Source organism: Mycobacterium heidelbergense (assembly GCF_050205645.1).
GTDB classification, from domain to species: domain Bacteria; phylum Actinomycetota; class Actinomycetes; order Mycobacteriales; family Mycobacteriaceae; genus Mycobacterium; species Mycobacterium heidelbergense_A.
This window is the reverse complement of the sequence record NZ_JBNMQT010000001.1, coordinates 1-413,312: the sequence shown is the minus strand read 5'-3', so window position 1 is coordinate 413,312 and position 413,312 is coordinate 1. Positions and strand designations below refer to the sequence as shown.

Here is a 413,312-nt window from a genome sequence, read left to right as displayed (position 1 = left end):
GCCCTGCAACTGATCGATAAACCACAACCGGTTCTGGGCAAACGACAACGGCACCACCGCCGGACGGGCCACCGCCACCAACGGCTCCAACCCACCCCCACCGGCACCGATCCGCGGCGCCAGCAACGCGACGGTGGGCGCCTCAAACAGATCACGCACCGAAAGCCCCGCACCCACACCAGAATTCACCGCCGCGACCAAACGCATCGCCGACAACGAATCCCCACCCAAATCAAAGAACGAATCATCCACCCCAACCCGGGGCACACCGAGCACCTGCGCATAAATCCCGGCCAGAATCTCCTCGCTCGGAGTGGCCGGGGCGCGGTAGCCGGTGATGGTGTAGTCGGGTGCGGGCAGGGCGCGGGTATCGAGCTTGCCATTGACCGTCACCGGCAACTCGTCAAGAACCACCACCGCGGCAGGCACCATCCAGGAAGGCAACCGTTCGGTCAACGCCGCACGCACAACGCCCGAATCCGCCACCCCGGTCACATATCCCACCAGCCGCTTATCGCCGGAACAGTCCTCGCGGGCGATCACCGCGGCCTGCTCAACGCCATCGAGAGCTGTTAGAGCGCTTTGGATTTCGCCGAGCTCGATGCGATACCCACGAACCTTGACCTGCTCGTCGGCACGCCCCACATAGTCCAGCTGCCCATCAGAGCGCCACCGCACCAAATCCCCGGTGCGATACATCCGCTGCCCCGGCCCACCAAACGGACACGCCACAAACCGCGACGCGCTCAACCCCGAACGGCGCCAATACCCAACCCCCACACCGCGACCCGCCAAGTACAACTCACCGACCACCCCCGCCGGAACCGGCCGCAACCAGGTGTCCAGCACAAAGAAGGCAGCACCGGACACCGGCGAACCGATCGGCGGCGCACCGGATCCCGCGGTCAGCGGAGCGCTCTTGGACGCCCACATCGTGGTCTCGGTGGGGCCGTAGACGTTGATCATCAGTCGTCCGGGTGCCCACCGATCCACCAGTTCGGTCGGGCAGGGCTCGGCGCCGATCACCAACGCCGTCGACTCCAGGCCCTCAGGTGAGAGCATCCCCACCGCCGACGGGGTCTGGGTCAATACGCTGACCCGCTCGCCGATCAGCAGCTTGTGGAAATCTTCCGGGGAGCGGGCTACCTCATCGGCAACCACCACCAGCACCCCACCGTGCAACAACGCGCCCCAGATCTCCCACACCGAAAAATCGAATGCGTACGAGTGAAACTGCGTCCACACCTGACCCGGTTCCAGTTTCAGGCCGGTATCCAGTGAGTCGAACAGCTGGGTGACGTTGTGGTGGGTGACGGTGACCCCTTTGGGAACCCCCGTGGTGCCCGACGTGTAGATCAGGTGGGCAAGGTCATCGGGGGCCGGCGAAGGCAGGGCGGTGCTGGGCTGCGTCGCCACAGCGGGGTCATCGATAAAGATGACCGGCACGTCATGCCAGGCCAGCCGATCGGCCAAGCTGGTGGTCGTGATCACGGTGAGAGGCGCGGCATCGCCGAGCATGAACCCGATCCGCGGTCCTGGCAGTGACGGGTCGATCGGCAGGTACGCCGCCCCGCTCTTCAAAACCGCCAAGATCGCCACGATCGCCTCGGCCGACCGCGAAAACAGCAGTGCCACACACTCACCGGGACCGGCGCCCTCGGCGGCTAGCAAGTGCGCCAGCCGGTTCGCCGCCTCGTCCAGCTCCCGGTAAGTCATGGACGTGCCCCGGCAAGTCAGCGCGACCGCCTCGGGCGTGCGCGCCACCTGCGCGGCGAACAAGACCGGAATCGACTCCGGCGTCACGGATTGGCTCAGGACCGCCCGGTTGCCCCACCCGTCCAGGCGGGCGCGCTCGGCGGCGTCCAGCACGTCCATCGACGACAACCGTCGGGTGGGTTCGGTGGTCAGCGCCTCCAGCACTCGCCGGAAGCCCTTGGCGATCGTTTCAACGATCGGCTCGCCGAATGCATCGGTGTCGTATTCGAGGCGCAGGCCCAATTCGTGACCGGCCATGGCTTGCATCGTCAGCGGATAGTGGTTGTATTCGCGGCTGGTGAACGAGGTGATGTTCAGCCCGTCGTCCCCCGCCAGTGCGCTCGTGTCGACCGGGTAGTTCTCGAATACGAACAGGGTGTCGAAGAGTTGCTCGTGGCCGGTGACGCGGTGGATTTCGCTCAGCGACAGATGTTGGTGCTCAAGGGTTTTGGTGTGTGTGCGTCGTAGCTGGTCGAGCAGTCCGGCGGTGGTGGTTGTCGGGGTGATGTTGGCCCGCACCGGCACGGTGTTGATCAGCAGACCCGCCATCGAGTCGGCGCCGGGCACCTCCGCCGGCCGTCCCGAGACCGCGGCGCCGAAGGTGACGTCATGGTGCCCGGTCAGCCACATCAGTACCTGCGCCCACGCGGCCTGCAGCACGGTGTTGACGGTGGTGTGGTGCGTGCGGGCGAGCTCGGTGAGCGCGCGGGTGGTGTGCTCCGGCACCCGGTATGAAGCAACGCCGCGCTGCCCGTGTCCCACCCGCTCCGGCGGGCCCACCAATGTGGGTGTGTCGAAGCCGGCGAACGCCTCGCGCCAGGCCGCGCGGGCGGCATCGACGTCTCGATCGGCCAGCCACGCAACAAATCTGCGATACGGGACCGCGGCGGGCAATCGCTGCCCGTAGTAGCAGGCGAAGATTTCTCGCAGCAGGATCGGCAGCGACCAACCGTCGAGCACGATGTGGTGGAAGGTCAGCACGAATCGGTGCTCGTCGGGTGCCGTGCGGATCAACGCGGCCCGAGCGGTCGGCTGGTCGGCGAGATCACGGACCGCCGCGCGTTCGGCGGCACCCAGCCGCTCGATCTGCCCATCGATATCGCCGCCGCCGAGTTCGACGTACCGCCACGCGGGCGCGGGATCGGCGGGGATGATCTGCACCGGCTTGCCGAACTGTTCGGAGAATCGGGCGACGACGTTCGGATGCCGGTTGACCATCGTGTGGACCGCATCGCGCAGCCGATGCTGATCGAGCGGACCGCTTAGTGTGACATCAAGCTGCACGGCATAGAGATCGTCCCCGCCCCGCGCGGCCCGCGCGTGAAAGAGCAATCCTTGCTGCAGCGGGGTCAGCGGAAGCACGTCAGCGATCCGCATTGTCCCGCTGAGCTTGTCGATCTGCTGCTGGCTCAGACCGGTGAGCGCGATGTCGGACGGCGTCAGCCCGCCACCCCCACGTTGCACGTGCGCACAGATACCGGCCAGAGCGTCAAACCACAGCTGGCTCAACCGGCTGATCTGCGCGCGGTCGAACGCCGATGGCGCCCACGTCCAGTCGGCGCGCAGGCACGGTCCGGTGTCGGCGTCAACGGTGCCGGCGTTGAGCTCGACGGTGTGCACGAGCGGCATCGGTGTGGCCGTCGCGGCACCGGTCAGCGACAGGCTGTCGGGGCAGACTCGCCAGAGATCGTCGGACCTCTCGGAGCCGGCGGCGCCGAGGCGCCCCAGATAGTTGAACCCGATCGGCGGGTCGGGCTCGGCCAGGTCGATCTCGGTGTTCAAGTACCGCAACAGCCCATAGCTCAATCCGTCCGGGTGAGCGCGAAGCTGTTCCTTGCCGTCCTTGACGAGCGCACCCAGTCGCGGATGGCCGGCGATCACCTGCGCCCAGGACAGCCCGCCGGCGGTCAAAGAGACCGGGTATTTGGTGGTGAACCAGCCCACGGTTCGCGACAGGTCGACATCGACGCCCAGTTCCTCGTGACGTCCGTGGCCCTCGACGTCGATGCCGATCGGCGTCGCACGGTCGCCCGCAAACTCGGTCAGCGCCAAGGCAAATCCGATCAACAAGACGTCTTGCACCCCGGCATGGAACGCCGCCGGCACCTCACCGAGCAGCATCCGGGTGGTCTCGACCTCCAGCTCCACCGACAAATGTCCAGCCGTGGCGAACGTGTCGACATCCGGTTGCACCGCGGGCACCGCGGCGGGGGCGGCCGCCACCTGCCGCCAGGCCGCGGCTTGATCGACCACGTCCGGGTGGTGAGCGTGCTCGGCCAGCAGCGAGGCCCACCGCGCAAACGATGTCCCGCCCGCCGGCAATGCCACCGGCTCGCCGCTGCGGTGCTGGGCCCACCCAATGTTCAAGTCTTCCAACAGGATTCGCCACGACACGCCGTCGACAGCGAGATGGTGAATGATCAACGCCAACTGGCCCGTACCGGCGACCCACAGCGCGCTGACCATCGTCCCGGCGGCCGGATTCAACCTGGAGCGGGCCGACACCAGCGCCGCATCGGAGAAGACATCGACGACTTGCAGGCACTGGCGCGCATCCACCGATCCGGGCTCGGGCACCGTCAGCGACCAGTCCTCATCGACACGCAGCCGCAACATGGCATGCCGGTCCAACAGGGCCTGCAACACGACCACGACGTCGGCCTGGGTCGCCCCGGCGGGAGCCCGCACCATCATGGTCTGGTTGAACTGCTCCACCGGTCCGTCGATGCCCCGCAGCCACTGGATGATTGGGGTCGCCACCACTGGTCCGACACCCTCATCGAGCACGTCGCCGACGCCGGTGGCCACAGCGGCCACCCGCGCCAGCCGGGCGACGGTTTGCTCGACGAAGATGTCGCGCGGCCGGCACACCAGGCCGGCGGCACGCGCGCGCGTGACCACCTGCATCGACGAAATGCTGTCCCCCCCAAGGTCGAAGAAGGATTCGTCGACCCCGACCTGCTCCATCCCGAGCACTTGCGCGTAGATGCCGGCCAGGATCTCCTCGACGGCTCCAGCCGGGGCGCGGTACCGATCACCGTCTCCGTAGTTGGGCGCTGGCAGGCTGCGGGTGTCGAGTTTTCCGTTGGCCGTCAACGGCAGTTCGTCGATCGCCAGCACCGCGGCCGGCACCATGTAGGCGGGCAGCCGGTCGGCCAGAGCGGCGCGGATCTCGCGCGGATCCGCCGTTCCGGTGATGTATCCGACCAAGCGTTTGTCGCCGGGGCGGTCCTCGCGGGCGATCACCGCGGCGTGCCGTACCCCGTCGAGTTCGGTGAGGGCGGTGTGGATTTCGCCGAGTTCGATGCGATACCCGCGGATCTTGACCTGCTCGTCGGCACGCCCCAGATACCGCAGCTGCCCGTCGACACCCCACGACACCAGGTCGCCGGTGCGATACATCCGGCCGCCGCCGAACGGGCACGCCACAAACCTCGACGCGGTCAAGCCCGGCCGGCCCACATAGCCGACGCCGACCCCGGCGCCGGCCACATACAACTCACCGACCACCCCGACCGGCACCGGGCGTAACCATTCGTCGAGCACGAACAACGCCGCCCCCGGCACCGGTGCGCCGATGGGCACCACCCCCGACTCCGGACTCAGCGGAGCGCTGATCGCCACACACATCGTCGTCTCGGTGGGGCCATACGCGTTGACCATCACCCGCCCGGGAGCCCACCGATCCACCACTTCGACCGGGCAGGCCTCGCCGACCACCACCAACGCCGCCGACTCCAACCCCTGCGGGGACAGCGCGGCGACGGCCGACGGGGTCTGGGTCAGCACACTGACCTGTTCGCCGACCAACAGGCCGTGGAACTCCTCGGGTGAGGCGGTCACCTCCTCGGGCACCACCACCACTCGGCCGCCACGCAACAGTGCGCCGAAGATCTCCCACACCGACACGTCGAAAGCCAACGAATGACATAGCGGCCACACGCCTGGGCGCGGCAGGCCCGCATCCAACACCGCCAACAATTGGGTCACGTTGCGGTGAGTGATCGCAACGCCTTTGGGCACGCCGGTCGTGCCCGACGTGTAAATCAGGTACGCGGTGTCGTCCGCCGCCGGCGCCGGCGGTCCGGTGGCGGGTTGTGTGTCGATCGCGGGGTCGTCGATATCGATGACCCGCAGATCACGGCGGTCCATCCGACCGGCCAACCCGGCGACGGTGAGCACGGCGACCGGCCCCGCATCGTCGAGCACGAACCCGATCCGCTCCGTCGGCACCGCCGGGTCGATCGGCAGGTACGCCGCCCCGGTCTTGAGTACCGCCAAAATCGCGACGACCGCCTCAGCCGAGCGAGGCAACAGCAGCGCCACACACCCACCAGCGCCGGCGCCCGCACCAACCAGCAAGTGCGCCAACCGGTTTGCTGCCTCGTCCAACTGGCGGTAGGTCATGGCGCGGCCCTCGGCGCTGATCGCCACCGCGTCGGGAGCGGCGGCGACCTGCTCGGCGAACAACGCCGGAATCGACACCGCCGGCGGCGCGGGCGCGGTCACCGCCGCCCCGTTACCCCAGTCCCGCAGGCGGGCCCGCTCGACGTCGTCGAGCACCTCCACCGACGAGATCCGCAACGCCGGATCGGCGGTCAGGGCTTCCAGCACCCGCTGCAACCGCTCGATCAGTGTGTGGATGGTGGCCGTGTCGAACACATCGGTGCGAAACTCGACCGCCCCGCCGATCCCAGCCGCCTCACCGGCCGGGGTCCAGCGCTCGGCCAACGACAACGACAGGTCCATGCGCGCGGTGTGGGTGTCCATCGGCAGCTGGGTCGCCCGCACCTCGCCCAACGCCAGCCCGGTGACCGGCTCGTTGGTCTGCCAGGCCAGCATCACCTGCACCAGTGGGTGATGAGCGAGACTTCGGGTTGGATTGAGCCGCTCCACGAGTACCTCGAAGGGCACATCCTGATGTTCGTAGGCGGCCAGGCTGCGCGCGCGCACCTGGGCGAGCAACTCGGCCATGCTGGGATCGCCGGTCAAGTCGACCCGCAACACCAGGGTGTTGACGAAAAAGCCCACCACCGCATCCAGCGCCGGGTCGCCCCGCCCCGCGATCGGGAAGCCCACGGCCACATCGCGGTTCGCGCCGAGCTTGCCCAACAACACCGCCAGGGCGGCCTGCACCACCATGAACGGGGTCGCATTGTGCTCGCGGGCCAGCCGAGCGATCCGCCGCTGCAACTCCGCAGGCCACTCCACCGCCACCGTGGCGCCTCTGTGATCGGCCACCGGCGGATAGGGCCGATCGGTGGGCAGGGCCAGGCGCTCGGGCATCCCGGCCAACGCCCGCTCCCAATACGCCAGCTGTCGACCGATGTGGCTGTCATCGTGGTCGAGGTCACCCAGCTGGGCGCGCTGCCACAATGTGTAGTCGACATACTGCACAGCCAACGGCGCCCAACCGGGGGCCCGGCCCTGCCGTCGCGCCCGATACGCCTCGCCCAGATCGGCCACCAGCGGGGTGATCGACCAGCCATCGGCGGCGATATGGTGCACCACCGCCACCAAAACATGCTCGTCCTCGCCAACCCGGAAAAGCCTTGCCCGCAATGGGATCTCGCTTGCCAGGTCAAACGCGTAATGCGCCGTTTCCTCGATCGTCTCATCCAGTCGGGCCGCGGGCCTGCCGGTGGCATCGACGAACTGCCACCCCACGTCGACCCGCTCGGCGGGCATCACCACCTGCTGCGGGACGCCATCGGGGGCGGCGAACAGCGTGCGCAGGCTCTCATGGCGGCCAACCACATCGGCGAGCGCGGACCCCAACGCGTCGGCATCGAGGCGTCCGTCCAGCCGCAGTGCCACCGCCATGTTGTAGATCGGCGACGGCCCGTGCAACTGGTCGATCAACCACAACCGGTTCTGCGCGAACGACAACGGCAACACCGCCGGGCGCCGCATCGCCACCAATGGCTCCGGCCGACCGTCACCGCTACCGATACGTGGCGCCAACCGGGCAACCGTGGGTGCGTCAAACACCATGCGCACCGAAAGATCCGCGCCCACACCGGAATTGACCGCCGCGACCAGACGCATCGCCGACAGGGAATCCCCGCCCAAGTCGAAGAATGAGTCGTCGACCCCGACCCGCTCCACGCCGAGCACCCGGGCATAGATGCCGGCCAGAATCTCCTCGGTGGGAGTGGCCGGCGCCCGGTAATGCTCACCGTCGCTGTAGTCCGGTGCCGGCAGCGCCCGCTTGTCGAGCTTGCCGTTAGGTGTCAACGGCAGCGCGTCCAGCGCCACCAGCGCCGCGGGCACCATGTACTCCGGCAACCGCTCGGCCAGTGCGGCACGCAACCGGGCAGGGTCGGCGCTGCCGGTCACGTAACCGACCAGTCGCTTATCGCCGGGGCGGTCCTCGCGGGCGATCACCGCCGCCTGCCGCACACCCCCCAAGCCGGCCAGGGCGGTCTCAACTTCGCCGAGCTCGATGCGATACCCGCGGATCTTGACCTGCTCGTCGGCGCGGCCCAGATACTCCAGCTGCCCATCGGAACGCCATCGCACCAAATCCCCGGTGCGATACATCCGCCGTCCACCGAACGGACATGCCACAAACCGCGACGCGGTCAACCCCGCACGGCCCAGGTAGCCGAGGCCCACCCCGGCACCGGCGACGTACAACTCGCCCACCACCCCGACCGGAACCGGACGCAGCCAGCCATCGAGCACGAAAAAACCCAGGTGCGCCAACGGCTTTCCGATCGGGCTGACCGTGCCATCGACATCGCGGTCCACGATCTCGCGAAACGACGCGTGCACCGTTGTCTCGGTGGTGCCATACATGTTGATCAGCTGGGGCAACCCCGGGTGACCGTCCATCCAGCCGGCAAGCCGCTGAGGCTCCAGGGCCTCACCGGCGAAGATCACCGTCTGCAGCTTCAGCTGGCCGCCCAGCTCGGGGGCCAGCGCATCTGCGGTCTGCAGCGCATAAAACGCCGACGGGGTCTGGCTCAGCACTCCGACCTGCTCGGCGACCAGCAGGCTGTGGAAAACCTCCGGCGAGCGGGCCACCGCCTCGGGCACGACGACCAGCCGGCCGCCATGCAACAGCGCACCGAAGATCTCGCATACCGACACGTCGAAAGCCAACGAATGCCACTGCGACCACACCTGACCCGCCAACTCCAAGCTGTCGTCCAGTGACGCCAACAGCTCGATGACGTTGCGGTGGGTAATGGCCACGCCCTTGGGCACACCGGTCGTACCCGAGGTGTAGATCAAGTACGCGATGTCGTCGGGGGCCGGCGCCGGCGGGACGATGCTGGGCTGGGCGTCCACCGCGGGGCCGTTGACGTCGACGACGAGCAGGTCGTGGCCGTCCAGCCGCTCGACCAATTCGGTGGTGGTGATGGCCGCGATCGGCGCGGCATCGCCAACCATGAAGGCGATGCGCGCGTCCGGCACCGCCGGGTCGATCGGCAGATACGCCGCCCCGGTCTTCAACACCGCCAGAATCGCGACGATCGCCTCGGCCGACCGCGAAAACAGCAGCGCCACACGCTGTCCGGGGCCTGCGCCCGCGCCGGCCAACAAGTGCGCCAACCGGTTCGCGGCCTCGTCCAACCCCCGGTATGTCATGCCGCGGCCGCCGCAGCTGATCGCGACCGCATCGGGGGTGCGGGCCGCCTGCGCCGCGAACGCCTGGGGAAGCGACACCGTCGGCGACGCCGGCGCGGTCAACGCCGGGCGATTGCCCCATCCCTCGAGCCGGGCGTGCTCGGCCGCATCGAGCACATCCACCGACGACAACCGCCGGGTCGGGTCGGCGGTCATCGCCACCAGCACCCGCCGGAGCCGCCCGATCAGCGTTTGGACGGTGGCGGTGTCGAAAACGTCGGTGCGAAATTCGACGGTCCCGCCGATTCCGGCGGGCTCACCAGTCTCGGTCCAACGTTCGGACAGGGTGAACGTCAGGTCGATGCGTGCGGTGTGGGTGTCCACGGGCAGCGGCGTGACCCGCAGATCGCCCAGGGCCAGCCCCGGCGTTGGGCTGTTGTCCGGTCCGACAAAGTTCTGCCAGGCCAGCAACACCTGCACCAGGGGGTGATGGGTCAGGCTTCGGGTGGGGTTGAGCCGCTCCACCAGCGCCTCGAACGGCACGTCCTGGTGCTCGTGGGCCGCCAGGCTGCGCTGTTGCACCTGGGCGAGTAGCTCGGCGACGGTGGGGTCGCCGGCCAGGTCCACGCGCAGCACCAACGTGTTGATGAAAAACCCGACCAGCCCCTCGAGCGCGGGATCGCGTCGCCCTGCCACCGGGAAGCCGATCGCCACATCCCGGCTGGCGCTCACCTGTGCCAGCAGCACCGCGAGCGCGGCCTGCACGACCATGAAGCTGCTGGCGTTGTGCTCGCGGGCCAGCCGGGCCACCCGCTGCTGCAGTTGGGCCGGCCAGTCCACCTCCACGCTGGCCCCGCGGTAGTCGGCGACCGGCGGGTAGGGCCGATCGGTGGGCAACTGCAGGCGCTCGGGCATCCCGGCCAGGGCGTGCTCCCAGTAGGCCAGCTGGGCGGCGATCCGGCTTTCGTCGTCGTCGAGCTCGCCCAGCAGCTCGCGCTGCCACAGCGTGTAATCGACGTACTGCACCGGCAATTCGGTCCAGCCAGGCGCCCGCCCAGCCGCTCGCGCGCCATACGCCACACCGATGTCCGCGGCCAACACGTTGAGCGACCAGCCGTCGGCGGCAATGTGGTGCACCACGGCGACCAGCAGGTGTTCGTCGTCGGCGTTGCGGAAAAGTCTTGCCCGCAACGGAATCTCGGTCGCCAGGTCGAAAGCGTGGCCGGTGACGGCGGCGATGGCCTCCTCCAGCCGCTCGCCCGACCAGCCACCGGCATCGACGACCTGCCAACCGAAGTCCGCGCGCTCGGCGGGCATCACCACCTGCCGGGGTATGCCGTCGGCCGCGGTAAAGAGGGTGCGCAGGCTCTCGTGACGGCCCACCACGTCGGCCAGCGCCGCGCCCAGTGCCTCGACGTCGAGGCGCCCGTCGAGCCACAGCGCCACCGCCATGTTGTAAACCGGCGAGGGCCCCTCCAGTTGGTCGATGAACCACAACCGGCTCTGGGCAAACGACAGCGGGATTGACGCGGGGCGCGGCCGTGCCGTCAACGTCACCACCGCCGGTTCCCCGGCGTGCGCGCCGATCCATTCGGCCAGGCCGGCCACGGTGGGCGCATCGAACAACGCGCGGATCGGGACCTCGACACCGAGCTCGGCGTTCACCCGGGCGACCAGCCGGGTGGCCGACAACGAATGCCCGCCCAGGTCGAAGAACCCGTCATCGATGCCGAGCCGCGTCACCCCGACGATCTCGGCGAACAGGCCGGCCAACACCCGTTCCCGGTCATTGCGCGGCGCACGATAGGCCGCGCCGCCGACAAACTCCGGAGGCGGCAGCGCCCGCTTGTCGAGTTTGCCGTTGACGGTCAACGGCAGCGACTCCATCAGCATGATCGCGGCCGGCACCATGAACTCCGGCAACCGGTCGGCCGCGAAGCGCCGCAACTCGGCTGCCCGTTCGCTCGCCGACGGGTCGTTGACATACCCGGCCAGCGAACCCAACCCGGTGGCCGGCAGGTAGAGATCCGACAGCGCCGCGTCGGTGGCGCGGGTAAAGATCAGATCCACCAGGCCGGCCGTCGCCGACCAGGTCACCGCGGTGGCATAGCCCAGTTGCCGGCCCAACGCGTGACACTCGTGCGGTAACACCGCATCGGGCGCGGTCAGGCCGGCACGCAACGCACTGACCGGCACCCGATCGTCGGCCCCGGCCAGCGCCTGTGCCAGCGCCACATCGGGCCAGATCCCGCCGTGTGGCGCCCCCGTCACCCGCAGCCCCGGCAAGCGCCGGGATCGCAGAAACTCCCCCAGCGCGGCCAGGCTGCCGAACCGCTGCCACGGATGCGACGCCAGCTCCGCCATCGATTGCACCGTCGCCGGTGCCTTACGCAGCACCGCCTCATAGCGGTAACCGCTGAGCTCGTTGACCGCCCGCATTCCGCTGAGCCGCACGTCGACCGCGGCGATGCCGGGCAAGTGCTCGGGCAGCCCCGCAAAGAACTCCGGCGCCAACAACAGTTCCTGCTCGGCCAGCATTTCCCGGCGGACCCGCTCCCGCGTCACCGCGGCGGTGTCCTCGGCGGCTTCGGCGCACACCACCCCGGTGGTGAACTCCCGCAACAACGACAAGTTGCGCACGTCCCCGACGAACAACGCCCCGCCCGGCGCCAGCAACCGCATCGCGACCGTCAGGACATCCAGCAGATAGCCCGCGTTAGGGAAATACTGGACCACCGAATTGAGCACGACGACATCGAAATGCCCCTCGGGCAAACCCTCGGCCACGTCGGCTGGCTGTGCGCGCAACCGCACCCGATCGGCCCACGGCTGCTCGGCCACCGCCGCCTGCAGCGCCTGGATCATCGGCGCCGAGAAGTCCGTGCCCCAATACTCGTCACAATCCGGCGCCAGCTGCGCCAGCAGCAGACCGGAGCCGACCCCGATCTCGAGCAACCGGCGCGCGCCCAACCCGCGGATCCGATCCACCGCGGCTCCCCGCCAATCGCGCATCTGCTCGAGCGGGATGGGCGCCCCGGTATAGCTGCTGTTCCAGCCCTCGAAGTCCTCCCCCAAAACAGGCTGCTCGCCAACCGGTCGGGTCGACCCCGAATAGAGGCCCTCATACACTCCGTGCCATTGCTCGACGAGTTGCGCTTCTCGCTCCGGCTCCCGGGTCAGCATCATCTGCTGATCCAGGACCACATAGGCCACCAACCGCGTGTCGCCGGGTTGGTCCTCGCGGGCGATCACCGCTGCCCGCCCCACGCGCGGGTGGGCCGACAGCGCGGACTGGACTTCGCCGGGCTCGATGCGGTATCCGCGGATCTTGACCTGCTCGTCGGCGCGGCCCAGATACTGCAACTGGCCGTCGGCGTCCCAGCACACCAGGTCCCCGGTGCGATACATCCGTGTTCCCGGCCCGCCGAACGGGCAGGCCACAAACCGCGACGCGGTCAACCCGGCTCGGCGCGCATATCCATAACCCACGCCGCGGCCGGCCACATACAACTCCCCGGCCACGCCCGCCGGCACCGGCCGCAACCACCCGTCGAGCACGAGCAGCGCCGCCCCGGGCACCGGCGAACCGATCGGTGCACCGAAGCCCGGCCGCAGCGGCGCGCTTATCGCCGCATACACCGTGGTCTCGGTCGGGCCGTACGCGTTGATCATCATCCGCCCGGGCGCCCAGCGGTCCACCACATCAGCGGGGCAGGCCTCACCGGCCACCACCAGCGCCGTCGACTCCAGCCCCTCGGGTGACAAGGCCGCGACCGCCGAGGGGGTTTGGCACAAGACGCTGACGCGCTCGGCGACCAGCAGCGCGTGGAAATCTTCCGGTGAGCGGACCGCCTCCTCGGGCACCACCACCAGCCGCCCGCCGTGCAACAACGCGCCCCAGATCTCCCACACCGAAACGTCGAAGGCCAACGAATGCCACTGCGACCACACGCCCTTGCGGGACAGGCCGGCATCCAGGGTCTGCACCAGCTGGGTCACGCTCTGGTGGCTGACCGCCACGCCCTTAGGAACGCCGGTCGTGCCCGAGGTGTAGATGAGGTAGGCGATGTCGTCAGCGGCAGGAGCAGGTAGCGCGCTGCTGGGTTGGCCGGCGACGGCCGGATCGTCGATCTCGACGACGGGCAGACCGGACCCGTCCAGCCGCGGGCGCAACCCGGCCACGGTGATCGCGGCGATCGGCGCGGCGTCGGCGAGCATGAATTCGATGCGGGCAGCGGGCAGCGCGGGATCGATCGGCAGATACGCCGCTCCGGTCTTGAGCACCGCCACAATCCCGACGATCGCCTCGGCCGACCGCGTGAACAGCACCGCGACGCACTGACCCGGCCGCGCGCCCCGACCACGCAGCAAGTGCGCCAACCGATTCGCCGCCTCGTCGAGCTCGCGGTAGGTCCACGAACGCTCCCCGCAGGTCAGCGCCGCAGCCTGCGGGGTACGCGCTACTTGCGCGGCGAACAGCGCCGGAATCGACACCGAAGTGCCCGGCCGCTCCGTCAGCACCGGCCGGTTACCCCACCCATCCAGCTGCGCGTACTCACCGGCATCCAAGGCGTCGAGCGACGGCAACGACCGCTCGGGATCCGCGATCATCGCCGCCAGCACCCGCTCCAACCGCCGCGCTAAATCGTCGACAGCGCAATTCGCAAACAATTGCCCGGCACCCGCGGTGCTGAGAAAAAGCTGATCTCCGTCCCTGGTGAAAAGCAGCCCGAACTGGTCCACAAGGCCGGAATTGGTCAGGGTCGCCGTTGCCGGGGAACCATCGAGATCGGCCATATAGGTCGGCGGAATGAAGTTCACGATTACCCGGTTCGGCGCCCGGCCGGAGCCACGCGAACGCGCCGCGTTCTCCAGAACGTGCACCGGGAACCGCTGATGCTGCAACGCTTCCCGCATTCGGGCGTCGACCTGTGCGCAAAAAGCGGCGACGGTGGACTCCGGCGAGGTCCTGAAGACCAGCGGGACCACCCCGGAGATCATGCCGGGCACCAGCTTCGTCTCTGGGCTCACGCGCCTGGTGACCGGAAGATCGAGCACGACTTCCGTACCCTCGGCGTCGTATCGGCGCACCAGCAGCGCACACGCCGCGGTGATCACCGACGAGCGACGCACCCCCAACGTGCGCGCCAACTCGCGGATGCCGGCGACGACGACGGGATCCAGTGGAACGGGCTCGGAACACTCATCGGAGTCACTCCCGCCCGCGTCATCCGCGATCCGATGTGGCAGTTCCCTTTCCGCCGGAAGGTGCTCAGCCCAATAGGCCTCGTCCTCGAGATACTCGGGCGACCGCTGGTATGCCGATTCGCACTCGATCAGGTTGCGCAGCGAGCCGAAGATAGTGGGAGGAATCGGCTCCCCCGAGGCAATCGCGTTGTAGACGGCGGCAATCCGGTGACAGAAAAGACCAAGGCCCAGGCCGTCCGCGACGATGTGATGACAGCAGACGAAGAAATAAAATTCGTCGATCCGCGTCTGCATCAATGCGAATTTGAACAGCGCGCCGCTGAACGGCATCGGCGTGGCTTGAATCGATGACGCCAACCGATACGCGTCCTGGGCGGGATCCTGCGAGTCGAGGAGGTCGTAGCGCGCGAGCTCGACATCCGGATAGTCAACGACCCGCTGGAAAACGTGGCCCTCAACCTGAAAGAACGCGGCCCTGAACGGCTCGGCCTCGTGCACCACCTGCCGGACGGCCGACTCGAACGAGCCGACGTCGACCGGACCCGCGATTCGCACCAGCACGCCCAGCTGCCACTTGGCGCCGAACCGGCCAGTTTGCGTTGCAAGCCAAATATCGAGTTGTCCGCTTGTCAGCGGAAGTGCTCGATTGTCTAGTTCCCCCGAAGTCCCCGACTCCGGCCGGTTCACCTGTTAGCGAACCGCCCCGTTACCAGCCTCTCGCGCAGAGTCTTCGGCCGCGTGTCGGTCCAGTTCTTTTCGAAGGTCGGCCACCCCGGGCTGTGTTGCTCGTCGCCGAGGGCCAAGACCCGAATCCTGCCATCCCCGACGTCGAACGGATTGACACTCACCACTTCTCGCGATCTCCCGTGCTCTAATCGACATAAGTAGAACAAGTTCTATTACCATACTTGAGTCAAATAGCGGTAAACGCAGGGGTCCGAAGTGGGGTCAGGGACGACGGGCGCCGGCGTGCTTTTCCACCAGATCGGCGGCCGCCGCGGCGCTCTCGGCGGAGGTGGTCATGCGGGCGGCGAGATCGCGGGCCCGGGCGGCGTATTCCGGGGCGAGAATCCGGCGGAGGTCCGTGACCAGTGTTTTCCGGGTGGCGCTCGAAAAGCGGCGAGCGGTGCCCACCTTCAGTCGTTTGACCCGCGCTCCCCAAATCGTCTGATCGATGTCGGTCGAGAGGATCAACGTCGGGACTCCAGCGCGCAGGCCCAAGGCCGTGGTGCCGGTGCCGCCGTGGTGCACGACCGCGCGGCAGGCCGGAAAGATCGTCGCGTAGTTCATCGCGTCCACGACCTTGACGTGATCGAGATGGCCGACGTCGCGGAAGTCGGTCCCGGCGGCGGTAACCAATGCGCGCTCGCCTAACTCCGCGCAGGCCTCGGCGATCATGGCGATGGTGTCGGCCGGAGATTTCACGGGAGTGCTGCCGAAGCCGAAGAAAATCGGCGGAGTTCCCGCGGCGATCCACGACGCGACGTCGTCGTCGGCAACCGTTGGCTGGTCGATCGTCAGCGCGCCGACAAAGGCCCGTCGACCGTTCCATTTCGCCCATTCGTCCGCCAGCCCCGGAAAACAGATCTCGTCGTAGGCCTGGATGTCCACCCATCCGCGTTCGGCGATCCGCCGCGGCAGCGGTCTGGTGGCTTTCGGGAGACCCAGCTCGCGGCGCTGCGCGTTCTCCAGCCTGCCCGCCGCACGCCAAGCCACCCACTCGTAGACCGCCATCGCCGAACGGCCGACCCGCGCCGGAACGACGGACAGGAACTGGCCGCTGGCGCGCACCGGGAAGATGTGCACGGTAGCCAACGGGATGTCGTGATACTCCGCGACGTTGGCGGCGGGTTGCTCGAAATTCAGGCCGCTGACCAGTAGGTCGGCGCCGTCCGCCACCGACTTCAGCGTGGCGCAGATCTGATCCCAACCCTGGATGACGGGATCGGCTATTTCGTGCCGCAGCCTGATCAGGTGGCGGACCTTCCAGAAGTTGCGGAAGAAGTCCGTCCAGAAGGTGCGGTGCGCGTCCAGGATCGGCTGCACATCCGGACCGAGAGCGACGGCCGCAAGCCCAACGGACTCGACGAAGCCGACCATGTCGGGCGGGACGGCCATGAGCACGTCGTGCCCGCGGCGGAACAGCTCACGCGCTATCGCAACGCTCGGCTCGACATCGCCGCGACTCCCATAGGTTGCGAGCGCAAATTTCATTGCCGGTCCTGGCCTTTCACTTCCCGTACCCGCGCAGTTTCAGGCCCAGGTGCCCTTGCGTCGGTGGACGAGCGCGGCGATCTCGAGAATGAATTTGCGTGGGATGAAGCGCTGCGCCTTGACGACCCGGCGATAGTTGTCGACGACCCCGCGCAGCAGTTCTTCGTCAGCCCGGTAGTCGGCGAAGACGCGATCCAACTCCGGTTGGCTCCACGTGTCGCCCGCCGCGGCCCGGTGCAGATGGTGGTAGGTCGTGGTCAGCCAGTCGGTGCCGAACGGTTCCGGGCACGCCGATCCGTCGGCCTGTTGGTGGCATTCATCGGCAGCGAGGAATTCGTTGATCGCGACCTCGTCGGGCGCGAGCTCGACGTCCAGGGCCGTGGACATGCGCTTGACCTCGCGGTGCCAATCCTCGAGGAGGTAGGAGAATTCGACGAACACGCGGGGCAGTCCGCGTGTGTAGCGTTCGGCGAGCAGGCTGTTTTTCAGCCAGAGCGCGGCGGCGAGGTCCGGTTTGATGATGGGCATCATCGCGGTGACGGACTTGATGACTTCGTCGGGGTGGCGAACCGCGATCACGGCACCGACGTCGTAACCCGCGCCGCGGGCGGCCTCGAACCACATGCCGGCCACCGGGGTCATCTGTAAGTCCTTGATGACATAGAGGTCCGACGGCGGCAGCGTGGCGAGGTAGGCGCCGATTTCGGCGATGTCTCGCGCTTCGGGGGGTTCTTCGTGCAGGCGCAGCGTGGGATCGGCGGCGGCGCTGTGGTGGCGGCGCAGAATCTTCTCGTTGAGGAAGCTGGCTTGCCGCGGTTCCCAGAAGCCGCGCGGGTTGGCCTTCGCGGCGCCGATCATGCCGGGCGGAAGGGCGGCCCCGGACAGCGACAGGACGCGTGTCATTGCCGAGGTGCCGGACCGGGCCATCCCCAGCACGAACAAGAAGGTTGTCATCGGCCCCTAACCTCGGCTAATCCGGTCAAGCGGGTTCATGGTACGCGGCTCCATACGGGGGGGCTCCGATATACGTTCCGGCAAGCGAGAAGTCATTCAAAACCTCCGAAAGATCTTGTCGCAGAGCTTCATTCGAGTTGGCGTAGCCGGGCTGATAAACACTGACCGATATGAAGACCTGCCCCTGCGCAATTCCCGACAACACGTACAGCACTCCGCCCAAACGGTGCATCAACGTCTTCGTCACTCCCCGGTGGGAAACCCTGGAGGCCCAGAGGCCGGCGGACGTGCCGTCCGGTCGGACGACGGCCGGGTCGATCGCACCGAGGTTGGATGAGACGACGGTGTTGTCGACGAGCCTGGCAAGCCGCTTGGGCAAGAGGCGCAACAGGGGAACGAACGACATCACCGCGCGCTCGTCGTCGCGCATCTCGTGGTGATCGATCAACGCTTGTTTGATCGCGGCCCGGACCTCGCGCAGGTCCGTCGTCGCGGGCGCGGGGTCGACGGTGACGGTGAGATGGCTGACCGCGTTGGCGCGCGTATCACCGGCGGTCCGCTCGTTGACCGGCAGCTTCATCAGGACCGAGCCGTCCGCGGTGACCCGTCCGATCCGCTGCGCCAGGTGCGACGCCACCCCCACCAGCAGCGCGTTGCTGGTACCGCCCAGTGCGTGGGCACGGGCCTCCCACTCGTCGGCATCGATGAAGATGGTTGCCATTGGCGGCGTGAAGGATTCGTCGGCGCTCGTCGGCAGCCGGAGCGGGGTGGTAGCGGGCGCGGCTGCCGACCCTTTGCGGCGGGCACGCCGGGCCAGCCGCACCGCGGCAGCGAGGGCCCGGCCGAAAGCCGGGATATCCCGCACGGTTTGGTGGGCATCCTGGCGCACCGCCCGCCAGCGCCGGCGCGACCCGGCGGCGGGCCAGCTGCTCGGATTGTCGCGTCCATCGGCTGCGTCAGCCATCGCGTTCAACAGCCCGACGCCATCGGCGAGGCAGTGTGAGACGACCAGGCTCACCGCCGCGCCGCCGTCGGTGAAGGGCAGCACCCCGAGGTGCCACGGCGGCCCGTGCTCGGCGTCGACGGGCGCGGAAGCCTGCTCCTCGAGCCAGGCGTCCAGTTCCGCGCGCGGGCGAGGCGTCGCGATCTCGATGTCGGAGAAACCGCCGGCCGACACCCAGCGGTGACGGCCGAACCGCAACCGCGACGGCTCGATGCGGCGGGGCAACCAGCCTTGCTGAAGGTGGTGATGGAACTTGCGCAGACCGTCGATGTCGATCGGGCGGTCATACACCCAGAAAGGATGCGGCATTGACACGACCCCGGTCGCCCGCTCGGCGTCGAACGTGAGCTGGTCGAGCGGATCGAGCACGTTGTCCATCGTCGTACCGTACTAGGGGTCGGACGTGACCTGTTGCGGGGCAACATGGTTGCCAAAGTAGTCTTCCCGCCATGTGGGGCTCAGTGCTGGCGCTCGCGCTCATGACGGCGCTGAACCCCGTGCGTCTGGCGGTGATTCTTCTGGTGATCTCCCGGCCGCGACCCGTGCAAAACCTGCTCGCCTACGGCGCGGGCTGCCTGGTGGGATGCATTCCGGCCGTGGTGGTTCCGCTGACGCTGCTGCACGTCGCGCCGGCGTTTAGATCCTTTGCCGACGGCTTGCCGACGAGCCCCGTCGTCAGGCACGTCCGGATCGGCATGGGTGTGCTCGCGCTCTTGATCGCCGCGCTGATCATCGTGCGCTCGCTGGCCCGCCGGCGGCAGCCCCCGCACCCGCCCGCATCCGGCGGCAACGCCTCGACCATGGTGCTGGAGTCGAAGACACCGCCGATCATCGCGCGCGTGCTCGACCGCGCGCGGGATGCGGCAAGCGAGGGCGGGCCGGCGTTGCGGCGGCTACTCGGCCGCGTCCACAATGCGTGGGAGAACGGATCGGTGTGGCTGGCGTTCGTGATCGGCGTGGCACTCGGCGGGGTGGAACCCGACGCCGGCCTTTTGTTGCTCGCCATCATCGTGGCCTCGGGAGCCGCGATCGGCACGCAGATCAGCGCCGCCATCACGTTCGTCATCGGGGTGCTTGCGATCGCCGAGATCACGCTGCTCAGTTATGTGGCGGTGCCGGCGAAAACCGAAGCGGTGCTGCAAAGCCTCCACGACTGGGCATTGAGCCACCGTCGAAAAATCCTGATCGCCGTGTTCGCGGTGGGTGGGGTCTCGCTGGTGGCCAGCGGCATCGGCAGCGTCTGAACGGTCTGCGGTCCAGCGCTTCTAAGTTATAGTCACATCTCGCACTACACCGCACCGCCGCGGGTTAGCCGTTAGCTGCCCAGCGCCACCGACACAGCACACTTCGCTGCAGATTGGGAAGAGATTCCATGCCGACAGATCCGCGATGAAGTGTGTGCTGGCGAGCTACGGAACGCGTGGCGATGTCGAGCCCTGCGTCGCCGTCGGCCGTGAACTACTGCGCCGCGGTCACGACGTGTACCTGGCGGTTCCGCCCGACCTGGTTGACTTTGCCGAGTCGGCCGGGCTGAGGGCGGTCCCCTACGGGCCCGATACGCGGGAGTGGTGGAGCTCGCACCGCGACTTCTGGACGCGTGTGTTCCGCCACTTCTGGAAGATCCGAGATCTCCTCAGGTCGTGGCGTGAAATCGGGGAGTCCGTCACCCGGCACTGGGAGCAAATCACCACGACGCTGCAGTCGCTGGCGGCCGGGTCCGACCTGCTGGTCACGTTTCTGAATTTCGAGCAGCCCGCCGCCAATGTCGCCGATTACTACGACATTCCGTTGGCCACACTGCATCTGGCCCCGGTGCGGGTCAACGGCCAGGTCCTGCCATTCCTGCCACCGTCGTTGGGCCGTTATGCGGTGCGGTTCTACGAGTGGGCGAGTTGGCGCGGGGTGAAGAACTTCGATGACGTGCAGCGCCGCGAACTGGGCCTGCCGAAGGCGAGGCGCGCTGCGGCGCGACGCATCACCGAGCGTGGATCACTGGAAATTCAAGCCTACGAAGAAGTCTGCTTCCCGGGGCTGGCGGCCGAATGGGCGAAGTGCAACGGCCAACGGCCCTTCGTCGGGGCGCTGACGGTGGAGTTGACCACGGACGCCGACGAGGAGGTCGCGTCGTGGATCGCCGCGGGGACACCGCCGATCTTCTTCGGCTTCGGCAGCACGCCGGTCAAGTCTCCCGCCGACACCGTGGCCATGATCGGCGCGACCTGCGCGCAGCTGGGCGAGCGGGCCCTGATCTGTTCCGGCTGGAGTGACTTCGGCAATGTCCCCCAGTTCGACCACGTCAAGGTGGTGGACGCGGTGAACTACGCGGCGGTCTTCCCAGCCTGCCGCGCGGTCGTGCACCACGGCGGCCTGGGCACCATAGCCGCGGCCCTGCGCGCCGGGGTGCCCATGCTGATCCTTTGGACGGCGCCCGATCAGGCGCTCTGGGCCTCTCACGTCAAACGTCTGAAAGTTGGTTCTGGGCGGCGCTTTTCGAGCACCACCCACGAATCGCTGGTCGCGGACCTGCGCCGGATCCTCGGTCCCGAATATGTCGCCCGGGCCCGCGAGGTAGCCACCCAGACAACCAAACCCGCCGAAAGCGTGGCCAGCACCGTCGATCTCTTGGAGAACTTCGCGCGCTCAAGACGTGTCGACTGACGTGCGGTGGCTACTGGGACGCCGGTCCGCCGCGACAGGGTAGTGTCTTCGGGCTGTGTGGGGTTCCGTGCTGGGGCTGGCGCTTCTGTTGGCGCTCAACCCTGTGCTTCTCGGCCTCGTCCTGCTTCTGATCTCCCGGCCGCGACCGGTGCAAAACTTGGTCGCCTGCTGGGTGGGTTGCCTGATAACGAATGTTCCCGCGCTGCTGATTCCGTTGCTGATGCTGCACGTCATGCCGGCGTTCCGAGCGACCGCGCACAATTTGGCCACCGCGGGGCCCAACTCCACCGCCCGGCATATTCAGCTCGGCTTGGGTGCACTCGCGCTGGCGGTCTCAGCGCTTATCGCGGTGCGCTCCCGGGCGCGTCAGCGGGAACGCGTGCCGGCGCCGGTCGGTACTTCCCCTACCGCGGTGCTGGACTCTGATGCGCCGCAGCGCGGATCGGCGATCCGGCGCCTGACCGACCGCGCCAACAAAGCGTGGGAAAACGGATCGCTGTGGGTGGCGCTGGTGACCGGCATGACCTTCTTGCCAGGCCCCGCCGTGGTTCTGCTCGTGGACACCACCGTCGTGGCCTCGGGGGCCTCGATCGGAACACAGGTCGTCGCGGCCGTAGCCTTCGTCGTCGGGATGCTCGCGGTTTTCGAGATCACCCTCGTCACCTATCTGCTCGCACCCGCGAAAACCCAAGCGGCGCTTCAACCTCTGCACGAATGGGCGCTGGCGCACCGCCCGCAGGTGCTGGCCGCCATCTTCGCGGTGGTCGGCTTCTCGCTGGTGGCCAGGGGTGCCGGCATCATCTGACGGGCTCACTTCACCCGCAGGACAAAGCCCTTCTGGTCCCCGCGGCCCTGCCGATTGAGTCGGTCCGCGCGTTTTTCCCACTCCCACATCTGCCTGGCACCAAATATCCGAAGGATTTTCGGGTCGGTCACCGGAACGCCTCGCCGATAGGCTTCGCTGCCCATGAACTGGCCCAGATTCGAATCGTCAAATGTCTGTTCCACTCGAAGGCCGGCCTTCTCGGCGGCCAGTGCCATCGATTGCCGCGACGGTATGACGAAATGCCGGGGCGCGTCGATCTGCACCCAGTCCGCCGCGTAGGTGGTCCACGCTTCGGATGAGGTCGTCGGCACGCGAGCCAGGCAGATGCCCCCGGCGGCGAGCTTCTCGCGGGCAACCTCGAGCATCGCGATCGGGTCGGGGACATGTTCGAGCGAGTGATTGAACATGATGAGATCGAATTCGCCTGTCACTTCACACAAATCGCGCTTCATCAACGGCACGCCCCGCGGCGTCTCGCGATCGGCCGCGATGAACGGATCTGCACCACACAAGTTGGTGAATCCCGCTCTGGCCAACCGATCGAGCAGCAAACCGCTGCCACAGCCCACGTCCAGAATTCGCGCGTCCCGGTCAAGCGGAAGCTGGGCGAGCATTCCGACGACGTCCCCGCCGAGGAGAAGGCGAAGGACGCCGTCGGGCAAGCGCCTCGTCAAGAGGGGACCGACCAGCCGGCCGCCGGTACGCAATTTATAGCGGTCGTGCCGCGTGATGAGCCATCCGAGAATCCGAGGCTCGTTGTACGAGTGATAGTTTCGTGGATAGTGGCGCATCAGCTCTTCGCCCTCGGGCGGGTCCACGATCTGCAACGTCTCGCACGCGGCGCAGAAATAGTATTCGAACCGCTCCTGGGATCCGAACATCATCTCGCGAACCCCAAGAGTTCGATGGGGGCCCGTCGAGCCGCATAACCGGCACTCTTTGGTGATCTCGTTCAGTTGGTCCTCCTACCAAATCCTTTGAGGCGGCACGACGATCAGTCGACGGTCCGCGCCCGGGCGACGTTCTCCAAGAGATCGGCGGCGACCGCGACGCTTTCAACGGGTTTGGTCATCCGGGCAGAGATCTCACGGGCCCGGGCGACATATTGCGGGGCGAGGATCCGGCGCAGGTCCGCGACCAAAGATTCGCGAGTAGTGCTCGAAAAGCGCCTAGCAGAGCCAACTTTCAACCTCTTGACCTGAGTTCCCCAAAGTGTCTGATCGCCGAACGTCGGAAGGATCAGCGAGGGGACCCCGGCGCGCAGGCCCGCCGCCGTGGTTCCGGTCCCGCCATGGTGCACGACCGCGCGGCAGGCGGGAAAGGCGGCCGAGTAATTCATCGCGTCGACCGTCTTGACGTGCTCGAAATGCGGGGCGTCGCTGAAGTCGGTGCCCGCAGAACAGATCAGGGCCCGCTCGCCCAGCTGCGCGCAGGTCGCGCCGATCATGGCCACGGTGTCGGCGGGAGACTTGACCGGCGTGCTGCCGAAGCCGAAGAAGATCGGCGGTGTCCCCGCGGCGATCCACGACGCGACCTCCTCGTCGGCGTCCGTGGTCAGCTCCATCGTCAGCGCCCCGACGAAGGGCCGTTGGCCCTTGCACTTCGCCCATTCGGCCGCCAACCCCGGAAAGCACACCTCGTCGTAGGCCTGGATTTCCACCGATGCGCGCTCGGCGATCCGTCGCGACCACAGTCCCGTTGCCTTCGGTAGCCCGAGTTCGCGGCGCTGCGCATCGTCGCGCTTCTTGAGCATGGGCCAAGACATCCACTCCGATACCGTCATCGCCGAACGGCCCACCGGTGCCGGCAGGCCCGGAATGAGCTGGCCGTTGGCCCGTATCGGGAAGGTATGCAGCGTGGCCAGCGGAATGCCGTAGTACTCCGCGATGTTGGCCGCGGACTGTTCCCCGATGGCGCTGGTAAGCACCACGTCGGCCCCCTCGGCCAGCGACATCAGCGTCTTGCCGATCTCCTCCCAGAGCTGGTTGAACAGCCGCTGATCTTCGCGCACCAGCGCCGTCAGTTCCCGGACCTTCCAAAAGCTGCGAAACAAACGCGTCAAAAGGTCCCGGTGGACGTCCTGCCACACTCGCGCGTCCGGCCCAAAGGCGCTCGCCCTGAGCCCGGCCGACTCGACGAAGCCAACCAGGTCGGGCGCGACGGCCACACGTACGTCATGCCCACGGCGCAGCAGCTCACGGCCTACCGCAACGCCGGGCTCGGCGTCGCCGCGAGTTCCATAGATGGCCAGCACAAATCTCATCGCGGAGGTTTCCGCCTTTCGGTCGTCGTGCGGGTGAGCAACGTCGGGGCATCAGTCATGATGCCTGGCGTTCGTTCGAGCGACACAGCGAATCGGCTACTCTCGCGTGATGATTTGGTCCGCATCCGATGCGCCGCTGGATAATCGGCTCGCGTTGGTGGACCAGGGCTTGTTTGCGGGGCATCGCGCCGCGGGCCTGAATCTCGTCATCCAGTGCGTGTGGATTTACGAGCGCGGCATCGACTTCGACGGGCTGAAGCGTTTTCACCACAAACTCGGTGACGGGCTGTTGGGACGGCGCATCGAGCTTTCGCCGTTGCCGTTCGCCCGCCCGCGGTGGGTCCTGGATCGCGGGCCGTCGAACCTCGACATAGCCGAGCGCGCCCGTCCGCCCGGCGAACTCAGCGACTGGGCCGATGAACGCGCCCAGCTGCCGATCGACGCGGAATCGGGGCCCGGATGGCATGTCGGCGTGCTTCCCCTGACGAACGGCTCGACCGCGGTCAGCCTGGTGCTCTCCCACTACCTGCTCGACGGTCTCGGCCTCGCCCTCGCGCTCGGCGATGCCGCGCTGGGCAACACCCGCGATCTTGGCTATCCACCGCCGCGTTCACGCACCCGAACGCGTGCAGCCGTTCGGGATGCCCGCCGCACGGCGCGAGAAGTGCCCGAGGTGGGCCGGGCCCTTAGGGCGGCGGTAAGGCTGGCCCGAAAACAGGCCCGTGCGCGGGGTGATGTCCCCCGGTCACCGGCATCGCGACCGGTCGCGCTCCGGGCGGGCGACGGCGATGACCCCATCGTGGTGCCGGCCGCATCGATTCACGTCGACGCGCACGACTGGGATGCCCGCGCGAAGGATCTCGGCGGAACGGGTAGCACGCTGGTCGCGGGCTTTGCTGCGAAATTCGCCGAGCACGCCGGGCGCCGACACGCCGAAGACGGCGCCGTCACCCTGCACCTGCCGATCAACGATCGCGCGGAGGGTGATGTGCGCGCCAACGCTATGTCGATCGCGACCGTCCGCGTCGATCCGACGCGGGTAACGGAAGACCTGGGTGACCTGCGGGCGGCCATCAAGCAGGCGCTGACGACCCTGCGCGAGACCCCGGACGAGGCGCTGCGGTTGCGCGCGCTGATTCCGTTCACCCCGAAGCGGGCGCTGAAACGAATGGTCGACGCCGGGTTCACCGACCCCGATGTGCCCATGCTGTGTTCGAATCTCGGCGACCTCGACCCGTTGGTGTGTCGGCTCGACGGCACCCACGGTGAGCTCGTCCTGACGCGTGCGACCGGGCAGCACGTGACGCGGCAGTGGCTGGACCAAACGGGCGGCCAGATGACCCTGCAGAGTTGGCGCACCGGCGGCTCCAAGATCTACCTCACCGTCAACGCCTACCAACCGGGCGCCGAGAACACGAAGCCCGCGTTGCGTGAGCTGGCCGCCCGCACCCTGGCCGGGTTCGATCTGACCGGCAAGATCGACTAACGAAGCGCCTTGCGCAGGCCTAACACGCGAATCCTCACCAGACCCCCCGACAAACCCCGAGCTCAGCGGTTAGGCTTTGAACGTGGCGGCGAAGAAGTGCGGAGCCCCACCCAGTTCAGACGGCTCGGCGAAACAACCGGACTGCGTAGCGGCGGTGCGGGCGCAAACCCGCGACCGCAATCAGCACTACGCCGACAGCGCCGCCCGCCGGGCCCGGATCCTCACCGTCACCGCGTGGCTGGCGGTGACGGTGAGCGTGAGCTTTGTGCTCGTGCAGATCGTCAGCGGCTCGTGGCTGTGGCAAGTCAGCTCGATCAGCGTCACCGGCGCGATGATCTTCGCCGTCGTCCCGTGGCTGCAGCGCTTCGGGGAATTGGTTGCGCCGCTTACGTTTATGGGCGCGGCCTATGTGTCGATCTTCGCCAACTGCCTGGACGTCGGCACCAGCGCCGGCGCCCAGTTCTTCTTTCTGGTTGGCGCCTGCATCGTGGTGCTGCTACTGGGGATCGAACACATCGTGTTGGCGTCTGCGCTGGCGGCCGTCGCCGCCGGCCTGATCATCGCGGTGGAGTTCCTGGTGCCACGCAGCACCGGACTGCAGCCGGCGTGGGTCCAGTCGGCGGGTTTCGTCATCACGGCCGTCTCCAGCGTCGTGATGGTGGTCGTCACGGTGTGGTTCGCCCTGCGTGACACCGCGCGCGCCGAGGCGGTCATGGAAGCCCAGTACGACCGCTCCGAGGCGCTGCTGGCCAACATGTTGCCGGCCAGCATCGCCGAGCGGCTCAAAGAGTCCGGGCGAGGCATCATCGCCGACAAGTACGACGAGGCCTCGGTCCTGTTCGCCGACATCGTCGGCTTCACCGAGCGAGCCAGCGGCACCGCCCCGGCCGACCTGGTGCGCTTCCTGGACCGCCTCTACAGCGATTTCGACGCGCTGGTCGACAAGCACGGGCTGGAGAAAATAAAAGTCAGCGGGGACTCCTACATGGTGGTCAGCGGAGTACCGCGGCCCCGTCCCGACCACGTGCAGGCGCTGGCGGACTTCGCACTCGACATGGTCGACGCCGCCGCCCGACTGAAGGATCCGCACGGCCTCCCGCTGCCACTGCGGGTGGGCATGGCCTGCGGCCCGGTGGTGGCCGGGGTCGTCGGGTCTCGGCGATTCTTCTACGACGTGTGGGGCGACGCGGTCAACGTCGCCTCCCGGATGGAGTCCACCGACTCGGTCGGGCGGATTCAGGTGCCCGAGGACATCTACGAGCGCCTCAGGGAGGACTTCGTGCTGCAGGAGCGGGGCCCCATCGAGGTCAAGGGCAAGGGCACCATGCGCACCTGGTATCTGGTCGGCCGCAAGGCCGTAACCGCCGAGACGCCCGACCGAGTTGCCGAGGAATCGCACACCGCCCGCGTCTGATTCGTATGGCGTTCAATCCCTATACCCGAACCGGCGTTTGTGTCAGACTGCGGCCATGACTACTTCTCCGGAAGCAACTCCTGGAAAACCGCCCATTCCAAGCTTGTTACCGCATCTGTGGAAGTCCACGCTGCTATCGGGAATTCTGTCGCTGATACTCGGCATCCTGGTGCTCGCCTGGCCGGGAATATCGGTCCTGGTCGCCGCCGTCTGGTTCGGCGTCTACCTACTGATCACCGGCATCGCGCAGGTCGTGTTCGCGTTCAGCCTGCACGTCACGGCCGGCAGCCGAATCCTGTTGTTTATCAGTGGCGCAGCGGCATTGATCCTGGCCGTGCTCGCATTTCGTCATTTCGGTCAGGGATACGCGGTCTTGTTGCTGGCCATCTGGATTGGGGTCGGCTTCATCTTCCGCGGTGTCGCCACAACGATTTCCGCGATCAGCGACCCCACGCTGCCGGGCCGCGGCTGGTCGATCTTCGTCGGCGTGATCAGCCTGCTGGCCGGCATCGTCGTCATGGCGTCGCCATTCGACTCGATCATCACGTTAGCGCTCGTCGTCGGCGTCTGGTTCGTGGTCATCGGCGTCTTCGAGATCGTGTCGTCGTTCGGGATTCGCAAGGCGTCGAAAACGCTCGCCAGCTGAAACCCGCGACGGATCACCCCGGTGGCGCCGGCCAATCCTATCTACTACACTGCGTCGTAGAAAGGCAGGCGCCTCCGTAGTTTCGGGAGATGACAATGAATGTCGTCGACATTTCACGGTGGCAGTTCGGTATCACCACCGTCTACCACTTCATCTTCGTGCCGCTCACCATCGGTCTGGCTCCCCTGATCGCGGTGATGCAGACGGTGTGGGTGGCCACCGGTAACGCCGCGTGGTATCGCCTGACGAAGTTCTTCGGCAAGCTGTTCCTGATCAACTTCGCCATCGGCGTGGCCACCGGGATCGTGCAGGAATTCCAGTTCGGCATGAATTGGAGCGAATACTCCCGCTTCGTCGGCGACATCTTCGGCGCCCCGCTCGCGATGGAAGGCCTGGCCGCCTTCTTCTTCGAATCCACCTTCCTCGGGTTGTGGATCTTCGGCTGGAGCAGGCTCCCCAAGCTGGTGCACCTGGCGTGCATCTGGATTGTCGCGATCTCGGTGAATGTGTCCGCGTTCTTCATCATCGCGGCGAACTCCTTCATGCAGCACCCGGTCGGCGCCCACTACAACCCCGCGACCCGGCGCGCCGAGTTGACCAGCATTGCGGCATTGTTGACCAATAACACTGCGAAAGCGGCCTTTTCGCACGCGGTCGCCGGTTCCTTGCTGACGGCCGGAACTTTCGTGGCCGCCGTCAGCGCGTGGTGGTTGGTCCGTTCCCGTAAACCCGAAACCGCCACGCCCGCCGCCGACTCCGACGCCCGCACCATGTTCCGCCCGGCGACCATCCTCGGGTGTTGGGTCGCACTGGTTGCCACCGTCGGCCTGCTCTTCACCGGGGACGCCCAGGGCAAATTGATGTTCGTGCAGCAGCCGATGAAGATGGCGTCGGCGGAATCGTTGTGCGACACCCGAACCGACCCGGATTTCTCGATTCTGACCGTCGGCACCCACAACAACTGCGAGAGCATTACCCGCGTGATCGAGGTGCCCTACGTGCTGCCGTTCCTCGCCGACAGCCGGTTCAGCGGTGTGACTTTGCAGGGTGTGCGCGATATCCAGCAGGACTACCAACAACGATTCGGGCCAAATGACTACCGGCCCAACCTGTTCGTCACCTACTGGTCGTTTCGCGCGATGATCGGGTTCCTTGCGATACCGGTGCTGTTCGCGCTAGCCGCCCTGTGGCTGACGCGCGGTGGCCGAATTCCCAATCAGCGCTGGTTCTCTGGGCTGGCGCTGCTGACCATTCCCACGCCGTTCCTGGCCAACAGCGCCGGGTGGGTGTTCACCGAGATGGGCCGCCAGCCCTGGATCGTCGTGCCCAATCCGACCGGCGACCAGCAGGTGAGACTCACCGTCGCCCAGGGCGTCTCGGATCACATCCCCGCCATGGTCGTCACCTCGTTGGCGATCTTCGCCGTGGTGTACGCCGTGCTCGCGGTCATCTGGTTCTACCTGCTCAGGCGCTACGTCGTCGAAGGGCCACTTGAGCACGACGCCGAGCCGGCAGCGCCGGCCGCACCCGGCGAGCACGAGGTGGCGCCGCTGTCCTTCGCCTACTAGGGCCTACGAGAGAAAGGAACGACGGTGGGACTCCAACAGGTGTGGTTCGGTGTCATCGCGGCGCTGTTCCTTGGTTTCTTCGTCCTGGAGGGCTTCGACTTCGGTGTGGGCATGTTGATGGAGCCGCTCGCCCGGCTCGGCTCGGGCGATCCGGAGCTGAACCGCCGCGCAACGCTCAACACGATCGGGCCGGTCTGGGACGGCAACGAAGTCTGGCTGATCGTTGCAGGGGCAGGGATGTTCGCCGCGTTTCCGGGATGGTACGCGACGTTGTTCTCGACGCTGTACCTGCCGCTGCTGGCGATCCTGTTCGGCATGATCGTGCGCGCCGTGGCCATCGAGTGGCGCGGCAAGATCGACGACACGAAGTGGCGTGCCCTGGCCGATTTCGGTATCGCGGCGGGGTCGTGGCTGCCCGCCGTGCTGTGGGGGGTGGCCTTCGCCGTCCTGGTCCGCGGGCTACCCGTCGACGCCGCCGGCCATGCTCACCCGTCGATCACCGACGTGCTCAACGCCTATACCCTGCTCGGTGGTTTGGCCACCGGCGGGCTCTTCCTGCTCTACGGCGCGGTATTCATCGCCCTGAAGACGTCGGGCCCGCTGCGTGACGATGCGTACCGATTCGCGAAGTGGCTCTCGCTTCCCGTGACGGGGCTGGTTGCGGGCTTTGGGATTTGGACGCAGCTGGCGCATGGCAAGAACTGGACGTGGGCCGTGCTCGGGGTGGCGGTGGCCGCACAGCTGGCGGCCGTGGTGTTGGTGTGGCTGGGCAGACTCGACGGTTTGGCGTTTTTCTGCGCGGCCACTGTCGTCGTGGCCGTGGTGGTGCTGTTGTTCGGCGTGCTCTATCCGAATCTGGTGCCCTCGACGCTGAACGGCCAATGGAGCGTGACGATTTACAACGCGTCCTCGACGCCGTACACGCTCAAGATCATGACGTGGGTGACGGCGTTCATGGCTCCGCTGACGGTCATGTACCAGGCCTGGACGTATTGGGTTTTCCGGCAACGGATCTCGGCCGAGCATATTCCGCCGCCCATCGGTCTGGCGAGGCGTACGTCCTGAGCACGACGGACTCCCGAGCGCCGCTGGACCCGCGACTGTGGCGGGCGTCGGGCGCGCTGCGCCGGTTCCTGGCGGCCGCGGTGGGCTGCGGGGTGGTGATCTCCGGCTGCGCGATCGGCTCGGCGATCGTGCTGGCGGGCATCGTCGCGCGCGTCGTCACCGATCCATCATGGGGCCTGAACGGCTGGGCGGGCCCGCTGTCAATCCTGTTGGCGCTGTGGGTGATCCGCACCGTCACGCACTGGCTGCAGGCGCGCCTGGGCCAGCGCGGGGCCAGCGCGGTGATCGCCGATCTCAACGGGCAGGTGCTGGCGGCGGTGACCGCCCGGCAGCCCAACGAACTCGCCGCGCAGCGCGACGCCGCGGCGGTCGTGGTCACCCGGGGACTCGACGGCCTGCGCCCCTACTTCGCCGGGTACCTGCCCACGTTGCTGCTCGCGGCGATCCTGACGCCGGCTACCGTGGCCGTGATCGCGGCCTACGACCTGGAGTCGACGGTGATCGTGTTGATCACCCTGCCGCTGATCCCGGTTTTCATGGTGCTGATCGGGCTGGCGACGGCCGAGCGATCGGCGGCCGCGCTGGGCGCAATGACCACCCTGCAGGCGCGATTGCTGGATCTGATCGCCGGTATCCCCACGCTGCGGGCGTTGGGGCGCGCGTCGGGCCCCGAGCACCGGATCGCCGAACTCGCTGCCGCGCACCGACGCTCGGCGATGGCGACGCTGCGAATCGCGTTTCTGTCGGCGCTGGTGCTCGAATTGCTGGCCACGCTGGGCGTGGCACTGATCGCGGTCGGTATCGGCCTTCGCCTGGTGTTCGGTGAAATGACCCTGACCACCGGTCTGACCGTCCTGCTCCTCGCCCCCGACGTCTACTGGCCGCTGCGCCGCATCGGGGTGGAATTCCATGCGGCTCAAGATGGTAGGGCCGCAGCCGACAAGGCGTTCGCGCTCATCGGCGAGCCCACCACACAAGTGGCGCGAAACCGGACGGTCGCGGCACGGGGCGCCGAGATCCGGCTCGAAAACCTCAGCGTGGCCGGACGGGACGGCCATTCGCCGTACGCCCTCACCGCGGTGATCGAACCCGGTCACATCACGGTGCTGACCGGACGAAATGGTGCGGGCAAGAGCACCACCCTGCAGGCGATCGCCGGACTCACCATCGGTTCGTCGGGCCGGATCACGGTGGCCGGGGTGGACGTCGCCGACCTGGATCGCGCCGCGTGGTGGCCGCAGTTGTCCTGGCTACCGCAACGCCCGGCGCTGATCCCGGGCACCGTGCGCGAAAACCTCATGCTGCTCGGTGGCGTCGAAGACATTGAAATAGCCTGTGCCGCTTCCGGATTTGATGCGGTCCTGGCCGAGCTGCCCGACGGCATGGACACGGTGCTCGGGCGCGGCGGCGTCGGGCTATCCCTGGGCCAGCGGCAACGGCTGGGCCTCGCGCGGGCGATCGGGTCGCCGGCCCCGGTATTGCTGCTCGATGAGCCCACCGCGCACCTGGACGCCCACACCGAGGACCGGGTGCTGCGCGCCATCGTCGAGCGCGCCCGCGCCGGTGCGACCGTCGTGGTCGTCGGCCACCGCGGACCCGTCGTCGCAATCGGCGACCGCGTGATCGACGTCGAATCGGACGATCGGGTGCGTTATGCGCCGGTCTGATCCGCTCCTGGCGGGCTCGAGTCTGCTGAGCCCCCGGCTGCCGCGCATCCTGGCGGCGGTCGCGCTGGGTGTGCTGTCGCTGGGCAGCGCGCTGGCCCTGGCCGGAATCTCGGCGTGGCTAATCACGCGGGCGTGGCAGATGCCGCCCGTCCTGGACCTGTCCGTCGCGGTCGTCATGGTGCGCGCGTTCGCGATTTCGCGGGGAGTGTTGCACTACTGCGAGCGCCTGGCCACTCACGACACAGCGCTGCGCGCGGCCGGCACCGCCCGGGCGCAGATCTATCACCGGCTCGCCCACGGACCGGCTTCGGCTGCCGTTCGGCTGCACAGCGGCGAGTTGGTGGCACGAGTGGGCGCCGATGTCGACGAACTGGCCGACGTCCTGGTCCGTGCCCTCGTCCCGATCGGTGTCGCGGCGGTGCTGGCGCTGGCGGCGACCGCAGCCGTCGCGGCGATATCGTTGCCAGCCGCCGCGGTGCTGGCGGTCTGCCTACTGATCGCCGGCGTCGTGGCGCCGCGGCTGGCCGGGAGGGCCGCCGCGACGCAGGAAGAGTTTGCGCGCCAACATCATTCGGAGCGTGACACGTCGGCGATGCTCGCCCTCGAGCACGCACCCGAGCTTCGCGTCGCCGGCGTGCTACCCGGTGTCATCGCCGAATCGCAACGGCGCCAACGCGCTTGGGGCGCCGCACTCGATGCCGCCGCACGGCCGGCCGCCATCGCTGAGGCGGTGCCCACCGCCGCCATCGGGGCCAGCGTGCTCGGCGCGGTGGCGGCCGGGATCGGCATGGCGCACGCGGTCGCACCCACGACGCTGGCCGTACTGATGTTGTTACCCCTGTCCGCGTTCGAGGCGATGACTCCCCTACCGGCCGCCGCGGTCCAGTTGACGCGGTCGCGCATCGCCGCGCGTCGCCTGCTCGACCTCGCCCCGGCCGGCCAGCCTGCCGAGCCCATGATGCCGCCGCCCGTTGGCGCGGGGCACTTGTCCGCCGATGTCCTTTCCGGTCACGCGGATTCGGCGCGGTCAATCAGGGCACGACTGGATCTGCCGCCGGGCGCGCGGCTGGCCGTCACCGGTGCCAGCGGTTCGGGTAAGACGACGCTGCTGATGACCCTCGCCGGGCTGATGCCCCCACTGGATGGACAGGTGCTGCTCGACGGAACCGATCTCAACCAATTCGGCGAAGGCGAATTGCACCGCGCCGTCACGTTTTTCGCCGAGGACGCGCACATCTTTGCCACCACCGTGCGCGACAACCTGCTGGTGGCCCGTGGCGATTGCCGCGACGACGAACTGGTCGCGGCGCTTGACTCGGTCGGGCTCGGCGGCTGGCTTGCCAGCCTGCCCGGCGGCCTGTCGACCGTGTTGACCGGTGGCGCGCAGGCGGTCTCGGCGGGTCAGCGCAGGCGGTTGCTGCTGGCCCGGGCGGTACTCGCACCCGCCCGGATCGTGCTGCTCGACGAGCCCACCGAGCACCTCGACGCGATCGACGCCGAACGGGTGCTGCGGGAGCTGCTGACCCCCGACGCCGGGCTGATGTCCGGCGACAGAACGGTCGTGGTGGCCACGCACCACTTGCCGGAAGGTGTTGACTGTCCGGAGCTACGCATCAAGTAGCCGGCGCAGGACATCCTCGATCGTCTCGGCGTTGACGTTCGGATCGCGCAGCCTCATCGGACACCGCCCCCAAAGGACTAACGGTAGCTCGTGAGTCCGCAGCTCTATCACCGCACCGCGGCCGTTTGGGGCTGCCGACAGGCCCTTCCCCGGTGTCACAACCACGTCGTGCCGACCACCACAGCGCAGGACTACCGGCCCCGGCACCAGGTTGGGTCGATGCCACCGTTGGGCTTCCGCCAATGCCGGCAAGGCCTCGAACGCCGCGAGCGCGTGGCTGACCATCGCCGGATCGGAGAGCAATCGGACGCTGATGCCGTCGTCGCCGACAAGATCCCACCGGTGCAGTACCGCTTCGCTATGGCTATGCATGCGGAGCCGCTCGGCCGTCATCGCCCATCCCGTATACAGGATCGAGTCGTCATCCTTGAGGGTCGCCACATTCGACTCGAAGCGAGCGGCGTGTTCCACCAGCCGTTCTCGAAGCGCGGCATCGGGCATCGCCCGAAACGGCGGTTCGCGCACCTCCCACGAACGCGTCGCCCTGGCGGGCTTGCCCGCCACATACTCCTCGATGAGGTTGGCCCGTTCCTGCGCGGCGGCGGTGACGTGCGCGGTGAGGTCGTGGGCGCTCCACCCCGAACACCACGTCGGCGCCGTCGCTTCCAACCGTGACAGGCTCGAAATGAACTCGCGCATGGCTTCATCGCGGAGGCCCTCGCGTGCTGTCATGGGTCCAGCCAACAGCGTCGCCGCGGCGGCAAGCTAGCGATTTTACGACCTCACGGCCCGCGGGCGGCTCAGCGATGGCGTCGCCGCGGCATGAACTCCAGCGTCAGCAACACGAACACCAACGGAACTAACTGCGTCAGCGATATCAGCGCATAGCGCCGGGCATCCAGCGCGTGAAACTTGCGCACGTACCGGTACAACGACTCGAGCGCGATCAACGGGTCCAGCACGTGGATCAGCCGGTAGAAAATGCGCTGCACCCGCCCACGATTCTTGTCGTCGAAAATCTCCGGGAACGCCGCGAACGAAAGCGATACGCGCTGCGCCCCAGCGTCTTTGCCCGCCATGATCATGTCGACGCTGAGCCGTTCGTCGATCCCGTTGGGGGCGCCTCGGCGACGCCACGGCACGTCGAGGCTGATGTCGCTACCGCCGCCCGCGGTCGCGTAGCGGTGAAAGCCCTGCACCTTCCCGGTGGCATCCCGGGCGAGGATCAGCCGTATTCCGGGGAACCGGCCCTCCAGCACGCCGTCGAGGTTCATGTAGAAACCGCGGTCGGTATGCGCCCCGCTGGGTGACGCGTGCACCACGTCGGCCAGTTCGGCCAGCAGCCGGTCGTCGAGTTCCTGCTCGGCGACGATCTCGGTGGTGATGCCGGCGTTGTGGGTGCGCTTGACCGCCTGACGCAGGTTGCGGAACTTGCGGCCCACCATGTCGAAGCCGGAGACGTCGACGACGACGTCGCGGCCGATCGGGACCGCGCGCAGCGATTGTCCGAGCACCCTCGCGTCGGTCCACAGCTCGAGACGCCGATCGCTGCAACCCACTACCGCGATTCGCCAGCCGTGCATCCGACACATGGCGGCGAAGTCGGCGACCAATTCGGGGAAACGCGCCTCGTCACCGATCGGGTCACCGCCGACCACCGCGAACCCCATCCGCGTCCGGTACGCCAGCGCCGCGCTTCGGTCGGCGCTGAAGTGGTAGCTCTTGCCCGTCTGCATGGCGAACGGCGCCAGTGGGTCGTCGCTTGTGGCATTGATCAGGGCCCACGCCCGGGGCAGATCTTCGGGTCGTGGATGCGATGACGTCGGCCACATCAGCACCAGTCCAGAACTGGCGATCAGCACGTCACCGAGCAGATCGAAGGACAGCACGTGCGAACCGAAACCCGCCAACACAAACAGGGCGGCCGCGGCCGCATGCATGGTCGTCACCGGACGGCCCAGGAAGATCCCACGTGCGATCAACGTCACGGCGGCCAGCACCGTCAGCGACCATCCCAGCCGACCGGCGTAGTGCCACTCCGGGTTGTGGTGGTGCCGGGCGAGGACCGCGATCAGCCAGCAGGCGGCGCTGAGCAGTGCCAAGGCTCCGAAACAGCGCGCGGCGAGCGAATCAACGTGAACGACAACGCGTTCGCGCGCGCGCAATCTTGGTAGGACTTCGACCGGCGGTCCGTTCACATCTCACCTCCCGATGCGCTGACCTTCAGCTGGGCGGCTCGCTTGCCGCATCTCCCATCGAATACCCGGCTTGTAAAAACTTACGCCTGATCACGGCTGTTTTCAGCCGAAATCGGACGCATGTCCGATAGATATTCTGTGCGGTTTATCGGCGCCGGGGCGGAAAGTATTTCAGCACGCCTTCCTGGGCCACCGTGGCCACGAGTTGGCCGGAGCGATCGAAGAAGTGGCCGGTGCCCAGCCCGCGCGAGTCCGCGGCGACCGGCGAGGACGTCGAATACAACACCCAGTCGTTGATGTCGACCTGGCGGTGAAACCACACCGAGTGGTTCGCGGAGGCCGCAAAGATGCGGTCGAAACCCCACGACAGCCCGTGGGTGGTGATGACCGAGTCCAGCACGGTGGTATCCGAGGAGTACACCATCGTCGCCGTGTGCAGCACCGGATCGTCAGGCATCGCGCCCAGCGCCTTGACCCAGACCCGGTTGTAGACAAGGCGGTCTCCCTTGTCACGCATCACCCAGGCCGGGTCGTTCGTGTAGCGCCATTCGATCGGCTGCAAGGCGTTGACGAAGTGCGGGACGGTCTCCTCGTAGCCTCGCAACAGCTCGCGCAGCGGTGGCTGGGTGTGCGGCTCCGGCACCGGCGGCGGTTCGACGGCGTGCTCGAGGCCGGGGCCCCCGGCCATGTACGAGATCATCGCGGTGGACAGCACCGTGCCGTCCTGCACCGCGTCGACGCGGCGGTTGGCGAAGCGCCGCTCGTCACGCAGCCGCACGACGTGGAATTCGATGTCCTTGGCGGTGTCGCCGCCGTTGATGAAGTGCACCGAAAGTGCGCTGGGCGGCAGGTCCTCGCGGATCAGCGTGCGGCTGCTCGCGACGAACGATTGGGCCATGAGCTGGCCACCGAAGGTCCGCATCGGGTTCTTGCTGGGATGTGATCCGACGAACAATTCATCGGATAAGCGGTTGAGGTCGAGTACTGCCAGCAGCTCCTCGAAATCGTTGCCAGCCGGCACAGCCGTTCCCGCCCCCTGTCGATTAGACGTCGTCCTCCCCGATCCGGTGCACGTGGATCAGGTTGGTCGAGCCTACTGTGCCCGGCGGCGCGCCCGCGACGATGACCACCAGGTCGCCGCGCTTGTAGCGGCCCAGTTCCAGGAGCGACTTGTCGACCTGACGGATCATGCCGTCGGTCGAGGTCATCATCGGGACGATGAACGTCTCGGTCCCCCAGGTCATGGCGAGCTGGCTGCGCACCTCGGGCCACGCGGTGAACGCGAGCAGCGGCAGCGGCGTGTGCAGGCGCGCCAGTCGCTTGACCGTGTCACCCGACTGGGTGAACGCGACCAGCGCCTTGGCGTCGAGTCGCTCGCCGATGTCGCGGGCGGCATAGGAAATCACTCCGCGTTTGGTGCGCGGCACATGCGTCAACGGCGGAGCGGCCGTGGAATTCTCCTCGACCGCACACACGATCCGCGACATCGTCCGCACGGCCGCCAGCGGGTACTTGCCCACCGCGGTCTCGCCGGACAGCATCAACGCGTCGGCGCCGTCGAGCACCGCGTTGGCGACGTCGGAGGCCTCCGCCCGGGTGGGCCGCGAGTTCTCGATCATGGAGTCGAGCATCTGGGTCGCCACGATGACGGGTTTTGCGTTCTCCCTTGCGATCTGGATGGCCCGCTTCTGCACCAGCGGAACCTCTTCCAGGGGGAGCTCGACACCCAGGTCGCCGCGGGCCACCATGATGGCATCGAACGCGAGCACGATGGCTTCGAGATTGTCTACGGCTTCGGGCTTTTCGAGTTTGGCGATCACCGGCACCCGGCGCCCGATCCGATCCATCACCTCATGGACCAGCTCGACATCGGACGGCGAGCGCACGAAGGACAGCGCGACGAGGTCGACGCCGAGGTTCAGCGCGAAGGTGAGGTCCTCGATGTCCTTCTCCGACAAGGCGGGGGCGGACACGTTCATGCCGGGCAGCGACATGCCCTTGTTGTTGCTCACCGGGCCGCCTTCGACGACGGTGCAGACCACGTCGTCGCCGTCGATCGCGTCGACCACCAGCCCGACCTTGCCGTCGTCGATCAGAATCCGGTCACCGACGACGGCGTCCTTGGCCAGTTTCTTGTAGGCGGTCGACACCCGGTCGTGGCTGCCCTCGCAGTCGGCGACGGTGATCCGGACCGTTTCACCGTCGGCCCAGTAGGTGGGCCCGGTGGCGAAGCGCCCGAGCCGGATCTTGGGGCCCTGCAAGTCGGCCAGCACGCCGACCGCGCGACCGGTCGCGTCCGAGGCGTTGCGCACCCGCTCGTAGGCGGCCTTGTGGTCGGCGTAGTCGCCGTGGCTGAAGTTCATTCGGGCGACGTCCATTCCGGCCTCGACCAGCGCCAGGATCAACTCGTCCGATTCGGTTGCAGGGCCAAGGGTGCAGACGATCTTCCCGCGTCTACTCACGGCGACCCAGCATAGTCGTGCTCTTCGTTATCGGGATGACCCGACGGTGGCGCCACGGTTACCCGCTGAGAATCGTCGGGACCAGTGGAAATCCGGGGAGGTTGCGCGTGACCGTCCACACCGCCGCCGCGACGACGACGGTCACCACCGCGGGCACCGAGAGCCAAGGCCGGCCCTGACGGCGGCGCAGCACGATCCATCCGGCGAGCGCCGGGATACCGACCAGCAGGAAGAGATTGTCGTTGATGGTGGCGACCAGGTCGCCGTGCAGCAGGTCGTGCGTCATCCGCAGCCCGCCGCAGAAGGGGCAATTCCAGCCGGTGAGCCACTTGAACGGGCACTGCGGATACAGCGAGTGCGTGTTGTGCGGATCGACGAAGCCCACGTAGCCGAGCGCGCCGGCGAGCAGCGCGCCACCCCCGGCCGCGGCGTAGAGGCGATGACGGCGGCTCAGGGCCCGGGAAACGGGATTAGGTTCCATCGCGCAGCGGGCGCCCCTGCGGGTCGGGCACCTTGTCGGTCAGTATCAAAATCGCGTCGATGATGCTCCAAATCAGCCCGACCCCGCAGGTCAGCCAGCCCACGAGCAGCTGGGCGACGCCCACGCCGATGTCACCGATGTAGAAGCGGCCGATCCCGCCGACGCCGATCAAACTGAGCAGTTGTAGGAGGCCCGCGATGGTCTTCGACTTGTCCGAGAACGGTTGTCCGGTCACCGGATGGCGGCCGAAGGGTGCCGTCGGGTCGTAGTACGGTCCGGGCGCGGGATATTGCGGATAGGGCGGCGGATACCCGGGCGCGGGGCCGTGTGGCTGTTGCGCCGCCGGATCGGGCCCAGCGTCGTGCCACGGCTGATCAGTCACGTCTTCAGGATGCCCCACCGGTCCGCCGAACGTCGACTAGTTGGGCCGAAATCCGGCCATCTCGCGCAACGACTCGACGCTGGACGAGGACTAGCGGTCCCTACGGCGCAGTCGAAAGCGCAGGCGCCGCCGCGTGGAGCCGGACTCGGGTTCCGCTGCGAGATCGGTGTCTGCCGATGCCGGCGACGCGGGTTCCGCCGCCTCTTCTCGATCCTCTGCTTCCGGCTCCTCCGATTCCGACTCTGTCTGCGGCTCTTCGGATTTGGGCTCTTCGTCGGTCTCGGGCTCTTCGTCGGTCTCGGGCTCTTCGTCGGTCTCGGGCTCTTCGGCGTCGGGCTCTTCGGCCTCAAGTTCTTCGGCTTCGGGCTCCTCGGCTTCGGCTTCCGCGGCCTCGGTCACGACGGCTTCCCCCTCCGCGTCGCCGGGCTCCGGGAGTTCCGCTTCCACCGCCTCCGCTACGGCTGCCTCGGCCTCCGCTACTTCAGGTTCGGCGCTTTCGGATTCGTCGGCTATGGCCTCAGGTTCTTCGGTCTCAGGCTCCTCGGCCTCAGGTTCTTCGGCCTCAGATTCTTCGGTCTCGGCGGCTTCAGGCTCAGCCTCCTCGACGTCGGCCTCAGGCTCTTCGGTGTCAGCCTCAGCCTCCTCGATCTCGGCCTCCTCAGCCTCAGCTTCCTCGCCCTGAGCCTCCTCGCCGTCACCAGCGGCCTCAGTCTTTACCGTTTCCGGCTCGGCGGTTTCCGGCTCCGCGACTTCAGGTTCGACGGTCTCGTCTTCGCCGGCTTTGGACTCGGTGGCGTTCTCGAGTTCAGTCGTTTCCGCATCCGCTGCCGCACCGCTCGCCGCCCCGGATGCCGAGGCGACAGCGGCGAGCTCATCCGCGGGCTCGGGTTCGGCTTCGGGCAACTCCTCGTCAACGTAATCGGTTCCGCGCAGGCTCTCGGGATCCTCGCGGCCCTTAGGCGCCAGAACGAGGTAGACCACCGCCCCGATGAACACGAACGTCGATGTGAACGAATTGATTCGGATCCCCGCGATGTGGGTGGCGGTGTCGTCGCGCAGCAGTTCCACACAGAATCGCCCGACGCAGTAGCCCGCCACGTAGATCGCGAACAATCGCCCATGGCCCAAGCTGAATCGCCGGTCGAGATAGATCAATGCGACGAATACCAGGACATTCCAAATCAATTCGTACAGAAAGGTCGGCTGTACGACCAATGCCAGCTGCCCGGTCGAGACACCGTCGAGCGAATGCGGGTCGATGTATCCCGCGGGATCGCGACGATAGAAGATCTCCAGGCCCCACGGCAGCGTGGTCTCGCGGCCGTACAGCTCCTGGTTGAAGTAATTCCCGAGTCGACCGATGGCCTGCGCCAAGATGATTCCGGGAGCGACGGCATCGGCGAAGGCCGGCAGTGGAATTCCGCGGCGCCGGCATGCGATCCACGCGCCGACGGCGCCGAGGGCGACGGCGCCCCAGATGCCCAAGCCGCCGTCCCAGATTCGCAGGGCCGCGGCGGGCCCGGCTCCGCCCGGCCCGAAATAGGTCCGCCAATCGGTGGCCAGGTGATAGAGCCTGCCGCCGATCAATCCGAAAGGCACCGCCCACAGGGCGATGTCGTAGATCACCCCGCGCTGGCCACCGCGAGCCACCCAACGCCGATCGCCGATCACCAGCGCGACCACGATGCCGGCGATGATGAACAGCGCGTAGGCGCGAATAGGCAACGGCCCCAAGTGCCAGACGCCCTGTGACGGGCTGGGGAAATAGGTGGGCAACATCGTCATGACGCGGACACCCCCTGTCGCACACCCTCGGCGAGTTCCTCGGTCAGGGCGCGCAACCTCGGCAATCCGTCGCCCAGCGCCGACACCAACGCGGAGCCGACAATCACACCGTCGGCGTAACTTCCGATCTGCGCGGCCTGCTCGCGCGATCGCACCCCCAGACCCACGCCGACGGGTATGTCCGATACCGCCCGAATCCTGCTCACCAATTCGGGTGCGGCCTGCGACACCGCGTCGCGGGCCCCGGTCACGCCCATTGTCGATGCCGCGTAAACGAATCCGCGCGAGGCTTCAATCGTGGTCACCAACCGCTGAGGCGTTGACGAGGGCGCCACCAGGAATATGCGATCCAACCGATGCTCTTCAGATGCCGAGATCCAGTGCTGGGCCTCGTCGGGAATGAGGTCGGGGGTGATCAGGCCGTGCCCACCGGCCGACGCCAGGTCCCGCGCGAATGCATCAATCCCATAGCGCAGCACCGGGTTCCAGTAGGTCATCACCACAGCGCGTCCACCGGCCGAGGCGATCGCCTCGACCGCGGCGAGCGTATCGCGCACCCGCACTCCCCCGTGCAACGCGGCCTCGGTGGCCCTGGCGATGGTGGGACCGTCCATCCCGGGATCCGAGTAGGGCACCCCCACTTCGACTAGATCGCAACCGGATTCGACGAGAGCGGTCATCCCCTTCAGGGAAGTCGGCACGTCCGGGTAGCCGGTGGGCAGGTACCCGATCAGCGCCGCCCGGTTATCCTTCCGGCACGACTCGAACAGCGGCCCAAGCCTGCTTGCCTCGCTTTGTTCCACCGTCATTGCGCGCCCGTATCGCCCAGCAAGCCGAACCACTTGGCAGCCACCTCGACGTCCTTGTCGCCGCGACCCGACAGGTTCACCACAATGATCGCGCCCCGCCCCAGCTCTTTGCCCAGCTTGACCGCGCCGGCGACCGCATGCGCGGATTCGATCGCCGGGATGATGCCCTCGGTATGGCACAGCAGCCGAAAGGCGTCCATCGCTTCGGAATCGGTGATGGGCTGGTATTCGGCGCGTCCGGTTTCCCTGAGCCAAGCGTGTTCGGGCCCCACCCCCGGATAATCCAGACCCGCTGAGATCGAATGGGATTCGATGGTCTGGCCGTCCTCGTCTTGCAGCAAGTAGGAAAACGATCCCTGAAACGCGCCCGGTGACCCTCCGGTGAATGTCGCTGCGTGCCTGCCGGTCTCGACGCCGTCGCCGGCCGCCTCGTAGCCGACCAGGCGCACACCGGGATCGTCCAGAAATGCATGGAAGATGCCGATGGCGTTCGAGCCTCCACCGACGCAGGCGACGACCGCGTCGGGCAACCGGCCGGCCTGAGCCTGGATCTGCGCGCGCGTCTCCAGCCCGATGACTCGCTGAAAATCACGAACCATGGTCGGGAAGGGATGCGGCCCCGCCGCAGTGCCGAAGCAGTAGTAGGTGTTCTCGGCGTTGGTAACCCAATCCCGGAACGCCTCGTTGATGGCGTCCTTGAGGGTTTGGGAACCGGTCTCGACCGAGACCACCTCTGCCCCCAGCATTCGCATGCGCGCGACGTTGAGCGCCTGACGCGCCGTGTCGACGGCGCCCATATAGACCACACAATCAAGGCCGAGCAAGGCGCACGCGGTGGCGGTGGCCACGCCGTGCTGACCGGCGCCGGTCTCGGCGATCACCCGGGTCTTGCCCATTCGCTTGGCCAGTAGGGCTTGACCGAGCACGTTGTTGATCTTGTGAGAACCGGTGTGGTTCAGGTCTTCTCGCTTGAGGAAGACGCGCGCCGAACCCGCATGCTCGCTGAACCGGGTGGCCTCATACAGGGGTGACGGCCGCCCGGCATAGTTCGCCTGCAGGTCGTCGAGGGTGTCCAGGAAGTCCGGGTTGACGCGTTCCTTTTCGTAGGCGGCGGTGACCTCTTCGATCACCGCCATCAGCGCCTCGGCAACATACCGGCCGCCGTACACGCCGAAATGACCACCCGAATCGGGGTCGTGGCGGGTGGGTTCTGCGATGGCCGCGCTCGGAAGCGGAAGCTCCGGGCGGGTTAGATCTGCCATCACCAATACTCAACGCGGGGGCGGCTCATCGGGTTCAACGCTTCGTGCTCGTCAACGCCTAGCGAGCCGGTTTCGGACAGGACGGATGGGTTCCCGCGGTGACCAAGTCGGCGACCGCGGCGCGCGGGTCGCCGCTTTTGACCAGCCCCTCACCGACCAAGACGGCGTCGGCGCCCGCGCCGGCATACGCCAAAAGATCTCCGGTACCGCGCACACCCGACTCGGCGATCCTGATTACGTTGCTGGGCAACCCGGGAGCGATCCGCGCGAAGCAATCCCGGTCCACCTCCAGCGTCGCGAGATCGCGTGCGTTGACACCGATCACGTTGGCGCCCGCCTTCAATGCCCGGTCGGCTTCTTGTTCGGTGTGCACTTCGACGAGCGCCGTCATGCCAAGCGATTCGGTGCGGTCCAACATCGACACCAACGCGGACTGATCCAGCGCGGCGACGATGAGTAACAACATGTCGGCGCCGTGCGCCCGCGCCTCATGGATCTGATATGGCTGCACCACAAAGTCTTTGCGCAATATCGGGATCGAGACCGCGGCCCGCACCGCGTCGAGGTCGTCGAGGGAGCCGTTGAAACGCCGTTCCTCGGTCAGCACGCTGATGATCCGGGCGCCGCCATCTTCGTAGGCACGGGCCAGTTTTGCCGGATCGGCAATGGTCGCCAGTGAACCCGCCGACGGACTGGCCCGCTTGACCTCGGCGATGACACCGATGCCGGGCTCGCGCAGCGCGGCCATCACGTCGAGCGGTGGCGGCGCGGCCGCGGCGGCCTCTTTGATTTCGGACAGGCTGATAAGCGCTTCGCGCGCGGCAACGTCGGCCCGGACTCCTTCGAGGATGGAGTCAAGCACGGTTGCCGGACTCATACCTGTCGTTTCCCTTCCCACGGTCACGCACGGTCTACAGCCGATTTCGACGACGTCAATGAAGGGTAGCGACCGTCGGCTTGCGGTCCGTCACCGACCCTCGGTGTCGGACTCGCGGGGCCGATCGGTCGGGTCGCGTCCCTCGTCGAGCGCGTCCCAGATCATTCGCTCCGACATCTCCGGCGTCTCCGGCTTCTCCAGCATCGCCGAGTCAGCGTCTCCGCGTAGCGCATTTGAACGACGTGTCGCCGGCGAGTCATATTTTGTTGCGCCCAAACGGTCCGAACCCAAGACCGAAGCGGACCGCATCAGCAAAACCGCGGCGACCAGAGTGCACACCGCCGCCAGCACCGCGATCGCGGCCCCCCAGTAGCGCCGTTCGCTTCCCACCAGCGACACCAGCGAGACGTGCGCCAGATCGGCTCCGCGCACCGCCACGTCCGGGATCACCCACAGGCTCACACCCAGGTAGGCAACGGCCAGGCTCGCAGCCGCCAGCAGACCCGCCAGCACCCGCAGCGGCCAGCCACGCACCGCCAGCGCCGCGACGGCCGTCGCGAGCATCAGCAGCGCCAACGGCAGCAGGGCGGTCGACCACGACGCGCCGGGCAGGCTCACCTCCTTCGGCTGGCCGAGCCCGTCGAACGAGCGGATCACCACCCATGGCAGCCGCGACGCCACCCACAGCGCCACGGCGCCGATGACCAGCAGCAACTGGGCCACCCGGATGGTCAGCCGGGCTCGCCGGGCATCAGCCATTGCGGCTCACGTCCGGCGCGATCAGCGTCTCGGCAGCGGCGATCGCATTGAGCACCGCGCGCGCCTTGTTGGTCGCCTCCGTGTGTTCGTAGGGCCCGTTGGAGTCGGCCACTACCCCACCCCCCGCCTGGACATAGGCGGTGCCGCCGCGCATCAACGCGGTGCGGATCGCGATCGCGAAGTCCGCATTGCCGGCGAAGTCGAGATAGCCGACCACGCCGCCGTAGAGACCGCGGCGCGTCTTCTCCACCTCTTCGATCAGCTCCATGGCCCGCACTTTCGGCGCGCCCGACAGCGTGCCGGCCGGGAAGCAGGCCGTCACCGCGTCCAGGGCGGTGTGGCCGTCGCCCAGCATCCCGGTCACGGTCGACACCAGGTGCATGACGTGGCTATAGCGTTCGATGTGGCTGTAGTCCTCGACCCGCACGGTGCCCGGCGTGCAGACCCGGCCGAGGTCGTTGCGGCCGAGGTCGACCAGCATCAGATGCTCGGCGCGTTCCTTGTCGTCGGCCAGCAGTTCCTTTTCCAGCAGCTGGTCCTCTTCGTCGTTCTGGCCGCGCCACCGGGTACCGGCGATCGGGTGCGTCGTAGCCCGGCCCTCGATGACGGTGACCAGCGCCTCCGGACTGGACCCGACGATCGAAAAGTCAGTCGCCCCTTCGCTATTCGGTACGTGCAGCAGATACATATACGGGCTGGGGTTGGTTGCGCGCAGCATGCGGTAGACATCGATCGGATCGACATCGGTGTCCATCTCGAAACGTTGCGAAGGCACCACCTGAAAGGCTTCGCCGGCCGCGATCTGCTCGACGAGGTAGTCGACGATCTTGCCGTATTCCTCGACGGTGCGCTGGGCCCGGTGGCGGGGCTCCGGCCGGCTGAAGGTGGCGACCGTCGACGGCAGCGGCTGCCCCAGGGCTGCGGTCATCACATCCAGCCGCGCGACGGCGTCGTCGTAGGCCTCGTCGACGCGCTCGTCGGTGCCGTTCCAGTTCACCGCGTTGGCGATCAGCGTGATCGTGCCCTCGTGGTGGTCGACCGCCGCCAGGTCGGTGGCCAGCAGCAGGAGCATGTCCGGGAGTTTCAGATCGTCTACGGCCAGCTCGGGCAGCCGCTCCAGGCGCCGCACCAGGTCATAGGCGAAGAAGCCGACCATGCCGCCCGACAGCGGCGGCAGGCCCGGCTTGATTTCGTGGGGGGAGGCCGTCGCCAGCAGCTCGAGGGTGGCCTGGAGGGCGTCCAGCGGGTCGCCCCCGGTGGGTGCGTCCTGCGGGACCGCGCCAAGCCACACGGCCTCGCCGTCGCGCACGGTCAGAGCCGACGGCGATCCGGCGCCGATGAACGACCACCGCGACCAGGACCGACCGTTCTCGGCGGATTCCAGCAGGAACGTGCCGGGGCGATCGGCGGCGAGTTTGCGGTAGGCCGACAGCGGCGTCTCGGCGTCGGCCAGGACCTTGCGGGTCACGGGAACCACACGGTGCTCGGCCGCGAGCTGGCGAAAGTCCTCTCGGGAGGTGGCGTCGGCGAGGTGGGCGTGCACTGCACCATCCTCGCAGATACGCGGCTGAGCCCGGGGCCGCCCGACGACGATGCGGCCCGGGAACGGGCCGAGGAGGAGTCGGGCAGTCGGGCGTAGCCTGACGCCATGAAAACTGGTGACACCGTGGCGGACTTCGAACTTCCCGATCAGACGGGCACGCCACGCAAGCTCAGCGCGCTGCTCTCCGACGGACCCGTGGTCCTGTTCTTTTACCCGGCGGCGATGACGCCCGGCTGCACCAAGGAGGCGTGTCACTTCCGCGACCTGGCGGCGGAGTTCGCCGCGGTGGGCGCCAACCGCGTCGGCATCAGCGTCGATCCCGTGCAGAAACAGGCCAAGTTCGCCGACTCGCAGAACTTCGACTATCCATTGCTCTCGGACACCGAGGGCACCGTCGCCAGGCAATTCGGCGTCAAGCGCGGTCTGCTGGGCAAGTTGATCCCGGTCAAGCGAACAACTTTTGTCATCGACACCGATCGCACACTGCTCGACGTGATCTCCAGCGAATTGAGCATGGAAACCCACGCCGACAAGGCGCTGCAGACGCTGCGGGCCCGGTCGTCGGCATAGCTCGGCGAGATTGCCTGCGCCCCGTGGTTTTACGGGATGATCGCTAAAAACAGGTAAGCCGCGAACAGCACCAGATGCACCTCGCCCTGCAACCGGGTAGCTCGCCCGGGCACCACGGTCAGCATGCTGATCACCACGGTCAGTGCGAGCATCACCAGTTGGGTGGGAGCGAGGCCGAGCACCAGCGGTCCTCTCAGCCAGATCGACGCCAGCGCAATCACCGGGATGGTGAGCCCGATGCTGGCCATCGCCGAGCCGTAGGCCAGGTTCAGGCTGGTCTGAATACGGCCCCGCCGCGCCGCACGCACCGCCGCGAGTGTCTCGGGCAGCAGCACAAGCATCGCGATCACCACCCCGACGAACGTCTGCGGGAATCCCGCGGCCATCACCAGACGCTCAACAGCCGGCGATTCCTGTTCGGCTAGGCCGACCACCGCAACCAGGGCGACGAGCATCAGCAGGAGGCTTACGAGGGCCGACCGGGCGCTCGGCGGGTCGGCGTGGCTCTCGTCCTCCTCGAACAGCCGCTGCTGGCCCTTCTGCGCGACCGGCAGGAAAAAGTCGCGATGCCGAACGGTCTGGGTGAACACGAACAGCAGATACACCAGCAGCGAGGCGACCGCGGCGAAGATGAGCTGGCCGGGCGAGAACTCCTTGCCCGGGTGGCTGATGGTGAACGCGGGCATCGCCAGGCTCAGCGTCGCCAGGGTGGTTACCGTGGCCAGCGCGGCCCCGCTGCCCTCGGCGTTGAACAACGTCACGCCGTACCGACGGGAACCCCACAACAACGACAACCCCGCGATGCCGTTGGTGGTGATCATGAACGCGGCGAACGCCGTATCGCGGGCCAGCGTGGCCGCCTCGTTGCCGCCAGACGCCATCAGCTCGACGATGAGGGCCACCTCGATGACCGTCACCGCGCCCGCGAGCACCAAGGACCCGAACGGCTCCCCAACCCGAGCGGCGACGACCTCCGCGTGCTGGACCGCGGCCAGCACCGCACCGATCAACAGCACGGCCTGCAGCGCAATCAATATCGGCCCGAGGTGCTCGCCCCAAGTTGCCGTCAATACGACGACGGCGACCACAGGGACTACCACCGTCCACGACGCGCGTTTCAACATCGCCCGCCATTGTCATCGAAGTCCGCCGCGGGCGCCTTCCGACACCGCGGGAACGCGGCGTCAGGCCTTGGTCGCCGTCACAAAGTAGCCGCGCGGGACGCCGGGCACGTCCAGCGGTACGACGGGGTGCTCCCACCGATGCCACCTGCTACCGGGCTCGGCCACGTCGGTGACGACGGCCGCCCAGCCGCGGTCCTCGACGAGGGCGGCCGGCGTGTCGGTGCCGAATACCCACGGAGCGCCCAGTTGCCGCATGTACTGCAGGGTCGACTCGAGGAACGGCGCCTCCAACAGCGTCCGGCCGACGACGTCGTACAGGAGCACAGAACCCGGTGCCGACAGCGCGTCGATGCGCGCGAACAGGGTGTCGACGGCCGAGGCGTCGATGTATTGCAGCAATCCCTCGACGAGCCAGGCCGTGCGCGCCAACGGGTCAAAGCCGTTCGAGCGCAAGGCTTTTGGCCAGTCGTCGGCCAGATCGACGCCGACCGCAATCCGGCGGCACTGGGGCGCCTCGCCGGCCAGTCGCTCCTCCTTCGTCGCGATGACCTGCGGCTGGTCCACTTCATAGACGGTGGTGGCCGGGCGCCACGGCAGGCGATACGCGCGGGCGTCCATCCCCGCGGCGAGGATCACCACCTGCGACAGGCCATCGCGCTGCGCGGCAGCGAGCGCGTCGTCGAAGAACCGGGTGCGGATGATGATTTCGGCCGAGACCTGCCCGGTGGCGGCCACGGCGTCGGCGAGTAACTGCCGGCCGTCGTCGCCGGCCAGCCGTTGGGCGAACGGGTCGGCGAAAAGCCGATCGTCGCGCGCGGTTTCCTCGGCGCGCATCGCCGCCGTGAGCAATCCGGTGGCCGCTACCGCGTGTTTGGTGTTGTCCATGCTGCGATCATGGGCGCGCCGCCGCCCGTCGTCTTGGATATTTGTGCCGTTCCGTCGGGACGTGGCTGGGCAACACGATCCGCTGAGCCCTGTATTGCGTCGGCGTCATCGCGGTGAACGACCGGAATTCACGCACGAAATGCGCCTGGTCGAAATAGCCGGTGTCTGCCGCGACGCGCGCGCCACGCTCCGTGCCCGCGTCGAGTCGGCGTAGCGCCGCCTGCAGTCGACGAACCCGGGCATACGCCTTGGGCGCCAGGCCTACCTCGGCACGAAACACCCCGATCATCCGCTTGGTCGACAGCCCCGTCAGACGCCGGATCTCCGCCATCTGGCGGGAAGGATCGGCTTCGATCGCCGCCATCGCGGCGGCGACACCCGGGTGGCGGCGCACGTTGAATCGCGCGCGTTGCAGTAGAAAATCCTCGAGAACGGCGAAACCGGCGGCCGGCGACGGGGCCTCGATCAGGCGCTCGTGCAGCTCACGCCCGTCGCGCCCCCAGATTTCATCGAGGCCTACGCGCGCATCCTCCAGGTCACCCTGCGGGACGCCGAGAAACGGAAACGCGCCCCCGGGACGGAAATGGATCGCGAAAACCGGTTCGTCGGCCGCGATGTCCGTCATGTACGACGCGCCGTGCGTTCCGATGACGATGGCGGGCGGAACCGCCAAGCGGGTGCCGTCGACGGTGTAGAAGTCCAGCCGCTGCCGCCGGCCGACATCGAAGATGATGGTGGCCGCGCCGCGCGGCAGCGCGCGGCTTCGGTAGGTGGACCCGCTGTGTCGCCAGTGCCCGAACAATTCGACGTACTCGGCCAGGGGCGGTTTTGGTCGATACAGCGCGGGCCGGTGCACCACGGGCAAGTCCTTCCCGTCGATGTTTCGAAATCTCAGTAGCATGCTCACATGCCGCAAAGCGATGGCTTAGCCGAGGGCGAGGTGTTCGCCGGCTACACGATCGTTCGGCGGCTCGGGGCCGGCGGCATGGGCCAGGTGTATCTGGCGCAGCACCCGCGGTTGCCCCGCCGCGACGCGCTGAAGATCCTGCCCCGTGAACTGACCGCGAACGACGAATTCCGCCAGCGCTTCAACCGCGAGGCCGACCTGGCCGCGAACCTGTACCACGAGCACATCGTCGGCATCCACGACCGCGGCGAATACCAAGGCCAACTGTGGATCTCGATGGACTACGTGGAGGGCACCGATGCTGCGGAGCTGCTGCGCACCCAGCACCCGTCGGGAATGCCGAAAACGCAAGTCCTCGAGATCATTTCGGCGGTCGCCGACGCGCTCGACTACGCCCACTCGCGCGGGCTGCTGCATCGCGACGTCAAGCCCTCCAACATCCTGCTGACCGAGACCGGGCCCCGCCGGCGGATCCTGCTCGCCGATTTCGGCATCGCCCGTGAACTGGGCGAGATCAGCGGCCTGACCGCAACCAACATGCTGGTGGGGACCACCGCCTACTGCGCGCCGGAGCAACTGCAGGGTGCGGATCTAGACGGCCGGGCCGACCAATACGCGCTGGGCTGCACCGCCTTCAACCTGCTGACCGGCTCCGCCCCGTTTCACCATTCCAACCCCGCGGTCGTCATCACCCAACATTTGTCCACCCCGCCGCCGCACGTCAGCGAGCGCCGACCCGAACTGGCCGACCTCGACGGCGCGCTGGCCAAAGCGCTCGCGAAAAAACCCGATGACCGTTACGCGACGTGCGCCGATTTCGCGGCGGCGCTCGGCAGCCAGTTGAACACCGGCGCCGAGGCGGCGGGCCGCACGGAAGTCATTGCCGCACCGACGGAAGTGATCGCAGCGCCCCGTCGAGAAGCGCCGCAAGCGGTGCGGGGTCGGCGGCTGGGCGCCTGGGTGGCGGCGCTGGTCGCCGTCGCGGTGGTCGCGATCGCGGTGGTGGTGGGCGTCCAGATGCTGCACGGCAAATCGGGCCAATCGGCCCGCGGCGCCGCTTCGCGTTCCGTGGCGCCGCCGGCCGTCAGCACCGCCCCCGCGACCGCGACGATCAAGCTCACCAGCCAACTCACCGACCAATCGGGTGTGCTCGGCCCCCTCGAGTCCGACGCCGTGCAGCGGGCGCTCACCAGGCTCTACGACGGTCGCGGCACCCGGCTGTGGGTGGTCTATGTCAGGAATTTCGGCGGCCTCAAGCCGATGCGGTGGGCCGAGGACACCATGCGCGCCAACGGTTTCACCGACGCCGATGCGATTCTCGCCATCGCCACCGATGAAACCGCGTTCTCGTTCCGGGTGCCGAATGCGGTGCTCACCGGAAAGGCCATCGACGTCGAGCTCATCCGCCGCGACCGGATCTCCCCGGCCGTCTTCCGCCACGAATGGGCCCGCGCGGCGATAGCGGCCGCCAACGGGTTGGACGTCGCGCCCAGCTAGCGCCCGGCTAGCCCTCGGGTGCCAGCAGCACGTCGGCGTCGAAACAGCTGTGATCGCCGGTGTGGCAGGCCCCGCCGACCTGGTCGACGGTCAGCAGCACGGTGTCGCCGTCGCAGTCCAGCCGCACCGAGTGGACGTGCTGGGTGTGGCCGGAGGTCGCGCCCTTGATCCACTGTTCGCCGCGGGATCGCGAAAAATACGTGGCCTCACGGGTTTCCAGGGTGCGGGCCAGCGCCTCGTCGTCCATCCAGGCGACCATCAGCACGTCGCCGCTGCCGCGCTCCTGCACGACGGCGGTGACTAGTCCCTCGGCGTTGCGCTTCAGCCGCGCAGCGATCTTCGGGTCGAGCGTCATCGCACGGCGATCCCCTCTGCGACCATCGCGGCCTTCACCTGTCCGATGGTCAGCTCGCGGAAGTGAAACACGCTGGCCGCCAACACCGCATCGGCGCCGGCGGCAACCGCGGGCGCGAAGTGTTCGACGGCGCCGGCGCCGCCGCTGGCGATCACGGGCACCGTGACGGCCGCGCGCACGGCGCGCAGCATGGGCAGGTCGAAGCCGGCTTTGGTGCCATCGGCGTCCATCGAGTTCAGCAGGATCTCCCCCACCCCGAGTTCGGCGCCGCGGGCCGCCCATTCGACGGCGTCGATCCCGGTGCCGCGACGACCGCCATGCGTGGTGACCTCCCAACCCGACGGTGTCGGCGCCGATCCCGCGGGCACCGTGCGGGCGTCGACCGACAACACGATGCACTGAGACCCGAACTGGCGCGCCATCTCCGCCAGCAGGTCCGGGCGGGCGATGGCGGCGGTGTTGACCGAGACCTTGTCGGCCCCGGCGCGCAGCAACACGTCGACGTCGGCCACCGTGCGCACCCCGCCGCCGACCGTCAGCGGGATGAACACCTGCTCGGCGGTGCGGCGCACCACCTCCAACATCGTCGTCCGTCCCGACGACGAAGCGGTCACGTCCAGAAAGGTCAGCTCGTCGGCGCCCTCGGCGTCGTAGGCCGCCGCGAGCTCCACCGGATCGCCCGCGTCGCGGAGGTTGGCGAAATTGACACCCTTGACCACTCGCCCGTCGTCGACGTCCAGGCACGGGATCACGCGCACGGCCAGCCCGGTATCCGCGTACATGTCAGTAGTCCTCCGGTTCGCCGATGCTGCGCAGGATCTCGAGAATCTCGGCGTGCGCGCCGGGCGCCGCGGCCAGCACCGACCGCGCCGCCGGGGTCCACGGTTCGCCGGCCAGGTTGGTGACGATGCCGCCCGCCGCCCGTACCTGCGCGACCCCCGCCGCATGGTCCCACACGTGACCGCCGAAAGTTATTGCGGCGCCGAGTATTCCGTCGGCGACGTAGACGAGATCGATGCCGGTCGACCCGTGCATGCGCAACCGTGACGACACCCGGCTGAGCGTCTCCAGCACCGCCAGCCGATAACGCCCCGGGAACCGGCCGCGCGAGTCGACGCTGAAGGTGCCGACGGCGACGAGCGCGTCGCCCAGGTCGGTATGAGCCAGCGGCGGCTGCGGGACACCGTTTTTCACCAACGGCCCGCCCGCTATCGCGGTGTAGCGGTCATTCGTGAACGGCACCCAGGTCAGCCCGGCGACCGGCTCGCCCTCGTGCAGCAGGCCCAACAGGATCGCGGCCATCGGCGATCCGGCGGCGTAGTTGAACGTGCCGTCGACCGGATCCAACACCCACACCCACGGCGAGTCGACGGCCGTGCCGCCGAATTCCTCGCCGTGCACCCCGATTCCGGTGGCATCTTCCAGGGCGGCGACGACCTGGCGTTCGATGGCGAGGTCGACTTCGGTGGCAAAGTCGTTGCCCTTCTTGGCGACCGCGGAATCGGCGCGGTGACCCTCCAAGAACGGCGGCACCGCCGCGTCCAGGATCGCCGACGCCTTTTCGACGAGCGCGTCCAAATCCAAGGCGCTACTCCCGCACCGCGGCCAGCGCCTGCGGCAGCGTGAACCGCCCCGCGTAGAGGGCCTTTCCGACGATGGCGCCCTCGACCCCGCGGCCGGTGAGGGTGGCGATGGCGCGCAGGTCGTCGAGGCTGGACACGCCGCCCGAGGCGATCACCGGCGTTTCGGTGCGATCGGTGACGGCGGCCAGCAGGTCGATATTGGGGCCGCCCAGCGTGCCGTCCTTCGTGACATCGGTGACGACGAACCGCGAACATCCCTCGCCGTCAAGGCGTTCCAGCACATCCCACAGGTCGCCGCCGTCGGTTTCCCAGCCGCGCCCGCGCAACCGGTGCTCGCCGTCGGTGATCTGTACGTCCAGGCCGACGGCGACTTTGTCGCCGTGCTCGGCGATCGCCCGCGCACACCACTGCGGGTTCTCCAGCGCCGCGGTGCCCAAGTTGACCCGGGCGCAGCCGGTGGCCAGCGCCGCGGCCAGCGAGTCGTCGTCGCGGATACCGCCGGACAGCTCCACCTGGACGTCGAGCTTGCCCACTACCTCGGCGAGGAGTTCGCGATTGGAGCCGCGGCCGAACGCGGCGTCCAGGTCCACCAGATGGATCCAGTCGGCGCCGTCACGCTGCCAACCCAGGGCGGCATCCAGCGCGGAGCCGTACTCGGTTTCGCTGCCGGCCTTGCCCTGGACCAGGCGCACGGCGCGACCCTCGACCACATCGACGGCGGGTAACAAAATCAGCGGCATCTTTTACAGTCCCTCGACCCAGTTGCTCAGCACGGCCGCACCGGCATCCCCGCTCTTTTCCGGGTGGAATTGGGTGGCGGCCAACGGCCCTTCCTCGACGGCGGCCAAAAACGGCACCTGATGGGTGGCCCACGTCAGCACCGCATCCGGGGAGCCCTCCCAGGACTGCGCCGCATAGGAGTGCACGAAGTAGAAGCGGGCGCCCGCGTCCAGACCGTCGAACAGCACGCTGCCCGGTCCGGCCTTCACCACGTTCCAGCCCATGTGCGGGATCACCGGGGCCTCCAGCCGGGTGACGGCCCCGGGCCACTGCCCGCAGCCTGTGGTCTCCACGCCGAATTCGACCCCGCGGGCGAACAGGATCTGCATGCCGACACAGACCCCCAGCACCGGGCGTCCGGCCGCGACGCGTTCGGCGATGATCCGCTCCCCCGCGATCTTGCGCAGTCCGGTCATGCAGGCTTCGAAAGCGCCGACGCCCGGCACCACCAGTCCGTCGGCGGCCGCCGCGGCGCGCGCGTCGGCGGTCACCTCGACGTCGGCGCCGACCCGCTGCAGCGCACGCTGGGCCGACCGCAGATTACCTGAGCCGTAGTCCAGTACCACGACCGATCGTGTTGTCACAGAACACCTTTGGTGGACGGCACCCCGGACACGCGGGGGTCGGGCTCGACCGCCTGACGCAACGCGCGGGCCACCGCCTTGTACTGGGCTTCGGTGATGTGGTGCGGGTCGCGCCCGTAGAGGACGCGCACGTGCAGCGCGATACGGGCGTTGGAGGCAAGCGTCTCGAACACGTGCCGGTTCACGACGGTGTGGTAGGGCACCGCGCTGCCGGTAATCGTGGTGTGCTGCAGGTGATCCGGCTCGCCGGTGTGCACGCAGTAGGGCCGCCCTGACACGTCGACGGCGGCGTGGGCCAGCGTCTCGTCCATCGGGATGAAGGCGTCGCCGAACCGGCGGATGCCCTTCTTGTCGCCGAGGGCCTGCCCGAGTGCCTGACCCAGGGCGATCGCGGTGTCCTCGATGGTGTGGTGCGCCTCAATCTCGACGTCGCCCTTGGTGCGCACGGTCAGGTCGAAGCTGGCATGCGTGCCCAGGGACGCGAGCATGTGGTCGTAGAACGGCACACCGGTGTCGACGTGTACCTGCCCGGTGCCGTCGAGGTCGAGTTCGACGACGATGTCGGTTTCCTTGGTGCGACGTTCGATACGCGCACGGCGGGTCGCTGTGGTTATCGGGGAGGTTGTCACGGTGCTCCTACGGGGCTGGGGGTGGCTGGAGCCAGTTCGGTGGTGGCGAGCTGGGCGCTGGCTCGCAGGAACGCATCGTTCTCGTCGGCCAGTCCCGTGGTGACGCGCAGGTACCCCGGAATCCCGACATCGCGGATCAGGATGCCGGCGTCCAGGTAGCGCTGCCAGGTGGCCGGCGCGTCGGCGAACCGTCCGAACAGCACGAAGTTCGCGTCGCTGGGGATCACTCGAAAGCCCATGGCGGTCAAGGCCGTTGCGACGCGGTCGCGTTCGGCGGCGAGGGTGGCCACACTGCCCAGCGTGTCGTCGGCGTGGCGCAGCGCGGCCCGCGCCGCGGCCTGCGTGAGCGACGACAGGTGATACGGCAGCCGCACCAGCAGCATCGCGTCGATCAGCGCCGGGGTGGCGATCAGATAGCCGAGCCTGCCGCCGGCGAAGGCGAACGCCTTGCTCATGGTGCGGGTAACGACGAGCCGGGTCGGGTATTCCTCGACCAGCGACACGGCGCTGGGCTGCGACGAGAATTCCCCGTACGCCTCGTCGACGATCAGGATCCCCGGCACCACGTCGAGCAGCCGCCGCAGATCCGCCAGCGAAACGCTCTGTCCGGAAGGGTTGTTCGGGCTGGCGATGAAGACCACATCGGGCCGGCGTTCGGTGATGGCGCCAACGGCCGCCTCGACGTCGAGGCTGAAGTCGTCCGCGCGGACCGCTTCCAGCCATTCGGTGTGAGTGCCGTCGGAGATGATCGGGTGCATCGAATACGACGGCACGAATCCGATGGCGCTGCGCCCCGGCCCGCCGAACGCCTGCAGCAGCTGCTGCAGGATCTCGTTGGAACCATTGGCGGCCCAGAGGTTTTCGGTGGCCAGCGAGACACCGGTCTGCGCACTGAGGTAGCCGGCCAGATCCTGGCGCAGGGCCACCGCGTCGCGATCGGGGTAGCGGTGCAGCCCGGCGGCCGCCTCGGCCACCGACCGCACCACGTCGTCGACGAGCGCTTGCGTCGGCGGGTGCGGGTTCTCGTTGGTGTTCAGCCGCACCGGAACCGCCAATTGCGGTGCGCCATAGGGCGATTTGCCGCGCAGGTCGTCACGCAGCGGCAGGTCGTCCAGCGTGGGCTCGTGCGCCGTCATCGCTCGAACCTCCGCCGTACCGCCTCGCCGTGCGCGGGCAGGTCCTCGGCCTTCGCCAGCGTCACCACGTGCCCCGAGACGTCCTTGAGGGCCGCCTCTGTGTAATCGACGACGTGGATGCCGCGCAGGAACGTCTGCACCGACAGGCCGCTGGAATGCCGCGCGCTACCGCCCGTCGGCAGCACGTGATTCGATCCCGCGCAGTAGTCGCCGAGGCTCACCGGCGAGTACGGGCCGACGAAAATGGCTCCGGCCGAACGTATTTGGCTGGCAATCCGCGGCGCGTCGGCGGTCTGGATCTCCAGGTGTTCGGCGGCGTAGGCGTTGACCACCTTGACCCCGGCGTCCAGGTCGTCGACCAAGATGATCCCGGACTGACGTCCGCTCAGTGCGGCCGTCACTCGTTCGCGATGCACCGTGGTCCGCAGCTGGGCCGCCACCTCGGTGTCGGTGGCCTCGGCCAGGTCCTCGCTCGGGGTGACCAGCACACTGCCCGCCATCTCGTCGTGTTCGGCCTGGCTGATCAGGTCTGCGGCCAGGTGTGCCGGGTCGGCGGTGTTGTCGGCGAGGATGGCGATCTCGGTCGGCCCGGCTTCGGCGTCGATGCCCACGCGCGAGCGGCACAGCCGCTTCGCGGCCGTGACATAGATGTTGCCCGGCCCGGTGATCATGTCGACCGGCGCCAGCTCGGCGCCGTCGGTGTCGGTGCCGCCGTAGGCCAGCAGGGCCACCGCCTGCGCACCGCCCACGGCCCAGACCTCGTCGACCCCCAGCAGGCGGGCGGCGGCCAGGATCGTCGGGTGCGGCAGGCCTTCGAACTGGCCCTGCGAGCGGGCCTGCGGCGGGCTGGCCACCACCAGCGAGTCGACACCGGCGGCCTGAGCGGGCACAACGTTCATCACCACGCTGGACGGGTAGACGGCGTTGCCACCGGGCACGTAGAGGCCCACCCGATCGACGGGGACCCACCGCTCGGTGACGGTGGCGCCCGGGCCGAGCGTGGTGATGACGTCGGTGCGGCGCTGATCGGCGTGCACGGCGCGGGTCCGCTCGATCATCACCCGCAGCGCGTCCCGGACGCCGGCGTCGAGTCCGTCCTCCGCCGCCCGCAGCGCCTCCTCGGGCACCCGCACGGCCGCGGGCCGTACGCCGTCGAACTTCGCCCCGAATTCCAGGGCCGCCTCGGCCCCGCGCTCGGCGACGGCCTGCACGATCGGGCGCACCTGAGCCAGCACCGTGTCCACGTCGGCGCCGCCGCGCGGCAGCGCTGCCCGCAAGCGGGCAGCCGTCAACTCCGCGCCCCGCAGGTCAATGCGGGCCAGCACGGGTTGCGGCGTGGCAGTCACAGGGTCCATTGTCCCCGATGGGAGCAACCGCATTAGCTCTCGGGGGTTCAGGACCGGGGGTCAGCGTCGGATGGCAAATTTTGTCGGTGCTATTCCATAGCTTTGTGGCATGTTCGAGCGCCTTGGTTCCCCGGGTACGTGTTGGCGTGCCGCCGCAGCATGAGGCGGGCGTACAAGTTCCGGATGCGCCCGACTGCGCGCCAGCATGTCGCGTTGGCGGCGTGCGTTGATTCGCATCGGGAGTTATATAACGCGGCATTGCAAGAACGCCGCGACGCCTGGGGTCAAAACAAGACCCGCATTTGCTACACCGATCAGGCCGCCCAGCTCAGCGAGATCCGCGAAGAACGCACGGATGTGGCGCTGTGGTCCTACGCCAGCCAACAGGCGACGTTGCGCCGGCTCAATCGGGCGTTCGACGCATTCTTCCGCCGCGTCAAGGCCGGCGAGACGCCCGGGTATCCGCGGTTTAAAGGTCGGGCCAGATTTGAGAGCGTTGAGTGGCCCAGAGATGCAGATGGCTGCCGCTGGCATCCCGACACGTCGCGGGTCTATCTGCAAGGCATAGGGCGGGTCAAGGTCAGCGCTCACCGCATGGTGGCTGGGCGAGTGAAGACTCTTCAGGTTCGCCGCGAAGGCCGCCACTGGATGCTGGTTCTGTCCTGTGACGATGTCCCGCCCCGCCCACTCCCCGGTACTGGTCGACCGGTTGGCATCGATGTCGGTATTGCAAGTTTCGCCACGACCAGCGATGGGCAACACGTCGAGAATCCTCGCTGGGCGCGCACCGCAGCCAGCAAGTTGGCGGCCGCGCAGAGGCGGCTGCAACGGGCTCGTCGTGGCTCAAAGAACCGTCAGCGTCGACTTGAGACGGTGGCGGCGCGACACCGCAAGGTGGCCAATCAGCGCCGGAGTTTCCATCACAAGATCGCTCGCCAGTTCATCGAGCGCTATGAGGTAATCGTGGTGGAGGATTTGGCAATCGCGAACATGTTGCGGCGGGCCAAACCCGTGGCCGATCCGGACAATCGCGGCGCGTTCCTAGCCAATGGGGCGAAGGCCAAGTCGGGTCTGAGCAGGAGTATCAGTGACGCTGGCTGGGGCCAGTTCGTCTCGGTTCTACGCGCCAAAGCGGAAGACGCTGGGCGTACCTGGATTGAGGTCGACCCCCGGCACACCTCTGACGGCTGCGAGCATTGTGGATACGCAGCGGCCGAAAACAGGGTCACGCAAGCGGAATTCGTTTGCCGCGCCTGTGGGCATAGCGCTCAGGCCGATGAACATGCCGCACGAAATATCCTCTGGGCCGGGCTGGCCCTTCACGCGCAACCCGCGTGAAAAGATGCTGACGGCCTCTAGCCGTCAGCGAAGTCACTGTCCCAGAGCAGCTCAAGTGGATATCCGACCGGTAGTGTGGCGGCATGTCCGCCAAGGATCACCCCAACAATGCGCCCGGCGTGCCGATGGTGTTCCCACCCTGGTTTGAGCGCTTCCAGATCAAGTACTTCAACCCGGCGGTCAAACCGATCGCGCGCTTTCTGCCCGGGACCGCGACCATCAAGCACCGCGGCCGCACGTCCGGCAAGCAGTACGACACCGTGATCACGCCCTACCGCAAGGGAAACGTGCTGGCGATCGCGCTGGCGCACGGCAAGACGAACTGGGTCAAGAACGTGCTCGCCGCCGGGGAAGCGGATGTGCAGTTCAGCCGCAACCGCGTGGTGCACCTCACCAATACGCGGATCCTGCCGGCCGGCTCGCAGGGCCCCGAGGTCGAGGGCCTGCCGCGGATGGCGCGCATGCAGCTGCGCCGGGTCGGGGTGTTCGTCGGCGACATCGCCTGAGCCCCGCGGCCTGACCCGCTTCAGAGCCATCGAGTATGCGCTGACGGCGGCCACTGTGCGCGCAGGGCGCCCAGGATGCACACTCGATGCCCTATTGCGCTGCTAGATCCCGGTCGAGTGTGCGCTTGATGGCCTGAGCAGCGTCCTCCATGGCGGCTAGCAACGGCCTGGCAAGCTCATCGGGGAGCACGTCGCGGGACCAGACGAACCGGCAGCGACCCGGACCGATCGCCACGATCTGCATCGCGGTGTTGTCGTGTTCGGGGCACACCGTGTCGCCGATCAGCGAGTAGACGATCCGGCGCTCAGCCTCGTCGCGGGCGATCAGCCGTTCCCGCGCGACGGTGCCCTTGGCGAACGTCACCACCCGGATGTCGCCATCCGCCTGCGAAGACACGACATAACCGTTGGCCATGCCGACCGGGCCGTCCACCCAGTCACCGATCACCCGCCACGCTCGGTCGGCGTCGACGTCGATTTCGCATTCGGTGCGTATGGATGCCATGGACCCAGCTTCGCGACCAGCGGGCGCGGGGTCTTGAAGATTCTTGCGGGCGCTGTCATACCGCGGCAGTAGCCTGGCGCCGTGTTGTCGATGGCCACACTCGCCGTCCGGCCGCACTTCAGCCTGCAGGCGTGGACGTGCCGGCCCGAGGGTTCGGGCTGGTCGGCGATCGAGCGCCCGGCGGACGGGCGGCTGGTGTTGGTCAGGTCCGGCCGGTTTCAACGGCGGGCCGCTGACGGTCCGGTCGATCTCGACCCGACCGTGGGATACCTCGGCGCGCCCGAAGACGAAGACCAGTTCGCGCATCCGCACGGCGGCGACATGTGTACGTCGGTGCGCTTGAGCCCCGCGTCGTGGCGGCAGCTGGTCGGTGAACCCGGTCGCCTGTATCGCTCGACCTTTTACGTCGACGCCCGGTTGGAGCTCGCACACCGGCGGCTGTTGGCCGCCACCGATATCGACTACGAGCTCGCCGAGAATCTCGTGACGCTCACCGTCGCTGCGTTGCACAGGGTGGTCGACCGACGCACGCCACTAACCGATCGACCGGTTCCCGCCGACGCGCGACTGGTGCGGCGGGCGCGCGCGGCCATCCACGACGATCATCCGGCGGCACGCGGCTTGTTCCCGCTTGCCGAGCTCCTGGGCGCGTCGCCGTACCGATTGAGCCGGGCGTTTCCCCGGGAGCTGGGCGTGACGCTGACCGGCTACCGCAACAGGGTCAGGGTCGGTCGCGCGCTCGAGTGGCTGCAGGCGGACACGTCGAGGTTGGCCGACATCGCCGCCGCGCTCGGCTTCGCGGACCAAGCGCACTTGACCCGCGTGGTGCGCGCACATGTCGGCCATACACCGCGAGCGCTGCGTCGCGCGCTGCGAACCCCCGCCTACATGTCCAGGCCGATGTCGAGCACGCGTACCGAGTGGGTCAGCGCGCCGACGGCCAGGTAGTCCACACCGGTAGAGGCGTAGGCCCCCGCGTTCTCCAGGCTGAGGCCCCCGGACGACTCGAGCAGTACCGCGGGTGCCCGGGAATTCCGACGCTGGACGGCCGTCTGCGTCTGCCAGACCGGGAAGTTGTCCAGCAGGATCAGCTCGGGCTTTTCGGGCAGCACCGCGTCGAACTGCTCGAGTGAGTCCACCTCAACCTCGCAGGGCATCGCCGGGGCGGCCTCGCGCACCGCGCGCAGCGCGGCGACCACCGATCCGGCGGCCACCACATGGTTGTCCTTGATCAAGGCCGCGTCGCCCAGCCCCAATCGGTGGTTGACGCCGCCGCCGACCCGCACCGCGTACTTCTGCAGCGCCCGCAGGCCGGGCAGCGTCTTGCGGGTGTCACGGACCTTGGCGCTAGTGCCGCTCACCGCGTCGACCCAGGCCGCCGTCGCCGTGGCGATCCCGGACAGGTGGCAGATGAGGTTGAGCATGGTCCGCTCCGCGGTCAACAGACCCTGGGTCTGCGCCCGCACCGTCAACAGCGTCTGGCCCGACCGCACCCGGGCGCCGTCTTCGACGCGGTCCAGCACCTGATAACCGCTGGTGCCCAACACCTCGTCGAGCACCAACAACGCGATGTCCAGCCCGGCGATCACGCCCGGCTCACGCGGCACCATCGACGCCGTGGCGACCGCGTCGGCCGACACCGTTGCCAGGGTGGTGACGTCGGGCCCGTAGCGCAGATCCTCACTGAGACCCCGACGAACGGTGTCCAGCGCGGCGTCGCGTTCGCAGTCGGACAACGTCATCAGCACACGGCCGCCAACGCCTCGGCCTGCACGTCTTCATCGGCCAGCCGAACCACGATGCTGCGCGCCTGATCCGGCGCGGCATCCGGGAACTCCGCGCGATGGTGGCAGCCGCGGCTTTCGTTGCGCGCCAAGGCCGCAGCGGCAACCGCTTGCGCGGTCAACGTCAAGGCCACGTCCTCGAAATCGCGACGGCCCGCAATGGCGCGGGCCGGAGACTTCGCCAACGCATCCGACAATCCCCGCAGCCCAATGGCGTCGCGCACCACGGATGCGTCGCGGCTCATCGCCCGCTGCAGTGCCCGCCGCGGGGCCGCGGTGTGCGCGATCGGCTCGGGCGCTGTCGCGTGCGACGGTCCGGCCGCCGCCGCGTGTGTGGCCGCGGCACGCCCGGCGCGGCCGCCGACCACCAGTCCCTCCAGCAAGCTGTTGGACGCCAAGCGGTTTGCGCCGTGCATCCCGGTGCGGGCCACTTCGCCCGCGGCGAACAGCCCAGGCAGCTCGGTTTGACCGGACACATCGGCCACGACCCCGCCACAGCTGTAGTGCGCCCCCGGAACAACCGGAATGGGCTGGCGCACCGGGTCGATGCCCGCGGACCGGCACGCGGCGGTGACGGTGGGGAATCGGGCCTCGAAGCCGTCGATGCCGCGGGCGTCGAGGTAGACGCACGGGTCGCCGGTGGCCCTCAGCTGCGCATCGATGGCCCCCGCGACGACGTCGCGCGGCGCCAGGTCGCCCATCGGATGGACGCCTGCCGTTACCGAATTGCCCTGACTGTCAAGCAATATCGCACCCTCGCCGCGGATGGCCTCGGTGACCAGCGGACGCCGGCCGCCCCCGGCGGGGCTGTAGAGCATGGTCGGGTGGAACTGGATGAACTCGAGATCGCTGACCGCGACGCCGGCCCACAACGCCAATGCGATTCCGTCGCCGGTGGATCCGTCGGGGTTGGTGGTCGCTCCGTAAAGGTGCCCGAGCCCGCCGGAGGCCAGGATCACCGACGGCGCGCTGATGATTCCCATGCCGTCCGGGTTGCCCACCGACACGCCGGTCACCGCTTCGTCGCCCAAACAGCCGTCATGCAGCACGCGCAGCGCCACGTGGCTGGTGCGGATGTCGAGCATGGCCGCGGCGTGATCGAGCGCCCGCTGCACCTCGGCGCCGGTGGCGTCGCCCCCGGCGTGCACGATGCGTCGACGGGAGTGCCCGCCCTCGCGCGTCACGTCCCAGCGGCCGGGGGCCGATTCGTCGAATCGCGCTCCGTCGCCGACCAATTCGGCCACCGCGCGGTAGCCGTCGGCGACGATCGAGCACACCGCGTCCGGATCGCACAGCCCGGCGCCCGCGGCAAGGGTGTCGGCGACATGCGCCTCCACCGAGTCGTCGTTGTCCGGTAAGACCACGGCGATGCCGCCCTGGGCGTAGTGGGTGGCGGTCACCGCCCGGGTCTGGTCGGCCTTGCTGAGCACCACGACCCGGCGTCCGGCGCGATGGGCGGCCAGTCCGGCGGCCAAACCCGCGACGCCGGTGCCGATCACGACGACGTCGGCGGTATCCGTCCACACGGGGCCGTCGCTCATTCGCCGCCGCCCGGCTGCCCGATTTCGATCATTCGCTGCACGCTGCGCCGTCCAGCCGCCGCGATGTCGGGGTCGACGTGAACTTCGTCGGCGCCCTCAACCAGGCAGCGCAGCAGGGCCGCGGGGGTGATCATCTTCATGTACTTACACGACGCGCGGTCGTTGACCGCGCGGAAATCGACTTCAGGTGCCGCTCGGCGCAACTGATACAACATGCCGACCTCCGTGGCGACAAGCACCGTGCGCGCACGCGTCTGCTGCGCGGCGTCGAGCATGCCGCCGGTGGACAAGATCCGCACCCGGTCCGCCGGGACGGCGCCTTCGCCCGCGAGATACAAAGCCGAAGTCGCGCAACCGCATTCGGGGTGCACGAACAATTCGGCCTCGGGATGGGCGCGGGCCTGGTCGGTGAGTTCGTCGCCGTTGATCCCGGCATGGACGTGGCATTCACCGGCCCACACATGCAGGTTGGTGCGCCCGGTCACGCGACGGACGTGGGCGCCGAGAAATTGGTCCGGGCAGAACAGCACCTCGCGGTCGGGGTCGATGGACTCGACGACGTCGACGGCGTTGGACGAGGTGCAGCAGATGTCGGTGAGCGCCTTCACGGCCGCCGTGGTGTTGACGTAGGAGACGACGACGGCGCCGGGGTGCTCGTTCTTCCAGGCGCGCAGCTCGTCGGGGGTGATGGAATCGGCCAGCGAGCAGCCGGCCCGCTGATCCGGAATCAGCACGGTCTTCTCGGGGCTCAGGATTTTTGCGGTCTCGGCCATGAAGTGCACGCCGCAGAAGACGATGGTGTCCTCGGGGGCGTCGGCGGCGATGCGCGACAGCGCCAGCGAATCGCCGACGTGGTCGGCGACGTCCTGAATGGCGGGCAGCTGGTAGTTGTGCGCGAGAACGGTGGCGTTCCGCAGGTCGGCCAGCCGGCGAATCTCGGCAGCCCATTGCGCGTCACCGTCCACACCCGTATAGCCGCCGGGCGAATCGGTGATGCCGGCAATCAGGTCGTCCGCGAGCGTGTCCATGCGATTCAAAACCGTCACGGAGAAGCCCCTTTCGCGTCCAGGAGGTTTTCGACTTACAATCGAAAACATGGCCCATGGTAGCACCGCACACGAGGTGCTTGCTGTCGTGTTCCAGGTTCGCCAGGTTAAGGCGGGCCCGCGAAGAGAAAAACCGCAGCTTAACGTGCTGTTATGGGAGCGTGCCCGAGATCCGCAAAAAGGCGCGTGGTCGCTGCCGGGCGGGCGGCTGCGCAACGACGAAGACATGACCACCTCGGTGCGGCGACAGCTCGCCGAAAAAGTCGACCTGCGGGAAGTGGCCCACCTCGAACAGCTCGCCGTGTTCTCCGACCCGGAGCGGGTGCCGGGAATCCGGATGATCGCGTCCACCTTCCTGGGCCTGGTGCCCTCCCCCGCCACCCCCGAGCTACCGCCGGACACCCGCTGGCATCCGGTGCACGCGCTGCCGCCGATGGCGTTCGATCACGGCCCGATGGTGACCCACGCCCACGCCAGGCTGGCCGCGAAGATGTCGTATACGAATATCGGATTTGCTTTGGCGCCAAGGGAATTCGCTTTGTCAACGCTGCGCGACATCTATGGCGCTGCCCTGGGTTACCAGGTCGACGCGACGAATCTGCAGCGCGTGCTGGTCCGCCGCGGGGTCATCACCCAGACCGGCACCATGGCGCAGTCCGGCCGCAGCGGCGGACGCCCGGCGGCGCTGTACCACTTCACCGATTCCCAGCTGAGGGTCACCGACGAATTCGCCGCGCTGAAGCCCCCGAGTGACGTGGCGGTAAATTAGGCGGTCGCAGTGGCGCCAGCGACGCGACGCGGGCCGAGAGAACTGGCTCACAATGCGGCGGTTCCGCTTTAGTTACCCAGCGTTCATGCGCAAGAATGCCGATTGGCCAAGAAGGGATCCTCAATGGTTGAGCTCGGCAATCTGGCAGGTACGCGTGGCGCCGAGTGGATCGGTCGGCCCCAGCACGAGGAACTGCAGCGCAAGGTGCGTCCGCTGCTGCCCTCGGACGACCCGTTCTACCAGCCGCCGGCGGGGTTCCAGCACGCCGAGCCCGGCACCGTGTTTCGCTCGCGCGACGTCGAGCTGGCGTTTTTAGGTCTGATTCCGCAGCCCATCAAAGCCACCCAGCTGCTGTACCGGACGATGGACCTCAACGGCCAGCCCGAGGCGACGGTCACCACGGTGATCGTTCCGGCGGGGCTGGCCGAGGGGCAGACCTGCCCGTTGCTGTCCTATCAGTGCGCGATCGACGCCGTGTCGTCCCGCTGTTTCCCGTCGTATGCGCTGCGCAGGAAGGCGAAGGCGCTCGGCTCACTGGCCCAGCTGGAGCTCTTCCTGATCGCCGCGGCCGTCGCCGAGGGCTGGGCGGTCTCCGTGCCCGACCATGAGGGTCTCGGGGGCACCTGGGGCGCGCCGTACGAGCCGGGGTACCGCGTGCTCGACGGGATCCGGGCCGTGCTCAACTCCGAGCGCATCGGATTGTCCCCGTCGGCCCCGATCGGGCTGTGGGGCTACTCCGGCGGCGGGCTGGCCAGCGCCTGGGCCGCCGAAATGTACGGCGACTACGCACCCGAGCTGGACATCGTCGGGGCGGTGCTGGGCTCCCCCGTCGGCGACCTGGGCAACACCTTCCGCCGTCTCAACGGCAAATTCTTCGCGGGGCTGCCCGCGCTGGTCGTGGCCGCGCTGGCGCACGTCTACCCCGACCTGGACCGGGTGATCAGGGAGCACACGAACGACGAGGGCCGCGCCCTGCTGGACTCGCTGGAGACGATGACGACCGCCGAGGCGGTCATCCGGATGGCCGGCAAGAACATGGGTGACTACCTCGACGAGCCGCTCGAGGACATTTTGTCCACGCCGGAGATCTCGCACGTCTTCCAGACCATCAAGCTGGGAGCGGTGGTGCCGACGCCGCCCGTGTTGATCGTGCAGGCCGTGCACGACTACCTGATCGACGTCAACGACATCGACGAACTGGCCGACGCGTATTCGGCCGGCGGCGCCGACGTCAGCTATCACCGCGACGCGTTCAACGAGCACATGCTGCTGCACCCGCTGTCCGCCCCGATGACGCTGCGCTGGCTCACCGACCGGTTCGCCCGCCGGCCGCTGAGCGACCACCTCATCCGAACCGTGTGGCCGACGGCGTTCAACCCGATGACCTACGCCGGGATGGCGCGCCTGCTCATGATCGGGGCCAAGGTCATCACCGGCCGCAAGATTCGCCACCGGCCGCTGTGAGCCCGCCGCGGGGCCGCTAGGAGACCGAGGCCTCCGGCTCCATCGGCAGCGCGCCTGACGGCTGCTCGGCGGCCGCGGGGTTCCCCAAATCGTCGCGGGCGTTCCCGGCGGCGAGTACGGCATACACCAGCGCGGCGACGCCTGCGGGCCACAACAGGGTGAGGACCGCCTGCAGCGGACCCGGGCCGAAGAACACCGGCGGCGCCTGGACGACGTACGCCACCGCCGGCTTTCCGATCAGCGGCACGGCGTCGAAGTTGACCGCGCCGTAGCGCAGCAGAACCAACAGCGCGCCCACCGCGCTGGCCGCCGCCGCGACGACAACCATGCCGACCGCCAGCGCCACGACCATCGCCGGGCCCCGACGCTCGCGCCGCTGCCACGCCAGCACCGGCGCTATCACCGACACCACCGTCAGCAGACCCAACATCAGGCAGGGCGCGTTGAAGAAGTGCCCGGATTCGGTGCCCAGGTATTCGTGCACCCGCTCACCCGCGCGGGTGATCGCCACCGCCACATGAATCGGCGGCGCGATCCACGCCCACAGACCGCCGATCAACGCGCCGATCACCGAAAATCCCAGTGCCGCAACGGCAATCGGGCGCGCCGGGAAGGCCCGCACGACGCTGGTCGGCTCCGGCCGGGACGGTTCGGTCACCGCTGCGCCTCCAAGTCGGCCGAGTCCACCGCTCCGTGCCGCGAGCACCGCGCCCGCCAGCCGTCGGGGCGAACCTGTACCACCATTCGGCGTCCACATTCGGCACAGAACCGCGGAGGCTCGAGGCCCAGCTGGGCCGCCGTCGGTGACACCGTGCCCCCCAATTCCCCGGTGTAGACGTTGTAGACACCGGCGCCGACCGGCGCGCCTAGATCCCGCACCACAAGTGTCAAACCTAGCCGCTACAAGCTGGCTTACAAGCTGGCATTGAGCGCCTTGATGGGCATCTGCAGATCGTCGAGCAGTTCCAGATCCGCCTCGGCCGGGCGGCCCAGCGTGGTCAGGTAGTTGCCGACGATGACGGCGTTGATGCCGCCCAGGATGCCCTTCTTTGCCCCGAGGTCGCCCAGGGTGATCTCACGGCCGCCGGCGAACCGCAACATGGTGCGCGGCAGCGCGAGGCGGAAAGCGGCCACCGATTTCAGCGCCTCGCTGACCGGCAGCACGTCCAGGTCGCCGAACGGCGTCCCCGGCCGGGGGTTGAGGAAGTTCAACGGCACCTCGTCGGGACCCAGCTCGGCGAGCTCACCGGCGAATTCCGCGCGTTGTTCCAGCGTCTCTCCCATGCCGAGGATGCCGCCGCAGCAGACCTCCATGCCGGCGTCGCGGACCATCGACAGGGTCTGCCAACGCTCCTCCCACGTGTGGGTGGTGACGACGTTGGTGAAGAACGATCGCGCGGTCTCGAGGTTGTGGTTGTAGCGGTGCACGCCCATCGCCGAGAGCTGCTCCACCTGCTCGGCGGTCAGCATGCCCAGCGAGCAGGCGATGTTGATCTCGACCTCGTCGCGGATCGCCTCGATGCCCGCCGCGACCTGGGCCATCAGCCGCTCGTCGGGCCCGCGCACGGCGGCCACGATGCAGAATTCCGTGGCGCCCGATTTGGCGGTCTGCTTCGCGGCCTCCACCAGGCTCGGGATGTCCAGCCGGGCGCTGCGCACCGGCGAGGTGAAGAGGCCCGACTGGGAGCAGAAATGGCAATCCTCGGGGCACCCGCCGGTCTTCAGGCTGATGATGCCCTCGACCTCGACCTCCGGGCCACACCAGCGCATCCGCACCTCGTGGGCCAGCGCCAGCGCCTCGTCGAGCCGCTCGTCGGGCAGCCGCAGCACCCGCAGCACCTGGTCGGAGCTCAGCCCCTCGCCGCGCTCCAGCACCTGATCCCGGGCGACCGCCAAGATGTCCTGGTCGTCGCCGGCTTCGGCGCTCCGCCGAGTTGCCGCTTGAGTCACCCGTACTCTCCTGCCTCTTTCTCGTGTCCGCACGTCAGAACACGTCTGCCAAGCCTCGCGGTGGCAGCCTGAATGAAAAGGTGTTCAGAGTAGGGTAACGGCCGCCGTAGATGCGAACCGCCGGGGTATACGACCAACCATGACTACCGCGCACGTCGACTACGTGGCACATCACTGGATCTTGCTCGCCGTGCCGGCGTTTCTGCCGGCGGTGATCGTCGTGGCCGTGGTCCTCTACGTCGCGCTGCGCGATCGCCGCGCCGGCCGCCGCACACCCGGCGATTCCGCCCCGCGATCGGACCCCGCCGACAAAAAGCGTGATTGACGGCCCCTGAATCGGGGCATTACCAACACGATCGCGAACTTACCTTCAAGTAAGAAGCGGTCGTCGGATCAATTCTCCCGGGACGGCCCGGCGTGGTTGGGAAGGCATGACGATGAACGCGACGGAACTGACGATTGTTGCCGAGGCACCGGCGCGCGGTGCGGGGCTGAACCAGGTGATCGGGCTGTCGATCGCCGCGGTGGTGATAGCAGTGGCCATGCTGTGGATCGGGCATGCGCATCGCACCCGCCGCATCGAATGGCTGGCCCGGGTCGCCGACCGGTTGGGCGAGAAGTTCCACCGGCCCAACTGGGTGGCCCTGCCGGTGCTGGTGTTCACCACGTCGATCATCTGCGCCCTGTTCGGGTTCATCTGGGACGTCAGCTGGCACATCGGCAATGGCCGCGACCCTGGCCCGTTGGCCAACCCGGCGCACTACTTCATCATCATCGGCCTGTTCGGAATCTTCGTCGGGGGCATGTTGGCGGTGGTGCTGCCATACGACAGGCCCGGCCCCGCCGCGGTGCGCATCACGGATAACTGGTACGCGCCGGTAGGCGGCGTGCTGATGGCCGGCTGCGGGCTGTACGCGATGATCGGATTCCCGCTCGACGATATCTGGCACCGAATCTTCGGCCAAGACGTAACACTTTGGGGCCCAACTCATTTGATGATGATCGGCGGCGCCTGCTTTTCACTGTTCGCGGTGCTGATGCTGGAGCGCGAGGGCGAGGCCCAAGAGGTCGGGGAGGTCTACCACGGCCCCTTCATCACGTTGCTGCGCTACCTGTCCTTCGGCGGATTGTTCATCGGCCTGTCGGTCTACCAGATCGAGTTCGACTTCGGGGTCCCGCAGTTCCGACTGGTGTTACAGCCGATGTTGATCGCCGCGGCGGCCGCGCTTGCGGCGGTTGCAGCGCGCGTCACGATGGGACGGGGAGCCGCGGTCGTGTCGGCATTGTTCGCGATCGCTCTGCGGGGCGGGGTTGCCCTGCTGGTCGGGCCCATCCTGGGCGCGCCGATCAACTGGTTCCCGCTCTATCTCGGCCCCGCGGTGGTGGTCGAGCTCGTGGCGCTGACCCCACTGTTCAAGCGCCCCATCGCTTTTGGTGCCGTCTGCGGCCTCGCCGTCGCGACCGTCGGGCTGTGGCTGGAATCCCTGTGGATCGGGGCGGTCTACCACTACCCCTGGCCGACGAAGATGTGGGGCGAGGCGCTGGCGATGGCGGTGCCTGTGGCGGTGCTGACCGGAATCTGCGGGGCGCTGTTCGGAATGGTGCTCACCGGCCAGCGCCTCCCGGGCCGGCGGATCGGCATCGCCGTCGTCGCGTTGACGGTGTTGGTGATCGGCGGCGCGGTGGCCAACGGGTTGCACATCAATGTGCCGCGCCAAAACACCGCCACCGTGGCGCTGACGGACCAGCCCAGCCCCCCGGGGCGGCGCATGGTGACGGCCGACGTGCAGCTCACCCCGCCGTTCGTCAGCGACAACCCGGAGTGGCTGACGATCCTGTCCTGGCAGGGGCGGATGGAGAATAACCGCGGCCTGATGATCGACCGGCTCGCCAAGGTCGGGCCCGGCCACTACCGGTCCACCCAGCCGGTGCCGGCGTGGGGATCCTGGAAGACGCTGCTGCGCGTGCAGGACGGCTACACGCTGACGGCGGTGCCGATCTACGAGCCGGCCGACGACGCCATCCCGGCGCCCGAGGTCCCCGCCCTGGCGTCGAGCACGCGGCCGTTCGTCCTGGAGGTCACCATCCTGCAGCGCGAACGCGACCAGGGCGCGCCCACCTGGCTGTTCACCGCCGGCGGGATCGTGGTGCTCTTCTTCACGCTGATGGTGATCACCGCCCTGACGTGGGGCGCCGGTCGCCTCGGCTACGCGACGGGTGAGCCGGAGCCGGTCGAAGAGAAGCAGTCCGTGCCCGGGGCTCCGCGAGCGGCGTGACGCGATGACGGTTCGTAACGCCCTCATTTCGGCGTGGGCGGTGGTATTGGTGTGCGGCCTGGTTGGCTGCGGCGGTACGTCGCCGAGCCAGCCGCCCGCCGCCGGCTTGGACGTCAACGTCACGATCGCGAACGGCCAAGTCACGCCGACCAACGCCACGCTGCAGGCAAAGGTCAAGCAGCAGATCACCTTTCACGTCACCAGCGACGTCGCCGACGAGCTGCATGTGCACTCGGTGCCCGACCATAAGTTCCAAGTCGCGGCCGCGCCGAATCAGACATTTCAGTTCAGCGTCGACGTCCCCGGCAAAGTCGAAGTCGAGCTTCATCACCTGGACCGCACGATCGCGACCATTCAAGTTCAACCGTGACGGTGCTGCTGGCACATGGCCTGGGCGGGTCGAGCGATCTCCCGGTCCCCTACGCCTACGCGATGGTCGGTGCGGCATGGGCGTTGACGTTCACGTTCGCCATGGTCGCGTTCGCGTGGCGGCAGCCGAGGTTTGACCCCGACGCGCCCGGGCGCGCGCTGCCGGCCGCGCTGACCACGCTGGTCGACGCCCGCGCGACGCGCTGGACGGCTGCGGCCCTGGCACTGGCCTTCGCGGTCTGGGCGGTGCTGGCGGGTGTGTGCGGTCCGCAGACGCAGGCCAACGGCCTACTGGGGGCGTTCTATGTGCTGCTGTGGGTCGGATTGGTCGCGCTGTCCTTGGCGTTCGGCCCGGTGTGGCGAGTGATCTCACCGGTGCGCACGGTCTATCTGCTGCTGCGACGCGCCGCCCCGGAACGGCTAGGCCGGCCGCGGCTGTCGTATCCCGAAAGCTGGGGCTACCGCCCGGCGGCGGCGGGCCTGTTCGCTTTCGTCTGGCTGGAATTAGCGAGCCCGAACTCGGCCTCGCTGCCGTGGGTGAAGTCGTGGTTGCTGGTCTACGCCGTGGTGTTGCTGGGCGGGGCGTGGTTGTGCGGCCAGCGCTTTCTGGCCCGCGTCGACCCGTTCGGCGTGTACAGCATGGCGGCGTCGCGGCTTTCACCGTTTCGCCGCTCACCGACGACCGGGAAGATCGTCATCGGCAACCCCTTCGACCATCTGCCGTCCCTGCCCGTGCGCCCGGGCGTCGTCGCGATGCTGGCGGTGTTGCTGGGGTCGACGGCGTTCGACAGTTACTCGTCGTCGCCGACGTGGCGCGGCTTCGCCGACCGGCTTGCCCGCCTCGCCCACGGCGTGCCGGCGACGCTGTCGTCGTCGATCCTGCGGACGATCGGCCTGCTGGTGTTCGTTTCGGTTGTCGCACTGACCTTTTCGCTTGCGGCCCGGGCCACCGGCGGCGTCGACCGCGAAGAGCGTCGCGCGCTGCCCGGCCGGATGGCGCATTCGCTGATCCCGATCGTGGTGGGCTACATCTTCGCCCACTACCTGTCCTACCTCGTGGAGCGCGGACAGCAGGCCGTCATCGCCCTCGCGGATCCGTTCGGTCGCGGATGGAATCCGTTGGGGCTGGCGCACTCTCACGTCGCCTATGTGTTGTCGACGCATCCGTCGGTGCTGGCCGGCATCAAGGTGGGGTGCGTGGTGACGGGCCACATCGTGGCGGTGATCGCCGCGCACGACAAGGCCCTTCGGCTGCTGCCCGCCGGCCATCAGCTCACCGGGCAGCTGACCATGATGCTGGTCATGGTGGGCTACACCTTCACCGGTCTGTACCTGCTCTTCGGCGGATAGGCGCGTCAGCCGATCGGGTGCTCGGCGCGCTTGGCGCCGTCCCAGCGGCGCAGTCCCGCGAAGCGCCCGTCGATCTGCGACGGCCGGCCCGCGATGCGCAGCGCCCGCCCGAGCTGGCCCCCGCCCACCCGGCGGGCCAGCGTCACATGCGCGGTCCACTGACCGGGCAGGCTGTTGGGCATCGGCGCGGGCGCCAGATGCGGACCGCAGAGCCGGTGCACCTCGGCATGCAGCGCCAGCAGCTCGGTCGTCGGCAATACCAGGCGCGCGAAGACGACGTTGGCCCGGCCGAACAGCACCGGCGCGCCGATCACGGCGACCAGCGGGAGCCGCTCGCTCAGCGGCCGCAGCAGCTCGTCGACGTCGACGGCGACGCGCTCGGCGACCGCCAGCGTCACGTGCGGGCGACTGGCCGGCGCCTGGCTGGGGATCCCGGCGCCAGCGAGGTCGGCCCAGATGCGGCGGATCGCCGCCTCGGTGTCGTGGTCGAAGACCAGCTCGATCGAATGGACCATCAACCGACCAGCGTGGCTACCCAGTCGCGGTCGAACGCCGCCTTGCTCAGTGCCGCGAATTCCGCGGGTTGCATCGAGCCGGCCCCCGCGGGCAGCGCGGCCCGCACCGCAGCGATCCGGGTCAGCGCGGACCGGTTCGAGGTTTCCACCGGCCCGGGGCGCGCCGGCCAGCTGCCGATCACCAAACCGGAGCACGAAACACCGTGTGCGGCAAGCGCTTCCGCGGTCAGTGCGGTGTGGTTGAGGGTGCCCAGCTCCGCGGTGACCGTGACCAGCGCCGCGGCGCCCAGGTCGACGGCGAGGTCGCGCAGCGTGACGCCGCCGTCGGCGAGTTCGACCAGCAGCCCGCCGGCACCCTCGACCAGGGTCAGCCGCCCCGGGCGGTCCAGATCGCCGATGAGCCGCAGCACCTGCTCGCGGGTGGGTAGGGCCATCCCCGCCTGCTCGGCCGCCGCGGCCGGCGCCAGCGGCCGCGGGTATCGCGCCAGCCCGGCGAGTTCGGTGACCCCGGACAGCCGGGCCACGTCGGCGAGGTCGTCGTCGCCGCACTCGGTGCCGGTCTGGAGGGGCTTACACACGGCCACGTCGATGCCGGCCTGACGCGCATGAGACGCCAGGGCCGCGGTGACGACGGTCTTACCGACGCCCGTGCCGGTGCCGGTGACGACCAGAACGGTCAACGGCGCGCCACGGCAAGCACATCCGTCAGCACCCGGCGCGCGATCTCGAGTTCGGCGTCATCAAGCGACGCGCGGGCGGTCAGTCGCAGCCGCGACGTCCCGGCGGGCACCGTCGGCGGCCGGAAGCAGCCCACCTTCACGCCGGCGTCCAGGCAGGCCGTCGCGGCGGCCAGCGCCACCTCCGGATCGCCCAGGATCACCGACACCACCGCCGACTGCGGCACGTCGGGTACCGCACAGATCCCGGCCAACGTGCGGGCGTGCCCCAACACCGCCTGCGGCCGCCACGGCTCGGACCGAAGGATGTGCAGCGCGGCCCGCGCGGCACCCACGGCCGCGGGGGCCAGGCCGGTGTCGAAGATGAACGGGCGGGCGGCGTCGATCAGGTGGGCCCGCACCTGCGGGGGCCCCAGGACCGCCCCGCCCTGGCTGCCGAGCGCCTTGGACAGCGTCGTGGTCATCACGACGTCGGGCGCGCCCGCCAGGCCGAGCTCGTGCAGCAGCCCGCGCCCGCTGCCGCGCACGCCCAGGCCATGCGCTTCGTCGACGATGAGCAGCGCGCGGTGTCGCCGGCACACGTCGTGCAGCTCCCGCAGGGGTGCCAGCGCGCCATCGGCGCTGAACACCGAGTCGGTGATGACGACGGCGCGTTCCTCGCCGCGCGAAGCCAGCGCCGCTTCCACCGCGCCGAGGTCGCGGTGCGGGGTCACCACCACCCGGGCACGCGACAGCCGGCACGCATCGACAAGGGACGCATGCGAATACGCATCGGAAACCAGCAGCGAACCGGGGCCGGACAGGCCGACGACGGCCCCCAGGTTGGCGGTGTAGCCCGAGGAGAACAGCAATCCCGTTGCGGCGCCGACATACTCGGCGAGCTCGGACTCGAATTGCTGGTGAAGTTCGGTGTCTCCGGTCACCAGGCGCGAACCGGTGGCGCCGGCGCCCCACATGCGCAGCGCCTGCACTCCGCCCTCGATGACGTCCGGGTGCTGGGAGAGCCCCAGGTAGTCGTTCGACGCGAGGTCCAGCTCGGTCGCGACGGCCGGACGCGGTCGCAGCGAGCGGCGCAGGCCGGCCTCGCGGCGCTGGGTCTCCACCGTCTCCAGCCAGGCCAGCGGGGAGACCTCGATCGGTGCCTGCTGGGCGGCGTTCATAGACCTAGAGCCTACGAGAGCCGACGAGGCGAGCGACCACGGCCGTCGCCGTGGTGATCCCTTTGGTCATGTTTTGTTAACTTTTTTGGGGGCTCGGGGGCTTAGGGTGCCGGGAAGTTTCTTGAGGGGTCAGAGATTAGGAGGGGTCAGAGATATGACTGTCACACGCAGTTTGGCTGTAGCCGCGGCCGTCGCCGCTGTTGCTGTCGGGGCGGCGGCTCCGGCTTTCGCCGCTCCCGAACTGAGCGGCCACTACATCGAAACCGAAACCGCCGCGAACGACCGCAGCACGACCGACAACTGGTACTTCTCTTCCTGCGGTGATGGGTGCGCCTCGGTGGCTCGCAAAGGCGCCAAGGCCTTTGGGCAGGCGAAGCTGGTCGGCGGCCAATGGACACTTGACGTCGCGGGCGAGACCGCAATGTGCCCCGACGGAAGCCAGGTCCCCAATGCTCTCTCAGCGCACTACACGTGGAACCCGACCACCCTGGCCGGCACCGTGCAGACAACCGCCGACGCGCCGGAATGCGGCGATCCCGCGGGGTTTCAGGTCACCGACAACATCCAATTGCGCCAGGCCTGACGCGGTTTCAACTCAAAAGCGCGACCTCGACCATCGCCGAGCTGATCCGCGCGATCTCGTCGGCGGAGCAGATGTAGGGCGGCATCGCGTACACGAGGTTTCGGAACGGGCGTAGCCAGACGCCGTGGTCGAGCGCCGCGGGGGTGGCGACGGCCAGGTCGACGCTGTGCTCGCACTCGATGACCCCGATGGCGCCGCACACCCGGACGTCCGTCACTCCGGGCAGCGCGCGGGCGGGTTCGAGGCCGGCGGCCAGCCCGCCGGCGATTTCGGCGACCCGCGTGCGCCAGTCCTGGCCGAGCAGCAGCTCGACGCTGGCCACCGACACCGCGCAGGCCAGCGGGTTGGCCATGAAGGTGGGCCCGTGCATGAGCGCGCCCGCCTCGCCGGAGCTGATGGTGTGGGCGATGTCCGTGGTGCACAGGGTGGCGGCGAGGCTGACGTAGCCGCCGGTGAGCGCCTTGCCGACGCACATGATGTCCGGGCTCACCCCGGCATGGTCGGCGGCGAAGAGCTCACCGGTGCGCCCGAAGCCGGTCGCGATCTCGTCGAAAATGAGCAGGACGTCGTGGCGATCGCAGATGTCGCGCAGGTCGCGCAGGTAGCGCGGGTCGTGGAAGCGCATGCCGCCGGCACCCTGCACGACGGGTTCGACGACGACGGCCGCCAGTTCGGCGGCGTGCCGGGCCAGCTGGTCCTCGAACGCCGCGCTGTAGGCGGGGTCGTGGTCGCGTGGCACCTGCGGGGCGAACACCTGGCGGGCCAGGATGTCGGTCCACAGCGAGTGCATGCCGCCATCGGGGTCGCAGATGCTCATCGGCGTGAAGGTGTCGCCGTGGTAGCCGCCTCGCCAGGTCATCAGCCGGTGCTTGCCGGGCCGGCCGCGGCTGCGCCAGTACTGCAGCGCCATCTTGACCGCGACCTCCACCGACACCGACCCCGAGTCGCTGAAGAAAACCGTCTCGAGTCCCGCCGGGGTGATCTGTACCAGCAGCTGCGCCAGCCGCGCCGCGGGCTCGTGGGTCAGGCCGCCGAACATGACGTGGTTCATGGTCCCCAGCTGTGCGGCCAGCGCCGCGTCCAGCGTCGGATGGCCGTGCCCGTGAATCGCCGTCCACCAGGAGCTCATCGCATCCAGCACGTCGATCGGGGTGCCGTCCCTGACCAGCGTCACCCGGGCGCCGCGGGCGCCGACGGCCACCACGGGCGCGACCGCCTCGGCGCCGATCGTGCTGTAGGGGTGCCACAGGTGCGCGGCGTCGATCGCACTGATTTGCTCGGGCGTCAACCCGGCCCTCGCCGCAGGCATAGAGACCGAGCGTAAAGCAGTCGGGTCGCACAAACTCCGGCCATCGGGAAGCATCTATCGGCATGGCTTCGCCGCGTCCGCCCGACAACCCGCGCCCCGACCCCGCCGAGCCTCCCGCGGTGCCCTACGACGCCGAAGAATCCGGGCCCGAGCCACCGAAGGTCATCCGGCTGCGAGTGGCCGCCTGGGACGTGATTTGCACCGTCGTGCTCCTGGCGTTGCTCATCGTCCTGGCCACGGCGACGAGCTGGCCGTCGAGGCTCTACGGTTTCCTGCCGGAGGTGTGCTCGGACGAAACGTGCGGGCCGGTGCCTTATGGAATCGACATGTACATCTATCCGCTGGTGTGGGGCGGCGTCGGCGCGGCGGTGGCCGCGGCGGGGATCGGCCCGTTCGTTTCCCTCTTGAAGGGCTGGTACATGTCCTTCTGGCCGGTTTTGGCGCTGGCCATTCTGGTGCTCAGCTCGGTCGCCGCCTCGATGATCACGGTTTTCAGCCAGCGATATTGGCACTGAGCGCGACGGCGCGGTGGTGTTCGGCGAACCTTGCGGCCGCGCACCGATATGAGACCGAAATCACAACGGCGCTCGCGGGATTCGACGCGCCAGTCACCGTCCGGTCACGGTCCGACAAAAAATCCCCCGTGGGGCTCACCAGCTATTTTCCGCCTGCAACTTCTGTTGTAAAAGTGTCTGTAGTGACTGGTGTGATTCGACGGGCGACCGACTGATTCACGTTCCGAGTCATCAGGCGGCGTTCGACCCCGGCGTGGTGGTCGTCGCCATCGACCCGAGCGAGCCCAGAGAGGTTGCACTCCGATGAAACGCATCTACACCTTCGCCATCGGCCTGGCCATGCTGGTGGCCCCGATGGCCACCGCCGGCCTGGCCACCTCCGGCCTGGCCGCCGCTGACCCCGGCGCCCGGCAGATGGACTACCAGCAGGTCACCGACATCGTCGTGCAGCGCGGTCTGTCCCAGCGCGGCGTGCCCTACTCGTGGGCAGGCGGCGGTGTCAACGGACCCAGTCGCGGCACCGGCACGGGCATCAACACCGTCGGATTCGACGCCTCGGGCCTGATGCAGTACGCCTTCGCGGGTGCCGGGATCAAGCTGCCGCGTTCCTCCGGCGCGATTTACCGGGTCGGCCAGAAGGTCCTGCCGTCGCAGGCGCGCAAGGGCGACATGATCTTCTACGGCCCGGAGGGCACGCAGAGCGTCGCGATGTACCTGGGGAACAACCAGATGCTCGAGGTGGGAGACGTCGTCCAGGTTTCGCCGGTGCGCAGCAATGGCATGACCCCATACCTGGTGCGGGTCCTCGGGGCCCAGGCGGGACCGCAGGCGCCGTTGCAGCAAGCGCCGGTCCAGCAGACGCCCCAGCAACTTCCGGCCCAGCAAACCCCCGGCCAGCAGCTTCCGATGCAGCAGTTGCCCGCGCAGCAGGCCCCGCTACAGCAGTCGCCGACGCAGCAGGCCCCGGTTCAGCAGTCGCCGCTGCAGCAGGCCCCGCTGCAGCAGGCACCGCTGCAGCAGGTTCCCGCGCCGACGCAGCAGGCGCCGGTGCAGCAGGCACCGTGGCAACCCCAGGTCGGCACCGTGCGATAACCCCTCAGCCGCCCCACCAGCCGCCACTCGCTTCCTCACCCTGAGGAGCGGGTGGCGGTTTTCGGTAAATTAGCGGTCGACCATGCCGACCCTTCCAGCGCCTCCGCCGCCGATCGCCACCGCGAACCCGGTCGCTGCAGGGGCGGCAGGGGCGGCGGCAGGGTCGGGCTTTTATCGCTACGACCTCGACGGCCTGCGCGGCATCGCGATCGCGCTCGTCGCGATGTTTCACATCTGGTTCGGGCGGGTTTCCGGCGGCGTGGACGTGTTCCTGGCCCTGTCCGGTTTCTTCTTCGGCGGCAAGATTCTGCGCGCCGCACTCGACCCGACAGTTTCGCTGTCGCCGATTGCGGAAGTGACCCGGCTGGTCCGCCGGCTGGTGCCCGCGCTCGTCGTCGTCCTGGCCGGATGCGCGCTGCTGACCATCCTGGTGCAACCGCAAACCCGCTGGGAGACCTTCGCCGACCAGAGCCTGGCCAGCCTCGGCTACTACCAGAACTGGGAGTTGGCCAACACCGCCGCGGACTACCTGCGAGCCGGTGAAGCCGTCAGCCCGTTGCAGCACATCTGGTCGATGTCGGTGCAGGGCCAGTTCTACATCGCCTTCCTGCTGCTGGTGGCCGGGTGCGCCTACGTGTTCAGGCGCAAGCTGGGCGCGCACTTGCGGACCCTGTTCATCGTGCTGCTGACCGTGCTGACGGTGGCCTCGTTCGGGTACGCGATCGTCGCGCATCTCGACAACCAATCGATCGCCTACTACGACAGCTTCGCGCGGGCGTGGGAACTGCTGCTGGGCGCACTCCTCGGGGCGGTGGTCCCCTACGTCCGCTGGGCGATGTGGCTGCGCACCGCCGTCGCCACCGTCGCGCTGGCGGCCGTCGTGTCGTGTGGGGCCCTGATCGACGGCGTCCGGGAATTCCCGGGCCCGTGGGCGCTGGTGCCCGTCGGAGCCACCATGCTGATGATCCTCGCCGGGGCCAATCTGCACGGCCGACCCGACAGCCGGCTGCCGCTGCCGAATCGGCTGCTCGCGGCGGGGCCGCTGGTTGCCCTGGGCACGATGGCGTACTCGCTGTATCTGTGGCACTGGCCGCTGCTCATCTTCTGGCTGTCCTATACCGGCCACAAGCACGCCGGCTTCGTCGAAGGCGCGGCCATATTGCTGGTGTCCGGGGTGCTGGCGCACCTGACCACCCGGCTCGTCGAGGACCCGCTGCGGTATCGGACGAACGGCAGGCAAGCCAGCGCCGCCCCGGCGCTCCCCTGGCCGGCGCGGCTGGGCCGGCCAACCATCGCGCTGGGGTCCGCGGTGGTGCTGCTGGCCGTCACGCTCACGGCGACGTCGTTCACGTGGCGTCAGCACGTCACGGTCCTGCGCGCCGCGGGCAAGGAACTCAGCGTCCTCAACCCGCAGGACTATCCCGGCGCGCGCGCCCTCACCGAACACGTGCGGGTCCCGGCGCTGCCGATGCGGCCCACGGTCCTCGAGGTCAAGCAAGACCTCCCGGTCTCCACCAGGGACGGGTGCATCAGTGACTTCGTCAACCCTGCGGTGGTCAACTGCACCTACGGCGACGTGGCGGCCACCCGAACCATCGCGCTGGCCGGCGGGTCGCACGCCGAACATTGGCTGCCCGCGCTGGACGTGCTCGGCCACGCGCACCATTTCAGGGTCGTGACCTATCTCAAGATGGGCTGCCCGTTGTCCACCGAGGAAGTCCCCTTGATCATGGGCAACAACGCGCCCTACCCACAGTGCCGCGAGTGGGTCCAACGCACGATGAGCAAGCTGATCACGGATCGTCCCGATTACGTGTTCACCACAACGACGCGGCCGTGGAACATCAAGACCGGCGACGTGATGCCCGCCACCTACATCGGGATCTGGCAAACATTGTCGGACAACAACATTCCGATCCTCGGCATCCGAGACACCCCCTGGCTGGTCAAGAACGGCCAACCGTTCGATCCGGCGGACTGCCTGGCCAAGGGCGGCAACGCGCAGTCGTGCGCGGTCAAGCGTTCCGATGCGCTGGCCGAGCACAACCAGACCCTCGATTTTGTGACGCAGTTCCCATTGCTCAAGGTGCTCGACATGTCGGACGCCATCTGCCGCGCCGACGTCTGCCGCCCGGTGGAAGGGAACGTGCTGATCTACCACGGCGCTCATCACCTGACCCCCACCTACATGCGGACGATGGCCCACGAGCTGGGCCGGCAGATCGCGGCGAACACCGGTTGGTGGTGAGGCAGCCGCACCCAGCCGGCGCGGATAAGGTCGAGGGATGCCGTCGAACAATCCACCCGCGACTTCGGGCGTCGCGGAACCCGACACGGACGAGTCCGCACCCACCCTGCCCACCGTGTGGCCGGGCAATGCCTATCCGCTCGGGGCCGCCTATGACGGCGCAGGAACTAACTTTTCGCTGTTTTCCGAAATCGCCGACAAGGTCGAGCTGTGTCTGATCGACGGCAACGGCGGCGAGTCGCGCATCCCCCTCGATGAGGTCGACGGATACGTCTGGCACGCGTATCTGCCGAACATCACCCCGGGCCAGCGCTACGGCTTTCGCGTCTACGGGCCGTTCGATCCGGCCGCCGGCCACCGGTGCGACCCGAGCAAGCTGCTGCTCGACCCGTACGGGAAGGCTTTCCACGGCGATTTCACGTTCGGCCAGGCGCTGTACTCCTATGACATGAGCGCCGTCGACCCGGACGCCAACGGGGTCGACACCGGCACTCCCCCCATGCTCGACTCGCTCGGCCACACCATGACCAGCGTGGTGAGCAACCCTTTCTTCGACTGGGGATCCGACCGGGCGCCGCTCACCCCGTATCACGAAACGGTCATCTACGAGGCCCATGTCAAGGGCATGACGCAGACCCATCCCGGTGTCCCCGAGGGGCTTCGGGGCACGTACGCCGGGCTGGCTCACCCGGCGGTCATCGACCACCTCAAGTCGCTGAATGTCACGGCGCTGGAACTGATGCCGGTTCACCAGTTCATGCACGACGCGCGGCTGCTGGACCTGGGGCTGCGAAACTACTGGGGCTACAACACGTTCGGGTTCTTCGCCCCGCACAACCAGTACGCGTCCAATCGCGACGCCAGCGTCGCCGAGTTCAAAACGATGGTGCGCAGCCTGCACGAAGCCGGCATCGAGGTCATTCTCGACGTGGTCTACAACCACACCGCCGAAGGCAACCATCTTGGCCCGACCATCAATTTCCGCGGCATCGACAACGCGGCCTACTACCGGCTCGTCGACGAGGATCTGCGGTTGTACAAGGACTTCACCGGCACCGGCAACAGCCTCAACGCGCGTCATCCGCATGTGCTGCAGCTGATCATGGATTCGCTGCGCTATTGGGTGACCGAGATGCACGTCGACGGGTTCCGGTTCGACCTGGCTTCCACGCTGGCCCGCGAGTTGCACGACGTCGACCGGCTGAGCGCGTTTTTCGATCTGGTGCAACAGGATCCGATCGTCAGCCAGGTCAAGCTGATCGCCGAGCCGTGGGACGTCGGCGAGGGCGGCTATCAGGTCGGCAACTTCCCGGGTTTGTGGACCGAGTGGAACGGGAAGTACCGGGATACTGTGCGTGACTACTGGCGGGGCGAGCCCGCGACCCTCGGCGAGTTCGCCTCCCGGCTGACCGGATCGTCGGACCTCTACGAGGTCACCGGCCGGCGCCCCAGCGCGAGCATCAATTTCGTCACCGCCCACGACGGGTTCACACTCAACGACCTGGTGTCCTACAACGAAAAGCACAACGAGGCCAACGGCGAAGACAATCGCGACGGGGAAAGCCACAACCGATCGTGGAACTGCGGCGTCGAGGGCCCCACCGACGACCCGGAGATCGTCGAGCTGCGCTCCCGCCAGATGCGCAATTTCTGGGCCACCCTGATGGTCAGCCAGGGCACGCCGATGATCGCCCACGGTGACGAGATCGGGCGGTCCCAGAACGGCAACAACAACGTCTACTGCCAGGACTCCGAATTGTCTTGGATGGATTGGTCTTTGGTCGACAAGAACGCCGACCTGCTGGCGTTCGCGCGCAAGGCCACCAGCCTGCGCAAGGACCATCCGGTGTTCCGCCGGCGCCGGTTCTTCGAGGGCGAGCTGATCCGAACCGGCGACGAGGTTCGCGATATCGCCTGGCTGACGCCGGGCGGGCGGGAGATGACCCACGAGGATTGGAACAAGAGCTTCCACCATCGCTGTGTGGCGGTGTTTCTCAACGGCGACGCCATCGCCGCGCCCGATGCCCGCGGCGAGCACGTGGTCGACGACTCGTTTCTGTTGTGCTTCAACGCCCACGACGACTACGTGGAGTTCGTCGCGCCGCATGACGACTACGCGCAGGAGTGGACCGTCGAGCTGGACACCAACCACCCCGCCGGCGACGCCGATTCCGTCGTGGCGGCCGAAGAGAAGTTCGAAGTTCCCGCACGCTCACTGCTGATCCTGCGTAAGACCGCCTGACGTATGGCTTTTCCGGTCCGGGCAACCTACCGGTTACAGCTGCGTGGTGAGTCCAGCGGCTTCGGGTTCACCTTCGCCGACGCCGAGAATCTGCTGGATTACCTCGACGATCTCGGCGTCTCGCATTTGTACCTGTCGCCCATCCTGACGGCGGCCCGGGGGTCCAGCCATGGATACGACGTCACCGACCCGACGACCGTGTCGCCGGAGCTCGGCGGCCCCGAGGGCCTGGCGCGGCTGTCGGCGGCGGCCCGCGCGCGCGGCATGGGCCTGGTCGTCGACATTGTGCCCAACCATGTCGGCGTCGACCGACCCGAGCAGAACCCGTGGTGGTGGGACGTGCTGCGGCACGGCCGGTCCTCGCCGTACGCCGCATTCTTCGACATCGACTGGGACGTCGGCGACGGTCGAATTATCTTGCCGCTGTTGGGTTCCGACGACGACGCCGCCGACCTGATCGTCGACGGCGAGCTGCTGCGGCTGGGCGAGCTGGCCTTGCCGATCGCCCCCGGCACCGGGGAGGGCACCGGGCCGGAGGTGCACGATCGCCAGCACTACCGATTGGTGGGCTGGCGAAACGGGGTGTGCGGGTACCGCCGCTTCTTCTCGATCACGTCGCTGGCCGGCCTGCGGCAGGAAGACCGCGCGGTGTTCGACGCCAGCCACGCCGAAGTCGCCCGCTGGTTCGAGGAGGGTCTGGTCGACGGCGTCCGCGTCGACCATCCCGACGGATTGTCCCATCCGTGTGGGTATTTGGCGTGGCTGCGCGACCTCACCGGCCCGGACGCCTGGATCGTGATCGAAAAGATTCTCGCGGTCGACGAGGCGCTGGAGCCGACGCTGCCGGTGGCCGGCACCACCGGCTACGACGCGCTGCGCGAGGTGGGCGGGGTCTTCATCGACCCGGCCGGGGCGCCCGCGCTCACCGCGCTGGTCGAATCGGCCGGCACGGACTATCACGCGATGCCGGAACTGCTGCGCGACCTCAAGATCCATGCGGCCACCGACACCCTGGCCAGCGAACTGGATAGGCTGCGGCGGTCCATCGCCGCCGCCGCCGGCACCGATCATCCGCTGCTGCCCGAGGCGATCGCCACCCTGCTCAGCCACCTCCGGGTGTACCGCTGCGACTACCCCGGCCTGGCCGCGATCCTGCCCACCGCGCTGGCCGAAACCCAAGCGGCGTCACCGCAATTGGGGCAGGGCCTGCAGTTGATCGCCGCCGCGCTGGCCGGTGGCGGCGAACCCGCCACCCGCCTGCAGCAGCTGTGCGGCGCGGTGACCGCCAAGGCGAGCGAGGACTGCCTGTTCTACCGCGACGCCCGGCTGGTGTCGCTGAACGAGGTGGGCGGCGAGCCGTGCCGGTTCGGCGTGGGCGCCGCCGAGTTTCACCACCGCGCCGCCACCCGCGACCGGAGGTGGCCGCGGGCGATGACCACGCTGACAACTCACGACACCAAGCGCGGCGAGGATGTGCGGGCCCGTATCGGCGTGCTGTCGCAGGTGCCATCGCTGTGGACCGAGTTCCTCGCCCGCTGGGAAATCGAGGCGCCCTCCCCGGACCCCGCGACCGGACGATTCCTGTGGCAGAACATCTTCGGGGTCTGGCCGGTGAGCGGCGAGGTCACCGGCGAGCTGCGCGGTCGGCTGCACGGGTACGCCGAGAAGGCGATCCGGGAGGCCGGCCTGCACACCTCGTGGAACGAGCCGGACGCGGCCTTCGAGGAGGCGGTGCACCGCTGGCTGAATATCGTGCTCGACGGGCCCGTAGCGGCCGCGCTGACCGAGCTTGTCGCCCAACTCAATCCGCACGCCGCGAGTGACGCCCTGGGTCAGAAGCTGCTTGCCCTGACGGTGCCCGGCATCCCCGACGTCTACCAGGGCACCGAGCTGTGGGACGACAGCCTGGTGGACCCGGACAACCGTCGCCCGGTCGACTACGCCGCCCGCAGGGCCGCGCTGAAAGAGCTGCGGCACCCGAAGATTCGCGTCGTCTCCGCGGCCCTGGGGCTGCGGCGCTCCCGACCCGACAGCTTTTTGCGCGGCCGATACGTTCCCGTGCTGGCCGACGGCGAAGCCGGCGATCACGTGGTGGCGTTCCGCCGCGGCGACGACGTCCTGGTTGCAGTGACCCGCTGGACCGTACGGCTGGCCGAAACCGGCTGGGGCAACACCGTCCTGCCGCTGCCCGACGGCTCCTGGACCGACACCCTGACCGGCGCCATGGCCAGCGGACCGACGTCGACCGCCGAATTGTTCGCGGACCTGCCCGTGGTCCTGCTGGAGCGCGACAATGGGTGAATTCCGCGTCTGGGCACCCAAACCGGCGCTGGTGCGCCTGGACGTCGACGGAGAGGCGCACGCGATGGTGCGCTCGGGCGACGGCTGGTGGCACACGTCGGTCGGCACCGCGTCCGACGCCAGGTACGGATTCCTGCTCGACGACGACCCCACCGTCCTGCCGGACCCCCGATCGGCACGCCAACCCGACGGGGTGCACGCCCGCTCGCAGCTGTGGGACGCTTCGGCCGCGGCCTGGACCGACGACGCCTGGCCCGGCCGATCGGTCGAAGGCGCGGTGATCTACGAACTGCACGTCGGCACCTTCACCCGCGACGGCACCTTCGACTCCGCCGTCGAAAGGCTGGACTACCTGACCGATCTCGGTGTCGACTTCGTCGAGCTGATGCCCGTCAATTCCTTTGCCGGAACACACGGCTGGGGATACGACGGCGTGTTGTGGTATAGCGTGCACGAACCCTACGGCGGGCCCGACGGCCTGGTGCGCTTCGTCGACGCCTGCCACGCACGTGGTCTGGGGGTGCTGATCGACGCGGTGTTCAACCACTTCGGCCCGTCGGGCAACTACCTGCCCCGCTTCGGCCCCTACCTCTCGTCGGCGAGCAACCCGTGGGGGGAAGGCATCAACATCGCCGACGCCGACTCCGACGAGGTGCGCCGCTACATCATCGGATGCGCGCTGCGCTGGATGCGTGACTTCCACGCCGACGGCCTGCGGCTCGACGCGGTGCACGCGCTCGTGGACACCACGGCCGTCCACATCCTCGAGGAACTCGCCGCCGAAACCGACTGGCTGGCAAGGCAGCTAGGCCGCCCGCTGTCGCTCGTCGCCGAAAGCGATCTCAACGACCCACGACTGATCACCCCCCGCGACCGCAACGGATACGGCATCACCGCGGCCTGGGATGACGACATCCATCACGCGATCCACACCGCGGTGTCCGGGGAGCGGCAGGGCTACTATGCCGACTTCGGTTCGCTGGCCACGCTGGCGACGACCCTGCGCCACGGGTATTTCCACGCCGGCACCTATTCGTCGTTCCGCCGGCGCCGGCACGGGCGGCCGCTGGACACCTCTGAGCCTTCAGGCATCCCCGCGACCAGGCTGCTCGCCTACACCTGCACCCACGATCAGGTGGGCAACCGGGCGCTCGGCGATCGCCCGTCACAGCGCCTGACCGGCGGCCAGCTGGCCATCAAGGCCGCCCTGGTACTCGGATCTCCCTATACCGCAATGCTTTTCATGGGTGAGGAATGGGGCGCGTCGACCCCGTTCCAGTTTTTCAGCTCGCACCCCGAACCGGAGTTGGCCCGGGCCACCGCCGAGGGCCGCAAAGCCGAGTTCGCCGAGCACGGCTGGGACGCCTCAAAGAAAGGGGAGATTCCCGACCCGCAGGACCCGGAGACGTTTCGGCGCTCCAAGCTCAATTGGGACGAGGCCGGCTCCGGCGAGCATGCCCGCTTGCTGCGGCTCTATCGCGAGCTGATCGCCCTGCGCCGCACCGAGGCCGACTTGGCCGATCCGTGGCTGGATCACCTCGCCGTGGACTACGACGAGGAGCAAGCCTGGATTGTCTTGCGCCGCGGCCGGTTACGCATCGCGTGCAACCTGGGCGCCGGGCCGGTGACGGTACCGGTCGCCGGTGACGTGGTGCTGGCGTGGGGCGAGGCGACGGTCGCCGCCGATAGCACTGTGCTGGAAGGGCATTCGTTCGCCGTACTGCGCTGCGGATGACCGATTCCATTCACGGTTTGCGGGTGCAGCCCTTGGCCAGTTCGCGTATCTCGGCGATCGCCTGCTCGGCTGGCGGTGTGCTGTCCGGATCGATGAGCGATTGGATCATCAGGCCCAGCAGGACGGCCAACGCGACCGAGCCACCCATGTCGGCGCGGGCTCGCCGCTGCCCGTCCGCGAGTCGGTCACGCAGCTCGTCGTTGCGCTGAGCCTGCACGATTGCTTCGAGTTGCGACGTCCATAGCGCCTTTTCGGTCCTGAAAGAGTCGATGAGCGCTCCCCACCGATCGACTGGGGCGGCGGCCCGTCCGTCCGGCGCCATCCGCTGGTCCAGCTCGTCGAGTTCCTCGATGAGTGCCTCCACGAGGAGCCGTTCGCGACTACCGAAGTGGTAGCCGATGGCCGCGTGGCTGACGCCCGCGCTTGCGGCGATATCGCGCACTGTTGTGTTCGACCAGCCACGTTCGACCAGGCAGCGCTTGGCTCCCCGCAATAGGTCTTCCCGGTTGCCCACGCCTGCAGGTTAGCGAGCCGCAACCAGTTGCACAAATGGATTGACCAAATGGATTGACCAAATGGTCAACATCACGATACGGTGCGAGAACCACTGCAACCCGAGGTCTCGATGTCGAGACCCCTGGCAGGAGGGCCGTGATGGCACACATCGTCATTGATCGCATCGAGCAGATTTCGGCGCAGCTGGCATCCAACGCGGAAGAGACCGAACGCCTGGGCAAGCTGTCCGACGCGACCGCGTCGTTGATCCGCCAGGCCGGCGTCATGCGGATGCTGCAGCCGACCGACTTCGACGGCTATGCGGCCCACCCTCGGGACTTCGCCGAAGCGGTCATGGCGGTGGCCAAGGTATGCGGCTCGTCCGGATGGGTATGTGGCGTTGGCGGTGTCCATCCATGGGAGCTGGCGCTGATGGATCGTCGGCTGCAGGTTGAGGTGTGGGGAGAATGTCCCGATACCTGGATCGCATCCCCGTACGCCGCGCAGGGCATCGCCACACCGGCGGACGGCGGCTACATCTTGAGCGGCCGTTGGAATTTCTCGTCGGGCACCGACCACTGCGACTGGATCTTCCTCGGGGCGATCCTCGGCGCCGCAGACGGCACACCCGCCCAACCCCGGAGGCTGCTGCACGTGGTGCTGCCGCGGAAGGACTACACGATCGTCGAGGATTCTTGGGATGTCATCGGCCTGTCGGGGACCGGCAGCAAGGACATCGTCGTCGACGGGGCATTCATTCCGCACTACCGCACAATCGACGTCGAGCAAGTGGCCGCCGGCACCGAGGCGGCGCAGAAAGCCGGTCGCAGCGAAACGCTCTACCAGCTGCCATTCTGGGCGATGTTCCCACTGGGCATCACCGCAGCCGTCATCGGGATCACCGAAGGCCTCCTCGCCGCTCATTTGGACTACCAACGCAACCGAGTGACCGCCACGGGCACCAAAATCAAAGACGACCCGTACGTGTTATACGCGATCTCCGAGGCGGCCTCGGAAATCGCGGCATCGAGGTTGCAACTGCTCGAAGGGATCAGCCGGCTCTACGACCTCGCGGACGCCGGTCGGCCGATCACCTTCGAAGACCGTTCGCTGATGCGGCGCGACCAGGTCCGCTCCGCGTGGCGCGCCGTCGCCGCGGCCGACGAGATCTTCGCCCGCTCCGGAGGCAATGCCGCACGCAAAAACAATCCGCTACAACGGTTCTGGCGTGACGCCCACGTCGGATTGGGACACGCGATCCATACCCCCGGCACGATCTATCACTCCACAGCCTTGACCACGATGCAGATAGATGCGCCCTCGCCGTTGCGCGCCATGATCTGAGTTCTGCGGGTCGGCGGCTGAGCTACACGCTGGCGCGGCCCGTGCCGCGCACCGCCGCGGCGACGGCGTCGGCGAGCGGATCGATCTCGTCGGCGGCCAGGTCCGCGATCGTGATGCGCATGCCCGGCCCGGTCCGAATGCGAAACCGCGTGCCCGGCGCCGCGGCCCACCCCGCGCCCAGCAGCCGGGTGATCGCGACGGTCTCGTCCGGGACCGGGATCCACACGTTCAGCCCGGACCGGCCGAAAGCGGTGACCCCACGGTCGGCCAGGGCGGTGCGCGATCGGATGCGCGTGGAGGCGTATCGCTGTTCGGCCTCGCCGATGAGCCGGGTCGCGGCCTCGTCCGACCACAGGCCGACCGCCAGCGCCTGCAGGATGTGGCTCACCCAGCCCGGCCCGAGCCGCAGCCGGCCGTGCACCCGCTCGACGGTGCGGTGGTCCCCGGCCAGGACGGCCACCCGCAGGTCAGGGCCGTACGCCTTGGACGCCGAACGCACGAAAGCCCACCGGCTGGTCGACCCGGCCAGGGCGTGCAGCGGGGCGCCGGAGATGCCCGCGCAGTGATCGTCCTCGACCAGCAGGGTGTCGGATCGATCGGCCAGCACGCCGCGCAGGGCGTCCGCGCGATCCGCCGACAGCGCCGCGCCTGTCGGGTTCTGCGCGCGATTGGTGACCACCAGCGCGCGCACCCCGCGATCCAGCGCCCGGGCAACGTCGGCGACCAGCGGCCCGTCGTCGTCGACCCGCACCGGCTCGGCCGAAAGACCCAGCGCCGCAAGCAGATCCAGTAGGTTGGCCCAGCCGGGATCCTCGACGGCCACCCGGTCGCCCGGGCGCAGGTGCGCGGTCAGCGCCCGCTCGATGCCGTCCAGCGCGCCACTGGTCACCGCGAGGTGTTCGGCCGGAACGCCGTCGGCGCCCAACGCCGCGCGGGCGTGGTCGACCAGGTCGGGCGACATCGCCGGCTCGCCGTAGAGCACCGGGCGGAGGACGGGAGCGGGCGCCGCCGCTATGGGTAGCAGGGCGGGGTCCGGGTTGCCGGTCGACAGATCGCGGACCCCGGCGGGCACGTCGAGCCCGAGCAGCGAGCGCGGGGTGGTCGCGGGTCGGTGGCGCACCCGCGTGCCGCGCCGGCCCGCGGTTTCGACGGCCCCACGGTCGCGCAGCAGGCGGTAGGCCGCGGCGGCGGTATTCGCGTTCACACCGAGCCGGGCGGCAAGGTCCCGGATCGGCGGCAGCGCGTCGCCGGGCGCCAGCCTGCCCGTCGAGATCGCCTCTTCGACGTCGGCGGCTATGGATTCCGCGCCCGTCCCCGCTATGCTGTATTGCACTGGCACAGTAAATAGTATGTACTATTACAATAGCGAAGGCAATCCGTTGGACTACCGCCCCACCCCGCGCACCACGCCCACCCGCTACCGGGACCGCGCCCGCTACGACCGCGACACCGTGCACCGGATCCTGGACGAGTCCCTGATCTGTCACCTCGGCTACCTCAGCGCCGGGGGGCCGGTGGTTTTGCCCACGACGCACGCCCGCCGCGATGAAACCCTCTACCTGCACGGTTCCACCGGCAGCGGCCCCATGCTGGCCGCCATGGCGGTCAAGGCGTCGGGTCTGCCCGTCTGCGTCACCGCCACCCTCGTCGACGGGCTGGTGCTGGCCCGCTCGGCGCTGCACCATTCGCTGATGTACCGCTCGGTCGTCGTGGTGGGCGACGCGCGGGTGGTCGACGATCCGGAGGAGAAGCGGTTGGCGCTGGGATCGCTGCTCGATCACATCGCGCCCGGTCGCGCCGTCGACTGCAGGCCACCGAACGCGCGCGAACTCGCCGCGACGTCGGTGCTCGCGCTCGACCTCGTCGAGGTGTCCGCCAAGGTGCGCAGCGGGGGGCCCGCCGACGAGCCGGAGGATTTGACGCTGCCGCACTGGGCCGGAGTGCTGCCGCTGAGCCTGTCGGCCGGAACGCCGGTTCCGGACGACGACCTAGATTCCGCTACCCCGCTGCCGCCATACCTGGCGGCCTACTCGCGCTAGCCGCCGGCTTACAGCAGATACCGGTAAGCCGGCGAATCCGGCTGCAGGGTCTCGACGTGGATGTCCGTCGCCCGGATCCGGGCCAGCAGGCCGTCGAGGTCCGCGGACGATCCCAGCTGGATGCCGACCAGCGCCTCACCGGTCTCGCGGTTGTTGCGTTTGACGTACTCGAACAGGGTGATGTCGTCGTTGGGCCCGAGCACCTCGTCGAGGAACCGGCGCAGCGCGCCGGGCTCCTGCGGGAAGTCCACCAGGAAGTAGTGCTTCAGGCCGAGGTGCACCAGCGAGCGCTCGAGCACCTCGCCGTAGCGCGAGACGTCGTTGTTGCCGCCCGAGATCAGGCACACCACCGTGGAGCCGGGCTCGACGTCGGCTTCCAGCAGGCCCGCCACCGACAGCGCGCCGGCCGGCTCGGCGATGATGCCCTCGTTCTGGTAGAGGTCGAGCATCGCGGTGCACACGGCGCCCTCGTCGATCGTCGTGATCGACACCATGTCACCCGCGGCGGCGAGCGCGGCGTAGGTCAGCGTTCCCGCCCGCTTCACCGCGGCGCCATCGACGAACTGGTCGACGTGGTCCAGCGTCACCGGCTCGCCGGCGGCGAGCGCGGCCATCATCGCGGCGGCGCCGGCGGGCTCGATGCCCAACACCGCGGTGTTCGCCGTCCGCTCGGCGAGGTACGTGGTGATGCCGGCGATGCAACCGCCGCCGCCGACCGGGACCACCACCAGGTCGGGCTCCCCGACACCAAGCGAGTCGAGTTGCGAAAGCAGTTCGACGGCGATGGTGCCCTGGCCGGCGATGGTGCGCAGATCGTCATACGGCGGCACCAGCGTGGCGCCGGTGCTCTCCACATCGGCCAACGCCGCCTCGGCGGCGAGGTCGTAGGTCCGTCCGCCGACGATCAGCTCGATGAACTCGCCGCCGTGGTAGCGGATCCGGTCCAGCTTTTGCCGGGGCGTCTTCGCCGGCACGTAGACGCGGCCGCGCACACCCAGCGCCCGGCACGCGTACGCGAAGCCCTGCGCGTGGTTACCCGCCGACGAGCACACCACCCCGGCCGTCGTCTCCGCGGGGGACAGCTGCACCAGCAGGTTGTAGGCGCCGCGCAGCTTGTAGGAGCGCACGGTTTGCAGGTCTTCGCGCTTCAGGTAGACGTGCGCGCCGGTGATCGCCGACAGCCGATCACTGCGCTGCAATGGGGTGGGCGTGACCACCGACGCGATCCGCTGGGCCGCCGCGTCGACGTCGGCCGCGGACAGCGGCGACTCGCTCCGGGTCTGACTCAGTTCAGCGGACACCGGTCAATCGTGCCATGTCGCGCCCTCAACCTGCGAAAGCGGCTCAGTTCACCGGGGTCAGCACGAACACCGGAATCTGGCGTTCGGTCTTTTTCTGGTACTCGGCGTAGTCGGGCCAAGCCTCGACGGCACGCTCCCACCAGGTGGCTTTCTCCTCGCCGAACACCTCGCGGGCCTCGTAATCGCGAGTGACGGAACCGTCCTGCAGCTCGACGCGCGGGTTCTTGACGAGGTTGTGGTACCAGACCGGGTTCTTCGGGGCCCCGCCGAGCGAGGCGACGACCGCATACTCGCCGTCGTGCTCGACCCGCATCAACGGGGTCTTGCGGAGTTTGCCGGTCTTGGCCCCGACGGTGGTCAGCAGAATGATGGGCTTGCCCTTCATGTCCGCCGCATCCTGGCCGCCGGATTCGGCGTACTTGTCGGCTTGTTCGCGGGACCAATCCCATGGGCTGGGTGCGTATTCACCTGAAAGCGGCATGTTCCTCACCTTACGGCTGAGCGAAGGGACGCAGATGACGCCGGGTCTGGTGATCCGGTGCGCCGGCCTCGCCGTCGCGATGCCGACCCTTCGTGTAGTCGCCCTCCCAATCCAAACGCTCGCCGCCGGCGACATCCGCCTCCGCCTGGATTCGCCCCGCGTCGTCGCGGGAGCGAAGGAAGAGCTCGTGCTTGCGCCGCAGCTCCTCGTCGGACTCGATGCGCCGAAGCTCGGGGGCGAATTCCTCCAGCTCGGCGCGGCGCTGCGGAACGATCATGCCGATCGGCTCGTCGACCTCGAACCGCACCGGCATCAGCTTGCGGGTGAATTTCCAGCTCATGCTGAAACTCGCACTCGCCCAGTCGGTTTCGACGACGCCCTCCAACGGCGACACGGCGTCCTTCGGATAGTTCGCCGGCCCGCGGACCAACAGGTTGTAGCCCGGCGGGGTGCGAAACAGCATCGGCAGGTGCCACGTCAGGATGCCGTTACCGAAATGGCTGGACGGCAGGAACTGACCGGGCTCGCGGCTATCGGGTGCGACCAGCACGTCCACGCCGCCCTGATCCATCCAGGTAGCCGTGAACGCGCACGGATTGCGCAGCTCCCAACCGCTCTGGTTGGCGATGAGCATCGGCAGACACCGGCTGGGCCAACCGATCCGCTGCTCCGACATGTCCGACATCCACGTCCGGGTGATCGGCGCCGGGCCGATCGGGGGTGCGTTGTCCCGCGTGATGAACCCGATCAGCGGGCGGCCTTGCGCGCCGGACTTGTCAGACGTTGGAAATCCCCTCTGTAAGCACGGGCGGCAGTCTAGCGCCGGGGACGGATTAGCGCGTCCTGGCGAGCTCCGCGATGGCGTTGACCCGCCGGATGGCCGTCGCGATCTCGTCGGCGAACTGCCGCCGCCGCTCGGCGATGTCCGGGTATTCGAAGCCGTCCACCAACTCGCGATGCCGCGCCAGGCGCAACGCGGTCTTGAACAACTCCATCGACCTGGACTCGGCGCTGGCGATGCGGCGCTGCAGCTCCCACTGCTTGCCCACCTCGAGGCACTCGGTGAGGAACGCCTGCTCGTCGAACGACTCGTCCTCGTGGGAGGCCAGCCGGTCGGCGACGATGTGGTACGCGTCCAGGAAGGGACGGAGCACCAAATGCGCGAGCAGCAGGTCCGCCCGCTCCAGCAGCCGCCGCACCTGGGCCGCGCTGGCCGGCTTGGTGGTGTCTTCCACCGGCCCGATCAGGCGCACCTCGTCGGCGAGGTCCTTCTCGAACTGCGCGCGGGCCGAGAACAAGAACTCGAACTTGAGCAGCTCGCGAAGGCTCAGCGCCTCGTCGCGCACGGACGCCGGAGCGACCGACCCGTCCTCCGACATTTCGGATGCGGCCAGCAACGCCGTCTCGGCGATGGCCCGGTCGACCAGGATGTGGATGGCGGTGTTGCGGTAGAACGCCGCGACCAGGTGCTGGTCCTCGCCGATGCCCCAGACCGGTTCGGTGCCCGCGTCATAGACGCTGACGACGCCGGACGCGACCAGCTGGTGCAGGGTCCACCGGATCGTGGAGCGATTCGTTAGGTCCGCGGCGCCGGCCACCGCCCAGTTCCGCGCCGCGATGTAGCTCGCCAGGGGCCGCACGGTGGCCAGCACCTCGCTGATGGACAACGACCGGTCCGCACCCAACAGGGCGAGGCTTACCACCGCGGTGGGCGTGACCGGCGTGGCGCGGTTGATCCGGTGCTCGACGTCCAGCGCGATCCGTTCGATCTCCGTCCCGGCGCCGGATTCCTCGGCGCGCAATTCCTCCAGGCGCTTGCGCAACGGCAGCGGTTCGCCGAAATCCAGGTAGGCGCGGCCGAGCCGCTCCCCTTGCTGCCGGGCCAGCCGGATCAAGAAGCGGAAGTCCTCGGGCCGCTTCGTCGCCCCGTACGCCTCGGTGGTCATGGCCTCCACCTCGTGCAGCTGGTCATACACGATGGAGGTCGGCACCAAATACACCTCGGGACCGTCGATTTCGTCGACGGCGTCGCTGATGTAGCGCAGGATTCCGAAGACCGGGGGCCGCAGCTTGCCGGTCCTGGTCCGGCCGCCTTCGATCGACCAGGTCAGGTTGGCGTGGTTTTGCACCAGCTGCGCCGCGTAGGCGCGCAGCACGAACCGGTAGACGGGAATGTCCTTGGTCTGGCGCCGGATGAAGATCGCCCCGGTGCGCTTGGCCCAGGCGCCCATCGGGAAGAAGTTCAGGTTCGCGCCGCCGAAGGTCAGCGCGGGCGAGAGCCGGTTCGCCTGGATGACCTCCGGCAGCAGCATGCCGTCCAGATACGAGCGATGCGAAAAGGCAAACGCCAGCGTCGCTTTGCGATCCAGCTTCCGCAGCGCCGCGATCTGATCCTCGTCGACGAGAATGTCGTAGGCCCGCATCAGCCAGCAGGAGAAGCTGCGCCAGGCCCGTACCGCCCGCTCTTCCAGCGAGGCCGACATCTCGCGCAGATAGCCCGCGGCCTCGGCCCGCACGCCTGCCGGGTCGCGGCCGAGCTCGTCGGCCAGCTTGTCGAGGCGCTCGACATACCACGGCGCGGCCAACAGCTGAACGACCTCGGCCGCATCGGTCGACAAGGGCGCTGCCGATTCTTCGACTATTCCGGTGTGTTGCAGCAACTTTCGCGCCCCGATGCGGCCGAGTTCGCGCGCCGTCGCCATCCGTCCCCCGCTCACGCCGGTTGCACCGTTGCGGCCACGGAGGGATCGCGGGGCTCGTAGACCTCCGCAGGTAATTCGGGCGCGTAGAGTTCCTCGATCTCGGCGGCGTACTTTGCCATGATCGGCTTGCGCTTCAGCTTCATCGTCAGCGTGATCTCGTCGCCCCCGGGCTCCCACAACGTCGGCAGCACCCGGAAGCGCTTGATTTGCTCGACCCGCGAGAGTTTGACGTTGCCCGCGGCCACCCCGGCGGCGATTCGCGCGATGACCTCCGGGTGGGCCGCCAGGGCTTCGGCCGTCGCGTCGGGCAGGCCGAGCTGGGCCGCATACGGTCCGACCGATTCGGCGTCGAAGACCATCAGCGCGGCGTTGTACGGTCGCCCGTCGCCGATCGTGATCATCGCGCCGACCATCGGGCAGGCGGCCAGGATGGCGTTCTCAATGTTGGCCGGGGACATGTTCTTTCCGGCCGCGTTGATGATCAACTCCTTCTTGCGGTCCACGATCCGCAGGTAGCCGTCGTCGTCGACCTCGAGGATGTCGCCGGTGTGCAGCCAGCCCTCCGCGTCGATCGCCTCGGCGGTCTTCGCGGGTTCGCGGCGGTAGCCCTTCATCACCAGCGGGCCGCGGACCAGGTACTCGCCGTCCTCGGCGATCTTGCCCTCCAGCCCCGGGAGCAGCTTGCCGACGGTGCCCAGCCGGGCGACGCTCGGATGGCTCACGCTGGCAACGCAACTCAGCTCCGACATGCCCCAGAGCTCCGCGATCGGAATGCCGATGCCGAGGAAGAACGCCAGGGTCTCCTTGGGTATCGGGGCCGCGCCGGACACCGCCCAGCGCAGCTCGCCGAAGCCGAGGCGCTCGCGCAGCTTCGACAACACCAACTCGTCGGCCTTGGCCCACTCGGCGGCGACGTCGTCGGGCATGGGTTGACCGGCCAGTTCGGCGTCGGCGCGCTTGGCCGCCACCGACATCGCCCACTGCAGCGCCTGCCGCTTGACTTCGTCGATCTCGTGGCTGACGGTGAATTCGATTGCGGCCTTGAGCTTTTCCCATACCCGCGGCACCGCGCCCCACACCGTGGGCCGCGCGTCGGGCAGCGCGGCGGCGATGGCCCGCACGTCGGAGATCACCGTCACCCGGGCGCCGAACACCTCCAAACCGTAGAGCGCCATCACCCTGTCGGCGATGTGCGCCGACGGCAGGAACGACGTGACCCGCTCGCCGAATTGCACCGGCAGGACGGTATAGAGGGCGAACGCCTCGAACAGCAGATTGGTGTGGGTCATCTCCACGCCCTTGGGGTTTCCGGTGGTCCCCGAGGTGTAGATCAGCGTGGCGACGTCGTCGGGCTGCACCGCCCGCCAGGTGGATTCGAAGTCGAAATCGGCTGCCGCGGCGGCATACAGCTCGTCCACCGAGATGGTGCCGGGCGGCGAACCGTCGATGCAGACGATGTGCTCGATGTCGGCGCCGCTGGCGCGAATGCGGTCCACGTACTGCTCCTCGCAGATCGCGACCTTCGTTCCCGCGTTGCCGAACAGATACGTGAGCTGCTCGGCGGGCAGCGTGTTGTAGACGGAAAACGAAGTGGCACCGACGTGTTGGGCACCGATTTCGAGTGGGTAGAACTCGATGCGGTTGGCCATCATCAGCGAAACCGTGTCGCCGCGCCGAACTCCCAGCCCCGCCAGGCCCGCGGCGACCTTGCGTACCTGCTCCGCGAGCTCCCGCCACGTCAGCGTCTGGGCGTCACCGGGTGTGCGCAGCACGACGGCGTCGGGATCGATGGACGCGGTGCGCTGGAACGCCTCGCACAGCGTGGCCGGACGCTCGGGTGTCGTCATGTGCGTTCTCCTTCGCGTCGGCTGCGCCCTTCGTGAGCGTACGTCGGCGATCGCCGGGCGCGGAATAGGTTGCGCGATTTCTCCGGCGCGCCAACGTCGCCGGTCAGCGGCACCGAGTACGTTCGGATCATGCGGCCCGATCGAGGCGTTGACGTCAGCGATCTCTCCCCGCTGGAGCAGACCGCATTGCTGACGCAGTACGCGCGGGCGCTGGACAGCCGATGGCCGCGGCACGGCCGGAGGCCACGCTCGATTCTGCACGATGCGCTCGCCGACGACATCGTCAAAAGGATCGACTACGACTTCGACGGGCTCGGCGTGCCCACGAGCGTGGTATGCCAGGCGTCCCTGCGCGCCAAGATGCTCGACGACCGCGTGCGGGCGTTCACCGCCGAGCACCCCAACGCCGTGGTGGTGGACCTCGGCGCCGGGTTGGACACGGGCTTGTTCCGGGTGGACCCGCCGGCCGCGGTCGATTGGTACAGCGTCGACCTGGCGGGCGTCATCGCGCTGCGCGACCGGCTGATGCCGACCCACCAACGGGCCCACTCGATCACCGCGTCGGTGGCCGACGACAGCTGGCCGAACGCCATCCCGGCCGGGCGGCCCGCCATGGTGATCGCCGACGGGTTGTTCGCGTTCCTGTCCGAGCCGGTGATCGCCGGTGTCTTCCGCCGCGTCACCGAGCACTTCACGTCCGGGGAGCTGGCCTTCAACGACTACGGACGCATCGGCTGGTTCAGCCGGCTGGCGGTGAAGATGGCCCCGCAGCAGATGTTCAGCAGCGTCGGCGCCCAGTGGGGCTATCCGGGGTTCAAAGACGCCCGGGTGCCGCAGATATGGAATCCGCGGCTGACACTGGTCGAAGAAGCCAGCCTGGCACACGCTCCCGAGGTCGACGTGTTTCCGGGCTGGATTCGGTTGGCTACCAAGGTATCCGGCAAGTTCGCGGCGTTCGCCCGCAAGGCCCGCATCCTGCGCTACCGCTTCTGAATTTCCTGCGGGGAGTGAATGCCGCACGTGCAGGCGTCGATCGACGGGCACGTACAGCGCATTCCCCATTCGATGACGGCGCGCGCCCGGGCCAGCGACGCCATCTGGGCATCGATTTCGGCGAGTTTGGCCTCGGCCAGTGCGCGGCTGGCGGGCCGTCCCGGGGCGTCGTCGGCGAACAGCACCTGGATCTCCTCGAGAGCGAACCCGGCGGATTTGCAGAGCCCGATCACCTCGAGCCGGGCCAGCACCGCGTCGTCGTAGCGGCGCTGACCGCCCAGCCGGGTCGGCGCCGGCACCAGCCCGATCCGCTCGTAGTAGCGCAGCGTGGTCGCGGCGACCCCGGCTTGGCGCGCAACCTCGCCGATCGTCAGGCGTCCGCCCATCGACCCTCCCGAGAATTCCATGCTTGACTTAGAGTCAACTCTAAGTTGTTGACTGTGTCCATGCACTCACTCGCCGAACTCAGCGCCGCCCGCTACGCCCTGCTCCGATCGTTTCGCCGCGACGGCACGCCGGTCGACACCCCGATCTGGTTCGGTTTCGACGGCGACGCGCTGGTATTCCGGACCAAGGTGGGCCCGAAGACCAGGCGGCTGGCCGCGCGCAGCGAGGTCGAACTCGCCGCGTGCGACTACCGGGGCCGGGTGCGCCGCGGCGCGACGACGGTCGCGGGCCGCGCCACGATCCTGTCGGGCGCCGACGCCGAGCGGGCCAACCGGGCGCTGCACCAGCGGTATGGCTGGCAGTGGAACATCGTGCCGCTGATCAAGGTGCCCGGCGTGACGAACGTCCACCAGGATCTGCGCCTGCGCGAGAAGCTGCGCCGCGCGCGTGACCGCGGGGTGTGGGCGGACAGCGCCATCGTCCGGGTGGATCCGGCATGACACCCACGACACTGGCATCCGACCCCGTCCGCTCCCCCAGCGTTCTCCAATGCTGCACCGCCGCAGCCGGACTCGTCCGGGGCATGGTGCGGCCGCGGCGGCTCGATCAGCGTTTCGTCCGCAGCGTCGTCGACGCGGGCCTGCCGGAGGCCCGCGGCACGGTGAGGGTGAGAGCGCTGCCGCAAGTGCCGCGTTTGGTGCCGACCGCCGCGATCGTCGAGGGCACGTTGCAGCCCGCTCGCATCGAGAACTCGCTGACGTCGTTCGTCGTCGTGCATCCGGAGGCGACGTTCATCGTCGATCCCGCGGTGTGCCTCGACGCGGAGCACCGCGCGATCGCCCAGCTTCCCGCGGTGCTGCGTGCGGTGGTCCGCCCGCCCGCCGACACCATCCCCACGATCACGGCCCTGACCGGGCTGCCCCACACGCCTCGCCTGGATTTCGCGTTGCCCACTCACGCCCACTGGGACCACGTGTCGGGTCTGCTGGACATGCCCGACCTGCCGGTCCACCTGCACCGCGTCGAAAAGGAGTGGGTCGGTTCCGGGCCCGTCGCGCCCGTCGGCGGCGTCCGCGACTCGCTGCGCGATCGGCCCGTCGTCGAATACGAACTGGACGGACCGCCGGTGCTGACCTTCGCCAGAAGCCGCGACCTGTTCGGGGACGAGTCGGTCATCCTGGTAGACCTGGCCGGACATACGCCGGGCAGCATCGGGGTGCTCGTCCACACCGGGCGGGGATGGATCCTGATCGCCGGCGACGCGGCGTGGCACCACTTGCAGATCGAGAAGGTCCGGCAAAAGTCAAGCTACCCCGGCGTTTTGGTGGACGAGGACCGCGAGCAGACCTTCCGCACGCTGCAGCGACTTCATCTCGCACGCCACACGGTGCGGATCATCCCCACCCACGACCACCAAGCGGCGCTGCAGCTGCCGCCCTAGTCGTCCAGCACGAAGATGGGCTTGTGGCCGGGGGTGTCCGAAGTCAGAACGCCGGGGATGTCGTCCCAGCCGTAGATCCCGCTGGTGACCACCTCGGGGTGCAGCGTCCCCGCCGCGACGGCGTCGAGAGTGGGCGTCATGTTCGGCCGGGCTTGGCCCTTGCCGTTGTGGAAGTGCACGCCGCGCAGGTACAGCTGCAACAGCGGCAGCGTCACGTCCTGAAAGTAAATGCCCACGCTGTTGACGTGGCCCTCGGGCATGACGGAGAGCAGGGCCTTTCGCAGGCGGTCGGGGTCCGCCGTGGCGTCCACCGCCAAGTGAAAGTCCTTCTCCCGCTTGCCGTTGACGTCGCACACCTGCGCACCGAGTTTCTCGGCGACGGCCATGCGGGTGGGGTCGTCGTCGTAGTACACGGTGCGCGCGCCTGCGCAGTGGACGGCGACGTCGGCGCAGTACAGGCCGATCGATCCCGTTCCCCCGAAGACCGCGACCTGCGGGTCGTCGATCCCGGCGATGGTCGGCATGACCGTCTCCCAGCCCAGGGCGAGGTTATCGCCGATCGAGGCCAGGTGGACCGGGTCGATCCCGGCCGGCAAGGGCGCGAGGTTGTAGTCGGCGAAGGGCACGCGGATCAACTCGGAAAACGTTCCGCCCCAGAATCCGTTGACCGGAAGACCGTACTGGGCGTCGCCGTGGTGCAGGCAGCGGGCGGGGTGCCCGAGTCGGCATTGCGCGCAGGTGCCGCAGGCGATGTGCCAGGCCACGCCGACGACGTCCCCGACGCTGACGTTGGTGCAGTCGGGGCCCGCCTCGACGACGGTGCCGACGCACTCGTGGCCGAGCGGGAACGGCCCCAGGCCGGAGAACGGGGTCTTGTCGGCGACGACGTGGTGATCGAGGTCGCAGGTCGTGGCCGCGAGCGGGCGCACCAGCGCGTCAGACGGCGCGACGATCTTCGGATCGTCGACGTCGTCGAAACGGAGTCGCCCGGGGGCGACGAACATCAGGCTTCGCACGGTATCTCCTCGCTATAACGGTCGTTATAGCGGCCACCGTATGTTATAACGGACGTTATAGCAAGGAGGTCGGCATGCCGGAGAACTCTGTCGACGCTCGCGAACGCATGGTGGTCGGCGCCGCCGACATGATCAGCCGGCGCGGGCTCAACGCCACCAGCGTGCGAGAGCTGGCCAAGCACACCAGCGCCCCGCTCGGTTCGACATACCACTACTTCCCCGGCGGGAAATACGACCTGGCCGCCGAGGCGGTGCGATGGGCAGACGACCTCACCGTCCGCATTCTCACCAAAGAGCTGCGGGCCGGGCCGGTTGCCGGCCTGCAGGAATTCCTAAAAATGTGGCGAAACGTGGTGCTGAACAGCGACTTTCACGCAGGTTGTCCGGTTCTCGCGGTCTCGGTTGAAGACCTGCCCGACGGGCACCCCGCCCCGCGCGACGCCGCGGCGGCCGCTTTCGGCCGTTGGACGGCGCTGCTGGCGGAATCGATGCGCGAGCACGGCGTGAATGCGCCGGACGCCGAGCGCATCGCGACCCTGATCGTCGCGGCCGTCGAAGGCACCGTGGCCATGTGCCGCGCGCAGCGCAGCATCGAGCCGCTGGACCAGGTGGCCGCGGAGCTCACGCAGATCGTCGAGCGCGTCCTGCCCTGAGCGTGCGTGCACGGCGCCCTGGGAGCACAGCCGAAGCCCTGGACGCACACTCGGCGGATCTAACCGCCGAGGCAGCCCGGGCCGAGCAGCTCCTTGAGGTCGCCCATCAACGCCGGCGAGGGCGTCACCCGCAGCGAGGCGTCCAGCTCGAGCGTCGTGATGCGATCCCCGCTGATGAGCCGCAGATGCACCTGCGAGGTCCCGGGATGCCGGGCCAGCACCTGCTTGAGCGCGCTCACCTTGTCCAGCGTGCACTGCCGGGTGGGCAGGCTGACCGCCAGCGGCCGATCAGGCTGAGCGTTCGAAAAGTCGGGCACCACAAGGTCGTTGGCGATCAGCGCGATCCGGTCGTCGCGGATCGCGACCTTGGCGTTGACCAGCACCACCGCGTCGTCGACGATGTCGCCACCGTAGGCGGAATACGCGTGCGGGAAGAACATCACCTCGATGCCGCCGGTGAGGTCCTCCAATTGCGCTGACGCCCAGGGCATTCCGTTCTTGTTGACCCGCCGGTTCACCGAGGCCAGGATGCCGCCCACCCGCACCTGGGTTTCGTTGGGGATGTCGCCGTCGAGGATCGCGGGGATGGCGGTGTCGACCTGAGCAGAAAGCAGGTGTGCCACCCGGTTGAGCGGATGCCCGGACACGTACAGCCCCAGCATCTCGCGCTCGAGCGCCAGCTTGTGCTTGTCCTCCCACTCGTCGTCGGGCACCTTGATGGTGAACACCGCGTCCGTGGTGCCGGCCTCGCCCCCGCCGAAGAGGTCGAACTGCCCCATCGCCTCGGCCTTCTTGGTGCCCAGCACCGAGTCGACGGCGTCGGTGTGGACCAGGAACAGGCCCTTGCGGGCATGGCCGAGCGAATCGAATGCGCCCGCCTTGATCAGCGATTCGGTGACTTTCTTGTTGCACGCCGAAATGTCGATCTTGTTCAGGTAATCCGAGAAATCGGTGAACTTGCCCTTGTCGGAACGCGTTCCGATCAGCGACGTCACGACGTTGGCCCCGACGTTGCGCACCGCGCCCAGCCCGTAGCGGATGTCTTGGCCCACCGACGCGAAGTTCAGGCCGGACTCGTTGACGTCGGGCGGCAACACCGTGATCCCGAGCTTGCGGCAATCGGCCAGATACACGGCCGCCTTGTCCTTGTCGTCGCCCACCGACGTCAGCAGGCCGGCCATGTACTCGGCGGGATAGTTGGCCTTGAGGTAGGCGGTCCAGTACGAGACCATGCCGTAGCCCGCGGCGTGTGACTTGTTGAACGCGTAGTCGGCGAAGGGAAGGATGGTGTCCCACAACGCCTTGATGGCGCCGGCGGAGAACCCGTTGGACTGCATTCCCTCCGCGAAGCCCTCGTACTCCTTGTCGAGCACCTCGCGCTTCTTCTTACCCATCGCCTTGCGCAGAATGTCGGCTCGGGCCAGCGAGTAGCCGGCCACCTTCTGCGCGATGCGCATGATCTGCTCTTGGTAGACGATCAGGCCGTAGGTCTCGGCCAGGATCTCTTCGAGCGGTTCGGCCAGCTCCGGATGAATGGGCCGGATCGCCTGGCGGCCGTTCTTGCGGTCGGCGTAGTCGTTGTGCGCGTTCTGGCCCATCGGCCCGGGCCGGTACAGCGCGATGACGGCGACGACGTCTTCGAACCCGGTCGGTTGCATGCGCCGCAGCAGGTCGCGCATCGGCCCGCCGTCGAGCTGGAACACGCCCAGCGTCTCGCCGCGGCCCAGCAGCTCGTAGGTGGCCTTGTCATTGAGCGGCACCGATTCCAGATCGAGGTCAATTCCCTTGTTGGCCTTGATGTTCTCGATCGCGTCGCCGATGATCGTCAGGTTGCGCAGGCCCAGGAAGTCCATCTTCAGCAGGCCGATGGCCTCGCACGACGGGTAGTCCCAGCCGGTGATGATGGCCCCGTCCTGCGGTCGCTTCCACAGCGGGATGGCGTCGGTCAGCGGCTCGCTGCTCATGATCACCGCGCAGGCGTGCACGCCGGCGTTGCGGATCAAGCCCTCCAGGCCGCGGGCGGTCTGGTAGATGGTGCGCACGTCGGGGTCGGTTTCGATCAGACCGCGAACCTCGGCGGCCTCCTTGTACCGCTCGTGGTTGGGGTCGGTGATCCCCGACAGCGGAATGTCCTTGGCCATGATCGCCGGCGGCAGCGCCTTGGTGATGCGGTCCGCGATCGCGAAGCCGGGCTGGCCGTAGTGGATCCGCGCCGAATCCTTCAGCGCCGCTTTGGTTTTGATGGTGCCGAAGGTGATGACCTGGGCGACGCGGTCGGAGCCCCACTTGTCGGCGGCGTAGCGCACCATCTCGCCGCGGCGGCGGTCGTCGAAGTCGATGTCGATGTCGGGCATCGACGTGCGTTCGGGGTTGAGGAACCGCTCGAACAGCAGCCCGTGCGGGATCGGGTCGATGTCGGTGATGCCCAGGGCGTAGGCGACCAGCGATCCGGCGGCCGAGCCGCGGCCCGGGCCCACCCGGATGCCCACCGACCGCGCGTAGTTGATCAGGTCGGCGACGATCAGGAAGTACGACGGGAAGCCCTTGTCGCAGATGACGCCGATCTCGTAGGCCGCCCGCTGTTCGTAACCATCCGGGGCGCCCGCGGGAAACCGCCGGGCCAGCCCGGCGTCCACCTCGTGCCGTAGCCAGGAGGCTTGGTCGTGTCCATCGGGGACCGGGAAGACCGGCATCCGGTCGCGGGGGGCCCACACGTCGGCGTAGGACTGCACCCGCTCGGCGATCAGCAACGTGGAGTCACAGGCGCCAGGCACCTGGTCGTCCCAGATCTGTCGCATCTCGGCGGCCGACTTCAAGTAGTAGCCGTCGCCGTCGAACTTGAACCGGTTCGGATCCGACAGCGTCTTGCCGGTCTGCACGCACAGCAACGCCTCGTGGTTGTGCGCAGCATCGCGGGTGACATAGTGGCAGTCGTTGGTGGCCAGCGGCCGGATGCCCAGCGTGCGACCGATCTCGAGCAACCCCTCGCGGACCCGGCGCTCGATCTCCAGGCCGTGGTCCATCAGCTCGAGGAAGTAGTTGTCGGGCCCGACGATCTCGCGCCACCGGGCGGCCGCCTCCAGCGCCTCGCGGTCCTGCCCCAGCCGCAGCCGGGTCTGCACCTCCCCCGAGGGGCAGCCGGTGGTGATGATGATGCCCTCGGCGTGCTCGGCGATCAGCTCGGCATCCATCCGCGACCACTTGCTCAGCTGGCCCTCGAAGGAGGCCAGCGAGGACAGCTTGAAAAGGTTGCGCAGCCCCGTGGCGTTCTCGGCCACCATCGTCAGGTGCGTATAGGAGCCGCTGCCGGAGACGTCGTCAGACTTCTGGCTGGGGTCACCCCAGGTGACCCGGCGAGTGTCGAAGCGTGAACCCGGCGCGATGTAGGCCTCGACGCCGATGATCGGCTTGATCCCGGCCGACGTCGCCGCGTTGTAGAACTCGCTGGCGCCGAACATGTTTCCGTGATCGGTCATCCCGATCGCGGGCATTCCCAGCCGTTCCGCCTCGGCCAGCATCGGCGTGATCTTCGCGGCACCGTCCAGCATCGAGTACTCGGTGTGGTTATGCAGGTGCACGAAGGACTGGTTCATAGGGACGCCAGTCTATGACCGAGCACCGACGCATCCGGGCGTGTCGGGGAAGTGTGTCTCAAGAGGTTTCTGGCTACCCGTCCAGGATGCCTCGCAGGCGCGATTTCGTGCCGGAGCGGCGCGGTTAGCGTGTCGGCGCCGGCCGTCACCCGTACTTCTCGACGAACAGCTGCAGCGACTTCTGCACGTCGCCCTTGACGGCGCGGGCCGCGGCCGAACCCACCGGACCGAACAGCGGACGTCCGCCCAGCTCAAGACGCAGGCCCAGGGTGGAACCGTCCTCAGTGGGCCGCACGGTGAGGGTGACGCCGTATTTCGTCCCGCCCTTGCCCGCGCCGGACATCGCGACCTCGTGGGGCGGGTCCCATTTCGTCACCGTCCAGGTCACCCGGTTGCGCATGCCCTTGGCCCGCGCCACGCCCACGATCTGGGTGCCTTCGGCGATCTCGTCGGGCAGCTCGCCGCGCCAGCCCTCGTGCATGACGAGCCACTCGCCCAAGTCAGAGAGGTCCGATACGTGATCCCACATGTCCTGCGGGCTCATCGGCATGTCGGCAGTCATGTCAACGGCGGCCATGAAGCAAACCTAGCGCGACCCGAGGACGCGTGGCCGCGACGGTGTGCGCTCAGGGCTGTCGGTGTGCGCACGGGGCGCCCGGGACGCACACTCGTGGCCCCGGAGGCGGCTATCAGCGGCTCGGCCCCCCGCGAAAACGGTTGCCGATGCGGATCGCGGGCAGCAGCAGGCTGCGCGGCGCGAATCGGCCGCTGGTGCTGACGACCTTCGGCACGACGCCGGGCACCACGCTGCGACGGCCCGCGAGCATCCCGCCGATCGCGGCCTCGGCGACGTCGGAGGGCGAGACCTGCGCAATGGAGAGGCTGAAGCGTTCGGCATTGGCGATCTCGGCCCACTCGGTGGGAACCGGTCCCGGGCACAGCACCGTGACCGACACCCCCGAGCCGTGCAGCTCCTCGTGGATGGCTTCGGAGAAGGTCTGGACGAAGGCCTTGGTGGCCGAATACACCGCCATGAAGGGCATCGGCTGGAACCCGGCGATCGACGCGATGTTCAGCACCGCCCCGGCCCCGCGTTCCACCATGCCGGGCAGGACGGCGTGGGTGAGTTCCATCAACGCCAGCGAGTTGAGCGTGACCTCTTCGCTTTCCCGCTCGAGCGGCAACGTGTAGAAGACGCCGCTGGTGCCGAATCCGGCGCTGTTGCACAGCCCGGCGATCGGCTCGCTGCTCAGTCGGTTCGCCAATTTGGCGCGGGCTTTGACGTCGCTGAGGTCCAGCGGCAGCACCTCGACGGCGACCGAGTACTCCGCGCCCACCTCGTTGGCGAGCTCGTCGAGCCGCTCGCGGCGGCGTGCGACCAGCAGCAGCGGAAAGCCGCGGCGGGCCAGGCCGCGGGCCAGCTCGGCGCCGATGCCGGAGGAGGCGCCGGTGATGACGACGGTGGTGTCGGTGTCGGGTTTCGGAAGGCTCATCGTGTCACCAATGGATCCCGCGCGTCGCCCGCACGAACGTCTCGCTGCGTTTGTCGAACTGCTTCGAATCCTTTGTGTCGGTTGCGGATTCGCCGCCCTTGGCGGCGTCGGAATCCTCGAACATGCCGAAGGCGCGGTTGCGCACCAGGTCCATTACGGCGGGGTTCACCGCGTCGGCGACGGCGGCGAACTGCCCGAACGGCGAGCTGGCCCGCCGCGGCCGGTGCACGATGGCGTCAGTGATCACGCCGGCGGCCTGATCCGGTGTCAGCGCCGGGAACTTGTCGTACATCTTGGTGGGGCTGATCATCGGCGTGCGCACCAGCGCCATGTGCACGGTGGTGAACCTGATGTCGTCGTTGACGACTTCGGCCTGCAGCGCGTCGCACAGGCTGTCCAGCGCCGCCTTGCTGGCGATGTACGCACCGAAGCGCGGGGCGCGGGTCTGCACGCCGACCGAGGAGACGTTGATGATCTGCCCGAAGCCGCGCTCGCGCATGCCCGGAATGAATTTGAGGATGAGCTGGACCGCGCCGAGATAGTTGAGCTGCATGGTCCGCTGGTAGTCGTGGATGCGGTCGTAGGACAGCTCCAGCGAGCGCCGGATCGAGCGACCGGCGTTGTTGATCAGGATGTCGACGCCGCCGAGCTCGTCGAGCACCCGATCGGCCATCGCGGCGATGGCGTCCATGTCGGTCAGGTCGCACGAGTACACGTGGGCGGTTCCGCCGTCGCCGCGGATCTCGTCGGCGACCTTCTCCAGGTTTTCCAACGTGCGTGCGACCAGCGCGACGACTCCGCCCGCCTCCGCGATTTTCTTCGCCGCGGCCGCACCGATGCCCGACGATCCCCCGGTGATGAGGACGGTCTTGCCGTCGACCGCGTCCTCGAGCGTGCGGCCCTGCACCGCGTCGAGCAGATTGCGCAAATAGAAGGGCCGATATCGCCCGGCGGAGTTGGGGGTGTTGATGATGTTGGAGACCGCCGCGAACGGCTTTTCCACCAAGTTCGTCAGGTCACCGAGATTCATCGGGCGTCGCTCCTGTGACGTAGGCCATAAAGCCAACCTAGGACATCGCTCGGCGATTGGGTGCGGATTGCGGCCACGGAAAGCTCGCCGCGTGGCTCACGCGGTGGCCCCGGTTGCGGGCGGGCGAGGGCAATCCGCTTGTTACAGCGAGTAATCCGGGCTCCAGCCCGCCGACATTGCCGCCATGGCGGTGATTGCGCCGCCGGCCACGACCCTGGCGGCAATCTCGCCGACTATCGACGTGGGCGCCCGGTTGTGGCCAGAATTCCAGGCATGTCTCGCACATTCGACGACCTGGTGGCCGAAGCCGATTCGGTATCGGTTGACGGCTGGGAGTTCTCGTGGCTCGATGGCCGCGCGACCGAGGAACGACCCTCCTGGGGCTATCAACGGCTGCTGAGCCACCGCTTAGCGACCGTGTCGGCCGCGCTGGACATTCACACCGGCGGCGGCGAAGTGCTGGCCGGAGCGAGCCCCTTTCCACCCACGATGGCGGCGATCGAGACGTGGCCGCCGAACGCCGCGCTCGCAACCAAGCTGCTGCATCCGCTCGGCGTGGTGGTCGTGGCGATGCGCGACGAGCCGCCATTGCCGTTCGCGGGCGAGTCGTTCGACCTGGTGACCAGCCGTCATCCCGTCTCGGTGTGGTGGACCGAGATCGCTCGGGTGCTCCGGCCCGGCTGCAGCTACTTCGCGCAGCACATCGGACCCGCAACGATGGGCGAGCTGGTCGAGTACTTCATCGGACCGCAGCCGGAGAAATGGGCCGAGTTTCACCCGGACGCCGTCCGCGCGCAGATCCAAGCCGGCGGTCTGGAGATCGTCGACGTGCGCATGGAACGGCTGCGAGCCGAGTTCTTCGACATCGGCGCGGTGGTCTACTTCCTGCGCAAGGTGATTTGGACGGTGCCGGATTTCAGCGTGGACCGCTATCGGGAGCGGCTGCGGGAACTGCACGAGCTCATCGAGACCGAGGGCTCCTTCGTCGCCCACCCCACGCGGGTCCTGGTCGAGGCCCGGAAGCCGGACTGATACTGGGGTATCCGCACCGATTCCCACCGAGCCTGTAATTCTGCAGAAGAAGTGCGAGACAGGGCCTGCAAAATTACAGGCTCGGCGAATTTCGTTGGGCGTTTGAGCGGTGCTCAGCCCTCGTCGCGCAACACATCCAGGGCGTGCTGCAAATCCGGCGGATACGGGCTGACGATCTCGATTCGGCGACCGTCGGCCGGGTGGGCGAAGGCCAGCGACCGCGCATGCAGCCATTGACGTTCCAGCCCAAGCCTTTTCGCCAGCTTCGGATCGGCCCCGTAGACGAGGTCACCGCAGCACGGGTGATGCAGCGCGGCGAAATGCACCCGGATCTGATGGGTGCGACCGGTTTCCAGATGCACGTCGAGCAGGCTGGCGGCGACGAACGCTTCGACGGTGTCGTAGTGGGTGAGGCTGTGCCGGCCGTCCTTGGTCACGGCGAACTTCCACTCTCCGCCGCGGTGCCGGCCGATCGGCGCGTCGATCGTCCCGCTGGACGGATCCGGATGTCCCTGCACCAGCGCGTGATAGCGCTTGTCGACCGTGCGTTGTTTGAACGCGCGCTTGAGCACGGTGTAGGCGCGCTCGGAGATCGCCACCACCATCACCCCGGAGGTGCCGACATCGAGTCGATGCACGATGCCCTGCCGCTCGGGCACGCCCGCCGTCGTGATGCGGTAACCGGCGGCGGCCAGGCCGCCGAGCACCGTGGGTCCGGTCCAGCCCACCGACGCGTGCGCAGCCACCGCGGCCGGCTTGTCGACGGCGACGATGTCGTCGTCGGAATACAGAATCGTCATGCCCTCGATGTCGACCGGCGTGTTCTCCGGCGGCGCCGGCGCTTCCGGCAGGCGCACGTGCAGCCAGGCGCCGGTTGTCAGGCGGTCGGACTTGCCCGCCGTCACGCCGTCCAATTCGACACCGCCGTCCTCGGCGAGGGCCGCCGCGGCGGTGCGGGACAGTCCCAGCAGGCGCGCCAGCCCGGCATCGACGCGCATGCCCGCCAGCCCTTCTGGAACGGGCATCGACCGCTCGGATGCCATCAGCGCCGGTCGGCCTTGGCCCGGCTGCCGGTTTCCCCGTCGGCCTTGCGCCGACCCACGGTGTCGAAGTCGAAGCCGAAAATCGACAGGGCGACGAGCAGGATCGCGCCGCCGACCACCGACGGGTCGGCGACGTTGAACACCGGCCACCAGCCGACTGACAGGAAGTCCACCACGTGTCCGCGCAGCGGCCCGGGCGCCCGGAAGAAGCGATCGACCAGGTTGCCCATCGCGCCGCCGAGGATCATCCCCAGGCCCACCGCCCACCACGGCGACACCAGGCGCCGGCCCATCCAGAAGATGCCGACCACGACGCCGGTCGCGATCAGCGTCAAGAGCCAGGTGTACCCGGTTGCCATGGAGAATGCGGCCCCCGAGTTGCGCACCAACGTCCACGTCACCGTGTCGCCGATGATCGACACCGGCTGCCCCGGCGGCAGCAGCTTGACGGCGAGCACCTTGGTCACGATGTCCAGCACCAGCACCACCGCCGCGACCGTCAGCAGCAGGCGCAGCCGCCTCGGCGGGTTCTGCGGGCTCTGCGGCGCGGGCTCCGCGCTGTCGTCGATGTCTCCCGTTGGTTCCTCGGACACTCCCCCATCATCCCCTAAGGCGGACAACGCATGCGGGATGATCCCACCATGGGCCGCCTCACCGTCGTCGCCACCGGGGGCACGATATCGACCACCACCGGCGCCGACGGCGTGCGCCGTCCCAGCCACAGCGGGGCGGCGCTGACCTCCGGCCTGGACGTCGACGTCGTCGACCTGATGGCGGTCGACAGCTCGGAACTGACGCTGCCCGATTGGGATCGGATTCGCGCCGCGGTGCGCGCCGGGGTCGACGGCGGCGCCGACGGAGTGGTCATCACGCACGGCACCGACACGCTCGAGGAGACCGCGCTGTGGCTGGACCTCACCTACGACGGCACCGTTCCGATCGTGATGACCGGCGCCATGCGCAGCGCCGACGCCCCCGACGCGGACGGCCCGGGCAATCTGCGTGACGCGCTGGCGCTGGCGGCCAGCCCGGCCGCCCGTGGCCTGGGCGTGCTCGTGTCGTTCGCCGGCCGGGTGTTGCAGCCGTTGGGCCTGCACAAGGTGGCCACGTCCGACCTCAGCGGCTTCGCCGGCCGGCTGCTCGGCACCGCCTCGGGTGACATCGCGCTGACGGGCGACAAGGCGCGCCCGTATCTCGGTGAGCTGAGTGCCGCCGACGCGCCGCGGGTCGACGTCGCCGCGGTGTACCTGGGCAGCGACTCGGTGGCGCTGGACGCGTTCGTCGAGGCCGGGGCGCGCGCCGTCGTGCTGGAGGCGCTGGGTTCGGGCAACGCCGGCGCCGCGGTGGTCGACGGGGTGCGCCGTCATTGCCGCGATGGGGTCGTGGTCGCGGTGTCCACGCGGGTCGCCGGCGGGCGGGTCAGCGCGGGGTACGGCCCGGGGCACGACCTGGTGGCGGCCGGCGCGGTGATGGTGCCGCGGTTGCGCCCTGCCCAGGCCCGGGTGTTGCTGATGGCCGCGCTGGCCGCGGGGCTACCCGTCGCCGACGTCGTCGACCGCTGGGGCTGACAGCTCGTTGGCCTGCAGCGCGCCGACGTAGTCCGGCCAGTCCAGGGAGTCGACCGGGTTGGCGCCGGTGAGCTCGTCGGTGTCGGCGGGAAACGTGCGGGCCTGGCCCGGGCCGGAGCCACGGGTCTCGAACCGGACGGTTACCACGCCGTGGCCCGCGCCCTGCACCCAGCCGTGCCCGAGCTCGCGGTGGGCGACGTCGTCACCGATGCGCCAGCGCGAGGGCTCGGCGGGCGGCGCGAACATGGCCTCGGTCGCGGTCTCTGCCGGGTGTTCCTCCGACATCTCCCCCGACAGCTCGAGGTCCGGGAACAACGATTCCTGGCGCACGTCGCTGAGTCCCGAAAACCCCACGCCGACAAGGCGAATGGGCCCGATGTCGCGCGGATCGATCAGCAGCCGCCGGGCCACCGCGATCAGCGCGCCGGCCTCGGTCGTCGCGTAGGGCAACGTCGCCGAGCGGGTCAGCGTGCTCATGTCCGACTTCTTCAGCTTCACCGTGACGGTGCGCGCGCCGCGGCCGTCGCGCAGCAGGCGTTGGTGCGCGTGCTCGGCGATCGGGTCGATCGCGTCGCGCAACTGCTCCAGGCTGGTCAGGTCGACGGCGAAGGTCGACTCGGAGCTGATCTGCTTGGCCTCGGCGCGCTCGGTGACAGGACGGTCGTCGATCCCGCGGGCCAGTCGGTGCAGCGCCGGCCCGACCGTCGCGCCCAGGATGTTGGCGACCTCGGCGTCGGTCAGCGCGGCGAGTTGCCCGATCGTTTCGATGCCGAGCCGATTCAGCTTCTCCTCGGCGACCGGGCCGATGCCCCACAGCCGGCGCACCGGCAAGCCGCCGAGAAGCGGTTGTTCTTCTGTTCGCCGGACCACCCGGACGCCGTCGGGTTTGGCGAGTCCGGACGCGATCTTGGCGATCTGCTTGCCCGAGCCGGCGCCGACGGAGGCGATCAGGCCCGTCTCGTCGCGAATCCGCCACCGCAAGTCTTCGCAGAACGCCTCGACATCGTCGGCGCTCGCCCCGGCGAGCTGCGGCGGCTCGCCGAAGGCCTCGTCGACGGACAGCTGCTCGACGACGGGCACCAGGCTGCGCACGGCGTCGAAGACCCGCCGGCTGGCCACCCCGTACACCACGCCGCGCGGCGGCAGCACCACCGCGGTCACGCCGATCAGCCGGCGGGCCTGATGCATCGGCATGGCCGACCTGGCGCCGAACACCCGCGCCTCATAGCTGGCGCCGGCCACCACGCCCCGCCCACCCAAGCCGCCGACCAACACCGGCCGCGTGCGCAGGGTCGGTCGGGTGAGTTGCTCGACGGAGGCGAAGAACGCGTCCATGTCCAGGTGCAGCACCCAGCGGGACTCCACAACCCTCGATGCTATTGGGGCTGTAGGTCTACCGTCGGTGACATGGCCATGAACCTCTGCCACAGGTGGTGCTGCAGCTCGAATCGCTGGGCGAAGGAAGTGGAAACCCACGTGCTGCCGACCGTGCTCGCCGACGTGGAACTGGGCGACAACACGCTGGAGATCGGACCCGGATACGGCGCATTCCTGCGGGTGCTCCTCGACAAGACGCCGAAGCTCACCGCGGTCGAGATCGATGCCCCGATGGCACAGCGGCTGCAGCGGCTCTACGGCGACCGGGCCCACATCATCAACGGCGACGGCACCGATACGGGCTTGCCGGACAACGAGTTCAGCTCGGTTGTGTCGTTCACCATGCTGCATCATGTCCCGACGGCGGAATTGCAGGACCGGTTGTTCGCCGAGGCGTTCCGGGTGCTTCGGCCCGGCGGCGTCTTCGCCGGCAGCGACGGCGTGCCGTCGGTGCTGTTTTCGATCCTGCATTTCCGCGACACCTGCAATCCGATTCCGCCGGAATCGCTGCCGGATCGCTTGCGCGCCGCGGGTTTTCGCGACGTGGACGTCAAGGTCGGCACCGGCAGGCAGCGCTGGCGCGCGGTCAAGGCCGCCTGATGGAAAACGCGCCGTCATCGCGATGGGCGCGGCTGCGCCACCAGTGGAACGAGCGGCTGGAACCCGGTGAGCAGGCGACGATTCTCGCGTGGTTGTCGTTCACCGTCACCTTCGTCGGGGTGCGCGCGCTCACCCACTGGATCCGCGCGGGCCACGGTCCCGCGGGCGGCGGTGTCAGCCTGGGCGGCAAGCACTTTCATCACTACAACATCGGCATCGCGCTACTGGCGACGGTGGCGGCGGTCGGGCTGCGCGGCACGGAAAAGCAACGCCGCCACCCGGCGGCCGCGGTCGCTTTCGGCTCGGCTAACGCACTGATCGTCGACGAGCTGGCCCTGCTGCTGGACCTCAAGGACGTCTACTGGGCGACCGAAGGGCGCGAGAGCGTCGACGTCGCGGTCGGCGTCATCGCCACCGGCGCGACGGTCGCAGCGGGCATGCCGTTCTGGGCGCATGCCCACCGCGCGCTGCGCTCGGGTTCGTGATCAGTTGATGCGGCCGATCGGCCCCCGCGGGGGAACCGGGACCTGCGACGACGACGGCGGATATCTCGGCGGGATCGGCTTCGCGATCGTCGTCGTCGTTGTCGGCGGCGGGGCCGGGTAGCTCGGAGGGGTGGCCCGCACCGGCGGCGGGAGAGGCAGCGGGACCGGCACCGGCACGACGACGGGCGGCGGTGCGGCCGGCGGCGGGAGCGGGGAATTCGGAATCGGCGCCGCGGGCGGCGGCGGGTTGGCGGGCGGCGGCGCGGGCAGGTTGACCGGCCCCGGGGTGTTCGGGGCCGGCGGCGCTTGCGGCGGCGGCGCTTCGGGCGGCGGCATCGTGATCGCCGCCGGCGGTGTGTTGGGCCCGGCTGGCGGGGGCGTGTTCACGGTGACGTCCGACGGGGCCACCGCGGTTTTCTGGTGGTGCAGCAAGAGAAACATCAATCCGAGGGCGACGAACACGATGCCGACCAGCACCGTGGCGGCCTGGATGTGGCGGGCGCGCCGGCTCGCCTCGGGGTGGGGTTGTCCCGCGGAGGCGCCACCCTGCTGATGGAGAGCTTCGGTAACCGCGTCCGCGTGCGAATCGCCCGTGTCCGCTCCCATCGCGGTATCGGCGGACGTCAGCTGGACCTTGGTCAGGGTCTGTCCGCGTAGCCACCACGGCGCCGCGACGAATATCGGGGCCACACCCAGCAATGCGGCCGGGCTGACGAGGTCGCGACGCTTCCGCTCACAGGTGGCGCAGGAGTCGATGTGCCGCGCCACCCGTTTGCGTAGCAGGACGGTGAATTTGCCGTCCCAATTCGCCAGGATGGCGCCGAGCTCCGGGCATCCCTGCGGATTGCGGTGCGCGCGGCGGGCCACCAGCAAGGCACCCAGCGACCGTTCCACCGTGTCGCGCATGCGCGAAACCAGTTTGGTGGCGTTGTCGGGGCTGACGTCCAGGGCCGCCGCCAGTTCGGGGCCGTCCAGGCCGTGACGATAACTCAGCTCCAGGACCGCGCGGTCGCGGTCGGACAACCCGCCGGCGGCCTCGGCGACGAGCTCGGCCAGTTCGGTGCGGCGAGCGAGCGTGTCCGGGCCCGCGTCGAAGGACTGCGCCTCGGGCAGCTCGTCGGCGACGTTTTCGCGACGTCGGAGCCGGATGCACCGCAGGGCCTCGTTGCGTGCGATGGCGTAGAGCCACGGGCGCAGTTTGTCGGGGTCGCGCAGCGTCGACAGCTGGGCCGCCGCCGTGCAGAACACCTCCTGCACACAGTCGGCGGCGGCGTCGCGGTCACGCACCATGCCCACGCAGAAGTCGTGCAGGCGGTCGGCGTAGCGGTCATAGATTCCGGCGAAAGCGGCTCGGTCGCCCGCGACGGCCGCGCCGGCCAACTCGGCGTCGCCGGCCATATTCCAGTCGGGCAGTGCGGTCATGACGTTGCTCCAGCCAATCCGGCGCCGAGGGCCCAGCGCGCTGGGCCCGGCGCTTCCGCTAAGTGTGCGCGCATTTTGCTGAGATGGCGCTGGTTAGTCGGATTTCTTCCGGAGAGCACGGTGAAGGCCGGACCCCGCCGTCCGGCCTTCACCGCTCCTACTACTTCTTGTTCTGCGGGGGCAGCTGGTGGCAGGCCAGGCACTGCGTTGGCGCCGACTGCACCGGAATGCCGCCACCCGGCTTGGGGCCGATCGGCTTGCCACCGCCGGAATTGCCGCTACCCGACTGACCGCTACCCGACTGCCCACTTCCGGAGTTGCCACCGCTCGGCTTGCCACCGCCGGAATTGCCGCTACCCGACTGACCGCTACCGGACTGCCCGCTACCGGACTGGCCGCTACCGGAGTTGCCACCGCTCGGCTTGCCACCGCCGGAATTGCCGCTACCCGACTGACCGCTGCCGGACTGGCCGCTACCGGAGTTGCCACTGCTGGGGTTATCCGGATACACCGGCACCGGGATGGGTATCGGCACGATCACCGGAGGCGCGCTCGGGGCGTCGGCCGGAGGCGGGCCCGGGTCGGCGGGCGGGGGCGCCTGCACGGTGACGACGGGGGCCGGAACGTTCACGTTGGTGGGAACGATCGGCCCGGCCGGACCCGCGTCGGCCGGCGGAACGACCGCGGCCGGCGCCGGGGCGACGGGCGGCGGCGCCACACTCGGCGCCTGGGGCACCACCGAACCGACACTCGAGTTCGGTGCCACGACGGCCGGCTTGGGCTTGGGACTCGTCCCGGCGACGAGCATCACCCCGAACCCGGCGACCAATCCAAGCGCGGCGATGACGGCCGCGACGACCAGCGCGTTCGCTCCCCACCATCGCCGCTGCGCGGGTTCCTCCGCGGGGAGGTCATCCTCGGACTCCGCAGGCAGGCGATCCTCGACGTGCGCGGGGGTGTGCAGAGATCCGTCCTCGATCGCCGGATCGCCCAGCGGGCTCGACGCCCACGCCTCCGCGGCGGTCAGGTCCTCGTGCTGGCTCGCGGCGGCGGTCAGGTCCTCGTGCTGGCTCGCGGCGACGGTCAGGTCCTCGCGCGGGACCGCCCTGAAGGTAGCCGAGTGAAAGTCTTCGATGGTGCTCATGGCCTGTTCCTTAACTGTGGTCGCGGCCCCCTTTGGGTCGCATTCACAGGTATGAGCAGCCGCCGGTGGTCACCCGGACACTTTTTTCGGAACTTTTTTGCGGAGCTGTCTCCCGGCCCCGGCGCCGGCCCCGGTCCTAGGCCTTGGCGATGGCCACCCGCACGCCGTCGCCGATCTCCGCCGCCTCGGCGGGCTCGCCGAACTCGAAGCTGGTGGCCAGGATCTCACCGGCGATGAGGTCGCGGTGGGCGCGTGCCCAATCGGCCCGCTCCGCGGGCACCGACATCACCACGCGGATGCGGTCGGACACGTCCAGCCCGGTCGACTTGCGCAGTTCCTGCAGCTCGCGAATCCGGTCCTTGGCCCAGCCCTCGGCCTCCAGCTCCGGGGTCACCGTGCCGTCGAGCACGACCAGCCCGCCCCCGTCGGGCAGCGCCGCGGTGAATTCCGGGTCGGCGGCGACCAGTCGCGAGCTGTACTCGTCGGGTTGCAGCACCGCGGGGCCGGCGGTCAGGGTGCCGTCGGGGTTGACGACGCCTTCCCCGGCCTTGACCGCCTTGATGGCGGCCTGAACGTCCTTGCCCAGCCGCGGCCCCGCCACGCGCGCATTGACGGTGAGCTCGAACCGGCCGTAGGTGTCAATCGCGTCGGTCAGCTCGACGCGCTTGACGTTGAGCTCGTCGGCGATCAGGTCGGCGAACGGCTGCAGCCGCTGCGGGCTGTCCACCGCGACGGTCAGTTTCGGTAGCGGCAGGCGCACCCTCAGATTCTTGGCCTTGCGCAGCGACGACGCGGCGGAGCAGACCTCACGGACCTGATCCATCGCGGCCACCAGGTCTGGGTCGGCGGGCAGCACGTCCGGCTGGGGCCAGTCGGTCAAATGCACCGACCGCTCCGCGGTCAGCCCCCGCCAGATGATCTCGGTGGTCAGCGGCAGCAGCGGGGCGGCCAGCCTCGCCGTTACCTCGAGCACGGTGTGCAGGGTGTCGATTGCCTCGCCGTCTTCTTCCCAGAACCGCGAACGCGACCGTCGCACATACCAATTCGTCAGCGCCTCGGTGAACTGGCGCAGTTGCTCGCAGGCCCCGGAGATGTCGCAGACCTCCATGGACCGGCTGAGATCGTCACGCAGCACCGCGAGCTTGGCCAGGATGTAGCGGTCCAGCACGTGCGCCGAATCGGTGCGCCAGCTACCGACTTTCGGCGCGTAGAGGGCCAGGAAGCTGTAGGCGTTCCACAGCGGCAGCAGGACCTGCCGCACCCCTTCGCGGATGCCCTGCTCGGTGACGATCAGGTTGCCGCCGCGCAGGATCGGCGACGCCATTAAGAACCACCGCATGGCATCGGAGCCGTCACGGTCGAACACCTCGGTGACGTCGGGGTAGTTACGCAACGACTTGCTCATCTTCTGGCCGTCGGAGCCCAGCACAATCCCGTGCGCCACACAGGTTTTGAACGCCGGACGATCGAACAGCGCGGTGGCCAGCACGTGCAGCGTGTAGAACCAGCCGCGAGTCTGGCCGATGTACTCGACGATGAAGTCGCCCGGATAGTGGCCGTCGAACCAGTCGCCGTTTTCGAACGGGTAATGCACCTGGGCATAAGGCATGGAGCCCGAGTCGAACCACACGTCGAGCACGTCGGGGATCCGCCGCATCGTGCTGCGCCCGCTGGGGTCGTCGGGGTTGGGCCGGGTGAGCTCGTCGATGTAGGGCCGGTGCAAGTTGGTGGGCCGCGCCCCGAAGTCGCGTTCGAGCTCGTCGAGGCTTCCGTAGACGTCGATGCGCGGGTAGGCGGGATCGTCGGACTTCCACACCGGAATCGGCGTGCCCCAGTAGCGGTTTCGTGAGATGGACCAATCGCGGGCGCCCTGCAGCCACTTGCCGAACTGGCCGTCCTTGACGTGCTCGGGGTACCAGGTGATCTGCTGGTTGAGGTCCACCATCCGGTCCCGGAATTCGGTGACCGCGACGAACCACGACGACACCGCGCGATAGATCAGCGGATTGCGGCACCGCCAGCAGTGTGGGTAGGGATGGTCATAGGTTTCGTGACGCAGCAGGATCGGCTTGTTCACCGCCGCCGGGCCGCTCTGGTCCTTCAGGTCTCGGATGATCTGGGCGTTGGCGTCGAAGACGTGCTGGCCCTGGTAATCCGGGACGGTGGCGTCGAACCGGCCCTTGGAGTCGACCGGGGTGACCGGTTCGATGCCCACCTTGTCGGTGGTGGCCATGTCGTCCTCGCCGTACGCCGGCGCCATGTGCACGATTCCGGTGCCATCCTCGGTGGTCACGAAGTCGCCGGGCAGCACCTGAAAAGCGTTGGCGCGCCCGGGTTCTGGGTCCGCGAAGTACGCGAAGGGCGGCAGGTAGCGGGTTCCCAGCAGATCGGCTCCTCGATAGGTGCCGAGGATCTCGGGCTCGTCACCGAGCTCGCGGGCGTAGGCGGCCAGGCGCGCCTCGGCCAGCACCAGCCGGCGATCGCCGGCCTTCACCTGCACATAGGTCACCTCCGGATTGACCGCAACCGCGAGGTTCGACGGCAGCGTCCACGGCGTCGTCGTCCACACCAACAGGTAAGCGCCCGCAAATTCGCCGTCGGGTACCCGGAATCCCACGGTGATCGCGGGATCCTGGCGACTTTGGTAGATGTCGTCGTCCATCCGCAATTCGTGGTTGGACAACGGGGTTTCGTCGCGCCAGCAATACGGGAGCACCCGGTAGCCCTCGTAGGCCAGGTCCTTGTCCCACAGCTGTTTGAACGCCCAGATCACCGACTCCATATAGGACAGGTCGAGCGTCTTGTAGTCGTTGTCGAAGTCGACCCAGCGGGCCTGGCGCGTCACATACGCCTGCCACTCGTCGGTGTAGCGCAACACCGATTCGCGGCAGGCCTCGTTGAACGCCGCGATCCCCATCGCGTCGATCTGGGACTTGTCGGTGATGCCCAGCTGTCGTTCGACCTCGAGCTCGGCGGGCAGCCCGTGGGTGTCCCAGCCGAAGCGGCGCTCCACCTTGTCTCCGCGCATGGTGCGGTACCGCGGGACGATGTCTTTCACGTACCCGGTGAGCAAGTGCCCGTAGTGGGGCAGGCCGTTGGCGAACGGCGGCCCGTCGTAGAACACGTACTCCGGGGCGCCGTCGCGGCGGGCGATGCTGGCCCGGAAGGTGTCGTCGCGCGCCCAGTACTCGAGGACCTCGAGTTCGAGCGCCGGGAAGTCGGGTGCCCCGGCGGCCAACTTCGGGTAGGTCAAAGCGTCGTCTCCCTGTGCCAGTTCTCAGGCCGGGGACGACGACGCGCTAGCTGCGCGAGCGCCGCGGTACCACCCCGCTTGCCGCGCTGACGCGCGACCGCTCGTGACGGCTGTGACGGGCCTACCCGTTCGGTTCTACTGGGCTCCAATGGCCGTTCTTCCGAAGGCTCCCCGGTGATTGCCGGATCGATGCCGCTGCGCCGATTCTAGCCGTTGGATCAGGCCCGGACCTCGAGCACGCCCGCGCGCCACAGCGCCGCGTAGGCGTGCCGCAGCGGAATGCTCAACAAACGGGCGGCGCCGTTCACCAGCGGGTCGGCGCCCAGGCCGAAGATCGGCGCGTCGACGCGGCGGGTCGCCATGTCGTCAGGCAGGGCTGCGCTCGAGCTCATACGTCCCTCACCTCCCCGACGGCAACGACGCGTGCGGGTTACCCGCACGACCTGTGCGCACACAAGGAGTACAGAAACCGACGACAGTCGGAGATCCGCACCCCACTCGTCAGAGCTTCGGCACTACACGACGTGTCCTGGCCTGGAAAAACAATCCAAGCCGGAAGCCACCTGGGCTCAACCCTTAAGCCGGGAGGAGCTGTCCTGACCCGGGGCGTCTTTGGACGTTCGGGGTCAGTGGCCTGTATTCGTGTAGACGCCTCACCTAACGAGGTGCCCACACGATGATGCACGAGCGGTGTGGGGCGGTCAAACTCGGCCGCGTGGCCTAGTCGGTGGTCCGGGGGCGCAGCCCATCCAGCACCAGCGCGACGACGAAATCGGCCACCTGAGCTGCGGTGACGCCGTCGTCGGTGTTCAGCCGCCGATGTGCCAGCTGACCGACCAGCGCGGCCAGCGTGTACGCCACCATCCGGGCCGGGGCGGCGATCACCCGCCCGCGCAGCTGGGCGGCGACGATGAAGGTTTCGATGTCGTCGATGAAGCGCTCGTAGATGCCGCCCAGGTGCTTCTCGAATCGGTCACCGAGCGCGTACGCGTCGCGGAACAGCAGTTTGACCGTCGCCCTGTCGGCTTCGAAGAACTCCAAGGTCGCCCGCACCGCGGTTCGCAGCGGCGCCTCTTCCCCCTCCGAGGGCGCGCCGGTCTTCGCCGCCCGAGCCAGCGCCGCGGCGAGGTGGCCGCGCAGGGCACCCTCCTCCACCGCCATCAACGCGTGGAACAGCTCGTCCTTCGAGTCGAAGTACCAATAGACCGAGCCGTAGGCGAGGCCGGCCTGCTTGGCGATGTCGGCGATGGTCGTGTCGTGAAAACCCTTGCGCGCAAACACCTTTTTGGCCGCCGCCACGATCTGATCGCGCCGCTGCGACTTGTCTTCGGCACTGACCGCGCGGCGCCGCCGCATCGGGGTGGTCACTTCTCGACCAGGTCGTCGAGCCGCCCGATCGTGTCTATGAACTCCTCGACCATCTCGAGCACCACCGAGCGCGTCGGGCGCACCCGGTCGAGTGAACCGACGACCTGCCCGACGAAGTAGGTGGCCAGCTCGCGCGCCTTGGCGCCGGGGTGGGCGGCGGCCTGGTTGATGCGGACCTGGTATTCGGTGATCAGGGCGGTCTGCAGCGGCATGCCGAGGGGGTCGGGGCTGTCGGGCCGCTCCCATTCGTCGGTCCAGGCCGTGCGCAGCATCCGCGCCGGCTTGCCGGTCATCGACCGCGACCGCACGGTGTCCGAGGAGCTGGCTGCCAGGAACTTCTCCTTGACCACCGGGGCTGTCTCGGCTTCCTCGGTGGTCAACCAGACCGACCCGCACCACACGCCCTCGGCCCCCAGGGCCAGCGCCGCCGCGATCTGGCGGCCCCGGGCGATCCCGCCGGCGGCGAGCACGGGCGTCGGCGACACCGCATCCACCACTTCGGGGACCAGGACCATGGTCGCCACCTCACCGGTGTGGCCGCCGGCCTCGGTGCCCTGCGCGACGATCAGGTCGACGCCGGCGGCGGCATGCCGCCGCGCGTGTTGCGTGGTTCCCGCCAGCGCGGCCACCAGCACGTCGTGGTCGTGGGCACGCCCGACGAGGTCGGCCGGGGGCGGGCCGAGCGCGCTGGCGATCAGCCGGATGTCGTGGGCGAAGGCCACGTCGAGCAGCGGCTCGTAGCCCTTGGGTGAGATGTTGAGCGCGCCGCCGGACGGCGCGCGTTGCGGCTCGGCGGTCGCCGGGATGCCGTAGCGGGTGAGTAGGTCGTCGACGAACTCGCGGTGCTCCTCGGGCAGCAGCGCGGCGACCTGTTTGGCGTCGATTCCGCCCTGGTCGGCTCCGACGTACTTGGGCGGCAACAGCAGGTCGACCCCGTAGGGCTTGCCCCCGGTCTGCTCCTCGATCCAGGTGAGCTCGCTGTCCAGCCGTTGCGGGCTGTGCGCGACCGCCCCGAGGACTCCGAATCCCCCTGCGTTGGTGACCGCGGCGACGACGTCGCGGCAGTGGCTGAAGGCGCAGATCGGGAACTCAACGCCGAGCTGCTCGGCGACTCTGGTTCGCATTGCCCGACGCTAGGAGTTACTGATTGATATGTCAATCGATTGCGGACCCGGGCGCGCGGCCGTCCGGCGGCCAACTGGCCACCCCCTCCTCGAGCGGGATCTGGAGGCTCTGCAGAATCGACGCGACCATGCGCCACGCGCCGATGGCGGTGACGAGTTCGATGAGAACCGATTTGTCGCTGCGCAATTCGCGTGCGCACGCCGCCCAGCTCTCGGCGCTCACCGCGCCGTCGCGCACCACGTCGTCGGTCGCGGCCAGCACCGCCCGCTCGGTGGGCCCGAACCCGTCGTGTTCTCGCCAGTTGCGCACGCCCAGCAGGTCATCGGCAGTAACTCCGAGCCCCGACGCGACCCGCCAGTGCTGCGTCCACTCGTAGTCGCATGCGGTGAGCCACCCGATCCGCATGATCACCAGCTCGCGCAACCGTGAGTCGAGGGCCCCGTGCCACAACATCGTGGCAAGCAGGTCGTTGACGGCGCGCGCCAATTGGGGATGGTTCAGCAGCACCTGAAATATGGACAGTTCGGCCATGTAGTTCGGCACGGCGGCCTCGTCGGCGGCGGCTTTGGCCTCGCCGAGCGGCAGTCCGGGCACGCGGGCTGTGGTCATGGGGTGAGCATTCCAGATTCAGGGTCCAGCAACGAACATCACGATTAGGTAACGGTTCGACGAATTCTCTGCGCGCTGGGCCCGTCGATAATAATGTCGCCCCTGCCATCTGGGCCGCTGACGTGCGGGAAAGCTCCTGACATCGGGCAACGTCAATTGAGCAAACGTAGGCGCCCTGGATGGCCGGGGAGGGGCCACGTATTGCGTCAAGCAGCGAACGAGCTAGTTAGCCGTTGCCGTCAGCAGGCAGCGGGATGTCGTCTCGCTCAGATTCGGCCTGTTCGTCGCCCACTATGAGCGCCACACCGGTCACTCCGGTTGCCGTTATCGGCATGGCCTGTCGGCTTCCCGGAGGTATCGACTCCCCGGAGCAGCTGTGGGATGCGTTGCTGCGGGGCGAGGATCTGGTCACCGAAGTTCCGCCCGACCGCTGGGACGCCGACGACTACTACGACCCCGAGCCCGGGGTGCCGGGCCGGTCGGTATCGAAGTGGGGCGGGTTCCTCGATGACGTCGCCGGCTTTGATTTCGAGTTCTTCGGGATCAACGAGCGCGAGGCCACCGCGATGGACCCCCAGCACCGGTTGTTGCTGGAAACCTCCTGGGAGGCCATGGAGCATGCCGGCCTCACTCGGGAGGCGATGACCGACTCGCCGACCGGTGTGTTCGTGGGCCTGACTCACGGCGACTACCAACTGCTGGCCGCCGACGCACACACCGCGGAGGGGCCCTACGGGTTTACCGGCAACAGCTTCAGCCTGGCGTCCGGACGCATCGCTTACACGCTGGGACTCCGCGGTCCCGCGCTGACGGTCGACACCGCATGTTCGTCCGGCCTGACCGCGGTGCACCTGGCCTGTCGCAGCCTGCACGATCGCGAAAGCGACCTTGCGCTGGCCGGCGGCGCCACGGTGGCGTTGGACCCGCGGAAGTTCGCCTCGGGATCGGCCGAGGGCATGCTGTCGCCCACCGGACGCTGCCATGCCTTCGACGTCGAGGCCGACGGGTTCGTATCGGCCGAGGGTTGCGTCGTGGTGCTGCTCAAGCGGCTGCCCGACGCGCTAAGGGACGGTGACCGGATCCTGGCGGTGGTGCGCGGCACCGCCGTCAACCAGGACGGCCACACCGTGAACATCGCGACACCGTCGGAGACCGCGCAGACGGCGGTGTACCGGGCGGCGTTGGCCGCGGCCGATGTCGATCCCCGCACGGTCGGCGTGGTCGAGGCGCACGGCCCCGGCACCCCGGTCGGCGACCCCATCGAATACGCCAGCCTGGCAAAGGTTTACGGCGTCGACGGTCCCTGCGCGCTGGCATCGGTGAAGACCAACTTCGGCCATGCCCAGGCCGCCTCCGGAACCCTCGGGCTGATGAAGGCGATCCTCGCGCTTGACCGCGGTGTGGTTCCGCGGAATCTGCACTTCACCCGCCTGCCCGATGAGCTTGCCCGCATTGAGACCGAACTTTTTGTGCCGCAGGCTAATACGTCGTGGCCCACCAACTCGGCGTCGGACGCGCCCCGGCGGGCGGCGGTGTCGTCGTACGGGTTGTCGGGAACCAACGTCCACGCCATTGTGGAGCAGGCTCCCGAAGCCGTTGAGCCCGAAGACATCCCAGCCGAGCCGTCGACGCCACTGCTGTTCCCGCTGTCGTCCACCTCGGCCGACGAACTGCACCGCACCGCCGGCCGCCTGGCTGAATGGGTGCAGGCACACGACGACGTGGAGTTGCCGGATCTGGCCTATACCTTGGCGCGTCGGCGCGCGCACCGCCCGGTGCGAACTTCCGTCATCGCCAGCACCCTGCCGGAATTCACCAAGGCTTTGCGCGAGATCGCCGATGGCGACATGCCGTATCAGGCCGCGGTCGGACGGGACGACCGGGGACCCGTGTGGGTGTTTTCCGGCCAGGGTTCGCAGTGGGCCGCGATGGGCGCGCAGCTGCTCGCGAACGAACCGGTGTTCGCCGCCACGGTCGCGAAAGCCGAGCCCCTGATAGCCCTCGAGTCCGGGTTCTCGGTGACCGACGCGATCTCGTCGCCTCAGGTCGTGACGGGTCAAGACCGGATTCAGCCGACGCTGTTCACGATGCAGGTCGCGCTGGCCGCCACCATGGCGTCATACGGAGTGCGCCCCGGCGCGGTCATCGGCCACTCACTCGGTGAGGCCGCGGCGGCGGTCGCCGCGGGTGCGCTGTCGCTGGAAGACGGGGTGCGTGTCATCTGTCGCCGCTCCCGGCTGATGTCTCGCGTCGCCGGCGCCGGTGCCACAGCATCGGTGGAATTGCCTGCCCAGCAAGTCTTTTCGGAACTGATGGCCCGCGGTATCAATGACGTCGTGGTGGCGATCGTGGCCTCGCCGCAGTCATCGGTGATCGCCGGCGCCGCCGAGACGGTGCGCGAGCTGGTGGCGGCCTGGGAGCAGCGTGACGTGATGGCCCGCGAGGTCCCCACCGATGTCGCCTTCCATTCCCCGCAAGTCGACCCCATCCTCGACGAGCTGACCGACGCGCTCGCCGACCTCAACCCGAGGACACCGGAGGTTCCGTTTTACTCGGCGACCCTGTTCGACCCGCGCGAACAGCCGGTGTGCGATGCCCGTTATTGGGCGGACAACATGCGCCGCATGGTCCGGTTCGCCACGGCGGTGCAAGCCGCCATGCAGGACGGCCACCGGGTCTTCGCCGAGTTGTCACCGCACCCCCTTCTCACCCACGCTCTCGACCAGACGGCCCGCAGCCTCGACGTGCCGGTGGCGGCTCTGGCTGGTATGCGCCGCGAACAAGAGCTGCCCCACGGGCTGCGTGGCTTCGTTGCGGATCTGCACAGTGCGGGCGCCGCGGTGGACTTCTCGGTGCTCTACCCGACCGGGCGCCTGGTCGACGCGCCGCTGCCGACCTGGACGCACCGCCGGCTGTGGTTGAGCCACGACGGTCCGGAATCCCCCACACATGGCGGTTGCACCGTTTCGGTACATCCGCTGTTGGGCCCGCACGTGCGTTTGCACGAGGAACCGGAGCGCCACGTGTGGCAGGCCGACGTCGGCACCGCCGCACAACCCTGGCTGGGCGATCACCAGATCCGCAACGTGGCCGTGCTTCCCGGGGCGGCGTACTGCGAGATGGCGCTGGCGGCCGCGCGGACGGTGCTGGGCGAGGCCTCCGAGGTCCGCGACATCGTGTTCGAGCAGGCGCTGCTACTCGATGAGCAGACCACGGTCGGCACCTCGGCAACGTTGTCATCGCCGGGCGTCGCCGACTTCGCCGTGGAGACAAATCAGGGCGGCGAGCACGCGCGGCAAGCTACCGCGGTCCTGTCCGCCGCAGAGCATGAGCAACCTCCCGCGCTCGATATGTCCGCGCTACTCGCCGCGCATGGCCGCCACGAGGATGGCGCCGCGGTGCGCGCGCGCCTCGACGAGCGTGGTGTCCACTACGGTCCGGCGTTCACCGGTCTGGGCGCCGTGCACATCGATGAGACCGCGTCCGGCACCGTGCTGGCCGAGATCGCGCTCCCCCGCGAAATCCGTTCGCAACAAGACGCTTACGGCATGCACCCGGCCCTGCTGGACGCGTGTTTCCAGTCCGTCGCGGCGCATCCCGACGTCGAGGCCATGGGCGGGCAGGTGCTTGCGTTGCCGCTGGGGGTTCGGCGGCTACACGCATACGGTGGCGCTCGCAATGCCCGCTACTGCTTCACCCGGGTGGCCAAAGCCGACGCCGCCGGGATCGAGGCCGACCTCGACGTGCTCGACGAGCACGGAGCCATGCTGCTGGCCGTGCGGGGCCTGCGCTTGGGCTCCGGAGTCTCCGAGGGCGCACACAACCAGCGGGTGTTGGACGAGCGGCTGCTGACCATCGAGTGGCAGCAGCGGGAATTGCCCGAGGTGGAATACGCCGACCCCGGCGCGTGGCTGTTGATCAGCACCACCACCACTGCGGACGTGGTGGCCACCAATTTGACCGACGCCCTGAAACACCATGGCGCGCAATGCACCACGATGTGCTGGCCACACGGCGCCGACCACGCCGCAAACAGTGCGCAGCTCGAAAATCATTTGCGTGCCGCTGAATTCACCGGCGTGGTGATCCTCGCCGGACCGAAAAACGGCCGCCCCGAGGACCGCTCTCCCCTGCTAGGCCGCGAGTACGTGGAGCACGTGGTGCGTATCGCCCGCGGCTTGCCGGAGATCGCCGGCCAGCCGCCGCGCCTGTGCGTCGTGACCCGCGGTGCCCAGGCGGTGCTGGCCGGCGACCGACCCAACCTCGAGCAGGCCGGGCTGCGAGGTCTGCTGCGGGTAATCGGCGCCGAGCATCCGCACCTGCGCGCCACCCAGATCGACGTGGACGCCGACACCGACAGCGAGCACCTGGCGCAGCAACTGCTCAGCGAATCCGACGAAGACGAGACCGCCTGGCGCAACGGCCAGTGGTATACGGCGCGGTTGCGTTCGACTCCCCTGCGTCCCGAGGAACGGCACAGCACCGTCGCCGACCATGAGCGCGACGGGATGCGCCTGCAGATCCGTACGCCAGGTGATCTGGAGTCAATGGAACTCGTTGCCTGCGACCGGATTCCGCCGGGGCCCGGACAGATCGAGGTCGCGGTCAGCGCGTCCAGCATCAACTTCGCCGACGTGTTACTGGCGTTCGGACGCTACCCCGCCTTCGAGGGCCGACTACCGCAGCTCGGCACCGACTTCTCCGGTGTCGTCACCGCGGTCGGACCCGACGTGACCGACCACAAGGTCGGCGATCATGTCGCAGGCCTGTGCGCCGACGGCTGTTGGAGCACGTTCATCACCTGTGACGCGCGCCTGGGCGTATCGTTGCCGGCCGGCCTTTCCGACGACCAGGCGGCCGCGGTGACAACCGCGCACGGTACGGCGTGGTACGGCCTGCACGACCTGGCCCGCATCAGCGGCGGCGACAAGGTGTTGATCCATTCCGCCACCGGAGGCGTGGGGCAGGCGGCAATTGCCATCGCCCGCGCGGCGGGTGCCGAGATCTTCGCCACCGCCGGCAGCGAGCAACGTCGGGACCTGCTGCGCGACATGGGTATTGAGCACGTTTACGACTCGCGAAGCCTGGAGTTCGCTGATGGAATTCGCCGTGACACCCAGGGATACGGCGTTGACATCGTGCTCAATTCGGTGACCGGCGCCGCCCAACGCGCCGGCCTCGAATTGCTCGCGCTCGGTGGACGATTCGTCGAAATCGGCAAGCGCGACATCTACGGCGACACCCGGTTGGGGCTCTTCCCGTTTCGGCGCAACCTCGCCTTCTACGGCGTCGACCTGGGACTACTCTCTTACAGCCATCCCGAGCGGCTGCAGGAGCTGTTGAAAACGGTGTACCGCCTCACCGCCGACGGCGTTTTGCCGATGCCGCAGAGCACGCACTACCCGCTTGCCGACGCCGCAACGGCTATTCGGTTGATGAGCGGCGCGCAGCACACCGGCAAACTCGTGCTCGACGTTCCGCACACCGGGTCCAGCCGCGTAGTGGTGCCGCCGGCACAGACTGGGGTCTTCCGCCCCGACGGCGCTTACATCATCACCGGCGGGCTGGGGGGCCTGGGGCTGTTCTTGGCCGAGAAGATGGCGGCGGCAGGCTGCGGGCGTCTCGTGTTGTCCTCGCGCTCGCACCCGACGGACGATGCGTCGCAGACCATCGAACGCATCCGCGCCACCGGTACCGACGTCGTGGTGGAGTGCGGCGATATCGCGGAGGACGGTACGGCCGAGCGGTTGGTGACGGTCGCGACCGCGACCGGCCTGGCGGTGCGCGGCGTGCTGCATGCCGCGGCGGTGATCGAGGACGCGACGCTGACGAATATCACCGATGAGCTGATCGAGCGTGACTGGGCGCCAAAGGTTTACGGTGCGTGGAACCTGCACGCGGCCACCGCCGACCAGCCGTTGGACTGGTTCTGCTGGTTCTCCTCGGCGGCCGCGCTGGTGGGCTCGCCCGGGCAGGGCGCCTACGCGGCGGCCAACAGCTGGCTGGACGCCTTCAGCGTGTGGCGCCGGGCTCAAGGCCTGCCGGCGACCGCGATCGCCTGGGGCGCGTGGGCGCAGATCGGGCAAGCCGCCGCGCTGGCGGAGGGCGCCGACGGCGCTATCGCTCCCGAGGAGGGCGCGTACGCGTTCGAAGCGCTGCTGCGCCATGACCGAGGCTATACCGGGTATGCACCGATCACCGGCGCGCCATGGCTGACCAGCTTCGCGCAACGCAGCCCGTTTGCCGAAGCATTCCGCTGCAACGGGCAAAACCCCACGGGCACAAGCAGACTGCGCGCCGAGCTCGGCGACCTGCCGCTCGAGGAATGGCCCACCCGGCTGCGGCGTCTGATCTCCGATCAGGTCAGCCTGATCTTGCATCGCAGCATCGATCCGGACCGGCCCCTCTCCGAGTACGGCATCGACTCGCTGGGCGCGCTTGAACTGCGTACCCGCATCGAGACCGAAACCGGAATACGCATCAATCCCACCGACTTCACCACCATTGGCACCATTCGCGGTTTGGCGGAGCTGCTCTGCGAAAAGCTGACGCCCGCCGAGGGCGTTGCGCATGGAGCCTGAAAAATGCGTTCTCAATTAGGGCGATACGAGTGCTGATATCAATTCGCGAGCCATTCGATACGAACGCTTATTGCACCGGTGTTGAGCAATTCCGGCGCCCGGCACAAAATTGTGATCCGGCTGCGAACAACACACCTCTGGGACGCCTAAAAAGCGCCAACAGACAAAAGCCGACAAGGTAGTGTGCCGATCATGTGGAGCTCATTGCTGGGATTTGCGATTTTCGTGACGCTCCATCCGTTGCGTCTCGGCATCATCCTGCTCGTGATCTCCCGGCCGCGGCCCGTGCAAAACTTGTTTGCCTACTGGCTCGGCTGCATTGCGGTGAATGTTCCCTCCTATCTTGTCCCGCTGATCGTGCTGCACGTGACACCGACGTTCGCTTCTCTGACCAGAGATTTGGCCACGCCCGGCACGGGCGCGAACTCGACCGCCCACTACATTCAAATCGGCCTGGGTGTGCTCGCGCTGTCGATCGCCGCCGTGATGGCAGTACGCTTCTCGGCGCGCCAGCGCGAGACGGTGCCGGCGGCGGCGGGCGGCAACGGCTCGACGCTCGTGTTGGAGTCGAACACACCGAAAACGATCTCGCGGTTGATCGGTCACGCGCAGGATGCGCCCACGGAGGGCGAATCCCTTTTCCGGCGGCTACTACGCCGCGGCCACGACGTGTGGCAAAACGGATCCTTATGGGTGGCGTTCCTGATCGGCGTCTTGATGGCGCCATCGCTCGAAGGGGTACTGATCGTCGACGCAATCATCGTGGCTTCGGGAGCCGCGATCGGCACGCAGATCAGCGCCGCCATCGCGTTCGTCATCGGGATGCTTGCGGTTGAGGAGATCATCCTGGTCAGTTATCTGACCGCGCCGGCGAAAACCCAAGCGGCGGTGCGAGTGCTGCGCGACTGGGCGTGGACTCATCGTCGAAAGATCGTGCTGGTCATCATCGCCGTGGTCGGCGTCTCGCTGGTCGCCCAGGGCATGGCCGGCAGCTAACTTCACAGCGTGTCGGCGTCGGCGCGTGACAGCACGACATCGAGCCGCCGCACGCGCCGCTCCAGTACGGTCAAGTCGCGGAGCCGCCGCGGCGCGTCGACATCCCGGGACCACAGGTAGCGCCACGGCGCGTAATCGCTCGGCAGCAGGAAGACATGGAAGCCGCGGTCAAGGAAAGGCCGCAGCACGTCGATCGGCCGCAGCTGCGGGTCGCTCCACCATTTCGGCGACAGCTCCACCGCCAATTCCGCATCGCCGCCGAGCGCGTCGACGGACGCCACAATGCCTGCCAGCACGCGGTCCTCGCCGCCCTCCACATCGATCTTGATCAGGCGCGCGCTGGCCAGCTCCGCACGGGTGACGAGCGAACCGAGCGGCGCCGCCGGCACCCGGCCCCGTTCCCGCAGGCTGCAGCGGGCGACCGTCGAGGTCATGCCCAGGTTGTAGCTTGGTCCGACGAACAGTGGGAGTTCCTGAACGCGATCCGACACGGCGGCAGCAACCAGGCGAACGTTCGTCAGGGCGTTCCTCGCCACCGTCTCCTGCAGCGCGGCGATCGCGGTGGGGCACGGTTCGATCGCGACAACGACGCCATGCGATCCAACCAGTCCGCTGGCCAACGCGCTTATGCATCCGATGTTGGCACCGACGTCGACGAAGGCGTCGCCCGATCGCAGCCGCCGGCGCAGAAACGCCGCGAGATCGGGTTCCCAGGTGCCGAACAGGTAGATGTACATCGGGATGAAATCCGGGAGCCGGCAACGGAAATGGGTTCCTTCGTCGCTGATGCCCTCGACGGTCACCGGCCCCCAGAGCGCGGCGCGCACCAACAGCGGCAAAGCGACGCCGTAGTACGGCACGATCAGCAACAGCGCCCGAACCCAGCGCTCGGCGAGGCCGACGCGTTCCTTGCCGGTGCGAAGGAATCGTATGTAGCAGCGCCACAGCCCTAGGATCCGAGCCTCGATCATTGCGCGACCCTTTGACGGGATCAGCCCTCACGCCGCGAGCGGGCAAAATTCTCGAGCAGATCAGCGGCGGCTGCGACGCTTTCGGCTGATTTGCTCATCCGGGTGGCGATCTCCCGGGCCCGTGCGGCGTAGTCGGGGTCGAGGATGGTGCGCAGGTCCGCGACCAGCGATTGCCGGGTAGTGCCCGAGAAGCTCCGGGCAGTGCCAACTTTCAGTCGTTTGACCTGAGCTCCCCAGTACGGCTGATCGGCCGCCGCCCAGAGGATCAAGGTGGGGACCCCGGCGCGCAGGCCGGCGGCCGTGGTGCCCGCGCCGCCATGGTGCACGACGGCGCGGCACGCGGGGAAGACGGCCGCATGGTTCACCGCTCCTACCACCTTGACGTTCTCGAACTCGGGGACGTCGCCGAAGTCAGTGCCCCCGGAGCAAACCAACGCCCGCTCGCCTAACTCCTCGCAGGCGGCGCTGATCATTTCGACTGTGCGGACGGCAGATTCGACCGGGATGCTGCCAAACCCGAAATAGATCGGCGGTGTTCCCGCGGCAATCCACGATGCGACCTCGTCGTCGGCGTCCGTCGGCAGCTCCATCGTCAGCGCGCCGACGAAGGGCCGGCGGCCGTCAAATTTCGCCCATTCGGCTGCCAGCCCGGGAAAGCAAACCTCGTCGTAGGCCTGGATTTCCAGCGACCCGCGTTCGGCGATCCGCCGCGACGAGGGGGCGGTTGACTTCGGCAGGCCCAGTTCGCGCCGCTGTGTGTCCTCGACCCTTTTTGTCGTGCGCCAATACACCCACTCGTTCAAGGTCATCAAGGAGCGCCCGAACAGCGACGGCAGGAATGGAAGGACCTGGCCATGAGGCCTCGCCGGCGCGTAATGCAGTGTGGCCAACGGGATGTCGTGATACTCGGCGACGTTGGCCGCGGTCTCCTCCAAACTCCGGCCGGTGACGAGCAGGTCGGCCCCGCCTGCCCGCGACCTCAGCGTCGCGCTCGCCTCCCCCCAGCTCTGCATGAAGAGCCGCCAAAGTTCGCGTCCCAGCCTGATCAGCTCCCGGATCCTCCAGGGGCTGCGGGACAGACACGCCCATAAATCGCGATGCACGTCCATCCACGTCTGCGTATCCACGCCGTAGCCGGCCGCCGCAAGCCCAGCCGCCTCGGTGTCGCCCACCATGTCGGGCGGGACGGCCATGCGCACTTCGTGTCCCCGGCGCACTAGCTCGCGGCCAACAGCGACGCCGGGCTCGACATCGCCGCGAGTTCCATAGCAGGCCAACACAAATATCATCGCGGTTCCTCGCCTTTCACTTGGGCCAAGTCGGGGATTTCAACCATCCAGTCGAACGGGTCCGGCCGCCGACCGTATTGAATGTCGAGGAGGTGGTCGCGCAGCGCTCGGCTTTGCGGGCCCGGCAAACCGTCGGCCACCGCGAATTCACACTGCGGGCCCTTGAATCCAACGATTGGGTTCACGACTGCCGCTGTCCCTACCGCGAAGACCTCGCGAATTTTGCCGGAAATGCAGCCCTGCTTCAGTTCCTCGAACGAGAATCGACGTTCGGTTGGGGCCAACCCGTGGGCGGTCGCCAGCGCAAGCACGCTCGCCCGTGTCACCCCCTCCAGAATCGTTCCCAGGCGTGGGGTGACAAGCTCGCCCTCAGCCGTGACGGCAAATATGTTCATCGTGCCGGATTCCTGGACACAGCCGTCATCGTCGAGGAACAACACGTGGTCGCAGCCATACTCCTTGGCCTCGATTTCCGCCACGAGGTTCGACGCGTAGTTACCACCGAATTTGACGCTCCCGGTGCCGCCCTCCCAGGCGCGCGGGTACTTTCCGACCCATAGCCGCATTCCGTCGGTGCCGGCTGGAAAATATGGCGCTGCCGGGCTCGCGATAACCGCATAGGTCACGCGCGGGCTTGGCCGGACCCCTAGTCCCACTTCCGCACCGAACATGAATGGCCTGAGATACAAACTGCATTCACGATCATTCGTGGGCACCCACGCCCGGTCGACTTGCACCAGCGAAATCAGGCTCGCGAGGAAGAGGTCGTCGCTGAGCTGCGGAAGGGCCAGGCGGGCAGCCGATTTGCGGAACCGACGAGCGTTGAGCAACGGACGGAACAGCCAAACGCTGCCGTCCGCCCGGCCATAAGCTTTCAAGCCCTCGATGACTCCCTGTGCATAGTGCAGCACGACACATGCCGGATGGATGGTGAACGGTCTGACCTGCGTTACACAGGCCCCGTGCCAACCTTCGTTTGCGTCCCAGTAAATGATCGACATATGGTCCGAGAAATAACGACCGAACCCTGGGTCCGCTAAGATTTCAGCTCGCTCAGCGTCCGACAATCGCGATGCGGACACGTCGAGTCGAAAACCCCCGGGCAAGAGCGCGACTTCCCGATCCACCGACATTTTGTTCCACCTGACGAGATCGATCGAAACTTATATAAGCGGCGTATAGAAATACGTCCGTCGTTTCTTTATGAGCCCGTGTGGGCCGGGCCAGAAGAAGTCGGCAAACTCAACTTCGGCATTGGCTCCCCCGCGCACGGTGCCCTTGAAGCAGCCTTCAACCGCGACCACTCCGGAATCGGAAACGATCGACTCGATATTGTGCATGCCCGACTCGATGATGCGGTCGGCCACGTAGAAGGACCTGATCGCCTCCCTTCCGCTCAGCTGCGCATAGCCGGGGCGCGAGTACTCGGCGTCGGCTTCGAAGAGTGCGACAAGGCCGTCGACATCCGCATTGTCGACCGCCACGTAGTACTTCTGGACGACATCGGTAAAGACAGGGTGGTGCATCAGCGGCCCCCTTCCAACGAAGATTTGATTTGTTGGCCATACATGCGCAGCGATTCGGGAGTCAGCATGACTTCGTGAGCGCAGCCCGTCGCGTACTCGGTGACGTCGCCGGCGACATAGGGCCGCCAAGCTTCCAGCGCAGACGAACTCCTGTCGCTCTCATCGTGCGCCGCGGAAAATACGACCATGTCACCGTCGAAAACGCCGGGTTCGTGAGCTCGCTGCAACGCCCTGTTGCCGTTGACGTTTCGCACAAGCGAATCGAGGTTTTCGACAAGCGAACCCAAAAGCTGTTCATACTGCGGAAATTCGACGGCCCCTCGTTCGCGAACGAGTTCCGCTATCTGCTCGTAGGTAAGCGACGGATCCTGTTCCGGAACACCCACACCGTAGAACCGCAAGACTTCTTCCAGAATGCGCTGCCTGTCTAGAGCGTCGTTCGGCAGCGCGACACTGTCGTCGAGACGGGGCTGAGCGTCCAGAAGGACAAGGCGTGCGACGTCGCATCCGCGTCGCCCAAGTTCGATGGCGAGTTCGTGGGCGACGACGCCTCCAAAAGACCAGCCGAGAAGGCGGTACGGCCCGGTGGGGCAAATCCTTTGGATCCTGTCGGCGTAGTTTTTCGCCATATCCCGAATCGACAGAGGTTCGGCTTCCCCGTCCTGCAGGATTTGTTGAATTCCGATGATCGGGCAGTCCACGTAACTGCCGAGTGTCTGATACGCCCAACTCATCCCGGCCCCGGGATGAATGCAGAACAGCGGGACGCCGGCGCCTTCCTTGAGGACCTCGACAGGGACTACTTCCACCGCGCTGGCGGGTCTGCCCAACTGCTGGCTCAGACTTCTCACCGATGGCGAGTGGAACAGGGTGCGCACCGCAATGTGCGTATCCAGGCTGGCATTGATTGCGGTGATGACCCGGATCGCAGACAGGGAATCCCCGCCCAGGTCGAAGAACGAGTCGTCGACTCCGACCCGCTCGAGCCCGAGCACCTCGGCGTAGATGCCGGCCAGGACCTCCTCGGTGGGGGTAGCCGGGGCGCGGTACCGATCGGCATCGGTGTATTCGGGTGCGGGCAGGGCTCGGGTGTCCAGTTTGCCGTTGACCGTCAGCGGCAGCGTCTCCAGCGCCACCACCGCGGCCGGCACCATGTAGGCCGGTAGGCGTTCGGCGAGCGCGCTACGCGCCGTGCCCGGGTCGGCGGTGCCGGTGACATAGCCGATCAGGCGCTTGTCGCCGGGACGGTCCTCACGCGCGATCACCGCCGCCTGTTCCACCCCGTCCAGCCCTGCCAGCGCCGCTTGGACCTCGCCGAGTTCGATGCGATACCCGCGAATCTTGACCTGCTCGTCGGAACGGCCCAGATAGTGCAGCTGCCCGTCGGCGCTCCACCGCACCAGGTCCCCGGTGCGATACATCCGCGTTCCCGGCGGTCCATACGGACAGGCGACGAACCGCGCCCCCGTCAAACCCGACCGGCCCACGTACCCGCATGCCAGTCCGGCACCGGCCACGTACAACTCCCCGACCACGCCGGCCGGCACCGGACGCAACCACCCGTCGAGCACGAAAAAGGCAAGGTGCGCCAGCGGCACCCCGATCGGACTGGCGGTGCCGGCGACGTCGCCGGCGACGATCTCGCGGAACGAGGCATGCACCGTCGTCTCGGTGATGCCATACATATTGATCAGCCGCGGTGATCCCGGATGGTTGGCTAGCCAGGCCTCAAGGCGCTGTGGTTCCAGCGCTTCACCGCCGAACACCACGGTCTCGAGCTTCAGCTGCGACTCGGGAGGCGCAAGCGCGTCGGCGGTTTGCAGCGCATAGAACGCGGATGGCGTCTGGCTCAACACGCTGACTTGTTCGGAAACCAGCAAGGCGTGCAGGTCTTCCGGTGAGCGGACCACCGAGTCGGGCACCACCACCAGTCGCCCACCGTGCAGCAGCGCACCGAAGATCTCCCAGACGGAGTAGTCGAAGGCCAACGAATGGCACTGCGTCCACACCTGTTCCGACGACAACTCCAGCGCGGAGCCCAGTGTCGCCAGCAGCTGCGCGACGTTGCGGTGGGTGACGGCCACCCCCTTGGGGGTACCGGTCGTACCCGACGTGTAGATGAGGTAGGCGATGTCGTCTAGGGCGGGCGACGGCAGCGCGGTGCTGGGTTGGGCGTCGACAGCGGGGTCGTTGACATCGACGACCAGCACACCGCGTCCGTCCAGCCGGTCGGCCAACCCAGCAGTGGTGATCGCGGCGATCGGCGCCGCATCGTCGAGCATGAACCCGATACGGGTCGGCGGCAGCCCCGGGTCGATCGGCAGGTAAGCGGCCCCGGTTTTGAGCACCGCGAAAATCGCCGCGATCGCCTCGGCTGACCGCGGCAACAGCAGCCCCACGCGCTGTCCCGGGCCCACGCCTTGACCAATCAGCAGGTGCGCCAACCGATTAGACGCCTCGTCGAGCTCGCGGTAGGTCCACGAGACCTCACCGCACACCAGCGCCACCGCCTCGGGGGCGCGCGCGGCCTGCGCGGCGAACAACGCCGGAATCGACGCCGACGCGGCCGCCGGCGCGGTCAACGCCGCCCGATTACCCCAGCCCTGCAGGCGGACATGCTCACCGGCATCGAGCAGTTCCACCGACGAGAGCCGCCGTGCCGGATCCGCGGTGATCGCCGCCAACACCCACTGCAACCGCTCGATCAATGTTTCGATGCTTTCCGCGTCGAACACGTCGGTGCGAAATTCCACGGCCCCGGAAATCCCGGCGGGCTCACCGGCCTCGTCCCACCGTTCCGCCAGGGAGAATGTGAGGTCCATGCGCGCGGTGTGGGTGTCCGCCGACAACGGGGCGACCTCGAGGTCGCCCAACGCGAAGCCGGCGGGGCCGGCGCTCTGCCCGGGAAGGTTCTGCCAGGCCAACAGCACCTGGATCAGTGGGTGCTGGCTCAGGCTTCGGATGGGGTTGAGCCGATCGACGAGCACCTCAAACGGCACATCCTGGTGCTCGTAGGCGGCCAGTCCGCGCCGTCGTACCTGGGCCAGCACTTCACCGATGGTGGGGTCACCGGCCAGATCGACACGCAGCACCAAGGTGTTGACGAAAACCCCCACCAGCGCATCCAGCCCCTGGTCGCCACGTCCGCCGATCGGGAACCCGACCGCGACATCGCTTGTGGCGCTGAGCTTTGCGAGCAGCACCGCCAGGGCGGCCTGGACCACCATGAAGCTGGTTGCGTTGTGCTCGGCCGCCACCCGGGCGATCCGTTGCTGCAGTCCCGCCGGCCAGTCCACCGCCACAGTGGCGCCGCGGTAGTCGGCGACTGGCGGGTAGGGCCGATCGGTGGGCAGCTGCAGGCGCTCGGGCATCCCGGCGAGGGCGTCCTGCCAGTAGGCCAACTGCGCGGCGATGGGGCTCTCGGGATCGGCCAGGTCCCCCAGTTGCTCGCGCTGCCACAGCGTGTAGTCGACGTACTGCACCGCCAACGGCGCCCACCCGGGGGCTTGTCCCGCAGACCGGCTGGCATATGCCATCCCCAGATCGCCCACCAGCGGGGCAATCGACAAGCCGTCCGCGGCGATGTGATGCACCACGGCCACTAGCACATGCTCGCCGTCGCCGACGCGGAAAAGCCTTGCCCGCAACGGGATCTCGCTCGCCAAATCAAACGAGTGACGCACCTCGGCGCCGATGGCCTCACCCAGCCGGTCCGCCGGCCAGCCGGCGGCATCGACGACGTCCCACCCGAAGTCGGCGCGCTCCGCGGGAATGATCACCTGCTGGGGTACGCCTTCGGGTGCGGCAAACAGGGTGCGCAGGCTCTCTTGGCGGGCCACCACATCGCCCAGCGCCGCGCCCAACGCCTCGACATCCAGCGGCCCCTTGATCCGATAGGCGGTCGGCATGTTGTAGATCGGGGAGGGCCCGTGCAACTGGTCGAGGAACCACAACCGCTGCTGCGCAAACGACAACGGAAGCACCGCGGGGCGCTGTTGGGCCGTCAACGCTGGCCTAGCGCGTTCCCCGCCGTGGGTCCTCATCCATTCGGCCACCCCGGCTACGGTGGGCGAATCGAACAAGACCCGGATCGGGACCTCGACACGTAGCTCTGCCCGCACCCGCGCGATCAGCCGTGTCGCGGACAGCGAATGGCCACCCAAATCGAAGAACCCGTCATCGATACCGACCCGCGTCACCCCGAGAACCTCAGCGAACAGCGCGACCAACACCTGTTCGCGTCGATCACGCGGGCCCCGATAGGCCGCCGCACTGACGAACTCCGGGGCCGGCAACGCCCGCCGATCGAGCTTGCCGTTGACGGTCAACGGCAGCGACTCCACCACCATGACCGCCGCGGGCACCATGAACTCCGGCAACCGCTCGGCGACGAAACCGCGCAACTCAGCGACCCGCTCGATTACCGCCGGGTCGTTGACGTACCCGGCCAGCGAACCCATCCCGGTCGCGGGCAGATACAGATCCGACAACACCTCCGGCGGGGAACCGTCGGGGCCCTCGGTGGCGCGGGCGAAGATGAGATCGACCAAACCGGCTTCCGGCGACCAGGTCACCGCGGTGGCATATCCCAGCTCCTGCCCCAGCAGATAGCACTGGTGCGGCAACACCGGATCTGGTGCGGATAAATCGGCACCCAACGCGCTGACGGGCACCCGATCACCGGCCGAAGCCAACGCCCGCGCCAACGCCACATCGGGCGATATCCCGCCGTGCGGCACCCCGGTCACCCGCACCTCCGGCAATTGCTGCGAGCGCAGGTATTCGCCCAACGCGGCGAGGCTTTCGAAGCGCTGCCACGGCAGCGACGGCAGGCTCGCCAAGGAGCGCACCGCCACGGGCCCCTTGCGCAGCACCACCTCGTATCGGTAACCGCTCAGCTCGTTGACCGCCCGCATCTGCTTGAGCTGCACCTGCACGCCGGCAACGTCGGCAAGGTGCTGCGGCAAGGCCGCGAAAAACTCCGGTGCGAACAACAATTCCTGCTCGGCGAGCATCTCCCGGCGCACCCGCTCCCGTATTAGCGCGGCCGGATCCGCACCTGAGGTGGCGTCGGCACACAGAATCCCGGTGGTAAATGCCTGCAGCAACGACAGGTTGCGCACGTCGCCGAGGAACACCGCCCCGCCCGGCGCCAGCAGCCGCATCGCCATTGCCAGCACCTCGAGCAGATAGCCCGCGCTCGGGAAGTACTGGACCACCGAGTTGAGCACCACCACGTCGAAGTGCCCCTCCGGCAACCCGTCGGCCACATCCGCCGGCTGCACCCGCAACCGCACCCGATCAGCCCACGGCTGCGATGCCACCGCCGCCCGCAGCGTCTGAATCGTCGGCGCGGCCAAGTCCGTACCCCAATACTCGACACAATCCGGGGCCAGCTGAGAAAGCAACAAGCCTGCGCCCACCCCGATCTCGAGCACCCGGGCCGCGCCCAATCCGCGGATCCGCTCCACCGCGGCCGCGCGCCATTCCCGCATCTCCTCCAGCGGGATCGGTGCCCCGGTGTAGCTGCTGTTCCAGCCCGAGAAGTCCTCCCCGAGCACCGCCGGCGCGGCCGCCTCGGGCGTCGACCCCGAATACACGTCGCCCCATACCCGCTGCCACTGCTCGACCAGCCGCGCTTCGCGCTCGGGCTCGCGAACGAGCTTCATCTGCTGATCCAGCACCACATAACCGGCCAGCAGCTTGTCGCTTGCCCCGTCGCCGGCATCCGCGGTGGGCGTGGCGGTGTGGGCGACGATCGCCGCCTGCGCCACCCGGGGATGAGCCGCCAGCACCGCCCCGATCTCACCTAGCTCGATGCGGTAGCCGCGGATCTTGACCTGCTCGTCGGCGCGCCCCAGGTACTGCAACTGCCCGTCGGGGCGCCAACACACCAGGTCCCCGGTGCGATACATCCGTGTTGCCGGGGAGAAGGGGCACGCCACGAACCGCGATGCGGTCAAACCGGGCCGCCGCCAATAGCCGCAGCCGACCTGGGCGCCGGCCACGTAGAGCTCGCCGACCACGCCGGCGGGCACGGGACGCAGCCAACCGTCGAGCACGAAGAGGGCGGCCCTCGGCAGCGGCGAGCCGATGGGCACCACGCCCGCCCCCGCCGTCAACGGCGCGCTGGTCGCCACCCACATCGTGGTCTCGGTCGGGCCGTATTCGTTGATCATCACCCGGCCGGGGGCCCAGCGATCGACCACTTCGGCGGGGCAGGGCTCACCGCCCACCAGCAACGCCACCGACTCCAGACCCTCGGGCGAGAGCACGCCTGCGGCGGTTGGGGTTTGGCTCAGCACGGTGACCTTTTCGGCGACCAGCAGGGCGTGCAGGTCTTCCGGTGAGCGGGTCGCCGACTCGGGCACCACCACCAGCCGCGCGCCGTGCAGCAGGGCACCGAAGATCTCCCAGCCCGAGATGTCGAAGCTGTAGGAGTGCCACTGCGCCCATACCTGCCCGGGCGCCGCCAAACCCGCATCCATCGACGCCATCAGTTCGGTGACGTTGTGGTGGGTGATGGCCACGCCCTTGGGCACGCCGGTGGTGCCGGAGGTGTAGATGACGTAGGCGATGTCGCCGGGGGCCGGGGCCGGCAAGCCGGTGCAGGGGTAGGTGTCGACGCGCGGGTCGTCGACGTCGATGACGGGCAGGTCGCACTCGTCCAGCCGGTCGGCCATCCCGGAGATGGTGAGCACCGCCACCGACGCGGCATCGGCGAGCATGAAGGCGATCCGGCTCGCGGGCAGTGCGGGGTCGATCGGTAGATAGGCCGCCCCGGTCTTGAGGACCGCCAAGATCGCCACGATCGCCTCGGCGGAACGCGAAAACAGCAGGGCGACAGACTGTCCCGGCCCTATCCCCTGGCCGGCCAACAGGTGCGCCAACCGGTTGGCGGCCTCATCGAGTTGCCGGTAGGTCGCGGAGCGGCCGGCGAAGGTCAGCGCCACCGCGTCCGGCGCGAGCGCCACCTGCTCGGCGAACAACTCCGGAATCGACGCCGACGTGCTCACCGGCGCGGTCAGCGCGGCCCAGTTACCGGTCTCATGCAACCGGGTGTGCTCGGGCTCATCGAGCAGGTCCACGGACGAGAGCCGCCGCGCGGGGTCGGCCGTCATTGCGAGCAACACCCGCTCTAACCGCTCGATCAGCGTTGCGATGCTCTCGGCGTCGAAAATGTCGGTGCGGAATTCCACCGCCCCACCGATCCCGGCGAGCTCCCCGGCCTCGCCCCAGCGTTCGGCCAGGGTGAACATCAGGTCCATGCGGGCGGTCCGGGTGTCCGCCGGGAGGGGCGTGACCTCTACATCCCCCAAACTCAGCCCGGCGGGCTCGGTGTCCTGCCCGGCGAAGTTCTGCCACGCCAACAACACCTGGACCACGGGGTGGAAGGTCAGGCTTCGGGTGGGGTTGAGCCGCTCGACCAGTACCTCGAACGGGACGTCTTGGTGCTCATAGGCGGCGAGGCTGCGTTGTCGCACCTGGGTCAGCAGTTCGCCGATGGTGGGATCGCCGGCCAGGTCGACCCGAAGCACCAAGGTGTTGACGAAAAATCCCACCAGCTCGTTCAGCGCGGGGTCGCGGCGCCCGGCGATCGGGAATCCCACCGCCACATCGCTGCTGGCGCTGAGCTGTGACAACAACACCGCCAGCGCGGCCTGCACCACCATGAACGTGGTCGCGTTGTGTTCGCGGGCCAGATCGCGCACCCGCTGCTGCAGCTCGGCCGGCCAATCGACCGCGACGCTGGCGCCGCGCTGATCGGCAAACGGCGGGTAGGGCCGATCGGTGGGCAGCTGCAGGCGTTCGGGCAGCCCGGCCAGGGCGTCTTCCCAGTAGGCCAGCTGTGCGGCGATGGGGCTCTCGCGATCGTCAAGATCGCCGAACTGTGCACGCTGCCACAGCGTGTAGTCGACGTACTGCACCGGCAATGGCGCCCAGTCGGGGCCTTGCCCGGCGCACCGGCTGACATACGCCAGCCCCATGTCACGGACCAGGGGCCTCAGCGACAACCCGTCGGCGGCGATATGGTGCACCACGATCACCAGCGCGTACTCGTCGTCGCCGACGCGGAAAAGCCTTGCCCGCAATGGGATCTCGGTGGCCAGATCGAAACCGTGGCGCACGGCCGCGCCGATTTCGTCCCCCAGCCGGTCCGCCGGCCAGCCGGTGGAATCGACGACGTCCCATCCGAATTCGGCGCGCTCGGCGGGAACCACCAGCTGCTGGGGTATGCCTTCGGGTGCGGTGAACAGTGTGCGCAGGCTTTCGTGCCGGCCCACCACATCGGCCAGCGCCGCACCCAACGCTTCGGCATCGAGGCGTCCGCTCAGCCGCAACGCCGCCGCGATGTTGTAAACCGGTGAGGGGCCCTGCAATTGGTCGAGGAACCACAATCGGCTCTGCGCGAACGACAACGGGACCCGCGCGGGCCGCTCGACCGGAACCAGCGGCTTGAGCCGACCCCCATCTTCACCGATACGCGGCGCCAACTGAGCCACCGTCGGCGCCTCGAACACGCTGCGCACCGAAACGCCGGCGCTCATTCCGGTGTTGATCGCGGCGATCACCTGCATGGCCGACAGCGAATCCCCGCCCAAATCGAAGAACGAGTCGTCGACGCCGACCCGCTCGAGCCCGAGCACCTGGGCGTAGATGCCGGCCAGGATCTCCTCGACCGCGTTGCTCGGGGCGCGATATCCGCCGCCCGTGTATTCCGGTACCGGCAGGGCGCGGGTGTCGAGTTTGCCGTTGGGGGTCAACGGCAACGTGTCGAGTGCCACCACCGCCGCGGGGACCATGTAGGCCGGGAGCCGGTGGGCCAGCGCGGCGCGTATCTTGGCCGGGTCCACGGTGCCGGTGACGTAGCCGACGAGGCGTTTGTCGCCGGGGCGGTCCTCGCGGGCGACCACCACCGCCTGCTCGACGCCGTCCAGTGCATTCAACGCCGCTTGGACTTCGCCGAGCTCGATGCGATAGCCGCGGATCTTGACCTGCTCGTCGGCGCGCCCGAGATAGTGCAGCTGCCCGTCGGCGCCCCAGCGCACCAGGTCCCCGGTGCGATACATGCGTGTTCCCGCGCTGAACGGGCACGCCACAAACCGCGACCCGGTCAACCCTGACCGGCCCACATATCCGTACGCCACACCGTCGCCGGCCACATACAACTCACCGACCACGCCCGCCGGCACCGGACGCAACCATCCGTCGAGGACAAACAACGCCGCCCCCGGCACCGGCGAACCGATCGGCACCACCCCCGACCCGGCCGTGAGTGGCGCGCTGATCGCCACACACATCGTCGTCTCGGTCGGGCCGTAGGCATTGACCATCACCCGCCCCGGCGCCCACCGATCCACCACCTCGGCCGGGCAAGCCTCACCGACCACCACCAAAGCCACCGACTCCAGGCCCTCAGTCGGCAACACCCCCACCGCGGACGGGGTTTGGGTCAAGACGCTGACCCCTTCACCAATGAGCAAGGCGTGGAAGTCTTCCGGTGAGCGGACCACCTCGTCGGGCACCACCACCATCCGCCCGCCACGCAGCAGCGCACCGAAGATCTCCCACACCGAAACGTCAAACGCCAGCGAGTGACTGTGCGTCCACACCCCCGCCGCCGGCAGGCCCGCGCCCAATGAGGCCAGCAGCCGGGTGACGTTGCGGTGAGTGACCGCAACGCCTTTGGGGACACCGGTGGTGCCCGAGGTGTAGATCAGGTAGGCGATGTCGTCGGGGGCCGGCGCGGGCGGTGCGGTGCTGGGTTGGGCGTCGATGCGGGGGTCGTTGACATCGATGACCCCAGCGTCATGCCGGTCGAGCCGGTCGGCCAGTTCGCTGGTCGTGATGGCGGCGATCGGGGCGGCGTCGGCGAAGATGAAGGCGATCCGGGCATCCGGCGTCACCGGGTCGATCGGCAGGTACGCGGCCCCGGTTTTCAGCACCGCCAAGATCGACACGATCGCCTCGGCCGACCGCGAAAACAGCAGTGCCACACGCTCACCCGGGCCCGCCCCCTGGCCGGCCAATAGGTGCGCCAGCCGGTTGGCGGCCTCATCCAGCTCGCGGTAGGTCCACGAGTTTTCGCCGCACACCAGCGCCACCGCCTCGGGTGTCTGTGCCACGTGCGCGGCAAACAACGCCGGAATCGACGCCGCGGCGGGTGCGGGCCGGGTCAACGCCGCCCGGTTACCCCATCCCTGCAGGCGGGCGCGCTCAACGTCGTCGAGCAGGTCCATCGATGAGAGCCGCCGGGTGGGTTCGGCGGTGATCGTCGCCAACACCCGCTGCCAGCGTTCGATGAGCCCGTGGATGCTGGACGCGTCGAACACGTCGGTGCGAAATTCCACCGTTCCGCTGATCCCGGCGGGTTCACCGGCCTCGTCCCAGCGTTCGCCGAGGGAAAGCGTCAGGTCCATGCGGGCGGTCTGGGTCTCCACGGACAGCGGGGTGACCGCCAGGTCACCAAGGGCCGGCTCGGCAGCGGATTTGTCGTCCTGCCCGGGAAGGTTTTGCCAGGACAACGACACCTGGATCAGCGGGTGATGCGCGAGACTTCTGGTGGGGTTGAGCCGCTCGACCAGCAGTTCAAAGGGGACGTCTTGGTGCTCGTAGGCGGCCAGGCTGCGCGCCCGCACCTGGGCCAGCAGTTCGCCGGCGCTGGGATCGCCGGCCAGATCGACACGCAGCACCAAGGTGTTGACGAAAAATCCCACCAGCTCGTCGAGCGCCGGGTCGCGGCGCCCGGCGATCGCGATCCCCACCGCCACATCGCTGCTGGCGCTGAGCTGAGACAGCAACAGCGCCAGGGCGGCCTGGATCACCATGAAGCTGGTCGCGTTGTGCTCGCGGGCCACCCGGGCAACCTGCTGCTGCAGCCCGGCCGGCCAATCGACGGCGACGCTGGCGCCGCGGTAGTCGGCGACGGGCGGGTAGGGCCGATCGGTGGGCAGCTGCAGCCGCTCGGGCAGCCCGGCCAGGGCCTGCTCCCAGTAGGCGAGCTGTGCGGCGATCGCGCTGTCGGGGTCGTCGAGATCACCGAGGTGCTCGCGCTGCCACAGCGTGTAATCGACGTACTGCACCGCCAAGGGCGCCGTTTCGGGAACCCGCCCCGCGCACCGGCTGGCGTACGCCATGCCCAGATCAGTCACCAGCGGCCGCACCGACCAGCCATCGGCGGCGATATGGTGCACCACGACCACCAGCACGTGCTCGCCGTCGCCGACCCGGAAAAGCCTTGCCCGCAACGGGATCTCGGCGGCCAGGTCAAAACTGTGACGCACGGCGGCGTTGACGGCCTCGCCCAGCCGCTCGGCCGTCCAGCCGGTGGCATCGACGACGTCCCACCCGAAGTCGGCCCGCTCGACGGGCACCACCACCTGCTCGGGTATGCCGTCGGTTGCGGCAAACAGGGTGCGCAGGCTCTCGTGGCGGGCCACCACGTCGGCTAGGGCCGCGCCCAACGCGTCGACGTTCAGCGTCCCGTCGATCCGGAAGGCGGTCGCCATGTTGTAGACCGGTGAGGGTCCCTGCAACTGGTCGAGGAACCACAACCGGTTCTGCGCGAACGACAACGGCACCCGCTCCGGGCGCGCCATCACGTGCAACGGCGGACGGGCAGAACCGCCACGATGCCGGTGCAGGTACTCGGCGAGACCCGCAACGGTGGCGGCGTCGAACAGATACCGCACCGGCACTTCCCGGCCGAGTCCCAGTTGCAGCCGCGCGCTGACCCGGGTGGCGGTCAACGAATCGCCGCCGAGGGCGAAGAAATCGTCGTCGAGCCCCACCCGGGCCACACCCAATACCTCGGCGAACGCCTCGGCGATGATCTTTTCGGTCTGGGTTTGCGGCGCCCGGAAGACGGTGGCGGCAAACACGGGCGCCGGCAACGCTTTACGGTCGATCTTTCCCGAGGAGGTCAACGGGAACTCGTCGAGCACCACGATGTGTGAGGGCACCATGTAGTCGGGCAACCATGCGCTCATCCGCTGACGGACCGCGCCGAGCTTGCTGTTGGTCTGCGGATCGTTGGCGTAGGGCACGGGGTGCTCGGGCTCGGTAGCGGGCAGGTACAGACCTGTCATCGGCGCCGGATCGGAGGCCGCGGTGAAGACCGCGTCCAGGGTGCCCGGCTGGGCGCCCCAGGTGACCGCGACGTGGTATCCAGCGGTTTCACCGAGGCGGTGCAATTCTTCGGGCACAACGGCATCGGTGGTGGCGGCGGCTTCGGCAAGTGCTGCCTCTAGGGGCAGCCCGGCCTCCAGGACGCCTTCGATGTGGACGTCGCCGATCACCCCGGCCCGGGGGATGCCGGTGACGCGAATAGTGTTGGGGCACTGCGATATCAACCGGTCGTGCACTCCCGCGCAGCTGGTCCACGCCCAGTGGGGTGCGTCGGCCACTGAGCGCACGGGTGCGGGGGATTTGTGGAGGACGACGTCGTAGCGATACCGGGTCAGTTCGTTGTCGGCGGTTCCACGTTTGACCTGAATGTCGACTCCGGCCACCTCAGGATGCTCGGCGGCCAAGGTGGTGAAAAACTCTGGGGCCAACAGCAATTCGGTCTCGCCGAGCAACGCACGCTGGACGCGTTGGCGGATCTCGGCGGCATCGGCGGTGTCGGTGCGAGCCAGCGCGACCCCGGTTTGAAACGCGCCCTGCAGGGCGTGGTTGCGCACATCGCCGAGAAACACCGAGCCGCCTGGGGCCAGCAGATCCATCGCGTTGTCGATGACCTCGCGCAGATATGGGGCGTTGGGGAAGTACTGCACCACCGAGTTGAGAACGACGGTGTCGAAATAATGCTGCGGCAGAGTTTCGGTGCGGTGGGCGGGCTGGGCCAGCAGCTCGACGCGATCACGCCACTCGGCCCGTAGTTCCTGCAGCGAACGAGCCAGGCTGTCGATAACCACCGCCGAGAAATCGGTGCCGACGTAATGCTCACAGTGCGGGGCGATCTGGGACAGCAGCAGCCCCGAACCGACGCCGATCTCCAACACCCGGCGCGGCCGCAGGGCCATGATCCGATCCACGGTGGCCGCGCGCCACTCGGCCATCTGCTCGAGTGGAATGGGCTCCTCGGTGTAGCTGCTGTTCCAGCCCCGGAAATCCATGCCGAACTCCGGCGCCTCCACGTCAGCGCCATAGAGCTCGTCGTAAAGGTGTTGCCACTCTTCGACGACCTCGGCGTCGTCATCGGCGGTGGCGTTGTGCTCGAGAGTGACATAGGCAATCAGGTTGGTACCGGCGTCGCCGTGGTGGACGGTGGCGGCGGCTTGAGAGACCTGCGGGCAGGCCAGCAGGGTGTTTTCGATTTCGCCCAGCTCGATGCGCTGCCCGCGCAGTTTGACCTGGGCATCGGCGCGGCCCAGATACTGCAGTTGCCCATCGGCACGCCAACGCACCAGATCCCCGGTCCGATACATCCGCGCCCCGGCGCCGCCAAAGGGGTTGGGCACGAACCGTTCCGCCGTCAGCCCGACCCGGCCCACATAGCCATGCGCCACCGCCGGCCCGGCCAGATACAACTCACCGACCACCCCGACCGGCACGGGGTTCAACCGGGCGTCGAGCACCAGCGCACATACCCCCGCGATCGGGGCGCCGATCGCCACCGGCTGCCCGGCTACCAACGGCGCACAGGTCACCCAGATGGTGGTCTCGGTGGGACCGTAGCCGTTGAACATCCGCCGGCCCGGCGCCCAAGCGGCTACCAACCCCGGCAGGCAGGCCTCGCCCACGGCGATCAGCGTTGTCAGGTCGTCGAGGCGGTTCCGATCCAGCGACGACACCACCGTCGGGGTCAGTATGGCCGCGCTGACCCGCTGGACTTGCAGCAAGTCGGTCAACGCCTCCCCGCCATACACTCCCGGTGGCGCCACCACCAAGGACGCGCCGGAACCCGTCGCCAACAACAACTCTCCGATCGATGCGTCGAAGGTCGGGGTGGCCACCATCAATACCCGCGCATCGGCATCGAACCCGAGCAGTTCGCATTGCGCCGCAACCCAACCCAGCAGCCCGGCGTGGCTGACCGCCACCCCTTTGGGTACTCCGGTCGAGCCCGACGTGAAAATCACATACGCGCCGTTGTCGACTCCCAGCGGCGCCAACCGATCGGCATCGGTGATCGGATCCGCGTGATACCCCGAGACATCCAGCTCGTCCACGCGCAGCAGCGTTCGCGGCCCGGCCCCGGCCACCGGGTCGTCGCCACAGGTCAGCACGCACACCGCGCCCGCGGCATCCAGCACCGCGGCGACGCGCTCGACGGGATGTGACCGATCCACCGGCACATAGACCCCGCCGGCCTTGACCACGGCCCACCAGGCGACCACCAACTCCGCACACCGATCCATCGCGACGCCCACGGCGCGCTCGGGACCGACCCCCGTCTCGATAAGCACCCGCGCCAGCCGTGACGACCAGTCGTCAAGCTCGCGATACGACATGCTTCGTGCCCCGTCGATGACCGCCAACGCGTCGGGGTCGGTGGCCACCGCCGCGGCCAACAGCCGTGGCGCCACGCCTACCGGCGCCTCGACCTCGGCGCCAGACCACCGCTGCAGCACCAGATCACGCTCATCGCGATCCAGCAACGACACCTGCCCCACCGTCACCGAGGCGTCGGTCACCACCGCCTCGATCACCCGGCCGAACCAAACCACCAACCGCTCAATGCTGGCCCGGTCAAACAAATCCGTGGCATAGGTCACCACCCCGGCGGCCATCGGGGCCGCCGCGTCTTCGCCGGGCACCTCACGCAGATCGAAATCCAGGTCGAACTTGGCGGTTTGGGTGACCATCGTCAGGGGTTCGACGTCGACCCCGTCCAGCGCCACCTCGGGGCGGACGTTGTTTTGGAAGACCATGAGCACCTGGAACAGCGGGTGATGCGCGGTGGAGCGCACCGGGTTGAGCTGCTCGACCAGAAGCTCGAACGGGACGTCCTGGTTGCCGTACGCGTTGAGGGCCTTGTGCCGCACCGCCGCCAGGACGTCGGAGAAGCGCTGCGCAGCAGTGACACCCACGCGCAATACCCAGGTGTTGACGAAAAACCCGACCAGATCATCGAGCGCCTCGTCCAACCGGCCGGCGATCGGCGAGCCCATCGCGATGTCCTCACCGACACCCGCCCGGTGCAACGCCACCGCCAACACGGCCTGCAACACCATCGAGGCCGTCGCGTTGTGCGCCGCCGCGACCGCCTTGATCCCCGCCCACAGCCGTGGGTCGATGCGCATCTCGACCTGATCGCCGCGGTAGCTGGGCACCGGCGGACGCGCCCGATCCGTGGGCAGCGACACCACCTCGGGCAGCTCGGCCAACTCCTGGCGCCAATAGGCCAACTGCGAGGCGATTACGCTGTCGGGATCGGACTCGAGCCCCAACCAATCCTGTTGCCACAGCGTGTAATCGGCGTACTGCACCGCCAAATCGGGCCAGCTGGGGGGTTGCCCCGCGCACCGGCTGGCATACGCCATGCCCACATCCCGGACCATCGGGGCCATTGACCAGCCGTCAAAAGCGATGTGGTGCAACACAATTCCGACCACATGCTGCGCGGGGCCCACGGCATAGATCTGCCCGCGGATCGGAATCTCGCTCGACAGATCAAACCGATACCCCGCCAAGGCCACCAACTCGCCGGCCACCTCGCGCTCGGGCAACGTCACCACCGCCACACCGCCGCGGCGCCACATTCCCGGCCGCGCCGGCAACACCTGCTGGCACGGCACCCCGTCGACGTCGGGAAATATGGTGCGCAGCGCTTCGTGGCGGGCGATCACATCGTCCAGCGCGGCATCGAGCGCCTCGATATTCAGCGGCCCGTCGATCCGGAACGCGATCGGCATGTTGTAGGTCGCCACCCCGCCCTCGAAGCGGTCCAAGAACCACAACCGGCTCTGGGCGAACGACAGCGGAATCCTCGCCGGCCGCACCCCGGCGACCAATGGCTTGCGCCGGTCGCCGTCCTCACCGATCCGCGGTGCCAGCTCGGCCACCGTGGGCGCGTCGAACAAAGTGCGCACCGCAAGGCCGGCATCCAAATCGGTGTTGATGGCGGCGATCACCCGCATGGCCGACAGCGAATCCCCACCAAGATCGAAGAAGGAGTCGTCGACCCCGACCCGCTCCAGACCGAGGACTCGTGCATAAATACCGGCCAGGATCTCCTCGGTGGGGCCCGACGGGGCACGATAACGATCGACATCGGTGTATTCCGGTGCCGGCAAGGCGCGCTTGTCGAGTTTGCCGTTGACCGTCAATGGCAAGGTGTCCAGCGCCACCACCGCCGCGGGGATCATGTAGCCCGGGAGCCGCTCGGCCATTTGCGCACGGATGCCGGTGACATCGACATTCCCGGTCACATAACCCACTAGACGCTTGTCGCCGGGGCGGTCCTCACGGGCGATCACTACCGCCTGCTCCACGCCAGCCAAATCGCTTAGTGCCGCCTGGATTTCGCCCAGTTCGATGCGGTAGCCGCGGATCTTGACCTGCTCGTCGGCACGGCCCACATATCGGAGCTGACCATCGGCACCCCAACACACCACGTCCCCGGTGCGATACATCCGCGCCCCCGCGGTGAACGGGCATGCCACAAACCGCGTACCGGTCAGTCCCGGCCGCCGCCAATACCCAACTCCCACACCGGCACCGGCCACATACAGCTCGCCCACCACACCGGCCGGCACCGGCCGCAACCACGCATCAAGCACGAAAAAGGCGAGACGCACCAACGGTGCCCCGACGGGGCTGGCACTGCTGTCGACGTCTTCATCGGCGATCTGCCGAAACGAGGCATGGACCGTCGTCTCGGTGGTGCCGTACATGTTGATCAGCCGCGGTAGTCCGGGGTGGTTGTCGAGCCAGGTGCGAAGCCGCTGGGGTTCCAGCGCTTCGCCGGCGAACACCACGGTCTCCAGCTTCAGCTGCCGTCCCACTTCGGGTTGCAGGGCATCGGCGGATTGCAGCGCATAGAACGCCGACGGGGTCTGACTTAGGACGGTGACTTGTTCAGCGGCCAGTAGGGCGTGGAAGTCTTGCGGCGAGCGGGCGACGTCTTCGGGCACGACGACAAGCCGTCCCCCGTCCAGCAGCGCGCCCCACATCTCCCACACCGAGACGTCGAAGGCCAACGAATGCCACTGCGTCCACACGCCCGCGCGCTCGACGTCGCCGTCCACCGACGCCAGCAGCTGGGTCACGTTGCGGTGGGTGATCGCCACGCCCTTGGGGACACCGGTAGTGCCTGACGTGTAGATGATGTAGGCGATGTCGTCGGCGGCCGGCGCCGGTGGCGTCGTGCTGGGCTGGACATCGATGCGGGGGTCATCGACATCGACGACCAGCAACTGATGTCCGTCCAGCCCGTCGGTCAGCTCGGCGGTGGTGATCGCGGCGATCGGCGCGCCGTCGTCGAGCATGAACTGCACCCGTGTCGCCGGCACCATGGGATCGATCGGGAGATAGGCCGCCCCGGTTTTCAGCACCGCCAAGATCGACACGATCGCCTCGGCCGAGCGCGACATCACCAGGGCCACACGTTCTCCTGGGCCCGCCCCTTGACCAATCAGCAAGTGCGCCAACCGGTTAGACGCCTCGTCAAGCTCGCGGTAAGTCCAAGAATACGTCCGGCACACCAGCGCCACCGCTTCGGGTGTGCGCGCCACCTGCGCGGCGAACAGTGCCGGAATCGATGCCGGCGCGTCCGCCGGTGCGGTCAACGCCGCCCGGTTACCGCACCGATCCAGGCGGGTGCGCTCGCCCTCTTCGAGCAGGTCCACCGAGGAGAGCCGCCGGCCGGGGTCGGCGGTCATCGCGACCAACGCTCGCTCTAACCGCTCGATCAGCGTTGCGATGCTGGCGGGGTCGAACACATCGGTGCGAAACTCCACCGCCCCGCGGATCCCGGCGGGCTCGCCTGCCTCGTCCCAGCGCTCGGCCAGGGTGAATACCAGGTCCATGCGGGCGGTTTGAGTGTGCGCCGGCAGCGGCGTGACCCGCAGATCGCCGAAGGCCGAGCCCTCGGGTTCGGTGTCCTGCTTCGCGAAATTCTGCCAGGCCAGCAACACCTGGATCAGCGGGTGATGGGCCAGGCTTCGGGTCGGATTGAGCCGATCCACCAGCACCTCGAAGGGCACATCTTGGTGCTCGTAGGCGGCCAGGCTGCGCTGGCGCACCTGGTCCACCAGCTCGGCGACGGTCGGATCGCCTGTCACGCCGACGCGCAGCACCAAGGTGTTGACGAAGAACCCGACCAAGTCGTCCAGCGCGGGGTCGCGCCGCCCGGCGATCGTGATCCCCACTGCCACATCGCTATTCGCGCTGAGCTTGGCCAGCAGCACCGCCAGTGCGGCCTGAACCACCATGAAGCTGGTCGCGTTGTGCGCGCGGGCGAGATCGCGCACCCGCTGCTGCAGCTCGGCCGGCCACTCCACGTCCACGCTGGCGCCACGGTGATCGGCAACCGGCGGGTAGGGCCGATCGGTGGGCAGCTGCAGGCGCTCGGGCAGCCCGGCCAGGGCCTGCTCCCAATAGGCCAGCTGCGCGGCGATGGGGCTCTCGCTGTCGTCGAGGTCCCCCAGCTGCTCACGCTGCCACAGCGTGTAGTCGACGTACTGCACCGCCAACGGTGCCCACCCGGGGGCGTGCCCGGCGCACCGGCTGGCGTACGCCACCCCCACATCGCCCACCAACGGGGCGATCGAGAGGCCATCCGCGGCAATATGATGCACCACCGCCACCAGCACATGCTCGTCGTCGGCGACGCGGAAAAGCGTTGCCCGCAACGGGATCTCGGCGGCCAGATCGAAACTGTGACCCGCCGCCGCGGCGATGGCTTCCCCCAGCCGCTCTGCCGGCCAGTCGGTGGCATCGATGATTTCGAGGCGGAAGTCGGCCCGCTCGGCCGGCACCACCAGCTGCCGGGGTATCCCGTCGGGCGCCGGGAACAGGGTCCGCAGGCTCTCGTGCCGGTCGACCACGTCGGCCAGCGCCGCGCCCAACGCGTCGGCATCGAGGCGCCCGCCCAGCCGCAACGCCACCGACAAGTTGTAGATCGGTGACGGCCCCTGCAATTGATCGAGGAACCACAACCGGCTCTGCGCAAACGACAACGGCACCACCGCGGGTCGCTCGACCGGCACCACCGGGCCCAGCCGATCCGCGTCCCCACCGATACGCGGCGCCAATTGGGCAACGGTGGGCGCCTCGAACACGGCGCGTACCGCGAGACCGGCCTCCAGGTTGGCGTTGACCGCGGCGACGAGGCGCATCGCCGACAGCGAGTCGCCGCCAAGGTCGAAGAACGAGTCGTCGACCCCGACGCGCTCGAGCCCGAGCACCTGGGCGTAAATGCCGGCCAGAATCTCCTCGGTGGGAGTGCCCGGGGCGCGATAGCGATCGACGTCCGCATAGTCCGGTGCCGGCAGGGCCCGGGTGTCGAGTTTGCCGTTGGGTGTCAGCGGCAGCGCCTCCAGCATCACCACCGCGGCCGGCACCATATACGCCGGCACCCGCTCGGCCAGCTGCTCGCGGATCCCGACCGGATCCACCGTCCCGGTGACGTAGCCGACGAGGCGTTTGTCGCCGGGGCGGTCCTCGCGGGCGATCACCACCGCCTGCACCACGCCGGCCAACCCGCTTAATGCCGCCTGGATTTCACCGAGTTCGATGCGGTAGCCGCGGATCTTGACCTGCTCATCGGCCCGGCCGACATACCGCAGCTGCCCATCGGCGCCCCAACGCACCAGATCCCCGGTGCGATACATCCGAGTCCCCGCACCGGCGAATGGGCAAGCCACAAACCGCGACGCCGTCAAATCCGCCCGGCGCAGATATCCACACGCGAGCCCGGCGCCGGTCACGTACAACTCCCCGGCCACCCCCGCGGGCACCGGGCGTAACCAGCCGTCCAGCACGAAAAAGCCGAGATGGTCCAGCGGCACCCCGATGGGGCTGGCGTTGCTCTCGACATCGCCGCCGACAATCTCGCGGAACGAGGCGTGCACCGTCGTCTCGGTGATGCCGTACATGTTGACCATCCGGGGTGATCCGGGATGGTTGTGCAGCCACGCCCCAAGACGTTTCGGTTCCAGCGCTTCCCCGCCGAACACCACCGTTTCAAGCTTCAGCTGCCGTCCCCGTTCGGGTGACAGCGCGTCGACGGCTTGCAGTGCGTAGAACGCGGACGGTGTCTGGCTGAAGACGGTGACCTGTTCGGCGATGAGCAAGCCATAAAGGTCTTCGGGTGAGCGCACCACCGCGTCGGGCACCACCACGAGCCGCCCACCACCGAGCAGTGCGCCGAAGATCTCCCACACCGAGTAGTCGAAGGCCAGCGAATGACACTGGGACCACACGCCGTCCGGTGGCAGGCCGGCATGCAGCGTCTCCAACAGCCGGGTGACGTTGCCGTGGGTGACCGCCACACCTTTCGGCGCCCCCGTGGTGCCCGACGTGTAGATCAGGTAGGCGATGTCGTCGGGTCGCGGTGCGGGCAGCCCCGTGCACGGATAGGTGTAGATGCCGGGTTCGTCGACATCGATGACCGGCAGCCCGCGCCCGTCCAACCGCTCGGCAAACCCGGCGGTGGTGAGCGCGGCAACAGGTGCGGCGTCGCGGAGCATGAACTCGATGCGCGCCGGCGGCAGCGCCGGGTCGATCGGCAGGTAGGCCGCCCCGGATTTCAGGGCCCCCAACATCGCCACGACCGCCTCGGCCGACCGCGAAAACAGCAGCGCCACAGACTGTCCCGGACCAGCCCCGTGGCGAGCCAACAGGTGCGCCAACCGGTTGGCCGCCTGGTCAACGTCGCGGTAAGTCCACGAACGCTCCCCGCATGTCAGCGCGACCGCGTCGGGTGTGCGCGCGGCCTGCGCGGCGAACAGCTCCGGAATCGACGCCCCCGCAACCGCGGGTGCGGTCAACACCGCGCGGTTACCCCAGCCATCCAGGCGGGCCCGCTCAGCGGCATCGAGCACATCCACCGACGACAACGACAAAGTGGGCTCGGCTGTGATCGCCGCCAACACCCGCCGCCAGCGCTCGACCAGCGCCTCAACGGTGGCCGCATCGAACACGTCGGTGCGGAACTCCACCATGCCGCCGATCCCCGCGGGCTCCCCGGCCTCGTTCCAGCGCTCGGCCAACGAGAACGTCAGATCCATTCGGGCGGTGTGGGTCTCGGCCGGCAACGGGGTAACCTGCAGATCCCCGAGGGCCGGCTCTGCCGCGGGGGCATTGCCCTGCCCGGGCAGGTTCTGCCAGGCCAGCATCACCTGGACCAGCGGGTGATGGGTCAGCGATCGCGTCGGGTTGAGCCGATCGACGAGCACCTCGAAGGGCACGTCTTGGTGTTCGTAGGCGGCCAGGCTGCGTTGTCGCACGCGGCCCAGTAGCTCGGCGACGGTGGGGTCACCGGCCAGGTCGATCCGCAATACCAGGGTGTTGACGAAAAAGCCGACCAGTTCATCGAGCGCGGGGTCGTCACGTCCGGCGATCGCGATGCCCAGCGCCACATCACTGCTGACGCTGAGCTTCGACAACAGCACCGCCAGGGCCGCCTGCACGACCATGAAGCTGGTCGCGTTGTGCTCGCGGGCTATCCGGGCGACCTGCTCCTGTAACTGCGCCGGCCAGTCGACGGCCACACTGGCGCCGCGGTAGTCGGCCACCGGCGGGTACGGCCGATCGGTGGGCAGCTGCAGCCGGTCGGGCATCCCGGCCAGGGCTTCCTGCCAGTAGGCCAGCTGCGCGGAAATCGCGCTGTCGGGATCGTCGAGATCGCCGAGGTGCTCACGCTGCCACAACGTGTAATCGACATACTGCACCGCCAACGGCGCCGTGTCGGGATCGTGCCCCGCGCAGCGGCTGGCATAGGCCACACCCAGATCACGCACCAGCGGAGCGACCGACCAACCATCGGCGGCGATGTGGTGGGCCACGGCCACCAGCACATGCTCGTCCTTGCCGACTCGGAAAAGCCTTGCCCACAACGGGATTTCGTTGGCCAGATCAAACGGGTGACGCGCCGCGGCAGCGATGGCCTCGCCCAGCCGCTCCTGCGGCCAATCGCTGGCATCGACGACGTCCCACCCGAAGTCGGCCCGCTCGGCGGGGACCACCAACTGCTCGGGTATGCCGTCGGTGGCGGTGAACAGGGTGCGCAGGCTCTCGTGGCGGGCCGCCACGTCGGCCAGTGCCGCGCCCAACGCGTCGACATCCAGCGTCCCGCTGATCCGGAACGCGGTCGGCATGTTGTAGATGGGTGAGGGCCCGTGCAATTGGTCCAAGAACCACAAGCGGTTTTGGGCGTAGGACAGCGGGATTCGGGGCGGCCGACCCATCGCCCGCAGCGGCTGGCGGGCTGGGCCGCCGCGGTGGTGGTGCAGATACGTGGCCAGATCGCAGACTTTGGCGGCGTCGAACAGATACCGCACCGGCACTTGACGGCCCAGCGCCAGTTGCAGGCGCGCGCTCGCGCGGGTGGCGATCAGCGAATCCCCGCCCAGGGCAAAGAAATCGTCGTCGAGCCCGACCCGGGCAACGCCCAACACCTCGGCGAAGACCTCGGCGATGATCTTTTCGGTCTGGGTCTGCGGCGCCCGAAACGCGGTGGCGCCAAAAACCGGTGCCGGCAACGCTTTACGGTCGATCTTGCCCGACGACGTCAGCGGGAACTCATCGAGCACCACGATCTGGGCCGGCACCATGTAGTCGGGCAACCACGCGCTGAGCCACTGACGCACCGTGCCGAGTTTGCTGTTGGTCTGCGGATCATTGGCGCAGGTGCGGTCGAGCGACGTCCCCGCCGGGGGCAGATACAGGTCGGTTAACGCGACGGGCTGGTCGGCATCGGTGGGTGCGAGGAAAACCGCGTCCAAGGTGCCCGGTGGGTCACCCCAGGTCACCGCTACCCGGTATCCGGTGGTCTCGCCGAGGCGGTACAACGCTTCGGGCACAACGGCATCGGCGGTGGCGGCGGTGGCATCGGCCAGCGCGTCGGGCACCGACAACCCGCCGGCCAGGCCGGCTTCGAGGCGAACCTCGCTTATCAGCCCGGCACGCGGAATCCCGGTGACCCGAACAGCGCCCGGACGTTGCGATGCCAACCGGTCCCGCAGCCCGTCGAGCCCCGCGCAGTTAGCCCACGTCCAGCTGTCCACGGCGGTCGCCGAGCGCACCGGTGCCGGAGCCTTGTAGACGGTGACGTCGTAGCGATACCGGGTCAGTTCGTTGTCGGCCACCCCGCGTTTGACTTCGAGGTCAAGCCCGGCTACCGCGGGATGGTCGCCGGCCCAGGCGGTGAAAAACTCTGGGGCCAACAGTAATTCGGGTTCACCGAGCACAGCGCGCTGGACGCGCTGACGGATGTCGGCGGCGTCGGCGGTGTCGGTGCGGGCCAGCGCGATCCCCGTTTGTAACGCGCCCTGCAGGGCGTGGTTGCGGACATCACCGAGAAACAGGGCCCCGCCCGGCGCCAACAACCTGATGGTGTTGTCGATCACCTCGCGCAAGTACGCGGCGTTAGGGAAGTACTGGATTACCGAGTTCAAAACGATGGTGTCGAAATATCCGTCCGGCAGCGCATCGGTGACATGCGCAGGCCGGCACAGCAATTCCACCCGCTCACCCCACGGCTGTGCGGCCACCGCCGCCCGCAGGCTCTCGATCGCCGCCGCCGACATGTCGGTGGCCACATAGCGTTCACACGCCGGAGCAATTTGCGAGAGCACCAGTCCCGACCCGGCGCCGATCTCCAACACCCGCCGCGGGCGCAGCGCGCGGATCCGATCCACCGTGGCCGCGCGCCACTCCGCCATCTCCTCGATCGGAATCGGCTGCTCGGTGTAGCTGCTGTTCCAGCCCCGAAAGTCCATGCCGAACTCCGGCGCTTGTCCTTCGGCGCCGTAGAGCTCGTCGTACAGCCGCTGCCACCCCTCGACGACCTCGGCATCGTCCTCGACGGTGGCGGTGTCGTCGAAGGTGACGTAGCCGACCAAATGCGAACCCGTGACGCTTTCGTGTACCGCCGCGGCGGCCCGGGTGACCTGTGGGCTGGCGAGTAGGGTGTTTTCGATTTCGCCCAGCTCGATGCGCTGCCCGCGGAGTTTGACCTGGGTGTCGGCGCGGCCCAGATACTCCAGGGCGCCGGCGGGGGTCCAGCGCGCCAGGTCTCCGGTGCGATACATCCGCGCCCCCGGGGCCCCAAAGGGGTTGGGCACGAACCGTTCCGCGGTCAACCCCGCCCGGCCCACGTAGCCGCGCGCCAGCGCTTGGCCGCCGACGTACAACTCGCCGACCACCCCGACCGGGGCGGGGTGTAACCGCGCGTCGAGCACCCACGCATGCACGCCCGCGACGGGGGCGCCGATGTTCACCGGCTGCCGCGCCACCAGCGGCGCAAAGGTAGCCCAGATGGTGGTCTCGGTCGGGCCGTAGAGGTTGAACATCCGCCGGCCGGGCGCCCAAGCGGCCACCACCTCGGGTGGGCAGGCCTCGCCCATGGTGGCCAACACGTCCAGCGTTTCCAGGCGGGCCGGGTCCAGCGACGACACCACCGACGGGGTCACCACGGCCGCGCTGACTTGTTGGTCCTCCAGCAACTCGGTCAACGCCTGCCCGGCATACACGTCCGGTGGGGCCACCACCGCCGCCGCCGCCGACCCTGCCGCCCATAACATTTCGAACACCGACGCATCGAAGGTCGGGGCGGCCACCATCAACACCCGCGCATCCGCGCCGAGGCCGAACACCGTGCGTTGCGCCGCGGCCATCCCCGACAAACCGGCGTGGCTGACCACCACCCCCTTGGGCACCCCGGTAGAGCCCGACGTGAAAATCACATACGCGCCGTTGTCGACTCGCAGCGGCGCCAACCGATCGGCATCGGTGATCGGATCCGCGCGATACCCCGAGACATCCAGCCCGTCGACTCGCAGCACCGGACGCGCCCCGCCCACCGGGTCGGCGCCACAGGTCAGCACACACACCGCCCCCGCGGCATCGAGCACCGCGGCGATGCGCTCGGCCGGGTGGGACCGGTCCACCGGCACATAGACCCCGCCGGCCTTGACCACCGCCCACCAGGCCACGACCAATTCCATGCGCCGATCCATCGCGACGCCTACGGCGCGCTCGGGACCCACCCCGGCCTCGATCAGCACCCGCGCCCACCGCGACGACCACTCATCAAGCTCGCGATAGGACACGCTCCGCGTCCCGTCGATGACCGCCGGTGCCGCGGGCACGGCGGCCACCGCCGCGGCCAATATCTGCGGGGCCACCCCAACGGGCGCCGCCACCTCGACGCCAGACCACCGCTGCAGCACCAGATCACGCTCACCGCGATCCAGCAGCGACACCTCTCCCACCGTCACCGAGGCATCGGTCACCACCGCCTCGATCACCCGGCCAAACCAGCCGACCAACCGTTCGATGCTGGCGCGCTCGAACAAATCCGTGGCATACAGCACCACCCCGGTGGCCATCGGCGCGCCCGAATCCTCGGCAAGCACCTCACCCAGGTTGAAATCCAGGTCGAACTTGGACGTTTGGGTGGACACTCCGAGCGGCTCGACGCTGACTCCGTCCAGCGCTACCTCGGGGCGCACATTGCTCATAAAGGCCATGCCCACCTGGAAAAGCGGGTGATGCGCGGTGGAGCGCACCGGGTTGAGCTGTTCGACCAGCCGCTCGAAGGGAACGTCCTGGCTGTTGTAAGCAGCCAGCGCCTTGTGCCGCACCGCCGAGAGCACGTCGGAAAAGCGCTGCGCGGAGGTGACGCCCACCCGCAATACCCAGGTGTTGACGAAAAAACCGACCAGGTCATCGAGCGCCTCGTCCAACCGCCCGGCGATCGGCGTGCCGATCGCGATGTCCTCACCGGCGCCGGCGCGGTGCAATACCGCGGCCAACGCGGCCTGCAACACCATCGAGGCGGTCGTGTTGTGCTCCGCGGCCAGCGCCTTGACCCCCGCCCACAGCTGGGGGGCGATGCGCACCTCCACCTGATCGCCGCGGTAGCTGGGCATCGGCGGTCGCACCCGGTCGGTCGGCAGCGATACCACCTCGGGCAGCTCGGCGAGCTCCTGGCGCCAATAGGCCAACTGCGAGGAGATCACGCTGTCGGGATCCGTCTCCTCCCCCAGCCAATCCCGTTGCCACAGTGTGTAATCGGCGTACTGCACCGCCAAGCCGGGCCAGCTGGGGGTGCGCCCGGCTCGCCTGGACCGATACGCCTCGGCCACATCGCGGAACATGGGAGCCAAAGACCAGCCGTCAAAAGCGATGTGGTGCACCACGATTCCCACCACATGCCGCTCGGGACCCGTCGCGTAGAGCTGGGCACGGATCGGGATCTCGGTCGACAGATCGAACCGGTACCCGGCCAGCGCCACCAACTCGCCGGCCACCTCGCGCTCGGGCAGCGACAGCACCACCGCGCCCTTGTGCCGCCACATTCCCGGCTGCGCCGGCAACACCTGCTGGCACGGCACCCCGTCGACGTCGGGGAATATGGTGCGCAGCGCTTCGTGGCGGGCGATCACATCGTCCAGCGCCGCCCCGAGTGCTTCGGCATCCAGCGGTCCGTCGATCCGGAACGCGGTCGGCATGTTGTAGGTCGCCACCCCGCCCTCGAAGCGGTCCAAAAACCACAACCGGCTCTGGGCGAACGACAACGGAATCCTCGCCGGCCGATCGGCCGCCACCAACGGTTTACGGCGGGCCCCGTCCTCACCGATCCGCGGCGCCAGCTCGGCCACCGTCGGCGCGTCGAACAAGGTGCCCACCGCCAGACCGGCATCCAGGGCGGTGTTGACGGCGGCAATCAGCCGCATCGCCGACAGTGAATCCCCGCCCAGATCGAAGAAGGAGTCGTCGACCCCGACCCGTTCCAGCCCGAGGACCCGGGCGTAGATATCGGCCAAGGCCTGCTCGACCGGGTTGGAGGGGGCACGGTACCGGGACGCGTTCTGGTAGTCGGGCGCCGGGAGGGCCCGCTTGTCGAGTTTGCCGTTGGGGGTCAACGGCATTCGATCCAGCGCCACGACCGCCGAGGGGATCATGTAAGCCGGGAGCCGCTCGGCCAGGCGCGCGCGTACGTCGGTCACCTCGACGGTTCCGGTGACGTAACCGACGATCTGTTTGTCGCCGGGGCGGTCCTCGCGGACGATCGCGGCCGCCTGCCCCACCCCGTCCAGTGCGCTCAGCGCCGCTTGGATTTCGCCGAGCTCGATGCGATAGCCGCGGATCTTGACTTGCTCGTCGACTCGCCCCAGATAGTCCAGCTGCCCGTCGGGACGCCAACACACCAGATCCCCGGTGCGATACATGCGTGCTCCCGGCGCATCCGCGCCGCCGAACGGGCACGCCACAAACCGCGAACCGGTCAGGCCCGGCCGTCGCCAATACCCAACTCCCACACCGGTACCGGCGACATACAGCTCACCGACCACACCTTCCGGCACCGGGCGCAATGAGCCGTCGAGCACAAACAACGCAGCCCCTGGCACCGGCGAGCCGATCGGCACCGCACCCGAGCCGGCCGTCAGCGGCGCACTGATCGTCGCCAATATCGTCGTCTCGGTCGGGCCGTAAGCGTTGACCATCACCCGCCCCGGCGCCCACCGATCCACCACGTCGGCCGGGCAGGCCTCGGCGGCGATCAGCAAGGCCGCCGACTCCAAACCCCGCTGCGACAGCGTCCCCACCGATGACGGGGTCTGGCCTAAAACGTTGACCTTCTCGCCGACCAACAAGGCGTGGAAGTCCTCAGGAGAACGCGTCACCTCTTCGGGCACCACCACCAGCCGGCCCCCGTGCAACAGCGCGCCCCAGATCTCCAACACCGAGTAGTCGAAGGCCAAGGAGTGAGACAGCGTCCACACGCTTTCCGGCCCCAGCTCGAAGCCGGCGTCCAGCGAGTCGAATAGCCGGGCGACGTTATGGTGTGTTACCGCAACGCCTTTGGGGGTGCCTGTGGTGCCCGAGGTGTAGATCAGGTAGGCCATGTCATCAGGGGCGGGCGCCGGCAATGCCGTGTCGGGCTGGGTGTCAATGCGGGGGTCGTCGACATCGATGACCAGCAGCCCATGCCCGTCCAGCCGATCGGCTAACCCGGCGGTGGTGATCGCGGCGACCGGCGCGCCATCGGCGAGCATGAAGGCGATACGGGCATCCGGCACCACCGGGTCGATCGGCAGATACGCCGCCCCGGTTTTCAGCACCGCCAAAATCGCTACGACCGCGTCGGCCGACCGCGAAAACAGCAGCGCCACACACTTTCCCGGGCCAATTCCCTGGCCGGCCAAGAGGTGCGCCAACCGGTTGGCGGCCTCATCGAGCTCCCGGTACGTCATGGCGCCGCCCGCAAAGGTCAGCGCTACCGCGCCCGGGTCACGCGCCGCCTGCGCGGCGAACAACACCGGAAGCGACGCCGGGGTGGCGGCCGGCGCGGTCAACGCCGCTCGATTACCCCATTCCTCTACCCGGTCATGCTCACCCTCGTCGTGCAGGTCGATCGACGAAAGCCGCGGCCCCGCATCGGCCGTCATGCGCGCCGCCCGGTCTCGGCGGTGATCGCCACCAACACTCGCCGCCACCGCTCGATCAGCGCCTGGATTCTGGCCGCGTCGAAAATGTCTGTTCGAAATTCCACTTCCCCGCTGATCCCGGCGGGCTCACCGGACTCGCTCCAGCGTTCAGCGAGCGAAATGGTCAAATCCATGCGGGCGGTCTGAAGCCGCACGGGCAGCGGCGCGACCTGGACATCACCCAAACTCAACCCGGCCACGGGATCGTTGTGCCCGGCGAAATTCTGCCAGGCCACCATCACCTGGATCAGTGGGTGGTGCTTGCGCGATCGGGTGGGGTTGAGCCGTTCCACCAGCACCTCGAAGGGCACGTCTTGGTGCTCGTAGGCGGCCAGGCTGCGTTGTCGCACCTGGGCCAGCAGTTCGCCGATGGTGGGATCACCGGCCAGGTCGACCCGCAGCACCAAGGTGTTGACGAAGAACCCCACCAGCTCATCGAGCGCCGGATCGCCACGCCCGGCGACCGCGATTCCCACGGCCACGTCGGGGCTGGCGCTGAGTTTGGACAAGAGCACGGCCAGGGCGGCCTGCACGACCATGAAGGTGGTCGCGTTGTGTTCGCGGGCCAGATCGCGCACCCGCTGCTGCAGCTCGGCCGGCCACTCCACGGGGACGCTGGCGCCGCGCGGATCGGGAACCGGTGGGTAGGGGCGATCGGTGGGTAGTGGCAGGCGCTCGGGCATTCCGGCCAGCGCGTCTTCCCAGTAGGCCAGTTGTGCGGCGATGGGGCTCTCGTTGTCGGCGAGATCCCCGAGGTGCTCGCGCTGCCACAGCGTGTAGTCGACGTACTGCACCGCCAACGGCGTCCAGTCCGGAGCGTGCCCGGCGCACCGGTTGGCATAGGCCACGCCCAGATCGCGCACGAGCGGGGTGATCGACGAGCCATCGGCGGCGATATGGTGCACCACGGCCACCAGCACATGCTCGTCATCACCGACGCGGAAAAGTCTTGCCCGCAACGGGATCTCGGTGGAAAGGTCGAAGCTGTAACGCACCGCGTCGCTGATCGCCTCATCGAGCCGGTTCGCCGGCCAGCCGGTGGAATCGACGACGTCCCAACCAAACTCGGCGCGCTCGACGGGCACCACCAGCTGCTGGGGTGTCCCCTCGACCGCGGGGAACAGGGTGCGCAGGCTTTCGTGCCGGCTCACCAAGTCGGCGAGCGCCGCACCCAGCGCTTCGACATCAAGGGCCCCGCTCAGCCGCAACGCCGCCGCGATGTTGTAGATCGGTGAGGGACCCTGCAATTGGTCGAGGAACCACAATCGGCTCTGCGCGAACGACAATGGGATGCTCGCGGGCCGCTCGACCGGCACCAATGGCTTGCGCCGGCCCCCTTCCTCGCCGATACACGGCGCCAACTGGGCGACCGTGGGCGCCTCGAACAAGGTGCGCACCGAAAGGCCGGCATCCAGGACGGTGTTGATCGCGGCGATCACCCGCATCGCCGACAGCGAATCCCCGCCCAGGTCGAAGAACGAGTCGTCGGCCCCGACCCGCTCGAGCCCGAGTACCTGGGCATAGATGCCGGCCAAGATTTCCTCGGTGGGGGTGGCCGGGGCGAGGAACCGTTCGATGTCGGCATAGATGGGCGCCGGCAGGGCGCGGGTGTCGAGCTTGCCGTTGGGGGTCAGCGGCAGCGTGTCGAGTGCCACGACCGCCGCGGGGATCATGTAGGTCGGGAGCCGCTCGGCCAGCGCGGTCCGTGCGTGGGCTGGGTCTGCCGGTCCGGTGATATAGCCGACGAGGCGTTTGTCGCCGGGGTGGTCCTCGCGGGCGATCACCACCGCCTGCTCGACGCCGTCCAGTGCATTCAGCGCCGCTTGGACTTCGCCGAGTTCGATGCGATAGCCGCGGATCTTGACTTGCTCGTCCGCGCGCCCCAGATACTGCAGCTGCCCATCAGCACGCCAACACACCAGATCCCCGGTGCGATACATCCGCGCTCCCGCGGTGAACGGGCACGCCACAAACCGCGACGCCGTCAAGGGGCCCCGCCGCCAATACCCAACTCCCACACCGGTACCCGCGACATACAACTCACCGACAACACCGGGCGGCACCGGCCGCAGTGAGCCGTCGAGCACGAACAGCGCCGCCCCGGGCACGGGCGAGCCGATCGGCACCACGCCCGACCCAGCCGTCAGCGGCGCACTGATCGTCGCGTACACCGTGGTTTCGGTCGGGCCGTAGGCGTTGACCATCACCCGACCCGGCGCCCACCGATCGACCACCTCGGCCGGACAGGGCTCGGCGGCCACCATCAACGCCGCCGAGTCGAGCCCCTGCGGCGAGAGCACCCCCACCGCCGAGGGGGTCTGGCTTAGGACGCTGACCTTTTCAGTGACCAGTAACTCGTGGAAGTCATGCGGTGAGCGGGCGATCGACTCGGGCACCACCACCAGCCGCCCACCGTGCAGTAGCGCACCCCAGATCTCCCATACCGAGTAGTCGAAGGCCGGGGAATGACATTGCGTCCACACCTGTCCCGGCGCTAGCTCCACGCCGACGTCCATGCCGTCGAACAGCCGGGTCACATTGTGGTGGGTGGTCGCCACCCCCTTGGGCACCCCGGTGGTGCCCGAGGTGTAGATCAGGTAGGCAATGTCGTCGGGAGCCGGCGCCGGCAGCGCGGTGCTGGGTTGGGCCTCGATGCGGGGATCGTCGACATCGATGACCAGCAGGTCGCGTCCGTCGAGTCGATCGGCCAGCTCGCCGGTGGTGATCGCGGCGATCGGGGCGGCGTCGGCGAGCATGAAGGCGATCCGGGCATCCGGCACCACCGGGTCGATCGGCAGATACGCCGCCCCGGTTTTCAGCACCGCCAAAATCGACACGATCGCCTCGGCCGACCGCGAAAACAGCAGCGCCACACGCTGTCCCGCGCCCACACCAGAGCCGGCCAACAGGTGCGCCAGCCGGTTGGCGGTCTCATCCAGCTCGCGGTAGGTCCACGACTGCTCCCCGCACACCAGCGCCACCGCATCCGGGGTGCGAGCCACCTGCGCGGCAAACAACGCCGGGATCGACGCCGCGGCGGGTGCGGGCCGCATCAACACCGCCCCGTTACCCCACCCCTCCAGGCGGGCATGTTCAGGCTCATCGAGCAGATCCACCGACGACAGCCGCCGGGTGGGCTCGGCGGTCATTGCCACCAACACCCGCTCCAACCGCCCGATCAGTGTTTGGATGCTGGCCGCGTCGAACACGTCGGTGCGGAATTCCACCGCCCCGCCTATCCCGGCGGGCTCACCGGCCTCGTTCCAGCGTTCCCCTAGATAAAACACCAAATCCATGCGAGCGGCCTGGATACCGACGGGTAGTGGCGTGACCTGGACATCGCCCAGAGCCGGCTCGACGGCGGGGTCGCTGTCTTGGCCGGTGAAGTTCTGCCACGCAAATATCACCTGGATCAAGGGGTGATGGGTCAGCGAGCGAGAAGGATTGAGCCGCTCGACGAGCACCTCGAAGGGCACATCTTGATGCTCGAAAGCCTCCAAACTGCGCGCCCGCACCTGGGCCAGCAGTTCACCGACGCTGGGATCGCCGGCCAGATCGACACGCAGCACCAAGGTGTTGACGAAGAACCCCACCAGCTCATCAAGCGCCGGGTCGCGGCGCCCCGCGATCGAAATCCCCACCGCCACATCGGGGCTGGCGCTGAGTTTGGAGAGCAGCGCCGTCAGGGCGGCCTGGATCACCATGAAGCTGGTCGTGTTGTGCTCGGCGGCTATCCGGGCGACCCGCTGCTGTACATGCGCCGGCCAATTGACCGCCAGAGTGGCGCCGCGGTAGTCGGCGACCGGCGGGTAGGGCCGATCGGTGGGCAGCTGCAGGCGCTCGGGCATCCCGGCCAGGGCGTCCTGCCAGTAGGCCAGCTGCGCGGCGATGGGGCTCTCGGGATCGTCGAGATCCCCGAGGTGCTCGCGCTGCCACAGCGTGTAATCGACGTACTGCACCGTCAACGGCGCCGTGTCGGGAGCGTGTCCCGCTGAGCGACTGGCATAGGCCACACCCAGATCACGGACCAGCGGGGCGATGGACCAGCCGTCGGCGGCGATGTGGTGGGCCACCGCCATCAGCACATGCTCGTCGTCGCCGACGCGGAAAAGCCTTGCTCGCAAGGGGATCTCGCCGGCCAGATCGAACGTGTGACGGGCCTCGGCGCTGATGGCCTCATACAGCTGGTCTCCCGGCCAGCCGGTGGCATCGATGACATGCCACCCGAAGTCGGCCCGCTCCGAGGGGATGATCACCTGCTGCGGTACACCATCGGGCGCGGCGAACAGGGTGCGCAGACTCTCATGGCGGGCAACCACATCGGTCACCGCCGCCCCCAGCGCGTCGACGTCGAGCCGCCCACACAGCCGCAAGGCAACCGCCATGTTGTAGATCGGGGACGGCCCTTGCAGCTGGTCGATGAACCACAACCGTTGCTGGGCATACGACAACGGGATCCGCTGCGGGCGTTCCATCGGTACCAGGGGCGGGCGGGGAGAACCGCCTCGATGCCGTTGCAGATGCTCGGCGAGGTCCGCTACTTTGGCGGCTTCGAAGAGATACCGCACCGGGACTTCCCTGCCCAATGCCAGCTGCAGGCGCGCACTGACCCGGGTGGCGGTCAACGAATCGCCGCCCAGGGCGAAGAAGTCGTCGTCGAGCCCGACCTGGGCCAGGCCCAATACCTCGGCGAACGCCTCGGCAATGATCTTTTGCGTCTGGGTCTGCGGCGCCCGGAAGACGGTGGCGGCAAACACCGGCGCCGGCAACGCTTTACGGTCGATCTTTCCCGAGGAGGTCAACGGGAACTCGTCGAGCACGACGATGTGTGAGGGCACCATGTAGTCGGGCAACCACGCACTGAGGCGCTGACGCACCGCGCCGAGTTTGGTGTTGGTGTCGGGATCGTTGGCGTGAGTGGCGTGTTGCCGAGCTCCGGCGGGGGGCAGGTAAAGATCGGTCAGCGGCGTGTGCTGGCCATCGGCGTCGGTCGGGGCGGTGAAGACCGCGTCCAGGGTGCCCGGTTGGGCGCCCAGGGTGACCGCGACGTGGTATCCGGCGGTTTCACCGAGTCGGTGTAACTCTTCGGGGACGACGGCATCGGCTGTGGCTTCGGTGAGCGCTGCCGCTAGGGGTAGTCCGGCCTCGAGGACGCCTTCAACGTGGACGTCGGCGATCACTCCGGCATGGGGGATACCGGTGACGCGAATCATGCTGGGGCGCTGCGATATCAACCGGTCGCGCAGCGCTGCGCAATCCGTCCACGTCCAGCTGGGTGCGTCGGCCAGCGAACGTACGGGTGCCGGGGTTTTGTGGACGACGACGTCGTAGCGATACCGGGTCAGTTCGTTGTCGGCCGTTCCGCGTTTGACTTGAATGTCGACTCCGGCCACGTCCGGATGCTCGGCGGCCAAGGTGGTGAAAAACTCTGGTGCCAACAACAATTCGGTCTCGCCGAGCATCGCGCGCTGAATGCGTTGGCGGATCTCGGCGGCATCGGCGCTGTCGCTGCGCGCCAGCGCGACCCCGGTTTGAAACGCACCCTGCAAGCTGTGGTTGCGCACGTCGCCGAGAAACAGCGACCCACCCGGCGCCAACAACTCCATGGCGTTGTCGATGACCTCGGCCAGGTACGCCGCGTTGGGGAAGTACTGCACCACTGAGTTGAGAATGATGGTGTCGAAATAACGCTGCCGCAGAGTTTCGGTGAGGTGGGCGGGCTGGGTCAGCAGCTCGACGCGATCACGCCACTCGATCCGCAACCGCTCGAGCGAGCGGGTCAGCTTGTCGATAGCCACCGCCGACATGTCGGTGCCGACGTAATGCTCACAGTGGGGGGCGATCTGGGACAACACCAGGCCCGAACCGACGCCGATTTCCAACACCCGCCACGGCCGCAGCGCCATGATCCGATCCACCGTGGCCGCACGCCACTGCACCATCTCCCGCAGCGGAATGGGCTCGTCGGTGTAGCTGCTGTTCCAGCCGCGAAAGTCCATGCCGAACTCCGGCGCCTCGCCCTCGGCGCCATAGAGCTCGTCGTAAAGATGTTGCCACTGGTCGACGACCTCGGCATCGACCTCTGCGGTGGCTGCGTGCTCGAGGGTGACGTAGGCAACGAGGTGGGTGCCAGTGTCACGGTGGTGGACCGTGGCGGCGGCCTGGATGACTTGTGGGCAGGCCAGTAGGGTGTTTTCGATTTCGCCCAGCTCGATGCGCTGGCCGCGCAATTTGACCTGGGTGTCGGCGCGGCCCAGATACTCCAGGGCGCCGGCGGGGGTCCAGCGCGCCAGGTCTCCGGTGCGATACATCCGCGCCCCCGGGGCCCCAAAGGGGTTGGGCACGAATCGCTCCGCGGTCAAGGCCGCCCGGCCCACATAACCGCGCGCCACTGCCGGCCCACCCAGATACAGTTCGCCCACCGTCCCGATCGGCGCGGGATTCAGCCGCGCGTCGAGCACCCACGCGCACACCCCCGCGATCGGTGCGCCGATGGCCACCGGCTGCCCCGCCACCAGCGGCGCACAGGTAGCCCAAACGGTGATCTCGGTCGGTCCATAGGCGTTGAACATCCGCCGGCCCGGCGCCCAGCCGGCCACCACTTCCGGCGGGCAGGCCTCGCCCATGGTGGCCAACGTCGACAGGTCGTCGAGGCGGTCCCGATCCAGCGACGACGCCACCGTCGGAGTCATTAGGGCCGCGGTGACCCGGTGGGCTTGCAGCAGATCGGTCAACGCCTGTCCGGCATACACATCCGGTGGCGCCACCACCAATGCCGCGGCCGACCCTGTGGCCCACAGCGTTTCGAACACCCACGCATCGAAGGTAGGCGCGGCCACCATCAACACCCGCGCATCCGCGCCCAATCCGAGCAGTTCGCGGTGGGCCGCCGCAATCCCCGGCAGACCGACGTGGCTGACCGCCACCCCCTTGGGCGCCCCGGTAGACCCTGACGTAAAAAACACATGCGCGGTGTTTTCGGCCGTCAGGCGCGCCAGCCGATCGGCGTCGGTGATCGGATCCGCGGAGTACCCGGACACGTCCAGATCGTCGAGGCGCAATACCGGGCGCGCCCCCGTCCCGGCCACCGGGTCGGCGCCGCGGGCCAGCACACACACCGCCCCCGCGGCATCCAATACCGCGGCGATGCGCTCGGCCGGGTGGGTTCGATCTACCGGCACATACACCCCACCGGCCTTGAGCACCGCCCACCAGGCCACCACCAACTCCGCACATCGCTCGATCGCCACACCAACCGCGCGCTCGGGACCCACCCCCGCCTCGATCAGCACGCGCGCCAACCGCGACGACCATTCATCAAGCTCGCGATACGACACAGTGCGGCTACCGTCGATGACGGCCGCCGCCCCCGGTTCCGCGGCCACCGCCGCGGCCAATATCTGCGGCGCCACCCCTACCGGCGCCTCCACCTCGACGCCAGACCACCGCTGCAGCACCAGATCACGCTCACCGCGATCCAGCAGCGACACCTCACCCACCATCACCGCGGCATCGGTGACCACCGCCTCGATCACCCGGCCAAACCAGCCGACCAACCGCTCGATGCTGGCCCGGTCGAACAAGTCCGTGGCGAAGGTCACCGTCCCGGTCGCCATCGGCGCCGCGGCCCCGTCGCCGGGCACCTCCCTTAGATCGAAATCCAGGTCGAATTTGGCGGTGCCGGTGGACATCGCCAGGGGCTCGACGTCGACGCCCTCCAGCGCCACCTCGGGACGCACGTTGTTTTGGAAGACCATGCCCACCTGGAACAGCGGGTGATGCGCGGTGGAGCGCACCGGGTTGAGTTGTTCGACCAACAACTCAAACGGGACATCCTGATTGCTGTAGGCATTGAGCGCCTTGTGCCGCACCCGCGCCAGCACATCGCAAAACCGCTGCGCAGGAGTCACACCCACGCGCAATACCCAGGTGTTGACGAAAAACCCGACCAGATCATCGAGCGCCTCGTCCAACCGCCCGGCGATCGGCGAACCCATCACCACGTCCTCACCGACACCCGCCCGGTGCAACACCACCGCCAACACCGCCTGCAACACCATCGAGGCCGTCGCGTTGTGCACCGCCGCCACGTCCTTGACCCCCGCCCACAGCTGCGGGTCGATGCGCAGCGGCACCTGATCGCCGCGGTAGCTGGGCACCGGCGGACGCGCCCGATCCGTGGGCAGCGACACAACCTCGGGCAGCTCGGCCAACTCCTGGCGCCAATAGGCCAACTGCGAAGCGATTACGCTGTCGGGATCGGACTCGAGCCCCAACCAATCCTGTTGCCACAGCGTGTAATCGGCGTATTGCACCGCCAACGGCGCCCAGTACGGGGCTTGCCCCGCGCACCGGCTGGCATACGCCATGCCCACATCCCGGACCATCGGGGCCATCGACCATCCGTCAAAAGCGATGTGGTGCACCACAATTCCCACCACATGCTGCTCGGGGCCCGTCGCGTAGATCTGGGCACGGATCGGGATCTCGGTCGACAGATCGAACCGATACCCGGCCAACGCCGCCAACTCGCCGGCGACGGCCCGCTCTGGCAGCGGCGCCACCACCGCGCCCTTGTGTTGCCACATCCCCGGCCGCGCCGCCAACACCCGCTGGCACGGCACGCCGTCGAGATCAACAAAGATGGTGCGCAGCGCTTCATGGCGCGCGATCACATCGTCCAGCGCCGCCCCGAGGGCCTCGACATCCAGCGGACCGTTGACCCGAAAGGCGATCGGCATGTTGTAGGTCGCCACCCCGCCCTCGAACCGGTCCAAAAACCACAACCGGCTCTGGGCGAACGACAACGGGACCCGCACAGGCCGCGGGCCGGCGACCAATGGCTTGCGCCGGTCGCCGTCCTCACCGATCCGGGGTGCCAACTGGGCCACGGTGGGCGCGTCGAACAAAGTGCGCACCGCAAGACCGGCATCCAGGGCGGTATTGATCGCCGCGATCACGCGCATCGCCGACAGCGAATCCCCACCCAAATCGAAAAACGACTCGTCGACCCCGACCCGCTCCAGCCCTAACACCCGCGCATAAATACCGGCCAGGATCTCCTCGGTGGGGCCCGACGGGGCACGATAACGATCGACATCGGTGTACCCCGGTGCCGGCAAGGCCCGCTTGTCCAGCTTGCCGTTGACCGTCAACGGCAAACTGCCCAGCGCCACCACGGCCGCCGGGATCATGTAGGCCGGCAACCGCTCAGCCAGCCGGCTGCGTAGCTCGTCCGGGTCAACCGCGCCAGTGACGTAACCCACCAGACGCTTGTCGCCGGGGCGGTCCTCGCGGGCAACGACCACCGCCTGCTCGACCCCGTCCAGTCCGGCCAGCGCCGCGCGCACCTCGCCGAGTTCGATGCGATACCCGCGGATCTTGACCTGCTCATCGACACGCCCCAGATACCGCAGCTGCCCATCGGTGCCCCAACACACCTCATCGCCGGTGCGATACATCCGAGTTCCCGCTGTGAACGGGCACGCCACAAACCGCGAACCGGTCAACCCCGGCCGCCGCCAATATCCAACTCCCACACCGGCACCGGCCACATACAACTCGCCGACCACACCCGCCGGCACCGGCCGCAACCACGCATCCAGCACAAGCAATGCCGCCCTCGGAACCGGCGAACCGATCGGCGCCCCAGAACCCGCCGTCAACGGCGCACTGATCGCCGCGTACACCGTGGTCTCGGTCGGGCCGTAGGCGTTGATCATCACGCGCCCGGGCGCCCACCGCTCCACCAGCTCGGCCGGGCAGGCCTCACCGGCCACCACCAGCGCCGCTTCCAAGCCCTCAGGCGATAAAACCCCCACCGCAGAGGGGGTTTGGCTTAGCACGCTGACGTGTTCCGCGGCTAGTAAGGCGTGGAAGCCTTCCGGCGAGCGGGCCACCTCTTCGGGCACCACCACCAGCCGCCCGCCGTAGAACAGCGCGCCAAAGATCTCCCACACCGAGACGTCAAAGGCCAAAGAATGCCACTGCGTCCACACCTGGCCTGGCGCCGGAAGGCCCGCCTCCAACGACTCCAGCAACTCGGTCACGTTGCGGTGGGTAATCGCCACCCCCTTGGGCACCCCGGTGGTGCCCGATGTGTACAGGATGTAGGCGATGTCATCGGGAGCCGGCGCCGGCGGCGCCGTACTGGGCTGCATATCAATGCGGGGGTCGTCGACGTCGATAACCAGCAACTGCTGGCCGTCCAGCCGGTCGGCCAGCCCGGGGGTGGTGATCGCGGCGATCGGCGCGCCGTCGTCGAGCATGAACCGCACCCGCGTCGCGGGCACCATCGGATCGATCGGGAGATAGGCCGCCCCGGTTTTGAGCACCGCCAAAATCGACACGATTGCCTCGGCCGAACGCGAAAACAGCAGCGCCACAGACTCACCCGGGCCCGCGCCCTGGCCGGCCAGCAGGTGCGCCAACCGGTTGGCCGCGGCGTCAAGCTCGCGATACGTCCAAGAACACCCCCCGCACACCAGCGCCACCGCCTCGGGCGTGCGCGCCACCTGCGCGGCGAACAACGCCGGGATCGACGTCGGCGTGCTCGCCGGCTCGCTCAATACCGCCCGGTTGCCCCACCCCTCCAGCCGGGTCTGCTCGAGCGGATCCAGCAAGTCCACCGACGACAAGGGCCTCGCTGGGTCCGCGGTCATCGCCGCCAGCACCCGCTCTAACCGCTGCGCCACATCGGTGACATCGAAATTCGAAAATGGCTGCCCAGCACCAGCCGTGCTGAGAAAGAGCCGATCGCCGGCGCCGGAGAAGAACAGCCCAAAGCCGTCCACGGGGCCCGCAGTGGTCAACGAAGCCGATGCGGCGGCGCCACCGAAGGCCAAAGTGAATATGGACGGGATGAAATTAACGCTCACCCTGCCGATCGGCTGACCCGGGCGAGCTTTGCGCTCAAGGGCTTGCACCGGAAACCTCTGATGCTGCAGCGCTTCCCGTATCCGCTTGTCAACATATTCGCAAAAACCGGCGACCGTACATCCCGGCGAAACCGTCAACACCAGCGGCACAATTCCGGCAACCATTGCGGGAAGCGTCCGTGATTCCGGACGTACTCGCCTGGCGACCGGGAAATCGAACACCACCTCTGGGCCCTCGGCGCACCACCCACGCACCAAGAGTGCGCACGCCGCGGTGATGACCGACGACCGAGGCACGTTCCACACTTCGGATAACTCTTCGACGCGGCGAAGGACCAAAGGATCCAACTGAACCGGCGCGGAAAGCCAATACCGTTCCCGCTCGCCCGTGGCATCGGGCAGCCGATCGTGCGGGCCGCTTTCGGTTGGAAGGTTCCTCGTCCAATAGGCCTGATCTTCGAGATAGTCGTCGGACGCTTCGTATTCCAACTCGCATTCGACCAAGTCCTGCAGCGAGCCGAAGAACGCATCAGGAATCGGTGCGCCCGAAACGATCGCGGAGTAGACGGCCGCAATCCGCTGACCAACGAGCGCGATCCCGGTTCCGTCCACGACTATGTGGTGGCCGCACCCGAAAAAATAGAATTCCTCGGGCGCCGTCCGAAGCAATGCAAATTTGAACAGCGGGCCACTGAGTGGCATCGGGGTGCGCTGGATCGATGAGGTTATCTGATGCGCTTCTTGTACCGGATTGTGCGAACCAGTCAGGTCATAGAAGGCCAGCTCCACATCCGGGTAATCGATCGGCTTTTGGAAAACCTGGCCATTCACCTCAAAGATGGCAGCCCTGACAGGTTCGGCCTCGGTCACTACTCGACGGATCGCCCACTGAAGGGCATCGGGTTCTACCGTGCCCTCGATTTTCACGAACAGACCGAGTTGCCACTCCGTGCCCGAGTGCCCCGTTTCCTGCGCAAGCCAAATGTCTAGCTGTCCGCGCGTCACCGGTAGTGCCCGGTCATCAGGTTCGCGCGTCAGCGTCAGTGCGCGGTCATCGAGTGCCATCCGAATCCCCCACCCCGCATGGTTTAGTTATCAAAAGCCCTGCCCACTGCCAGCCTCTCGCGCAGACTTTTCGGCCGTCTATCGGTCCTTTTCTCTTCGAAGTAGTCCGGATACGCGACGCGATCCTCTTCACCCGAGACCATCCGCCAGCCGACTGGAACACCGGCAAATTTCCCCTAGGCCGTCTAGTCGAAATGAGTGAAGCCCGGCCCAAACCATAACGGAGGCCTACCGCGTCCGTTGGGATTTCGAGAAAGTTTCTCGCTGTAAAACACATGTAAAACAACACTTTTCGACGATCTCTTACCCACCACGCGGACTCCGGTTTGCGGCCGGACCCTGCGAGCCCAGGCTTAGTCGGCTAGCACCGGACGAAGTCGCAGATCAATGACCTGAAGCCCGGAACCCCAAGCCTGCCTAACAAATTCGCGGCTGGACGCGGTCCCGGGTCTTGCGTGAGCATCCGAACGGATGGACCGATCGTCCTGTAAAGCACATGTAAAACAACACATTTGGACGATCTCTTACCTATGTCGTGACCTTCGGTTTGCGGCCGCGGTCAGCGCACCGGTTCCTAGTGGGGCCACCGCCGAACGAAGTAGCAGATCAAATGACCCGAAGTCCGGGACCGCGGTCCCGGTGATTGCCTAAGCGTCCAAACGGGTGAACTGACCGTGTCGATACTGCTCGACACACGCCGCTCGCCTGACCTTGCCGCTTGTGGTGATGGGAATCGAACCCGGTGGCACCACAACCAGATCCGCTACGGCCAGCCCATGCGAATTGGATATGGCCGAGGTGACCTCACGCTTGACGGCGACGAGCTGGTCCGCGGCTTCCTCATCTGAGTCGCCGCGGTGCTTGACCTCGATGATGGCCACGAGCTCCTCCGTGTGATGGCGCGAAACCGCTATCGCCGCGCACCTGCCCCGCGTGATCTCCTGGATGGTCGCCTCGATGTCGTCGGGTGAGTGGTTACGCCCGTAAACGATCAAAAGATCCTTGATGCGGCCGACGATGAACAGCTCCCCGTCGGAGAAGAATCCCCGGTCTCCCGTTCTCAGCCATGGCCCTTCGGGCGTCCCCGCCGACGGAGCGACGAGCCGCCCGCCGAACGTGCGCTCAGTCTCGTCAGGCTTCTGCCAGTAGCCCATAGCGATGTTTGCACCGTGCATCCAAATTTCACCCGCCACACCCTCCGGGCACTCGACGCAGGTGTCGGGATCGACGATGCGAATCGTCGGTGACCGCGGCACCCCATAGCTGACTAGCGGTGTAGCTGTCCCGCTATCGCAACGCTCCGCATGGCCAGCGGACAGCTTCTCGGGTTCGAAGTGGACGATTTCGGGTGGCCGGGCAGGAGTGCGGGTTGCCGCATACACCGTCGCTTCGGCGAGCCCGTATGACGGCCGTATCGCGTTGTCGGGCAAGTTAAAGCGCGCGAACCGACTGGTGAAACGCCGCAGCGTGGCGGGGTGCACCCGTTCGCTACCACTGAGGATGACCAGCACCTCCCCCAGGTCCAATCCGGCCATGTCCTCGTCGGAGGTTTTTCGTGTCGCCAACTCGAAAGCGAAGTTCGGCGCGGCCGAAAATGGATGGTGGTTGTTGGCCAGCAATTGCATCCAGCGGGCCGGTCGTTGCAGGAACGCCACCGGGCTCGTCAGCACGGTGCCGACCCCCGCCAGAATCGGCGCGCATACCCCCAGGACCAAACCCATGTCGTGATACAACGGCAGCCACGACACAATACAGCCGTCTGCCGGCGGGACCCGTCCGTAATCCACAAAGAAGTCGGACATCAGCTGTTCGAAATTGGCCAGCAAGTTGTTGTGCGAGATCATGACTCCGGCCGGCTCACGGGTCGACCCTGACGTGTATTGCAGATACGCCACATCCGGATAGTTCTGGCGCCGGGCGCCCGATCCTGCCGGAGCGTCAAGATCCAGCCGGTCGACCTCAACGAGCGATGGAACGGATTCGGCGGACCGCGTCGCATAGTAGGCAACCCTGCCCGCGACAGGGGACGTGGTGAGGACGACACTCGGCGACGTGTCGCGCAGTACCGAGCTGACGCGCTCATCGCTGACGCCACCGAGCGGAACCGAAAGCGGAACCGCGAGCTGGCCCGCTTGCAATGCGCCGAGAAACGCAACGATGTAGTCGAGCCCCTGGGGTGCCAATATGACGGCGCGGTCACCCGGCGATGCGCAATCTTCGAGCGCCCGTGCAACGTTCAGTGTTCGCCGATACAGCTGCGACCAGGTCAGGCTTTCCTCCACGCCGTTCCAGTCATGGTCGTAATCGACAAACGTGAACGCCGTGTCATCGGGCTGCAGGCTGGCGCGTTCGCGCAGCACAGCCGGAACGGAAGTCCCCTCCACGGTCATCAGATTACCGTCGTCGCGGCCACCGCCGAGGTCAAAACCCGCGAAGTCGCGGTATCTCTTCACCTGTATCGAACCCCGGACCGATCGCCTATTGTACGAACACCGTGCGAAAACTGGCGCCCGCGGAAGCCCCTGACGGTCAGGAGGATGCGTGACAACCATTCCAAAAATGTTGGCATTGGGGCTTGTTGAGCCCGTAGTGTTCGGGGTGATCCTGTTCACGGCGGCGTCCACGTTCGACTATTGGCAGGCATGGGTTTTCCTGGTGGTGTTCGCCTTGTCCGGGTGGATCCCCAGCCTTTACTTGCTGCGCACGAATCCTGTTGCGCTACAACGGCGACTGCGTGGCGGACCGGCGGCGGAGACGCGAACGACGCAGAAGGTGGTCATGGCGGCCTCGTGGTCGTCGCTGGCGGCGATGCTCGCCTTGAGCGCCCTCGACCATCGCTTCGGCTGGTCGCGGGTTCCGACAGGGCTGTGCCTGGTCGGTGATGTTCTGGTGGCCGTCGGGCTGGGCGTGATGATGCTGGTGGTCGTCCAGAACAGCCATGCGGCGGCAACGATCCGGGTGGAGGCCGATCAGAAGGTGATCTCCACCGGGCTCTACGGGCTGGTGCGGCACCCCATGTACACCGGCAACGTGATCATGATGGTCGGATTCCCGCTCGCCCTCGGCTCCTATTGGGGGCTGCTGTTCGTCGTGCCGGGCCTCGGCGTGCTCGCCTGGCGCATCCGCGATGAGGAGAAGCTGCTTTCCGAAGAGTTGGACGGATACCGCGAGTACACACACAAGGTCCGCTATCGCCTGGTGCCGTGCATGTGGTAGCGGCCGGCTAGAGCAGCCCCAGCCGCTTCAACTCGGTGACGTATTTGACGATGATCGGCGGCGAGATGTGCGGGATGTCGTTGTCCGGTCCAATCTTGGCTTCCTGCACCGCAGCCCGGAATCGGTCGGTCGGGGCGAGAGAACCCCGAACCGGCTCTATCGCGTGCACATCCGGCGTATTGCGCAGCAGCAATTGCAGCACCTCCAGCACCGAGTGCTGGCGCTGCCGTTCAGGCAGGGCGCGCAGGGCGGCCTCGAATCGCCGCAGCCACTCCCCGAAGTCGTCGATGCGCTGGATCGGGTAGCCGGCGTCGATCAGCCAGTCGACGAACTGATCGAATCCGATGCCGTCGTCGTGCGGGTTCATCACGTGGTAGGTCTCGAACCCGTCGACCACCTGGGCGCCCAGCGTGGCGATCGACTCGGCGACGAATCCGACGGGCAGCCCGTCGAAGTGCGCGCGCTGCCGGTTGCCGTCGGCGTCGAGCCGGTACACCGAACGCGGCGCGATACCGGTGGCCACCACACTCAACACCAAGCGGGAGAACAGGTCCGACTCGTTGAGCTGACCCACATAGGTGGTGTCGGCCATGACCATGTCGCAGCGAAACACCGCCACCGGCAGCCCACACAGATCGTTGGCCTCACGCAGTAATACCTCGCCGGCCCATTTGCTGATGCCGTAGCCGTTGGCGTAGCTGCCGTCCATGGTGCGGGTGGGGCTGATGACCCGGATATCGGCGTCCTCGGTGAACGCCGACGGCTCGATCTGGTCACCCACGTTGACGGTGGACACGTAGATGTAGGACTTGAGTTTGGTGGCCAGCGCCAAGCGGATCAGCTCGGCGGTGCCCGCGACGTTGGGCCCGAACAGCTCGCTGTAGGGCAAGACGGCGCTGACCATGGCCGCGGAATCGACGATCAGGTCAACCGTGTCTGCCAGCCCCTGCCAGGCATGCCGGTCCAGGCCCAAGTTGGCCTCGGCCTTGTCGGCCGCGATCACCCGCAGATGGTCCCGGGCCAGGTCCTGGAATCGCCACAGCAGATCCGCATCGCCGCGGTCGAAGACCTTGACGAGCCGGCGCCGCGCATCCTCGTCGGAGTCGGCCCGCACCAGACAGATCAGCGTGCCGTCGACCAGCTCCATCCGCTCCAGCCATTCCAGGAGCAGGTACCGTCCCACGAAACCGGTTGCGCCGGTTAGCAATACCGTCCGCACCTCGGCGCTGGGGCCGGGCAGCGACGGGGCGGCGGAAAGTGTCGCGGCGTCGAGGAACTTGTCCAGCGTGAGGTCGGCGGCGCGTATCTCGGTGGCGTCGCGGCCGTGCACGGACGTGAAGCCGTCCACGCCGGAATGCCGGCCGACCTGCTGGCTCAAGCCGCTCACCGACGGCGCATCGAACAAGAGGCGCACCGACAGGTGGGCATCCAGGGCGGTGTTGATCTTGGCGATCACCCGCATCGCGGAAAGCGAATCGCCACCGAGGTGGAAGAACGACTCGTCGACGCCGACACGGTCGACGCCGAGCACCTCGGCGTAGATGCCGGCGACGATCTCCTCGGTGGGGCTGGACGGCGCTCGGTAACGATCGCCCTCCTGGTACTCCGGTGCCGGCAGGGCGCGCTTGTCGAGTTTGCCGTTGACCGTCAACGGCAGGGCCTGCACCGCCACCACGGCCGCGGGAACCATGTACGCCGGGAGCCGCTCGGCCAGCGCGGCGCGCGCCGCGGCCGGATCGGCGCTCCCGGTGACATAGCCGACCAGGCGCTTATCGCCGGGACGGTCCTCGCGGGCGATCACCGCCGCCTGCCGCACGCCGTCCACGGCGGCCAGCGCCGCCTGCACCTCACCGAGTTCGATGCGATACCCGCGGATCTTCACCTGCTCGTCGGTGCGCCCGAGATATTGCAGCTGCCCGTCGGGTCCCCAGCACACGAGATCGCCGGTGCGATACATCCGAGACCCGGGCCCGCCGAAGGGACACGCCACAAACCGCGACGCGGTCAATCCGCCGCGGCGCCAATACCCACAGCCGACCTGGCCGCCGGCCACATACAACTCGCCGACCACTCCGGGGGGCACCGGACGCAACCACGCGTCGAGCACAAACAACGCCGCCGTCGGCAGGGGCGACCCGATCGGCACCACACCCGACCCGGGTGTCAGAGCGGCGCTGACCGCCACCCACATCGTGGTCTCGGTGGGGCCGTATTCGTTGATCATCACTCGCCCGGGCGCCCAGCGGTCCACCACTTCGGCCGGGCAGGCCTCGCCACCGACCAGCAAGGCCACCGAGTCCAAACCCTCCGGTGACAACGCCCCGACAGCCGACGGGGTTTGGCTCAACACGTTGACCCGTTCGTCGACGAGCAAGGCGTGGAAGTCTTCCGGCGAGCTGGCCACCGATTCGGGCACCACGACCAAGCGCCCGCCACGCAGCAGGGCGCCGAAGATCTCCCAGCCCGAAATGTCGAAGCTGTAGGAATGCCACTGCGACCACACCCGCTCGGGACCCGGTGGCAGGCCGGTGTCGTCGAGCGAGTCGGCCAACAGCGTGACGTTGCGATGCGTGATGGCCACGCCCTTGGGCACACCCGTCGTTCCGGAGGTGAAGATGATGTAGGCGAGGTCATCGGCCGCCGGCGCGGGTAACGCGCTGCTGGGCTGAGCTGCTATCGCAGCGTCGTTGACGTCGATGACCGCCAGGTCGCACCCGGCCAGCCGGTCGACCAGCCCCCCTGTGGTGACCGCGGCGATCGGCGCGGCGTCGGCGAGCATGAACTCCACCCGCGACCGCGGGTGCGCCGGGTCGATCGGCAGATACGCCGCCCCGGTCTTCAGCACCGCCAACATCGCGATGATCGCCTCGGCGCAGCGGCTGAACAGCAACGCCACGCACTCGCCGGGCCCCGCGCCGTGGCCAGAAAGCAAGTGCGCCAACCGGTTAGACGCCTCGTCCAGCTCGCGATACGTCCACGACTGCTGCCCGCACACCAACGCCGTCGCCGTGGGGTTGCTCGCCACTTGGGTGCCGAACAACGCCGGAATCGACGGCTCGGGCGCGGCCGGGCGGGTCAGCACCGCCTGGTTGCCCCACGCATCCAGGCGGGCGTACTCGGCCTCGTCGAGCAGCTCCATCGACGACAACCGCTGGGCGGGATCGGCGGCCATCGCGTCCAGCACCCGCTGCAACCGCTCGACGAACACCTCGACGCTGGCGGCATCGAAGACGTCGGTGCGAAATTCCACCTGCCCGCCGATCCCGGCGGGCTCACCCGCATCGCTCCAGCGTTCACCGAGGGAAAATGTCAGGTCCATGCGTGCGGTGTGGGTGTCGACAGGCAGCGGGGCGACCTGCAGATCACCCAGCGCCAGCGCGGCTTCGGGGCCGTTGTCCTGTCCGGCAAGGTTCTGCCAGGCCAACATCACCTGAACCAGGGGGTGATGGGTCAGCGACCGGGTCGGGTTGAGCCGCTCCACCAATAACTCGAAGGGCACGTCCTGGTGTTCGTAGGCGGCCAGGCTGCGCTGGCGCACCTGGGCCAACACCTCGGCGACGGTGGGATCGCCGGCCAGGTCAACCCGCAACGCCAGGGTGTTGACGAAAAATCCGACCAGCTCGTCGAGCGCGGGGTCGCGCCGGCCGGCGATCGGGAATCCCACCGCGACATCGGGGCTGGCGCTGAGTTTGGACAACAACACCGCCAGCGCGGCCTGCATCACCATGAAGCTGGTCGCGCTGTGCTCGCGGGCCAGCCGGGCGACGCGCTGTTGCAGCTCGGCGGGCCAGTCCACGGCGACATTGGCGCCGCGGTAGTCGGCCACCGGCGGGTAGGGCCGGTCGGTGGGCAGCGCCAGGCGTTCGGGCATGCCGGCCAGGGCGTCCTGCCAGAACTCCAGCTGCGCGGCGATGCGGCTGTGCGGGTCGGTCAGCTCACCGAGCTGGTCGCGCTGCCACAGCGTGTAGTCGACATACTGCACCGCCAAATCCGGCCAGCCGGGGGCTTGCGCCGCGCACCGGGCGGAGTAGGCCACCCCCAGATCGCTCACCAGCGGCATCAGCGACACACCGTCGGCGGCGATGTGGTGCATCGTGGCCACCAGCACGTGTTCGTCCGGGCTGATGCCGAAAAGCCTTGCACGCAACGGAATCTCGGCCGTCAGGTCGAACGTGTAACGGGCGGACTCCTCGATGGCCTTGGCCAGCCGGTCTCGCGTCCACGCGCTCGCGTCGACGACCTGCCACCCGTAGTCGGCCCGCTCGGCCGAGATCACCTGCTGCTGGGGGATCCCCTCGGGCGCCGGGAACAGGGTGCGCAGGCTTTCGTGGCGGGCGACGACATCGCCCAGCGCCGCGCCCAACGCGTTCGCGTCGAGTTGGCCGCGGAGCCGCAGCGCCACCGCGATGTTGTAGATCGGCGACGGCCCCAGCAACTGGTCCAAGAACCACAACCGGGACTGGGCGAACGACAGTGGCACCACCGCGGGCCGCGGGCCGGCCACCAACGGCTCCAGCCCACCCTCTTCGGCGTCGATCCGCGGCGCCAGCTCGGCGACCGTGGGCGCGTCGAACACGCTGCGCACCGCGAGGCCGGCATCCAGGGCGGTGTTGATCGCGGCGATAAGGCGCATCGCCGACAGCGAGTCCCCACCCAGGTCGAAGAACGAGTCGTCGACCCCGACCCTGTCGAGCCCGAGCACTTGGGCGTAGATGCCGGCGAGGATCTCCTCGATGGGCCCGGCCGGGGCGTGGAAGTGATCGCCATCCTGGTAGTCCGGTGCCGGCAGGGCGCGGGTGTCCAGCTTGCCGTTGGACGTCAGCGGCAGCGCGTCGAGCACGACGACAGCGGCGGGCACCATGTAGGCCGGCAGCCGCTCGGCCAGCGTGGCGCGCGCTTCGGCCGGATCGGCACTGCCGGTGACATAACCCACCAGCCGCTTGTCGCCGGGGCGGTCCTCGCGGGCGAGCACCGCCGCCTGCTGCACCCCCTCCAGGTTGGCCAGCGCCGTTTGGACTTCGCCCAATTCGATGCGATAGCCGCGGATCTTGACCTGCTCGTCGGCGCGCCCGAGGTACTGCAGCTGCCCGTCGGCGCGCCAATACGCCAGGTCTCCGGTGCGATACATGCGTGTTCCCGGCTCCCCGAAGGCGCAGGCCACAAACCGCGTCGCCGTCAGCGCGGGCCGGCCGACATACCCGGTGGCCACACCGGTGCCGGCCACGTAGAGCTCGCCGACTACCCCCGCGGGGACCGGCCGCAACCAGCCGTCGAGGACGAACAACGCCGCCCCGTCGACCGGCGACCCGATCGGCGGACCACCCGAACCCGCGGTGAGCGGGGCGCTGATCGCCACGCACATCGTCGTCTCGGTGGGTCCGTAGGCGTTGATCATCACCCGCCCCGGCGCCCAGCGATCCACCACCTCGGCCGGGCACGCCTCGCCGGCCATCACCAACGCGACCGAGTCGAGCCCCTCGGGTGACAAGGCCGCCACGGCCGACGGGGTCTGGGTCAACACGCTGACCCGCTCACCAATCAGCATGTCGTGGAAGTCTTTTGGTGAGGCGGTCACTTCCTCGGGCACCACCACCACTCGCCCGCCGCGCAGCAACGCACCGAAGATCTCCCACACCGACACGTCAAAGGCCAGGGAGTGACACAGCGGCCATACCCCCGCCGCGGGCAGTCCCGCATCCAACGACTCCAGCAGCCGCGTCACGTTGCCGTGGGTGACCGCGACCCCCTTGGGCACACCGGTGGTGCCCGAGGTGTAGATCAGGTAGGCGAAGTCCGCCGGCGACGGCGTCGGCAACGACGTGGACGGATAGGTCTGGATGCGCGGGTCGTCGACGTCGACGACTTGGACGTCATGCCCATTCAGCCGGCCGGCCAGCTCGGCGGTGGTGATCGCCGCGACCGGCGCGGCGTCGCCGAGCACGAACTCCACGCGGGCGTCGGGCACCACCGGGTCGATCGGCACATAGGCCGCGCCCGTTTTCGCCACGGCCACAATCCCCACGACCGCCTGCTCCGACCGCGGCATCAGCAGCGCCACGCATTGCCCCGGGCCCGCGCCGTGGCCGGAAAGCAAGTGCGCCAACCGGTTTGACGCCTCGTCCAACTCGCGATACGTCCACGACCGCCGGCCGCCGCTGATCGCGACAGCGTCGGGTATGCGCGCCACATGGTCGGCGAACAACGCCGGAATCGACGCCGCCACGGGCATGGGCCGGGTCAGCGCCGCCCGATTGCCCCACTCGTCGAGCCGGGCCAGCTCGCCGGCACCGAGCACGTCGACCGACGACACCCGCCGCGTCGGGTCGGCGGTCAGCGCCGCCACCACGCTGCGCAGCCGCTCGATCAACGCCTCGATGCTGGCCGCGTCGAACACGTCGGTGCGGAACTCCACCTCCCCGCCGATCCCGGCGGGTTCGCCGGCGTCGGTCCAGCGTTCGGCCAGGGCGAACACCAGATCCATGCGAGCGGTGTGGGCATCTACCGGCATCCGCGTGACGCGCAGTTCGCCCAGACTCAGCTGTGCGGGCTCGTTGTTCTGCCAGGCCAGCGCCACCTGGACGAGGGGGTGGCGGGCCAAGTTCCGGGCGGGGTTGAGCCGCTCGATCAGCACCTCGAAGGGCACGTCTTGGTGTTCGTAGGCGGCGAGGCTGCGTCCGCGCACCCGGTCGAGCAGCTCGGGGACGGTGGGGTCCCCGGTCAGATCGACGCGCAGCACCAGGGTGTTGACGAAGAAGCCGACCAGCTCGGTCAGCGCGGGGTCGGGACGCCCGGCGATCGGGAACCCGATGGCGACATCGCTGCTGGCGCTGAGCTTGGACAGCAGCACCGCGAGGGCGGCCTGCAACACCATGAAGCTGGTCGCGTTGTGCTCGCGGGCCACCCGGGCGACTCGCTGCTGTAGCTCGGCGGGCCAGTCGACAGGGACCGTGGCGCCTCGCTGATCGGCTGCCGGCGGGTAAGGCCGGTCGGTGGGAAGCTGCAACTGCTCGGGCATGCCGGCCAGGGTGTCTTCCCAGTAGGCGAGCTGGCCCGCGATGCGGCTGTGACGGTCGTCGAGTTCGCCGAGCTGCCTGCGCTGCCACAGCGTGTAGTCGACGTATTGCACGGGCAGCGCGGCCCAGTCGGGGGCTTGTCCGGCGCAGCGGCTGGCATACGCCACACCCAGGTCGCGCACCAGCAGGTTCACCGACCAGCCGTCGGAGGCGATGTGGTGCACCACGGCCACCAGCACGTGCTCGTCGTCCGCGACCCGGAAAAGCCTTGCCCGCAAAGGGATCTCCGTCGCCAGATCAAACGTGTGACGGGCCGCGGCGCCGACGGCCTCTTCCAGCCGGGCCGCCGGCCAACCGGATGCGTCGACGATCTGCCAACCGAAGTCCGCCCGCTCGGCGGGCATCACCAGCTGCCGCGGTATCCCCCCGGATGCCGCGAACAGAGTCCGCAGGCTCTCGTGGCGGCCCAGCACGTCGGCGACGGCCGCCCCCAAGGCGTTGGCATCGAGAGGCCCGCACAGCCGCAGGGCCACCGCCATGTTGTAGGCCGGCGACGGCCCCTGTAGCTGGTCGAGGAACCACAACCGGTTTTGGGCGAACGACAGCGGGATCATCGCCGGCCGGTCGCCGGCGACCAACGGCTCCAGTCCGGCCGCGCCCGCCGCACCGACGCGGGGCGCCAATTCGGCCACCGTGGGCGCCTCGAACAAGGCGCGCACCGAAAGTCCGGCGTCCAGAGCGGCATTCACCGCCGCAATCACGCGCATCGCGGACAGCGAGTCCCCACCGAGCTCGAAGAACGACTCGTCGACCCCGACTCGCTCCAGGCCGAGGACCTGGCCGTAGATGCCGGCCACGATGTCCTCGGTGGGGGTGGCCGGGGCGCGGTAACCGCCGGCATCCTGGTATTCCGGCGCCGGCAGGGCGCGTTTGTCGAGCTTGCCGTTGACCGTCAGCGGGAGGGCATCGATCACCATGACCGCGGCCGGGACCATATAGGCCGGGAGCCGCTCGGCCAGCTGGGCGCGGACCCGGGCCGCGTCGGTGCTCCCCGTGACATAGCCGACCAGCCGCTTGTCGCCGGGTTGGTCCTCGCGCGCGATCACCACCGCCTGCCGCACGCCGTCCACGCCGGCCAGCGCGGCCTGGACTTCACCGAGCTCGATGCGATAGCCGCGAATCTTGACCTGGTCGTCGGAGCGCCCGAGGTATTGCAGCTGCCCGTCGGCGCCCCAGCACACCAGGTCGCCCGTGCGATACATCCGTGTCCCGGGCGCCCCGAAGGGACACGCCACGAACCGAGATCCGGTCAAGCCCGCGCGACCCACATACCCGTACCCCGCGCCGGAGCCGGCCACATACAGCTCGCCGATCACGCCGGGCGGCGTCGGCCGCAACCACCCGTCCAGCACAAAGAAGGCGAGATGGGCCAGCGGCACCCCGACGGGGCTGACATTCGTGATGGCGTCGCTGTCGACGATCTGCCGCAGCGAGGCGTGCACCGTCGTCTCGGTGGTGCCGTACATATTGATCAGCCGGGGCAATCCGGGATGGTCGTGCATCCACCGCTTGAGGCGTTGCGGTTCCAGCGCTTCGCCCGCGAAGATCACGGTCCGCAGGTTCAGCCGTTGGCCCAGCTCCGGTGATTGCGCGTCGGCGGCTTGCAGCGCATAAAACGCCGACGGCGTCTGGCTCAAGACACCGACTTGTTCGGCGACCAGAAGGGAGTGGAACTCTTCGGGTGAACGCGCCACCGACTCGGGCACCACCACCAGGCGCCCACCGTGCAGGAGCGCACCCCATATCTCGCACACCGAGACGTCGAACGCCAGCGAATGCCACTGCGACCACACCTGGCCGGTCAGCTCCAGGCCATCGCCCATCGAGTCCAGCAGCTGTATGACGTTGTGGTGGGTAATCGCCACACCCTTGGGGACTCCGGTGGTGCCCGAGGTGTAGATCAGGTAGGCGATCTCATCGGGGGCCGGCGCCGGCAATGCGGTGCCGGGCTGGGTGGCAATCCGCGGGTCGTGAATGTCGATGGCCAGCAGGTCCTGTCCGGCCAGCCGGTCGGCGTGTGCGGTGGTGGTGATCGCGGCGATTGGGGCGGCGTCGCCGAGCACGAACTGCATCCGCGCGTTCGGCACCGCGGGGTCGATCGGCACATAGGCCGCACCGGTTTTCAGCACCCCCAGGATCGACACGATCGCCTCGGCCGAGCGCGACAGCAGTAGCGCCACACGCTGCCCCGGCCCGGCACCGTGGCCAATCAACAAGTGCGCCAAGCGATTCGACGCCTCGTCCAGCTCGCGGTAGGTCATGCTGCGGCCGTCGACGGTCAGCGCCACGGTCTGAGGTGAACGGTTCACCTGCGCGGCGAACACCGCCGGAATCGACACTGTGGTGCTCGCGGGTTGGGTCAGCGCCGCGCGGTTGGCCCAGCCATCCAGGCGGGCCTGCTCACCGGCGTCGAGGACATCGACGGTGGAGAGCCGCCGTGTCGGGTCGGCGGTGATGGCCACCAAGACCCGCCGCAGCCGCTCGATGAGGGTTTGGATGCTGGCCGCGTCGAACACGTCGGTGCGAAACTCCACGCTGCCGCCGATGCCAGCGGGCTGGCCGTCCTCGGTCCAGCGCTCGGCCAAGGAGAACGTCAAATCCATTCGGGCGCTATGGGTATCGGCCGGCAGCGGGCTGACCTCGAGGTCACCCAGCGCTATCGCGCCGGGATCGCCTTGCTGCCAGTTCTGCCAGGCCAGCATCACCTGAACCAACGGGTGGTGCGCAAGCGAGCGGGCCGGGTTGAGCCGCTCGACCAGCACCTCGAAGGGGACGTCCTGATGCTCGTAGGCGGCCAGGCTGCGCGCACGCACCTGCGCCAGTACTTCCGCGATCGTGGGATCGCCGGCGACGTCCAGGCGCAACACCAGGGTGTTGACGAAGAAACCGACCAAGTCATCCAAAGCGGCGTCGCGCCGTCCGGCGATCGGGAAGCCCACGGCCACATCGACACTGGCGCTGATCTTGGCCAGCAACACCGCCAGCGCGGCCTGCATCACCATGAAGCTGGTCGCGTTGTGTTCCCCGGCGACCCGGCGCAGCTGCTGCTGCACCTCGACCGGCCACTCCACCGCCACGGTGGCCCCGCGGTAATCGGCCACCGGCGGATAAGGCCGATCTGTCGGAAGCGCCACCCGCTCGGGCATCCCCGCCAAAGCGCCTTGCCAGTAAGCCAATTGCGCGCCGATGCGGCTCTCGCTGTCGTCGAGCTCGCCGAATTGGGAGCGCTGCCACAGCGTGTAGTCGACGTACTGCACCGGCAACGGCATCCACCCGGGGGGTTGCCCGACCGAGCGGCTGGTGTAGGCCACGCCCAGATCGCGCACCAGCGGACCGACCGAGAGTCCGTCGGCGGCGATGTGATGCACCACCGCGGCCAGCACGTGCTCGTCCTCGCCGACGCGGAAAAGCCGCGCCCGCAACGGAATCGCGGAGGAAAGATCGAACGCGTAGCCCGCCATTTCCTCGATCTCCGCCGCCAGCTGGCTTTCCGGCCAGCCCGCGGCGTCGACGACATCCCAGCCGAAGTCGGCCCGCTCAGCCGGCATCACCACCTGCTGCGGTGCGCCCTGCGGGGCGACGAATACGGTGCGCAGGCTTTCGTGCCGGCTCACCACGTCGCCCAGCGCGGCGCCCAATGCCTCGGCGTCCAAAGGCCCGCGCAGCCGCAGGGCCACCGCCATGTTGTAAACCGGTGAGGGCCCGTGCAGTTGGTCCAAGAACCACAACCGGTTCTGGGTGAACGACAGCGGCACCACCGCCGGCCGCTCGCCGGCGGTCAGCGGCTCGAGCCCGTCCCCCTCGGCACCCACACGCAGGGCCAACTGCGCCACCGTCGGCGCCTCGAACAAGACACGCACCGCAAGCCCGGCATCCAACGACTTGTTGGCCGCGGCGATCACCCGCATCGCCGAAAGCGAATCCCCACCCAGCTCGAAGAACGAGTCGTCAACCCCCACCCGATCCAGACCGAGGACCTGGGCGTAGATGCCGGCCAGGATCTCCTCGACCGCACCCGACGGGGCGCGATAAACGGCGCCGTCCTGGTATTCCGGTGCCGGTAGCGCGCGGACGTCGAGTTTGCCGTTGGGTGTCAGGGGCAGCGCGTCGACGACGACGATCGCGGCCGGCACCATATACGGCGGCAGCTGATCGGCCAGCTTCGCGCGCAGGCGGGCCGGCTCGACCGCGCCGGTCACGTAACCCACCAGCCGCTTGTCGCCCGGCCGGTCCTCGCGGGCGATCACCGCCGCGTCGTCGACGCCGTCCAGTCCGGCGAGCGCCGAGCGCACGTCACCGAGTTCGATGCGGTAGCCACGGACTTTGACCTGCTCGTCGGCGCGGCCGAGGTACTGCAGCTGCCCGTCGGCCCGCCAGCGCACCAGATCCCCGGTGCGATACATCCGAGTGCCGGCCCCGCCGAACGGGCACGCCACAAACCGCGACGCGGTCAAACCCGCCCGGCGGACATAGCCGCAGCTGACGCCGCGACCGGCCGCGTACAGCTCCCCGACCACCCCGGCCGGCACCGGCCGCAACCATTTGTCCAACACAAACAACGCCGACCCGGGCACCGGCGACCCGATCGGCACCACACCCGACCCCGGCGCCAACGGCGCGCTCAGTGTCACCACCATCGTCGTCTCGGTCGGGCCGCAGGCGTTGAGCATCAGCCGCCCCGGCGCCCACCGATCCACCACGTCGGTCGGGCAGGCCTCGCCGGCGACGATCAACGCCATCTGCCCCAACTCCTGCGGCGACAACGTCGCCACCGCGGAGGGGGTCCAGGTGAGGAGGCTGACCCGTTCCCTGACGAGCAGGGCGTGGAAGTCTTCGGACGCGGCGGCGACCGATTCCGGCACCACCACCACGCGCCCGCCGTGCAACAGCGGGCCCCAGATCTCCCACACCGACGTGTCGAAGCCATAGGAATTGCACTGCGTCCAAACCCCCGGCGGCACATATGAATCCGCGACCGCCAGGAACTGGGTGACGTTGCGGTGGGTTACGGCGACCCCTTTGGGGACGCCGGTCGTGCCCGAGGTGTAGATGATGTGGGCGATGTCGTCCGGTGCGGGTCCGGGCAGCGCGGTGCTGGGCTGGGCGCGAATCCGCGGATCGTCGACATCGATGACCGCCACCCCGTGCCCGTGTAGCCGGTCGGCGTGCTCGGCGGTGGTGATCGCGGCGATGGGCGCGGCATCGGCCAGCATGAACTCGATCCGCGCGTCGGGGTGCGCGGGGTCGATCGGCAGGTAGGCGGCCCCGGTCTTGAGCACCGCCGCAATCGCCACGATCGCCTCGGCCGACCGGGGAAACAGCACCGCCACCGACTGCCCCGGCCCAGCGCCGTGGCCAGAAAGCAAGTGCGCCAACCGATTCGACGCCTCGTCCACCTCGCGGTACGTCCATGACCGCTCTCCATACCTGATTGCCACGGCCTCCGAAGCGCGTGCGACCTGCGCGGCGAACAACGCAGGAATGGACGCCGCGGGGGCCGGGGTCTGGGCCAGCACCGCCCGGTTGCCCCACCGGTCCAGCTGGGCTTGCTGATCGTCATCGAGGAGATCGATCGACGACAGGCGCCGCGCCGGGTCGGTGGTCAGGGCCACCAACACCCGTCGCAACCGCTCGATCAGCCCTTCGATGCTGGCCGCGTCGAAAACGTCGGTGCGAAACTCCACCTCCCCGCCGATCCCGGCGGGCTCGCCGGCGTCGGTCCAGCGTTCGGCGAGGGAAAACGCGAGGTCCATGCGGGCGGTGTGGGTGTCCACCGGCAGCGGCGTGACCCGCAGCTCCCCCAGACTCAGCGTGGCGGGCTCGTTGTTCTGCCAGGCCAACAACACCTGTACCAGCGGATGGTGGGCCTGGCTTCGGGTGGGGTTGAGCCGCTCGACCAGGACCTCGAAGGGTACGTCCTGGTGTTCGTAGGCGGCGAGGCTGCGCTGGCGCACTTGGTCCAGCAATTCGGTGGCCGTGGGATCACCGGTCAGATCGACCCGCAGCACCAGCGTGTTGATGAAGGACCCCACCAGCTCGTCGAGCGCGGGGTCGCGCCGCCCGGCGATCGGGAACCCCACCGCCACGTCGTCGGTGGCGCCGAGCGTGGAGAGCAATACCGCCAGCGCTGCCTGCATCACCATGAAGCTGGTCGCATCGTGCTTGCGGGCCACGTCGCGCACCCGCTGCTGCAGGTCTGCCGGCCAGTCGACCGAAAGCCGGGCACCGTGGTAATCGCCGACCGCCGGGTAGGGCCGGTCGGTGGGAAGCTCGAGCCGCTCGGGCATTCCGGCGAGGGCGTCCTGCCAGTAGGCCAGCTGCGCGGCCATGCGGCTGTCGCTGTCGTCGAGCTCACCGAACTGCGTGCGCTGCCACAGCGTGTAGTCGACGTACTGCACCGGCAGCGGCGTCCAGTCGGGCGCTTGTCCGATGGACCGGCTGGCATACGCCACACCAAGGTCACGCACCAGCGGCTTCACCGACCAGCCGTCGGCGGCGATGTGGTGCACGGCCGCCACCAGCACGTGCTCGTGCTCGGCGACGTGGAAAAGCCTTGCCCGCAAAGGGATCTCGGCGGCAAGGTCAAATGTGTACTGCACCGAGGTGCCGATGGCCTCCTGCAGCCGGCTTTCCGGCCAGCCGGTGGCGTCGACGACTTCCCAACCGAAGTCGATCCGCTCGACCGGCAGCACCACCTGCTGGGGAATCCCGTCGTGCGCGGCAAACACCGTCCGCAGACTTTCGTGGCGGGCCACCACGTCGGCCAGGGCGGCACCCAATGCGTCGGCGTCGAGGCGCCCGCGCAGCCGCAACGCCACCGCCATGTTGTAGATCGGGGACGGTCCTTGCAGCTGGTCCAGGAACCACAACCGGTTCTGGGCAAACGACAACGGCACCACCGCCGGTCGCTCCCCCGCCACCAAAGGCTCGAGGCCCTCCCCGCCGGTACCGATGCGGGGCGCCAGCTGCGCCACCGTGGGCGCCTCGAAGAGGTCCCGCACCGAAACGCCGGCGTTCAAAGACTTGTTGATCGAGGCGATCACCCGCATCGCCAACAGCGAATCCCCGCCCAAGTCGAAGAACGACTCGTCCACGCCGACCCGGTCCAGCCCCAACACCTGGGCGTAGATCCCGGACACGATCTCCTCGGTCAGGGTCGCCGGGGCGCGGTAACCACCGGCGTCCGAGTATTCCGGTGCGGGCAGGGCGCGGGTGTCGAGCTTGCCGTTGACCGTCAACGGCAGTGCGTCCAGCACCACCACCGCGGCCGGGACCATGTACTCGGGCAGCCGCTCGGCCAGGCTCGCGCGCGCCGTGGCCGCCTCGACGGTCCCGGTCACGTAGCCGACCAGGCGCTTGTCGCCGGGGCGGTCCTCGCGGGCGATCACCACCGCCTGCTCCACCCCGTCCACGCCGGCCAGCGCGGCCTGGATTTCACCGAGCTCGATGCGGTAGCCGCGGATCTTGACCTGCGCGTCGGCACGTCCGAGGTAGTGCAGCTGCCCGTCGGCGCCCCAGGAAACGAGATCCCCGGTGCGATACATGCGTGCCCCGGGTCCGCCGAACGGGCAGGCCACGAACCGCGTCGCCGTCAACGCCGCCCGGCCGACATACCCATACCCCTGCCCGGAGCCCGCCACATACAACTCCCCGACGACGCCGGCGGGCACCGGTCGCAACCAGCCGTCGAGCACAAAGAAGCCAAGGTGTCCCAGCGGCACCCCGATCGGGCTGACGTTGACGTCGACGTCGTCGCCGGCGATCTCGCGGAACGAGGCGTGCACCGTCGTCTCGGTGATGCCGTACATGTTGATCAGCCGGGGCGATCCGGGGTGGTTGTCCAGCCAGGCCCGAAGCCGTTGTGGTTCAAGCGCTTCGCCGCCGAACACCACCGTCTCAAGTGTGAGCTGATCTCCGGTCGATTGCGCGTCGACGGCTTGCAGCGCATAGAACGCCGACGGGGTCTGGCTCAGCACGCTGACCCGCTCGCGAATCAGCAAGGCACGCAAGTCTTCCGGTGAGCGCACCACCGCCTCGGGCGCCACTACCAGGCGCCCGCCGTGCAACAGCGCGCCGAAGACCTCCCACACCGAGAAGTCGAAGGCCAGCGAATGGCATTGGGTCCACGCCTGCCCCGGCGACAGCTCCAGGTTGGCGTCGAGCACCTCGAGCAGCTGAATCACGTTGCGGTGGGCGACGGCCACCCCCTTGGGGACGCCGGTCGTGCCCGAGGTGTAGATCAGGTAGGCGATCTCATCCGCACCCGGCGCCGGCAACGCCGAGCTGGGCTGGGCGCCGATCCGCGGGTCCTCGACATCGACGACCGGAAGGCCGGACCCGGCCAGCCGCTCGGCCAGCTCGGCGGTGGTGATCGCGGCGGCCGGCGCGGCGTCACCGAGCACGAACTGCATCCGCGCGTCCGGCACCACCGGGTCGATCGGCACATACGCCGCACCGGTTTTCAGCACCGCCAGGATCGCCACGATCGCCTCGGCGGACCGGGGAAACAGCAGCGCCACCCGCTCACCCGGACCGACGCCCTCGCCGATCAGCAAGTGCGCCAACCGATTCGACGCCTCGTCCAGCTCGCGGTACGTCGTGCCGCGGCCTTCGAAAGTCAGCGCCACCGCCTCGGGTGAGCGCGCGACCTGCGCGGCGAACAACGCCGGAATCGACGCCGACGCGCTGACCGGCCGGGTGAGCGCCGCCCGGTTAGCCCATCCGTCCAGGCGGGCGCGTTCTTCGGCGCCCAGCACATCCATCGCCGACAACGCCTGGACGGGATCGGCGGCCATCGCCGCCAAGATCTGCTGCAGCCGCCCGATCAGCGTGTCAATGGTTGACGCGTCGAACACGTCGGTGTCGAATTCGACGCGCAGGCCCAATTCGCCGCCCGGCAGCACCTGCACGGCGAGCGGGTAGTGGTTGTATTCGCGGTTGGTGAACTCGGTGACGGTCAGCCCGTCGACGCCGGACAACACCTCGATGTCGATCGGGTAGTTCTCGAACGCCAAGAGGGTGTCGAACAACTGGTTGTGACCGGTGACGCGGTGGATGTCGCGCAGCGCCAAGTGCTGGTGGTCGACGGTGTCGTTGTGGACCTGTTGCAGCCGATCGAGCAGGTCCGCCACCGTGGTCCCCGCCGCCATGCGCGCCCGCACCGGCACCGTGTTGATCAGCAGCCCCACCATCGAGTCCGCGCCCAACACCTCGGCCGGCCGACCCGAGACCGTGACGCCGAAGGCGACGTCGTGCTGGCCGGTCAGCATGGTCAGCAGCTGCGCCCAGGCGCCCTGCAGCACGATGTTGACCGTGGTCCGGCAGGACCGCGCCAGCTCACCGACGGCGCGTGTGATCTCTTCCGGAACCCGGAACGACGCAACCGCGCGACGCCCCAGCTTGAGCCGATCGGGCGGGCCGACCAGGGTCGGCGCCTCGAAACCGGCGAGCGCCGCCTGCCACGCCGCGCGGGCAGCGCCGACGTCTCGATCGGCCAGCCAAGTGACAAAGCGGCGATACGGCGCGGCCGCGGGCAGGCGCTGGCCGTAATAGCTGGCGAAGATTTCCTGCAGCACGATCGGCAGCGACCAGCCGTCGACCACGATGTGGTGAAAGGTCAGGACGAACCGGTGCTGATGCGGTGCGGTCCGGATCAGCGCCGCCCGAAAAGCCGACTCCTCGGCGAGATCGCGAACCGCCGCGCGCTCAGCGGCACAGAGCCGCTGCATCTGCTCCTCGACGTCGGCGTCGGTGCCGCCGTCCAAATCGACGTACTGCCAACCGGTCTCGGGATCGGCCGGGATGATCTGCACCGGCTGGTCGAATTGTTCGGAGAACAACGCCGCCAGGTTGGGATGCCGGTTGACCATCGTTTGCACGGCATCGCGCAGGCGATGCGGGTCAAGCGGTCCGGTCGCGGTGATGTCGAGCTGCACCGCGTACAGATCGTCGCCACCTTGCACGGTGCTGGCGTGGAAGAGCAGCCCCTGTTGCAGTGGGGTCAGGGGCAGTACGTCAGCGATCCGCATAGTGGCGCTGGAGCTCGTCGATCTGCTGCTGGCTGAGACCGGCGAGCGCGATATCGGACGGCGTCAACCCGCCTCCACCGCCGCGCACATGCGCGCAGATACCGGCCAGGGCCTCGAACCACAATTGGCTCAGCCGGTTGACGTGCGCCTGAGTCAGCGCCGAGGGCGCCCAGGTCCAGTTGGCCTGCAGGCGCGGGCCCGAGCCGGTGTCGACGGTACCGGCATTGAGCTCCACGGTGTGCATCAATGGCATGGGTATAGCCGCGCTGGCACCGCCGGCCGCCAAGCCATCCTGGCAGAGTCGCCACAGATCGTCGGACATCTCGGCTGCCGCCGCACCCACACGCCCCAGGTAGTTGAACCCGATCGGCGGGTCGGCTTCGGCCAGGTCCACGTCGGGGTTCAGGTAGCGCAGCACCCCGTAACTCAGCGGGTCCGGGAGCGCGCGAAGCTGTTCTTTCGCGTCCTTGAGCACCGCTCCGAGGGCGGCATCGCCGGCTCCCACCTGCGCCCAGCGCAGCCCACCGAGGGCCAGGGACACCGGGTATTTGGTGGTGAACCAACCCACCGTGCGCGACAGATCGACGTCGGCGCCCAGCTCCTCGTGGCGCCCGTGGCCCTCGACGTCGATGCCGATCGGCGCGCCACCGGTGCCCAGGAACTCCGACAGCGCCAACCCGAATGCAATCAACAAAATGTCTTGTACCCCAGCCCGAAACGCGGCCGGCACCTCACCGAGCAGCATGCGGGTCGTCTCGACGTCCAGCTCCGCCGACAACTGCCCGGCGCTGACGTAGCTGTCGATCTCCGGTTGGACGTCGGGCAGCACCGCCGGGACCGCCGCCACCTGCCGCCACGCCTCGGTCTGATCGACCACCGCCGGATCGCGTGCGTACTCGGCCAGCAGCTTCGCCCAGCGGGCAAACGAGGTGCCGCCGGCCGGCAACGCCACCGGCTGCCCGCTGTGGTGCTGGGCCCACGCAATGTTGAGGTCTTCCAACAGGATTCGCCACGACACCCCGTCGACGGCCAGATGGTGAACGATCAATGCCAACTGCCCGGTGGAGGCTGCCCACACGGCGCTGAGCATCATCCCGGCGGCCGGGTTCAACCGTGACCGCGCATCGACCAGGACCTCGTCGGAGAGCACGTCGATCGATTGCAGGCATGCGGCGGCGTCCACCGATCCGACCTCGGGAACCTGCAGCGACCAACCCCCGGCGCCGTCGTCGTCGACGCGCAGCCGAAGCATCGCGTGCCGATCCAGCAACGCCTGCAGCACGACCCGCACGTCGGCCTCGCCGACGCCGGCCGGAGCCGCGACGACCACGGTCTGATTGAACTGATCGACTGGGCCGTCGATCTCGTTGAGCCACCGCATGATTGGGGTGGCCACCACCGCGCCAAGCCCCTCGTCGACCACGTCGCCCGAACCGTCGGCGACACCGGCCACCCGGGCCAGCCGGGCCACGGTCTGCTCGACGAAGATGTCGCGCGGCCGGCACACCACGCCGGCCGCCCGCGCCCGGGCCACCACCTGCATCGACAGGATGCTGTCGCCGCCCAGCTCGAAGAACGACTCGTCGACGCCGACCCGCTCGACACCGAGGACCTGGGCGTAGATGCCGGCCAGGATCTCCTCGACGGCGCTGACGGGGGCGCGGTAACGATCGGCATCGGAGTATTCCGGTGCGGGCAGGGCGCGTTTGTCGAGCTTGCCGTTGACGGTCAGCGGCAGCGCCTCCAGCCTCACCACCGCGGTCGGCACCATGTAGGACGGGAGCCGCTCGGCCAGCGCGGCGCGCGCGGCGGCCGGCTCGGCGGTTCCGGTCGTGTACCCCACCAATCGCTTGTCGCCGGGGCGGTCCTCGCGGACGATCACCACCGCCTGCTGGACCCCGCCCACGCGGGCCAAAGCCGCCCGGACTTCACCCAGCTCGATCCGGTAGCCGCGGATCTTGACCTGCTCGTCGGCGCGGCCCAGGTAGTCCAGCTGCCCGTCGCCACGCCAAGACACGAGGTCGCCGGTGCGATACATCCGTGTTCCCGGCGCCTCGGGCTCGCTGAACGGGCAGGCCACGAACCGCGTCGCGGTCAACCCGCCCCGCCCGACGTAGCCGTATCCCAGGCCGGAACCGGCCACATACAGCTCGCCGACCACGCCGGCCGGGACCGGCCGCATCCAGCCGTCCAGCACGAAGAAGCCCAGGTGCTCGAGCGGCACCCCGATGGGACTGGCGGTGCTGTCGATGTCGGCGTCGCCGATCTCCCGGAACGAGGCGTGCACGGTGGTCTCGGTGGTGCCGTACATGTTGATCAGTCGCGGCAGCCCGGGGTGGTTGTGCAGCCATTTCTTGAGACGTTGCGGTTCCAGCGCCTCGCCGGCGAATATCACCGTTTGGAGCTTCAGCTGGCGGCCCAGCTCGGGCGACAGCGCGTCGGCGGTTTGCAGCGCGTAAAAGGCCGACGGCGTCTGGCTCAACACGCTGACCTGTTCCCTGACCAGCAGGGCGTGGAAGTCTTCCGGTGAGCGTGCGACCGATTCGGGCACTACCACCAACCGGCCGCCGTGCAGCAGCGCACCCCAGATCTCGCAGACCGAGACGTCGAAGGCCAGGGAATGCCACTGCGACCACACCTGGCCGGTCAATTCCAGGCTGTCGTCCAGCGTCTTCATCAGCTGGATCACGTTGTGGTGGGTGATCGCCACGCCCTTGGGCACCCCGGTGGTGCCCGAGGTGTAGATCAGGTAGGCCGTCTCGTCGGCCGCCGGCGCCGGCAGCGCGGTGCTGGGGTGGGTGGCGATCCGCGGGTCGTCGACATCGACGACCAGCAGCTCGTGCCCGTCCAGCCGGGCGGCCAGCTCGGTGGTGGTGAGCGCCACGAGCGGGGCGGCGTCCTCGAGCATGAACTCGATGCGGGCCGCCGGCACCGCCGGATCGATCGGCACGTACGCCGCCCCGGTCTTCAGCACGGCCAAGATCGACACGATGGCCTCGGCCGACCGGGAGAACAGCAACGCCACCCGCTGGCCCGGCCCCACTCCCTCGCCGGCCAGCAAGTGCGCCAACCGGTTCGACGCCTCATCGAGCTCGCGGTAGGTCGTGCAGCGGCCCGCGAAGCTCACCGCCACGGCCTCCGGCACGCGCGCCACCTGCCCCGCAAACAGCGCCGGGATCGACACGGCGGGAGCCGGCCGCTCGGTCAGCACGGGTCGGTTGCCGATCTCGTCGATGCGGGCCTGCTCGGCCTCGTCGAGCAGATCGATCGACGACAGCCGCCGTGTCGGGTCGGCGGTCATCGCCGTGAACACCCGCTCCAGGCGCTTGGCCAGCTCGCCGATATCGCAGTTGGCGAACAATTGGCCAGTACCCGGCGTGTTCAGGAAGAGCTTTTCCTCGTCCCGGAAAAAGACCAGCCGGAACTGATCTCCCAAACCGTCGTGGGTCAGCGTCGCCGTCACGGCGGAACCGGCGAGATCCGTCAGGTGTGTCGTCGGAATGAAGTTAAGCCCGACCCGATTCGACGCCTGCCCGAAGGCGTGGAAGTGCGCCGCGTTCTCCATGGCGTGCACCGGGAAACGCTGGTGCTGCAACGTCTCGCGGATCCGCGTGTCGACATGCTCACAGAACTCGGCGATCGACGCCCCCGGTGACGCCGTCAAGACCAGCGGGACGACCCCGGAAATCATCCCGGGCACCAACTTCAGCTGCGGATCCACCCGCCTGCTGACCGGGAAGTCGAACACGACCTGCGAGCCCTCACCGTCGCAGCCGCCCACCAGCAGCGCGCACGCCGCGGTCATCACCGACGACCGGCGCATCCCCAACGCCCGCGCCAACTCGTCCATCCCGGCCACCGCGGCCGGGTCCAACTCCACGGGGGCACCAAAGTCGTGCGGGTCACGCCCACCGGCCTCGACCACCGATCCGGCCTGACGTTCGCTGTCCGGCGGCAGGTGACCGGCCCAGTACGCCCGGTCCTCGTCGTAGTCGGTGGAGGCTTCGTACGCCAGCTCGCAATCGACCAGATCGGTCAGCGACCCGAAAAAGGCGGGTGGGGCCGAGACGCCCGCGCTCATCGCGTTGTAGACGGTCGCCAGCCGGTGCAGAACGAAGGCGAGGCCGACGCCGTCGGTGACGATGTGGTGGCAGCAGACGAAGAAATAGAACTCGTCGATCTGCGTCTGCATCAACGCGAATTTGAACAGCGGACCGCTCAGCGGCATCACCGTGCGCTGAATCGACGACGCCAGCCGATAGGCGTCGCGCTCGGGATCCTGCGAGCCCATCAGGTCATAGCGGGCCAGCTCGACGTGCGGGTCATCCACGATCTTCTGGAAAACCTGGCCATCCACCTGGAAAAACGACGCCCGCAGCGGTTCGGCCTCGCTGACCGCCTGCCGGATCGCCGACTCGAACAAATCTGTGTCGATCGGGCCCGCGATGCGCACGAACACGCCCAGCTGCCACCTGGCGCCGAAGAGCCCCGTTTCCTCGGCCAGCCAGATGTCCTGCTGAGCTCTCGTCAGCGGAAGTGCCCGGTCCTCAAGTTCCATACGATCCCCCAAGCCCGATGGTCTACTTCTCTGCCTGAACCGCTGCCAGCCTCTCGCGCAGACTCCTCGGCCGGATATCGGTCCAGTTCTGTTCGATGTAGTCCAGACATGCAGCGCGCTCGGCTTCGCCGTAAACCACCCGCCAGCCGGCAGGAACATCGGCGAAGACCGGCCACAAGCTGTGCTGCTCCTCGTCGTTGATCAAGACGAGAAAGCTGCCACCGTCGTCGTCGAACGGATTGACGCTCACCGATTCTCCGTACCCGCTAGTCGAAATGAAGGAAACCCCTCACAAACGGTAATGGAGCCCAGCAGGGCCTGTATGCGCTTTCGAAAAAGTCCCTGGTGCGATCCGAGTGACTCTCGACACAACTCACCGATCAGTGCCCGGTACCCGCGTCCGCCGCCGCCATTTCCGGCGCTCTGAGCTGCGGCGATGGGTTCGGCTTCGGCGCGCCTCGGCGCTGGGCCCCGGCCCCTGCGGGACAAGGAATTTTCGGTGCTCGTTAGTGCCACCGCGAACGTAACTTCGATGTCGCTTCCCGTCCGGCGGCGCCTTCGCTAGCAGTAACGAAGAATTCACCGCCGAGGGTTATTCGTCAATCGCGTAGACTCGATGCGGCTTGATTCCGTCCTGGTGCGCAATGCTTTTCGGTTACCCGGGACCGGCCTGCCACCAAATCCCTTGGCGTGGTTTGGGTTCCCGGCGGCGCCGCGTCACTTCGTGGTGATGAAGGCCGTCGGTGTGCTGCCCAAGTGCTGACTCAAGCTCCGAACGGAGGCCGCGTCGAATAGGGTGCGCACCGCAATGCGGACGTTCAAAGCGGTGTTGATCGCCGCGATAACCCGCATCGCCGCCAGCGAATCCCCGCCCATATCGAAAAACGAGTCATCGACGCCTACCCGCTCGATCCCCAGCACCCGGGCATAGATATCGGCCACGATCTCCTCGACCGCATTGGCCGGCGCGCGGTAACCCTCGGCATCCGGGTGTTGCGGGGCCGGGAGCGACGTGGGGTCGCGACGGCCGCCTGTCCGGGCGTCCTCACCCGCGTCCAGCGCATCCATCGACGACACCCGCCGCGTCGGCTCCGCGGTCATCGCCACCAGCAGCCCGCGCAACCGTCCGATCAATGCTTCGATGGCGGCCGAGTCGAAAAGCGCTGTGCGGTATTGGACGCGAAGCTCCAGCTCGCGGCCCGGCGCCGCTTGGATCGTGAGCGGGTAGTGGTAGTAGTCGCGGTTGGTGACGTCGGTGATGGCCAACCCGTCGATGCCCGACAACGCCGCGGTTTCGGTTGGATAGTTTTCGTACACGAAGACGGTGTCGAACAACCTTTCCCGACCGGCGATGCGATGAACATCGCTGAGCGCCAGATGCTGGTGTTCGAGCGTGTGAGTGTGGGCGCTTTGCAACTGCTCCAGCAGATCTGCTGTGGTGGTTTCCGCCGTGACGGTGGCCCGTACCGGCACCGTGTTGATCAACAGGCCCACCATCGATTCCGCGCCGGCCACCTCGGCCGGCCGCCCCGAGACGACGGCGCCGAAGGCCACGTCACGCTGACCTGTCAGCGACATCAGCAGGAGCGCCCAAGCGCCCTGCAACACGGTGCTGACGGTGGTGCGCTGCGAGCGGGCCAGCTCGCCGATGGCGCGGGTGGTCTCCTCGGGCACCCGCAACGATTGATCGCCGCGCTGCCCGAGCCCTAACCGATCCGGCGGGCCCACCAGGGTGGGGGTGTCGAAGCCGGCCAATACGTCGCGCCAGGCCGCTTGGGCGGCCCTGCGGTCCCGATCGGCCAGCCAGTCGACGAATCGGCGATAGGGCACCGCGGCGGGCAGGCGATGCCCGCAGTAGCCGGCGAAGATTTCCCGCAGCAGGATCTGCAGGGACCAGCCGTCCATCAATATGTGGTGATTGGTCAGCACAAACCGGTGCCGATCCGCTCGGGTCCGGATCAACGCCACCCGAAAGGCCGGTGGGTTGTCGAAATCGCAGACCGCGGCGCGTTCGTCGGCGCAGAGCCGCCGGATCTGCTCGTCGACATCGACACCGCTTGCGTCCAGCTCGACGTACCGCCACGGCGGCGCCGGATCGGCCGGGATGAGCTGCACCGGCTCGTCGAATTGCGCGCAGAAGTGGGCCGCCAGGTTGGGATACCGTTTGACCACCGCGGACGCCGCATCGCGCAACCGGTGCTGGTCGAGCGGGCCCGTGATGGTGATGTCCAGCTGGACCGCATACGCGTCGTCGCCCGATCCGTGCGCCGCGTTGGCGTGGAACAGCAGCCCCTGCTGCAGGGGGGTCAGCGGCAAGATGTCGGCGATGCGGTGTTGCCGCTCCAGGTCGTCGATCTGCTGCTGGCTCAACTGGGCCGGCACGATGTCCGACGGCGTCAACCCGCCCCCGCCGCGGCGCACGTGCGCGCAGATGCCGCCGAGAACCTCGAACCACAGCCGGCTCAGCCGGCCGACCTGCTCATCGTCGAGCGCCGACTGCGCCCACGTCCAGTTGGCCTGCAGGTGTGGGCCCGCGTCGGTGTCGACGGTGGCCGCGTTGAGGTCGACGGTGTGCGGCAGCGGCATCGCTATGGCCGCGCTGACTCCTGCGATCTCCTCGCCGTCTGAGCTGACGCGCCAGAAATCGTCGGAGATCTCGCTCGCCGCCGCGCCCAGCCGCCCCAGGTAGTTGAAACCGATCCGCGGATCCCGTCCGGCCAGCTCCACGTCGTTGTTCAGATAGCGGAGCAAGCCGTACGTCAACGGCTCCGGCAGAGCGCGAAGCTGCTCCTTGGCCTCCTTGATGGCGGCCGCCAACGCGGCGTCGCCCGCCACCACCCGCGCCCAGGGCACCCCGCCGACCGCCAGCGACACCGGGTAGATGGTCGTGAACCACCCGACGGTGCGCGACAGGTCAAGATCGGGGGCCAGCTCCTCGTGACGCCCGTGGCCCTCCACATCGATGCCGATCGGCGCGCCGTCGCTACCCAAGAACTGGGCCCACGCCAGGCCGAACGCGATCAAGAGGATCTCGTGCACTCCGGCGTGAAAAGCCGCGGGCACCTCACCCAGCAGCATGCGGGTGGTCTCGACATCGAGCGACGCCGACAACCGTCCGGCGCTGGCGAATGTGTCCACCGCGGGTCGCACCGCGGGCAGCGCGGCCGGAACCGCCGCCACCCGCCGCCACGCGTCAGCCTGGTCCACGACCTCCGGGCGGTGCGCATGCTCGGCCAGGAGCGATGCCCACCGGGCAAACGACGTCCCCTCGGCCGACAAGGCCACCGGCTGTCCACCGCGATGCTGAACCCAGGCGATGTTCAAGTCGGTCAGCAGGACCCGCCACGACACCCCGTCGACGGCCAGGTGGTGGATCAGCAACGCCAGCTGGCCGGTCGAGGGCACCCACAACGCGCTGAGCATCGCGCCGACGGCCGGGTTCAACCTCGCCCGGGCCTGCAGCACCGCCTCGTCGGAGAGCGCCTCGACGGATTGCAGGTGCGCGCTCGCGTGGACCAACCCCGCCTCGAGCACCGTCAACGACCAGCCTCGGGCCCCGTCGTCGGCGACGCGCAGCCGCAGCATGGGGTGCCGGTCCAGCAACGCCTGCAGCACGACGACCACGTCCGCCTCGGTCACGCCCGCTGGAGCCTGCAACACCGCCGTCTGGTTGAACTGCTCGACGGGGCCACCCAGGCCCTTCAGCCACCGCATGATCGGGGTTGCGACCACATGCTTGACACCCTCGTCGGCCGTGCGATCCGGACCGATGGTCACGGACAGCAACGGGGCCTTGCGAGCCACCCGGGCCAGCCTGGCCACGGTCTGCTCGACGAAGATGTCGCGCGGCCGACACACCAGACCGGCGGTGTGCGCCCGCGCCACCACTTGCATCGACAGAATGCTGTCGCCGCCCAGCTCGAAGAACGACTCGTCGGCGCCGACCCGCTCCAGCCCGAGCACCTGGGCGTAGATGCCGGCCAGCGTCTCCTCGACCGGGCCGTCCGGGGCGCGGTAGTGATCGACCTCTTGGTATTCCGGCGCGGGCAGGGCGCGCGTGTCGAGCTTGCCGTTGACGGTCAGCGGCAGGGCTTCGATCACCATCACCGCGGTCGGCACCATGTAGGCAGGCAGCCGGTCGGCCAGTGCGGCGCGCGCCGCGGCCGGATCGGCGGTCCCGGTGACATACCCGACGAGGCGCTTGTCGCCGGGGCGGTCCTCGCGGGCGATTACCACCGCCTGCTGCACGCCGGGTTGCGCGGCCAGCGCCGCCTGCACCTCACCGAGTTCGATGCGATACCCGCGGATCTTGACCTGCTCGTCGGCACGCCCGAGATACCGCAGCTGTCCGTCGGCACCCCAGCACACCAGGTCGCCGGTGCGATACATCCGTGCGCTGGGCCCGCCGAACGGGCAGGCCACAAACCGCGTCGCCGTCAACCCGGCCCGGCCGACGTACCCGTACGCCAGCCCGCCACCGGCCACATACAGCTCCCCGACCACCCCGGCGGGCACCGGCCGCAACCAGCCGTCGAGCACGAAAAAGCCCAGATGGGCCAACGGCACCCCGATCGGGCTGGCGTTGCTGTCGACATCGGCGTCGACGACCTCCCGGAACGAGGCATGCACCGTCGTCTCGGTGATGCCATACATGTTGATCAGCCGCGGCGATCCCGAATGGTGGTGCAGCCACGTCGCCAGACGCTGGGGTTCCAGCGCCTCGCCACCGAAGACCACCGTCTCGAGCTTGAGCTGGTCCCCCAGCTCGGGCTGCAACGCGTCGGCGGTTTGCAGCGCATAAAACGCCGAGGGGGTTTGGCTCAACACATTGGCTTGTTCTTTGACGAGCAAGGCATGGAGGTCTTCGGGCGAGCGCACCACCGAATCGGGCACCACCACCAGGCGCCCGCCGTGCAACAGGGCACCGAAGATCTCCCACACCGAGAAGTCGAACGCCAGGGAGTGGCATTGGGTCCACACCTGACCCGGCGACAGGTCGCGGTCCAAAGACTCCAGCAGCTGGGTCACGTTGCGGTGGGCGACGGCCACCCCCTTGGGGACGCCGGTGGTGCCCGAGGTGTAGATCAGGTAGGCGATGTCGGCGGGGGTCGGTCCCGGCAACGCGGCGCTGGTTTCGATGTCGGCGGGGAGGTCGTCGATGTTGACGACCGGCAGGCCGCACCCGTGCAGCCGCGCGGCCAGGTCGGTGGTGGTGATCGCGGCGATCGGGGCGGCATCGTCGAGCATGAACTGCATCCGCGCCGCCGGCGCCGACGGGTCGACGGCCAGATACGCCGCCCCGGTTTTCAGCACGGCCAGGATCGACACGACCGCCTCGGCGGAACGGGCGAACAGCAACGCCACACGCTGGCCCGGTCCGGCGCCCCGTTCGATCATCAAGTGCGCCAACCGATTCGACGCGTCATCGACCTCTCGATAGGACATGCTGCGATCCCCGCAGCTGATCGCCACCGCCTCCGGGGCCCGCGCCGCCTGCGCGGCGAACAACACCGGGATCGACGCCGCGGGCGGGGCCGCCTCGGTCAGCACGGCACGGTTGCCCCACGCATCCAGGCGGGCGTACTCACCGGCATCGAGCACATCCACCGACGACAGCCGCCGGGCGGGGTCGGCGGTGATCGCCACCAGCACCCGCCGCAGCCGCTCGATCATCGCCTCGATGCTCGACGCGTCGAACACGTCGGTGCGAAACTCCACCTCACCGCCGATCCCGGCGGGCTGGCTGTCCTCGGTCCAGCGTTCGGCCAACGAGAACGTCAGGTCCGTGCGGGCGCTCTGGGTGTCCACCGGCAACGGGGTGGCCTGCAGGTCACCCAGACTCAGCTTCGCGGGCTCGTTGTTCTGCCACGCCAGCAGCACCTGAACCAGTGGGTGATGGGTCAGCGATCGGGTGGGGTTGAGCCGCTCCACCAGCACCTCGAAGGGCACGTCCTGATGCTCGTAGGCGGCCAGGCTGCGCTGGCGCACCTGGGCCAACACCTCGGCGACGGTGGGATCGCCGGCCAGGTCGACCCGCAGCACCAGGGTGTTGACGAAGAAGCCGACCAATTCGTCGAGCGCGGTGTCTCGGCGCCCGGCGATGGGGAATCCCACCGCCACGTCGGGGCTGGCGCTGAGTTTGGACAGCAACACCGCCAGGGCGGCCTGCATCACCATGAAGCTGGTCGCGCTGTGCTCGCGGGCCAGCCGGGTGACCTGCTGCTGTAACTCGACCGGCCAGTCGACCTTCACACTGGCACCGCGGTGGTCGGCCACCGGCGGGTAGGGCCGGTCGGTGGGCAGCGCCAGGTGTTCGGGCATGCCAGCCAGGGCGTCCAGCCAGAATTCCAGCTGGGCGGCGATGCGGCTGTCCGGGTCGGTCAGCTCGCCGAGCTGGTCGCGCTGCCACAACGTGTAATCGGCGTACTGCACCGGCAACGGCGCCCACTCCGGGGCCTGCCCCACACTCCGGCTGGCATAGGCCACACCGAGATCCCGCACCAGCGGGGTCACCGACAACCCGTCGGCGGCGATGTGGTGCATCGCGGCCACCAAAACGTGTTCGTCCGCGGCGACGCGGAAAAGCCTTGCCCGCAAAGGGATTTCGGAGGCCAGATCGAAGGGGTGACGTGCCGCCGCGCCGATGGCCTCATCCAATCGGCTAGCGGGCCAGTCGGCGGCGTCGACGACCTGCCAGCCGAAGTCGGCCCGCTCGACGGGAACGACCACTTGCTCGGGCATGCCGTCGGGGGCCGCGAACAGCGTGCGCAGGCTTTCATGGCGGCCCACCACATCGCCGAGCGCCACGCCCAACGCATCGACGTCAAACTCGCCGCGCAGCCGCAGCGCCACCCCGATGTTGTAGGTCGGTGACGGTCCTTCCAACTGGTCCAGGAACCATAGCCTGGACTGGGCGAACGACAGCGGCAGGACGGCGGGCCGCGGGCCGGCCACCAACGGCTCGGGTCCTTCGCCGTCGGCACCGATACGGGGCGCCAATTGGGCGACCGTCGGCGCCTCGAACACGGTGCGCACCGCGAGGCCAGCATCGAGGGCGGTGTTGATCGCGGCGATCAGGCGCATCGCCGAAATGCTGTCCCCACCCAAATCGAAGAACGACTCATCGGCCCCGACCCGTGACAGACCAAGCACCTGAGCAAAGACACCGGCCAGCGTCTCCTCGACGGGTCCGCTCGGGGCGCGGAAGTGATCGCCGTCCTGGTATTCCGGCGCCGGAAGCGCGCGGGTGTCCAGCTTGCCGTTGGACGTCAGCGGCAGCGCGTCGATCGCGATCACCGCGGCGGGGACCATGTAGACGGGGAGCCGCTCGGCCAGCAGCGCGCGGATCTCGACCGGGTTCGCCGTCCCGATGACATAACCCACCAGGCGCTTGTCGCCGGGGCGGTCCTCGCGGGCGATCACCACCGCCTGCTCCACCCCGTCCACGGCGGCGAGGGCGGCCTGCACTTCGCCGAGTTCGATCCGGTAGCCGCGGATTTTGACCTGCTCATCGGCGCGGCCCACATACTGCAGCTGCCCGTCGGCTCCCCAACGCACGCGATCGCCGCTGCGATACATGCGTACTCCTGGCGCTCCCGCGCCGGCGAATGGGCAGGCCACGAACCGGGTCGCCGTCAACCCGGCGCGACCGACATAGCCGGCGGCCACGCCCGTGCCGGCCACGTACAGCTCCCCGACCACCCCGGTGGGCACCGGCCGCAACTTTCCGTCGAGGACGAACAACGCCGCCCCATCGACCGGCGACCCGATCGGCGGCGTACCCGAACCCGCCCTGAGCGGTGCGCTGATCGACACGCACATCGTGGTCTCGGTGGGGCCGTAGCCGTTGACCATCACCCGCCCCGGCGCCCAGCGATCGACCACCTCGGCCGGGCAGGCCTCGCCGCCCATCACCAACGCCGAGTCCACGCCCTCCGGTGACAACGCCGCCACGGCGGTTGGGGTTTGGGTCAACACGCTGACCCGCTCGGCAACCAGCAACGCGTGGAAGTCGTCCGGTGAGGCGGTCACCTCTTCGGACGCCACCACCACTCGTCCGCCACGCAGCAGCGCGCCGAAGATCTCCCACACCGACACGTCAAAGGCCAAGGAATGACACAGCGCCCACACGCCGGGCGCGGGCAGACCGCCATCCAGCGTCGACAACAGCTCGGTCACGTTGCTGTGGGTCGTCGCCACCCCCTTGGGCACACCGGTGGTGCCCGAGGTGTAGATCAGGTACGCGAAATCCTGGGCTGTCGGCGCCGGCGTCGGCAGCGCCGTGCTGGGCTGGTCGGCAATGCGCGGGTCGTTGACGTCGACGACCGGGACGTCATGCCCGTCCAGCCGGCCGATCAGCCCGCCGGTGGTGATCGCGACGACGGGCCCGGCATCGCCGACCACGAATTCCACCCGGGCGTCCGGCACCACCGGGTCGATCGGCACGTAGGCCGCGCCCGTCTTCAATACCGCCAGAATCGCCACGATCGCCCGCTCCGACCGCGGCAATAGCAGCACCACGCACTCCCCGAGCCGTGCACCGTAGCCAGAAACCAAGTGCGCCAACCGGTTCGACGCCTCGTCCAACTCGCGATACGTCATGGTGCGGCCGTCGAAAGTCACCGCCGCCGCATCCGGCGTGCGCGCCACATGCTCGGCGAACAACGCCGGAATCGACACCGCCGCGGTCACCGGCCGGGTCAAGGTCGCGCGGTTACCCCACACATCCAGCTGGGCGAACTCGTCCTCATCGAGCAGATCGATCGCCGATAATCGCTGCCCCGAACGGGCGCTCATGACTGCCCTTCGAGATCGGCGGTCATGGCCACGATCACCCGCCGCAACCGTTCGACCAGCATCTCGATGCTGGTCGCGTCGAACACGTCGGTGCGAAACTCCACTTCCCCGCCGATCCCGGCGGGCTCACCGGACTCGGTCCACCGCTCGGCCAAGCCGAACACCAGATCCATGCGAGCGGTGTCGGCCTCGGCGGGAACCTGCGTAACCCGTAGATCACCCAGCGTCCACGCGGCGGGATCGTTGTCCTGCCCGGCAAGGTTCTGCCACGCCAACGCCACCTGGATCAGCGGGTGATGGCTCAGGCTTCGCGTGGGGTTGAGCCGCTCGACGAGCACTTCGAAGGGCACGTCCTGGTGTTCGTAGGCGGCCAGGCTGCGCTCGCGCACCTGGTCCAACAACTCCTCGACGGTGGGGTCCCCAGCCAGGTCGACGCGCAGCACCAAGGTGTTGACGAAGAAACCGACCAAGTCGGTCAGCGCCGGATCGCGACGTCCGGCTATCGGGAAACCGATTGCGACGTCGCTGCTTCCGCTGAGCTTGGACAGCAGTACCGCCAGCGCGGCTTGCACGACCATGAAACTCGTCGCGCCGTGCTCGCGCGCCACCTCACGCACCCGCTGCTGCAAGTCGGCCGGCCAGTCCACCGCGACGCGGGCGCCGCGCTGATCGGCGACCGCCGGATACGGCCGGTCGGTGGGAAGCGCCAACTGCTCGGGGATCCCGGCCAGGGCGTCTTGCCAATAGGCCACCTGCGCGGCGATGCGGCTGTGCGGGTCGTTGAGCTCGCCGAGCTGCTCGCGCTGCCACAGCGTGTAGTCGACGTATTGCACCGGCAACGGCGCCCAGCCGGGGGCTTCTCCCGCGCAGCGGCTGGCATACGCCACACCCAGGTCACGCATCAGCGGGCCAATCGACAACCCGTCGGAGGCGATGTGGTGTACCACGGCCACCAGCAGGTATTCGTCATCCGCTACTCGGAAAAGCCTTGCCCGCAAAGGGATTTCGGCGGCGAGGTCGAATGTGTACCGCGCCGCGGCGCCGGCGGCCTCCCGCAGCCGGCTTTCCGCCCAGTCCGTCGCCTCGACGACGTCCCAGCCAAAATCGGCCCGCTCCACGGGAATAACCAACTGCTGCGGGGTCCCGTCAACCGCCGGGAACAGCGTGCGCAGGCTCTCGTGGCGGCCGATCACGTCGGCGAGGGCCGCACCCAATGCGTCGGCGTCGAGGCGCCCGCACAGCCGCAACGCCACCGCCATGTTGTAGAGCGGGGACGGCCCCTGCATCTGGTCGAGGAACCACAACCGGTTTTGGGCGAACGACAGCGGGATCATCGCCGGGCGCTCGACGGCCACCAACGGCTCCAGCCCGTCCCCGCCCGCACCGATGCGGGGCGTCAGCTGCGCGACCGTGGGCCCCTCGAATAGGGCACGCACCGAAAGACCGGCATCGAGTGCGGCATTGATCGCGCCGATCACCCGCATCGCCGACAGCGAGTCGCCACCCAGCTCGAAGAACGATTCGTCGACCCCGACCCGCTCCAGCCCGAGCACCCGGGCATAGATACCGGCGACGATCTCCTCGGCGAGGGTGGCCGGTGCCCGGTAACCGCCGGCGTCCTGATACTCCGGCGCCGGGAGGGCTCGCTTGTCGAGCTTGCCGTTGACCGTCATCGGCAGGGCATCGATCACCACCACCGCGGCCGGCACCATATATTCGGGCAACCGCTCGCCCAGCTTCGCGCGCGCCGTACCGGGATCCGCGGTTCCGGTCACGTAACCGACCAGCCGCTTGTCGCCGGGTCGGTCCTCGCGGGCGATCACCACCGCCTGCTGCACCCCGTCCACACCCGCCAGCGCGGCCTGGACCTCACCGAGTTCGATGCGGTAGCCGCGGATCTTGACCTGCTCGTCGGCGCGCCCCAGATACCGTAGCTGCCCGTCGGAACCCCAACACACCACATCGCCGGTGCGATACATGCGTGCGCCGGGCGCCCCGAATGGGCAAGCCACAAACCGAGATCCGGTCAAGCCCGCGCGGCCCACATAGCCATACGCCAACCCGGAACCGGCCACATACAACTCCCCGACCACCCCGGCGGGCACCGGTCGCAACCAGCCGTCGAGCACGAAAAAGCCCAGATGGGCCAACGGCACCCCGATGGGGCTTGCCGCGCTATCGACATCGCTGTGAACGACCTCGCGGAACGACGCGTGCACCGTCGTCTCGGTAATGCCGTACATGTTGATCAGTCGCGGCAGACCCTGATGATTGTCCAACCATGTCCCAACGCGCTGCGGTTCCAGCGCTTCCCCGCCGAACACCACCGTCTCCAGCTTGAGCTGGTCTCCCAGCTCGGGAGATTGCGCGTCGATGGTTTGCAGCGCATAGAACGCCGACGGGGTCTGGCTCAACACGCTGACCTGTTCGCGAATCAGCAAGGCGTGCAAGTGCCCCGGCGAGCGGACCACCGATTCGGGCACCACCACCAGGCGCCCACCGTGCAACAGCGCGCCGAAGATCTCCCACACCGAGAAGTCGAACGCCAGGGAGTGGCATTGCGTCCACACCTGCCCGGGCGAGAGCCCCAGGTCGGCGTCCAAAGCCTCCAATAGCTGCGTCACGTTGCGATGGGCGACGGCCACCCCCTTGGGGACTCCGGTGGTGCCCGAGGTGTAGATCAGGTAGGCGATCTCGTCGGGGGCCGGGGACGGCAGCGCGGTGTTCGGCTGGGCGGCGACCCGCGGGTCGTCGACGTCGATCACAAGCAGCTGCTGCCCGTTGAGGCGGTCGGCGTGTGCGGTGGTGGTGATCGCGGCGACAGGCGCGGCGTCGCCGAGCACGAACTGCATCCGCGCGTCCGGCACCGCCGGGTCGATCGGCACATACGCCGCACCGGTTTTGAGCACCGCCAGGATCGACACGACCGCCTCGGCCGACCGGGAAAACAGCAGCGCCACCCGCTGCCCCGGGCCCACCCGCTGGCCAACCAGCAAGTGCGCCAACCGATTCGACGCCTCGTCAACCTCCCGGTACGTCATGGGACGTCCCTCGAAGCTGATGGCCACCGCCTCGGGGGCGCGGGCCACCTGCGCGGCGAACACCGCCGGAATCGACACCGTGGTGGTCGCGGGTTGGGTCAGCGCCGCGCGGTTGGCCCAGCCATCCAGCCGGGCCTGCTCACCGGCGTCGAGCACATCGACCGAGGAGAGCCGCCGTGCCGGGTCGGCGGTGATCGCCACCAACACCCGCCGCAGCCGCTCGACGAGGGTTTCGATGCTGGACGCGTCGAACACGTCGGTGCGAAACTCCACCTCACCGCCGATCCCGGCGGGCTCGCCACTGTCCGTCCAGCGCTCGGCCAATGAAAACGTCAAATCCACGCGGGCGCTATGGGTATCCGCCCGCAACGGGCTGACCTCTACATCACCCAAGGCCATCCCGGCGGTGGGATCGCCTTGCTGCCAGTTCTGCCAGGCCAGCATCACCTGAACCAACGGGTGATGCGCAAGCGAGCGGGCCGGGTTGAGCCGCTCCACCAACACCTCGAAGGGGACGTCCTGATGCTCGTAGGCGGCCAGGCTGCGCGCACGCACCTGCGCCAAGACCTCGGCTACGGTCGGGTCCCCGGCCACATCGAGGCGCAACACCAGGGTGTTGACGAAAAAGCCGACCAAGTCATCCAAAGCCGCATCGCGTCGTCCGGCGATCGGGAATCCCACGGCCACATCGCTTGTGGCGCCGATCTTGGCCAGCAACACCGCCAGCGCGGCCTGCATCACCATGAAGCTGGTCGCGTTGTGGTCCGCGGCCAGCCGGCGCAGCTGCTGCTGCACCTCGACCGGCCACTCCACCGCCACGGTGGCCCCGCGGTAATCGGCCACCGGCGGATAAGGCCGATCGGTGGGCAACGCAAGGCGCTCGGGCATTCCCGCCAAAGCGCCTTCCCAGTAAGCCAATTGCGCGCCGATGCGGCTCTCGCTGTCGTCGAGTTCGCCGAATTGCGCGCGCTGCCAGAGCGTGTAGTCGACGTACTGCACCGGCAACGGCATCCACCCCGGCGCCTGCCCCACAAAGCGACTCGCGTAGGCCGCGCCCAGATCGCGCACCAGCGGCCCTATCGACAGTCCGTCGGCGGCGATGTGATGCACCACCGCGGCCAGCACGTGCTCGTCCTCGCCGACGCGGAAAAGCCGCGCCCGCAACGGAATCGCGGAGGAAAGATCGAACGCGTGGGCGGCCATCTCCTCGACGGCGTCCCGCAGCCGGCTTTCCGGCCAGCCCGCGGCGTCGACGACATCCCAGCCGAAATCGGCCCACTCAGCCGGCATCACCACCTGCTGCGGTGCGCCCTGCGGTGCGACGAACACGGTACGCAGGCTCTCGTGGCGGGCTACCACATCGGCCAACGCCGAATTCAGCGCGTCGGCATCGAGCTGGCCGCGCAGCCGCAGGGCCACCGCCATGTTGTAAACCGGTGAGGGCCCGTGCAATTGGTCCAAGAACCACAACCGGTTCTGGGTGAACGACAACGGCACCACCGCCGGCCGCTCACCGGCCACCAACGGCTCCAGCCGATCCCCTTCGGCGCCGACACGAAGGGACAACTGCGCCACCGTCGGCGCCTCGAACAAGACACGCACCGCAAGCCCGGCATCCAACGACTTGTTCGCCGCGGCGATCACCCGCATCGCCGAAAGCGAATCCCCACCCAGCTCGAAGAACGAGTCGTCAACCCCCACCCGCTCGAGCCCCAACACCTGGGCGTAGATGCCCGCCAGGATCTCCTCCACCGCACCCGAAGGAGCGCGATAGTGATCGCCGTCCCGGTATTCCGGTGCGGGCAAGGCCCGCTTGTCGAGTTTGCCGTTCACCGTCAAGGGCAGCGCGTCGACGACGACGATCGCGGCCGGCACCATATACGGCGGCAGCTGATCGGCCAGCTTGGCGCGCAGGCGGATCGGCTCGACCGCCCCGGTCACGTAACCCACCAGCCGCTTGTCGCCCGGGCGGTCCTCGCGGGCGATCACCGCCGCCTGCTCCACTCCGTCCGCGCCGGCCAGCGCCGCCTGAACTTCACCGAGTTCGATCCGGTAGCCGCGGATCTTGACCTGATCGTCGACGCGGCCCAAGTACTGCAGCTGCCCGTCGGCGCCCCAGCGCACCAGATCCCCGGTGCGATACATGCGTGCTCCTGGCGCTCCCGCGCCGGCGAACGGGCACGCCACGAACCGCGACGCCGTCAACCCCGCGCGCCGCACATACCCACACGCCACACCGCGACCGGCCACATACAACTCCCCGACCACCCCAGCGGGCACCGGCCGCAACCACTCGTCGAGGACGAACGACGCCGCGCCCGGCACCGGCGAGCCGATCGGCGCGACCCCCGACCCCGCGGCCAGCGGCGCACTCATCGCCGCATAGACCGTGGCCTCGGTGGGCCCGTAGGCGTTGATCATCACCCGCCCCGGTGCCCACCGATCCACCAACTCGGTCGGGCAGGCCTCACCGGCGACGATCAACGCCGTCGAATCCAGACCCTCCGGCGACAACATCCCCACGGCGGACGGGGTTTGACAAAGGACGCTGACGTTTTCGGCGACCAGCAAGGCGGGGAAGTCCTCCGGCGAGCGCGCCACCGCCTCGGGCACGACCGTCAGGCGTCCGCCGTGCAACAGCGCACCGAAGATCTCCCAGACCGAGACGTCGAAGCTGTAGGAGTGCCACTGCGACCACACCTGTCCCGGTCCCGGCGGTAGGTTGGCGTGCAGCTTTTCCACCAGCTGGGTGACGTTGCGGTGGGTAACCGCCACGCCCTTGGGGATACCAGTCGTGCCCGACGTGTAGATCAGGTACGCGATATCGTCAGCCGCCGGCGCCGGCAACGCCGTGTCGGGCTGGGCGCGAATCCGCGGGTCGCCGATATCGATGACGGGCACCTCATGGCCGTGCAGCCGATCGGCGAACTCGGCAGTGGTGATCGCGGCGGCGGGCGCGGCATCGGCCACCATGAACCCGATCCGGGCCACCGGCAGCGCCGGGTCGATCGGCACATAGGCCGCCCCGGTCTTGAGCACCGCCAAAATTGCCACGATCGCCTCGGCCGACCGGGAAAACAGCAGCGCCACCGACTGCCCCGGGCCCGCACCGTGCCCAGAAAGCAAGTGCGCCAACCGATTCGACGCCTCATCCAGCTCGCGATACGTCCACGAGTGTTCGCCGCAACTAAGCGCCGCCGCCTCGGGAGCGCGCGCCACCTGCGCGGCAAACAACTCCGGGATCGACACCGACGACGATTCGCCCGCGCTCAAGACGGACCGGTTGCCGATCGCGTCGAGCCGGGCGCGCTCTCCGGCGTCGAGGAGATTCACCGACGACAGCCGGCGCTTCGGGTCGGCGGTCATGGCCACCAAAACCCGTCGCAACCGCTCGACTAGCCCCTCGATGGTGGCCGCGTCGAACACGTCGGTGCGAAACTCCACGTCCCCGCCGATCCCGGCGGGCTCGCCACTCTCGGTCCAGTGTTCGCCCAACGAAAACGTCAAGTCCATGCGGGCGGTGTGGGTGTCCACCGGCAGCGGGGTGATTCGCAGATCGCCGAGGTTCAGCGTCGCGGGGTCGTCGTTCTGCCAGGCCAACACGACCTGAATCAACGGGGAATGGGTCAGGCTTCGGCTGGGGTTGAGCCGCTCCACCAGGACCTCGAAGGGCACGTCTTGGTGCTCGTAGGCGGCGAGGCTGCGCTGGCGCACCTGCTCCAACAAGTCGGCGGCCGTGGGATCACCGGCCACATCGACCCGCAGCACCAACGTGTTGACGAAGAAACCCACCAAGTCGTCGAGTGCGGGGTCACGCCGCCCGGCGATCGGGAACCCCACCGCCACATCGCTGCTGGCGCTCAGCTTGGACAGCAACGCCGCCAAGGCGGCCTGGACAACCATGAAACCGGTCGCGTCGTGCTCGCGCGCCACACGCGCGATCTGCTGCTGCAGCTCCGCCGGCCAATTCACCGCGACTTTGGCGCCGCGGTAATCGGCGACGGGCGGATAGGGCCGATCGGTGGGAAGCTGCAGCCGCTCGGGTAGCCCGGCCAGCGCGTCCTCCCAGTAGGTCAGCTGCGCGGCGATGCGACTCTGCCTGTCGTCGAAATCGCCCAGCTGCTGGCGCTGCCACAGCGTGTAGTCGACATACTGCACCGGCAAGGGCGCCCAGTCGGGGGGTTGCCCCATGGATCGGCTGGCATACGCCTGGCCCAGGTCACGCACCAGCGGCCGCACCGACAACCCGTCGGCGGCGATGTGGTGCACGGCGGCCACCAGCACGTGCTCGTCGTCGGCGACGCGGAAAAGCCTTGCCCGCAAAGGAATTTCGGCTCCCAGGTCGAAACCACAGCGGACCGCCTCGTCGACGGCCCCGTTGAGGCGGCTTTCCGGCCAGTCGGTGGCGTCAATGATCTGCCAACCGAAATCGGCCCGTTCGACGGGGGCGATCAGCTGCCGAGGTACTCCGTCGGGCGCCGCGAACAGCGTGCGCAGCGACTCGTGGCGGCCCACCACGTCGGCCAGCGCCGCACCCAACGCCTCGGCGTCGAGGCGCCCACCCAGCCGCAACGCCACCGCCATGTTGTAGACCGGGGACGGCCCCTCCAACTGGTCCAGGAACCACAGCCGGCTCTGGGCAAACGACAGCGGAATCACCGCCGGCCGCGGGGCGGCCACCAACGGCTCCAGCCCGCTCCCCTCGGCGCCGACGCGGGGTGCCAACTGCGCCACCGTGGGCGCCTCGAACAGGTCCCGCACCGAAAGGCCGGCGTTCAAAGACTTGTTGGCCGCGGCGATCACCCGCATCGCCAACAGCGAATCCCCGCCCAAGTCGAAGAACGACTCGTCGACCCCGACCCGGTCCAGCCCCAACACCTGGGCATAGATCCCGGCCAGGGTCTCCTCGGCGACTGTGGCCGGAGCGCGATAGCGATCGGCATCCGAGTATTCCGGCGCCGGGAGGGCCCGTTTGTCGAGCTTGCCGTTGACCGTCAACGGCAGTGCGTCCAACACCACCACCGCGGCCGGGACCATGTACTCGGGCAGCCGGTCGGCCAGCCTCGCGCGCGCCGTGGCCGGCTCGACGCTCCCCGTCACATAGCCGACTAGGCGCTTGTCGCCGGGGCGGTCCTCGCGGGCGATCACCACCGCCTGCTCCACCCCGCCCACACCGGCCAAGGCCGCGCGGACCTCGCCCAGCTCGATCCGGAACCCGCGGATCTTGACCTGCTCGTCGGCGCGGCCCAGATACCGCAGCTGCCCATCGGCGTCCCAGCAGACCAGGTCCCCGGTGCGGTACATCCGTGCCCCGGGTCCGCCAAAGGGGCACGCCACGAACCGCGACGCGGTCAAACCGGCCCGGCGCACATACCCGTAGCCGGCCCCCGAACCCGCGACATACAACTCCCCGACCACACCCGCGGGCGCCGCACGCAACCAGCCGTCGAGCACGAAAAAGCCGAGATTGGCCAGGGGCACGCCAATCGGGCTGACGTTGCCGTCGATATCGTCGCCGACGATCTCGCGGAACGAGGCGTGCACGGTCGTCTCGGTGGTGCCGTACATGTTGATCAGCCGCGGCGACCCTTGGTGGTTGTCCCGCCATGCCCGAAGACGTTGTGGTTCAAGGGCTTCGCCGGCGAACACCACCGCCTCGAGGCTCAGCCGTCGGCCGAGCTCGGGCGCCAGCGCGTCGGCGGATTGCAACGCGTAAAACGCCGACGGGGTCTGGCTCAACACGCTGACCCGTTCGGCTACCAGCAGGGCGAGGAAGTCTTCGGGTGAGCGCGCCACCGACTCGGGCACCACCACCAGCCGACCGCCGTGCAGCAGCGCACCCCACATCTCCCACACCGAGACGTCGAACGCCAACGAATGCCACTGCGACCAAACCCGTTCCGCCAGCTCGAGGCGATCGCCCGCGGCGTCCAGCAATTCGGTGACGTTGCGGTGCGATATCGCGACCCCCTTGGGGACGCCGGTCGTTCCCGACGTGTAGATCAGGTAGGCGACGTCCTCAGCGTCCGGCGCCGGCAATGGCGTGCCGGGCTGGGCGCGTATCCGCGGATCGCCGAGATCGACGACCGGTAGGCCGGACCCGGCCAGCCGCTCGGCCAGCTCGCCGGTGGTGATTGCGACGGCGGGTGCGGCGTCACCGAGCACGAACTCCATCCGCGCCGCCGGCACCGCCGGGTCGATCGGCACATACGCCGCACCGGTTTTCAGCACGGCCAAGATCGCCACGATCGCCTCGGCCGACCGCGACGACAGCAACGCGACCCGCTCGCCCCGACCGGCGCCCTGGCCGATCAGCAAGTGCGCCAACCGATTCGACGCCTCGTCCAGCTCGCGGTACGTCATACCGCGGCCATCGAAGGTCAGCGCCAGCGCCTCCGGGGCGCGCGCCGCCTGCGCGGCAAACAGCGCCGGGATCGACTCCGTGGACTTCGCCGGCCCGGTCAGCACCCCGCGGTTGGCCCACGCATCGAGGCGGGCCCGCTCGGGCTCGTCGAGCAGATCCGTCGACGACAACCGCCGCGTCGGGTCGGTCGTCATCGCCGCCATGATCCGCTGCAGCCGCTCGATCAGTGTGTCGATGGTGGACGTGTCGAACACGTCGGTGTCGAATTCCACGCGTAGGCGCAACTCGCTGCCGGGCGACACTTGCACCGCCAGCGGGTAGTGGTTGTATTCGTGGTTGGTGAACTCGGTGACCGCCAACCCGTCGACGCCCAGCAGTCCATCGGTGTCGAGCGGATAGTTCTCGAACGCGAAAAGGGTGTCGAACAGTTGGTCGTGACCCGTGGCGCGGTGGATCTCGCGCAGCGCCAAATGCTGGTGCTCAAGCGTATTGCCGTGCGTGGTTCGCAGCTGCTCCAGTAGGTCCGCGGTGGTGGTTTCCACCGTGATGCGCGCGCGCATCGGCACGGTATTGATCAGCAGCCCCACCATCGAGTCCGCGCCCAGCACCTCGGGCGGCCGACCCGAAACCGTGATACCGAAGGCGACATCGTGCCGGCCCGTCAGCAGCGTCAGCAGCTGCGCCCACGCGGCCTGCAGCACGACGTTGGCCGTGGTGTGGCAGGAACGCGCCAGCTCACCGATGGCCTTGGTGGTTTCCTCGGAGACCCGAAACGATGCGACGCTTCGCCGCCCGAGCCGCAACGGGTTAGGTCCGCCCACGAGTGTCGGGGTGTCGAACCCGGCGAAGGCCTCGCGCCACGCCGCGTGGGCGGAAGCAAAGTCTTGATCGGCCAGCCAGGTGACAAACCGGCGATACGGCGCGGCCGCGGGCAGCCGCTGTCGGTGATAGCTGGCGAAGATTTCCTGCAGCACGATCGGCAGCGACCAGCCGTCGACCACGATGTGGTGAAAGGTCAGCACAAAGCGGTGCCGGTCGGCCGCGGTGCGGATTAAGGCGGCCCGAAAGGGCAGTTCGGTGCCGAGCTCGCACACCGAGGCGCGTTCGACGGCGCACAACCGCTCGATCTCGTCACCGCCGTCGAGCTCGACATAGCGCCACGGCACCTCGGGGTCAGCCGGGATGATCTGCACCGGCTGGTCGAATTGTTCGCTGAATCGGGCAGCCAGGTTGGGATGCCGGTTGGCCATAGTCTGCACCGCATCGCGCAGGCGGCGCGGGTCAAGCGGGCCCGTTACCGTGATATCGAGCTGCACCGCATACAGATCGTCGCTACCTAGCGCGGTGCTGGCGTGAAATAGCAGCCCCTGTTGCAGCGGGGTCAGCGGCAGGACGTCAGCAATCCGCATATTGTCGCTGGAGCTCGTCGATCTGCTGCTGGCTAAGACCGGCAAGTGCGATGTCAGACGGCGTCAGCCCACCCCCGCCGCCGCGCACGTGCGCGCAGATACCGGCCAGGGCCTCGAACCACAACCGGCTCAGCCGGCTGACCTGCGCGTGGTTCAGCGCCGACGGTGCCCAGGTCCAGTTGGCGTGCAGGCGCGGGCCGGCCTCCGTGTCGACGGTGCCGGCATTGAGGTCCAGCGTGTGCATCAGCGGCGTCGGCACCGCGGCCGCCGCGGCGGTCAGGGACCAGTCTTCCTGGCTGATGTGCCACAGATCGCCGGATGCCTGGGACGCGGGGGCGCCCAGCCGACCGAGATAGTTGAACCCGACCGGCGGGTCCGACTCGGCCAGGTCGACATCGCTGTTCAGGTAGCGCAGCAGCCCGTAGGTCACGCCGTCCGGGACGGCCCGGAGCTGTTCTTTCGCGTCCTTGAGCACCGCCCCCAAGGCGGCTTCGCCGGTGCCTACCTGCTCCCAGGACAGCCCACCGACGGCCAGGGAGACCGGGTATTTGCTGGTAAACCATCCGACCGTGCGCGACAGGTCCACATCGGCGGCCAGCTCCTCGTGGCGCCCGTGTCCCTCGACGTCGACGCCGATCGGGGCGCTGCCGGTGCCCAAGAACTCCGCGAGCGCAAGCCCGAACGCAATCAACAAAACGTCCTGCACGCCGGCATGGAAGGCAGCCGGTACCTCACCGAGGAGCATCCGGGTCGTCTCGACATCCAGCTCCGCCGACAACACTCCCGCATTGGCATACGTGTCCACCGCCGGTTGCACCGCCGGCAACGCGCTATGCGTCGCGGCCAACTGGCGCCACGTCTCGGCCTGGTCCATCACATCGGCGGCGTGCGCCTGTCCGGCCAGCAGCTTCGCCCATCGGGCAAACGACGTCCCGCCGGCCGGCAACGCCACCGATTGCCCGCTGTGATGCTGGGCCCACGCAATGTTGATGTCCTCCAACAGGATTCGCCAGGATACCCCGTCGACGGCCAGGTGGTGACAAATCAATGCCAACTGGCCGGTGGAAGCCGCCCACACGGCGCTCAGCATCACCCCGGCCGCCGGGTTCAACCGCAAGCGCGCCTGCGCCAGCGCCTCCTCGGACAGCACGTCGACTGTGCGCACGCACTGACGCGCATCCACCGATCCCACCTCGGGCACCGTCAAGGACCAGCCCCGGGCGCCGCCGTCGTCGACGCGCAGGCGCAACATGGCATGCCGATCCAGCAAGGCCTGCAGCACGACCACCACGTCGGCCTCGATCACGCCGGCGGGCGCGTGCACCACCACCGTCTGGTTGAACTGGTCGACGGGACCGTCGACGCTTTCCAGCCAACGCATGATCGGGGTGGACACCACCGCTCCGAGACCCTCATCGACCGGGCCGCCCGCATCGTTGGCCATATCGGCCACCCGGGCCAGCCGGGCCACGGTCTGCTCGACGAAGATGTCGCGCGGCCGGCACACCACACCGGCCGCCCGTGCCCGGGCCACCACCTGCATCGACAGGATGCTGTCGCCTCCGAGCTCGAAGAACGAGTCGTCGACGCCGACCCGCTCTAGCCCGAGAACCTGGGCGTAGATGCCGGCCAGGAGCTCCTCGACCGCGCTGTCCGGGGCGCGATAACCGTCGGCGTCGTGATACTCGGGTGCCGGCAGGGCGCGTTTGTCGAGCTTGCCGTTGACCGTCAGCGGTAGCGCCTGCAACGCGACCACCGCCGCCGGCACCATGTAGTCGGGGAGCCGTTCGGCCAGCGTCGCGCGCGCGGCGGCCGGGTCGGCGCTCCCGGTCACATACCCCACCAGGCGCTTGTGCCCGGAGTGATCCTCGGGGGCGACCACCACCGCCTGCTGCACCCCTTCCACGCCGGCCAGCGCCGCCTCGACCTCGGCGAGTTCGATGCGGAATCCGCGGATCTTGACCTGCTCGTCGGCGCGCCCGAGATACTGCAGCTGCCCGTCGGCGCCCCAGCAGACGAGGTCCCCGGTGCGATACATGCGTGCCCCTGGCCCGCCGAAGGGGCAGGCCACAAACCGCGACGCCGTCAGACCCGCCCGGCGCAGGTAACCGTGCCCCGTTCCGCGGCCGGCGACATATAGCTCTCCGACCACGCCTGCGGGCACCGGCCGCAACCACCCGTCCAGCACGAAGAAGCCCAGGTGCTCCAGGGGCCCCCCGACGGGACTGGCGGTGCTGCCGACGTCGCTGCGAACGATCTCGCGGAACGAGGCATGCACCGTGGTCTCGGTGGTGCCGTACATGTTGATCAGCCGCGGCAAACCCTGGTGGTTGTCCAGCCAGGTCCGAAGTCGTTGTGGTTCAAGCGCTTCGCCGGCGAACACCACGGTCTGCAGCTTCAGCTGATCTCCCAGCTCGGGTGCCAGCGCGTCGGCGGTTTGCAGCGCGTAAAACGCCGACGGGGTCTGGCTTAGCACGCTGACCTGTTCGGCAACCAGCAAGGCGTGGAAATCCTCCGGCGATCGCGCCACCGACTCGGGCACCACCACTAGCCGGCCGCCGTGCAGCAGGGCACCCCAGATCTCACACACCGAGACGTCGAAGGCCAGGGAATGCCACTGCGACCACACTTGGCCCACCAGCGCCAGGTTGTCGTCGAGGGACGCCATCAGCTGCGTCACGTTGTGGTGAGTGATGGCAACGCCTTTGGGGACACCGGTGGTGCCCGAGGTGTAGATCAGGTAGGCGACGTCCTCGGCGTCCGGGGCCGGCAACCCCGTGCTGGGCTGGGTGCCGATCCTGGGGTCGTCGAGGTAGATGATCGGTACATCGCAGTTCTGCAGCCGGTCGGCCAGTGCCGCGGTGGTGAGCGCGGCGATCGGCGCGGCGTCATCGACCATGAATTCGGTGCGGGCCGCCGGGACCGCCGGGTCGATCGGCACATACGCCGCCCCGGTCTTCAACACCGCCAAAATCGACACGATCGCCTCGGCGGACCGCGACAGCAGCAACGCCACCCGTTCGCCGGGCCCCACGCCCTGGCCGGCCAGCAAGTGCGCCAACCTGTTCGACGCCTCATCGAGCTCGCGATACGTCATGCCGCGGCCCTCATAGGTCACCGCCACCGCCTCGGCGGCGCGCGCCACCTGCGCGGCAAACAAGCCCGGAATCGACACCGACGCCGTCGGCTCGGTCAGCACCGACCGGTTGCCCCAATCATCGATGCGGGCCTGCTCAGGCTCACCCAGCAGATCCATCGACGACAGCCACCGACCGGGGTCGGCGGTCATCGCGGCAAACACGCGCTCCAACCGCCGTGCCAAGTCGTGCACATCGCAGTTCGCAAACAACTGGCCGGCACCGGGCGTGCTGAGATAAAGCTTTTCCTCGTCCCGGAAAAAGACCAGCCGGAACTGATCTCCCAAACCGTCGTGGGTCAGCGTCGCCGTCACGGCGGAACCGGCGAGATCCGTCAGATGTGTCGTCGGAATGAAATTGACGGCGATCCGGTTCGATGCCTGCCCGGAGGCGCGATAACGCGCGGTGTTCTCGATCGCGTGAACCGGGAACCGTTGGTGCCGAACCGTTTCGCGGATCCTCGTGTCGACATGCTCACAGAACTCGGCGACCGTCGCCCCCGGCGATGCCGTCAACACCAATGGGACGACGCCGGACGCCATCCCGGGCACCAACTTGACCTCCGGATCCACCCGCCTGCTGACCGGAAAGTCGAACACGACCTCCGAACCCTCGATGTCGCAGCCCCGCACCAACAGCGCGCACGCCGCGGTCATCACCGACGACCGGCGCATCCCCAACGCCTGCGCCAGCTCGTCCATCCGGGCCACCGCGGCCGGGTCCAGTTGAACGGGAACGGAAAACGCATCCCAGTCACGCCCGTTCGCGGCCGCCGCCAGCCGATAGCGTGGTTCGTTTTCCGGCCGCAGGCTCCTGCTCCAATAGGCCTGATCGTTGACGTAATCGCGGGACGCTTCGTACTCGAGCTCGTTGTCGATCAGATCGGTCAGCGATCCGAAAAAGGCCGGTGGAGCCGACGCGCCAGACGCGATAGCGCTGTAGACCGTCGCGACGCGATGCAGAACGAGAGCCAGGCCGACACCGTCGGTCACGATGTGGTGGCAGCAGACGAAGAAATAGAACTCGTCGATGCGTGTCTGCATCAACGCGAATTTGAACAGCGGACCGCTCAGCGGCATCGCGGTGCGCTGAATCGACGACGCCAGCCGATAGGCGTCGCGCTCGGGATCCTGCGAGCCCATCAGGTCATAGCGAGCAAGCTCAACGTGCGGGTCATCCACGATCTTCTGGAAAACCTGGCCATCCACCTGGAAAAACGACGCCCGCAGCGGTTCGGCCTCGCTGACCGCCTGCCGGATCGCCGACTCGAACAAATCAGGGTCGATCGGGCCCGCGATGCGCACGAACACGCCCAATTGCCACCTGGCGCCGAAAACACCCGTCTCCTCGGCCAGCCAGATATCCAACTGTCCCCGTGTCAGCGGAAGTGCCCGCTCATGAAGTTCCATAGATCCCCCAAGCCCCACGGTTTACTTGTTGGCCTGAACCGCTGCCAGCCTCTCGCGCAGACTCCTCGGCCGGATATCGGTCCAGTTCTGCTCGATGTAGTCCAGACACGCAGCGCGCTCGGCCTCGCCGTAAACGACCCGCCAGCCAGCAGGAACATCGGCGAACGCCGGCCACAGACTGTGCTGCTCCTCGTCATTGATCAAGACGAGAAAGCTGCCACCGTCGTCGTCGAACGGATTGACGCTCACCGCTGCTCCAAACCCTCCAGTCGAAATGAAGGAAACCCCTCACAAACGGTAGTGGAGGCCCATAGGGCCTGTACGCGCTTTCGGAAAAGTCCCTGAAGTGACCTGCTGTTACTTCCGCCACAGCTCAGGGGCCATCGCGCGGCCCAAGCTCTTGCCTGTGTCGATCAGCCGACACGCCGCGCGCGGGCGAAATTTTCGAGCAGATCGGCGGCGGCGGTCACGCTCTCGGCGGGTTTGCTCATTTGCGTCGCGATCTCGCGGGCCCGCACGGCGTAGGCGGGCTCGAGGATGGTGCGCAGGTCCGCGACCAGCGACTCCCGCGTCGTGCCCGAGAAGCGCCGGGCGGTGCCCACTTTCAGCCGCTTGACCCGTAGGCCCCACAGCGTCTGATCGAGGTCCGTCGAGAGGATCAGCGTGGGGACCCCGGCGCGCAGGCCGACGGCCGTGGTTCCCGCGCCCCCATGGTGCACGAGCGCGCGGCAGGCAGGGAAGATCGCCGCGACATTCACCGCGCCCACCACCTTGACATGCTCGAAACCCGGGACGTCGCGGAAGTCGCTCCAGCCTGCACAAACCAGCGCCCGCTCGCCCAGTTCCGCGCACGCCGCGCCGATCATGGCAACCGTGTCGGCCGGAGAATCGACCGGCATGCTGCCGAATCCGAAGAAAATCGGCGGCTTCCCCGCGGCAATCCACGACGCGACCTCCTCGTCGGCATCCGTCGGCAGCTCCATCGTCACCGCGCCGACAAACGGCCGCAGCCCGTCCCATTTCGCCCATTCGGCCGCCAAGCCGGGAAAGCACACCTCGTCGTAGGCCTGGATTTCCAGCGATCCGCGTTCGGCGATCCGCCGCGGCGACGGACCCGTGGCCTTGGGCAGCCCCAGTTCGCGGCGCTGCGCGTCGTCGAACTTCTTCTCCGCGCGCCAGCCGACCCAGTCGAAGACCCGCATCGCCAAGCGCCCCAATGGCGCCGGGAGGAACGACAGCAGCTGGCCGTTGGGTCGCACCGGGAAGTAATGCAACGTGGCCAACGGAATGCGCTGATACTCCGCGACATTGGCGGCGAGCTCCTGGTAAACGAGGCCGGTGAAGAGCAGGTCGGCGCCGTCCGCCAGCGACGTCAGCGTCGCGTTCATCTCCCCCAGGGCCTGGGTCCTGGGCTCCCAAACTTCCCGCCACAACCGGCGCAGCTCCCCGATCCGCCAGAAGTTGCCGAAGAAATGCGTCCAGAACTTGCGGTGCGCGTCCAGCCACGCCTGCCTGTCCAGCCCGTAGGCGACCGCCGAAAGCCCAACCGACTCGATGAAGCCGACCAGGTCCGGCGGAACCGCCAGGCGCACCTCGTGCCCCCTGCGCAGCAACTCACGGCCGATGGCGGCGCTGGGTTCGATGTCGCCGCGACTTCCCCAGCTCGCCAGCACGAACCTCATCGCGGCTGATCCCCTGCGGGTCCTTCGAGATACCACGGGTTGGCCCGCGCCCAATCGATGGTGCGACGGATCCCCTCCTCGACGTCGACCTGCAGCCGCCAGCCGAGCTCCCGCTGCGCCTTGGTCGAGTCCGGAATGCGGCGGGGGATGTCCTCATAGCGACCCCCGTAGCGCGCCGCGGTGTCAACAGCTTCGGCCGCGGACACCGAGTCGACGTTCGCGATCTTGATCGCCAGCCCGACAACGTCACGCATGGTCGTCTCGGTCATGCTGCCGATGTTGAAGGCCTCACCGATTGCCGCGTCGCTGTCGGCCGCGAGCAAGGTGCCGGCGATGGCGTCGTCGACGTAGGTGAAGCAGCGTGTCTGGTCGCCCGAGTCGTACAGCAACGGCGGATGGCCGTTGAGGATCCGGTGAATGCTCTGGGAAATCACGAAGATTGGGTTCTGGCGCGGGCCGTAGACGTTGAAGTAGCGAACTACCGTCACCGGCAATCCGTGGGCCGCATGCATCGCGAAAACGAGATGTTCGGCCATGGCCTTGCTGGTGCTGTAGCTCCACCGCGCGGTTTTTGTCGAACCGAGGACGCGATCGTCGTCCTCGGCGAACGGTGGGTTCGGGTTCTTCCCGAACACCTCCGACGTGCTGGCGAACAGCACGTGCGTCCCGTGCCGATGGCTCAACTCGAGGACGTTGCGGGTGCCGGTCACGTTGACGTCGAGAACCCGCAGCGGATCCTTGACGTAGTTCTGGACGCCGACGACCGCGGCCAGGTGAAAGACCGTGTCGACGCCGGGCGTCAGGGCGCTTTCCAGCGCATCGATATCGGTGACGTCGCCCTGAACGAAGCGGAAGTTGGGGTGCCCGTCGAAGTCGATGCTGCTGTCGCGGGTGTTCTTCGCGAAATCGAAAACCGTGACCGAGTCCCCGCGCTCCAGCAGCGCGGAGACCAGGTGCGATCCGATGAAGCCGTAGCCGCCCGTCACGACGACGTTGGGCATTATCGGCCGATCCCCTTGTAGACCAGGCCGGCGGCGCGCACCGCCGCGGGGTCGAAGCTGTTCCGTCCGTCGAGGAACACGCAACCGGGTGCCGCCAGCTCCGCGAGCCGGGCCAGCGGGATCTGGTGGAACTGTCGATGGCCCGCCAGCACCACCAAGGCGTCGGCATTCTCGACCGCCGATTCGATGTCTGCGGTCAGGGGGACTTTCGTCACCGAGCGGGCCTCCTCTTCCGGCACCCACGGATCATGGACCGAAAGCTGGCAGCCGGACTCCTCGAGCAGGGCGACGACGTACTTGGTAGGCGTCAGCCGGCAGTCGCCGGTGTTGTTCTTGAAAGCGATGCCCAGCACCGCGATCTTGCTGGTCTCGATCGACTTGCCCTGGTCGGAGAGCAGTTGCGTGAGCAGCCCGTAGGTGTAGCCGGGCATCGTGTCGTTGACGGTCCTCGACGTGCGCGGAATCGCCAGCTCCAGCCCGAGCGATTGGCCCAGATGGCTGACGAACCAGGGGTCCTTCGTCAAGCAATAGCCGCCGACGCCCATGCTCGGCATCAGGATGTTGACGTTGTGGTTGACCTTCGGCATGGAGTTGGCCGCGTCAATGACCTGCAGTACGTCCATGCCGAGCCGGTCGCATACCTTGGCCAGTTCGTTCGCGAGCGCGACGTTGAGGTCGATCCAGACGTTGTCGGCGAGCTTGACCATCTCGGCGGTTCGCGGGTCGTCGACGACGATGGAGTCCATTCCGAGGGTGTGTCGCCACAGCGTGGAGCAGGCGCGCGCACTGCGCTCATCGACGGCACCGACGACGATCGGGATCGACGTCAGTTCGCGGATGGCTTGGCCCTCGGCGAGCCGTTCGGGGCAAAACGCCAACCCGAAGTCGACTCCGGCGCGAAGGCCTGAGGTTTCTTCGAGGATCGGCTGAAACAGCTTTTCGGTGGTGTCCGGCGGCACCGTGCTCTTGAGGATGACGACGTGGCCGGGACGCAGGTGCTCCGCCACGGCGCGCGCCGCTGCCTTGATGTCATCCACGATGGGCTCGAAGTCCGGACCAAGCGGCGTCCCGACGGTCACGATGATGAAGTCGTTGTCCGCGAGCGCGCCGAAATCGGTCGTGGCGCGAAGCCGGCCGACTCGTACGTTGTTGGAGACGAGCTCGTTGAGCCCCGGCTCGGGCACCGTGGTCTTGCCGAGGTTGATCTCGTCGACGACGCTCTGCCGCACGTCGATCCCGGTTACCGGCCAGCCGCGGTCGGCCAGCACGGCGCCGATCACCGTGCCGATGTAGCCGAAGCCCACAATGGCGATCCCCGAGCGCATGCCGCGGACCAGGAGGTCGATCTCGGCGTCGCTACGGCCAAACACGCGTTCAGGCATCGCGGATCCTAATTCTTCGCCTCCAAGCGCGTGTTCTGCGAAATGAAAGCCGGGGCTTCAGGTCCCGGCTCACCCGTCCGGCAGTCTAATCCACGACCCACGCTACAAACCGGGAATCGAAAAGCTTCGATCAGCCAACACCCTCGCGGAGGGCGAAATTCTCTACAAGATCTGCGGTGGCCGCCGCGCTTTGTGCGGGGCGGGTCATCCTCGTGGCGATCTCTCGGGCCCGCGCGGCATATTGGGGGTCGAGGATGGTGCGCAGGTCCGCGACGAGCGACTCCCGGGTGGTGCTCGAAAAGCGGCGCGCGGTACCCACTTTCAGTCGTTTGAGCTGATCTCCATAGATCGCGTGAACGAGGTCCCAGTACAGGATCAGCTGAGGGACCCCGGCGCGCAGGCCAATCGGCGTGGTGCTCGAGCCGCCGTGGTGGACGAGCGCACGACAGGCGGGAAAAATGGCCGCGAAATTCATCGCACCCACGAGCTTGACGTGGTCGAAATGGGGGACGTCGCTGAAGTCACTCCAGCCGGCACCAACCAGCGCACGCTCGCCCAGTTGCGCGCACGCGTCGGCGATCATGGCCAGCGTGTCGGCCGGGGACTCCACCGGCATGCTGCCGAACCCGAAGTAAATAGGCGGTGTTCCTTCGGCCATCCACGACGCGATCTCCTCGTCGGCATCGGTCGGCAGCTCCATCGTCAGGGTGCCGACAAAGGGCCGTAGGCCGTGCCATTTCGCCCATTCGACCGCCAGCCCGGGAAAGCACACCTCGTCGTAGGCCTGGATTTCCAACGAGCCGCGTTCGGCGATCCGCCGCGTCGCGGGGCCCTTGGCCTTCGGTAGGCCGAGTTCACGGCGCTGTGCGTCCTCGGCTTTCTTCCAAATGCGCCAGCCCAGCCACTCGTATACGGTCATCGCTAAGCGGACCAGCGGTGGCGGCAAACGTGTCGGAAACGCGATCTGGCCGTTGGTCCGCAGCGGGAAGTAATGCAGCGTGGCAAGCGGAATGCCGTGATACTCCGCGACATTGGCGGCGACTTCCTCGTAAACCAGACCGGTGAATAGGAGGTCGGCGCCGTCCGCCAGCGACGTCAGCGTCTTGCTCATCTCCCCCATGCATTCGCTCCGGTGCCCCCAAACCTCGCGCCACAACCGGCGCAGCTCGCCGATCCTCCAAAAATTGCGGTAGAACTGCGTCCAGAAGTCGCGGTGCGCGTCCAGCATCGCCTGCGTCTCTGGCCCATAGGCGACCGCCGAAAGCCCGGCCGATTCCGCGAAGCCAACCAGTTCGGGCGGGACCGCCATGCGCACCTCGTGGCCCCTGCGGAGCAACTCGCGGCCGGCGGCGACGGAAGGCTCGACATCGCCGCGAGTTCCATAGCAGGCCAGCACAAATTTCATCGCGAGTCCTAGCCTTCCACTAGCCTGCTCGTTCTGCGAAATGGGAACGGGAGACTCCGCCCCTGGCGCGGCCGCCCGGCAGTTTAACCCGCTATCCCGCGTATGGTGCTGCCATGGGCGGGAACATGAGGTGACGGACATCGCGGATCCGCTGGTCGCTTACCTCGGCTGGCACCGGAGGGGCAACCTCGGCGATGACGCAATCTACGACGCTGTCCGATCGCGGCTTCCCGGAGCGACGTTCGTCGATCTGCCGCTTTTTCGACACGAGGCGGTATATGCGGCCGCAACAGGTTTGACTCGGTCGCTGCGGCGCAGCCCATATGCCGCACAAGTTGTGGGTGGCGGAACCCTCGTTGGACGGCGCGTGTGGAGGCGGTGGGTCAATCGTGGGATTGCGCTCACAAATAAGGGAAGTTACGCGATTGGTGTCGGCGTTGAGGAACCCGTCTGGACACCGTTCGGCTCGGGTAAGGACGAGCTAAAGCGATGGGCACCAATACTTTCGCAGTTCCACAGTGTGTCCGTGCGAGGACCCCGTAGCGCTGAACTCCTATCCGACGTCGGGCTGAATGTCGAGGTATCCGGCGACCCGGCACTTCTGCTCCCGCTGCCCGACGTAGTTCCAGAAGACGGCTTGATTGGGGTGAACGTCGGCTTCGGCGACGGCGTGATTTGGGGACATCGGGCGAAGGTGGCTGAGGAGATGTCGATCGCCGTGAACCAATTGTCGTCACAAGGCTATCGGTTTGTTGGGATACTCATGAACCCGAAAGACAAGCGATGGACCGAGATGGCGTTGCAGCATGTTGCCGCAGACATTGTGCTTCCGGTCGACACGGGCGCCGCGGCGCGCGAGTTTGCTCGCTGTTCGGTAGCCATTGTCAGCCGGCTCCACGCGGGGATCTTGGCATCCCTCTCCGACACCCCAACAATCTCGCTGGAGTATCAACCGAAGTGCAGGGACTTCGCGCTGTCCATTGATAGCGCAGACTTGCTCATCCGCACCGACAAGCTGAGTGCTGCCGAGGTAGTCGACAGGGTGGGCGGCGCGATTGCGGACTCACCGAATATCAGGACCAGGACGAGTGCTGCCGTCGTGCATCTCCGGCAGCGGCTCGAGAGCGAGTTCGCTACTCTTCGACACCAACTGGGCCTCGATGGCGTATGAGTCACATGCCCTCTAAGGGCATCGGGCGGCTTTCGTCATCTGATACTTAGTCGCGGAGTTGGACCGATATATTCCGAGTGGCGCGCGGTTGCGGTACCACTGGAGGGTGAAATGGGCGTTCTGAGAGATAGGGCGAGACGCAAGGTGCCAACGGGCAACCTGCTCGACCTGCTCGACCAGACCACGTTTGACCTTGATCGAGTAACCGGCTTTACCACCGTGCTGCAGTGCTTTTGGGTGTATGACCGCCCAGTTGACATCGACGCGCTCCGGCAGTTTCATCACCATCTTCTGCGGGGCCGGTTATCCCGCTGCATCGAACGGTCGCCACTGCGGTTCGGCCGCCACCGCTGGATTTCATGCGACGGTTTGTCCGACATGGAGATCGTCACGTCGGCCCGGCCGCGTGAAGAATTCGACGCGTGGCTCAACGAGCAGGCTAACGCGCCGCTAAATTCCGAGCACGGACCCGGCTGGCACCTTGCGGTGGTCCCGTTCACCGATGGCGGCGCCGGGGTGAGCTTCGTCATCCCGCATTGCCTCACCGACGGCGTCGGGTTGTGCGAGGCGCTGGCGGATGCGACGTGTGGCGGCGAGGATCCGATGAGCTGGCCTACCGCCGCATCGCGCCGCCGGTGGCAGGCCTTGCGCGAGGACATCCGGCAAACCGCACGCGACATTCCCGCTATCGGTCGTGGGGTCGCCGCGGCCGTACGGATGGCCCGGCGTAGCCGCAGTCGTCCCGGTGCTGCGACTCCGTTGCCTGCCCTACCCTCTGGCGCCGACGAACCAATCATGCTTCCGTCGGCAACTGTGTTCGTCGACGCCAGTGAGTGGGAAGCGCGCGCACAATCGCTTGGGGGGACCACCAATTCGCTGCTTGTGGGATTGGCGGCCCGCCTTGCCCAGCGACTGGGTCGGGTCGCCGCAGATGGCTCGGCCTTGGTGGGCATACCGGTCAATGAGCGCGTCGCCGAGGATACCCGCGCTAACGCGTACAGCGTTTGCGCTATCACGGTCGATCCAGTCCCGGCGAGCACGGATCTGCGCCCGATCCGGGGCGCCATCAAACAAGCGCTGACTTGCGATCAGGAGAAGCGCGCCGATTGGCGTGCGGCGATGTCTGTTGCTCCTCTGATGGGCCTACTGCCCAAGCGGCTGCTCTCGAGGGGTGGTGGCGCGGGGATCGCGATCAACTCATCCAGCCTCGGCGTGGTCAACCCGGCCGCCAACCGCCCAGATGGCACCGACGCCGACTACTTCGCGATGAGAATTCAATATCCGGGCATGACCAGGGGGATAGTGCACCGGTTTGGCGGAGTGCAGTGGTTCGTCTCGGGAAGCGCGCACGGCCATATCTTTGTCGCGGCGACGGCGTATCAGCCGGGTCGTCTCGACTCGAATGACGGCTTGCGGCAAGAGCTTTTGGGCGCCATGGACGACTTCTCGCTCACCGGCATTCATCTCGGAGCGCCCCCGAACTGCGTCCCATTGGAAGAATCGCTACATCAAATCAACGATGCAACCGCATGACGCCCTGTACCCGGCCCAGATTCGGGTGCAGTCAGACGTAAACCAGTTCAGGCATGTCCGTCAGTCGTGCCAGTCGATCGCCTCAATTGCCTGAACGGGCTGAACGCGGCCTCGACCAAATCCACCAGATTGCGTCCTGCGATCCGCGGTACCGGCAACCACGGGAGCGGCCGTGCGGCGAAGCTCACCAAGACGTCGATCAATGCTTCTTGTAGCCGATATTCAGTGTTCACCGGATCTGGGGACCACAGCGACGAGATCACGCGGCACAGCCCGTCAATGCGGATCAGATTGAACTCGCTGTCGTCTTCAAGTCCCATGGCGCGCAGCCGCACCAGAGACGGGATGCGCGCCGTGATCTCGGGACCCAACCCCACCACTTGAAATCCCGACAGTCCGTCGCCGTCTTCGAGCCGCTCCAACTGACCGCGCGCGCCGCGTGCCACGCCGCCCACGCGTCCCGCCCGATCCCCCGTCGCGTACCCCATCATGTGGCCGGCAAGGGAAGCCCGCGTCCCAACAACCTCGATAAACCCTTCGCCACGCGTATACGGCTCGATTACTTCAGCGGTGACTCCACCGGGAAAGCGATAAACGATATCGACAGCGGTCCCGCCCGATCGACGACTGCGTGCCGAACGTACGAGGGGATAGCCGAGCCACGACCTCAACAACGCCAAAGCGTGATACGCAAACCCCATGTTCGTAAGGCGAAGGCGCACAACGTCGCCCAAAGCTCCCGAGTCGATCACTTTTCCGACCAACCGAAACTGGGGCATGTTCATGAAATCCTCGCCCACGCGGACCGTCCGCCAGCGCCGATAAAGCGCGAGGTGCCGAAGGTCGGCCAAGCCGCCCATGGCGGGTGTGTCCATAAGCAGCGCAGCTCCGGGGGCAATATGGGCCGTGGCGCGCAGCACCGCCAGGATGCTGGTGGGAGTGACGGACACAAGAACCACGTCGACGTCACCCGGCCGCAACGAGCGCAAATCCTCGATGGGGTCGACACCAAACTGCCGTCCCGCTTCACGGGCATGCGCAAAGTTTCGTGAGTGGACGCCCACAACTTCGACATTCGAGTCCAAGCATGCCAGCGCAGGTAAGAACGCGTTTTTGGCTCGGTATCCCGAACCGATGACCAACGCTCGCAGTCGATTCTTTACGGGATCCGTAGCCGACAACTCGGGCGCTCTCCTTAGTTTTGAACCGACCGAGTCTATGGTCCTGCCACCGCGGAGCTCAGCAGTTTAGCGCCAGACGAATAGAGGCGTTCGAAGGCAGTAGACATCCGTGTTAGCTCGTTCCGCTCCGTCGGGAGCAATAGCCGAGCCTCGACGGGGTCTCCTACCTCTGCAAGTGGCTCAGTCGTTCCTAGACGCCCCGGATCCACGAACGCCCGGAGACGCGGATCATCCAGGTTCGACAGCGCCGCCTTGAATTCGTCCAACCCAATCCGGGGGTTCGACAACCCAGCCGGCTGGAACGAAATTTTCAGAATCCTTCGGCGCCGCGGTCCGCGATTGGGTGCGGCCCGGTGATAATAGGAACGATTCCAAATCGCCGCAGTGCCAACAGGCCCTTCCAAGCGTACGATCTCACCGCCGGCTCGCAGTCCCGCTTCCGCCGATCTTGGGGCGAATTCAAACGGACCATCGGAATAACCGACAGGCGACAACAAGATAAATATGCTGACGAAGGTGGGGAAATCCCTTGTGAAATCTCTCAGTGTTTCCAGGTCCCTGTGCCAGCCTTGAAAACGGTTTCGCTGGATATGCGGCTTTGTCTGAGCCGCCGCGATTTCGTAACAGTGGAAATGGTAGAGCAGGGCGGAAGGTTGGATACTGGCGATGAGCCGGCGCGCTGGTTCGCTCAGCACTTGTTGAAAAATGCCCGTTTCGACCAGTTGGTCGGCACTAACGTATGAGCGCGGCTGGTCATCGATCGCGGCGAACAATGGGTTCAAGCGGTCATTCCATGCCTCGACCTGTTCGGTCGGCCACAGACCCGTGAGGTCGGCAATCCCTTCTTGGACAAGCACTTCTTGGAGCGTACGGCCTTGCATCACGTCCCAAACCCATCGTCGAGCTACACATTCATCGGCACTGTCAGCATCACGCTGCGGCTCCGACGGTACACGCTGCGCGTCCGGCCCGAGGAAGAATGATCTGCCGGGGAGCACGATGAAAATCGTTGGGCTCGCTGCAGATCTGTCCACCGAGAGCACCGGGTCCCATTTCTCCGGACCGGGCGCAGGCCCCGCACCAATCTAAGAAAGGGCGAGGGGCTGGCGGCTGACGAGCACGTCGGCGACCCTACGGCGATAGAGGTCGCGGTATGTAGCCTCCGTGATAGCGGGCACCTTGCGCTCGAATATCCAGTGGTAGTCATTGTGCAGGTCGTAAACGTAAAACCCCCGCTCCTCGAAAGGCTTCAAGGTGGCTTCGATCGGCGCCCAAACCTCAAGGGCCACGACAAGTCTGGGATGGGAGAATCCGGCAGCGATTTGTGGTGCTATCGCCGTTTCCGCGCCCTCGATGTCCATCTTGATGAATGAGACCCGCTCGGCGTCGGCACCCACGATGGAGGTGAGCGTGTCCATGGCCACGGTCACCGGTTTCCAGGTCCCAAATATCCGGCGGCGAATTCCCTTGGGGGGTGGCTTAAGCCGAGACATCCCGTCCCGGCGGGGATGCAGGTAGAAGGTAGTCTCGCCCTTCTGAGGGGCACACGCCGCCTCAACGACATCGACAATATCGGTCGCCTCGTTGAGCTTGATGTTGGCGCGCAGCCGACGTGCGGTGTCGGGTGCGGCCTCGATCGCGAGGACTTTGCCGGACGGCGCGACGCGTTGGGCAAATAGCAGCGAGAAGTAGCCGATGTTGGCGCCGGCGTCGACGCAGAAATCGCCTTCCTGCACATGCCGCAGAATGAATTCCGATAGCACCGGTTCAAAGGCGCCGCGAAAGCGCAGCCAGCGGGTAATAACCGAGCTGTTTCGGCCGGTTAAGAACTTGGGGCCGTACTGGGACTCAACCGGTGGCTCGTCGGGATCGACGCCGAGCCGTTTGAGCAGCCAAGCGCACGGGACCACGAAGGCTGCCTTGACGAGCAAGGGAATGCGGTCGTTCCCAACGCACGCGCGCATGGACCCGACCAGCGCATGGCGCGCGCGTCGCTTGGCCGGTTCGAGAGTGGGCATAACTGCTTCCAGAGAGTCGTTGGGCCGCCGCGGGCGGTGAGCCACGCAGAGAGTAGCAGCCCAGGGATGCGTTGCGATGCGCCACACATCCGACGGTCCGGACAGCGCTCAGCGCTTGGCCACGAGGCAAAACGTCGACCTGCGTGCGGCGGCCGATGATATGGTCGTGATCCGCCCGAACCCGGCGAATGCATTGGGCCATCATCTGGGGAGGAACTCGATTTTGGCTGTCGGCGAACTGGATCCGCGCGAGGCGGAGCACGTCGCATGGGACGTCATCGTGGTGGGCACCGGCATGGGCGGCGGGATGCTGGGCTATTCCCTGGCCCGGTCAGGTCGCAAAGTATTGTTCGTCGAAAAGGGCCGCTCGACACTGCCCGGCGCGCCGGGGACGATCCGCTCTGCGATACCGGAAGTGGCCGAGCCATGGGCGCGCCGCTCCACAGAGACCTACTACGACGCCTTGGCTAGGGCCGGCCGCTCAACCGACGAGGTCGAAGACATAAGCGGGCGCTCCCCGCGGCGGTACCTGCCGGGGGTCGGCAGCGGGACCGGGGGGTCGACAGGCCTCTACGGCATGGTTTGCGAGCGGTTTTTTGTTCGCGATTTCACGCCCCGGCAGGACTTTCGCGACCCCGGCGATTCCACCGTGCCGGAGGCTTGGCCGGTCACCTACGACCAGATGCGGCCCTGGTATTCAGCGGCCGAAAAGCTGCTGGGGGTGCGGGGCCAGCCCGATCCCCTCCGGCCGGAGGCCACGGAGGTCGGCCTCCCCGCGGCGCCGCCGTTTTCGGCGGAGAACCAGCCGTTGATTGACCATCTGACAAGTCAGGGGTTGCATCCGTACCACCTGCCGATGGCCTGCGACTACACCGACGGGTGTACCACTTGTGACGCCTATCTCTGCGACCAGTCGTGCAAGAACGACGCCGCTCGCAATGCCTTGCTGCCAGCCATTGCCGAGCACGGAGCCCACATTTTGACCGAATGTCGGGTGGTGCGGTTGGACGCGGACGACACCCAGGTCAGGCACGTCATCTGCGAGCATCGGTCCGGCATGCTGTCCCTCGAGGCGAAGGTGGTGGTGCTGGCCGCCGGCGCGCTAGTCACCCCGATGCTGTTGCTCAATTCCCGGTCCGGCGATTGGCCGCATGGATTGGCGAACGGCTCAGACTGGGTCGGACGCAATTTGATGCGCCATGCGGTCGACCATATTGAGGTCTGGCCGCAACGCGACTCCAAGATCACAGCCGAAAACAAGCAGATCGGCCTGAATGATTTTTACTTTTGGGAGGGACAGAAATACGGCGCCGTGCAGTCGGCCGGCGCGATGGCGCCCATCGAGGCGCTGACCAACCGCCCCGATTTGCCGGCGAAGATGCTGCGCGTCATGAGCCCGGCGCTGCGTCCCATCTACGAGCGGTACTTCTCGGGCGGACTGGTGCTGGCAACAATCATGGAAGACCTGCCGTATCTGGACAACCGGGTGCTGCCATGCGATCGCCCAAGCTCGGATGGCCGCCAGCGGCTACGGATCCAGTATCGCTGGCACGCCAGTGAAGTCGAGCGCCGCGCGGTGTTTCTACGGCAGGTGAAGCAGATATTTGAGCCGTTTCGCAAAATCACCCTGCGGACCGCCAAGAACAACGCGTTCCTGGCCCACGTCTGCGGTACGTGTCGGTTCGGTACCGACCCCAAAACCAGCGTGCTGGACCCAAACAACCGGGCGCACGAAGTGGACAACCTGTATGTGGTGGACGCCTCCTTCTTCCCTTCCAGCACCGGCATCAACCCCAGCTTGACCATTGCGGCCAACGCGTTGCGGGTCGCCGCGCACGTGAACCAGCTGCATTTCGCCAACTGACAACTCCCAGAAATGTTGTCGTAGCATGCCTTAACCAGCTCGGGGCGGAACATGTTGCCCGAACTGCTAACTGTGCGAAGGGATTAAGGTTCAGACTTTACGCCGCGCCGATCATCCCGGCGGCGCCTGCAGGATCAGCCAACCCGCCCACAGCGGGCGAAATCTTCCAAAAGATCAGCCGCGGCCGCGACGCTTTCGGCGGGTTTGGTCATCCGGCCGGCGATCTCGCGCGCCCGGGCGATGCGCTCTGGGGCGAGGATGGTGCGCAGATCCGCGACAAGTGACTCGCGTGTTGTGCTCGAAAAACGCCGGGCAGCACCAACTTTCAGCCGTTTAATCACATTTCCAAAGATGGGCTGATCGCCCAGCATCCAGAGGATCAATGTGGGAACTCCTGCGCGCAGGCCCGCCGCGGTGGTTCCCGCACCACCATGATGGACGACGGCCCGGCAAGCCGGAAAGATGGCCGCATGGTTCACCGCGGCCACCACCTTGACATGCTCGACATGGGGGACGTGGCCGAAGTCAGTCCAGCCCGAGCAAACCAGCGCCCGCTCGCCCAACTCCGCGCAGGCCGCGCTGATCATTGCGAGCGCGGTGGCCGGAGATTCCGCCGGCATGCTGCCAAAGCCGAAGTAAATCGGCGGTGTTCCCGCCGCTATCCAGGACGCGACCTCCTCATCGGCGTCCGTCGGCAACTCCATGGTCAGCGCGCCGATAAAGGGACGCTGGCCATTCCATTTCGCCCATTCGGCTGCCAGGCCGGGAAAGCAAATCTCATCGTAGGCTTGAATTTCAAGCGATCCGCGTTCGGCAATCCGTCGCGACGCAGGCCCTATGGCCTTCGGCAGTCCTAGTTCACGGCGCTGCGCGTCCTCGGCCTTTTTCCAAACGCGCCAGACCAGCCACTCGACCGCCCTCATCGCCGAGCGGCCGAACGGTGCCGGCAGGAACGGCACCAGCTGCCCGTTGGCCCGCAACGGCAGGTGATCGAGCGTGGCCAACGGAAGGTCGTAGTACTCTGCGACGTTGCCTGCGACGGCGTCGAAAATCATCCCGGTGAATATCAGGTCGGCACCCTCTGCCAGCGATGTCAGCGTCGCGCTCATCTCCCCCCAACTTTGGAAATTGGGCTCCCACGATTCGCGCCACACGGTGACCAGATCCCGGGTCTTCCAGAAGTTGCTGAAGAGATCCCGCCAGAATGTGCGATGCGCGTCCAGCGTGACCTTTGTGTCGAGCCCGTAAGCGACCGCCTCAAGGCCAGCCGACTCGGCGAAGCCAACCATGTCAGGCGGGACGGCCATGCGGACTTCGTGCCCGCGGTGCATCAGCTCACGACCGACGGCGGCACAAGGCTCGACATCGCCACGGGTCCCATGGCACGCCAACACAAATTTCACTGCGGATCCTCGCCTCACTTCCCGTGCGTGATCTACGAAGCGAAAGCGGAAGCCTCGCGTGCCCGAATCGACCGTGCAGCAGTATAACCCCTCGCATGTGTTGACCCGAAAACCAGAAGATTGGGGCAGGCGGCGGCACCATCAGCAATCGCAAGAGGACTTCTGCGATGTCTTTGTCCGAATTGTCTTGGGCCAAACGATCATAGACATGTGCGAAATTAACGATCCGCGCAAACGCGAGTTCGTCCCGACATCGGGTTTGCGCGCCGCCTGTTGGTGATCTCGGGTTTCCTCATCACAGGGCTGCTCTCGCGCGAGGAGATGCCGCCAGCACCATCCGGCTGCAGTCATCGTGACTCGACGGGCCCCACGACTCCCGAGCATCTTGCTGTAGAGCTCGGGCAGCCCGCGTACCCACCAATCACTTGGCGCGCAAGACAAAGCCAGTCTGGTCTCCACGGCCCTGCCGATTGAGCAATTTCGCGCGTTTTTCCCACTCCCAGATTCGCCTGGGTCCAAACATCCGAAAGATTTTGGGGTCGGTTACCGCAACATCCCGTCGATAGGCTTCGCTGCCCATAAACTGACCGAACGTCGAATCATCGAACGTCTTCTCCACAGCCATCCCGGCTTTATCGGCTGCTAGTGCCATCCCCTGCCGCGAGGGTATAACAATATGCCGAGGCGCATCGACCTGTACCCAGTCCGCCCCATAGCTAGTCCATGCCTCGGATGAAGTCGTCGGCAGGCGAACCAAGCAAATACCTCCGACAGCGAGCTTCTCGGACGCCGCCTTAAGCGTTGCGACCAGGTCGGGCACGTGTTCAAGCGAATGATTGAACATGATGAGATCAAATTCGCCCGTCACTTCACTCAAATACCGCTTCATTAGCGGCACGCCTCTGGGCGTCTCGTCATCGGTTGCGAGGAACGGATCGGCACCGGACAAGTTGTTGAATCCGACCCGAGCAAGCCGGTCAAGCAGCACACCCCCAGCACACCCCACATCTAAAATCCGCGCGTCACGATCGACCCCGAGCTGTGCAATCATTCTGACGGCGTCACCTCCGGTGACAGCGCGGACGATACCTTCGGGTAAAGACGCTGCCATGAATGCACCGACGAGCCGGCCGCCGGTACGCAATTTAAAGCGGTCTTGCTGCGTAATCAGCCATCTGAAAAGCTTCGGTTCAGTTGCAGCACTATGAGAATAGTAATTTTGCGGGTAATACCGCATGAGTTCGTCGCCCTCGAGCGCATTCACGATCTGTAACGTATCGCACTTTTCGCAACTAAAATATTCGAACAGGTCTCGCGTTTGGAACATCATCTCGCGGACGACAATAGTTTGATGGGGCCCGGCAGATCCGCATAGTCGGCACTCTTTGGTAACCTCGCTCACTTTATTCCCCTCTATTCACGCGCAGACCTCGGTCGTGGTTATATCGGCACCAGCCGGGGATCGCGCACATAATACGTGACCTTCGGTCGCGTTGAATTCCTGGTCGATGAAGCCGGCGTGCCCGCAAGCCCGCTGAACCCATCGTGGTGCCGAGTTTCCGCGATGGTGACGTACGGGCGCAAGCTGCACCCTCGAGCCAGCGAAGGACATGCTCGCTGACGTCCGATGGAGGCGCCCGTGGAGGGCGTTGCATACGCTGCTTGCGCGGAAGGATGATCAGCCCGAATTACTTTGGGAGCGAAGCGATCACACATGCACCACGCCGTGCTCCAGAAACATGAGGGCTGCTGTTACGGCCACGCGTGCACGCGTCGTGACCGAACCAGGGACGTGGCCGAAGTCGGCCCGCCGCTGCGGCCCGGATGAAAGAATGCCCTCTATTCGATACGTCTTCATACAAGGTGGTGACCTTGGCCCAAGCCGACCGCGTCTCCCCTAGCGAAGGGGTGCAGTGTCGGCGCCCCGCACGGACGGGATTTCGCCCCGACATCGAGGGCTTGCGCGCCGTCGCGGTTTTGGCGGTTGTCCTCTTTCACGCCGACGTTCCCGGCCTCGGCGGCGGATACATCGGTGTGGACGTGTTCTTCGTGATCTCGGGCTTCCTCATCACCGGGCTGCTGTGGCGCGAGGCGAGCGGCGCCGGCACCATCCGGCTGCGCCGCTTCTACGGGGCGCGGGCCCGCCGACTGCTGCCGGCATCGGCCGCGGTGGGCATCGTCACAGCGGTGGGTTCGGCTGTCTTGTTACCACCACTGCAGGCGCGCAGCGTCCTTGGTGATGGCATCGCAAGCGCGTTGTACGTCGGCAACTACCGGTTCATCCTCCAAGGCGTCGACTATCTCGCTCCCGTACTGCCGCCCTCGACGTTTCAGCATTACTGGTCGTTGGGCGTCGAGGAACAGTTCTATCTGATGTGGCCGCCCTTGATCCTGGGTACGGCGTGGCTGATCCGGCTGGTTCGCCGCCGCACCCGCGCCCAAGCCACCTCATCGCAACGCCCGTATCTGGTGGTCCTTGCGTTCGTCGGAGCGGTGTCGTTCACGCTGTCGCTGGCGGTCACTTACTGGGTGTCCGCAGTGGCGTTCTTTTCACTGCCGACCCGGGCCTGGCAGTTAGCCGCCGGCGGGCTGGTGGCCCTGACGGCCACCCAGTGGCGCCGACTTCCGGCACTGCCGGCAGCGATTGTGGGATGGGCTGGGTTGGGCCTGATTCTATTGGCCTGCACCTTATTTAGCACGAGCACTCCCTACCCGGGTACCGCCGCGGCGGTACCCGTACTGGGCACCGCGCTGGTAATCGGCGCCGGCTGCGCCGCACCGTCGAAGGGATGCGGTCGCGTCCTGGCCATGCCGCCGATGGGCGCGATCGGCCGGGTGTCCTACTCGTGGTATCTGTGGCACTGGCCGGTCTTGCTGCTCGCCCCGCCCCTACTGGGCCATCCACTGGGGCTGGCCGGCAGGCTCGCAACGGTCGTCGTCTCCGGTGGGCTGGCCGTGCTCACATTGCATCTCATCGAAAACCCGTTGCGGTTCGCCGCGCCGGTGCGCCGCTCCGCCCTGGCCAGCCTTGCGCTGGGCGGTATGGCCACCGCGGCAGCCGTCGGTGTCGGCGTGGTGCTGCTGGGTGTGATGCCCTTGCCGGTCGGCCGCGGGGTGCCGGCCGCGGCACTGGCAATCACCGCGCCACCTACCCCCGCCGGCTCCGACATCGATGCTTACGACGCCGCGGTGCGGCACGCCGTCGCCCAAGCGCAGGCGGCGGTTGAGGCATCGGCGGAGCTTAGGGCCATACCGTCAAATCTCGACCCGCCGCTTGCCGACGCGTCGGGCGAACTCAAGGTCCTGTTTCTCGGCGGCTGCCTGCGCAATTTTCTTCAAATTGGACAGCCTGAGTGCGCGACGGGTGACACCGCCTCGGCGACGACGGTGGCTCTGGTCGGCGATTCGCATGCCGCGATGTGGGCGCCGGCGTTCCAGCAGATCGCCGCGCAGCGGCAATGGCGGATGGAAATTCTGGCCAAGGGCGGGTGCCCCTTGATGAATCTGCCCACCAACCCCGATCCGCTTCGACGCCTGGTGTCCACCGATTGCGAGCAGTGGCGCGGTCAGATCGTCGACCGGTTACGCACGGAGCACCCGCGACTTGTCGTGGTGAGCATGTGGCGGGGGTACGGTGTCGGCTCCGGCGCCGACTTCGGTTGGCTGCCGGGTTTCACCTCGTACGACCGGGCGTGGATCGAAAGCTTGACGCGCCTTGTGCAGCAGCTGCGCATCACGGGTGCACGGGTGCTGGTACTCGGGCCGGTCCCGGATCCCCAGTCGGTGGTGCCGATCTGCCTGTCCGGGCACCTCGACGACGCGACGGCCTGCTCACCGCCGAGATCGACCGCGGTCAACCAATCCGGCATCGCGGCTGAGTCCGCGGCCACCAAGGCCGGCAGCGGATACTATGCCGACCTCACCGATCTGTTCTGCACTACCAACCGCTGTCCGGTCATCATCGGCAACAGCCTGGTGTACTTTGACCAAAATCACCTGACGGTCGAGTACTCCACGGCATTGGCACCGGTACTCGGCGCGTTGGCTGACCGCGCGCTCGCCGGCGGTTGACCTGGCCAAACAACGCAAAGGTAATGTGGTAATTATCCCTTGCAGGACAGGCACTTTCACTAACCCATGGCCCAAAATGTCCCGCCGCCCAACCATGTCGTGTGCCCAAGGCGTGTTATCCCGGCCGACGCCGGCCCACTGTCATCGATCAGGCAACGCGGCGCAAGCGGGCAAAATCTTCCACAAGATCGGCAGCGGCAACAACGCTTTCGCCGGGTTGGCTCATCCGGGTGGCGATTTCGCGGGCCCGCGCAACATAGTCCGGGGCGAGGATGGTCCGCAGGTCCGCGACCAGCGACTCGCGTGTAGTTCTCGAAAAACGCCGGGTGGCGCCCACTTTCAATCGTTTGACCGCGGCTCCGCAGAGGGTCTGGTCACCCCACGTCGATAGGATCAGCGTCGGGACTCCGGCGCGCAGACCTATGGCCGTTGTGCCCGCGCCACCATGGTGAACGACCGCGCGGCAGGCCGGAAAGGCGGCTGCATAATTCATTGTGCCCACCACCTTGACATGCTGGAAATGGGGTGCGTGGCTGAAATCAGTTGAGCCCGCACAAACCAACGCACGCTCGCCTAACTGCGCGCAGGCCGCACTGATCATGGCCAACGTGTCGGCGGGAGATTTGACGAGCGTGCTGCCGAAGCCGAAGAAAATCGGCGGTGTTCCCGCGGCAATCCACGATGCGGCTTCGTCATCGGCGTCCGCCGACAACCCCATCGTGAGCGCGCCGACAAAAGGCCGCATGCCATCCCATTTCTCCCATTCGGCCGCCAGCCCGGGAAAACACACCTCGTCGTAGGCCTGGATTTCCAGCGATCCACGCTCGGCGATCCGTCGACCCGCGGGTCCTGTGACCTTGGGCAACCCAAGCGCGCGGCGTTGCCCGTCCTCGAGCTTCTTCGTCATCGGCCGATCCAGCCACTCGTTCAGTACCATCGCGGAGCGGCCCAACGGCGCCGGCAGCATTGGAACGAGCCGGCCGTTGGGCCGCACCGGAAGGTAATGCAGCGTGGCGAACGGAATGTCGTAATACTCGGCGACATTGGCGGCGGGCTGCTCGCCGATCAGGGCGCTGAGTAGCAAGTCAGCCCCGTCCGCCAGCGATGTCAGCGTCGCGCTCGTCTCCTCCCAGCACTGGGCAAACAGCTTCCAATCTTCGCGTCCCAACCTGATCAGATCCTCGACCTTCCAGAAGTTGTGGACTGCTCGCGTCACAAAGTCGCGGTGCAGGTCCTGCCACTTCCGCGCATCCGGCCCACAAGCGACCGCCGCAAGCCCACTGGACTCGGCGAAGCCAACCAGGTCGGGCGGGACAGCCAGCTGAACTTCATGCCCTCGGCGCACCAGCTCACGGCCGATGGCGGCGCAGGGCTCGACATCGCCACGCACCCCATAGCCTGAAAGCACGAATTTCATCGCGGACCTTAGCCTTTCGGTCATTGTGCGCGTTCTGCGAAATGAAAGCCGCAGCATCCCGTAACTGAGCCCAGCCGCCCGGCAGCATAACTCGAATACCCGCGCGACCAACTGAAATTCGGAATCGAGCGCGAGACTTTTTGTCAACGCAGCACGGCAGACCGATGAGTCATACCGATCATCGTGTCGACGTTAGTCGGGCGGCTACGCCCAAGTACCGCGGCGCCCGTGAGCCAGCGCGCTGACCTCCATGATCAGCTTAAAGATGGATGGCCGGATGAGTCGGTTGAGCTTCTGTAGCCGGCGGAAATCCTCGAACACCGTTCGGAAGCCATGTGCGCTCGCCCGGTACGCCTCGAAAGCGAGATCCAACGCAGAAGGATCCCATGGTTCGTCGCGCGCGGCCGCGCCCAGGGTTTCATAGACAGCGGAAACCCAGTCTGTGCCGAAGGGTTCTGTTACTGGGCCGCAGTGGCGCTGGCGACGCAGACCTGGATTGAGAAACTCGTCGACTGCGCCCTCATCCCGCGTGCTGAGATCGATGCCGAGCGCCGCGGAAATCCGCTTTACTTCCCGGCGCCAGTCATCGAGAACGTTGGCGTACTCGACGAACACGCGCGGCATGCCGCGCGTGCGCCGTTCGGCCAGCAAGTTGAATTTCAGCCACAACGCACTCGAGAGATCCGGCGAGGCTGAAATCTGCGCCGCCACCGACGCGATGACCTCCTGCGGATGGCGCACCGCAATCACGGTCATGATGTCAAATCCGGTGAGACGCGCCGCGTCGAACCACATACCAGACAGCAGGGTTATCCTCGGGTCCTTGATGACCACGAGCGGCGACGCGGGCAAGGTATTGAGATACGCCGCGATTTTGGCAACACAGGCTGCCCTCGCTTTGCCATCCAACGCAGCTTCCTCCTGCAGGTGCAGGAGGGGGTCGAACATGGTGCTGTCGTGCCGACACAGGATTGCTTCGTTGAGGTAGTTGGCTTTGCGCGGTTCGAAGTAGCCAAGTGGATTGTCGGCCATGGCGCCCACCAACCCAGGCGGGAGCGTGCCACCGCAAAGCGAGAGAAGTCGGGTGAGCGCAGTCGTCCCCGAGCGGTTCATGCCCAACACGAACAGAACGACCGGGCGGGCCACCGTCCCATTCTGCGCGGGAACGGCTGTCAACTGCGGTCCTTACATTGGCGTGTCAGCCTGCCGGTATCGTCCCCGCAGCTGTTGGGTCTCGCACGCAACCGCCGGTGGTTTCGGACATCTAGCACGGGTCCGCGCGAGCTGGCGCTGGCGAACAGTTTGCGGCCGATCCGATAGCCGCCGGAATGAACACCGCAGGGAAACGACATCTGCTTCTACGCCCTCCATGCTTGGTGACATTCGGCCTGGAGTAGGTCGCACCCCTAGACCGACATACCGACATATATTGAAATGCGCGGGTTACATACTGATTATCCATAAGTAAACACTTAAACGGGGTGCTAGTTATGAGAGAAGCCTGAAAGGATCCACCACTCCAACGACGAACACGCGCGCGCGGGCAGCATCTGGCAGCACCCGCTATGGGCGGTCCCGTGGGTGCGGTGCCCCGGGAAACGCCCGGTGCCGGGTGATTACGAGTGGAACCGCACGCACTGCAGACAGATCATCAACACCGAAGTCGGCGACAATGGAGGCGATGACCCACAGGCCTCTGGAATCCGGGGACTAGTCGTATCGGATGTATCACCAAGCGAAGCCCGCTACGCAAACATAAAGACATGATCGCGTGATGACCGATTCGCAGGCAGGCCAAGTACCGTGGTCGTTGCGTGAGGAGCTCGAACCGCACGAGCATGCCTATCTGGTCGTTCTCCGGTTAACGATTCATAAAATGCGGTAGCGTCCCGCGATGACGGCTCTAACGATGCAGGGCTGACAGAATCCACGAGACGACAGAACGGGTGGAATGAGCGACCCCATGCCCATCGAATCGACCACGCTAGGCCATCCGACCAGTGACTTGCCGACCGGCCTGCCGTCTCGCCGGTTTATCACCGCAATTGTCACCCTGGGCGGCATGCAGCTGATGTCGCTGATGAACGGCACCATCACGATTGCGGCGCTCCCGAAGATCCAGAACGAGCTCAACCTGTCCGATGCCGGGCGAAGCTGGGTGCTCACCGCCTACGTACTGGCCTACGGCGGCTTGATGCTGGTGGGCGGTCGCATCGGTGACACCATCGGACGCAAGCGGGCCTTCATCGTGGGGGTCGCGCTGTTCACCTTCACCTCCGCGGTATGCGGCATCGCCCGCAACGGAGGCACTCTCATCGCGGCCCGGCTGCTGGAAGGCGTTGCGGGCGCGATCATCGCACCGACCACTATCGCGCTGGTTGCGACCACGTTCCCCAAAGGGCCGACACGCAACACCGCGATGGCGGTGCTGGGCGCGATGGCCAGTGTTAGCTCAGTGCTCAGCCTGGTAGTGGGCGGCGCACTCGCCGACGTGGCGTGGCGACTCGTCTTCATCGTGAACGTGCCGATCGGACTGCTGGTGATTTACCTTGCCCGTACCGCGCTGCGAGAAACCCAGTTGGAGCGGATGAAGCTCGACGTCACCGGGGCGGGCCTGGCCACGCTGACCTGTATCGCCGCCGTCGTCGCCATCTCGATGGGCCCCGAGAAGGGCTGGCTGTCGGCCCCGACGATCGGTGCGGGTGTGCTGGCACTGGGTGCTTTCGTAGCCTTCGTCGCAGTGGAGCGCAGCGCCGCGAACCCCATCGTGCCGCTTGACTTGTTCTTCGACCGCAATCGGCTGGCCACCTTCGCCACCATCTTCCTCGCCGGCGGGGTGCTATTCAGCCTGACCGTGCTGGTCACCCTGTATGCGCTGAACATCATGGGCTACAGCGCACTGCGCGCCGGCATCGGCTTCATTCCGTGCGTCCTTGCGGCGGGTGTCGGCGCCATCGCGTCGTCAAAACTGGTGACGCGGTTTCCACCGCGGGTCCTGGTCATCGCCGGTGGCAGTCTCCTGGTAGCCGTGATGCTCTACAGCTCGACCTTTCACCGCGGCATCTCCTACTTCCCGCACCTGGTGATCCCGCTTGTCGTGGGCGGAATCGGCATGGGCCTGGCCAACCTCCCGCTCGGGCTGTCGGTGATCGCCAACGTTGGGTCAGACCGGATCGGACCCACCTCCGCGATCTCGCTCATGCTGATGGTCCTTGGCGGCCCGGTGGTTATGACCGTCATCCAGGCCGTCGTCACGTCGCACACGCTGTCCCTAGGCGGCACCAACGGGCCCGCGAAGTTGATGAACCCTGCCCAGCTGCATGCGCTGGATCAGGGCTACACCTATGGCCTGCTATGGCTCGCCGGGGTAAGTGTCCTAGTCGGCGCCGTGGCGCTGTTCATCGGCTATACCGCCGAGCAGGTAGCTCAGGCGCAGCAACTCAAGAACTCCATCGACGCCGGACAACCGTAGCCAATACTGAACTCGGGCAACACCGGCACTCCCCCGTGTCCTAAGCCCGCGCAAGACATCGCGTCGCGCCGCAACTGCAGGTCGATAGATCCACGACAATCCCTTGCGAAACAGGCACTTTCGCTAACGCAAAGGTGGGTGTCCGGTCAGCCAACACGCCGGAAGCGGACGGCGTTTTCCATAAGATCGGCGGCGGCCGCCACCTCTCGGCGGGTTTGCCCATCCAGACGGCGATCTCGCGAGCCGCGCGACCCATTGCAGGCAAGGATGGTGCGCAGGTCCGCACCCATGGGGCCCCGCGCTGGCCGCGCGGCCGCGACCTTCCGCACTACGACGAGTCGCGCCTCGATCTCCCCGACCAAGCTTGAGCTGGAGTTGCCGGCGGGCCGGACGATTTGGTCCTCGAATTGCCCTTGGTGCGCTATGGTGCTGAACGGTGGACGAACTCCTAGACGACCGAAAGAACGTCGCCCAGTGTCAGCCGTAGACGCTCACCGTATCGTTGGCCGAGGACTGCTGGATTTCCGGGCGCGCACCCTAAGAAGCCACAGTGCGAAGTCTCCAATAGACAACCATCCGAGGGCTGAGCCACACCAATGATCCACAGGTTCTGCATTAGTCATAAGAAGCCGTTGTTGCCAGAGAGTTGGTACGACGATTGCATCTCACTTGGAGATTTCCAATCCGACTCTGCACTTCACGTAAGACAGCTCGATCAATTTTGGCACGATGCTAGACCAATTGCATATGGCGCCGCAGGAACCGCCGTCTTGCCGATCGCAATCGAGAAACTCTCCACCTCTCCGAAGCTCATTGAAATTTCGTCCTACAGGAAGAGAATACTTCCTTCCGCGGAGGGGACACCGACCGTACTGTACCAAAGGGATTTGAGCCTTGGGAACTCCGGAAGGGAGGCCGAGTTATCGGTATTCACGCCTAGAGCCGGCCTTGAATTTCTGGTTGCACAGCCTCTATACTTTGAAAACTCGATTCTCGGGCACTATACGTTGTGCCATCACCGTAGGGATATTCTGGACTACACGTCGCTAGCTATTGAGCTGGGCGTGCTGGATTCCGATTCTGCAGCGGAATTGTTGGCCGCAAAGCACTTCATTCCTGGAGGCATAGAATTTGGGATCTACCCGAAGTCATGGTTAACACATGCGTTGTCACGAATCGAGCGCGTCAGCAAAGAATTCGTATCCCGTCATGGCAATCGCCTGAAAACATATGACATATATCAGATACGAGCTATCGGATTCCTCTCCGAGAGACTCGGGTCCTATCTTCTCATTCGCCACCTTATGGAAAAGTATTCAAACAAGATTCCGGCCGATATATTTGGGCATATAACGGTGCTAGCGGAGGCTAACTCGAGCTACTCAGAGGGGTTAGCAGATCGGCCGAGAAAAAAGTCGAGCTGGGACCATCCCCAACATAACCGGGCCTCATGAAAGCCGTATTACTGGCCGGTGGCGCGGGTACTCGCATCCGGGAGGAAACCGTCATCCGCCCAAAACCTATGGTGGAAATCGGCGGGCGGCCCATTTTGTGGCATATCATGAAGCTTTACTCCCATCACGGTATTAACGATTTTATCGTTTGCTGTGGCTATAAGGGCTACGTGATCAAGGAATACTTCGCAAACTATTTCCTGCACATGTCGGACGTAACTTTCGACATGTCCGTTAACCGGATGGAAGTGCACGAGCGCCACGCAGAACCTTGGCGAGTAACGCTGGTGGACACCGGTGACGACACCCTGACGGGCGGGCGTCTCAAGCGAGTGGCAACCTACCTCGACGATGAAGGGGCTTTTTGCTTCACCTACGGTGACGGGCTCAGCGACGTGAACATAGGCGCGAGCATCGAATTCCACCATCGACACGGCCGCCACGCCACCGTTACCGCGGTGCTACCCCCGGGGCGCTATGGAGCCATCGAGTGCACGGGCGACCGGGTTACAGACTTTGTAGAGAAGCCACGCGGCGACGGCGGTTTCATCAACGGCGGATTTTTCGTCTTGTCGCCCGCGGTACTCGATTACATCGACGGCGACGGGACCTCCTGGGAAGGTTCGCCCTTGACCCGTCTTGCCGCCGACGGCGAAATGATGGCATTCCAGCACTCCGGCTTCTGGCAACCTATGGACACGCTGCGAGACAAGAACCTGCTCGAAGAACTGTGGAGTAGCGGCAAAGCACCGTGGAAATGCTGGCACTGAACGCTTTCGGCACCGCATATCGGGGGCGCCGGGTCCTCGTCACCGGCCATACGGGCTTCAAAGGCAGCTGGTTGTGCCTCTGGCTGCACCGACTAGGTTCCGATCTCACCGGCCTTGCATTGGATCCGTCTTCCGAGCCCAGCCATTGGGACCTGTTGAAGCTACCAATCAACGATCTTCGCATCGACATTCGCGACGAAGCGGCAGTACGCAGGGTCTTCACCGCGGAACGACCGGAGATAGTTTTCCACTTGGCTGCCCAGCCGTTGGTCCGTCGGTCCTACCGCGAACCAGTCACGACATGGGCCACCAATGTGATGGGCACGGTGCATCTACTCGAAGCCGCTCGTCAGACGCCAAGCGTGCGTGCCGTGTTGGTAGTCACAACTGACAAGTGTTATGAGAATCGTGAATGGCCTTGGCCCTACCGAGAACGGGACCGGCTCGGGGGCCACGATCCCTACAGCGCATCGAAGGCGAGCGCCGAGTTGGTGGCCGCGAGCTACCGCTCTGCATTCCTGCAACAGCCGTCGGCCCCGCTGCTCGCAACGGGCCGGGGCGGCAATGTAATCGGTGGTGGCGACTGGTCCGAGGACCGATTGATCCCCGACGTGGTGCGTTCTCTGGTCGCGGGCGATCCGCTAGTCATTCGCTCGCCGCACGCAACACGCCCCTGGCAACATGTGCTCGATTGCCTCAGTGGGTATCTGCTATTAGGCCAGCGGCTCCTCGCGGGTGATGCCACTTCTGCCGATGCTTGGAACTTCGGCCCGGATGGCGAAGGAAACCGCTCAGTTGAGCAGGTACTCGGCGGCCTTGCCCGGACGTGGCCACAGGTTCGGTGGCAGGTAACATCCACTCCTCAGCCACACGAGGCGGGCTTGCTGCAGCTCGACACTGCGAAGGCGAAGATGCATCTGGGCTGGCGTCCTGTGTGGAATCTCGAAAAGGCAGTCCACCACACGGCCGACTGGTATCGCCAGTGGCTGGAACTGGGCGAAGTGCCGAGTGCCGACCAGCTGGGCGCTTACATAAGCGATGCAGCGGCATCAGACCTGGCTTGGGCAACGGCATGAAGATCCTCGATACGCCAATACCCGACCTCAAGCTCGTGCGGTCCGTGCCGCAGCGCGACGCCCGCGGCGCGTTCATTCGCCTCTTCTGCGCCAAAGAGCTGGGATCCATCCTGGGCGACCGCCAGATCGTGCAGATGAACCAATCCAGCACCAGCCACGCCGGGGCCGTGCGCGGCATGCATTTTCAACAACCGCCGCACGCGGAAATGAAGATGGTCCGCTGCCTTCGCGGCCGGGTCTGGGACGTCGCGGTCGACCTGCGGGCGGGATCCCCCACATTTCTGCAGTGGCACGCGCAGGAACTGACACAAGACGAAACGCAGATGCTGGTCATCCCGGAAGGTTTCGCCCACGGCTTCCAGGCCTTGGAACCCAACAGCGAGTTGCTCTACCTGCACACTGCGTTCTACCACCCACCCGCCGAGAGCGGGCTACGTTACGACGACCCGCGGCTCGGCATCGCCTGGCCGTTGCCTCCACAGGACCTTTCGCCTCGTGACCTTTCGCATCCGCTACTGGGTGCCGAATTCACCGGCGTCGAATTATGAGGTGCCGGCACTGCGGCACGCCACTGCAGCAGAATTTCGTGGACCTGGGCTTCGCTCCCCCCTCCAACGCGTATCTGCACGCCGAGGATCTGTCCAACCCGGAGGTGTATTACCCGCTGCGGGTAAAAGTGTGTGACCGGTGTTGGTTGGTGCAGACGGAAGACTATGCCCGCGCCGAGGAACTGTTCAGCGCCGACTATGCCTACTTCTCCAGCACCTCGAGAAGTTGGCTCGACCATGCGGCCGACTACGTGCGCATGATTACCGAGCGGCTGCGACTCGGGCCCGACAACCTTGTCATTGAAGTGGCTTCCAACGATGGCTACCTATTGAAAAACTTTGTGGCAGCGGGCATTCCCTGTCTAGGTATCGAGCCGACAGCGAGCACCTCCGCGGCCGCCGAAGCGCTCGGCATCCCGGTCAGACGGGAATTCTTCGGCGAAGCCTTAGGGCGCAGGCTGGCCGATGAAAACTGTCGGGCGGATCTGATTGTGGGCAACAACGTGTACGCCCACGTGCCCGATATCAACGACTTCACCCTTGGATTGGCCAGCACGCTCAAGCCCGAAGGCACCGTCACGTTGGAGTTTCCACATCTAATGCCGTTGATCAAGCTGACCCAGTTCGACACCATCTATCATGAGCACTTCTCGTACCTGTCGCTCACGACTGTGGCACGCATCTTTGCCGAGGCTGGATTGCGTGTGTGGGATGTGGAGGAGTTGCCCACTCACGGCGGCAGCCTGCGTGTGTACGGCTGCCACACTGGGGCTGCGATCGCCTCTGCCAACCGCGTCGAAGCGCTCCTAACACGTGAGGAGCGGTTTGGGGTGACCCGGCGTGAGACCTACGCCGAGTTCCAGAAGCGTGCCGACCGTATGAAGGATGATCTCTTGGCCTTCCTGATCGAACAAAAGCGTGCCGGCCGGCGCGTGGCTGGCTACGGTGCCGCGGCGAAAGGTAATACGTTCTTGAACTACGCGGGCGTGAGGCGCGACTTGCTGCCATACGTCTGTGACGCCGCGGTGTCCAAACAGGGAAAGTTCATGCCAGGAAGCCACATTCCCATCCGCTCACCTGAGGCACTGCGCGAGAGTCCGCCGGACTATGTCGTCATACTGCCGTGGAACATCGCCCACGAAGTGCGGGCCCAATTGGCCGATCTCGTCCACAGCGGCACACGTTTCGTGACGGCGGTTCCGGAATTGAGCGTCCTATGAAGCCCCGCATCCCTTACACCAAGCCATCAATCACCGACCTCGAGGTGCGCTACGCCACCGACGCCGCGGCAAACGGCTGGGGCGAGCGTTGCTACGAATACATCGAGCGCTTCGAGAATTCCTTCAAGGCACACCTGGGGGTCAGGCACGCAATCGCCACGTCGAGCTGCACCGGCGCGCTGCACATGGGCATGGCCGCACTCGGAATCGGTCCGGGCGACGAAGTCATCATGGCCGATACCAACTGGATCGCCACGGCGGCGCCCGTCGTTCACCTCGGAGCTAGGCCTGTATTTGTCGATATCCTGCCCGACAGTTGGTGTATCGACCCGGAACTGGCCGAAGCCGCCATCACCCCACGCACCAAAGCCATTGTCGCGGTGCACTTGTATGGCAACGTTTGCGACATGGACCAGCTCTTGGCAGTAGGGCAAAGGCACGGTATCCCAGTAATCGAGGACGCTGCGGAGGCCATCGGTTCGATATACCGCGGAAACCGCGCCGGCTGCATGGGGCGCTTCGGGACCTTCTCTTTCCATGGCTCAAAGACGATCACCACCGGTGAGGGCGGCATGTTCGTTACCAATGACGACGACCTCTATGAGAGAGTGCTCACTCTGAGCAACCACGGCCGCGCACGCAGTCAGACGAAGCAATTCTGGCCGGATGTAGTGGGTTTCAAGTACAAAATGTCGAACATTCAGGCAGCCATCGGTTGTGCACAGATGGAGCGGATCGATGCACTAGTCTCGCGAAAGCGAGAGATATTTCGCGCATACAACGATGGGGTGGCCGGCGTGGCGGGGGTATCTATGAACCCTGAGCCGCCAGGCACGCGAAACGGATTCTGGATGCCGACGGTCTTGTTCGACGAGTCGACGAGGCTTACATCTGAGCGCATTACGGGGGCCTTCGCGGCTGAGAATATCGATGCCCGGGTCTTCTTTCATCCGCTGTCTGCAACCCCACCGTTTGCCGGATCGTCAGGAGGTAGCTGGGCGCACGATATCGCCAACCGCGCGATCAACATTCCCAGTTTCAACGACATCACCGGGGTTGAGCAGTGCCGGATCCTGCAAGTTGTCCGGGAGCTTTCCATTGCATGACAAGAGCCCGCGAGTACTGATTGCGGGTATCGCAGGTGCTTCCCTTGGGACGGAGATCGCCAAGGCGCTACACCACGCTGGTGGCTATGACGTTCTGGGATGCGACATTTCGCCACTCGCGTTCGGTCACTACGATTTGCGCTTCGCTGCGACTTTCCTCGTCCATCGCGAGGGCTATGCCCGAAATCTGCTAGACCTTTGCCTCCGCGAGCAGGTCGATTGCATCGTCCCGGGCGGCGACGAGCCCGCGATCCTCATCGGCAGAGACCATGAGCTGTTCGCGCGCGCCGGAATACAACTGGGCCAGAACAATCCGCAGCTTACCGAGCGACTTGCCCACAAGGGCAACTGCTTCGAGATCCTTGCCAGTGTCGGCGTCAGAACGCCCCGGACGCGAACCGTCGATCCGGGGAACGATATCGCCGACTTCCCGATGCCGTGCATCGTAAAGCCAGCGGTCGCGAGCGGCGGCAGCGTGTTCGTGTTCTTCGCTAGGAGCCGCGAAGAAGCACGCCTCTACTGCACGTACCTCCACAACAACGGCCTGACCCCGCTGATTCAGGAGTACCTGCCGGAGGACGGAGGCGAGTTCACGGTTGGCGTTCTCTCGTTACCCGACGGCAGCTGCGCGGGCGCGATAGCCCTCAAGCGGGCATTTCACAGCAAACTATCCGTCTCAATGCGTGGCCCGGACTTCCTCATCTCCAGCGGCTACAGCCAGGGTCTGATCGAAAACTATCCAGCCATCTGCCAGACCGCCGAATTGATCGCCCGGCGCCTCGGCAGCACCGGTCCCTTGAACATTCAGGGGCGCATCGCCGCCGACGGTGCCTTCGTCCCGTTCGAAATCAACGCCCGGTTCTCCGCCAGCACTTACTTGAGGACACTCGCGGGTTTCAACGAGGTGGATTGGTACATCCGACACCTGCTCGGACTTGAGCCGAGGTCCATGCTCGGCATCACGCCAGGCTGGTACCTGCGAAGCTTAAGCGAGGTCGCCGTCCCGCTGTCGAAGGTGGTCGAATGATCCGATGGATCGTCGCGGACCGGCTGGGGACCGCCCCGGGTGACAATGTGGCGGGCGACCGACCGTTTCACGTCGTTGATACGAGGGCCATGGTCGACAAGCGGGGCAACTCGGCCGATGACCTGATCGGCAAGGTCCGGGAGGGGGTGGAGGAGCTCAGGCGCGGCGGCTCGGTGGTGGTCGTCTGCGATTTCGGGGTGTCGCGCAGCAATACGATCGCAGCCGGGATTCTCGCCGAGTGGCACGGTATCGATCTGGATACGGCTGTGGCCCAAGTCATTTCAGCAACCGGCGAGAAGGCCATCAAGCTCGAGATGGTCAACTCGCTGCGTGCGGCTTTGCACAAGCCTTCTGCGTCGGGCCGTCACGACGGCATCCTCGTCACCGGCGGCGGAGGCTTTCTGGGCGCCGCCCTGCGCGATCGCCTCGCGAAGTCACACCGTGTTGTCGCGCCCGACCGCACCGCGGTCGACCTGCTGGGCCCCGTCGTAACCCTCGACCGCTATTGCCGCGACAACGGAATCCAAAAGATCGTTCACCTCGCCTACCCGCGCATCTACACGAACAACGACGCCATGGGCCAAAGCCTAACGATGCTGCGGGGCGTTCTCGACGTCTGCAAATCGCTCGGAATCCACCTCTACTTGCCCTCCGGCGCGGTGGTGTTCTCGGCCTACAGGTCGAGCTCGATGGTTGCGGACGTCAATACGACGACGCGCCCTCGGGGCATATACGGCGAGACAAAATTCCTCGAGGAAGCCCTCGTTCAGAATGCGCGCGCCAATGGTGAGGTCGACTCCACTATCGTCCGAATCTCTCCCACTTTCGGCCCTCAGAGCTTGCGGCCACGCTTGATAGGGTTCGCGCATCGGCGCCTGACGGAAGGACGACCGATCGTGACCCATCGCTATCGCAACGGGTTGCCCAGCCTGCAATTGCTCTACGTCGATGATGCTGTCGCCGGGCTTGCCAGCATCATCGAAAAGGGAGGGACCGCTCCCATCTACCACCTGGGTGGCGATTCATCGTATGAACCGCGCGAAATCATCGGCAAAATCGGCGAGATAGTCGGGTGCCGTGCGGTGATCGAAGAGACCGAAATCATTGACGACATCGCCAACGTCTTCCTTGACTGGTCATCAACGGAGGCGGAACTGGGCTGGCGGCCGACGACCACCCTAAGCGATGGGCTGCGCCGCACACTTGTGGACGCGGCCTGTCCCGAAAATTCAGACAGGCAAAGGTGAGTGATGGATAACCGCTTTTCGATGCTCGACGCGCGCACGCAAACTTCGGCGGACGAGCAATACGCCAACAGTGTCCAGGAATTCTTCGCCGCGGGCGAAGGCGACACACTCGCCAAGCTGAAGAACTTCACGAAGTTCGTTCCACGGCAGACGCTGGCGACGTTCCTGGCCAAGAACGAAATCTTCCAGCAAATCGTGGACGTCCATGGCCACATCGTCGAGTGTGGTGTGTTCATGGGGGGCGGCTTGATGACCTGGGCGCAGCTCTCGGCGATCTACGAGCCCTACAATCACACCCGACGAATCGTGGGGTTCGACACCTTCGCCGGTTTTCCCAGCGTCGCGGACCAAGACGCGACGGCCGCGGACGCAAGTCTGTCCTTCGCCAAGGTCGGCGGCTTGGCGGTTCAGGGCATCGAAGACGACATTCGCCATGCTGTGTCGATCTACGATCTGAACCGTCCGCTCGGGCACATCGAGCGGGTGCAACTCGTGAAGGGTGACGCCCAAGAAACGATCCCCGCCTATCTCGAAGACAACAAGCACACCGTGGTGGCGCTTCTCTACCTCGACTTCGACCTATTCGAACCGACCCTGGCGGCGCTCAAGACATTTCTGCCAAGAATGCCGAAAGGGTCCGTTCTCGCCTTCGACGAGCTCAACCAGAAATACTGGCCCGGCGAGACCCTCGCCGTGCTGGAATCGGTCGGAATACGGAATCTTCGTATCCGGCGATTTCCGTTTACGCCACAAATCTCCTACGCGGTGCTGGACTGACGTGAATGCTCGTCCTGCAACGGATCTCGGCTGTGTCGCCGAGCAGATCGCTTGCCCGCTGATCGATGCGCAGCGGAGCAATATCGAACCTCGAGCAGCCACCAGATCGCATCACACTAGGAGGAATGTACGTGGCCGAACGACCGCAGACAGACCATCAGCAGAGCGTGATCGAGAACGTGGAAGCTCTCGCCAAAGATCGCGAGCTCGCTCACCTGTCCTTCGAATGGATCGATCGAAGCTCGATCAGTCGCTACTCGTACAACTTCGAGTGGCTCGGTCGGCCAATCATCCAATATCCGCAAGACATCGTCTGTCTGCAGGAGTTGATTTGGACGATCAAGCCCAGCGTGATCGTCGAGACAGGAATCGCGCATGGGGGTTCATTGATCTTTAGCGCTTCCATGCTTGCGCTGCTGGACTTGTGTGACGCCGTCACCAACGGCACTCCCCTTGATGCTCACGCTCCGAGCCGGCGCGTCATCGGCGTCGACATCGAGATACGCTCCCACAATCGTGCGGCGATCGAGGCCCATCCACTGTCTCGTTACATAACGATGATTGAAGGGTCGAGCATTGAGCCGAAAACGATTCAGCAGGTTCACAATCTGGCGTGCGGCAGCGACGCTACGCTCGTCTGCCTCGACAGCAACCACACGCATGAGCATGTTCTCGCCGAATTATCGGCCTATGCATCTCTAGTGACGCCGAACAGCTATTGCGTGGTGTTCGACACCCTCATCGAGGATATGGGCGGCGACAGGTTCCCCGACCGGCCGTGGGGTCGAGGCAACAATCCGAAGACGGCGGTCTGGGAGTTTCTAAAGTCACACTCCGAGTTCGAGATTGACCGCACGATCCCGCACAAGTTGCAGATCACCGTGGCGCCCGATGGATATCTGCGCCGCGTGCGCTGAGGCAAGTACTCAGGATCGATAGATGCTTCGCGCCAGCTCCCGGGTGGCACGGCGCACGACGACAACAGAATCGTAGACCTCGATACTGCCCAACATCGGCGTGATTGCCGGCACCGAAACTTCCCCTAGTCGGTCTGGGTGACCAACCCGGAAGTTGGTTTCACCGTTGGTGACCTGGTAATGGCCATGCATAGCGTCGATCAACGACCTGACGAAATCGATGAACGAAACGCGGCTGTCACGATAGAACTTCCAATAGTCGCAATCAACGTCTTCAACCATGTAAACGCCACTGTCGCTCAACGCATTCGCGAACAGGCGGCGGAAGGAATCAATCATATGAGAGCTCGTATGACTCCCAGCATCACGAATGACGTCGAACGGGCCGAACTCCTCTGCCACCGCACTCAGAAAAGAAACGCCCTGCTCACCAGCGAAGCGGACGTGAATGCCTCCTGAATCAGCGATTTTCAACAAGTTTGAGTTGATGTCAACGCCAACGATGACCGAGTCGGGGTGGAGGTACTGCTGCCACATCTGTAACGAGTCCCGATAGAAGTCGCCAATCTCGAGCATCCGGATCGGACGCGTTCGGTCGATTACAGACTCGTAGATCGGCAAGTAGTGCACCAACTTATGGACCCGCGGAGCGCGGTTGAATGCCTCAGCCATCTCACCGTGAAGCTCGGTGTCCACAGCCGACCAGGTAGTCATTGCAGCGAGCTCTGGCCCCAGCGCTCTTAACATTCTGCGCCGGCCCCTATAGGGATGGCGGGGATACCGCCGAGCGATATGGGAAACCAGCACCCGGACCAGCTCCCGCAATCTGGGACCCATCAGCCACAGCCGCATGACATCTCTGACTCCGATGACTGACACGTTGGCGGGGAGACGGTTGCGGATTCGCGGCCCTAATGAATCACTCATACCAATTGCATTGTAGGGGTTTCCGGTTCCTCGACCGCGGCATTGGCCGCAGACGGTGCGTCGCCAGGCGCAGGTGGGCCCGACCATGCCGCGATGTGTGTCAGCCGACAAGGCCGGGGGTGTGAGATGATGGCCGCTCAACGTGCGTAGACCCGGGCATGGCGGTGTCACGCCGGACCGTGCATCGTTATGCCACAACTGAATTCGGGTTGGGGCAGCGGCAGACCCCAGTGGGCCTCGCGGCTGATTTTATAATCCGTTGCAATATAGGAACTTTCGCTAACTCAAATCGGTGTCCGATCAGCCAACGCGCCGCAAGCGCGCGAAATTCTCCATGAGATCGGCGGTGACTGTGACGCTTTCGGCGGGCTTGCTCATCCGGCTGGCGATCTCGCGGGCCCGAGTGAGGTATTGCGGGGCGAGGATGGTCCGCAAGTCCGCGACCAGCGTTTCTCGGGTAGTGCGCGAGAAGCGCCGCGCGGTGCCCACCTTCAATCGTTTGACCCGAGCTCCCCAGATCGCCTGATCAGGCCCCGTCCAGAGGGCCAGCAGCGGGACCCCGGCGCGCAGGGTGGCGGCTGTGGTGCCAGTGCCGCCGTGGTGCACGACTGCGCGGCATGCCGGGAAGGCCGCGGCGTAATTAGTCGCGGCCACAACCTTCACGTGCTCGAAATGGGGAACGTGGCTGAAGTCGGTCCAGCCGGCACAAACCAAGGCCCGCTCGCCTAACTCCGCACACGCTGCGCTGATCATGGCGAGCGTTTCTGCGGGAGATTCGACATGTGTGCTGCCGAACCCGAAGAAAATCGGCGGTGTCCCCGCGGCAATCCACGACGCGACCTCGTCGTCGGTGTCCGTTGTCAAGTCCATGGTCAACGCGCCGACGAAGGGTCGCTGGCCATTGTGTTTCGCCCATTCGGACGCCAGCCCGGGGAACCAAAACTCGTCGTAAGCCTGTATTTCCAGGGATCCGCGTTCGGCGATCCGTCGCGGCAAGGGGACTCGCGCTTTGGATAATCCGAGTTCGCGACGCTGTGCGTCTACGAGCTTTTTGCCCCAGCGCCAACCCAGCCACTCGAACACGGTCATTGCAGAGCGGATCAGTGGCGCGGGCAGGAAGGACAGGAGCTGGCCGTTGGCCCGCACCGGGAAGTAATGCAGCGTGGCCAGCGGAATGCTGTAGTACTCCGCGACGTTGGCAGCGACGTCCTCGAATCCCGGGCCAGTTATCAATAGGTCGGCGCCGTCCGCCAGCGACACTAGCGTCTTGCCCATTTCCACCCAGTGCTGTGCACCGAGTTCCAGCACTTCGCGCCACAACCTGATGTGGCTCCGGATCCTCCAGAATTTGAGTGGCAAAAACGTCGCTGCGTTGCGCTGCGCTTCCAGAACTGTGCCCCGAGTGTCCGGCCCGTAGGCGACTGCCGCAAGCTCAGCCGACTCGACGAAGCCGACGGCGTCGGGCGCGACGGCCATGCGTACTTCGTGCCCGCGATGCACCAGTTCGCGGCCGACCGCGATGGCCGGCTCGACATCGCCGCGAGTTCCGTAGCTTGCCAGCACAAATTTCATCGCGTGATCTTCGCCTTCCCCCGTGCGCGTTCTGCGAAATTAAGGCGGCGGCCTTCCCTCCGATACGTCAGCCGCTCGGCAGTATAACCCCGATGCCCGCGCTCTCTCGCTGAAATTGCGAAGTTTTTGGGCAAGCGTCCGGATGCCGTTGTCTTCAAGGCAATTTGGCTAGCAAGGGCGAAACGCAAGCGTGTCGCAAGTTTCGCGTCAGGGCCGTTTCCGGGCAGTATCGCGTTCGTGTCGATACCTCCTATACAGCATTTTGTTGGCCCCTCCGGCCTTATCGGGACATGTAAGGACCCGACGGACGCTTTGGCGCTGAAATCGATGCCGGTGCTTGGTCAATGCCCTCAGCTATGTGTTAGTAGCTACCATTCGTCGGCTGCTCCACACAGCAAAGTGGTGTCGTCGATGCGATCACAACCGTCGGCTATTCTCAGCTGATGAATTGGTTCGGCCCCACCAGAGCCCTTCCTTACGGCGCAGTGTCGCCCACCGTGTCGGCAAAGGCTCAGTAGTGCCGACACGGATACGGCGCCGTGGACGAGCATCCTCCGGGGGGCGCACATCCAAAGGCGGTGCGCGACTGGACAATCGGCTCGCGATCATGGACCACGCCTTGTTTGCGCAACATCGCGCTATTGGCCGGCAGGTGGTCGTACAGGTCGTGTGGGTTTATGAGCACGCGATCGACCTCGATGGGGTCAGGCACTTCAACCGCGTTCTCGCCGACGGGCTGTTGGGCCGGCATATCGAGCGTTCCCCGCTCTTCGCCCGTCATCGGTGGGTCTCAGATCGGGGACCCGCGGACATCGACATCGCCCCGGGCGCGCTCCCGCGCGAGGAACTCAGCGATTGGGCCGACGAACGCTCACAGCTGCCGATCGATTTGGAACGGGGACCCGGCTGGCATATCGGTGTCCTTCCACTCACGGACGGGTCCACCGCCGTCAGCCTGGTGACCTCGCACTACCTGATCGACGGCTTCGGGCTCGCGCTTACGATCGCCGAAGCGGTCCTGGAGCGATCGCGCGATCTTGGCTACCCGCCCCCACGCTCACGCACCCGACCGCGCGCGATGGCGCAGGACATCCGCCAGATAGCGCGCGACATGCCCGAGGCTGCGCGAGCACTTGCCTCGGCGACGAGACTGGCCCGGCGCCAGCGGCGCAAGGCTGCGGAGTCACCAGCGCCGCGACCGGTCGCCCTCCCCGGAGGCATCGACGACGAGACTGTCGTCGTCCCGGTCATCACGGCCCACATCGACGTGGATGAATGGGACGCCCGCGCGAAAGCTCTTGGCGGAACCAGCGAGACGCTGCTCGCCGGGTTTGCCGCGAAACTCGGACAGCTGCTTGGGCGCCAACGTGCCACTGACGGCGCGGTCACCTTATTACTACCTATGAGCGAACGCACCGAGAGCGATACGCGCGCGCTCGCCGTGTCGTATGCGCGCGTTAGCGTCGACCCGACACCGGTAACGACCGACCTGCGTGACGCTCGCGCCGGCATCAAGCAGGCGCTGGCGACCCTGCGAGACGCGCCGGACGAGGACGAGCGGCAGCTCGCTTGGCTGGCCCCGTTCACGCCGAAGCGAGCATTGAAACGGCTCGCCGACGCGGCGCTCAATGACCCGGACCTCCCTGTGTTTTGTTCCAACCTGCGCGACTTGGGCGTCGTAGTGTTTGTCCTCGCCCGCACCGAGGGCGAGTACGCAACCCTCTGCGCTCACCTCTATCCGCTGCACCTCATCCGTGTGATTGCACAAGGCGTGACGCGGCAGTGGCTTGACCGCGCGGGCGGCCAATTGACCGTGCAGTCCTGGCGCATCGGCGACAAGGTTGGCATCACCATCGAGGCCTATCAACCGGGCGGCGATAACACCAAGCCAGCTGTGCGTGAGCTCGTTGCCCGCGCACTGGCGGAGTTCGACCTGACCGCCGACATCGACTAACGAGTCGTCTCCGCGCGTCGGACTGGAACGCGCTGATCGCGAACGCGCATGTAGGCGTTTAAGACTGGGGCTCACCTGATGGAGGAGCTGCCTATCTGGTCGTTCTACGGTTAACGATTCGTGAGTGCTGTAGCGTCCGCTATGACGGCTCCAACAGTGCAGCGCTGAGAATCCGCGAGATGACAGAACGGGTGGAATGAGCGACCCCATGCCCATCGAATCGACCACGCAAGGCCGTGCGAGCAGCGAGTCGGAGACCATGCCGTCGCGCCGGTTTATCGCCGCAATCGTCGCCCTGGGCGGCATGCAGCTGATGTCGATGATGAACGGCACCATCATGATTGCGGCGCTTCCGAAGATCCAGAATGAGCTCAACCTGTCCGATGCTGAGCGAAGCTGGGTGCTCACCGCCTATGTCCTGTCCTTTGGCGGCTTGATGCTGGTGGGCGGTCGCATCGGTGACACCATCGGACGCAAGCGGGCCTTCATCGCTGGGGTCGCGCTGTTCACGGTCACCTCCGCGGTGTGCGGCATCGCTCGCAACGGGGACACTCTCATCGCGGCCCGGCTGGTGCAGGGTGTGGCCGGCGCGACCATCGCGCCGACCATTATGGCGCTGGTTGCGACCACGTTCCCCAAAGGGCCGACACGCAACACCGCGATGGCGGTGCTGGGCGCGGTGGGCAGTGTCAGCTCAGTGCTCAGCCTGGTAGTGGGCGGCGCACTCGCCGATTTCGCGTGGCGACTCGTGTTTGTGTTGAACGTGGCGATCGGGGTGCTGGTGATTTATCTGGCTCGTACCGCGCTGCGAGAAACCCAGTTGGAGCGGATGAAGCTCGACGTCACCGGGGCGGGCCTGGCCACGCTGACCTGTATCGCCGCCGTGGTCGCCTTTTCAATGGGCCCGGAGAAGGGCTGGCTGTCGGCCCCGACGATCGGTGCGGGTGTGCTGGCACTGGGTGCTTTCGTGGCGTTCATCGTGGTGGAGCGCGGCGCCGCGAACCCCATCGTGCCATTTGACTTGTTCTTCGACCGCAATCGGCTGGCCACCTTCGCCACCATCTTCCTCGCCGGCGGGGTGCTGTTCAGCGTGAGCGTGCTGGTCACCCTGTATGCGCTGAACATCATGGGCTACAGCGCACTGCGCGCCGGCATCGGCTTTATCCCCTTCGCCCTCGCCGTCGGCGTGGGTGTCGGCGTGTCGTCAAAACTGGTGACGCGGTTCCCGCCGCGGGTACTGGTGGTCGCCGGCGGGGTCCTGCTAGTGGGGGCGATGCTGTACAGCACGACGCTGCACCGCGGCATCCCGTACTTCCCGAATCTGGTGATCCCGCTCATCGTGGGCGGCATCGGCATTGGCCTGGCCAACGTCCCGCTGGGCCTGTCCGTAATCGCCGGCGTCGGGTCAGACCGGATCGGGCCCACGTCCGCGATCTCGCTCATGCTGATGGTCCTTGGCGGCCCGGTGCTGCTGGCCGTCATCCAGGCCGCTGTCACGTCACGCACACTGGCGCTAGGCGGCACGACCGGGCCGGTCAAGCTGATGAACCCCGCCCAGCTGCATGCGTTGGATCAGGGCTACACGTATGGCCTGCTATGGCTGGCCGGAGTCAGTGTCCTCGTCGGCGCCGTGGCGCTGTTCATCGGCTACACCGCCCAGCAGGTGGCGCAGGCGCAGGAAGCCAAGAAAGCCATCGACGCCGAACAACCGTAGCCGATCCTCAACCCAACACCACCCAGATACGCCGGGCACCTTTGGCTCGCCAAGTTCTCGTGCGACGGCGAATCCTCCTGCGGCCCTTACTCGTCAGGCCCGCTCGCCGCCAGCCTGTCGCGCAGGCTCTTGGGCCGGATATCCGGCCAGTTCTGCTCGATGTAGTCCAGACACGCACTGCGATCGGCCTCGCCATAGACCACTCGCCAGCCGGCTGGAACATCGGCGAACGCCGGCCACAGGCTGTGTTGCTCCTCGTCGTTGACCAAGACGAAGAAAGTGCCACTCTCGTCGTCGAACGGATTGACGCTCATCGCGTGGTTCTCCACCCCTCTAGCCGACATCGATACACGCTTGGAAAACCATACCTGGTGGTCGACCGGGCCTGTCCCCGGTTTCGGACAAAGTTCCTGTCATGACCTCAACATGCCGCCGACGTCGGTTGCTGTTACCTGCGAGCAACCAGGTCAACGCCACCGATACACATGACGTGATTTGCGGGCGACGTGCAGGGTCGGTCGAGTGCCGTCGCGAATATGGTGTGCATTACGATCCAATATCGCGTTGAGAACGAGCCGAGATGGGGGCCTGCCCGCATGGTTTACTCGTCAGGATCGGGTTGCGCTTCCCGAGTTGCTGCACGTTTGAGGTGACCGCCGCACGGTTAGCCTGCGACGACAACCACATTCGATGTACGGTCAACGAGGTGTCGCGGTCGGTCTTGAGTTGCATGCTCGGCGGATTAGAGCGCCGAGCATGAAAACTGGTGGGAGGTTGATGCGGTGGAACGCGGTGTGCAGGGCATTGCGCCAGCGCGGTCCGATCTCGCTGACCCCGGGCCCCCGGACGCTAGCGACCCATTCGGCCGCTCATCCGCTAACTGGGGAGGCGCGCACCGGCCTCCAGCGCTAGGTGCATCTCAAGGGAGTCGTCGCGATCGGGGGTTTTCGATTTTCAGTGTCATGAGGCGTCTGTGGGTTCCGCTGGTCATCCTCGCGGTGGTTCTTGCCGGAGGCTTCACCGTCTCGCGGTTACACGGCATCTTCGGGAATGAAAAACGACTCTCTTATTCCGACACCCGGGTCGACAACGCCAAGCCCTTCAACCCCAAGCACGTCAGGTACGAGGTCTTCGGAGCGCCTGGGACTCTGGCTGACATCAGCTATTTCGATGTCAACGGTGAACCCCAGCACATCAAGGCCGCGCCCTTGCCGTGGTCGCTGGAGTTCCCGATCAGCTCGGCAACGGCCGTCGGAAATGTCATGGCGCAGGGCGATAGTGACAGCATCGGCTGCCGCATCTTTGTCGACAATGTGATGAAGGCCGAGAAGATCACAAACGAAACAAGCGCGTTCACCTTCTGCCTGCTGAAGGCCGCATGATCGACCAAGACACGCGCAACGAGCGGTCCGCGCAGTCCCGCGCAGCGCGGATGATCCACCGATTTTCAGTGCCTGTCATTCTCATTTGGGTGGGAATCGCCGTAGTCCTCAGCGTCGCGGTCCCCTCATTGGAGAAGGTCGAGAAAGAGCATTCAGTATCGCTGAATCCCACCGATGCACCGTCATTCAAGGCGATGATCCGCGTGGGTGAGGACTTCAAGGAAACCAATTCGAACAGTGTGGCAATGATTGTGCTGGAGGGCCAGCAACCCCTCGGCGACGATGTTCATGCCTACTACGACCGCCTAATTCGTCAGCTGCAAAGCGATCCGAAACACATCCAGCACATCCAGAATTTCTGGGGCGATCCCCTAACCGCCGGCGCCGCCCAAAGCGCCGACGGCAAGGCCACATATGTGCAACTGGACCTCAGCGGCACTCCCGGCTCCACCTTGGCGAACGATTCGCTCCAAGTCGTCAAGGACGTCGTGGCACGGACGCCGACGCCGCCGGGAGTCAAGGCCTATGTCACCGGACCCGCCGCGATCGTCGCGGACATGGGCAGCAGTGGTAACCGAACGGTCATCCTCATCACGGTGGTGAGCCTGGCCGTCATCTTCACCACTCTGCTCCTCGTCTACCGCTCGATCATCACCGTCGTTCTGCTGTTGGTGATGGTCGGGATAGAACTGCAGGTGGCGCGAGGAATTGTGGCGTTCCTCGGTGACCAGGGGCTGATTGGTCTCACTACCTTCGCCGTCAACCTGCTGGTATCCCTCGGAATCGCGGCGGGTACCGACTACGGCATCTTTTTCTTCGGTCGATATCACGAGGCACGCCAGGCCGGCGAGGACCGTGTGTCGGCTTACTACACCACCTACCGCGGCGTCGCCAAGATCGTCCTAGCCTCGGGTCTGACCATCGCCGGGGCGATGTTCTGCCTCAAGTTCACCCGGCTGCCAGCCTTCCAGGCTCTGGCCGTTCCCTGTGCGCTGGGTGTACTTGTCGCGGTCGCGGTCGCACTCACGCTTGTTCCCGCGGTAATTCACGTCGGTGGCCGGTTCGGTTTGTTCGACCCCAAGCGAAGGATCTCGGAACACCGATGGCGGCGAATAGGCACGGCGATCGTCCGGTGGCCCGCGCCCATCCTGATCGCGACACTGGCGGTCGCACTCATCGGCCTGTTGACGTTGCCGGGGTACAAGCCCAGCTATAACGACATGAACTATATGCCGCAGGATATCCCGGCGGCGCTGGGACTTCAGGCGGCGCAGCGACATTTTCCTCAGTCGCGAATGATGTCGCCCGAGATCCTCATGATCGAGGCCGACCACGACCTGCGAAACTCGGCAGATGCGTTGGTATTGAACAAGTTAGCCAAGGGTGTGCTCGCGGTTCCCGGCATCTCCAGGGTGCAGAGCCTGACCCGGCCCGAGGGCACCCCGATCGCGCACACGTCGATACCGTTCATGATCAGCATGCAAGGCGCCGCGCAACAACAACTTTTGCCATACCAAAAAGAACGCATGAATGACTTGCTCGTGCAGGCCGACGAGTTGACGAAAATGATCGGCATCATGCAGCACATGTACGGTCTTATGCAACAGTTGGTCGCGACCACCCATCATATGGTCGGTGAAACGCACGACATACAGGCAATCACCGACGAGTTGCGCGACCACGTTTCGGATTTCGAAGACTTCTGGAGGCCGATCCGCAGTTATTTCTACTGGGAAAAGCACTGCTATGACATTCCGATCTGCTTTTCTCTGCGATCGGTGTTTGACACCATTGACGGTGTCGACGAGCTTAGCGACAAGCTTAAGGATCTGGTCGCGGATCTTGATCAGATAGACGTGATCATGCCCCAAATCCTCACGCAGTTCCCGCCGATGATCGAAACCATGCAGAGCATGCGGACCATGATGTTGACCATGCACAGCACCATGTCCGGGATGTTCACCGCGATGGACGAGGCGAACAATAACTCGACGGCCATGGGGAAGGCTTTCGACACCTCCAAGAACGACGATTCCTTCTACATTGCGCCCGAAACTTTCAAGAACGAAGACTTCAAACGGGTCATGAAGATATTCCTGTCGCCAGACGGGAAGGCCGCCCGCATGCTCATTACGCAACGGTCCGACCCCGCGTCACCCGAGGGCGTCGAACGGGTCGAGGCGATAAAGACTGCGGCTGAGGAGGCGCTCAAGGGCACTCCCCTGGAAGACGCCAAGATATATCTGACCGGCTCCGCCGCGATGACGAAAGACATCGTGCTCGGCTCCAAGTACGACCTCATGATCGCGGGTGTCGCAGCGGTATGCCTGATTTTCATCATCATGCTGATCATGACGCGAAGCTTCATCGCCGCGCTGATCATCGTGGGCACGGTGTTGCTGTCGCTGGGCGCATCCTTCGGGCTGTCGGTGCTGGTCTGGCAGTACTTGATCGGCATACAGATCCATTGGCTCGTGCTGATCATGGCGGTGCTGGTCCTTTTGGCGGTGGGGTCTGACTACAACCTGCTGCTGGTGGCCCGTATGCAAGAGGAATTGGGCGCCGGCATAAAGACCGGCATCATTCGAGCCATGGGGGGCACCGGAAAGGTCGTGACGAACGCCGGCCTGGTGTTCGCATTCACTATGGCGTCGATGATTGTCAGCGACCTGGTCATCATCGGTCAGATCGGTACGACGATCGGCCTGGGCCTGCTATTCGACACGCTGATCGTGCGCGCGTTCATGACGCCGTCCACCGCCGCGCTGCTGGGGCGCTGGTTCTGGTGGCCTCAACGAGTACGGCCCCGCCCCGCCAGCGCACTGCTCCGTCCGGAAGGGTCGCGCCCGCTGGTGCGCGCCCTGCTGAGACAGCCGCGGTAAGTGGCGGACTGCCCGGTTGAACGCATGAACACCGAACGCCACCAGGCTCCGTTCTTAGCGCGGATGATCCGCCGGTTTTCGATACCCATCATCCTGGCCTGGGTTGGCCTGGTTCTCCTTGTGACGCTGGCGATTCCGTCGTTGGAGCACGTCGGAGAGGAGCACTCGGTCCCGCTGAGCCCGCAGGATGCGCCGTCGGTGCTGGCGATGAAGCGCATGGGCAAGGACTTCAAGGAATCCGATTCGGACAGCTTCGCGATGGTCGTGCTGGAGGGGCAGAAGCCACTCGGTGAGGACGCACACGCCTACTACGCCAAACTGATTCGCGACTTACGCAGCGACACAAAGCATGTCGAGCACGTGCAGGACTTGTGGGGGGATCGACTCACAGCTGCGGGCGCGCAGAGCGCCGACGCCAAGGCCGCATACGCGCAGCTGAATCTGGCCGGCAATCAGGGCACGACCCTCGGACAGGAATCCGTCGCGGCGGTCCGCAATATCGTCGGGCGCACTGCCCCGCCGCCCGGTGTGGGCGTATATGTGACGGGCCCAGGAGCGCTCGTCACGGACATGCAGCACAGCGGCAATAAATCCATTCTGAAAATCACGGCGATAACCATCGCGATGATTTTTGCGATGCTGTTCCTCGTCTACCGCTCGGTCATCACGGTGGTCCTGTTGCTGGTAATGGTCGGTGTCGAGCTGGGGGCGGCGCGCGGAATCGTCGCGTTTCTGGGCCATTACGATTTTCTTTCGCTCTCGACGTTTGCCATCAACCTGCTGGTGTCCCTCGGGATCGCCGTCGGAACCGACTACGGCATCTTCTTCTTCGGCCGATATCACGAGGCACGCCAGGCCGGCGAGGATCCGGAAATGGCCTACTACACGACCTACCGCGGGGTGGCTCCCGTCGTGCTGGCCTCCGGTTTGACGATCGCCGGGGCGGTCCTGTGCCTGAGCTTCACCCGGATGCCCATCTTCCAGACCATCGGCGTGCCGTGCGCGGTGGGCATGGTCGTGGCGGTCGCCGTCGCGCTCACCCTGGTCCCGGCGGTTCTGACCGTCGGCAGCGGGTTCGGGCTGTTCGACCCCAAGCGCAGGATCGGGTTCGGTCGATGGCGCCGCGTCGGGACGGCGATCGTCCGCTGGCCGGGGCCGATTCTCATCGCGACCCTAGCGGTCGCGCTGGTCGGCCTGGTGACCCTGCCTGGCTACAAGACGAGTTACAACGACCGGCTCTACATACCCAAGGACATTCCGGCGAATATCGGGTATGCGGCCGCGGATCGGCATTTTTCGCAGTCCCGGATGATGCCCGAAATTCTGATGGTCGAATCGAATCACGACATGCGCAATCCGGCGGACTTCCTCGTGTTGCACAGGCTCGCCAAGGCGATTTTCCACGTTCCGGGCATTTCTCGGGTGCAGGCGATAACGCGGCCCGAAGGAACGCCGATCGAACACACCTCGATACCGTTCCTGCTCAGCATGCAGAATGCGAGTCAGCTGCAAAACATGCATTACATGCAGCTGCGCACCGATGACATGCTCAAGCAGGCCGACCTGATGACGCAACAAATCGCAACGATGAAGCGCTTGTACGAGTTGCAGTCGCAACTCACCGACATCACGCACCACTCGATCGTCGTGACAAAAGAGACGACCGGAATCGTGCACGAGTTGCGGGACCATGCGGCGGATTTCGAGGATTTCTTTAGACCGCTCCGAAGCTACTTCTACTGGGAAAAGCACTGCTACGACATCCCCATTTGCTGGTCGCTGCGGTCGATATTCGACACGCTCGACGGTATCGACGAGGTCAGCGACAAAATGGATGATGTTGTAAAAGACCTTGACCAGCTGGACGCGCTACTGCCCCAGCTGCTGGAGCAATTCCCCCCGCTCATCGCGATGGCGGAGGATGCGCGGGCGATGATCCTGAAGATGCACAGCACCATGGCCGGCACCCTCAACGGGATAGACGAAACGGGCGAAAATGCCACCGCGATGGGCCAGGCGTTCGACGCGTCGAAGAACGACGACACCTTCTATCTGCCTCCGGAGGTCTTCCAGAACGCGGACTTCCAGCGCGCGATGACGTCCTTCCTGTCTCCGGACGGGAAAGCGGCGCGATTCATCATTTCGCACAAGGGCGATCCGGCGACGCCGGAGGGCATCGCGCGCATCGATCAGATCAGAACGGCCGCCCAGGAGGCGCTCAAGACCACTCCCCTCGAGGACTCCAAGATCTACATCGCCGGCACCGCGTCAACCTTCAAGGACTTCCATGACGGTGCCAAGTACGACCTCTATATCGCCGGGATCGGTGCGCTCTGCCTGATATTCATCATCATGCTCATCATCACCCGAAGTTTCATCGCCGCATTGGTGATCGTGGGCACGGTCGCGGTTTCGCTGGGCGCATCTTTCGGGCTTTCGGTCCTGATCTGGCAGTACGTTCTGGGCTTCAAATTGCACTGGATGGTGCTTCCGATGTCGGTGATCGTCCTGCTCGCGGTCGGGTCTGACTACAACCTGCTGCTGGTATCCCGCATGAAAGAGGAAATACTCGGCGGCATCAACACGGGCATCGTCCGCGCGATGGGCGGCACCGGCAAGGTCGTGACAAACGCCGGCCTGGTTTTCGCCTTCACCATGGCCTCGATGGCGGTCAGCGATCTGCGCATCATCGGGCAGGTCGGTACGACCATCGGCCTGGGCTTGATGTTCGACACCCTGGTGGTGCGGTCGTTCATGACGCCGTCCATCGCCGCGCTGCTCGGGCGGTGGTTCTGGTGGCCGCAGCGGGTGCGCCCGCGCCCGGCCAGCCAGATGCTTCGGTCTCGCCCGCCGCGCCCGGTGGTGCGGGCACTGCTTGGGCCTGGGCCGAAGTTCCACGGGGACGACGCCGACACGACGCCGTTCCGCCGGCCGTCCCTCTAGTCAGTCAGTCCCGCGGCGTCAGCCGGCGACGGGCTCCGGCTCGCCGAACGGGGAACCGAATTCGGTCACCGGCCGGAAGCCGTTTCTGCGCGCCAGCGCGACGCCGCGCCGGATCAGATTCCCGAGCGTGGCCAATCCGGTGTGGTCCAGCACCAGGAAGGGCGACAGCAGCCGGTTGTGCACGAAGGAGAACGCCACCCCGCTCTGCGGGTCGGCCCAACCCAGCGAACCGCCCATCCCGACGTGGCCGAAGCCGGGCATCACGTTCCCGAACGGCACGCTGTGGTAGCCGAGGTGAAATGACAACGGCACCATAATGTTTCGGTCGCGCCGCAGGCTTCGGCGGCCGGTCAGCCCGGCTACCAACTCGCGGGAGAGGAATCGGGTGCCGTCGATCTCGCCGCCGTTGGCGATCGCGCCGTACATCCGCGCCAGGCCGCGGGCCGTGGCCACCCCGTTGGCGGCCGGCATCTCGGCGTCCAGCAGCGGAATCTCGCCTTTCACCGCGGCCGTGAGGCCGTCGAAGTACATCGAGCGGAATCCCCCGGATAGCCGGGTGCCGAGCTTGACCACCGCATAGTTGACGGCCGGAATGCCGGGCATGTTCTGCGGCGTGATGATCTCGGCGACCCGTGTCGGCGCGTCGGCGGGCGGCCGGCCCAGGTGCAGGCCGTCGGTGTCCAGCGGCTGGGCGAGCTCCTCGCGGATCAGCGCGCGCATGCCCTTGCCGGTCACCGCTCGCGCGAGCCCCGACATCAGCCAGCCGTAGGTCAGCGCGTGGTATGCCGGTTTGCCAAGAAAGCGTCCGGGGGCCGCCGCCGCCAGACGCTCCTCCATCACGAGGTGATCCAGCAAGTCTTCTCGGGTCGCGCCGCGCAACCCGGACAACCCGGCCCGGTGCCCCATCACGTCGCGCACCGTCAGGAACGACTTGCCGTTGGCGCCGAACTCCGGCCAGTACTCGGCGACCGGAGCGTCGTAATCGATCAGGCCGCGATCGGCGAGCCGGTGGATGACGGTGGACGCCATGCCCTTGGTCGCGGAAAAGACCATCGGTGCGGTATCGGCCTGCCACGGCTGCTGGCCGCGCCGGTCCGACCAGCCTGTCCACACGTCGACGACGGGCTGGCCGTCCAGATAGACCGCCAGCGCCCCGCCGCCGAATCGGCGTCCCGGGAAGGTGCTCGCGAAGCCGCGTACGGCGCAAGAAAAATTTGGGTCCGCCGTGCCGGACACACGATGCCCCGCGCCGTGGGAATCGTGGGAAGGGACCGCACGGAGATCGACCCGGGACTCCACTGTCACACTGTCAAATTTACTTGGATTTCATACTTTACGTACGGCAAACAGCGACTTAGTTGCCTTTCCGTTAGCCGGACGCAACGTCAAGTATGCGCTGCGCAGCCATGGCCGGCGTCAACTCCCCCGCCTTGACCTGGCGCTCGACGTCGGCGCGGATCTTGCGCACCGCGGGATTGGACAGCACCCTGTCGAGCACCGTGTCGCGGACCATCTGCCAGGTCCAGTCGACCTGTTGGTCTCGGCGACGGGCTTCGAACTCGCCGGCGTCAGCGAGCACCTGGCGATGGCGCTCGACGGTGTCCCACATTTCCGTCAGACCGGTGCCCTGCATCGCGCTCATGGTGAGAACCGGTGGCCGCCAAAGCGTTTCACGCGGATAGATCAGTCGTATGGCCGCGGCGAGCTCCCGGGCGGCGAGCCGCGCGTCGGCCAAGTGCTCGCCGTCGGCCTTGTTCACCACCACGATGTCGGCCAGCTCGAGTACGCCCTTCTTGATGCCCTGCAGCTGATCGCCGGTGCGCGCCAACGTCAGCAGGACGAATGTGTCGACCATGTTCGCCACGGCCACCTCGGACTGCCCGACTCCGACCGTTTCGATCAGGATCACGTCGAATCCCGCGGCTTCCAGCAGCACAACGGTTTCCCGGGTGGCCTTTGCCACGCCGCCCAGCGTGCCCGACGTCGGCGAGGGCCGGATGTAGGCGTCGGCGTGCTGAGCCAGGCGCGCCATCCGCGTCTTGTCGCCGAGGATCGATCCGCCGGTGCGGGTGGACGAGGGGTCCACGGCCAGCACCGCCACCCGGTGTCCGTGCTCGATCAGATGCATACCCAGCGACTCGATGGTGGTGGACTTGCCCACGCCCGGAACCCCGGTGATCCCGACCCGGTGGGCGTTTCCGGAGTCCGGCAGCAACGTCAGCAACAGCTGCTGCGCCTGGTCGCGGTGATCTGGACGGGTGGATTCCAGCAGCGTGATGGCCCGAGGCAGCGCGGCGCGATCGCCGCTGCGGACGGCGGCCGCCAACCCGTCGACGGTGTCGTCGGCGTTGTTGTCCGGGTCGGGTGCCATCTAGGTGAGCGTGTACCCCAACCGCTCGGCGAGCTTGTTCAGCAAGCCGATCGCCGCCTCGGAGATCACCGTCCCCGGGGGGAAGATGGCGGCGGCTCCGGCGGCGTACAGCTCGTCGAAGTCGCCCGGCGGAATGACGCCACCGACCACGATCATGATGTCGGGCCGGCCCACCTCGGCCAGCGCGTCGCGCAGCGCCGGCACCAACGTCGAATGCCCGGCGGCCAGCGAGGACACCCCGATCACATGCACGTCGTTGTCGGCGGCCTGGCGGGCCACCTCCTCGGGGGTGGAGAACAGCGATCCGACGTCCACGTCGAATCCGATGTCGGCGAACGCCGTCGCGATCACCTTCTGGCCGCGGTCGTGGCCGTCCTGGCCCATCTTGGCCACCAGGATTCGGGGCCGGCGACCGTCGGCCTCGGCGAACTTCTCGACGAGCTCGGTCGCCTTGGAAAGCGGGGTGATGTTGTCACCTCCTCCGGCCTCGTCGCGGTAGACCCCGGCGATCGTACGGATCTCCGCCTGGTGGCGCCCGTAGACCCGCTCGAGCGCGTCGGAGATCTCGCCCACGGTGGCCTTGGCCCGGGCCGCGTCGATGGCCAGTGCCAGCAGATTATTGCCCAGGCCGTCGTCACCGGCGCGACCATGGGCCGCGGCGGCGCGGGACAGCTCGGCAAGGGCCGCGTCGACCGCGGACTGATCCCGGCTCGCGCGCAGCTCTCGCAGTTTGGCCAGCTGCTCGGCCCGAACCCGGCTGTTTTCGACCTTGAGGACCTCGATGTCCTGGTCCTCGTCGACCTGGTACTTGTTGACCCCGACCACCGGCTGGATGCCCGAGTCGATGCGGGCCTGGGTGCGCGCGGCGGCCTCCTCGATGCGCAGCTTGGGGATGCCGTCGCTGATCGCCTGGGCCATGCCGCCGTGCTCGCCCACTTCGGCGATGTGCGCGCGGGCCCGCTGCGCGAGTTGATGGGTCAGCCACTCCACGTAATACGAGCCGCCCCACGGGTCGATCGGCCGCGTGGTGCCCGACTCCTGCTGCAATACCAGCTGGGTGTTGCGGGCGATGCGGGCCGAGAAGTCGGTGGGCAGCGCCAGGGCCTCGTCGAGGGCGTTGGTGTGTAGCGACTGGGTGTGGCCCTGGGTCGCGGCCATCGCCTCGATGCAGGTGCGGGCGACGTTGTTGAAGGCGTCCTGCGCGGTCAGCGACCAGCCCGAGGTCTGCGAATGTGTGCGCAGCGACAGCGATTTCGGGTCTTTCGCGCCGAATCCGGCGACCAGCTCGCTCCACAGCAGCCGGCCGGCCCGCAGCTTGGCGACCTCCATGAAGAAGTTCATCCCGATGCCCCAGAAGAAGGACAGCCGGGGGGCGAACTTGTCGATGTCGAGCCCGGCGTCCAGGCCCGCCTTGATGTAGTCCACGCCGTCGGCCAGGGTGTAGGCCAGCTCCAAATCCGCTGTGGCTCCGGCTTCTTGGATGTGATAGCCGGAGATCGAGATCGAGTTGAACTTCGGCATCTTGGCGCTGGTGTAGGCGAAGATGTCGGAGATGATGCGCATCGACGGCTTCGGCGGATAAATGTAGGTGTTGCGCACCATGAACTCTTTGAGGATGTCGTTCTGGATCGTGCCGGCCAGTTTCTCCGGCGGCACCCCCTGCTCCTCGGCGGCCACCACGTACAGCGCCAGGATCGGCAGCACCGCACCGTTCATCGTCATCGACACCGACACCGTCGACAGGTCGATGCCGTCGAACAGCTGTCGCATGTCGAGAATGGAATCGATTGCCACCCCGGCCATTCCGACGTCACCCTGGACGCGGGGATGGTCGGAGTCGTAGCCGCGGTGGGTGGCCAGGTCGAAGGCCACCGATAGGCCCTTCTGGCCGGCGGCGAGGTTGCGACGGTAGAACGCGTTGGAATCCGCGGCGGTGGAAAATCCCGCGTACTGGCGGATCGTCCAGGGCTGGTTGACATACATCGTCGGATAGGGACCCCGCACAAACGGAGGCTCACCCGGGAAACTGTTCAGGGGGTAGCCCTCGGCCACTGCCGCTGCGCGGTCGGCGGCGATGTAGACCGGTTTGACCTCAATGCCTTCCGGCGTATGCCAGTCCAGCTGGTCGGGTGTGCAGCCCTGCGCCGACGCGGTCGCGGCGACGTGCGATTCCACCGCGGCTTCGGTGGGCGGCCGCACATCACGGTCGCCATGCAGCGGGATGTCGGAGAAGCTGCCGATCGCAGCGGTGCTCGTGGTCATTGCGGCTAGGCTCCCAATCGGGTCAGCAGATTCGAAAGGGCTTCGACCGCATCGATTTTCGCGGTCAGGAACTCATCGGGCCGATGCCCGGCGTCGTTGACGTCCCCCACCGCTTTTGAGGGTCCCGCCAGGTAAACACGTGACACGCCGGCGCTCCGGGCCGCCTCGACAACGGCGGCCGCCTCTTCGCCGTAACGCTTGTCGGTGCCGCAGAGCACCGCCACACTGGGCGACCCCGCGTCGGCAACCGCGGCGGCGACACCGGCGGCGTCGACCGTTCCCGGGTTGAGCGCCTCGATACCACCCGATGCCAACAGGTTCGCCGCGAACGTGGCCCGGATGTTGTGCTCGGCCAGGGGGCCCAGCGGTAGCAACAAGGCCCGCGGCCGCGCACCGGTGCGGGTGAGATAGCTGTCCGATCGGTCGCGCAGCGCCTCGAACGCGGCGGCATAACGGTGGACGTTGCCGGCGGCGCGCAGCGGGCCCGGCGAATCGCCTTGCGGCTCACCTTGTTTCAGAGGCGGTTCCGCGAGGTTGGGGAATTCATTGACCCCGGTGATCGCTGTGCGACGGTGCGCGATGTCGTCGGCCCGTCGTGCGGCGATGTCGGCGATCTGGTCGGCGACGTACCCGCGGGCCTTCATGTCTGGGCCGAATCCCCCGCGCGCCTCGATGGCCTGGAAGTGCTCCCAGGCCTGCCGGGCCAACTGCTCGGTGAGGTCTTCGACGAACCACGAACCGCCGGCAGGGTCCAGCACCCGCCCGACGTGTGACTCCTCCAGGAGCAGCAGCTGCGTGTTGCGGGCGATCCGGCGCGAAAAGCTCGCCGCCGTACCGGGAAAGCCACCCGGGACCGACACGTCGAACGGGAAGACCAGCACCGTGTCGGCGCCGCCGACCCCCGCCCCGAAGGCGGCCAGCGTGCAGCGCAGCATGTTCACCCACGGGTCGCGCTGCGTCATCATCGGCAGCGACGTCTCCGCGTGCACCACGGTCGCGCCGCCGTCGGGACTGCCGACGACCTCGGCGACCCGCGCCCACAGCTGACGGAAGGCCCGCATTTTGGCGAGCGTCATGAACTGGTCGTCGTCGGCGGCCAGTCGGAAGCTGATCTGCCCCAACGCCTCCTCGACCGGCATGCCGGATTCGGTGAGCACCCGAAGGTAGGCCACGCCGGCCGCGACGCTGCCGGCAAGCTCCCACGTCGCGTTGGCGCCGAGATTGTGGAACGCCGGCCCGTCGACGGTGATCGCGCGCACTCCCGGCTCGCGGGCCGCTCGCGAGGCGACGGCGACGACGTCGGCGGTCGCGGGCGCGGGACGATCACTCAGCGTCGCGGTCAGCGGGTCGCCGCCCAGGTCGATCGACAGGGTCACCCGGTTCTCGGGTTTCAGGGCGGCGATCATGGCCAGCAGAACGTCGCTGGCCGCCGAGAAGTCGGCCCCCGCATCGAGGATCACCGGGGCTAGGTTCAGGTACACGCCGGCGAGCAGGCCCTCGAGCTGGTTCGCCGCCACACCCGACTCCCCGACCCGGATCAGCAGCGCGCTGGCGCCATCGGTGAGCGCGGCGAGCACCGCCGCGTTCGCATCACCGACGGCGGCGGGAAAGACCTCGGCGACCTTCCAGCCGGACGTGACGTCACGCAAAGCATCCGCGCCACGCACGTAGGGCCACTCGCCCGGCAGCGGCGGCTCGGGCAACTCGTCGAACGCGGTGTAGAGGGGCCGAATGGCAAACCCGTCATAGGTCGCGGCATCCAGCAGGTGCTCGGGTTGGTCGCCCAACTCGGTGGGGTCACGGCGGGTGCTCTTGGACAGCACGCCGGCAACCGCGCCGCGCCAGCGCCCGCGAACCTGTTCCAGCTCCGCGAGCTCGGGTACATCAATGGACACCGACTGCTCCTGTTTTCGCAGCAATTGGCAACATTGCTTCGGTTTGCCTGAAGAAACGCCACTTACTAATGAGGCTAATTGATTGCCCCCGCCGCGAAGAAACGGTGCGGCGCGGGCCGTTGGGGGCGAAACGCCAGCCACGGGAAACGAGTTATTCACCTCGGGCCCGTAACCTTAGGACGCGTGACGGCCCCCGCCACCGGCAAAATCACCGATACGCTGCGAGATCTCGGCTGCGCGATCGGCGCCACCGCCCGCCAGCTGTCCCGGCCGCGGGTGGTGGCGACAGTGGTCGGTATCACAGTCTTAGTCGCGGCGGCCACCTGGCTTCCGCTGCCTTCGCCGGTGCAGATGCGTGATTGGGCGGAATCGGTGGGCCCGTGGTTCCCGTTGGCGTTCCTGCTCGCGCACATCGTGGCCACCGTCGTGCCGGTCCCCCGGACGGCCTTCACCCTGGCCGCGGGGCTGCTGTTCGGCCCAGTGCTGGGGGTGCTGATCGCGGTCGCGGCCAGCACCTGCAGCGCGGTGATCGCGCTGTATCTGGTGCGCGCGGCCGGCTGGCGGCTGAACCGCCTGGTGCGCCACCGTTCGATCGACACGGTGGACGAGCGCCTACGGCAGCGGGGCTGGCTGGCCGTCCTGTCGCTGCGTTTGATTCCGGCCGTGCCGTTTTCGGCGATCAACTACGCCGCGGGCGCATCCGCCGTACGGGCGCTGCCTTACACGCTGGCCACACTCGGCGGCCTGCTGCCCGGTACCACCGCCGTGGTGACCCTCGGCGACGCGCTCGCCGGTCACCCCAGTTCGCTGCTGTACCTGGTTTCGGTATGCACGGGTGCTTTGGGGCTGACCGGGCTGGTCGTCGAGATACGCCACTTTCGCCAACACCACCGCCGCGCTGTGCGGCGCGCGCCGCACGGCGAGCCCGCCGCCGAGCCGGCCGTCGTCAGCTGACTCACCGGCACTATTGAACGCGCCGCCCGTTGCCTGAAAGATCTACTGGATGGTGAGGGTTTGCGCGCGCGAGCTCGCGAGCCCGGGGGCCGTGGTGCCGTGACGGTCGCAGCCCTGCCCGTCCTCAATCGGATCAAGCCGCGGCGTCCGAGAATGCACACCACGCTGCTGACGCTGGCGGTCCTGTTCAGCACCGCCGCACTGGTTGCGGCCGTGTGCCTACTGCCCGGGACCGGCGACCCGGCACAAGCGCCCCCGTCGCCCGCCCTATCGCCTATCGCTTTGCCCGCCGCCAGTGCGATCGGTCCGGGTGTGGGCATCTACGTCGAGTACGCCGACGGTTCGGGCGGAATGGGCTGCACCGCAGGGTTTTTGGTGCGCACCGGAGCGGGCCAGACCGGCGTGCTCACCGCCGGTCACTGCAACAGGCCCGGCCAACCAAGCAAGGTGGCGTTGAACCTCGCGGGCATCCTGCCCTACACGACGTTTGGCGTGTTCGCGCGGACGGTCAGCGAGGGAGTTCGCAGCGAACAACACGACATCGGGCTGATCGTGCTCGACGGCGACATCGTGCCGCAGGCGTCGGCCATCGCCGGCTCGCTGCCGGTTTCCGGCGTCGCGCGCGAACTGCAATTCGGCCAGCAGGTGTGCAAGTTCGGCATGAGCACCAGCGAAGCCATCTGCGGGCAGGTCCTGGATGTCACCGACAGCAAGGTCACGTTTGCGGCGCCCGGCCAATGCGGCGATTCCGGCGGTCCCGTCTATCTCATGCAAAGCGACGGCACCGCCACCGCGGTCGGCATCGACATCCGCGGTTTCAATCCCGCCAAACCCGACGCCGGGTGCTCTGCCCCGGCAAAATTTTCCATCGCCGAGCTCGTGCAGCCGTGGCTCGACGCATGGAACCTCACCGCGGTGACCACCCCACCGCCCGCGGCACGCTGACGATCGGCCAACCAACGATGCGAGGAGCCAGATGACCTCCGAGAACACGAATAACGCCCCGCCACGGCGGTTTTCCTCCGCGGCGGTAATCGCCGCCGGTCTGGTCGGATTGGTGATCGGTGCGATCGCCGTCTTCGCGGTGACCGGCCTGGTCTGGACGGTCCGGGTGCAGCTGCCTCCGCCGCCGTATCCGCCGCCGCTGTCTTCGAACGGACCCGGTTGCGTGTACCCGGCACCCTCGGTGTCGACCACCGCGCCGGCGGTCGTCCCCGCGCCGCCCGTGCCGCCGCTCCCGCACGCATAGCGCCGCTATTCCGGACGCGGAGATCCGACGAGGTCGCGAAACTCGTCCGGGTCCACCGACGGCCCGGAGCCCAGCAACGGCTTGCCGGCCACTTCCGGTGTGAAGATCAGGGTGACGGCGCCGACGAGACCGGCGAACATGAGCATGTACGCCGGCATCATCGGGTTGCCGGTCCCCGCGACCAGCGTCTCGGCGATCAGCGGGGTGGTGCCGCCGAAGGCGGACACCGCGATGTTGAATCCGATCGACACCGCGCCGTAGCGCACATGGGTGGGAAACAACGCGGGCAGGATCGCCGGCTCGAGGCTGCTCAGGAACAACATGGGCAGCCCGACGAGCGCGACGCCGGCGAACTTCGCCGGGTAATCCCCGCCGAACCGCATCAGCGTAAAGGCCGGTAACGAAACCGCGATGAGGAGGCCACATCCCGTCCACATCAGCGGTTTGACGCCGATTCGGTCGGACAGCATCGCGACGAGCAGCACCCCGATCGTCAGGACGGCCAGCACCACCAGGACCATCACCAGGGCGGCGGTGTCCCCCACGCCGGCGGTCTTCTTCAGGTAGGTCGGCACGTACCCGCTGACCATGTAGCTGGTGTCGGTCACCGCGAACTCCACCCCAAGGCAGATAAGCAGCCCTTTCCACTGCCGCACGACCGTCAGCACGAATTGGGTGCGAACCGAGATGGGCAATGCGACCTTGTGCACCTTCTCGTATCCGGGCGACTCGTCGATCCGCGAGCGCAGGTACACCGCGACCAGGCCGAGCGGCGCTGCCAGGAGAAACGGTACGCGCCAGCCCCAGGCCAGCATGTCCGCGCTCGGCAGCACGGTCTGTAGCCCGGTGACGAGCGTGGCGCCGACGACAAAGCCGGCAAGCGTGCCGACCGGCAGGAATCCGGCCAGCATCCCCCGTTTGTGATCCGGCGCGTGTTCGGCGATGAAGGTCATGGCGCCGGCGTACTCCCCGCCCGACGACAGCCCCTGACCGATGCGAATGACGGTGAGCAGGATGGGCGCCCAGATCCCGATCGTGTGGTAACCGGGCAGTACACCGGTGGCGGCCCCGCACACGGCCATCAGCGAGATCGTCATCACCAAGACCGGCTTGCGCCCGATGCGGTCGCCGAGCGGGCCGAAGATGAACCCGCCGAGGGGCCGCACGACGAATCCCGCCGTCATCGTGCCGAAGGTGGCGATCAAGTTGCCCGCGCCGGAATTTTCCCCGGGATAGAACGTCTCGGCGAGCAGGGTGGCAACCAGGCTGAAGAGGGTGAAGTCGTACGCCTCCATGAAGTTGCCGATCGCCGTGCCCTGGATCGACCGATGCGTCGCGCGCCTATCGGCCACGCGGATGTCGTCGCGCGTCCAGGTCGGGCGCTGACCCTCTTTCCGGTTCATCGTGGGTGTCCATACCCGAAACTCGCGGCGCCTACGCCGTCGGCCCGGGCTGGAAGGATGGAGAGATGCCCGAACCGCCCTCCCGATCCCTGTTCGCCCGCACCGGCGGCCGGCTGCTGCGATCGCGGCGGCTCATGCGCGCGCCGGTCTGGATCTATCGGGCCCGCGCGGGCGCGCTGTTCGGCTCCCGCATCCTGATGCTCGAACACATCGGCCGCAAGTCCGGCGCGCCGCGCTACGCCGTCTTGGAGGTGGTCGACCACCCCTGTCCCGACGTCTACGTCGTCGCCTCCGGATTCGGCCGAAAAGCACAGTGGTTCCGCAACATTGCGGCCAACCCGCGGGTCCGGGTGTACGTCGGCAGCCATGCCCCGAGGCGCGCCACCGCGCACGTCCTCGACCAAGCCGAGGCCGACCGAACGCTGGCCGCCTACCGCGGCCGACATCCGCGTTCGTGGGAGCGATTCCGGCCCGTGCTCGAAGACACGCTGGGCGAGCGGATCAGCGACACCGACACACCGCTGCCGATCGTCGAGTTGCGACTGGAGTAGGTCTTGGGCGACGCCAAAGCGCCCGTCCGGCAATCCTATTGAGTCAACTCCGGCGGTGGCGTCCCGGGCTGGCCGTCGATAGGCTGGCGGGCTATCGCCTCGGCCTTGGCCACCGCCTGCGCGATCGCCGGATCGGTTTCGGTCGAGAACCAGTCGGCGACATCGGCGTCGTCGTCGGCCGAATGCTTGGGTGTGTCGTCGACCGGCGACGGCTCGAACCTGAACACCCCGTCCTGACCCGGCGTGCCCAGCAGTTTGGTGAACCCCTGCAACGCCGCGCTGAAGTCGCTGGGCACCACCCACACCTTGTTGGCGCTGCCCTGCGCCATTTTCGGCAGCGTCTGCAGGTACTGGTAGGCCAGCATCTCCGGGGTCGGCCTGCCGGCCTTGATCGCGGCGAACGTCTTCTCGATGGCCTTGGCCTGGCCCTGCGCCTGCAGGTACGCCGCGGCGCGCTCACCCTGGGCGCGCAGCATCCGGGACTGCCGATCCGCCTCGGCCGCCAGGATCGCGGCCTGCTTGGCGCCCTCGGCCGCCAGGATCTGGGCCTGCTTGGCGCCCTCGGCTTCCTTGATCGACGACTCCCGCATACCTTCGGCCGTCAGGATCATCGCCCGCTTCTCCCGGTCGGCCTTCATCTGCTTCTCCATCGAGGCCTGGATCGACGGCGGTGGGTCGATACTGCGCAGCTCGACCCGGGCCACCCGCAAGCCCCAGCGGCCGGTCGCCTCGTCGAGCACACCGCGCAACTGGCCGTTGATCTGGTCGCGCGAGGTCAGCGTTTGCTCCAGCGTCATGCCACCGACGACGTTGCGCAGCGTGGTCGTGGTGAGCTGTTCGACCCCGACGATGTAGTTGCTGATCTCGTACACCGCGGCCTGCGGAACGGTGACCTGGAAGTAGACCACGGTGTCGATGTTCAGCGTCAGGTTGTCCTCGGTGATCACCGGCTGTGGCGGGAACGACACCACCCGCTCGCGCAGGTCCACGCGCGCCCGGACGCGATCGATGAACGGCACCAACAACGTCAGCTGTCCGCTGACGGTGCGGCTGTACCGACCCAGCCGTTCGATCACCGCGGCTTCGGCCTGCGGTATCAACGCGACCGACTTGGCCACCACGATGATCGCAAAGATCACCAGGACGGCCAGCAACACCAAACCAGCTACCGCACCACCTTGCACCGGAGTTCCTTTCTCTCGCAGCGTTTCTCGCAGCGTCTATGTCGACGGGCTACACGTGTCTGAAAACCACCGCCGTAGCGCCGTCGATGTGCGTGACGGTCACCGACTCACCGGGTTCGTAGACATCACTGTCGTTGAGAGGGCGAGCCGTCCAAACCTGGCCGTCGAGTTTCACCCGGCCCTGGTCGCGGGCGATCCGATCGAGCACCAGCGCGCTTTTGCCCTCCAGCGCCTTGATGCCCGTCGGCAACGTCTCCGGGGGTGTCAGCCGCCGCCGCAACGCCGGCCGCACCAGCGCGAGCAGTAGCACCGACACGATCAAGAACACGGCCCCGTCGACCCAGAGCGGCGCATCCGTCAGCCAGCTGGTTGCCGACGCGGCCAGCGCACCGCCGCCGAGCATCAGCAAGAACATATGGCCGCTGAGCGCCTCCGCGCCGGCCAGCACCAGCGCGAATATTAGCCAGATCACAGCGACCGCCATGCGGCCAGAATACGCGTGATCGGCCTTTGCCGGGCCAAACAACTACACTGCGAGATCATGTGGTGTCCGAGTGTTTCCCTGTCCCTGTGGGCCAACGCCTGGCTCGCGGGCAGGGCCGCGCCCGACGACGTTTTGGACGCGTTATCCCTTTGGGCACCAAAGCAATCGGTAACCGCGTATGATGCCGTGGCCGCGGGCCACACCGGGCTGCCTTGGCCCGAGGTCCACGACGCCGGAACGGTCTCGTTGTTGCAGACGCTGCGCGCCGCGGTCGGGCGGCCGACGACGCCGGTGGCTGCCCCGCGCGGGTTGCGCGGCACGATCAACATGGTTTTGCCGGTGCCCGGCGACGTGCGCGGGCTGGCCGCGGGCACCCAGTTCGAGCACGATGCCCTGGCCGCTGGCGAGGCGGTGATCGTCAGCAACCCCGACGATCCCGCCACGGCCGTCGGCCTCGTGCCCGAATTCCGCTACGTCGATGCCGAGGACGACACCGTCGACAATGAGCCGGCCTTGCCCGAACTGTCCGCATTGTCGTGGACGGTGTACTCGCTGCCGGGCGCGCCCGTGTTCGACCACCACGAGCTGGGCGACGCCGAATACGCGTTGCGGTCGGCCGTGCGCTCGGCCGCCGATGCACTGGGCGCCATCGGCCTGGGATCCGCCGCGGCCGATGTCGACGATCCGCGCGGGCTTGTCGAGCAGCTACTGGAATCCACCAGGCACCACCGGATTCCGGAGCATGCGCCGTCCCGCGCGTTGCGGGTGCTGGAGAACGCCGCGCACGTCGACGCGATCATCGCCGTCAGTGCCGGGCTCAGCCGATCGCCCGGAGCCGCCGGCCCGCGGTCGTCGTCGGAGGCTCGGATCGCCAGCGATGCGCTGCGTCCGCTGACCGCGGTGGTGCGTTCGGCGCGGATCGCCGCGGTCAACGCGATCCTGCACTCGGCCTGGGACGACTAACCGTATTCCGCCGCAACGCAATGCGGCGGACGGCACGGCTCGCCGTTCATGCTGGCGAGGCAGCCGGGCACCGGATCGGGCCCACTCACCCGGGCCGGCGCACGGTCGAACCGGAGTTCGTCGATCAACCCCGCGGCCAGCCGGGCGAATCGGCGATCGGCGTTCGGGGTCGTGGCGCGGGCGAACGCCATCCCCGTCGCCTCGGCTTGTGATCGCAATTCGTGGTCGAGATCCCAGACCACCTCGATGTGGTCGGAGACGAACCCGATTGGGCAGACGATGACGGCCCCGGTGCCCCCGGTGGCCAGCATCGTGAGATGGTCGGCGACGTCGGGTTGCAGCCACGGTACCTGGGGCGGGCCCGATCGGGACTGCCACGCCAGGTCGTAGTCGCTGTATCCGGCGGCCGCCGCGACCAGCCTTGCGGCGTAGGCGACTTGGCGGCTATAGAGCTGCGGGCCGCAGCGCTGGTCGGCGGCCACCGGGACCGAATGTGCGGTGAACACCAGCCGCGCGTCGCCGCGTAGCCCGGCGGGCAGGGTGCCGGCGGCCGCCGCGATGGCGTCGGCGAACATCTCGACGAAAAGCGGATGGTCGAAGTACGGCCGCAGTTTCACCAACTCGGGCGCCCCCGGGCCGGTGACCCGCCGGGCCCGGGCAATGTCCTCCACATACTGCGTGCAACCGGAGTAACCGCTCCACGCCGACGTGGTGAACACCGCAGCACGACGAATACCGTTGTCCCGCATCGTCGCAACGGACTCTTCGACGTAGGGTTCCCAGTTGCGGTTGCCGAAATAGACCGGCAGGTCCTGCTCGGCCTGAAGCTGCGTGATCAGCTCCCGGTTGATGCCGTTGATCGGCGATACCCCACCGAAATGCAGGTAGTGCTCGGCGACGTCGTCCAGCCGCTCGGGCGGCACATTCCGGCCGCGGGTGACATTCTCCAGAAATGGACGGACCTGCTCCGGCCCCTCCGGTCCGCCGAACGACAGCAGCAGGACCGCATCGAATTCCATTGCCGTCTAGAGCAATTGGGTGCTGGCGCCGCCGTCGGCGTAGATGATGGTTCCGGTGGTCGCCGGCAGCCACTCGGACAGCACCGCGCAGACCGTCTTGGCGACCGGCGTCGGATCCTTCATGTTCCAGCCGATCGGTGCGCGCTGGTCCCAGCCCTCCTCCAGCAGCTGCATCTGGGCGCCGGCCTCCTCGCCAAGCGCTCCGCCCACGATCGCGCTCATCGCGAGCGTCCGGATCGGGCCCGCGGCAACGAGATTGGACCGCACGCCGAACTTGCCGGCCTCGCGCGCCACGAACCGGTTGACCGATTCCAGCGCGCTCTTGGCGACCGTCATCCAGTTATAGGCCGGCATCGCCCGGGTCGGGTCGAAGTCCATACCGACGATGGAGCCACCGGGGTTCATGATCGGCAGCAGCGCCTTGGCCAACGAAGCGTACGAGTACGCGGAGATGTGGATGCCCTTGGAGACATCCTCGTAGGGCGCGTCGAAGAACGGGTTGATGCCCATCCCGGTCTGCGGCATGAACCCGATCGAGTGCACGACTCCGTCGAGCTTGTTGCCCTCGCCGATTTCGGCCGTCACCCGCTCGGCCAGGCTGTCCAGGTGCTCCTGGTTCTGCACGTCGAGTTCGATCAGCGGGGCCTTCTCCGGAAGCCGGTCGGCGATGCGCTGGATCAGGCGCAACCGGTCGAATCCGGTGAGCACCAACTGCGCTCCGGCCTCCTGCGCCGCCTTTGCGATGTGGAACGCGATCGACGAGTCGGTGATGATCCCGGAGACGAGAACCCGTTTGCCTTCGAGCAGTCCTGTCATGTCCGTCCTTAATGTCTCGGGGCCTTCAGTGGCCCATGCCCATGCCGCCGTCGACCGGGATCACCGCACCAGCGATGTAGCTCGCGTCCTCGGACGCCAGGAAGCTGACCACCCCGGCGACCTCGGCGGCGGTGCCAACCCGCTTCGCCGGAATGAATTCCAGTGCGCCCGCCTGAATCCGCTCGTCCAGTGCGCGGGTCATCTCGGTGTCGATGTAGCCGGGGGCAACCACATTCGCGGTCACCCCGGCCTTGGACAATTCCCGGGAGATCGAGCGGGCCATGCCGACCAGGCCGGCCTTGGAGGCCGCGTAGTTGGCCTGGTTGCCGATGCCCCAGCTGCCGGAGACCGAGCCCACGTAGATGATCCGGCCGAACCGCTTTTTCTGCATGCTGCGCGAGGCCCGCTGGGTCACCCGGAACGCCCCGGTGAGGTTGGCGTCGATGACCTTCTGGAACCTCTCCTCGGTCATCCGGATGAGGAACGCGTCAGCCGAGATGCCTGCGTTGGACACCAGCACCTCGACCGGGCCCTGGTGCTCTTCGACCTCTTTGAAGGCGCGATCGACGGCGTCGTTGTCGGTGACGTCGCACTCCACGCCGAACAACCCCTCGGGCGCCCCGGATCCGCGATGCGTGATGGCCACCTTGTGGCCGTCGGCGGCCAGCCGCTGCGCGATGGCCAGACCGATCCCCCGGTTTCCGCCCGTCACCAGGACGGAACGGGATACGAACGCGGGTTTGCCGCCCTCGGCGGCGATCTCGGCGGCCTTCTCAGTGGCTGTGTCAGTCACCCGGCCAACTTAGCGTCTCGCTGCGGCGAGGCTGAAATCTCCCCCGGTTCGGCACCTCCCGTGGTGGACGCTCGGCGCGAAACCTAAGTCGGCAGGCGGCGGTTGATCAGCAGCGCCGCCAAACCCGCCAGCGCCAGCACCAACGCACCCAGCCGCAGCCAGCCCACACTCGCGTCGCCCCGGATCGTCTCGTAGCCGATCTGCTGCTGCAGCGTCGCGTACACGGACTTCAGTTCCTCCAAGCTGCCTGCGTTGTACCAACTTCCACCGGATAGCTCGGCGACCTTTTTCATCGTGGAGTCGTCAACGGGCACCGGCTGGCGCTGGTCGTTGATCTCGACGAAGCCGTACGGGGTGCCGAAAGAAATCGTCGAGATCGGCACGCCCTGGTCCTTGGCGGTGCGCGCGGCGGTGAAGGCGCCCTTCGGATTGTCCGGGTTGGTCGGCATCGTCTCCTTGCCGTCGGAGAACAACACGATGCGCGCCGGTGGCGGTTTGTCCCCACCGCCGATCACCGCGCCGACCGTCGCGATGGCCTGCAGCGCGGTGAAGATGCCCTCTCCCGTGGCGGTGCGGTCGGCGAACTGCAGCTTGTCCAGCCCGTTCTTGGTCGCCTCCCGGTTGGTCGTCGGTTGTACCAACACCGTGGCGGTCCCGGCATATTCGATCAGCCCGAGGTTGATTCCCGGGGTCAGCTCGTCGGCGAACTGCTTGGCCGCCTCTTGCGCGGCCGCCATCCGGTTGGGCTGCACGTCGTTGGCCCGCATGGACTGCGACACGTCGATCACCAGCATCACCACCGCGCGGTTGCGCGGGATCCGGACGTCGTTCGTCGGCCCCGCCATCGCGATGGTGAACAGCACCAGCGAGGCCACCAGCAGGATCGCCGGCACATGCCGCCAGTTGGCGGGCCGCTTCGGGGCGACGCTTTCCAGCAGCTCCATGTTGGCGAACCGCAGCATCCGGCGCTGGCGCGCCAACTGCATCAGGACATACAGCGCGGCCAAGCCGAACACCACGAAAAAGAACAGAAAAAACCACGCGTGTTCGAAGCCGGACAACGACATCGGGCCGAACAGCGGCAGCGTCACTGGCGGCCCGCCATCGCCCCGCGGCGGCGGGACTCGACGAAGCGAACGATGTCGGCGATCCAGTCCCGGTCGGTGCGCAGCGTCAAAACCGGTGCGCCGCAACCACGGATCGTGCGAGACACCTCGGTGCGATGCGCCGCCGCCGCCTTGGCGAAGTCGTCACGCAGCTGAGCGTCGATGGTGAATTCGCGGGTGACCCCGGTTTCGGCGTCCTGCAGCACGACATCACCGACGTCGGGCAGTTCGACATCGCGGGGATCGAGCACCTCGACGGCCAACACCTCGTGGCGCGCCGCGATCGCCCGCAGCGGGCGCATCCAGTTGATCGGCCCGAGGAAATCGCTGATGATCACGGCCATTCCACGACGGCGTTCGGGCCGGCGCAGCGCGTCGATCGCGGTCGCCAGGTCCCCCCGCACCCCGACGGGCGCCTTGGGGGTCGTCGCGATGGTCCGCAACAGCGTCTGCTCGTGCTGGCGTCCCGAGCGGGCCGGCACTCGGGTGATGGTCGCGCCGGTGGCGACGATCGCGCCGATCCGGTTGCCGCCGCCGCTGTTGAGGAACGTGATCGCCGCCGCGGCCGCGACCGCCAGGTCGCGTTTCTCGCAGACCGTGGTGCCGAAGTCCAGGCTGGCCGACATGTCGATCACCAGCCAGGTCTCCAGTTCGCGGTCGGCGATCATCTGCCGGACGTGCGGATGCGTGGTGCGCGCCGTGACGGCCCAGTCCATCCGCCGGACGTCGTCGCCGGGCTGGTACTCCCGCGACTCCCCCGGCTCCGATCCCGGTCCCGGAATCAGGCCGAGGTGGTCGCCGTGCAGGACACCGTCGAGCTTGCGCTTGACGGTCAGCTCGAGGTTGCGCAGCGCCGCCGCCAGCTTCGGGTCGTCGATCTGCCCGCGCTCGAATGACGGCGGATGGACGACCGCGCGCGTCGGTTTGGGATCGGTCACCGACCGCTAGCCGCCACGGTCTGCATCACCGGGGGTACCGAATGACCTTGCTGGGGAACGGCATTCACCTGCGGCAGGGCGACGGTCTGCAGGACGCGGTTGATCACGATCTCCGGCGAGATCTCGTCGGCGAGCGCATCGTAGGTCAGCACCAACCGGTGGCGCAGCACGTCGGGAATGACCTCGACGACGTCCTGCGGGATCACGTAGTCGCGGCCCCGCACCAGCGCCAGCGAGCGCGCGCCGGCGATGATGCCCAGCGACGCACGCGGCGACGCCCCGAAAGAGACCCAGGCCTTGACGTCGTTCATGCCGAGCTGCTCGGGGTGACGGGTGGCGGTGACCACGCGCACCACGTAGTCGACGAGCGCGTGGTGGACGAAGACGTTGGCCGCGATGTCCTGAAGGCGCACTAGGTCGCCGGTGGCCAGGATCTGCTTGGGCTGCGGCGGGGTCACCCCCATCCGGTAGATGATCTCCCGCTCCTCTTCCGGCGACGGATAGCCGACGTTGATCTTGAACAGGAAGCGGTCCCGCTGCGCCTCGGGCAACGGGTAGACACCCTCGTGCTCGATCGGGTTCTGCGTGGCCATCACCAGGAACGGGTTGGGCAGCGGGAAGGTCTTGCCGCCGATCGACACGTGCCGTTCCTGCATGACCTCCAGCAGCGCCGACTGCACCTTCGCCGGCGCACGGTTGATCTCGTCGGCGAGCAGGAAGTTGACCACCACCGGACCGAGTTCGGTGTCGAACTCCTCCTTGCCCTGCCGGTAGATGCGGGTACCGATGATGTCGGTGGGCACCAGGTCGGGCGTGAACTGGATGCGGGCGAACGTCCCGCCGACCACGCGCGCGAACGTCTCCACGGCCAGCGTCTTGGCCACGCCGGGAACACCCTCGAGCAGCACATGCCCCTTGGACAGCAGGCCGACCAGCATCCGCTCCACCAGTTGGTCCTGGCCGACGATGATCCGCTTGACCTCGAAGATGGCGCGTTCGAGCGTGTGTACCTCGGCGGCCAATCCGTCGGCGCCGCCGCCCGAGGGCGCCTGATGGGCCGGCGAGCCGGATTGCCCGCCCTGGCCCGAGTAACCGCTGGCGCCCGGGGGCGGCCCACCTGCTGATGTCATCAAGAACCCTCCACGTTCAATCGGACACGACTGCCGGGCAGCGACGTGCCCTCGTCCAACTATTCCAGGCCTGCCGGTTCCCGTCGACGCCGCCGTTCGCTGGCCAGCGATCAGTACTCGATGATCCTAGTCAGGAACGGCGTCATGCCGGGCGTACGAACCGGGCTGACCGTAACCTTGCCGGCGAGGCTGGATGCCTCCAACATCTGGCCGTTGCCCAGGTACATCGTGACGTGCTGGCCGCCGCCGGGGCCGTAGAAGATCAGGTCGCCGCGCCTGGCCTCGCCGGGAGGAATGTGACGCCCGGCGTTGTACTGGTCGCCGGAGAACCGCGGGATCAGCACGCCGACGCCGGCGAAGCCGTAACGCATCAGGCCCGAGCAATCGAAGCCGTTGATGTTGGCGCCGTCGCCCACGCCCTTGCTGGGGCCGTCCAGCGAGCCGCCGCCCCACGAGTAGGGCACGCCCATCTGCGAGCCCATGCGCTTGATCACGTACTCGATGGCCTGCCGGCCGTAGACCCGCGGGATCTTGCCGCCGGGGTTGGTGGGGGGCGCGGCGGACGGAGCGGGATCGCCGCCGAGGTTGATCCCCAGGGTGCCGAGAAACTGCTTGCCCAGATCCAGCGTGGTCTGGGTGGCCTGGGCGGTGGCCGCCAGCGACTGGTTGGCGACGGCGAGCGGATCTCCCGGCGCGCCGGCACTGATGGTGGCGGGCAGGGTGGGGTCCCACGGGCCGGGATCGGCGCCAGCTATGGGAGCAGGTGCGGCGACAGACAACATCAGCCCGGTCACCACGGCGGGGAGCACCCACAGCCTGGAAGCCAAGTTGATTGCGCGAAAACGCTTATGCCGCATAGCTCCTCGTTAATAGTCGATGTAGCGCACCACGTAGGGCGTCATGCCGCTGGTGCGCACCGGCGCGACGCGCACCTTCAGCCCGATGTCGGGGGCCTCGAGCATCTGGCCGTCGCCGAGGTAGATCGTCACGTGCTGGCTGCCGTTGGGGCCGTAGAAGATGACGTCGCCGCGGCGCATCTGTGACGACGGGATTTTGCGGCCCAGGTTGTACTGCGAACCCGAGTAGTGCGGCAGCTTGATGCCCACCCCGGCGAACGAGTACAAGACCAGACCCGAACAGTCGAAGCCGGTGATCCCGGCCCCCGAGTCGATTCCTTTGCTGGGCCCGGCGGCGTTGCCGCCACCCCACGAGTAGGGCACGCCGATCTGCGACATGCCGCGGCGGATCACGTACTCGCTGGCCTGCCGGCCGTAAACCCGCGGGATGCGGCTGGTGCCGTTCGGGGTGGCGTTGGTGATGCCGGTGTCGTCGGGCTTGAGGATGCCCAGCTGCTGCAGGAAGCTGCGCCCCATGCCGGCGGTGACCTGCGTCGAGGTCGCCGAGATGCCCAGCACCTGGTTGATGACCGCGATCGGGTCACCGGGGACGTTGGCGCTGGGGATCATCGGCAGTGTCGGATCCCAGCCGTCCCACCGGCGCCCGCCGGCCGGCGGCGCACCGCCCGGTGCACCGGGGTCCCACCGGTCGCCGGACACCGGGACACCCGGCGCGCCCGTCCCTGCCGACCAATGAGCGGCCGCGAGCCTGGCCTCCTGGAGTTTGGCCTGCGCCTCATCACGCTCGGCCGCCAGGCGACTGGCCTCCGCACGCTGTTCGTCGAACTTGCGCTTCGAGTCGGTGAGCGCGGCCACCGCGGCGTCCTGGCTGGCCTTCGCATCGGCCGCGGCCTTGTCCGCCTTCTGTTTGGCCAGCCGCGCCGCCGACTCCTTGTTCACCTGATCGGTCCGCGCCCGCTGCAGGTTGTCCATCACCGCTTGCGAGCTCGCGGTCAGCGTCCTCGCCGCGGTTTCGGTGGAGATGATGTCGTCGGGGCTGGTCGCGGTCAGGTAGGCGCCCGACGGCCCATTCATATAGGTGGCCGCCGCAAAGGTATTGAAGCGGCGCTGGGCCGCGGCGATCGCCGCGTTGGCGTCTTTGACCCCCTGCTGACTGGCGTCGAGGTCGTGTTGGGCGGCGGTCTCGTTGTCCCGCGCCGTCTCCACGTCGACCAGAGCCTTGTTGACGCTTTCCTGCGCGGTCTGGATTTCGGCGCTGAGGTCTTCCATGCGCTGGTTGGCCTTGGCGACGTTCGCGATCAGCGCGGCCAATTTGTCCGCGTTGGGATCGCCGTTTGCCAGACCCGGGGTGCAGACCAACAGGGCGGCACTCACGACCGACGGAATGACCGGCCGGAGCAGCCTGGCGAGTGATCGCACGGAGAAGCCACGGGGGGTACGTGTCATTCGACTCGGTCTCCTATGGCTCAGCGCGGACAGGCGACGCAAATCACAGACTTCTCGGAAAGCGCCAAAGACAACAAGAGCATCATTTGCACCGTACGTCACACCACACGCTATGGAAACGCAAGCAACAAACTGCACTCGGGAAGTGCGTTTACTGTGACCGAACGGTGACCTGCGGTGTTTGCCGCGGAGACGCGCAGACCCCGCTCATGAAGACCGGTCGAGCCGGAAAGGCGGGTTAAGCGCCCTGACTCGGCTCTTCCGGTTGAGGATCGGCGGCGTGGGCCGACGTTGCTGATCGCTTCGCGCGCAGCTGCAGCAACCGGGTGCCGACGGCCGCGGCGAGCACCCCGATCAGCAAGGCGATCGTCAGGCCGGTCCAGGGGAATTCGGGGCCGTTCAGCTCATTCAAAAAATGCTGCGCCGAGACCGTGGGATTGCCGGTCTTCGCGATGTCCTCGCCGGCCTCCAGCGTCACCCGCGGGAAGTGCGTGCTGTAGCTGCCGACGTAGCTCGGGCTGAGCGTGAGGACCGTGACGTCGTGGTAGTCGGCGCCGACCACGGTGGAGATGTCGCGCAGGGGCGTGTCGTTCGGGGGATTGTGGTCGAGCAGGACGATCTTGAGGTTGATGCCATCGGCGTGCGCCTGATTGACGATGCCCAGCAGTCCGGGTATCGCATCCGGTGGTGCGCTGACCCCCGTCGCCGCGACCTGAGCCTTGACCGCCGCCATGTCGACGTCCTGCGGGATATAGAGCGGCAGAACAAAGGAATCGTGTCCGCCCATCGTGTCCCTCCTGCCGCCGCTCGCCCAGTGCTACACGCACCGTACGCGACACATAAACCAGGCACACGACACGCCGACGCCAGTCGCAGTGGATTATGTCTCGGCGCGCGGCCCTACAACTGAAGCAGCCGCAGGGGGTTTAAACGCGCGCCGCTCGCGACAAGACTGGAAGTACGGGACCCGCTCTAATACAGGACAAGCGTACTGTTAAAGTAGCACCGCACGCCGACACGGCCCGTCGGCGGAAAGAACTAAATCTTGGGAGTTGAAGTGACTGATTCTGTGAACTCATTCGAAGCCCGCGACAACCTCGAGGTCGGCGACAAGAGTTACCAGATCTATCGCCTCGACGCCGTCCCCAACACGGAAAAGCTCCCCTACAGCCTCAAAGTCCTCGCCGAGAACCTGCTGCGCAACGAGGACGGCAGCAACATCACCAAGGACCACATCGAGGCCATCGCGAACTGGGATCCCAAGGCGGACCCCAGCATTGAGATCCAGTACACGCCGGCGCGCGTCGTGATGCAGGACTTCACCGGTGTGCCCTGCATCGTCGACCTGGCCACCATGCGCGAGGCGATCGGCGATCTGGGCGGCGACGCGGACAAGGTCAACCCGCTGGCACCGGCCGATTTGGTGATCGACCACTCGGTGATCGCCGACCTGTTCGGCCGGGCCGACGCGTTCGAGCGCAACGTCGAGATCGAGTACGAGCGCAACGGCGAGCGCTACCAGTTCCTGCGCTGGGGCCAGGGCGCATTCGACGACTTCAAGGTGGTGCCGCCGGGCACCGGCATCGTGCACCAGGTCAACATCGAATACCTGGCGAGTGTGGTGATGGAACGCGACGGGGTGGCCTACCCCGATACGGTCGTGGGCACCGACTCGCACACCACGATGGTCAACGGCCTCGGCGTCCTCGGCTGGGGCGTGGGTGGCATCGAGGCCGAGGCCGCGATGCTCGGCCAGCCGGTCTCGATGCTGATTCCCCGCGTCGTCGGCTTCAAGCTGACCGGTGAGATTCAGGCCGGCGTCACGGCCACCGACGTGGTGCTGACGGTCACCGAGATGCTGCGCAAGCACGGCGTCGTCGGCAAGTTCGTCGAGTTCTACGGCGAAGGCGTGGCCGAGGTGCCGCTGGCCAACCGCGCCACCCTGGGCAACATGAGTCCCGAATTCGGCTCCACCGCAGCGATTTTCCCGATCGACCAGGAAACCATCGACTACCTGAAGTTCACCGGCCGCAAGCCCGAGCAGCTCGCACTGGTCGAGGCCTACGCCAAAGAGCAGGGCATGTGGCACGACCCCAAGCACGAGCCCGAGTTCTCGGAATACCTGGAGCTAGACCTGGGCGACGTGGTGCCGTCAATCGCCGGGCCCAAGCGCCCGCAGGACCGAATCGCGCTGTCCGACGCCAAATCCACGTTCCGCGAGCAGATTTGCGACTATGTCGGCGACGATCCCGACAAGAAGGACTACTCGAAGCTGGACGAAATGGTCGACGAGACGTTCCCGGCCAGCGACCCGGGCGCCCTGAACAACGGCCACGCCGACGACCACAAACCGGTGGAGTCGGCCGCCAAGCACGCCAAGGGACGGGTGAGCACCCCGGTGACGGTGAAGTCCGACGAATTCGGCGAGTTCGTGATCGACCACGGCGCGGTGGTGATCGCCGCGGTCACGTCGTGCACCAACACCTCCAATCCTGAGGTGATGCTGGGCGCGGCGCTGCTGGCCCGCAACGCCGTCGAGAAAGGGCTGGCCTCCAAGCCGTGGGTGAAGACCTCGATGGCTCCGGGCTCGCAGGTGGTCAGCGACTACTACGAGAAGGCCGGCCTGTGGCCGTATTTGGAGAAGCTCGGCTTCTATCTGGTCGGCTACGGCTGCACCACCTGCATCGGCAACTCGGGTCCGCTGCCCGACGAGATCTCGAAGGCGATCAACGACAACGACCTCTCGGTGGCGGCCGTGCTCTCGGGCAACCGCAACTTCGAGGGCCGCATCAACCCCGACGTGAAGATGAACTACCTCGCGTCGCCGCCGCTGGTCGTCGCCTACGCGCTGGCCGGGACCATGGACTTCGATTTCGAATCCGAGCCCCTCGGCCAGGACGAGGACGGCAACGACGTCTTTCTCAAGGACATCTGGCCGTCGCAGAAGGACGTCTCGGACACCATCGCCTCCGCGATCAACCAGGAGATGTTCACCAAGAACTACGCCGACGTCTTCAAGGGTGACGAGCGGTGGCGCAACCTGCCCACGCCGAGCGGCAATACCTTTGAGTGGGACCAAGATTCGACTTACGTGCGCAAGCCGCCCTACTTCGAGGGCATGTCGGCGGACCCCGAGCCGGTGAAGGACATCAGCGGCGCGCGGGTGCTGGCGCTGCTGGGTGACTCGGTGACCACCGACCACATCTCCCCCGCCGGCAGCATCAAGCCGGGCACCCCGGCCGCGCAGTACCTCGACGAGCACGGTGTGGACCGCAAGGACTACAACTCCTTCGGCTCGCGGCGCGGTAACCACGAGGTGATGATTCGCGGCACGTTCGCCAACATCAGGCTGCGCAACCTCTTGCTGGATGATGTTTCCGGCGGATACACCCGCGACTTCACCCAGGACGACGGTCCGCAGGCGTTCATCTACGACGCCGCGCAAAACTATGCGGCCCAAGACATTCCGCTGGTCGTGCTGGGCGGCAAGGAGTACGGGTCGGGTTCCTCACGCGACTGGGCGGCCAAGGGCACGCTGCTGCTCGGCGTGCGGGCGGTGATCGCCGAATCCTTCGAGCGCATCCACCGCTCCAACCTGATCGGCATGGGAGTCATCCCGCTGCAGTTCCCCGAAGGGAAGTCGGCCGAGGACTTGGGGCTGGACGGCACCGAGGTCTTCGACATCAGCGGCATCGAGGCGCTCAACGACGGCAAGACGCCAAAGACGGTGCACGTCAAGGCCAGCAAGGACGGCGGCGATCCAATCGAGTTCGACGCGGTGGTGCGCATCGACACGCCCGGAGAGGCCGACTACTACCGCAACGGCGGCATCCTGCAGTACGTGCTGCGCAACATGCTCAAGTCCGGCTAGCCCGGACCTGTCCGTGCCAAAAGTCAGCGAGGACCATCTGGCGGCTCGCCGCCGTCAGATCCTCGACGGCGCTCGCCGTTGCTTTGCCGAACACGGCTACGACCGAGCCACCGTGCGGCGGCTGGAACAGGCGATCGGGATGTCGCGCGGAGCGATCTTCCACCACTTCCGGGACAAGGACGCGCTGTTTTTCGCGCTGGCGCACGAGGATGCCGAGCGGATGGCCGACGTCGCCTCCCGCGAGGGCCTGATCCAGGTGATGCGCGACATGCTCGCCGCGCCCGACCAGTACGACTGGCTGGCCACCCGACTGGAGATCGCGCGCAAGCTGCGCAACGACCCGGCGTTCAGCCGCGGCTGGGCGGAGCGCTCCGCCGAACTGGCGGCGGCGACGACCGATCGGCTGCGCCGGCAGAAGGAAGCGCACCGGGTGCGCGACGACGTGCCCGGCGACGTTTTGCAGTGCTACCTGGAACTGGTTCTCGACGGACTGGTCGCGCGGTTGGCGTCCGGCGAGGATCCCCGGCGGCTGGCCGCGGTCCTCGACCTCGTCGAGAACTCGGTGCGCCGCAACGATTCTGGGCCGCGAGCGTAACGGCACTGCGACTGAGGGGAGGAAATATCGCAGTGACGTTACGTCGCTTCGGCCCGCCCAGCGGGTCTATCGGGAACGCGAGGTGTGGTTGGGTCCGCCCCGGCTGCGCATCGTGGTGCCCGACTCCAGCAGCATGCTGTGAATCGAACCGTACGACCTGCCGGTAGTGGCAACCAGGTTGCGGATACTCGCCCCGCCTTCATAGGCGTTGCGTAGCTCGTGCAGCATCTGGTCGCGCGTCTTTTTCGACTTTCTCACTGGGGCCCCTCCAGGCTTGAACACGATCCCAAGCACATAGGGTAAGAACCCATCGTCGACCGCGTGGGCGGTTTCGCCGAATCCGCCGCGGCCACATCAAGATCAAGCCAGCTCGATCAGATCCCGATACTCGTCCGACCAGTAGTCCTCGGTGCCGTCGGGCAACAACACGACACGTTGCGGATCGAGCGCCTCGGCCGCCCCGGGGTCGTGCGTCACCAGCACCACGGCGCCGCGATAGCTGCGCAGCGCGTCGAGCACCTGCTCGCGCGACGCGGGGTCGAGATTGTTGGTCGGCTCGTCGAGCAACAGCACGTTCGCCGTGGACGCCACCAGCCCGGCCAGCGCGAGGCGGGTCTTCTCCCCGCCGGACAGGGTGCCGGCCGCCTGGTCGAGCTGCGCACCGCTGAACATGAAAGCCCCCAGCAGGCCGCGCAGGTCCTGCTCACCGGAATCCGGTGCGGCATGCCGGATGTTCTCCCAAACCGTCGCGTCATCGTCGAGGGTGTCGTGCTCCTGCGCGAAATACCCGATCCGCAAACCGTGTCCCGGCTCGAGGCCGCCGGTGTCGGGGTCCTCGACGCCCGCCAGCAACCGCAGCAGCGTCGTCTTGCCGGCGCCGTTGAGCCCCAGCACGACAACCCGCGAGCCGCGGTCGATCGCCAGATCGACACCGGTGAACACTTCCAGCGATCCGTAGGACTTGCCCAGCCCGGTGGCCACCAGCGGCGTGCGGCCGCACGCGGCCGGGGTGGGAAATTTGATGCGGGCCACCTTCTCGGCGACCCGCTCCTCGTCGAGTGCGGCCATCATCCGGTCGGCGCGGCGCAACATGTTTTGGGCGGCAACGGCTTTGGTGGCCTTGGCGCCCAGTTTGGCGGCCTGCGTACGCAGCGCGGCGGCCTTGCGTTCCGCGTTGGCGCGTTCGCGGCGGCGACGTTGTTCGTCGGTGGCGCGGGCGTCGAGATATTTCTGCCAGCCCATGTTGTAGACGTCGACCTCGCCGCGCACGGCATCCAGAAACCACACCCGGTTGACGACGTCGGCAATCAATTCGACGTTGTGGCTGATGACCACCAGCCCGCCGGTGTGTGCCCGCAGGAAATCCCGCAGCCAGCCAAGCGAATCCGCGTCGAGGTGGTTGGTCGGCTCGTCCAGCAGCAGCGTGGTCTGTGAACCTGAAGCACCCGCTCCTCCTTCCGACGCCGCGAACAGGATGCGCGCCAGTTCGACGCGGCGGCGCTGCCCGCCGGACAGGGTGCGCAGTTGCTGGGTCAACACCCGTTCCGGCAGGCCGAGACTCGCGCAGATGCGGCCGGCTTCGCTTTCGGCGCCGTAGCCGCCCAGCGCCACGAACCGCTCCTCGAGCTGTCCGTAGCGGCGGATCGCACGATCGCGCGCGTCGTCGTCGGCGACCTCGGCCATCAACGCTTGCTGCTTTTCCAGGTCGGTGAGCAACACGTCCAACCCGCGGGCCGACAGCACCCGGTCGCGCGCCAGCACGTCGAGATCGCCCTCTTTGGGATCCTGTGGCAGGTAACCGATTTCGCCGATCCGGCTGACCGATCCGGCGTACGGTTCGCTCTCGCCCGCCAGGATGCGCAAGGTGGTGGTTTTGCCCGCGCCGTTGCGTCCGACCAGCCCGATACGGTCGCCGGGCTGCACCCGCAGATCCGGGCCGTCGGGTGAGAGCAAGATGCGCGCGCCGGCGCGGACCTCGAGGTCCGTGGCGGTGATCACGATCGCTCTCCTGACATGAAAGATTATTTGTCGTCGGTGAAGACCGGCGGGCGGCGTTCTGCGCGTGCGGCAACCGCTTCTTCGAAGTTGGCGGTGAGCAGACGGACGAAAAGCTGTCCCAAGCCCTCGGCTTGCATGTGCCCTTCCAGGCTACCGGCGTCCAGTCCACTCCAGAGTGTGCGCTTGGTCAACTCGGTTCCGGGCCGCGAGAACGCCGCGATCCGGGCCGCGATCGCGTAGCAGGTGTCCAGCAACTGGTCTTCCGGCACCTGGCACGACACCAGCCCGATGCGTTCGGCTTCCTCGGCCGAGACGTCGCGGCCGGTCAGCATGATCTCGAACGCGCGCGACGATCCGATGGCCCTGGGCAGTAGGTAGCTCAGCCCGAGTTCGCTGGCGGTCAGCCCGTTGTTGATGCCGGCGGCGCGGAAGTAGGCGTTGGTCGACGCCACCCGGATGTCGGCGGCCAGCGCCAGGCACAGGCCACCGCCGATCGCCGGGCCGTTGACCGCCGCGATCACGGGTTGGTGTAACCGCCGCAGCGACAGGATGACGTCGTCGAGCACTTCCATGGAGCGCAGCGCGTAGGTCGGGCGGGTCAAGCCGTCGACGTTCGGCACCGTGCCGGCGGATTTGTGGTCGGCTCCCGAGGAAAACCCGCGGCCCGCGCCGGTCAGCACCACCACGCGCACCGAGTTGTCGTAGGTGACGTTCTCCAGGGCCTCCTTGAGCGGCACCATGACGTCGAACGCCATGGAATTCATGCGCTCGGGGCGATTGAGGGTTATCAGGGCGACGCCGGGCCGCGGCTGTTCAACGAGTACCAAACTCACCCGTGAACGGTAGCGCGGACCCGGAAAAACCGCGGTGTCAGCCTTGCTCGGCTTCGGCCGCGTCGACGTCGAAGGCCTTGATTTGCTGCACCAGGTCCTCCAGCGCCGCGGGAGGCAGCGCCCCGGCCTGGTTGAAGAGCAGCTTGCCCTTCTTGAACGCCATCAGCGTCGGGATGGAGCGGATCTGGGCGGCCGCGGCCAGCTGTTGTTCGGCTTCGGTGTCCACCTTGGCGTGCACGATGTCGGGGTGTTTCTCCGACGATGCCTGGAACGTCGGCCCGAACTGGCGGCATGGCCCGCACCACGAAGCCCAGAAGTCGACGAGGACGATGTCGTTGCCCTCGATGGTCTCGTTGAACACCTCGGCGGTGAGATCGCGTGTTGTCACAATTCGCCTAACGCCCGGAGCGGCCCCGATGTTCCCACACCGTTCCCGCGCCGCAAGGTTACGGTTGCGTACGTTTTCCCACGTCGGACACACTTACGGCGGACCATCCGCCCGCCATCCGACCAGCGAGGGAATTGCCTTGGGCCACTACATCGCTAACGTGCGCGACCTGGAGTTCAACCTGTTCGAGGTCCTCGACGTCGGCGCCGTACTCGGCACCGGCAGCTACGCCGACCTCGACGCCGACACGGTCCGCACGATATTGGCCGAGGCCGCTCGCCTCGCCGAGGGCCCGGTCGCCGAATCCTTCGCCTTTGCCGACCGCAACCCGCCGGAATTCGATCCGCAGGGCCACACCATCAGCGTGGCGCCCGAGTTGGCCAAGACGGTGCAAGCCATCAAGGAGGCGGGCTGGTGGCGCCTCGGGCTGGCCGAGGAGATCGGCGGCATGGCCGCGCCCACGCCCCTGACGTGGGCCGTCAACGAGATGATCATCTGCGCCAATCCCTCCGCGAACTTCTACAACCTGGGTCCCGTGCTGGCTCAGGCGCTCTACATCGAGGGCGACGAGCAGCAGCGGCGATGGGCGGCGGCCGGCGTGGAGCGCGGCTGGCAATCCACCATGGTGCTCACCGAACCCGACGCGGGCTCCGACGTCGGGGCCGGCCGCACCAAGGCCGTCGAACAGCCGGACGGCACCTGGCATATCGACGGGGTCAAGCGGTTCATCTCGGGCGGCGACGTGGGCAACACCGCCGAGAACATCTTCCACCTCGTGCTGGCCCGGCCCGAAGGCGCCGGCCCGGGCACCAAGGGGTTGAGCCTGTTCTACGTTCCCAACTACCTCTTCGATCCCGACACGTTCGAACTCGGTCCCCGCAACGGGGTTTTCGCCACCGGGCTGGAACACAAGATGGGCATCAAGTCCTCTCCGACGTGCGAAATGACTTTCGGCGCAACGGATGTGCCCGCCGTCGGCTATCTGGTGGGCGGCGTGCACAACGGGATAGCGCAGATGTTCACCGTGATCGAGCACGCCCGCATGACGATCGGCGTCAAGGCCGCCGGCACCTTGTCGACCGGCTACCTCAACGCGCTGGCTTTCGCCAAGGAACGGGTGCAGGGCGCGGATCTCACCCAGATGGCCGACAAGACCGCGCCGCGGGTCACGATCATGCACCACCCCGATGTGCGCCGCAGCCTGATGACCCAGAAGGCGTATGCCGAGGGCCTGCGGGCGCTGTACCTGTACGCGGCCGCGCATCAGGACGATGCTGTCGCGCAACGGGTTTCGGGCGCGGATCACGACATGGCGCACCGGGTGGACGACCTGCTGCTGCCCATCGTCAAGGGGGTGAGTTCCGAACGGGCTTACGAGCTCCTGACGGAGTCGCTGCAAACGCTGGGCGGCTCGGGCTTCCTGGTCGACTATCCGCTGGAGCAATACATTCGCGATTCCAAAATCGATTCGCTCTACGAGGGCACCACCGCCATCCAGGCGCTGGACCTGTTCTTCCGCAAGATCGTCCGTGACCGCGGCGAGGCCCTGCAGTTCGTGACGGCTCAGATCAGCCGCACCATCGATACCTGTAACGAGGCGCTCAAACCGCTGGCCGAGTTGCTGCAAACCGCGCTGGACGATGCCACGGCGATGACGGGAGCCCTCACCGGATACCTGATGTCCGCCACGCAGAACCCCACCGACATCTACAAGGTCGGGCTGGGATCGGTGCGATATCTGTTGGCCATCGGCGACCTGCTCATCGGCTGGCGCCTGCTGGCTCAGGCCGATATCGCCCACGCCGCGCTGACCAACGGGCCCGCGAAGGAGGACGAGGCGTTCTATCAGGGCAAGGTCGCGACCGCGACGTTCTTCGCCAGGAACATGCTTCCGCGGCTGACCTCGCTGCGCCACGTCATCGAGTCCATCGACGACGAGATCATGCGCCTCCCCGAGGACGCGTTCTAGCGGCGCAACGCGCACAGGTCGGGCACAGCTTAAACGGGTACACCCTTTCGTGGTCCACTCACGAGGGGAGAAACCTTGATGCCTGTCACGCTTACCCGGTTCGCCATCCTCGCCGCCACGGGCGCCGCCGCGCTGTCCGCCGCGGCGTGCGGCTCGTCGAACAACTCGACTCCGGCCTCGACGTCCACCTCGACGTCGACGGTGACGTCGACGAGCACGTCGCTGGCACCCGCCCAGGGCGAGGCTTCGGTCTACGGCCTGATCGCGTCGGTGGCCGGCAATTCCATCCAGGTCACCAAGGACGACAACACCAACGCCGCCGTCAACTTCACCTCGACGACCAAGGTCACCGAGGTCGTCCCGGCCACGCTCAGCGATGTCACCTCGGGCAGCTGCATCAGCGTGCGGCCCACCCAGGAAGTCCAGGGCAACCAGCCGGTCACCGCGGCGTCCGTGCGCGTCAGCCCGTCCGTCAACGGCACCTGCCCGCCGCCCAAGGAGTCGCCGCAGGGCTCCACCACCACGCCACCGTCCGGTACGCCGGCGCCGGCCAAGCCCAAGCCGCTGCGCGGCTCGGTCGCCTCGGTGACGGGTGGCAGCATCACCGTCGCGGGCGTCGACGCCAGCGGCAACACCACGCAGACGACCGTCACCACCGACGACAAGACCAAGTACTCCAAGCTGACGACCGCCACACCGGACGCGATCGCAGCTGGCAAGTGCGTCAACGCGCGCGGCACCCTGGACAACGGCGGCACGCTGCAGGCCACGACGATTAAGCTGCGGGGCGCCAACGACGGTAAATGCGGGGGCCCGGGCAAGCCCCCGCACGGGTGATTGCGCTCACATCGGGCGCGGGCACAGCTGAAACCGCGCTCCGGTGGGTATCCGGTTGCGCAGGCTGAACGGGGGATCGGAGAAAACGTCGATGCCTACCATCTCGAGCAAACCCCGGCTGGCGCAATTCGGGATCGTCGCGGTGCTTGTCGCCATCGTGGTGGGCGTCGCCATGTGCGGCCCCTCGAACAACACATCGAACACGAGCAGCCCCGGAAAGCCGACCGTCACCGCGCTCCCGCCGAGCTCAGCCCCGAGCGCCGCGCCCACCCCGGCACCGCCACCGCCCCCGGCGGCCAAGGACTACGTCGAAGGTCTCGTCGAGTCGGTGTCGGGCGGCACGATCGCCCTGCGGACCCGCACCGGGTCCGCGACGGTGGACTTCACGCCGTCAACCCGGGTCGTCGACGTGACCCCGGCCAAGCTGACCGACGTGACCGCCGGCAGTTGCGTCAACGTGCGTGCCACCCCGCAGAGCGCTTCCACCGGCGCCGGGATCACCGCCCAAGCCGTGACGATCACCGGGGCCGTCGACGGCAAGTGCCCGCCGCCCACCGGCTTTTTCGGCACGGTCAGCTCGGTCGCGGGTAACACCATCGCCGTCAGCGGCTTGGGTCCCCAACCGACGCCCACCAATGTGACGGTGACCGACTCGACCTCTTACAAGAGGCAAACGCCTTCCGACACTCAGGCGATAACGAACGGAAAGTGCTTGGGCGCGCAGGGAACCCAGGACGGCGGCGTGCTGCATGCGACCATGATCAGCTTGGAGGCCTGCCCGCCGATGGGCCGCCCGCACCACCACCTGCACCTCCCCCACCTGCCGTTCCACATCTAGCGGCGGGGGTGGGCCTCAGACGGTGAAGCCGAGGGCACGCAGTTGTTCACGCCCGTCGTCGGTGATCTTGTCCGGGCCCCACGGCGGGTTCCACACCCAGTTGATCCGCAGGTCGTCGACCAAGCCCGCGCCGACCAGGGCGCTGCGTGACTGATCCTCGATGACGTCGGTCAGCGGACAGGCCGCCGACGTCAACGTCATGTCGATCAGGGCGACGGTTCCTTCGTCCCCCTCCTCGACGTTCAGGCCGTAGACCAGCCCGAGATCGACCACGTTGATCCCCAGTTCGGGGTCGACGACATCGCGCATCGCCTCCTCGACGTCGGCGAGCAGTTCGTCATCCTGCGCGGTGGTTTCGCTCATCCCTACCCTCCTTGAGGCCTGTAACAGCTTGCGCCAGTGCGTCTTTGAAAGCCATCCAGCCCAGCAGCGCGCATTTCACCCGCGCCGGGTATTTGGCCACTCCGGCGAACGCGATGCCGTCGCCCAGGACGTCCTCGTCACCCTCGACGGTTCCCCTCGAGGCGACCATCTCGGTGAACGCGGTGACGGTCTTGAGTGCCTCGCCGACGCTCTGACCGATCACCTGCTGGGTGAGCACCGAGGTGGCCGCCTGGCTGATCGAACAGCCCTGCCCGTCGTAGGAGACGTCCGCGACGGTCTCGCCGTCGTCGGACAACGTCACCCGCAGCGTGACCTCGTCACCGCACACCGGGTTGACGTGAAAGACCTGCGCGCCGAACGGCTCCCGCAGTCCGCGGTGTTGCGGGTGCTTGTAGTGATCGAGGATCACGTCCTGATAGATCTGCTCGAGACGCACGGTCAGTCTCTCCCGAAGAAGTCCACGGCCCGGCGCACGCCGGCCACCAACCGGTCGACCTCGTCGGCGGTGTTGTACAGCGCGAACGACGCCCGTGCGGTGGCGGCCAGGCCGAACCTGCGGTGCAGCGGCAACGCGCAGTGGTGTCCGACGCGCACCGCGACACCCGCGTCGTCGAGCACCTGGCCGACGTCGTGCGCGTGCACCCCGTCGACGACGAAAGACACCGGCGAGCCACGGTTTTCCATCGACGTCGGTCCGACGATGCGCACGGCGTCGATCGCCGAGAGGCCCTCGATGGTCGCGGCGACCAGCTCGCGTTCGTGGGCTTCGACGGCCTCCATGCCCACGTCGCGGAGATAGCGGGTGGCGGCAGCCAGCCCGACCACCTGCGACGTCATCGGGGTGCCGGCCTCGAAGCGCTGCGGCGGCGCGTCGTAGGTGGAGGATTCCATCGCCACGGTCTCGATCATCGAACCGCCGGTGAGGAACGGCGGCATCGCCTCCAGCAACTCGCGGCGACCGTACAGCACGCCGATCCCGTTGGGGCCCAGCATTTTATGCCCTGAGAACGCGCCGAAGTCTACGCCGAGCGCGTGGAAGTCGACCGGCTCGTGCGGCACCGATTGGCACGCGTCCAGCACGGTCAGCGCGCCCACATTCTTGGCGCGGGCGACCAGCTCGGCCACCGGCCCAAGCGCGCCGGTGACGTTGGAATGGTGGCTGAACGCGACGACCTTGACCCGCTCGTCGAGGCGCAGCGAGTCCAGGTCGATGCGCCCGTCGTCGGTCACGCCGTACCAGCGCAACGTGGCCCCGGTGCGCCGTGCCAGCTCTTGCCACGGCACCAGGTTGGCGTGGTGCTCGAGCTCGGTGGTGACGATGACGTCGCCCTCGGACACCGCGTGCTCGAACCGATTGTCGCCCAGCACATAGGACACCAGGTTGAGCGCTTCGGTGGCGTTCTTGGTGAAGACCAGCTCGCCGGTGTCGGCGCCGACGAACGCCGCGATGTCGGCGCGGCCCTGTTCGTAGGCGTCGGTAGCCTCTTCCATCAGCTGGTGCGCGCCGCGATGCACGGCGCCGTTGGAGGTGACTAAAAATTCGCGCTCGGCGTCGAGTACCTGCAGCGGGCGTTGCGACGTGGCGCCGGAATCCAGGTACGCCAACTGGTTTCCACCACGCATCACCCGCTTCAGGATGGGAAAGTCCGCACGGATCGCCGCGACGTCCAGCGGGGTCACCGATGCCGACATGGTTACGCTCCCCTAGACCTTCTCAGCCGCCGCTTGCTGGAAGCGCACGTAGCCGTTTTGCTCGAGTTCGTCCGCCAGCTCCGAGCCACCGGATTCGGCGATGCGCCCGCCGACGAAGACGTGCACGTATTCCGGGTGGATGTAGCGCAGGATGCGGGTGTAGTGCGTGATCAACAGGATGCCGCCGTGCTCGGTTTCCGCGTAGCGGTTCACGCCCTCGCTGACCACCCGCAGCGCGTCGACGTCCAGCCCCGAGTCGGTCTCGTCCAGGATGGCGATCTTGGGCTTCAGCAACTCGAGCTGCAGGATCTCGTGGCGCTTCTTCTCGCCGCCGGAGAACCCCTCGTTGACGCTGCGCTCGGCGAAGGCGGGGTCGATTTCCAGCGACGTCATCGCCCCCTTGACCTCCTTGACCCAGTGCCGCAGCTTGGGGGCCTCGCCGCGCACGGCGGTGGCCGCCGAGCGCAGGAAGTTCGACACCGAGACGCCGGGCACCTCGACCGGATATTGCATAGCCAGAAATATCCCGGCGCGCGCCCGCTCGTCGACGCTCATCGCCAGGACGTCCTCGCCGTCGAGCGTGATGGATCCGGAGGTCACCCGGTACTTCGGGTGACCGGCGATCGCGTAGGACAGCGTCGACTTGCCGGAGCCGTTCGGGCCCATCAACGCATGCGTCTCACCGGATTTCACAGTCAGGTCCACGCCCTTGAGGATGGGGATCTCCCGTTCTCCCTCCGGGGCGTTGGGGTCGTCGACGCTGACGTGCAGGTCTTTGATTTCCAGGGTCGTCATGAAGCTGTCGCTCTCGATTCGGTAAGGGCCAGTTCGTGTTCGATGGCCGCGGTCAAGCGTTCCCGTACGTCGGGAACGGCGATCTTGGAGATGATCTCGGCGAAGAAGCCGCGGATCACCAGCCGGCGGGCCTGGTCCTCCGGGATGCCGCGGGAGCGTAGGTAGAAGAGCTGCTCGTCGTCGAAACGCCCGGTGGCGCTGGCGTGTCCGGCGCCTACGATCTCGCCGGTCTCGATCTCCAGGTTGGGCACCGAGTCGGCGCGCGCCGCGTCGGTGAGCACCAGGTTGCGGTTGACTTCGAAGGTGTCGGTCCCGGTTGCTTCGGCGCGGATCAACACGTCGCCCACCCAGACGGTGTGGGCGTCGGGCAGTACCGAGTCCGGATCCCCTTGCAGCGCACCCTTGTACAGCACGTTCGACTTGCAGTCGGGATGGGCGTGGTCGACCAGCAGCCGCGACTCGAGGTGCTGGCCGTCGTCGGCGAAGTACAGGCCGAGCAGCTCCGCATCCCCGCCGGGCCCCGTGTAGCGCACGTTGGCCGACATCCGCACCACCTCGCCGCCCAGCGTGACGGTGACGTGACGCAGCACCGCGTCCTTGCCCAGCCGCGCGTGGTGCGCGCTCACGTGCACCGTGTCGTCGGCCCAGTCGGCGATCCACACGACGGTGAGCCGCGCGGCGTCGTCGACGACGAACTCGACGTTGTCGGCGTACGTCCCACCGCCGCGGTGGTCGATCACCACGACCGCCTCGCCCAGCTCTTCGACCCTGATCTGCAGATGCCCGTAGGCCACGGCACCTTCGCCGGGGCCTGAGACGGTGATGTTCACCGGGTCGGGGATCTGGGTGTCCCGCGCGACGGTGACCAGGGTCGCCGAGTTGAACGACGAGAAAGCCTGGGCCGCAACGCGGTCGGCGGGGATGCCGCCCTGACCGAGCCGCTCGTCGCCCCGGTGCACGGTCTCGACGTGCACGCCCGGCCGTTCGCCGACACTGATCTGCGCCTTGCCGGTCGCGCGCGCCGAGCCGTCGTGCAGGCCGCGGAGGCGGCGTAGCGGGGTGAACCGCCACAGCTCGTCGCGACCGTGCGGAACCTCGAACGCGTCAACGTCAAAGGAGGCGAACAGCTCTCCTTTATTCAGAGCGGCGGTCATCCGACCGCGCCCTCCATCTGCAGCTCGATCAGCCGGTTGAGCTCCAGCGCGTACTCCATCGGAAGCTCCTTGGCGATCGGCTCCACGAAGCCGCGCACCACCATGGCCATCGCCTCGTCCTCGGTCAGCCCGCGGCTCATCAGGTAGAACAACTGGTTCTCGCTGACCTTCGACACGGTGGCCTCGTGACCCATTGTGACGTCGTCCTCGCGGATGTCGACGTACGGGTAGGTGTCGCTGCGGCTGATCGTATCGACCAGCAGCGCATCACATTTCACGCTCGAGCGCGATCCGTGCGCACCCTTGTTCACCTGCACCAGGCCGCGATACGAGGTGCGGCCCCCGCCCCGCGCCACCGACTTGGACACGATGTTGCTCGACGTGTTGGGCGCCAGGTGCAGCATCTTGGCGCCGGTGTCCTGGTGCTGGTCCTCGCCGGCGAACGCCACCGACAGCACCTCGCCCTTCGCGTGCTCGCCGGTCATCCACACCGCCGGGTACTTCATGGTCACCTTCGACCCGATGTTGCCGTCGATCCACTCCATGGTGGCACCGGCCTCGGCGCGGGCCCGCTTGGTGACCAGGTTGTAGACGTTGCCCGACCAGTTCTGAATGGTCGTGTAGCGAACGCGCGCATGCGGTTTCACGATGATCTCGACGACCGCCGAGTGCAGCGAATCCGACTTGTAGATCGGCGCGGTGCAGCCCTCGACGTAGTGCACGTACGAACCCTCGTCGGCGATGATCAGCGTCCGCTCGAACTGGCCCATGTTCTCGGTGTTGATCCGGAAGTAGGCCTGCAGCGGGATGTCGACGTGCACGCCCGGCGGCACGTAGATGAACGATCCACCGCTCCACACCGCGGTGTTCAGGGCGGAGAACTTGTTGTCCCCCGCCGGGATCACGGTGCCGAAGTACTGCTGGAAGATCTCGGGGTGTTCGCGCAGACCCGTGTCGGTGTCGAGGAAGATAACGCCTTGAGCCTCAAGGTCTTCCCGGATCTGGTGGTAGACCACCTCGGACTCGTACTGGGCCGCGACGCCGGCGACCAGGCGCTGCTTCTCGGCCTCCGGGATGCCCAGCCGGTCGTAGGTGTTGCGGATGTCTTCGGGCAGGTCGTCCCACGTGGCGGCCTGCTTCTCGGTGGAGCGCACGAAGTACTTGATGTTGTCGAAGTCGATGCCGCCCAGGTTCGAACCCCAGTTCGGCATCGGCTTGCGCTCGAAGATGCGCAACGCCTTCAGCCGGGATTGCAGCATCCACTCCGGCTCGTTCTTCTTCGCCGAGATGTCGCGAACGACCGCCTCGGAGAGCCCGCGCTGGGCGCTGGCACCCGCCGTGTCGGAATCCACCCAGCCGTAGCCGTACCGGCTCAGCGACGCGATGGCCTCCGCCTGGGTCAGCGGCTGGGTGGGGGCCTTGCTGGCCTCCGGGGTGAGTGTCATGCGGACGCTCCTTTGATGCTCGTGGTGTCGCGGCGCGGGCTGGGCGCCTTAGGGACGGGAACAGTAAGAGGTACGTGCGTGGTGCAGGCGCAGTCGCCGTTGACGATGGTCGCCAACCGCTGCACGTGAGTTCCCAGCACCTCGGCCATCGCCTGCTGCTCGGCCTCGCACAGCTCCGGGAATTCCTCGGCGACGTGCGATACCGGGCAGTGATGCTGGCAGATCTGCACGCCGTGGATCGGCCCGCCGACCCGTGTCGTCGTGGCGACGTAGCCGGCGTTGGTCAGCGCGCCGGCGACTCGCTCGGCGGCCGCCTCGACGTCGTCGTCCTCGGCGCTCTCGGCGGCCGGCACGCCGGCCAGGATCGCGTCGATGCGCTGGCGGGCGAACGTCTGCACCGCGTCCTCCCCGCCGATCTCGCGTAGCTGCCGCATGGCCGCGGCCGCCAGGTCGTCGTAGGAGTGCTCGAGCTTGGCCCGGCCCGCGGCAGTCAGCCGAAACCGCTTCGCCGGCCTGCCGCGCCCGGCCTGCTGCCACGGCGCGGCGGGTGCGGACTCGGCATCGCCCGCGTCGATCAGCGCGTCGAGATGACGCCGCACACCGGCGGCGGCCAGGCCCAACCGGTCGCCGATCTCGCCGGCGGTGATCGATCCGGATTCCAGCAGTAAGCGCACGATGGCCCGGCGGGTCTGCGTCTGGCCATCCGGCGCCGCCGGCCCCGCCGCGGGCACGGCGGCGTCCGGGTAGCTGGTGCGGATTTTCACAACACCAGTGTGACGCAATTCCGGAAATCGGTCCAGCAAGGGTGCCCTGCGTGGACGGTTGCGCTGGTCACACCGGCTACGCTGCTCTGATGGCAGCCCGCCACCACACGCTGAGCTCCTCGATCGCCAGTTTGCACGGCGATGAGCAGGCCGTGGGCACGCCGCTGAACGATACCGAGCTCACCGCGCTGCAGCGCACCCGCCTGTTCGGGGCCACCGGCACCGTCCTGATGGCGATCGGCGCCCTGGGCGCCGGGGCGCGGCCGGTCGTCCAGGACCCCACGTTCGGGGTCCGGCTGCTCAATCTGCCCTCGCGGATCCAGACGGTGTCGCTGACGATGACGACGACCGGGGCGGTGATGATGGCGCTGGCCTGGCTGATGCTGGGCCGGTTCGCGCTGGGCAGCCGGCGGATGTCGCGGGGCGACCTGGACCGGACCCTGCTGCTGTGGACGCTGCCGCTGCTGATCGCGCCGCCGATGTACAGCAAGGACGTCTACTCCTACCTGGCCCAGAGCCAGATCTCGCTGGACGGCCTCGATCCGTACCGGGTGGGCCCGGCGTCCGGGCTCGGCCTGTCCCACGTGTTCACCCTGTCCGTGCCCAGCCTGTGGCGCGAGACGCCGGCGCCCTACGGTCCCCTGTTCCTGTGGATCGGGCGCGGAATCTCGGCTCTGACCGGCGAAAACATCGTCGCCGCGGTGCTCTGTCACCGGCTGGTGGTGCTGCTCGGCGTGGGCCTGATCGTGTGGGCGACGCCGCGGCTGGCGCGGCGGTGCGGCGTCGCCGAGGTCAGCGCGCTGTGGCTGGGCGCGGCGAATCCGCTGCTGATCATGCATCTGGTCGCCGGCATCCACAACGAGGCGCTGATGCTCGGGCTGATGCTGGCCGGCGCCGAATTCGCGCTGCGCGGTATCGATTCCCCGCGGCTGCTGCCCCGCTCGTGGCGGTTCGGCCCGGATTGGGAACCGTTGGGCATGCTGCTGGCCGGCGCGGTCCTGATCACGCTGTCGTCGCAGGTGAAGCTGCCGTCGCTGCTGGCGCTGGGATTCGTCACGATGGCGTTGGCGTATCGCTGCGGGGGCAACCTGCGCGCGCTGCTGCTCACCGGCGGCGGGATGGCGGCGCTGTCGCTGTCGGTGATGGCGCTGGTCGGCTGGGCCAGCGGGCTCGGATTCGGCTGGATCTACACGCTGGGCACCGCGAACGTGGTGCGCAGCTGGATGTCGCCGCCGACGCTGCTGGCGCTCGGCACCGGCCAGGTGGGCATTCTGCTGGGCCTCGGCGATCACACCACCGCGGTGCTGGCGCTGACCCGTGGCATCGGCGTGCTGATCATCATGGTGATGGTGCTGTGGCTGTTGCTCGCCGTTTTCCGCGGGCGGCTGCACCCGATCGGCGGCCTCGGCGTCGCCCTGGGCATCACGGTGCTGCTGTTTCCCGTCGTGCAGCCCTGGTATCTGTTGTGGGCGATCATTCCGCTCGCCGCGTGGGCCACCCGCACCGGCTTCCGGGTGGCCGTCATCGTCATCACTCTTGTCGTCGGGATCTTCGGGCCGACGGCCAACGGCGACCGCTTCGCGCTCTTCCAGATCGTGGACGCCACAGTGGCCAGCACCGTCATCGTGGCAATGCTCATCGCGCTGACGTACACCCGCTTGCCGTGGCGACCGCTGCAGCAGAAGAGCCCAGAAGCCAACGGCGAGACGGCCATTGAGCTGTCGGAGCCCGCGACGTCGAAGACCCCGAGCGCCTCGCCTAGTTCCGAGGCGGCGCCCGACGCCTACGCTGATTCCACGTGAGCCGCGCCGGCGACGATGCAGAGCGAAGCGATGTGGGGGCACCTCCCGCTTGCGGGGGAGAGGAGCGCCGCTCGTGAGCACGGCCCCCCAAACCCCGGTCGTCCGACTGCGCGGGGTAAGCAAGCACTACGGCTCGACCAAGGCGGTGCGCGACCTCGATCTGGACGTGCACGCCGCGGAGGTGCTGGCTCTGCTCGGGCCCAACGGCGCCGGCAAGACCACGACCGTCGAGATGTGCGAAGGCTTCGTGCGCCCGGATGCCGGCAGCATCGAGGTACTCGGGCTCGACCCGATCACCGACAACGCCCGCCTGCGTGCCCGTATCGGAGTGATGCTGCAGGGCGGGGGTGGCTATCCCGCAGCGCGGGCCGGGGAAATGCTCAACCTGGTCGCGTCCTACGCCGCCGACCCGCTGGACCCGGCGTGGCTGCTGGACACCCTCGGGCTCACCGATGCTGCCCGGACCACCTATCGACGGCTGTCCGGCGGGCAGCAGCAGCGGCTCGCGCTAGCCTGCGCGCTGGTCGGGCGTCCCGAACTGGTGTTCCTCGACGAACCCACCGCGGGCATGGACGCCCACGCCCGGCTGCTGGTCTGGGAACTCATCGACGCGCTGCGCCGCGACGGTGTGACGGTGCTGCTGACCACCCACCAGCTCAAGGAGGCCGAGGAGCTCGCCGATCGGCTGGTGATCATCGACCACGGGGTGACGGTGGCGTCGGGCACTCCGACCGAACTGATGCGCGCCGGCGCCAAGGACCAGTTGCGATTCACCGCGCCGCCGCGGCTGAATCTGTCCCTGCTGGCCGCGGCCCTGCCCGAGGACTACAAGGCCACCGAGGTGACGCCGGGCGAGTACCTCGTCGAGGGTCCGGTCGACCCGCAGGTGCTGGCCACCGTCACGGCGTGGTGCGCGCAGATCGACGTGCTGGCCACCGACATGCGCGTCGAGCAACGCAGCCTCGAGGACGTGTTCCTCGACCTCACCGGCAGGAAGTTGCGGCCTTGACACACAACAAGACTCAATCGGACGTCTTCCCCGCGGGCACGTTTACCCCCGACCCCCGGCCCAACGCGGTGCCGCGGATGCTCGCCGCGCAGTTCGGTCTGGAGTTGAAGCTGTTGCTGCGCAACGGCGAACAGCTGTTGCTGACCATGTTCATCCCGATCACGCTGCTCGTCGGGCTCACGCTGCTGCCGCTCGGGTCGTTCGGCCACAACCGCGCCGCCACGTTCGTCCCGGTGATCATGGCCCTGGCGGTGATCTCGACCGCGTTCACCGGGCAGGCGATCGCGGTCGCGTTCGATCGCCGCTACGGCGCGCTCAAACGGCTGGGGGCCACCCCGCTGCCGGTCTGGGGCATCATCGCCGGCAAGTCGCTGGCGGTGGTCACGGTGGTGTTTCTACAGGCAATCCTGTTGGGGGCCATCGGTTTTGGGCTCGGCTGGCGGCCGGCCCCGGCGGCGCTGCTGGTGGGCGCGGCGGTGATCGCCCTGGGCACCGCCTGTTTCGCGGCCCTGGGGCTGTTGCTGGGCGGGACGCTGCGCGCCGAGATCGTGCTGGCGGTGGCCAACCTGATGTGGTTCGTCTTCGCCGGCCTTGGCGCGCTGACCGTGGAGACCAACCTGATCCCGGCGGGGTTCAAGTGGGCCGCCCGGCTCACCCCGTCCGGCGCGCTGACCGAGGCGCTGTCGCGGGCGATGTCGTTGTCGGCGGATTGGTTCGGCGTCGCCGTGCTGGCGGCGTGGGGCGCGGCCGCGGCGCTGGCCGCGCTGCGCTGGTTCCGCTTCACCTGAGGGCTCGCGGCTCGCGACACATAAACGTTTGCGACGACACGCCGGTGCGGGTGTGCGACGTTTATATCTCGACGCGGACCGCCGTACTACAGACCGTAGTTTTCATTGCCTTACGATCGGTCGGTGCCCGTTGGACGAGTGTTGTTGCGGTTGGTGGATCTGCTCCCCCACCTCAGTCTGCGTGTCCAGCGGGTCATCGCCGCGACGGTGATCCTCACCCAGGGCGGCATCGCCGTCACGGGCGCGATCGTCCGCGTGACCGCGTCGGGCCTGGGTTGTCCAACCTGGCCGCGGTGTTTCCCGGGCAGCTTCGTCCCGGTCATGGTGACCGAGGTGCCACGGGTGCACCAGGCCATTGAATTCGGCAACCGGCTGTTCAGCATCGGGGTGGTGATCACCGCGGCGCTGGCCGTGCTGGCCGTGACCCGGGCGCGGCGGCGCACCGAGGTGCTGACCTACGCGTGGCTTATGCCGGTGTCGACGGTGGTGCAGGCGGTAATCGGCGGCATCACCGTGCGCACCGGGCTGCTCTGGTGGACGGTCGCCATCCATTTGCTCGTGTCGATGACCATGGTGTGGCTGTCGGTGCTGCTCTACGTCAAGGTCGGCGAGCCCGACGACGGGGTGGTCTCCGAGCGGGTGGCCAGGCCGCTGCGCGTGCTTACCGCGCTCACCGCGGTGAATCTGGCCGCGGTACTGGTGACGGGCACCCTGGTGACCGCCGCCGGACCGCACGCCGGTGACCGCAGTCCCAGCCGGACCGTGCCGCGGCTCAAGGTCGAGATCACCACCCTGGTGCACGCGCATTCGTCGCTGCTGATCGCTTACCTCGCGCTGTTGGTCGGGCTCGGCTTCGGTCTGCTGGCGGTCGGCGCCGCCCGTGCCGTCGTGCTGCGGCTCGGCGTGCTGCTCGCGCTGGTGTGCTCGCAAGCCGCCGTCGGCACCACGCAGTACTTCGCCGGGGTGCCCGCCGCCCTGGTCGCCGTGCACGTGGCGGGTGCCGCGGCATGCACGGCGGCCACCGCGGCGCTATGGGCCTCGATGCGAGAGCGGGCCGAGCCCGAGCCGCTCGCACGCTGATTCCACGGCCAGCGCGAACCGGCGCTGGGCCCGGTCGCGGGTGCCGACATCGATATGCGACCAACCCAGCGAGGGCGCGATGACGTCCAGCCGCACCAGCCGGTCGCCCGCCACGTCGACGCGCGCATGGAGCAGCTCGCCGATGCCGACCCCCGCGCGCCCGGCGGCCGACGCGAGGGCGGCGTAACCGAGATCCCAGACCTCGAACTCCGGCTCGCCCGGCCAGGCGTGCGACTGCTTTCCCGCGAGAAAGACCAACGCCGACTGTGCCGTCCCGCCCGGCAGCGTCGGCACCCCGTCGCTCTCCAGGTTGCGCAGGTACCGCTCGTCGAGATTCCAGGCGACGGCGTCGGGCGGGTTGAGCAGGTGGCGCACGCGGCGGATCCAGGCGAGGAATTCGTCGCGCCGAAGGGCGTCGGGGGCGGCGCGCAGGATCACCACGTCAGCGCGCAGCGTCTCCGGATCGTCCCAGGACAGCCAGCGAGCGTGCAGGCCGCGAGCCCGTAGCGCGGGCACCAGCCCGGCGTCGTCGGAGTGGCGCGGGCCGCCCGCGAGCACGATCCGGGGATGGAAGACGTCCGGCCGGGCGAGCTTCATGCCCGGGCATGATATCCGCATGCACGCAATCGAAATCAGCGAAACCGGTGGCCCCGAAGTCCTGCGCTACGTGGAGACGGCTCAGCCCACGCCCGGGCCCGGCGAGGTGTTGATCGAGGCGGAGGCCATCGGCGTCAACTTCATCGACACCTACTTCCGCTCGGGCCATTACCCGCGTGAGCTGCCCTTCATCGTCGGCCAGGAGACATGCGGCACCGTCGTCGCCACGGGCGACGGGGTCGACGGGTTCGGCGTCGGGGACCGGGTGGTGTCCGCGGCGGCCTCCGGTGCCTACGCCGAATTCGCAACCGCCCCAGCGGTTTTGACGGCAACGGTGCCCGACGATGTGAGCTCCGATGTGGCGGCGTCGGTGCTGCTGAAGGGCCTCACCGCGCACTACCTGCTCAAGTCGGTGTATCCCGTGCAAAGCGGCGACGCGGTGCTGGTGCACGCCGGCGCCGGCGGCGTCGGGCTGATCCTCACCCAGTGGGCGCATCTGCTCGGCGCGCGAGTGATCACCACCGTATCGACGCCGGAGAAGGCGCGGATGTCCAAGGACGCCGGAGCCGACGAGGTCCTCTCCTACCCCGACGACCCCGCGCAGTTCGGCGAGCGGATTCGCGCGCTCACCGGCGGCGCGGGTGTGGCGGCCGTGTACGACGGCGTGGGCGCCAGCACCTTCGACGCCAGCCTGGCCAGCCTGGCGGTCCGCGGAACGCTGGCGCTGTTCGGCGGCGCCAGCGGGCCCGTTCCGCCGTTCGACCCGCAGCGCCTCAACGCCGCCGGGTCGGTGTTTTTGACCCGGCCCTCGCTGGTCCATTTCATGCGCACCCCGCAGGAATTCAGCTGGCGCGCAGAGGAATTGTTCGACGCGGTCGCCGGCGGAACCATCAGGATCGGGGTGGGCGGCCGCTATCCGCTGGCCGAAGCGGCCCGCGCCCACGAAGACCTGCAGGGCCGCAAGACGGCGGGCTCGGTGGTGCTGCTGCCGTAGACCGCTAGAGCAGCGTCGGCAGCGCGATCACCGAGTCGAGCGCCAACGCGCAGAACACCACGGCGAGGTAGTTGTTCGACTGCAGGAACAGCCGCAGCGGTTTGATCGGCTCGCCGGCGCGGACTCCGGCGTAAAGCTGGTGGGCCATCGCCAGGAACCACACCCCGGCCAGCAGCGCGACCGCCGCGTAGAGCCAGCCGGTGGCCAGCGCCAGCACCAGCGTCGCCAGCACCGTCAGCCAGGTGTAGATCAGGATCTGCTTGGTGACCTGACGCTCGGTCGCCACGGCCGGCAGCATCGGGACGCCCGCCGTTCGGTAGTCGTCCTTGTACCGCATCGCCAGCGCCCAGGTGTGGGGCGGCGTCCAGAAGAAGATGATCGCGAACATCACCAGCGCCGGCCAGCCGATGGTGCCCGTGACGGCCGACCATCCGATCATCACCGGCATGCACCCGGCCGCGCCGCCCCACACGACGTTCTGCGACGTACGGCGCTTGAGCAGCAGCGTGTAGACGAACACGTAGAACGCGATGGTGGCGATGGCCAGCAGCCCCGAGAGCAGGTTGGTCGTCCACCAGAGCCAGAAAAACGACCCGACGCTCAGCACCAGCCCGAGCACCAGTGCGTTGCGCGTCGGCACGGCGGCGCGCGCCAACGGCCGGCGGGCGGTCCGCTTCATCATCTTGTCGATGTCGGCGTCGGCCACGCAGTTGAGCGTGTTGGCACCCCCGGCGGCCAGCATTCCGCCGATCAAGGTGTCGAGAATTAGCAGCGGGTTCACGTGGCCGCGGTCGGCAAGCAGCATCGCGGGTATCGCGGTGACCAAGAGCAGCTCGATGACCCGCGGCTTGGTCAGCGCCAGGTACGCCAGCACGGTGGGGCGTATTCGGCTCGGCGCGACGCGCCCGCGAACGCTCACGCAATAACTCCTCGGGGTCGCAGCAGCGCGCAGCATCTACTACGCACGATGGTAGACGGCCTGCCTGCGGCGTCCCGCCCGCAGGGTCCGTTCACTCCGAGATTTTCCCGTTTGCGGGTCTGAATGCAAAGCGTGATCGGCCTGCGCGTAATTTTCACACCGGCCGGCCCGCATACCCCAAATCCTGCACTGCAAACGCCGGCGCTCCCGCACTAGGGTGAAACTGATCAGCTTGATGACCCAAGGATTGAGTCTGTGACCACACTCGAAGAGATCTCCACGCTGACCCAACAGCACCTTCCCGACGACTGGACCGACATCGACTCCGCCGCGGTCGACACCATCCGGGTGCTGGCCGCCGACGCGGTCCAAAAAGTCGGCAACGGGCATCCCGGGACCGCGATGAGCCTGGCCCCGCTCGCGTACACGCTGTTTCAGCGCACGATGCGGCACGACCCCAGCGATCCGCACTGGTTGGGCCGCGACCGGTTCGTGCTGTCGGCCGGGCACAGCAGCCTGACGCTGTACCTGCAGCTCTACCTCGGCGGCTTCGGCCTGGAACTGTCCGATATCGAATCGCTGCGCACCTGGGGATCGAAGACCCCGGGACACCCGGAGTTCCGGCACACCAAGGGCGTCGAGATCACCACCGGCCCGCTCGGGCAGGGCCTCGCATCGGCGGTCGGGATGGCGATGGCGTCACGCTACGAGCGTGGTTTGTTCGACCCGGACGCCGCCCCCGGGGAAAGCCCGTTCGACCACCACATCTACGTAATCGCCTCCGACGGGGACATCGAAGAGGGCGTCACCTCCGAGGCGTCGTCGCTGGCCGCGGTGCAGCAGCTGGGCAACCTCATCGTGTTCTACGACCACAACCAGATCTCCATCGAGGACGACACCGACATCGCGCTGTGCGAGGACACCGCCGCCCGCTACCGCGCCTACGGCTGGCACGTGCAGGAGGTGGAGGGCGGCGAGAACGTCGTGGCCATCGAAGAGGCCATCGCCAACGCGAAGGCCGTGACCGACCGGCCGTCGTTCATCTCGCTGCGCACCATCATCGGCTACCCCGCGCCGAACCTGATGAACACCGGCAAGGCGCACGGCGCAGCGCTGGGCGACGACGAGGTCGCGGCCGTCAAGAAGATCCTCGGCTTCGATCCGGACAAGACGTTCGAGGTGCGCGAGGACGTCATCGCCCACACCCGCAAGCTGGTCGACCGCGGCAAAGAGGCGCACGAAAAATTGCAACCCGAGTTCGAGGCGTGGGCACAGCGCGAACCCGAACGCAAGGCGCTGCTGGACCGGCTGACCGCAGAGAAGCTGCCCGATGGCTGGGACGCGGACATCCCGACTTGGACACCGGAAGACAAGCCGCTGGCCACCCGCGCGGCGTCCGGCAAGGTGCTGAACGCGGTCGGCCCGAAACTGCCGGAGCTGTGGGGCGGTTCCGCCGACCTGGCGGGCAGTAACAACACCACCATGGACAACGTTAAATCGTTTGGGCCCCCCTCTATTTCGACGAAGGACTACACCGCCGACTGGTACGGTCGCACGCTGCACTTCGGCGTTCGCGAACACGCGATGGGCGCCATCCTGTCGGGCATCGTGCTGCACGGACCGACCCGCGCCTACGGCGGAACCTTCCTGCAGTTCTCCGACTACATGCGCCCGGCGGTGCGGCTCGCGTCGCTGATGAACATCGACACCATCTACGTGTGGACGCACGACTCGATCGGGCTGGGCGAGGACGGCCCCACCCACCAACCGATCGAACACCTGTCGGCGCTGCGCGCCATCCCCCACCTGTCGGTGGTGCGACCCGCCGATGCCAACGAGACCGCCTATGCCTGGCGCACGATCCTGGCCCGCGGCAACGGCAGCGGCCCGGTCGGCCTGATCCTGACCCGGCAGGGCGTGCCGGTGCTGGAGGGCACCAACTTCGAGGGCGTCGGGCGGGGGGGCTACATCCTCGGTGACGATGGCGGTGACGAGCCCGACGTCGTCCTGATCGGCACCGGCTCGGAGGTCCAGCTCGCCGTCGAGGCTCAGAAACTGTTGGCGGACCGCGACATTGTGGCGCGGGTGGTCTCGATGCCGTGCGTGGAGTGGTTCGAATCCCAGCCCGAGGAATACCGCGACAGCGTGCTGCCGCCGTCGGTGTCGGCCCGGGTCGCCGTCGAGGCAGGCGTCGCGCAGTCCTGGCACAAGCTGGTCGGCGACACTGGGAAGATCGTCTCGATCGAGCACTACGGCGAATCCGCCGACTACAAGACTTTGTTCCGTGAATATGGCTTCACCGCCGAAGCCGTTGCGGCCGCAGCGGAACAGGTAGTGGATAACTGAGGAAGGGTGATTCACATGACCAGTCAGAACCCTAACCTTGCGGCGCTGAGCGCCGCGGGCGTGTCCGTTTGGCTGGATGACTTGTCGCGGGACCGACTGCAGTCGGGCAACCTGCAGGAGCTGATCGACACCAAGAGTGTCGTCGGCGTGACCACCAATCCATCCATCTTCCAAAAGGCATTCGCCGAAGGCCACGCCTACGACAAACAGATCTCCGAGCTGGCCGAGCGCGGCGCCGATGTCGATGCCACCATCCGCACCGTCACCACCGACGACGTGCGCAACGCGTGCGACGTCCTGACGCGCGAATGGGAAGCCTCCGACGGTGCCGACGGCCGGGTCTCGATCGAGGTCGACCCGCGCCTGGCCAACGACACGGACAAGACCATCGCGCAGGCCGTCGAGCTGTGGAAGATCGTCGACCGGCCGAACCTGTTCATCAAGATCCCGGCCACCAAGGCCGGCCTGCCGGCCATCACCGCGGTTCTCGCGGAAGGGATTTCGGTCAACGTCACCCTCATCTTCTCCGTCGAGCGACACCGCGAGGTGATGGACGCCTACCTGGCCGGGATGGAGAAGGCCCGCGAAGCCGGACACGATCTGTCCAAAATCCATTCGGTGGCATCGTTTTTCGTGTCCCGGGTGGACACCGAGGTGGACAAGCGCCTGGAGAAGATCGGCTCCGCGGACGCGCTCGCGCTGCGCGGCCAGGCCGGTGTGGCCAACGCGCGGCTCGCCTACGCGGCCTATCAGGAGGTTTTCGACGACGGCGAACGCTACCAAGCGCTCAAGGCCGACGGCGCCCGGGTGCAGCGTCCGCTGTGGGCCTCGACCGGGGTCAAAAACCCCGACTACTCGGATACCCTCTACGTGACCGAGCTGGTCGCACCGCACACGGTAAACACCATGCCGGAGAAGACGATTGACGCGGTCGCCGACCATGGCGTCATCAACGGCAACACCGTAACGGGCACCGCGCAGGCCGCCCAGGGAGTGTTCGACAAGCTGTCGGCGGTCGGGGTCGACCTGACCGACGTGTTCGTGGTCCTGGAGAACGAGGGTGTGGAGAAGTTCGTGGATTCCTGGACCGAGCTGCTGGAAGAAACGCAGAAGCAACTGGGTTCCACCGCTCAATGAGCCGGGCCGCGGCTGCCACGCAGTGGCGTAATCCGCTGCGCGACAAGGAAGACAAGCGCCTGCCCAGGATCGCCGGCCCGTGTGCCATGGTGCTCTTCGGCGTCACCGGCGATCTGGCCCACAAGAAGGTGGTGCCGGCCATCTATGACCTGGCCAACCGCGGTCTGCTGCCGCCCACCTTCTCGCTGGTGGGCTTCGGCCGCCGCGACTGGGATCACGACGCCTTCGCTCAGGTGATCCTCGACGACGTCAAACAACACTGCCGTACGCCGTTCCGCCAGGCCATCTGGGAGCGGCTGGCGGACGGATTGCGGTTCGTGCGCGGCGAGTTCGACGACGAGGCCGCGTTCGGACGGCTGGCCGAGACGCTGGAGAAACTCGACGCCGAACGCGGCATCGGCGGCAATCACGCCTTCTACCTGGCGATCCCGCCCAAATCGTTTCCGGTGGTGTGCGAACAGCTGCACGCCTCCGGCCTGGCCCGTCCGCAGGACGACCGGTGGAGCCGGGTCGTCATCGAGAAGCCGTTCGGCCATGATCTGGAGAGCGCCCGCGAACTCAACCACGTCGTCAACTCGGTGTTTCCCGAGGAGTCGGTGTTCCGCATTGACCATTACCTGGGCAAGGAGACGGTTCAGAACATCCTGGCGTTGCGCTTCGCCAATCAACTGTGGGACCCGATCTGGAACGCGCACTACGTCGACCACGTGCAGATCACCATGGCCGAAGACATCGGGCTGGGTGGGCGGGCCGGCTACTACGACGGCATCGGCGCCGCCCGCGACGTCATCCAGAACCACCTGATGCAGCTACTGGCCCTGACCGCGATGGAAGAGCCCGTCAGCTTCAAACCGTCTGCGCTGCAGGCCGAGAAGATCAAGGTGCTCTCGGCCACCCAGCTCGCGCAGCCGCTCGACGAGACCAGCAGCCGGGGCCAATACGCCGCGGGCTGGCAGGGCGGTGAGAAGGTGGTCGGCCTGCTCGACGAGGAGGGCTTCGCGAAGGATTCCACCACCGAGACCTTCGCCGCCATCACGCTCGAGGTCGACACCCGCCGCTGGGCCGGCGTCCCGTTCTACCTGCGAACCGGAAAACGCTTGGGCCGCAGGGTGACCGAGATCGCCCTGGTATTCAAACGTGCGCCACATCTGCCGTTCGACGCCACCATGACCGACGAACTCGGCACCAACGCCATCGTCATCCGGGTCCAGCCCGACGAAGGCATCACCTTGCGGTTCGGTTCCAAGGTCCCGGGCAGCACGATGGAAGTCCGCGACGTCAACATGGATTTCTCCTACGGCTCGGCGTTCGTGGAGGATTCGCCCGAGGCGTACGAACGGCTGATCCTGGACGTGCTGCTCGGTGAGCCGTCGCTGTTCCCGGTGAACGAGGAGGTCGAATTGGCTTGGGAGATACTCGATCCCGTTCTCGACTACTGGGCGACAAACGGCAAGCCCGACTCCTATGAGTCCGGCACCTGGGGGCCCGCGTCGGCGTTCGAGATGTTGCGCCGCACCGGGCGGGAATGGCGGCGGCCGTGATCCGCGCCGGCGACGATGCAGTGGGGGCACCGCCCGCCTGCGGGGGACGCAGCAGGAAGCAGAGGCGGCGCAAATGATTATCGACCTGCTGGACACCAGCACCACCGCGGTCAACAAGAAGCTCGACGAGCTACGCGAACAGGCCGGGGTCGTCACGATGGGCCGCGTGGGAACGCTGATCATCAAGTCCGACAACGACACCATGCTCGAGGAATCGATCGAGGCCGCCAACGCCGCCAGCCACGAACACCCGAGCCGGGTCCTGGTGGTGACAACCGGCAATGCGGACGCCGCCGAGGCTCGGTTGGACGCCCAGGTCCGGGTCGGGGGTGACGCCGGCGCCGGGGAGGTCGTGGTGCTCACGCTGTCGGGACCGTTGGCCGATCATGCCGAGAGCGTCGTCATCCCGTTCCTGCTCCCCGACATCCCAGTGGTGGCGTGGTGGCCCGACATCGCTCCGGCGGTGCCCGCCCAGGACCCGTTGGGCCAGTTGGCGATTCGGCGCATCACCGACGCGACCAACAGCGACGATCCGCTGTCGGCGATCCGGGGCCGGCTGCATGGTTACACCGCCGGCGACACGGACCTGGCCTGGGCGCGCATCACCTACTGGCGGGCGTTGCTCACCTCCGCGGTGGACCAGAAACCGCACGAGGAAATCGAATCGGCGCTGGTTTCCGGTTTGCGAGCCGAACCCGCGCTCGACGTGCTGGCGGGCTGGCTGGCCAGCAGGATCGACGGGCCGGTGCGGAGGGTGGTCGGGGAACTCAAAGTCGAGCTGGAGCGCAAAACCGAAACCATCACGCTGAGCCGACCCCAGGAGGGCGCGACGGCCACCCTGAGCCGAACGGGCCGACCCGATGCCCTGGTTCCCTTGGCGCGCAGGGAAACCCGTGAGTGCCTCGCCGAAGACATGCGGCGGCTGGACCCCGACGAGATCTACTTCGCCGCGCTCGGGGGCATCGACAAGGTGCAGTACGCATGAGCCGCGTCATCGACATCGTCCCCGACGGCGACGCCCTAGTCCGGGCCGCCGGCGCCCGGATGGTCGCCACAATCGAGGCCGCCGTGGCGGCCCGGGGGCGCGCCCTGATCGTGCTGACCGGCGGCGGCAACGGCATCGGACTGCTGAAGTATCTCCGCACGCAGCAGGTGGACTGGTCGACAGTGCACCTGTTCTGGGGCGACGAGCGCTACGTTCCCGAGGACGACGATGAGCGCAACGAGAAGCAGGCGCGCGAGGCGTTGCTCGATCACGTCGACATTCCGTCCAGCCAGGTGCATCCGATGGCCGCCAGTGACGGCGAATTCGGCGACGATCTCACGGCGGCGGCGCTGGCCTACGAGCAGCTGCTGGCCGCCAACGCCGCCCCCGGCGAGCCGGCTCCGACCTTCGACGTCCACCTGCTGGGCATGGGCCCCGAGGGCCACATCAACTCCCTGTTCCCCGATACCCCCGCCGTCCTCGAGACCACCCGCATGGTCGTCGCGGTCGACGACTCCCCCAAACCGCCGCCGCAACGAATCACGTTGACAATTCCCGCGATTCAGCGCTCCCGTGAGGTCTGGCTGATGGTTTCGGGGGCGGGCAAGGCCGACGCGGCGGCCGCTGCCATCGGTGGCGCGCAACCGGTCGCGGTGCCGGCAGCCGGGGCGGTCGGGCTGGAGACCACGCTCTGGCTGCTCGACGAGGAGGCCGCGGCCAAGCTTCCCCGCTGATGCTGGGCGCATAATGACGTTCATGGCAGACAAAACGGTGCGCAACGGGCCCGAGCGAAGCCGGATCAAGACCCTCACCCAGGCGGCGCTCAACGCCGACAAGACGGTGGAACAGGTCGAAGACGTGCTCGACGGCCTGGGCAGGACGATGGTCGAGCTGAACAGCTCGCTGTCGGCCCTGAACGCGACGGTGGAACGCCTGGAGAGCGGCCTGGATCATCTGGAGGGCGTGCTGCACAGCCTGGACAATCTCGCCCAGCGGCTGATCGCGCTCGTCGAGCCGGTGGAGGCGATCGTCCAGCGGATCGACTACATGGTCGGGGTGGGCGAGACGGTGATGTCCCCCTTGTCGGTCACCGAGCACGCGGTGCGCGGCGTGCTGGATCGGCTGCGCAACCGGACGGTGCACTAGGTTCCGCGGTCGACCGCGTCGAAAACCTCCACCGCGTGCCCAAACGGCTCCGAGGTGATCGCATGGTCGGTCTCGGACGGGTGGTCGAGTGAGAAGTCGATGCACAGCAGCAGGCCAAGCAGGACGGCGACCGCGCTGGATAGGAGTGCCTGGCCGAGGGTGCTGCCCAGGCGCAGAAAACCCGTAAGGCCTACCAGGACAACCCCGCCGAAGATCAGTCCCAACCACAGCAGCGCCGGTATCCGCGGCTTGGTCGCGATCATGCGCTGGGTGCGATGGGACGACAGCACGCTCAACTCGCTGAGGAACTGGGAATTGATCGCGCTCGACGCGGCACCCGGCGCCGGATTGCCGGCGATGCGGTACATCTGCGTTATGGCGGCGCGTGCGCTGTCGCGGGCGCCGTCACCGGCCTGCTTTGTCGAATCGGAACCGGCCACGGCGGTCGCGTACTGGCGCAACAGTTGCTGAATCTGGGGTCGCTCCGCTTCCGGCATGGCGACGGTCTGCCGGTACAGCGTCGTCAGTGCCGACGCCTCGTTGGCGACGATGACCTGGGTGGCGGAAAACTGTTGCCAGGTGACGACCACGGTGAACCCGAGCAGCGCGCCGTAGACAAGACCGACGATCGCGACGAACGGCGACATGGCCGAATCGTGTAGTTTTCCTTCGCCGGACAGGACACGATTGCCGAACCATACGCTGACCACCGCGAGCACAATCGCGATGGCGACGACGCTGACAAGAATCAACCAAAGAGACGGCGCACCCATCGCCCGAGACCTTACTGCGCAGTCGCGGCGGTGACGGCCATCCGCGCGCGCATGTCGGTAATTACCCGCTGTTGCGCAGCGCGCTGGAGAGGCCGTTCATGGTCAGCAGAATCCCGCGCTGGACCAATTCGTCCTCGTCGCCCGAGCGGTAGCGGCGCAGCAGTTCCACCTGAAGGTGGTTCAGCGGCTCCAGGTACGGGAACCGGTTGAACACCGAACGCGCCAGCGCCGGGTTGTCGGCAAGGAGGTCGTCGTGACCGGTGATGAGTTTGTGCATGGCGATGGTGCGCCGATGTTCGTCGACGATCTTGTCGAATACCCTGCGGCGCAAGGATTCGTCGGCCACCAGCTCGGCGTAGCGGGCGGCCAGGCCCAGGTCGCTCTTGGCCAGCACCTGCGCCATGTTCGATAGCACGCTCGCGAAGAACGGCCACCGCTCGTACAGCTCGTGCAGCGTCGCCACCCGGTCGGCTTCGCTTTCCGGACCCGCCGCGATCCACTGTTCGAACGCCGATCCGGTGCCGTACCAACCGGGCAGCATGACTCGCGACTGGCTCCACGCCAGCACCCACGGGATGGCGCGCAGGTCCGCGATCGACTCGGTGGGCTTGCGCGAGGCGGGCCGGCTGCCGATGTTCAGCGACCCGATCTCGCTGACCGGTGTCGATGCCTTGAAGTATTCGACGAAACCCGGTGTGTCGTGCACCAGTTCGGCGTAGGCGCGCCGCGCGAGGGTCGCCACCTCGTCGAGCACCGCATACGCCGGCTCGGCTGCCTCGCCGAGACCCTCGACGTCGAGCAGCGTGGACTCCAGCGTCGCGGCCACCAGGCTCTCCAGATTGCGCCGCGCCAACTGGGGTTCGGCGTACTTGGCGGCGATCACCTCACCCTGCTCGGTGAGGCGCAGCGATCCGTTCACCGCTCCCGGCGGTTGCGCCAGGATCGCTTGATAGCTGGGCCCGCCACCGCGTCCGACGGTGCCACCGCGACCGTGGAAGAGCCGCAACCGAATTCCGGTCTTGCGGGCCACCTCGACCAGGGAGAGCTCCGCCCGGTACACCGCCCAGCTGGAGGCAAGGTAACCGCCGTCCTTGTTGGAGTCGGAATAGCCCAGCATCACCTCCTGCGAGTCGCCACGCGCGGAGACGAGCGCCCGATATACCGGCAATTCCAGCATCGCGTGCAGAATCGCGGCGCCGTTGTGCAGATCGTCGATCGTCTCGAACAGCGGCGAAATGCCCACCGGGCAGTAGGGTTCCGGCCCGGAGGCGTCCAGCAGGCCGGCCTCCTTCAGCAGGATCGCGGCCTCCAGCACGTCCGACACCGACTGGCACATCGAGATCACGTAGTTGGGCACCGCGGCGGGTCCGTACCGCCGGACGGCGTGGGCGGCGGCGGCCATCACACCAAGCTCGCCGCGCGCCAGGTCGGACAATTCCGCGCGCTCGCCGAGCAGCGGGCGGCGGGTGCTCAGTTCGGCCGCCAGCAGCTCGACCCGCTCGTCTTCGCCCAACGAGCCGTAGTCCGGGTGCACACCCGCCCACGCCAGCAGCTCGCCGATCACCTCTTGGTGCACGTCGGAGTTTTGCCGCATGTCGAGGCCGCACAGGTGAAAACCGAAGACGCCCACGCCTTCCCGCAATAGCGCCAGCCGGTCGTCGGCCAGCAGCGCGCTGCCGTGGGCACGCAGCGAAGCATCGACGGTGTCGAGGTCGGCGCGCAACTCGGCCGGCGTGACATACCGCGTCAGGCCCAGGTCGAGCTCGTGCTGCGGTTGCCGGTCCAGGATCTCGGCGGCGGTCGCGGTGAGCCGGCCACGGATCACCCGCACGGCACGCCGGTACGGCTCGTCGGCCCGGGCGTTCTCCGGGCAGGCGTCGGCCAGCTCGGCCAGCTCTGGAGTGACGCTGACCAGTCGCGCCGACAGCGACAGTTCCTGCTCGAGGTCGGTGAGCTCGGCCAGGTAGTGCGCCACCGCGGTGAACGCGGCGCTGCCGGTGGCCCGGCGGACCACCTCGGCGGTGACGTTCGGGTTTCCGTCGCGGTCACCACCGATCCAGGAGCCGGGTTGCAGGATCGGCCCGGCGAGCAGCTCGGCGTCCGGCCAACGGGCGCGCAGCGCGTCGCGAACCTCGCTGTTCACTTGCGGGATCACCTCGAACAATGCGGCCGGGTAGTAGCGCAGCCCGACGTCGATCTCGTCGGTGATCTGCAGCCTCGAGAGCCGGATCAGCGCGGTCTGCCACAGGGTGAGGACCTGGCGCCGCAGCTCGAGTTCGATGTCGCGGCCGTCGTCGGTCTGGGTGTGGCCCTCGGCGTGCAGTCGCATCAGGCCGGTGATCCGGTGCTGGGTGACGAAGACGGTGCGCCGGCGGGTCTCGGTGGGATGGGCGGTGATGACCGGGGAGACCAGGGCACCCTTCAGGGCATCGGCCACCGTGGCCGAATTCAGTTCCGCGAGATCGAGTTTCGCGTAGGTGGCGGCGAGGCTGCTGTCTTGGGGCGGTTCGCCGGCGTCGACGTGGATGGCGCGGCGGCGTTCGCGGTGGATGTCTTCGGCGACGTTGGCCAGCAACGCAAAATGGCTGAACGCCCGGATGATCGGGATCGCGAGGTGGATGTCGAGACCGGAGAACATCGCCGCCATATCGGCCCGGTCGATCTCGGAGCGCCGCACCCGGAAGGATTCCACCCGGGCGCGTTCCACGAGGTCGAACACCTCGTCACCGTTCTGTTCACGCACGGTGTCGCCGAGGATCGCGCCGAGCAGCCTGATGTCGGCGCGCATCGGCTCGGTTGCCTCGCGACCGGTCGCGGTCCGCTGGACCGCACCGATCGGCTCCAGCGCGGTGTCGGGAGCCTCAGCCATGCGTCCCAGTATCGGTGCGGATCCCCGGTGTGTCGCGCCGTGGATTTCCCGCCCGGCGTTGTGACGAATGGCTAGTCTGCCGACATGCCCTCACCTCGCTGCTTGGCCGCGTTGGCCATTCCGATGATTGCTAGCGCTGTCCTGCTGGGTAGCGCGGCGACCGCGATCGCCACCACTCCCGCCGATGACGCATACCTCGCGAAGCTGCGCGCCGTCGGCCTCACCTGGCCACCCCAGACCGAAGAGGCGCTCATCGGAGAGGCGCACCTCATCTGCTACGACCTCACTTGGGGTTGGACGCCACAAGAGATCGCCGACGACATCCACACCCACCTGGACAAGAGAGGCGTGACGTTGTTGGACATCGGGACGATGGTCAACGCCGCACACTCGATCTATTGCCCCGGCAACGTGTGCGATGCCCCCAGCCTGTGCACGTGACCGCTGTCAGCGGTACTTGATCTGCAGGGCCATGCCGATGATGCACACCAGCCAGATGCCGGTGATGAACAGCGTCAACCGGTCCAGGTTCTTCTCGACCACGGTCGACCCGGACAGGCTGGACTGCACGCCGCCGCCGAACAGCGTCGACAGGCCGCCGCCCTTGGCGCGGTGCAGCAGCACCAGCAACACCACCAGGATGCTGGTGACCACTAGGGTGATCTGCAGGGCCAATTGCATGACGTGCAGCCTACCGGCTTCGCGGGGGCATCACGGCAGCGGCCCGCCGGCGGCGATGGCCGCCAGCGTCGCGAACTGCTCGCCGTCCAGCGACGCGCCCCCGACGAGGCCGCCGTCGACGTCGTTCTGGGCGACGATTTCGCCGATGTTCTTCGCGTTCACCGAGCCGCCGTAGAGCACCCGGACGCCCTCGGCGATCTTTGAGGAGGCGAGGGACGCCAACTCTTTGCGAATCGCCGCGCACACCTCCTGGGCGTCGCCCGCGCTGGCCACCCGGCCGGTTCCGATCGCCCAGACCGGCTCGTAGGCGATGACGACCTGGCCGATCTGCTCGGCCGAAAGGCCCGCCAGCGAGCCGCGCAGCTGCTTCTCGCAGTGGCCGACGTGCTCGCCGGCCTCCCGGACCTCCAGGTGTTCGCCGATGCAGACGATCGGCGTCAGCTCGTTCTTCAGGGCGGCCGTCGCCTTAGCGGCCACCAGGTCGTCGTCCTCGTTGTGGTAGGTGCGCCGCTCGGAGTGCCCGACGATGACGAAGGAGCAGCCCAGCTTGGCCAGGAAGGCGCCGCTGATGTCGCCGGTGTAGGCGCCCGACTCGTGCTGGGACAGGTCCTGCGCGCCGTAGGTCAGCCGCAGCTTGTCGCCGTCGACCAGGGTCTGCACGCTGCGCAGGTTGGTGAACGGCGGGATCACCGTGACGTCGACCTTGTCGTAGTACTTGTCGGGCAGCGCGAAGGCGATCTTCTGCACCAGCGCGATCGCCTCGAAGTGATTGAGGTTCATCTTCCAGTTGCCGGCGATCAGGGGCTTGCGGCTCACGAGACTCCTCCACTTGGCTGCGGCCGGCCCAGTACCTCGATGCCGGGCAGCGTCTTGCCCTCCAGGTATTCCAGCGATGCGCCCCCACCGGTGGAGATGTGCGAAAAGGCGTCCTCGGGGATGCCGAGCGCGCGCACCGCCGCCGCGGAGTCGCCGCCGCCGACCACGCTGAAGGCGCCCTTGCCGGTCGCGGCGACGATCGCCTCGGCCACGCCCTTGGTGCCCGCCGCGAAGGCGGAGAACTCGAACACACCCATCGGGCCGTTCCAGAAGACGGTCTCGGCGTTGGACAGCAGCGCGGCGAACCGTCGCACCGACTCGGGTCCGACGTCCAGGCCCATCTTGTCGTCCGGGATCCGGTCCGCGGCCACGGTCTCCGGCGGCGAGTCGGCGGCGAACTTCTCCGCCACCACGATGTCCACCGGGAGCCGCAGCACGTCGGCGTAGGTCTCGCTCAACCTGCGGCACGTGTCGATCATGTCGGTCTCAAGCAGGGATGTGCCCACCGAAAGGCCCTGCGCGGCAAGGAAAGTGAAGCACATGCCGCCGCCGATCACAATGCTGTCGGCCTTGGTCGCCAGCGACTCGATGACGCCGAGCTTGTCGGACACCTTCGACCCGCCGAGCACCACCGCGTACGGGCGCTTGGTCGAGGCCGTCAGCTGCTCGAGCACCCGGATCTCCTCGGCGACCAGCGTGCCGGCGTAGTGCGGCAGCAGGGTGGCGACGTCGTACACGGAGGCTTGCTTGCGGTGCACCACCCCGAAGCCGTCGGAGACGAAAGCTCCTCCCGGCGAAACCAGTTCGGCCAGCAGCTTGGCCAGGGCGAGTCGCTCGCCGTCGTCCTTGCTGGTCTCCCGCGGGTCGAATCGCACGTTCTCCAGCAACAGGACGTCGCCGTCGGTCAACCCCTCGGCGCGGGCCAGCGCGTCGCCGCCCACCACGTCGCCGGCCAATTGCACGTGCCGGCCCAGCTGTTCACCGAGCGCGGCGGCCACCGGCGCCAGCGACAGCGCGGGGTCGGGTGCGCCCTTGGGGCGGCCCAGGTGCGCGGCGATGACCACCTTGGCGCCGGCTTCGGCCAGCGCCCTCAACGTCGGGACGGACGCGGTGATGCGGCCCGGGTCGGTGATGACGCCCGCATCGAGAGGAACGTTCAGGTCGGAGCGCACCAGCACGGCGCGACCTGAAACACCTTCCGCCAGAAGGTCTTCGAGGCTGGGAACGGACACGGTCTACAGCGACTTGCCAACCAGTGCGACCAGGTCGACGAGGCGGTTGGAGTAACCCCACTCGTTGTCGTACCACGACACCACCTTGGCATGGTTGGCGATCACCTTGGTCAGGCCGGAGTCGAAGATGGAGCTGTGCGGGTCGGTGACGATGTCGCTGGAGACGATCGGCGCGTCGTAGTACTTCAGGATGCCCTTGAGCCGGCCCTCGGCGGCGGCCTTGAACGCCGCGTTGATCTCCTCGACGCTGGCGGACTTGGACAGGTCGGCGGTCAGGTCGGTCACCGAGCCGGTGGGAATCGGCACGCGCAGCGCATACCCGTCGAGCTTGCCCTTCAGGTTGGGCATCACCAGGCCGATGGCCTTGGCCGCGCCGGTAGAGGTCGGCACGATGTTCAGCGCGGCGGCGCGGGCCCGACGCAGGTCCTTGTGCGGGCCGTCCTGCAGGTTCTGATCCTGCGTGTAGGCGTGGATGGTGGTCATCAGGCCCCGGTCGATGCCGAATTCGTCGTCGAGCACTTTGGCAAGCGGCGCAAGGCAGTTCGTGGTGCACGACGCGTTGGAGATGATGTTCTGGCTGCCGTCGTACTTGTCGTCGTTGACCCCGAGCACGATCGTGATGTCCTCGTCGGTCGCGGGCGCGGAGATGATCACTTTCTTCGCGCCGGCGTCCAGGTGGCCTTTGGCCTTGGCCGCGTTGGTGAACAGTCCGGTGGATTCCACGACGACGTCGACGCCGAGGTCGCCCCAGGGCAGCGCCGCCGGGCCCTCCCGGACCTCGAGCGCCTTGATTTTCGCGGGGCCCACGACGATGGTGTCGTCGCCTTCGAGGCTGACGTCGTGGGGCAGCCGGCCGAGGATCGAGTCGAATTTGAGCAGGTGCGCCAGCGTGCTGTTGTCAGTGATGTCGTTGACGGCGATCACCTCCACGTCGGCCCCGGGCGCAAAAAGGCCCTGCTCCTGTTGGGCCAGTAGGGCCCGGTAGAAGTTGCGTCCGATTCGACCGAAGCCGTTGATGCCTACTCGGACCGTCACTTGTCTCTCCCTGTCTGATCGCTGATGAAACTGCTCGCCGTCAGCCTAGATCAGTAGCGACAACGGTTGCTGGGCCTCCCCCTCGGAGGTGACCTGCGTTACCCGCGCAGGCGCCGCAGCGCCGCGGTGGCGGCGTGGTAGCCGCACAGCCCGTGGATACCGGCTCCCGGCGGCGCGGACTGCGAGCACAGGTAGACACCCGGAACACCGGTCGCGTACGGGTTGACGGCGACGCGCGGGCGCAGCACCACCTGCAGGCCGTCGTTGGCGCCACCGATGATGTCGCCGCCGATGAAGTTCGGGTTGTAGGCCTGCAGGTCGGCGGCGCTCTTGCTGACGGACGCCAGGATGCGGTCGCGGAATCCCGGGGCGAAGCGCTCGATCTGGTCGACGACGGCGGCGGTGGCGTCGCCGGTGTAGCCGAACGGCACGTGCGCGTATGCCCAGATCGGGTTGACGTTGCCGGCCGACCGGGACGGGTCGGCCAGGTACTGCTGCCCGACGAGCACGAACGGCCGCGCCGCCATCTTGCCTTGCGCGCGTTGACGTTCGGTGTCCGCGATCTCGGCGAAGGTGCCCCCGAGGTGGACGGTGCCGGCGCGGGTGCAGTCGGGGTTCGTCCACGGGATATCGCCCTCGATCGCGAAGTCGACCTTGAACGCCGACGCCCCCTGGCGGTAGCGCCGGTAGGACCGCTTGATCCGGCCCGGCATCACGTCGCCGTATATCGACAGCACCGCCGCGGGGCTCAGGTCCAGCATCACGATGTCGGCGTCGGGGATGTCCCTGCGGCTCGACACCATCACCCCGGTAGCCACGCCGCCGCCGTGCGCGGCCAGGGCCGCGGCCAGGGCCCGGGTGATCGATCCGGATCCGCCCTCGGCGACGGGCCAGCCATAGCGGTGGCCGCTGGCCAGGATCATCAGCCCGAGCGACGCGGTGAGCGGGCGATCCAGCCGGGTGTAGACGTGCGCGGCAGCACCGCCGAACAACGCGCGCGCCGGCTCCGTGCGAAACCAGCGCGCCAGGACCGTGGCCGGCAGCGCCGCGCGTGGACCGAACGCCGCGAGGCGGACGGGGTGATGCGGGATGTTGATCACCGGGCGGAGCAGATCCTGGGCCAGTTGGTCGAACCCGGCCGCGAGATCGCCGACGGCCCGCCGCCACCGGGCGCCGTCGGGCCCCAGGCGGGCGGTGGTCTCTTCGATCGAGCGGTACAGCACACCGGCGCTGCCGTCGTCGAGCGGGTGCGCGCAGTCGATCTCCGGCCACTTCCACACCAATCCGTAGCGTGGAAGGTCGATCTCCTTCCAGAACGGCGAACCCACGGCCAAGGGATGAAACGCCGAGCAATGGTCGTGAATCACTCCGGGCAGCGTCAGCTCACCGGAGCGCGCTCCCCCGCCGATCGTGTCGCGGGCCTCCAGCACCTGGACGTCGACACCGTGGCGGGCGAGCTGGATCGCGGCGGCCAGACCGTTGGGGCCGGCCCCGACGACGACCGCCTTTGTCATGACTCGGGATGAATCACGTTTTGCGTGGTGACGTGGACCGGGAACTCGTCGCCCGGCTCGGCCCACGGCTGCCGCGACAGCATGTCCTCGATGGTGACGTAGCCCGCCTCGATCAGTCCGGTCTTGGCGTCGAGGATGCGGTACCACTGTTTCTGGATGTGGATCGGTTGGCCCTCCAGGACGATTACGCGAAGATCGCCGTCCTCGAGGTGGCAGCGCCGCTGTACGGCTTCCAGTAGCTGCTCGTTGTGCAGATGACCCTCACCGAAGTTCCACCCGACCAATGGCCCGGCGACCACCTCGCCCTCACGAATCTTGTAGTCGGCTTCGTTGTCGATCGCGCGGGCTAACAACGCGTTGAGCACTCGGCCGTGTAGGTGCATCGCGCGGAAGGCCGCGACCTTGTCGGCCATGATTTCGGCCGTCGCGGGGCCGTAGAGCTTGGCCAGCTGATTGACGACGAGCGCAGAGCTCTTGACGACTTCGGCGTCGACCTTCTCCTCGATGCCCGCGCGGAAGCACCACACGCTGCAGGCCCAGTTGCCGGCGTAGTAGCGCATCGCGGGGAGGAACGAAACCTTCTCGGGGAACATGTTTCCCACGATCACGACGGCTACCACGACGACCATGAGCGCCAGCAGCAGCGGCGAGGAAAGGTCGGTGGCGCGGATCGCGCCGTAGTGCCCGAACAGGTAGAACAGCGAGAAGATGAAGAACACGTTCCACTCCAACGGGACTCCCATCGGGAGGTTGGAAATGATGTTGAGGTGGAAGATCACCATGAACCCGATGAGAAACCACCGCCACGGCTGATCGCCGGCGACGAACACCAGGACCGTGGGGACGATGAACTCCGCTGTGGTGCCGCCGACGTGGGCCATGAGTTTCGGAAGCAAGCTGGGTCGTAGGTCGTTGACGTGGTCGCGGTAGAGCAGGTGCTTGATCGGCAGGAACAGCTTGGGCCGCAACAGCGCGTTGTTGCTTGTCATCACCGACACGACGTAGGGGAAGTGGTGGTTGAGCTTGGAGGTCGCCGCCCCCCACCAGAGCAGCAGCATGATGATCTTGAACGCCGCGATCTGATCGGTGAACGGGAAAAAGAAGACGAACAGCTTCAGCCAGTAGTGTTCCCCGCGCGCGGCCAGGAAGATGGTCTTGTCGCGCAGGCCCAGCAGCGCCAGGGCGACGATCGTCGGGATCACCACGACGGGGTCGATCAGCCCGACATCCCCTGCGCCGGTGACCGGCCCCCCGTACCCGGGTGACAGCAGCGCCCACACCGCGCCGGCCAACACGATGGCATAGAGCGCGACGTCGGCGAGCGTGCGGGAATCACCGCGGGTGCGCGGAACCTTATCCGGCCACGCGGGCAGTCGAATCGTGTTGGGCCGCAACCAATACAGGACTCCACCGATGGGAGGCATGAACCGCCCGGTCAGCGGGCCCGATCCGCAGCCGAGGCCCAGGACCTCGAACAGCAGCGTGAAGATGACGACCTTCTGATACACGATCGGCTGTGTCCACCAATCGCCGATGCGGCCCAGGCCGCCGAGTCCCGGGGTCAGCGAGATGATGGCGGCCGGGGCGGCGACGTACACCGCGATCTTGATCAGGTAGAGCAGATACACCGCATAGGGTGTTCCGAAGCCGTGTTCGGCCCAATGACGGGTCACGACCTGCAGCCGCGTTGCCCGTGGCAGGGTCGGCCAGGTGTCGTGATCGACGTCCGGAAGCTCCGGTGACATGAATCCCATGGCTGGCCTCTCTGTCGCCGAAAACGGCTGCGGCAAGCGCTATTTCAGCCGAACCGCTGGCGCAGCCCTTCGATCATTCCATCGAGTGATTGCAGTTCCTGTTCTTCGCCGCGCAGCATGCGCCGGAAGTTGGCGGCGCCTTCGGCGTCGCGATTGGACTCGCAGACGGCGATCGCCTGCTGATACCGGTCGATCCGGTGCTCACTGAGCCGCCGGCTCTGGGCGAGCAGGCGCAGGAAGTAGTCGGCCTGCCGGCGATCGGCCATCGCGGCCGCGGCGGCGGAAAAATCGGCATCGTGATTGCCGTCGACCGGCTCGGAGCGAGCCACGCCGCGCCGGGATGGACGTGTCCGTCGGTCCAGAGCGGTGCCCGACCTGTGGGGAGCGACCGAGCGCGACGCGCGCTCGTCGGGCGAACCGGCGAAGTCCATCTGTTCTCTCAACTGGACGTTTGGCGAAGGGACGGGCCGTAACCATACCCCGCCCGACGCCGCCCGGTCCACACGCGGATTCCGGCCGCTCACACCGGGCTCGCTACCATCGAGGAACCTCAGCGCGGCAAGGAAGCCTCAAGGAGAACCGTGAGCGACACCGACAGCCCAGATATCGGAGACATCGGCAAATTCGACCCTGGCACCACCCAGCGGTTGATGAGCGCGATGCGTCCGTTCCTGAAGACATACTTCCGCTCTGAGGTGCACGGGCTGGACGCGTTCCCGCCCGGCGGGGCGCTGGTCGTCGCAAACCACTCCGGCGGCATGTTCCCGATGGACGTCCCGATCTTCAGCGTCGACTTCTACGAGAAGTTCGGCTACGACCGGCCGGTCTACACGCTGAGCCACGACATCCTGTTCATGGGTCCGACGGCGCCGCTGTTCCGGCGCGCAGGCTACATCCGGGCCAACCGCGAGAACGCGGCGAGGGCGCTGCGGGCCGGCGGCGTGGTCGTGGTCTTCCCCGGCGGCGACTACGACGCATACCGGCCCACGCTGTCGGAGAACGTCATCGACTTCAACGGCCGCAAGGGCTACGTCAGCACGGCGATCGAGGCCGGTGTGCCGATCGTCCCGGCCGTGTCCATCGGCGGCCAAGAGACCCAGCTCTATCTGTCCCGCGGCACCTGGCTGGCCGAACGGCTGGGCATCAAGCGCCTGCTGCGCAGCGCCATCATGCCGGTTTCGTTCGGCTTCCCCTTCGGGTTCAGCGCCGTGATCCCGCCCAACCTGCCGCTGCCCAGCAAGCTCGTGATGCAACTGCTGGAACCGATCGACATCGCCGCGCAATTCGGCGAGGACCCGGACGTCGACGAGGTCGACGAGCATGTCCGGTCGGTGATGCAGGACGGCCTGACCACGCTCGCGTCCGGCCGCCGCTTCCCGATTCTGGGCTGAGCCATGGCATCTCGTCTCAACCAGGCCCTCGGCATCATCACCACCCTGAGGCGCGCCGGAATGATCGCGCCGATGCGGCCCGACCGCTACCTGAAGATCGCCGCCGCGATGCGTCGCGAGGGCATGGGCATCACGGTCGGTTTCGCCGGCGCCGCGCAGCGCTGCCCGGACCGCCCCGGGCTGGTCGACGAGCTGGGCACGCTGACGTGGCGCCAGCTCGACGAAAACATCGACGCGCTGGCCGCGGCGCTACAGAAGCTGCCCGGCGGCCGGGTCATCGGGATCATGTGCCGCAATCACCGGGGCTTCGTGGAATCGCTGGTGGCCGGCAACCGGATCGGCTCCGACATTCTGCTCCTCAACACGTCGTTCGCCGGGCCGGCGCTGGCTGGCGTCGTCAACCGCGAAGGCGTCGACACCGTCATCTACGACGAGGAGTTCACCGCGACGGTCGACCGCGCGCTCGCCGACAATCCCGACGCCACCCGCATCCTGGCCTGGACTGACCGCGAGCACGAGTCGGCCTTGAAAAGGCTAGAGGAACTCGTCGCCGATCACGCCGGGCAGCGGCCCGAGCGCACCGGCCGCAAGGGCAGGATGATCCTGCTCACCTCCGGAACCACCGGAACACCCAAGGGCGCCAACCAGACTGGCGGCAACGCCGGGATCGGCACGCTCAAGGCGATCCTGGACCGCACGCCGTGGCGGGCGGAGGAGCCCATCGTGATCGTCGCGCCGATGTTTCACGCGTGGGGATTTTCGCAGCTGGTGTTCGCCGCATCGATGGCCTGCACGGTGATCACCCGGCGCAAATTCGACCCGGAGGCCACACTGGATCTCATCGACCGGCACCGGGCGACCGGCCTGGCGGTGGTCCCGGTGATGTTCGACCGCATCATGGATCTGCCCGACGAGGTACGAAACCGGTACAGCTGCAAGTCATTACGGTTCGCCGCGGCTTCCGGTTCGCGGATGCGTCCGGATGTGGTGATCGCGTTCATGGACCAGTTCGGCGACGTGATTTACAACAACTACAACGCGACCGAGGCAGGCATGATCGCCACCGCCACGCCGGAAGACCTGCGCGCCGCGCCGGACACGGCGGGACGGCCCGCGGGCGGGACCGAAATCCGGATCCTGGACCCGGATTTCAACGAGGTGCCCACCGGCGAGGTGGGCAGCATCTACGTCCACAACGACACCCAGTTCGAGGGCTACACCTCGGGCACCACCAAGGATTTCCACGCCGGGTTCATGTCGTCGGGAGACGTCGGCTACCTCGACGAGGCCGGACGGCTGTTCGTCGTCGGCCGCGACGACGAGATGATCGTCTCCGGCGGCGAGAACGTCTACCCGATCGAGGTCGAGAAGACGCTGGCGGCGCACTCCGACGTGGCGGAGGCCGCCGTGATCGGCGTCGACGACGAGCAGTACGGCCAGCGGCTGGCGGCGTTTGTGGTGCTCGAACCCGGCGCGTCCGCCACGCCCGATGAGCTCAAGCAACACGTGCGGGAGAACCTGGCCAACTATAAGGTGCCCCGCGAAATATCGGTCCTCGACGAGCTCCCCCGCGGCAGCACCGGCAAGATCCTGCGGGCCGAATTGCAATCGCGGGTCAACGGCTGATGCGACCGATGCTCAGGAAGCCGCGGCCGCTGGCCCGCGCGGTAGTCGAATTCATCAACGCCGCCAACGGATTACGCCCGCTGGCCCGCAAAGGCTATCCCACCGTCGCGGTGTTCTGGTTCGGCTGGCCCACGTCGGAGGTGCCTGGCGTGTACTTCACGGCGTCGCTACTCGACGCGCTGCGCCGCGGCCGGCGCGGCGACTTCGCCGGGCGGCGGGGAAAGGCGGCGCTGGCCCTGACCGCCGCGTCCTGGGCGATCCTGGGGGTGATCCGCTGGCGCGGCGTCACCACCCCGGGCCCGGTGCTGGAGGCCGGGCTGCGCGAGCAGCTGGGAGCCGACTACGCCGAGGCGCTGGCCGAACTGCCGCAGACCGAGCCCAAGCGCCGCGGGCGGCGCAACCTACCGCTGGGCAACACCGTGGCCCGGCGGCGCTATGTCGAGAAGACGAACGTCGTGTCCTATGGGCCGCACGGCCGGGCGAACCTGGCCGACATCTGGCGCCGCCGCGACCTGCCGCGCGACGGCAAGGCGCCGGTGCTGGTTCAGGTGCCCGGCGGCGCCTGGGTGATCGGAATGCGCCGTCCCCAGGCCTATCCCCTGATGAGCCACCTGGCCGCCCGCGGCTGGGTATGCGTGTCGGTCGGCTATCGGGTTTCCCCGATGCACACCTGGCCCGACCACATCGTCGACGTCAAGCGGGCGCTGGCCTGGGTCAAGGAGAACATCGCGCGTTACGGCGGGGATCCCGATTTCGTCGCCATCACCGGCGGCTCCGCCGGCGGTCACCTGGCCGCGCTGGCGGCGCTGACGCCCAATGACCCCAAATTCCAGCCGGGCTTCGAAGATGCCGACACATCGGTGGTCGCCGCGGTCCCGGTGTACGGGCGCTACGACTGGTTCTCCACCGAGGGCGAGGGTCGCCCGGAATTCGTCCGGTTGCTCGAAAAGTTTGTGGTGAAGCGGAAATTCGCGGACCACCGCGATATCTACGTCGACGCGTCGCCGATCCGGCGGCTGCGGGCGGACGCGCCGCCGTTCTTCGTCTTGCACGGCGCCGACGATTCCCTCATTCCGGTCGGCGAAGCCCGCGAATTCGCCGAGGAACTGCGCGGCGTGTCGAAGTCGCCGGTGGCCTACGCCGAATTGCCCGGCGCCCAACACGGTTTCGACATTTTCGGTTCGCCGCGGGCGCACCAAGCCGCCGAGGCCGTGGCGCGGTTTCTGTCCTGGGTGTACGCGACCGGCTATCCGGGCCGCGACTAGGCCAGCGCCGCCGCTTTCTCGAGTTCGGTCAGCGCCGGTTCGATCGCGTCGGCCATGTCGTCGATGTCGTTGGCCACCTCGGGCGTGGTGACGAAGCCGAAGTCCAGGTAGTCGGTGTAGGAGAAGCAGGTGACGTTCAGGGCGATGTCCATCACCGGCGGCCCGAGCGGAACCAGCGAGTCGAGCTTGGCCCCCGCCATGTACAACGGGAACGGCGGACCGGGGACATTGGATATAACCAGGTTGAGCGGAGCCAGGTTTCGCGATAGGCCGGTGGCCGTGTAGGCACGCGCGGCCAGGTGCAGCAGCCCGGGCGGGGTGGTCTCGGTCAGCCCCATGATCTGATGCGCCGACAGCGCCTTGGCCATTCCCTTGGCGCTTTGCGTGCTTTCGTGGATGGCGCGCAGCCGCTCGGCGGGGTCGTCGATATCGGTGGCCAGGGACGCGGTCATCGAGCTGATCTTGTTGCCGATCTCGTCCTTGTTCTCGTCGGTTCGAGTCGAGACGGGGATCTGCGCGATCAGCGGTTTGGTGGGCAGCTCACCACGTTTCTGCAAGTATTCGCGCGCGGCACCGGCGACCAGTGCGAGCACGACGTCGTTGAGCTTGACGTCGTAGGCGTCCTTGACGGCCTTGGCGCGGGCCAGCTCGACGCGGCAGCCGGTGACCCGCCGGTGCGGGGACACCGGCGCGTTGAACCGGGTCTTGGGCGCCTCGAAGTAGCGCGGCGGCCGGCTGGCGATGCCCAACGCCGCGACCTGCTGGCGCACCGTCTGTTCGACCAGCCGGGCGATGCGGAAGGGCGTCTTGACGCCGACGTTGATGAGCGCGCCCACCGCGCGCCGCTCCAGGCCGGGAAGCTGGAAGCCCACCAGCGATCCGACCGTTTCCTGTTGCGGCGGACGGGGTTCCGGCGTCACGTCCAGCAGGATTTCACCCAGCCCGGCCCCCGATACCCCGTCGACGATGGCGTGGTGCATCTTGGTCAGCGTAGCGATCCGGCCACCCTCGACGCCCTCGATGACCCACAGTTCCCACAGCGGCCGGGAGCGATCCAGCTTGTAGGACATCAGCCGGCCCACCAGCTCCTCGAGTTCGCGGCGACTACCCGGAGCGGGGACGCCTATGCGGCGGACGTGGAAGTCGATGTCGAGTTCCTCGTCCTCGACGAACCACGGCCGGTCCAGCCCGAGGGGCGCGCCGGTGACCCGCCAGCGCAACTGCGGTATCTCGGGCAGCCGCTCGATGAGCAGTTCGCGCAGGCGCTGAAAGCTGTAGTCGGGCGCGTCGCTGGGATCGCAGATCGCCAACGCACCCACATGCATATGCCAGCCCGACGTTTCGGCCGACCAGAACGCCGCATCAACACTCGATAGCCGCTTCATGCGATGACCGTAGCCCTCCCCCACCCCTTGCGCCCAGCAATCCGCTGGTTAGCTAGGCATCTTCCAAAAGGTCTGGCGTTACCGCCGACTCGGTGTCGGGGATGCCTTCGACCTTCGCCTTACGGTCGGCCATCGAGAGCAATCGCCGAATACGGCCCGCCACAGCGTCTTTCGTCATCGGAGGGTCCGCCAGGCGGCCGAGCTCCTCGAGGGAAGCCTGCCGGTGCTCGACGCGCAACTTGCCGGCCGACGCCAGATGGTCGGGGACGCTGTCGCCCAGTATCTCCAATGCCCGCTCCACCCGGGCCGCCGCCGCGACCGCGGCCCGCGCCGAGCGGCGCAGGTTGGCGTCGTCGAAATTGGCGAGGCGGTTGGCCGTCGCGCGCACCTCGCGACGCATCCGGCGCTCCTCCCAGATCACCCGGGTGTCCTGGGCGCCCATCCGCGTCAGCAGCGCGCCGATCGCCTCGCCGTCGCGCACCACCACCCGGTCGGCGCCACGGACCTCGCGGGCCTTCGCGCTGACGCCCAGCCGGCGGGCGGCGCCCACCAAGGCCAGCGCGGCCTCCGGGCCGGGGCAGCTGACCTCCAATGCCGACGAGCGGCCGGGCTCGGTCAACGAGCCGTGCGCCAGGAAGGCTCCCCGCCACGCCGCTTCGGCGTCGGTGATGCTGCCGCCCACCACCTGTGCGGGCAGACCCCGCACCGGACGGCCCCGCATGTCGAGCAGGCCCGTCTGGCGTGCCAGCGCCTCACCGTCGTTGGCCACCCGCAGCACGTACCGCGTGCTCTTGCGAATTCCGCTGGCAGACAACACATGCACGACCGCGTTGTAGCCGTACAGGTCGAAGATGTCCTTGCGCAGCCGCCGCGCGATGTTGCCCAGATCCACCTCGGCCTCGACCAGGACACGCCCGCCCACGATGTGCAACCCACCGGCGAAGCGCAACAGGGAAGTGACTTCCGCCCGACGCGCGCTGACCGATTTCACGACCAGGCGGCTCAGCTCGTCCTTGACTTCGGTCGTCATCGCCACGCGTCGTCACTCCTCGTATCGCTGTCGACCCGAATCTCCGCGGTGGTCCTAGACGAAGGCAGTCCCGGGGCCTTGGGGCCCCCTCGGACCCCGTCCAGGGCCGCCGCGAGCTTGCCCGGGTCATGTAAAGGTCTACCAGGTGTAGCCACGTCGGCGAAGTGGACCTCGGCCTGCAGCAGCGTCGCGGTGCGGCGCAGCTGCTCGCGCTCCCGCTCACTCGGCACCCGTTCGGCGTCGATGATGATGTCGTGGACGGTGAACCCGGGCGCATGCTGGGCGAGCACGTGCAGATGCCGTTCCACCGAGAATCCGGCCGTCTCCCCCGGCTCGGCGACCAGGTTGAGCACCAGGGCACGCCGCGCGCTGGTCCTGCGCAGCGCCGCGGCCAGATCCGGCACCAACACGTGCGGGATCACGCTGGTGAACCAGGAACCGGGACCCAGCACCACCAGGTCGGCGGCCATGATGGCGTCCACCGCCTGCCGGGTCGCCGGCGGGTCGGCGGGAAGCAGCCGGACCCGCCGCACCTTGCCTGGCGTGGTGGCGATCGCCACCTGGCCGCGGATCAGCCGGAACATCCGCGGGTCGGACTCCAGGCCGGAGACGTCGGCCTCGATCTCCAGCGCTATCGGGCACATCGGCAACACCCTGCCCTTGACCCCGAGGATGCGGCCGAGCTCGTCCAGCGCGGCGACCGGATCGGCCAATACCTCGTTGAGCCCGGCAAGCATCAGGTTGCCGATCGGATGCCCGGCCAGCGCGCCGCTGCCGCCGAATCGGTGCTGCAGGATGGTCGCCCACAGTCGTCCGTACGGACTGTCGGATGCCAACGCCGCCAACGCCATTCGCAAATCGCCCGGCGGGATGACATCCAGTTCGCTGCGCAACCGGCCGGACGAGCCACCATCGTCGGCGACGGTGACCACGGCGGTGACGTAGGGGGTCAGCCGGCGGGCGGCGGACAGCGTCGCGTGCAATCCGTGTCCGCCCCCGAGGGCAACGATGCCCTCGCTATTCGGTGAACTCATTCGCGGCCCAGATCCCGGTGCAGCACCCGCACCGACAGTTGCGCATTGCCCCCCAGCAGCTGCATCAAGGCCTCGGCGATCGCGACGCTGCGATGCTTGCCGCCGGTGCAGCCAATGGCGACCGTCATGTATCGCTTGCCCTCCCGGCGGTAGCCGCCGACGACCAGAGATAGCAATCGATGGTAGGCGTCGAGAAACTCGGTAGCGCCGGGTTGACCCAACACGTAATCGCGCACCGCCGGGTGTTGGCCGGTGAGCGGGCGCAGCTCGTCGACCCAGTGCGGGTTGGGCAGGAATCGCACGTCCATGACCATGTCGGCGTCCATCGGCAGGCCGTACTTGAAGCCGAACGACTCGACGGTGACGCTGGTGGTCCCGGCGCCGTCGCCGCCGAAGGCTCGCTCGATGTTTTCCCTCAGGCCCCGCACCGACAAGGTCGACGTGTCGATGATCAGGTCCGCGGTGGCGCGAACCGGGGCCAGCATCGCGCGCTCGGCGGCGATACCCTCGGCCAGGGTCTGCTCGCCCTGCAAGGGATGGCTGCGGCGGTTCTGTTCGTAGCGGCGGACCAACATGTCGTCGGACGCCTCCATGAACACCACGCGCGGGGTGATGTTGCGGGTGGCCAGTTCGGTGCGCACCGAGTCCAAATCGCCGGTGAATCCCCGTGATCGAACGTCCATCACCACCGCGAGCTGGGTGATCCGCGACCCGGCGGCCAGTCCGAAGTCCACCATCCGGGTGATCAGCTCGGGCGGCAGGTTGTCGGCGACGTACCAGCCGAGGTCCTCGAGCACCTTCGCCGCGGTACCGCGTCCGGCCCCGGACAATCCGGTCACCAGGACGACGTCGATGCCGGCCGCGGCATCGCCCGGGCGGCCCTGCGCCAAGTCACCGTGACTCGTCATAGGTCAATCCTGGGGTCGCAGCGCTTCGAGGACGGCCGTGGCGGTTGCCACGCCGATACCCGGGACGGCGGTGATCTGGTCGACGGTGGCCTCCTTGAGGCGGGCTAGCGAGCCGAAATGCGTTACCAGCGCCTTACGGCGATGTTCTCCCAATCCTGGCACCGAATCCAGCGCCGAGGCGGTCATTCGCTTGGATCGCTTGCTGCGATGGTAGGCGATGGCGAACCGGTGTGCCTCGTCGCGCACGCGCTGCAGCAAATAGAGTCCCTCGCTGTTGCGCGGCATAATGACGGGATCCGGCTCGGACGGCACCCACACCTCTTCCAGCCGCTTGGCCAGGCCTATCACCGCCACGTCGGTGATGCCGAGCTCGTCGAGCACCGCGCTGGCCGCGTTGACCTGGGGCGCGCCACCGTCGACGACGTAGAGGTTGGGCGGGTAGGCGAACCGGCGCGATTTTCCTTCCGGCGAAAGCATATTCGGATCGTTCTGCTCGCTCAGATGGCGCGCGAACCGCCGCCGCGTCACCTCGGCGATGGAGGCGACGTCGTCGGAGCGTCCCTGCCCCGCGGCTTCCCGGATCCCGAAGTGGCGATAGTCCGATTTGCGCGGCATGCCGTCCTCGAACACCACCAACGAGCCCACCACGTCGGTGCCCTGCACGTGGCTGATGTCGACACATTCGATCCGCAGCGGCGCGTCGGCCAAGCCCAGGGCGTCCTGAATATTCTGCAGCGCAGCGGATCTGGCGTTGAAGTCACCGGCCCGCTTCAGCTTGTGTTGCTGCAGCGCCTCTTTCGCGTTGCGCTGCACGGTTTCGGCCAGGGCGCGCTTATCCCCCCGGCGCGGCACCCTTAAGGTGACGCGCGAACCGCGCAGGCCGGACAGCCAGCTGGCCAACTCGTCGGCGTTCGACGGCAGGCAGGGCACCAGCACCTCGCGGGGCACCGGGTTGGTGGATTCGTCGGCGGCGCCGTCCAGCTCGGCCTGTTCGCCGTAGAACTGGGTGAGAAATTGTTCGACCAACCGCTCCTCGCCGGATTCGCCTGGGTCCCCGGACTTTTCGACGATCCAGCCGCGCTGGCCGCGAACCCGCCCGCCACGGACGTGGAACACCTGCACGGCCGCTTCGAGTTCGTCGTCGGCGAAGGCCACCACGTCGGCGTCGGTGCCGTCGCCGAGCACCACGGCCTGCTTCTCCATGGCCCGCTTCAGTGCGGACAGGTCGTCGCGAAGCCGCGCGGCCCGTTCGAAATCGAGTTGGTCTGCCGCGGCGTTCATCTGCTGTTCTAGCTCGCGGGCAAAACGGTCGGTCTTGCCGGACAAGAAATCGCAGAAGTCCACGACGATTTGGCGATGTTGTTCGGCGCTGACCCTGCCGATGCACGGCGCCGAGCATTTGTCGATGTAGCCGAGCAGGCACGGGCGGTCGATCTGCTTGTGCCGCTTGAACACTCCGGCCGAGCAGGTTCGCGCCGGGAACACCCGGGTGAGCAGGTCCAGCGTTTCCCGGATCGCCCATGCGTGGGAGTACGGCCCGAAATAGCGGACGCCCTTGCGCCGCGGGCCGCGATAGACCATCAGCCTGGGAAACTCCTCGTTGAGGGTGACGGCCAGGACCGGATAGGACTTGTCGTCGCGGTAGCGAACGTTGAACCGCGGATCGAATTCCTTGATCCAGTTGTATTCCAGCTGCAGCGCCTCGACTTCGGTGTTGACCACCGTCCACTCGACCTTGGCCGCGGTGGTCACCATCTGCCGGGTGCGCGGGTGTAGGCCGGCGACGTCGGCGAAGTATGACGTCAGCCGGCTACGCAGGCTCTTGGCCTTGCCGACGTAGATGACTCGCCCGTGCGGGTCCCGGAATCGGTAGACGCCGGGCTCGACCGGGATGGACCCGGGCGCGGGGCGATACGTCGCGGGATCTGGCACGTATCCAGGCTAGTAGCCGCTAGAAGGGCGGCGGCTCGTCGGGATCGGCGGGTGGGGCGGGGCCGGTGGGCACCGTTTGGGTGGCCAGCCGCGCCGCCCGGTTGTGGCGGCGCTCGGTGTTGATGCGGCGGGCCCGGTTCTGGGTGCGGGTGGTGCGGCGCCTCGGCATCATCGCGCTGCGCTCACCGCAGCGGATTTCCGGTGGCGCCCCTGGCGCGGGTGGCTCGCCGGTGGGTGCGCACAGCGATGGGAATAGCAGGGCGCTGGCGGGGGTGGTGACGTAGGTGTGCCCGTCGGGCAGCGTCCAGATCAGCGTGCCGTCGGGCAGTTGTTGGTCACGCCAGCCCCAGAACGTTTTGAGCAAATGATGAAGCCGGCACAAGCATTTCAGGTTCGACGGATGCGTCGCCCCACCCTCGGCGTAGGGCACGGTGTGGTCGATATCGCAACGAGTGGCCGGGCGATCACAGCCCGGGGCCCGACACGTCAGATCCCGGCACCGGATGAACTCGGCCAGCTTGGCCGACGGCGTGTACTGCGGCTCGGCGCCCGTCGGAGGGATCAGGGGCTGCAGGCGCGCGGAGGCGGCCAGCTCGGTGATCAGCTCGGCGGGGATAAGCCCCTCACCCCCGAGCAGCACGCCGGGCGCCGTCCCGCGGCCCTCGACGGTGGCCTGCTCGGCGATCAGGTGGATCACCACCGTGCTCTTCGCCGCCGCCGGGTGGCAGTCGGGGCTCCCGCAGCCGCACACCAGCGTCTCGGCGCCGGCGGCCAGCGCTCCGAGCGCATCGGCACGCCGCTGCGCCTTGGTGCGCGGATCACCCTCACACACCGTGCCCGCCAACTCATCCAGGCGGCGATCCAGCGCCTGGCCGGTGGTGGCGAACACGCTGGCTTCCAGCCAGGCCATCCCCGACTCGTTGGCCCGCACATCGACATGACGCTCCTCGGCGGCTGTGGTCGCCCGGCGCTGCGCATCGCGATCAACCCCGGCCACGATCTGATCCACCGCGGCGGCCAACCCGCCGCGGGTCAGCGACGGGCGGCGCACCAGCAGCGCCGCCACCCGCGCATCCACGATCGCCAGCACCGCGGCATCCGTGATCAGATCGGTGCGAAACACGATCGCCTGAAACGCCCGATAGTCAATCTCCCCGGCCGCGAACAGCTCGCCCACCCGCGGCAGCCGCTCGCGCAGCGCCATCGCATAACGCAGGTAGCTATGGCCCATCACCACGCTGCACCCCAGCGCGGCGGCCACCTGCGCGGCCACCGCGTCCCAGGTATCGGTGGCCCAGTCGGCGCGTTCCCCGGTCGCGCGGCAGCGCAGCATCAACAACTCACCCACGGCAACCAACCGCTCCGCGGCCGCCCGCGCCTCCGCACGCCCCGCCTCGCGGACCCGATCCAGCAGCACCGTTGACTCCGGCGTCGGCCGCGAAGCCTCCACGTATTCGAACATGTGTTCGAGCGTAACAGGCCCGGACGACAACAAGCCCGCACGTTCGCCGCAGGGGTACACGGACCGACAATCCACAGATCAAGCAGCCATCGAAATCGTCCGCGGGCAGGCCCGGCTGTCGGCTATCGGGTGTAGTAGCCCCGGACGACAACCTCAGGTGGTCCGGCGGTCGATCTGCGCACGACGCTTCGAAGCCCAGTCCGTCATCGGGAATCCCGGCTTGACGTCGCAGGCCGACAGCATCAAAACCACCCTCGACAACGCGGCCAGCCCATAGTCACAAGTCCAGTCCGGACGGGTCATGGTCCAGACCAGGACGCCATCGTCGGTAGCGCCGAAGAAGCTGAGTCGCATCGGCCGAAACGCTCCGCTTGGGGACACGCCGATTGCGTCGCCGTGACAATTCGACACGGCCCCAAAGCCTTTCGAGATGACGTCGTGGATCTTCAAGGTGCGGTCATAGGTGTCGACCGATTCGGCGTACAGTGCCTGGCCGCTGAGTCGGTACGCGGATTCGGCGCGGTCGGATGATCCGCCGGGCCGCAGCGGCGAACCCTTGAACAGCAGTGCCGCCGAGCATTCCGGCGGCCGAGCGCTGGTGAAGTAGTTGTCACCCACCGAGGTCGCGGTCGCCGGACCGAGCGGGGTGGCATCCCCGTCCGGCAGAAGGAACTCGTGCGCCGATATCGCCCGGTGCGCATTCGCGGGGACCTCCGGCTGGCCGGGAGCCCGCACCGCTCTGCCCGTCACCGAGGTTGCGCAACCGCTCACCATCACCGCCGCGATGACCAGCGCGACAGCCGCCCGCACGTGACGTGCCATCGGGCGATGGTACAGCGCTCAGCCGGCGTGCGGGCGGTATCGCGCCAGCAGCGACCGGACGGTGTCCATAGCCTCCACAGCACGGTCCTTGTCGACGGCCTGGATCGCCATCACCGGGATGTACTCGTCGTCGGGCAGATCGACTCGCGCCCATCGGTGACCGGCGGGAAACGACACGCCAACCACATCGGACCACGGAATCAGCCTGTAGCCGAACAGGTTTCGCACCGAAATGCCAGGCGGTCCCACCCGCAGTCGCGGCCGCGCGAACAACAGGACGCCGCCCGCGATGATCAGGCCCAGTACGGCGATCGCCACCTGATCGGAGGTCTGGAAGATCACCCCGCTGGACTTCATTTTGAGCAGCACGCCGACCGCGATATGCACGGCCGCGATCAGAAACGCTGCGATGTAAGCAAATAACGGTGTCCGGTAGGGGCGCAGCTCGACATCCCAGGCGTCGCGGTTCGGCGGAGTCACGACCCAGCGCGCAGGTCGCGCAGGGTGAGCGCGGCGGCCAGGGCCGCGCCGGTCGCCTGGGCCCCTTTGTCCTCGGCCGATTCCGGAAGCCCGGCCCGGTCGCGCGCCTGCTCCTCGTTGTTGGTCGTGAGCACCCCATTGCCGACCGGCGTGGAAGCGTCCAGCGAGACCCGGGTCAGGCCCTGTGTCACCGCGTCGCAGACGTAGTCGAAATGCGGTGTCTGGCCCCGTATCACGACACCGAGAGCGACGACCGCGTCATGGCTACGAGCAAGTTCCTGGGCAACGACGGGAATCTCGATCGCGCCGAGCACGCGGACCACCGTCGGGTTGCCGACACCCGAATCGGCCGCCACTTTCAGCGCGCCGGCCAACAGCGCGTCGCAGATTTCCCGGTGCCAGGTGCTGGCGACGATGCCCAGGCGCACGCCTGCCGCGTCGAGCGCCGGAATCTCCGGCACACCGGCGCCACCGCTCACAAAGCACCGCCGAATTCACCCGGCAAATGGACGGATTCGTGGAAATCGTCCAGGCCCGCCAGGTCGTGGCCCATCTTGTCGCGCTTGGTCAGCAGGTAGCGGATGTTCTCCGCGTTGGCCCGCACCGGAAGCGGCACGCGCTCGATGATGTGCAAGCCGTAGCCGTCCAGGCCGACTCGCTTGGCCGGGTTGTTGGTCAGCAACCGCATCGAGCGGACTCCGAGGTCGACGAGAATCTGCGCGCCGATGCCGTAATCCCTTGCGTCGGCCGGTAATCCAAGCTTCAGGTTGGCGTCGACGGTGTCTTCGCCGGCGTCCTGCAGCTGGTAGGCCTGCAGCTTGTGCATCAGGCCGATTCCGCGGCCCTCGTGGCCGCGCATGTAGAGCACGACGCCGCGACCCTCGCGCGCGACCATCGCCATGGCGGCGTCGAGCTGCGGCCCGCAGTCGCAGCGGCGTGACCCGAAAACGTCACCGGTCAGGCACTCGGAGTGCACGCGCACCAACACGTCGTCGCCCTCGCCGCTCGGCCCGGCGATATCGCCACGGACCAGCGCCACGTGTTCGACGTCCTCGTAGATGCTGGCATAGCCGATCGCGCGAAACTCGCCGTGGCGGGTCGGGATTCGCGCTTCGGCGATCCGCTCGATGTGCTTCTCGTGCTTGCGCCGCCACTCGATCAAGTCGGCGATGGTGATCAACGCGAGGTCGTGCTCGTCGGCGAAGACCCGCAGTTCGTCGGTCTGGGCCATCGCGCCTTCGTCCTTCTGGCTGACGATCTCGCAGATGGCGCCCGCGGGTTGCAGGCCGGCCATCCGGGCCAGATCGACCGCGGCCTCGGTGTGGCCGGGACGGCGCAGCACACCACCGTCCTTGGCGCGCAACGGAACTACGTGGCCGGGACGGGTGAAATCTTCGGCCAGGCTGGTGGGATCGGCCAGTAGCCGCATCGTGGTGGCCCGGTCGGACGCCGAAATTCCGGTGCCCACACCCTTTCTTGCGTCGACGGTGACGGTGTAGGCGGTGCCGTGCTTGTCCTGGTTCACCGCGTACATCGGCAGCAGGCCGAGCCGATCACAGATCGCGCCATCCAGCGGCACACACAGATAGCCCGAGGTGTAGCGGACCATGAAGGCCACCATCTCCGGTGTCGCCTTTTCGGCGGCGAAGATCAGGTCGCCCTCGTTCTCGCGCTCCTCGTCATCGATGACGATGACGGCCTTACCGGCCGCGATGTCGGCAACCGCCCTCTCGACGGAGTCCAACCTCGTCATCTTGGCTACCTTGCTGTCGTAAGGGCCCGCATGAGGAGCCCGGCGTTGCATTCAGTATGAACCACCGCCGCCCCACAGTTATTGCCACGGCTTTTCGGCGGGATGCGGGGACTCGCCCGGTAGCCCCGAGCAACTCCTTGCAGTGACGCCTCCGTCAAAAACGGCGTGCCCGCCAGGCTCGCTGGTGCGCCAGCTGACCAGGGAAGACGTGGTCGCGGGACGGCCACCGGAGGGCGCGCAACGTAAGTCCGGCGTAAGTCGCAGTTAAGTGCCAGATGTGAGATCGAGCCGAGACACCGGAATCGGTTTCGCGCCCATTCCGGTCGGGAATTGCAGTGTCATGACTATCAACACGCAAACCAAATCGTGGCGTCGCCTGTGTATTGGCGCCCTCGCAGCCGGTGGCGTGGCGTTGTCCACTCTCGGAGTGACCTCGGGCGTTGCCCAGGCGGTGCCTCCGTCCGCTCCGATGTATCACCATCACTGGTGCCCTGGCGACCAGTGGAACAACGGCTGGGGCCCGTATCAGAACTGGAATAACTGCCGCGACTGGGACGACAACTACGGTCCGGCCGGTTACGGGGCACCTCCGCCGTGGGCGCGGCCGATGCCGCCGCCCCCGCCGTGGGCGCCGTGGGCCCAGGTCGTGTGGAACCCCGACGTGGGCGACTGGGGATTCTGGAACGGCCCCGCCTTCGTCCGGCTCTAACCAGCTATAAACAACCGATAAAGCCTTGACCGCAGCCGCACCAGGCGCTGCGGTCAAGTGCTTTGGTGAACTCACGGCAAATTGGCAGTTAATTTCCAGTGCACGGGTGGAATCCGATCCGCAGCCACACCTGTGGCATAGATCACTAGTCACGACCCGTCGGGGGCCCTAGCAGAACGGAAACCCCTGCCATGTTTACCGGCATCAGCACCCACGCCGGCCCCCTGGTTATCGCGATAGTGGCGCTCACTGGCGCTGCGATTTCGCGCGGCGGCGCGGCAGCGGCCGCCCCAAACCAGGACGACCAGTTCCTCGCACTACTCAATCAAGAAGGCGTCCCCGCCATTTCCGGCATACCGCAGCTCATCAAAACCGCCCATGAGGTATGCGGCCAACTAGACAGCGGCGTTCCGGTCAATACCGTGGTGGACGAGCTGGTGAACTTCGCCAACACCGCCACCCCCGGCGCCGACCCCGGCCGACTCCGTCGCACCGAGACCCGATTCCTCATTGCGTCGGCCGGCGCTTACTGCCCGAACCATCAGGTGGGCTTCACCAACCGGAATGGGTCACGACACCGGGTGAAGTTGGCCGCCTTCGTCGAAGGCGCTAACCCGACGGTTCCACCACGACCACCCGCACCGGACGCCCAAATGCTGCAGCCGCCACAGGCGGCGGCACCCGCCGCGCCGAAGCAGGCACCCCCAGAGGTTGGTCCGCCGCCGGGCGCCAGTGGCGGAGGGGGCGGCCACGGTGGCGGTACCGGCGGTGGCGGAGCCCCACCCACGGCCGGACCGGGCATCATCGCGCTCGCGCCGTGACGCTCAGGCTTGGCGGCTCATCAACCGCTCGACGTATTTGGCGATGACGTCCGCTTCGAGGTTCACCCGCGTGCCGACCGGGGCGTGACCAAGCGTGGTCAGCTCGCGGGTCGTCGGGATCAGCGAAACCTCGAACCAGTCCCGCGGCTCCGCGCCGAGCCCGGACACCGTCAGCGAAATGCCGTCGACGGTGATCGACCCCTTCTCGACGACGTAGCGAGCCACCGCCTCGGGGACCTCGATCCGGACCACCTCCCAGTTCTCCGAGGGCGATCGGGAGACCACCTGACCGGTGCCATCGACGTGGCCCTGGACGATGTGACCGCCAAGCCGGCTGTTCACCGCCGCGGCGCGCTCCAGGTTCACCCGGCTGCCAACCTCCACTGCGCCCAGATTGGACCGGTTCAGGGTCTCGGCCATCACGTCGGCGGTGAATTGCCCATCGCCCAGCAACTCGGCGACCGTCAGGCAGACGCCGTTGACAGCGATGGAATCGCCGTGGCCGGCATCGGCGGTGACGAGGGGCCCGCGAATGGTCAGGCGCGCCGCATCGGCGAGGACGTCTCGGCTGGTCACCTCTCCGAGTTCCTCGACAATTCCGGTGAACATTGCACCAGGCTAATTGGCCACGGGCCCTGGCGTTCTCGAACCCGGTCCGCGGCACCCTCTACGATGCAGAGTATGCAGACCCGCCACCGTGTATTGGCCGTCCTCGCTTCCCTAAGCCTCACCACCGCCCTAATCGCCGGCTGTTCGTCGGGCTCGAAACCCAGCGGCGCACCGCTGCCCGATGCCTCGACACTGGTCAAGCAATCCGCCGACACCACCAAGAACGTCAAGAGCGTGCACCTGGTGCTGTCGGTCCAGGGCAAGGTCCAGGGGCTGCCCATCAAGGTGCTCAACGGTGACCTCACCACCGCCCCCGCCACCGCCGCGTCGGGCAATGTCCAGCTGACGTTGGCGGGCTCCGACATCGACGCGAACTTCGTCGTCTACGACTCGGTGCTGTATGCCACGCTCACCCCGAACAAGTGGAGCGATTTCGGCAAGGCCTCCGACATCTACGACGTCTCCGCGATCCTGAGTCCCGACAACGGCCTGGCCAACGTGCTGGCGAACTTCCGCGACGCCAAGGCCGAGGGCCGCGAAACGATCAACGGCCAGAACACCATTCGCATCAGCGGCAACGTCCCGGCCGACGCGGTGAACAAAATCGCGCCGCCGTTCAATGCGACGCAGGCGCTGCCGAGCACCGTCTGGATCCAGGAGAGCGGCGATCACCAGCTGGTCCAGGTCAACCTGCAGAAGAGCCAGGGCAATTCCGTCCAGATGACGCTGTCCAACTGGAACCAGCCGGTCACCGTCACGAAGCCCCCGGTCAGCTGATGGGCATGCGGGCGGGACGCGGCGTCGCGATCAGTGCGGGCAGCCTGGCGGTACTGCTGGGCGCCCTGGACACCTATGTCGTGGTCACGATCATGCGCGACATCATGCGGGACGTTCATATCCCGCTCAACCAGCTGCAGCGGATCACCTGGATCGTCACGCTGTACCTGCTGGGCTACATCGCCGCCATGCCGCTGCTGGGCCGGGCGTCCGACCGGTTCGGTCGCAAACTGCTGCTGCAGACCAGCCTGGCGCTGTTCATTGTCGGCTCGGTGGTGACCGCACTGGCCGGGCATTTCGGCGATTTCCACATGCTGGTCGCCGGCCGCACCGTTCAGGGCATCGCCAGCGGTGCCCTGTTGCCGGTCACCCTCGCCCTGGGTGCCGACCTGTGGGCCCAACGCAACCGCGCCGGCGTGCTCGGCGGCATCGGCGCCGCGCAGGAACTCGGCAGCGTGCTGGGCCCGCTGTACGGCATTTTCATCGTCTGGTTGTCCCACGACTGGCGCTACGTGTTCTGGATCAACGTCCCGCTGACCTTGATCGCCATGGCGATGATCCAGTTCAGCCTGCCGTCGCACGACCGAGCCGACGAGCCGGAGAAGATCGACCTGGTGGGTGGTCTACTGCTGGCCGTTGCGTTGGGCCTGGCGGTCATCGGGCTGTACAACCCCCAACCCGATGGCAAGCAGCTGCTGCCGAGCTACGGGTTGCCCTTGGTGATCGGGGCGATTGCCGTCGGGGTGGTCTTCGTGATCTGGGAGCGCTTCTCGCGCACCCGGCTGATCGAACCGGCGGGCGTGCATTTCCGGCCGTTCCTGGCCGCGCTGGGCGCGTCGGTGACGGCGGGTGCGGCGCTGATGGTGACCCTGGTCGACGTCGAGCTGTTCGGCCAGGGCGTGCTGCAGATGGACCAGAACCAAGCGGCCGGCCTGCTGCTGTGGTTCCTCATCGCGCTGCCGATCGGGGCGGTGCTGGGCGGCTGGATCGCGACCCGGATCGGCGATCGGGCGATGACCTTCATCGGCCTGTTGATCGCGGCCTACGGGTATTGGCTGATCCATTATTGGCGCGAGGATCTGTTGGAACAGCGCCACAACATCTTTGGCCTCATCACGTTGCCGGCGATGCACGCCGACCTGCTGGTGGCCGGCTTCGGACTCGGCCTGGTGATCGGGCCGCTGACGTCGGCCGCCCTGCGCGTCGTCCCGCCCGCCCAACACGGCATCGCCTCGGCCGCGGTGGTGGTGGCCCGGATGACCGGCATGCTGATCGGGATGGCCGCGCTGAGCGCCTTCGGCTTCTACTCGTTCAACCGGAAGCTGGCGCACCTGACGGCCGAGATCCCGCCCAACGCCACCCTCATGGAACGAGTGGCCGCCCAGGCAACCCTGTTCCTGAAGGCGTTCGCCGAGATGTTCGGCGACATCTTCCTGATCACCGTGGGCATCTGCATAGCGGGGGCGCTGCTAGGCCTGCTGATAGGCGGCCGCAAGGAACACGCCGAGGACACGGAAGTCCCCGAGCAAGAGGCCGTCGCGCTGGGCGAGCGCTAGCCGCCGTGCGGCACCAGGCTGATCACTAGGTCCGGGCCGGCCCGGTCGACGCCGTCGAACTGCCAACGCAACGCCTTGGAAATGCTGGACACCCCCACGTCGTCGACGGCGGTGATAGGGCCACCGACCAGGATCGGCGCGACGTAGGCCAGGATGCGGTTGATCGCGCCGGCACGCAGGAACGCGCCGGCGAGCGTGGGCCCCCCCTCCAGCAGGACGTCGGTGCGGTCGGAAAGCGCCTTGAGCACCTCGGCGGGATCGTGGGTGCGAATCACCATGGTGCGCGAATCGTCGTTGAGAACCTTTGCCTCGGAAGGTATTTCGCGCATCCCGACCACCACGCGCAGCGGTTGTTTGTCCGCCAGCGAACCGTCGGGCAGCCGGGCCGTCAGTGCCGGGTCGTCGGCCAGCACGGTGCCGGTGCCGACGACGATCGCGTCGGCCATGGCGCGGCGCCGATGCAGATCCAACCGTGAGGCCTCACTGGAGATCCACTTACTCGAACCGTCCGAGGCGGCGCTGCGCCCGTCGATGCTGCTGGCGTACTTCCACGTCAGGTGCGGCAGCCCCGTGCGTTGCCGGTGCAGCCACTCGCGCAGCGGCCCGCCCGCCACCTCATCGGCCAGCACTCCGGAGCGCACCTGGACGCCCCCCGCCGAGAGCCGGTCCGCCCCGCCGCCCGCGATCGCGTTCGGATCCGCGACGGCGTAGACCACCGTCGCCACCTCGGCGTCGATCAGCGCGTTCACGCACGGCGGCGTCTTGCCGTAGTGGTTGCACGGCTCCAGGGTGACCACCGCGACGCCGCCGGCCGCCAGGCTCCCGGCCCGGCGCAGCGCGACCACCTCGGCGTGGTCGCCGCCGGCCGGCGCGGTCCCGCCGACGCCGACGACCCGGCCCTCGGGATCGAGGATGACGGCCCCCACCGGCGGATTCGGATAGGTGGTTCCCTTGACCTGGTAGGACTGCTCGATGGCGAGGCGCATGGCCGACTCGATGCCGTCGACCCGCTCGGGGCTCATAAGCCCAGGTGCGGTGAGGCGGCACCGGCCTGACGCCGCAACGCCCGCACCGCGGCCTCCGGATCCTGGGCGCCGTACACCGCCGAACCGGCGACAAAGCAGTCGACGCCGGCCTCGGCGGCCTGCTCGATCGTCTCCTCGTTGATGCCGCCGTCGATTTCGACAAGGATCGTGAGCTCGCCGGCGTCGACCATCTTGCGCACCGTCCGGACCTTGGCGAGCACCTCGGGGATGAAGCTCTGGCCGCCGAAGCCGGGCTCCACCGACATCACGAGGAAGGTGTCGAAGTGGGGCAGGATTTCGAGGTAGGGATCCAGCGGAGTCTTCGGCTTGATGCTGAGCCCGGCCTTGGCGCCGGCCGCGCGGATATCGCGGGCTACCCCGACGGGATTGTCGGTGGCCTCGGCGTGGAAGGTGACGTTGTACGCGCCCGCCTCCGCGTACGGCGGTGCCCACCGGTCCGGATTGTCGATCATCAGATGGCAATCCATCGGGATGTCCGTATGGGTCAGCAGGCTCTCGACCACCGGCAGCCCGATCGTCAGGTTCGGCACGAAGTGGCCGTCCATCACGTCGACGTGCAGCCAGTCGGCGCCCTCCACCGCGGCCGCTTCGTCGGCGAGCCGGGCGAAGTCGGCGGCCAGGATGGACGGCGCGATCAGGGGGCCCGTCACAGGTCCCGTGCTGTGTGACATGAGCGCCAGACTACTGAGCGGTGGTCGGAAGCTCACGCAAGGCGGCGCAGCGCGGCGGCGAACATCGCGTCGGTGCCGTGCCGGTGCGGCCAAAGCTGTGCGTAGGGGCCCTCCTCCAGCTGCGCGGGTTCGAGCAGCGGCCGGGTATCCAGCGCGCACACCGGCTGACGGCGCAGCGCGTCGGCGACGACGCCGACGGTTTCGGCCAGGTGCGGTGAACAGGTCGCATACAGCACCACGCCGCCGGGCCGGGTCAGCGCGATCGCCGCGGCCAGCAGCTCGCGTTGCAGCTTGGCCAGCGCCGGCACGTCGGCCGGCTGACGCCGCCAGCGGGCCTCCGGACGCCGGCGCAACGCGCCCAGCCCGGTACACGGCACGTCGACGAGGACGCGGTCGAATCCGGGCTCGAGGCCGGTCTGCCGCCCGTCGACCCGCAGCACGTCAACCCCGAGCCCGCGGGTGTTCTGCTCGACCATCTCCGCGCGGCGCGGCGCCGGCTCGACCGCCGTGACCCGGGCCCCGGACTGGGCGCCCAGCCCCGCCAGCAGCGCGGTCTTGCCGCCCGGCCCCGCGCACAGGTCCAGCCACCGCCCCGCGTCGTCGTCGACCGGGGCCAGCGTCAGCGCGAGGGCCACCAACTGGCTCCCCTCGTCCTGAACCAGCGCGTCACCGTCGCGCACCGGCGCCAGCCGCCCGGGGTCGCCGCCGGGCAGGTAGACCGCGTACGGCGAATAGCGGCCGACGCTGCCGCCCACCGCGTCGGCGAGCTCGCCGGCGGTGAGAACCCCGGGGCGCGCCGCCAAATGCACCTGGGGCCGTTCGTCGTCGCTGACCAGCAGCGCGTCGAGTTCCGTCGCCGCCGCACCCAGCGCGTCGGCGAAGGCCTGGGCTATCCACCTCGGGTGTGCCCGCACGAACGCTGCGTGCCCGATCGGATCTCGTGCGGGATCCGGGGCCAACTCCTCGACCCAGGACTTCTCGTCCCGTGCCGCGATGGTTCGCAGCACGCCGTTGACGAAACCCGCTCGCGCCGAGTCGAATTCGATGCCCGCCTGTTCGACCGTGGTGGATACCGCGGCGTGGGCGTCGACCCGGGTGCGCAGCAATTGGTAGGTGCCCAGCCGCAGCAGGTCGAGCAGCACCGGGTTGATCGCGTCCGGCGACCTTCCGGCCGCCGCACCGATGATCGCGTCGAGCAGGCCCCGGGTGCGACACGTGCCGTAGGTCAGTTCGGTGGCGAAAGCCGCGTCGCGACTGCTGATTCCGCGTTCGCGCAGCCGCGCGGGCAGCGCGAGGTTCGCGTACGCGTCGCGCTCGCTGACGGCGCGCAGCACCTCGAACGCGGCGGCACGGGCGGGGTCGAGCGGCCGGCGCCGCCGCCGCGGTTGGGGGCTCACGACGCCCGCGCGGCGGGGTCGAGCCTGGCGCCCCGCGCCCAGTCGACGGCGTTCATGAGTTTCTTTCCGGGCGGCTGAATTTGGCCCAGCCGCACCGGCTCCGAGCCGGTGCCGATCCACACGCTCTTGCGGTCGACGCGAATATCGCCGGGCGGCAAAGGTTCTGGAGCCTCGTCGAGGTGGACCGGACCGAGTTTGACCCGCAGGTCACCGATGAGCGTCCAGGCGCCCGGGTTGGGTGTGACGGCGCGGATGCGGCGTTCGACGACCGGCGCCGGCAGGTCCCAACGCACCCGGGCCCCCTCCACGGTGACCTTCGGCGCGACGCTGACCCCGTCGGCGGGCTGGGGCCGCGGCGTCAGTGTGTCGTCGGCGATGCCGTCCAGCGTGGTCGACAGCAGCGCCGCCCCGGAAAGGGCAAGGCGCTCAAGCAGATCGCCCGCGGTGTCGGTCGGCCGGATCGTCTCGGTCACGACGCCGTAGACCGGTCCGGAGTCCAGGCTCGGCTCGATCTGAAACGTCGTCGCCCCGGTGATGGCGTCCCCCGCGGCGATCGCGGCCTGCACCGGCGCCGCACCGCGCCAGGCGGGCAGCAGCGAGAAGTGCAAGTTGATCCAGCCGCGCGGGGGCACCGCGAGCAGGGCGTCGCGCAGCAGCGCGCCGTAGGCCACCACCGCGCAGCACTCGGGCCCGAACTCCGTGAGCTCCGCGACGAATTCCGGTGAGTTCGGCCGCGCCGGCCGCAGCAAGGGGATGCCTCGGTCGAGCGCCTCGCGGGCCACCGGTGACGGCTGCGGCGTGCCTCGCCGGCCGGAGGCGGCGTCGGGCCGGGTCAGCACGGCGACCACCTCGTGGCGGGGTGAATTGATCAGGCCACGCAGCGCGGGCAGCGCGGGCTCGGGGGTACCGGCGAAGACGAGACGCACGCGCACAAGTCTAGGAATGACGGGATCTCCGCAGGACATGCCCAGGTTTTACACAGTTGCATCTGTATATTGTTTCTTTAAGTTACTATTTCTAGTGGTTCCTATCTTTGGAGGTCCGATGACCCTCGACACGACGACCGACGACCTGGCGTCCACGCATCGCACCATGTGGGCGCTGGGCGACTATGCCCTGATGGCCGAGGAAGTGATGGCCCCGCTCGGCCCAATCCTGGTGGCCGCCACCGGCATTGGGCCCGGCGATCGGGTGCTCGACGTCGCCGCCGGGTCGGGCAATATCTCGCTGCCGGCCGCCCGCGCGGGGGCCGCCGTCGTGTCCACCGACCTGACGCCGGAGCTGCTGGAGCGGTCCCGGGCGCGGGCCGCGGCCGAGGGATTGACGCTCGACTACCGGGAGGCCAACGCGCACGCGCTGCCGTTCGGCGACGGCGAATTCGACACCGTGCTCTCGGCGATCGGCGTGATGTTCGCCCCCGACCACCGGCGCGCGGCCGGCGAGCTGGTCCGGGTCTGCCGGCCGGGCGGGACGATCGGTCTGATCAGCTGGACCGCGGAAGGATTCTTCGGCCGGATGCTGGCCACCATCAGGCCCTATCGGCCCAGCCTGTCGCCCGCCGTACCCCCGGCGGCGTTATGGGGACGCGAGGACTACATCGCCGGGCTGCTGGGAGATCGAATCCGCGGCGTCGAAACCAGGCGCGGCATGTTGGCCGTGCAGCGGTTCGACACCGCCGCGGCCGTGCACGACTACTTCAAGAATCACTACGGCCCGACGATCGAGGCCTACGCGAACATCGCCCACAATCGGGTGCTGACGGCCGAGCTCGACGCCCAACTCCTCGAACTCGCACAGGAATACCTCGCCGACGGAACCATGGAATGGGAGTACCTGCTGCTGATCGCGGACAAGCGCTGAGTCCGGTTGCGGCGCCTACACGGCGTCGACGTCGAGGTGAACGTCGGGCTCGCCGCCGGCGGCGGTGAATGCCGTCAGGGCCCGCACCAGCCCGTGCCGCTCCGGCGGCGGCATTTTCTCCACGATGGCCGCGATTTCGGAACGTCGGTACGCGGTGACCCGGCGGACGACCTCGCGCCCGCGCGGGGTCAGCGCGGCGAGCAGTTCGCGCCGCGACGTCGGGTGCGGCAGGCGATCGATCAGCCCGGCGGAGACGAGCCTGTCGACCATCCGCCCGGTGGCCGACGGCTGCACACCCAGCAGGCCGGCCAGCGTGGCCAGGTTGACCGGGCCGCGGTTGGAAAGGATGACCAGCGTCCGGAACTGCGGAATGGTGATGGACTCGTCGACCTGTCCGATGGAGCGGGCCGATACGGCCACCAGTAGCCGGGACGCGGTCAGCAACGCATCGGTGATCACATCCAGCGACTCGTCAGCGGCCGTCGTGTCCGGTGCCATCGTGCCCCCTCTCCCGAACCTTTACGCGGGCCATTGCGGGCCAAAGAACAGAAAGTGTAACAGCGTCAATATCGTAAGCACGGATTATTTCCGACGCACACTATCGCCATCGGGCGCGCATCGATCCCGCTGCCCGGGACGTTCGCCATTACCCGATGTGCAGCGGGTCCATCTGCACCCGCAGCGGCTCATGGGTTTGCCGCGCGCTGAGCACACCGACGGCGCTCCGCAAGCCGGCCGCCAGGGCCAGCCCCTGCTCACGGCGCACCCGGACCAACATCCGAGTCACCGCCGCGCCGGCAGCGCTCCCTGCCGGACGGCGTACACCCGACGGCAGGTCGACCGGTCCGAGCAGATCGGCCCCGTCGGGCAACCCGGCCTCGTCCAGCAACGCCGCGACCGCGCCCGCCGTCCCATCGATGGCGGCCATGTGCACGCTCGGCGGCAGGCCGACTTCGGTTCGCGCGGTCAGTTCGGCGTCGGCGTGACCCACCGGATCCCAGCGGATCAGCGATTGCACTGTGGGAATTGACGATTCGGCTACCACCGTGACCACGCCCCCGTCGCCGCGGGGACGCACCAGCGCGGCGGCGCTCATCCAGCGCCACAGGGCGTCCTCTGCCGCGCGCAGATCTTGCCGGCCCAACAGCGCCCAGGTATCCAGCAGCAACGCCGCGCCGTACCCGCCCGGGGCGCGGGGCTCGGCGCCCGGGGTGGCAACCACCAGGGCCGGGTGGTCGGCGACCTCCGCCACGACGGCGTCGCCCGCCGAGGTGACGACCGCCGTGCCGGGGAACGCGCGGCCGAGCTCCTCCGCGGTGCGCCGGGCCCCCACGACCACCGCACGCACCGCGTCGGATCCGCAACGCGCGCACCGCAGCGCCGGTTCGGCGCGGCCACACCAGCGGCAGACGGCACCCAGCCCGTGTTCCTGTAGCGACAGCGGACCGGTGCAGTGCCGGCAACGGGCGATGGCGCGGCAGCGCCCGCAGGCCAGCGAGGGCACATAACCCCGCCGCGGCACCTGAACGAGCACCGGCGCGCCGGCCTCCAGCGACGCGCGGGCCGCGCGCAGCGCGATGGACGGTATCCGGGCGGTGCGGGCCGCCGGGTCGCGTTCGTCGGCGTAACCGGTGTCGTCCAGCGCCACCACCCGCGGAGTACGGGCGCGCACCACCGGCCGGGCCGCCACGATGTCGTGCGCCCATCCGCTGCGCACCAGCGCCTGCGCCTCGGCGGTGCGGGCATAGCCCCCGATCAGCGCCGCACACCGCGCCTGATGCGCGCGCAGCATCGCCACCTCCCGGGCATGCGGGTACGGCGCCCGCGGCTCGGCCAGGCTGTCGTCGGCGTCGGCCCAGACCATGACCAGGCCCAGGTCGGACATAGGCGCGAAGACCGCGCTGCGGGTGCCGATCACCAGCCGGGCGCTGCCCCGCAGCGCGGCGAGCCAGCGCCGGTAGCGTGCGGCCGGCCCCAGGCCCGCCGACAGCGCGACCACGCCGCGTTCGTCGATCCGGGCCGTCGCGGATCGCCACAGCGCGTCCAGATCGCGCTGATCGGGCACGATCGCCAGCACCGCGCGCCCGGCGCGGATGGTGTGCGCGGCGGCCTCGGCGAAGCGATCCGCCCACGACTCGCCCGGCAGCGCCTGCCACACCGCGCGCGCGGCACGCGACTCGGCCAGGGCGGCCAGGAACTGCCCGCCGCGCGCGTAGAGCTCCCAACCCGAGGGATCGACGGGTGCCGGCGGCGCCGGGTCCGGCGGGGCCGCCGCGGTTTCCCGCTCCACCCTGGCGTGCCTGGCCGGGACCGCCAGGCGCAGCACGTCCGGCCGGGTACCGGCGTACCGCGCGGCCACCGCGTCGACCAAGCGGCGAATCTCCGCGGTCAGTACCGGTTCGGGCGACACGACGCGATCGAGCCAACCCAGCTTGCCGGCGTGATCGGTGTCGTTACGGCGCTCAAGCACGAACGCGTCGACCAGCCGGCCGTGAAAGCGCACCCGAACCCGAACCCCCGGCTGGGCATCGTCGGACTGCTCGGCCGAGACCAGGTAGTCGAATTCGCGATCCAGGTGCGGGACCGACAGCATCGGCAGCACCCGGGCGATGGGCTCCACCTCGACGGGTGTGCGCGGTTTGGGAGTCACGCTGCCTCGCGAGATGTGTTGCTACCCTTGGCTTTCAATATTCTCGGCGGCGTCGTCGGCGGGTTGTTCTCGACCGAAAAAGAAACCGGCGGTGATCAGGATCTGGGCCGCGGCGTACGTCCACCAGATCGGCACCGCGAGCGCCTCGTTGCCCAGGATGAACCGCCCGATGCCGATCATCGCGTCCGACACGGCGAAACACACGGCGCCCACCGCCGTCCAGATCGTCGGCAGCTCCGCCAACAATGCCGCGCACACCATGGCGGTCAGCACCACGATGTAGGCCGTTACCGGAAGCTTGTCCTTGCCGAGATGCGGCCACAGCCATGCCAGCAACGACGTCGTCGCCACGCACATCAGGGCGACGGCGGCCAGCCGCGGCCGCGACCGCGCGCGTGCCAGGGGAAGCAGCGCGCCCAGAAAACACAGGTGCGCCAACAGGAACGCGGCGAGACCGCCGACGAACGACGGCGCCCACCACGGGATCGCCAGCAGCCAGTCGCCGATGGCCGACAGCAGCAGCGCCGGCATCAGCCAGCGCCGCTCGCGCACGACGGCGTGCGCTACCGCGGCGACCGTCAGCAACAGCGCCATCGATGCCTTGAACGGCGGCTGCAGCACCCACTGACCGGTCAGCTCGATGCCCGGGGGCGAGCGCAATGCGATCACCGTCAGGTAGATGCCGTAGGCCAGTCCCGCCCAGCCGGCCACCACCCAACACCCGGCAACCAGGCGGGATGCGTACGGTACCTCCATGCCCGCCTTGGAGAAAAAAGCCGACGAGATCGACCCCATCCTGCTGAAGGTACTGGATGCGGTTCCGTTCCGGCTATCGGCCGACGACGGCATCGAGGCTGCGCGCCAGCGGTTCCGCGACCTGCCGCGCCGCTCCTTTCATCCCGAATTGCGGGTCGAGGACCGGACCATCGACGGGCCGGCCGGCCCTATCGGCATCCGGATCTATTGGCCGCCAATCGATTCCGATTCCCGCGCGCCGAGCGCCGGTTGGCCTGTCGTCGTGTTTTTCCATGGCGGCGGCTTCGTCGTGGGCGACCTCGACACCCACGACGGAGAGTGCCGGCAGCACGCGGTGGGCGCGGACGCGATCGTGGTGTCCGTCGACTACCGGTTGGCGCCCGAGCACCCGTACCCGGCGGCGGTCGAAGACGCTTGGGCCGCAACGCTTTGGGTCGCCGAGCACGCCGCCGAGATCGGCGCCGACAGCGCCCGGATGGCCGTGGCCGGGGATTCGGCGGGCGGCACCATCTCGGCGGTGATGGCCCAGCGCGCCCGCGCCGGCAACGGCGGACCCGAGTTGGTGTTTCAGCTGCTGTGGTATCCGTCGGCGATGTGGGACCCGTCGCTGCCGTCGTTCACCGAGAACGCCTCGGCGCCAATCCTCGACACCCGCGCCGTCGCCGCGTTCTCCCGGTGGTACGCCGGCGAAATCGACCTGTCCGATCCCCCTCCGGGGATCGCGCCGGGCCGGGCGAAAGACCTGGCCGGCGTGGCGCCGGCCTACATCGGCGTCGCGGGCCACGATCCGCTGCGGGACGACGGCATCCGGTACGGCGAGCTGCTGGCCGTCGCCGGTGTGCCCGTGGAGGTGCACAACGCCGAGACGATGGTGCACGGCTACCTCGGCTACGCCGGCGTGGTGCCCGCCGCCACCGCCGCGCTGGAGCGCGGCCTCGCGGCGCTGCGCAATGCGCTGTACAGGTAAATCGCTGACGTATGTTGTACCAATGATTGAGCCCACCATCGCCCGACCAGGCATCGATCCGACATTCAAGACGCTGCTCGACGCCTACCCGATGACGTTCAAGGCAAGCGACGGCGTCGAGGTCGCCCGCGCGCGGCTCAAGCAGCTCCAGGTGCCCGTGGAAATGCTTCCACAGCTGCGGGTCGAAGAGCGGACGATCGGGTACGGCGAGCTCAGCGACATTCCCGTTCGGATCTACTGGCCGGCCGAGGTGGATTCGCCGTTGCCCGTCGTCGTCTTCTATCACGGCGGCGGATTCGCGCTGGGCGACCTGGACACCCACGAGCCCGTCGCCCGCGCGCACGCCGTCGGCGCGCAGGCCATCGTGGTGTCCGTCGACTACCGGCTCGCGCCGGAACATCCGTTCCCCGCCGGCGTCAACGACTCCTGGGCCGCGCTGCAGTGGGTCGCCGAGCATGCCGCCGAGCTGGGCGGCGACCCGGACCGGATCGCCGTCGCCGGCGACTCGGCGGGCGGCAACCTGGCCGCGGTCATGGCGCACCTGGCGCGCGAGAACGGCGGGCCCAAGCTGGCGTTCCAGCTGCTGTGGTACCCCGTCGTCACCGCCGACCTGTCACTGCCGTCGTATACCGAGAACGCCAACGCGCCGATCCTGGACCGCGATGTCATCGACGCCTTCCTGACCTGGTACCTGCCCGGCATCGACATCAGCGACGCCACGACGCTGCCGGTCACCCTCGCCCCGGCCAACGCTCCCGACCTGTCCGGTCTGCCGCCCGCCTACATCGGGACCGCGGAACACGATCCGCTGCGCGACGACGGGGCCCGCTACGCCCAGCTGCTCAATGCCGCGGGTGTGCCCGCCGAACTGAGCAATGAGCCGACCCTGGTGCACGGTTATGCCAGCTTTGCCCTCGTGATACCCGCGGCGGCCGAGGCCACCAACCGCGGGCTGGCGGCGCTGAGGAAGGCGCTGCACCCCTAGCCTTGGCGTGAATACGCGCTGGGCGCAACGCCATACCAGCGTTTGAACGCGTGCGAAAACGTCGAGACTTCGGTGTAACCCAGCCGCGTGGACACCTCCTCAACCGTCAGCCCGACATTGCGCAACAAGTCCACGGCCACGGTGGATCTCGCCTCGTTCAGCAGCGCCCGGAACGACGCGCCTTCCTCGGCGAGCCGCCGGCGCAGCGTTCGCGGATGGACGTCGAGTTCCTCGGCGATGTCGGGAAGCGTTGGGAACACACCGGAATCGCGGAACAGCTTGCTGCGCACCAACGCGGTGATGCCGAGCCGGCGCTCGCTGCTCTGCATCAGCACGTCGCATTGCGCCATGCACATTTCCAGCGTGTGCCGGTCGGCCTGCGGCAGCGGCTCGTCGAACATCGCGCGCGGGAAGTGCAGCCTGTTGTGCGCCCGGCCGAACTTGACGTCGTGCACCGGCACGAGGTCGAGCAGCGGCCGCAGCAGTTCCTCGTCGACCGCCAGTTCCGTCGACACCTGATCGGCATACTTTTCGGCCACCGGCAGCGCGAAAGCCGTTGTGGTCGCGATGATTCCGGCGATGTCGCGCTCGATGAAGAAACCGCGCACATCGGCGGGCAGATGGTCGGCGTCGAGCTCGATGACACAGTCCTCGGCGGTCTCGAACAGGGTGAGGCGGATGTGCATCGTGGTCAGCGCGAAATAGCGCATCGCGATGGAAAACAATTCCCGCAGGGTGCCGCACGACATCACCGCGAACCCGAACAATCCCAGGTGGGTGAGCGTGGACCGGCTACCCACATCCACGCCGATGCCGCTTTGGCCCGGAAGCCGGGTCAGCACCCGACGCACCGCCGTGATCTCGTCGAGCGCGCTGACCATGGCATCCGGGTTGTCGAGGTCTGCCAGCTCGATCGCGGTGCCCGCAAGCACCTCGCTCGTCGGCACCCCGCGCTCGTTGGCGACCTCGCACAACACCCGGGTCGCATGCACCGGGTGACTCACAGTTGCCGCGGGATGTGGCATCAGTTGTCCTAAATTCCCAACTCTGTGTCCGATAATCTCATTACTGGCCACGGGCGTCACCCCTACAGTTGAGTCATGGCGACCCTCACCGTTGAGCCGCCGCTGGCGGGGCCCTCCAGACGCCTGAGCTTTTGGACGATGACCCGCGAGGCCCTCACCGTCGGATTCGACGTGGGCGACGGATTCATGAGCCGGATATCCGGCAGTGATATCGTCCGATTCCGCTGCGCCAGTAGGCGTTTCGTCTCGATCAGCCACCCGGATTACGTCGATCACGTCCTGCACGAAGCCCGGCTGAAATACGTCAAGTCATACGAGTACGAGCCCATCCGGGCCACCGCCGGCATCAACCTACTCACCGACGAGGGCGATTCCTGGGCCGCGCATCGCGGCCTGCTGAACCCGACCTTCGCCCGCCGCCACCTCAACGGCATCGTCGACCTGATGATCGACCCGATCACGGCCATCACCGACAAGCTGCCGACGGGCACGCGCTTCGACATCCACGAGACGATGGTCGAGGCGACGCTGCGCGTGGTCGCCAATTCCCTGTTCAGCCAGGACTTCGGGCCGTTGGTCGAAAGCATGAACGACCTGGCGACGCGCGGGCTGCGGCATGCCGAGCGGCTGCAACGGCTCGGGCTGTGGGGCCTGATGCCTCCTCCTGTCTACGACGCGCTGCACTGGCTGGCCTTCTCCGGTGTCCGCCTGCCGCCGCCGTTGCGCGACATGCAGGACATCACCCTGACTCTCGACCGCGCGGTCAATGCGGTGATCGATGAGCGATTGCTGCACCCCACCGACTCCGAAGACCTGCTCAACGTGTTGCTGCGCGCCGACGGCGGGCGGTGGCCACGTCAACGGATCCGCGACGAGGCCCTGACATTCATGCTCGCCGGCCACGAAACCACGGCGAACGCCATGTCCTGGTTCTGGTATCTGATGGCGCAGCACCCCGACGCCCGCGACCGGATGCTCGCCGAAATCGACGACGCGCTGGGCGCTCGCCGCCCATGCGCCGACGACCTCGGCAGGCTGCCGTGGACCACCGCGTGCCTGCAGGAATCGCAGCGCTACTACTCGGCCGTGTGGACGATCTCGCGGCGGGCCATCGAGGACGATGTCATCGGGGGTCCATCGGCGGCTCACCACATCCGCCGCGGCACCACCGTGCTCATTCCGATCCACCACATTCACCACGATCCGCGCTGGTGGCCCGACCCGGAGACGTTCGACCCCAACCGTTTTTGCACACCGGATAAAGACCGGCCCCGCTCGGCGTATCTGCCGTTCGGCGGCGGCCGGCGCATCTGCATCGGGCAGAGCTTCGCCCTGATGGAGATGGTGCTGATGGCGGCAATCATGAGTCAGCGCTTCACCTTTGACCTCGCGCCCGGCCCGCCCGTCGAACTCGAGGCGACGCTGACGCTACGACCGAAGGACGGAGTGCACGTGATCGGAAAGCCGCGCACATGAACCCCGACTACCACACCCTGATCGTCGGCGCCGGATTCTCCGGGATCGGCGCCGCGATCAAGCTCGACAAGGCACGGCTGCCCAACTACCTGGTGGTCGAGGCCGGCGACGGGGTAGGCGGCACCTGGCACTGGAACACCTATCCCGGTATCGCCGTGGACATTCCGTCGTTTTCCTATCAGTACTCCTTCGAGCAGAGCCCGCGCTGGTCGCGAACCTACGCGCCGGGACACGAGCTGAAGGCCTACGCCGAACACTGCGTGGACAAGTACGGCATCCGGTCGCGGATCCGGTTCAACACCAAGGTGCTTTCCGCCGAGTTCGACGACGAGCGGTCGTTGTGGCGGGTGCAGATCGACCCTGGCGGAGAAATCACGGCGAGGTTCTTGATCAGCGCCAGCGGCGTGCTGACCGTGCCGAAGCTGCCCGACATCGACGGCGTGGACTCGTTCGCCGGCGTCACCATGCACACCGCGCGCTGGGACCACACCCAGGACCTCACGGGCAAGCGCGTCGCGATCATCGGCACCGGCGCGTCGGCGGTCCAAGTGATCCCGGAGATCGCCCCAATCGTCAAGCAGCTCACGGTGTTTCAGCGCACCCCGATCTGGTGCTTCCCGAAGTTCGACGTCCCGCTGCCCGCGCCGGCGCGCTGGGCGATGCGCATCCCGGGCGGCAAAGCCATCCAGCGGCTGCTCAGCCAGGCTTTCGTCGAGCTGACCTTCCCGATCGCGGCGCAATACTTCACCGTCTTTCCGATGGCCAAGAGGATGCAGTCGGCCGGGCTTTCCTATCTGCGTCAGCAGGTCCACGACCCGACGGTGCGCGACCAACTCACCCCGCGCTACGCGGTCGGCTGTAAGCGGCCGGGCTTCCACAACACGTACCTGGCCACCTTCAACCGCGACAACGTGCGGCTGGTCACCGAACCGATCGACAAGATCACGCCCGCGGCGGTGGCCACCACCGACGGCGAAAACCACGAGGTCGACGTGCTGATCCTGGCGACCGGCTTCAAGGTGATGGACACCGACAACGTCCCGACCTTCGCGGTCACCGGAAGCGGCGGCCGGTCGCTGAGCCGCTTCTGGGACGAACACCGGCTACAGGCCTACGAGGGCGTCAGCATTCCCGGTTTCCCCAACATGTTCACCGTGTTCGGCCCATACGGCTACGTCGGCTCATCGTATTTCGCGCTGATCGAGACCCAGACCCACCACATCGTGCGGTGCCTGAAGCACGCCCGGCGCAAGGGCGCGGCGCGGGTCGAGGTCACCGAGGAAGCCAACGACCGGTACTTCGCCGAGATGATGCGCAAGCGGCATCGTCAGGTCTTCTGGCAGGACAGCTGCCGGCTGGCCAACAGCTACTACTTCGACAAGAACGGCGACGTGCCGCTGCGCCCGGCCACCACGGTGGAGGCCTACTGGCGCAGCCGACGCTTCGACCTCGGCGACTACCGATTCACCGGCTAGGCCGCAAATTCGGTTGCGGGCTTGCATTAGGCTCGACGCGTGGCGAAAGAGTTTTCGCGTATCGACGAGTCACTGCGCGAGTTCATCGGCGACCAGGCCGTGTTCTTCGTAGCCACCGCACCGTCCGAAGGCGGCCGAATCAACCTCTCCCCCAAGGGGTATCGGGACACGTTCGCGGTGCTCGACGATCATACCGTCGCCTACCTCGACATGTTCGGCAGCGGCGTGGAAACCATCGCGCACTTGCGCGACAACGGCCGCATCACCGTCATGTTCTGCTCGTTCACCCGCAACTCGCGGATCCTGCGATTGTTCGGCACCGGACGCGCGGTTCGACCCGATGACGGCGAATTCGCAGGCCTGCGAACGTGTTTCGGTGACGAACATCCGGGGGTGCGTGCCGTCATCGTGATCGACGTCGAGCGCATCGCCGACGCGTGCGGGTTTGCGGTGCCCTACTACGACCTCGTCGACGAACGGCCGGTGCTCGACGCCCATCACGCCAAGGCGCCCGCGGAGTCCTATGTTCGCCTGGTCGAACGCAATCGGCGCAGCATCGACGGCCTGCCCGCGTTAGAGCCCGACCACCCGCTGCCTAGATAGCGCGCTTGAGCTCGTCGACCATGTTCAGCTGCTCCCACGGCAGCTCGACGTCGGTGCGGCCGAAGTGCCCGTAGGCGGCCGTCTGCGCGTAGATGGGGCGCAGCAGGTCCAGGTCGCGGATGATCGCGCCGGGCCGCAGGTCGAACACCTCGGGCACGATCTTCTCGATCTTGACCGGGTCGACGATCGCGGTGCCGAACGTCTCGATGAACAACCCGACCGGTGCAGCCTTGCCGATGGCGTAGGCCACCTGCACCTCGACCCGCTCCGCCAGGCCGGCGGCGACGATGTTCTTTGCCACCCAGCGCATCGCGTACGCCGCCGAACGGTCCACCTTGGACGGATCCTTGCCGGAGAAGGCGCCACCGCCGTGGCGGGCCCAGCCGCCGTAGGTGTCGACGATGATCTTGCGGCCGGTCAGGCCCGCGTCCCCCATCGGGCCGCCGAGGACGAACTTCCCCGTCGGGTTGACCAGCACCCGGGTCCCCGATGAATCCAGCGTCTCGTGGGCGAGGTCCGCCAGCACGGTCTTCAGCACGTGCTCCCGGATGTCGGGGTCCAGCTTCTTCTCCAGGTCGATGCCGTCGGCGTGCTGGGTGGACACGACCACGGTGTCCAGCCGGACTGGCACGTCGTCCTCGTACTCGATGGTGACCTGGGTCTTGCCGTCCGGCCGCAAGTAGGGCAGCGTGCCGTTCTTGCGGACCTCGGTCAGCCGCCGCGACAGGCGGTGCGCCAGCGCGATGGGCAGCGGCATCAGCTCCGGGGTGTCGTTGATCGCGTAGCCGAACATCAGGCCCTGGTCGCCGGCCCCCTGGAGGTCCAGCGGGTCCTGCTCACCCTCGACGCGGGCCTCGTAGGCGGTGTCGACGCCTTGGGCGATGTCGGGCGACTGCGCGCCGATGCCGATGTTCACCCCGCACGACGCGCCGTCGAAGCCCTTGTCCGACGAGTCGTAGCCGATCTCGAGGATGCGCGCCCGCACGGTGTTGGTGATGTCCGCGAACGCCTCTTTCGCCGTCGTCGTCACCTCGCCCACGACGTGCACCTGCCCGGTGGTCACCAGGGTCTCGACCGCGACACGTGAGCGGGGGTCCTCCGCCAACAGCGCGTCGAGGACCGAGTCGCTGATGGCGTCACAGATCTTGTCGGGATGCCCCTCGGTCACCGACTCACTGGTAAACAGCCGACCCTTCTCGCTCACTGTGTCATCCTTCCAGTCACCCGCATCCTAAAACTTAGTTAGACAAATTATTTTAACGCCCTAGGCCCAACCGGCCCAGCCGGGCGCATGCAACCGTATCGCTAGCCCGTGTGGTGCAGAAACGCCACGATCGCATCAACGATACGACTGGCCATCAGCGTCTTGGAACCGTGCTGCAGCGCGGACTCCGCGCCGTCGGAGGCCAGCAGCCAACCGTCATTGCTGTCCACCTCGAACGCCCTGCCGTCGCCGACGGCGTTGACGACCAACAGGTCACAGCCCTTGCGCCGCAACTTCTCTCGGGCGTGGAAGAGCACGTCGCCGTTGGCGTCGCCGGTCTCGGCGGCGAACCCCACGATGGCCCGCATGTTGGGCAGGTCGCCGTGGGCGCGCGCCCGCACCGCGCCGGCCAGCACGTCGTCGTTGCGCACCAGCTCGATCGTGGGCGGGTCCTCGCCACCCTTTTTGATCTTGGCGGCGGCAACCTGCGCCGGCCGGAAGTCGGCCACCGCAGCCGCCATCACCAGCACGTCGGCGTCGGGGGCGTGCTTGGACACCGCCTCCCCGAGCTGCTGCGCCGAGCTGACGTGGACGACGTGGACGCCGGCGGGGTCGATGAGGCCGGCGGTGTGCCCGGCGATCAGGGTGACCTCGGCGCCGCGCTGGGCGGCGACCCGCGCGACGGCGTAGCCCTGCTTGCCGGAGCTGCGGTTGCCGACGAAGCGGACGGGATCGATCGGTTCGCGGGTGCCACCGGCGGTCACCAGCAGCTTGCAGCCGGCGAGGTCGTAGGGCAGCGCGTCGTGGCGCTCCAGCAGCAGGTGGGCGAGCGTGGTGATCTCCTCGGCCTCGGGCAGCCGTCCGGCACCGCTGTCGGCGCCGGTGAGGCGCCCGGACGCGGGTTCCAGCACAACGGCCCCGCGGCGGCGCAAAGTCGCCACGTTGTCGACGGTGGCCGGGTGCAACCACATCTCGGTGTGCATCGCCGGCGCGAACAGCACCGGACATCGCGCCGTGAGCAGCGTCGCGGTCAGCAGGTCGTCGGCGCGGCCGTGCACGGCGCGGGCCAGCAGGTCGGCGGTGGCGGGCGCCACGACGACCAGGTCGGCCTGCTGACCCAGCCGCACATGCGGCACCTCGGGAACGTCGGAGAAGACGCCGGTGTGGACCGGCTGTCCGGAAAGCGCCTCGAAAGTGGCGGCCCCGACGAAGCGCAACGCGGATTCGGTGGGGATGACGCGGACCTCGTGGCCGGCCTCGGCGAGCTGACGAACGACGGTGCACGCCTTGTAGGCGGCGATGCCACCGGAGACGCCGACGACGATCCGCTTGCGGTCCACAGCGCGCCCGGCCTGTTACTCGCCCTCGGTGTGTTCGAGCAGGTCGGCGTGGATCTCGCGCATCGCGATGGACAGCGGCTTTTCCTGCAGCCCAGGCTCGACCAGCGGTCCCACGTACTCGAGGATGCCCTCACCGAGCTGGTTGTAGTAATCGTTGATCTGGCGGGCCCGCTTGGCCGCGTAGATCACCAGCGCGTACTTGCTCGAGACGCGGTCCAGCAATTCGTCGATGGGCGGGTTGGTGATGCCCAGCGGGGTGTCGTAGGCACCCTGCCCGGCTGACGACGGATCGAACTGATCCAGGGCGGGGACGGCGGCTAGCGACGCGTCGGACTGCGGATTGCTCACTTAAGAAAATCTCCTGGCGGCGTAGAGCGGTGGGAAACTCGATGCTTGATCGGTCTGGGTCCGGCGCTGACCAGGCGACTCAATCCGGGCCAGGCGCGGTTGCCACCAGCAAGGATACCAATTCCGCGCACGCAGACTCCAATCGACTGTTGACCACGACCTCGTCGAAGTCGTCCTGCGCCGCCAGCTCGACGCGGGCGGTGTCCAGCCGGCGCTGGATCACCTCGGGCGTCTCGGTGCCGCGGCCCACGAGCCTGGCCTCCAGGTCCTCCCAGCTGGGCGGCGCCAGGAACACGGCGATGGCTTCGGGCATCGCCCGCTTGACGGCCCTGGCTCCGGCCAGATCTACCTCGATGAGGACCGGGCGCCCGGACGCCGCGGCGGCGCGCACCGGCTCGGCGAGGGTGCCCGATCGGTGCAGTCCGCCGTGGATCTCCGCCCACTCCAGCAGGGCGCCCTCGTCGATGAGTTCTTGAAAGCGGGCGGGGCTCACGAAGTGGTAGTCGACGCCGTCGACCTCCCCGGGCCGCGGCGCCCGCGTCGTGGCGGAAACGCTGAAATGCAGGTTCGGGATTCGCTCACGCAGGCAGCGGACCACCGTGGACTTGCCGACCGCGGAGGGACCGGACAGCACGACCACACGTCCGTTGCCGATCGGCTCGGGACGCGCTCCGCACTCGACGTCCGGTCCCCCGCTCGCGCTCATCGGCGCTCCTGGGTCGGTGCCCGCACAGGCCGTTCGGCCTGCATCGCGCGGCCGGGTTAGGAGCCGAACTTTTCCAGCAGGGCTTTGCGCTGACGGTCGCCGAGACCACGCAGACGGCGAGTCGGCGCGATCTCCAGCTCGGTCATGATCTCCTGCGCCTTGACCTTGCCCACCTTCGGCAAAGCCTCCAACAGCGCGGAAACCTTCATCTTGCCCAGGACTTCGTTGGTCTCGGCGTCCTTGAGCACTTGGGTCAGGCTGGTGCCACCGCGCTTCAGCCGGTCCTTGAGCTCTGCTCGCGCTCGACGTGCGGCAGCCGCCTTCTCCAACGCGGCCGCGCGCTGCTCGTCGGTCAACTGGGGAAGGGCCACGATTCCTCCGTATCTGATCAATCTCTCGATCTTGTGTCTCTGCCGGGTACTTCAGCCAGCGGAGACGACCGTACTCACGCTTCCTGACGAAATCTAACCCGACCCCCCTGGTTACGGGGGTAAATAGGCAGGTCGACCCGCCGTGCGGGTTCAGCCGGCGGCCCCCGCGGCGGCCCCGAAAGCGGCTGGAAGGGGTGCCATTTCGGGGGCGCCGGAGCGCCGACTTCGCTCCTTTTTCGGCGTTCTACCTGGGGTTTTATGTCGCCTCGCGGCGGCCGGGCGCCGAGCCGTCGGGTCTCGCGGTCGGCGGCGCGGACCGGCGCGAGAAGTCGTGCGGCGGATCTCGCAATTTCGCGTGGCGTGTCGCGCGTGTCGCGCCATGGTCAGCGGCAGGTCGGCGACCCCGCGACGGCGATTTCGGCCGCGTGTTCGCCCGCCGTAGGGCCCGCGCCGCGGCCGGGAATCGCAGATTTCGCGCGCCGTTGCCCGCCTTCCCGGGCCCGCCGGGCGCACCCCGACCCGCCCGGCCGCGCGGTCATGATGCGACGCGCCCGGCCCGAGGGGCGGTCGCGGTGGCCGCCGAAGTCGTCGCCGGGCGACCGGGCCGGGCCGCGGCTTTGCGCCACGGACCCAGCAAACAAACTTGGGGCCGGTTGATACGATCGGGCCGTGCCGAGTCTGCGCATCCGTCAGGCGGCCGAGCTGCTGGGAGTCAGCGACGACACCGTCCGGCGATGGATCAACAACGGCACGCTGGCGGTGGGTCTGGACGCGGCCGGGCGCAAGGTGATCGCCAGCGAGGACCTCGCCGAGTTTGCGCGGAACAACGCCCCCGCGCCCCCGCCGGATCCGCTGAGCATCGGCAGCTCCGCCCGCAACCGGTTCGTCGGCCTGGTCACCAAGGTCACCCGCGACAAGGTGATGACCCAGGTCGAAATGCAGTGCGGTCCCTTCACCGTCGTGTCGCTGATGAGCACCGCGGCCGCCGACGAGTTGAAGCTGCAGCCAGGCAGCGTCGCGGTGGCCGTGGTCAAGGCCACGACCGTCATCGTCGAAACCGCGAGACCCGGCACGGCGCTGGCGTCGGACTGAGGCAGGTCTACACCGCCGACAGGTACGCGACGGCGTCCAGCATCCGTTCGCCCGCCGCCCGCAGATCCGACACGCTCGGTCCGGCCCGCAGCACCTCGCGCGCGACCGCCGGCAGCAGCTGGCCCGGCGCCGCCCCGCCCAGGCCGGCGAGCGCCTCGGGCCGCCCGCCCTGCGCCCCGAGCCCGGGCACCAGCACGGGTCCGCCCAGTTCGCTGACGTCGGGCGCCTCGAACACCGTCGCGCCGAGCACCACGCCGACGTATCCGGGCTCGGGCACCGTGGCGGAGCGGTTGACCACCGCCGCCTGGTCGACGATCAGCTGCGCCACCGTCCGGCCGTCGAAGGTGGCGCGCTGCACCGTGCCGCCCTCCGGGTTGGAGGTCGCCGCCAGCACGAACACGCCGCGGTCGTGCGCCGCGGCGGCTTCCAGCAGGGGCCGCAGCGAGCCGAAGCCCAGATACGGCGAGGCCGTCACGGCGTCGGCGGCCAGCGGCGACTCGCCCGCCCACGCCTCGGCGTAGGCGGCCATCGTCGTCCCGATATCGCCGCGCTTGGCGTCGGCCAGCACCAGCACACCCTCGGAGCGCAGCGCTTTGACGGTGCGCTCGAGGACCGCGAATCCCGCGGCGCCGTAGGCCTCGAAGAACGCCACCTGCGGTTTGACGACGGCGAAGCCGGCGAAGGCCTCGATGCAGATGTCGCAGAAAGCGGCCAGGCCGTCGGCGGAGGTCGGCAGGTCCCAGGCCCGCAGCAGCTCGGGATGGGGGTCTATGCCCAGGCACAGCGGCCCGCGGGCCAGCTTGGCCGCGGCCAGCCGGGCGCCGAACCCCGTCACTTTGCGCCGCCCGGACCGATGACGCTGTGCAGTTCCTGCAGCGACCGCACGCCGATGTCGCCGCGGATCCCCGCTTCGATGCCCTGCACGGCGGCCGACGCGCCCTGCACCGTCGTGACGCACGGGATGTTGACGGCCACCGCCGCCGACCGGATTTCGTAACCGTCGATACGTGGACCGGAGTTGCCGTAGGGGGTGTTGATCACCATGTCGACCTCGCCGGCCTTGATCGCGTCGACGGCGGATGCCGCGGGGCGGTCCGGCTGCGGCGGCTCGAAATGCTTGCGAACCTCGTCGCAGGGAATCCCGTTGCGGCGCAACATCTCCGCGGTGCCCTCGGTGGCGAGAACGCGGAAGCCCAGATCGGCCAGCCGCTTGACGGGAAACACCAGCGAGCGCTTGTCGCGGTTGGCGACCGAGACGAACACGGTGCCCTCGGCCGGTAGCGATCCGTAGGCGGCGGTCTGGCTCTTGGCGAAGGCGCTGCCGAAGTCGCGGTCGATCCCCATCACCTCGCCCGTCGACTTCATCTCCGGGCCGAGCAGCGAATCGATGGCCGCCCCGTCCGCGCGGCGGAACCGGTGGAACGGCAACACCGCTTCCTTGACCGCGATCGGCGCGTTCAGCGCGGCGTGGGCGCCGTCCCCGTCCCGCACCAGCATTCCCTCGTCGCGCAGCTGGGAAATGGTGGCGCCCAACATGATCCGGGCGCACGCCTTGGCGAGCGGGATCGCGGTGGCCTTGGAGACGAACGGAACGGTGCGGCTGGCACGCGGGTTGGCCTCCAGGACGTAGAGCACGTCGTCCTTAAGGGCGTACTGCACGTTGAGCAGACCGACCACGCCGATGCCGTGCGCGATGGCCTCGGTGGCGCGGCGGACCTTCTCGATGTCGCTGCGGCCCAACGTCACCGGCGGCAGCGCGCAGGCCGAGTCCCCGGAGTGGATGCCGGCCTCCTCGATGTGCTCCATGATGCCGCCGATGTAGACCTCGGCGCCGTCGCACAGCGCGTCGACGTCGATCTCCACCGCGTCCTCCAGGAAACGGTCGACGAGCACCGGGTGTTCGGGGGACAGCTCGGTGGCGCGGGTGATGTAGCCCTTGAGGGTTTCCTCGTCGTAGACGATCTCCATGCCGCGACCGCCCAGCACGTACGACGGCCGCACCAGCACCGGGTAGCCGATGTCCGCGGCGATCCGGCGGGCCTGGTTGAAAGTCGTTGCGGTGCCGTACTTCGGGGCGGGCAGCCCGGCGGTGCGGAGCACGTCGCCGAAGGCGCCGCGGTCCTCGGCCAGGTCGATGGCCTCCGGCGGCGTGCCCACGATGGGAACCCCGGCGTCGAAGAGCCGCTGCGCGAGTCCCAGGGGCGTCTGCCCGCCGAGTTGGACGATGACCCCGACCACGCCGGGGCCGCCGGCCGCGGACCGGGATTCCGCGCGGAATACTTCCAGCACGTCCTCGAAGGTCAGCGGCTCGAAGTACAGGCGGTCGGCCGTGTCGTAGTCGGTGGACACCGTCTCCGGGTTGCAGTTGACCATCACCGTTTCAAAACCGGCCTGGCTCAACGTGGTTGCCGCGTGCACACAGCTGTAGTCGAATTCGATGCCCTGGCCGATCCGGTTCGGTCCCGAACCCAGGATCAGCACCTTGGGCTTCTCGGTCTGCGGGGCCACCTCGGTCTCGGCGGCCGGGTCGAGTTCGTAGCTGCTGTAGTGGTATGGCGTCTTGGCCTCGAACTCCGCGGCGCAGGTGTCGACCGTTTTGTACACCGGGTGAATGTCGAGCCGCTCGCGCAGGGACCGGACACCGTCCTCGCCGGCCAATTCCGGTCTCAGGGCCGCGATCTGGCGGTCGGACAGCCCGCTGTGCTTGGCCCGCCGCAGCAGGTCCACGTCGAGCACCGGGGCGGCGACCAGATCGGCGCGCAGCGTTTCCAGCTCGCCGATCTGCGCGACGAACCACGGGTCCACGCCGCTGGCCTCGGCGACCTGCTCGACCGACGCGCCCAGCCGCAGCGCCAGTTCGATGTCGTACAGCCGGCCTTCGGTCGGGGTCCGCAGGCGGGTCAACACCTCGGCGACGTCACCGTTGGGATCGGGCTTCGTCCAGAAGCCGGCACGCCCCGTCTCCAGCGACCGCATCACCTTGCCCAGCGCCTCGATGAAGTTGCGGCCCAGCGACATTGCCTCCCCGACGGATTTCATCGTCGTGGTCAGCGTGGGATCGGCGCCGGGGAACTTCTCGAACGCGAACCGCGGCGCCTTGACCACCACGTAGTCCAGCGTCGGCTCGAAGCAGGCGGGCGTTTCCTTGGTGATGTCGTTGACGATCTCGTCGAGGGTGTAGCCGATGGCCAGCTTGGCCGCGATCTTGGCGATCGGGAAGCCGGTGGCCTTGGACGCCAGCGCGCTCGACCGGGAAACCCGGGGGTTCATCTCGACGACGATCAGCCGACCGTCGCGCGGGTTGACCGCGAATTGGATGTTGCAGCCGCCGGTGTCCACGCCGACCTCACGCAGGATCGCGATGCCCAGATCCCGCATCCGCTGGTATTCGCGGTCGGTCAGGGTCATGGCCGGCGCGACGGTGACCGAGTCGCCGGTGTGCACGCCCATCGGGTCGACGTTCTCGATGGAGCACACCACCACCACGTTGTCGTGGCCGTCGCGCATCAGCTCGAGCTCGAATTCCTTCCAGCCGTAGATCGATTCCTCGATCAGCACGTTGGCGCTCGGGCTCGCGGCGAGCCCGGCGCCGGCCATCCGGTCGACCTCTTCGGCGGAGTGCGCCATGCCCGAGCCCAGGCCGCCCATCGTGAAGCTGGGCCGCACCACCACCGGCAGGCCGACCTCCTCGACGGTCTCGCGTACCTCGTCCATCGTGAAACACACTCGGCTGCGGGCGGATTCGCCGCCGACCTTGGCGACGATGTCCTTGAACCGCTGCCGGTCCTCGCCGCGCTGGATCGCGTCGAAATCCGCGCCGATGAGTTCGACGCCGTAGCGCTCGAGGACGCCGTTCTCGTACAGGGCAACGGCCGTGTTCAGCGCGGTCTGGCCACCGAGGGTGGCAAGCAGGGCGTCGATCTTGTTGCCGCGCTCGGCCTGCTGGGCGATCACCCGCTCGACGAACAACGGGGTGATGGGCTCGACGTAGGTGTGATCGGCGTACTCCGGGTCGGTCATGATCGTGGCCGGGTTGGAGTTGACGAGGCTGACCTGCAGCCCGTCGGCGCGCAGCACCCGGCAGGCCTGGGTGCCGGAGTAGTCGAATTCGCAGGCCTGACCGATGACGATCGGCCCCGAGCCGATCACCAGCACGTGGTTGAGGTCGGTCCGCCGCGGCACTAGCGGCTTCCTTCCATGAGCTCGACGAATTGGTCGAACAGATAATTCGCGTCGTGGGGACCCGCGGCGGCCTCGGGGTGATACTGCACCGAAAACGCCTTTCCGTCGGCGAGTTTGATGCCCTCGACCACCCCGTCGTTGGCGCAGGTGTGGCTGACGACCGCGGGCCCGAACGGCGTGTCGAAGGACTGGCCCGCCTCGCCTTCCAGCGCGAACCCGTGGTTCTGCGCGGTCACCGCGACCCGCCCGGTGGCGTGGTCAATGACCGGGACGTTGATGCCGCGGTGACCGAACACCATCTTGTAGGTGGACAGGCCCAGCGCCCGGCCCAGGATCTGGTTGCCGAAACAGATTCCGAACAACGGGATTCCGGCGCCGATCACCTCTCGGGTGAGTTCGACGACGTGATCGGCGGTGGCCGGGTCGCCGGGCCCGTTGGACAGGAACACCCCGTCGGGCTTGAGCTCGGCGATCTGCCCGAAGGCGGCCGACGCGGGCAGCACGTGGCTGCGGATGCCGCGCCGGGCGAAGTTGCGCGGGGTGTTGGTCTTGATGCCGAGGTCCAGCGCGGCCACCGTAAAGCGCTGCGGCCCTTCGGGTTCGACGATGTAGGTGCCGTCGGTGCTGACCTCGCCGGCCAGATCGGCGCCCAGCATGGACCGCTGGCCCCGCACCCGCTCCAGCAGCTCGGCGGGCTCGGCGAGCGCGTCACCGGAGAACACCCCGGCCTTCATCGAGCCGCGGCTGCGCAGGTGCCGCACCACCGCGCGGGTATCGATGCCGGCGATCCCGACGATGTTCTGGCGGACCAGCTCGTCGTCCAGCGTGCCGGTGGCGCGCCAGTTCGACGCGCGCGGCGACGGGTCGCGCACCGCGTAGCCGGCGACCCAGATCTTGTCGCCGCGGCTCTCGGCGTCCTCGCCGTTCCACCCGGTGTTGCCGATCTGCGGCGCCGTGGCCACCACGATCTGCCGGTGGTAGCTGGGATCGGTGAGCGTTTCCTGATAGCCGGACATGCCGGTGGAAAACACCGCCTCCCCAAGGGTTTGGCCGATCGCGCCGAACGGCGTGCCGGTGAAGACGCGACCGTCCTCGAGCACCAGTAGCGCCTTGCTGATAGCGCCGCTCCTTCTCATCGCTTCGCTCTGCATCGTCTCGGCGCGGCTCACGCGGCTCCCTCCTGCTGGTCGTCCAGCCAGTCGTCGTAGTCGGCGCGGTGGTTCGCGCGGAATCCGGTGTCGATCTCGCCGCCCGACGGCAGCCGCCACCGGATCGCCAGTATCCCGATGCGGGCCATGACCTTGGCTCCGATGGCGCGCTCCATGCGAATGGCCAGGATCGACTCGCGCGGAATCCAAATCGGTTTGGCGCGAACGCGTTCCAACAGGATTCCCTCGGGGTAGCGAGTCAGCACCGCCTTGCTGCGGTAACCGAGATCGCCGGCGGCGACCCGCTCGTTCCAGGCTGGCGCGACGGCGCAGCCGCAGTAGAGGCCGCGAGTCGTCAGCGTGGCGGTGCTCACCTCGTCGGGCATCTCGGGCAGCTCGCCGATCACCTCCTGCTGGCGTTGCGAGCGGCGCTGCCAGGAACGCATCATCAGCTGAATCACCACGGCGATGACCACCACCAGCACGGCCGCGAAGATCAGCGACCCCACCAGCGTTCCGGAATTCATGCCGGGCTCTTCCCGTCGCGGGCGGTGATCTTGCCGCGCAGCAGCGTCGCGGTCACGGTGGCGGGCAAGGTCATCGACTCGTATGGCGTGTTGGCCGACCGGCTGGCCAGGTCGCCCCCCGCGACCGTCCAGGTGGCGTCCGGGTCCACCACGGTCAGGTTGGCCGGCTCCCCCACCTCGAGCGGCCGGCCGTGGTCGGGCAGGCCGACGATGCGCGCCGGGTTCTCGCTCATCACCCGGGCGACGTCGCGCCAGGTCAACAAGCCGGGTGCCACCATCGTCTGCGCCACCACGGACAGCGCCGTCTGCAGCCCCAGCATGCCGGGGCGTGCCGCGCAGAACTCGACGCACTTTTCGTGCTCGGCGTGCGGGGCATGGTCGGTGGCCACACAGTCGATTACCCCGTCGGCGAGCGCCTGACGCAACGCGACCGCGTCGGCGTCCTCGCGCAGCGGCGGGTTGACCCGGTTTACCCCGTCGTAGCTGGCCAGCCTGCCGTCGTCGAGGAGAAGATGATGCGGCGTGACCTCGGCGGTGATCGAAATGCCCTGTGCCTTGGCCCATTTCAGGATCTCGACGGTTCCCGCGGTGGAGGCGTGGCAGATGTGCACCCGGGCGCCGGCGTCGCGGGCCAGCAGCGCATCGCGGGCCACGATCGATTCCTCCGCGGCCCGCGGCCATCCCGCCAGTCCCAGCAGCGCGGCCGTGGGCCCCTCGTGGGCGACCGCGCCGACGGTCAGCCGCGGCTCCTCGGCGTGCTGGGCGATCAGCACCCCCAGGCCGGTCGCGTACTCCAGGGCGCGGCGCATGATCAGCGGGTCGTGCACGCAGATGCCGTCGTCGGAGAACATCCGGACCTGTGCCGCGCCGGCGGCCATCATGCCCATCTCGGTGAGCTCGGTCCCGGCCAGCCCGACGGTGACGGCGCCGACGGGATGCACGTCGACGAGGCCGACCTGCTGGCCGCGGTGCCAGACGTGGTCGGTGACCACCGGGCTGTCGGCGACGGGGTTGGTGTTGGCCATCGCGAACACGGCCGTGTAGCCGCCCAAAGCCGCGGCCGCCGAACCGGTTTCGATGTCCTCAGCGTATTCGCGGCCGGGCTCGCGCAGGTGGGTGTGCAGGTCGACGAATCCCGGCAGCAGCACGTGGTCGGTGGCGTCGATGACGTCGGCGGTATCCGGAATAGCGAGACCCGGCCCGATGTCGGCGATCTGGCCGTCATCGACCAGGACGTCGACACGGTCGCCCTCGCCGTACAGACGCACACCGCGAATCAGGACGCTCATGCCGCGATCTCCTGTGCTCCCACCAGCACGTGGAACAGCACGGCCATCCGCACGTGGACACCATTGGAAACCTGTTGCAGCACAGCCGATTGCGACGAATCGGCCACCGAGGACGCGATCTCCATGCCGCGCACCATCGGCCCCGGGTGCAGCACCACGGCATGGCCGGGAAGCATCGCCTGACGCCGATCGGAAAGCCCGTAGCGAACCGAGTATTCGCGCACCGACGGGAAGAAGCCGCCGTTCATCCGCTCGGCCTGCACCCGCAGCATCAGCACGGCGTCGGCGGCGGGCAACTCGGCGTCGAAGTCGTAGGACACGGTCGCCGGCCACCCGTCGACGCCGACCGGCAGCAGCGTCGGCGGCGCCACCAGCACCACCTCGGCGCCCAGGGTGTCCAGCAACACGACGTTGGAGCGCGCGACCCGGCTGTGCAGGATGTCGCCGACGATCACGATGCGCCGGCCCTCGATGCCGCCGAGCCGCTGCCGGATGGTCAGCGCGTCGAGCAGCGCCTGCGTCGGGTGCTCGTGCGTACCGTCGCCGGCATTGATGACCGACGGGCCCACAGGATCTTCGGCGCCGTCGGCGACGCTGGTCCAGTCGGCGAGGAGGTGCGCGGCGCCCGAGGCCGGGTGCCGGATGATCAGCGCGTCGGCGCCGGCCGCCCGCAGCGTCAGCGCGGTGTCGCGCAGCGACTCGCCCTTGCCCACCGACGATCCGGCCGCGCTCACGTTGATCACGTCGGCGCTCATCCACTTCCCGGCCACCTCGAACGACACCCGGGTGCGGGTCGAGTTCTCGTAGAACATCGTGATCACGGTGCGGCCGCGCAGCGTCGGCAGCTTCTTGATCTCGCGGCCCACCAGGGCCTGCGCGAACCGGTCCGCATCGTCGAGGATGGCGGTGGCGTCGTCGCGGCTGAGGTCGCCGGCGGTCAGCAGGTGTCGGGTCATCGCGAGATCACCACCCCGTCGCGGCCGTCGTGCTCGGCGAGTTGCACGTGCACGCTCTCGGTTCGTGAGGTCGGCACGTTCTTGCCGACATAGTCGGCGCGCAACGGTAATTCGCGGTGGCCGCGGTCGACGAGCACCGCGAGCTGCACGGCGCGCGGCCGGCCCACGTCGCGCAGCGCGTCCAGCGCCGAGCGCACCGAACGCCCGGAGTACAGCACGTCGTCAACGAGGATCACCAGCGCGTCGTCGACGCCGCCCGCCGGGATCGACGTGGCCTCCAGCGGCCGGGGCGGCTTTTGCATCAGGTCGTCGCGGTACAGGGTGATGTCGAGGCCGCCGTGGCCGACCTCGACACCGCTGTATTCGCCGATGTTGGTGGCCAGGCGCTGGGCCAGGATCACACCGCGGGTCGGGATGCCGAGCAGCACCACCCGTGGCGCGTCGGGACTGTCGAGCGCGGTCTTTTCGATGATCTGATGCGCGATGCGCGAAATGGTGCGACCGACGTCGGCCGCAGACATCAACTCTCGAGATTCGCTGCCTAAGGCGGCATCACCCGCGGCACCCATGCGAGATCTTGACCTCCTTCTCCGCCTCTCTGGACGGATCGTTAAAGGATGTCGACTGCCCGGCAGCGTAGCATTCCGCGCTACCCTGGCGAAAATGACAGGCGCGACTTCCCCCTCAAACCCCTCGAATTCCTCTCGTTTTCCCGTTCTCGATTTCGATGCCCTGTATCGCGGCGAAAGCCCGGGCGAGGGCCTGCCCGCCGTGGCCACGCCGCCGTGGGACACCAAGGCGCCCAAGGAGACTGTCGTCGCGTGGCAGGAGGGCGGCTGGGTCCGCGGCGACGTCCTCGACGTCGGCTGCGGCCTCGGCGACAACGCCATCTACCTGGCCAAGAACGGACACGCCGTCACCGGGCTGGACATCTCTCCGACGGCGCTGATCACCGCCGAGCGGCGCGCGGCGGACGCGGGGGTCGGCGTGACGTTCGGTGTCGCCGATTCCACCAAGCTCGAGGGCTACACCGACGCGTTCGACACCATCGTCGACAGCGGGATGTTCCATTGCCTCGACGACGACGGCAAGCGCAGCTACGGCGCCGCGGCACACCGGGCCACCCGGCCGGGCGCCACCATGCTGCTCAGTTGTTTCTCCGACGCCCAGCCGCCCGACGAGGAGCGGCCGCGACCGGCGGTGTCCGAGCGGACGCTGCGCGACGTGCTCGGCGGCGCGGGCTGGGATATCGAATCGCTGGAACCCGCCACGGTGCGCCGGGAACTGGATGGCAACGACATCGAGATGGCGTTCTGGGTCGTGCGCGCGCAACGGCGCTGACCGGCCGCGGGCTACCCTGACCGGGTGCATCTCGACGGCAATGCGGCCTCAATCCGCGAGGTCTGCGACGCCGGCCTGCTCGCCGGCGCGGTGACCGTGGTGTGGCAGCGCGGAGAAGTGCTGCAGCTCAACGAGATCGGATACCGCGATGTCGACGCCGGCCTGCCGATGCAGCGCGACACCCTGTTTCGCATCGCGTCGATGACCAAGCCCGTCACGGTGGCTGCGGTGATGAGCCTGGTCGACGACGGCAAGCTGGCGCTGAAAGATCCGATCACGCGCTGGGCGCCGGAGTTCGCCGACATGCGGGTGCTCGACGACCCGCACGGTCCGCTGGACCGCACGCATCCGGCGCGCCGCGCCATCCTGATCGAAGACCTGCTCACCCATACCAGCGGCCTGGCCTACGGGTTCTCGGTGTCCGGGCCGATCGCCAAGGCCTACGTGCGGCTGCCGTTCAACCAGGGCCCGGACGCCTGGCTGACCGAGCTGGCCAAGCTGCCGCTGGTGCATCAACCCGGCGACCGGCTGACCTACAGCCACGCGATAGATCTGCTGGGCGTCATCGCCTCCCGCATCGAGGACAAGCCCTTCCACCAGGTGCTCGACGAGCGGGTGCTGGGTCCGGTGGGCATGCCCGACACCGGATTCTTCGTCTCGGCGGAAGCGCGCCGACGCGCCGCGACCATGTACCGGCTCACCGAGCAACACGTGCTGCAGCACGGCGTGATGGGGCCACCGCACATCACGCCGCCGTCGTTCTGCAATGCCGGCGGCGGGTTGTGGTCGACCGCCGACGACTACCTCCGCTTCGTGCGGATGCTGCTCGGCGACGGAACGGTCGACGGGGTGCGCGTCCTGTCCGAGGAATCGGTGCGCCTGATGCGGACCGACCGGCTCACCGTCGAACAGAAGCGACACAACTTCCTCGGCGCGCCATACTGGGTCGGCCGCGGATTCGGGCTGAACCTGTCGGTGGTGACCGATCCGGTGAAGTCCGCGCCGCTGTTCGGGCCGGGCGGGCTGGGGACGTTCAGCTGGCCCGGCGCGTACGGGACTTGGTGGCAGGCCGACCCGACGGCCGACCTGATCCTGCTGTACCTGATTCAGAACCTGCCCGATCTGAGCGTGGACGCGGCCACGGCCGTCGCGGGCAACACGTCGCTGGCGAAACTGCGTACGGCGCAACCGAAATTCGTCCGCCACACCTATCGCGCGCTCGGGCTCTGACACCATGGTCGACTATCCGCCTGACCGCATCGCCGGGCCGCGGCTGCTGCTGCGTCTGCCCGTGCTCGACGACGCCGGCGCGCTCTACCAACGGGTCGCGCGCGATCCGAAGGTCACCAAATACCTGAAATGGACACCGCATCAGGACGTCGCGGCGACGCGGCAAGTGATCGCCGAGAAGCTCAACGTCAGCGACGACGAGCGCACATGGGCCATCGCGTTGCGGCACAGCGACGAAGTCATCGGGCTGACCAGCTGCCGGCGTCCGGTGCCGCACTCGGTCGAGATCGGTTACTGCATCGGCCGGCGGTGGTGGGGCAAGGGATTCATGACCGAGGTGCTCGGCCTGCTGATGAACGCGCTGGAGGCCGATCGTGGCGTGTACCGCGTCTGGGCCACCTGCCACGTCGACAACGAGCGGTCGGCGCGGGTGCTACTACGAGCCGGTTTCGAGCTGGAGGGCCGGCTGACTCGTTACGCCGTGTACCCCACCATCGCCCCCGAACCGCTGGATGCCCTGCTCTACGCCAAGGCCTTGCGGTAGATGTTTCCCCGCACGAAAAACGGGCATTCGACACGTGTTGCAGGTGCTAACGATGACCACCGACGCTCATGCCCGGCCGCTGCGCACTGTGGGCCGCCACGAATGGCCCGCGGGCAGCCATGAACTGACTGGCGGCCGCCACGAAACTCCACGACCACAGCGGTCACGTGCCCTGCTCTGGCTGCGATCCCGGTTCGGCTTCATCGTCGGCGCCGCGGCGCTCGCGCTGTTCTCGGGCGCCGTCGGCGCCTTCAGCGTCGTCGAACTTCGCCCAGCCGCGCCGGTCGTCAGCGCCCCGACCGCGCCCACCCAGGCGCCGGGCGGCCCAGCGGCCGCAACCGTCGAGCAGGCCGCGGCCAAGGCGATTCCCAGCGTGGTCAAACTGGAGACGGCGATCGGCGATCAGACCGAAGAGGGCTCCGGGGTAGTCCTGAGCGCCGACGGCTTCATCCTCACCAACAATCACGTCGTGGCGGCGCCCGATCCGCGCCAAACCGGTGTTGCGGTGCAGACGGCCGCGACTTTCGCCGACGGCCGATCCGCGCCGTTCGCCATCGTCGGCGCCGATACCTCCACTGACATCGCCGTCGTTCGCGTTCAAGGCATTTCGGGCCTCCGCCCGATAACGATGGGATCGTCGGCCGGGCTGCATGTGGGTCAAAACGTGATCGCCATCGGCGCGCCGCTCGGCCTGGACGGCACGGTCACCACCGGGGTCATCAGCGCCCTGCACCGCCCGGTGTCGGGCATCGTCGGCCCCGGCAGCGGCAACGCCGTGCTTGACGCGATCCAAACGGACGCCACGATGAGTCCCGGCAGCTCCGGGGGCGCATTGGTCGACACGTCGGGCGCCTTGATAGGCCTCAACTCCGCGATCGCAACGATGAACGCCACCCATCCGGGCGGTCCGACGGGCTGGATCGGCGTGGGTTTCGCCATCCCCGTCGACGAGGCCAGAATCGTTGCCGACCAACTGATTGCGGCTGGCGCGGCGCCGAACACATCGCTCGGCCATCGCTGAGTTTCAGTCGGTCTGCAAGGCGCGGCGCGCGTAGGCCCGCACGTCGGCGTCGCCGTCCTTGAGCGCGATCCCGAGCGCGTCGCGGGCGGCGGGTTCACCGGCCCACCGGGTCAGGCTCAGCACCGCGGCCTTGCGCACATCGAGGTGCGCGTCGGCGAGCGCCTCGGACAAACGGGGAACGGCGAGTTCGGCCGAGGCTCCCTTGAGCGCCCGGGCCGCGCCTTCGCGCACCTGCCAGGCCGGTGCCCGCAACGCAGTTTCGACGGGGGCGAAATCGCCATCGCCGCAGCCCAATTCGCCCAGCGCGGCCAGTGCCGCCGCGCGCACCAGTGGATCCGGGTCGCCGACCAGCACAGTAACCGCCTCCCGGCCGCCGCGCAGCGTGGCCAGGCCGGCGGCCGCCGCGATGCGGACCTCCCGGCTCTCGTCGCCGGTGGCCGCGACGACCCCGGCCACGTCGTCGACAGACACCAACGCCCGCACCGCCTCGATGCGCACCCGGTGGTCGGGATCCTCGAGCACGCGGCGGTATTGGCCGGCGTCACCGGCGCGGCGCGCCGCGAGCAGATACACCGACGCCGCGCGCACCAGCATGTCGCCGGAAGAGAGGTAGGCGCGGGCGGCGGGCGGGTCGGGCAGCACCTCGACCAGCTCGCGGATGCCCTCGGCACTAGTGCGGCGCACGCTGGGATCGGCGTCGTCCAGCGCGGCGAACAGGGCCGGTGCGTATTCGTCGGGCATGTGCTCGGTGAGCGTGACCACCGCCGTTCGGCGCACCCCGGGGTCCGCGTCGGCCAGGTAGGGCTGCAGGTCGGCGATCGTCGGCTCCTCCAGCGCGAGGACCTCGGCGATGCGCGGCGACGGCGGTTCGAATGCCGTTGTGGGGGCGACGATCCGGGAGACGGCGCTGGCCGGGGCTTGACCACCCACCAGCGGCGGCTGCTCCACCTCGTAGGCTGTCTGATCCGCCGGCGGCAGGCCGTCCAGCTCGGGCACCGACACGAAATACGGGGCCACCGGGCGCTTGAGGAACACCATCGCGCCGTCGGTTCCCTTGCGCAGGTTGAGGTGATAACCCCATTGGCCGTCGTCACGGCCGGGCAGGTCGGCGCGGTCGTGGTAAAGGCCCCAGCGCGATTCGGTTCGGGTGAGCGAGGACCGCGCCGCCATCTCGGCGCAGTCGCGGATGAAGGACACCTCGACCGCGCGCATCAGCTCGTGGGGGTTGTGGGCGCCCATCTCGGCGATCTCGCCGCGCATCCGGTCGAACGTGCGCACCGCGATGGACAGCTTGGCAGCCGTCTTCGGGGGCGCGACATAGTCGTTGACGAAGCGGCGCAGCTTGTATTCCACCTGCGGCTGCGGCGGCCCGTCCGGATGCCGCAGCGGCCGGTAGATCAGCTCGTGGGCCTCGCGCAGCTGATCGTCCGGAAGGTGTTGCGGCGCACGGACTTCGCCGAGCGTCGACGCGGCGTGGGTGCCGGCGAGGTCGCCGAACACGAACGCCCCGATCATGTAGTTGTGCGGCACGCAGGCCAGGTCCCCCGCGGCGTACAGCCCTGGCACGGTGGTGCGCGCGTGTTCGTCGACCCAGACCCCGGACGCGGAATGACCGCTGCACAAACCGATTTCGGAGATGTGCATCTCCACGTCGTGGGTACGGTAGTCGTGGCCGCGGTTGGCGTGGAACGTGCCGCGGGTCGGCCGTTCGGTGGTGTGCAGGATGTTCTCCAGCGCGGTCAGCGTCTCGTCGGGCAGGTGCGACACCTTGAGGTAGATGGGCCCGCGCGCGGAGTCGATCTCGCTCTTGACTTCGGCCATCATCTGCCCCGACCAGTAGTCGGAGTCGACGAACCGCTCCCCCAGGGCGTTGACCTGGTAGCCACCGAACGGATTGGCCACGTAGGCGCACGCCGGGCCGTTGTAGTCCTTGATCAGCGGATTGACCTGGAAGCACTCGATTCCCGACAGCTCGGCGCCCGCGTGGTAGGCCATCGCGTAGCCGTCGCCGGCGTTGGTCGGGTTCTCGTAGGTGCCGTACAGGTAACCCGACGCGGGCAGACCGAGCCGGCCGCACGGCCCGGTCGCCAGGATGACCGCCTTGGCGCCGATCGCATAGAACTCACCGGTGCGCGTGTGCAACGCGGCCGCGCCGACGGCCCGGCCGCCCCGGACCAGCACCCGCACGGGCATCAGGCGGTTTTCGATGCGGATCCTCTCCCGCATCGACCGTTGCCGCAGCACGCGATACAGCGCCTTCTTGACGTCCTTGCCCTCGGGCATGGGCAGCACGTACGAGCCCGACCGGTGCACCCGGCGCACCGCGTACTCGCCGTGCTCGTCCTTCTCGAACTTCACCCCATAGCGCTCCAGGCGCTGCACCATCGCGAACCCGCGCGACGCCGTCTGATAAACGGTGCGCTGGTTGACGATTCCGTCGTTGGCGCGGGTGATCTCGGTGACGTAGTCTTCCGGTTCGGCCTTGCCCGGGATGACGGCGTTGTTGACCCCGTCCATGCCCATGGCCAGCGCGCCGGAGTGGCGCACGTGCGCCTTCTCCAGCAGCAGTACCCGCGCGCCGTGCTCGGCGGCGGACAGTGCCGCCATCGTGCCCGCGGTGCCGCCGCCGATCACCAGCACGTCGCAGTCGAGGCGGACCGGCGCCAGATCCGGAGCCTGCATCAGGCCGCCATCGAATGGTTCAGGGCGGCAATGATTTCCGCGCGCAACTCGTGCTCGGAGCGGCCGCTTCGCGGTTCGGGCACATCCACCGACGCGCGCCGCGGCTCGCCGGCCCGGCCCAGCACCACGATCCGGTCCCCCAGCGCCAGCGCCTCGTCCACGTCGTGCGTGACGAAGACGATCGTGGTCGGGTGGGTGCGCCAGGCGTCGATGAGCAATCGCTGCATGGCCGCGCGGGTTTGGGTGTCCAGCGCGCCGAACGGCTCGTCCATCAGCACCGCGCGCGGGGCACCGGCCAGACCGCGGGCCAGCTGCACACGCTGGCGCATGCCACCCGAGAGGCTCTTGGGCAGGTAGTCACCGAAGCCGCGGAGCCCGAGCTCGTCGATCCACCGCTCGGCCGCCGCGCGCCGGGTAGCGCGTGGTTCACCCCGAAGCCGCAGCGCCAGTTCGATGTTGGACCGCACGGTGCGCCACGGCAGCAGCGCGTTGTCCTGGAACACCATGCCGCGATCCCCCGACGTGGTCGTGACTTCGGCGCCGTCGGCCAGCACGCGCCCGTCGTCTGGTGACAGCAGGCCCGCCAGCGCGCGCAGCACCGTCGACTTGCCGCAGCCCGACGGCCCGGTGAGCACCAGGATCTCCCCCGGCCGCACCGCCAGGCTCAACCCGTCGATGACCGGGGTTCCCGTGTAGGACAACCGAACCCGGTCCAGCTCGAGGCTCATCCCCACTGTCATCGCAGGCCCTCCTGTGCGCGCGGCAGCCAGCGGGTCACCCGGCGGCCCACCAGTTCGACGGCCGCGGCCGTCGCGAAGCCCAGGATCCCGATGGTGATGATGCCGACGAACACCTGGGGGTAGGCCAGCACGGTGTACTCCTGCCAGGTGCGGTAGCCCACCCCGAGGCGCCCGGAGATCATCTCCGCGGAGATCACGCAGATCCACGCCACGCCCATGCCGACCGACAGCCCGCCGAAGACCCCCGGCAGGATGCCCGGCAGCACAACTTGCCTCAGCACCTCCCACCGGCCGCCGCCCAGGGTCCGCACCGAGTCCTCCCACAGCGTGGGCAGCGCGCGCACCGCGTGCCGGGTGCTGACCATGATCGGAAAGTAGGCCGCGAGGAATGTGATGAACACGATTCCGGCCTCGTCGGTGGGAAACAGCAGGATCGCGACCGGCACCATCGCGATGGCGGGAATGGGTCTGGCCAGCTCCGCCAGCGGGCCGAACAGATCGGCGAACAACCGCGAGCGGCCCAGCAACACACCCGTCGCGACGCCGACCACCGCCGCCAGGCCGAAGCCGGTGAGGATGCGGATCAACGACTGTGCCAGGTCGAGCCAGTACTCGTAGGCGCCAAGCCGGCGGTGCAGCGCGGTCACGATCTGGGTGACCGTCGGCAACGTGTCGAAGCGCAGCAGTAGCCGCACCTTGCCGGCGGTGAGCACCTGCCACAACCCGACGGCGGCGACCACCGACGCCACCCGCAGCAGCCGCGACCGCCACGGCGAGGCGATCCGCCGCGGCCGCGCGAATGTCGGTAACGGGCCCGTCCCGACAACCGGTTGGATCAACTCCGGGCTTGCTTCTAAGGTCATACCGAACCTCCCAGTGCCTCTTGGTAATTCACGGTCACGCTGCCCGGGTGCGCGGCGAGGTAGCGACGCGCCCCGGCCGCGGTGCCGAAGGGCAAAAATTTCTGGCCGTCGCGCACCCAGGCCGCCTTGTCGGCGAACCAGCGGGTGCCCAGTTCGGCGTCGGGAACGTAGGCGGCCCGGATCTTGGCGCCGCGCGCGGTCACGTCGCGCACCGCGCGCAGCAGGTCGGTCGGGTCGGCGAACGTCTGCGTCGCATCGGATCCGTCCAGCCACAATTCGCTCGCCCGGGCGGGATCGCCGCGCAGCGCCGAGGGATTGGCGGTCGTCGCCCGTGCCGCGTCATAGTTCAGGCCGCGGGCCGCGAACACCGCGCGCAGCGGCTCGTCCTGGACGAATCCCGAGATGTCGAGGTCGGCGAAGTCGCCGATCGACTTCAGGTAGGGCACATCGCTTTTCAGCGCGGCCGCCAGCGACGGCTTCAGGGTGGTGTCGAACGACGTGCCGCCAGGGCCGTTGTAGAGATAGACCACTTCCTGCGCGAGCCCGGCCGCTTGGGACACAATGCGGGCAGCCTCGAGCGGCTTTTGGTTCAGGAAATCGGTGGCGTCCAGTTGCGCCTGCAGGAAGGCCGCGAGCACCTCCGGATGAGCCGACGCGTAGGAGCGCCGCACCACCACGCCGTGCAGGGTGGGCAGGTTCAGCTCGGCCCCGTCGTAGAGCAGCTTGGCCTTGCCCTGGTAGACCAGCAGCCCGGGCCAGGCGACGAACTGCGAAAGCGCCTGCACCTGACCGGATTCCAGTGCGGACGCGCCGATCTGCGGCTGCTGGTTGAGCACCTCGACACCGCGGATCCCTGCCCTGTCCAGCGCACGCACCAGGGTGCCGTGCCCTGCCGAGCCGACGCTGGCCGAGACCTTCGCACCGACCAGGTCGGCCAGCCCGGTGGCCGGCGAATTGGGCGCCACCACCACCATGTTCAGCGCGCCCTTGGGGTTGTAGCCGGTGACGGACACCATCTCGGTGCGGGCCAGCGGATTGGCCTGCGTCTTGGAGCCGTTGATCAGCATCGGGTAGTCACCCATCGAGCCGATGTCGATCTTCTCGGCGAGCATCTGCGCGGTGATCGGGGCGCCGGTGTCGTAGTCCTGCCACCGCACCGCGTATTTGGTGCCGGTGCGGGTGGTGATGTCGGCGAGCCGGCGCTCCAGGTAGCCCTGGGCGCGCAGCAGCGTGCCCGCGGTCACGGTGTTGATGGTCTTGGACTGATAGCCCACCACGACGTTGACGACGCCGGAGGACTCCGACAGTGATTCCAGCGAGCAGCCGGAGACGACGGCGACGATAACGGCTGCCATCGAGATCAGCCGTGTGGCTTGGCGTTTCATCAGCGGAGCAGATATGGCATGTTGACCGTGACCGCGCCGGTGGGGCAGCGGGCCGCGCACGGGCCGCAGTACCAGCACTCGTCGACGTGCATGAAGGCCTTCCCGGTGTCGGGGTTGATGGCCAGCGCGTCCAACGGGCAGACCTCCACGCACAGGGTGCAGCCGTCGATGCACAGCGATTCGTCGATCGTGACGGGCACGTCGGCGCGGTGGTTGACCAGGGTCATGGCTTGCTCCTTATCAGGTTGCCGCGCATGGTGATTCGGTCGCCCCGCATCCGGATGTACTCCAGGTCGACGGGCCTGCCGTCGTCGAGGCTGGTGAGTCGCTCCAGCATGAGCAGCGCGGCCCCGTCGGGCACCTGCAACGCGGCTGCCGAGTGCGCGTCGGCGGGGATGGCTTCCAGCGCCAGCGACGCCGAGCCCAGCCGCTGCCCGCTCACCTGCTCGATGAGGCCGAACAGGTCGTTGGTTTCCAGGTGATAGCCCAGGATCCGGCTCCCGATGTCCGGGGCGAGGTAGGTCAGGTCGAGGCTCACCGGCAGGTCGCCGAGGTAGCGCAGCCGCTCGACGAACACCGCCTCGTCGCCGGGTTGCAGCCGCAGCCGGCGGGCCACCGACGGCGGCGCGGTCACCGGCATCGCGGCCCGCACCTCGTTGCGAACCTCGCCGAGGTCCTTGAAGGTTTCCTTCAGCCCCAACAGGGCGTCGAGCCGATGGTCGTATTTGCGCTGGGCCACATGGGTGCCGACTTTGGGTCCGCGGTCGATCAGCCCTTCGTTCTTCAGGATGCCCAGCGCCTCGCGAATCGTGTTGCGCGAGACCAGGAATTCGGCCGCCAACTCGTTTTCGGCGGGCAGCCCGTCGGCGTAGGCGCCGGCGTGAATCTGCTGACGCAACACGTCGGCGGCCCGGCGGGCGCGGTTGGCCCGGGAGCCCTCGAGACGCGAGATCGGTATGGCGTCGGCCACGCCGTCACGCTAACGCGGCTCGCGGGCACATCCGGGGTCGCCGAGTAGGGCGCAGGAGGGTAGATCAGTTTATTGCGCCGGTCGGCGTTCGGCCGCGACCAGGAAAAACCCTGGCGCGATCGGCTATTGCGCCACCTCGGACGAGACACCGCCTTTGCGATCCCCGTGAGTAGAACCCCCGTTGGGTGAGGTGGTGGCGCCGTTGATGGCCTTGGCATCCGACGGCAGCTCGAAGACCGGGAACGCCGAACCCACCGCCGCCATCGCCGCGTTGCGTTGCGCCTCCATGCGGGCCAGCGCCTCCGGGGTGAACACCGACAACCCGAGTTCGGGGTTGTACCCATGGATCTCCTTCACGTCGAGCTGGGCCAGGAAGTAGACGATCTCCTTGGAGACCACCTGCCCGGGGACCAGCACCGGGAAACCGGGCGGGTAGGGCACCACGAACGTGGTGGACACCAGGGTCTTGCCCTCGGCCAGACGTCGCCCCGCCGTGCCGATCAACACGTACTCGCGGTCGGACTCCTCGTATCCCGCGTAGAACGCCGACCGCGTGTCACCGAACGCGCAGGCGTCGACCGGACGGAAGGCGATGTCGAACTCGCTGAAGTCCGGCAGGTGCGGCAGGTCTTGGGTGATCTCCTCGACGTGGCGGTCGTGCAGCGACCAGTCGGCGGCGCTGGCGGCGTTCTGGATGTGGTCGAAATCGGTGGCGATCCGGCGCAGCACGTCGAGCAGATAATGCACGCTGGACCACGTGACGCCGATCGTGAAGATCAGCAGCACGCTGTTGATCGACGTCTTGTTGATCTGGATGCCGAACCGCTCCATCAAGACCTTCTCGCGGAAGTCGTATCCGTTCATCCCGGTCTGGCCGACGAATAGCGTGACCCGCGTCGGATCCAGCACGAACTCGTCGGAGCGCCACGCCTCGTTCCACTCGGCCTGGGCGCCCTGCCTGACCTGGCGGTACGAGCTGACGTGAGAAGCGCGGAATTCGTCGGGCACCAGGTCGGACTCGTCCAGGATGCGGAACCACTTGCTGATCAACCGGTCCTTGCGGACGCGGTGCCGGAACGTCAGCGCCATGTTGTACACCAGCCGGACCAGTTGGAATCCCTCGATGTCCACCTGCCGGCGCGCCAGGTCCAGCGACGCGAGGAGTTGCTGGTTGGGCGAGGTCGACGTGTGCGTCAGGAACGCCTCCCCGAACGCGTCGCGGGCGCGCGCGTTGAAATCCTGGTCGCGCACATGGATCATCGACGCCTGCCGAAGCGCCGACAAAGATTTGTGCGTGGAGTGCGTCGCGTATACCCGCACCCGCGCGGTCGCCGGGTCGGGCAGCAGCCGGCAGTGCACCCACTCCGACCGGTCTTCGCCTGGCTTTAAGCCCTGCATGGACGCGGCCCAATTGCGGTATTCCGCAACGTATTCCGGCGACGACAACATCTGGTACAGGCGATCGGCGGACACCATCGCGGTGCGCTGCCGGGCCCACGGCACGGCGGTGGCGAACGCGTACCACGCCTCGTCCCAGAGGAAGCAGATGTCCGGCTTGATCGCCAGCACCTCCTCCATGACCCGGCGCGGGTTGTAGACGACGCCGTCGAAGGTGCAGTTGGTGAGCAACAGCATGCGCACCCGATGCAGCTGCCCGGCCGCATCCAGGTCCAGCAGCGTCTTCTTGATCGTCTCCAGCGACACCGCCCCGTAAATGGCGAACTGCGGCAACGGATATGCGTCGAGGTACAGCGGATACGCGCCGGCCAGCACGAGGCCGTAGTGGTGCGACTTGTGGCAGTTGCGGTCGATAAGGACGATGTCGCCCGGCCGGGTCAGCGACTGCACGACGATCTTGTTGGCGGTCGAGGTTCCGTTGGTGACGAAGTAGGTGTGGTCGGCGTTCCACGTTTTCGCGGCCTTGTCCATTGCCTTCTTGATGTTGCCGTGCGGGTCCAGCAGCGAGTCCAGGCCACCCGAGGTGGTCGACGTCTCGGCCATGAAGATGTTGCGGCCGTAGAACTCTCCCATATCCTGCAGCGACTTGGAATTGAAGATGCTGGCGCCCCGTGCGACGGGAAGGGCGTGGAACTGGCCGACCGGTGCCGCCGCATAGGCGCGCAGCGCGTCGAAAAACGGTGTGGCGAACCGGTTCCGCAGGCCGGCGAGCACGGTGCTGTGCAGGTCGGTGACGTCGTTGAGCCGGTAGAACGTCCGGTCGTAGACGTCCGGTTCGTCGATGTTGCCCGCCGCGATCGACTCGTCGGTGAGCAGATAAAGGTCGATGTGGGGCCGCAGTTCGCGGATCCACTCGCCGCATTCAACCCAGTCGTCCGGGCAATCGGGCACGACGCCACCGGCCGCCGAATCGTTCGGCCCGAGCAGCGTGTTCATCAACGGCACTCGGTCGCGCGACCGCAGCGGCAGGTCGTGGCGGATGATCGCCGCCTGGATCTCGCCGTTGAGCGCGACGGCGGTGATGGCGTCCTCGACGCTGGGCACCACCAGCAGCTCGAACTGGACGTCGTCGGACGCGGAGCGCAGCGCCCGCAGGCATTCCGCCAGGCTGTCGGGCGCGGTCATCGGGGCGTCGTCGGCCAGCAGCACCGTGTAGAACTGCTGCTGCTTGGCCCGGGCCACCAGCTCCTGGTCGGCCAGCGGCGCGGACGTGTCGAAAAGCCCTGCGCGGTCGCCGTATTCGCACAGCAGCCGCGCGGCCAGCGATACCTCCTCCGACAGCCGCACCGTGGATTTGCTCTCCAGGTGCGCGCGGAAGGTCGCGAGGTTCTCCGCGCCCGGATACAGCCAGTACCGCTCGTAGGCGCCGATGCGGTCCATCAACCGCTTCACCCGCGCCATGTCGTGGGCGATGTCCAGCCCGGCGAGGTCCACTTCGGCGAGGTGACGGCAGGCGTCGTCGAGCAGGTTCCACGTGTCGACGCGGGTGTACGACGGGTTGGCGACGGCCGCCAGCGCGGAGACGCGAAGTCGCCGCGGATGGGCACTGTCTCGGGTCATGTCGTCACCTTCCGCGGGATCCAGCAAGTGATCCAGCAAGTATTGTCACCCGCCTGCGGTGCGCACGGAATCTTTTCGCCCAGGATTCGGGGGCGGCGGTCAGCTGTCCGGCTCGTCGTCACCCTCTATTACCCGCCGGTTGGCGCGGGTGTTGTCCACCCACCGCAGCACCGGCAGCTCCCAGCGGCGGCCGGGGAGGTCGGTGACGTCGGTGAGCGAGCGCACCACGGCCTGCGTCAGGCCCATGAGGGCGGCCATCACAGGCAACAGCGGCTGCAGCGGCTTGGCCGCCGAGCGGACCGTGCTGATGCGGCGGGCCACGATCAGGCGTTCGATCGAGTGATAGAGCCAGGCCCCGACGCCCAGCGCGTAGATCGAGAGCACCGACGCGACGATGGTCCAGCCGTAGGCGGCGCACACCACCGCGCCAAGCACCACCGTCGCGGCCAGGCAGGCGGCGACGAGGACGCGCAGCTCCAGCCGGGTCACGACTCGGGACCACCAAGGGCCTGGGCGGCCGCCCGGATCTGCGGCGTCACCAGCATGACCTGGCCCAGCACGCCGTTGATGAAGCCCGGCGAGTCGTCGGTGGAGAGCTCCTTGGCCAGCTGCACGGCCTCGTCGACGGCGACCGGCTCCGGCACGTCGTCGGCATGTAGCAGCTCCCACACCGAGACCCGCAGGATGGCGCGATCCACCGCGGGCAGCCGGTCCAGCGTCCAGCCCTGCAGATGCGAGCTGATCAGGTCGTCGATGTGCGCAATCTGGTCGCCGACGCCGCGTGCCACGGTCTGGGTGTAGGCCGGCAGCGGGGCCACGTCCGGTTTCGCCTCGGCCAGCGCGGTGCGGACGTCGACGACCTCCGCCGGGCTCAGGCCGCGGGCTTCGGCCTCGAACAACAGGTCGACGGCGCGTTTGCGGGCCTGATGGCGTCCTTTCACGGGCCGGGAGGGCCTGCTCACGCGTTGACGCGTCCCAGGTAGCTGCCGTCGCGCGAGTCGACCTTCAGCTTGTCTCCGGTGTTGATGAACAGCGGCACCTGGATCTGCGCGCCGGTTTCCAGGGTGGCCGGCTTGGTTCCGGCGCTGGAGCGGTCGCCCTGCAGGCCGGGCTCGGTATGGGTGACCTCGAGTTCGACCGACACCGGCAGCTCGATGTAGAGCGGCGACCCGTCGTGGAACGCCACCTGCACCGGCAGGCCCTCCAGCAGGAACCGCGCATCGTCGCCGACCAGGGAATCGGGCAGGTGATGCTGCTCGTAGTCCTGGCTGTCCATGAACACGAAGTCCGAGCCGTCGCGGTAGAGATAGGTGGTGTCGCGCCGGTCGACGGTGGCGGTCTCCACCTTCACCCCGGCGTTGTAGGTCTTGTCGACGACCTTGCCCGAGAGGACGTTCTTCAGCTTGGTGCGCACGAACGCCGGGCCCTTGCCGGGTTTGACGTGCTGGAACTCGGTGATGGTCCACAGCTGTCCGTCGATTACCAGGACAAGTCCGTTCTTGAAGTCGGCAGTGCTCGCCACGGTCGGTGAATCTCCTCATGAAAGGCCGGGTTGCTGTGGAACATCCTACGGCCGCGGAAATTTCGACCGCGCGGGCCGGCGTTGAGCTGCGTTGTCGAACGCCCTAGATCGACGTCCAGACGCCGTTGTTGAAGAAGCCCCATTGACCGACGGTGGGGTTCCACATCAGGTGAGCCTGCGGCGCCCACGCCGGTGGCGGTGGTGGCGGCGGCGCCCACGGCGGCGGGGGTCCCCAGGGTCCCCAGCCCGCCGGGGCCGGGCCTTGCCAGTCGTGGCACTGATTCCAGTCCCAGTGGTAGTTGGTGCCCCAGGCCGGGTCCCATTGCTGACCCGGGCACCAGTGGTTGGTGGGCGCCGGCGCGGGCGCCGCCTCCGCGATGCCGGCCAGGCCGAGGGCGGACACGGCCAGCCCCGCGGCCAGCGCGCCGGTGGATAGCCGAACCCACGGTCTCGCTTGCTTCACCGTCGTCATGTGAGCACCGCCAATTCCTTGGGGAAGCGGGTCAGCAGTTCCGGGGTGTGGTCGGCACCCTCCGACGGTCCATCGGCCACCACCAACGTGTCCTCGATGCGGACACCGCCGCGGCCGGGCAGGTAGACGCCCGGCTCCACGGTCACGACGGAGCCCGCCCGCAGCGTGCCGGCGGAGGTGGCCCCGATTCCCGGCGCCTCGTGGATCTGCAGGCCCACGCCATGCCCCAGGCCATGGCCGAAGTTCTCGCCGTAGCCGGCATCGGCGATCAGCTGGCGCGCCGCGGCGTCCACCTCGCGCAGGCCGGCGCCCGGCCGCAACGCCTCCCGGCCGGCCCGCTGCGCCTCGGCGACCAGCCGATAGATCTCCACCTGCCAGTCGGCGGCCTTGCCCAGTACGAAGGTGCGGGTCATGTCGGAGTGATAGCCGGCGACCAGCGCGCCGAAGTCGATCTTGACGAAATCGCCGTCGGCCAGCACGGCGTCGGTCGGGCGGTGGTGCGGAATCGCGGAGTTCGGCCCCGCGGCCACGATCGTCTCGAACGAGATCGCGTCGGCGCCGTGGTCGAGCATCAGGCCCTCCAGCTCGCGGCTCACCTCGCGCTCCGTTCGCCCGGGCCGCAGGCCACCACGCGCCACCAGATCCTCGAGCGCGGCATCGGCCGCCTCGCAGGCCAGCCGCAGCAGCGCCAGCTCGCCGTCGTCCTTGACCTCGCGCAGCGCCTCGACCGTGCCGGCGGCCCGCACCAGCTCGGTTTCCCCGCCGCGGGTGTCCAGCTCACCGGTGAGCGCGTCGAACCCGTCGACGGTGACCACGTTGCTTTCGAAGCCCAGCCTGCGCACGCCGCCGTCGGCGGCCTGACCGACCAGGTGGCGTCCGAGCGCCCGCTCGATCGCGATGTCGAGGTCGGGTGCTTGCTCGGCAGCCTGGGTGCGATAGCGGCCGTCGGTGGCCAAAATGGGCACCCGGTCGTCGGCGAAGACCAGCAACGCGCCGTTCGAACCGGAGAACCCCGACAGGTAGCGCACGTTGATCAGGTCTGTGACCAGCATCGCGTCCAGCCCACCGGCCCGGATTTGCGCTTTCAGATTTCCTCGACGCTGGGAATGTGTCACAGGTCTTGACGGTACTCGCTACGCTTTTCCCCCATGAGCAACTGGATGCTGCGCGGATTGGGGCTAGCCGCGGGAATGGTAATCGTTCGCTTGCTGCAGGGGGCGATGATCAACGCTTGGCAAGAATGGGCCGCTTGGATCAGCGTGGTGCTGCTGCTCCTGTTCGTTATCGGGACGGCCGTGTGGGGCTTTATGGACGGCCGGGCCGACGCCACGGCCAATCGGGATCCGGATCGCCGGCAGGACCTGGCGATGACCTGGCTGCTGGCCGGCCTGGTCGCCGGGGTCGTCAGCGGGGCCGTCTCCTGGCTCATCGGGCTGTTCTACAAGGGCCTGTACACCGGGGGCCTGCTCAACGAGCTGACGACGTTCGCGGCGTTCACTGCGCTCGTCGTGTTCCTGTCCGGCATCGTCGGGGTGACGATCGGCCGCTGGCGCGTGGACCGGCAATACGAGAAAGAGCCGGAGAGACACCACGGCCTCGCCGCCAAGGAACGGGACTCCGACACCGACGTGTTCTCTGCCGTCCGCGCCGACGAGGCGCCGACGGGCGAGATACCGGCGCAGGCCCAGACCGAGGAGCGGACCGCGGCGGTGGCCACCGCCGAGCGCGACGCCCCGACCGAATCGATCCCGACGGCCGGGCGCGAAGCGCCCACCGAGACGATTCCGACGGCCGGCGATGACGCGAAGACCGAGACGATCCGCACCGATCCGAGGCACGCTAAGCCGGGGTCGGAAAAGGAATAGCGCTCAGTCGTTCGCCAGGTAGCGCAGGGCGAGCAGGTAGCCCTGGACTCCCAGGCCGACGATCACTCCGGTCGCGACCGGGCTGATGTAGGAGTGGCGCCGGAACTCTTCGCGCGCATGCACATTGGAGATGTGCACCTCGATCAGGGGTGCGCGCAATTCGGCGCAGGCGTCGCGCAACGCCACCGACGTGTGGGTCAGCCCTCCGGCGTTGAGGATCACCGGTTCACCCGCGTCGGCGGCCAGATGGATCCAGTCCAGCAGCTGGGCTTCGTTATCGCTTTGGCGCACAACGGCTTTGAGCCCCAATTCGGCGGCTTCGCGCTCGATCAGCTCGGCCAGCTGCTCGTGGGTGGTGTCGCCGTAGACGTCGGGCTCGCGCCGGCCCAGCCGACCGAGGTTGGGACCGTTGAGGACATGCACCGTCACCGTCATGAGTTATCCAGTCCCGAGTAGGCGGTCACCAGCAGCCCCGGATCCGGCCCCACCAACCGGCCCGGCTTGGCCAGCCCGTCGAGGACCACGAACCGCAGCACGCCGGCCCGGGTTTTCTTGTCCCCGGCCATGTATTCCAGCAGCTGCGGCAGGGCATCGGCGTCGTAGCTGACCGGCAACCCGAGCGACGTCAGGATGGTGCGGTGCCGCTGCGCGGTGGCGTCGTCCAGCCGGCCGGCCAGCCGCGACAGCTCCGCGGCGAACACCAGGCCCACCGACACCGCGGCGCCGTGGCGCCACTGATAGCGCTCCCGACGCTCGATCGCATGTCCCAAAGTGTGCCCGTAGTTGAGGATTTCGCGCAGCTCCGATTCCTTCTCGTCCGCGGCGACGACCTCCGCCTTCACCGCGACGGCGCGACGGATCAGCTCGGGCAGCACGCCACCAGCCGGATCCAGCGCGGCCTGCGGGTCGGCTTCGATGAGGTCGAGGATCACCGGGTCGGCGATGAATCCCGCCTTGACCACTTCGGCCATCCCGGCGGCGATTTCGTTGTGCGGCAACGTTTCCAGCGTCGCCAGGTCAACGAGGACGGCCAGCGGCTGGTGAAACGCGCCGACGAGGTTCTTGCCCGCGTCGGTGTTGATGCCGGTCTTGCCGCCGATGGCCGCGTCGACCATGCCCAACAGCGTGGTGGGCACGTGCACGATGTCGACGCCGCGCAGCCAGGTGGCCGCCGCGAAACCGGCGACGTCGGTCGCCGCGCCGCCGCCGAGGCTGACCAGTGCGTCTTTGCGGCCGATCCCGATGCGGCCCAACACTTCCCAGATGAATCCCACGACGGGCAGGTCCTTGCCCGCCTCGGCGTCGGGGATTTCGATGCGGTGCGCGTCAACACCCTTGTCGGCCAAGTGACTTCGCATCACCTCGGCAGTCTGCGCCAGCACCGGTTGGTGCAGGATCGCGACGCGGTGCCGGTCGGAGAGCAGGTCGACCAACTCGCCCAGCAGCCCGGTGCCGATCACCACCGGGTACGGCGGGTCGACGGCCACCTGCACGGTGACCGGTTCGGGGGTGTCGGTCATGTTGCGGCCCCGCAGGAATCGGGGGCAGGGGCCTGCAGCTGCGCGACGATGTGGCGGACCACCGCGCCGGGATTGCGGCGGTTGGTGTTGACCCGGATGGTCGCGACGCGCCGGTACAACGGCACCCGCTTGGCCATCAGCGCGCGGAACTTCTCGGCGCGGTCCGGTCCGGCCAGCAATGGCCGGACCGTGGTACCGCCGGTGCGCCGCACCCCTTCCCGGGCGCTGATCTCCAGGTAGACGACGGTGTGCCCGGCGAGCGCCTCGCACACCCCCGGGCTGGTGACGGCTCCCCCACCGAGCGATAGCACGCCGTCGTGCTCGGCGAGCGCCGCACGCACCACCTCTTCCTCGACGCGGCGGAACTCCTGCTCCCCGTCGGCGGCGAAGATGTCGGCGATGGTGCGGCCGGTCCGCTGCTCGATCGCGGCGTCGGTATCGAGCAGGCCGACGCCCAGCGCCTTGGCCAGGCGCCGCCCGATGGTGGACTTGCCGGAGCCCGGCAATCCGACGAGTACCGCCTTGGGTGCCATGCAGGCCTATCCCCCTATCAGTCGAGCGTGGGCCGCGGGCGCCTCCCGGTCGGCGACGGCGCGCTGGTACGCGTCGATGTTGCGGCGGGTCTCGGTGAGCGAATCGCCGCCGAACTTCTGCAGCGCCGCGCGCGCGAGCACCAGCGCCACCATGGTCTCGACGACGACGCCGGCGGCCGGGACCGCGCACACGTCCGAGCGCTGGTGGATCGCGACGGCCTCGTCGCCAGTCGCCATGTCGACGGTGGCCAGCGCCCGCGGCACGGTGGAGATCGGCTTCATCGCGGCGCGCACCCGCAGCGGCTGCCCGTTGGTCATGCCGCCCTCGATGCCGCCGGCCCGGTTGGTTGAGCGGACCACGCCGTCGGGGCCCGGGTACATCTCGTCGTGGGCGCGGCTGCCGCGGCGGCGGGCGGTTTCGAAACCGTCGCCGATCTCGACGCCCTTGATCGCCTGGATGCCCATCACGGCGGCCGCGAGCTGGCTATCGAGCTTGTTGTCGCCGCTGGTGAACGACCCCAGCCCGACCGGCAGCCCCAGTGCCACGGCCTCCACCACGCCGCCGAGGGTGTCGCCGTCCTTCTTGGCAGCCTCGATCTCGGCGATCATCGCCTGCTCGGCGGCCTTGTCGAAGGCGCGAACCGGGCTGGCATCGATCGCGGACAGGTCTTGCGGCCCCGGCGGCGGGCCATCGTAGGGCGCCGACGGGCCGATCGCGATGACGTGCGAGAGCACCTCGACACCCAGCGCCTGACGCAGGAACGCCCGGGCGACCGTCCCCGCCGCGACGCGGGCGGCGGTCTCGCGGGCGCTGGCCCGCTCCAGCACCGGCCGGGCGTCGTCGAAGCCGTACTTGAGCATGCCGGCGTAGTCGGCGTGGCCGGGCCGCGGCCGGGTGAGCGGTTCGTTGCGGGCGCTGTTTTCCAGTTCCGCCGGGTCGACGGGGTCGGTGGCCATCACGGTTTCCCACTTCGGCCATTCGGTGTTGCCGATCTCGATGGCGATGGGGCCGCCCAGGGTCACGCCGTGGCGTATCCCGGACAGGATGGTCACCTCGTCGCGCTCGAACTTCATCCGTGCGCCGCGGCCGTAGCCCAGCCGGCGGCGGGCCAGCTGGTCGCCGATTTCGGTGGACGTCACTTCGACGCCGGCGACCATGCCTTCCACCACGGCCACCAGCGCGCGGCCATGCGATTCCCCGGCGGTGATCCAGCGCAACACGCGTCCATCTTCCCATGTGGGACCGCGCGGACTTAAATCCGCGCGGCGCGTCGAAACTCACAGCAGGACCAGCGATACCGCGCCGGCGGTGGCCACGCACATGCCCGGGCCGTGCGGAACCGTGCGCGTCCCGCGCAGCAACCCCCACAGCGCGGTGAGCAGCGGCGCGGCCAGCGCCGCGACAAACCACACCCCCGCGCCGAAGCACCCGGTCAACCCGCCGACGCCGATCGCCAGCTTGACGTCGCCGGCCCCCATTCCGGCCGGGGCCACCAGGTGCACCAGGAGATACAGCCCGGCCAGCGTCGCGGCCCCGGCCGCCGCGGGCAGCCCGCGCCCCGCGACGGCGGCGGCCAGCAGGATCGCACCGGCCCCGGGCATGGTCAGCAGGTTCGGTAACCGGCGCTCGCGGACGTCGTAGCAGCTCAACACCACCAGCCAGGCCAGCACCAGGGCAGCCGTCGCGATCCGCATGCGCGGCAGGCTATTCCAGCGCCTCCGCGGCGCAAGTCATCGCCTCGCGCGGCGCGGGCAGCCCGGTGAACTGCTCGACCTGCGCGAACGCCTGATGCAGCAGCATCGGCAACCCGCTGATCACCCGGCCCCCGGCGGCGGCCACCGCGGCGGCCAGCGGCGTGGGCCACGGGTCGTAGACGGCGTCCAGCAGCACCGGGATCGGGGCGAACGTGTCGGCGTAGCGCGCGGCCACGTCGGCGGGGATCGTGCTGACCAGCACCTCCGCGGCGGCCACCTCGTCGGCCAGCGCTTGAACATCCGGGCCGTCCAGCCCGCAGAACCGCGTCGCCACGCCGACCGTGGCGCCCAACTCCACCAGCCGCGCCGCCTTTTCCGGATCGCGCGCGACGACGGTGATGCCGGGCACGCCGAGTTCGGCCAGCCCCACGACGGCCGCCGGCGCGGTGCCGCCCGATCCACAGACCAGAGCCCATCCCGAGGCCGAGCCGACCGCCCCGCTGACGCCGTCGATGTCGGTGTTGTCCGCCCGCCAGCCCCGCGGCGTGCGGACCAGCGTGTTGGCCGAACCGACGAGGGCCGCGCGGTCGGTGTGCTCGTCGGCGAAGCGCAGCGCGGCGAACTTGCCCGGCATGGTCACCGACACGCCGACCCACTCGGGCCCCAGCCCGCCGACCACACCCGGCAGCTCCTCGGCGCCGCACTCGATGCGCTCATAGGTCCACCCGTCGAGGCCCAGCGCGCGGTACGCGGCCAGGTGCAGTTGCGGGGACTTCGAATGCGCGACCGGCGAGCCGAGGACGGCCGCCTTTCTCGGGCCCGGGCTAGCGGGGCGTGCTGTCGAGGACACCGTTGTGCTTAGCCAGCTCGATGTTGGCCAAATGCTGCTTGTAGTCCCTGGTGAACAGGGTCGTGCCCTGGGCGTCGATGGTGACGAAATACAGCCAGTCCCCCGGCTCGGGATGTTCGGCGGCGCGCAGCGCGTCGACCCCGGGCGAGCAGATCGCGGTGGCGGGCAGGCCCTGGGACACGTAGGTGTTCCACGGCGTCTTCTGGGCGCGGTCGGCGTCGCTGGTGGCCACCTCGCGGCGGTCCAGCGGATAGTTCACCGTCGAATCGAATTCCAGCGTGTGGTGTGCGTTCAGCCGGTTGTAGATGACCTGGGCCACCTTCGGGAAGTCCTGCGAGTTGGCTTCCTGCTGCACCAGCGACGCCACCACCAGGATGTCGTAGGGCGACAGGTGCATGGCCTGGGCGGTGTCCACCAACCCGGATTTCGTGTACTCCACGGCCCCGGCGCTGATCAGTTCCCCGAGGATGTTCTCGGCCGACGCCGAGGGATCGACATTGAACGTTCCGGGCGCGATGAGGCCCTCTAGCCGGCGATGGTCGTTGCCCAGCTCGGTGACCGGCTCGACCGCCCAGGCCGGTACCGACAACACGCCGGGAGCGCTGTTGCCCGCCGCGGCGCGCAGGGCGTCGACCGACACGCAGCGCTTGGTGCCGTCGAGATCCACACAGGTGGCGCGGGAGATCAGCGTCAGGATTCCCGGCGTCACCACGTTGGTCTTCATGTCGGTCGTGTCGTCGAGCTGGCGTCCTTCCGGGATCACCAGCTTTCCGACCCGGCTGGTCGGATCGGCCAGCCGTGCCACGGCATTGGACGCCGGGATCTCGGTGCGCATCCGGTAGAAGCCCGGCTGGATGGAAGTGATCTTGGAGTTGCCGTGCGCGGCATTGACGAACGCCCGCACGGTGGCGACCACGCCCTGGTTGTGCAGCGTCTCACCGACCGCGGTGGTCGAGTCGCCGTCTTGGATCTGAATCACGATGTCGTGCTTGCCATTACCGGTGTAGTCGTCGCCGGCCCCGAACACCGCGTGCCAGAGCCTCGAGCCCAGGAGCACGGCCAGCACCACGACGAGGACCAGCGCGCCGGCGGCGATTCGGCCGGCGTAGCGTCGCCGCTTACGCCCCCGCTCGGCCCGGTTGCGGGCCACCCGGCTCGCCCGGCGCCGGGGCGGCCCGACCGCTTCGGGCTCGGCGCGCTCACGCCGCACGCTGTCAACCATCGGTGGCATCCCCCGCCGCGGAATCGGCCCCGGCCATCGTCGCCCGGCGCTGATCGAGCCAGCCCTGCAGGATCGCCACGGCCGCGGCCTGGTCGATCACCGACCGCTGCTCCTTGGCCCGCATCCCCGCCTCGCGCAGCGATCGCTGCGCGCTGACCGTGGTGAGCCGCTCGTCGGCCAACACCACCGGTATCGGGGCGATCCGCTGTGCCAACTCGTCAGCCAGGTCGAGGGCGTCTTGCGCCGACGGCCCGATGCGGTCGGCCAGGGTGCGCGGCAGCCCGACGATCACCTCGACGGCCTCCAGCTCGGCGGCCAGCTCGGCCAGCCGGCGCAGGTGCTTGCCGGAGCGCTCGCGGCGCACGGTTTCCACCGGGGTGGCCAGGATCCCGTCGGGGTCGCTGGATGCGACGCCGATGCGCACCTTGCCGACGTCGATGCCGAGGCGCCGTCCCCGCTGCCGGTCAACCACTCAACCGACCCGCGCTATCGCGGCGATCTGAGAGCGCACCGCCTCAATCGCCGCGTCGATGCCGGTCGGATTCTTACCCGAGCCCTGCGCCAGGTCGGCCTTGCCGCCGCCGCGGCCGTCCACTGCGGTGGCGAGCTGCTTGACCAGGTCGTTGGCCCGAAGCCCCAGATCCTGGGCGGCGGGATTGGCGGCCACCGCATACGGCACCGTGTCGCCCTCGCCCTCGGCGATCAGGGCGACCACGGCGGGCTCGCTGCCCAGCTTGCCGCGGATGTCGCCGACGAGGGAGCGCAGGTCGGCCGCCGTCATTCCGACCGACATCCGCTGCGCCACCACACGAACGTTACCGATCCGCTCCGCGCCCGCGGCGGCGTTGGTCGCGGCGGCGCGCGCGCCCGCCATCCTCGCGCGCTCGAGTTCCTTCTCCGCGGCCTTGAGCCGCTCCACGAGGTTGGCCACCCGGGCGGGCACCTCTTCGGAGGGCACCTTCAGCGACGACGCCAGCCCGGCCATCAGCGCCCGTTCCTTGGCCAGGTGGCGGAACGAGTCGAGCCCGACGTAGGCCTCTACCCGGCGGACCCCGGAACCGACCGAGGCTTCGCCCAGGATGGTCACCGGGCCGATCTGCGCGGAGTTGTGCACGTGGGTGCCGCCGCACAGCTCCAGCGAAAACGGCCCGCCGATCTCCACCACCCGCACTTCGTCGGGATAGCTCTCGCCGAACAGCGCGATCGCTCCCATCGCCTTGGCCCTGTCGAGCTGCTCGGTGAAGGTGTGCACCTCGAAGTCGGCCTGCACCGCCTCGTTGGTCACCTCTTCGATCTGGGTGCGCTGTTCGTCGGAAAGCGGTCCCTGCCAATTGAAGTCGAAGCGCAGGTAGCCCGGACGGTTCAGCGAGCCTGCCTGAACGGCGTTGGGCCCCAGCACTTGTCGCAGCGCGGCGTGCACCATGTGGGTACCCGAGTGCCCCTGGGTGGCACCGCGGCGCCACCCGGGGTTCACCGCCGCGACGACTGTGTCGCCCTCGACGAATTCCCCGGATTCGACGTTAACCCGGTGTACCCACAGGGTTTTCGCGATCTTCTGCACGTCGGTGACCGCCGCGCGGGCGGACTCGTTGGCGCCGGTCCCGCTGATGGTGCCCTCGTCGGCGATCTGGCCGCCCGACTCGGCGTAGAGCGGGGTGCGGTCCAGCACCAGCTCGACGCGATCCGCCCCATCGGTACCGTGCGCTACCACCGGGACCCGCTTGCCGTCGGAAAAGATGCCCAGAATCCTTGCCTCGGAAGTCAACTCGTCGAACCCGGTGAACTCGGTGGGCCCGGCGTCGACCAGCTCGCGGTACGCGCTCAGGTCGGCGTGCGCATGCTTGCGCGCAGCCGCATCGGCCTTGGCGCGGCGCCGCTGCTCGGCCATCAGTTCGCGGAAGCCGGTCTCGTCGACGCTCAGACCAGCCTCGGCGGCCATCTCCAGGGTGAGCTCGATCGGGAAGCCGTAGGTGTCGTGCAGCGTGAAGGCGTCCGAACCGGACACCACGCCCGCGCCCGCCGCTTTGGTGGCGCCGGCCACCTCCTCGAACAGCTTGGAGCCCGAGGCAAGCGTGCGGTTGAACGCGGTCTCCTCGGCGACGGCGATGCGCCTGATCCGGTCGAAATCGGTGACCAGTTCGGGATACGACGGGCCCATCGCGTCGCGCACGGTGGCCATCAGTTCCCCGACGATCGGGCCCTCGATGCCCAGCAGCTTGGCCGAGCGGATCACCCGGCGCAGCAGCCTGCGCAGCACGTAGCCGCGTCCGTCGTTGCCGGGGCTCACCCCGTCGCCGATCAGGATCGCGGCGGTGCGGCTGTGGTCGGCGATGATGCGGTACCGCACGTCGTCGTCGTGGTTGCCGACGTCATACCCGCGCGGGGCGCGCGCCGCGACGGTATCGATGACCGGCCGCAGCAGGTCGGTTTCGTAGACGTTGTGCACACCCTGCAGCACGAAGGCCACCCGCTCGACGCCCATGCCGGTGTCGATGTTCTTGCGGGGCAACGGCCCCAGGATTTCGAAGTCGGTTTTGCCCGTGCCCTCGCCGCGTTCGCTCTGCATGAACACCAGGTTCCACAGCTCGACGTAACGGTCCTCGTTGGCGATCGGGCCGCCCTCGACACCGAACTCCGGCCCGCGGTCGTAGTAGATCTCCGACGACGGCCCGCACGGCCCGGGGATCCCCATCGACCAGTAGTTGTCGGCCATGCCGCGGCGCTGGATGCGGTCCTCGGGAAGGCCGGCGATCTCCCGCCACAGGCCAGCCGCCTCGTCGTCGTCCAAATACACTGTGGCCCAGAGTCTTTCGGGGTCCAGCCCGTATCCCCCGTGGGCGACGGGGTTTGTCAGCAGGGACCAGGCCAGCTCGATGGCCTCGCGCTTGAAGTAATCGCCGAACGAGAAGTTGCCGGCCATCTGGAAGAAGGTGTTGTGCCGGGTGGTGATGCCCACCTCGTCGATATCCGGAGTGCGGATGCACTTCTGGATGCTGGTGGCCGTGGCGTACGGCGGGGTGCGCTGCCCCAGAAAGAACGGCACGAACTGGACCATGCCGGCGTTGACGAACAGCAGGTTGGGGTCGTCGAGGATCACCGATGCGCTCGGCACCTCGGTGTGACCCGCCTTCACGAAATGATCGAGGAACCTCTTCCTGATCTCGTGTGTCTGCACTTACGTTCGCTTCTTTCCGTGTCGCGTTGATTTTGCGGTGACTTTATTGACGTCGATTCCCAGCCTATTCGCCCGGATTGAAAGGCTGCTGCCTGGTGGCTAGCCCTCCAGAAAGCTCAACCGCACCGACCGCCGCGGATTGTCCCGGTTGAGGTCCACCAGCACGATGCTTTGCCACGTGCCCAGTAGCGGTTCACCGGCGGAGACCGGCACCGTCACCGACGGCGTGACGAGCGCGGGCAGCACGTGGTCGGCGCCGTGGCCTTCGGAGCCGTGCGCGTGGCGGTAGCGGTCGTCGCGCGGCAGCAGCCGTTCGAGCGTGTCGACCAGGTCGTCGTCGGAGCCGGCGCCGGTCTCGATGATCGCGACCCCGGCCGTCGCGTGCGGGACGAACACGTTGCACAGCCCGTCGCCACAGCTGAAGCAGAACCTGCGAACCGCGTCGGTGAGATCAACGATGCGGCGACGCGCGGTGTCCACATTCAGCACATCCGTATGCACCCGGTCCAGCCTACGGGCGGGCGCCTGCGAGCGGCCAATCGATTGTGAGTGCTGCCACACCATTGCGGGTGCTCACCGGCAGGAGGAAGGTAGTGCGTGGACCGGTGGCGCCACCGGGGCGCTGCCCCGAGTAAGAGGGGGTGGATCGTGTACGCACGCTCTACCACAATCCAGGCGCAACCCTCGTCCATCGACGCCGGAATTGCGCATGTTCGCGATGAGGTGATGCCCGCGCTGCAAGGTATGCCGGGATGCGTTGGCGTATCCCTTTTGGTCGATCGCCGCTCGGGCCGGTGCATCGCCACCAGCGCCTGGGAGAGTGACGAGGCCTTGCGCGGCAGCGCGGACCACGTGACGCCGATCCGCGATCGGGCCGCGGAAATGTTCGGGGGCACGGCAGATGTCGAGCAGTGGGAGATCGCCGTGCTGCATCGCGACCACCGCGCGCCCGAGGGTGCGGGCGTGCGGGCGACGTGGGTCAAGGTGCCGGCGGACCAAATGGACCAGGGCATCGAGTACTACAAGTCGTCCGTGTTACCACAGCTCGAGAGCCTCGACGGGTTCTGCAGCGCGAGCCTGCTGATCGACCGCGAGTCCGGACGCGGCGTGTCCTCCGCGACGTTCGACAGCGTCGACGCGATGGAGCGGAACCGCGACCAGGCAACCGAACTGAAGAACTCGTCGATGCAAGAAGTGAGCGGCGAGGAACTCGACGAAGGCGAGTTCGAGTTGGCGCTTGCGCACCTGCGGGTGCCCGAGCTGGTCTGATCGAGACACATTGGTAGACCGGCCGAACCGGGCATCGGCCGGTCGCCAGCCTGCGCGCCTCGCGCGCCCATTGCGACCGATAACCCGTAGGAGGAAGGTATCTGGTGGGACCGGTGGCGCCACCGGGGCGCCGCCCCGACAGAGTGAGGGGTCGATCGTGTACGCACGCTCTACCACCATCCAGGCGCAACCCTTGTCGGTCGACATCGGAATTGCGCACGTTCGCGATGTCGTCACGCCCGCCCTGCAGGAGATGGACGGGTGCGTCGGAGTGTCGCTGTTGGTCGACCGCCAGTCCGGCACCTGCATCGCCACCAGCGCATGGGAATCCATCGAAGCGATGCGCGCCAGCGCCGAGGCAGTGGCGCCCATCCGTGACCGCGCCGCGCTGATGTTCGACGGCAGCGCGCGCGTCGAAGAATGGGACATCGCGCTGGTGCACCGCGACCACCCATCCCGCGAAGGAGCATGCGTGCGGGCCACCTGGCTCAAGGTGGTGCCGGATCAGCTCACCCGTTCGCTGGACTTCTACCGCACGGCCGTCCTTCCGGAGATGGAGAACCTGGACGGCTTCTGCAGCGCCAGCCTGATGGTCGACCACCCGGCCTCCCGGCGGGCGGTGTCGTGCTCGACGTTCGACAGCCTGGAATCGATGGCCCGCAACCGCGACCGCGCGACCGAGCTGCGCAGCAGGCGAGTGCGCGAGCTGGGCGCCGAGGTGATCGACGTCGTCGAGTTCGAGCTGGCGATCGCCGGCCTGCGAGTGCCCGAGCTGGCGTAGCTAGGGCAGCGCGTCCCCGGGGAATCCGCGGCAGGCGTGCACCTCGTAGGTGAAGATGCCGGCCGCCACGCCCGGGTCGCCGTCCATGATCGCCGCGGTCTCGTCGATGGTCGCCGCGAACACCCCGACGCCGCACACATCGGACCCGTCGGTGACCGGCAGCACCACCGGCAGCACACCGTCGTCGCGCAGGGCGAAGTTGCGCCGCCCGTGCTCCCAGACGATGCCCGGCGCCGTGTCGTCGCCGAAGTTGGGGCCCCGCTTGAGGATGACGACGCTGTATTCCTTCGCGGTGGGCAGCAGCCGGCCCATCTCCTGGTCGGTGAACGTCCTCATGGCCTCTTCTTACGGATGATCGCCCGCAGCCGGTCCAGTCGGCCGGCCATCTCCCGCTCGCCGCCGCGACCGGTGGGCCGATAGTAGTCGACATCCACCAGCTCGTCGGGCGGATATTGTTGTGCGACAACGCCGTCCGGGTCGTCATGCGAATATTTGTAGCCCTGTGCGTTGCCCAGTGCCGCCGCGCCGGAGTAGTGCCCGTCGCGCAGATGTGCCGGCACCAGGCCGGCCTTGCCCGCCCTGACGTCGCCCATCGCCGCGGCCAGCGCGGTGGTGACCGCGTTGGACTTGGGCGCGGTGGCCAGGTGGATGGTGGCGTGCGCCAGCGTCAGCTGCGCCTCGGGCATGCCGATCAGCGCGACGGTCTGCGCGGCGGCGACCGCGGTCTGCAGCGACGTCGGGTCGGCCATGCCGATGTCCTCGCTGGCGAGGATCAGCAGCCGGCGCGCGATGAACCGGGGATCCTCCCCCGCCAGCAGCATGCGGGCCAGATAGTGCAGCGCGGCATCGACGTCGGAGCCGCGCACCGACTTGATGAACGCGCTGATGACGTCGTAGTGCTGATCGCCGTCGCGGTCGTAGCGGACCGCGGCCTTGTCGAGGGACTGCTCGATGGCCTCGACGGTGACCGGCTCCCCCTGCACCGCCTCGGCGGCGACCTCCAGCGCGGTGAGGGCGCGCCGGGCGTCGCCGGCCGCCAATTGCACGAGCAGGTCGACGGCCTCGGGCTGCACCACGACCTGCCCGCCCAGGCCGCGGGGGTCATCGATCGCCCGCTGGACCACCGTGCGGACGTCGTCGGCGCTCAGCGGCCGCAGCTGCAGGATCAGCGACCGGGACAGCAGCGGCGCCACCACCGAGAATGACGGGTTCTCCGTGGTCGCCGCCACCAGCAGCACCACCCGGTTCTCCACCGCGGAGAGCAGGGCGTCCTGCTGCGTCTTGGAGAATCGGTGCACCTCGTCGATGAACAACACGGTTTGCTCGCCGGCAAGGAGGCCCCTGCGCGCCTGATCTATGACGGCCCGGACCTCTTTGACGCCGGCCGACAATGCCGACAGCGCCTCGAACCGGCGCCCGGTCGCCTGGGAGATCAGCGCGGCCAGCGTCGTCTTTCCGCTGCCCGGCGGGCCATACAGAATGGCCGAGGCCACCCCCGAACCCTCGACCAGGCGGCGCAGGGGCGATCCGGGTGCCAGCAGGTGGTCCTGCCCCACCACCTCGTCCAGCGATGCCGGGCGCATCCGCACCGCCAGCGGCGCACCGGCGGACACGCCCACGTCGGGGTTGGCCGCCAGCGGTGCGCCGGGCAGGTCGAACAGACCGTCGGACACGGCTTTAGGCATACCACGCAGAGCGGACAACCATGCCCGCCGGCGGCGACCGCGACGCACGCCGAAAGCAATCCTCGCCCAACGGCCGCATCTTTGCTAAGTTCCCGGTTGCCAAGTTCAGTGCGCGTGCCCGTAGTGCGAATCCGACAGCTAGGACGGCAATGAGCCAGCCCCCAGAGCACCCAGGCAACCCATCCGACCCGCAGGGCGGGGGCAACCCCCCGGGCTACCCACCGCCGCCACCCAGCTACGG

At 67.8% G+C, this 413,312-nt stretch carries 284 protein-coding genes, 2 pseudogenes and 1 riboswitch; of the genes and pseudogenes, 103 read left to right on the top strand and 183 right to left on the bottom strand.

Going from position 1 to position 413,312, the window contains the following annotated elements; translation table 11 throughout:
- The 4 genes from ACQI5H_RS01430 to ACQI5H_RS01415 form a co-directional block, all read right to left on the bottom strand.
- Positions 1-15,225: amino acid adenylation domain-containing protein (locus tag ACQI5H_RS01430; RefSeq protein ID WP_427077643.1), on the bottom strand; the 15,225-nt coding region annotated here is incomplete at its 3' end.
- 261 nt (positions 15,226-15,486) lie between these two features.
- Positions 15,487-16,752, bottom strand: coding sequence for a glycosyltransferase (locus tag ACQI5H_RS01425; RefSeq protein ID WP_427077642.1), 1,266 nt, complete (start codon positions 16,750-16,752; stop codon positions 15,487-15,489).
- 39 nt (positions 16,753-16,791) lie between these two features.
- Positions 16,792-17,706 (bottom strand): sulfotransferase family protein, encoded by a 915-nt coding sequence (locus ACQI5H_RS01420; RefSeq protein ID WP_427077641.1) that lies wholly within the window; start codon positions 17,704-17,706, stop codon positions 16,792-16,794.
- Between the two features lie 25 nt (positions 17,707-17,731).
- Positions 17,732-19,087 (bottom strand): wax ester/triacylglycerol synthase domain-containing protein, encoded by a 1,356-nt coding sequence (locus tag ACQI5H_RS01415; protein WP_427077640.1) that lies wholly within the window; start codon positions 19,085-19,087, stop codon positions 17,732-17,734.
- A gap of 83 nt (positions 19,088-19,170) precedes the next feature.
- Between ACQI5H_RS01415 and ACQI5H_RS01410 the strand changes: the two genes are divergently transcribed.
- The 3 genes from ACQI5H_RS01410 (at position 19,171) to ACQI5H_RS01400 (ending at position 22,172) form a co-directional block, all read left to right on the top strand.
- Positions 19,171-19,953 (top strand): GAP family protein, encoded by a 783-nt coding sequence (locus tag ACQI5H_RS01410; protein ID WP_427077639.1) that lies wholly within the window; start codon positions 19,171-19,173, stop codon positions 19,951-19,953.
- Between the two features lie 145 nt (positions 19,954-20,098).
- Entirely contained in the window at positions 20,099-21,367 is a 1,269-nt protein-coding gene (locus tag ACQI5H_RS01405; protein ID WP_427077638.1) for a glycosyltransferase, read from the top strand.
- A gap of 55 nt (positions 21,368-21,422) precedes the next feature.
- Positions 21,423-22,172, top strand: coding sequence for a GAP family protein (locus ACQI5H_RS01400; protein WP_427077637.1), 750 nt, complete (start codon positions 21,423-21,425; stop codon positions 22,170-22,172).
- A gap of 5 nt (positions 22,173-22,177) precedes the next feature.
- Here the strand turns inward: ACQI5H_RS01400 and ACQI5H_RS01395 are convergent, their stop codons facing one another.
- Both ACQI5H_RS01395 and ACQI5H_RS01390 read right to left on the bottom strand, forming a co-directional pair.
- Complete coding sequence (locus ACQI5H_RS01395) at positions 22,178-23,149, bottom strand: class I SAM-dependent methyltransferase (protein WP_427077670.1); 972 nt, start codon at positions 23,147-23,149, stop codon at positions 22,178-22,180.
- Between the two features lie 38 nt (positions 23,150-23,187).
- The gene (locus ACQI5H_RS01390; protein WP_427077636.1) at positions 23,188-24,456 is read right to left on the bottom strand and encodes a glycosyltransferase; all 1,269 of its coding nucleotides are present in this window, start codon (positions 24,454-24,456) and stop codon (positions 23,188-23,190) included.
- Between the two features lie 109 nt (positions 24,457-24,565).
- Between ACQI5H_RS01390 and ACQI5H_RS01385 the strand changes: the two genes are divergently transcribed.
- The 7 genes from ACQI5H_RS01385 to cydC all read left to right on the top strand — a co-directional run bounded on the left by ACQI5H_RS01385 (position 24,566) and on the right by cydC (position 33,923).
- A complete protein-coding gene (locus tag ACQI5H_RS01385; protein WP_427077635.1) occupies positions 24,566-25,942 on the top strand; it encodes a hypothetical protein in 1,377 nt (458 codons plus the stop codon).
- 82 nt (positions 25,943-26,024) lie between these two features.
- Positions 26,025-27,356 (top strand): adenylate/guanylate cyclase domain-containing protein, encoded by a 1,332-nt coding sequence (locus tag ACQI5H_RS01380; RefSeq protein WP_427077634.1) that lies wholly within the window; start codon positions 26,025-26,027, stop codon positions 27,354-27,356.
- Positions 27,357-27,393: 37 nt separating this feature from the next.
- Positions 27,394-28,002, top strand: a complete 609-nt coding sequence (locus ACQI5H_RS01375) for an HdeD family acid-resistance protein (protein ID WP_427077633.1) — start codon at positions 27,394-27,396, stop codon at positions 28,000-28,002.
- 95 nt (positions 28,003-28,097) lie between these two features.
- Entirely contained in the window at positions 28,098-29,570 is a 1,473-nt protein-coding gene (locus tag ACQI5H_RS01370; protein ID WP_427077669.1) for a cytochrome ubiquinol oxidase subunit I, read from the top strand.
- Positions 29,571-29,594: 24 nt separating this feature from the next.
- Positions 29,595-30,635, top strand: a complete 1,041-nt coding sequence (gene cydB / locus ACQI5H_RS01365; RefSeq protein WP_427077632.1) for a cytochrome d ubiquinol oxidase subunit II — start codon at positions 29,595-29,597, stop codon at positions 30,633-30,635.
- A 56-nt stretch (positions 30,636-30,691) separates the two neighbouring features.
- Positions 30,692-32,302 carry a thiol reductant ABC exporter subunit CydD gene (cydD, locus tag ACQI5H_RS01360; protein WP_427077668.1) on the top strand — a complete coding sequence of 537 codons (1,611 nt, stop codon included), beginning with the start codon at positions 30,692-30,694 and terminating at the stop codon, positions 32,300-32,302.
- Entirely contained in the window at positions 32,289-33,923 is a 1,635-nt protein-coding gene (cydC, locus tag ACQI5H_RS01355; protein WP_427077631.1) for a thiol reductant ABC exporter subunit CydC, read from the top strand. The genes cydD and cydC overlap by 14 nt, the downstream gene beginning before the upstream one ends.
- On the opposite strand, the gene ACQI5H_RS01350 is transcribed toward cydC, so the two are convergent.
- The 12 genes from ACQI5H_RS01350 to ACQI5H_RS01295 all read right to left on the bottom strand — a co-directional run bounded on the left by ACQI5H_RS01350 (position 33,909) and on the right by ACQI5H_RS01295 (position 46,481).
- Positions 33,909-34,655 carry a maleylpyruvate isomerase N-terminal domain-containing protein gene (locus ACQI5H_RS01350; protein WP_427077630.1) on the bottom strand — a complete coding sequence of 249 codons (747 nt, stop codon included), beginning with the start codon at positions 34,653-34,655 and terminating at the stop codon, positions 33,909-33,911. The two genes, cydC and ACQI5H_RS01350, sit on opposite strands and share 15 nt — an antisense overlap.
- 68 nt (positions 34,656-34,723) lie before the next feature.
- Positions 34,724-36,121, bottom strand: coding sequence for a bifunctional lysylphosphatidylglycerol flippase/synthetase MprF (locus tag ACQI5H_RS01345; protein ID WP_427077629.1), 1,398 nt, complete (start codon positions 36,119-36,121; stop codon positions 34,724-34,726).
- A 145-nt stretch (positions 36,122-36,266) separates the two neighbouring features.
- Positions 36,267-37,142, bottom strand: a complete 876-nt coding sequence (locus ACQI5H_RS01340) for an acyl-CoA thioesterase II (RefSeq protein WP_427077628.1) — start codon at positions 37,140-37,142, stop codon at positions 36,267-36,269.
- A gap of 22 nt (positions 37,143-37,164) precedes the next feature.
- Complete coding sequence (pyk, locus tag ACQI5H_RS01335) at positions 37,165-38,583, bottom strand: pyruvate kinase (RefSeq protein WP_427077627.1); 1,419 nt, start codon at positions 38,581-38,583, stop codon at positions 37,165-37,167.
- Between the two features lie 58 nt (positions 38,584-38,641).
- Entirely contained in the window at positions 38,642-39,064 is a 423-nt protein-coding gene (locus ACQI5H_RS01330; RefSeq protein WP_427077626.1) for a DUF2752 domain-containing protein, read from the bottom strand.
- The gene (locus ACQI5H_RS01325; protein WP_427077625.1) at positions 39,054-39,446 is read right to left on the bottom strand and encodes a TM2 domain-containing protein; all 393 of its coding nucleotides are present in this window, start codon (positions 39,444-39,446) and stop codon (positions 39,054-39,056) included. Before ACQI5H_RS01325 ends, ACQI5H_RS01330 begins: the two co-directional genes overlap by 11 nt.
- Before the next feature lie 90 nt (positions 39,447-39,536).
- Positions 39,537-41,231 carry a prolipoprotein diacylglyceryl transferase gene (locus tag ACQI5H_RS01320; protein WP_427077624.1) on the bottom strand — a complete coding sequence of 565 codons (1,695 nt, stop codon included), beginning with the start codon at positions 41,229-41,231 and terminating at the stop codon, positions 39,537-39,539.
- On the bottom strand, positions 41,228-42,040 hold the full coding sequence (gene trpA, locus ACQI5H_RS01315) for a tryptophan synthase subunit alpha (RefSeq protein WP_427077623.1): 813 nt from the start codon (positions 42,038-42,040) through the stop codon (positions 41,228-41,230). Before trpA ends, ACQI5H_RS01320 begins: the two co-directional genes overlap by 4 nt.
- A complete protein-coding gene (trpB, locus tag ACQI5H_RS01310) occupies positions 42,037-43,302 on the bottom strand; it encodes a tryptophan synthase subunit beta (protein ID WP_427077622.1) in 1,266 nt (421 codons plus the stop codon). Before trpB ends, trpA begins: the two co-directional genes overlap by 4 nt.
- Before the next feature lie 58 nt (positions 43,303-43,360).
- Positions 43,361-44,179, bottom strand: coding sequence for an indole-3-glycerol phosphate synthase TrpC (trpC, locus tag ACQI5H_RS01305; RefSeq protein WP_427077621.1), 819 nt, complete (start codon positions 44,177-44,179; stop codon positions 43,361-43,363).
- A gap of 90 nt (positions 44,180-44,269) precedes the next feature.
- Positions 44,270-44,938: a TIGR02234 family membrane protein gene (locus ACQI5H_RS01300; RefSeq protein WP_427077620.1), complete on the bottom strand. Its 669-nt coding sequence runs from the start codon at positions 44,936-44,938 to the stop codon at positions 44,270-44,272.
- Positions 44,931-46,481 (bottom strand): anthranilate synthase component I, encoded by a 1,551-nt coding sequence (locus tag ACQI5H_RS01295; protein WP_427077619.1) that lies wholly within the window; start codon positions 46,479-46,481, stop codon positions 44,931-44,933. The genes ACQI5H_RS01300 and ACQI5H_RS01295 overlap by 8 nt, the downstream gene beginning before the upstream one ends.
- Positions 46,482-46,586: 105 nt before the next feature.
- Here ACQI5H_RS01295 and ACQI5H_RS01290 point away from each other — a divergent pair, with 105 nt between their 5' ends.
- Complete coding sequence (locus ACQI5H_RS01290; protein ID WP_427077618.1) at positions 46,587-47,051, top strand: peroxiredoxin; 465 nt, start codon at positions 46,587-46,589, stop codon at positions 47,049-47,051.
- 29 nt (positions 47,052-47,080) lie between these two features.
- Here ACQI5H_RS01290 and ACQI5H_RS01285 read toward each other — a convergent pair whose 3' ends face one another.
- Genes ACQI5H_RS01285 through ACQI5H_RS01275 form a run of 3 tightly spaced genes read right to left on the bottom strand, consistent with a single transcriptional unit; the run spans position 47,081 to position 49,961 of the window.
- A complete protein-coding gene (locus ACQI5H_RS01285; RefSeq protein ID WP_427077617.1) occupies positions 47,081-48,175 on the bottom strand; it encodes a calcium:proton antiporter in 1,095 nt (364 codons plus the stop codon).
- A 60-nt stretch (positions 48,176-48,235) separates the two neighbouring features.
- The gene (locus tag ACQI5H_RS01280) at positions 48,236-49,060 is read right to left on the bottom strand and encodes an SAM-dependent methyltransferase (protein WP_427077616.1); all 825 of its coding nucleotides are present in this window, start codon (positions 49,058-49,060) and stop codon (positions 48,236-48,238) included.
- 7 nt (positions 49,061-49,067) lie between these two features.
- On the bottom strand, positions 49,068-49,961 hold the full coding sequence (locus tag ACQI5H_RS01275) for a helix-turn-helix domain-containing protein (RefSeq protein ID WP_427077615.1): 894 nt from the start codon (positions 49,959-49,961) through the stop codon (positions 49,068-49,070).
- Between the two features lie 6 nt (positions 49,962-49,967).
- Between ACQI5H_RS01275 and ACQI5H_RS01270 the strand changes: the two genes are divergently transcribed.
- A complete protein-coding gene (locus ACQI5H_RS01270) occupies positions 49,968-51,464 on the top strand; it encodes a serine/threonine-protein kinase (protein ID WP_427077614.1) in 1,497 nt (498 codons plus the stop codon).
- A 7-nt stretch (positions 51,465-51,471) separates the two neighbouring features.
- Here the strand turns inward: ACQI5H_RS01270 and hisI are convergent, their stop codons facing one another.
- Genes hisI through hisD form a run of 8 tightly spaced genes read right to left on the bottom strand, consistent with a single transcriptional unit; the run spans position 51,472 to position 57,856 of the window.
- Entirely contained in the window at positions 51,472-51,819 is a 348-nt protein-coding gene (hisI, locus tag ACQI5H_RS01265) for a phosphoribosyl-AMP cyclohydrolase (RefSeq protein WP_427077613.1), read from the bottom strand.
- Positions 51,816-52,601: an imidazole glycerol phosphate synthase subunit HisF gene (gene hisF, locus ACQI5H_RS01260; protein ID WP_427077612.1), complete on the bottom strand. Its 786-nt coding sequence runs from the start codon at positions 52,599-52,601 to the stop codon at positions 51,816-51,818. Before hisF ends, hisI begins: the two co-directional genes overlap by 4 nt.
- A gap of 1 nt (position 52,602) precedes the next feature.
- Positions 52,603-53,403 carry an inositol monophosphatase family protein gene (locus ACQI5H_RS01255; protein WP_427077611.1) on the bottom strand — a complete coding sequence of 267 codons (801 nt, stop codon included), beginning with the start codon at positions 53,401-53,403 and terminating at the stop codon, positions 52,603-52,605.
- A gap of 4 nt (positions 53,404-53,407) precedes the next feature.
- On the bottom strand, positions 53,408-54,142 hold the full coding sequence (priA, locus tag ACQI5H_RS01250; RefSeq protein ID WP_427077610.1) for a bifunctional 1-(5-phosphoribosyl)-5-((5-phosphoribosylamino)methylideneamino)imidazole-4-carboxamide isomerase/phosphoribosylanthranilate isomerase PriA: 735 nt from the start codon (positions 54,140-54,142) through the stop codon (positions 53,408-53,410).
- A gap of 3 nt (positions 54,143-54,145) precedes the next feature.
- Positions 54,146-54,766 carry an imidazole glycerol phosphate synthase subunit HisH gene (gene hisH / locus ACQI5H_RS01245; protein ID WP_427077609.1) on the bottom strand — a complete coding sequence of 207 codons (621 nt, stop codon included), beginning with the start codon at positions 54,764-54,766 and terminating at the stop codon, positions 54,146-54,148.
- A complete protein-coding gene (gene hisB, locus ACQI5H_RS01240) occupies positions 54,763-55,395 on the bottom strand; it encodes an imidazoleglycerol-phosphate dehydratase HisB (protein ID WP_427077608.1) in 633 nt (210 codons plus the stop codon). The genes hisH and hisB overlap by 4 nt, the downstream gene beginning before the upstream one ends.
- Positions 55,392-56,531: a histidinol-phosphate transaminase gene (locus ACQI5H_RS01235; RefSeq protein ID WP_427077607.1), complete on the bottom strand. Its 1,140-nt coding sequence runs from the start codon at positions 56,529-56,531 to the stop codon at positions 55,392-55,394. The genes hisB and ACQI5H_RS01235 overlap by 4 nt, the downstream gene beginning before the upstream one ends.
- Entirely contained in the window at positions 56,528-57,856 is a 1,329-nt protein-coding gene (gene hisD, locus ACQI5H_RS01230; RefSeq protein ID WP_427077667.1) for a histidinol dehydrogenase, read from the bottom strand. The genes ACQI5H_RS01235 and hisD overlap by 4 nt, the downstream gene beginning before the upstream one ends.
- Before the next feature lie 180 nt (positions 57,857-58,036).
- On the opposite strand from hisD, the gene ACQI5H_RS01225 reads away from it, so the two are divergent.
- Positions 58,037-59,215: an RNA-guided endonuclease InsQ/TnpB family protein gene (locus ACQI5H_RS01225; RefSeq protein WP_427077606.1), complete on the top strand. Its 1,179-nt coding sequence runs from the start codon at positions 58,037-58,039 to the stop codon at positions 59,213-59,215.
- An 83-nt stretch (positions 59,216-59,298) separates the two neighbouring features.
- Complete coding sequence (locus ACQI5H_RS01220; protein WP_427077605.1) at positions 59,299-59,721, top strand: nitroreductase family deazaflavin-dependent oxidoreductase; 423 nt, start codon at positions 59,299-59,301, stop codon at positions 59,719-59,721.
- A gap of 91 nt (positions 59,722-59,812) precedes the next feature.
- Here the strand turns inward: ACQI5H_RS01220 and ACQI5H_RS01215 are convergent, their stop codons facing one another.
- Positions 59,813-60,226, bottom strand: coding sequence for an SRPBCC family protein (locus tag ACQI5H_RS01215; RefSeq protein WP_427077604.1), 414 nt, complete (start codon positions 60,224-60,226; stop codon positions 59,813-59,815).
- 90 nt (positions 60,227-60,316) lie between these two features.
- Here ACQI5H_RS01215 and ACQI5H_RS01210 point away from each other — a divergent pair, with 90 nt between their 5' ends.
- Entirely contained in the window at positions 60,317-61,174 is an 858-nt protein-coding gene (locus ACQI5H_RS01210) for a helix-turn-helix domain-containing protein (protein WP_427077603.1), read from the top strand.
- Here the strand turns inward: ACQI5H_RS01210 and nadC are convergent.
- Genes nadC through nadA form a run of 3 tightly spaced genes read right to left on the bottom strand, consistent with a single transcriptional unit; the run spans position 61,111 to position 64,597 of the window.
- Positions 61,111-61,968: a carboxylating nicotinate-nucleotide diphosphorylase gene (gene nadC, locus ACQI5H_RS01205; RefSeq protein WP_427077602.1), complete on the bottom strand. Its 858-nt coding sequence runs from the start codon at positions 61,966-61,968 to the stop codon at positions 61,111-61,113. The genes ACQI5H_RS01210 and nadC overlap by 64 nt on opposite strands.
- Positions 61,968-63,551 carry an L-aspartate oxidase gene (locus ACQI5H_RS01200; RefSeq protein WP_427077601.1) on the bottom strand — a complete coding sequence of 528 codons (1,584 nt, stop codon included), beginning with the start codon at positions 63,549-63,551 and terminating at the stop codon, positions 61,968-61,970. Before ACQI5H_RS01200 ends, nadC begins: the two co-directional genes overlap by 1 nt.
- Positions 63,548-64,597, bottom strand: coding sequence for a quinolinate synthase NadA (gene nadA / locus ACQI5H_RS01195; protein ID WP_427077600.1), 1,050 nt, complete (start codon positions 64,595-64,597; stop codon positions 63,548-63,550). Before nadA ends, ACQI5H_RS01200 begins: the two co-directional genes overlap by 4 nt.
- Before the next feature lie 49 nt (positions 64,598-64,646).
- On the opposite strand from nadA, the gene ACQI5H_RS01190 reads away from it, so the two are divergent.
- Both ACQI5H_RS01190 and ACQI5H_RS01185 read left to right on the top strand, forming a co-directional pair.
- Complete coding sequence (locus ACQI5H_RS01190) at positions 64,647-65,366, top strand: NUDIX hydrolase (RefSeq protein WP_427077599.1); 720 nt, start codon at positions 64,647-64,649, stop codon at positions 65,364-65,366.
- Between the two features lie 123 nt (positions 65,367-65,489).
- Entirely contained in the window at positions 65,490-66,830 is a 1,341-nt protein-coding gene (locus ACQI5H_RS01185; RefSeq protein ID WP_427077598.1) for a lipase family protein, read from the top strand.
- 16 nt (positions 66,831-66,846) lie between these two features.
- Here the strand turns inward: ACQI5H_RS01185 and ACQI5H_RS01180 are convergent, their stop codons facing one another.
- From ACQI5H_RS01180 to bioB, 3 genes are read right to left on the bottom strand one after another with little or no spacing between them, the layout of a single operon-like run.
- Complete coding sequence (locus tag ACQI5H_RS01180) at positions 66,847-67,488, bottom strand: DUF2567 domain-containing protein (protein WP_427077597.1); 642 nt, start codon at positions 67,486-67,488, stop codon at positions 66,847-66,849.
- On the bottom strand, positions 67,485-67,712 hold the full coding sequence (locus ACQI5H_RS01175; RefSeq protein ID WP_427077666.1) for a hypothetical protein: 228 nt from the start codon (positions 67,710-67,712) through the stop codon (positions 67,485-67,487). Before ACQI5H_RS01175 ends, ACQI5H_RS01180 begins: the two co-directional genes overlap by 4 nt.
- 30 nt (positions 67,713-67,742) lie before the next feature.
- The gene (gene bioB, locus ACQI5H_RS01170; RefSeq protein ID WP_427077596.1) at positions 67,743-68,780 is read right to left on the bottom strand and encodes a biotin synthase BioB; all 1,038 of its coding nucleotides are present in this window, start codon (positions 68,778-68,780) and stop codon (positions 67,743-67,745) included.
- Positions 68,781-68,919: 139 nt separating this feature from the next.
- Between bioB and ACQI5H_RS01165 the strand changes: the two genes are divergently transcribed.
- The 4 genes from ACQI5H_RS01165 (at position 68,920) to ACQI5H_RS01150 (ending at position 72,775) form a co-directional block, all read left to right on the top strand.
- Positions 68,920-69,105, top strand: coding sequence for a hypothetical protein (locus tag ACQI5H_RS01165; RefSeq protein ID WP_427077595.1), 186 nt, complete (start codon positions 68,920-68,922; stop codon positions 69,103-69,105).
- Between the two features lie 112 nt (positions 69,106-69,217).
- The gene (locus ACQI5H_RS01160) at positions 69,218-71,056 is read left to right on the top strand and encodes a hypothetical protein (protein WP_427077594.1); all 1,839 of its coding nucleotides are present in this window, start codon (positions 69,218-69,220) and stop codon (positions 71,054-71,056) included.
- A 4-nt stretch (positions 71,057-71,060) separates the two neighbouring features.
- Positions 71,061-71,426 (top strand): hypothetical protein, encoded by a 366-nt coding sequence (locus ACQI5H_RS01155; RefSeq protein WP_427077593.1) that lies wholly within the window; start codon positions 71,061-71,063, stop codon positions 71,424-71,426.
- A complete protein-coding gene (locus tag ACQI5H_RS01150) occupies positions 71,423-72,775 on the top strand; it encodes a hypothetical protein (protein WP_427077592.1) in 1,353 nt (450 codons plus the stop codon). Before ACQI5H_RS01155 ends, ACQI5H_RS01150 begins: the two co-directional genes overlap by 4 nt.
- Before the next feature lie 5 nt (positions 72,776-72,780).
- Here the strand turns inward: ACQI5H_RS01150 and ACQI5H_RS01145 are convergent, their stop codons facing one another.
- Genes ACQI5H_RS01145 through ACQI5H_RS01135 form a run of 3 tightly spaced genes read right to left on the bottom strand, consistent with a single transcriptional unit; the run spans position 72,781 to position 75,127 of the window.
- Positions 72,781-73,290, bottom strand: a complete 510-nt coding sequence (locus ACQI5H_RS01145; RefSeq protein WP_427077591.1) for a 2'-5' RNA ligase family protein — start codon at positions 73,288-73,290, stop codon at positions 72,781-72,783.
- A complete protein-coding gene (bioD, locus tag ACQI5H_RS01140; RefSeq protein ID WP_427077590.1) occupies positions 73,290-73,970 on the bottom strand; it encodes a dethiobiotin synthase in 681 nt (226 codons plus the stop codon). The genes ACQI5H_RS01145 and bioD overlap by 1 nt, the downstream gene beginning before the upstream one ends.
- Positions 73,967-75,127: an 8-amino-7-oxononanoate synthase gene (locus ACQI5H_RS01135; RefSeq protein WP_427077589.1), complete on the bottom strand. Its 1,161-nt coding sequence runs from the start codon at positions 75,125-75,127 to the stop codon at positions 73,967-73,969. The genes bioD and ACQI5H_RS01135 overlap by 4 nt, the downstream gene beginning before the upstream one ends.
- Before the next feature lie 154 nt (positions 75,128-75,281).
- On the opposite strand from ACQI5H_RS01135, the gene ACQI5H_RS01130 reads away from it, so the two are divergent.
- Entirely contained in the window at positions 75,282-75,710 is a 429-nt protein-coding gene (locus ACQI5H_RS01130; RefSeq protein WP_427077588.1) for a hypothetical protein, read from the top strand.
- 7 nt (positions 75,711-75,717) lie between these two features.
- Here the strand turns inward: ACQI5H_RS01130 and ACQI5H_RS01125 are convergent, their stop codons facing one another.
- Positions 75,718-77,019, bottom strand: coding sequence for an adenosylmethionine--8-amino-7-oxononanoate transaminase (locus ACQI5H_RS01125; RefSeq protein WP_427077587.1), 1,302 nt, complete (start codon positions 77,017-77,019; stop codon positions 75,718-75,720).
- A 62-nt stretch (positions 77,020-77,081) separates the two neighbouring features.
- Between ACQI5H_RS01125 and ACQI5H_RS01120 the strand changes: the two genes are divergently transcribed.
- From ACQI5H_RS01120 to treZ, 6 genes are all read left to right on the top strand, one after another.
- On the top strand, positions 77,082-77,534 hold the full coding sequence (locus tag ACQI5H_RS01120; protein WP_427077586.1) for a hypothetical protein: 453 nt from the start codon (positions 77,082-77,084) through the stop codon (positions 77,532-77,534).
- A 303-nt stretch (positions 77,535-77,837) separates the two neighbouring features.
- Positions 77,838-78,626 carry an NlpC/P60 family peptidoglycan-binding protein RipD gene (gene ripD, locus ACQI5H_RS01115; RefSeq protein ID WP_427077585.1) on the top strand — a complete coding sequence of 263 codons (789 nt, stop codon included), beginning with the start codon at positions 77,838-77,840 and terminating at the stop codon, positions 78,624-78,626.
- 82 nt (positions 78,627-78,708) lie between these two features.
- Positions 78,709-80,874, top strand: a complete 2,166-nt coding sequence (locus ACQI5H_RS01110) for an acyltransferase family protein (RefSeq protein ID WP_427077584.1) — start codon at positions 78,709-78,711, stop codon at positions 80,872-80,874.
- A 37-nt stretch (positions 80,875-80,911) separates the two neighbouring features.
- Positions 80,912-83,116 (top strand): glycogen debranching protein GlgX, encoded by a 2,205-nt coding sequence (gene glgX / locus ACQI5H_RS01105; protein ID WP_427077583.1) that lies wholly within the window; start codon positions 80,912-80,914, stop codon positions 83,114-83,116.
- Between the two features lie 3 nt (positions 83,117-83,119).
- Positions 83,120-85,417, top strand: a complete 2,298-nt coding sequence (gene treY / locus ACQI5H_RS01100; protein ID WP_427077582.1) for a malto-oligosyltrehalose synthase — start codon at positions 83,120-83,122, stop codon at positions 85,415-85,417.
- Positions 85,410-87,152, top strand: a complete 1,743-nt coding sequence (treZ, locus tag ACQI5H_RS01095) for a malto-oligosyltrehalose trehalohydrolase (RefSeq protein ID WP_427077581.1) — start codon at positions 85,410-85,412, stop codon at positions 87,150-87,152. The genes treY and treZ overlap by 8 nt, the downstream gene beginning before the upstream one ends.
- Before the next feature lie 10 nt (positions 87,153-87,162).
- Here the strand turns inward: treZ and ACQI5H_RS01090 are convergent, their stop codons facing one another.
- Entirely contained in the window at positions 87,163-87,666 is a 504-nt protein-coding gene (locus ACQI5H_RS01090) for a TetR/AcrR family transcriptional regulator (protein WP_427077580.1), read from the bottom strand.
- A 140-nt stretch (positions 87,667-87,806) separates the two neighbouring features.
- Here ACQI5H_RS01090 and ACQI5H_RS01085 point away from each other — a divergent pair, with 140 nt between their 5' ends.
- Positions 87,807-88,991: an acyl-CoA dehydrogenase family protein gene (locus ACQI5H_RS01085; protein ID WP_427077579.1), complete on the top strand. Its 1,185-nt coding sequence runs from the start codon at positions 87,807-87,809 to the stop codon at positions 88,989-88,991.
- A 22-nt stretch (positions 88,992-89,013) separates the two neighbouring features.
- On the opposite strand, the gene ACQI5H_RS01080 is transcribed toward ACQI5H_RS01085, so the two are convergent.
- The gene (locus tag ACQI5H_RS01080) at positions 89,014-90,330 is read right to left on the bottom strand and encodes an aminotransferase class I/II-fold pyridoxal phosphate-dependent enzyme (RefSeq protein ID WP_427077578.1); all 1,317 of its coding nucleotides are present in this window, start codon (positions 90,328-90,330) and stop codon (positions 89,014-89,016) included.
- A gap of 10 nt (positions 90,331-90,340) precedes the next feature.
- On the opposite strand from ACQI5H_RS01080, the gene ACQI5H_RS01075 reads away from it, so the two are divergent.
- Positions 90,341-91,030, top strand: coding sequence for a pyridoxamine 5'-phosphate oxidase family protein (locus tag ACQI5H_RS01075; protein WP_427077577.1), 690 nt, complete (start codon positions 90,341-90,343; stop codon positions 91,028-91,030).
- Positions 91,031-91,038: 8 nt separating this feature from the next.
- On the opposite strand, the gene ilvA is transcribed toward ACQI5H_RS01075, so the two are convergent.
- From ilvA to fadD11, 5 genes are all read right to left on the bottom strand, one after another.
- Positions 91,039-92,331 (bottom strand): threonine ammonia-lyase, encoded by a 1,293-nt coding sequence (gene ilvA, locus ACQI5H_RS01070; protein ID WP_427077576.1) that lies wholly within the window; start codon positions 92,329-92,331, stop codon positions 91,039-91,041.
- Between the two features lie 43 nt (positions 92,332-92,374).
- On the bottom strand, positions 92,375-92,812 hold the full coding sequence (locus ACQI5H_RS01065) for a nitroreductase family deazaflavin-dependent oxidoreductase (RefSeq protein ID WP_427077575.1): 438 nt from the start codon (positions 92,810-92,812) through the stop codon (positions 92,375-92,377).
- Between the two features lie 10 nt (positions 92,813-92,822).
- Positions 92,823-93,563: a DUF6065 family protein gene (locus tag ACQI5H_RS01060; protein WP_427077665.1), complete on the bottom strand. Its 741-nt coding sequence runs from the start codon at positions 93,561-93,563 to the stop codon at positions 92,823-92,825.
- Positions 93,564-93,645: 82 nt separating this feature from the next.
- A complete protein-coding gene (locus ACQI5H_RS01055) occupies positions 93,646-95,514 on the bottom strand; it encodes a lysophospholipid acyltransferase (RefSeq protein WP_427077664.1) in 1,869 nt (622 codons plus the stop codon).
- Between the two features lie 11 nt (positions 95,515-95,525).
- Positions 95,526-97,361, bottom strand: coding sequence for a fatty acid--CoA ligase FadD11 (gene fadD11, locus ACQI5H_RS01050; RefSeq protein WP_427077574.1), 1,836 nt, complete (start codon positions 97,359-97,361; stop codon positions 95,526-95,528).
- A gap of 129 nt (positions 97,362-97,490) precedes the next feature.
- Between fadD11 and ACQI5H_RS01045 the strand changes: the two genes are divergently transcribed.
- Positions 97,491-98,354, top strand: coding sequence for a class I SAM-dependent methyltransferase (locus ACQI5H_RS01045; RefSeq protein ID WP_427077573.1), 864 nt, complete (start codon positions 97,491-97,493; stop codon positions 98,352-98,354).
- Here ACQI5H_RS01045 and ACQI5H_RS01040 read toward each other — a convergent pair.
- Positions 98,342-98,740, bottom strand: a complete 399-nt coding sequence (locus ACQI5H_RS01040) for a MerR family transcriptional regulator (RefSeq protein ID WP_427077663.1) — start codon at positions 98,738-98,740, stop codon at positions 98,342-98,344. The two genes, ACQI5H_RS01045 and ACQI5H_RS01040, sit on opposite strands and share 13 nt — an antisense overlap.
- Before the next feature lie 60 nt (positions 98,741-98,800).
- Here ACQI5H_RS01040 and ACQI5H_RS01035 point away from each other — a divergent pair, with 60 nt between their 5' ends.
- Both ACQI5H_RS01035 and ACQI5H_RS01030 read left to right on the top strand, forming a co-directional pair.
- The gene (locus ACQI5H_RS01035) at positions 98,801-99,241 is read left to right on the top strand and encodes a PPOX class F420-dependent oxidoreductase (RefSeq protein WP_427077662.1); all 441 of its coding nucleotides are present in this window, start codon (positions 98,801-98,803) and stop codon (positions 99,239-99,241) included.
- The gene (locus ACQI5H_RS01030; protein WP_427077572.1) at positions 99,238-100,182 is read left to right on the top strand and encodes an MBL fold metallo-hydrolase; all 945 of its coding nucleotides are present in this window, start codon (positions 99,238-99,240) and stop codon (positions 100,180-100,182) included. The genes ACQI5H_RS01035 and ACQI5H_RS01030 overlap by 4 nt, the downstream gene beginning before the upstream one ends.
- Here the strand turns inward: ACQI5H_RS01030 and ACQI5H_RS01025 are convergent.
- Positions 100,179-101,198: a zinc-dependent alcohol dehydrogenase gene (locus ACQI5H_RS01025; protein WP_427077571.1), complete on the bottom strand. Its 1,020-nt coding sequence runs from the start codon at positions 101,196-101,198 to the stop codon at positions 100,179-100,181. The genes ACQI5H_RS01030 and ACQI5H_RS01025 overlap by 4 nt on opposite strands.
- A 74-nt stretch (positions 101,199-101,272) precedes the next feature.
- On the opposite strand from ACQI5H_RS01025, the gene ACQI5H_RS01020 reads away from it, so the two are divergent.
- Positions 101,273-101,851 carry a TetR/AcrR family transcriptional regulator gene (locus ACQI5H_RS01020; RefSeq protein ID WP_427077570.1) on the top strand — a complete coding sequence of 193 codons (579 nt, stop codon included), beginning with the start codon at positions 101,273-101,275 and terminating at the stop codon, positions 101,849-101,851.
- Between the two features lie 59 nt (positions 101,852-101,910).
- On the opposite strand, the gene dnaE is transcribed toward ACQI5H_RS01020, so the two are convergent.
- The 4 genes from dnaE to ACQI5H_RS01000 all read right to left on the bottom strand — a co-directional run bounded on the left by dnaE (position 101,911) and on the right by ACQI5H_RS01000 (position 107,967).
- Positions 101,911-105,444, bottom strand: coding sequence for a DNA polymerase III subunit alpha (dnaE, locus tag ACQI5H_RS01015; protein WP_427077569.1), 3,534 nt, complete (start codon positions 105,442-105,444; stop codon positions 101,911-101,913).
- Positions 105,445-105,589: 145 nt separating this feature from the next.
- A complete protein-coding gene (locus tag ACQI5H_RS01010) occupies positions 105,590-106,021 on the bottom strand; it encodes a type II toxin-antitoxin system Rv0910 family toxin (protein ID WP_427077568.1) in 432 nt (143 codons plus the stop codon).
- 112 nt (positions 106,022-106,133) lie between these two features.
- Complete coding sequence (locus ACQI5H_RS01005) at positions 106,134-106,937, bottom strand: SDR family NAD(P)-dependent oxidoreductase (RefSeq protein ID WP_427077567.1); 804 nt, start codon at positions 106,935-106,937, stop codon at positions 106,134-106,136.
- Positions 106,938-106,941: 4 nt separating this feature from the next.
- Positions 106,942-107,967, bottom strand: coding sequence for an SDR family NAD(P)-dependent oxidoreductase (locus tag ACQI5H_RS01000; protein WP_427077566.1), 1,026 nt, complete (start codon positions 107,965-107,967; stop codon positions 106,942-106,944).
- Between the two features lie 273 nt (positions 107,968-108,240).
- Between ACQI5H_RS01000 and ACQI5H_RS00995 the strand changes: the two genes are divergently transcribed.
- Positions 108,241-108,999, top strand: a complete 759-nt coding sequence (locus ACQI5H_RS00995; protein WP_427077565.1) for a methyltransferase domain-containing protein — start codon at positions 108,241-108,243, stop codon at positions 108,997-108,999.
- 113 nt (positions 109,000-109,112) lie between these two features.
- Here ACQI5H_RS00995 and ACQI5H_RS00990 read toward each other — a convergent pair whose 3' ends face one another.
- Together ACQI5H_RS00990 and lspA are read right to left on the bottom strand one after the other, a co-directional pair.
- Entirely contained in the window at positions 109,113-110,042 is a 930-nt protein-coding gene (locus ACQI5H_RS00990) for an RluA family pseudouridine synthase (protein WP_427077564.1), read from the bottom strand.
- A complete protein-coding gene (gene lspA / locus ACQI5H_RS00985; protein ID WP_427077563.1) occupies positions 110,042-110,635 on the bottom strand; it encodes a signal peptidase II in 594 nt (197 codons plus the stop codon). Before lspA ends, ACQI5H_RS00990 begins: the two co-directional genes overlap by 1 nt.
- 48 nt (positions 110,636-110,683) lie before the next feature.
- Between lspA and ACQI5H_RS00980 the strand changes: the two genes are divergently transcribed.
- On the top strand, positions 110,684-111,610 hold the full coding sequence (locus tag ACQI5H_RS00980; protein WP_427077661.1) for an asparaginase: 927 nt from the start codon (positions 110,684-110,686) through the stop codon (positions 111,608-111,610).
- On the opposite strand, the gene ACQI5H_RS00975 is transcribed toward ACQI5H_RS00980, so the two are convergent.
- Positions 111,575-112,960 (bottom strand): DNA polymerase IV, encoded by a 1,386-nt coding sequence (locus ACQI5H_RS00975; RefSeq protein WP_427077660.1) that lies wholly within the window; start codon positions 112,958-112,960, stop codon positions 111,575-111,577. The two genes, ACQI5H_RS00980 and ACQI5H_RS00975, sit on opposite strands and share 36 nt — an antisense overlap.
- Before the next feature lie 57 nt (positions 112,961-113,017).
- Here ACQI5H_RS00975 and ACQI5H_RS00970 point away from each other — a divergent pair, with 57 nt between their 5' ends.
- Together ACQI5H_RS00970 and ACQI5H_RS00965 are read left to right on the top strand one after the other, a co-directional pair.
- The gene (locus tag ACQI5H_RS00970) at positions 113,018-113,587 is read left to right on the top strand and encodes a class I SAM-dependent methyltransferase (RefSeq protein ID WP_427077562.1); all 570 of its coding nucleotides are present in this window, start codon (positions 113,018-113,020) and stop codon (positions 113,585-113,587) included.
- The gene (locus tag ACQI5H_RS00965) at positions 113,587-114,072 is read left to right on the top strand and encodes a hypothetical protein (RefSeq protein ID WP_427077561.1); all 486 of its coding nucleotides are present in this window, start codon (positions 113,587-113,589) and stop codon (positions 114,070-114,072) included. Before ACQI5H_RS00970 ends, ACQI5H_RS00965 begins: the two co-directional genes overlap by 1 nt.
- Here the strand turns inward: ACQI5H_RS00965 and ACQI5H_RS00960 are convergent, their stop codons facing one another.
- The 7 genes from ACQI5H_RS00960 to ACQI5H_RS00930 all read right to left on the bottom strand — a co-directional run bounded on the left by ACQI5H_RS00960 (position 114,073) and on the right by ACQI5H_RS00930 (position 122,993).
- A complete protein-coding gene (locus ACQI5H_RS00960) occupies positions 114,073-115,494 on the bottom strand; it encodes an RNA polymerase sigma factor (RefSeq protein ID WP_427077560.1) in 1,422 nt (473 codons plus the stop codon). It abuts the gene before it with no gap.
- A 160-nt stretch (positions 115,495-115,654) separates the two neighbouring features.
- Complete coding sequence (locus ACQI5H_RS00955) at positions 115,655-116,638, bottom strand: hypothetical protein (protein WP_427077559.1); 984 nt, start codon at positions 116,636-116,638, stop codon at positions 115,655-115,657.
- Positions 116,639-116,774: 136 nt separating this feature from the next.
- On the bottom strand, positions 116,775-119,891 hold the full coding sequence (gene ileS / locus ACQI5H_RS00950; RefSeq protein WP_427077558.1) for an isoleucine--tRNA ligase: 3,117 nt from the start codon (positions 119,889-119,891) through the stop codon (positions 116,775-116,777).
- A gap of 218 nt (positions 119,892-120,109) precedes the next feature.
- Entirely contained in the window at positions 120,110-120,331 is a 222-nt protein-coding gene (locus tag ACQI5H_RS00945) for an Rv1535 family protein (RefSeq protein WP_427077659.1), read from the bottom strand.
- Between the two features lie 46 nt (positions 120,332-120,377).
- Positions 120,378-120,563, bottom strand: a riboswitch (M-box (ykoK) riboswitch).
- 48 nt (positions 120,564-120,611) lie between these two features.
- Positions 120,612-121,247 carry a TetR/AcrR family transcriptional regulator gene (locus ACQI5H_RS00940; RefSeq protein WP_427077658.1) on the bottom strand — a complete coding sequence of 212 codons (636 nt, stop codon included), beginning with the start codon at positions 121,245-121,247 and terminating at the stop codon, positions 120,612-120,614.
- An 8-nt stretch (positions 121,248-121,255) separates the two neighbouring features.
- Positions 121,256-122,383 (bottom strand): nitronate monooxygenase, encoded by a 1,128-nt coding sequence (locus tag ACQI5H_RS00935; protein ID WP_427077557.1) that lies wholly within the window; start codon positions 122,381-122,383, stop codon positions 121,256-121,258.
- A 31-nt stretch (positions 122,384-122,414) separates the two neighbouring features.
- Positions 122,415-122,993, bottom strand: coding sequence for a carboxymuconolactone decarboxylase family protein (locus ACQI5H_RS00930; protein WP_427077556.1), 579 nt, complete (start codon positions 122,991-122,993; stop codon positions 122,415-122,417).
- Between the two features lie 293 nt (positions 122,994-123,286).
- Here ACQI5H_RS00930 and pks2 point away from each other — a divergent pair, with 293 nt between their 5' ends.
- Positions 123,287-129,574 carry a sulfolipid-1 biosynthesis phthioceranic/hydroxyphthioceranic acid synthase gene (pks2, locus tag ACQI5H_RS00925; protein WP_427077555.1) on the top strand — a complete coding sequence of 2,096 codons (6,288 nt, stop codon included), beginning with the start codon at positions 123,287-123,289 and terminating at the stop codon, positions 129,572-129,574.
- A gap of 192 nt (positions 129,575-129,766) precedes the next feature.
- Positions 129,767-130,570 carry a GAP family protein gene (locus ACQI5H_RS00920; RefSeq protein ID WP_427077657.1) on the top strand — a complete coding sequence of 268 codons (804 nt, stop codon included), beginning with the start codon at positions 129,767-129,769 and terminating at the stop codon, positions 130,568-130,570.
- A 2-nt stretch (positions 130,571-130,572) separates the two neighbouring features.
- Here the strand turns inward: ACQI5H_RS00920 and ACQI5H_RS00915 are convergent, their stop codons facing one another.
- From ACQI5H_RS00915 to ACQI5H_RS00885, 7 genes are all read right to left on the bottom strand, one after another.
- On the bottom strand, positions 130,573-131,541 hold the full coding sequence (locus ACQI5H_RS00915; protein ID WP_427077554.1) for an FkbM family methyltransferase: 969 nt from the start codon (positions 131,539-131,541) through the stop codon (positions 130,573-130,575).
- Between the two features lie 20 nt (positions 131,542-131,561).
- Positions 131,562-132,830 (bottom strand): glycosyltransferase, encoded by a 1,269-nt coding sequence (locus ACQI5H_RS00910; protein WP_427077553.1) that lies wholly within the window; start codon positions 132,828-132,830, stop codon positions 131,562-131,564.
- On the bottom strand, positions 132,827-133,963 hold the full coding sequence (locus tag ACQI5H_RS00905; RefSeq protein ID WP_427077552.1) for a branched-chain amino acid aminotransferase: 1,137 nt from the start codon (positions 133,961-133,963) through the stop codon (positions 132,827-132,829). The genes ACQI5H_RS00910 and ACQI5H_RS00905 overlap by 4 nt, the downstream gene beginning before the upstream one ends.
- 30 nt (positions 133,964-133,993) lie before the next feature.
- Positions 133,994-134,356, bottom strand: a complete 363-nt coding sequence (locus ACQI5H_RS00900) for a nuclear transport factor 2 family protein (protein ID WP_427077551.1) — start codon at positions 134,354-134,356, stop codon at positions 133,994-133,996.
- The gene (locus ACQI5H_RS00895; RefSeq protein ID WP_427077550.1) at positions 134,356-162,924 is read right to left on the bottom strand and encodes a non-ribosomal peptide synthase/polyketide synthase; all 28,569 of its coding nucleotides are present in this window, start codon (positions 162,922-162,924) and stop codon (positions 134,356-134,358) included. Before ACQI5H_RS00895 ends, ACQI5H_RS00900 begins: the two co-directional genes overlap by 1 nt.
- A complete protein-coding gene (locus tag ACQI5H_RS00890) occupies positions 162,921-174,905 on the bottom strand; it encodes an amino acid adenylation domain-containing protein (RefSeq protein WP_427077549.1) in 11,985 nt (3,994 codons plus the stop codon). Before ACQI5H_RS00890 ends, ACQI5H_RS00895 begins: the two co-directional genes overlap by 4 nt.
- A gap of 647 nt (positions 174,906-175,552) precedes the next feature.
- Entirely contained in the window at positions 175,553-177,289 is a 1,737-nt protein-coding gene (locus tag ACQI5H_RS00885) for an AMP-binding protein (protein ID WP_427077656.1), read from the bottom strand.
- Between the two features lie 175 nt (positions 177,290-177,464).
- Between ACQI5H_RS00885 and ACQI5H_RS00880 the strand changes: the two genes are divergently transcribed.
- Positions 177,465-178,121 carry a methyltransferase family protein gene (locus tag ACQI5H_RS00880; protein WP_427077655.1) on the top strand — a complete coding sequence of 219 codons (657 nt, stop codon included), beginning with the start codon at positions 177,465-177,467 and terminating at the stop codon, positions 178,119-178,121.
- 7 nt (positions 178,122-178,128) lie between these two features.
- Here the strand turns inward: ACQI5H_RS00880 and ACQI5H_RS00875 are convergent, their stop codons facing one another.
- The 10 genes and pseudogenes from ACQI5H_RS00875 to ACQI5H_RS00830 form a co-directional block, all read right to left on the bottom strand.
- On the bottom strand, positions 178,129-195,222 hold the full coding sequence (locus tag ACQI5H_RS00875) for an amino acid adenylation domain-containing protein (RefSeq protein ID WP_427077548.1): 17,094 nt from the start codon (positions 195,220-195,222) through the stop codon (positions 178,129-178,131).
- The gene (locus tag ACQI5H_RS00870; RefSeq protein WP_427077547.1) at positions 195,209-199,780 is read right to left on the bottom strand and encodes an amino acid adenylation domain-containing protein; all 4,572 of its coding nucleotides are present in this window, start codon (positions 199,778-199,780) and stop codon (positions 195,209-195,211) included. The genes ACQI5H_RS00875 and ACQI5H_RS00870 overlap by 14 nt, the downstream gene beginning before the upstream one ends.
- A gap of 22 nt (positions 199,781-199,802) precedes the next feature.
- Positions 199,803-200,030 carry an MbtH family protein gene (locus ACQI5H_RS00865; RefSeq protein WP_076059235.1) on the bottom strand — a complete coding sequence of 76 codons (228 nt, stop codon included), beginning with the start codon at positions 200,028-200,030 and terminating at the stop codon, positions 199,803-199,805.
- Between the two features lie 467 nt (positions 200,031-200,497).
- A pseudogene (locus ACQI5H_RS00860) lies at positions 200,498-219,390 on the bottom strand (non-ribosomal peptide synthase/polyketide synthase).
- Positions 219,377-223,936: an amino acid adenylation domain-containing protein gene (locus ACQI5H_RS00855; RefSeq protein ID WP_427077546.1), complete on the bottom strand. Its 4,560-nt coding sequence runs from the start codon at positions 223,934-223,936 to the stop codon at positions 219,377-219,379. The pseudogene ACQI5H_RS00860 and the gene ACQI5H_RS00855 overlap by 14 nt, the downstream one beginning before the upstream one ends.
- A gap of 21 nt (positions 223,937-223,957) precedes the next feature.
- A complete protein-coding gene (locus tag ACQI5H_RS00850; protein WP_427077545.1) occupies positions 223,958-224,185 on the bottom strand; it encodes an MbtH family protein in 228 nt (75 codons plus the stop codon).
- Positions 224,186-224,349: 164 nt separating this feature from the next.
- Positions 224,350-225,618, bottom strand: a complete 1,269-nt coding sequence (locus ACQI5H_RS00845) for a glycosyltransferase (RefSeq protein ID WP_427077544.1) — start codon at positions 225,616-225,618, stop codon at positions 224,350-224,352.
- Positions 225,615-226,619, bottom strand: coding sequence for an NAD-dependent epimerase/dehydratase family protein (locus ACQI5H_RS00840; RefSeq protein ID WP_427077543.1), 1,005 nt, complete (start codon positions 226,617-226,619; stop codon positions 225,615-225,617). Before ACQI5H_RS00840 ends, ACQI5H_RS00845 begins: the two co-directional genes overlap by 4 nt.
- Positions 226,619-228,001, bottom strand: coding sequence for a nucleotide sugar dehydrogenase (locus ACQI5H_RS00835; RefSeq protein ID WP_427077542.1), 1,383 nt, complete (start codon positions 227,999-228,001; stop codon positions 226,619-226,621). The genes ACQI5H_RS00840 and ACQI5H_RS00835 overlap by 1 nt, the downstream gene beginning before the upstream one ends.
- A gap of 130 nt (positions 228,002-228,131) precedes the next feature.
- Entirely contained in the window at positions 228,132-229,406 is a 1,275-nt protein-coding gene (locus ACQI5H_RS00830) for a glycosyltransferase (RefSeq protein ID WP_427077541.1), read from the bottom strand.
- Between the two features lie 40 nt (positions 229,407-229,446).
- Between ACQI5H_RS00830 and ACQI5H_RS00825 the strand changes: the two genes are divergently transcribed.
- Positions 229,447-230,577 (top strand): polysaccharide pyruvyl transferase family protein, encoded by a 1,131-nt coding sequence (locus ACQI5H_RS00825; RefSeq protein ID WP_427077540.1) that lies wholly within the window; start codon positions 229,447-229,449, stop codon positions 230,575-230,577.
- 111 nt (positions 230,578-230,688) lie between these two features.
- Entirely contained in the window at positions 230,689-232,110 is a 1,422-nt protein-coding gene (locus tag ACQI5H_RS00820; protein ID WP_427077539.1) for a hypothetical protein, read from the top strand.
- A 47-nt stretch (positions 232,111-232,157) separates the two neighbouring features.
- On the opposite strand, the gene ACQI5H_RS00815 is transcribed toward ACQI5H_RS00820, so the two are convergent.
- From ACQI5H_RS00815 to ACQI5H_RS00805, 3 genes are all read right to left on the bottom strand, one after another.
- On the bottom strand, positions 232,158-233,252 hold the full coding sequence (locus ACQI5H_RS00815) for a Gfo/Idh/MocA family protein (protein WP_427077538.1): 1,095 nt from the start codon (positions 233,250-233,252) through the stop codon (positions 232,158-232,160).
- A 74-nt stretch (positions 233,253-233,326) separates the two neighbouring features.
- Positions 233,327-234,148, bottom strand: a complete 822-nt coding sequence (locus ACQI5H_RS00810; protein ID WP_427077537.1) for a phytanoyl-CoA dioxygenase family protein — start codon at positions 234,146-234,148, stop codon at positions 233,327-233,329.
- 228 nt (positions 234,149-234,376) lie between these two features.
- Entirely contained in the window at positions 234,377-235,309 is a 933-nt protein-coding gene (locus tag ACQI5H_RS00805; RefSeq protein ID WP_427077536.1) for an FkbM family methyltransferase, read from the bottom strand.
- Positions 235,310-235,469: 160 nt separating this feature from the next.
- Here ACQI5H_RS00805 and ACQI5H_RS00800 point away from each other — a divergent pair, with 160 nt between their 5' ends.
- The gene (locus ACQI5H_RS00800; protein WP_427077654.1) at positions 235,470-237,173 is read left to right on the top strand and encodes a GMC oxidoreductase; all 1,704 of its coding nucleotides are present in this window, start codon (positions 235,470-235,472) and stop codon (positions 237,171-237,173) included.
- A gap of 134 nt (positions 237,174-237,307) precedes the next feature.
- On the opposite strand, the gene ACQI5H_RS00795 is transcribed toward ACQI5H_RS00800, so the two are convergent.
- Together ACQI5H_RS00795 and ACQI5H_RS00790 are read right to left on the bottom strand one after the other, a co-directional pair.
- Entirely contained in the window at positions 237,308-238,576 is a 1,269-nt protein-coding gene (locus ACQI5H_RS00795; RefSeq protein WP_427077535.1) for a glycosyltransferase, read from the bottom strand.
- A 421-nt stretch (positions 238,577-238,997) separates the two neighbouring features.
- Entirely contained in the window at positions 238,998-239,978 is a 981-nt protein-coding gene (locus ACQI5H_RS00790) for a class I SAM-dependent methyltransferase (RefSeq protein WP_427077534.1), read from the bottom strand.
- Between the two features lie 422 nt (positions 239,979-240,400).
- On the opposite strand from ACQI5H_RS00790, the gene ACQI5H_RS00785 reads away from it, so the two are divergent.
- On the top strand, positions 240,401-242,647 hold the full coding sequence (locus ACQI5H_RS00785) for an acyltransferase family protein (protein ID WP_427077533.1): 2,247 nt from the start codon (positions 240,401-240,403) through the stop codon (positions 242,645-242,647).
- Positions 242,648-242,795: 148 nt separating this feature from the next.
- On the opposite strand, the gene ACQI5H_RS00780 is transcribed toward ACQI5H_RS00785, so the two are convergent.
- Both ACQI5H_RS00780 and ACQI5H_RS00775 read right to left on the bottom strand, forming a co-directional pair.
- Positions 242,796-244,064, bottom strand: a complete 1,269-nt coding sequence (locus ACQI5H_RS00780) for a glycosyltransferase (RefSeq protein ID WP_427077532.1) — start codon at positions 244,062-244,064, stop codon at positions 242,796-242,798.
- Between the two features lie 204 nt (positions 244,065-244,268).
- Positions 244,269-245,210 (bottom strand): sulfotransferase family protein, encoded by a 942-nt coding sequence (locus ACQI5H_RS00775; protein ID WP_427077531.1) that lies wholly within the window; start codon positions 245,208-245,210, stop codon positions 244,269-244,271.
- Between the two features lie 817 nt (positions 245,211-246,027).
- Here ACQI5H_RS00775 and ACQI5H_RS00770 point away from each other — a divergent pair.
- The 10 genes from ACQI5H_RS00770 (at position 246,028) to ACQI5H_RS00725 (ending at position 257,678) form a co-directional block, all read left to right on the top strand.
- On the top strand, positions 246,028-247,536 hold the full coding sequence (locus ACQI5H_RS00770; protein WP_427077530.1) for an MFS transporter: 1,509 nt from the start codon (positions 246,028-246,030) through the stop codon (positions 247,534-247,536).
- A gap of 1,450 nt (positions 247,537-248,986) precedes the next feature.
- Positions 248,987-249,760, top strand: a complete 774-nt coding sequence (gene rfbF, locus ACQI5H_RS00765) for a glucose-1-phosphate cytidylyltransferase (RefSeq protein ID WP_427077529.1) — start codon at positions 248,987-248,989, stop codon at positions 249,758-249,760.
- A complete protein-coding gene (gene rfbG / locus ACQI5H_RS00760) occupies positions 249,748-250,836 on the top strand; it encodes a CDP-glucose 4,6-dehydratase (RefSeq protein WP_427077528.1) in 1,089 nt (362 codons plus the stop codon). Before rfbF ends, rfbG begins: the two co-directional genes overlap by 13 nt.
- Positions 250,833-251,384, top strand: coding sequence for a dTDP-4-dehydrorhamnose 3,5-epimerase family protein (locus ACQI5H_RS00755; protein WP_427077527.1), 552 nt, complete (start codon positions 250,833-250,835; stop codon positions 251,382-251,384). Before rfbG ends, ACQI5H_RS00755 begins: the two co-directional genes overlap by 4 nt.
- A complete protein-coding gene (locus ACQI5H_RS00750; RefSeq protein WP_427077526.1) occupies positions 251,381-252,604 on the top strand; it encodes a class I SAM-dependent methyltransferase in 1,224 nt (407 codons plus the stop codon). The genes ACQI5H_RS00755 and ACQI5H_RS00750 overlap by 4 nt, the downstream gene beginning before the upstream one ends.
- Complete coding sequence (locus tag ACQI5H_RS00745) at positions 252,601-253,710, top strand: DegT/DnrJ/EryC1/StrS family aminotransferase (protein WP_427077525.1); 1,110 nt, start codon at positions 252,601-252,603, stop codon at positions 253,708-253,710. The genes ACQI5H_RS00750 and ACQI5H_RS00745 overlap by 4 nt, the downstream gene beginning before the upstream one ends.
- Positions 253,703-254,737, top strand: a complete 1,035-nt coding sequence (locus ACQI5H_RS00740; protein WP_427077524.1) for an ATP-grasp domain-containing protein — start codon at positions 253,703-253,705, stop codon at positions 254,735-254,737. Before ACQI5H_RS00745 ends, ACQI5H_RS00740 begins: the two co-directional genes overlap by 8 nt.
- Positions 254,734-255,984, top strand: a complete 1,251-nt coding sequence (locus tag ACQI5H_RS00735) for an NAD-dependent epimerase/dehydratase family protein (RefSeq protein WP_427077523.1) — start codon at positions 254,734-254,736, stop codon at positions 255,982-255,984. Before ACQI5H_RS00740 ends, ACQI5H_RS00735 begins: the two co-directional genes overlap by 4 nt.
- Before the next feature lie 21 nt (positions 255,985-256,005).
- Positions 256,006-256,761, top strand: a complete 756-nt coding sequence (locus tag ACQI5H_RS00730) for a TylF/MycF/NovP-related O-methyltransferase (RefSeq protein WP_427077522.1) — start codon at positions 256,006-256,008, stop codon at positions 256,759-256,761.
- Between the two features lie 125 nt (positions 256,762-256,886).
- Entirely contained in the window at positions 256,887-257,678 is a 792-nt protein-coding gene (locus tag ACQI5H_RS00725; RefSeq protein ID WP_427077521.1) for a cephalosporin hydroxylase family protein, read from the top strand.
- 9 nt (positions 257,679-257,687) lie between these two features.
- Here ACQI5H_RS00725 and ACQI5H_RS00720 read toward each other — a convergent pair whose 3' ends face one another.
- Positions 257,688-258,374, bottom strand: coding sequence for a class I SAM-dependent methyltransferase (locus tag ACQI5H_RS00720; RefSeq protein WP_427077520.1), 687 nt, complete (start codon positions 258,372-258,374; stop codon positions 257,688-257,690).
- A 531-nt stretch (positions 258,375-258,905) separates the two neighbouring features.
- Positions 258,906-260,177, bottom strand: a complete 1,272-nt coding sequence (locus ACQI5H_RS00715; protein ID WP_427077519.1) for a glycosyltransferase — start codon at positions 260,175-260,177, stop codon at positions 258,906-258,908.
- Between the two features lie 517 nt (positions 260,178-260,694).
- Between ACQI5H_RS00715 and ACQI5H_RS00710 the strand changes: the two genes are divergently transcribed.
- On the top strand, positions 260,695-262,131 hold the full coding sequence (locus tag ACQI5H_RS00710; protein WP_427077653.1) for a hypothetical protein: 1,437 nt from the start codon (positions 260,695-260,697) through the stop codon (positions 262,129-262,131).
- A 208-nt stretch (positions 262,132-262,339) separates the two neighbouring features.
- The gene (locus ACQI5H_RS00705; RefSeq protein ID WP_427077518.1) at positions 262,340-263,845 is read left to right on the top strand and encodes an MFS transporter; all 1,506 of its coding nucleotides are present in this window, start codon (positions 262,340-262,342) and stop codon (positions 263,843-263,845) included.
- Positions 263,846-263,931: 86 nt separating this feature from the next.
- On the opposite strand, the gene ACQI5H_RS00700 is transcribed toward ACQI5H_RS00705, so the two are convergent.
- Entirely contained in the window at positions 263,932-264,159 is a 228-nt protein-coding gene (locus ACQI5H_RS00700) for an MbtH family protein (protein WP_427077517.1), read from the bottom strand.
- A 648-nt stretch (positions 264,160-264,807) separates the two neighbouring features.
- Here ACQI5H_RS00700 and ACQI5H_RS00695 point away from each other — a divergent pair.
- From ACQI5H_RS00695 to ACQI5H_RS00685, 3 genes are read left to right on the top strand one after another with little or no spacing between them, the layout of a single operon-like run.
- The gene (locus ACQI5H_RS00695) at positions 264,808-265,227 is read left to right on the top strand and encodes an MmpS family protein (protein WP_076247308.1); all 420 of its coding nucleotides are present in this window, start codon (positions 264,808-264,810) and stop codon (positions 265,225-265,227) included.
- The gene (locus ACQI5H_RS00690) at positions 265,224-268,109 is read left to right on the top strand and encodes an RND family transporter (RefSeq protein ID WP_427077516.1); all 2,886 of its coding nucleotides are present in this window, start codon (positions 265,224-265,226) and stop codon (positions 268,107-268,109) included. The genes ACQI5H_RS00695 and ACQI5H_RS00690 overlap by 4 nt, the downstream gene beginning before the upstream one ends.
- A gap of 24 nt (positions 268,110-268,133) precedes the next feature.
- Positions 268,134-271,052 carry an RND family transporter gene (locus ACQI5H_RS00685; protein WP_427077515.1) on the top strand — a complete coding sequence of 973 codons (2,919 nt, stop codon included), beginning with the start codon at positions 268,134-268,136 and terminating at the stop codon, positions 271,050-271,052.
- A gap of 18 nt (positions 271,053-271,070) precedes the next feature.
- Here the strand turns inward: ACQI5H_RS00685 and ACQI5H_RS00680 are convergent, their stop codons facing one another.
- From ACQI5H_RS00680 to mutA, 4 genes are all read right to left on the bottom strand, one after another.
- Positions 271,071-272,357, bottom strand: a complete 1,287-nt coding sequence (locus ACQI5H_RS00680) for a serine hydrolase domain-containing protein (RefSeq protein WP_427077514.1) — start codon at positions 272,355-272,357, stop codon at positions 271,071-271,073.
- 64 nt (positions 272,358-272,421) lie between these two features.
- Entirely contained in the window at positions 272,422-273,423 is a 1,002-nt protein-coding gene (gene meaB, locus ACQI5H_RS00675) for a methylmalonyl Co-A mutase-associated GTPase MeaB (RefSeq protein ID WP_427077513.1), read from the bottom strand.
- Entirely contained in the window at positions 273,424-275,685 is a 2,262-nt protein-coding gene (gene scpA / locus ACQI5H_RS00670; protein ID WP_427077512.1) for a methylmalonyl-CoA mutase, read from the bottom strand.
- Between the two features lie 5 nt (positions 275,686-275,690).
- Positions 275,691-277,580, bottom strand: coding sequence for a methylmalonyl-CoA mutase small subunit (mutA, locus tag ACQI5H_RS00665; RefSeq protein WP_427077511.1), 1,890 nt, complete (start codon positions 277,578-277,580; stop codon positions 275,691-275,693).
- A 183-nt stretch (positions 277,581-277,763) separates the two neighbouring features.
- Between mutA and ACQI5H_RS00660 the strand changes: the two genes are divergently transcribed.
- The 3 genes from ACQI5H_RS00660 to ACQI5H_RS00650 all read left to right on the top strand — a co-directional run bounded on the left by ACQI5H_RS00660 (position 277,764) and on the right by ACQI5H_RS00650 (position 279,783).
- Positions 277,764-278,534: a TVP38/TMEM64 family protein gene (locus tag ACQI5H_RS00660; RefSeq protein WP_427077510.1), complete on the top strand. Its 771-nt coding sequence runs from the start codon at positions 277,764-277,766 to the stop codon at positions 278,532-278,534.
- A 153-nt stretch (positions 278,535-278,687) separates the two neighbouring features.
- Positions 278,688-279,479: an endopeptidase gene (locus ACQI5H_RS00655; RefSeq protein ID WP_427077652.1), complete on the top strand. Its 792-nt coding sequence runs from the start codon at positions 278,688-278,690 to the stop codon at positions 279,477-279,479.
- Between the two features lie 31 nt (positions 279,480-279,510).
- A complete protein-coding gene (locus ACQI5H_RS00650; protein ID WP_427077509.1) occupies positions 279,511-279,783 on the top strand; it encodes a hypothetical protein in 273 nt (90 codons plus the stop codon).
- A gap of 5 nt (positions 279,784-279,788) precedes the next feature.
- Here ACQI5H_RS00650 and ACQI5H_RS00645 read toward each other — a convergent pair whose 3' ends face one another.
- Complete coding sequence (locus tag ACQI5H_RS00645) at positions 279,789-281,186, bottom strand: MFS transporter (protein WP_427077508.1); 1,398 nt, start codon at positions 281,184-281,186, stop codon at positions 279,789-279,791.
- A 134-nt stretch (positions 281,187-281,320) separates the two neighbouring features.
- On the opposite strand from ACQI5H_RS00645, the gene ACQI5H_RS00640 reads away from it, so the two are divergent.
- On the top strand, positions 281,321-281,737 hold the full coding sequence (locus ACQI5H_RS00640; protein ID WP_427077651.1) for a nitroreductase family deazaflavin-dependent oxidoreductase: 417 nt from the start codon (positions 281,321-281,323) through the stop codon (positions 281,735-281,737).
- A gap of 35 nt (positions 281,738-281,772) precedes the next feature.
- On the opposite strand, the gene ACQI5H_RS00635 is transcribed toward ACQI5H_RS00640, so the two are convergent.
- Together ACQI5H_RS00635 and ACQI5H_RS00630 are read right to left on the bottom strand one after the other, a co-directional pair.
- Positions 281,773-282,921 carry an SPFH domain-containing protein gene (locus ACQI5H_RS00635; RefSeq protein ID WP_427077507.1) on the bottom strand — a complete coding sequence of 383 codons (1,149 nt, stop codon included), beginning with the start codon at positions 282,919-282,921 and terminating at the stop codon, positions 281,773-281,775.
- A 49-nt stretch (positions 282,922-282,970) separates the two neighbouring features.
- Positions 282,971-283,405: an NfeD family protein gene (locus tag ACQI5H_RS00630; RefSeq protein WP_427077506.1), complete on the bottom strand. Its 435-nt coding sequence runs from the start codon at positions 283,403-283,405 to the stop codon at positions 282,971-282,973.
- Between the two features lie 57 nt (positions 283,406-283,462).
- On the opposite strand from ACQI5H_RS00630, the gene ACQI5H_RS00625 reads away from it, so the two are divergent.
- Positions 283,463-284,368, top strand: a complete 906-nt coding sequence (locus ACQI5H_RS00625) for a hypothetical protein (RefSeq protein WP_427077505.1) — start codon at positions 283,463-283,465, stop codon at positions 284,366-284,368.
- On the opposite strand, the pseudogene ACQI5H_RS00620 reads toward ACQI5H_RS00625, so the two are convergent.
- The 9 genes and pseudogenes from ACQI5H_RS00620 to ACQI5H_RS00580 form a co-directional block, all read right to left on the bottom strand.
- Positions 284,334-285,387: pseudogene (locus ACQI5H_RS00620) on the bottom strand (ferrochelatase). The gene ACQI5H_RS00625 and the pseudogene ACQI5H_RS00620 overlap by 35 nt on opposite strands.
- Positions 285,388-285,393: 6 nt before the next feature.
- Positions 285,394-286,203: an NADH-dependent enoyl-ACP reductase InhA gene (gene inhA, locus ACQI5H_RS00615; RefSeq protein ID WP_427077504.1), complete on the bottom strand. Its 810-nt coding sequence runs from the start codon at positions 286,201-286,203 to the stop codon at positions 285,394-285,396.
- 25 nt (positions 286,204-286,228) lie between these two features.
- Positions 286,229-286,996, bottom strand: a complete 768-nt coding sequence (gene fabG1 / locus ACQI5H_RS00610; RefSeq protein WP_427077503.1) for a 3-oxoacyl-ACP reductase FabG1 — start codon at positions 286,994-286,996, stop codon at positions 286,229-286,231.
- 83 nt (positions 286,997-287,079) lie between these two features.
- Positions 287,080-288,087 (bottom strand): VWA domain-containing protein, encoded by a 1,008-nt coding sequence (locus ACQI5H_RS00605; RefSeq protein WP_427077502.1) that lies wholly within the window; start codon positions 288,085-288,087, stop codon positions 287,080-287,082.
- The gene (locus tag ACQI5H_RS00600) at positions 288,084-289,040 is read right to left on the bottom strand and encodes a DUF58 domain-containing protein (protein ID WP_427077501.1); all 957 of its coding nucleotides are present in this window, start codon (positions 289,038-289,040) and stop codon (positions 288,084-288,086) included. The genes ACQI5H_RS00605 and ACQI5H_RS00600 overlap by 4 nt, the downstream gene beginning before the upstream one ends.
- On the bottom strand, positions 289,037-290,170 hold the full coding sequence (locus tag ACQI5H_RS00595; RefSeq protein ID WP_427077500.1) for an AAA family ATPase: 1,134 nt from the start codon (positions 290,168-290,170) through the stop codon (positions 289,037-289,039). The genes ACQI5H_RS00600 and ACQI5H_RS00595 overlap by 4 nt, the downstream gene beginning before the upstream one ends.
- A 110-nt stretch (positions 290,171-290,280) precedes the next feature.
- The gene (gene ripB / locus ACQI5H_RS00590) at positions 290,281-291,027 is read right to left on the bottom strand and encodes an NlpC/P60 family peptidoglycan endopeptidase RipB (RefSeq protein ID WP_427077499.1); all 747 of its coding nucleotides are present in this window, start codon (positions 291,025-291,027) and stop codon (positions 290,281-290,283) included.
- Positions 291,028-291,036: 9 nt separating this feature from the next.
- On the bottom strand, positions 291,037-292,473 hold the full coding sequence (gene ripA / locus ACQI5H_RS00585; protein ID WP_427077498.1) for an NlpC/P60 family peptidoglycan endopeptidase RipA: 1,437 nt from the start codon (positions 292,471-292,473) through the stop codon (positions 291,037-291,039).
- A gap of 238 nt (positions 292,474-292,711) precedes the next feature.
- On the bottom strand, positions 292,712-293,260 hold the full coding sequence (locus tag ACQI5H_RS00580; protein ID WP_427077497.1) for a DUF6676 family protein: 549 nt from the start codon (positions 293,258-293,260) through the stop codon (positions 292,712-292,714).
- Positions 293,261-293,530: 270 nt separating this feature from the next.
- Here ACQI5H_RS00580 and ACQI5H_RS00575 point away from each other — a divergent pair, with 270 nt between their 5' ends.
- Together ACQI5H_RS00575 and ACQI5H_RS00570 are read left to right on the top strand one after the other, a co-directional pair.
- Complete coding sequence (locus tag ACQI5H_RS00575) at positions 293,531-296,344, top strand: aconitate hydratase (RefSeq protein WP_427077496.1); 2,814 nt, start codon at positions 293,531-293,533, stop codon at positions 296,342-296,344.
- 13 nt (positions 296,345-296,357) lie between these two features.
- A complete protein-coding gene (locus tag ACQI5H_RS00570; protein ID WP_076115746.1) occupies positions 296,358-296,939 on the top strand; it encodes a TetR/AcrR family transcriptional regulator in 582 nt (193 codons plus the stop codon).
- Positions 296,940-297,005: 66 nt separating this feature from the next.
- On the opposite strand, the gene ACQI5H_RS00565 is transcribed toward ACQI5H_RS00570, so the two are convergent.
- From ACQI5H_RS00565 to trxA, 4 genes are all read right to left on the bottom strand, one after another.
- Positions 297,006-297,197, bottom strand: a complete 192-nt coding sequence (locus ACQI5H_RS00565) for a helix-turn-helix domain-containing protein (protein WP_076062898.1) — start codon at positions 297,195-297,197, stop codon at positions 297,006-297,008.
- A 102-nt stretch (positions 297,198-297,299) separates the two neighbouring features.
- Entirely contained in the window at positions 297,300-298,937 is a 1,638-nt protein-coding gene (locus tag ACQI5H_RS00560) for an ABC-F family ATP-binding cassette domain-containing protein (RefSeq protein ID WP_427077495.1), read from the bottom strand.
- 23 nt (positions 298,938-298,960) lie between these two features.
- Positions 298,961-299,770 (bottom strand): enoyl-CoA hydratase, encoded by an 810-nt coding sequence (locus ACQI5H_RS00555; RefSeq protein ID WP_427077494.1) that lies wholly within the window; start codon positions 299,768-299,770, stop codon positions 298,961-298,963.
- A gap of 37 nt (positions 299,771-299,807) precedes the next feature.
- The gene (gene trxA, locus ACQI5H_RS00550) at positions 299,808-300,158 is read right to left on the bottom strand and encodes a thioredoxin (protein ID WP_076062904.1); all 351 of its coding nucleotides are present in this window, start codon (positions 300,156-300,158) and stop codon (positions 299,808-299,810) included.
- Between the two features lie 139 nt (positions 300,159-300,297).
- Between trxA and ACQI5H_RS00545 the strand changes: the two genes are divergently transcribed.
- From ACQI5H_RS00545 to ACQI5H_RS00535, 3 genes are all read left to right on the top strand, one after another.
- Positions 300,298-302,127: an acyl-CoA dehydrogenase gene (locus tag ACQI5H_RS00545; protein ID WP_427077493.1), complete on the top strand. Its 1,830-nt coding sequence runs from the start codon at positions 300,298-300,300 to the stop codon at positions 302,125-302,127.
- 78 nt (positions 302,128-302,205) lie between these two features.
- Positions 302,206-302,964 carry a DUF5666 domain-containing protein gene (locus ACQI5H_RS00540; protein WP_427077492.1) on the top strand — a complete coding sequence of 253 codons (759 nt, stop codon included), beginning with the start codon at positions 302,206-302,208 and terminating at the stop codon, positions 302,962-302,964.
- A 91-nt stretch (positions 302,965-303,055) separates the two neighbouring features.
- A complete protein-coding gene (locus tag ACQI5H_RS00535) occupies positions 303,056-303,802 on the top strand; it encodes a DUF5666 domain-containing protein (RefSeq protein WP_427077491.1) in 747 nt (248 codons plus the stop codon).
- A 15-nt stretch (positions 303,803-303,817) separates the two neighbouring features.
- Here ACQI5H_RS00535 and ACQI5H_RS00530 read toward each other — a convergent pair whose 3' ends face one another.
- From ACQI5H_RS00530 to ACQI5H_RS00500, 7 genes are read right to left on the bottom strand one after another with little or no spacing between them, the layout of a single operon-like run.
- Complete coding sequence (locus ACQI5H_RS00530; protein WP_076124873.1) at positions 303,818-304,165, bottom strand: metal-sulfur cluster assembly factor; 348 nt, start codon at positions 304,163-304,165, stop codon at positions 303,818-303,820.
- Positions 304,140-304,628, bottom strand: coding sequence for a Fe-S cluster assembly sulfur transfer protein SufU (gene sufU, locus ACQI5H_RS00525; protein ID WP_427077650.1), 489 nt, complete (start codon positions 304,626-304,628; stop codon positions 304,140-304,142). The genes ACQI5H_RS00530 and sufU overlap by 26 nt, the downstream gene beginning before the upstream one ends.
- Positions 304,625-305,878 (bottom strand): cysteine desulfurase, encoded by a 1,254-nt coding sequence (locus ACQI5H_RS00520; protein ID WP_427077490.1) that lies wholly within the window; start codon positions 305,876-305,878, stop codon positions 304,625-304,627. Before ACQI5H_RS00520 ends, sufU begins: the two co-directional genes overlap by 4 nt.
- Before the next feature lie 12 nt (positions 305,879-305,890).
- Positions 305,891-306,673: a Fe-S cluster assembly ATPase SufC gene (gene sufC / locus ACQI5H_RS00515; RefSeq protein ID WP_427077489.1), complete on the bottom strand. Its 783-nt coding sequence runs from the start codon at positions 306,671-306,673 to the stop codon at positions 305,891-305,893.
- On the bottom strand, positions 306,670-307,827 hold the full coding sequence (sufD, locus tag ACQI5H_RS00510) for a Fe-S cluster assembly protein SufD (protein WP_427077488.1): 1,158 nt from the start codon (positions 307,825-307,827) through the stop codon (positions 306,670-306,672). Before sufD ends, sufC begins: the two co-directional genes overlap by 4 nt.
- Entirely contained in the window at positions 307,824-309,272 is a 1,449-nt protein-coding gene (gene sufB / locus ACQI5H_RS00505; RefSeq protein WP_076247271.1) for a Fe-S cluster assembly protein SufB, read from the bottom strand. The genes sufD and sufB overlap by 4 nt, the downstream gene beginning before the upstream one ends.
- A complete protein-coding gene (locus ACQI5H_RS00500; protein WP_427077649.1) occupies positions 309,269-310,132 on the bottom strand; it encodes a helix-turn-helix transcriptional regulator in 864 nt (287 codons plus the stop codon). Before ACQI5H_RS00500 ends, sufB begins: the two co-directional genes overlap by 4 nt.
- Between ACQI5H_RS00500 and mptB the strand changes: the two genes are divergently transcribed.
- The 4 genes from mptB to ACQI5H_RS00480 all read left to right on the top strand — a co-directional run bounded on the left by mptB (position 310,126) and on the right by ACQI5H_RS00480 (position 314,715).
- Complete coding sequence (gene mptB, locus ACQI5H_RS00495; RefSeq protein WP_427077487.1) at positions 310,126-311,838, top strand: polyprenol phosphomannose-dependent alpha 1,6 mannosyltransferase MptB; 1,713 nt, start codon at positions 310,126-310,128, stop codon at positions 311,836-311,838. The two genes, ACQI5H_RS00500 and mptB, sit on opposite strands and share 7 nt — an antisense overlap.
- A gap of 73 nt (positions 311,839-311,911) precedes the next feature.
- On the top strand, positions 311,912-312,847 hold the full coding sequence (locus ACQI5H_RS00490) for an ABC transporter ATP-binding protein (protein WP_427077486.1): 936 nt from the start codon (positions 311,912-311,914) through the stop codon (positions 312,845-312,847).
- A 77-nt stretch (positions 312,848-312,924) separates the two neighbouring features.
- Positions 312,925-313,635, top strand: coding sequence for an ABC transporter permease (locus ACQI5H_RS00485; protein ID WP_427077648.1), 711 nt, complete (start codon positions 312,925-312,927; stop codon positions 313,633-313,635).
- Positions 313,636-313,740: 105 nt separating this feature from the next.
- Entirely contained in the window at positions 313,741-314,715 is a 975-nt protein-coding gene (locus ACQI5H_RS00480; protein WP_427077485.1) for a COX15/CtaA family protein, read from the top strand.
- Here the strand turns inward: ACQI5H_RS00480 and ACQI5H_RS00475 are convergent.
- Positions 314,665-315,312 carry a hypothetical protein gene (locus ACQI5H_RS00475; protein WP_427077484.1) on the bottom strand — a complete coding sequence of 216 codons (648 nt, stop codon included), beginning with the start codon at positions 315,310-315,312 and terminating at the stop codon, positions 314,665-314,667. The two genes, ACQI5H_RS00480 and ACQI5H_RS00475, sit on opposite strands and share 51 nt — an antisense overlap.
- 19 nt (positions 315,313-315,331) lie before the next feature.
- Here ACQI5H_RS00475 and ACQI5H_RS00470 point away from each other — a divergent pair, with 19 nt between their 5' ends.
- Positions 315,332-316,306 carry a quinone oxidoreductase family protein gene (locus ACQI5H_RS00470; protein ID WP_427077483.1) on the top strand — a complete coding sequence of 325 codons (975 nt, stop codon included), beginning with the start codon at positions 315,332-315,334 and terminating at the stop codon, positions 316,304-316,306.
- 4 nt (positions 316,307-316,310) lie between these two features.
- Here ACQI5H_RS00470 and ACQI5H_RS00465 read toward each other — a convergent pair whose 3' ends face one another.
- Entirely contained in the window at positions 316,311-317,225 is a 915-nt protein-coding gene (locus tag ACQI5H_RS00465; RefSeq protein WP_427077482.1) for a heme o synthase, read from the bottom strand.
- A gap of 255 nt (positions 317,226-317,480) precedes the next feature.
- Between ACQI5H_RS00465 and tkt the strand changes: the two genes are divergently transcribed.
- The 6 genes from tkt (at position 317,481) to ACQI5H_RS00435 (ending at position 324,380) form a co-directional block, all read left to right on the top strand.
- Positions 317,481-319,571 (top strand): transketolase, encoded by a 2,091-nt coding sequence (gene tkt / locus ACQI5H_RS00460; RefSeq protein WP_427077481.1) that lies wholly within the window; start codon positions 317,481-317,483, stop codon positions 319,569-319,571.
- Between the two features lie 15 nt (positions 319,572-319,586).
- A complete protein-coding gene (gene tal, locus ACQI5H_RS00455) occupies positions 319,587-320,708 on the top strand; it encodes a transaldolase (protein ID WP_427077480.1) in 1,122 nt (373 codons plus the stop codon).
- Positions 320,705-322,249, top strand: coding sequence for a glucose-6-phosphate dehydrogenase (gene zwf / locus ACQI5H_RS00450; protein WP_427077479.1), 1,545 nt, complete (start codon positions 320,705-320,707; stop codon positions 322,247-322,249). Before tal ends, zwf begins: the two co-directional genes overlap by 4 nt.
- Before the next feature lie 73 nt (positions 322,250-322,322).
- Positions 322,323-323,234, top strand: coding sequence for a glucose-6-phosphate dehydrogenase assembly protein OpcA (gene opcA, locus ACQI5H_RS00445; protein WP_427077478.1), 912 nt, complete (start codon positions 322,323-322,325; stop codon positions 323,232-323,234).
- Positions 323,231-323,968 (top strand): 6-phosphogluconolactonase, encoded by a 738-nt coding sequence (gene pgl, locus ACQI5H_RS00440; RefSeq protein ID WP_427077477.1) that lies wholly within the window; start codon positions 323,231-323,233, stop codon positions 323,966-323,968. Before opcA ends, pgl begins: the two co-directional genes overlap by 4 nt.
- Positions 323,969-323,981: 13 nt before the next feature.
- A complete protein-coding gene (locus ACQI5H_RS00435) occupies positions 323,982-324,380 on the top strand; it encodes an ATPase (protein ID WP_427077476.1) in 399 nt (132 codons plus the stop codon).
- Here the strand turns inward: ACQI5H_RS00435 and ACQI5H_RS00430 are convergent.
- Together ACQI5H_RS00430 and ppc are read right to left on the bottom strand one after the other, a co-directional pair.
- Positions 324,377-325,153: a DUF4239 domain-containing protein gene (locus ACQI5H_RS00430; RefSeq protein WP_427077475.1), complete on the bottom strand. Its 777-nt coding sequence runs from the start codon at positions 325,151-325,153 to the stop codon at positions 324,377-324,379. The genes ACQI5H_RS00435 and ACQI5H_RS00430 overlap by 4 nt on opposite strands.
- A 61-nt stretch (positions 325,154-325,214) precedes the next feature.
- Positions 325,215-328,022 (bottom strand): phosphoenolpyruvate carboxylase, encoded by a 2,808-nt coding sequence (ppc, locus tag ACQI5H_RS00425; protein WP_427077474.1) that lies wholly within the window; start codon positions 328,020-328,022, stop codon positions 325,215-325,217.
- An 84-nt stretch (positions 328,023-328,106) separates the two neighbouring features.
- Between ppc and ACQI5H_RS00420 the strand changes: the two genes are divergently transcribed.
- Positions 328,107-328,463, top strand: coding sequence for a DUF732 domain-containing protein (locus tag ACQI5H_RS00420; RefSeq protein ID WP_427077473.1), 357 nt, complete (start codon positions 328,107-328,109; stop codon positions 328,461-328,463).
- A 6-nt stretch (positions 328,464-328,469) separates the two neighbouring features.
- Here ACQI5H_RS00420 and secG read toward each other — a convergent pair whose 3' ends face one another.
- The 7 genes from secG to ACQI5H_RS00385 form a co-directional block, all read right to left on the bottom strand.
- Positions 328,470-328,703 carry a preprotein translocase subunit SecG gene (gene secG / locus ACQI5H_RS00415; RefSeq protein WP_076062956.1) on the bottom strand — a complete coding sequence of 78 codons (234 nt, stop codon included), beginning with the start codon at positions 328,701-328,703 and terminating at the stop codon, positions 328,470-328,472.
- Between the two features lie 30 nt (positions 328,704-328,733).
- Entirely contained in the window at positions 328,734-329,519 is a 786-nt protein-coding gene (tpiA, locus tag ACQI5H_RS00410) for a triose-phosphate isomerase (RefSeq protein WP_427077472.1), read from the bottom strand.
- Positions 329,516-330,751, bottom strand: coding sequence for a phosphoglycerate kinase (locus ACQI5H_RS00405; protein ID WP_427077471.1), 1,236 nt, complete (start codon positions 330,749-330,751; stop codon positions 329,516-329,518). Before ACQI5H_RS00405 ends, tpiA begins: the two co-directional genes overlap by 4 nt.
- Positions 330,752-330,754: 3 nt before the next feature.
- Positions 330,755-331,786, bottom strand: a complete 1,032-nt coding sequence (gene gap / locus ACQI5H_RS00400) for a type I glyceraldehyde-3-phosphate dehydrogenase (RefSeq protein WP_427077470.1) — start codon at positions 331,784-331,786, stop codon at positions 330,755-330,757.
- Positions 331,787-331,884: 98 nt separating this feature from the next.
- Positions 331,885-333,300, bottom strand: coding sequence for a phytoene desaturase family protein (locus ACQI5H_RS00395; protein ID WP_427077469.1), 1,416 nt, complete (start codon positions 333,298-333,300; stop codon positions 331,885-331,887).
- Positions 333,297-335,054, bottom strand: coding sequence for a DUF3556 domain-containing protein (locus ACQI5H_RS00390; RefSeq protein WP_427077468.1), 1,758 nt, complete (start codon positions 335,052-335,054; stop codon positions 333,297-333,299). The genes ACQI5H_RS00395 and ACQI5H_RS00390 overlap by 4 nt, the downstream gene beginning before the upstream one ends.
- A gap of 44 nt (positions 335,055-335,098) precedes the next feature.
- Positions 335,099-335,557: a hypothetical protein gene (locus tag ACQI5H_RS00385; protein WP_427077467.1), complete on the bottom strand. Its 459-nt coding sequence runs from the start codon at positions 335,555-335,557 to the stop codon at positions 335,099-335,101.
- A 78-nt stretch (positions 335,558-335,635) separates the two neighbouring features.
- On the opposite strand from ACQI5H_RS00385, the gene ACQI5H_RS00380 reads away from it, so the two are divergent.
- From ACQI5H_RS00380 to ACQI5H_RS00370, 3 genes are read left to right on the top strand one after another with little or no spacing between them, the layout of a single operon-like run.
- Entirely contained in the window at positions 335,636-336,445 is an 810-nt protein-coding gene (locus tag ACQI5H_RS00380) for a 1-acyl-sn-glycerol-3-phosphate acyltransferase (protein ID WP_427077466.1), read from the top strand.
- 3 nt (positions 336,446-336,448) lie between these two features.
- Positions 336,449-338,071: an acyl-CoA ligase FadD12 gene (gene fadD12, locus ACQI5H_RS00375; protein WP_427077465.1), complete on the top strand. Its 1,623-nt coding sequence runs from the start codon at positions 336,449-336,451 to the stop codon at positions 338,069-338,071.
- Positions 338,071-339,336: an alpha/beta hydrolase gene (locus ACQI5H_RS00370; RefSeq protein WP_427077464.1), complete on the top strand. Its 1,266-nt coding sequence runs from the start codon at positions 338,071-338,073 to the stop codon at positions 339,334-339,336. Before fadD12 ends, ACQI5H_RS00370 begins: the two co-directional genes overlap by 1 nt.
- Here the strand turns inward: ACQI5H_RS00370 and ACQI5H_RS00365 are convergent.
- The 10 genes from ACQI5H_RS00365 to ACQI5H_RS00320 form a co-directional block, all read right to left on the bottom strand.
- Positions 339,333-340,721 (bottom strand): WS/DGAT/MGAT family O-acyltransferase, encoded by a 1,389-nt coding sequence (locus ACQI5H_RS00365; protein ID WP_427077463.1) that lies wholly within the window; start codon positions 340,719-340,721, stop codon positions 339,333-339,335. The genes ACQI5H_RS00370 and ACQI5H_RS00365 overlap by 4 nt on opposite strands.
- 52 nt (positions 340,722-340,773) lie before the next feature.
- The gene (whiA, locus tag ACQI5H_RS00360; RefSeq protein ID WP_427077647.1) at positions 340,774-341,751 is read right to left on the bottom strand and encodes a DNA-binding protein WhiA; all 978 of its coding nucleotides are present in this window, start codon (positions 341,749-341,751) and stop codon (positions 340,774-340,776) included.
- Positions 341,748-342,785, bottom strand: a complete 1,038-nt coding sequence (locus ACQI5H_RS00355; RefSeq protein WP_427077462.1) for a YvcK family protein — start codon at positions 342,783-342,785, stop codon at positions 341,748-341,750. Before ACQI5H_RS00355 ends, whiA begins: the two co-directional genes overlap by 4 nt.
- On the bottom strand, positions 342,782-343,693 hold the full coding sequence (rapZ, locus tag ACQI5H_RS00350) for an RNase adapter RapZ (RefSeq protein WP_427077461.1): 912 nt from the start codon (positions 343,691-343,693) through the stop codon (positions 342,782-342,784). The genes ACQI5H_RS00355 and rapZ overlap by 4 nt, the downstream gene beginning before the upstream one ends.
- Positions 343,694-343,696: 3 nt before the next feature.
- Positions 343,697-345,625 (bottom strand): excinuclease ABC subunit UvrC, encoded by a 1,929-nt coding sequence (gene uvrC / locus ACQI5H_RS00345; protein ID WP_076125056.1) that lies wholly within the window; start codon positions 345,623-345,625, stop codon positions 343,697-343,699.
- Positions 345,626-345,644: 19 nt separating this feature from the next.
- A complete protein-coding gene (locus ACQI5H_RS00340; protein ID WP_427077460.1) occupies positions 345,645-347,087 on the bottom strand; it encodes an HNH endonuclease signature motif containing protein in 1,443 nt (480 codons plus the stop codon).
- Between the two features lie 153 nt (positions 347,088-347,240).
- Positions 347,241-347,909 carry a hypothetical protein gene (locus tag ACQI5H_RS00335; RefSeq protein WP_427077459.1) on the bottom strand — a complete coding sequence of 223 codons (669 nt, stop codon included), beginning with the start codon at positions 347,907-347,909 and terminating at the stop codon, positions 347,241-347,243.
- An 18-nt stretch (positions 347,910-347,927) separates the two neighbouring features.
- Positions 347,928-348,389 carry a PH domain-containing protein gene (locus ACQI5H_RS00330; protein WP_427077458.1) on the bottom strand — a complete coding sequence of 154 codons (462 nt, stop codon included), beginning with the start codon at positions 348,387-348,389 and terminating at the stop codon, positions 347,928-347,930.
- A complete protein-coding gene (gene ribH, locus ACQI5H_RS00325) occupies positions 348,386-348,868 on the bottom strand; it encodes a 6,7-dimethyl-8-ribityllumazine synthase (protein WP_076125048.1) in 483 nt (160 codons plus the stop codon). The genes ACQI5H_RS00330 and ribH overlap by 4 nt, the downstream gene beginning before the upstream one ends.
- Complete coding sequence (locus tag ACQI5H_RS00320; protein WP_076062989.1) at positions 348,865-350,142, bottom strand: bifunctional 3,4-dihydroxy-2-butanone-4-phosphate synthase/GTP cyclohydrolase II; 1,278 nt, start codon at positions 350,140-350,142, stop codon at positions 348,865-348,867. The genes ribH and ACQI5H_RS00320 overlap by 4 nt, the downstream gene beginning before the upstream one ends.
- Before the next feature lie 427 nt (positions 350,143-350,569).
- On the opposite strand from ACQI5H_RS00320, the gene ACQI5H_RS00315 reads away from it, so the two are divergent.
- Together ACQI5H_RS00315 and ACQI5H_RS00310 are read left to right on the top strand one after the other, a co-directional pair.
- Positions 350,570-350,851, top strand: coding sequence for a hypothetical protein (locus tag ACQI5H_RS00315; protein ID WP_427077457.1), 282 nt, complete (start codon positions 350,570-350,572; stop codon positions 350,849-350,851).
- Between the two features lie 191 nt (positions 350,852-351,042).
- Complete coding sequence (locus ACQI5H_RS00310; protein ID WP_427077456.1) at positions 351,043-351,672, top strand: DUF732 domain-containing protein; 630 nt, start codon at positions 351,043-351,045, stop codon at positions 351,670-351,672.
- 3 nt (positions 351,673-351,675) lie between these two features.
- On the opposite strand, the gene ACQI5H_RS00305 is transcribed toward ACQI5H_RS00310, so the two are convergent.
- On the bottom strand, positions 351,676-352,281 hold the full coding sequence (locus tag ACQI5H_RS00305; protein ID WP_427077455.1) for a riboflavin synthase: 606 nt from the start codon (positions 352,279-352,281) through the stop codon (positions 351,676-351,678).
- Between the two features lie 72 nt (positions 352,282-352,353).
- On the opposite strand from ACQI5H_RS00305, the gene ACQI5H_RS00300 reads away from it, so the two are divergent.
- On the top strand, positions 352,354-353,058 hold the full coding sequence (locus tag ACQI5H_RS00300; protein WP_427077454.1) for an LppX_LprAFG lipoprotein: 705 nt from the start codon (positions 352,354-352,356) through the stop codon (positions 353,056-353,058).
- Positions 353,059-353,063: 5 nt separating this feature from the next.
- Complete coding sequence (locus ACQI5H_RS00295) at positions 353,064-354,614, top strand: MFS transporter (RefSeq protein ID WP_427077453.1); 1,551 nt, start codon at positions 353,064-353,066, stop codon at positions 354,612-354,614.
- Here the strand turns inward: ACQI5H_RS00295 and ribD are convergent.
- Genes ribD through fmt form a run of 4 tightly spaced genes read right to left on the bottom strand, consistent with a single transcriptional unit; the run spans position 354,611 to position 358,654 of the window.
- The gene (ribD, locus tag ACQI5H_RS00290; protein WP_427077452.1) at positions 354,611-355,636 is read right to left on the bottom strand and encodes a bifunctional diaminohydroxyphosphoribosylaminopyrimidine deaminase/5-amino-6-(5-phosphoribosylamino)uracil reductase RibD; all 1,026 of its coding nucleotides are present in this window, start codon (positions 355,634-355,636) and stop codon (positions 354,611-354,613) included. The two genes, ACQI5H_RS00295 and ribD, sit on opposite strands and share 4 nt — an antisense overlap.
- The gene (rpe, locus tag ACQI5H_RS00285) at positions 355,633-356,340 is read right to left on the bottom strand and encodes a ribulose-phosphate 3-epimerase (RefSeq protein ID WP_427077646.1); all 708 of its coding nucleotides are present in this window, start codon (positions 356,338-356,340) and stop codon (positions 355,633-355,635) included. The genes ribD and rpe overlap by 4 nt, the downstream gene beginning before the upstream one ends.
- 23 nt (positions 356,341-356,363) lie before the next feature.
- Positions 356,364-357,728, bottom strand: coding sequence for an RsmB/NOP family class I SAM-dependent RNA methyltransferase (locus ACQI5H_RS00280; RefSeq protein WP_427077451.1), 1,365 nt, complete (start codon positions 357,726-357,728; stop codon positions 356,364-356,366).
- Positions 357,725-358,654: a methionyl-tRNA formyltransferase gene (fmt, locus tag ACQI5H_RS00275; protein WP_427077450.1), complete on the bottom strand. Its 930-nt coding sequence runs from the start codon at positions 358,652-358,654 to the stop codon at positions 357,725-357,727. Before fmt ends, ACQI5H_RS00280 begins: the two co-directional genes overlap by 4 nt.
- Before the next feature lie 118 nt (positions 358,655-358,772).
- Between fmt and ACQI5H_RS00270 the strand changes: the two genes are divergently transcribed.
- Entirely contained in the window at positions 358,773-359,588 is an 816-nt protein-coding gene (locus ACQI5H_RS00270; RefSeq protein ID WP_427077449.1) for a class I SAM-dependent methyltransferase, read from the top strand.
- A 15-nt stretch (positions 359,589-359,603) separates the two neighbouring features.
- Here ACQI5H_RS00270 and ACQI5H_RS00265 read toward each other — a convergent pair whose 3' ends face one another.
- The 3 genes from ACQI5H_RS00265 to ACQI5H_RS00255 form a co-directional block, all read right to left on the bottom strand.
- Positions 359,604-360,086, bottom strand: a complete 483-nt coding sequence (locus ACQI5H_RS00265; RefSeq protein WP_427077448.1) for a MarR family winged helix-turn-helix transcriptional regulator — start codon at positions 360,084-360,086, stop codon at positions 359,604-359,606.
- Between the two features lie 148 nt (positions 360,087-360,234).
- Positions 360,235-362,238 (bottom strand): primosomal protein N', encoded by a 2,004-nt coding sequence (locus ACQI5H_RS00260; RefSeq protein ID WP_427077447.1) that lies wholly within the window; start codon positions 362,236-362,238, stop codon positions 360,235-360,237.
- 21 nt (positions 362,239-362,259) lie between these two features.
- The gene (locus tag ACQI5H_RS00255; protein WP_427077446.1) at positions 362,260-362,994 is read right to left on the bottom strand and encodes a lysoplasmalogenase; all 735 of its coding nucleotides are present in this window, start codon (positions 362,992-362,994) and stop codon (positions 362,260-362,262) included.
- On the opposite strand from ACQI5H_RS00255, the gene ACQI5H_RS00250 reads away from it, so the two are divergent.
- On the top strand, positions 362,993-363,961 hold the full coding sequence (locus ACQI5H_RS00250) for an alpha/beta hydrolase (protein WP_427077445.1): 969 nt from the start codon (positions 362,993-362,995) through the stop codon (positions 363,959-363,961). The genes ACQI5H_RS00255 and ACQI5H_RS00250 overlap by 2 nt on opposite strands.
- 22 nt (positions 363,962-363,983) lie before the next feature.
- The gene (locus ACQI5H_RS00245; protein WP_427077444.1) at positions 363,984-364,946 is read left to right on the top strand and encodes an alpha/beta hydrolase; all 963 of its coding nucleotides are present in this window, start codon (positions 363,984-363,986) and stop codon (positions 364,944-364,946) included.
- On the opposite strand, the gene ACQI5H_RS00240 is transcribed toward ACQI5H_RS00245, so the two are convergent.
- The gene (locus ACQI5H_RS00240) at positions 364,943-365,971 is read right to left on the bottom strand and encodes an AraC family transcriptional regulator ligand-binding domain-containing protein (RefSeq protein WP_427077443.1); all 1,029 of its coding nucleotides are present in this window, start codon (positions 365,969-365,971) and stop codon (positions 364,943-364,945) included. The two genes, ACQI5H_RS00245 and ACQI5H_RS00240, sit on opposite strands and share 4 nt — an antisense overlap.
- Before the next feature lie 75 nt (positions 365,972-366,046).
- On the opposite strand from ACQI5H_RS00240, the gene ACQI5H_RS00235 reads away from it, so the two are divergent.
- Genes ACQI5H_RS00235 through ACQI5H_RS00225 form a run of 3 tightly spaced genes read left to right on the top strand, consistent with a single transcriptional unit; the run spans position 366,047 to position 369,525 of the window.
- Positions 366,047-367,447 (top strand): cytochrome P450, encoded by a 1,401-nt coding sequence (locus ACQI5H_RS00235; protein WP_427077442.1) that lies wholly within the window; start codon positions 366,047-366,049, stop codon positions 367,445-367,447.
- Positions 367,444-368,922, top strand: a complete 1,479-nt coding sequence (locus tag ACQI5H_RS00230; protein ID WP_427077441.1) for a flavin-containing monooxygenase — start codon at positions 367,444-367,446, stop codon at positions 368,920-368,922. Before ACQI5H_RS00235 ends, ACQI5H_RS00230 begins: the two co-directional genes overlap by 4 nt.
- 39 nt (positions 368,923-368,961) lie before the next feature.
- A complete protein-coding gene (locus ACQI5H_RS00225; RefSeq protein ID WP_427077440.1) occupies positions 368,962-369,525 on the top strand; it encodes a pyridoxamine 5'-phosphate oxidase family protein in 564 nt (187 codons plus the stop codon).
- On the opposite strand, the gene metK is transcribed toward ACQI5H_RS00225, so the two are convergent.
- The 5 genes from metK to mihF all read right to left on the bottom strand — a co-directional run bounded on the left by metK (position 369,518) and on the right by mihF (position 373,494).
- Positions 369,518-370,729 (bottom strand): methionine adenosyltransferase, encoded by a 1,212-nt coding sequence (gene metK, locus ACQI5H_RS00220; RefSeq protein ID WP_427077439.1) that lies wholly within the window; start codon positions 370,727-370,729, stop codon positions 369,518-369,520. The two genes, ACQI5H_RS00225 and metK, sit on opposite strands and share 8 nt — an antisense overlap.
- Positions 370,730-370,830: 101 nt before the next feature.
- A complete protein-coding gene (coaBC, locus tag ACQI5H_RS00215) occupies positions 370,831-372,069 on the bottom strand; it encodes a bifunctional phosphopantothenoylcysteine decarboxylase/phosphopantothenate--cysteine ligase CoaBC (protein ID WP_427077438.1) in 1,239 nt (412 codons plus the stop codon).
- Positions 372,070-372,084: 15 nt separating this feature from the next.
- Positions 372,085-372,417 (bottom strand): DNA-directed RNA polymerase subunit omega, encoded by a 333-nt coding sequence (gene rpoZ / locus ACQI5H_RS00210; protein WP_427077437.1) that lies wholly within the window; start codon positions 372,415-372,417, stop codon positions 372,085-372,087.
- Positions 372,418-372,496: 79 nt separating this feature from the next.
- Positions 372,497-373,123, bottom strand: coding sequence for a guanylate kinase (gene gmk / locus ACQI5H_RS00205; protein WP_427077436.1), 627 nt, complete (start codon positions 373,121-373,123; stop codon positions 372,497-372,499).
- Between the two features lie 56 nt (positions 373,124-373,179).
- Positions 373,180-373,494: an integration host factor, actinobacterial type gene (gene mihF / locus ACQI5H_RS00200; RefSeq protein WP_076063029.1), complete on the bottom strand. Its 315-nt coding sequence runs from the start codon at positions 373,492-373,494 to the stop codon at positions 373,180-373,182.
- Positions 373,495-374,163: 669 nt separating this feature from the next.
- Between mihF and ACQI5H_RS00195 the strand changes: the two genes are divergently transcribed.
- Positions 374,164-374,586: a TOBE domain-containing protein gene (locus ACQI5H_RS00195; RefSeq protein ID WP_427077435.1), complete on the top strand. Its 423-nt coding sequence runs from the start codon at positions 374,164-374,166 to the stop codon at positions 374,584-374,586.
- Positions 374,587-374,593: 7 nt separating this feature from the next.
- Here ACQI5H_RS00195 and pyrF read toward each other — a convergent pair whose 3' ends face one another.
- The 7 genes from pyrF to pyrR are packed head-to-tail and all read right to left on the bottom strand — an operon-like array spanning position 374,594 to position 383,257.
- A complete protein-coding gene (pyrF, locus tag ACQI5H_RS00190; RefSeq protein WP_427077434.1) occupies positions 374,594-375,421 on the bottom strand; it encodes an orotidine-5'-phosphate decarboxylase in 828 nt (275 codons plus the stop codon).
- Positions 375,418-378,768, bottom strand: coding sequence for a carbamoyl-phosphate synthase large subunit (gene carB / locus ACQI5H_RS00185; protein WP_427077433.1), 3,351 nt, complete (start codon positions 378,766-378,768; stop codon positions 375,418-375,420). The genes pyrF and carB overlap by 4 nt, the downstream gene beginning before the upstream one ends.
- The gene (carA, locus tag ACQI5H_RS00180) at positions 378,768-379,886 is read right to left on the bottom strand and encodes a glutamine-hydrolyzing carbamoyl-phosphate synthase small subunit (RefSeq protein ID WP_427077645.1); all 1,119 of its coding nucleotides are present in this window, start codon (positions 379,884-379,886) and stop codon (positions 378,768-378,770) included. Before carA ends, carB begins: the two co-directional genes overlap by 1 nt.
- Positions 379,887-379,933: 47 nt before the next feature.
- Complete coding sequence (locus ACQI5H_RS00175; RefSeq protein ID WP_427077432.1) at positions 379,934-380,443, bottom strand: transporter; 510 nt, start codon at positions 380,441-380,443, stop codon at positions 379,934-379,936.
- Positions 380,440-381,732, bottom strand: coding sequence for a dihydroorotase (locus ACQI5H_RS00170; protein WP_427077431.1), 1,293 nt, complete (start codon positions 381,730-381,732; stop codon positions 380,440-380,442). Before ACQI5H_RS00170 ends, ACQI5H_RS00175 begins: the two co-directional genes overlap by 4 nt.
- The gene (locus ACQI5H_RS00165) at positions 381,729-382,688 is read right to left on the bottom strand and encodes an aspartate carbamoyltransferase catalytic subunit (RefSeq protein WP_427077430.1); all 960 of its coding nucleotides are present in this window, start codon (positions 382,686-382,688) and stop codon (positions 381,729-381,731) included. Before ACQI5H_RS00165 ends, ACQI5H_RS00170 begins: the two co-directional genes overlap by 4 nt.
- A complete protein-coding gene (gene pyrR / locus ACQI5H_RS00160; protein WP_427077429.1) occupies positions 382,685-383,257 on the bottom strand; it encodes a bifunctional pyr operon transcriptional regulator/uracil phosphoribosyltransferase PyrR in 573 nt (190 codons plus the stop codon). The genes ACQI5H_RS00165 and pyrR overlap by 4 nt, the downstream gene beginning before the upstream one ends.
- Positions 383,258-383,351: 94 nt before the next feature.
- On the opposite strand from pyrR, the gene ACQI5H_RS00155 reads away from it, so the two are divergent.
- Genes ACQI5H_RS00155 through ACQI5H_RS00140 form a run of 4 tightly spaced genes read left to right on the top strand, consistent with a single transcriptional unit; the run spans position 383,352 to position 386,824 of the window.
- Positions 383,352-384,029, top strand: a complete 678-nt coding sequence (locus ACQI5H_RS00155) for a class I SAM-dependent methyltransferase (RefSeq protein ID WP_427077428.1) — start codon at positions 383,352-383,354, stop codon at positions 384,027-384,029.
- 24 nt (positions 384,030-384,053) lie between these two features.
- Positions 384,054-385,259 (top strand): serine hydrolase domain-containing protein, encoded by a 1,206-nt coding sequence (locus ACQI5H_RS00150; protein WP_427077427.1) that lies wholly within the window; start codon positions 384,054-384,056, stop codon positions 385,257-385,259.
- Between the two features lie 4 nt (positions 385,260-385,263).
- Positions 385,264-385,803 (top strand): GNAT family N-acetyltransferase, encoded by a 540-nt coding sequence (locus ACQI5H_RS00145; RefSeq protein WP_427077426.1) that lies wholly within the window; start codon positions 385,264-385,266, stop codon positions 385,801-385,803.
- Between the two features lie 52 nt (positions 385,804-385,855).
- A complete protein-coding gene (locus ACQI5H_RS00140) occupies positions 385,856-386,824 on the top strand; it encodes a S1C family serine protease (protein WP_427077425.1) in 969 nt (322 codons plus the stop codon).
- A 3-nt stretch (positions 386,825-386,827) separates the two neighbouring features.
- On the opposite strand, the gene ACQI5H_RS00135 is transcribed toward ACQI5H_RS00140, so the two are convergent.
- The 12 genes from ACQI5H_RS00135 to ACQI5H_RS00080 form a co-directional block, all read right to left on the bottom strand.
- On the bottom strand, positions 386,828-389,506 hold the full coding sequence (locus ACQI5H_RS00135) for a fumarate reductase/succinate dehydrogenase flavoprotein subunit (RefSeq protein ID WP_427077424.1): 2,679 nt from the start codon (positions 389,504-389,506) through the stop codon (positions 386,828-386,830).
- Positions 389,506-390,246, bottom strand: coding sequence for an ABC transporter ATP-binding protein (locus ACQI5H_RS00130; protein WP_427077423.1), 741 nt, complete (start codon positions 390,244-390,246; stop codon positions 389,506-389,508). The genes ACQI5H_RS00135 and ACQI5H_RS00130 overlap by 1 nt, the downstream gene beginning before the upstream one ends.
- The gene (locus tag ACQI5H_RS00125) at positions 390,243-391,109 is read right to left on the bottom strand and encodes an ABC transporter permease (RefSeq protein ID WP_427077422.1); all 867 of its coding nucleotides are present in this window, start codon (positions 391,107-391,109) and stop codon (positions 390,243-390,245) included. Before ACQI5H_RS00125 ends, ACQI5H_RS00130 begins: the two co-directional genes overlap by 4 nt.
- The gene (locus ACQI5H_RS00120) at positions 391,106-392,494 is read right to left on the bottom strand and encodes an ABC transporter substrate-binding protein (protein ID WP_427077421.1); all 1,389 of its coding nucleotides are present in this window, start codon (positions 392,492-392,494) and stop codon (positions 391,106-391,108) included. Before ACQI5H_RS00120 ends, ACQI5H_RS00125 begins: the two co-directional genes overlap by 4 nt.
- The gene (locus tag ACQI5H_RS00115; protein ID WP_076064768.1) at positions 392,494-392,721 is read right to left on the bottom strand and encodes a 4Fe-4S dicluster domain-containing protein; all 228 of its coding nucleotides are present in this window, start codon (positions 392,719-392,721) and stop codon (positions 392,494-392,496) included. Before ACQI5H_RS00115 ends, ACQI5H_RS00120 begins: the two co-directional genes overlap by 1 nt.
- A complete protein-coding gene (locus ACQI5H_RS00110; RefSeq protein WP_427077644.1) occupies positions 392,718-393,452 on the bottom strand; it encodes a GntR family transcriptional regulator in 735 nt (244 codons plus the stop codon). Before ACQI5H_RS00110 ends, ACQI5H_RS00115 begins: the two co-directional genes overlap by 4 nt.
- 135 nt (positions 393,453-393,587) lie before the next feature.
- A complete protein-coding gene (locus tag ACQI5H_RS00105; protein WP_427077420.1) occupies positions 393,588-396,482 on the bottom strand; it encodes an aminotransferase class I/II-fold pyridoxal phosphate-dependent enzyme in 2,895 nt (964 codons plus the stop codon).
- 99 nt (positions 396,483-396,581) lie between these two features.
- The gene (locus ACQI5H_RS00100) at positions 396,582-396,971 is read right to left on the bottom strand and encodes an antitermination protein NusB (protein ID WP_427077419.1); all 390 of its coding nucleotides are present in this window, start codon (positions 396,969-396,971) and stop codon (positions 396,582-396,584) included.
- Positions 396,968-397,444 carry a transcription antitermination factor NusB gene (gene nusB, locus ACQI5H_RS00095; protein WP_427077418.1) on the bottom strand — a complete coding sequence of 159 codons (477 nt, stop codon included), beginning with the start codon at positions 397,442-397,444 and terminating at the stop codon, positions 396,968-396,970. The genes ACQI5H_RS00100 and nusB overlap by 4 nt, the downstream gene beginning before the upstream one ends.
- Positions 397,441-398,004 carry an elongation factor P gene (gene efp, locus ACQI5H_RS00090; protein ID WP_076124957.1) on the bottom strand — a complete coding sequence of 188 codons (564 nt, stop codon included), beginning with the start codon at positions 398,002-398,004 and terminating at the stop codon, positions 397,441-397,443. Before efp ends, nusB begins: the two co-directional genes overlap by 4 nt.
- 103 nt (positions 398,005-398,107) lie before the next feature.
- On the bottom strand, positions 398,108-398,476 hold the full coding sequence (locus ACQI5H_RS00085) for a hypothetical protein (protein ID WP_427077417.1): 369 nt from the start codon (positions 398,474-398,476) through the stop codon (positions 398,108-398,110).
- Positions 398,473-399,591: a M24 family metallopeptidase gene (locus tag ACQI5H_RS00080; protein ID WP_427077416.1), complete on the bottom strand. Its 1,119-nt coding sequence runs from the start codon at positions 399,589-399,591 to the stop codon at positions 398,473-398,475. The genes ACQI5H_RS00085 and ACQI5H_RS00080 overlap by 4 nt, the downstream gene beginning before the upstream one ends.
- 33 nt (positions 399,592-399,624) lie before the next feature.
- Between ACQI5H_RS00080 and ACQI5H_RS00075 the strand changes: the two genes are divergently transcribed.
- Complete coding sequence (locus ACQI5H_RS00075; protein ID WP_427077415.1) at positions 399,625-400,341, top strand: B-4DMT family transporter; 717 nt, start codon at positions 399,625-399,627, stop codon at positions 400,339-400,341.
- A 3-nt stretch (positions 400,342-400,344) separates the two neighbouring features.
- On the opposite strand, the gene aroQ is transcribed toward ACQI5H_RS00075, so the two are convergent.
- The 10 genes from aroQ to ACQI5H_RS00025 form a co-directional block, all read right to left on the bottom strand.
- A complete protein-coding gene (gene aroQ / locus ACQI5H_RS00070; protein WP_427077414.1) occupies positions 400,345-400,776 on the bottom strand; it encodes a type II 3-dehydroquinate dehydratase in 432 nt (143 codons plus the stop codon).
- Positions 400,773-401,861 carry a 3-dehydroquinate synthase gene (gene aroB, locus ACQI5H_RS00065; protein ID WP_427077413.1) on the bottom strand — a complete coding sequence of 363 codons (1,089 nt, stop codon included), beginning with the start codon at positions 401,859-401,861 and terminating at the stop codon, positions 400,773-400,775. Before aroB ends, aroQ begins: the two co-directional genes overlap by 4 nt.
- The gene (locus ACQI5H_RS00060) at positions 401,858-402,394 is read right to left on the bottom strand and encodes a shikimate kinase (protein ID WP_427077412.1); all 537 of its coding nucleotides are present in this window, start codon (positions 402,392-402,394) and stop codon (positions 401,858-401,860) included. The genes aroB and ACQI5H_RS00060 overlap by 4 nt, the downstream gene beginning before the upstream one ends.
- Positions 402,395-402,400: 6 nt before the next feature.
- The gene (gene aroC, locus ACQI5H_RS00055) at positions 402,401-403,615 is read right to left on the bottom strand and encodes a chorismate synthase (RefSeq protein ID WP_427077411.1); all 1,215 of its coding nucleotides are present in this window, start codon (positions 403,613-403,615) and stop codon (positions 402,401-402,403) included.
- Between the two features lie 57 nt (positions 403,616-403,672).
- Complete coding sequence (locus ACQI5H_RS00050) at positions 403,673-404,089, bottom strand: prepilin peptidase (protein ID WP_427077410.1); 417 nt, start codon at positions 404,087-404,089, stop codon at positions 403,673-403,675.
- 10 nt (positions 404,090-404,099) lie between these two features.
- On the bottom strand, positions 404,100-404,939 hold the full coding sequence (locus ACQI5H_RS00045) for a shikimate dehydrogenase (protein ID WP_427077409.1): 840 nt from the start codon (positions 404,937-404,939) through the stop codon (positions 404,100-404,102).
- On the bottom strand, positions 404,914-406,161 hold the full coding sequence (locus tag ACQI5H_RS00040) for an endolytic transglycosylase MltG (RefSeq protein ID WP_427077408.1): 1,248 nt from the start codon (positions 406,159-406,161) through the stop codon (positions 404,914-404,916). Before ACQI5H_RS00040 ends, ACQI5H_RS00045 begins: the two co-directional genes overlap by 26 nt.
- Positions 406,154-406,633, bottom strand: coding sequence for a Holliday junction resolvase RuvX (gene ruvX / locus ACQI5H_RS00035; protein ID WP_427077407.1), 480 nt, complete (start codon positions 406,631-406,633; stop codon positions 406,154-406,156). Before ruvX ends, ACQI5H_RS00040 begins: the two co-directional genes overlap by 8 nt.
- The gene (gene alaS / locus ACQI5H_RS00030) at positions 406,634-409,336 is read right to left on the bottom strand and encodes an alanine--tRNA ligase (RefSeq protein WP_427077406.1); all 2,703 of its coding nucleotides are present in this window, start codon (positions 409,334-409,336) and stop codon (positions 406,634-406,636) included. It lies immediately after the preceding gene.
- A gap of 99 nt (positions 409,337-409,435) precedes the next feature.
- Positions 409,436-409,825, bottom strand: a complete 390-nt coding sequence (locus tag ACQI5H_RS00025) for a secondary thiamine-phosphate synthase enzyme YjbQ (protein ID WP_170874575.1) — start codon at positions 409,823-409,825, stop codon at positions 409,436-409,438.
- A gap of 159 nt (positions 409,826-409,984) precedes the next feature.
- Between ACQI5H_RS00025 and ACQI5H_RS00020 the strand changes: the two genes are divergently transcribed.
- Both ACQI5H_RS00020 and ACQI5H_RS00015 read left to right on the top strand, forming a co-directional pair.
- Positions 409,985-410,605: a putative quinol monooxygenase gene (locus tag ACQI5H_RS00020; protein WP_427077405.1), complete on the top strand. Its 621-nt coding sequence runs from the start codon at positions 409,985-409,987 to the stop codon at positions 410,603-410,605.
- A 157-nt stretch (positions 410,606-410,762) separates the two neighbouring features.
- Positions 410,763-411,386, top strand: coding sequence for a hypothetical protein (locus ACQI5H_RS00015; protein ID WP_427077404.1), 624 nt, complete (start codon positions 410,763-410,765; stop codon positions 411,384-411,386).
- On the opposite strand, the gene ACQI5H_RS00010 is transcribed toward ACQI5H_RS00015, so the two are convergent.
- Together ACQI5H_RS00010 and ACQI5H_RS00005 are read right to left on the bottom strand one after the other, a co-directional pair.
- Entirely contained in the window at positions 411,387-411,722 is a 336-nt protein-coding gene (locus ACQI5H_RS00010) for a hypothetical protein (RefSeq protein WP_427077403.1), read from the bottom strand.
- Complete coding sequence (locus ACQI5H_RS00005) at positions 411,719-413,071, bottom strand: replication-associated recombination protein A (protein WP_427077402.1); 1,353 nt, start codon at positions 413,069-413,071, stop codon at positions 411,719-411,721. The genes ACQI5H_RS00010 and ACQI5H_RS00005 overlap by 4 nt, the downstream gene beginning before the upstream one ends.
- Positions 413,072-413,312: the final 241 nt, after the last annotated feature.

Coding starts and splice junctions, on each gene's coding strand:
- ACQI5H_RS01425 (WP_427077642.1), bottom strand. CDS start 16,752: ATGAAATTTGCGCTCGCAACCTATGGGAGTCGCGGCGATGTCGAGCCG.
- ACQI5H_RS01420 (WP_427077641.1), bottom strand. CDS start 17,706: ATGACAACCTTCTTGTTCGTGCTGGGGATGGCCCGGTCCGGCACCTCG.
- ACQI5H_RS01415 (WP_427077640.1), bottom strand. CDS start 19,087: ATGGACAACGTGCTCGATCCGCTCGACCAGCTCACGTTCGACGCCGAG.
- ACQI5H_RS01405 (WP_427077638.1), top strand. CDS start 20,099: ATGAAGTGTGTGCTGGCGAGCTACGGAACGCGTGGCGATGTCGAGCCC.
- ACQI5H_RS01390 (WP_427077636.1), bottom strand. CDS start 24,456: ATGAGATTTGTGCTGGCCATCTATGGAACTCGCGGCGACGCCGAGCCC.
- ACQI5H_RS01385 (WP_427077635.1), top strand. CDS start 24,566: ATGATTTGGTCCGCATCCGATGCGCCGCTGGATAATCGGCTCGCGTTG.
- ACQI5H_RS01370 (WP_427077669.1), top strand. CDS start 28,098: ATGAATGTCGTCGACATTTCACGGTGGCAGTTCGGTATCACCACCGTC.
- cydC (WP_427077631.1), top strand. CDS start 32,289: ATGCGCCGGTCTGATCCGCTCCTGGCGGGCTCGAGTCTGCTGAGCCCC.
- ACQI5H_RS01350 (WP_427077630.1), bottom strand. CDS start 34,655: ATGACAGCACGCGAGGGCCTCCGCGATGAAGCCATGCGCGAGTTCATT.
- ACQI5H_RS01330 (WP_427077626.1), bottom strand. CDS start 39,064: ATGGAACCTAATCCCGTTTCCCGGGCCCTGAGCCGCCGTCATCGCCTC.
- ACQI5H_RS01320 (WP_427077624.1), bottom strand. CDS start 41,231: ATGACGATGTTGCCCACCTATTTCCCCAGCCCGTCACAGGGCGTCTGG.
- trpA (WP_427077623.1), bottom strand. CDS start 42,040: ATGACGGTGGAACAAAGCGAGGCAAGCAGGCTTGGGCCGCTGTTCGAG.
- trpB (WP_427077622.1), bottom strand. CDS start 43,302: ATGGCAGATCTAACCCGCCCGGAGCTTCCGCTTCCGAGCGCGGCCATC.
- trpC (WP_427077621.1), bottom strand. CDS start 44,179: ATGAGTCCGGCAACCGTGCTTGACTCCATCCTCGAAGGAGTCCGGGCC.
- ACQI5H_RS01300 (WP_427077620.1), bottom strand. CDS start 44,938: ATGGCTGATGCCCGGCGAGCCCGGCTGACCATCCGGGTGGCCCAGTTG.
- ACQI5H_RS01290 (WP_427077618.1), top strand. CDS start 46,587: ATGAAAACTGGTGACACCGTGGCGGACTTCGAACTTCCCGATCAGACG.
- ACQI5H_RS01285 (WP_427077617.1), bottom strand. CDS start 48,175: ATGTTGAAACGCGCGTCGTGGACGGTGGTAGTCCCTGTGGTCGCCGTC.
- ACQI5H_RS01280 (WP_427077616.1), bottom strand. CDS start 49,060: ATGGACAACACCAAACACGCGGTAGCGGCCACCGGATTGCTCACGGCG.
- ACQI5H_RS01275 (WP_427077615.1), bottom strand. CDS start 49,961: ATGCTACTGAGATTTCGAAACATCGACGGGAAGGACTTGCCCGTGGTG.
- ACQI5H_RS01270 (WP_427077614.1), top strand. CDS start 49,968: ATGCCGCAAAGCGATGGCTTAGCCGAGGGCGAGGTGTTCGCCGGCTAC.
- hisI (WP_427077613.1), bottom strand. CDS start 51,819: ATGACGCTCGACCCGAAGATCGCTGCGCGGCTGAAGCGCAACGCCGAG.
- hisF (WP_427077612.1), bottom strand. CDS start 52,601: ATGTACGCGGATACCGGGCTGGCCGTGCGCGTGATCCCGTGCCTGGAC.
- priA (WP_427077610.1), bottom strand. CDS start 54,142: ATGCCGCTGATTTTGTTACCCGCCGTCGATGTGGTCGAGGGTCGCGCC.
- ACQI5H_RS01235 (WP_427077607.1), bottom strand. CDS start 56,531: ATGACGGCGCACGAGCCCACGCTGGACGACCTGCCGCTGCGTGACGAC.
- ACQI5H_RS01225 (WP_427077606.1), top strand. CDS start 58,037: ATGAGGCGGGCGTACAAGTTCCGGATGCGCCCGACTGCGCGCCAGCAT.
- ACQI5H_RS01220 (WP_427077605.1), top strand. CDS start 59,299: ATGTCCGCCAAGGATCACCCCAACAATGCGCCCGGCGTGCCGATGGTG.
- ACQI5H_RS01215 (WP_427077604.1), bottom strand. CDS start 60,226: ATGGCATCCATACGCACCGAATGCGAAATCGACGTCGACGCCGACCGA.
- ACQI5H_RS01210 (WP_427077603.1), top strand. CDS start 60,317: ATGGCCACACTCGCCGTCCGGCCGCACTTCAGCCTGCAGGCGTGGACG.
- nadC (WP_427077602.1), bottom strand. CDS start 61,968: ATGACGTTGTCCGACTGCGAACGCGACGCCGCGCTGGACACCGTTCGT.
- ACQI5H_RS01200 (WP_427077601.1), bottom strand. CDS start 63,551: ATGAGCGACGGCCCCGTGTGGACGGATACCGCCGACGTCGTCGTGATC.
- ACQI5H_RS01190 (WP_427077599.1), top strand. CDS start 64,647: ATGGCCCATGGTAGCACCGCACACGAGGTGCTTGCTGTCGTGTTCCAG.
- ACQI5H_RS01185 (WP_427077598.1), top strand. CDS start 65,490: ATGGTTGAGCTCGGCAATCTGGCAGGTACGCGTGGCGCCGAGTGGATC.
- ACQI5H_RS01165 (WP_427077595.1), top strand. CDS start 68,920: ATGACTACCGCGCACGTCGACTACGTGGCACATCACTGGATCTTGCTC.
- ACQI5H_RS01160 (WP_427077594.1), top strand. CDS start 69,218: ATGAACGCGACGGAACTGACGATTGTTGCCGAGGCACCGGCGCGCGGT.
- ACQI5H_RS01155 (WP_427077593.1), top strand. CDS start 71,061: ATGACGGTTCGTAACGCCCTCATTTCGGCGTGGGCGGTGGTATTGGTG.
- ACQI5H_RS01145 (WP_427077591.1), bottom strand. CDS start 73,290: ATGGTCCATTCGATCGAGCTGGTCTTCGACCACGACACCGAGGCGGCG.
- ACQI5H_RS01135 (WP_427077589.1), bottom strand. CDS start 75,127: ATGAACGCCGCCCAGCAGGCACCGATCGAGGTCTCCCCGCTGGCCTGG.
- ACQI5H_RS01130 (WP_427077588.1), top strand. CDS start 75,282: ATGACTGTCACACGCAGTTTGGCTGTAGCCGCGGCCGTCGCCGCTGTT.
- ACQI5H_RS01125 (WP_427077587.1), bottom strand. CDS start 77,019: ATGCCTGCGGCGAGGGCCGGGTTGACGCCCGAGCAAATCAGTGCGATC.
- ACQI5H_RS01120 (WP_427077586.1), top strand. CDS start 77,082: ATGGCTTCGCCGCGTCCGCCCGACAACCCGCGCCCCGACCCCGCCGAG.
- ripD (WP_427077585.1), top strand. CDS start 77,838: ATGAAACGCATCTACACCTTCGCCATCGGCCTGGCCATGCTGGTGGCC.
- ACQI5H_RS01110 (WP_427077584.1), top strand. CDS start 78,709: ATGCCGACCCTTCCAGCGCCTCCGCCGCCGATCGCCACCGCGAACCCG.
- glgX (WP_427077583.1), top strand. CDS start 80,912: ATGCCGTCGAACAATCCACCCGCGACTTCGGGCGTCGCGGAACCCGAC.
- treY (WP_427077582.1), top strand. CDS start 83,120: ATGGCTTTTCCGGTCCGGGCAACCTACCGGTTACAGCTGCGTGGTGAG.
- treZ (WP_427077581.1), top strand. CDS start 85,410: ATGGGTGAATTCCGCGTCTGGGCACCCAAACCGGCGCTGGTGCGCCTG.
- ACQI5H_RS01085 (WP_427077579.1), top strand. CDS start 87,807: ATGGCACACATCGTCATTGATCGCATCGAGCAGATTTCGGCGCAGCTG.
- ACQI5H_RS01075 (WP_427077577.1), top strand. CDS start 90,341: ATGTACTATTACAATAGCGAAGGCAATCCGTTGGACTACCGCCCCACC.
- ACQI5H_RS01065 (WP_427077575.1), bottom strand. CDS start 92,812: ATGCCGCTTTCAGGTGAATACGCACCCAGCCCATGGGATTGGTCCCGC.
- ACQI5H_RS01055 (WP_427077664.1), bottom strand. CDS start 95,514: ATGGCGACGGCGCGCGAACTCGGCCGCATCGGGGCGCGAAAGTTGCTG.
- fadD11 (WP_427077574.1), bottom strand. CDS start 97,361: ATGACGACACCCGAGCGTCCGGCCACGCTGTGCGAGGCGTTCCAGCGC.
- ACQI5H_RS01045 (WP_427077573.1), top strand. CDS start 97,491: ATGCGGCCCGATCGAGGCGTTGACGTCAGCGATCTCTCCCCGCTGGAG.
- ACQI5H_RS01040 (WP_427077663.1), bottom strand. CDS start 98,740: ATGGGCGGACGCCTGACGATCGGCGAGGTTGCGCGCCAAGCCGGGGTC.
- ACQI5H_RS01035 (WP_427077662.1), top strand. CDS start 98,801: ATGCACTCACTCGCCGAACTCAGCGCCGCCCGCTACGCCCTGCTCCGA.
- ACQI5H_RS01030 (WP_427077572.1), top strand. CDS start 99,238: ATGACACCCACGACACTGGCATCCGACCCCGTCCGCTCCCCCAGCGTT.
- ACQI5H_RS01020 (WP_427077570.1), top strand. CDS start 101,273: ATGCCGGAGAACTCTGTCGACGCTCGCGAACGCATGGTGGTCGGCGCC.
- dnaE (WP_427077569.1), bottom strand. CDS start 105,444: ATGAACCAGTCCTTCGTGCACCTGCATAACCACACCGAGTACTCGATG.
- ACQI5H_RS01010 (WP_427077568.1), bottom strand. CDS start 106,021: ATGGCCGCCGTTGACATGACTGCCGACATGCCGATGAGCCCGCAGGAC.
- ACQI5H_RS01005 (WP_427077567.1), bottom strand. CDS start 106,937: ATGAGCCTTCCGAAACCCGACACCGACACCACCGTCGTCATCACCGGC.
- ACQI5H_RS01000 (WP_427077566.1), bottom strand. CDS start 107,967: ATGAATCTCGGTGACCTGACGAACTTGGTGGAAAAGCCGTTCGCGGCG.
- ACQI5H_RS00995 (WP_427077565.1), top strand. CDS start 108,241: ATGTCTCGCACATTCGACGACCTGGTGGCCGAAGCCGATTCGGTATCG.
- ACQI5H_RS00990 (WP_427077564.1), bottom strand. CDS start 110,042: ATGGCATCCGAGCGGTCGATGCCCGTTCCAGAAGGGCTGGCGGGCATG.
- ACQI5H_RS00980 (WP_427077661.1), top strand. CDS start 110,684: ATGGGCCGCCTCACCGTCGTCGCCACCGGGGGCACGATATCGACCACC.
- ACQI5H_RS00970 (WP_427077562.1), top strand. CDS start 113,018: ATGGCCATGAACCTCTGCCACAGGTGGTGCTGCAGCTCGAATCGCTGG.
- ACQI5H_RS00965 (WP_427077561.1), top strand. CDS start 113,587: ATGGAAAACGCGCCGTCATCGCGATGGGCGCGGCTGCGCCACCAGTGG.
- ACQI5H_RS00960 (WP_427077560.1), bottom strand. CDS start 115,494: ATGACCGCACTGCCCGACTGGAATATGGCCGGCGACGCCGAGTTGGCC.
- ACQI5H_RS00955 (WP_427077559.1), bottom strand. CDS start 116,638: ATGAGCACCATCGAAGACTTTCACTCGGCTACCTTCAGGGCGGTCCCG.
- ACQI5H_RS00940 (WP_427077658.1), bottom strand. CDS start 121,247: ATGCGGCGGCGCCGCGCGGTCAGTGCCGAAGACAAGTCGCAGCGGCGC.
- ACQI5H_RS00935 (WP_427077557.1), bottom strand. CDS start 122,383: ATGCGAACCAGAGTCGCCGAGCAGCTCGGCGTTGAGTTCCCGATCTGC.
- ACQI5H_RS00930 (WP_427077556.1), bottom strand. CDS start 122,993: ATGACCACAGCCCGCGTGCCCGGACTGCCGCTCGGCGAGGCCAAAGCC.
- pks2 (WP_427077555.1), top strand. CDS start 123,287: ATGAGCGCCACACCGGTCACTCCGGTTGCCGTTATCGGCATGGCCTGT.
- ACQI5H_RS00920 (WP_427077657.1), top strand. CDS start 129,767: ATGTGGAGCTCATTGCTGGGATTTGCGATTTTCGTGACGCTCCATCCG.
- ACQI5H_RS00915 (WP_427077554.1), bottom strand. CDS start 131,541: ATGATCGAGGCTCGGATCCTAGGGCTGTGGCGCTGCTACATACGATTC.
- ACQI5H_RS00910 (WP_427077553.1), bottom strand. CDS start 132,830: ATGATATTTGTGTTGGCCTGCTATGGAACTCGCGGCGATGTCGAGCCC.
- ACQI5H_RS00905 (WP_427077552.1), bottom strand. CDS start 133,963: ATGTCGGTGGATCGGGAAGTCGCGCTCTTGCCCGGGGGTTTTCGACTC.
- ACQI5H_RS00900 (WP_427077551.1), bottom strand. CDS start 134,356: ATGCACCACCCTGTCTTTACCGATGTCGTCCAGAAGTACTACGTGGCG.
- ACQI5H_RS00895 (WP_427077550.1), bottom strand. CDS start 162,924: ATGACGGCCGATGCGGGGCCGCGGCTTTCGTCGATCGACCTGCACGAC.
- ACQI5H_RS00890 (WP_427077549.1), bottom strand. CDS start 174,905: ATGGCACTCGATGACCGCGCACTGACGCTGACGCGCGAACCTGATGAC.
- ACQI5H_RS00880 (WP_427077655.1), top strand. CDS start 177,465: ATGTTGGCATTGGGGCTTGTTGAGCCCGTAGTGTTCGGGGTGATCCTG.
- ACQI5H_RS00875 (WP_427077548.1), bottom strand. CDS start 195,222: ATGCGGATCGCTGACGTACTGCCCCTGACCCCACTGCAACAGGGGCTG.
- ACQI5H_RS00870 (WP_427077547.1), bottom strand. CDS start 199,780: ATGGAACTTGAGGACCGGGCACTTCCGCTGACGAGAGCTCAGCAGGAC.
- ACQI5H_RS00855 (WP_427077546.1), bottom strand. CDS start 223,936: ATGGAACTTCATGAGCGGGCACTTCCGCTGACACGGGGACAGTTGGAT.
- ACQI5H_RS00845 (WP_427077544.1), bottom strand. CDS start 225,618: ATGAGGTTCGTGCTGGCGAGCTGGGGAAGTCGCGGCGACATCGAACCC.
- ACQI5H_RS00840 (WP_427077543.1), bottom strand. CDS start 226,619: ATGCCCAACGTCGTCGTGACGGGCGGCTACGGCTTCATCGGATCGCAC.
- ACQI5H_RS00835 (WP_427077542.1), bottom strand. CDS start 228,001: ATGCCTGAACGCGTGTTTGGCCGTAGCGACGCCGAGATCGACCTCCTG.
- ACQI5H_RS00830 (WP_427077541.1), bottom strand. CDS start 229,406: ATGAAATTTGTGCTGGCCTGCTATGGAACTCGCGGCGATGTCGAGCCT.
- ACQI5H_RS00825 (WP_427077540.1), top strand. CDS start 229,447: ATGGGAACGGGAGACTCCGCCCCTGGCGCGGCCGCCCGGCAGTTTAAC.
- ACQI5H_RS00820 (WP_427077539.1), top strand. CDS start 230,689: ATGGGCGTTCTGAGAGATAGGGCGAGACGCAAGGTGCCAACGGGCAAC.
- ACQI5H_RS00805 (WP_427077536.1), bottom strand. CDS start 235,309: ATGCCCACTCTCGAACCGGCCAAGCGACGCGCGCGCCATGCGCTGGTC.
- ACQI5H_RS00800 (WP_427077654.1), top strand. CDS start 235,470: ATGGTCGTGATCCGCCCGAACCCGGCGAATGCATTGGGCCATCATCTG.
- ACQI5H_RS00785 (WP_427077533.1), top strand. CDS start 240,401: ATGAAAGAATGCCCTCTATTCGATACGTCTTCATACAAGGTGGTGACC.
- ACQI5H_RS00780 (WP_427077532.1), bottom strand. CDS start 244,064: ATGAAATTCGTGCTTTCAGGCTATGGGGTGCGTGGCGATGTCGAGCCC.
- ACQI5H_RS00770 (WP_427077530.1), top strand. CDS start 246,028: ATGCCCATCGAATCGACCACGCTAGGCCATCCGACCAGTGACTTGCCG.
- rfbF (WP_427077529.1), top strand. CDS start 248,987: ATGAAAGCCGTATTACTGGCCGGTGGCGCGGGTACTCGCATCCGGGAG.
- rfbG (WP_427077528.1), top strand. CDS start 249,748: ATGCTGGCACTGAACGCTTTCGGCACCGCATATCGGGGGCGCCGGGTC.
- ACQI5H_RS00755 (WP_427077527.1), top strand. CDS start 250,833: ATGAAGATCCTCGATACGCCAATACCCGACCTCAAGCTCGTGCGGTCC.
- ACQI5H_RS00750 (WP_427077526.1), top strand. CDS start 251,381: ATGAGGTGCCGGCACTGCGGCACGCCACTGCAGCAGAATTTCGTGGAC.
- ACQI5H_RS00745 (WP_427077525.1), top strand. CDS start 252,601: ATGAAGCCCCGCATCCCTTACACCAAGCCATCAATCACCGACCTCGAG.
- ACQI5H_RS00735 (WP_427077523.1), top strand. CDS start 254,734: ATGATCCGATGGATCGTCGCGGACCGGCTGGGGACCGCCCCGGGTGAC.
- ACQI5H_RS00730 (WP_427077522.1), top strand. CDS start 256,006: ATGCTCGACGCGCGCACGCAAACTTCGGCGGACGAGCAATACGCCAAC.
- ACQI5H_RS00725 (WP_427077521.1), top strand. CDS start 256,887: ATGTACGTGGCCGAACGACCGCAGACAGACCATCAGCAGAGCGTGATC.
- ACQI5H_RS00715 (WP_427077519.1), bottom strand. CDS start 260,177: ATGAAATTTGTGCTGGCAAGCTACGGAACTCGCGGCGATGTCGAGCCG.
- ACQI5H_RS00705 (WP_427077518.1), top strand. CDS start 262,340: ATGCCCATCGAATCGACCACGCAAGGCCGTGCGAGCAGCGAGTCGGAG.
- ACQI5H_RS00700 (WP_427077517.1), bottom strand. CDS start 264,159: ATGAGCGTCAATCCGTTCGACGACGAGAGTGGCACTTTCTTCGTCTTG.
- ACQI5H_RS00695 (WP_076247308.1), top strand. CDS start 264,808: ATGAGGCGTCTGTGGGTTCCGCTGGTCATCCTCGCGGTGGTTCTTGCC.
- ACQI5H_RS00690 (WP_427077516.1), top strand. CDS start 265,224: ATGATCGACCAAGACACGCGCAACGAGCGGTCCGCGCAGTCCCGCGCA.
- ACQI5H_RS00685 (WP_427077515.1), top strand. CDS start 268,134: ATGAACACCGAACGCCACCAGGCTCCGTTCTTAGCGCGGATGATCCGC.
- meaB (WP_427077513.1), bottom strand. CDS start 273,423: ATGGCACCCGACCCGGACAACAACGCCGACGACACCGTCGACGGGTTG.
- scpA (WP_427077512.1), bottom strand. CDS start 275,685: ATGACCACGAGCACCGCTGCGATCGGCAGCTTCTCCGACATCCCGCTG.
- ACQI5H_RS00655 (WP_427077652.1), top strand. CDS start 278,688: ATGCACACCACGCTGCTGACGCTGGCGGTCCTGTTCAGCACCGCCGCA.
- ACQI5H_RS00650 (WP_427077509.1), top strand. CDS start 279,511: ATGACCTCCGAGAACACGAATAACGCCCCGCCACGGCGGTTTTCCTCC.
- ACQI5H_RS00645 (WP_427077508.1), bottom strand. CDS start 281,186: ATGAACCGGAAAGAGGGTCAGCGCCCGACCTGGACGCGCGACGACATC.
- ACQI5H_RS00640 (WP_427077651.1), top strand. CDS start 281,321: ATGCGCGCGCCGGTCTGGATCTATCGGGCCCGCGCGGGCGCGCTGTTC.
- ACQI5H_RS00630 (WP_427077506.1), bottom strand. CDS start 283,405: ATGGCGGTCGCTGTGATCTGGCTAATATTCGCGCTGGTGCTGGCCGGC.
- ACQI5H_RS00625 (WP_427077505.1), top strand. CDS start 283,463: ATGTGGTGTCCGAGTGTTTCCCTGTCCCTGTGGGCCAACGCCTGGCTC.
- inhA (WP_427077504.1), bottom strand. CDS start 286,203: ATGACAGGACTGCTCGAAGGCAAACGGGTTCTCGTCTCCGGGATCATC.
- ACQI5H_RS00595 (WP_427077500.1), bottom strand. CDS start 290,170: ATGACATCAGCAGGTGGGCCGCCCCCGGGCGCCAGCGGTTACTCGGGC.
- ripB (WP_427077499.1), bottom strand. CDS start 291,027: ATGCGGCATAAGCGTTTTCGCGCAATCAACTTGGCTTCCAGGCTGTGG.
- ripA (WP_427077498.1), bottom strand. CDS start 292,473: ATGACACGTACCCCCCGTGGCTTCTCCGTGCGATCACTCGCCAGGCTG.
- ACQI5H_RS00580 (WP_427077497.1), bottom strand. CDS start 293,260: ATGGGCGGACACGATTCCTTTGTTCTGCCGCTCTATATCCCGCAGGAC.
- ACQI5H_RS00540 (WP_427077492.1), top strand. CDS start 302,206: ATGCCTGTCACGCTTACCCGGTTCGCCATCCTCGCCGCCACGGGCGCC.
- ACQI5H_RS00535 (WP_427077491.1), top strand. CDS start 303,056: ATGCCTACCATCTCGAGCAAACCCCGGCTGGCGCAATTCGGGATCGTC.
- ACQI5H_RS00530 (WP_076124873.1), bottom strand. CDS start 304,165: ATGAGCGAAACCACCGCGCAGGATGACGAACTGCTCGCCGACGTCGAG.
- ACQI5H_RS00520 (WP_427077490.1), bottom strand. CDS start 305,878: ATGTCGGCATCGGTGACCCCGCTGGACGTCGCGGCGATCCGTGCGGAC.
- sufC (WP_427077489.1), bottom strand. CDS start 306,673: ATGACGACCCTGGAAATCAAAGACCTGCACGTCAGCGTCGACGACCCC.
- sufD (WP_427077488.1), bottom strand. CDS start 307,827: ATGACCGCCGCTCTGAATAAAGGAGAGCTGTTCGCCTCCTTTGACGTT.
- sufB (WP_076247271.1), bottom strand. CDS start 309,272: ATGACACTCACCCCGGAGGCCAGCAAGGCCCCCACCCAGCCGCTGACC.
- mptB (WP_427077487.1), top strand. CDS start 310,126: ATGGCAGCCCGCCACCACACGCTGAGCTCCTCGATCGCCAGTTTGCAC.
- ACQI5H_RS00485 (WP_427077648.1), top strand. CDS start 312,925: ATGCTCGCCGCGCAGTTCGGTCTGGAGTTGAAGCTGTTGCTGCGCAAC.
- ACQI5H_RS00475 (WP_427077484.1), bottom strand. CDS start 315,312: ATGAAGCTCGCCCGGCCGGACGTCTTCCATCCCCGGATCGTGCTCGCG.
- ACQI5H_RS00470 (WP_427077483.1), top strand. CDS start 315,332: ATGCACGCAATCGAAATCAGCGAAACCGGTGGCCCCGAAGTCCTGCGC.
- tal (WP_427077480.1), top strand. CDS start 319,587: ATGACCAGTCAGAACCCTAACCTTGCGGCGCTGAGCGCCGCGGGCGTG.
- zwf (WP_427077479.1), top strand. CDS start 320,705: ATGAGCCGGGCCGCGGCTGCCACGCAGTGGCGTAATCCGCTGCGCGAC.
- opcA (WP_427077478.1), top strand. CDS start 322,323: ATGATTATCGACCTGCTGGACACCAGCACCACCGCGGTCAACAAGAAG.
- pgl (WP_427077477.1), top strand. CDS start 323,231: ATGAGCCGCGTCATCGACATCGTCCCCGACGGCGACGCCCTAGTCCGG.
- ACQI5H_RS00435 (WP_427077476.1), top strand. CDS start 323,982: ATGACGTTCATGGCAGACAAAACGGTGCGCAACGGGCCCGAGCGAAGC.
- ACQI5H_RS00430 (WP_427077475.1), bottom strand. CDS start 325,153: ATGGGTGCGCCGTCTCTTTGGTTGATTCTTGTCAGCGTCGTCGCCATC.
- ppc (WP_427077474.1), bottom strand. CDS start 328,022: ATGGCTGAGGCTCCCGACACCGCGCTGGAGCCGATCGGTGCGGTCCAG.
- ACQI5H_RS00420 (WP_427077473.1), top strand. CDS start 328,107: ATGCCCTCACCTCGCTGCTTGGCCGCGTTGGCCATTCCGATGATTGCT.
- secG (WP_076062956.1), bottom strand. CDS start 328,703: ATGCAATTGGCCCTGCAGATCACCCTAGTGGTCACCAGCATCCTGGTG.
- ACQI5H_RS00395 (WP_427077469.1), bottom strand. CDS start 333,300: ATGACAAAGGCGGTCGTCGTCGGGGCCGGCCCCAACGGTCTGGCCGCC.
- ACQI5H_RS00390 (WP_427077468.1), bottom strand. CDS start 335,054: ATGGGATTCATGTCACCGGAGCTTCCGGACGTCGATCACGACACCTGG.
- fadD12 (WP_427077465.1), top strand. CDS start 336,449: ATGGCATCTCGTCTCAACCAGGCCCTCGGCATCATCACCACCCTGAGG.
- ACQI5H_RS00370 (WP_427077464.1), top strand. CDS start 338,071: ATGCGACCGATGCTCAGGAAGCCGCGGCCGCTGGCCCGCGCGGTAGTC.
- ACQI5H_RS00365 (WP_427077463.1), bottom strand. CDS start 340,721: ATGAAGCGGCTATCGAGTGTTGATGCGGCGTTCTGGTCGGCCGAAACG.
- whiA (WP_427077647.1), bottom strand. CDS start 341,751: ATGACGACCGAAGTCAAGGACGAGCTGAGCCGCCTGGTCGTGAAATCG.
- ACQI5H_RS00355 (WP_427077462.1), bottom strand. CDS start 342,785: ATGAGTTCACCGAATAGCGAGGGCATCGTTGCCCTCGGGGGCGGACAC.
- rapZ (WP_427077461.1), bottom strand. CDS start 343,693: ATGACGAGTCACGGTGACTTGGCGCAGGGCCGCCCGGGCGATGCCGCG.
- ACQI5H_RS00340 (WP_427077460.1), bottom strand. CDS start 347,087: ATGTTCGAATACGTGGAGGCTTCGCGGCCGACGCCGGAGTCAACGGTG.
- ACQI5H_RS00335 (WP_427077459.1), bottom strand. CDS start 347,909: ATGGCACGTCACGTGCGGGCGGCTGTCGCGCTGGTCATCGCGGCGGTG.
- ACQI5H_RS00320 (WP_076062989.1), bottom strand. CDS start 350,142: ATGACGAGGTTGGACTCCGTCGAGAGGGCGGTTGCCGACATCGCGGCC.
- ACQI5H_RS00310 (WP_427077456.1), top strand. CDS start 351,043: ATGTTTACCGGCATCAGCACCCACGCCGGCCCCCTGGTTATCGCGATA.
- ACQI5H_RS00305 (WP_427077455.1), bottom strand. CDS start 352,281: ATGTTCACCGGAATTGTCGAGGAACTCGGAGAGGTGACCAGCCGAGAC.
- ACQI5H_RS00300 (WP_427077454.1), top strand. CDS start 352,354: ATGCAGACCCGCCACCGTGTATTGGCCGTCCTCGCTTCCCTAAGCCTC.
- ACQI5H_RS00295 (WP_427077453.1), top strand. CDS start 353,064: ATGCGGGCGGGACGCGGCGTCGCGATCAGTGCGGGCAGCCTGGCGGTA.
- ribD (WP_427077452.1), bottom strand. CDS start 355,636: ATGAGCCCCGAGCGGGTCGACGGCATCGAGTCGGCCATGCGCCTCGCC.
- ACQI5H_RS00270 (WP_427077449.1), top strand. CDS start 358,773: ATGACCCTCGACACGACGACCGACGACCTGGCGTCCACGCATCGCACC.
- ACQI5H_RS00265 (WP_427077448.1), bottom strand. CDS start 360,086: ATGGCACCGGACACGACGGCCGCTGACGAGTCGCTGGATGTGATCACC.
- ACQI5H_RS00250 (WP_427077445.1), top strand. CDS start 362,993: ATGCCCGCCTTGGAGAAAAAAGCCGACGAGATCGACCCCATCCTGCTG.
- ACQI5H_RS00255 (WP_427077446.1), bottom strand. CDS start 362,994: ATGGAGGTACCGTACGCATCCCGCCTGGTTGCCGGGTGTTGGGTGGTG.
- ACQI5H_RS00245 (WP_427077444.1), top strand. CDS start 363,984: ATGATTGAGCCCACCATCGCCCGACCAGGCATCGATCCGACATTCAAG.
- ACQI5H_RS00240 (WP_427077443.1), bottom strand. CDS start 365,971: ATGCCACATCCCGCGGCAACTGTGAGTCACCCGGTGCATGCGACCCGG.
- ACQI5H_RS00235 (WP_427077442.1), top strand. CDS start 366,047: ATGGCGACCCTCACCGTTGAGCCGCCGCTGGCGGGGCCCTCCAGACGC.
- ACQI5H_RS00230 (WP_427077441.1), top strand. CDS start 367,444: ATGAACCCCGACTACCACACCCTGATCGTCGGCGCCGGATTCTCCGGG.
- gmk (WP_427077436.1), bottom strand. CDS start 373,123: ATGAGCGCGAGCGGGGGACCGGACGTCGAGTGCGGAGCGCGTCCCGAG.
- ACQI5H_RS00175 (WP_427077432.1), bottom strand. CDS start 380,443: ATGAATTCCGGAACGCTGGTGGGGTCGCTGATCTTCGCGGCCGTGCTG.
- ACQI5H_RS00170 (WP_427077431.1), bottom strand. CDS start 381,732: ATGAGCGTCCTGATTCGCGGTGTGCGTCTGTACGGCGAGGGCGACCGT.
- ACQI5H_RS00165 (WP_427077430.1), bottom strand. CDS start 382,688: ATGACCCGACACCTGCTGACCGCCGGCGACCTCAGCCGCGACGACGCC.
- pyrR (WP_427077429.1), bottom strand. CDS start 383,257: ATGGGTGCCGCGGGTGATGCCGCCTTAGGCAGCGAATCTCGAGAGTTG.
- ACQI5H_RS00155 (WP_427077428.1), top strand. CDS start 383,352: ATGACAGGCGCGACTTCCCCCTCAAACCCCTCGAATTCCTCTCGTTTT.
- ACQI5H_RS00145 (WP_427077426.1), top strand. CDS start 385,264: ATGGTCGACTATCCGCCTGACCGCATCGCCGGGCCGCGGCTGCTGCTG.
- ACQI5H_RS00140 (WP_427077425.1), top strand. CDS start 385,856: ATGACCACCGACGCTCATGCCCGGCCGCTGCGCACTGTGGGCCGCCAC.
- ACQI5H_RS00135 (WP_427077424.1), bottom strand. CDS start 389,506: ATGCAGGCTCCGGATCTGGCGCCGGTCCGCCTCGACTGCGACGTGCTG.
- ACQI5H_RS00130 (WP_427077423.1), bottom strand. CDS start 390,246: ATGACAGTGGGGATGAGCCTCGAGCTGGACCGGGTTCGGTTGTCCTAC.
- ACQI5H_RS00125 (WP_427077422.1), bottom strand. CDS start 391,109: ATGACCTTAGAAGCAAGCCCGGAGTTGATCCAACCGGTTGTCGGGACG.
- ACQI5H_RS00120 (WP_427077421.1), bottom strand. CDS start 392,494: ATGAAACGCCAAGCCACACGGCTGATCTCGATGGCAGCCGTTATCGTC.
- ACQI5H_RS00115 (WP_076064768.1), bottom strand. CDS start 392,721: ATGACCCTGGTCAACCACCGCGCCGACGTGCCCGTCACGATCGACGAA.
- ACQI5H_RS00105 (WP_427077420.1), bottom strand. CDS start 396,482: ATGACCCGAGACAGTGCCCATCCGCGGCGACTTCGCGTCTCCGCGCTG.
- ACQI5H_RS00085 (WP_427077417.1), bottom strand. CDS start 398,476: ATGACGACGGTGAAGCAAGCGAGACCGTGGGTTCGGCTATCCACCGGC.
- ACQI5H_RS00075 (WP_427077415.1), top strand. CDS start 399,625: ATGAGCAACTGGATGCTGCGCGGATTGGGGCTAGCCGCGGGAATGGTA.
- aroQ (WP_427077414.1), bottom strand. CDS start 400,776: ATGACGGTGACGGTGCATGTCCTCAACGGTCCCAACCTCGGTCGGCTG.
- aroB (WP_427077413.1), bottom strand. CDS start 401,861: ATGACCGACACCCCCGAACCGGTCACCGTGCAGGTGGCCGTCGACCCG.
- ACQI5H_RS00060 (WP_427077412.1), bottom strand. CDS start 402,394: ATGGCACCCAAGGCGGTACTCGTCGGATTGCCGGGCTCCGGCAAGTCC.
- ACQI5H_RS00050 (WP_427077410.1), bottom strand. CDS start 404,089: ATGCGGATCGCGACGGCTGCCCTGGTGCTGGCCTGGCTGGTGGTGTTG.
- ACQI5H_RS00040 (WP_427077408.1), bottom strand. CDS start 406,161: ATGGTTGACAGCGTGCGGCGTGAGCGCGCCGAGCCCGAAGCGGTCGGG.
- ACQI5H_RS00010 (WP_427077403.1), bottom strand. CDS start 411,722: ATGAGGACGTTCACCGACCAGGAGATGGGCCGGCTGCTGCCCACCGCG.
- ACQI5H_RS00005 (WP_427077402.1), bottom strand. CDS start 413,071: ATGCCTAAAGCCGTGTCCGACGGTCTGTTCGACCTGCCCGGCGCACCG.